We start from the raw sequence: 461,373 nt of genomic DNA on the forward strand, positions 1-461,373 counted from the left end.
ATCGGGATGAAGTGCTCAAGCGCAAAGTAGAAACTGAGATGTATCTACATGCGGTGGCTAATACTGATACAAACTCTCTTCAGCATGCTCTCAACTATATTGGTCCAAATGGTGTCCCTGTAATCGGTATGCATGATGTCATTGTGTTGGAAAATATCCGTTGGATTCTAGTTAGTGAAGTCGATTTAGATATTGCGTTAAAGCCTTCACGCTGGCTTGGGCAAATAACGTTGGCTTTGTGCCTTGTTACTGCATGTGTTGTCTTATTGATGGGATTTGGGATCGCAGGGCGAATAAGTAAACCTCTAATAACATTAGCTTATGCCAGTCGAGAAGCTTCTGTTGGTAATGCTGAGCAAGTCGAGGTGAATGCCAATAATATCGAAACGGCTCAGCTCGCTGATGCCTTTAACATTATGTTAGAGACTCGAAAACTGCATGAAGCCGAGTTGCGACGTAGCGCTGAGCGAGCTAATCAGGCGCTGTTAGAGTTGGGTGAGCAGAAGTTTGCGTTGGATCAGCATTCTATAGTGGCGGTTACCGATTTAAAGGGGACAATCACTTATGCCAATGAACGTTTTTCTCAGATAAGTGGTTACAGCCGAGAAGAGTTAATTGGCCAAAACCATCGTATTCTCAACTCAGGCTATCACTCTAGGGAATTTTTCATTGAGCTTTATCGCACTATCGCTTCAGGTGAAGTGTGGAAAGGTGAAATACGTAACCGTAATAAACAAGGCGGTATCTATTGGGTCGATACCACCATTGTTCCCTTTAAGGATGATACGGGGAACCCTCTTAGCTATGTCGCGATCCGCAGTGATATCACCAAACGCAAGCAGATGGAGCTTGAGATTACCGAAGCATTAACGATGCAGGCTTCGATTTTGGAATCTACAGATAACGGCATTCTGGTAACTAAGAACGATGGTAGTGTAATCCGTTACAACAAGCGCTTTGCTGAACTTTGGGGTTTGCCAGAAGAATTTAATGATCGCTCTCGCGTGCTGGGCCCTATTTTAAGACAACTGAACAATGCGGATGAAGCTGCACGAAATGTTAAGGGTTTGATCAATAGTGAAAGTCGTTCCCATTTTACCAGCTTAAGTCTGAAAGATGGCCGAACATACGAGCAGTCATCTATTCCTATGTATGTTGAAGACCATGCTGTTGGTCGAGTGTGGTCTTTCCGTGATGTCTCAACTCGAGTAGATGCAGAGCAGGGATTAATCAAAGCGTTAGATCTAGCTGAAGATATGCAGGGTAAGCTTGAAGATGCTTTGAGTCGTGTGGATGTTGCAGTGGAATCCTCAGGGCTAGGTATTTGGGAGTGGGATCTGATCACTAATGAACTGCAGTGGGATGATCAGATGCTCAAGATCTACCAAGTCCCGGAAGAGGTGATTAATAACCATCTCTATTTTGATTATTGGCGAGAAAGGGTCTGTCCAGAAGACCTTGAAATGGCTGAAGGTTCCTTAAAAGAGGCGGTGCGAGGGCGACATGATTGGCACTGTGAATTCAGGCTTAACTTCCCTGATGGGTCGGTTCGTTATGTCAAAGCGACAGCGGCTCATATGGTCGATGATCAAGGTCGTTCTTTGAAAATGATTGGTACCAATCTGGATGTGACAGTAGAGCGTGAAATGGAGCAGAGTCTCATCGCGCTCAAAGATGAAGCGGAACAAGCGAATATTGCTAAGAGTGAGTTCTTAGCGAATATGAGTCACGAGATTCGTACACCAATGAATGGCGTCCTTGGCATGTTGGGATTATTGTTGAATACGCCGCTAACTGATGACCAACGCCATCGTGCGGTTGTTGCTCAAACCAGTGCTCATTCTCTACTTACGCTGATTAACGATATTCTCGATTTCTCTAAAGTGGATGCAGGCAAGTTAGAGCTCGAATGTATCGACTTTAACTTGCGAGGTATGTTTGGCGAGTTCGCGGAAGCGATGGCTCTGCAAGCGCAAGATAAAGGCTTGGAACTTATTCTTGATCTCACCGCTGTTGAAACCACTATGGTCAGAGGAGATCCAGGTCGTTTGCGTCAGGTGTTGATTAATTTGGTAGGTAATGCCATTAAATTCACCAGTGATGGAGAAGTTGTAATTCGCTCACAGCTGCAACATGTGGGTGATAGATTACGTTTGGATTGTGAAATTAAAGATACAGGTATAGGGATCCCACCTGAAAAACTACCTGAATTGTTTGAATCCTTTAGTCAGGTTGATGCATCTACTACCCGTGAATATGGTGGTTCTGGATTGGGACTCGCCATTTGTAAAAAATTGTGTGAGCTGATGGGCGGACAAATATCGGTCCAAAGCACAATGGGTGAAGGTAGTGTGTTTACCTTTAGTGTTTATCTAGAAGCGAGTGAACAAGCGGAAGCGGTAGTTCCTTTCATGGGTATCGAAAACCTAAATATTCTGGTTGTAGATGACAACAGAACCAATCGCGAAGTGCTGTCTACCCAGTTGCTTCATTGGGGCGCGAAGGTTGTGGAAGCGGAAGATGGTAATGATGCGATTGCCCGCTGTGAATCACTCTACGAATCATCAGAAGCGCACTTTGATGTCGTTTTTATGGATATGCAGATGCCAGGCATGGATGGTGCAGAGTTGGGTAGGGCTCTGAAAGCTGATGATAGATTCAGTGCATCTAAACTCATCTTAATGACCTCTATGGCGCATCGTGGTGATGCTAAACGTTTTGCCGATATAGGCTTTAGCGGTTATTTCCCTAAACCGGCAACGACCTCAGATATCTTCGATGCTCTTCAGGTGGTTGCTAATGGCGGTGATGCATTGCATAACGCCTCGCCGTTGGTGACCAGTCATTATTTGAAAGATCTCTCCATTGAAGGTCACCCAACTCTGGGTGAAAAGCGCATTTTAGTTGTTGAAGATAATCAAATTAACCAACTAGTGGTGCAAGGGATCCTGCAAGAACTCGGGCTTACAGCAGATATGGCCGGTAATGGTGTCGAGGCATTGCAGAGCCTCAATACGGCTTTAGAAAATAATTGCCCTTACGATCTAGTGTTGATGGATTGCCAGATGCCTGAGATGGATGGCTATGAAGCGACTCAGCAGATTAGGGCAGGTAAAGCACAACAGAAAAATATCACTATCCCAATTATCGCGATGACAGCGAATGCGATGGCAGGTGACAGAGAGAAATGCCTTGCAGCAGGTATGGACGATTACTTGAGTAAACCTGTATCACCTATTGCGCTTAATCAAGCGTTACAGCGATTCTTAGGGATTGCTGAAACGTTGACCGCACCAGAGGAACCGATTGAAGCAGAAAAAATGACAGCTGTTGTTTGGGATAAACAGGATGCTATCGCCCGTATGATGGGTAAAGAAGAGCTTATTGCCCCCTTATTGGATATCTTTGCAATTGATGCTGATCCCATAGTAGAAAATATTAAAACTTACTTACAAAATTCTGACTGGGCTTCGGCAGGTAAATCGGCGCATGCTGTAAAAGGCATGGCCGCTAACTTATCAGCGATAGCCTTGCAGGAACAGGCAGCTAAGTTGGAAAAGTTAGCTAAAGCAGATGACGGAGATGGTGCTTTACTCGTTTTCCCGGAATTTCTCCAGGCATATGAAGAGGTGAAAGCCTGCTTTGCAGAGTATGTTTCACAAAAAGTAGAGACCCATGAAATCGGGCTTACGGATAGCGAAGTAAAAGAAAAACTTCTATCAATCCGCGAAGCTGTTAATTTAGGTAGCTATATAGATACCACAGAGTATGATGACTTATGGAAGAGCGCAAAAGGCTCTGAATTTGAGGAGCCATTACAACAGCTTCAGGCTAAATTATCAGCGTTTGATTTTGAAGCAGCTGAGGATAGTTTGACTATAATGGAACAAGCGCTCGGCATTCAACCAGAGCTTTCGGACGGAGTCGACGGTACATGAGCAAGCCTGTCGTTTTAATCGTAGACGATGTACCTTCCAATATTAAAGTCTTAGCGAACTGTCTAAAGGACCATTACCGGATTAAAGTTGCTACCGGTGGTAACGACTGTCTGAAGTTAGCAGTCGCTGATCCTGTGCCTGATCTCATCCTGTTAGATATCGAAATGCCAGATATGGGCGGCTATGAAGTTTGTCAGAAGCTTCAGGGACAGCCTCACACCCAAGATATACCTATCATTTTTGTTACCGCCCGAGACGCCGACCGTAACGAAGAGCTCGGTTTGCAACTAGGTGCGGTCGATTACATTGCTAAACCTGTGCGTCCCTCTATAGTGTTGGCGCGGGTAAATACTCATGTCACGCTTAAGCAGCAGCGAGATCTGCTTAAAGAGATCGCATTGAAAGACCAGCTCACAGGTCTCTACAACCGTTATTATCTTCTAGAGACCGCTGAACAGCGTTTAGCGCATACCGAACGCCATAGTGATCCGCTCAGCGTCATGTTGCTAGATCTTGATTACTTTAAACAGGTGAATGACACTCATGGCCATCTGGTTGGTGATAAGGTCCTGCGCGAATTGGGTGAACTCTTAGGCCGTACCTGCCGTAAAGATGATATTCCTGCCCGTTTTGGCGGTGAAGAATTTGTCATCTTACTTGGGCATTGTGATCTAGAGTCCGGTGCTGAAAAGGCTGAAGAGATTCGTGAAAAAGTGGAGCAATTAAAGCCTGAGGGGTTGGATATCACTGTCAGTATTGGTGTTGTGCAGTTTTATTCAGGCGAGAGCATCGAGCAGTTGCTAGATCGCGCAGATAAAGCGCTCTATAAAGCCAAAGATGAAGGACGCAATCGCGTTATCAGCGAATAACTTACCATCGATTTTAGCTAACCTTCTTCCTACTGGCTCAAATGCTCATCTAACCAAACATATAACTGTTCCAATTCCATTGGCTTCGCATAGTGATAGCCTTGGACTTCAAAGCACTTAAGCTCTTTGAGACGCTCTACTTGCTCGACAGTTTCTACCCCCTCCGCGATAACTGCCATATCTAGATCGCTACCTAGGTTGATGATCATCTCTGGAATATGAGTCCCTTTTTGTTTATCTAGCATCTTATCGATAAAGGACTTATCAATTTTTAGACGATCAAAGTTTAGCGTTTCTAAATAGCTTAGACAGGAGAAGCCTGTGCCAAAGTCATCAATCGCAACTTTAGCGCCGAGATCATGGATCACCTGTAAAATGTCTCGCACACTATCGGTATCTATCATGGCGACAGATTCAGTGACTTCGAACTCAACTTGCTGTGGCTTTAACGAGAAGTTATCCAATTTATTTTGAATTAACTTTAAAAAATCGGGGTGACGGAACTGGGCGGGAGAAATATTTATACCCACCTGAAGACCCAAACCATACTTCTGTTCGACAGTTTCAAGATCTCTCATGGCGGTATCCATGACCCATTCACCTATAGGTACAATGAGTCCTGAGCTTTCGGCAACCGGAATAAACTCAACTGGGGATATTAATGCGCCGCTCTTTGTTCGCCAGCGAATAAGCGCTTCAAAACCGGTGATTCTTCCGGTGCGTAGATCAATTTGTGGTTGATACGCTAGGAACAGTTCGCCTTCACTATATGCCTTACGTAAACCTTGTAGTAAAAGCATACGTTGTTGCGTTTCGCGCTCTATCTCATGGGTATATTCTACGTGTTCGCCGCGGGCAATATCTTTGGCACGTTTTAGAGCGATGTTCGCACGTTTAATTGCATTATTACCGCTGATATTGGCATCTTTGAGAATGTAGCAGCCCTGAGTTATAGATATGGTCAGGTCGTCTCCGAAAAGCTCAAAAGGCTTTGTAAGCATTGCGTTGATCTGTTCAACAGTAAAGCTGTCTTCAGGCCCCATAACACCAAAAGTGTCGCCTGATATACGGCATATAAACGAGTCCTTTGGAAGGTTAGCTGCTAGGCGGTTTGCAACCAATTTAAGCAGTTCATCCCCGGACTCTGAACCTAAGGTGTCATTCATGCCACTGAAATGATCAATATCGATTAGTGTAATAAGCTGTGGATGTAGCTGCCTGAGCATGATTTTGTCGATCTGATTTGCAAAGGAAACACGATTAGGAATATTCAGCAAGGAATCGAAATATGCGTAATTGTGTAAGCGGTCCAGAATAGTCGCATTATCTAAGCAAACAGAAATATTGCTGCAGAAAACTTCGAGCAGCTGGTGTTCGGTACCTTCCAGAGGGCGTTGAATATCCAAGTACAACAGCATGTCGTTGCGGAATTCACTGGGAAAGTAGAGTACGCAAGCATAGTCATTTTCGATGCTGCGGCGCTTGCTGCTAGCTTCCAGTAGCATGGCATTGATATTGGCATCTTCGATGACTTCGGGGAATTCCTTTTGATTGCTAGGCTGAGCGGACGCGGCCACAATCGTAAATTCGGATCCGTTTGCATTAACTTCGTCGTCACTGTTTTTCTTAAAACAGATCATGCCTTCTTCTGAAATACCTAGTAACGCTGCTAATTGGCAGATAATACCGTTGGCTAACTCTCGAATACCGTGTAGTGACATCAATTCACTTGAGGCGTGTACGATTCTTTCCAAGCCTTTACGGCTGGAATCGATAGCGGTGATTTCAGAATAGGAACGGATGGCAGCGGTAACGCTGGTGTAAAGGCGAGTTCGGGTTAGATCGGCTTTGTTTTTGTAGTCGTTAATATCGTATTTGAGGATAACTTCAATTTCAGGTGCATAACCTGGCTGACCCGTTCGTAAAATAATTCGAGTATTGGTCAGCGCTAGCTCTTCACGAATCGTCTTGACCAGATCTAGGCCGGCGCTCTCTGTCTCCATTACGACATCAAGTAGTATGACCGCGATATCATCATTGTTTGAGAGAGTTTCTTGCGCTTCTTTAGCTGAATAGGCGTGCAGGAGCTCGAGTGGCTGGCCCAGAAAAACCAACCCTTTTAAGCCGAATTTCGTTACCTCGTGAACGTCTTTGTCATCATCAACGACTAAAACCTTCCAGGGTCGTGAACTGTTGTTTGTTGCCGCTAGTGTGGAATCGTTTTTTTCCTCTTCGGCAAAAACAATGAGTTCATCAGACATAGACTTTCCTCATACGATGGAATTACTACTAAGTATATGCAGAGATCATTAAATATCTTCCTTGATTATCAATTTATTGAACCTTAATAGTTATAAACGAGGTATGGCATTATCGCCAGTTTGATTCCTTTATTTGATTGATTAATCAAATAAAGTTGTGGTCTTTTATAGATTGTTAGCAAACACGGGGAACTGCTAAACAGCACTGCTGTCTGAGCAAGCATCCTTCCCGTTTATAAATGGAGTTACCTATGGATATTTGGCTGATAGCTCTGGTGTCTGCTTTGGCGCTGGTTTCAGTATTTCTTTCACGCAAAGTTACTCATGAGAATAGTTTTTTTAAAGGCCGCACCGCAGAAGGTCTGGCGCCGGGCCTATTAACGCTGATTTTCTCGCAGGTAACGACTTGGATCTTTGCGCGCTCATTACTGAATGCAGCCATTTTGGGTTTTTATTATGGGATATGGGGCACATTAGCTTACGCGGCTTATTATCTGTCGTTCTTGACTGGTGGGAAGATTGTCGATCACCTCCGATTTGAGGAAGGTTACGAGAGCGTTCAAGCGTTTCTAATTGATCGTTTTGGTCAATGGGGCAGTCGCTGTTACAACTTTGTCATCGGTGTGCGTTTGGTCAGCGAGGTATTTGCCAACCTTCTGGTTATCGGCATCTTGTTTGGTGCGGCAGGCACGCAATCTTATACATTGGCGGTTGTCGGCTTAGCGGTTGTTACCTTGATCTACTCCATGTTGGGCGGTTTACAAGCGTCCCTGCGCACTGATTTTTTCCAGATGATGGTGTTTATTGCTGTCTTGGCCGTGTTGTTAGCACTGGTGGCTGGTGGCGGCCACTTCAATGCTGATCTGATCGCGTTTAAACCGTTCGAAATTAGTGATCCGGGTCCAATCCTATTGATCGTAGCCCTATTGCAAGTGTGGAGCTACCCAATGCACGACCCAGTGATGATGGACCGAGGTTTCTTGGCGGATCGTGAAACGACAAGACGTAGTTTCATCCATGCGGCTTGGATTAGCAGTATCTGCATTATCGCGTTTGGCTCATTAGGAGTGATAGCGGGAGCGAATGCGATCTCAGGGGAAGATATGAATCAGGCGTTGACGCGTCTGTTGGGTGAATTGCCGATGTTCCTGTTTAGTGCTTCTTTAATCATCTCCGCCATGTCTACTTTGGACAGTACACTGACCAGCTCGGCGAAGATGATGGTTGTAGATATGAAGCTTCTGCCTGTGAATTTGCGTAATGGCCGTATGGTGATGGCGTTGTTTATGTTGATGGGCCTAGTGATGGTATTTATCGGCAACAAAGATCTGTTTAGTGCGGTAGCTGTCAGCGGTACGGCTTCGATGTATCTAGTGCCAGTTATCTTCTTCAGCTTGTGGGCTAATCGCCGTGATATTCCAGTTTGGAGCTACCTAGGCAGTTTTATCCTCGCGATGGCTGGCGCATTGCTCTACTTCACGGAGTCTTCGGGTTACACGGCGATGTTGGGCGAAGCGCATAAATACACTAAGTTACTTTGGATCTGTATGGTTGTGATGATTGGTGGTTGTGTTCTGTTCTTGGTCGGTGGAGCCAGCCAAAAGCAATTGCAGCCAGCGTAATGGGTTAGATAACCCTAGATTTAAGGAATGTAGCTCTAAGAAATGTGAGTTTAGGCAATATGGATCTTGGAACACTAACGGGGCCGCTGCTGATATTTGGCGGCCCTTACAGCAATTTAGCAGCCACCAGAGCGCTTAAACAGGAAGCCGACAGTTTAGGCTTGTCTTTGCAGCAAGTTATCTGCACAGGGGATCTGGTGGCCTACTGCGCGGAACCCGTCGAGACATTAGCGTTAATCCGTGACTGGGGTATTCCCGTGGTAATGGGTAACTGCGAAGAGTCCTTAGCAGCGGATGCGCCTGATTGTGGCTGTGGCTTTTCGGAAGATTCGGCTTGTTCCCTGCTCTCAGTCGAATGGTACCGATTCGCTAGTCAACAGGTTTCTCCAGGCGATAAGCTCTGGATGGGGCAACTACCTCGGCAAATCAGCTTTGAGCTGGCGGGTAAACGATTTCAAGTTGTGCACGGCAGTGTCGACCGGATAAACGAATTTATCTTTGCCAGCAGTTCAGCGGAACATAAGCAGGCTCAGCTAGATCTAGCGGGTACTGATGTTGTGATTGGCGGCCACTGTGGTATCCCTTTTGGAACTCAATTGGAGCAGGGGTATTGGCTGAATAGCGGTGTGATCGGCATGCCGGCGAATGATGGCACGGCTTCTGTCTGGTACATGCTTTTGACGCCAAATGCGCAGGGCATTGAGGTCAGCTGGCATCGCTTGGATTATCCTGCGGATCAGGCTAGCGAGAATATGCAGCAAGCGAATTTGGCAGCGCCTTACGCTGAATGTTTACGGACAGGCTTTTGGCCTAGCGAAGATGTTTTGCCTGAATCAGAGCGCGCAATGCGTGGGCAAATGCTCGAACTTTCTTCGATCCTTATCGCCTAATTTACACTTCCTTTTATCCTCATCTCCTGTAGTAATTCTTAAGTTAATAAAATTAATAGGGGTTACTACTTATCTGTTGTTTTCCTAGGCTTATACTGAATTCTTCAGATTTTGTCTGTTTTATGCCTGTCATTTTTATCTTTACCAAATGAAATATATAAGGTATAGATTGGGGTAAACCCTAATAAGGTATTCCTTATGGATTTCACATTAACAGAAGAACAACAACTGATTCAGGATACCGCCAAGCGCTTTGCTGAAAGTGAATTAGCACCGGTAGCGGCGGAGCTGGATCAGACAAAAGACAAGAGCATTCTGCTGGCCAATTGTCAGCAACTCGCCGAATTGGGTTTTATGGGGCTAAACATCTCTGTAGACCATGGTGGTACTGAAGCGGGAGCTGTCGCCTTCAGTTTAGCGATTACCGAAATCGCCCGTGCCTGTGCATCAACTGCAGTGACTATGTCAGTGACCAACATGGTGGCGGAAGTCATTCAGGCGATGGGTACTGAAGAACAAAAATCTAAATACTTGCCATTGATCTGCAGCGGCGAATATCGAGCAGGTAGCTTCTGCTTAACCGAAGCGGGTGCGGGGTCCGATCCAGCATCGATGCGAACACAAGCTGTGAAAACCGATCAAGGTTATGAGATCAGCGGCACTAAGCAGTGGATCACCAGCGCTGAGTTTGCAGGCGTCTTTGTGGTGTGGGCGGTGACCGATCCGCAAGCGAAAAAAGGCAAGGGGATTACCTGCTTTTTAGTTGAAGCAGGTAGCGACGGAATCACAGTCGGCCCGGCAGAAAAGAAGATGGGTCAACATGGCTCAGCGACCAATGAAGTGCACTTTGATCGTGTGCTTGTACCTGAATCGGCGATTCTAGGTGAGCTAAATGATGGTTTCCGTCTTGCTGTGGCAGAACTTGCCGGTGGACGCATCGGCATAGGCTCTCTCGCGTTGGGTGTTGGTTTAGCCGCGATGGATTATGCCATCACCTACACCAAAGAGCGTAAGCAGTTTGGTAAAGCGATAGCTGATTTTCAGGGCCTGCAGTGGATGATTGCGGATCGTTCTACCGAGTTGGAAGCCGCCCGATTACTCCTTTTAAACGCCGCTGATCGTAAACAGCGTGGACTTACCTTCGCTAAAGAAGCCTCCATGGCAAAACTCTTTGCCAGTGAAAAAGCCAATCAAGCTTGCTACAGCGCGCTGCAGCTTTTAGGTGGCTACGGCTACATGCAGGAGTACCCACTGGAACGTTATGCCCGCGATGTGCGAATTACTTCAATTTACGAAGGCACGAGCGAAATTCAGAGACTCATTATTGCGCGAGAAATACTGGCTGAGCACCAGTAATTAAAGATTGCTCATGCGTATAAGAATACAAAAATAAAAAATGATGGATGGGAAACTAATGACAACCGAAACCTATCAGGATTATTACGATAAGTTTGATCCGGCCATGATTGAAGAGCTCATGATCGGTAACCTCAAAGATGGATTTAATGTCTGTGAGGAGATTGTAGATAAATGGGCGGAAGGCGATCGAATCGCTCTGAATTACGAAGGCGCTGAGCGACCTGCTTCGCAAATGACCTTCGTGGAATTGAAAGAAAAGTCTGCCCAGTTTGCGAATTTCCTTACCGCTCAAGGCATAGGTAAAGGCGATCGCGTTGCGGCTTTGCTACCGCGCACTCCAGAACTGATGGTGGTGATTATGGGTACCCTGCGCGCAGGCGCTGTATACCAGCCGCTGTTCACGGCGTTCGGTTCCGGTGCGATCGAGTACCGAGTACAGCAAGCGGGTACTAAGTTGGTGGTGACCGACCCAAGCAACCGTCCAAAACTGAATGATGTAACGGATTGCCCGGCCATCCTGACTTTCAATCGTGATCAGGCAACTGATGCCTCAAGTGATCTCGATTTTGCCGCTGAGATTGAGCAGCAATCTACAGAGTTTACACCGGTAAAAATTGGCAAAGATGATCCATTTTTACAGATGTTTACCTCAGGTACAGTCGGAAAATCTAAAGGCGTTGCGGTACCAAGCCGAGCGCTACTCTCGTTCTACGTGTATATGCGCTTTGCCATTGGTTTGCGTCCAGAAGATACCTATTGGAATGTTGCCGATCCAGGTTGGGCTTACGGCCTTTACTACGCGGTGGTTGGTCCTCTGCTGTTGGGTAATACCACGCACTTTTGTGAGGCGGCGTTTACACCAGAAAGTACCTACGACATGCTGCGCAAATATAAGATTACCAACCTTGCGGCAGCACCAACGGCTTACCGTATGTTGATGGCAAACGATGATGTCTTGGCTGCGGATGAAACCTTCTCGCTACGCGTAGCGAGCAGTGCAGGTGAGCCGTTGAACCCAGAAGTAATCAGTTGGGTCGATAAGCGCTTAGGTTGCCCTGTAATGGATCATTACGGTCAAACGGAAACCGGTATGACTGCATGTAACCATCATGATCTTAAGCAAGATGTAGTGCGTGTGGGTTCTATGGGTTTCTCAATGCCAGGTCATCGCGTCGTTGCCCTAGATGCAGACTTTAATGAGATCCCTGAAGGTGAAACCGGGCAGCTAGCAGTGGATGTGGATAACTCGCCACTGTTTTTCTTCCAAGGTTATACATGGCAAGAGAAGCACCCATTCCATGGTCAGTACTACCTCACCGGTGATGTCGTGATGAGTCATGGTGATGGCAGTTATTCATTCACAGGTCGTGATGATGACATCATTACTACGGCGGGTTACCGCGTAGGGCCAGCTGATGTAGAGAGCACATTGTTAGAGCACGATGCAGTAGCGGAGTCGGGAGTTATTGGCAAACCGGATGTTAAACGCGGGGCTATTATTAAAGCTTATGTAGTGATTAAGCGTGAGTTTGATCCGACAGAAGAGCTGGCTGAAGAGTTAAAGCAACTGGTACGTACACGTCTTTCAACTCATGCTTTCCCTCGCGAGATCGAGTTTATGCCAGAACTACCAAAAACGCCGAGCGGCAAGATTCAGCGCTTCATCCTGCGGAATAAAGCGCGGGATGAGCATGAGGCAGTTGCTTAGGCTGTAGTAAGGCAGATTGGAGTTGTGTATGAAGTTGGATATTGAGCAGTTGCAAAGCTTTCTTGCAGAGCACTTTCCCCAAGGTGAGCAGTATGGGGAATTGGTGGAGTTAGGTGATGGTACTGCCACTATGCGTTTGCCGGTGGACGATCAACATCTGAGACCGGGCGGTACAGTCTCTGGCCCTGCGATGATGGGTCTAGCTGACGTGACGGTCTATGCGGCGCTATTAAGCCGTATCGGCCCCGTGCCTTTGGCGGTGACGACTCAGTTAAATATCAACTTCTTACGCAAGCCTTCTGCCGATCGCGATATCTTCGCTACGGCGCAGATGCTCAAAGTCGGAAAGCGTTTGGCGGTGGGTGAAGTGTATATCTTATCGGAAGGAGATGAGGAACCGATGGCTCATGCGACCATGACCTACTCAATTCCTGATCCTGATAAACGTTGATCGTGAACTGATCGCACCTGAGCTTGCTCAGGTGCGGTTAGATCAAGCTTGTTCGTTTAGTTGAGACGCTTGTTTTACCAGAGAAGCAAGGCTACCCGCGCGCATCTTACTCATAACTCGTGAGCGATGTACTTCAACCGTTTTAGGGCTGATATCTAGCTCTTCAGCGATCTGGCGATTGGCATTACCAGCAACAACCAGCGCCATTACCTCTTTCTCACGACGGCTTAAGCTAGCGTAGTTTTCTTGAATCTCTAGCTGCGCACCTTGTTCGTCGCGTGCTTTTTGCGCTTTGCTTAACGCACGGCCAACTAAGCGTAGTAGCACATCGCCATCGAACGGTTTCTCTAAGAAATCCATCGCGCCCTGTTTCATCGCGCTCACTGCCATTGGGATATCACCGTGGCCGGAGATCACAATAATCGGCATCTGGATATTACGCTCCTGCATGATTTGTTGCAGGGCTAGGCCGTTAATCTCCGGCATACGTACGTCCAGTAACATACAACCGATTTCGCCATTAAAGTTATCCAGAAACTCCCGTGCAGAAGGGAAGGTAACAACGTTGTGATTGGCAGATTCTAAAAGCCATTGCATGGAATCACGAAAATCTTCGTCATCGTCAACAATATAGATAGTGCCTGTCGGGTTTGTTTGCATCATTGCTCTCTTAACGGCAGTTTCAGATAAAAGTGCGTACCGGTTTTACCGTCACTCTCTGCCCACATCTGGCCCCCGTGGGTTTCGATAATGGTACGGGAGATAGAAAGGCCCATACCTAAGCCAGTTGTTTTGGAGGTGTAAAACGGTTCAAACAGCTTGGCTAAACCTTCGCTGCTAATCCCTTTTGCTTTGTCCTCTACCGAAACATGAATATAACCTTCGGCAGCTTTAGTAGTGATAATAACGGGTCTGTAGGCCTTGTTACAATCGTTGTAGGCCTCAATTGCGTTCCGCATCAGGTTAAGGAGTACCTGTTCGATCTGTACTTTGTCGGCTACCAGAGGGGGTAAGTTATCCCCAAATTGAAAATCAAAGGTGATGTTGTGGTCTTGTGCTTCCTGACAGAGAAAGGCGCTGACTTCCTTACAACTGTCATTAATTGGAAAAGCAAAACACTGATAATCGGTCTTGCGCACAAAGGAGCGCATCCGTTTGATGATCTCCGAAGCACGCTTGGCCTGCTTCATAATTAACTTCATCGAGCCGGATACGGTTTTCACCGGATCAGCATCACCCTCTTCCAAACGCCTCTGCGTGCCATGGCAGTAATTCAAGATCGCAGCTAAAGGCTGGTTTACCTCGTGGGCAAGCCCAGTGGCCATCTCACCTACCGAGAGCAAACGAGACATGTGTGCTAACTCGAGTTGATGACGCTTAGCTTCCTCTTCCGCTTGAAGGCGTAGGGTAATATCGCGTCCGATCAGCGAGTAGTATTCAACCTGATCATTCTCACGGCGGTTGCGGTGGGCAATGATTTCGCGAATCTCCGCCACACGGTTGAGTTCAGGGGCCAATTGCATTGGGATACTGCCGTACCAAACCCCATGAATGGAGGCGTGTTCCAAGGCATCTTTGATCAGAGTGTCTAAGATTTCTTCAGAGAAAAGCTGCGATAGATAGTAGACCACCGGTTTATCTTTCTCTGCTCCAAGGGTGTGGTAAGCCGACTCATTCAGATAGGTCAGCTTATGAGTTTTGTGGTTACAAAACATGATCATATCGGATGAGGCTTCAACCACGCGCGCGAGTCGACGCATATCTCGTTGTGCTTCTTCACGCTCGGTAACATCACGCGATACACAGATTATCTCTTGTGGATTTCCGCTGTCATCACGGATCACACGGCTGGTGGTTTCTAGCCAGATATAGTGACCTTTTTTGTGACGATATCGGTACACATTGGTGTAGACGCCGCTGCGATAACGGACGCTGTCATCGCGCTTGGATAGATTGTCTGCATCTTCAGGGTGGAACTGCTCATACCCCGCCATGCCGATAATCTCTTCGGGGGTGTAACCGAGTACAGTTTCAACCGCAGGGCTGGCATCTATGTAGGTCCACTCTTTAGTGGGTGTGTGTCGGGAGATCATATCGGTCGACTGTTCTGCTAAAAGTCGATAACGATCAGCATCAGCCTTACAACGGGCGAGTTCTAAACTCTGGTCATCACTCATATTTAAACCTGCGGGAAATCCCGATCTTAAAACCTGTTATTTTTATACTTAGACTTTAAAGCAGCTTTAAGGATAAGGGAAGATACTTATATATGGTTAATTGTAGTTTTAGGTCTGCTAAGCAGATGATCTGAAAGGTGTTTTTTTGATCAGTTGATGCTAGTTTTGGCGTGGGCAATTAAAGGAATAATAACAATGATAACAAGCCAAAACCCTTACGAGATTGGGCTGGATAAGAATCAAGCCAATTACGCTGCGTTAACTCCGCTCAGCTTTCTAGAGCGAGCTGCATTTGTTTACCCCGACCATACTGCTACCGTGCATGGCGACGCACGCCGCAGCTGGTCCGAGACCTATACTCGTTGTCGTCGCTTTGCTAGTGCTCTGCAACAACGCGGTATTGGCAAGGGCGATACCGTATCCGTTATCGCGCCAAATCTTCCCGAAGTATTTGAAGCGCATTTCAGCGTGCCTATGTCTGGCGCGGTTCTGAATGCGATCAACGTGCGACTAGATGCCGAGGCGATCGCGTTTATCTTGCAGCATGCCGAATGCAAAGTGGTACTGGTGGAGCGTGAATTTGGTGCTTTGGTTAAACAAGCACTGGAGATGGCAGATATAGATCCCTTAGTGATTGCGATTGAAGATTATAGTTTCACCGAGGGTGAGCAGATCGGTAGTATCACTTACGATGAACTGCTGTTAGAAGGTGATCCTGAGTTTGCTTGGCAGCCGCCCGAGGATGAATGGGATGCGATCACGCTGAACTACACCTCCGGTACGACCGGCGACCCCAAAGGGGTGGTGTACCATCATCGAGGCGCTTACCTGAATGCAATGAGCAATGTGGTCTCTTGGGATATGGGGCGTCATCCCAAGTATCTTTGGACCCTGCCGATGTTTCATTGCAATGGCTGGTGTTTCCCTTGGTCTTTGGCTGCGTCTGTTGGTACCAGTGTGTCCCTGCGCCATGTTCGCGAAGAGAAAATTTACGATCTAATTCGTGAAGAAAAGATCGATCATTTCTGCGGTGCCCCGATTGTTCTAAATATGCTGAATAACGCGCCTGATGAGATCAAGCAGGGGATTGAGCACAAAGTTAAGGTCATGACCGCTGGTGCTGCACCGCCTGCTGCAGTTATCCAAGGGATGGAGGAGATGGGGATTGATGTCACCCATGTCTATGGTCTGACAGAGACCTACGGCCCTTCTGTGCTGTGTGCATGGCACGATAAGTGGGATGACAACAGCATCGAAGAGAAAGCCCGTCTCAAAGCTCGTCAAGGGGTGAAAGCGCCTATGCTTGAAGACTTGATGGTGGCTGATCCAGATACTCTAGAACCTGTACCGCAAGATGGCGAAACCATCGGCGAGATCTTTATGCGCGGTAATCTAGTCATGAAAGGTTATCTAAAGAACAAACCGACTACGGATGCGTCCTTTGCAGGTGGCTGGTTCCACTCAGGTGACCTTGCGGTGTGGCATGAAGATGGTTATATCGAGATCAAGGATCGCTCTAAAGATATTATTATCTCTGGCGGTGAAAATATCTCCTCGATTGAGGTCGAAGGCGTGCTTTATCGTCACCCTGACGTGTTGGAAGCAGCAGTGGTAGCTAAGCTCGACGATAAGTGGGGTGAGGTACCTTGTGCCTTTATCAAACCTAAGCCGGGTGCGAGTTTAACCGAGACCGAAGTTATCGAGTTTTGCCGCTCCAATATGGCGCGTTTTAAAGCGCCGAAAGTGGTGGTCTTTGGTGAACTACCTAAAACATCGACAGGCAAGATCCAGAAGTTTGTTTTACGCCAACGCGCCGAAGCAGAAGAATAAGTGCTGTATCTCTTTGCGCACTTTTTCTTAAAGTGCGCAATTTTATCCAAGTATTAGTTTTGCTCATCCCTCTACACTGTAGTTAAGGAACCTGCGAATAAGCCTCATACTTTCTCAGTGGGCTATAAAGGGACCAGATACGCGAAAGTCAGTGCAGTTAAATGTCGATACCTTTGCAAGCTGACTGACAAAGTAGATGGTCGTTTTAGAGCCCACCCTACGGGGCTTATAGAGCAACTGAATCGCTTTGTTAATGATTTTCGACAGGCAACCAGCATGCCTGCAATCATTGCCTCGCGCTTCAATTGCTCTGTAAGCCTGAGTCGTATAGGACTTGTTCGAAGGTTCCTTTAAGCTGCAGGCGATTTATACTAGCAAGAGCGGTGAAGAGTGATGAATCAGGATAACCAGTTTCAATACAGTAAAAGTGAGCACTTAGAGCAAGTTACCGTTCTAAATGCCGCGATCAGCGATTTCTCTTATGGACGCCATGCCCATGAGGAGTATTCGTTCGGGGTTACGCTGAGTGGTCGTCAGGACTTCTTCTCCAGTGGTCAATTTCACCGCAGTCATCCAGGCAATATTATCGTCTTTAACCCAGATGAAGTGCACGATGGCCATTCTGGTGTCGATGATAAATTGCAGTACCGCATGCTCTATGTGCACCCTGATCAGCTAGCACCTGCCTTCCAAGCCGCCGGTATCAAAAGCCAAGGTTTTCGTGTGGCAGATACCCTGTTGGATGATCCCCAACTCTGTCAGCATATTCTGCACTTAGTTCAGCTGATCGAGAATCGTTCCGAAGATAAGCTGCGCCAAGAGTGTGAGCTTTATCAGATGGCAACGCGGATCGCGCAGCTGTATGGCGAATGTCAGGCGGATCAAAAGGCGCGTCGTGTCGATAGCTTACTTCTGCGAGCACGGGATTTTATTAATCACAATCTGCAAACTGATGTCTCCCTTGAAGAGCTGAGTCAGCAAGCCAACCTCTCGAAGTATCACTTCCTGCGGATGTTTCGGCAGCAATTTGGTCTCACGCCGCACCAATATATTTTGAACTGCCGGATCAATCGCGCCCGTGAAGATCTGGAAAAGGGTAAAGCTCTGGATGATGTGGTGTTTGATTATGGCTTCAGCGACCTAAGTCACTTCAACCGGCGCTTTAAACCGATCTTTGGCATGACGCCCAAGCAGTATCAGAAGCACTTTCTGAACGCTTAAATTCAAGGTTCCTCCGAGCCCCTTAAATCTCTCTTTTAAATCCGAGTTGATCACTATGGTTGAAATACTCCTGTACGCCTTTGGCGTGATGTACACCCCTGGTCCCTGCAATCTACTCAGCTTAAATGCCGGTATACATGGGCAGATCCGTTCGGCATTGGCGTTTAGCCTTGGTGTAGGCAGTGCGATGCTGGTGCTGTTTCTACTGTTTGGCTATGTCGGCGCTTGGTTTATTACCGCGGGTTACGAGCTGTTTCTTAGTGCTGCAGGCAGTCTTTATATTCTCTACTTAGCCTACAAAGTGGCTTTGTCAGCCATGGCCGCGACGGAAGTGAAGGCTAATCAGAACCCGATGAGCTTTAAAGAGGGATTGATCCTGCAACTACTTAACCCTAAAGCGTTTATAGCGATCTTGCCGATAGTTTCGGTGCAGTTTCCGGCAGCAGAGATATCGGGATACGCTATTTTTGTCTGGTCATTACTGCTATCCACAATGGCGTTTGCCGCGCCGAGTAGTTATCTGTTGATGGGCGCGCGATTAGGTAAGCTTATTCACAATCCGCGCTACTTTCGCTGCTTAAACTGGGCGATGTCGTTACTGTTGGTGTATGTGGCGTTAGATATTGCTTATCAACATATATTCCTGAAGCTGGCTTAGGAGCGGTAGATTATTAGCTGCAGTCGGCTTGCGCGACCAGTTCGATGATCCGGATTGCATCTAGCTCAAGGTTTTTAACCACATTGCTGCCCATCTTCTTAAACTCGGGGCCAAGGATCATGGCGGGAGATACCGCTGCAGTCTGGCTTTTGGATTGTTGCTCTTTACTGAGTTGTTTTTGTCGCCAGGCGAGTGCCTCTTGGCTCCAGTCATCGTAACTTTGGATTTTAAAGCCCGCTTGTTCGAGTAGGCTTACTAATTCTGATTGTGTAATTAGGTGGGAGTTGCTCGGTTCTCGCGCCCAAGGCACAGGAAACTGCATCGCTTCTGTATTGGGCCCTTGGATGACTTCGTGTAGCAGTAATCGACCTTGTGGCTTTAAAACACGTCGACATTCAGCCAATGCTTGCTGGCTATTGGGGATATTGAGCAGGCTATGCTGGAAGATAATCAGGTCAAAGCTATCGCTGCAAAAGGGTAATTGCTGCGCATCGGAAGTGACCAGTTTAGGAGTATCAAAAGAGGGTAATAATTGTGATATTTGCTGGTGGGTTTGGTTAAATTTGTGGGTTATATCCAGCCCAATCACATTAATACGCAGTTCTGACTCGATTAAACGCATCAAACCGCCCAACCCAGAGCCAATATCTAATACTCGATTCGGCCTGCACAATTTTATTTGTTGCAGTAGCTTCATAGAGGCTTTGATGCCGCCAATATGTAACTGATCGATAGGGGCCAATTGAAACGCAGTTGGCCCCTGTGGATAAGATAAGTGCAGTTGGCGGATGATCTGGTCGCCATCGAATGCTTGTGAATAATGTTTATTAACCTCAGTCACGGCCTATTCCTGTATCTAATCTAATTCTCATCGAGCCCCAGCTCTTCGATAGAGATCTCTCGCATCTTAAATTTCTGGATCTTGCCGGTGACGGTCATCGGGAAGTTTTCGACAAATTTGAAATAGCGCGGGATCTTAAAGTGACTGATCGCTCCTTGGCAGAAGCTTTTCAGCTCTTCTTCAGACACGTTGTCTGCTTGAGGTGTCAGTTTGATCCAAGCGACCAGTTCTTCGCCAAATTGTGGATCGGGTACACCGGTGACTTGAACATCGGAGATCGCAGGGTGGGTGTAGAGAAACTCTTCGATCTCTTTCGGATAGATATTTTCGCCACCGCGGATCACCATATCTTTAATACGGCCGACAATCTGCACGTAGCCTTCAGCATCCATAATGGCGAGATCGCCGGTATGCATCCAACCTTGTGGATCGATCGCATTTTGCGTGGCCTCTGGATTGTTCCAATATTTCAGCATCACGCTGTAGCCACGGGTACATAACTCACCTACTTCGCCTCTGGGCTGCACTTCACCTGTAGCTGGATCGATAATCTGGCTTTCAATATGCGGTTGGGTACGGCCTACGGTAGAGACGCGTTTATCAAACGGATCATCGGCAGCCGTCTGGGTGGATACCGGGCTGGTTTCGGTCATGCCGTAGGCGATCTGTACCTCGCGCATATGCATTTTGGTATTGACCGCTTTCATCACCTCAGCAGGACAGATTGAACCCGCCATAATGCCGGTGCGCAGGCTACTCAAGTCATATTGCTCAAACTTAGGGTGCTCCATCTCTGCGATAAACATTGTAGGGACACCAAACAAGGCGGTCGCACGCTCTTCGGCAACGGCGGTGAGGACGGATTGCGGCTCGAAACCTTCGTCAGGGTAGATCATCGCCGCACCGTGGGTGACACAGCCTAAGTTGCCCATCACCATGCCAAAACAATGGTAGAGCGGCACAGGAATAACTAAGCGATCCTGATCGGTGAACTTCATACTCTCGGCAACAAAGAAGCCGTTATTCAAAATATTGTGGTGAGAAAGCGCTGCCCCTTTCGGGAAACCGGTTGTGCCGGATGTGTACTGGATATTGATCGGGTCATGAATATCTAAGCTCGCCTGCACAGTACTCAGTTGCTCGGCACTGATCTGATCTGATTGATCTAGAAATTCCTGCCAGCACCAACTACCTGCAAATGCCTGCGAGGAGAGGCTGATCACGCCCTTGAGGTTGGGTAGCGTAGTAGAGGTTAATTGGCCGGCTTGCGCTGTTTTGAGCTCCGGCGCAAGCGCGTAAAGCATCTCCATATAGTTAGATGACTTAAAGCAAACCGCAGAGACCAGATACTTGGTGCCAGATTGGTTAAGCGCGTACTCCAATTCATGGGTGCGGTAGGCCGGATTGATGTTTACTAGAATCGCACCGATCTTTGCCGTCGCTAACTGAGTAATTGTCCATGCCGCACAGTTAGGGGACCAGATACCAACACGATCACCTTTCGAAACGCCTATCGCCAGAAATGCTCGTGCAGCCTGATCTACCTGTTGCTGTAACTGCGTGTAGGTCAGGCGAATATTCTGATGACGAACGATCAGTGCATCGTTATCTGGAAATTTTTCTGCCGTTAAATCAAATTGATCACCAATGGTGATATCCAATAAGGGCTCGGTTTTAGAGCCTTGAGTGTAACTGTGTAGATCGGACATGTTGGATAAACCTTTTCTATTTTTGTTGTTAGGTCTATGTGTATTTCAAGCTGAGTATTAACGATGCTGGCTGTGGTATTCCAGATTGGGTTGCATATCCACAGCGCTCGCGACTCGATTGGTCATGTTGTAGAAACCTGCGATGTTGGCGATATCCCAGATATCTTGATCACTAAAACCGGCATCTCTTAGCTGTTGGCGGTCATCTTCATTCATGCGGTGGGGTGATTCGGTCAGCTTGACCGAGAAATCGAGCATAGCGATGTGTCGTTCTGAGAGTTCGGCAACACGGTAGTTCATCACCAGCAGTTCACCGAGAGTTGGTTCTTGTGAGTATTCACGCACAGCAGCGCCATGAGCAACCTGACAGTAGTAGCAGGCGTTACTGGCAGAAACGGCTACCGCGATCATCTCTTTTTCCAAATTGCTGAGGCCGCTTTTGCCTAGCATTAACTCGTTATACAAGCTGGAAAATGCTTCTAACTGAGCGATGTTGTGGCTGTAAGCTTTCAGCACGTTAGGGATTAAGCCCAACTTTTCTTCGCATAAAGCGAAGTACTTCTGGAACACTTCTGGAAGTTGATCTTGTGAGGGTACAGGTAGATCTAACGCCGTAAGATGAGACGGTTGTGGATTCATGTTGTTTCTCAAATAGATGATTTAGGAGTGAGGGCTAGGGCTACTTTAGAGCCGTTACTGCGTTGCAGCTGCTGGCTGATCCAGTGGCTCACTTTGATGAGTTCGTCTAGTTGCACGCCGGTTTCAATGCCGAGACCATTGAGCATATAGAGCACATCTTCGGTGGCGACATTGCCTGATGCGCCTTGGGCATAAGGACAGCCTCCTAAGCCAGCGACAGAGGTATCGATGACACTGATCCCCTCTTCAAGCACTGCATAGATATTGGCGAGAGCTTGGCCGTAGGTGTCGTGAAAGTGTGCGGCTAATTTTGAAACGGGTATTTCTTTGGTTACGGCTTCTATCAGCCTTTTAGCCTTCAATGGTGTACCGGTGCCGATTGTGTCGCCTAGAGAGATCTCATAGCAGCCCATTTCGATCATCTCTTTACAGACAATCGCGACCTGTTCAACGGATATTTCGCCGGCATAAGGACATCCCATCACCGTGGAAACATACCCTCTAACAGGGATATTGTTGGCGTTAGCTTTTTCGATCAGCGGCGCAAACCGCTCCAAGCTTTCGGCAATCGAACAGTTAATGTTCTTTTGAGTAAACGCTTCAGAAGCGGCGGTAAATACCGCAACTTCATCAACCTCTGTGTTGAGTGCTTTATTCAAGCCAGTTAGGTTGGGGGTGAGTGCGGCATAAGTGGTGTTTGGATGACGCTGAATACCCATCATCACTGCACTGGCGTCAGCCATTTGTGGAACCCACTTAGGAGAAACAAAACTCGTGGCCTCAATATGACTTAAACCTGCATTGGACAGCGCATTGATCAGATCGATCTTAATATCAGTCGGAATAATATCGCCGGGCTCATTTTGTAAGCCATCCCGAGGTCCTACCTCGACCAACTTGACCTGCTTCGGCAATGTCATGATGCGGCTTCCTCTTCGGAAAATTCCAGCTCCAGAAGTTCCGCACCTTCTTCGACTAGATCCCCTGCGGCAAAGAAGACTTCACTGACTGTGCCTGCATGAGGAGCTGAAATACTGTGCTCCATCTTCATCGCTTCCATGATCACTAAGGCTTCGCCGGCTTGTACCGATTGCCCTTGCTCAACTAAAACCTCGACGACGACACCGTTCATGGGTGCGGTGAGAGAATGATCGGCTTTCCCTTGCTCAGAAACGTGAGTGGTTTGATGCAAACTGCATCGGGAGCTGAGGTCGTGATGAAACAGGTGAAGCTCATTACCATCGCGGAAAAAATGCATCTGTAGCTGTTGATCATCAACTTGAACCTGAAGTTGATCATCCTGCTGCGTCAGGCTGATGGCATATTGCTGCTCATCAACAGTAACGAGCTCAGTCTCTGCCCGCTGTTCGATATTTATGTCATGGATTGCTTCACCCTGCTGTAGCTGAAGGGTTCGAACAGAAGGGATATTCAAGCGCCAGTTACGTAGAGCGTTAAACGGGGAAGGGTGAGCATGACTCTCAGATTGAGCTTGAGTTTCTAACTGCCCAAACAGACTCGCCGAGATGGCGAGATAGAGTGGCTTGTCTATGACTGGCTCGGCAAAGAGCAGATCGTAGTGGCGTTCGATAAAACCAGTATCTAAGTCGAGATTTGCAAAAGGTTGTGCAGATGCTAGATCTCTTAAGAACTTCAGATTGGTTTTTAAACCGGCAATACGGTATTCCGATAAGGCTCGATTCAGACGCAAAATTGCGGCATTGCGATCTTCACCCCAAACAATCAGCTTCGCGATCATTGGGTCATAATAAGGGCTAACCTCATCACCTTCGCGGACACCACTGTCGATACGGACACAGTCGGATTCTTCGGGTGTGGATAAGTATTTTAAAGTGCCTGTCGCCGGTAGAAAATCTTGCGCAGGGTCTTCGGCGTAGATACGGGTTTCGATCGCATGCCCCTTGGCTTTGATCTGATCTTGAGTCAGCGGAAGCTTGGCACCTGCTGCGATCGCCAATTGCCACTCTACGAGGTCGACGCCGGTGACGTACTCGGTCACCGGGTGCTCCACCTGAAGACGGGTGTTCATCTCCATAAAGTAGAATGAACCGTCGGTGTCGTATAAAAACTCGACCGTACCTGCACCGACATAGTCGATGGCTTGGGCGGCGCGGACAGCCGCTTCACCCATAGCTTTGCGGGTTTCGTCCGCTAAATTAGGGGCGGGTGCTTCCTCTATGATCTTCTGGTGACGACGCTGGATAGAGCAATCGCGATCGGCGAGATAAACACCATTACAATGTTGATCACAAAAGACCTGCACTTCGATATGACGCGGTTGCTCCAAATAGCGCTCAATCAGCATATCGGGGTTAGCAAAAGAGTTTTGCGCTTCTCGCTGCGCGGCTTGTAAGGCGCTATCGAATTCATCCACAGAGCGAACCACACGCATCCCTTTACCACCACCGCCAGCCACCGCTTTTAGCAGCTGTGGATAACCGCAGTCTATCGACGCTTGTTTTAGGCGCTGTGGATCTTGATCGTCTTCATGGTAACCCGGAACCAAAGGCACATCTGCTTTAGACATAATCGCTTTGGCCGCGGACTTCGAGCCCATAGACGTGATTGCGCTGGCTGGTGGACCGATAAAGGTAATGCCGTGGCGTTCCAACTCAGTCGCAAACTCAGCATTCTCAGATAGAAAACCATAGCCTGGGTGTACCGCTTCAATTCCGGCTGTACGGCAGATCTCTAGGATCTTATCTGTACGCAGATAACTCTCAGCACTAGGTGCGGGGCCGAGTAGATAGGCTTCATCAGCCATCTGAACATGCTTAGCCTTGGCGTCTACTTCGGAGTAAACCGCAACACAGCGAATACCTAAACGCTGTGCCGTTTTGATTACACGACAAGCAATCTCACCGCGGTTAGCGATTAAGATTTTACGCGGTAGTGCCGTCGATTGTGTTTCGCTCATGACTCTACCCACTCTGGCTTTCGTTTTTCTAAAAAGGCGCTCAGACCCTCTTGGCCTTCGGGGCTGACTCTTATCTCGGCGATCCGTCTGGCTGTGTCGGTGATCAGATGAATATCTATATGACTATCACTGACTGCAGCGACTAAATGTTTGGCAGCGGCCATCGCCAAAGGGCTGTTTTTCAGCAACTGATTGATCAATTGGTGGCAGCTCTCATCGAGTAGCTCGGTTGTGGCCACGACTTGGTGAACTAGACCGTAATGATGGGCTTTGCAGGCAGAAAAGGATTCGGCGCTGATCATATAGCGTCGAGCCTGCCTTGAGCCCATTGCACGGATCACATAAGGCGAGATCACTGCGGGAATCAGACCAATTTTGACCTCACTCAGGCAGAACTGACTCTGTTCGGTGGCGATAACAAAATCACAGCATGCGGCCAAACCTACAGCACCACCGTAAGCTGCGCCTTGTACTAAACAGATCGTAGGTTTGCTGAGGATATCCAGTTGATGCATCAAAGCGGCTAACTGCTTAGCGTCATCAAAGTTGTCGTCATAGCTGTTTTTGGCCATACGCTTCATCCAGCCAAGATCGGCACCGGATGAAAAATTCTTACCTTCAGAACGCAGCACCAAAACGCGTACATCGGGGTCTTTATCGCAGGCCTCTAAATGACCTAACAATTGCGAGATGATCTGATCGTCAAAAGCGTTATGCACTTCAGGTTTGTTAATCACGAGATGCGCTACGCCTTGGGCTTTATTTAATAACACTACTGGCTTAGTCATAGTCGCCTCCTTACATCCGGAAGATGCCAAATTTACTATCTTCAATTGGCTGATTGAGGGCCGCTGATAGACTCATTGCAACCACTTCACGGGTTTGAGCCGGATCGATCACACCGTCATCCCAGAGTCGTGCACTGGCGTAATAGGGGTGACCTTGTTGCTCATATTTCTCGATAATCGGTTGCTTAAAAGTGGCCTCTTCTTCGGCGCTCCAAGTTTGGTTGTTGCGCTCAAGTTGGTCGCGTTTAACTGTGGATAAAACCCCAGCGGCTTGCTCGCCACCCATCACTGAGATTCGGGCGTTAGGCCACATCCACAGGAAGTTAGGGCTGTAACCGCGACCACACATTCCGTAGTTGCCTGCCCCAAAAGAGCCACCAATCAACACCGTGATTTTAGGTACGTTGGCACAAGCCACAGCGGTCACCATTTTGGCACCGTGTTTGGCGATCCCTTCGGATTCGGCTTTCTCGCCCACCATAAAACCGGTGACATTCTGCAAGAACAGCAGTGGAATCTTTCGCTGGCAGCAGAGTTCGATAAAGTGCGCGCCTTTTTGAGCTGAATCGCTGAATAAGATCCCGTTATTGCCGATGATGCCGACAGGATAGCCGCATATATGCGCAAAACCTGTTACTAAGGTTGTGCCAAACTGTTGCTTGAATTCATCGAAATTAGAGCCATCCACGATCCGGGCAATCACCTCGCGGACATCAAACGGTTTTTTCAGATCGGTACCGACAACACCATAGATCTCCTCTTCGTTATAAAGCGGAGGCTGCGGTGCTTGTAATTGCATGTTGGTTTGCTTAACGCGATTGCTATTGGCGATGCAGCGTCTGGCGAGTTGCAGTGCATGGGCATCGTTGTCGGCGTAGTAATCGGCTACCCCAGAGACTTTACAGTGCACGTCTGCACCACCTAGTGCTTCTGCGGTTACGACTTCACCTGTGGCAGCTTTAACCAAGGGTGGACCTGCTAGGAATATCGTACCTTGATCACGGACGATGATGGATTCATCGGCCATGGCTGGCACATAAGCGCCCCCAGCGGTGCATAACCCCATGACGACGGCAATTTGAGGGATACCTTTGGCAGACATCCGCGCTTGGTTGTAGAAGATGCGGCCGAAATGATCGCGATCGGGAAACACTTCATCCTGTTGAGGCAGGTTAGCGCCACCAGAATCAACCAAGTAGATGCAGGGCAGATTGTTCATCTCTGCGATCTCTTGCGCACGCAGATGTTTTTTTACCGTCAGTGGGAAGTAAGTACCGCCTTTGACCGTGGCATCATTGGCTACAATCATGCAGTCTTGGCCGCACACTTGGCCGATACCGGCGACGGCACCTGCTGCAGGAATGTTATCTTCGTATACCTGATAAGCCGCGAGTTGGCCTATCTCTAAAAAGGCCGAACCTGGGTCTAACAGTTGATCGATACGCTCACGCGCCAGTAACTTACCGCGTGCTCTGTGGCGCTCCTGATACTCAGGGCCACCGCCTTGTGCGATTACTGCAATTTTATCTTTTAGATCAGCCACCGCCGCGCGCATTTCGCGTTGGTTGGTTTTAAATGACTCTGCCTGTGTATTTATTGTTGTGTGCAGAACAGCCATAGATAGTCTCCTAGTCGCCTGTTGATGGCTTACTTATTCATAAACAGCTCACGACCGATAAGCATTCGGCGTATCTCTGAGGTACCTGCTCCTATCTCGTAGAGCTTGGCATCACGGAGTAAACGACCGGTTGGAAATTCATTGATATAACCGTTACCGCCCAAGAGCTGGATCGCATCCAGTGCCATTTTGGTTGCGGTTTCGGCGGTATAGAGGATCACCCCCGCGCAATCTTTTCGGCTGGGTTCTCCGCGCATCGCTGCTTGGGCAACGCTGTAGGTGTAGGCCTTGCTGGTATTCATTAGGGTGTACATATCGGCGATCTTGCCTTGTACGAGTTCGAACTCGCCGATCGCTTGGCCAAACTGATTTCGATCACGAATGTAAGGGACTGCGATATCCATCGCCGCAGCCATAATCCCCAAAGGACCACCGGCTAACACTAAGCGCTCGTAATCCAAACCGCTCATCAATACGCGGGTACCACCGTTGAGTTCACCTAAAATGTTCTCTTTCGGTACTGGGCAATCTTCGAAGACCAGTTCACAGGTGTTTGAACCCCGCATCCCGAGCTTGTCGAGCTTCTGGTGACGGGAGAAACCTGGGTAATCTCGTTCGACAATAAATGCGGTAATCCCTTTAGCGCCTGCGTTTGGTTCGGTCTTGGCGTAGATTACATAGGTGTTGGCGTCGGGACCATTGGTGATCCACATCTTGTTGCCGTTCAGCAGGTAGTGATCGCCATTGTCGCGGGCATGCAGTTTCATGGAGACCACATCAGAACCCGCATTGGGCTCGGACATAGCCAATGCACCGACATGTTCACCGCTGATCAATTTCGGCAGATATTTTTGCTTTTGCTCTTCGGTACCGTTGCGATGAATCTGGTTAACACACAAATTGGAGTGAGCACCGTAAGACAGGGCAACGGACGCGGAGGCACGGCTGATCTCTTCCATGGCGATCACATGAGCTAAATAGCCCATATCGACACCGCCATATTCCTCTTTAGCCGTGATACCGAGTAGCCCCATATCACCGAACTTGCGCCATAGATCCTGAGGAAACTCATTATCCTTGTCGATCTGTTCTGCTCTTGGCGCTATCTCTTGTGCAGCAAAATGGTTTATTTGCTCACGCAACATATCTAATGTTTCACCAAGGCCAAAATTCAGGCTGGAATACTGTGAGATCATAGTCGTACCCTTGTTACCGGCGTGTCGATTTATCCACAGATCACTTAAGGATCAAGTAAAGGCTTAATCGATTAACCGGCTCTTTGTTGTTTTTGTTTTAGTTCGAGCAATGTTTCATGGCAGCGGAGTTCTGCGTTATCTAACTCCTGCTGCAAAATCGCGATATCTTGAAGCTGCTGTTCCAGCTCCGAGCGTTTTTCATTAATTTTTTCCAACAGCAGAGTTAGCTGCTTTTCACTTCCTGTCAGCGTTTCATCCCACAGCGCAAAAAGCTCCCGGGTTTCCGCTAGTGAGAACCCGAGACGTTTACCGCGCAGTATCAGCTTTAAACGCACGCGATCTTGTGTGCTGTAGATACGTGTTTGCCCGCGTCGTGTCGGAAAGAGCAGCTGCTGATCCTCATAGAAACGGATGCTTCGCGTGGTTAACGCGAACTCTTTCGCTAGCTCGCTGATGGAATAAGTCTGTTTGCTATTCATAAAAATCCGCTGTTTTTAACTCTTTACAGGTTAAGCAAAGTTTACGTTCACGTAAAGGTCAATAAAGGAATTCCTGTATTTTTGTAAATATTTTAACCGCTTTTGTAAGTTGCTGAAAAATATAAACTAAATCGTAAATATATCGTTTTTTGCAGTGCGACTACGACTAAAGTTGTACTGGATTTTATGTAGGGGTAATTGCTAGTTTGGGCGACAGCTTATCAGCATTTAGCCGTATTTTTAGGTTGTTGCGCTGGTTAAATAAAAATAAAAAACAGCGAGGATCAGAGTCTGCATGAGTGTCGATTATGTACTGCAAACCTCAGATTTGATTAAAGAGTTTAAAGGCTTTACTGCGGTAGATAAGGTCAACTTGAACGTCGAGCGTGGCAGCATTCACGCCTTGATCGGGCCTAATGGAGCCGGTAAGACGACCGTGTTTAATTTGTTGACCAAATTTTTAATCCCAACGTCCGGTCAAATTCTTTTTAATGGCGAAGATATCACCCAGATGCGTTCCGCCGAGATCGCACGTAAAGGGGTGATCCGTTCTTTCCAGATCTCTGCGGTGTTTCCACATCTAACGGTGTTGGAGAACGTCCGTATTGCCCTTCAACGCAAAGAGGGCAACAGCTTTCATTTTTGGAAGTCTGACAAAGTCTTAGACAAGCTTAATGGCCGTGCGATGGAGTTGCTGGAGTCGGTAGGTCTTCAAGACCATGCGAACTCCGTGACCGTCGATCAGCCTTATGGTCGTAAACGTGCTTTGGAGATCGCAACCACATTAGCCCTAGATCCAGAACTGATGTTATTGGATGAACCAACTCAGGGTATGGGCCATGAAGATGTTGAAGTGGTGTCGGACCTGATCAAACAGGTTTCCAAAGATCGCACCATTTTGATGGTTGAGCACAACCTGCATGTAGTTTCCAAACTGGCGGACCGTATCTCTGTTCTGCAGCGTGGCGCGATTCTTACCGAAGGTGATTACGCCACGGTATCAGCCGATCCACGTGTTAAGGAAGCTTACCTTGGTGTTGCTGCGGATGAAGAGACTGAAGCTGCTAAGCCTGCTGAAACATCCCCTGAAAAAGAGGAGGTTGTGGCATGAGCTTAGGTGGCAATGAAAAACTCCGTATCAGTGACCTGCACTCTTTCTACGGTGAATCTCATATTCTGCACGGCATCGATATGCATGTGATGCAGGGTGAGCTAGTCACCCTATTGGGACGCAATGGTTCAGGCCGTTCAACTACGTTGCGTTCGATCATGAATATGGTGGGCCGTCGTAGTGGCAGCATCAACGTCAATGGTCGCGAAACCATCGATATGCCGGCGCACAAAATCGCCCATTTAGGCATGGGTTTCTGTCCGGAAGAGCGCGGTATTTTTTCCAGTTTAAACGTGGAAGAAAACCTGATGCTGCCGCCGACTGTGCGCAGTGACGGCATGAGTGTAGAAGAGATCTATGAAATCTTCCCCAACCTTTACGAACGCCGAACCAGCCAAGGCACACGCCTATCCGGGGGTGAACAGCAGATGCTGGCCTTAGCGCGTATCTTGCGTTCGGGCGCAAATATCTTGTTGCTAGACGAGATCACCGAAGGTCTGGCACCGGTGATTGTGCAGAAGTTGGGTGAGGTTCTAACCAAGTTAAAAGAACGCGGATTGACCATCTTGTTGGTAGAGCAGAACTTCCGTTTTGCGGCACCGATTGCGGATCGTCATTACGTGATGGAACACGGTCATATCGTGGAAGAAGTTCACAAACACGAGCTGACTGAAAAAACAGAATTACTAAACACCTATTTGGGTGTTTAACAGCCTTGAGGAGCCTATGAATAAGCCTTTTACAGGCCTGCGCTTAGGTTCCTGAATGTCCAGAGGCTAAGTGAATGACCCGAAGATGTGCTGGGTTAAACCACAAAGCATCAAACTTTGAATAAAAATAAAAAACTCTATCGGGAGAAAATGCGATGAAATCAATGAAGAAATCTCTGCTGACAGCGGCAATTGCCTCTACATTCGCAGTAACAGGGGTGCAAGCGGCAGGTGTATCAGACGACAAAGTCAAAATCGGTGTACTAGCCGATATGGGCGGTGTTTATGCTGATATCTGTGGTGCAGGCTGTGTTACAGCAGTAGAGATGGCGGTTGAAGATTTTGGCGGTACGGTACTAGGTAAACCAATTGAAGTGGTAAGTGCCGACGACCAGAACAAACCAGATATCGGTTCTGCAAAAGCGCGTGAATGGGTAGAAAGCCAAGGCGTTGATGCGGTTACAGGTCTGGTAGCTTCTTCAGTAACGGGTGCGGTAACTAAAGTGCTAACAGACAACAAAAAAGTTGCACTGATCGCTACTTCTGCATCTCATGCGTTCACCACTAAGGCGTGCTCACCTTACAACGCTCACTGGACTTACAACGTAGTTGCGCTAGCTAACGGTACGGTAAAACCGATGGTAGCTGCAGGTAAGAAGAAGTGGTTCTTCATCACCGCGGATTACGCTTTCGGTCATGCCCTAGAGAAAGTAGCAACTGGCGTAATTAACTCTAACGGCGGTGAAGTGGTAGGCGCCGTGCGTGCTCCACTAGGTACAACCGACTTCTCCTCTTACGTTCTTCAGGCGCAATCTTCTGGCGCAGACGTAGTGGCGCTAGCCAATGCTGGTGCTGATTTCGTTAACTCCCTAAAAACAGCAGCTGAGTTCGGTCTAACTGAAACAACTGATGTTGCAGGTTTGTTGGTATTTACTCACAACGCGAAAGCGCTAGATCCAGAAATCTCTGGCGGTATGAAACTAACAACAGGTTTCTACTGGGATATGGATGATGAAACACGTGCTTGGTCTAAACGCTTTAAAGAGCGTCACGGCTCTATCCCAGCAATGGGTCAGGCAGGTGCTTACTCTATGACGATGCACTACCTAAACGCGATCAAAGAAGCGGGTACGGATGATGCTGATGCGGTAATGGCGAAGATGAAGGCGAACAAGCCGAACGATTTCTTCGCGCGTAATGCTCATCTACGTGCGGATGGTCGTATGGTGCATGACATGTATCAGGTGCGTATCAAGACATCCGAAGAGCGTAAAAACGAAGACGATATCTTCGCAATTGAGCAGGTTATCCCAGGTGAAGAAGCATTTGGTCCGATGTTGGATCAATGTAACTTCCTGGCTGCCAAATAAGGCGCTTGTATGACGAGAGAGGCGGCTTTCGCCTCTCTCACAGTAAGTCAGAGTTTTGAGCTATTCGTAGTTCTATATAGCTCTCTTAGCGGATTGTAAGTACCGGTTAGCTACAAATGTATCTGTAGCGCAGTTGCCGGTTAGGGGTGGAGAGTTATGGCAACATTCCTCGATATAAATCTCTTTGGCCTGTTTGGTCAATTGCTGGTGGGCCTGATTAACGGCTCATTCTATGCATTACTCAGTCTGGGTTTAGCAATTATTTTCGGACTGTTAAAAATCATTAACTTCGCGCAGGGCGCGCTCTACATGCTGGGTGCTTTCTTTGCGTGGATGGCCCTCAACTATATGGGCATTAACTATTGGGTCGCGCTAATTCTCGTCCCGATCGCCGTGGGCTTTATCGGCATTTTGATGGAGCGTTTTCTGCTGCGTCCAATTGCCAATGAGGATCACCTCTACAGTTTGCTGCTGACCTTTGGTTTAGCGCTAATTCTTCAGGGGGCGTTTACTCACCTGTTCGGTTCCTCGGGCATGTCCTACGCGATTCCAGAAGAGCTGAAAGGCGGTAACCGTCTGCCATTTATGTATCTGCCAAATTATCGTGCTTGGATCATTATCGCGTCGATCATTGTCTGCGCCGGTACTTGGTACATGATCGAGAAAACAAAGCTGGGTGCTTACCTGCGTGCAGGTACTGAGAACCCGCAGTTGATGCAGGCATTTGGTATCAACGTACCTTTGATTGTCACTCTGACCTTTGGTTTTGGTGTCGGCTTAGCTGGCTTTGCCGGTGTCATGGCTGCGCCTGTGTATTCGGTTTCACCCGATATGGGTTCCAACATGCTGATTGTGGTATTCGCCATCGTGGTAATTGGCGGTATGGGATCGATCGGTGGCGCAATCCTGACCGGTTTAGGTATGGGGGTTGTCGAAGGCCTGACTAAGTACTTTTACCCCGAAGCCTCGACCACCGTTATTTTTGCGGTGATGGTGATTGTATTGCTAACCAAGCCTGCGGGCTTATTTGGTAAAGAAGCCTAGGAGACGTGACGATGAAAATAAGTAAAACAATGATTGCACTGGTCGTCCTTGGATTGATTGCTCCTTACGTGCTTTACCCTGTGTTTGTTATGAAAGTGCTTTGTTTCGCACTGTTCGCTTGCGCATTTAACCTATTGTTGGGTTATGTGGGTTTGCTCTCTTTCGGCCACGCAGCGTTCTTAGGAACCGGTGGCTACATTACCGGATATTTGATGATGGAAACCGGTGTTACACCCGAGCTAGGGGTGTTGGGTGGAACCATAGCCGCTGCTTTACTGGGTGCGGTGTATGGCAAGTTGGCGGTGAAACGTGAAGGTATTTACTTTGCCATGGTTACACTGGCGTTAGCGCAATTAGCCTTCTTCGTTTACCTCCAAGCACCGTTTACCGGTGGTGAAGATGGCATGCAGGGCGTTCCGCGCGGACATCTGTTCGGGTTTATCGACCTGAGCGATAACATGAGTATGTATTACTTCGTGTTTGCCATCTTCCTGTTTGGTTTCTGGTTGGTAAATCGCACGATCCACTCTCCGTTTGGTCAAATCCTTAAAGCGATCCGTGAAAACGAAGCGCGTGCGGTATCCCTTGGTTACAACGTTAATGACTACAAATGGGCAGCATTTGTGATCTCGGCTGCACTAGCAGGTCTCGCCGGTTCGACGAAAACCTTGGTGTTCCAGCTGGCTTCGCTGACCGATGCTCATTGGCATATGTCGGGTGAGGTGGTGTTGATGACCTTGCTAGGCGGTATGGGCACGATCTTTGGTCCAATCGTAGGTGCTGGTGCGGTTGTAACTATTCAGAACTACTTGTCCGGTGGTGAGTTGGGTAACTACATCCACATCATCATGGGCTTTATCTTCGTGATCTGCGTACTAGCGTTCCGTAGCGGTATTGTTGGTGAAGTGCAGAAATTCATGAAAAAGAACTTTAGCTAAACTTAAACCAAAGGGGATTTATACGATCCCCTTTTTTGTCTCTACAAGTTGACGTTAACGTCAATATTAGAAAGTTATGAAGGTGGAAATATGAGTCAGGATGCAGTCGTTATTGTAAGTGCCGCGCGTACCCCGATGGGTGGCATGATGGGATCGTTAAGCGATGTTCGCGCTCCCGATCTATGTGCTACTGCGATTAAAGCTGCAATTGAGCGTGCGGGGGTTGCTGCGGATGAAGTCGATGAAGTGGTGATGGGCTGTGTTTTGCCTGCTGGTTTAGGTCAGGCGCCTGCTCGACAAGCATCACGTGCTGCAGGTATTCCTGATGCTGCCGGTTGTACCACGATCAACAAGATGTGTGGCTCCGGTATGAAGGCGGTGATGTTGGCTCATGATCAGATTTTAGCTGGCTCGGCTTCTATCATGGTCGCTGGTGGTATGGAGAATATGAGTCAGTCACCGTATCTATTGCCAAAAGCCCGTGAAGGCATGCGTATGGGCCACGGTAAGGTGATCGATCATATGTTCTTTGACGGCTTAGAGGATGCTTATGAAGGCGGCTTAATGGGCTCGTTTGCACAAAAGAGTGCAGACGACTTCAACGTCACTCGTGAAGAGATGGACGACTTTGCGATCGGTTCTTTAGAAAAAGCGATTGCTGCAATTGAAGCCGGTGAGTTTGTCGAAGAGATCGCGCCGGTGACGATTAAAACCCGTAAAGGCGAAGTGCTTGTCGATACAGATGAACAGCCAGGCAATGCTCGGATCGATAAAATCCGTAGCCTAAAACCGGCCTTCAAAAAAGATGGCACGGTGACTGCGGCCAACTCCAGCTCGATCTCCGATGGCGGTTCAGCGCTGTTGCTAATGAAAGAGTCTGAGGCAAAAGCCCGTGGTCTATCTCCGCTAGCTAAAATCGTGTCTCACTCCACACATGCACAGCTGCCTGCTGAATTTACCATTGCACCGATCGGTTCGATCCAGAAAGCGTTGGATAAAGCGGGCTGGTCGAAAGAGGACGTAGATCTATTTGAGATCAACGAAGCCTTTGCTGTGGTCTCTATGCTGGCGATCACCGAACTCGGTCTCGATGCTGACAAAGTGAATGTTCGTGGTGGTGCGTGTGCACTGGGTCACCCGATCGGCTCAAGTGGCTCCCGCATTATGGTGACATTGCTGCATGCGCTGAAACAGAAAGGCCTGAAGCGCGGTATCGCCTCGCTTTGTATTGGTGGTGGCGAAGCGACAGCGGTCGCGGTTGAGATGCTTTAATCACTGCTTAACATCTTAGCCATTGGTGCAATACGCTTCGCTATTGCACCTTACCTATTGTACAGTTGAGCTCTTTTGTAATGGGGCGGGTTATTGCCCTAACAGTTTTTGAATAGGGTGGTGCTGTATGAGTCAAAAAGAAAAGGCGATGGATACGTATAAAATGGCAGACGAGTTTATCGATCTTGCTAACCGTATGTTGACTGCCGAAGGTAAAGAACTTGAAGATGTAGGTGCAGCCATTCGTTACGCTGCAGCGCGTTTTAGCTCCCACGAAGTAGCTTATCGCTCAAGCGATCTAGCGGCTGAAAAGAAAGATGCAGTCGATTGGTACACCGGCCACTTCAACGAAATGCTAAACGAAAACTTCGACCAGCATATCGAGCACATTGCAGCGGAAAAAGAGAAAGCTGCGGCTGAAAACCACTAAGTTATTTTGTTTCTTTAGGGTGCAATAATTCTGCTTATTCACCCTACATCTTTCCCTCCTCCTGTTATTAAGTTTTGCCTCAACGAGTAATTTCCCCCCAAGCTAAAATCCGTTTGCCTGCTACACTAAAAATACCGAATTTGGAGGAATGTCCAATGGCCAAAATAGGTATTACTCAGGGTATTTTCATTAAAATGGCACTTCCAATTCTGAGTGTGTTTTTCGTTGCTTTGGCAGTAATGGCTTGGCTGATACCATCGAGGATGGAAGATCAGGTATTGGAAGACACGGTATTTGCAGCTGAACAAACGGCTATTCAGTTTAAAACCTTACGAAAATACTATGTGCAGAATATCGCCTCTGTTGTCAGTAAAGGCTCGGATGTGAAACCGGCAATCAATCATAAAGACAATCCTAAGGCGATTCCTTTGCCTGCCACGATGATCCATGATTTGAGCAAACTGCTCGAAAACAATGGTGTTAACGTCAAGCTATATAGCGACTTCCCTTTTCCTAACCGCGCTAATCGAAACCTTGATCAATTTGCTTCCGATGCATGGGATTACCTAGTAGCTAACCCTGAAGGCATATACAAACAGGTTAGTAGTCATGGCGATAAGAGTGTTGTCCGTGTTGCGATTGCCGATACTATGTCGGCCCCGGGGTGTGTCGCTTGCCATAATAGTCACCCAGATTCGCCTAAAACTGACTGGAAATTAGGTGATGTCCGTGGGGTACTTGAAATTGATTCCGATGTAACTGAACAGCTAGCGTCGAGTCAAGTGACCAGTGTGACAGTGATCGGCTTTCTCTTAATAATGCTTTTAGTCATTTTGACGACTATTTTTCTCTCCTTTAAGCGAGTGATCAGTAAAAGAATCGCTAATATATCTAACGCGATTGGTATTATTGCTGATGGTGAGGGAGATCTTACGCAACGTTTAAATGAAGCTGGAGCAGACGAACTAACCGAGCTTGGGAATACAGTGGATAGGATGTTATCCCAACAGCAGGATATGGTCCGTCAGTTAACCCGAGTCTCGTTCGAATTAGCAGATAAAACGGATGGTTTGCTTATTGATATAAAAAACACAGCGGAGCATACCGAGGATCAACAGCAAAGAACGACACAGGTGGCTGCGTCTGTGGAACAGATGAGTGGAGCGATTCATGAAGTCGCAACGAATGCGGCGACTGCGGATGATACAGCCAAAGAAACCAATCAGGTTGCTGATACCGGGAAAAGTGTTGTTACAGCATCGGTGAATGCGATAAATCAATTATCAGCTCAGGTTAAGGAAACAGCATCAGTTATTGATACCTTGCGTCAGGATAGTGAAGAGATCGGCAAAGTACTTGATGTTATTAGAGATATAGCAGATCAAACCAACCTATTGGCTCTAAATGCTTCGATTGAGGCTGCCCGTGCTGGTGAACAAGGGCGTGGTTTTGCTGTTGTGGCAGATGAGGTCCGTAATCTAGCTGGTCGAACCCAAAATAGTACCCATGAAATACAGGACATGATCCATCGCTTGCAAACAGGAGCTTCTAATGCAGTAGAGGCTATGCAAGCAGGACAAGATTACGCACAAAATAGTGTTGATAATGCGAGTCAGGCAGGAGAATCGCTAGAACAGATAACTCAAGCAGTGAGTAATCTATCGTTCGTTAATTCTCAAATAGCAGCGGCCGTAGAGCAACAAGGTGCAGTAGCTAACGATATCAGTGAGCATGTTTCTTTTATCCAGATTAAATCTGAAGAAACTTCGGCTGAATCCGAACGTAATCAGCAGGTATGCCAAGAGCTATCCGGCCTAGCACAACAGCTACGCCAGAGTGTAAGTCACTTTAAAGTGGATTAGACAAATCAGAATCGGTTAGGGCAGAGCAAAATGCCATATTTCCTATAGCTATGACTTTGCTCTAGCCTTAAACCCCTATCATAAGCAGGTTCTTTCTACACAAAAATGCAATCGAATAGAAATATAAGGGTAACACCTTCTCAATAGCATCAGCGGCTCAGTTAACAATAGTCTGGAAGTAGTCATGAGCCTAAAGCTGAAAATGCTTTGCCTGTTTTCCATCGCGATGATCTGTATGTTTGCCATTGGCTTGTCGATGTCGCTTAACTATCGGTCATATATCAGCAAACAAGAGCAACTGAACAACTTTTACCAAACTATGCTGGAAGATACCGAGCAACTACAGATGGTGCTCCTACAGCAAAATGAAGCTTGGAAGAACCTGCTTATTCGTGGCAAAAACAAACAGAAGTACAACCTCTATCTGGATCGCTTCACCACCTTTGAAAGAGATTTTCAAAAGAAGATAAAAGCCGTAGGCGAGCAAGGTGCTAGCTTTCCTAAAGTGACAGAGTCACTCAATAAGCTTGCTGCAAGTCATGTCCAGTTAGGCCAAAAATACCGTACTGCCCTACCGGTTTATCAGTTAGCTGATCGGGAGCCTGCTCGTACTGCGGATCAATATCTGGATGGCGCGTTTACGGTGCCAGAGCAACAGATGGCGAATGTGGCAATGTTGGTGAGAGCGAAAAAGCAGGAGGCGTTTGCTCAGGCCGAACAGGTGCTGAAACAACAAGAGCAGTGGATCATTATTCTCGGTAGCCTTGCAGGTTTCTCTATTCTTATCGCCTTTACCTATATCCTGCTGCGTACTGTTATCACCCCGATAAAACAGTGCTCTGGTATGTTGGAGCAGCTTGCTTCCGGTGAAGCGGATATCAGTAAGCGTTTGGAATATAAACAACAAAACGAACTGGGTGAGATGGCAACGTGGTTCAATCAGTTTATTGATAACCTCACTGCAATTACCCACGAAATCGATCAAGCAGCGGATCTGCTGTCAGAAAATACCTTGGCATCTACGCAAAACACCAGTGAAGTGAAAACGTTGGTGGGTAAACAGCAGGAAGAGATTTTACGAATTAGCAGCTCGATCGATCAGCTAGCGCAATCAGCGCGTGAGATCGCTCTAAAAGCCACCGAAGCCCTCAAATCGGCAGAGAATGCGCAACAAGCGACGGTTGCTACGTCTGAGATCATGGCTGAGATCGACGGCACAGTGACCGAGCTACACCACAGCAGTCAGCGCAACGATCAAGAGATGCAACAACTGCAAAAGCAGATTACCGGCATCAATAATATTTTGGAATTTGTCACCGAAGTCAGCGATCAGACTACGCTATTGGCATTGAATGCAGCTATCGAAGCAGCACGTGCGGGCGAACATGGTAAAGGCTTCTCTGTCGTAGCGAGCGAAGTCCGTCATCTGGCACAGCGCACCGCTGAAGCAACCGAATCGATTAGACTATCAACCAACCAGATCAATTCAGCTGCGACCCAGGTATCCAACGAGATCCAATACAGCCAAAAGCAGGTAATGGGGATTGTAGCGTTAACGGAAAAAGCGAATACCCATATCTTCCAGATGCAGGAACGCATCGAAGATATGAACCATATCAACCACACCATTGCCGATTCGGCGAATCATCAAAATGAGGTCACTCAGCAGATCCAAAGCAATATATGCAGTACTAAAAATGCGGTATCTCATGTGATGGATTCAGCAATGCAAAGTACATCGAGTAATGGTGATCTGGCGCAGATGTCGGTGCACCTTAAGCAACTATTGAATAGCTTTAAAGGTGGGGAAAGCAAGGGCCAAATGGCTACGACGGCTGGAGATGTTGAGCTGTTTTAATATGAACTAGCTGAGCAGCTAGAGAACAGGAAGATATGTAGAGTTTATTAGAGGCGCGTATTGTGAGTGCTAGCTCATCGTCAATACGCGCCTTCCATTGCAACTAGGTCTAACTTACTTAGCTGCTTTCTGCGCGATGCTGTTATCCCAAGAGTTATAGATAAACTCGCTTGCTAGTTTGAAGTATGTATCTAGCTCTTTCTTTGTTTCGTCCTTGCGGTTGTTTTCTGAGTTCAGGTGAACTTCTTCAACAACTACAGCAATTTTTTCCATCAACTCTTTGTCACTACCTGTAGATTGCTCAGCAAAGTAGGCAACGCTTTTCTCTAGTGAGTAAGTGATGATGTGAATTTCATGCAATTCTTCTGCATCCAGCTTCTGCTTACCTTTCATCTCCAACGTTTTCTCAATGAAAACGGTTTTTGCATCGCTCAATGAGGAAATATCAGCGATTTTAAGGTGCTGCACAGGTTTACCATCAGACACGCCACTTGCTTGAGCGGAAGCGGCAAATACAAGAGCAAAAAATAGTCCTGCTAGTTTTTTCATTGTGATTCTCCAGCACTCAGTTAATCAGAAGGTTAAACATCGCGGTGCTATTCAATGCTAACGAGAGGCGCAATATAAATGATAGTGATTAGCATTACAATAATTCGGGTCGCAGATCTATATACAAGCTGGAAGGCAGTGGAATCGGCATCTGATGCCGGGGCAGGAGTCAAAAGTGCTCACGAAGAGTGAGTGTTTGAAACGACCTCTAATTACTACCTAAATTTATGAAAAGAGATAAACAGAAAGGCCTTATTATCCTTGAGGTTAGCTTGATTTTTAATTGAATTATGCTTGCTTTTAAAACTGACTAACCAGGACTATTCTTGTATGAATGTTCGAAAATAAAGTTGTCTATTTTTATTGGGAAAACAGTTAGTGTGGAAGTGATCAAATTCATCATCACAGTCTTTCTCATATCACTTGCGATGTTCAATGGGGCAGTTGCTGCCACTCATCAGCTTGAATTTACAGAGCAAGAGAAAGCTTATCTCGAAACCAAAAAGCAGCTAAAGCTATGTATTGATCCAAACTGGATGCCTTATGAGAAAATATCGGACCGAGGGCAACATTTTGGTATCACTTCAGACTATTTCAATATATTTCAAAAAAGGATTGGGATTCCTATTTTTTTGTATCCGACCTCTACTTGGAATGAAACACTCGAAGCCGTCCGGACACGGAAATGCGATCTGATTTCGGCAGCTAAAAAGACTAAACAGCGAGAGGTGTATCTAAATTTTACGCCGCCTTATCTTAACTTTCCCTTGGCTGTAGCGGTTAAAGATACAGTGACGCCGAATCCCGATTTTACTCAGGAGATGCATAAAACCTTCGCGCTACCCAAAGGTTATGCCGCGATTGAAAACCTACCGGAAGCCTTTCCCAAAGTGAAAATATTGGTCGTTAAAAACCGTAAGGAAGGATTCGAGAAAGTGAATAAAGGCGAGGCATACGGTTACATTGATAGTTGGCCCATCATTGCATACGCCCTTAAAACTGAAGGCGTCACTGGATTAAAGATTGGCGGGGAGCTTCCATCTTATGGCGGGCTAGGTGCTGCGACCCGTAACGATGAGCCAGAACTACTCAGTATTTTTGAAAAGCTCACACGTAGCCTATCGCCCGATGATCAGGAACGGATCAATAAAAAGTGGCTTGCCGTGGATGTGAAAACGGAAATAGATTACGCGCTACTTGCACTAATCTTATTCGCAGTTTTAATTTTGATCGCTGTATTTTCTTATCTATATTGGAGGCTGAGTAAGGCCAATAAACATGCTCAGATAGCCCTAGAAGAGCTGATAAAAGCGCAAATTAAACTCGAGGAGCTTGCAACAACCGATAAGCTCACTGGCCTTTATAACCGCGCAAAGATAGATGAAATTCTACAAAACGAAATCTATCGATCGGAGCGTTATCAGCATGATTTTGGTGTAATCATGATTGATGTCGACAACTTCAAACAAGTTAACGACACATTTGGTCATCATGTGGGTGATGATGTTTTAAAAGAGTACGCTGCGACTCTGCGTGATGGCATTAGAAAAACAGATCATGTTGGGCGTTGGGGTGGGGATGAATTTATTGTGATCTGCCCAGAAACTGATGTAGATGGCGTGCATGCCATTGCCCAAAAATTGTGTCAGAAAATTGCGACACATGACTTTGAAACGGTAGGCCAAGGTACAGCTAGTCTTGGGCTTGCTATCCCTAGAGGAGGTGACACGATAACCTCCCTTTTGAAGAGAGCTGATAAAGCGCTATACCAAGCGAAAAGCGATGGCCGTAATAGGGTTCAACAGGCAGATAGCTAACTGATACTTATAGGCCAACCAGTCGGATCTTGATGGTCGATCTGTGTGTATGCTTCTGATCCTGCCCAACGCTTTTGAAACGAGCCATCGGGGTCATAGATCTCAGTTTGTTTTTCGATATTGAAGTGTCTGCCTCCACGGCTATCCACTCCCACGCCTGCGATGTATTGCCAATTACCCCAGTTACTAGCGACATCATAATCAATCAGTTGCTCTTCAAACCATGCTGCGCCATAGCGCCAGTCCACGCAGAGCTCATTGACTAAAGCGCTGGCAGCTATCTGCCTACCCCTATTAGATAAATAGCCAGTTTCTTTTAGCTGCCGCATACAGGCATTGACTAAAGGCCATGGTGTTTTGCCCTCTGTCCATGCTTTAAACAGTTCGGGATAAAAGCTGGTAAGCGGTTGAGAAGTGCTTAGCCCTTTAAACGTATAAAGATCTTTTCCTATTTGCAGAGCTAGCCATTGAAAGAACTCTCGCCATAGAAGTTCTACGAAAATCCAGTCTGTACCAGGGTTTTTGCCATGTTTAGTTTCATAATCCTTTAAAGCTATGACGATCTGTCTGGGTGATATGCAGCCCTGATTTAACCAAGCAGAAAACTTCGTGGAGCTTTGCCAGTCATCAATATGGTTTCGACTGTCCTTATAGTGTTTAGGCAAGGTAGATGAAAAATAGTTACTCAAGTGCTGATCTGCTTTGGTTTCACCGCCCTTGAAATCCAAGTGCTTGGTATTTATCAACTTTTCTAATTTAAAAGGCGATCTGTGTTGATAAGCAAGGGAGGGGGGTAAGGCGCTAAAGTCACAAGGTGTGCTTATCTTTATCTTCTCAGCCTGACGGCGAAAAGCTGAAAAGCTGGAAGGTAGGGTATTCAGCAGCGGCATAATACTCTGCTGATCAAATAGTGTGTAACTATCAATCTCATGGATATTCAGATTGCTATGTTGTTGTTTAATCTGTTCTAGTTGGCGATTCTCGTACAAGCCAAATCGTCGGGACAGGTACAGATCAGAAACGGCAGTTTCGGCTAATACCTCCGAAACTATTTGCTGAGGCGGGCCTGATAGGACGTGCAGCTTGTGACCCTGCAATGCGAGTGACTTTCCTAGTGCGGTAATGGATTCCCAAATAAAGCGCCAACGCATTTTCCCCACTGGTTTAGCCTGCTGTGCGCTTGGTCTGAACCAACTTGGGTCGACACAATAGATACAAACAAGCTGATCGGCAGAACTTGCAGCTTGCAGAGTTGGGTTGTCGGCAATACGTAGATCTTGGGTAAACCAAATAACAGCTGTTTTCATTATCCTCTCCTGATATGAGGATGCTTACGGTTTGCTTGGGGAAAAGGTTCAATATGTAAGGAGTATTACGTTAAGCTGTTAGACCCGTCCTACCGTCTGCTAGTAGAGTTGTCGAAGTACTAAGAGGTAAGTGAAATGCCAGAGACTAAACAAGAAAACCTGACCTATTCTGATTTCCCATTTCAGGCTTACGATAAATTGAGATATGGTGATACAGACAAGGGCATGTGAACAATGCTGTTTTCTCGACCTTTCTAGAAACAGGGCGAGTGGAATTTTTATATAACCCTGATAACCCACTCACCTCAGAAGGCGCGTCGTTTGTAATCGCTAACTTAAACCATCCGAGCTGTAACTAAATCAACAAACTAGGAGCAGATTGAGCCTGCCGTAAGGGATTATCCGAGTTGATCTACCATTACTGAGTTTGAGTAAACCAAGCTGCCATCTTTAGCTTGTTCACCTACAAGATGAAACATACCTCTTGGGTCCTCATTTCGGCTTAAAAATACTCTGACTTTCCATTGGTTAACATGATCAACCTCTGCAGGTGTCTCAATCTCAATATCGTTCTCAACAGGAATGTAGGCTTCAGATTTGCCCTCATGTAAAAGGGTTTCTTCCAGCCGTTCAAGCTTAAGGTGAGCATTCTCACTCACTCGAAATCTAATAAGGCCAATAGGTTCAGATTTGTTCTGGCCCTGTGATTTATGCCAACCTTCTAATTCAAATGTGTTCATAGCGTCCACCTATGTTTTTTATTGTTGTTTAAAAAATGTACGGCGCTGAGTTTGAAAGAGATCAGCTTAAATACAATTCAGGACGCTTCGCTAGAGGGCGCCGCTTCGCGGCTAGAGGAAAGATCTAAATCCACCCTAAGTGTTTTTAAAACGGAAAGTGATGAGGCATAAGGGCTGTCTTGCCAGTAAACTTGAATGCAAGATTTGTTTAATTTTCCTCGATATTAAATTGTTATGTAGGAAAGGTGCTCTATGGATAATGTCGCAATCGTAACGGGTGGTAGTCGAGGTATTGGTGCCGCTACATCCAAGCTATTAGCGTCCCAAGGCTACTTGGTTTGTGTTAATTATCGGAGCCGTTCAGAGGAAGCTGAAGCGGTGGTTACTGAAATAAACTCAAACGGTGGCCGAGCATTTGCGTTTGTCGCAGATGTTTCAATGGAAAGTGAAGTCATTCGCTTATTCGACGCAACGGAAACAGAGCTAGGAGCGGTTACTCATCTGGTTAACAATGCTGGAATTTTGTTTACTCAATCTCGCTTGGCTGATTTGAGCGTGGAACGTTTTGAAAAGATCCTTTCGACCAATGTCACGAGTTGCTTTCTGTGCTGTCGTGAAGCAGTCAGGCGCATGAAAAACGGCGGAGCTATTGTCAATGTGTCCTCCATAGCTTCAAAAACAGGTTCCCCTAATGAATACGTTGATTACGCAGCATCAAAAGGTGCAATGGATAGCTTAACAAAAGGCTTGTCGCTGGAGGTTGCATCGCAAGGTATTCGAGTGAATGCTGTTCGCCCAGGTTTTATTTATACCGATATGCACAGCGATGGTGGCGAGCCAAATCGTGTTCAAAGACTAAGCTCCCAAATTCCATTGCAACGAGGAGGCACCGCAGAAGAAGTGGCGAATTCGATAGCTTGGTTGCTATCAGACGAGGCTTCTTATGTAACAGGGTCTTTCATTGATATTGCCGGTGGTAAATAGCTGTTAAGAACGCTACCCATAAATACCTTTATATTCGCTCTTGGCACAAATCAGAAGCCAGCCCTGTAACAATGATTTGCCTCTGAGCGAACCCGTCCTCTAGCCGCGCAGCTTATTACACCATCGATATTATGAGTTTGTGTAATATGCTCCGCTATTACACCTTACTTGCTTTAACGGTTTTTGAAATTCTCTTCTATTATTACTTTATGATTTGATCTGGGTCAGCGATTTAAACCGACCAAATGGACTGTTGTGCTAAGAGCCCATAACATAGCCCGAAATGTATGTGGTAAATAGTGCGTTAATGCCTGCTCTCCCTCATCTCCATGTAAATTCTTAAAGCTAGATATATAACTTCATGAAATTAGTAAAAGATTTTGTCGAGTATGAAATCGTATTTTATTGGGCCGATAAAAATATAACGCCTGTAAGTCCTATCTTTCATAGTATCCAACATGCTGAGGAATGGTGGAAACAACACTTGTATTCATTGTATGAAGGTGAAGAACGTCGTAAGACGACGATAGATAGGCGTTCAAATCATGAAAAAAGAAATAAAATGGATAAGCACAATTTCTCTAGGCACAACCCTCAGGGGCGGAGAGCATCAGATAAGCCCGTATCTGTAGAAATTGATCTATTTGTAGAGAAGATAAAACAGTTTAAGTAATTATTTCGAAGAAATGATTTTCATACCTACGATTTATCTTGTAAATGCTGTCAAAGGCTATCCTTTCTCTGAAAGGCTTAAACTGTCCAGTATCAATAATGAAATTTTCTGATTAGCTAGGTCAATCTCAGCTTTTAGTTCTCTGTCAGTTATCCTTCTTCCTTGAGTGTATGGATTACGTTGTAATTCCAAATATGCACTTTGTTTATGAAAACTACGTCTGTCGATTTTTGAACATCGCCTTTCCGTTCCTTTATACCTACAAACGTAATGATCAATTAGCCATTCTTTGGCATGTTGAAGACAAGGAAATATTGGACTGATACGCTGTGCCTTCTTATTTTGCCAATAGAACACAATTCTATCTTCAATATAATCTTTAATTAGCATTTCCATCTGAATGCCCTAACCAGCTAATAGCGTGAAAAGGTCTCCTTTTTATAGGTATAGTGCTAAAACGCGCTTTAGCAAAGCATCCCATAGAATTAAATCAACAATGAGGTCTGTATCAGGCGTCCTGCCTTTTAACTACGATAAGGAAAAGCCCCTGTCCGCATCTTCCGATACTGACTCGGCGATAACCCCATTAGTTTCTTAAAGATCCTAGAGAAGTAGTAAGCATCGTCATAACCCACGGCAAAAGAGATCTCGTTGATGCTGTTGGTGGTGGTATCTAGAAGATGACAGGCGCGCTCTATCTTGAGCTGGATAAAGTGGTTGATAGGGGTGGTGCCGGTGATCTCTTTGTATTTTTTCACAAAGTGAAATTTCGACAGGTTAACGCTTTCGGCAAGCGTATCTAAGTCCAGTTGCTCGTGAACATGGGTCTGCATCAAGCTGTGAACGCGTTCTATATCCAAGCCTGCTCTTGATAGCTTTTGCCGTGCCAGTGGTTGTAGCAGGGCGATATGGCTGAGTATTTGCCGAAGTTGGTTTGCTGCACAGATATAGGCATTGAGGTTGTAGGTGGATTCGCGGGCTTCTAAGAGCGCTTCAAAATCGCTGGCAAGGCGCGAGTGAATACCGATGGGAATAATAAACTGCCTTTGCGGGGACTCGCGTTGCTCCAAATGTGCCACAAAATCAGCGGCTTGGTGGCCATGAAAGTGCACCCAATAGATAGTCCAGGGGCGTTTTTGTCGCGCTTTATAGGTGTGGGCTATTCCTTTAGGAATCAGCAATATATCACCGGCTTTGACTCTAACCTTCTTATCATTAAGTACTGCTTCACCTTCACCGTCCAAACAATAGATCATTAGATAATCGTCATGTTCCATCCTTTCCATGTGATGCCCGCTGGCTTCGCGATAGTAGCCCATACCTAGAGGATACAGGCCCTGGCTTAGCGGATTCTGCGCTAATTCAGCTACCACGCGCCTTGGGGTGACAAAGCGAATGCTCTCAGGGGGTAGGGGCCAGTTGGATGGGCTACTCATAGCTACGACCTATGTATTAGGGTAATTACTTATACGATAACAATATAGTCCATCAATTGGACAAGATTATCAATCTTGAATTGCTAGGCTGCATGATAAAACAGAGTTATTGAGTTTGAACGCGACGTAAAACAATACAACTACAACAAGAAATACAGGTATCAGAGAATGACACAGCAAGTACCTTTACTTATCAACGGCGAATTTATTCAGAGTGAATCACAGACCCTGCTTCCAGTAACTAACCCTGCTACGCAGGAAGTGATTGCACAGGTTCCTTGCGCAACAGCTGCAGAAGTTGATCAAGCAGTAGAAGCTGCCAAAGCTGCGTTTGAAGATTGGAAAGAAACACCTGTAGGCGAGCGTGCTCGTCTGATGCTGCGTTACCAGCATCTGCTAAAAGAGAACCACGATGAGTTAGCTACACTTCTTGCTCAGGAAACAGGTAAAACATTTGAAGATGCGAAAGGTGACGTTTGGCGTGGTATCGAAGTTGTAGAACACGCTTGTAACATCGCTTCTCTATCTATGGGTGAAACAGTTGAAAACGTAGCGCGTAAGATCGATTGCTACAGCATCACTCAGCCACTAGGTGTATGTGTTGGTATTACACCATTCAACTTCCCAGCAATGATCCCTCTATGGATGTTCCCAATGGCGATTGCTTGCGGTAACACCTTCGTACTTAAGCCATCTGAGCAAGATCCACTAACGCCAATGCGTTTAGCTGAGTTATTCAAAGAAGCGGGTGCGCCAGACGGTCTATTACAAGTTGTTCACGGTACAAAAGATGCGGTAAACCAGCTGCTTACTCACAAAGATACGCCAGCAATCTCCTTCGTAGGTTCTGTGGCTGTAGGTGAGCACATCTACCGTACAGGTACTGACAAAATGAAACGTGTACAGGCATTCGCTGGTGCGAAGAACCACATGGTGGTTATGCCGGATGCGTCTAAAAACCAAGTTGTTAACAGCATTGCCGGTGCCTCTGTTGGTGCGGCAGGTCAGCGCTGCATGGCGATCTCTGTTGCGGTATTCGTTGGTGAAGCACGCGAGTGGATCCCAGAAGTACGCGATGCCCTAGCCAAAGTACAGCCTGGTGCGTGGGATGATCCAAAAGCAGGTTACGGCCCACTAATTAATCCACAGGCGCGTGAGCGTGTTCTTAACTTCATCCAAGAAGGTAAAGACGCTGGTGCAGAATGTATTCTCGATGGTAGCGAATGTGTAGTTGATGGTTACCCAGACGGTAACTGGGTTGGCCCAACAATGTTCCGCGGTGTAACGCGTGATATGTCTATCTACCAAGAAGAGATCTTCGGTCCTGTGCTGATCGCACTTGAAGTAGATACCTTGGAAGAAGCGATCGAGCTGATCAACGAGAACCCATACGGTAACGGTACTTCCATGTTCACCTCTTCTGGTGCAGCAGCACGTAAGTACCAGCACGAGATCAAAGTAGGTCAGGTTGGTATCAACGTACCAGTACCAGTGCCTCTACCAATGTTCTCTTTCACTGGTTGGAGAAAGTCTTTCTACGGTGACCAGCACGCTTACGGTAAGCAAGCGGTTAAGTTCTACACCGAGACTAAGACTGTGACAGCACGTTGGTTTGAAGATGATATCGATACTGGCGTGAACACAACGATCCAGTTGAAGTAATCAGTTGTTACGAACAGAACAATAACGAGAAAGAGGCACGGTTGCGTGACCTCTTTCCACCTAAGGAGAGAGCAATGGATTTCGAGCTGAATGAAGATCAGATTGCATTCGCCGATATGGCCCGTGCCTTTGCGCAAAATGAGTTTGAGCCCCATGCAGCTGAGTGGGATGAAAAACAGATTTTTCCTGTTGATGTGCTGCGTCGAGCAGGTGAGATGGGCTTTTGTGGCCTGTATTCACCGGAAGATGTTGGTGGTCTAGGCCTGAGCCGCTTAGATGCCAGCATTATCTTTGAGCAGTTGGCGATGGGTTGTACCTCGACCACTGCGTTTATCACGATTCACAACATGGCCGCGTGGATGATTGCCGATTTTGGTAATCAGGAAACCCGTGAGCACTGGTGCCCAGATCTAACCGCCGGTCTGAAATTAGCGTCTTACTGCTTAACCGAGCCAAATGCCGGTTCCGATGCCGCATCGCTTAAATCTACGGCACGTCGTGAGGGTGATAACTACATCCTAAATGGCAGCAAGATCTTTATCTCCGGTGCCGGTAGTACCGATGTGCTTGTGGTGATGGCACGTACCGGTGAAGAGGGACCAAAAGGGATCTCTGCTTTTGCGGTGGATGCTAAGAGCGAAGGCATCGTTTACGGCCGTAAAGAAGAAAAGATGGGCTGGAACAGTCAGCCGACACGAATGATTACCTTTGAGGACGTGGTAGTACCGGCATCTGCTCTACTGGGCAATGAAGGTGACGGCTTCAAAATTGCGATGAAAGGCCTTGATGGTGGTCGTATCAATATCGCGACTTGCTCGATTGGTACTGCACAAGCGGCGTTGAACAAAGCGCGTGACTATCTGCATGAGCGTAAGCAGTTTGGTAAAGAGCTAGCGCACTTCCAAGCGTTGCAGTTCAAGTTGGCAGATATGGCGACTGAGCTTGTGGCAGCAAGACAGCTAGTACGTTTGGCAGCATCGAAACTGGATGCAGGCCATGCCGATAAAACGGCGTACTGCGCGATGGCAAAACGCTTTGCCACTGATGTTGGTTTTAACATTGCTGACGAAGCTCTGCAGATCTTTGGCGGCAACGGCTATATCAAAGAGTACCCATTGGAGCGCTACCTACGTGATAACCGCGTGCACCGCATCCTTGAGGGTACTAACGAAATTATGCGTGTCATTATTGCTCGTCGAGTATTAATGGAAGATGCAGCGGATCTTGTGTGATCCGGTAGGACAGAATTGGAGAAAGCTATGACAGATAAATTGATTGTAGAAAAACACGGTCATACCGCCGTTATCACCATGAATAATCCTCCGGCCAACACTTGGACCGAAGAGAGTCTGTCGGGTTTAGTCACTATTGTTGACGAGCTAAACCAAGACAAACAGATCTATGCTTTGGTACTGCGCTCTACGAGCGAGAAGTTCTTCTCAGCCGGTGCCGATCTAAACCTGTTTGCCGATGGTGATCGTGCGATGGCACGAGAAATGGCGAGCCAGTTTGGACGTGCTTTTGAAAGCTTATCTAAATTCCGCGGTGTATCTATAGCAGCGATCAACGGTTTTGCCATGGGTGGCGGTTTAGAAGTCGCGTTAGCCTGTGATATTCGCGTTGCCGAAGAGCAAGCACAGATGGCTCTGCCAGAAGCGACCGTTGGTCTACTGCCATGTGCTGGCGGTACGCAGAACCTAACCATGCTGGTGGGTGAAGGCTGGGCTAAGCGCATGATCCTTTGTGGCGAGCGTATCAAAGCGCCACAAGCTAAAGGTATCGGTTTAGTTGAAGAGCTAGTTCCACAAGGTCAGGCTTACGACAAGGCGATGGAGTTGGCAAAAGCGGTAGAAAAACAAAGTCCAACGGCGATCGCGGCGTGTAAGCAACTGATTCAGAACAACCGCACTCATCACTGGGATGCCGGTTACCGTCTAGAACGCGAACTGTTTGTTGATCTATTCCACACCGAAGATCAGAAAGAGGGTGTGAACGCATTCCTAGATAAGCGTGCACCTGAGTGGAAAAACCAATAAGGGACTGATTGATGAGCTGCGTACTGTTTAACGAATACCCAACCCAAGACGGCAAGAAGATTGTAGAGATCAGTCTGAATGCCGAGCGCTCTTTGAATGCGCTGACCTTGGAGATGATCGACCTGATCCAGCCAAAACTGGATGAGTGCAAAACAGACGATTCTGTCGTGGCGATCCTGCTGGATAGCGCCGGTGAGAAAGCGTTTTGTGCCGGTGGCGATGTCGTCAATCTTTACAAGGCGATGACCGGTGAGGGCGATGCTTCCTTTCCAGAAGATTTCTTCACCCGGGAGTACACGCTGGATTACACCATCCACACTTATCCAAAACCAATTATCTGTTGGGGTGCGGGCATTGTGATGGGCGGCGGCATGGGCCTAATGAACGGCTGTAGCCACCGTATCGTGACTGAAAGCTCTCATTTGGCGATGCCAGAAGTAACGATCGGCCTTTACCCAGATGTAGGTGGTAGCTGGTTCTTGAATCACATGCCGGGTCGTACAGGTCTGTTCCTAGGTCTGACGGGTAACCCAATGTTCGCTGCTGATGCGTTGTTCCTTGGCTTGGCAGATCGCTTTGTTGCGAATGAACTACGCCAGAACATGGTTGAAGGGCTACAAGCGGAAAACTGGGATGGCTGTGCAACAGCTGCCGTAAACCGCGTGTTACGGGTTGTAGAAGAACAGTCGCAACCGCAGTTCAAATCGGAGTCCCCGATTCAACAGCATTACGACTTTATCCAGAAGATTACCGATCACGACAGCGTTGAAGAGATTGTCTCTGCACTGTTGGCGGTTGAAAGCGACGACAAGTGGATCAATCGCTCCCAGAAAGCGATCGGCCATGGCAGTCCTCTGGCGATCAACCTGATCAAACAGCAACTAGAACGCACCGATCAGATGTCCCTGAAAGAGGTGTTCTGTGCCGAGATTATTCTGTCTGTGCAGTGCTGCAGTCATCGTGAATTCCCAGAAGGCGTGCGAGCGCTGCTTGTGGATAAAGATGGCAAGCCGCAGTGGACCTATCCAACACTGGCAGAGGTCGATCAGGCAAAAGTAGCTGAGTTTTTTGAGTCACCTTGGAAAGGCGACGGACAGGAGAACCCACTCGCCAATTTGTAAGGCGTGGGCAATGAAGATGGGATGCAGCGTTAAGCATCCAGATAAAACAACGATGTATAACAACTAGTTATAACAATAACAGGACTAGAGAAATGGCGACTATCGGTTTTATAGGTTTAGGTAACATGGGTGGTCCAATGGCGATCAACCTTGTTAAAGCGGGTCATTCAGTAAAAGCATTCGACCTGTCTCAAGATGCAATTGCCAAAGTAGTGGCTGAAGGTGGCCAAGCTGCTGCGACAGCCGTAGATGCAGCAACAGATGCTGAGTTTGTTATCACAATGCTGCCAGCGGGTAAGCATGTTGAAGGTTTGATGGTGTCTGGTGATGCGCCACTGTTTGATGTGGTTGCTGACGGTGCACTAATTATCGACTCATCTACGATCGATGCCGAAACTGCTAAGCAGGTTGCAGCAGTTGGTGCCGAGCGCGGTATCAACTTTATCGATGCGCCGGTATCTGGCGGTGTAGGTGGTGCGGTAGCAGGCACGCTAGCATTCATGGTGGGCGCATCTGACGAGCAGTTCGCTAAAGCAAAACCTGTGCTTGAGTGCATGGGTAAAAACATCTTCCACGCTGGTAGCAACGGCGCAGGCCAGGTCGCTAAAGCGTGTAACAACATGCTGCTAGCGATCCTAATGACAGGTACATCTGAAGCCCTAAACATGGGTGTGAAGAACGGCCTAGACCCAGCAGTGCTATCTGAAATTATGAAGCAGAGCTCCGGTAACAACTGGTCACTACAGGTTTACAACCCGTTCCCAGGTGTGATGGAAGGCGTACCTTCTTCTAACGATTATCAAGGCGGTTTCCAAGTCGATCTAATGTTCAAAGATTTAGGTTTGGCGATGGAGCTAAGCCAACAAAGTGCGTCCCCAACTCCAATGGGTTCGCAGGCACGTGCACTGTTCAATCTGCACAAAGCCAACGGTAACGGCGGGTTGGACTTCTCCAGCGTTCTTCGTCTTTACCAAGACCAGTAAAAAACTTATCCACAGATAAGCGAAACCTGCCAGTTGATGCGTGCTGGCAGGACTTTCCAACCTAAAACAAAAATAATTGAGGTTGATTCGATGGGATACAATCATGAGTATCAGTTGGCTTTGGCGAACACCGAAGCTTACTGGGCGGATCAGGCTGACCGTATTTCTTGGTTCAAAAAGCCGACAAAGACCCTTACAAAAACAGATTTTGGTACCTACAGCTGGTACGCCGATGGTGAGCTGAACAGCGCTTATTTAGCGCTGGATTACCATGTGGAAAATGGCCGTGGTGAGCAGGTTGCGCTGTATTACGATTCCCCTGCTGCCGGTAAAAAAGAGGCTATTACTTACAACCAGCTTCTCGATCGTGTTGCCCGTTTTGCCGGAGCCCTAAAAGCTCAAGGCATCGAGAAAGGCGATACGGTTCTAATCTACATGCCGATGATTCCTGAAGCAGCCGTGGCTATGCTGGCCTGCGCTCGCTTGGGTGCGATTCACTCGGTGGTATTCGGTGGCTTTGCTCCTGCAGAGATGGCGATTCGTATCGATGACGCTAATCCGAAGATGATCCTTACCGCGTCTTGCGGTATCGAGTTTGATAAAACCATTGCCTATAAACCGCTGGTGGATAAAGCGATCGATCTGGCCGAGCACAAGCCAGAGCACACTATTGTGTTCCAGCGAGCGATGGTTAAAGCCGATATGGATCGTGATGGCGATCTGGACTGGATTGAAGTTCAGGAAGGTGTCGAGCCTGCGCCATGCACACCGGTTAAAGGTTCTGACCCGCTTTATATCCTTTACACCTCCGGCACTACCGGCCAGCCCAAAGGGATCGTCCGTGATAATGGCGGTCATGCGGTGGCGCTAAGCTATGCCCTGAATAACGTTTACGGCATGCACCCGGGTGATGTTTGGTGGGGCGCGTCCGATATCGGTTGGGTTGTGGGTCACTCCTTCATCGTTTACGGCCCGCTTATGGGCGGTTGTAGTGCGATCTTCTTTGAAGGTAAGCCGATCAAAACACCGGATGCAGGCACGTTCTGGCGCGTAATCGAAGAGTACAAAGTTAACTCTATGTTCTGTGCGCCAACCGCTTTCCGAGCGATTCGTAAAGAAGACCCAGAAGGTGCGTTGTCTCACAAATACGATCTAAACAGCCTGAAGTGGGTGTTTGTTGCAGGTGAAAAGCTAGATTCCTCAACTTTCCACTGGTTGTCTGACCTGTTGAAAGTGCCAGTGATCGATCACTGGTGGCAGACCGAAACCGGTTGGCCGATGACGGCTCCGATGATGGGTTGGGACAATCCATCTGAAGCGCGCTTAGGTTCTACCAATAAACCAATTCCAGGCTACGACATCCGTGTATTGGATGGCGATGGTAACGAAGTCGAAGACGGCGAAGCGGGCAATATTTGCGTGAAATTGCCGATGCCACCGGGCGTTGCTTGGAGCATCTGGAATAATAACGACCGTTACGTTAGCTCATACCTAGAAGCCTTCCCGGGTTACTACCACACCGGCGATGGCGGCTTTAAAGATGACGATGGCTATATCTACATCACCGGCCGTACCGACGATGTGATCAACGTATCCGGTCACCGTTTATCCACAGGTGAAATGGAAGAGGTTGTTTCTGCTCACCCTGCAGTAGCCGAGTGCGCTGTGATCGGCGTAAACGACGAGCTCAAAGGCCAACTGCCTGTTGGTTTGATCGTGCTAAAAGCCGGTGAACAGATCGAAGAAGAGCAACTACAAACGGAGCTGGTACAGATGGTCCGTGAACAAGTAGGTGCCCTTGCTTGCTTTAGAAGCGCAATCGTAGTGCAACGTTTGCCTAAAACACGATCAGGCAAAATCCTGCGCGCGATACTGCGTAAGATTGCAGCTAAAGAGCAGTATAAAATGCCCTCAACCATCGATGACGCCTCAATTCTTCCTGAGATAGAAGCATTAATCGAAGCGCGAGGCGCCATTTAACCCCCAAGAAAAATTACCCACAGGGATAGTTTCTTCCACTAGGAGCTATCCCACCTATTTTTCAGATTCTGCTCTCTTACCGGCCATGTACTTAGCGCATGTGCCGGTTTTTTTGTTTAGGGGCAGGACGCCGCTTCGCGGCTAGAGAAAAATCAGGACGCCACTGCGTGGCTAGAGGACGGCTGCGCCTAGAGGGAAAGGCTTTGAGTAGCTAGTGACTAGAGAAAAAACTAAGTAGTTAATAGTTGCGTTCTAGCTGTTATAGCGTCTAGTTATTCACCCATGTTCTTCATGAATTGCTCAATTTTTAGTCTAGTGCTAACATTTGTGTGTACGTTATTGTAGGAGTCTATTATGGACACTCGAATTCAATTTCGCGTCGATGAAGAAATAAAACGCCTGGCGCAGCAGATGGCTGAGAGCCAAGGGCGAACGCTGAGTGATGCTTGCCGTGAGTTAACCGAACAGCTAGCTGAGCAACAACGTAAGGTGCAATCTCATGATGCATGGTTAACCGAAGAGGTAAACCAAGCATTTGATAAGCTAGATGCTGGTGAGGCTGTTTTTGTAGATCATGACTCTGCGAAAGCACGTATGGAAGCACGAAAAGCCAAAATTCGTAACAGGGACAAGCGATGATTCTATGGGAAGAAGAATCACTGAACGACCGAGAAAAGATCTTTGAATATCTTTACGACTTTAACCCAAACGCTGCTGAAAAAACCGATGAGCTAATCGAAGCCAAAGTAGAAAACCTCTTAGAACAACCGCTAATGGGCGTTAAACGTGAAGGAATACGTGGCCGGCTACTAATCATCCCCGAAATCTCCATGATCATATCCTATTGGGTAGATGGTGGTTCTGTTCGCGTTATGCGAGTCCTACACCAAAAGCAAAAGTTTCCAATTGTTTAATAATCATTCAGCTAAGGCAAGATATCCCAGCGGGGCTAGAGACCGGCTTTGCCTTTTTGGACGCTAACGCTAGAGGAAAAGCTGAATTGAACAGTTGCACCTACATACTGACCGAGGTTAATGATTTCTATCGTTGCCATGTATTAGCATGGTTACTTTAGTTTTTCTGTTTAGTAGGGATAAATGAAGTTTCGTACTAAAACCATCCTTGGGGTAGCAATTATAGAGCTTGTCCTCCTGGGGATTCTGACGCTCAATGTTATCTCTATACTTCGAGATTCCAACCAAGAAGAAGCACAACGCAAAGTTAAACTCACTGAGTCACTGATGTTGGCGGCCAGCGAGGATGCTATCATTTCTTATGATATAGCTACCTTGCAATCTTTGGCGGATAACATCATAAAGACTCAAGAGCTAGCGTATGTTCGTTTTTGGGATAATGACTACAACATTCTCGTTGAAAGCTGGCTGCTAGATGAGCAAACAGCAAGCGACTTTTTTATTTCATCTGAAACTTTGCATAGAACCCTACCTATTAGAGTTTCCGGACAAATTTCGGGTTACGTCCAGTTTGGTATTGACCAAGGCTACATGGCTAACCTCCTTAATAGTGCGATCAATCAGACTGTCTCCCTTGCTGTATTTGAGATTGTTCTCGTTGCAGCATTTTCTGCCTTACTAGGGGTCTATTTAACTAATCAGTTAACGGGGCTGACTCTAGCGTCGAACAAAATCAGAGAAGGTAATCTTGGATTCAAACTGCCCGTGCGTGGCAACGATGAGTTGTCTGAAACTGTTCAAGCCTTCAACACTATGTCCACTACTTTGAAGCGGCTTGAGATTGAGCGTTTACAGGAAAAAGAGAAACTAGAAATCGCTCATCAGAGGATGCGCTCTTTATTGGATAATTTCCCTTTTCTTATTTGGTTGAAAAATAATGATGGTCAATTTTTATCGGTTAATAAAGCCTTTGCCGATGCGTGTGGAAAGCACGATCCAGAGTCAGTTGAAGGGCTAACAGACTTTGATGTTTGGCCTACAGATCTGGCCAATCAATATCGAATAGATGATCTAAAAGTTATTAATTCAGCCAAAGGCAAAATGGTTGAAGAGAAAGTTGAATCTGAAGGCCAAAGAATCTGGATAGAAACGTTTAAATCGCCTGTAGTTCATCACGATAAAGTCATAGGAACGGTTGGTTTCGCGCGTGATGTCTCGGAAAGAAAGGAAGCAGCTGAGCGGCAACGTAAAGCAGAAGCTATTTTTAACTCCGCCTCAGAAGCGATACTTCTTGCGGACGCATACGCCAATGTAAAAATGATTAACCCTGCTTTCACGCAAATTACAGGGTATGAAGAAGATGAAATTTTAGGACAGAACGCATCGATACTCAGTTCTGGGAAGCATGATAAAGCGTTTTATCAAATCATGTACGCGGCCTTGGAAACCGAAGGTTCCTGGCAGGGTGAAATTCATAATCGTAAGAAAAACGGCGAGCTCTATGTCCAGTGGCAAACGATTGTTGCTTTAAAGGGCGATCATGGTCAGGTTGAAGAGTATTTGGCTATTTTCAGTGACATTACCCAGAAGAAAGCAGCTGAAGATGAGATTAAATATCGGGCTAACTATGATCAATTAACAGGACTGCCTAATCGAACCTTACTCAATGAACTTTTAAAGCAAGAACTACAGCGCAGTCGCAGAGAATTAAGAAAGAGTGCGGTGATGTTTCTAGATTTAGATCACTTCAAAAGGATTAACGATACGCTTGGTCATGCGATTGGCGACCTGTTGTTGCAGAAAGTATCTGAACTGTTGCAAACCACTATTCGGGATTCAGATGTAGTTGCGCGTTTGGGTGGTGATGAATTTATCGTAATCTTATCTGATGTGGATAATGTGACAGATATAAGCACTGTCGCAGAAAAAATAGTTACCTCTTTGGGCAGACCTATTCACATCCATGAGCACGAAATTCGTACCTGTACGAGTATTGGCATAGCGGTATTCCCTGATGATGGCCGTGATGAGGACGAGCTGCTTAGTCATGCTGATATGGCGATGTATAAAGCTAAAGAGTCAGGACGAGGTCAGTATCGATTCTTCAATACTGAGATGGCAAAAGAGATCTGATCTTCTAGATCTATAGAGTTAGAACTCAGCAACGTAATAGAAAATGCAGAACTGTGTGTTGCTCTCCAGCCAATCGTCAATATTTCCGATCATTCCATCCGCGGCTACGAAGCGCTGATGAGGTGGCCCGAGCAAACCAATCAGAAAGTATCTGTAGAGCAGTCGATTCGTAACGCTGAAGAGTTCGGATTGATTCAGCCTCTCTTTGAAGTTGTATTTAATAAAGCGGCTCAAGGCTTTAGCCAATTGCTTAAAGACTCGGCTTCTGCTGATCTGTATTTCACGGTTAATGTGTCGTCACATCAAATCCCAGATCGTTTATCGCTTGATTGGGTTGTTAACGATTGGCCGATTATGGATTATCGCCTCAGCATTTGATCATAGAGTTAACAGAAGGTGTTTTCCTCTCGGACTCGCCTGAGAATCTAAGATGGTTAAAGCGTGCACGAGAGATGGGAATTCGTATTTCACTGGACGATTTTGGAACAGGATATTCTTCATTAGCTTACCTGAAACGTTTCACCGTTGATTTCCTTAAAATTGATCGTGGCTTTGTAGCGAATTTGCAACAGACAGGGGCAGATTACTCTCTTATCAAATCAGTTATTTCTCTCTCTGATGCCTTTGGTCTGACTGTTATCGCGGAAGGCGTAGAAACTGAGGAGCAGGCGCAAGTGTTAGCTGAGCTTGGATGCGAAGCAGCACAAGGTTATTTTTATGGAAAACCCAAGCTGGTTCAGTTATCAGAAGCGGAGTCTATTTCCTAAAAGGCTCATTAAAATGCAATGGGATTAACCAAAAAGAGGGCCTATATAAGGCCCTCTTTCCATGTAGAGATCAGTTAAATCTACTTACATTTAAGGCATATAAAGCTCGCCATAGAAACCATGGGTATTCAGCGTAATCGTGACCGGAGCGTCACTGGTATTTTGCCAATACCAGCCATGGGTTCCTTTGAATGGCGCGGTGAAATTACCACTTGCTTGCTGTTGGTTTTTACCAATCCAATAGCTAGTAAATTCATCTTTACCTGCATTGGGTACTTCCCCATGCATATCGAAGTAAACCGATCCGCCTTCTGCAGTCCAGGTAAACACAAAGTTATCACCCGTGTTCATTGGGGATTTTATTTCGGCTCCTTGTCGAGGCATCAGCGTTATCTTCATCGTATCACTACGAGGTTCTGTGTCGCCTTTCCAGAGCGGATTTTCAATGCTTACAGCATTGTTAGCCTGTGATGCTTCCTCGGGTACTTCTGGCTCGGTAGCATGCGCTTGGCTTAGTACATTCAAACCCAAAACCTTGCCCATACTTGTTGGGTCTACGCCATATTCAGCAGGAAGGATTGTGGTGACTAAAATGACGGTGCCCGCTACGAACGCTGCAATAGTCGCTTTGATAAGGCTCTTTGTTGACGGTAAACCGTCGTTATTGATGTTTGAAATATCGTTCATGATGAAATTCCTATGCAGTAACCCAATAGCCCGTTAATTGAAAACCAATGAGCATAAAGCCCAGTGTCATTAGGACTGCATTGGTAAAGAATGCGTGTTGATTAAACGAAGGTGATTTTCGCCAGAAGTTCATGGCAATCAGAATACCTGCCAAAGCTAACATTTGGCCGATTTCCACACCGACATTGAAAGCTAATATGTTTGCCACTAAACCATCTTCCGACAGAGTGAAGTCTTGCAGTTTTGTTGCCAGACCAAAGCCGTGGAAGAAGCCGAAAATTAGAACGGCAGCCTTAGTATTTGGCTGAAAACCGAACCATCTTCGAAATGCGCCAAGGTTATCAAGTGCCTTGTACACAACGGACAAACCAATAATCGCATCAACGATATAGGGGTTTACGTGAGTTTCGCTGAGCACCCCGTAAAGCAGGGTTACGCTGTGTCCTACAGCGAATAATGTTACGTAGATGGCAACATCCTTCATTCTAAATAGAAAGAAGATGACACCAAATAGGAACAGTAAGTGATCGTAGCCCGTGACCATGTGTTTGGCACCCAAATAAATAAAGGGTAATAACTGCATGCCACTGGCGCTTTCGATAAACACAGCATCACCTTCGGCGACACCATGAGCAAAAGCTTGTGTAGATAGCCCCATACTAACAAGCACCACTAGAACCGTAGCCACAGAGATAAGGCTACCTTTCCAGAAGGAATGTAGGGCAGATGAAAAGCCTGGATTCATACCAGTACTCCATTCAAAGTTAATACAGATTTTAAAGCGCTATGCGCGATCGATATCTAACCTAAATTGCGCCGCGGAGGGCGATATAGATCTCTTTGATAGGGAGGTAAGGTATTTAAAGTAAGCGTTGGGTAAGTACTTTGAGCATCAACCTGAGGGCGCTCAGGGTATGCGATGATAAATACTTGGTGATCGAGCGCCATGACCGTATGGATAAAGGGATGATCGTCTTCGGAAATACCAGACGATTCATCGTGCATATGGTCGAGTTCGGGTGGATGGTAGTGCCCATGTTCTAAAGCGACTTGCCAAGGGTCAGCCTCAGGAGCGCTATCGTGCTGAGATATTTGAACGGCCCAACTCGCGCGGCACAACGTCGCCACGAGCAGTAAAGCGATTACTGCTACGCGTGTTACGTTAGATGTCAGGCCTTGGCGTATCATTGACGGTTCAAACACTGGTGATATTGAATTATCTCGATTCTATCGAAGTTGCTTAAGTAAATAAATTATCCACTTGGATTAGCTTAGGGTGCTTCTGTTACTGGACTCTCTTGATAGATACAACGATCGGGCTCTATTACTATATGCGCTTTAACAATATTAGAGGCCAGAGTTGAGTGACTAAGAAGGGTTGGGCTCGGTTTGACAAGATAATGCGGTGGATTCATCTGTATATCGCATTATTTTTGGCGCCTTGGTTGTTAATGTACGCGACCAGTGCGTTTTTTCTGAACCACAATGATTGGTTTCGAGACCTATTCCATGTCATTCCTCCCGGATGGGCGATCGTTCAGGAGCAGGATTTCAAACCCTCTGAGATCTCTTCCAGTACGCCGCAACTCACAGCGCAAAATCTGCTGACCAGACTCGATCTAAAAGGCGATTACCAACTACTGGCAGAGTCCAATAACCGTCAATTGGTCATCTTGCGTTATTCTGGTGCCGGTAACTACCGTATTACTTGGCAGAGTGCGCAGGGCAAAGCTGTAGTTGAGCGGTATGTGCCATCATCAATGTACGGCTTTTTACACCATCTGCATTTTAAATCTGGATTTGAAAGGAAGCAGGTTGCTTCGGATATATGGGCGATAATTGTCGATTTTGTCGCTATTTCCATATGGATATGGGTTATTTCGGGTCTGTATTTATGGATTCGAAGACGAAAGAAGCAGAATGTCGATATTTTGATTTTTGGTTCTGGTATCACTGCCTTCATAGTATTGGCTATTTTGTTGTATCAGTAGAGGGTAATGTTTTATCAAAGTTAAGAAGTGCATCACCGATAAGTAAGTATCTACAGTGCTTTAATTTCTCATTACAGCCATAAAGTCATGTTCTAGCAAGCAACGCGTCCAGCTATTGACCGCTTTTTCCAGCCTTTCCCCGTTACCAGCCGCCTCTATCCGGAATTACATTTTGTTAGGGTTTTCCCTAATAAAATTCTCGTAATATCGCCCGAAACAGGCTATAAATGAGGTTATAAAAACAACAGAAGTAGATGGTATTACCTATATTGAATCAGGTATGGCCATATTTTTGGAGATTCGGGTATGCAGGTTAAAAACAGTGTTTTTGTTATCACCGGTGGTGGTCGTGGTTTAGGACGCGCAATGGCGGAGAACCTAGCAAAGCAGGGTGGTAAGTTGGCACTGATCGATTTGGATCAAGGCAATTTGGATGAAGCGGTTGCTGCATGTTCTGAGTTCGGCGGAGAGTCCCGCGGTTATGTGTGCAATATCACCGATGAGTCTGCGGTTGAGCAAACCTTCAAACAGATCGTAGCTGACTTTGGCGAGATTAATGGCTTGGTCAATAACGCCGGTCTGATGCGCGACGGCATGCTGATCAAAGTGAAGGATGGTGAGCTGCAAGCGAAGATGAGTCTTGAGCAGTTCCAGTCGGTGGTCGAGGTTAATATGACCGGTACCTTTCTCTGTGGTCGAGAAGCAGCGGCTGCGATGGCAACTCAAGGGACAGGTGGCGTTATTGTAAATATCTCCTCGGTGTCCCGTGCTGGTAATATGGGCCAGACCAACTACTCTGCAACTAAGGCTGCTGTCGCAACTATGGTAACGAGTTGGGCGGGTGAACTAGCGCGCCATAAGATCCGTGTTGGTGGTATTGCACCGGGTGTGATTGCGACAGAGATGACGGCACAAATGAAGCCAGAAGCGATCGAGCGTATGGTCGCAGCTGTACCTGTTCGCCGCTTAGGTGAAGTGGAAGAGATGGCGCATACACTGCAGTATATTATTGAGAACGAGTTCTTTACGGGTCGTATCGTTGAGATGGACGGCGGTCTACGTATCTAATCCGTAGGAGTGATGAGACTTAAATCAGCCTCATCACTCGTCTTCGATCGGTTCACTTTCGCAGGCGTTTTTGAAACTCAAGGTAAAGCTAAAGCTACTACCTTCATCTGGTGTGCTGTCGATCTCTAGCTCTCCATCCATCATCTCGATTAATTGCTTGCTGATAGATAGATTCAGTCCGTGTCCGGTCTGTGTGCTAAAGGCAGGTGCGCTATCGTTACCGGTGATGTTAAACAGGGTTTTTATCTTGTCTTTATCCATGCCTAGGCCGGTATCACGAATAGAAAACTCAAATTGTGACAGTGCGTTGCTGCTAGCTTGTTGCGAAACGCTCAAGATCACGGAGCCTTGGGTGGTAAATTTCAGGGCGTTATCGAGGAAAATATTCAAAATCTGCAACAGGCGCTTGGAATCACCAAACAGGGATGTGTTGATCACTTTTGTTTTCAGTTTGAGCTGTAAACCTTTACCTTGGGCTGCGGGTTTGTTGTGGTCGATCGCTTCGCTGACCAGTGATTCAAGGTTAAATCGAATCGGGTTTAGGTGTGCTTTGCCGGATTCTATTTCGGAGTAATCGACAAGGTTTTCGATCACTTTGAGTAGGTTTTCAGCTGAGTGATGAATCACGCTAAGCACTGCTACAGGATCTTGGATCTGGCTGTTCTGAGCGTTCTGCTCGGTTAGGGTGATGATCGCATTTAACGGTGTATGGATTTCATGACTGATGTTCGACAGGAATTGCGACTTAGATTGACTGATCTGAGCCAGTTCTTGCGCCTTAATCGCAATTTCGTGATTTGATCTCTGCAGGTCTGATGTTCTTTCTCTAACAGCCGTCTCCAAGTTGGAGCGGATGCTGAGATCTTCTAGCGAAATAATCAGAGAGGGGATCAGCGTACTGATAAATTGTTGCTCTTCGATGCTGATACTGACGGGGGTTTTTGACAGTATTTCGATGGAGCCTACGAGCTCTTTACCGTGTCGAAGTGGGATGTTGATCAGATTACCTTGCAGTTTTTCCTCGGAATGCGAGGTCTTGCTATGTATCTGAGCATCCCGAACCAAGATCTCAATTTTTCCATCCTGGCGGTACGATTCCTCAATTATTGGCGTGTCTGACGCGTCTAAGTTAGGAATGCGGTTGGTATTTTGATGGTAGTAAGAGATATACAACGCCGATGAAGATAAACAGGGAATCGCTTCAGAGATCACATTAGATACCGCAGAGAAAGAGTCCTGTTTCTCTTTGCTCTCTTTCATTTCCGTTACGCTGCGGAGCAGCAAAAGTGCTAGCTTGTGAGATCTATCGAGGTTTTTGTTTAGCTCGTTAAGTTGGTCTGAGGATTCCGCTAAACGGGTAGTCATGGCGTTGATACTTTGCTCGAGCACCTTCAACTCATCATGACGTTTTCTTGGAATGGTGATGTCAGATTTGCTGAGCTTATCAAAAGTTAAATTCTGCAAGGCACTACTAAGATGCTCAATGGGACGTATCAGCGTAGGACGCACGATATAGAGGAAAATAGCCCACAATGCGGTTGTTTTGATGATGGCATTAATAATGATTAGCGCGAAGCCCGCTTGTACCTTGGTAAGTACAACGTCGGAGCTGGAGTAAAATACCGCTCGACCTACAGCAGCCTCTTCATTTTCCTTGGTGTAAACAATGGAGAACTCGTGTTCCAATAATTGTGTGGGTAAAATTCCGCCAGAGTGCTCAGCTAAATTGTCGTGGGTTAAACCTTCCGCAGAGATAAGCGAATCGCCTAAATCATAAATCTGTAAGCCAACGATAGAAGGGAGTTTCACTATACCTGGTGTAATCGTTTTGGTGCGTTCCAGATCTAAATCCCAAAGGGAATCGGCTAGAGGCTCTTCAAACGAGCTTTGGTAAAGCTGCAGATCCTGCAGCATCGAAGACTTTACGTTGAAGTATTCGATTGCCATGTGAGCCAAGGTTACTATGGCGGCGATAATGATGTAGATCGAAAAAACTAGCTTGATCAGATTGAAGCCGATTGAATCCTTGATTGGTATGGTGCTATCACCCTTCATCATTGATCCTTTTATATCTGACAGTGAGGAGGAATCCATTCGGACCAGACCGTCTGGTTGTCGGCCATCCATTTATCAGCTGCAGCTTCGTAACTCAGACCATCTACATCAACCATTGAGGCCAGCTGGGCAATCATGGCGTTGCTGAAGTTGATGTTTTGTAAGGTTTCATAAGCGCAAGGCCAAGTGTCGGGCATGCCTTTCCAAGCGACTTTTTTGAGCCAACCCTTTTTCGGGTTGCCGCAATCGTGCAGGAAGCGCGGGTTGGTCCCCCAACTGGGTTTAGTCTCGCAGTCGGGGTGATAGTCTGGAAATTCAATAAAGCGGCCCGGGTATTTGGCTTCCACCCAGTTGGGTGTCCAGTTAAATAAAACGATAGGTCGTTGTTCGATAGCCGCACGTTTTAGCTCGACCCAAAGATCATCGCCTTGCTCAACGGTGATCGCTTTAAAGTCCATGCCGAGTGCGCGGATGCGAGCGGCATCAGGTTTCTCCCATGGTCCGCCTAGGTACATCCCTTGCGGGGCAGTGCGGGGATCAACAAAAAGGTCGGAGCATTTTTTTAGCGCCTGCCAATCTGGTAAGCCTGGGCATAACTCTTCGACATACAGTGGATACCACCACTCTTCTCGGGTGATGGCATCGTGGGTGCCGGCATCCACTATAGCTCCGGCATCGATCATACGTTGGAACATCTTGGACATAGTGCCTTCCCAGACTTCGACTTGAACATGGCTCAAGCCTAGTTTGAGTGAACCCCACTGGGCATTACTGGTTTTGTTTACGTAACCGACGTTATAGCCCATCGATTGCAGTACCTGACCCGTAACTCGAGCCAGCACTAACTGGCTGGTCCAGTCGTTCAGTAAAACTTGAATAGGTTTGTCTGATTCCGGCACAGCAGGCTGGTTAGCTGATGTCAGGGGCGCAAAGATAAGTATCAAAAGCGCAGCAATCCATTTATGGCAACGCAGGGTCATAAAATCTTTCTCTGGCTTTGTGTACGAAATTTAAACAGCAGTAATGTTCAGGCAGGTTTAACCTAGCGGGCTAACCTCTTGTAAATGTAGCAGTATTTCCAGAAGACGCCAGCTTACAGCCAGCGTCGAACTTGCTGAGTGTAGGTCTTGTAGCTATCACCAAATAGTGCGGTGAGCGCTTGCTCTTCGGGTTGGATCTGAAACTTGTTCATATACAGGATAAAGCCAACTGAACAGAGCAATGAAGCGGGGTTGGCAAGGTAAACTGCCCAGCTTAAAAGTAGGCACATCAAACCTACATACATAGGGTTGCGTGTGTATTGGAATATGCCTGTGGTGACTAATGCAGAGCTTGCTTCTGGTGTGGTTGGATTCACGGTTGTTTGAACTTTACGAAATGAAATAACACCGGCTAAACCAAACACTAAACCGATCAGAATAATGGCTACTGCAATGGGAATGCGAAGTTCAGTTTGTATCGAAAGGAAAGGCAGTAATTTGGCGCAAAGCCACATCAAGCCTGCAAAGATTAATACCAGTGCGACAGGTGGAATTTTCAGTTCTAGCTTAAGCATGTGGCTTCTCAGGTTGTGAAATCCTAGGTTTAGTATCACCTAATATAAACAATCTGGGAATTATCTTGAGCTAAAAAAATCCGAGGCTTCGATGGATGAAGCCCCAGATTTCCACAACTTTATAAGAAAGTCGGGAGGTTACATGTTTGGATAGTTTGGCCCACCCATGCCTTCTGGTGTAACCCATCTGATATTTTGCGCCGGATCTTTAATATCGCAGGTCTTACAGTGTAAGCAGTTTTGCGAGTTGATCTGGAAGCGTTGACCACCATTTTCTTCATCATCCACCACTTCATATACCCCTGCAGGGCAGTAACGTTGTGCTGGTTCTGCAAAGGTTAACAAGTTTGTCCCTAGTGGGATGCTGCTATCCATTAATTGCAGATGGCAAGGTTGGTCTTCCTCGTGGTTGGTATTGGAAAGGAAAACCGAGGAGAGCTTGTCGAAGCTCAGTTTGCCATCAGGCTTAGGATATTCGATCGGCGTAAAGTTACTCGCTGGTTGTAACTGAGCGTGGTCTTCGTGGTCATCATGCAGGGTAATCGGCAGCTTACCGGCGAAGATATTCTGATCTACATAGTTGAATGCACCGCCCATAATGGCACCAAACTTATGCATCGCAGGACCAAAGTTACGGGAGCGGAACAGCTCATCGTATAGCCAAGATTGCTCGAATAGATCCTGATAACGCTCAAGGTCTGTACCACCAGAACAACCAGACGCTACCGCTTCAAAGATCGCTTCAGCACCGAGCATGCCGGATTTCATCGCCGTGTGAGTGCCCTTGATCTTGCTGAAGTTCAGTGTGCCGGCATTACAGCCAACCAATAAACCACCTGGGAAGTTCATTTTTGGCAGAGAGTTGAAGCCGCCTTTAGTGATCGCACGGGCACCATAAGATACACGGGTACCGCCGTCTAAATGTTTCTTTAATACAGGGTGATGTTTCAGACGCTGGAACTCATCAAATGGACTGATATGCGGGTTGGCGTAGTTAAGGTCTACGATCAAGCCGGCAACCACTTGGTTGTTATCCGTGTGATAAAGGAAGAAACCGCCACTGGTATCTTTATCTAGAGGCCAGCCCGAACCATGCACGACCAAGCCTGGTTGGTGCTGTTCGGCTGGGATATCCCATAGCTCTTTGATACCAATGCCGTAGTGTTGTGCATCTGCTTCTTGGTTCAGATCAAACTTGTTGATCAGCTCTTTGCCTAAGTGACCACGACAGCCTTCGGAAAAGACGGTGTATTTAGCGTGTAGCTCCATACCTGGCATGTAGCTGTCTTTCTGCTCGCCTGTTTCAGTTAGGCCCATATCACCTGTGGCAATACCGCGTACGCTGCCATCGGCATTGTAAAGAATCTCAGAAGCTGCGAAGCCCGGGAAAATTTCTACGCCTAGTTCTTCAGCGCGTTCGGCTAACCAACGGCAGACATTACCTAAACTAACAATGTAGTTGCCTTGGTTGTGCATCGTTTTTGGCACAAAGGCATTAGGGATTTTGTTACCGTTGTCGCCATCTTTAAGCAGGTAAACCTCATCTTCCGTAACTGCCGTCGTTAGCGGAGCATCTTGCTCTTTCCAATTAGGGAACAGCTCATCTAGGGCACGGGTTTCCATAATGGCGCCGGACAGAATATGGGCGCCTACTTCAGAGCCCTTTTCGACTACGCATACGGTTAGCTCTTGTTCTTTATCTTGTGCTAATTGCATCAATCTGCAAGCAGTTGATAAGCCTGCAGGGCCTGCACCTACGATGACTACATCAAATTCCATCGACTCTCTTGTCATGTCGATCTCCCCTCATAGTTGGTTGAGGAATCTGCGTTATTCTGCCGCTCTCTAGTGATTCCACTTAGTTATGTGAGACTGCTCTATAAAAGAGGACTCGTTTATAGAGGAGTATTATATAGGTGTTTTCCCTAATAAATAAATAGCCTGATTATTAGCCTATAGGAGGGTTTTATAAATTTTAGGGGTGTTTGCTTATTATTTTTAAATGAGTATGATTAGGGAAAACACTTATTATGCTTGAGGCGAATTGCCTACGTCGCCGAAATGAGCGCATATTTAGAGATAAGCAAAACAGAGTGTGTGAAGCGCTCTTACAACTAAAACTAAAAGGTCTTTGCTGATGAAGGTACTTGTAACCGTTAAACGTGTTATCGACTACAACGTCAAAGTACGTGTTAAGTCGGACAATACAGATGTTGATTTGGCCAACGTAAAAATGGCTTTGAATCCATTTTGTGAAATTGCTGTCGAAGAAGCCGTGCGCTTAAAAGAAGCGGGCACAGCTTCAGAAATTGTTGTGGTGTCTATTGGCCCTAAAGCCTGCCAGGAGCAGATCCGTACGGCGCTAGCCCTCGGTGCAGACCGTGGTATCCAGATCGAAACTGAAGATATGCCTGAGTCACTTAACGTGGCGAAGTTACTGGCGAAAGTGATCGATGAAGAGCAGCCTGGTCTTGTGATTATGGGTAAACAGGCGATCGATTCTGATAACAATCAGACCGGCCAGATGTTGGCTGCGCTAACTGATATGCCACAAGGTACTTTCGCCTCTGAAGTTAAGATTGAAGGTGACAAGGTTAATGTGACTCGTGAAGTTGATGGCGGTTTACAGACGGTTGCACTGAACATGCCGGCAATCGTGACCACCGATCTACGCTTGAATGAGCCTCGCTATGCTTCTCTGCCAAATATCATGAAGGCTAAACGTAAGCCTTTAGATATTAAAACTCCGGCTGATCTAGGTGTTGAGCTGAAAGCACATACCAAGTTGCTAAAAGTGACGCCGCCTGCTGAACGTCAGGCCGGGATTAAAGTCTCCAGTGTTGATGAGCTGGTGGAAAAACTTAAAAACGAAGCGAAAGTACTTTAAGGGGCGAAGACATGGCGATTTTAATTATTGCAGAACATGACAATAGCGCTCTAAAGGGAGCGACGTTAAATGCAGTGACAGCTGCATCTCAGATGGGTAGTGATCTTCACCTGCTGGTTGCTGGTGCAAACTGTAGCGCTGTAGCAGAGGCTGCTTCACAAGTAGCAGGTGTTGAGAAAGTTTTGCTGGCAGACAATGCTGCTTACGAACATCAACTTGCTGAAAATATGGGTAAGTTGGTGGCTGAAATAGGTAAGGATTACAGCCATATCGTAGCGCCCGCGACGACTACAGGTAAAAACTTTATGCCGCGTGTGGCTGCGCTTTTAGACGTAGCGCAGATCTCTGATATTACTGCGGTGGAATCGGATAATACCTTCCAGCGTCCAATCTATGCCGGCAATGCGATCGCAACGTTTGAATCTTGCGACTCGGTAAAAGTTATCACTGTCCGTGGTACTGCATTTGATGCTGCGGCATCTGAGGGGGGAAGTGCTTCTACTGAGAGTATTTCAGCAGTACACGACAGTGGTATCTCTAGCTTTGTTGGCGAAGAGATGGCGCAGTCTGATCGTCCAGAACTTACAGCTGCAGAGGTAATCATCTCTGGTGGTCGTGGTATGGGTAACGGTGAAAACTTTGCCATGCTGGAAAAAGTCGCAGATAAGCTGGGTGCAGCAGTCGGTGCATCCCGTGCAGCAGTAGATGCAGGCTTTGTACCGAACGATATGCAGGTGGGTCAAACCGGTAAGATCGTTGCGCCAGAGCTGTATATTGCTGTAGGCATCTCCGGTGCGATCCAGCACTTGGCGGGTATGAAAGATTCGAAAATTATTGTCGCAATCAACAAAGATGAAGAAGCGCCAATCTTCTCGGTCGCCGATTACGGTTTAGTGGCAGATCTATTTGATGCCGTTCCTGAGCTAGAGCAAAAGTTATCTAGTTAGGATAAATAGTCTTCTACGTGTGAATTACCTCTTTTTCACTCTACGTTTGCCGGTACCGTTGGTACCGGCTTTTTTATGCCTGTGGTTCTATACCATCGTGAATTTCAGGTGCTGTTAGCGGTAGTTCTAAAATAAAGGTAGTGCCGGTATCGAAGCTACTGTTGACTCGGATCGTGCCACCTAAAACGTGATTCACGATCGAATAAACAATGCTCAAACCTAAACCGGAGTTTCCTTGCCCAAGGGAGGTTGTGAAGAACGGATCAAACACCTGTGCTAGATATTTTGATGGGATGCCGCAGCCGTTATCTGCCACTTTAAGGATGATATTCTCATCACTTTTTGCATAGCTTATAGATACATCAACAGGTTCTGCTTGGTTAGATCCATGGATAACCGCGTTGTTGATTAGGTGGACTAATGCTTGTGCCAGCGGAGCTGGGTAAGTGTCCATCGTCAATGTGGAATCGCCATTTACAGATACATTGATCTTGTCCTCTTCAATATCGTTGGTAGCGATCACGGTTGAGTCTTCAATGACTTCCGCAATATTGATCAGTTGCCGGTGCTCTTGGCTTTGGTGAACTGATATCTGTTTGAAGTTACGCAGTAGGGTAACGGCCCGTCGCAGTGCGTCTGCTTCTAGCTCTAAGGATCCTTGGCTGTCACTTAGGAAATCGAGTAACGCTTGTTTGGTTAAGGCGTCATTACCGACCAGCTTTTCGAGTTGATCAATCTGTTCTTTTAGAGTGCTACTCAGGGTAATAGCCATACCCAAAGGTGTGTTTATCTCATGAGCGACGCCGCTCACTATGGAGTTAAGCGCGGCCATTTTTTCAGTTTGTACGAGCTGTTTTTGAGTACGGGTGAGGCGATCAACCGTTTCTTCGAGAGAGGCTTTGGCGCTGGATAGAGATTGAGTGCGTTCTCTGACTTGGCGCTTTAACGTAATAATGGACGCTAATGCTAAGCAGGCTAAAACGAACGCGGCTCCAAAACCGAACTGATAGTAGATCTGGTTAAGTTTATCTTCTGTGAGATAGACCATGTTATATCCAGACCACTGCTGATTAAGGCTTGCTAGGGTACCCTCTTTTTCCATCAGTTCTATGCCTTTTTGGAGCTGTTGGACCAGTTCAGTATCGTTTTTTCTGACTCCCATATGGGTCGCTTTGGTAGCGATTGGGGTGGGTGCAAACTTAATCCCTTTTAGTTTATTTTTTTGAACCACATAAGAACCGACCCATTTAGTGGTAGCTAAGGCATCAATCTCACCTTTCAAAAGTTTTTGGAAACCATCTAGATGATCATTGATTGTGACTAGCTCTGCTTGGCTTTGGGTCTCTATTATTTTGCGAGGAAAGCCGCCTTTAGATACGCCGGTTTTGATCCCTTTGAGATCTTCTAAACCATGGATTGTGAGGTTATCACTGCGAAGGAAGAGACTAATTTCAAACTGTAAAAAACTATCAACAAAGGCGTAATCTTTAACCCGGTCAGGGTTAGGACTGAAAACGGTCAGAACATCGGCTCTACCTTCTAACACGGCTTGCTGCGCCTGCTTCCAATTCATCAGGTTGTATTCAACTTTGCGGTTTAGCGCTTTCGAATATTCTTCAAGAAAAGACGCAAAAATTCCCCTTGGTTTGCCATCTTCTAACCACTCAATCGGTGGGTAATCTTTATCTCCAACAAAGCGAATGGTGGGTTGTTCGCTGTCAGGTCCAAAGGTGATTTGCGCAATAGATAGCTGGGAGAAAAGAAAGAGCATTCCAGCAAATAGCATCTGATAAGTGACACGCATCAATATTTTATATCTCTAAATTAAATACTCTGTTTATTGAGTATAGGAAGACTTGGATTAGATGCCATGGAAGAATTCACATCAATAGTGTTGTTCTAAGACCTGCTCAATCCACTACAACAAAATGTGGTCGTGGAACTGAAGTATGTTAAGCTCGGATAGCGCTCAAAGTTAACATTGGAAGTATTGAGGTAACGCAGTTGTCCGAAGGTGTATCAGATCTGGTCAGGGAAAATACGCAGCTGCGTCAGCGTATTCAGTATCTTGAGAAAGTCGAGCAGTCTCTTAGGGAAACTGAAACGCGCTATGCTTTGGCGATGAAAGGTGCGAATGAGGGGCTATGGGATTGGGATCCTGTCAGTAAAGAACTCTACCTTTCTGCCCGCTTATTAAGCACCATCGGCATGGGCAAAGACACTATTAAGACCACTTCAAGTGAGTGGCTACAATGGGTCCATGAGGATGATCGTGAACGTTACCAAAAAGTCCTTTGTCGGCACCTTAAAGGTGAAACCGAATTTTTCCGTTGCGAGTACCGAGTAAAAAATAATAACGGTGGCTATTTCTGGGTCCTTGCTCATGGCTTGGCACTGAGAAATGAGAACAATGTTGCTTACCGGATGGTGGGCTCTATTGGCGATATCACCGAGCGTAAGAACTACGAATCAAAACTTCTCCACCAAGCCACTTATGATCACCTCACCGGTTTGCCTAACCGTGTATTGGCGATGGATCGGCTCTCACAAGCTTTAACACGCGCCAATAAGAATCAAACCTCGGTCGGAATCCTATTCGTTGATCTAGATAACTTTAAAAAGATTAACGATACCTTAGGGCATGAAGTGGGTGATCAGCACCTTCAAGAGATCAGTCGACGCTTGGGCTACTGTGTGCATGGCGACGACACTATTGCGCGTTTGGGCGGTGATGAGTTTTTAGTCATATTGCCAGATCGTAAAGCCCACGATGAAATCTCGGATATATGTGAGCGGATTTTAAGAACGGCAGTGCAGCCGGTGTTGATCAATGGCTATGAGTTATCCACATCGGCGAGTATCGGTATTACGGTTGCGCCTAAAGATGGCCAAGATCCTGTTGCCCTACTGCGTAATGCTGATGCTGCAATGTATAAAGCCAAAGCAGTGGGCAAAGATGCCTTCCGTTTCTATACGAGGGAGATGGAGCATGAAACGGTGTTTAAATTCACCATGGAATCCTATCTCCGTCGTGCTCTTTCTCAAAATCAGCTCAGCTTGAGCTATCAAAGCATCATCGATGCGGCCAGCGGTAAAATCATAGGTGCAGAAGCCCTATTGCGTTGGTCATGTCCAGAGTATGGTCAGGTCTCTCCTGATCAATTTATCCCTTTAGCTGAAGAGTCGGGTTTGATTGTACCTATTGGTGATTGGGTGCTTGAACAAGCCTGTAAGCAAGCGGCTCGATGGGCAGAGCTTATGGGAGAACCGTTCAAAATAGCCGTGAACGTGGCATTCCCGCAGTTCCGTGATGGTCATTTGGAATACACGGTTAAGCGTGTACTCCGTGAAACAGGTTTGCAGCCTGAGGCTCTCGAGCTTGAGCTCACCGAACGCCTTCTCATGGAGGATGAACGTGGTTGTGGTGAGGCGTTGAAGCATCTTAGTGAAATGGGGGTTCAGCTCTCGATTGATGATTTCGGCACAGGCTATTCAGCCCTTAATTACCTGCAAAAATTCCCTGTGGATACCTTAAAAATTGATCGCAGTTTTACAGCTGAACTGAGTGTCACACCCGAAAGTCCTGCGCTGATCTCCGGTATTATTCAGATGGCTCATGCCTTAGGGCTGAAAGTCGTCGGCGAGGGTGTGGAACTGGCTGAGCAACGAGATTTCTTGCAGCAAAAATCTTGTGATTATTTTCAGGGTTATCTGTTCTCGAAGCCCCTACCAGCAGAGCATTTTACTGAATTACTGCAAGCACAGTTACAACAAGCTTAACGGCACTTATTGATTCTGGTATCTGCGTGTATCATTACTGTATTACCCGTTCCACTGGGTTTAATCGGTAGTTTTTGAGACGAGAGTTATTAGATATGTATAAAAAGATCATCCCTGCGTTTGTTGCTATATTCATGTTGAGCCAACCATTATCAGCGCTGGCCCATGGTGGTGCGACGGGTATTGTTAAAGAACGTATGGATGCGATGGAAGATATGAAAGGGGCGATGAAAACCGTCTCTGATATGTTTAAAGGCAAAATTCCTTATGAGCCTATTCAGGTTCGTGTAGCCGCTGAAACGATCAATATGCATGCGGGTAACAACCTCACTAAATTGTTCCCTAAAGGTAGTCTGCATCACCCAACCGAAGCCAAAGCGGAAATATGGCAGGAGTGGGATCGCTTTCAGCACCTTTCTAAAGAGTTAGAGCGAATCAGCCAAGGCTTGTACGACGCCGCTGACAATGTTGGCTCTGAAAATGAGGAAGGTTCTTCATCAAGCATGATGGGTATGGCTGCAGAACCTGAAGTGCAAGAGGGTGCGGAATCCTTTGCGACTATGCCGGTAGAGGTAGTATTTGAGCGCTTAAGCGATAACTGCTCAGCTTGTCATACTGACTATAGAGTAGAGAAAGATAAATGAGAAAACTCCTCTGGTTTTCATCTCTCCTAATCTGCTTGGTTTTAGGTGCTGCGTTAGGAGTCAGCTACTTGAGTTCGGTAGATGAGCCTAGAGCCTCGCTATCCGAGCGGAAGGGGAATGTTGCCAGAGGAGCTTATCTTGCGCGTGTTTCAAGCTGTATCGCTTGTCACACCGATAGTGAAGCTAAAGGAAAGCCGTTAGCGGGTGGAAAGGGTACGGAAACACCGTTCGGCACCTTCTATGCGCCGAATCTTACGACGGATAAGGAACACGGCATAGGGAAGTGGAGTATAGATGATTTTGAGCGTGCATTGCGCGCGGGAAAGTCACCTAGCGGTCAGAGTTACTACCCAGCCTTTCCTTATAGTTTTTATACACACTTATCTGATCAGGATATAGCTGATTTGTGGGCGGCGTTTAAAACTGTCCCCGCAGTATCTAAACCTTCGACAGCGCATCAAGTGAGCTTCCCGTATAACATCAATTGGGGCCTAGATGTGTGGCAGTTACTGTTCTTTGATGAACAAAGGTTTATCCCCGATGCAAAGAGCAGTGAACATTACAATCGTGGTGCTTACCTTGTTCAAGGGCCGACGCATTGTGGCGCGTGTCATACCCCTAGAAACCTTCTGGGTGGATTAGATACTGCGGCAGCTTTAAGTGGTCATCAGGGCTTTGTTGAAGATGATGGTGTTATTCCTGCAATTACTGCAAGCGCATTAGCTAAACAGGGTTGGAGCGAAGCGGATCTAGCTTACTCACTGAAGTCTGGAGTGAAGCAGGATGGTGATGTCTTTGGCGGTAGTATGGGTGAAGTGGTGCGTGATGGCGCTAAGTATCTGAAGAAGTCAGATCGAGAGGCTATAGCTCATTACTTGATGACTCAGCCTTGATTGTCTAAGAGCAGCTAATAAAAAACCCGGTACTGCAAAGTAGCCGGGTTTTTTAATGCTTAGTCTTAACTAAAGACGATTAGTCTTCGTAAAGGCTATCGCGAATGCGTTTTAGCTTAACTTCTAGTGTGTGACGGTCATCACTTACTAGGTTAAGGTGCCCAACCTTACGGCCTGGACGCAGCGACTTGTTGTACACATGGTGCTGTACATTGCTTTCGCTGATAATCTCTTTAGGTGCTGCGATACCTAGTAGGTTAACCATACCAGCGTGTTGGCTGTTGATGGTGTGACCTAAACCTAAACCGCAGATCGCGCGGATATGGTTTTCAAACTGGGAAGAGATGCCTGCGCCTTGAGTCCAGTGACCACTGTTATGAACACGTGGTGCTAGTTCGTTAACCAGCAAATCATCGCCCGCTTGGAACATTTCGATAGCGATTACGCCAACGTAGTCCAAAGCATTGAGTACTTTATCTGCGATATCTTTAGCTTTAGCATGCAAGGCTTCAGGAGCATCAGCCGGAGCAATCGAGCTCCACAAAATACCGTTACGGTGAAAGTTTTCTGTTAGCGGATAGAATACACAAGCGCCAGACGCGTCACGTGCCGCAATCAAAGATACTTCACGGTCAAAATCGACGCGGCCTTCAATTACAACTTCTGGTAGCGAATCTGCTTCAGCTACAAGATTTGCTAAATCTTCATCGGTTTTTAGGACCCATTGACCGTAACCGTCGTAACCCTCTTCGCAGGTCTTAACGAATACTGGGTAACCTAGCGTTTTAACGCTCGCGCTCAATTCTTCTGCATTGTTAGCAAGGTGGAAAGGAGCCGTCTGAATACCTAGAGAATTTAGGAAAGTTTTCTCACGTCCGCGGTGTTGGCAATAGCTAATCGCTTCTGGAGAAGGATAAACAGAGCAGTGCGGCTTTAGTGTGCTCAAAAGAGACACATCAACATGCTCACGCTCAACGGTTACCACATCAGGATTGCCTAGTGCAGTAAAAAGAGACTCGCCTTCCATCTCTGGAGTGCGCTCAACAATTTCACCTAAGCCTTTAACGCAATCAGTACCTTCACCTGGCTCAGCCAGAAAAGTAAAACGGTGACCTTGAGGCCAACCAGCCAAAGCCATCATGCGTGCCAACTGGCCGCATCCAACAATAGCAACGTGCATTATTCTACCTCAACAGGAACGCTGTCAGTCTGAGCTTTGCGCCACTCTTGTAGACGTTGGCTCAATTCTGCATCTTTAAGGGCTAGCATCTGTGCTGCCATTAGACCTGCATTGTATGCACCCGCACCGCCAATTGCCTGACAAGCAACTGCTACGCCGCGTGGCATCTGAACCATAGATAGTAGGCTATCTAGGCCTTTAATGTTTTTGCTGGCAACAGGTACTGCGATAACTGGCAGATGAGTCATAGATGCTGCCATACCAGCCAAGTGAGCTGCGCCGCCAGCACCTGCAATAATTACCTCAACGCCACGTGTGTGCGCTTCGGAGGCAAACTGGAAAAGACGCTCAGGCGTACGGTGTGCAGAAACTACTTTAGTTTCAAACTCTACACCTAGTTCTTCCAGTGGCTTAGTAGCCTCTTGCATGGTTGGCCAGTCTGAGCGAGAGCCCATGATGATACTGACGGAGACTTTACTCATTTTTGTTTACCTGTTTCCTCTTGGCTTAATGCCAAAAATTCAATAATCAGTGCGCTGAAAAATAGAAGCCGTATCAACACGTTATAAAACGTGATGCTATGTGATTTAGCAATCATTGATAGGCTTTGGTTAGCGCTTGGAGGTGTTACGGATATCGCTGCAGGTACCGCGATAAAGAAGAAACACCGACCCCTAATGCTGCCAGTAGAATGGTACCACCAGAGGATAAACCCAATAAAACAGTGGTGGCTGTACCGAGTACTGCGCCCAAGGGGCGACATCATACCACCAAAGCTAGTAATAGAGGAGTCGTACTCGCGAAGTAGTTCAATTCTTGATCTGACAATATTGCCCGTTTCTAACAACTACAGGGCAAAAACCTTGCGCAAAAGTCTATCAAAAAATGTGGATAACTGCTCGTATCTATGGAGTAAATACAGAGCGGGGATAGGCGATATATGCAATTGTAATTAGGAAATGCTTTATATCGTTTTAATTTGAAACTGTAGAAAAGTTATTTGAAATCTCAGGGGAGTCGTATTGCTTTTGAAGGTAGTGAGCCATCTCCGTTTTTGATAAAAGGCCTGTTAAACGTTTCCACATTTGGCGTCTGGATGGAGAAACGGCTGTGAGTGGTTCGTAACATGCCCATAGATCTTGGTCTTTTCCTATATGGCGGGATACGCAAATTTGTCCGTTTAAATTTTCTAACATGCTCGTAGGTACCGTATTTTTAAAAAATTACCTTTAGCTAAAGAGTATAGGTGCACATAGTAGAGAGTAGAGGAACCAAGAAGCTGTTAATAGAGAAGCCTTGATTGTTCGCTAGCTGGAGCAGGAGATACAGTTCAGAGTAAGGAGGGGGAAGTGCTTTAAAAGAGCATGACATATGCCATGCTCTATTCAATCAATGCGGCTGCATTAATTAGGTCTTATAGAGGGCGGATGTTCTCAGCCTGAGGACCTTTTTGACCTTGAGTTACAGAGAACTCAACTTGCTGACCTTCTTGAAGGCTTTTGAAACCATCACCAGCGATAGCGCTGAAGTGTGCAAAAACATCTGGACCTGATTGTTGTTCGATGAAACCAAAACCTTTCTCATCGTTGAACCATTTTACAGTGCCAGTAGTTGTATTAGACATAATCAATTTTCCTATTTTTCGGAAATAAGTGGGCCGCCCAAAAAGTTGGGGGCAGTTAACGCAGGAGTTTTTAATTTTTACTTACGGAAAACAGGACGAGGAATTCAGAAAAGACTTCGAAGTGAGGAACATAAATAACAAGTAAAGCATCAAGCTGGACTGCACTGTATATAATTTAATCAGTTAAGTCAAAGCTATTTAAAGCCTCGCCAACATTACGACAAAGATCAGCCTGATAATGATCCACTGACCACGGGTTCCTACCTAGACTATAAAGGTCGCATTAATTGCGACGAAAAGGGGAGCATAGTGCTCCCCCTTGTTATTTGGCTGTTTGGGCTTAGATTTTTACGATCTCAGCTTTTTTTGATTTGAAACCGTCAGTGATTTCAGAACCTTTCAGTGTAATTACGCCTTTGCCTTTGATCTTAAGGCCGGATTTCTTACCACTGTCGTTATTTGCGGTTGTGCTGTTTTCGATGAGAGCTGCAACTTTACCCGCATCTTTAGCTTCTAGCACAATGCCTTTACCGCCGTTTTTGTCGGCATGACCAGAAGAGATCAGAGCGGTTAGGTTACCGTTTTCCTCTTCCGTCATTTTGAAGCCATCATCTGTGTTACCTGATGCAGCAGAGTCAATCACTGTGATCTCGATATCGCCTTCGCCTTCTTCGTCAAAGTCTAGACCTTCATCTAGGTTATTGTGGATAGTCGAAGAGTAAAGGACAGTCTTGATGCTACCGTTACCTGCTTCGTCGATATCAAAACCATCATCAAAATCGATACCAAACTCGTAAGCTTCAACCGAGCCGGAAGCATACAGATCTACTTCGCGCTCAAAGCATTTGTCATCAGCGGAACCGGTAATCTCAGCAGGTACTTTGTCAGAAGACATCTCGCCATCTTTAAACTCAGCTTTTACTGGAGATGGTAGAAGAGGTTGTAGAAGGTCTTTTTGGCAGTAACCACCATTGTTAGAGAAATCGACGTTGCTCACGTTAACAATTACGTCGCCATTCTGACCTTCATCTAGCTCAACACCGTCAGCGCCTACTTTGTTGAAGCGAGAGTTATGAGAGGTAAATAGTATGTTGCCTTCGTTACGTTCATCGACTCGAAGGCCATCGCCATCTACGCGGCCATAGCCGACATTGTGGATGTTTAGGTTGTACGCATTTACTGCGATAGACGCTGGAGAACCACCGCCTTCGCCACCTGCGCCAGCGCCACAATCTTTGGCAATATCACAATCAGAGATGTGGATACCGTGATAAGCAACACCGCTAACCTCAACGTCATTGAGTGTCACGGTTAGGGTTCCGGTTTGGTTATCTCGTAGGTTAACGAAGATACCTTTACCAGCTTCGCCTTTTAGGTCACCGCGGTTTTGGATGCTAAAACCGCCAGGTCCTTCAAATTTAAGACCGCTGATATTTAGGTCCGCGCCTTGAGAGATAGCCAGCAAATCGGTGTTTTTTGCAGTTTTGATGATCTGGCCGTTGCCGTAGATCGCGATAGGTGCCTGACCAGTATAAGTCAGAGTGGAGTTGATCATGATATCGTCTTTGCTAGTAACAATGACGCTATCTGCTTTACCTTCAGCAACAGCGATCAGTGCTGCACGCATGGAACCTTCGCCGCTGTCATTACCATTAGTTACTTGAATAGGGGCAGCGTAAGCTGTTGTTGTAAGCAAAGTTGCGCCAACCGCTAAGGCTAGCGCTTTAAGAGGGTGAGAACCGTGCAGCATAGACATTGAAAATACCTTTATGGAAAGTCTTATAAATTTATGTCGCCAAAACTATCTATGCCGGGTGACGTTTAGATGACAGGTTGAAGAAGTTTTTATGAGAGGAATATTTCGAAGGTATTTGAGTACAGTGAAGTCACAATTGGCTGGATTAAGTTTTTATAAACCAGCCAATGTGGTAGGAGATAAAAATTTACTGTACATCCTGCATATCGAGCTCAACAACATGTCCCGGACCTGCATCTAATAAGATGTAGTAGTCCTGATCGGGTGTTGGAAAACTAAATGCAGAGTCTTTATCCGTTTGGCCTTTGACTAGTAACTCATCCTCATAGGAGATGACTTCAAAAGGGAAGTCACTCGCCGCAGAGCCGTCTGAAAAACTGCCTTCGCACTCAATCAGCTCATTTGCTGTAGAGCAGTTAAGGAAGATGCTATGGGCGAACGAAGGCGCAGATAGCAGAGCTAATGACGCAAATACGATTGCTTGTTTAGCGAACATCGATAGTCTCCTTACCATCAGGCATTAATGGCCAATTAGCTTGGTAAACATCACCACTCCAAGTGATAGCGGTAACCCAGAGTTCAGCGTTATCGCGAATCTTTTTCGGCAGTTGATAATGAACATGCTTAGCGCCAAGAGGGCCATGGATCAGCGTGCCGGGAGCTCTTAATGTTCTCGGTTTACCTACGCGGGCGTAGATAAATTTAATCTCACTCAAAGAATCTTTCGGAATTTTGACCGAGAAGTTGGTACGCCCTCCTTCTCTAATTGGCGGTAGATCTTTTTCAAGGAAACCGGCAAACGCGTTTACTTTAACTTCCCAAGGGCCTAAAGGTTTTTGAGTGTATTCAAAACCTGCATTGGATACGCCCTGCACTGCTAGTGTTAATACAACGCTGGTACCAAAACCAACACCAACCAGCATTAAGATATTCAGATATTTGAAAACACCCATAGGGCCGCCCCATGGGCGAACAATACGCCAGCCTTTGATTAGCCTTTTAATTCCTGGGCTGCGATTGGAGACTATACGCGAAGCCCGTTTGGTACGTTTGTAATAGATAATTAGGCCGGTCACACAGAGGGCGGTCATTAACGCACCAAAGACAAACCAGATGAATTTTACGATCAAGTCAGCTGCGCCAGATTTAGCCCATGTACCGTAATGAAGAGGGTGCATCGCTAGATCAAAACGTTGCATAAAGGTCAGTGAGTCAGCCATGGATTGATTAATGATGGTGCCATCATAAGGGTTGATCCAGATGCGGCTTCCTCCACCTCGTATCAGCCACTCTCCTTGAGAACCTCCAATCTCATAAGGATCTGCATTGTGTTCAGGTGGCACCATGCGTGTGATCTCAAAATTTGGATATTTTTTCTTAACGATATCGACAATTTGATAGCTACTCAGGGCCGTAGGTGCTTGGCTACCAAACTTATCTAACTCAGCGTAATCGAGCAGTGGTTTGCGATCATAAGGTTCATGCAGTTTTGGTGCATCGGCGTATAAAACTAACGGCACCTGATAGAACCACCAAGTCCCTGATACGCCGATTATCACTAAAAACCAGATGCTCCAAACACCAACGATCTTATGAAAGTCGCCTAAAAATGCGCGCATATTGTTCATGCGCGGTTTGCGGAAAAAGTAACGCCAGAAGCTAGGTGCTGCGATCAATCCGGCGACTAAGGAGATAATAGTGAAAATTCCGAATGCGTTAACGACACTGCGGCCAACAACCGGTAGAAATAGAGTGGTATGTAGGAAATTTAGGAAGTTACCTACAGTCAGTAGTGGTGTGTCACCTAAAACTTCCCCTGTGTAAGGATTAATCCAAGCGTTTCTGAAACCGCCATTGCTGTCATTAAACATGGCGCTGGCAGCGGTAAATGGGAAATTAGCATTGGGTTGAAAGTTACTCAGGCCATTTTCTGGATAAGCTGCTTGGAGTTTATCTAACAAGATACCTTCATTCAGTCGGGTATCCATCGGCGTTACTCGCATCTCTGGCATTAGCAACCAATCAATCTCTTGAGCAATCACCGCCAGTGTTCCAGACGCCAACACTAAGGTCAGAATTAGGGTGATTTTTAAACCAAAAAAACTATGGATCAAAAAGGCAATATATTGGCCAGAGAGCTTCCTTTTCTGTTTTGGTTTGGCCACTGATTTTGGGCTGGTTATATCTAATTTTTGATTCATAAATGTGTCGATTTTTTGATTGTCTGCCGCAGGACTATCGAGTCCTGAATTGTGGCCGTAAATGTAGAGTAGGAAGATACGGATCAATTGATAATACGTATCATTTATAAGTTTTAAACGAATGATACGTTTGTTACTTTTTCCGCAGGTTTGTTGGAACCAGGGGGGATTACGATTGGCGGTTGAGTTGGATTAGGAACTATTCCTCAACTTAAGTGACCAACGATCTCCGCCTTTAGACGGGTAAAATTAGATCGAGTGGCAGAGTTGAAAACAAGGATGCTAACCGCATATAAATAGGCATCTCATTCGTAACGTCATTGTGCAAAATTAATAAAAACAGGAGCTTAGAATGACAGTAGAAGCCACTGCAAATACGGCATCGAGTCAAACCTTGCAGAGTAAACTGATCGGGTTATCAGAGGCTTTAAAGCAGAAAGTCATTGGGCAGGAAGCCTTAGTTGAGCATCTGTTGATTGCATTGCTTACGGATGGCCATGTTTTACTGGAAGGCCCTCCAGGTTTGGCGAAGACGCGTACAGTACATGCCTTAAGTGATCTGTTAGAAGGCGTGTTCCATCGTGCTCAATTTACGCCGGATCTACTGCCAAGCGATATTACCGGTACTGAGATCTACAACACGCAAAAAGGCGAGTTTAGTTTCCGTCAGGGACCACTGTTTTGTAACTTATTATTAGCGGATGAGATCAACCGTGCGCCAGCCAAAGTACAGTCTGCCTTGCTAGAAGCGATGGCGGAGCGACAAGTCACGGTTGCAGGTAAAACTTATCCACTGTCTAAATTCTTTATGGTGATGGCGACGCAAAACCCGCTGGAGCAAGAGGGAACTTATCCACTACCCGAAGCTCAGCTAGACCGTTTTATGCTACATATCCGCGTTGACTACCCAGATCATAATCAAGAGAAAGAGATCCTGCGTTTAGTACGTGACGAGCATAACTCCGAGTTGGCTGGTGAAGCCGCTCATATTGATGTTGCGCTGACCGAGCAGGAGTTATTCGCAGCTCGCTCCAGCATTATGCAGGTCTATATGGCGGATAACCTTGAGGATTATATGATCGCGCTAGTGATGGCGACTCGGAATCCAGAAGTCTACGGAGAAGATCTGAAAGATAGTTTAGTCTTTGGCGCAAGCCCGCGTGCGAGTATCGCATTGGATCGCGCTGTGCGTGCTAAAGCTTGGTTGGCTGGACGTGATTTTGTGACGCCAGATGATATCCAAGAGATTGCACCTAGCGTGCTAAGGCATCGTATCGGCTTGAGCTATGTGGCTGAAGCGCGAGGTTTAGATAAAGATAAATTGATCGCCGAACTGATCAACCGCGTGGCGGTACCTTAGGGATCAATCTATGTTCTTAGGGGAAGCAAGCCCAAGACCTGTGCCATCCGCACGACACCTAATCAGTGTGGATGAACTTATTAGCTTACGGTTCTGGCCGCCTGCGCGACAGAATAGCTGTGAGCGTATGGCCATTCGTGAAGGCCATCATCTCAGCCATATTCGCGGTCGCGGTATGGAATACGATGATGTGCGTGAATATCAGCCGGGTGATGACATTCGTCATTTGGATTGGCGTTTGATGGCACGCACTGGTGAAGCGCATACCAAGCTTTATCGAGAAGAACGCGAACGCCCAGTTTTCCTGCTCTGTGATCTTCGCCATAGTATGCAGTTTGCGACTCGTGGGCACTTTAAATCGGTGTTGGCTGCTTATGCTAGTGCGAAGGCGCTCTGGACTACCTTGGCGAATGGAGACCGTGTAGGTGGCATGTTGTTAAGCGAGCAACAAGAGCAGTTATTTAAACCGAGCAATAGTCGTCAGCAATTGATGCAGATGATTACCGCACTATCTCAGGGTGTTGAGCCTACTGAGCAGACCACTGAACGATCCTTGGCACAGTCACTAGCGCGCTTAGAGTCGATCTTAAGCAGTGGCAGTATCCTTTATATTTTTAGCGATTTTCACGATGTTGATGAAGAAACCGAACTGCATCTGATGCGTCTGGCACAACGGTGCGAGTTGAAACTGGTACTGATCTCCGATCCGCTGGAACAACAACTGCCAAGCAGCGGAAAATCGTATCGTTTTAGTGGCTTAGGGCGCGAATTGCTGGTCTCTGCCAATCAGGCGCAGCAGCTTAAATATCGTGGCCAGTTTCAGCAGCGATTACAATTATTACAAAATCTGCACAACCTACGTGGCGTTGAGTTTGCCCATTGGCAAACGGATCAACATCCGTTATTTCAGTTTAATTCTCAGGAGGTGAGCTAGTGGACTTTTCCCAGCTTCCTCTGCGTCCCATGCAACAGCCAGAGATGATTGGCTGGTGGCCTTTAGCGCCGGGCTGGTGGTTGTTAATTTTGCTCAGCATCGGGTTATTTATTGCAGTGGTGTGGTTTGGCTATCTCTACCTGAAGAAAATGCGGAACAACCCAAATCGTTGGGCGCTACAAGAGCTTAACGCCATTCAAGCAAACTACCAGCAACATCAAAATAAACGGCTTTTGGCAGAAGAGTGTAATGCACTGTTAAAACGCCTGGCGCTGACCCTGTATGCTCGCCAAGATGTCGCCGCGCTAAATGGAACCGCTTGGACCGATTTTTTAGCTAAGCAAAGCAGTTCGGATACTTTAACTGTATTGGCAGTAGCGCCTTATCAAGAATCACCTGAGTATGATGCCGAAGCGCTGTTGGGTGCCTGTAAAGCATGGCTAACGAATGCTAGAGGACCTGCCGATGTTTGAGTTTGCTTGGTGGTGGCTCTGGTTACTTTTACCTCTGCCTTGGTTAGTAAGACGCTTTTCTAAGCCTTCAGCGGATCAGGGTGGGGCTTCACTGCATGTACCATTTCTTGACCAGATGGAACAAGCGGTAGGGCCGCAACAAGGCGTATCAACCCAGCAATCCTCTCCATGGCGACTAGTGCTGCTTTACCTTATCTGGGGGCTATTGATAGCGGCTGTAGCGAAGCCACAATGGTTAGGCGAGCCGATTCCACAGCAGCTGGAAGGCCGTGATCTTATGATGGCGGTGGATCTGTCGGAAAGTATGTTGGAGCAGGACTTTGAGGTGAATGGCCGTTGGGTGAGCCGATTGGCGGCAACCCGATTAGTCGCCGGTGATTTTATCAAGCGCCGCGAAGGGGATCGTGTGGGCCTGATTCTTTTTGCAGAACAGGCTTATCAACAGGCGCCTCTGACCCATGACCGCGACACGGTTAAAACTTTGTTAGACGAAGCTCAAGTGGGTTTGGCGGGTAAAGCGACAGCAATTGGTGATGCCATTGGCTTGGCGGTAAAACGCTTTAAACAGATGGAAAGTGAACAACGCATTCTGATTCTGCTTACTGATGGTCGCAATACTGCGGGGGTGCTAAAGCCGTTGCAGGCGGTGGAGTTAGCAAAATCAGAGGGGCTTAAGATTTACACTATCGGCGTTGGCGGCGGTAGCCAAGGTGGAGTTTTAGGTTCGTTCTTTGCTCAAGGTTCTGATTTGGATGAGAAGACGCTAACGGCGATTGCGGAGCAAACCGGAGGTCGTTTCTTCCGCGCTTATGATTTGGACGAATTGGCAGAGATCTATGCTGAGTTAGATGAATTAGAGCCGGTTGAACAAGACTCCGAATTTTTCCGCCCTATAGATCCGCTTTTTCACTGGCCGCTGTATGGCGCTTTTGTATTGGCGTTGATCCTAGCGATCAGCTTAAGGGGGCGTAACTGATGTTTTCTGATCTTCAGCTACAACAGCCGCTTTGGTTGCTGATTATTCCTGCGGCGTTTGTGCTTATTTTGTGGCTGCAAAAGCGCAGAGCTGATGCCCAAGATTGGTCAGAGGTTTGTGATCCAGAACTCCTGCCGCTGTTAAAACAGCAGGGAGCAAAAAAGTTAAAACGTAATTGGTTGCCGTGGAGTTTATTTGCTGCGGTGATCCTCCTAGCAGTCGCGGCTACGCAACCGGTGTGGCAGAAGCAACCTCAACCGGTATTTAAGCAAAGTGATGCGCTAGTCCTTGCCTTGGATCTGTCAGCGTCGATGAATGCAACCGATCTAAAACCGAGCCGCCTGCAACGGGCCAATTTTAAGATTAAAGATCTACTCAAAAAGCTCCCAGATACAGAAATTGCGCTAATTGTTTATGCCGGAGATGCCTTTGCGGTAACACCGTTAACCGAGGATAGCGATACTATATTGGCTGCCTTACCAGCGATGACCCCTGATATTATGCCGGTGCAAGGCAGTCGCGCAGATCGCGCCTTAGTGCTGGCTGATCAGATGTTAGCGCAGGCCAATATTCAAGGCGGTAATATCCTATTGGTGAGTGATGAAGTCTCGCCTGCGCAAGTTGCAGCCGATGCCAGTCGTATTCGCAATCAAGGTCGTAAGATCTCTATTCTGGCCGTTGGTACGGCCGAAGGTGGGCCTGTACCTACCGAATATGGATTCTTACAAGATCAACAGGGCAATGAAGTGATTGCGACCATGAATATCGGGTTGATGACAGAAGCAGCTGGTCTTGGTGGTGGTCAGGCGCAGTTAATTCGTGTGGACGATCTGGATATCGATTATCTGATCGCTGGCCTTAAGTCTGGCGAGAATGCCGCAGTAAATGTCGATAAAGATATTGAACGTTGGGTTGCCGAAGGCCCCTGGTTTATCTTGCTGGCATTACCGTTCTTACTACCTCTATTTCGTCGCGGTTTGTTTAATCTGACGTTGCCTATTGTCGTAATAGCCTCTGCTGGCGTTTCCCAGCCAGCTAATGCAGATTGGTGGCAAGGGCTGTGGAAAACTCAAAATCAGCAAGCAGCTGAAATTTATCAACAGGGTGATAAAAGCGCTGCGGCGGAGTTGTTCACAGATCCGCGTTGGAAGCAGCTCTCGCACTATGAGAGCGGAGATTATCAACAGGCTTTAGACAGCCTGCCAGAGCCTGAAACTGTGAATGATTTTTATAACCATGCTAATTCACTGGCCAAGCTCGGGCAGCTGGAGAAAGCACTAGAAGCCTACGATAAAGCGTTAGCTGAAAGGCCTGATTTTGACGATGCTCTGCATAACCGTAAGTTGGTTGAAGAGTTGTTAAAACAGCAAGAGCAACAGCAGCAACAAGGCGGAGATCAGAACAAAGAAGACAAATCTGATCAGCAGAAAAAGGACAATAAACAGTCAGGCCAAGATTCTCAAAATGACCAGAGTAACGCTTCTGAGCAATCATCTGATCAGCAGCAAGAACAGATGGATCAATCATCTTCATCCAAGCAAAAAGATCAGCAACAGATGGCTGAAGAGCTCAAGGAGCAATTGGATGAAAAGCTAAAAGATGCTGAGCAGCAAGAACAGAAGCTTGATAGTACCGAACAAACTCAACCTCTGGATGAAACTGAGCAATCTAATCAGCAGATGTTAAACCGAATTCAAGATGATCCAGCGGGTCTGTGGCGACGCAAATTTATCTATCAATATCGTCAGCGTTCCGAGCAGCCAGCAGCGGAGGATAAACTATGGTAAATGGAATTAAGTTATTTACCGCAGCAACACTTTTACTCTTTAGTCAGTTACTGATGGCTGCTATTAGCAGCGAGATTGATCGCAATCGTATCGAGCAGGGCGAGTCCTTCCGCTTAATTCTCAAGATTACAGCGAATGAAGCTAACCAAGTTGATCTAGAACCCCTACACAAGGACTTCCAGATTCTAGGGCGCAGTCATCAGTCCAGTACGACTTTCCAAAACGGTTCGCTAAAAAGCACCACTAAACTGGTTTTAACCCTATTTCCTAAGCGAGCGGGCCAGTTAACTATACCTGCCTTGGAACTTGAGGGAGAGAAGAGTAAAGAACACAGCATTGAAGTTGTTGAAGTTAAGCAGCCTTCAGCTGTTGATGGTGGCGTAGAGTTCCTTTCTACCCTATCTGATAAAACCCCTATCGTTCAGCAGCCTATTATCTATCAATCTAGCTTGGTTCTGGGTCGGAAAATTTATGATGCTGGCATCCAAGAACCCCAAGTGACCGAGGGTAAGGCTTTAATTGAAGCTTTGGGTGAACAGCGTCAGTACGAGCAAGAATTGAATGGCCGTCGTATGCTTGTGATCGAGCAGGCATGGCTGATTACGCCGCAACAAAGCGGCACCCTAAAAATCCAAGGGGCGCGATTGAGCGGCCAAGTTCCAGATGGTCGACCAGATCCTTTTAGAGGTTTTAATACGAGGGCTGTACGTAGAATTTTTGTGCCTGCAGAAGATTATGAAGTTGAGGTTCAGCCGATTCCTGCAGAGTTTACTGGCGAGCATTGGTTATCAGCGAAAGAGATCAATTTGGGTAGTGATTTTGACCGAGCTATCGACAGTTGGAAACAAGGAGAACCGGTCACACGAACGTTGACCTTAGAGGCCACAGGCGTAAAAAAAGAGCAGTTACCTGAATTGGTATTGCCGGAAGTGCCTGGCCTAAAGCAATACGCAACCAAACCGCAAATCGAGCAGTACTATGTCGATGGCGAACTTACCCTAAGCCTTAAACTTGAAGTCACTGTGATTCCTGAACGCGGTGGCAAAGTCACGTTACCTGAAATACAGCTTCCTTGGTGGAATACTGAGGCTAAGCAACAGGAAGCTGCGAGCATCCCTGCTATCAATCTTGATGTGGAAGCGGATGCAACTGCAACTGCTTTGACTCCTAACCCACCGCCTCAGGTACAACAGTCGTTATCCACAACGCTACCAACGCAAGCGCCCCAGATTACGGAAACTAGCCCTGTGGATAATATAGATAGCCAACAGGTTGTTGTGAACGAGAGCAAAATCTCTTCTTGGTTAATGTTAGTTGTGGGTATCTTAATTGGGGTTATCTTATCCACAGTGGTATTTTTACTATGGAGAAGATATCAGCCGCAGCAGAAGGTGAAAAAGGAAGAACTTAAACCGGTTAATTCGGTGCCAAATTTTAAAAAGCTAAAAGCGTCTTGTTTAGCAAACAACGCACAAGAAGCTCGGGTAGAACTGATCACTTGGGCGCGCCATCGATATGCAGGTTGTAATCATCTGAATGACCTATCCGATATTGTCAGCCCAGAGTTTAAACACGAGATCGAATTCCTCAATCGTAGCTGTTTTGCTAGTGATAACTGCTCATGGGATGGTAAAGGACTGTTGAAACAGGTTGAGGCTGAGAACAACCGTGTAAATAGGCTTACTGAACAGCAAAACGGTTTGGAGCTCTTATATAAAACCTAAAGGTAAATCTCAGAGGAATGCGAAATTTTGCGATTCAGATCAAATATTAGTCAATAGTGTGGATTGTTAGTCTAGAAATTGACCAATTCACATTTCTTCTTTTGCTAGTATTAAATCCTACTCAAAGTTATATGGATCGAGATCTAGCATGTCCAATAGGCTTAATGACACTGCCAATCTATACAATATAGCGACACGTCGTTATTTGTTGGCGGTTGTTATTATTGCGTTACTTGCTACGTCTGCGTACTACACTCTGCATTCAGCGCTTTCTGATTCTGAAGCGACAGCTTATGTGGTGAATTTATCGGGTCGCCAGCGTATGCTCAGTCAGCATATAGCGCTGGATGTGCATCGTTATCACCATCAGAGCATTACCACAGAAACAAAGCCCAAATCTCCCTCGACTCTCATGTTGCAGAACCTCATCGATATGAGGCTGGCAAATAAGCAATTATCATCAGGTGTTTTATCTGAGGATCAAGTTATTGATCTATCGCCACAACTGCGCGAAATGTATTTTGGCCAAATGGACCTTCATAATCGAGTCAATCGATACTTAGATCTTGCTGAACAGCTTTATAAAAGTAACCAGGCAGAAGAGAGGTTGGCTTATCTTGAGTCAATCGATCAAACTTCACCGCAACTCCTCATAGATCTAAACAAAGTCGTACAACAGTATCAGCTGGAAGGAGAGAATAGATTAGCAACGATCTCTAATTTAGAGCTCCTTGTGTTAGTCACAACTCTGATTGCGCTTATTTTAGAAGTTTTATTTATATTCCGGCCTATGGTTGCTCAGTTGATGGCATCACAGAAAGCACAAGCGAAAACAATGGCACGCCTCGAAGAGATGGTCGAACTCCGTACCTTAAAGCTTGAAATGGCCAATCGGAAACTAAAGGAGCTTGCCACCCGAGATCCTTTGACGGAGCTGAAAAACAGACTAACGTTGGAAAGTGATGTTGAACGTTTAATTGAGGTAAGTGAGAAAAATCATGTCCCATTTGCTTTCTGTATGGTTGATATCGACTGGTTTAAGCAAATAAATGACACCTATGGTCACCCCGCAGGTGATTATGTTTTAAAACGGCTTGCGTCTCTCATGATGGGCGTTACACGTGATTATGATCACCTCTACCGAACCGGTGGAGAGGAGTTTGTTCTAGTGCTCAATCGCGTGAATTTAAATGAGAGTATTAAAATTTTAGATCAATTAAGAACGTCGGTAGAAGAACACGTTTTTGATTTTGAAGGCCAAATGATCAAGTTAACTATCAGTGTAGGGCTTTACCATACAAGCCAAGATAGTTTGGCTCATATTCACTCAGTTGCTCGAGCTGCAGATAATGCCCTCTATCGAGCAAAAGAGAGCGGACGTAACTGTATTAGAGTGGCAGATCGGCAAGATCTCAAAGACTTACAATAGATATAGCCCTGAAATTAGAGCTTCAGTCGCACGTGCTTTGAAGCCTTAATCTCTCCAGTAATAAAAAGTAAGAGCTACCTCCGCTCTAGCCTTTTTTATGCAACCTATTGATTTTAAGTGAGTTTCTGGTTATCGGTGTGCTTTGGGATACGCCTCATACGGTATGATCGAAAAAGGATTGTTCATTCTTAGTATTCTATATTTCCTGTGCTATACCTAAATAGGATTTCTTCAGGAACTTACCCAATAAATGGATTTTGTAACCTCTTGAACGACCAAATTGATCCGTCAGGTGTGGCTCATTTGAGTAAATGGCCTTGACGGTTATAGAGTTGCGAAATCTTGCAAGGATGAATCAAGAGGTTTTAGTCGCCATGCTAAATCAAATGTCGGTTTCCAAAAAAATAGCTCTGCTCGTTGTATCTCTACTCTCCCTTTTATTAATTACCTCAGGTCTAGCGATCGTATCTATGGATCAGATAGGCAAAGAACTCGATAGTATTGCTCACAAAGATATCCCGCTTATCGAGAAGATGACCAAAATAACGGAATACCAGCTTGAGCAAACTATTCATTTTGAACGTGCAGTTCATTTCGGAACGGTTGGGTTGTTGAAGAACGAGAATGGTCAAAGCAGTGGTAGCTATCAGGACAGCTTTTCAAAGGAACAAGACAAGTTTATTGAATTTGGCCTCAAAGTAGATAAACACATTGGATCTACCAAAAAGCAGCTCTCGGCGATTATCGACTTGTCCCAGAGCAAGAGTGGTGGGCTGATTCCAAAAGTCTACGCCAGTGAACTAGATGAGTTCGCAATGCTAGCTGAACAGTTAAAAGCGATTGAAAAAGAGCACCAAGAGTTTCAACACTATGGCTTGGCAGCTATGAAGGCGATTAAGAACAGAGAGTTTGATCGCTCAGAAGCACTGGCTGTTCAACTTGAAGAGGCTGCAGATCAGTTAACTAAACACCTTGAAGAGCTTTTGGCGGAGATAGAAAAATTTACTCTTGAGGCTTCGGAGACAGCATTGGCTCATGAAAAATCAGCGCTGACCAACATTGTGGTAACGCTGATCGCAGCTTTAGCCATCGGTATCTCGCTGAGTATTCTAATTACACGAAATATCACCAGTCGACTTAAATTATCCGTGGAAGGCATGAAGCATATAGCGGATGGGGATTTAACCCATGATGTTAAGGCCACGGGTGTCGATGAGATCTCGCAAATGTTGGAGTCTCAGGAGGTGACCCGCCAAGAACTACAGAAATCGATTGGTCAAATCGTTGAAATCAGTAGCCAGCTTTCCGCGACCTCAGAGGAAGTTGCTACAGCGATGTCGGAAAGCAGTTGTCATGTGCAAAACCAGCAAATGCAGACCGATACACTATCTGCATCTATGCAGCAGATGAGCGCCACATCAAATGAGATGGCGCATAACATTAATGAGGTAAATGATTCGGTTAACAGGGCCGACGGCGAGCTGCAGGAGAGTAACCATATCTTAATTGGTACGGTTGAGAGTATTACTGAGTTATCGAATCAGCTGCAAAACTCAGCGGATACGGTGAAAGATCTAGATAGCAGCACCGTAGAGATCAGTACTGTCTTGCAGGTGATTTCGGATATTGCAGAACAAACAAATCTATTGGCGCTAAATGCAGCTATTGAAGCGGCCAGGGCAGGTGATCAAGGGCGAGGATTCGCGGTAGTGGCCGACGAAGTAAGGCAACTGGCTTCTCGTACGCAAAACTCTACAGCTGAAATTTCTGAGATTATTAAACGACTGCAAGATGGGTCAACACGCGTAGTGAACTCTATGCAGCAAACCCAAAAGAAAGCGATTTCATTGGTTGAAGGGGCTGAAAAATCAACGGATTCCCTATCGAAAGTGGTCGATCAGTTAAGCCATATTAACAATATGATGAGCCAAATAGCGACCGCTGCTGAAGAGCAAAGTCTGGTAAGTGAAGATTCCACCCGAACTGTGACCGATATTAACGATCTAGGTCATCAGAATGCTGCCAGTGTGGAAGAAACCTCTCAGGCCAGTTTAGATCTAGCCAGAATGGCGGAAGGGCTGAATCAAACGGTGAGTGCTTTCCGAGTCTAAAGGAATAGAGATAAATAGAGATAGAGAGTCACTAGTCTTTAGGTACTCTCTGCTCATTTACTTGGCTTCTCGCTACTGCAGTTGCTTGAACTGTTCCGCAATACTTGGCCAGTTTTCTTCGTTTAAAATCCCAACATGTTTGTAACGTATGCGGCCTGAACTATCGATCAGATAAGTTTCAGGTGCGCCTTTTATCCCTAAAGCTTGGCCTAGCTTTCCTTCTGAATCGATTAAACTACGAGCGAATGGGTTCCCTTTTTTGTTTAGCCACTCCAAGGCGCTGTTAGCGGAATCCATATAGGAGATTCCAATAATGCGGACGCCAGATTCTTGTAGCTTAAGTAAAAAATCATGTTCTCGGGCGCAAGCGACACACCAACTGCCCCAAATGTTGAGCATGTAGCTACCTTCGATCAGGTCAAATTGAATCGCTTCGCCGGTAATTAGATCTGTTAGTTCGATAGCTGGCACGGCTTTATCCTGTTCAACTTGGTTATTGTTTTCGGATTCAGTACTCGCAAGCACGCTGACCACCGTTACGATCAGAACAGCAGTTAGCCATTTAAAGAGATTCATAAGCTTACCTTTGACTTGGCTCTGGATTAGGTTGATCAATGGGTTTGCTAGGCGTAATCGGATTGCTCTGATACCAATAACCGAGAGCTACAAAGAGGGCGCCACCTACAGCGTTACCTAGGGTTACCCAGAAGAGATTGTTGGCTGCACCAGCGAATGAAATACCTTCCACGGCTGGAGATAGCAGAGCCAAGGCAAAGACTGTCATATTGGCGATACTGTGTTCGTAACCCGATGCGATAAAGGCGAATAAACACCAGAAGATAACAATGCATTTTGCTGCTTCACTGTTTAGACGTGCAGAGACCCAGATAGCCAGGCAGACCAACCAGTTACACAATACAGCGCGGAAAAACAGCGCAACCAGATCTGTATTCATCTTCTTGTAAGCGATGGTATGTAGAGTGGTATCGGCGCTTTTAATCAGCCCGCCGTCTGCGAGTTTGTAGATCAAACCTAGAACTAACGCGCCTAAAAGATTGCCAAACCAGATCCACATGCACATTTTGATCATCCCGCAGACAGGTAGCTGCCGCTCTAGACAGGCAATCGTGCCGTACATGGTATAGCCAGTGAAAAGCTCTGACCCGGCAAACACCACAAGGGTAAGTGCGATCCCAAATGATGCCCCCATTACTAGCTTTCTAAATTCTTCAGGTAGGTCCTGTCCAAGGGTCATAATCAGAATGATACCCAAACCAACATAAGCTCCGGCAAGCATAGCGCCTACAAGCAGGTTGCTTGGCCGTGTTGTCATCAGTTCCCATCGCTGTTTAGCTTGATTGCTGAACTTCGTTATTTCACTTACATACATGAAGGTAGCCTTTAACATCAGGGGGTGATGGCAGATCTGTATTGTCTTTGGCTTGGTTATTGCCAAATAGCACTTTGGCGACCCATAAAACGCCGATCACGATCGATAGCGTCAGTAGGATATGCCCCACTAACTGCTGCTCACCCAATAGATAGTTATTACACAAGCGATCAGGTGATACTTTGAATAGGTAGCCAAATCGTCCAAGCATTGCCCATAGTTCCAGTAGAAAAACGCCTTTTACGAGTGGATGAATACAACGACGTGTTAGTGACCATGTGCAGCCAAGGAGTAACATCGAAGCTACCTTTGCAAAGGCATAAATGTTCGACTCCAGAGCCGCATCTAAAGCGCTAGGCAACATCCAGAACAGCCCTACTACGGTAATAACGACAACACCAGTGATCCCTTGCCAGTTGTATTGATTCGCAGAGGTTTGCCTCTTTTTCGGCAGCATCTCACCCGCAAACCAACCCAAAATAACCAATACTGGCAATTGAAACAGTAGATGCAGAACCATCTGCTCTTCGAGTAGTTCGCTCAGTGGGCCGACCGTAAGCAAAAGTAGATTAATAAGCAGTAATAGCCACTTCATTGCCTGCAGCATGGGTGCCTCCTACCGAATGGGTCAGGTTCTGACGAATACTCGTAAGTAACTCAGTGCCATGGTTGTAATCGACAATTTTCATCAGTTGGCCCTCTGGAGATATAAGGTGGAGAGCAGAGTTATGGATATAACCCCCCTCGCCATCATTAATAGCAATGACGCCAAATGTCTCTTTTAGGTGCTTCAACTGCGCTTGGTCTTCAACGCGTGCTGCTTTCCAAGACGCAGTATCTGCTTTAAAGCGATTAAGATATTCAGCCAGCTGCTCAGGCCCATCATTTTCAGGGTCGAAACTGATGGTGAGCAATTGCAGCTGGCTATCACTGATAAGATCCGCAGCTTGGCGTTGCAAGCGAGCAAACTCCACACCTAGTCCTAGGCAGACAGTTTCACAACGGGTGTAAACAAAGTCAGCAATGATGTACTGGCCTTGAAACGCTTCCCAAGATACAAGCTCTCCCGCTTGGTTCTGGAAAGTCACCTGTGGTGACGGTATAGGGTTGCGCTCTACCTCTACTCGACGTTTGGTTTCAGCTGTGTAAGCTTCAAAACCAAGCGTCTGGTAGTAGAAAACGCCGCCAGCAAGCGCTAATACAATTGCGCTACTTATCAGTGATTTGAACATCTTAAATCTTCGCCTTTGGTAAACGTGCTAGGTTTTGTAGGGTAAAGATCAGGAACCCGATCAGAACCATACTGCCTGCAATCGCACCCAGCTGAGATAGGTATTGCCACTCCGGCAAGTGAACCGCCCAACGTCTAGGCACACTATCTGCACCGCTTGCTAGGAAGGTCAGGATTAAGCCCGTAGCGCCAACAAAGTAGGTAGCAAACGCGAGCTTGCCGATAGCACCTGCTTTAGATGGTTGGCTATTAGCAGCTAGGTAGCTGCAGAAACCAATGATCATCGGCAGTAAGCCAAGCACTAAGTAGAAGTGGAAGTGCCCAGGCACCCACATAGTGTTATGCATCACTTTGTTCACTGTTACAGTGGCGTCGATGATTGCCGGAATAACCCCGCCAGCCCAACCGAACATGGAAAGCAGTAGCATAGAGCTACATAGATCCCACTTGATGCCAGAACGATAAACAATCATGAGTGCGCCGTACGCTGTTACTGCGAGCACTGGAATACCACTGCAGTAAGACAAGATCTGACCGATTACTAGTAGCCAAGGTGGCATCACAAAGTCCATCAATAAGTGGTGTGGATACACCGCCATCACCATCAGTGATGCTGCAGCCCAAGCGTAGTAGAACGGTTTCGAAACCTTCCACGGACGACCTGTATATTTCGGTAGCAGTTCATAAACAGCAGTGACTGCGGAGTAGATCGTTGCGTTAATGAATACATGGCCGAAGAAGTAGATCAGGTTTTTGATCAGCAGCGGGTCAAGTTCGTAGTCTGGTTGGTACAAATTGAATAAGCACAGCACCAGAACAACGGCACCTGCAGCAATACCAATAAAGTTAACGATCAGGACCATGGTCGCAGCAACGACGGTTGTCGGGTGATCTGGATCGACAGGCTTCATGCCAAATACAACCGGTAAACCTAGTGCATTACCTAGATTTCCGTACTTCTTAATCAGCTTGATACCAATATCCAAGTAAAGAATCAGGAAGCCGGTACCAATCAACAAAAGTCCGAGCATAAATACGGCAGCAGATTCTACCGACCAAACGCCCATCGATTTTGCTGGAAGTGGATAGAGGAAGGTCCACGCGCCCGCAAACTTACCGACAAAAATTGAGCCCAAGATCAGCACAACACCAATGAGGAAAATAACGAAATTAACCCACAAAACTTTGCTGCTTAAGTTGATGTATTTACGCAGGAAGTACCACAGTACAGCCGTTCCTCCTAAGCCAGCTGTGCCTACCATGCCAGCACCGTGTACTGTCATGATCTGGTAGAAAAGGTCAGCGCCAATTTCGATGAACGTACCTTGCGCTGCTCGCATCGTTACGCCGGCTAGCATCATCAAACTGAAGACCAGCATGCTTGTTATTAAGTAGGCTTTGATGCCCAGTGAAGCAAGCTTATTCTCTTGTTCACTGTAGTTAATTTGTTCAGTCATCTACGCCTCCTTATTTGACTGTTAGTTGTGCTGTCATGGCATGGTGAGCCAGACCACAGTATTCAAGGCACAGCACCTTGTAGGTGCCAGGCTTGTCGAAGGTATACACCAGTCGGTTGGTGTATTTCGGCATCGCTTGGGTTTGGGTAAGAAGCGTGCCACTCTCGTCATAGATACCAAATCCATGGGTGGAATCTGCTGACGTCACGCGAAACTCAATGGTTTCACCAACGTCATACTCTGTATCGTCAATGGTCCAATACCACTGCTGGCCAACCACATTTACTGGGCTTGCGCCGTCAGTTGCTGAAAACTGTGGAGGCAGTGGGTATGGCAGTAGCGTCGTCGCTGTGACACCAACGCCAAACACCACAAGAAATAGAAACCACTTGGCTCTAATGGAGTACCAATTACGCTGAACTTCAGCGTAATCGCACTCTTCAGTAGATCGGGAAATGACATAACCAAACACTGGGGCGAGTACCGCCAGGCAGAGTAAGGTTAAGATCCATACACTTTGCGCTAACATAAATTACTCGCTATTAGTTGCCTTTAACCATGAAATCAACAACCCGCTTAATCTGCTCATCGCTGCAGTCAAAGCAGGCCCCTTTAGGTGGCATAGCTTTTCTTCCTTTCAGAGCGCTGGTGTACAGTCCTTCAATACCACGCTCGGCCAAACGGGCAGTCCATGCGCCGCGATCAGTCATTTTTGGTGCACCGGCTACGCCATTGTCATGACATGCCATGCACTTTTGTTGGTAGGTAGCTTGGCTATCGGCATACACGGCTTCCCCCAGAAGCAGCGGTAATACCAATAGCGGTAGTTTCATTTTTAGTTTCATTGTTCTTACTCTCACCTGTAATCGAAACCTTCCTAAGTCTTTATGCTTTCCCTAGAGCATCAATGATGCTGTGTAGCGAGCATTAAGATGTATAAAAAATACATTTTAATGCTCAAAAAAAACGCCGATTCCTTTTGAGCGCGGCGTTAAACCTATTACAATATAATGTATTATTTATACATTATTAAAAGCTCAGCATCTATGTCAAGTATTTTGGCAAAGTTTGGCTGAGCTCTTTGCTGTTGAAAAGGGGGTAGGGGTAAGCGAAATGGCTTGAACTCTGCGGGATTAGGTTCCTTGGCTCATATACAAATTGAGCCAAGGAGAATCAATCGGACTTAGTAATTTTGCGGGAATAAAGCGCGTTTCGCTTCTTCGTCCATTTCTGATTTAAATTGGATATCACCGCTGATGCTTCTGGCTTTTGCTACCGCTGGACGGGCATCTACCGTTTTAAACCAGCGTGATAGGTTAGGGAATTTATCCAACTCGTTCTCGCCTAAAACTGGTAGCACACGGTCAATCCAGCCCCAAGCAGCAATATCTGCAATGGTGTACTTATCACCCGTGATATAAGTGTTGTTCGCCAATTGATCGTCCAGCACTTGATAGTGGCGGGCTGCTTCACGGCGATAACGATTGATCGCGTAAGGTAGGTTCTCAGGTGCAGCGCGCTGGAAATGCACCGCCTGACCCGAATAAGGTCCAAGGCCTGAGGCGATAAACATCAACCAAGAGAGTAATTTAGCCTTATCTTCGGCATCTCCCAGAAATAGATTATGTTTTTCGGCGAGGTAGAGAAGGATCGCTGTGGAATCAAAGACCTTTGTGCCTTCATCATCGATGGCGGGTACTTTTTTATTCGGATTGATTGCCGCGTATTCCGGACTGTGTTGTTCCCCTTTTAAAGTATCCACAGGGACTAATTCATATTCTAGTCCCGCTTCTTCAAGAAAAAGCGCGACCTTCATTGGATTAGGGGTTGGGTGAAAATAGAATTTAAGCATAAGTGTTTTTAACCTGTTGAGTTAACGTAAATTGAGATGGCTTGTAGTAAGTGTTCAGGGTTTTAGTTTTAGAACTTGATCTATATCTGCAGCTTGATGCCTATCGCGTAGTTGTTCCCAAGCTTCGCCCCAAGTGCGATTGACGATACGGCCACGCTGTACGGCCGGGCGTTGCGAGATCTGCTCTGCCCAGCGTTGAAGGTTGGTGTAGCTATCGACATCTAGGAAACTGGCGGCATTGTATTGGTTGCCGCGGACGAGCTCGCCGTACCAAGGCCAAATAGCAATATCTGCGATGGAGTAGTTTTCACCTGCGATAAAGGTATTGTTCGCCAATTGTTTATCCAGCAGGTCTAACTGACGTTTTACCTCCATAGTAAAGCGGTCTATGGGGTACTCGAACTTTTCCGGGGCATACGCGTAAAAGTGTCCAAACCCACCTCCTAGATAGGGTGCAGAACCCTGTAGCCAAAACAGCCAATTCAGTTGTTCTGACTGTTCGCTAGGGTCTTCTGAGAGGAAGTGACCAAACTTCTTGGCGAGATAAAGCAAGATAGCACCCGACTCAAATACGCGAGTTGGCGTCGACCCTGAGTTATCAACAAGGGCTGGAATCTTAGAGTTGGGATTGATATCCACAAAGCCTGATGAAAACTGATCTCCTTCACCTATCTGAATCATGTGGGCATCGTATTCTGCCTGTTCAACGCCTGCTGCTAGCAGCTCTTCAAGCATGATGGTGACTTTCTGGCCGTTAGGCGTTCCCATCGAATACAGTTGAAGTGGGTGTTTACCTTTCGGCAGTTCAGCTTGATGAGTCGCACCTGATACTGGGCGATTGATACTTGCCCACGTGCCACCGTTTTCCTCTTCATGCTTCCACACTTTAGGTGGGGTGTATTGTGCGTTCATAAGACTTCTATCCTTATCAGCTGATCTAAAATTGAACGTACGTTCATCTATTTTTATCCTAACTGGACTTGAACGGGTGTTCAAGCTAAAATTTGAACAAATGTTCAATCTGAAGTTTTAATCATGGCTAACACTCTAAAACACGACCGTGCTGAGGTGCTGGATAAGGCAACGAATCTTTTCTGGGAAAAAGGTTTTCACGCTACGTCTATGCGTAATTTGCAGGACCATATTGATATGCGTCCAGGCAGTATCTACGCCGCATTTGGTAGTAAAGAGGGGCTGTTTAAAGAGAGTCTAAATCACTATGCAAAAACTAGCTTGGCGCGATTAACGGAGAGCACTAAGACGTCTGAATCTCCACTTGCAGCACTCAAAGCATTTATCAAAACCGTGGTTTTGAATTGCAGAGAGGATACGCCTAGTGAGATGTGCATGTTGGTAAAAGCGATTGCTGAACTGACAGAGGAAAACGGTGAATTGTTAGATGAGGCGAAGGGGCTTCTGAAGGCTGTAGAACAGGCCCTAACGCAACTGATTGAACAAGCGCAAGCAGCAGGCGAGGTCGATTCCTCAAAAGACGCTGCCCGCCTTGCTCGCTATATCCAAATGCAGCTTATCGGCCTGCGTGTATATGCGCGTGTTTCACCGGATGAAGATGACTTGGTCGCAATGATCGATGATTCAATTGCGTCGATGGTGTAAAGCCGCTTTATTGAAACGGGGCGATAGCCAGTAGCTGTTCGCCCTGTCTCTTCGAATATAACCTAGCAGCGGAAAGCCCCACAGGTTCGTTGTATCTCTTGCACTAACCCAGACAGCTCATCTTGGCTGCGGTTAAGGACCAGCATTCCATCCACTGTACGTGTCGCTGCATGGCTGACTTGTTCGATATTATTACCCAGTCGTTCTGCTGAGGATTGTTGTTCCTGCGTTGCGCAGGACATTTGCTCGCTCATGGTAGCGATGCTGGCTACGGCATTATCAATCTCTACTAGCTTGTGGTTGAGCTCTGTAATCTGCTCGACACCTTTAATGGCATTTGTTTGGCTACTGGCCATCTTTTTCACTGCTTCAGCAACACTATCCTGCAGTTTAAGAATAATGCTCTGTATCTCTTGGGTAGAATTTTGGGTTCGTTTAGCGAGATCCCTTACTTCATCCGCTACTACAGAAAAACCACGTCCTGTCTCGCCTGCGCGTGCGGCTTCAATAGCAGCATTTAGTGCCAGTAAGTTCGTTTGATCGGCAATATCGCTAATGACTACAAGTACCTTTGATATGTCACTGGTTTGCTCGCTCAAACGATTAATCGTGGTTGAGGAGTCTTCTACATCTCTGGCGAACGCTTTAAAGCTCTGTTCGCATTGGCTGGTGGTAATCAGACCTGAATTGGCTTGCTCCTGTGCTTCCGACGTAGCATGAGCCGTTGTTGAAGCGCTTTGCGCCACTTCTGAGATTGATTGGCGAGTTTGGCAAACCACTGCAGCCATATCTTCGGTACTGATGTGCTGACTACGGCTATCTGTATCTACCTGAGTGACTACAGAACTAAGCTGGGACTCAACATGTTTCAGTTGTTCAACATTGAGTAACAGCTGGGATACAACACATCGGGTTTTCTCAATAAACTGGTTACAGTTTGTTGCTACGTCACTGATCTCATCATTACCATCCACGGAGATTTTCTGCTTCAGGTTAGCATCCCCTTGCCCTAACTTCTTCATGGCAGAGGCGACTAGTGCGATGCGTTTTTGGATACTCATGGCTGTCATAGTTGTGACGGTAAAACCGACGATGATAATCAACAGGGCCATAACCAGCATGATGTTTTGCTGGCTTTGAGTATGCTGTTGTACTTCCGGTATCTGTATTGCTGCTAAGTCAGCCAGTTCTTTTTCGAGTTCATGTGCGGTGTTTCGTAGATCCTTGCGGATGCCTTTCTGGTGAGAGGTGCCTAGTTTTTCAGTCAACTGAACGTATTTATTAAAGGTTGCAGAGTACAAGGCTAAGTCTGACTTCAGTCGCGTGAATTGCGCACCAAATATATGACTGTTTTGTTCTAGTTGAATTTTCAGAGAGTTGTATGTGTCGTTAAAACTGCTGACATACTTTGCTTCTTTACGCAGCATAAAATCTTTTTCGTGGCGGCGTAAAGACAGCAGCGTATTTTGGAAGACTGGTTGCTCCTCTAGTGCAGTAGAGACTTTGTGTGCGGAGCTTCGAAGCTTGCCTAAGGCCCCTTCGTTTTTGCTTAATCCAAGTGCCTTTTGGGTGTTAACAAAATTCTTAAATTGCTCGTTGTAGGTTGTGAGTAATTGTTGAAATTTGTCATGGTTAGCGCTGAGTCCTAGCGCCTTTTTTAACTCTTCTAATGCGTGTGAGCGTTGTTCTAGTGCAGTGACTCCAGCGTCAAATCTTTGTACATATTTTAGATCTTTACGCTCGAAAAAATCCTTTTCGTTACGTCTTAAATTCAGTAAATCCTGCTGCACATAGCTGAGCTCCAGCGTTGAATTTTTCAGTTGGCTAATGTTGTTCAGAGAGTAATGGTTGCTACCCATAATTAGGAGCATACCAACGATAAAGAACAGCGAAATTAGTAACAGTTTTCTTTTGATAGTCATATCAACACCTGACATCTGTAGGGTGTATTTCTGGTCGTGATCTAACGACTAGCGGGCAGAGGGACTGTTATTGCATTTAGATATGCGTGTATAGGATTACCAATCAACAGGTAACCGTTCAGTCCAAGGTCTTATCTCGGTAGCTCTATCCGATGTTGGAAAGAGCTCAGGATTGTCTCTGAGGAGGGCGATCTATTCGGAAGAAATTAGAGTAACTGTAACTTTGTGAAAAGTGATGAGTGACAACGGCTACAGGTTGGTAAAACGATGTTGAATTGGGAATATCATCGAGTTGCAAGTTTTCAAGATGATTTTCAATGGCCACGTTTATAGGGTGGCTTTCATGAAGATTGAGCTGACAAGGGTGTGGTTCGGCGAATGAGTTTTCGTATGATGTAGAGGTTTGGCAAATACAAAAGGCAGAAAGCACTTCTGTTGATAACAACAGTACGCATATTAGTATCAATAATAGGTTATTCTGACTTTTGAGCAATAGAGAAACCTTTATCTTGCTGAGTTTCAAATATTAGAATTTTCTGTAATAAAAATGTCATATTTGAGTGGTCATACTAGATAAAATTGTATTAGGGCTCAAGGGGGACATTGGTCGCGAGTTTTGAGCTTGGTCAAAGAATGATTGGGTTTAGCGTTCTTATGAAAGTAGACGTTATTAAGGCCGCAAAATAAGTACAGTATTATTTTACGACCCTGAGTACCTTGCCGTAGTTAGTCAGGCACTTTCAACGCTACCACCATTGATAACGCGGTTTCGCCCGAGCTCTTTGGCTTGATACAGTGCAGCATCAGCTATTTGAATTAACTCCCTTGGAGAGTGATCAATGGCTGCCTCAGCTAAGCCGAAGCTGGCAGTCACTTGATCAACCTCTTCAAACATTTCTGCTGCGATGGCGGTGCGAAGCTTTTCTGCTAATCGGTAGGCCATTTGTGCGTTTGTTTCAGGTAAAAGAATCATAAACTCTTCACCACCCCAACGACCGATTTTGTCTGTTTTACGAGTGTTTTCTCGTAGTATTTGTGCAAATTTTTTCAGCACAGCATCGCCACAGAGGTGGCCGTATTGGTCATTAATCTTTTTAAATAGGTCGACATCCAATAACAAAATAGACAGCGGGTGTTTGAAGCGTTGGAGACGATATAGCTCCTCTTCCAGTAACAACTCAATGTGCAAACGGTTGTTTAGCCCAGTAAGCGCATCGGTTGTAGACAGGATGGATAGCTCAGTGTTTTTGCTATTGAGCTTTTCATTGAGCTGATTCAATTGCAGCTCCGCTGCTTCACGCAGGTTTATCTCTGATTTCAGCTGTTTATTCAGTCGAGATAGTTTCCAATTCCATAGCGTGATAATTGTGATAATAAACAACGCGGCAAAGACGAGTTTCCAGATCAATTCATAATTGGCATCGTGTTCAAATTTAACCGATACCCAGCGTTGGAATACTTTTGAGTGTTCTTCTTCGGTTATATATTCTGTGGCCTTATTGAACATGGAAAGCAGCTCAGGACTATCGTTACGTATGGCTACTGCCAGTTTCCAGTCCTCATCTAAACGTCCGCCGATTTTTAAATTCAGGAAGCGATGTTTACGAATAGCATGACCCACGGGAGCTATCGCCCCGATTAGACCGAAAATACGTCCTTCCTCAACGATACGAAGACCGTCAGCAACACTATCTACTTCAATGACATTTATCTTTGGATAGTCCTGTTGCAGCTTTTTAAGTAAGCCGTATCCCTTAGGTACGCCTATAGTTTTCTCTTTGAGAGATTTTAGGCCGTCCACGAATAGAGAGTCTTCCTGAATCGCTATTACTAAAGGTAAACGCAGGTAGGGCTTGGTAAAGTTTAATTGTCGTTTAGCTTCAGGTGTTTCGAAGGCTGCGGACATGATGTCGCAGCGTCTGTTCTGAGCGTATTCCAGTGACTGTTGGCTACTTTCAGTGGGTAGCATTGTCATGCCTATACCAATTCGATCAGCCATTAAATTGAGGTAGTCGGCAACCATCCCTTCATGTCTTCCTCCAGGGCCTATTTGCTCCAAGGGCATCCAATCGGGATTGGCACAAAAAGTTATGCCAGGCTGTTTTTCTAAATAGGCTTTTTCAGCGGAGGTTAGGCTAAGGCCGCTGCCGGGTCTCGCGACATAGTTCTCGTTACCCATCCAGCGCTGAGAAATTGCTGCGACTTCATCCCGGGTTAGGGATTTAATCGCACGATCCATAATCCGTTGCAAAATAGGCCAATCTGATCGAACACCTATGCGAAGATTGGCTAGGTCGGGTTTGCCTACATCTACCTCACCTGAAACAGTAAGGTCGTTCATCAAATTTTTAGCAATAAGGTGATTAAATACAGCAGCTTCACCGAGCGCCGCATCTGCTTTGCCAATAGAGATAGCTTTCAGGCTTTCGATGGCATCGGTAACTAGGTGTTGTTTGATTTGTGGGTATTCGTTGGTGAGGATCTCTTCATAGAAAAAGCCTTTTGGTATGGCCACTGTTTTACCGAATAGGCTCTCAATCGATTCATATTTAGCGGATTTTTTGCTGACAATGACATTTGGATTTACTGCGTAAGGGCGGGTGAAACGAATATATTTACGACGCTCTGCTGTATTGACGATATTCAGCATCATGTCTAATTCGCGTTCTTGAGTCATCGCCAAGAAGTCATTCCAGTTAGGACCACTGACATACTGGATCCTAAAACCGGTTTTCTTGGCGATTAGGTTCATTACATCAATAGAAAAACCTTTGGGCTTGCCCTGTTCGTTGTAATTGAAAGGAGGCCAGGCCATCTCATTATGTACCCGAAGTACTGGGTGGGCAGCGAGGAATTCTTGTTCCTCTTTATCCAGGTGGAGAGTCTGTGTTCTTTGTAATCCGCCTTCTAGCCAGCGACGGCTTAGCCGATCTCTCTCCTCTTTGGTAACGGACTCAATCGCTTTCTGCATAATGGAGCGGAAAATAGGCCAATCATCGCGTACCCCGATGCGTAAAAGGTTGGCAAAACGAGGATCATCAATACCTCCGACGACCTTGAGGTTACTCATTAGGTGTTTACGGATTAAGTGGTTTTGCACGGCAATTCCACCCATGGTGGCATCGGCGCGACCAAAAGCTACGGCTTTGAGGCTATCTACTTGGTCTTTAAGGAGTAATAACTGAATGCCGGGGAAGTGCTTTTCGATGATTTCTTGATAGAAAAAACCTTTGGGGATGGCAAGAACGCGGCCATTCAGATCTCTCAGATCCCGTACTGTACGATTGTCGTCTCGGACCACAATTCCTGATGGGTTATTTACATAGGGGTCGGTAAAGAGAATGTATTTGCTGCGATCGTCTGTCTTGATGATGTTAAGCATCACATCAAGCTCTTTATGATCCAGCATATTTAGGAACTCACCCCAAGTAGGGCCGGTTACGTAATCAATTTCTATGCTGAGCTTTTCTGCCAGCAGGTTCATAAATTCAATAGAATAGCCTTTAGGGCGGCCGAATTCGTGATAGTTAAAAGGGCCCCAGCTCACCTCATTATGGACGCGAATTTTCTGATGGTTGAGTAACCAGGTTTTCTCTTCTTGGGTCAGAGGTATCTCATTAGCTTGGGAAACAAAGCTTAATGCTAATAAGATTAATGACGTGATATAGGTGAGTAGTGATGTCTGCCTTAACACGAAGAAAGTCCCTGATATTTATATTTTTTTATAGTGGGACTGTATCTATATCATTAAATGAAAGGGTTGGAAATTGCGCACTTCCTTAAATAATCAGGGAGAAAGCACTTAGTTGGCTTACGGCAACAGCTAGAGTCTTCAAAGCAACTAATCTAATTTGAGTGAGGACAGCCAAATAAAATTAATCTTGGGAAGTCTACAAAACGAAGTAAAGGAAGTTTCACCTAAGAAGTGTGCCCAGAGGCGAATCAATGCCGAAGGCATTCACACATCGGAGTGCAACGACGATAGCCCGAAGGGTGAGCGAAGCGAATAATCTAACAAGGTTCGATGACTCCCAAAGATAATCAATCTTAGAAGATCTAAATAAAAAAGAGAGATTTCAAACTAGGAAGTGGTGCCCAGAGGCGGATCAATGCCGAAGGCATTCACACATCGGAGTGTAACGACGATAGCCCGAAGGGTGAGCGAAGCGAATAATCTAACCAGGTCCGATGACGCCCAAAGATAATCAATCTTGGAAGATCTAAATAAAAAGAGAGATTTCAAACTAGGAAGTGGTGCCCAGAGGCGGATCAATGCCGAAGGCATTCACACATCGGAGTGTAACGACGATAGCCCGAAGGGTGAGCGAAGCGAATAATCTAACCAGGTCCGATGACGCCCAAAGATAATCAATCTTGGAAGATCTAAATAAAAAAGAGAGATTTCAAACTAGGAAGTGGTGCCCAGAGGCGGATCAATGCCGAAGGCATTCACACATCGGAGTGCAACGACGATAGCTCGAAGGGTGAGCGAAGCGAATAATCTAACCAGGTTCGATGACGCCAAAAGATAATCAATCTTGGAAGATCTAAATAAAAAAGAGAGATTTCAAACTAGGAAGTGGTGCCCAGAGGCGGAATCGAACCACCGACACGGGGATTTTCAATCCCCTGCTCTACCGACTGAGCTATCTGGGCAATCAGGTGCAGCGATAACTTGCTGACTAAAAAGCCCCGCTAGGTTAACGAGGCTTGAAATAAGTGGTGCCCAGAGGCGGAATCGAACCACCGACACGGGGATTTTCAATCCCCTGCTCTACCGACTGAGCTATCTGGGCAACTCAAGTGGCGCGTATTAAACCGTCTTCACGGAAAACTGTCAACCACTTGTTACAAAAAAACTATTTTGAAGGTGGAACGTAGCCTTCAGCCTTCTCGTAGTCTTCTCCATCCATGAATTTTTGCATCTCTGTTTGCAGGAATTCACGGGTGGATGGGTCCATCATGCTCAGGTGTTTTTCGTTGATGATCATGGTTTGATGATCAGTCCACTCTTTCCAAGCCTTTTTGGATATTGTTTCGTAAATTTCCTGGCCTTTAGCGCCTGGATAAGGAGGACGATCCAATCCTTCAAGTTCCTCTTTATATTTACGGCATAGGACGGTGCGACTCATGTTTTGCTCCAATCAATTTACGCGTTGGTTAGTTGTTGCAAGAGTTTCTTAACCGGTGCTGCTAAACCAACATTTTCTGGTTGCTCTATGTTATACCAGAGCAGAGGCTTCCCTTCCATGACACAGTCTGTAGGGGTATTCACTCTCGCCTTCACTGGGGTGATGTCTAGATGGAAATGACTAAAGGTGTGACGCAGAGGTTCCATGAGCTGAATGCTTTCTTCATCTAGCTCCAAACCTGTTTCGTTGAAGGTGTCACGCAGGTCTGCAACTTGGGGTAGGCTCCACAATCCACCCCATAAACCACTCGGTGGACGTTGATAGAGTAAAACCTCAGATTGATTATCCTGCTGCAAAATCAGCATGTAGGTCTGTTTTACCGGAATCGTCTTTTTCGGCTTAGGTACTGGAAGTTGATCAGTTTTGCCTAATTCGAATGCTTGGCAGCCTTGTTGCAGTGGACAGAGTAAACAAGAAGGCTTACTGCGAGTGCAGAGGGTAGCACCCAGATCCATCATCGCTTGCGTGTAATCACCCGTGCGTTCTTGCGGTGTATTCTGTTCGGCATATTGCCACAGCAGCTTTTGATTAGCTGTTGTGCCTGGCCAACCCTCTAGCGCATAAAAACGTGCTAATACTCGTTTAACATTGCCATCTAGAATCGGAGCCCACTTACCGGTGCTGATCGATAAGACGGCACCTGCAGTGGAGCGACCAATGCCGGGTAGCTCTTCCAACCCTTCAACTGTTTCAGGAAACTGACCTTGATGTTCCCTGCTAACTATCTGCGCAGTTTTATGCAGGTTACGGGCTCGGGCGTAATAACCCAAACCTGTCCATAGATGGAGCACTTCATCCTGCTCTGCGGCTGCTAGCGCTTCTACTGTTGGGAAACGTCCGATAAAGCGTTGATAGTAAGGAATAACGGTGGTGACCTGAGTCTGCTGCAGCATAATCTCAGAGATCCAAGTGTTATATGCGGTCTTTTTCTCTTGCCAAGGTAGGTCGTGACGACCGTGCTGGTCAAACCATTCCAGCACGGCGTTAGCGAATAGATCAGGTGTCATTAGGGGTTAAAATAAACCTTTTAGTTTGTCGCCTAGCTTATCTTTGATTTTCTCTTCAGCTTTGGCTTTTAGTTTTTCTTTTTTCTCTTCAACTTTCTTCTTAACGTCTTGTTTTAGTGCGTCAGTGATAAAGCTGAAATCAGGCTTACATAGCTTAGTTGGTTCTGTGTTAAAACTGCCTTTACAATCGATTGGCACTTCTACACCTTCCAGTTTATTGGGGAAAGAGCAGGTTTCTTTAAACAGATTCTTCTCAACCATAAAGCCAAGACGGTAGTCCAAAAGCTGTTTTGGTAGGTTCACGGTGCCTTTACCACTTAGGGTCATTGCATCCAGTGCCGCTTTTAGATCTTGGTTGTTTACTACGCCGTTTTTAATACGGGTAGAAGCGCCCATACTGGTAAATGGTGTTGAACGGTCCACTTGCTCAGCTTCACCGCCCAGTGCGCTAACATTGTTTAGACCTTGGCAAACGGATTGTGCCATGTCTAAACCTTTTAGCTCGCCATCTTTCATGTTTACTTTCGCAGTACCTGTAACGCTGTTTACAAAATCGTGAACAGAGTTACCGCGAAGCGTTAGATTAGATGTAGAGTTAAGTTTGCCGGTTAGCTGATCGGCGTTGGCCATATCTTTTAGCAGATCACCCACTTGAATACCTGTGATGGTTTTCTTTGAGGTGATAACCGGTGTGTTCTTACGCACATCAACAGTGACGTTATTACGCACGCTGCCTTTGTATAGATCAGCATCAAGTTTAGTTGCCTTGATTAAGCCACCATGAGCGCTTACTTGTAGTGCAACATTGCTGATATCCATATTGGAAACATGCAGTGATTTCAGGCCTAGCGTAGTATCTAGCTCTAAGCCACGCAGTGTTTCAACTGGCAGAATTGGATCTTTCGAGTAAGGGCCGCTCTGGCCCTTTTTAGCAGTGCTTGCAGTTGCAGTGTTGGAAGAACTCTCTGCTTTTTTACTTTGCGTTGCAGGTGGCATGTAGCGATCTGCATTGATCTTGTCGCCTTGCAGGTTCAGCGTGATGTTGCTGTTCGCTAGGTTAAATGCTGCAGAACCGTTGAAGGTCGTATCATCCAGCATAACGGTTAGCGCTTTTGCGGTGATTGTATTGGCAGGACCTTCTAGTTCTGTAGATAAGCTGATCGCTTTTAGAACGTTCGGATCGTTAGTTTTAACTTCAGCCTGACCCACAGCACTCAGCAGTTTATTTAGATCGAAGGCAGCCACATTCAGCTTGCCACTGATCGCTGGTGCTGCGAAGTTATTAACGGCCAGCGCACCCTCTGCATTTAGATTGGCAATCGATAGTTTTAGGTTGTTAAGGCTTAGCTGTTGTTTTGGTAGGTCTGCTTCAATATCGGCAGCAGTCTTCAGCGCCAGTGATTTACCGCCTAGTGGTTTACCACTCAGGTTTAGCTCGCTAGTTAAGCCTTTAAGCTTGTACTGTTGCTGTTTCAGATCCAGATAAAACTCAGCAGCTAGTTTCGCTGCGGCTTTGATCTGCTCTTCGCCCTTAACGGTTTGTGACGCATTAAAGCTTAACTCTGCAGGGAAGAAAGCGTTAGTCACCACTTGACCTGAGGACATGTTGAACTCAGTTAGCTTAGCGATCATATCAACGGCTTTATCTTGATAGATGATGTTACCGTTGCTGATTTGGATGCTGTCGATGTTGATCGCGATAGGCGCAGATGAGCTTGTTGCCGCCTCTTCTTTTGGGGCTCCATCTGTTGTTGTCGCATCTTTTTTAGTATCGGCAGGTGCCGCTGCTACCGCCCAGTTGTTGCTGCCATCTTTTTCTTGGACAAGGTTTAGCTCTAAACCATCTATAACGACGCTTTGCATCTCAACATTGCCAGATAACAGCGCCGGTAGACGTACAGAAATCTGAGCTTGGTTTAGTTTGGCTAAGTCCTGTTTGCCAGGGAATTTGGCATCAATCTTATTTACCTCAAGTCCTAACCAAGGGAAAACTGACCAGCCGATATCACCGTTAATTTTTAGTTCGATACCAGCATTATCAAGTGCTGCTTGCTCTATTTCGGGTTTGTATTCGTTGGGATCAAAGAATGCACCCAGAATGGCACCGCCAGCGACGATCACCACAACAATCAGTGCGGCTAGACCAGCGAGTAATTTCAGCAGACCTTTCATTGTTCTCTCCTTGGCAAGGGTTCTGAAGGGATGAGGATAAACGGAAATAATGAAGTTTCAATGGTGGAGGCTGAAGGAGGGATGAATAATTTAGCCACAGACTTGGTTTTTCCCGCTGGCTTTAGCACGATAGAGGGCTAAATCTGCCTGTTTGAGCATCAGTTCTCTATCGGTAAACTCTTTATCCAACTCTCCTACACCAATACTTGCGGTGAGGTGTATTGCCTCGCTAGTGGTTATCTGTACTTCCAAGCTGCGTAGGGCCTCTAGATAACGCTCACCAATTTTTAAGGCGGAAGGTGTGTCTGTTTCGGGTAGGATGATCATGAACTCTTCACCCCCATAACGGCAAACAAAATCGTGAGCTCTGGAATATCGATCTAGACACTGTGCTGCCTGTTTAAGGGCGATATCACCGGTGTCATGACCGTATGTGTCATTAATGTCTTTGAAATCGTCGATATCTAAAAGAATGACTGAGATAGGGCGTTCTTTTCGAATTGCTTCTTTGCACAGCAGTTTGAGCTGTTTTCGACCTTCACGGCGGTTATAGATACCGGTGAGATCGTCATAAGTCGCTAAACGCTTAAATTTTTTCTCTAGGGTTTTCTGATCTGTTATATCTATGATGGCGCCGATAAGCCCTGCAACGGAACCGTCGCTGTCATGAAAGGTGGCTTTATGGAACTTCACATAGTTGAGCTCATGGCCTTCTCGATGCACAGGGGTTTCGTAGATCTGAATACCGGGATTGTTCAGCAACTCCATATCGGCTGCCGCAAAAATAGAGGCGGGAGTTTTATCAAAGACGTCAAAAACGTTCCTACCAATTAGATCTTCTCTGGAAACTTGAACGTAATCAGCATAGGCCTTGTTACAGCCGAGATACTTACCTTCGTGATCTTTGTAGTAGATCGGGAAAGGCAGGGCGTCGATCACTAACAGCAATGCACGATGATTGCCGCGCAGGAGTTGATGTAGATCGGGATCATTCATCAGCTGATTCCGTCCTTAATAAAAGGCGATACCTACAAGATAGCCCAAGGTCTCTGTATTTGCGTGTAATTAACCGCTTTGAAAAGTGCATGGATGGGGGGATGGTTGTATAATCGCGGCTCAGATCAAATATAGTGGGAGATCACCATGGCGGACCGTACAGCCAAGGTAAGTCGAGATACATTGGAGACACAGATCACTGTGTCGGTAAATATTGATGGAACTGGCCAATTTAAGGCCGATACAGGTGTGCCGTTCTTAGAGCACATGATGGAGCAGATCTCCCGCCACGGTCTTATTGATCTAGATATTCATGCTAATGGCGATACACATATCGATGACCACCACACGGTTGAAGATATCGGCATCACGCTAGGGCAAGCATTTAAAGAAGCGGTAGGTGATCGTAAAGGGATCATGCGCTACGGCCACGCTTACTGCCCGCTGGATGAAGCTTTGTCCCGTGTTGTTATCGATTTCTCTGGTCGCCCAGGACTAGATTTTAAGTGTGACTTTACCCGCGGCAATATCGGCCGTTTTGATACGCAGCTGTTTTGGGAATTTTTCCAAGGCTTCGTAAATCACGCGGGCGTTACTTTGCATATCGATAACATCAAGGGCTTCAATGCCCACCACCAAGCGGAAACCATCTTTAAAGCGTTTGGTCGTGCTCTGCGTTACTCACTAGAGATTGATGCGCGTGCTGCGGATGTTATGCCTTCTACAAAAGGGTGTTTGTAAGTTATGTCGAGTGTAGCGGTAATCGATTATGGCATGGGCAACTTGCACTCTGTTGCCAAAGCACTGGAATTTGTACAGCCGGGTGTTGAAGTACGTGTGACTTCTGATCCTGCGCTAGTTGCCAGTGCTGACCGCGTTATCTTGCCGGGCGTTGGTGCAATGCGTGATTGCATGGCAGAGATGCTACGTGCCGGTGTGGATAAAGAGGTCACAGATGCAATCAATTCGGGTAAACCATTCCTAGGTATCTGCGTTGGTATGCAAGCTCTGCTTGAGCGTTCTGAAGAGAACGAAGGCGTAGATTGCTTGTCTCATTTTAAGGGTAGTGTGAATTACTTTGGCGATGACCTAGCAGAAGAGGGCGAGCGCCTGAAAGTTCCACATATGGGTTGGAACGAAGTTGCTCAGATGGATGATCACCCTCTATGGAATGAGATCGAAGACGGTAGTCGTTTCTACTTTGTTCACAGCTACTTTGTAACAGCTGAAGAACGTGATCTGGTTTCTGGTGTTTGTCGTTACGGTCAGCAGTTTGATGTCGCGCTTGCTCGTGACAATGTTTTCGCTGTGCAGTTCCACCCTGAGAAAAGCTCTAAGGCGGGTCTGCAGTTGCTTAAGAATTTCCTTAACTGGGATGGTAAGCCAGCACCTGCACCGATGACTGAAAATACGATTAAACCTTAATCCATTAGATCAAATTTTAGAGGTAGCTACTCATGGCTTTGGCAAAACGAATTATTCCTTGCCTCGATGTAGAAAACGGTCGCGTGGTGAAAGGCGTTAAATTTGTCGATATTCGCGACGCTGGTGATCCTGTTGAAGTAGCAAAACGCTACGACGAGCAGGGCGCAGACGAAATTACATTTCTAGATATTACAGCAACCCATGAAGGCCGTGACACTATGGTGCATACGGTTGAGCGTATGGCTTCGCAGGTATTTATCCCGCTGACGGTTGGTGGTGGTATTCGTACTTGCGAGGATATCCGTACCATGTTGAATGCGGGTGCAGATAAAGTATCCATCAACTCTGCTGCGGTATTTAACCCTGAGTTTGTTAAAGAAGCGGCAGAGCGCTTTGGTTCACAATGTATCGTTGTAGCCATTGATGCGAAGAAAGTATCCCAAGAGGGTGAAGAGAATCGTTGGGAGATCTTTACTCACGGTGGCCGTAAACCGACCGGTATCGATGCGGTTGAATGGGCGCAGAAGATGGTCGAGTTAGGTGCAGGTGAAATCCTTCTGACATCTATGGACCAAGATGGCGTTAAAAACGGTTACGACCTAGAGGTCACGCGTGCCATTAGTGATGCGGTCAACGTACCTGTTATCGCTTCCGGTGGTGTAGGTAATCTAGATCACTTAGTGGAAGGCTGTATCGAAGGGAAGGCAGATGCTGTGCTTGCGGCTTCTATCTTCCACTTTAATGAGTACACAGTTCCGCAAGCGAAGGAATATATGCGAGACAAGGGTATTGAAGTCCGTCTATAACGGAAGTGATAGCCTGATAATGAAGCCTCGCAAATGCGGGGCTTTTTATTGCGCGTAATTTAGACACATTGTGAACTTTAGTATGGCTATTAGGGTCAAGGTCATGCATCATTTTGTGGCACAAAAAAAGATTGAGAATCATTTCTAAAAAATGGCTCACAGGGATTTAGTTAGGACTTAGTTATGCGACAGCTCTTCACTCTTACTCTTTTGGTGTTAAGTACTCAGCTTCAGGCTGCAGAAAGTGTGGTAGTTAAACCTCTGTCCGAGCTGTTAACCCCATCCAGTCAAAGCGCACCAGCGCAGGTGATCAACGATCATCATGTGATTATCAGTAGTCGGTTAAATGCACCGGTTGAAGACGTGCTTGTTAATGTTGGTGATCAGCTAGATAAGGGCACGCCACTGCTAAAGCTCGAATGTCGTGATTTTGATCTGCGCTTAGTCCAAGTCAAAAGTGAGTTAAACGTGCTACAAGCGCAAACTCGTTTGGCCCGTCAGCAATTGAGCCGAGCTGAGCGATTGTTAAAGCAGCGTAATGCTTCAAAAGAACTGCGTGATCAGCGTCGCGCTGAGCTGGATAGCTTATTAGCGCAAGCTGCCGGTGCTAAAGCCCGTTTAGATGAAGCAGAGCTAGCGGTATCTCGTTGTACCCCAGTAGCGCCGTTTAAAGGTGTTGTGACTGAACGTTTGGTCGGTGAAGGTAGCCTAGTTGCATCTGGCTCGCCTCTATTCAAACTTCTGGCTGAAGATCGTCAGGAAGTATCAGCGTTGCTAAGTAGTAAGCAGCTTGTTTCCCTGCCTAATTCCACAAAGATCGAATACCAGATTCAACAGCAGCGCTATCCGCTTGAGCTACGGGTAATTGTGCCTTTTGTTGAAAATCGTGCCCGTACTCAAGAAGTTCGTCTGCAATTTAGCGCAGATAAAGCGTTATCAGGTAGCAGCGGTCGATTGGTATGGCAGGAGCCCCAAGGGCGCTTGCCGGTTCAGTACATTGTGTCCCGTGATGGTCAGTTGGGAGTGATGGGGCTGAATGATTCCAAGGCGGAATTTATTGCACTGCCTAAAGCGGTTGAAGGTCAGGCTGCCGTTGTTGATCTGCCATTAGATATGCTGGTGATTGTTGAAGGTCAGCACGGGGTTGAGTCGGGTAGTGATGTGACTGTGATGGCGCAGGAGTAAAAAATCAGATGTTGATGCGCCTTTTTAACAACCATGTTTTAGCTAACCTCACCTTTCTCTTGGTATTGGTAATAGGTTTCCTCTGCTACAACCTATTGCCACGTCAGCAAGATCCCACAATCAACTTTAACTGGGTTGTCGTGACCACTGTGCTTCCCGGCGCGAGCGCGGACGATATTGAGAAGCGTGTAACTGACCCGCTAGAAGACGCAATACGCAATGTCTCGGACATTAAGTTTGCTTCTTCTAATAGCCGCGAAGCAGTGTCGAGTTTGCTGATACGTTTTTCTGATATTGATGAGCGTACCTTTGATAAACGTATCAATGATCTGCGTCGAGAGATTCAAAATGTAGAAGACGAGTTACCGGAAAATGCGATTGATCCGGTGATATTAGAGATCACCAGCGCCAACGCTTTCCCAAGTGTCACAGTGGCAGTAACCGCACTAGATGACGACGAAAACCTTAGGGTGCAAGCGCGCAATATTGAAAAAGATCTGGAGCGTATCATTGGAGTAGATCGGGTCGATCCGATTGGTCTGGATGATCCTGAATTGCAGGTGAATTTTGATCCTGAAGCGCTGCAGGCGCTATCGCTTTCACCTACTCAGTTGTCGAATACCGTATCTGTTTGGTTTCAGGATATCTCTGCCGGTAGCGTGAATGTTGGCGAGCAGGCATGGCTTGTACGTTTGGTGGGACGCAGTGCCGACCCTGATCAGGTTAAGCATATCCCGTTGATCAATCTACAGGGGGAGGAGATCACCCTTGGCCGAGTTGCCGAGGTTGTGCAAACCCGGGCAAAAGCGCAACAAGATGCAGTGATCGATGGCAAACCAGCGGTTGTATTGGCGGTGATGAAAAAAGCCAATGCCAATACCTTAGAGTTGGTCGAGCGGGTGAAAACTTATATGGATCAGCGCAATGAGCTGGCCCAAGCAACTGGTGTGAAGCTGGTACTGGTAGATGATCAGACCGTGCCAACCCGTGAAGCGATCAGCCTTATGCAGAACAATGCTTTGATCGGGTTGATCTTGGTATTGGTAGTGGCGTGGTTGTTCTTGGGTGCGCATATCGCCTTTTTAACTGCGATTGGTATCCCCTTTATTCTGGCGGGTACTTTCTGGGTGCTCTGGGGCATGGGGGAAACCTTAAATGTTACCGTGCTCCTCGGTGTGGTTATTGTGCTCGGTATGCTGGTGGATGATGCAGTGGTCGTAGTGGAGGCGATCTATCATCGTTTACAGCTAGGGCAACCGATCTATCAAGCGACCATGGCCTCGCTCGAAGAGGTGGGCCGCCCAGTGGTGAGTGCTGTTTTAACCACAATGGCGGCTTTCCTACCTTTGATGTTGTTACCCGGGATTTTAGGCGATTTTATGCGGGTGATCCCCATGGTGGTCACCATCGCATTGGCGATCTCTCTAGTCGAAGCATTCTGGATGCTACCAGTACACGTGAGTGTGGCACGGGTGTCATTTGCTAACCCTGGGCGTATGCAGCGATTCCGTACCCGCATGACCCATAAGATTCAGATCACCTATGTACGCTCGTTGATTAAAGCGATGCGTCGCCCTGTACTGACCTTTAGCTTGATCGGTGCACTGTTTATTGGTTCGATGGGCGCACTCGGAGCCGGTTTGATCAAGATGGACTTCTTTGCCTCGGATCCGTTGCGCTTGTTTTACGTCAATATGGAGATGGCTCCCGAGACCTCTCTTGATGCCACCTTGGACAAAGTAAAACAGATGGAGAAGGTGGTACGTAAACATCTTAAAGATGAGGATCTACGAGCTGTTGTTGGGTACGCCGGACAGCAATTTACTGAAACGGCTCCAATGTTTGGTGAGCATTACGGTCAGGTCTTAGTTGGTTTGAAGCCTAAGACAGAAGATAACCGCTCGGTCGATGAGCTGTTAGCTGCGGTGCGTGAGGATGCTTTGGCACTGCCGGGGCCTTTGAATATCTCCTTCTTACGTTTGGCGGGTGGTCCTCCCGTGTCTAAGCCGATCAGTATTAAAGTCCGGGGTGATGAATACACAGAGATTCGTGCAGCCGCGGATGCATTGCAGACCTATATGCGCTCGGTGGAAGCGATAACCGATATTACCGACGATGCTGGCGGTGGTCGTATGACGCTGACGCTAAAAGCCGACTATGATGCGATTACTCAGGCGGGACTCAATCCGCAAGAGGTTATCCGTACAGCGCAGTTATTGGTAGATGGTGAAATCGTCGCTGATATGCAGCACGAAGGTGAAAAACTGGAAGTGCGGGTACGTGCGAAGCCGCAGCAATACAGTGATATCGAACAGTTACTCATGTTTGAGTTGCCATTAGCAGATGGCGGTCGTGTACCACTGATTAATCTGGTGCATTTTGAAAAAGAGAAGGCGCTTGGCAATATTCGACACTATAACTTCCGCCGAGCGATCACGGTTGAAGCTGATCTCCTGCCTAATAGCATGGACACTGTAACTGCCAACGCTATGGTCTTGGAGCATTGGAATAACGAGCTACAAGTACAGTTTCCAAATCTGGATTTAGACTTCTCTGGTGAATTGGATGATATCCAAGAGAGTTTGGATGCGATCGGTATTCTCTTTCTGTTTGGTATAGGTCTGATGTACCTGATTTTGGGTACACAGTTCTCCAGTTATATGCAGCCTCTGATGATCTTGATGACCATCCCTATGGCGTTTACCGGTGTAGTACTAGGGTTGTTGCTGACACAAAACCCACTAAGTCTGTTCACTATGTACGGTGTTGTTGCTTTGGCAGGGATAGCGGTAAATGCAGCGATAGTGCTGATTTCAGCGGGTAACCAACGATTAGATAAAGGGATGTCGGTAAAACATGCCACTCTGTACGCGGCTAGACGACGAGTAATTCCAATTTTGATTACTTCGCTAACGACGATTGCAGGCTTGTTTTCTTTAGCAACGGGCTTAGGTGGTCACTCCCTAATTTGGGGGCCAGTGGCAACGGCGATTGTGAGTGGTTTGGCGTTCTCGACCGTACTGACTCTGTTCCTGATTCCTATGCTGTACCGAATCTTTATGCAGTGGTCGCATCGTCGTCAGGGTACTTAATTGGATAGGATAGATTATAGGTTTAGGGGCAGAATTTAAGCTTTAAGGATGCCAAGAAAGAAGCATAAAAAGCGGCGAATAAACATCGCCGCTTTTTTCTGTCAGTGATTCTTACTTAAGCTAGTTCGAGCACTTCATCTACTAACTTGCGGATACCTGATGCTGCTTCGGTAATTGAACCCGCTAGCATGTAAGCTGGAGTTGTCACCACTTTACGCTCTGAATCGATTACGATTTCGCTAACACCACAATCTTGATGTTTACCACCCATCGCTTCAATTGCGGATGCAGTGTCGGCATCATTACCGATCGTGCATATCGCACCTTCGCCGAATAGAATGGGTGTCATTGCTGGGGCAATACAGATTAGACCAACTGGCTTACCTGCTTTATGCATCGCCTGAGTAAAGTTGATGACATCAGGGTTTACTGAGCACTCAGGGCCTTTTACTGCAAAGTCCGACAGGTTTTTTGCTGCACCAAAACCACCTGGAATAATCAAAGCGTCGTAATCTTCGGCATTGGCTGTTGCAAGATCGATAATTTCACCACGTGCTAAACGCGCTGCTTCAACTAAAACGTTACGTGTTTCATCGGCTTCTTCGCCAGTGAGGTGATTAATAACGTGCATCTGCTCGATATTCGGTGCCATACACTGTGAACTAGCACCGCGTTCCGCGATCTGTAGCAAAGTCAGAACCGACTCGTAAATTTCTGCGCCATCGTATACGCCGCAACCAGATAGAATTACTGCAATTTTCTTCATGCTTTCAGGCTCCTTTATCTACAGTGATATGAGTTTGATCATACCCTTTTGTATGCAGAGTACGATAAGATCAGTTTTATTACTATGGTGACAAAAAGTTACTTAATTTTTAGCCTAACCTCTAGGCTGTCATGAGCTTGTCATCGTTTTCTGTCATATTCATCTTGTAACCTAAGGAAGATGCCGTGTCCTTTAATAACAGCCAGCGCTTTTACCCAGAAACACGTATGCGTCGTATGCGTGCCAGTGATTTTTCCCGTCGTCTAATGCGAGAGAGCGTTTTAACGCCAGATGATCTGATCTATCCAGTCTTTGTGATTGAAGGTCAAAATCAAACTGAACAAGTTGCGTCTATGCCAGGCGTCGAGCGTATGAGTATCGATCTGCTGGTAAAAGAAGCTAAAGAGCTTGCTTCTTTAGGTGTACCTGCGATGGCGTTGTTCCCTGTAACACCGATGGATGCGAAATCTGAGTTGGCAGAAGAAGCCTACAACCCAGATGGTCTGGCTCAGCGTGCAGTGAAAGCAATCAAAGATGCGTGCCCAGAGATGGGGATCATGACCGATGTTGCATTGGACCCGTTCACGACTCACGGGCAGGACGGCATTATCGATGAAAATGGTTATGTGCTGAATGATCGCACGGTTGATACCTTGATCCAGCAGGCGGTATCTCACGCCGAAGCGGGTGCTGATATTGTTGCACCAAGTGACATGATGGATGGCCGTATCGGTGGTATCCGTGACGAGCTGGAAAGTAATGGTTTTGTAAATACATTGATCATGGCGTACTCCGCTAAGTATGCAAGTGCTTACTATGGTCCTTTCCGTGATGCAGTGGGTTCTGCGGCGAACATTGGTAAAGGTAACAAGTTTAGTTACCAGATGGACCCTGCTAACAGTGATGAAGCGCTACACGAAGTGTCACTGGATCTAGCGGAAGGTGCAGATATGGTGATGGTAAAACCGGGTATGCCTTATCTGGATATCGTTCGCCGAGTTAAAGATGAATTAAAAGCACCAACCTATGTTTATCAGGTGAGTGGTGAATATGCGATGCATGTGGCTGCTTTCCAAAATGGTTGGTTAGACGAGCGTAGCGTAATGCTTGAATCCCTATTGGCGTTTAAACGTGCAGGGGCTGATGGCGTACTGACGTATTTTGCGAAACGCGTCGCTCAGATATTAAACGACTAAACTTTATTCTGTAGTCGTTAAAGAATTAGGGAGATAAAACAGCGTGATGGTTGAATCAGCGGAACAGAGCGAAGCAGCAGCGGCGTTATTAGAGAGCCGTGAAAATGTTGCAACAACAGAGCAAGAGGTAGAGGAAACACCGGTTGATCTGAAGGTGCCCGAGCTCTATATCAACCGTGAACTCAGCCATCTGCAGTTTAATATCCGAGTTCTCGAGCAAGCCTTAGAGGAGCAGCACCCGTTGTTAGAACGGTTGATGTTCCTGTTGATCTTCTCCAGTAACTTGGACGAATTTTTCGAGATCCGTGTTGCTGAGCAGATGACTCAGTTGAAATATGGTCGTGAGGCAGTTGGTCCCGATGCGATGCATCCGCGCACGGTACTGCAGCGTATCAGCGAAATTTGTCACCTGACTGTCGATCGTCAATATAAGATCCTGAATGAAACGATCTTCCCTGAATTAGAGAAGGAGGAGATTCACTTTATTCGTCGTCACCTATGGACGCCGGAGCAGAGAGAGTGGGTGCAGTCTTACTTCTATGATCGTGTTGTACCGGTCATCAGTCCTGTTGGTTTGGATCCGTCACACCCATTCCCTCGTTTGGTGAATAAGAGTCTTAACTTTATCGTTGAACTGGATGGTAAAGATGCCTTTGGTCGTGAAACCGGCATGGCGATTATTCCGGCGCCGCGCTCATTACCACGTTTGATCCGTCTTCCAGATAATCTCTGTGATGGCGGCGATAACCTGATCTTCTTGTCCTCGATTATCCACGAATTTGCGGATGAGCTATTCCCAGGAATGACGGTTAAAGGTTGTTACCAGTTCCGTATCACCCGTAATGCCGATATGACCTTCGATGTTGAAGAGGTTGAAGACTTAGCGAATACCCTGCGTGGTGAGCTGCACTCCCGTAAATACGGTGATGCGGTAAGGCTAGAGGTGGACCAGCGTACCCCTGAAGAGTTGATCGCCTTCTTGCAGAAAGAATACAAACTGGATGAGTCTCAGACGTATCGTGTAAATGGCCCAGTAAACCTGACTCGTCTAATGGCAGTTCGAGATCTGGTCGAACGTAGCGATCTACGTTGGAAGCCTTTTTCACCGGGTATTCCCGGTAAACTAAAAGGTGACAATATTTTTGATGCGCTCAAAGCTAATGACCAGTTGCTGTTGCATCCATTCCAGTCATTTACGCCAGTTGTGGATCTGTTGCGTCAGGCGGCGAAAGATCCGGATGTTGTAGCGATTAAACAGACCCTTTATCGAACTGGGGTTAAATCCGATATCGTAAATGCGCTGGTGGAAGCGGCGCGTAGCGGTAAAGAGGTGACTGTTGTTATCGAGCTTCGAGCTCGTTTTGATGAAGAAAGTAACCTACACCTTGCGGCACGTTTGCAGGAGGCAGGTTGTTTGGTTGTTTATGGGGTGGTTGGTTATAAGTGCCACGCTAAAGCGATGCTAATCGTACGAGAAGAGGAGAATCACTTAGTGCGTTATTCTCACTTAGGTACGGGTAACTATCACTCGGGTACAGCGCGCCTGTATTCTGATTACAGCTATCTGACTGCGGATCAAGAGGTGGGCGAAGATGTCCACAAGGTTTTCCAGCAACTAACGGGTATGGGTAAGATCCAGAAGCTGAAAAAGTTATACACAGCACCGTTTACGTTGCACTCTAAAATGATCGAACTGATCCGTCGTGAAACCCGTTTAGCTAAGTCGGGTAAGCCGGGTCATATCATGGTGAAAGTGAATGGTCTGACTGAGCCGAAGATGATCCGTGCCCTATATGAAGCAGCTGCAGCGGGTGTTCAGATCGATCTGATTATTCGTGGTATGTGTCGTTTACGTCCGGGCATTGAAGGGCTGTCTGAAAATATCAAAGTTCGCTCAATTATCGGTCGATTCCTAGAGCATACGCGCGTTTACTATTTTGGTAATGACGGTAAACCGGAAGTGTTCTGCGCCAGCGCCGACTGGATGGAGCGTAACATGCTTAATCGTGTAGAAACGGGCTTCCAAGTTTTTGGTAAGCATAGTGAGAGATTAAAGCGTGAGCTGGATTACTATATGAAAGACAACTGCCAGAGCTGGGAATTGCAAGCGGACGGCAGTTATATTCAGAATCAACCAGCAGAAGGAGAAGAGATCTTCTCTGCTCAGCAAACACTGTTAGAAGAGTTTGCTAAGTAGTCTCCTTTAGCTCAACAGCCTTATTCTTGGAGTAAGGCTGTTAAGCTGTCTTTAAATAGCTTTGATGGTTATGAACGACCAGTTCGTTACGGTTGTTCTTAGCTAGATAGAGCGCTTTATCCGCTTCTGTGTAGAGTTCATTCTTATCAGAAATCTGATTGCCAGCACTCCAATAGGCACCTATAGATATAGTGACATATTCGCTGACAGTGCTCTTCTCGTGACGAATATGCAGCGCTTCCACTTCTTCTCGAATACGATCTAAGAAAGCTTGGGCTTTAGCTGCATCTTGCTCTGTGATGATGATTGCAAACTCTTCACCGCCGATGCGGAATGCAAAATCGGAAGGTCTGCGTAGGCAGCCAATGATGCAGTTGGCAACATCACGCAGGGCTTTATCACCTTGCGGGTGACCATAGGTATCGTTGTAAAGCTTGAAGAAATCTACATCCAAAATCGCCAAAGCTATCGCAGTACCATGACGGTAGCTGAGCTTTATTTCACGCTCTAACACATCTTCAAAACTACGACGGTTTGGTAGTGTGGTGAGCTTATCGGTGATTGATAGCTTTTTGCTGGTGGAATCCTGCAGCAGATTGGTAAAGCCAGTTATCTCATAGCGTTCGTTAATGTTCGGTAGAATCCGCGAGTTGGCCCAATGCATTAGACCGTCTTCGTTGATATGACGGATCTCGCCCTGCCATGTTTTTCCGGTCTTGATGGTCTTCCAGATCTGCTCCGACAGCATGCTATGGCTATCCGAGTTATCAAAGAAATTACTCTGCTTGCCAACCAGCTCTTCTTTAGTTGTGTCTAAAAAGCGGCAAAGGGCATTACTGGCGTCAATAATGACACCTTGCTGATCGAGGTTAGCGAGCATGATGTTCTGATCAATTAGGTGTTCTCGTTGCGATAGTGCTTTATTTGAATTAAGAATGAGGCGTGTAACTTTAATTGCAATTAAAAGCGAGATCACAATAGTTAAGAAGCCGATGGTCGCAACCACGGATAGGGAGTGATCTCTGTTTTTTGATGATTGCTTATGAAACTGATTAGCTTTGTTCTGGGCAAAGAGAACGAATTCATGCACTTCTGAAAGTAGTTGATCTACGTGCTGGGCACCTTTGGCGCGAGTAATCTCAGCCGCTTTCTCGGTATCACCAGCTAAAGCTAACTGGGCTACTTCGTCACGAATAGGTTTCCACTCAATAAAGGTCTGGTAGGCCTGCTTAATAGTGACTTTGTTACCCAAAAAACGCTCAAAGATGATGTCGAACTGTTTGAGTACTTGCTGCTCCTGGCGGTGAACTTGCTCGAGGGTGGCTTTGAGTTGATCTGGATCTTTTACCAACACCACATCTTTCATATCGCGGTGCATTGCGAACACGAGGGTCTGTATCGACTGCCCAGCATTGCTCACAGCAAATGGGTGGTTGTAGATGTTGTCTACATCTTTAGAGATGTTGTTGAGATGGTATAGGCTAAATCCGCCTAAACCTGTCATTAAGGTAATGATCAGGACAAAACCAAGAATAAGATTGCGATACTGCTGCATACTATAGAATACTGCTGAATTGAGCGCGCAATTGTATCAAAAACTACAGTATGCAGGAGCTTAAGTTTTATTTATCGCCTGATTCTTGATCAAGATCTATTAATTCACTGTAACCATCTACATATGACGGATATTTGAAGCGATAACCCGCTTCAATGATGCGTTTATTTGAACAGCGCTTACTGCCTGCGCGACGCGAAACAGTTTCAGATGTTATCTGACTCTTGGTTTCTTTTGCGATCCAAGTGGTGATCTCATGCATAGTTACCGGATTGCTATCACTGGCTAGATAGCAAGGGTCTATAGCTTCTCCGTTAAGCACTTTGGCAATCAAAAAATTTAAGACGCCTGCGCAATCATCGCGGTGAATACGGTTACTAAAATGCAGAGGCTCTGCGGGGGCAATATCACCTCCTCTTACACGACTAATTAGATAGCCTCTATCAGGGCCATAAATGCCGCTAAATCTAACCACAGTACCTGGTATCTCAGAGCTTAAAACCTGCTGTTCACCTTTGAGCATGATCTTGCCGCTGAAAGACTTTGGTTCGCAGGGGCTGTTTTCATCCACCCAATCACTATTATTTTGATGGTACACCCCAGTGCTTGAAGTGAAGAAAAGATGTTGTGGTTTTGGGGATAGTGCTTTTAGGGTGTTTTGTACACCGGTAACATAGGCCGCTTCGTAGCCCGCTTCGTCGTGACTACTTGCTGCTGCCGAATAGACAAGGATGTGACACTCGTCTAAATCCGCCAGAGCCGCTTTTAAACTCTCTAAATTTGTGAGATCAGCGCTTATTCCTTGGATGCCTTGCGGTAGCTGGTTTATATTACGACGTAGGCCAAATACCTTATGCCCTTGATTTAATAACATTTGTCCAAGAGTTGAGCCAACATCGCCGCAGCCGACGATTAAAATAGTTGCTTGTTGCATACAGGTTAAGCCTCCAAAAATCACAGACCTATCATAGCAAAGGATAAGGCCGGATGACCCTTACAGAATTGCGTTACATTGTTACCTTGGCGAGAGAACAGCATTTTGGTCATGCGGCTGAAAAGTGTTTTGTCAGTCAGCCTACCTTGTCTATTGCGGTCAAAAAGCTCGAAGATGAGTTGGGTGTGCCGCTGTTTGAACGCAGTAAGAACTCGGTTCGTGTCACACCTGTAGGCGATAAAGTGGTGCAGCAAGCGCAGCGTGTGCTTGAGCAAGCCGATACCATCAAAGATCTAGCGCTGGAAGGTAAAGACCAACTTAAAAGCCCACTTCGCGTAGGTGCGATCTACACCATTGGACCTTATCTTTTTCCTCATCTGGTTTCTCAGGTACAAAAGCTTGCGCCTGATATGCCGCTGTATATCGAGGAGAACTTCACCGAGAATCTGCGAGTTAAGATTCGTAATGGTGAGCTGGATGCAATTATCTTGGCGCTGCCATTCCAAGAGCCAGATATTCTGACGCGCCCTCTCTACGACGAACATTTCGAAATGCTGATGCCTGTGGGCCACCCTTGGGCTCAGCAGAAAACGATTAATAGTGAAGATCTGCCTAATACCCCACTGTTGCTATTGGGAGAAGGGCATTGCTTTAGGGATCAGGTCTTAGAATCCTGCCCAACGTTGAATCAAGCGATTAATACTCAACATACGATTACCGAGGGTAGCTCTTTAGAGACTATCCGTATGATGGTCGGTTCTGGCCTAGGTTGTTCTGTGTTACCGCAATCCGCTGTATATGGAACGGGTCAATCAGAGCTGGTGGTAACGCGCCCGTTCCAAGAGCCTGTGCCTGAGCGTACGGTTGGGGTTGCTTGGCGTGCTAGCTTCCCGCGTCCGCAAGCGATCGATGTGTTGGTTGAAGCTATTGCCTCTTTTGATCCTGCAGGCGGTAAATAAGTTTGTTGCTTGCTGCGATTCCTGTCACAGAGTTAAAGGGTGTTGGTGCTGCGTTAGAGCAGAAGCTGCATAACCTTGGTATTCAAAATCTACAGGATCTGTTGTTTCATCTGCCTCTGCGTTACCAAGATCGTACGCGTATTGTGCCTATGGGGGCGCTACGTCCTGGTGATGAGTGCGTGGTTGAGGGCGAGGTGAAACTGGCGGATATCAGCAAAGGTCGTCGCCGTAGTTTGTTGTGCCGCATTCAAGATGGCACCGGGTCGCTGACGCTACGTTTCTTTCATTTTACTGCTGCCCAGAAAAATAACTTAAAACCTGGTACTCGTATTCGTTGTTTTGGTGAAGCGCGTACCGGTGCAAACGGTTTGGAGATTGTCCATCCAGAATATAAGCGGGTGGATAACGATGATTTGGTCCCGGTTGAAGAAAACCTGACACCAATCTATCCAACCACCGAAGGCCTTCATCAGGGGCGCTTGCGTGCTCTGACGGATCAGGCGCTTAACTATTTGAAAGAGGGAGGCTTGCAAGAACTCGTGCCTGAGCAGTTGCGTCAGGGTTGGCAGTTCCCAAGTTTGAATGATGCCGTCGCTTACCTCCATCGCCCTCCGGTTGATGTAGACCAACACCTTTTGTTGGACGGTATGCACCCTGCTCAGCGTCGTTTGGCGTTTGAAGAGCTACTTGCTCATCACCTCTCTTTGTTGAAACTACGCCAAAAAGCACGTCAAAAAGGCGCGCCCGAACTGCCGGGCACAGGGCAACTTAAACAGGCCTTTTTAGATCAGCTACCGTTCCCGTTAACAGGCGCGCAACAGCGTGTAGGCGACGAAATTGCCAACGATCTGGCGCAAGCTTATCCGATGCTGCGTTTAGTGCAGGGAGACGTAGGCTCAGGTAAAACCGTTGTGGCGGCTTTGGCTGCTCTACAAACGGTAGAAAGTGGTCTGCAAGCTGCGATTATGGCACCGACCGAGATTTTGGCCGAACAGCACTTTATCAACTTCAGTAACTGGCTGGAGTCGCTGGATATCAAAGTTGCGTGGTTGGCAGGTAAGCTCAAAGGAAAGCAACGACAGGCGCAACTAGAAGCGATTAGAACCGGCGAAGCACGGGTTGTTGTCGGTACGCACGCGCTCTTCCAAGAGGAGGTAGTCTTCTCTGATCTAGGTTTAGTGGTGATTGATGAGCAGCACCGCTTTGGTGTGCATCAACGGCTGTCACTGCGTGAAAAAGGGCGCAATGGTGAGTTGGCGCCGCATCAGTTGATTATGACCGCTACGCCGATTCCTCGAACTTTGACCATGAGTGCTTACGCTGACCTGGACTGCTCTATTATTGATGAGCTGCCACCGGGTAGAACACCTGTGAGTACTGTAGTGATCGCCGATAGCCGCCGCGACGAAGTTATTCAGCGGGTACAAAAAGCCTGCGCTGAAAAGCGTCAGGTTTACTGGGTATGTACGCTGATTGAAGAGTCAGAAGCGTTGCAGTGCCAAGCGGCAGAAGTTACTGCAGAGGATCTGAAAGTAGCGCTACCGGAACTAAGCATAGGATTAGTGCATGGCCGTATGAAGCCAGCTGAAAAAGCTGAAATTATGCAGCAGTTTAAAGCTGCTGAATTGGACCTTTTGGTCGCGACAACGGTCATTGAAGTAGGCGTGGACGTTCCTAATGCCAGTGTGATGATTATAGAGAACCCGGAGCGCTTAGGTTTAGCGCAGTTGCATCAGTTGCGTGGTCGAGTGGGCCGTGGCTCTGTCGAAAGCTTTTGTGTGTTGATGTATCACGCGCCTTTATCCAACCAGGGGCGTGAGCGTTTAACTGTCATGCGCGAAACCACCGATGGTTTTAAAATTGCAGAGAAGGATCTACAACTGCGTGGTCCGGGTGAAGTACTCGGGACAAGGCAGACCGGAACGATGCAGTTTAAGATGGCCGATCTGCAGCGTGATTCAGATTTGTTAACCCGGGTTAAGATGGTGGCGGGTCAGATGCAAGAGTGGCCTGATTTTGCAGATTCCTTAGTTGAACGTTGGCTAGGCCGTGGTGAAGACTACGGTAATGTATAATAAACAGATTAATCTATTCATTCGCTTGTCACAGATAGAGAGTAGTAGTGTTGATTTCACCCAGTGAAAAGCAGTTAGAAATTATTCGACAGCAGTTGGGCCGTGAGCCTCGTGGTTTAGCGGGTATTGCTGTGCAAAACGATCAAGAGATTCCATTGGTTTTGCAGATGGATCTTTTGGTTGATGATAAACCTTTCCCAACGCTTTATTGGATGGCCAGTAAGGATATCTATCAAGCTATCGCTGAGATAGAAACAGCAGGTGCGGTTAAAGAGCTGGAACAAGAGCTGATCGATAACGAAACGCTTCGTGCTGAGCACTTAGCGGATCAGCAGCGTTATGTCGATCTTCGTTGGGCTTCTGCTTCTGAAGAGCAGAAACAGCGTATCGAGGAATTAGGTTTCACACCGCTGTATAGTAAGTATGGGATTGGTGGTATCTCTCAATGGGACAAAATCCGCTGCTTACATATGCAGTATGCTTATCACTTAGCGCAGGGTAGTGCGATTGGGCGGATTTTGGATGAGCGGTATGAATTACATTCAAAAATTGATTCTGCATTAATTTAGGTAAATATCCTAATGACGTTCGTTTATAGAATATCCCTGCTAATAGTTGCTCTGCTACAGCCTGTTCTTCTTCATGCCGCAGTATGCCATAGCGATCCGTCAGGACGAATAAACGAACTTGTGCCCCAAGGCACTGCTGGGCCAATAAAATATGTCGAAACAATTTTGATAGGCTCTGAACCTGTTGACGTTGCTGGTTGGCGCTTATGTACTAATGAGGGAGGGAAAACACCTTCCTGTGTATCATATGGCGTTGGAAATTTTTTGATTGGTTCCTTTGATAAGTTTTCTTCTCCTGCTGATAATGGCATCACTGTTTATAATCCGGTTGAATATCTTAGTTCGGCACAGACCTTGAACTCCAATGAATGGGAAGTTGCACTCGTCGATGCAGATGGCCTTATTTTGGATTATGTTCATTTCTGTAAGGATAGCTGTAAGAAAGCTCAATATTGGGATGTGCCGGATTCCTGTTCTAATGAATTGTCAGGTGGTGGAAGTAATAAGGTTATTTTTGCACGTAAGCCTAATGGGAGTGGGGACTTCGAAGAAGTAGGAGATCCTACCCCAGGATCCAGTAATGATGGTGATGAATCGGATATAGACCATTATTCAATCTCGCACTCTGGAACAGGTATTGGTTGTGTGGCCGAGGATGTGGCGATAACAGCTCATGATTCTAGTCATGCAACTATATCCGCCGATGGTGCCTCAATAACTGTCAGTGCTACAAATGTTGCTGGTAACTGGGCTCTTAAATCGGGCTCAGGCAGTTTTAGTAATGGAAGCTCGGATGATGGTGAGGCGACTTATACCTTCGGTTCTAATGAAGCTTCTGTGGTATTAAGTTACAGCTTTACGGGTACTGGTACGTTCGGATTTGATGTTACAGATGGCAGTATTACGGAAAAGAGCGGCAGTGCAGATGCTGCGGATGATCCAAGTATTACTTTTGATACAACCGAATTTCGTTTTATTGACAGTGATGGTAATGAAATTATACCAACACAAATAGCAGGTAAGGGATCTAATACAGCTCCCAATAATGAAACTCTATATCTTCAGGCGATTACTGTAGACGATGAAAATCCTACAGCGTGCGGGACATTATTTAGCCCTTCAGAGGCGGTGGACATAAATTTTGCTGCGCAATGTGAAAATCCTTCGACGTGTGCGGGGCAAACTTTTAGTTTCACGGGCAATGAAACCAACAATATTGTGACCCATTCGGCCTCACCAACTACTCCTGCTAGCTATACCTCAGTTGAAATGCTCTTTGGTTCAGACGCGAAAGCTCCCTTCTCATTTACCTATAACGATGCAGGTCAGATGCAATTGCATGCTAGTTATACGGCGGATACCGGTGCGGTATTAACAGGCTCGTCTCCCCTTTTCGTTGTTAGGCCTTTTGCTTTTGGATTTCCGTCTATAGTAGCAGGACTCAGCAATCCGGGGGGAGATGAAACCGGTGGTGATGCATTTACCTCGGCGGGTAGCGATTTTACTGTCGATATCAATGCTTACCTATACCAAGCCGAGGATGATGCGGATACAAATGGTATCCCTGACGGTGATGCTGATGTTACTGATAACGGCATTACACCAAACTTCACTGGTACAGTAAGCCTCAGTGTCGAATCATTTACCCCAGCTGATGGAAGTCCAGGGATATTATCAGGAACAGTTACTCCTTTGTTGGATACTTTTAGTAATCGCAATGGGGCAGATGTTACCGCAACGCTTAACTATGATGAGGTGGGTAGCATGAACCTGATGGCAAATTTATCCTCTTATCTTGAGGCTGATGATATTCAGAGTGTAGCGACAAAAATAGGTCGATTTTATCCAGATCACTTTGTGATGAGTGATGATGGTGTAACGGCGGCTTGTTCTGCTGTTGGCAGTTTTACTTACATGCAGGAACCTTTCAACGCATTTGAATATAGGGTGGAAGCTCGAGCGCTCAATGAAGAAATAACTGAAAATTACGATTTGGTTCTTTACACCATAGGCACCGGTTCCTTAGTGGTTAAAGCTGAGAATAATGATGATGGTATTGATTTGAGTGATCGGATAGTAGTGTCGGAGTCGCTTTCCGGTTGGGAGTCAGGCGTTATTGATCGAACCAGTGCTTCAGATAATGAATTAAAAAATGTGATCTTTACACGCAATGGCGGAAATGCAGGTCTGCCTGATGGTCCCTTTTATGGTTTGCAGCTGGGGCTTAGTCTTGAATCAGAACCAGATAGTCGTGACTTTTTGGATAGTTTAAAAAACATGTCGGTTGATAGTTCAGGGGATTGTTCAGGCAGTTGTCAGTCCATTGAGGTGGGTGATCCATTAACGATTTTGTATGGGCGGGTTAGCATTAGCTCAGTACATGGCCCGGAAACACAAGACCTTCCCGTGCCATTTGAAGTTCAGTATTGGGACGGCACGACATTTGTACGTAACACTGATGATAGTTGTGCAACTATTCCATTAGCGAACATAAGCTATGACGGAAATCCAATTAGCAGTGTCACTGCAGATCGAACTGTGACTGTGGGTGATGGTAGCACTGTAGGCAATTTAAGCATCAATGGCACAAATAGTGATGCGGCCTCGGGGGATTTCAGCCTGATATTTACGGCTCCAGGTGCAGGCACTGGCGGGAATGACAATACCGGTTACTTCCCTATAGGTCTGACCTCGATCGATGATTGGCTACGATACGATTGGGATCAGGATGGTAATGCTAACGACATTAGTGTGCCTGATGCGATTATCACTTTTGGCCGTGCCCGTGGTAATGATCGAATGATCTTTTGGCAGGAACGTTTTCAATAATGCTGGGAAGCTGGAAATGATCCAATAAAAAAGCAGGCTAATGCCTGCTTTTTTTAATTCTGAATACCGGTCTTATGAACCAGTCAGAGCCTTATATTTTTCCATAAGTTCTGCTTCAGTTTCTTCGTGATCTGGATCTTTAGGGATACAGTCAACTGGGCAAACTTCAACACACTGAGGAGTATCGTAGTGGCCTACGCACTCAGTACATTTAGATGGTTCAATCTCATAAATTTCGTCACCCGGAGAGATGGCCTCGTTCGGACATTCCGGCTCACATACGTCACAGTTGATACATTCGTCAGTAATGATCAATGCCATGATGACTACCTCACTGTCATAAAAGTAAATTTACAGGCGCTGGTGCTCAATCAGGGCCTTGGACACCGACGGATGAACAAATTTGCTTACATCCCCGCCCAGGCTGGAGATCTCTCTGATCAGCGTGGAGGAAACGAAAGATAAATGTTCCGCTGGTGTTAAAAATATACTTTCTACGTTCGGTGCTAGATGTCGGTTCATCGCTGCGAGTTGAAACTCGTACTCAAAATCCGAAACAGCACGTAATCCACGTAGAATAATATTTGCGTTCTGTTGCTCTAGTAACTCTGCTAGTAGACAATCAAAGCCGACAATTTCTACATTGTCGAGGTGTGCAGTTACCTCGGCTACCAAAGCTACTCGAGTTTCTAATTCCAGCAGTGGTCGCTTCTTAGGGCTTTCGGCGATAGCAACAACAACTTTATCGAAAAGTTTAGATGCACGCTCAATTAGATCCGAATGACCATTGGTGATTGGATCGAATGTTCCTGGGTATACGGCTGTATTCATATCTGGTTCACAGCAGTTGATGTCTAATTAGTGCCTATATTGTTCAGGCCTAATAAAATAGCAGTTTAGCAAGTGCGGCATATTATCTGAATTGCACGGGCGGTACAAATACTATAATGGAATGGTTTGATTTGTATCGGTTATAAGAAATTTATTTTTTATTACTAATAACTATATAGGTTTTAAGGGTATTACAAAGATGTCTTGGTTGCGTATTTGTGCTGTATTCGCGTTTGTTCTTGGGCTAGCAGGCTGTCAGACCTTACAAAAGGTGGATAGAGGGCTTTATCAAGTTGCTGAATCTGTCAGTGAAAAGGATAGAGTCACAGGACAGCGCAGTTTGAGTATGGCGAATCGCTCTGCTCAAATTCAGCAGGGTAACGCCTATGTTGAAAAAATCATTGCCAATGAGAAGAAGCATAAGAGACCCGTAAATGCTGCAGTGAGTCGTAGCCAATACCTACGCTTGGTGCGAATATTTGACCGTATTCATCAGATCTCTCATCTCAAAAATGAGCGCTGGGAACCTATCCTGATCAAGCGCGATTCTTTTAACGCATTCACCACTGGGGGCACTTATATTGTCGTGCACTCTATGTTGATGACTGATCTTAAAGACGACGCAGAATTGGCTGCAGTTGTTGCCCATGAGATCGCACATACAGTGGCGAACCACGTCTATGAACGCCAGACACATGCTCAGATCAGTGCATTAGCCGGTTCGAATTCCGCGCGTCGTAGTGGTTACAAAGCTGCTTTTACCCATGAAAGTGAACGTGAGGCTGATCGCATTGGTATCTTGTACGCTGCATTGGCTGGTTATGATCCTCTAGCGGCTAGCCGTATTTGGCAAAGGAAGTATGCTGCGGAAGGTAATGCCCGAGCCCTTTTCCATCATGATCACCCTGTAAATGCTGAACGTTATAAAGAGGCTTATAAAGTCGGTAAGGCTGTAATGCCTTATTACCGCAAAGGCCATATTAACCCTCGCTCAGCTCAGTTGTTGGATAATAATGTGCTGTGGCGCAAAAATAGCAATGAGGTAGCCGCAGGTGACGGCGGTGGCGTTGCTGCTTTGCTCTCTACAGCACTCGGGGCTTATGTTCAGCATCAGGAAGCTAAAGTAGAGGAGCGTCGCCAGCAGAATCAAGCGCGTTTTGTAAAAGCAGTGCAGAATGGTTTGAAGTTAGAGTCTTCACGTAAAGCCGGTAACCATGTGCTAGAAACTCGTTGGCGTTATGCAGTGCAAGGGCCGGTTCTAAAAGATATGGTGATGGGGATGTACCTAAAACGTAATGGCAAGATTGAACGTTATGTTGATCACGTTAAAGGTTATATCAAACCGGGGCAGGTATTTGCTGCCCGCTTTGAATTCCCGAAAGATCTACATGTGAATGATCTGAAAAAATATGAAGCTAGCTTCTACCTAGACGACGTACAGCCAGCTTATTAGTTCACTGGCTAACTATTACGCATATACAAACGGTAGGTCACTTGGCCTGCCGTTTTTTGTCTATGCTCATGCCAGTGACTAGGTATCTGTGGGTGATGTAGTTCTGACTCGCTTTCAACGTAAATAAGAGCGTTTTCTGATAACAGGTTGTGCGCTTCCAGTAATTCGCAGCACGGCGCGATAAGATCCTGGCGGAAAGGCGGATCTAGGAACACCAAGTCATAACGCTGCTCGCAATCAGTTTTTCTGCTTTGTAGCCACTCAAGTACATTGGCCTGAACGACTTCGGCATTCTGACACTTTAAAAACTGGATATTGTCTTTCAACTTTCTGGACGTGGTCGGGTTTAGATCGATAAAGGTCATACTGCCAGCGCCCCGAGATAAAGCTTCCAGACCAAGTGCACCACTACCGCTGAATAAGTCTAAGCATTGCGCACCCGGCACCGAGGATTGAATCCAGTTAAATAAGGTTTCTCTTACTCTGTCCGGTGTAGGGCGTAAACCATCGACGGTAAAAAACTCTATCTTTCGGCCACGCCATTCGCCACCGATAATACGTAGTTGCGAACGGGGGGTATCTGTCTTATTCGCCTGTTTGCGAGGAGGGTTGCGACGGCCCATGGTCTTTCCTTTAAAGCGAGGGAGATTGAAGGATACTGATTTGTTTATCTGCCTGTAAGGCTTTGCGCGCGAGTTCGATTACTTGATCGGTATCTTGATCTAAAACCTGCTCCGCATAGGTCTCCAATGTGTCTTCCGGCAAACGGTAGAACGCAATCAGATTAAGTGCTTGAACTTGGTTAGCGATATCGCGCATATTGTCATGCCATTGAGACGCTAAGTTCTGTTGGCTTTTTTCTACCAGATCTTCGGTAATCATCTGACTAAGCTGGGGCAATACTGGACCTGGATTTTGCACACCATCAATAATCAGCGCACGGTAACCGGTATCACTCAGAGCGGCCCAAAGCATTCGGAAATTAAGATTGTACTGTGTTTGTTGTTGACTAAGCAGGTCTTGAAGAACTTGAGCGCTTAACCTCTCTTGGACGAAATCTTTCGAGTCGCGAGCGGGAATGAGCGTACCAACCAATAAGCGGAAGCGTTGATCCGTACTTTCACCGTGCTGGATAAACTGAGGGCTGGCTGAAATCAGCGCTGCGTTTTGATCACTTTGCTGTTGCGGAAGGCTATCTTCAATTGCTGAAACGAGATCTTCAGCCCCTTCACCACTCAATGCAAAGCGTGGGTTTTGGAACATGATGTTAAAGCTGCGACTGAGGTTGCCCAACACTGTCATGCGATTGCTTGGCTGCAAGCGCTCATAAAAGTGATTAATGATCTGCTGTTCGCTGTTTTGGCCATCTAGATATTGGCGCGCCTGAATGGTTTTAAGTTGATCCTGCCAACGAGCACTTTCGACCGGTTGACTTAGCGCGCTCCAGATCGATTTCAGGTCAGGTAATTCTTGCGTTGAAGACCAGCGAAGCGTAACTTCGATGCGATCTTGTCGAGGTAACACATGATAGCTATAAGTCGGGTTAGCCAGTGCATTTAAGCGCTGTTGTAAAATCTGACTTTGAAGCTGCTGCAGTTGTCGCTGAGTCGAGTTAAAAGCAGGGCGCGTAGGCAGCAGTAAAACCAACGTAATTGGCTGGTCATCTAACTCCATCCAGCTAAGTGTTCGTGCCTCATTTGACTCGATATCATGGTATTTGACTGCTCCTGGTCCCATAGATGAAAGGATCATAATGGCGATCAAACTGAACCATACGAGGCCGATCAAATATTTACGATTAAACAGGGGACGGTATTCATTTGTCATAAGGGTAGTCTCTGTACCAAATCACTGTGATAAGATACCAGACTTTGTGGGTGGACTGCTGGATTTTATTGGCCATTATCACCCAAATAATATGCCGTATGAGAACGGAAAATCATGCTGAGTTTACAAAAATGGTTTGTTACCGAAGGCTGGAATACTGATTACATCGCTTACGCAGGTGTTGTGATCACCGCATTAGTGCTTGCGGGAATCTATCGCTATTTGAGTAGCGACGACTCAGCTGAATAAATAAGTGCAGAATTATATCAACCAGTGGCCGAATCATTTGGCGGCTGTATGAGGAAGTTAAATGTTTAAGAAATTGAAATCCATGTTCGGTGGTAAGCCTGCGGAAGAAGAAAAGAATCTGCAGACTCAAGAACAGGATGTTGAGAAGGTTGAAGTTGAGGCCGCAGCGCCTGCGCCTGAGCAGCCTGTTGCTGAACCTGCCGCGGCCGCTCAAGAATCAGCGCCTGTAGCTGTTAAAGAAGAAGTTCAGGAAGAGGCTCCGGTTGAGCAGCCAGTTGGAGAAGCAGCCGTTGAAACTGTGGTTGAATCTTCAGAAGCCGTTGAGCCTGCACAAGAATTACAACCTGCGGAAGAAGCGCCAGCAGCAGAGCCTGTAGCTGAAGTGGCTGACGAACCTCAGGTCGAGCCAGAAGTGGAAGCACCAGTTCCAGCGCCTGTAGAAAAGCCTGTTGAAGAGAAACAAGAGAAAAAAGGTTTCTTCTCACGTATTAAATCTGGTTTGAGCAAGACCAAGGCGAACCTAACGGAGCAGTTGGGTAACCTTTTCCTTGGTGCGAAAGAGATCGATGATGATCTGTTAGAAGAGATCGAAACCCTTCTATTGATGGCTGATGTTGGTGTTGAAGCGACATCTGACATTATCCAGCGTCTAACCGATAAGGTAGAACGTAAACAGCTAGGCGATGCGCAAGCATTACAAGAGGCGCTTAAAGAGGAACTTGCGAGCCTGCTACACCGCTCTGAAGAGCCGTTAAAAGTAGAATGTAATAACAAGCCTTACGTTATCCTGATGGTAGGGGTAAACGGCGTAGGTAAAACAACTACGATTGGTAAGTTGGCGAAACGCTTCCAGAGCGAAGGTAAGTCAGTGATGTTAGCTGCAGGTGATACGTTCCGTGCGGCGGCTGTTGAGCAGTTGCAGGTATGGGGTGAGCGCAACGATGTTCCTGTTGTGGCACAGCACACCGGTGCTGATTCTGCATCTGTTATTTACGATGCGGTGCAATCAGCTCAGGCTAAAGGCGTTGATGTATTGATCGCTGATACAGCAGGTCGTCTGCAGAATAAAGACAACCTAATGCAAGAGCTGGAAAAAGTTGTCCGTGTAACGCAGAAACTCTCTCCAGAAGCGCCGCATGAAGTGATGTTGGTTCTTGATGCCGGTACTGGTCAAAATGCTTTGAGCCAAGCGAAGATCTTTAAAGACAGTGTTGGCGTGACAGGCATCTCCCTAACTAAGCTGGATGGTACTGCCAAAGGTGGCGTGATATTCGCTATCGCTAAACAGATGGACCTACCGATCCGCTTTATTGGTGTTGGCGAGCAGATTGATGATCTTCGTCCATTCAAATCTCAGGAATTTGTAGACGCGCTATTTGATTAAGTCGTGAAAGGAATTCCGCATGATTCAGTTTGAGAATGTAAGCAAACGTTACCCCGAAGGGCACGATGCGCTTAGAGACGTAAACTTTACGCTGCAACGAGGCGAGATGGCGTTTCTAACCGGTCATTCGGGCGCGGGTAAAAGTACGTTACTCAAACTGATCATGTTGATGGAGCGCCCTACGCGAGGCAGCGTTTCTATTGCTCAACAGGACTTGGCACAGTTTAGCCGCGAAGATATTCCCTACCACCGCCGCCGTATTGGTGTGGTATTCCAGAACCATCAGCTTCTCTTTGATCGCACTGTATTTGAAAATGTCGCGTTGCCACTACATATCTCCGGTTACGATGAGGAAGATACGGGGCGGCGTGTAAGAGCTGCCTTGGATAAGGTTGGCTTGCTACATAAAGAGAAGTTTAATCCGATTGCCTTATCTACCGGTGAACAGCAGCGCATAGGTATCGCCCGTGCGATCGTTCACAAACCGCAATTGCTGCTGGCCGATGAGCCGACCGGTAACCTTGACCCGACGTTATCTGCCGAGATTATGAGTCTGTTTATGGAGTTTAACCGCCATGGCACGACTGTTTTGATCGCCAGTCATGATTTGGCTTTGATCTCGCGCATGGGTCACCGCACCTTGATTTTGGATCAGGGGAGGTTGCTGCGCGATGGCTAATCGAGAACCAAAAAGACGTGGTGCAGTTCGACAAGAACGGCCTGTAGAAGCTGCAGCTCCGGCGCCTGCTCAAGCCAAAGGTGCTGCTCGTCATAAGATCGACTTTGTTGCTCAGGCAAAAAGCTGGCTACGTCATAATAAAAAGACGGCGCAAGATTCGCTGAAGCGCTTAAAAGCGACACCTCTACCGAGCTTAATGACGTTAGCGGTATTGGCGATCGCCTTAGCGTTGCCCGGCGTTATGTTCGTTGGTTTGAAGAATATTAATCATCTGAGCGGCCAGTGGCAGGGTGATCCGCGCATCTCTATCTATCTGAAAACTTCGGTTGCTGATGAGGCTGCCGAACGCTTTAGCCAAAACATGCTGCTGCGATCAGATCTAGCTGCTGTCGAGTTGGTGACTAAAGAGCAGGGTTTGCTGGAGTTTCAGCGGATGTCGGAGTTTGCTGACATCTTAAGCTTTCTAGATAGCAATCCGCTGCCTGCGGTTGTTGTGGTACAGCCCATAGACAATCAGAAACAAGCGCTAATAAAGCTGCAACAGACTTTATCGGAAATGCCTGAAGTCGATGATGTGGTGTTAGATATGGTTTGGGTTGAGCGTTTAGCCTCGTTTGTTGAACTCGCCAACCGCGTTGTTCTGGTTCTGGGTGCTTTGTTGGCCTTGTCTGTCTTGCTGGTGGTGGGTAACACGATCCGCCTGTCGATAGAAAACCGCAAAGATGAAATTCAGGTCGCAAAATTAGTCGGTGCGACCGACTCTTGGGTTAAGCGTCCCTTTATTTATACTGGTTTCTGGTTTGGTCTATTAGGGGCTGCCTTAGCATGGTTGTTTGTAATGATCAGTCTACTACTTCTGAATGAGCCTGTTGGGCAGCTAGCAGCACTTTACCAAAGTGATTTTGAGCTTCAGGGCTTAGGTTTTTCAGATAGCCTAATTCTGTTGTCGTCTGGAATCTTGCTTGGTTTAGTCGGTGCTAAACTCGCGGTAAGCCGTCACCTTCGCGACATTGAACCGCAATAATCTGTCATTTAAACGTCATATTTGCGTTTTATCTTATTCCTCGTTATATTTTTCGGTCCCGCTTTTTAGGAAGCGGAATTTTGTTGGAACTTTTGTACTATAAACAAGTCATATCTGCGGTGTGTAAAGCAGAATGATATGAGGTCATTAATGGGCACAAGCTTACAAGTTGTTGAAAACCTTTCTCCTGGTCAGAACCTGGATGCGTACGTACAGACTGTTACGGCGATTCCTGTGCTGAGCGTTGAAGAGGAACGTTCTCTGGCTGAGCGCCTACACTTTGATGGTGACGTAGAAGCTGCACGTCAGATGGTTATGTCTCACCTTCGTTTTGTTGTACATGTTGCTAAAACGTATTCTGGTTATGGTCTGCCTCTAGGCGATCTAATTCAGGAAGGTAACGTTGGCCTGATGAAGGCTGTTAAACGCTTTGACCCAACGATGGGTGTACGTCTGGTTTCTTTCGCCGTGCACTGGGTAAAAGCTGAGATGCATGAATTTATTCTGCGTAACTGGCGTATTGTGAAAGTTGCAACGACCAAAGCGCAGCGCAAGTTGTTCTTCAATCTGCGTTCGAAGAAGAAAGGCCTTGGTTGGATGACCAACGATGAGGTTGATCTAATCGCAGAAGATCTAGGTGTAGAAGCTAAGACAGTACGTCAGATGGAAGGTCGTATGGCCTCTGTTGATACTGCGTTTGATGCGCCGGAAGGTGCAGATGACGAGCAAGCTGCTTGGGCGCCTGCTCACTACCTAGAAGATAAAAGTGCAGATCCATCTTTACAGGTGGAAGATGCGAACTGGGAACAGGATGCACAGCGTCGTTTAATGTCGGCGATGTCTGAGTTGGACGAGCGTAGTAAAGATATCTTGGCGCGCCGTTGGTTAACCGATGATAAAGCTACCTTGCACGAGCTAGCAGCAGAGTACGAAGTATCCGCTGAGCGTATTCGTCAGTTAGAAAAGAATGCGATGAAGAAGATTCGAGTCTCCATGGAAGCGTAATTCGTTTTCTGGAGTAAAAAAAGCCGCTTTTAAGCGGTTTTTTTATGCCTGCAGTATTCGGCAAGGCCGTAGCAAATTCGGTATAATCCGAACTCGTTTTAACAGAGTTCATCATGAATACACATCCACTGCTTTTTATTGCGTCCATTTTCGGCTTTTTAGCCGTGGCTATAGGCGCATTTGGTGCGCATGCAGTTAAAGGTTCGATCGAGCCTTCCCTCTATGTTGTGTACCAGACCGGTGTGGAATATCACTTTTATCACGCGCTGGCGTTGCTGGTTTTGGCATTCGCTTCAGAGCGTTTAGATATGAAAGTGATTAAGCGTGCGGCGATTGGATTTGTGATTGGAATTCTGTTGTTTTCAGGCAGCTTGTACTTAATGGCGTTAACTGGGATGCGGTCATTAGGTATGGTTACACCGCTAGGTGGAGTTGCGTTCCTTTGCGGGTGGGCGTTGCTGGGGTATGCAGCGCTGACTTCAGGTAGGAGATAGATCAATGCAGGTTCAGGTAAATGGTGAGATGCTGCAGTTGCAGGATGGTATCACCCTGACAGGTTTGGTTGAGCAGTTAGAGTTAGGCGAAAAGCGTATCGCGATTGAGCTTAATCTTGAAATTATTCCGCGCAGCCAGCATGCTGAGACGGTTTTAAAAGAATCAGATCGTGTTGAAATTGTTCATGCCATTGGTGGCGGTTAATTTCAGCATTTGATGCAGTACAGCCAGAGTAAATAATAACGAGCATTTGGAATTACACCATGTCCCTAGAAAATGATCCGCTAGTAATCGCAGGCCAATCTTTTAACTCTCGTCTGCTAATCGGAACAGGTAAATATAAAGATCTGGAAGAAACCCGTTTGGCGATTGAAGCAAGTGGTGCTGAAATCGTAACCGTGGCTGTACGTCGTACTAATATTGGTCAGAATCCAGATGAGCCAAATCTGTTGGATGTGATCTCTCCAGATAAATACACAATTCTTCCGAACACGGCAGGCTGTTTTAATGCTGATGATGCGATCCGTACCTGTAAGCTAGCACGTGAGCTGATGGATGGTCATGATCTGGTTAAGCTAGAAGTACTGGGTGACCAGAAAACTTTATATCCAAATGTTGTTGAAACAATCAAAGCCGCAGATGTGCTGGTACGTGATGGTTTCAAAGTAATGGTTTACACCAGTGATGACCCAATCGTAGCGAAAGAGTTAGAAGACCTAGGCTGTGTATCTATAATGCCACTAGGTTCTATGATCGGTTCTGGTTTGGGCATTCTTAACCCACATAACATCAATGTTATTATGGAAGACTGCAAAGTACCGGTATTGGTTGATGCTGGTGTAGGTACTGCGTCAGAAGCCGCGGTAGCGATGGAAATGGGTTGTGAAGCGGTATTGATGAACTCGGCTATTGCCGGTGCTCAAAACCCTATTTTAATGGCTTCAGCTATGCGTAAAGCGGTTGAAGCTGGACGTGAAGCATTCTTGGCGGGCCGTATGCCACGTAAGAAATACGCGAGTGCTTCTTCGCCAATGGAAGGAACCATTGTTGGTAAATAATCGCCGCTAATTAACGGTGGTTTGGCTACACTTTCCGATACAGCCTGGCGTCCCAATGTCAGGCTGTTTTGTTTTACTTAGTTAGGTCAGATGATGACAGAAGAAAATAACATCGAGCAGCAAAACCCTGAGCAGGCTTCTGAAGAGAAGCATATGCGTACTGTAAAAAGCTTTGTCTTACGTGCTGGGCGTATGACCGAAGGTCAGCAGAAAGCGATGGAAGATGTATGGCCGCAAATGGGTCTGGAGCTGAAACAGGGGATGTTAGATCTAACTGAGGTGTTTAATCGCGATGCCCCGGTTGTACTTGAGATCGGCTTTGGTATGGGCGACTCACTGGTTGAGATGGCAAAAGATCAGCCAGAGAAAAACTACATTGGTATCGAAGTACATCGCCCAGGTGTAGGCCGTATCTTAAGCAATGCAGAGCGTGAAGGCTTAAGCAATATTCGCGTATTCTGTGATGATGCAATCGAAGTATTGGCGCAGTGTATTCCAGATGGCAGCCTTGATTGCATTCAGTTGTTCTTCCCTGATCCATGGCACAAAAAGCGTCACCACAAGCGCCGTATCGTTCAGCCTGAATTTGCGCAGACGTTACGCAAGAAATTGAAAGTTGGTGGTGTATTCCACATGGCGACCGATTGGGAAAATTATGCTGAGCACATGATGGAAGTTATGAGCGCCGCTGAGGGCTATCAAAACGTTGCTGGTGAAGGTGAATATTCGCCGCAGCCGAAGTGGCGTCCAGTCACTAAATTTCAAAAGCGTGGCGAACGTTTAGGTCATGGTGTTTGGGATCTTATGTTTGAAAAGCTTAGCTGATTAGACTGAATTTGTTAGCTTCCCGGGGAGGATGCTCTTTCCTCCCTGTTTAACTCCCTCTGCTTTAGCCTCTCTAAATGCTCATTTATGCTGGGGCCAACCTTAGGCTCTACTTCGAGTTTTTTCTGTTTATTTGACTCGGGTCAATATCATAGAGCCTTATCAATTGTGTGGTTTTATTGTTCGAATTTTATTCAGTAATATTGCTCATCTGAAATGAAGTAGAGTTAGTAAGTTCGTAATGACCAGCATGCCATATCCCCAGAAACACCTTTTGGTGCGTCAAGTTGCGCAGCAACAGTTAGTCGTGTGTTCTGAAGATACTAAGGTATCTACTGCCGTAGGTTTAATGGCTAAACATTGCATCGGCTGTGTTGTTATTTGCGAAGGAAACCGGCCGGTTGGCATTGTTACTCGCAGGGATATTATGCGGATCACAGTGTCAGGGCAGGATTTAGAACAGATTGCTGTCTCTACCTGCATGTCTTCCCCTGTGAGTACGGTATCTACGACCGCTACTATCGATGAAGCGGGTTTACGTTTTATTGCAGAAGGTTTTCGGCATTTAGTGGTTGTAGATGAAAGCCACGATATCTTCGGCATGCTTTCCGAGACGGATGTGGTTAATAGTCAGGGAGTGGAGCATGATCTATTTTTAAGATCAGTTTCTGAGATTATCAGTAAAGATGCGTTGATCATTCCTGAACATGAGACGGTTCGTTTAGCAGTAGAGCGTTTGGAAACTACAGGTCATAGCGCTGCTTTAATCTGTAATGGTCAGGATATAGTTGGCATTCTTACCGAAAATGATTTGATGGTGAGTATGGCCGAGGGTGACTTGGATCTGCCGCTTAAAGATTTTGCTTCCGCCAATTTGGTATCAGTTGAAGCTGACCTCAGTCTCTACAATGCCCGCAAAGTATTTCGTCAGCATAGTTTTCATCACCTCGGTGTTAAGCGTCATGATGGTGAGATTATTGGTTTAATCTCTTATAGCGACATTCTGCGCAATGTTGAGATGGATTATGTCTATCGCTTAAAAGAGTTATTGAATGAGCGCGATCAGGCATTAGCTTTATCCCAACACAATCTCAAGTTGGCAGATAAGGTCATGAACGCTTCTATGGAAGCGATTGTAGTGACCGATCTGGAAGCAAAAATCCAGCGGGTAAACCCAGCCTTCACGGAAATTACAGGGTATGAAGAGTGGGAGGTTCTGGGCAAAAATACCAATATTTTAAGCTCGGGTCGCCATGATAAAACCTTCTATCAAGATATGTGGGCTTCGTTACAGAGTGACGGACAGTGGCAGGGTGAAATCTGGAATAAACGTAAAAACGGTACAGTTTATCCAGAGTGGCTTACTATCACTGCGGTGGAAAATGATGCGGGAGAAATTTGCCAATATGCGTCTATTTTTTCCGATCTGACAGAAATTAAGAAATCAGAAGCCCGTATTAAGCGCTTGGCTTATTTTGATGAGCTTACTCGCCTTCCTAATCGTAAGTTGTTTAATGATCGTCTGAACTTATCGCTTGGCTATGCTCAAGAGCACAACCATCAAGTTGCTTTAGCCTTTTTAGATTTAGATTTCTTTCAGAGGGTAAATGATCGCTTCGGCCTTGAGGCAGGCGATCAGGTATTGCGTGAAGTAGGCCGTAGAGTCGAGTCTATTCTGGAGGAGGGCGATACGGTTGCCCGCTTTGGTGGTGACTCCTTTAATATGATCCTCACTGATGTTGATGATAATACAGCGGTCAGCGAGTTTTTAAATCGTCTTCTATCTACGATCAATCAGCCCATATTAGTATCTGGTACGGAGATCAATCTGACTGTCAGCGTCGGGGTGAGTTTCTTCCCTACGGATGCAACGGAACCAGAAGATCTGTTTCAGTGTGCCGAAGTGGCCGTTAAACAGGCGAAAGATTTTGGTCGCAATAGCTATCGATTCTTCTCCTCTGAACAGCACCAGTTGGTGAAATCACGTTATCGCATGGCAAATGATCTGCACCGAGCTATCGAAGCAGAACAGTTTGAACTGTATTACCAGCCCAAAGTAACAGCATCAGATCGCCAACTCGTTGGTGTCGAAGCGTTAATTCGCTGGAATCACCCTGAACAAGGCTTTATTCCCCCTGATGAATTTATTCCACTTGCTGAGGATTTAGGCGTTATCGATCAAATCGGCTATTTCGTTTTGAGAGAGGCGGTTCGTCAGTGCTCTAGCTGGTGGAAGCTGGGGTACGAGGTTCCTGTCGCAATCAATGTGTCTGCTAAGCAGATGCAGCGCCGAGATATAGCCGAAGAGATTTTAGAGGTTCTAGAAGAGTTCCAGTTGCCATCTAGATTGTTATCGGTAGAGCTGACGGAAACCAGTTTCTTGCATTGCTTAGAAGAGACTCGCGTAGCTATCAATATATTGAGAACTGCAGGCGTACGTATTGCTATTGATGACTTTGGTACGGGTTATTCCAGTCTCAGCTATATCCGTAATATGTCTTTGGATGTGTTGAAAATAGATCGTAGTTTCTTGGTTAATATTGAGGACTCAGAGGTCGATTTAAGCATAGTGGCATCTATTATCGATATGAGTCAGGCCATTGGACTTGAAGTGGTTGCAGAAGGGATCGAGACGGAGACCCAGTTTGGTTTGCTGCGAGAGCTCAATTGTAACCAGATCCAGGGTTACCTCATCTCAAGGCCGATGCCCGCTGATACATTTGTCGATTGGTATCGAAGCCAAGCTTAGGAATTTATTCATTTAGAATGAAAAGGCCCCGGGGCTGAATGGCGGTAGCCCCGGGGTAAAGGTCTTCGAGTTTTGCCCATGAATCAAAAATCGAAGTAAGTGGAAAGGTACTTGCTCAAGCCGGTCTTAGCCGGCTGTAGCGATTAGGCTGGCATTACCGCCAGCAGCTGTAGTATCAATGCACAGATGACGTTCCATGACGAAACGTTCTGGTTGATCCAGTTCTGTAATCAGTGGCAGCAACGCGCCTTCGCGAGCGGCGAGCGCCTGACGAATCTCTTTTAGGGCTTCAGTGCTGGCATTGCAGCAGATCGCAGCGAATCCATCAGTGTCAGTCATGGCATCCGCCGATAACTGCCCCACCATACCTTGCACCGGCAGTTCAGCCTCAGTGCACTGTTTCAGCAGATCAGCGATACCTTGAGCAATAATGACTACCGCATTGCCCTGCATGAGCGCCGTTGCAGCCTGATTCTTAGCGCTTTCTGCATCGGGACCTAGACAAAGGACAATACCGCGCCCAGTTTCGGACAGAAGGTTTAACTCCCCTGTTGGCCCTGGCATCTCTGTAGTTTCAGAACAATGACCTTGCAGTTTAAAGGCCTGTTCAGCAAAGACGTTAGCAAGTTGTTCCTCAGAAACCTTCGCTTCACTAGCGGCTGCTTGACCCAGTTGTTGAATCATCTTGTGCAGTGTTTCAGAGTTAATTGCCTGGCCTGCTGGTGCTTCTGTGCTATTGCTAATATTTGAGCGAGTGAAACGTTTAACGTAGTGTGGACCACCCGCTTTAGGGCCAGTACCTGATAGGCCTTCACCGCCGAATGGTTGAGAGCCGACAATGGCACCAATCTGGTTACGGTTTACGTAAATGTTGCCTACTTTAACTTGGTTGATAATGCGCTCTACACGGTTATCCACACGGGTGTGTAGGCCAAAGGTTAGACCGTAGCCTTTGCTGTTGATCGATTCGACTACCTGATCTAGATCTTTTGCTGCAAACGTTGCGACATGTAGAACAGGACCGAAGATCTCTTCATCAATCTCTTCAATACCATTAACTTTCAGCACTGCTGGCGCGACAAAAGTACCGTCTGTTGGAGCATGGAGTTTCTTAAGCATCTGGCCTTTTGCGGCAAATTTTGCGCAGTGCTCATCAATCTTAGCTTTAGCGTTACCATCGATAACTGGACCCACATCGGTACTTAGAAGCCAAGGGTTGCCAAGGCGTAGTTCATCCATGGCGCCAAACAGCATCTCTAGTAGGTTATCAGCAATATCTTCCTGTACATAAAGCACTCGTAAAGCAGAGCAGCGCTGACCTGCGCTCTGGAATGAGGACATCAGAACATCGCGTACAACCTGTTCTGGAAGAGCTGTGGAATCAACGATCATCGCGTTCATACCACCGGTTTCAGCCACTAGAGGTGCATCCGGAGCCATGCTTTCCGCCATCACTTTGTTGATGCGCTGGGCAGTTAAGGTCGAACCTGTAAAGCACACTGCAGCGATGCGTGGATCAGAGGTCAGCGGTGCGCCGACATTGATGCCCGAGCCCGGTAATAGTTGGATAACGTCTTCTGGGATACCGGCTTCATGCATCAAGGCAACAGCGCGGGCAGCCATTAGAGGTGTTTGGTCGGCAGGCTTAGCGATGACGCTATTGCCTGATGCAATGCCTGCTAAAACCTGACCGGCAAAAATAGCTAAAGGGAAGTTCCACGGGGAGATACAGGTGATCACGCCGCGTGCTTCACTGTTTGCGTGTTTCTCCGCTTCATTTGCATAGTAACGGGCAAAGTCGACCGCTTCTCGAATCTCACCTACCGCATCAAGTAGTGTTTTACCCGCTTCACGGCTCGCCAGAGCAAACAGCTCAGGCGCATTGGCTTCAAATAGATCAGCTACACGGCGAAGGCAAGCGGCGCGCTCGCTAGCGTCAGTTTTTGACCAACGCTGGAAGCCTAGCTCTGCAGATACGATCGCACTTTCAATATCTTCAGCGTTCGCTTCAGTAACTTGACCTACAAGATCTTCTGGGTTGGCAGGGTTACGAATTTCAGTCGTTTCAGAGCTGCTTGCATCGCCTGCAATCATTGGCTTCGCGTGCCATTGCGTGTTCTGGAAGGCCTCACGAGCCGGTTCTAGGTGCTCTAAGGTCACTTGGTCAGTGATATCCCAGCCTTTGGCGTTTAGACGCTTGTCACCAAAAATCATGGTAGGTTTAGCAATCATGTTGTTGCTGATTGCGTTATGGCTTTCCAATACTTGGGTAAATGGATCGGTTGCGATCTCTTCAGGCGTAATACGCTTATCGACAATCTGGTTTACAAAGGAGCTGTTTGCGCCGTTCTCTAGCAAACGACGAACAAGGTAAGCCAGCAGATCGCGGTGTGCACCTACAGGTGCATAGATACGGCAGCGAGTATTGTTTGCTTTCAACACTGTATCGTGCAGTGATTCACCCATGCCGTGTAGACGCTGAAATTCAAAGTTATCCACATCATGTTTTTTTGCCATGAACAGAATCGCAGCAGCGGAATGGGCGTTATGCGTAGCGAACTGTGGATAGATGCGATCTGTCATCTGCATCAACTTTTCTGCACAGCACATGTAAGACAGGTCGGAATTTACTTTACGGGTAAATACAGGGAAGCCATCTAGGCCTAGCACTTGCGCGCGTTTGATCTCTGCATCCCAGTAAGCACCTTTAACTAAGCGCACCATGATACGACGATCAAGACGCTCAGCGGTTGCATACAGCCAGTCCAGAACAAGCGCGGCACGAGGGCCAAAAGCTTGTACCACAATACCGAATCCATCCCAGCCTGCTAGGCGCTCATCTGCCAGAACTGCTTCGATCACATCAAGTGAAAGGTCGAGACGATCAGCTTCTTCGGCATCAATATTGAAGCCCATATTGGCATCTTTCGCCTGCAAAGCTAGCGTCAGGGTACGCTCTACTAATTCCTGCATAACACGGGCTTTTTGGCCAACTTCATAGCGGGCATGAAGAGCAGATAGTTTTACAGAAATACCTGGGTTAAGACGGATATCTTTGCTTTCACAAGCAGATGTCAGTTCACTGATCGCTTGTGAGTAGGCTTGGTGGTAACGGATTGCATCGGCATCAGTTCGGGCAGCCTCACCAAGCATATCGTAGGAGTAGCTATAGCCTTGTTTCTCAAGTTTTGTTGCACGTTTGGTGGCTTCGTTGATGTCGCGACCAAGTACAAACTGGCGGCCTAGCTCTTTCATCGCTTGGGCAACGGCGGTACGCACAACCGGTTCCCCAAGGCGTTTGATCATGCCTTTGACTGTGGAGCCGATGCTCTTCTTTTCATCTTCTTTAAGTAGCTTACCCGTGATGAGTAGCGCCCACGTTGAGCTGTTTACTAATGACGATGCGGATTGGCCTAAATGGCCTTTCCAGTTACCGGACACCACTTTATCTTCGATCAGAGCGTCGATAGTCAGACTGTCTGGCACACGAAGCAGTGCTTCTGCCAAACACATTAGCGCGACACCCTCTTTGGTGGTCAGGCCGTATTCGGCAAGGAATTTTTCCATCATGGAAGGGGAGCTTTCAGATCGAACTTTGCGTACCAGATCTGCAGCATTGGCTGAAATAGCGCTGCGCTCTGTTTCGCTTAAACCTGAGTTATTAATCAAACCGTTGATAACGGCTGCTTCGTCTGCCAGATAGTTATTACGAATAGCTGTACGGCATTGTTCGATTGTGATGCTCATAATCTTCCACCTCTTAAATCTATCGGGTTATTTTACAAGCGCTCAAATAGTCGATTTATCTATAAAAGTGGTTGTGGAGGTTTATTTCTCTTTATTTTGTGCTTTAAGTGGGTGTCTTGGTGGGATTTTGTTTGTTTTGTGAGCTTTTGTTCTTTTTTGTGATGGGTGTAAAAAAGCCCCAACTGCAAAGCAGTTAGGGCTTTTAAAAATCTATTTTCTATTCGTTAGCTTTTGATTTCTGCTTCTACATCGTCAAAGCGTTGCTGGATAGCTTTTGATGGCGCTGGAGTCACTTTGGATACCGCGATAATGGCGATGAAGGCAAAGATAATACCTGGGATGATCTCGTATAGATCAAACCAACCGCCAGATAGCTGCTTCCACACAACCACAGTCACACCACCAGTGATGATGCCCGCAAGCGCACCGCCTTTGGTCATCTGCTTCCAGTACAGAGACATGATTAGCGCTGGGCCAAAGGCTGCACCGAAACCAGCCCATGCATAAGATACAAGCTCTAGAACTTTAGAGTCTTTATCCATCGCTAGGAACGTTGCGATCAGCGCGATAACGATTACCGCAATACGACCAACGCGAACCAACTGTTCTTGGGTCGCATCTTTGTTAAATAGCGCTTTGTAGAAATCTTCAGCCAGAGCAGAAGAAGACACAAGTAGCTGAGAATCGGCTGTACTCATTACAGCGGCAAGGATAGCGGCCAGTAGAACACCTGCGATTACAGGGTGGAATAGTGCATCTACCATCACCATAAATACAGTTTCATTATCACCCAAACCGTCTGGTAGGTAGCCGATAGCGGCCAAACCAATTAGGCAGGCACCCGCCATAGAGATCGCACTCCAGATAACTGCGATACGACGTGCAGCTGGAACCGCTTCTTTAGATTTGATGCCTTTGAAACGCGCAAGAATATGCGGCTGACCGAAGTAACCTAGACCCCAGCCCAATAGGGACAGCGTACCGATTAGCGTGATGCTCTTACCATCCGCATCGGTAAACATATTCAAGAGCTCAGGGTTTTTCGCTTCGACTGCTGCCAGCGTGCCGCTCAAACCACCGATTTCACCCATCGCGATCAACGGTACTAAGATCAAAGCGCCAACCATTAGTAGGCCCTGAACTACGTCTGTCCAAGATACCGCTAGGAAACCGCCAAATAGGGTGTAAGAGATAACAGCTGCAGCACCAACAAGAACAGCAATGGTGTAATCAAAACCGAATACAGTTTCAAATAGCTTACCACCGGCTACTAGACCAGAACTGGTGTAGAACAGGAAGAAAACTAATACAAATACGGCAGAAATAACGCGTAAGCTGTGGCTGTGATCTTCAAAACGTTTTTCGAAAAACGCAGGTAGTGTTAGTGCATCATCAGCACGTTGTGAGTAAACACGTAGGCGCTGAGCTACTAACAGCCAGTTTAGCCAAGTGCCTACTAGTAGACCGCCTGCCAACCAGAAAGAGCCATAACCAGCCGCCATTGCGTAACCAGGAAGGCCCATCAACAGCCAGCCACTCATATCTGATGCGCCTGCACTCAACGCACTTGGGATCGGCCCTAGATTACGTCCACCAAGCACGTAATCAGACAGATCCTGAGTGCGACGATAGGCAACAATACCAATTGCCAGCATCAGCATCAGATATAGGATAAATGTCAGGGTTACCATCTAAGAAACCTCTTTGTCATAGTTTATGCTTATTATCGTTCCATCCTCTGTTACACCTTCCTGCGCTAGCTATGCTGCAGACTTTTCTACCTTCATTGGTTGCGAAAAAGACAGTAGTTAAGCTTGGGTATAACGACCGGAAAGCTTACCGGTATTCCATTGGTTAAATGCTCTAAAGTTGGCTGTTTTCTAGGCAATTGGTCTTTATTTGTTCGCTTATTCGGATGATTGTTCTAATTTGATGGTTTTTTGCCTAGATAAACGCGCTGTATAGCTCTTTTTAATCTATAAGAAAGAGTAGTCAACTTGTTATGGAGAGTCGAATTCACTATATTTTCGCCACAATTTTGGACGTTTTGACTTTAAGCTTCTGGAGCGCCGTCATGGAAAATTTAGATAAACTCGATATGGCGATTTTGCGCGAACTGCAAAAGAATGCACGTATTACGGTTACGGAATTAGCCTCGCGTGTTGGCCTTTCGAAAACACCTTGCCAAGTGCGCATGAAACGCTTGGAAGAGCTTGGTTATATCATGGGTTATACCACCCTGATCGATCAGAAGAAGCTTGGTTCTAAACATATCGCTTTTGTTCAAGTGACGATGCTAGATACCAAAACCAAAGCGCTGCAAGCCTTTAATGAAGCGGTACGCGCCATCCCTGAAATTGAACAGTGCCATATGATTGCAGCTAATTTCGATTACCTGTTAAAAGTGCGTACGTCCGATATCGAAAGCTATAGAGAAGTGCTCGGTGAAAAGATTTCCAATCTGCCATTTGTTAAGCAAACCAGCACCTTTGTTGTGATGGAAGATGTGAAGGATGTGGCTTCTAAGCTGATTTGATTACCCCCCTTTTCTATTCAAAAAACTCTGCTAGATTTAGTAGTAATGTATTGAATTGAAATGGATATTCACTATGGTCGAACAAGTTTCCGTTAACGAACAAGCGAAGATTCTTCTGGTCGATGATATTGGTAGTATGCGGGCACTACTGGTAGCTATATTGCGGGAGCTTGGTTATCGAGATATTACCCAAGCGGCCAGTGGTGAAGAGGCTTGCCAATTGACTCAAACTCACGCCTACGACGTGATTTTGTGTGACTGGGAGATGCCAGGGATGGGGGGACTTGAAGTACTCAACAAAGTGCGAGAATCGTTTGATGCCGACGAGTTACCTTTCATAATGGTAACGGCTGAGGATGAAACATCGATGGTGAAACAAGCGATCTCTCAAGGCGTTTCTGACTATATCATTAAGCCTTTCAGCGCTGGCTCTTTACGTGAAAAAATTGACAGAGTTACTGCAGTGAAGGCTGACGGGTAACACTGTCAATTACAGCTTAACTTTTGCTCCACTCTTAGTGGCACTGCTTACCTTTTCTATGTTCCGATTTATGTTTCATCCATTTTTTGGGTGCTTCACTCTTTAACTGTGCGAATTTGGCTTCCTGTTCTGGGGTCAGAATCTCATACAGTTCTTCCTGATGTTTGGCTTTGGCCATAATCATCGCTTTAGTTTGCTCCTGCGCTTTTAACACTAAGCTGTTGAGCTGCAACTGATAGTCTTTGGATGTTGGATCTAGTTGCATCAGTTGTTGGCGAATATCTCGTTTCGCTTGGTGTTGATCCTTCATGCCCGCTCTTTTCTGCTGCATATTTTCTTTCAGTGCCGCCTGTTGGCTGGTGGTTAACCCTAGTTCTTCAGAAAGATACTGCAGGCGTTTCTCCATCTTAGCGCCGTCATCTTTAGTGTAAGCATGTGCAACGCCTAAACTAGAAACAGTTAACACAGCGGCTGCGATTCCAGTCATGATTTTACGGTTCATGTTCTTTGCTCCTAGGCTGTTTAGTTGATGGAACAAAGTGTGGCTTTTGTAAGCGCAAAGATGGGTTTCTGCTGTGTAAAGTTGGGTAAATCTAACAATTGGGCGATCTATTTTGACGCTAAAAGGATTATTATTTTTAGTAGATAAGTAGCGAAATTAGGCGATCAAGGCCGAGTGCGGGATTAAAGTATGAGAGATAAACAGCGATTATTACTGGTGGATGACGATGTGGAACTGTGCGAGTTGTTATCCGATTATCTCGAGCACGAAGGCTTTGAGGTTGAGTTTGCTCACAATGCAGATGAAGCTTGCGCGCAATTAAAACGTGCGGATCGTTACGCCTTGATGGTGTTAGATATCATGATGCCGGGTAAATCGGGTTTGGAGCTGCTACAGCAAATTCGACCTGTAGTGACCTTACCCGTGATTATGCTGACGGGGCGTGGTGAAGAGATTGATCGTATTCTGGGACTAGAGATGGGGGCGGATGACTACCTAAGCAAACCCTGTAACCCACGCGAATTGCTTGCACGAATTCGTGCGGTCTTACGTCGTTCGGAACCGAAAACACAAACAACTCTTTTTCCGGATACGAATGTTGAGATGGGCGGTGTCCAGCTTGATCCTGGTTTGCGTGAGGTTAGGATCAAGGGTGAGTTATTGGAGCTTACGGGGACGGAGTTTAACGTGCTTGCTTATCTGATCGCGAATGCTGGAAATGTATTGGATAAAGAACAATTAACTGAGCTGGTTTTGCATCGAAAATTGGCGGCATTTGATCGTGCAATAGACGTTCATGTTAGCCGTGTACGTCAGAAATTAGCGAAAGCACTGCCAGAGAAAGAGTTAATTAAAACTGTACGTGGTGTTGGCTATCAGTTTATTAAGGATCTGGTATGAAGTGGTATAAACGACTTTTTTGGAAAGTTTTTGCCGCGATCTGGTGTGTAAGCTTTTCGGTACTGTTAGCGACTATCTGTGTTGTCAGTACTATTACAGAAGAAGATCGTTTCAAAGAGGTGATCACAGCAAAAGCTGAGGGTTATGCAGAGCTGATGATCGAGCGTTATGAACGCATGGGGCATACCACGATTCCACCGCTTCGGCTTAAGCACCTGAAGAGTTCGCACCGGGATAAAGAGATAGGTCTCCCGCCGCCGCAACATCACAAAGAACGTACACCACATTGGAAACGTTTTATCTGGCGTAGTGTAACTAAGCGTGTCCACATTACCGACCTGACTACGCAGAAGCAAGTGGTTGATCTTCCGAGTTTCAAGCAGGCCCCTGAAGATAGCTACCGCTTTAATCTAGAGTCAGAGCAGGGGCGACAGTATGAAGTATTAGTCGACCTGAGCTGGGAACGTTCTCCCTACGCAGATCTAGTGAATCGCATCTTATCGGTACAAATGGTACTGATTTTATTAGTGTCTTCTTTAGGTGCTTTGATTGTATCCGCGATTATTGCGCGGCCATTAATTTTGCTGCGCGAGCACACTCAGGCGATCTACCGTGGGGAGTTGGATACTCGTACGGATGAGAAACTACGCAAACGCGGTGATGAGCTGGGTGAGCTTGCCCGTGACTTTGACCGCATGGCAGATTATGTGCAACAAACCCTGACCTCTCATCAACATCTGATGTGCGATGTCTCTCATGAGTTAAGAGCGCCGCTAGCGCGATTGCAGGCCGCAGCAGGGATTGCTGAACAACGCTTGGGAGAAAGGGACAAAACAGTACAACGGATCATTCATGAGTGTCAGCGATTAGATCAATTAATCGGCGAGATCTTATCCTTATCCCGTTTGGAGCAGATGGAAGTTAAAGGCGAAAAAACTAAGCTGAGTGATGTGCTGCAAGAGTTGCTCGATGATGCCCGTTTTAGTCAGCAATCACGTGAGTTTGAACTCCGTATGGAATCCGATTGTGAAGTGGAATTGAATGCACCTTTGTTGCTACGAGCGCTGAATAATATTTTGGGGAATGCCTGTAAACATACCCCACAATCAGCGCCGATCGAGTTGAGTGTTCATAAAGGTGAGCATTGTGAAATTCGTATTCGTGACCATGGTGAAGGTGTGCCTGCAGAGCAGTTAGAAAAGCTTTGCGAGCCGTTCTTCCGGGGTGATAGTAAGTCCGAGGGTTATGGCTTAGGGTTAAGTATCGCGCAACGGGCTGTACAACGTTTAGGTGGTGAACTCAGTCTATCAAACCATCCAGAGGGCGGATTGGAAGCGCGCATTCTGTTGCCTTGCGCCTAAAATTTAGTTGTAAAAACTGGGAAGCTTTAACAGATCTCCCAAGTGGGATAGCGCACTATGTATCTCTGAAATCAGCCGGGGGTCGCGAAGATCCTCTAGACTTAGGCGATCCCGGTAGTGCGTTTCTATCCAATGTTTTAGCGATTCATATAGTGCAGGGGTTAGCAGTATTCCCTGATGCATAGCGCTTAACTCTTCAACCGTGATTGGTACCGCTAAACGCAGACAAGCTGGACCTCCGCCGTTCTGCATGCTTTGCGTTAGATCGACAAATTGCACCTCGCTGACAGGGTTGTCTGCAGCAATTAACTCTTCGCAGACTGCCGATGCGTTGGTACTGAGTTTACTCTCCATGGGTGCTAGAAGCAGAAGGCTACCGTCGCTTTTTTGAATTAGCTGACTGTTGAATAAATAAGTACTGACGGCTTCTTGCAGACTCAGCTTACTGGAACTGACCTCAAATATCTTAAGTGCATCCTGCCAATGACAACTTTTTAATCTTAAATTATTCAAAACCTCATTTTGCTCTTTAAAAGCTTGTTCATGTAGAAATAAAAAGTTCAGATGTCCTACCGCGACAACATCGTTGTGAAATGCACCGTGGTCTATAGCGATGGGGTTCTGTTGAATCAGTATGCTGCGGTTTTGCTCCAGTTGATGTTGGCGGATAATACTTTCGCTAGCGAGGCGAGTTTGGCGTGCTGGAAAGCGTGTACTTGCGCTTAGTGAGCCTTCTCTGCCATAGATAAACAGATTCAGAGCATCTTGGTCACAGGGCGAGTTTAAGCGGATCTGATTGGCCGCCCCTTCATCTGCAAAGATCGATTGTGAAGGCAGCGGTACATGAATGCTAAACCTGTCGTGATCATCAAAGCAGGTTTGGAAGAACTGATAGTTATGTTTGGTTTCTAATGATCGATGGATACTGCTATTTAAGTTTGCAGGGGTGAAGTGTAAGTGTCTATCTCTGGTATCTTGAGATGCTGAGCAGGTTGCGCTGTTAGCTGCCCACATAGCAGAAGCGGAATAACAGGCGGTCAGCAACTGAGGGGCTTTGTGCCAAGCTTGATCCAAGAGTTGTTCGTCGGAGCCGCGAAAGCCTGCTGCATAGAGCAGTGCTAGATCAGGTCGCATTGGCGGGGGAATAATCCCTTGTGGAATGCCAAGCTGATGCAGCATCCACATCTTTTCCAAACCCTGTAATGCTGCGTCTTTGGGTGAAGATATCTCGCCTTGATGCTGTTGTGATGCAAGGTTGCCCTGTGCGAGTCCCGCATAGTGGTGATTGGGTGCGACCAAACCATCTAAGTTAAGCGTTAAACTCATTCATGACTCCAAACATGATCGGCGATATGTAGGCCCGGAGGGAGTTTATCTGGGATATCCATGCTGTCGGCCTGCATAGAGGCAACTGGGTAAGCGCAATAATCGGCGGCATACCATGCACTGGCGCGATGGTTACCACTAATACCGGTACCGCCAAAGGGGCGCGCACTGGATGCGCCGGTTAGTGGCCTGTTCCAGTTGATCAAGCCCGTTCTAACACGACGCTGAAAGTATTCGAATATTTTAGGATCGTCACTGAGTACGCCAGCCGCTAAGCCATAGCGGGTGTTATTGGCTAAGGTTGTTGCCTGCTGAATATCTTGTACACGATAGATCTGAAGGAGAGGGCCAAAGAACTCCTCATCATCGGGGTTCTCTATTGCCGTACAGTCGATTAACCCTGGTGTTAGCAGGGCGCCTTTCTCGGCAAAGCGTTGCATACTAACCAATGCTTCAGCGCCTTGTTCGATCAGCTTTTCTTGAGCGGTTAGCATAGAGGTCATGGCTGACTGGCTGATTAAAGCGCCCATAAAAGGTGGTGGGTTCTGGTTATAGGTGCCTACCTCAATTTTGTTAACCGCTTTCTGCAAAGCGGCAATAAATTCATCCCCTTCTGTGCCGACCGGTACCAATAAACGTCGTGCGCAGGTACAGCGCTGGCCTGCAGTGATATAGGCCGATTGAATAGTGTTATAGACCGCCGCAGCAACATTGGTTGTTTTGGCAACCAATAGAGGGTTATTACCGCCCATCTCGAGTGCTAAGATCTTTTCGGGTTGTCCGCCAAACTGCTCATGCAAGTAACAGCCGGTGGCTGCGCTACCGGTGAAATAGAGGCCATTAATCTCTGGATGCTGGGCTAAATGCGCCCCCGTTTCTTTTTCACCTTGGACCAGGTTAAGCACGCCATCGGGTAATTCAGCTTTTTGCCAGAGATGAACCATCAGTTCTGCTGTTCGCGGGGTAAATTCACTGGGCTTAAAGACGATGGTATTGCCTGCCAACAGCGCTGGCATAATATGGCCATTTGGTAGATGCCCTGGGAAATTATAAGGGCCAAATATCGCTACGATACCGTGGGGACGGTGGCTGAGAATGGAGCGCGCCCCCAGTACTGTGCTCTCTTCGGTTGGGCAACGTGCTTGATAGGCTTTGATGGTCAAAGCCGCTTTGCCCAGAATAGCAGTTACTTCTGTCTTGGCTTCCCAAAGAGGCTTACCCGTTTCTTGACCGATGGTGTCGGCAAGTAGGTCTTCGTGTTCTTTTACCAATTCATTAAATTTTAGAAGGTAGGCTCCGCGCTGCTTTAGCGTGAGTTCAGACCAGTGTGGGAAGGCTTCAGCCGCTGCTGAAACAGCTTGATCTACTTGCTCTTCGTCAGCTGCATAACCCTGCCAGATTCGCTCGTTATTGCCTGGATTCAACGACTCAAGTTCGGAGCCGTTGCCCTGAACCCATTCGCCATTAATAAACAATGATGCTTGTGGTTTCATGGGTGTCTCCCTTTTAGTTCGACCAATCGGATAGTGTCACTGTCTTTCAGTTGCAGCATTTCAGCTGTTTCAGGTGTGAGTTCAGCAATGCCTTGATTGGTTTGGCAGTTAGCAAGGCAGCAACGAAAACCTGCTGCACGGGTGTTACTGAGTAGATAAGCTGAATCGGAATCAGTGGTTTCAGCTTGTTGTGAAATTCTAATTTTGGCGTAGCGGCTATCTCTAATCGCACGTATTTTTGCCAATGGTGCGGTGATCGTAGGACCGGCATCGAAGATATCCACATAATTTTCAAAGCGGAAACCCTCGTTTTCCAGCATGCGGCGGGCAGGTTCAGTATTGGCGTGAACCCGTCCGATCACTTCTTGCGCTTCTTCGGGGAGCAAGTGGATGTAGATGCTGTATTTCGGCATCAACTCGGCAATAAATACTTTGTTACCAGAGCCTGTGAGGTAATCCGCTTCAGAGTAGTCCATCGCAAAAAACTTACGTCCGAAACCCTCCCAAAAGGGGGAGCGGCCGTTGTCATCAGAGAAACCACGCATCTCTGCGATGACGCGTTCCGAGAAACGTTGCGGCTGTTCTGCCATAAACAGAAAACGACTTTTAGACAGCAGGCTACCGTTTTGCGAGTGACGGTGTTCAGGTTTTAGATAGAGGGTACAAACCTCTGTGCAGCCGGTGTAATCGTTACATAGGTAGAGGGTTTTAAACTGGTTATGGATATTGAGCTCGCGAGACGCGTGCACTACGGTACCTACTCTGTAGTGATACCAAGGCTCTTGAAGACCAACGGCTGCTTCAATTCCTGTGGTCCCAACGACTTCTTCAGTTTCACTGTCGATCAGGACAAACAGATAGCTTTCATTGGCGGCTTTCTGAATATCTTGTTTGAGGGCGTTTAAGCTGCGCTCGATTTTATCGGCGAGCAAAGCGCTGTTTTCGGGGAGAGAGGTAAAGCCAGGACCAGATTCGATAGCGATCTGATGTAAGGTCTCTAAATCGTTCATCTCAATCGGGCGAATGTAATACATAGTCGACCTCCTGTTCCCTGAAGTTCCTAACGGCTATCGGTACTTTCGAAGATTTTGTCAGCAGATGCCGCGACAAAGCCTTGGTAGAGAGAGCCATCTTCCAAGGGATAGCGACGGGCAAATTCGTAGTAGCAGCCCGGTATTTCTACACTGCCATCACTAAATTCAACCGCGACTTTGCTGGCTAAGGTTGAGGACTGTTCGAGTCGCTCTTCGGGACTACCTTTGACTTCACCACCTGCACTATTGAGTTCGATTGAATGGCTTTTTAAAAACTGATTAACCTCTTCGATACTGGTATGCGAAGTGAGTGCGTTGACGAAAATAGTGAAATGGTTAGGTCTGAAACCGAAGGCCGCCAGCCAAGCGGCATACTCACTTTGTGCCAGTAGTGCTTGGTACTCCTCATAACTGACCTCCCACGGACGACCGCAATAGCACAAGGTGTCTGGTGATTGCTGCATAGGATCGAGTTCAGCTACTAAGTTATGCACAAGCAGTTGGTTGTCAGTGCTGAGCGATTCGGTCATTAGCTGGCTGATAAAGATTTTCGGTAGGGCAGGATCATCATGTTGAAAGTGCTTGGCGTAGAGGTGTTTGTTTGGGAAATGATATTCACCTGCTGCGCGATAGCCGCTATAGAGAAACGGCGTAGCCATCTTATCTATATTCACTTCTTCCAGATCAAAAGTACGTAACGCAATATGATCATTGAGTACTTGATAGTTAAGATCGCTGAATAGCTGGTGGATCTGGCGGGCTTGTGGATTGAGCTCTAAATAGTCCTGCCACATCTCATCTAGCATTTGGGTTAGCTCTTCATTGGTCATAGTGGCCTCCCCTGAGGGCGCAGTCGCTTAAATGGCAATCCTTCACGAGCTATGTGAAAGAGTAACAGTGCGCTGAGCTGCGCGCGTGAACTCAGACTAGGTAAATTGATAAATTCATGGGGGCTGTGGATAAAGTTACCGGTCACACCCAAGGTATCTATATTGGGCAAGCCCGCGGTCGATAAGTTATTACCGTCACAGCAGCCTCCCGTTGCACTCCAGGTTAACGTTGTACCCAGCTGTTCTGAGCATTGCTGTACCAGTTGATAGAGTGCGAGATGGGGTTGGTCGAGTTGCTTAGGATAGCGTCCAAAATGCCCATGGAGCTCTATATGGAATCCTTCTTGTTGATTATGCTGCTGAATAAATTCATCGATGCGCTCAAGGCACCATTCGGCATCCTCGGTTTTCTGAATACGTACGTTAAATTTACACACGGCTAAATCGGGCACTTTGTTAGTGGTTTCGCCTGCTTTGATTATGCCTGTATTGAGGGTTAAACCCGGTTTTTGATTGTTTAACGATGCCAGTTGCAGGATCAGTTCAGCGGCTTTATTGATTGCATTCCTACCTGTTTCTGGAGCTCTGCCGGCATGGGCAGAACGACCATGGACAACCAAAGTGAAGTTGCCGCTGCCTTTTCGCTCCCCTGCAAGATTCCCATCAGGCAAAGCGGGCTCGTAGATCAATCCAATGTCATGTTTTTTGGCAGCTTCGGCTAAATAATCGGCTGAACCGGGTGAGCCGATCTCTTCATCTGGATTAAGGATGACACTCCAACCGATCTGATGAGCAAGCGGGTGCTGCGCTAAGGCTTCAAGTGCGGACAGAATCACCAGAATACCGCCTTTCATATCTGCGGCACCGGGTGCGTTCAATCGGGTGTGGTCTAAGCGAATCGCATGTTGGAAGGGACTATCAACAGGAAATACAGTATCGATATGGCCGCAAAACAGGATCTGGTTCGGTGCGTCTGGGTTGTGGCTGAACTTCCAAAGGGAACCGAGCGCTTGGTATTCTGCTTTGCCTGTGTAATCGATCCGCTCCCACTCGGGCAGTTCAACTCTTTCGCTTTTACTGCAGAGTGGGGCGAACAGCTCTTGATATTTAAGTCCGACCTGATTGACCCCTTCGGGATTAAGTGAGCCGCTATTGATCTCAACTAACTCAATCAGTTGTTGTTCTCTTAGGTGCTGTTGAACGCTTATCTTATCGAGAAGATCACGTTCTAACTGATCTAGTGGTTCGACAGATAACTGCATAATCTCTAGCACTCTCAGCTCAAGCTTGTTGGTTAAATAACTGCATTGTGCGGTTGAAGCGTGCTAATCCCTCTTTAATATCGTCTTCAGGAATAATCAGCGAGGGTGTCAGGCGAATGACATTTAAGCCTGCAACAAGCACCATCAGCCCTGTTTGTTGCGCCAACTCTAAAAACAACCGCGCTTTACCTTGGAATTGATCGCTTAGCTCACAGCCGATTAATAGGCCCTGGCCGCGAATATCCTTAAATAACTCTGTTTTCTGATTAAATTGCGCAATTTGTTGAGTGATCTGATGATGTTTATGGAACACACCATCGAGCACCTCAGGCGTATCCACAATCTGTAACAGCTTGAGAGCTACTGCGCAGCCAAGAGGGTTGCCCCCATAAGTACTACCATGACTACCGACGTTAAAAGATTTGGCGACCTTTTCGGTACTCAGCATCGCCGCTATGGGAAAGCCGCCGCCTAAAGCTTTGGCAGTGGTTAAAATATCCGGTTTAACTTGGCTGTGTTGATAGGCGTATAACTTACCGGTTCGGCCGACACCGGTTTGTATCTCATCAAAAATGAGCAGAGCATTGTGTTCAGAACATAGGCTTTTGGCAGCCTGTAAATACTCAGCTGCAGCAGGTTTAATCCCTCCTTCGCCCTGAATGGGCTCGATGACTACCGCACAGGTTTGATCGCTGATCTGCTGTTCTAACGCCGCAATATCATTAAAAGGAACATGAGAGATGCCAGCAGGTACCGGCTCAAACCCTTCACGATACTTTGGTTGCCCGCCTACAGATACGGTAAAGAGGGTGCGGCCATGGAAACTGTTATTGCAACTGATGATTTCGTGCTTATCCGCACCAAAATTATCATAGGCGTATTTTCGTGCGAGTTTAAACGCAGCTTCGTTTGCTTCAGCGCCTGAATTGGCGAAGTAGACCTTCTCGGCAAAGGTTTTATTACAGAGCGCTTGGGCTAATTGCAGAGCAGGTTCATTGGTCCATACATTACTTAGATGCCATAACTGATCAGCTTGCTGATGAAGTGCTGCTGTCAATTCTGGATGGCAGTGGCCTAAAGCATTTACAGCAATACCGCCAGCAAAGTCGATGAACTCATTACCCTGCTGGTCCCATACTCGGGAACCAAGCCCTTTTACAGGAATCATCTGTTGTGGTGCGTAGTTAGGCACCATGATTTGATCGAACGTTTCCCTATCAACATTGGAGGACATAGCTTGTCTCCTCTACTGCATAGATAAGTCTAAGTTTAGACCTTAACGGAAAAAAAGCGTTGTCGAGGCAATAGGTTAAGGGAGGTAGTACTAGGGGAATGCTGCCTTAATGGTCGTTTGTAGCGTCTTTAGTTATCACTCTTAATAGGAGTGTCATTAATGCCATTAAAGTACTGAGACTCGCGGTACTTTTCATTAAAGTCAGCGAAATCCAGCGGGTGACTTACTAGGAACCCTTGCATGGTATTGCAGTTGTGCTGCTGCAGGAAGTCCATCTGCGATTGGTTTTCGACCCCTTCTGCAACCACATTCAAGCCCAGTTGCTTGGTCATGGCGATAATGGTGGACGTTATCGTCATGTTGTCTTGGTCTTCGGGAACTCGATGTAAAAAGGAGCGATCTATCTTTAATAGATCGACAGGCATCTTGGTTAAATAGCTAAGAGATGAATAACCAGTGCCAAAGTCATCTATAGCGAGACTTATTCCCATGCTTTTGATGCGTTTAAGGGTATTGATAGCCGTTGGCATATCGCGCATGAGCATGCTTTCTGTTATCTCTAGCTCTAGCCATTCTGGGACGAGTGAGGCTTTGGCTAAAGCTTCAGATATTTGAGTAATCAAAGAGGGGTCATCAAATTGACGTACAGATAAGTTTACGCAAACTTTGATCGGAGGTAAGCCTTGATCCTGTATTGATTTAGCCGCTCGACAAGCCTCTTCTAGTACCCAACGGCCAATTGGAATGATTAAACCAGTTTCTTCAGCGTGTGGAATAAATTCATCAGGCGGTACATTGCCATTCACAGGATGCTGCCAACGAAGCAAGGCTTCAACTGCCGTGATACGACCATCTAAGGCGCATATCTGCGGTTGATAAGCCAAAGATAACTGATTGCCAGTTAAGGCGTTTCTTAGATCATGTTCGATTGTGAGTATGCGTTGTGCATCTTCATTCATCTGGTCAGCAAAGAAAGCATACGTGTTCCTACCCTGCCTTTTTGCATGATACATAGCTAAATCAGCGTTTCTGAGCAGGTCGCTGGCATCAACACTATCATGGCCGATTAAAGTAATTCCGATACTGACGGTTACGCTTAGCTCGTGAGGGCCAATCTGCATTGGTTGGGACAGTAACGATAGTACGTCGCTGACGCGGTTAATTATCTCTTCACGATCTTTGCAGTCTTGTAAGATCACTGTGAATTCGTCCCCGCCAAGGCGGAAAACCGATGTTTGGTGGGGAGTACAGAATTTTAAACGGCTTGCTATGGTGGTTAGAAGCGCATCCCCCGCTTCGTGCCCCATCGTGTCGTTAATCTGCTTAAAATGGTCTAAATCGAGTAGCAGTAGCGCATGCAGTTTGTCACTGACAGGGTTTTGTAGATATTTATCTAGAGTGCGGCGGAAGTTTCGACGATTACCTAATTCGGTCAGAGGATCGAAGTAGGCCATTCTCTCTAGTTGCTCATCATGCTCTTTGATTTGCGAGATATCTTCGCTAACAGAAACAAAATTAATGATATTTCCCAGTTCATCATGAATAGGCGAAATATTTTGTAAGGACCAGTATGTCGAACCATTTTTGCGTTTATTTAGTAAGGTGCCACGCCATTGCTGGTGATTAAGTACAGTGCCCCACAATTGTTTGTATATGTCGTTTGTGGTTTGCTCAGAGCGTAAAAAGTTTGGACGCTTACCGAGTATTTCACGGCCGTCCCAGCCTGTAATTTCACTAAAGCGGCTATTGGAGTATTCGATTTCACCTTGAGCGTTAGTGATCACAACTGCGCTTCCGGTATTCTCTACGGCATTCCGGAATACCTTAAGCTCTCTTGCTTGGCGTGCACTCTGACTTGAGTTGCGCAGTGTTATAAAAACTTTTCGACTTTCAGCTTTCTTAACGATAGTGAACTCGACACGTAACTGAATACTTTCCCCTTGTGAGGAGAGGACTATATGGGTGTCGTAAGAATCTCTATTCTGCGCAAGTAACCCCATGACGTGAGGGCGTATCGCGAGTTTAAAATCTTCTGGTAGTGTGTTGTTCTGAGATTCGCCTACTCTGTCCCAGATTAAGGTTGCAGCGTAAGGATTGCAGTGCAAACAGTTAAACAGATCATCCAGCACAAGCACACCAATCGAGGATTGTTTAAACCAATCCATTGGAATCGTGCTGTGATTTTTTGTTTGTAATTCTGTTTGCTGCATAGATCTTGTTTGAATTTCTCTATTTGATCTATGTATTCTGCGCCAAAAGAAGTTGGAATTGTTTAGATGTTTAATAAAGTTGTAACTGGTTTGATGTGGGTCAATTTTAAACGATGAGCAAAGTGAATTTTTTATGAATGTTTTAGCCTAAGGTATAAAAAAAATCTAATATTACATCGAGTTATCGGTGGTTTTTGGGTGTTTTGATGATTTTTATTTATTTCTGTATTTAGGGTGAAGGTTGGATTAGCCTTTACCCTTAATACAGAAATAACTACTATATTTTTGAGAAAATTTCCCGCCCTTTATGTACAGATAGGCGCTGATTGAATCTCTCGATATAAGATCTAACTTGTTTTAATTTTGCTATTTCAGTTTCTTCTCCGGCACGGTAAACACGCTCTATCGTATCCAGCCAAGGCACTATGGCAATATCAGCAATAGAAAAGTCGCCGGCAATCCAATCCTGACCTTCTAGCTGGTTTTCGATCACATTAAGTAGGCGTTTTGCTTCGTTGATATAGCGCTGTTTAGGCCGTGGATCTTCAATTTCACTACCGGCAAAGGCGTGAAAGTAACCCAGTTGCCCAAACATGGGGCCGACGCCACCCACCTGAAACATCAGCCATTGCAGAACTTTGGCTTTTTCTGTGGCGTTGTTACCCATGAGTTTGCCGGCCTTTTCGGCTAGATAGACCAGAATGGCGCCACTTTCAAAGAGGCCAATAGGTGTGCCTTCTGGGCCGTGCGGGTCAATGATTGCTGGGATTTTATTGTTCGGGTTGAGAGATAAATATTCCTCACTTTTGACATCGCTTGCTGCCAGCGTAACACGATGTGCCTCATAAGGGATTTGTAACTCTTCAAGTGCAATGGAAATCTTGACGCCATTTGGTGTTCCTAACGAATAGAGTTGCAGAATATCAGGATGTTGCGCTGGCCAGCGTTTAGATATTGGGTACTGAGCAACGCTTGGGTAATCTTTAGGATTGCTCATTTATGCGCTCACTAAGTCTGTCTGGTCTAAGAATGGATAGTCGTTATAGCCTTCAGGGCCAGGTGTATAAAAGGTGTCGGGGTTAGGCTCATTGAGTTCGGATTCCGTCTGGAAACGAGCGACCAAATCAGGATTGGCGATAAAAGGTACACCAAAGGCAACAGCGTCTAGCTGTTTATCTAATACCGCGGAATCCGCTTCTTCATAGCTGTAGCCCATGTTGCCAATAAGGTTGCCTTGGTAGTGTTCTCGGGCGATTGAATTAACATCGCCTTGTTGCTGACCCAAGAAGTCACTGCGCATGAGGTGCCAATAAGCCAGTTGGTAATGATTTAGCTTCTCGGCGAGCCAGAAGGTTGTTCCAACAGGGTCGCTATCTTTCATGCTGTTAAAGCCGTTTAAAGGTGAAGTGCGGATACCCACTTTGTCGTTACCCCATACCTCACAAATCGCATCTAAAACTTCGAAGATCAGTCGAGATCGGTTTTCTAAGCTGCCGCCGTATTGATCTTCCCGCTGGTTTGTTCCATCGCGTAAGAACGAGTCGAGTAGATAGCCGTTGGCTGCATGAAGCTCTACGCCATCGAATCCAGCTTCTTTGGCGTTGATTGCTGCCTGTTTGAAACCAGCAATAATCTTGGGAATCTCGTTTATCTGCAGTGCGCGGGGCCTTGTGTAGGGTTTTAGACCATCGGGCGTATGTACTTCATCTTCGATCGCTATAGGGCTTGGCGCGACCGGTTGAACGCCGTTATTTAGATCTGGATGACAGGCGCGTCCGCCATGCCATAGCTGTACAACAATCTTCCCGCCTTTCTGATGTACGGCATCGGTGACTTTTTTCCAGCCCGCTATTTGTGCCTCTGAGTAGATACCGGGTTCGTTGATAAAGGCGCTGCAGTTTTCCATCGCCATAGTGGCTTCAGTAATAATCAAACCTGCAGTTGCCCGATCGGCATAATGCTGGACCATTAATGGGCTAGGAATATGATGTTTGTCTGCACGGGCACGGGTGAGAGGTGCCATCAAGATTCGATTGGATAGCTCAATACTTCCCAGTGAAATAGGGCTGAACAAGATAGGTTGTGTAAGCATAAATGGCTCTTTGTTAGTTGATCAACATGTTGATGACTTAGATAAAGAGCTCTAATTTGAACGGAAGTTCAATTTCAATTAAAGAAATATTGCATGTAATAGAACAGGCATAAAAAAAGCGGCTTAATAGCCGCTTTTTGGAATATATTTTTGCTTACAGCGCGTCAGGACCGCTTTCGCCTGTACGGATACGGATTACCTGCTCTAGAGGAGAGATAAAGATCTTACCGTCACCGATTTTGCCAGTATTCGCAGTTTTGCTGATCGCTTCAATCACTTGATCAACCATGTCTGTGTCTACAGCAATTTCAATTTTCACTTTTGGAAGGAAATCAACCACATACTCTGCACCGCGGTACAATTCAGTATGGCCTTTCTGACGACCGAAGCCTTTTACTTCAGTAACGGTAACGCCTTGGATACCAATTTCAGAAAGCGCTTCACGGACATCATCCAGTTTAAACGGTTTAATCACCGCAGTGACCAGTTTCATAATGCTATTCCTCAGTTGGGCTTGCTCATTCTATGGCCTGACGACCAAGCAGCAAATGTAACTATAGTGAATTATGCGTCTTAGTATACCTAGATAATTGCAAGATGGTATATGAACAGCGTATCAGATCAATCTCTTACAGAGCACTAGTGACGCAAAAAGGGCGCTTAGCGCCCTTTTACTGTTTTAGATCAATCTTACTTGCCAGATGTAAACTCTGGGTAAGCTTCCATACCACACTCAGAGATATCCACGCCTTCGTACTCTTCTTCTTCCGATACGCGTACACCCATGATTGCTTTAAGAGCTAACCAAACACCTAGGCTTGTAGCGAATACCCAAGCGAAGATAGTTAGTGCGCCGATGATCTGACCAGAGAAAGTAGAATCGCCGTTTGTTACTGGTACTAGTAGCAGACCTAGAAGACCTACAACACCGTGAACAGAGATAGCACCTACTGGATCATCAATTTTTAGTTTATCTAGCGTTAGGATGCTGAATACAACCAGCGTACCACCTAGTGCACCGAACAGAGTCGCTTGCAGTGCAGTTGGAGTAGATGGCTCAGCCGTGATAGCAACTAGACCCGCTAGTGCACCGTTAAGCGCCATTGTTAGGTCTGCTTTACCGAATAGTAGGCGAGCTACGATCAGTGCCGCGATCACACCACCTGCAGCAGCAGCGTTAGTGTTCATGAATACAACAGCAACAGCGTTAGAGTTCTCTACATCAGATGATGCTAGTACAGAACCACCGTTGAAGCCGAACCAACCCATCCATAGAATGAACGTACCTAGTGTAGCTAAAGGTAGGTTTGCACCTGGAATAGCGTTTACAGCACCGCTTTTTGAGTATTTACCTTTACGAGCACCTAGTACTAGAACACCTGCTAGGGCTGCAGCAGCACCTGCCATGTGTACGATACCGGAACCTGCAAAGTCAGAGAAACCAAGGTCGCCTAGGTTGTAGAAACCGAATACATCGTTACCGCCCCAAGTCCAAGAACCTTCCATTGGGTAGATAACACCTGTCATTACTACAGCGAATGCTAGGAAAGCCCATAGCTTCATACGCTCAGCAACTGCACCGGATACGATAGACATTGCTGTTGCAACGAAAACTACCTGGAAGAAGAAGTCTGCAGATGGTGCGTAAGTTGCTGGCTCTTCAGCACCTGTGAAACCGTCACCAGTGATGCCAGAAAGCATGTAGTCACCGCCGTACATGATTGCGTAACCGCAAACCAAGTACATAGTACAAGAGATCGCATATAGCGCGATGTTCTTGGTTAGGATTTCAGTTGTGTTTTTCGCACGAACTAAACCCGCTTCCAGCATGGCAAAGCCTGCTGCCATCCACATTACTAAAGCACCGCACACTAGGAAGTAGAAAGTATCTAGTGCGTATTTAAGCTGGGTAACATCACCCGCTGTTGAATTCAGTAGTTCTTCCATTGGTTTATTCCTCCAGAAGCAATCAATAAGTCAAAAAATTAAAGGGCTTCCGTACCGGTTTCACCGGTACGAATACGCACAACTTGTTCTACTGGCGTTACGAAGATCTTACCGTCGCCAATTTTGCCGGTTTGAGCTGCGCCACTAATCGCTTCTACAACTTGGTCGACAATTTCGTCAGACACTGCAGCGTCTACGCGTACTTTTGGTAGGAAGTCGACTACATATTCAGCGCCGCGGTATAGTTCAGTGTGTCCTTTCTGGCGACCAAAACCTTTAACTTCAGTCACAGTGATACCTTGTACCCCAATTTCAGAAAGGGCTTCTCGTACATCATCCAATTTAAATGGTTTGATGACAGCAGAGACCATTTTCATATTGCTATCCCCCGTAGGTAAAAATTCTGTTCAGTATGCGTTTATCGTTAAACAAACATAAATTCTGTTTGCGAAGGTTATAGCGAAGGTTGTGCCATGTTTGAATTATTCTTTAATTTCAATAGGTTATTTATGTTCTAGGTTTTTTGTAAGGTTTTCGTGCCTTCTTGTGGGGCTTCTTTAGGTGCGCTGCAATATAAGGGTGCACCAATATGGTGCGATCTTGAATGGTGCAGGTTTGTTGTTATAGTGACAGGCAATATTTAATTGTTAGGGGTAAGTGGGATGATTAATCCACAACTAATAGAAGGCTTGAGTGAACAGTTTTCGAAATTGCTGTCTGGGGAAAATAAGCTTCCTGGGCAAGATGAGTTACAGCAGCAGGTGAAAGCAGTTTTGCAGGGCACGTTTGATCGTCTGGATATTGTTAGTCGTGAAGAGTTTGATGCCCAGAAAGCCGTATTGCTGCGTACTAGGGAAAAAGTAGAAACTTTAGAGAAGCAAGTTCAGGCATTAGAAGAAGCATTACAGGATAAGTAACCATCCTCTTAATTTCGCTAGCTACGTAGGTTAAATATGGATCATTTTGAACAGCAGTTATTCCTTCGTTCGCCTCAAGCAGTGCTCGTAACGGATCAGGCCAATAATATAGTGCAGGCTAATCCTGCATTTACCGAAATTACCGGTTATAGCCTAGATGAGGTGCAGGGCGAAAATCCGCGCTTTCTTGGGGCACGGGAATTAAATGATCCATTTTATGAGGATTTATGGCTTACCGTCAGCAGCGATGGTTGCTGGCAAGGTGAGCTATGGAATAGGCATAAGGATGGCACGGTTTATCCTGCGTGGTTCAATATCATGCGTTTGGAGAACGATCAGGGCCTAGTAACAGGTTATATGGCTCAGTTCTTCAATATTAGTCATCTTAAGAAAGAGATGAATGCCATCGTGCAATCAGCTCAGTTCGATGAACTGACTCATCTTCCGAACTGGGATATGTTCCAAGATATCTTGGCGAAACGCTTAGAGCAGAGTAAAGCGCAAGGCGAGCAGTTAGCTGTGATGCTGGTGGATCTGGACCGGTTTAAATGGATCAACGATAATCTAGGCCGCAGTGTTGGCGATAACTTGCTTCAAGAAGTGGCACGCCGTTTAGGAGGGGTGGTACGCGGTGATGATGCCTTGGCACGCTTAAGTAGCGATGAGTTTGTCATGATGATTCCGCTGGCTGATGGGGTTGAATCGGCTCTTAAGGTGGCGCAGCGGGTAGTTGATCAGCTCAGTCATGGTATTTTTGTTGAGCATCGGGAGATATTTATCAGTGGTAGTGTGGGTATCTCTGTCTATCCGGAGCATGCTGAGCGCCCGAAAGATTTGGTGAAAAAAGCTGATGTTGCGATGTACGCAGCGAAGCAGGGTGGACGCAATACGTTCCGAGTTTACAGTGAGTTAATGGAACGTAGTAAAGGACCACAAATTTTACGAGAAGAAGATCTAACCCAAGCGATCGTTAGTGGTGCTATTCAGATGACTTATCTGCCGGTTTATAGCATCTATAGCCACCAAGTGGTTGCTGTTCATGCACGACCAAGTTGGACTCATCCAGAATTAGGGCAGATTCCCTTAGCTGATTTCTCTGCTCTATTACAAAGCCCTGAATCCTTGCAACGTTATGAGCAGTGGCTAGATCAGGAACTGCGTGGTTTAGATGTGGTATGGGAGCGTTTTCCTAAGCTTCGTTTCATCTCGTTCCGTATCGAAAGCCAGCAATTGCAAAGTAAGGAAGCGGTGCAACGCTGGGTATCTCAGCTGAGTCACTATCAGCAGCAGGGCCGTTATATGGTTGATGTTGATATTAAAACGGCGCTTGAATACGAAGGTCAGCTGTTTGATCTATTAACCAGCGAAGCGCAACTGTCCGTGAGTGGCTTTGCTTGTGAAAGCCCTATTTTGGAGCAGCTTCAAGAGATTCAACCTGATCTGATTAAACTGGATGCCGATCTGATTATGGCGATGGGTAATGATGAAGGTCGTCAGAAGATCGTTGATACCGTTTTAGATATGGCTGGTCAGCTGGAGATCGAAGTGTTGGCCGATGGCGTTGCTACTGCGGGTACTCGCGGTCAACTGATGGGGCAGGGTTGTATGCTGATGCAAGGGCGTTACTTCGGTACGCCGTTGTCTTTGGAGCAGATCTTGGATCATTTGGCCGTAGAACATTAAATAATTAATCAGCTGCAGGGTTTTGAAAATGCTCTGTAGCTTTGCAAAACAGTACGCCAGAGCGATGCAATTGCTTCTGGCGTCTTAATTAACTCTTCCAAGGATGGAAGCTTATGTCTTTAGCGATAGCATATACGCGCGCGCAGGTAGGAATTGATGCACCTGCGGTTACTGTCGAAGTTCACCTATCTGGTGGCCTTCCAAGTTTTTCAATAGTTGGGTTGCCTGAGGCTGCGGTAAAAGAAAGTCGCGAACGGGTACGTAGTGCTCTGATTAATTCAGGTTTTGAATTTCCCCAACGTCGTATTACGGTCAATTTAGCCCCAGCTGACCTGCCAAAAGAGGGTGGGCGTTATGATTTAGCCATTGCTGTAGGTATCTTGGCGGCTACTAATCAATTGCCAGCCAAATCATTAGCTGATGTCGAACTGATTGGCGAATTAGCCCTTTCGGGTGAGTTGCGACCTGTGACTGGGGTATTACCGGTTGCGCTCGCGTGCCGCTCCGAGCAGCGTCATCTGTTGCTACCCGAGATGAACCAAAATGAAGCGTTAATGGCCTCGGACTTATCTGTATTACCCGCAAGTCACCTACTGCAAGTCTGTGCGCATCTACAAGGTTCTGAGTTAATTTCAGTTGCGCAGGCAAAAGATCAGCCTTTATCCACCGATGCTTTTGGGCCGGATCTGGGCGATGTTAAAGGTCAGGCGCAAGCAAAACGCGCTTTAGAGGTGGCAGCTGCGGGTGGTCATAATATTTTGCTGGTGGGGCCGCCAGGGAGTGGTAAAAGCATGTTGGCTAACCGTTTGCCAGGGTTGTTACCGCAGATGACTGAGCAGGAAGCGCTGGAGGTGGCTGCGGTTTACTCTATTACTCAAAGTAGTAGTGAAACTCGTTTACCCAGAAAGCGACCTTTCCGCGCACCCCATCACACAGCTTCGTCTGTCGCGCTGGTTGGTGGTGGCGGAAACCCGAAACCAGGTGAGATTTCATTAGCGCATCAAGGCATCCTCTTTTTGGATGAGTTGCCTGAATTTAGTCGCAAAGTGTTGGAAGTACTGCGAGAACCGTTGGAATCGGGTGAGATTTTAATATCACGGGCTGCACGGCAATCGACGTTTCCAGCGCAATTCCAGTTAGTAACAGCTATGAATCCATGCCCTTGTGGTTATTACGCTGATGGTACGGACCGCTGTCGCTGTAGTCCTGACCAGATAAGGCGTTATCAAGGCAAGGTGTCTGGGCCGTTGTTAGATCGTATTGATCTGCAGTTGAGCGTTCAGGCGCTGTCACAGCAGGAGATGATTGAAATTCCCCAAGCCCAAGAGTCCAGTCAGTCAGTGCGTGAAAGAGTGGTGAAATCTCGCCAAGTTCAACTCAGCCGCCAAGGCGTACCTAATCAGGCATTAACAGGGCCGCAGTTAGAAATACTCTGCCAGATAGAGCAAAAAGACAAAGAGATGCTCGCTAAAGCATTAGAGAAGTTGCAGTTGTCGGCGAGGGCTTATCATCGTGTATTAAGAGTGGCGAGAACTATTGCAGATTTAGCTGACTCCGAGAAGGTCGAGCGTTCGCATCTGATGGAAGCGTTAAGTTATAGGGTCGCGGCTAGAAGTAGTTTGAATTGATTGGTTGAATTACTGGCGTTGTAACAACATCTGTTTGAAGTCGCTAAAGCTAATCGGTGGACTGTAATAATAGCCTTGTATCTCATCGCATTCGTGCTGGATGAGGAAGTCTAGCTGTTCGCGGGTTTCTACCCCTTCAGCAATGACTTTGATATTCATGTTTTGTGCAAGGCTGATGATCGAGCGGACAATCTCAGCGGCTTCACTGGAATCCTGAACCTGACTGACAAAGGAACGGTCAATTTTAAGTGCGCTAATCGGTAATTTGTGCAGCAAAGAGAACGAAGAATAGCCGGTGCCAAAATCATCTAGGGAGAAGGTGATTCCCTTTTCAGATAGGGTATTCAGGCAGGCGCGAACATGTTCCTCGTCACTAAAAATAGCTGATTCAGTTAGTTCGAATTCCAGTACGGATGTATCGATCTGTTCCTGCTCGATAATACGCTTAATCATATCGACCAGCATGTCGTCTTTAAACTGGCGGAAGGATAGGTTTATACCGAGTTTTTCGATGGTTAGCCCAGCACTTTTGAGTTCTTGAAGGTGCTGGCCTGCTTGGTACAAAATCCAGTAACCAATCGCGACAATCATACCGTTGCTTTCGCACTGAGGAATGAAGTCTGCAGGCATGATTAAGCCCCGCTTAGGATGTTGCCAACGTATCAATGCTTCGGCACCGGATATTTTACCTGAGCGCAAATCAATTCTAGGCTGGAAAAATAGTCTGAATTGTTCAGAACGAAGTGCTGGCATCAGCTCAGCTTCGAGATCATCTGTATTCTTGGTGGCAACGTCCATACTTGGGCGATAGCAAGCATAGCTACAGCCATGGATCTGTTTGGCATTAAGGCGAGCAAGGCTGGCACGTTGGTTCAATAGGTCGACATCGTCCGCATGTTCGGGCGCCAGTGCAACACCAATACTGCAATTGAGTTGGGTCTCAATTTGATCATGTTTATAAGGTTGTTGCAGCGAGATAATCAGCTTGTTCAGGTATTCACGAACGGTTGCTTGTAGATCAATCTCGATAGATATATCGATAATAATGGCAAACTCATCACTGCCTAAGCGGGCAAAGAGTTCATCATTTTTGAGGCTGCTCTGAATCCGTTCACCCATCTCGGCAACAACCTGATCTCCGGTTGTAAATCCATAGTGGGTGTTAAACTTACGGAAGTCATCGAGATCTATGGTAATCAGTGCGAGGTGGTGCTGTTTTTCGGCTAGGTTATTCAGTTTTCGTAGTAGCGATAGGTAAAAAAACTGACGGTTGCCTGCTGTAGTTAAGGTATCTGAGTGGCGTAGTTGTTGGATCTCTGCATTCTGCTTGGCGGATTGTTCTGCGTGGCGCAGGGTTCGTAGCAATAGATCGGCATTAAGCGTATTAGTCGATAGGAAATCAGTTGCTTTCGCTTCAATCAGGGCTAGGCCTTGTTCCTCGCTGATGTATTGGTTTAAGACAATAATCGGGATATGAGGAACCGAGCTATAGATGTCGGCAATGATTGTGCTGCAAGGTAGAGGGCTGACGTTTTCGCTGAGAAGGATAAAATCTATATCGGAAATATGTGCACGTGCTAAGGCTTCGACCTGGTCTTCACAAAACATCAATTGATACAATGGAAAGCGCTCCAGTATCGATTGGATTTGCATGCGGTTTTGCTGGTATTTATCGACCAGTAAAACCTTTTTATGTTGACCGGGTAACTGTCTCAGCGCTGAGCGCATCGTTTACTTCCCCAACTTAGAACTACTACACGACACAAATCTTGCTACTGGGTATCTCCCTTAAAAGTGATTCGTGTCATAATTACTTATTAGCTTAATGGCAGATTAACATTCTGGAATAAATATTAAAACAAATGTTTTAATTCTTGTATTTCAGTATGTTAGTAGTGAATTTTAACCGGATTTCACGGTATCACAGGTTCGTTTTATCGGCTTCTTAATGCGAAGCTTTAGTGTTTTTTTGAAGGTTTTTTAAAAAATGTCACGATTAAATCCACGTCAGAAAGAAGCAGTGGAATACATAGGCGGCCCATTATTGGTGCTCGCAGGTGCTGGATCGGGTAAAACCAGTGTAATTACCCGGAAGATAGCTTACCTGATTAACCAGTGTGGTATTGCTGCGCGCAATATTGCGGCGGTGACATTTACCAACAAAGCTTCACGAGAGATGAAAGAGCGTGTGATGTCTCTGCTTCAAGGCGGGGATGCCAAAGGCCTGACGGTCGCGACCTTTCATAACCTTGGTTTGACCATTATTAAACGTGAATATAAGGCGCTAGGATTTAAGCCGGGCTTCTCGATTTTTGATGATCAGGATACTAAGGCACTGCTGAAAGACCTGATGCTGCAAAACAATGAAGAGAGCGACCAAGTGGATATGGTGCAGAACTGTATCTCCAATTGGAAGAACGAGATGCTCACCCCCGATGAAGCACTCGCTCAAGCGCAACTTCCACAAGATATTTTGGCTGCGCGTGCTTACGAAAGTTACGAACAGCACCTACGTGCCTATAACGCCGTAGATTTTGATGATCTTATCCTGATTCCTGTACGTCTGTTTGCTTCTCAACCTGAAGTGTTGGAGCGATGGCAGAATCGTCTGCGCTACCTGCTGGTGGATGAGTATCAGGACACTAACTTGTCCCAGTATCGTTTGGTACGGCAATTGGTTGGCCATAGGGGCGCATTAACAGTGGTAGGGGACGATGACCAGTCGATCTATGCGTGGCGTGGTGCGCGTCCAGAAAACCTCAACCAGTTAGAACATGATTACCCAAGCCTTAAAGTGGTTAAATTGGAGCAGAACTATCGTTCCACCAGTTTGATCCTAAAAGCAGCCAACACGTTGATCGCCAACAACCCTCACGTTTATGAGAAGACCTTATGGAGTGAGATGGGTATGGGTGATCCAATCAAAGTTATCCACACGCGCAACGAAGATGCCGAGTGTGATCGTATAGCGATGGAAATTACCGATCTACACCTGCGTAGAAATGTGCAGTTTAAAGATATGGCGATCTTGTATCGTGGTAACTTTCAGGCGCGTTTATTGGAGATGAAGCTTCAGCACTACCAAGTCCCATACAAGTTGAATGGCGGTACCTCTTTCTTCTCCCGTGCTGAGATCAAAGACTTGATGAGTTATCTCAAGGTATTGGTCAATCCAGATGATGATAACGCCTTTCTGCGAATCATTAATTTACCGCGCCGAGAGATCGGCCCGAGCACACTGCAAAAGCTAGGGCAGTACTCTTTAGACCGTCAGATCAGTATGTTCACTGCTTGTGATGAATTAGGCCTAGAACAGGTGATGCCTGCAAATGCCGTTGAGCGTTTACGCCGTTTCTGTACTTGGATGCAGCATATCTATCGCCAATGTCACAGTGGTGATCCGATAGCGGCTATCCACGAGATGATCCGTGATATCGACTACGAAGGCTGGATTGTGCAAAACAGCTCCAGCGAAGCGATGGCTGAAAAGCGGATGCAGAACGTCTGGTTCCTGATCGAATCCTTAAAGTCGACATTGGAGCGCTTGCAAGAAGAGGATCCTGATGCAGGTATCCAAGAAGCGATCAATCGCCTGATGCTTATCGACATGCTGGATCGACAAGAGGAAGAAGACGACTCAAACCGTGTGCAGCTGATGACTCTGCATGCCTCTAAAGGTTTGGAGTTCCCTCATGTCTACCTAATGGGCATGGAAGAGGAGTTACTGCCGCATCGAAACAGTATCGAAACCGATAATGTCGAAGAAGAGCGTCGCCTTGCCTATGTAGGGATCACCCGTGCTAAGCAATGTCTCACCATTACGCTCGCTAAACAGCGTAAGCAATATGGCGAAGTGATGGACTGCATGCCGAGTCGTTTCTTGGATGAGTTGCCACCTGAAGATCTTGAGATCGAAGGGGCAGGCGAGAAGTGCCAAGTGCAAAACCAGAAACGTGGTCAAGCTACGTTGAATAGCCTTAAGAATCTATTCGACTAAAAACCGCAGACACAAAAAAGGCCGCAATCGCGGCCTTCTTTATGCTCAGAACTAAGTGATTACTTAGCGCTGTCTAGCATGTGCTGAATCGCACCTTGGATCTCTTCATCAGAACAGTCAGCACATAGGCCACGTGGTGGCATTGCGTTGATACCATTGATAGCGTTCGCTAGAAGAGTTTCCATGCCTTTGCCTGCACGGTCAGCCCAGTCAGAAGAACCGTACATTGGAGCACCAGCTGCGCCAGTTGCGTGGCAACCTGCACATTTAGCTGTGTATACTTCTTCAGCAGAACGAGCTGCACCACCCGCAGGTGCTGCTGCAGGCGCGCCACCACAAGTGTCATCGCCTTCGATACAAACAGAACCAACTGCCTTGATTCGTTCAATTACTGCTTCATCGTTAGAAGTAGCTTGTACAGATGCGCTAAGAGCAACACCTAGACCTAAAGCAACTAAAGCTGAAGTGATTTTTTTCACAGTCACGACCTCTCAATCAACCATAAATTGTTATATGGGCAGCGTGGCCTGTCAGGATGCCCGGCCTCAAGAGGTGCTCAGGGGCGGATATTCAGACACGACTGCTCAAAGTTTCACCGGCTGCGGATTATAGCGATAAATAATCACAACTGAAATGGGGCTTTGGCAGTGGAAGCACTTATCGGCCCGATTTGAGTAAATATTTTGATCATTCTCTATAAAAAGGGCGAAAAACAGGCATCTACAGGAGATAGATCAACCTAAAAACATGCATTTAAGGAAATCTTGTTTATACTAAGGTCTAAACTCTTGGTTAGGAAACCTGAAATGTCCAGCAATGGAATGTCTGAAACATGCGCTTGCATCCAAGCAGACGCAAAGCCGGAAGAGATGGAAAGCTTCAACCTCCTGAGCGCTATCCCCAATCAACGTATTTACCGTTGCAGTAACTGCAATGCATTCCTTGCTTACACAGAAAAGACCCAAGAGTGGGAAGTCCTCCTACAAGGTGATTTAGAAACCGAAATCAAAACCTTGTACCGACCCGAGCCGACAGACGTTACTTTCGAATAATACTTGGCGAATCATATAGGCATGGGTAGAATACTGCCCGCAAACCTTCTTGAGTGCGCCTGTAGCTCAGCTGGATAGAGTAGCAGGTTCCGATCCTGTTGGTCGGGGGTTCGAATCCCTCCAGGCGCGCCACTTTTTCTATCGTAGTAATCTTTCTCCTCGCACTTCGCTGATTTAATGTACCGATCTGGAGGGTGAATCGAGCAGCGCGACATAACATCGGAGCTTACGACGATGGCCCGAAGGGTGAGCGCAGCGAATAATCCCGTTCTTATCTATTTCCTTTTGCTTTTTCCTATTCGATTTTTGCTACCCCATCCAGCCCAGCTACAGGTGCATGCCAAGAGTATTTGCGAGCAGTAAGTACCGATGGTCATAGTGTCGCAGGGAGTGTTTGTAGATCTGTTTCCGGTGGAAGGGTTCTACAAGCGAAAAATCATTCAGCTCTGCGTCAGCTGTAATCTATTATCAATAGACTCATCCCTACTTTGTTTCAGGAATATCAAAGATGAAAAAGTTCATAACAGGAATTGTTATTACATTTCTCTCAGTGTCATTACCGCTGACAGTTGCTCATGCTGACCCTAAAAACAAGGCTGATCGGGAAGCAGCTAAAGAGCAACGGAAAAATGAACGTGAAAGTATGAAGCGTGATGAAGAGCTTCTCAGAAAACAGCGTAAGCGGGATCTTGAGGATGAACGCGAAGCTTCGGAAAGAGATGGAAGAACGTGAGAGGGAAGCACGTAAAGAAAGTGAAAAGATGGAGCGTGAAGCGCGAAAGGATCGTGAAGAGTACGAACGCGAATTGAAAAAAGACCGTGAAGAAGCGCAAAGAGAGCGGCGAAAAGATAAGGCTGAGTATGAGAGGGAGTCACGAAAGGATTAACTTGATCTTTGTCCACAGCCTTTGGCTGTTCCTCTCATCCAAAGGAAAACTCCAAAACCGTTTGCGGGGCGTATTCACCGGTGGCTATTGTGCTGCATGAAGAACGTTCTGTAGACCAGTCTCCGAGGGAGACGGTCTACATGAGGGCTAACAGAAACAAATAAATTGCTTTGATTCTTTGCTTGGGCTACTAACAACCTCGTTTAGGATGACACTTTGTGCTACCTGAGCCTGAATCATCGTCAGTGCTGCTACTTGAATCGACGCTGATTTCTTCACTCAAGACCCATTCAGAAGAGCCTGCACTATTGGACGCTCGTAGACGGTACTTGTATGTTCCGTCGCTTGGGCTATGGGAAAAATCAGTAGTATCTGCGGAGATTTGGCTGTTATCAGAATTTAGCAAGTCAGAATATGCTCCCCACTTTTTACCACGTGCTTTTTTACTAACTTGTAACTCATACCATTCTTCTGTATCCACATCAGTCCAAGATAAAGAAACGTTTCCAGCTTCAACAAAAGGACTTAGGAATGTAGGTGCGTTTGGTGGTTGAAGTGTTGGTTCTGGGTCTGTAGGAGTTCCAGTAGGTAAGGCTTGCATTGCTAAATGTGCATCTACGATGCCCGTACCGCAACCGTTACATGTAGCAGGGAATGGACGAACATTTTCTTTTAATAGCTGCTCGATCTCTGCAGGGGTTATCGACGTATTTTCAGAATATAGCAGTGCAGCCAATCCAGAAATATGTGGTGCGGCCATACTAGTGCCAGCCATGCCTACATATCTTTCGTTACCAGGCCCTGTTATACCGTCATTGTGTGTCGAAACTACGTATGTGCTTGTGCTGGTACTTCCCTCACCGCCTGGGGCCGCTATATCAACAAGGTCGCCATAATTGGAATAATTTGCCTTGCCTCCGCTTCGGTTAACCGCTGCAACATTGATAACATTTGAACAGCTTGCTGGGGTGAAATTAGCTGTATTGGTGTTGCTGTTACCAGCAGAGACAACAACGCTTACGTTGTTAGAGACTGCATAATTAATAGCAGCTTGCATTGAAGAGTTGGGATCACAGCTACTGCTTCCCCCCAAACTCATGTTAATAACATTTGCACCGTTATCAGTTGCCCAGTGGATGGCATCTGCAATATCTGAGTAAGTTCCTCCGCCAACACCAAGCACACGAACATGCATCAGTTGAACGCGGTCATATCCCACTCCCGCTAATCCATTACTGTTGTTCGTTACGGCACCGACAGTACCTGCTACGTGAGTGCCATGCCAACTACTGTAGTCTGCTTTTGCTGCATTAGGGTCAATATTATCACCAGGGTCACTAGGATCAGAATCTCGTCCATTGCCATCATTCGCAATGTCGGCATAACTAATCATGTCATAACCAGGAATAGTATTAGCGTTTAAATCTGAGTGATCAGTACTTCCGGTGTCAAGAATGGCTACAACCGCTTTTTGGTAGCTGCCATCAAGGTTTTCCCATGCTTGTGTCACATTTAACCCACCCGGTTCGCTTGGGCTGGAGTTCGGCCCAAAGTAATGCCACTGGTAATCTTGAAGCAGAGGATCGTTAGGAAGTGCGAAAGGAACCATGTGGATGTCTGGCTCCGCATGGGAAATGCCTTCAATTTTAGATAATGCTTTTGCTAGACCTTTGGCTTGGTTGGGAGATTTTAGTTCATCAAGTTGAAAAATTAGACGCCCACTTGCTGTTTCGCGAAGAAAACTCATAGGTATGCCGGCTGCTTGGGAGAGGCGACCTGCTTCAAATCGACCATTTGCAAACTTATCGTCAAACTTAACAATCAACTGATCCGTACCCGTTGCAGTCGGCGCAGCGTATAGGTACATGGGAGAGGATGAAAGCAACAGCGATGCTAGAAGTGCTTTTGGAGTATTGATCTTATTGAGGGAAGGCATGATTGTTCCTCATTAGTTCTTATTTCAAAATCTCTATTGAATATTCAAGCAGCAATAAACGCACCAAAAAAACCAAAATCGTTAAATATTAATAGAATTTAACCATGCCTAGATTTTATCTATTTTAGAAAAAATTAATAGAAAAGATTTATTAAAATTTTATCTACATTTTTGTTCTAGCTTTCTGTTTTTATTACTTGCCTGTCGCACAGAAATGCTTGCACCAAAAGTGCTTAAAGTTTGTTTTTTTCTAGCTAGTCTTGAAGGGAATTGATCTAGGTTTTTAGTAAAATCACATAAAAAATAGTTGGACCTTTTGCTGGTCATATCCGTTATTGAATTAAATAAGAAGTATATAAATGAGATGCATTTTGTTTTGCAAAATGAGAAAAATTATTTTTCACCTATCATAACTGGATGATCGTTACATTTTTAGTGCAGGGGCGGCATAACCCTAATCAACTTCCCATTTCCCTCATCAGTCAAAAGATAAATAGCCCCTTCTTTATCAACTTCGATATCCCTGATGCGGAGGTCTAAATCTTCCAAATAACGATGTTCTTCGAATTTTTGATTCGTCTCTGAAGAACCGGAGGCCTTGGTAAGTCGATTAAGATGACTGCCCTTTAATGCGCCGATTAGAAAATCACCTTGCCACTCTGTGAATAGGTCTGCTTCATAGCGCACCAAACCTGAGGGAGCGATTGAGGGTACGTAATAATATTCCGGTTGCTGCATTCCTTGTTTATGTGTTCCTTCACCAATCGATGGCCCCCAGTACTCCTTGCCGTAAGTAATGATTGGCCAACCATAGTTTTTTCCTTTCTGGATTAGATTTAGTTCGTCTCCACCCCTAGGGCCGTGTTCATGAATCCAGATATTGCTTTGAGAATCGATAAACATCCCTTGTGGATTTCTGTGGCCATAGCTGTAAATACTTTCTGGGATAGGCTTGCCTGAGTTGTCTGTCATGCCTATAAATGGATTGTCTTTTGGGGTGCTACCATCTTTGTTGATGCGATGGATTTTCCCCGCGTGATCAGACAGATCCTGAGAGCGATGGCGTTGCCCTCTATCGCCCACGCTGATAAATAAGTTGTCATCTGCTAAGGCGAGACGTGAACCATAGTGGTGGACTTTGCCGCTGTATGGGAGGGCTGTGAATAATACTGTCCAATTGACTAATTCGAGGTCTGGGCTGAGTTCTGCAGAGGCCACGCGAGTAGTCGATCCTTTCGATCTGTCTTGGTGGCTGAAACTGACATATAGCTTTCGGTTGCTTGTAAAAAGAGGATCACTGAGCACGTCTAACAGCCCGCCTTGACCATCAGGGTTAATATCCTCAGGCCAGCCGGTCACTTTCTGTTTCTTGCCTGTGTTTGTATCGACAATCCAACCACCGACCTCTTTTTCTGTGATCAGCAATTCATGATCACTTATCCATGTCATGCCCCAAGGGTATTCGATACCTTGAGCTATGACCTTTGTATTTAGGTTGGTTGCTGCTGAGACGGGCAGTGATAAAGACAGTCCTGCTATAGCTATAAAAACTACTCCAAGAATAGGTCGTTTATATAAGTTCAACGCTCTCATCGAAATGGCCTCATTGAATACGCTATTGGTTGGTCATGAATAATTAAAATTCGTACGTCATGCTTTTAGAGATCAGATCATTAAGATTAGTTTAAATCAAAAGTGAGCGGGTTAACTGTTTTCTCATTTATAGGTTTCACTGTTCATTAATGTTTAGATTCTAAATAGCACTTTGCTTTCAAAACGTTAAACTCGCTACTCTCTTTTTAAACTGATACCTTTTGCAGGTAAAAATGGGCTTAACAATAAAAGGGACAATAAAAAAATGAGCATGAAACAGATCTCCACGCTGCTTGTGGGACTTGCGCTAATTACATCGTTTCAAGCTAAAGCCGATTGGCAGAATGCGGATAACTATAGACAGAGTGATAAGACCGATATCTACCTAGCTGCCTCCTTGAATGCTTATACGGCAGCGAATGTTAACCTTGAAGGCTTGAACCAGGCTCCTTTGTATTGTCAGCCAGAAAAAGTGGATTTAGGCCCAGAACATGCTGTCTCTATTTTCGAGAAAGAACTGCAATACCGTATGATGGATGGCTCTAGAAATAGCCCTTTCTGGAAGGAAACCGATCTCGAGTATGTTTTATTGTGGGGTCTGCAACGTGCTTTCCCTTGTGAGTAAGTGAGTCTAATTTCTCAGCTCTTACTTCGACCTCCAAGCATATGCCAAAAGATTCACAGCGCTATATTCATCGATAGGAGACATCGAGCTAGGTTTCTCCTATCAATCTGACTGCGTTCTAGTCTTCGAAGCGCTCTGGTTGAGCATTTTTAAAATGTTGATCATCCTATCTTCCAATTCATTCCTATAACCCGCATTTAATCTCTTTCCTATACTGAATCCAGAGTTCAACCTTACTGGCAATAACCTAAAGGAAAGTCACTGTGGCTAGAGATAAACCGGTTCCATCGAGTCGTGCAGGCCGTTTACTCAGGTTGGGCCGTCTTGCTGGTGGAATTGCAGGTGAGATGATCTCTGAAGGGGCGAGCCAACTGCTAGCAGGTAAGAGAGTTAAAGCCATTGATCTGCTGCTAACACCTGAAAATGCTAGGCAACTGACGGATAAGTTATCGGAGATGCGCGGCGCGGCCATGAAGGTTGGCCAGTTATTATCAATGGAGGCTGGCGACTATCTTCCACCTGAACTTACCGATGTTTTAGCGACCCTGCGCGAGAGCGCTTATACCATGCCACAAGGGCAAGTGGCTGATGTATTGGAGAACACATGGGGAAGAGGCTGGGAAGATGAGTTCGAGCGCTTCTCTTTTACACCGCTAGCGGCGGCCTCTATCGGGCAAGTTCACGAGGCTAAAACTAAACAAGGCCAGCACCTTGCGATAAAAATTCAGTATCCCGGGGTGCGCGATAGTATCGATAGCGATGTAAATAATGTCTCTACGTTGTTTAAACTGTTACGGTTGGTACCAAAAGGGTATGACCTTTCCCCACTTTTAGCTGAGGCGAAACGGCAGCTGCATCAAGAAGCTGATTATAACGCTGAAGCTGCCAGTATCACCGAATATGGTCGTTGTCTCGGAAGTGATTCTAACTTCACATTGCCTACAGTGGATAGTTCACGCAGTAGTGCAGAAGTTCTCTCAATGTCATTTGTGCCGGGTGTGCCTATAGAATCACTGGCTGGTGAATCGAGTCTGGTTCGCAATCAGATCGCCACCCGCATGTTGTCTCTGATGTTCAAAGAAGTCTTTGAATGGCAATTGGTTCAGACCGATGCCAATTTTGCGAATTATAGATACCAAGCCGATAAGGAGTGTATCGGCTTATTGGATTTTGGTGCGACAAGGCGTTACCCAACTGAGTTTATCGAACAGCTAAGGCAATTGATGACGGCTGCACGGGATGATGACCTTCCTGCTATCGAAACTTATGCCATAGCGTTGGGCTATCTCCGGACAGATGAGGATCCGGTTTATCGGCAAGGGTTATGCGAAATGATTCGTATGGTTGCGGAACCTCTACGGCAAGAGGGTTGTTTCGACTTTGGATTTTCAGATCTATCAAAGCGGGTGGCAAATCAGGCGATCTCCTTACGTGTGCGTCAGCGCTATCTGTATCTACCGTCGACAGATGTACTGTTTTTACATCGGAAGTTTGCGGGTACTTACCTACTTTGTGCACGTTTGCGCGCGCAGGTAGATATTGCCTCCTTGATCAAACCTTATCTCGTCTAATCATTAGAATTGCCCGGATCTCTCCGCTTTTTCCAGCATCCTTAAAAGTTTGCTGTGTGCTTGGGTTTGTTGCGGACACTGATCTCGACACCAAGCGCTTAACGTCACCAAAAAAATCCCTGTAAGTGCAATTTCCTGAATCTGACGGCGTCGGCCGCCAGCATTTAGCTCCGCCATATCAAGCCATAGTTGGACTAAGCGTGAGAGGTCAAAAATCATGGGGACCCAGTGATGAATATGCGGCGGATGTAGCTTTGCTTTAAGCATCTGAGAGGTAACTGCATGATAGGGAGCGAGTGCTTTAAACCAGCTCCAAATAATATGATCCAAACGTGCTGCTGCGGACAAGCTAGTCATCTCATGTCTATCTACTGAGAGCATGGTTTCTAGGGCCTGTGAAAACCAGAAATCGGCAATCGCATTGGTATCGGCAAAGTGTTTATAAATCTCGCTGATTGAAGTGTCACAATGCACCGCGATATCGACCAAATTGAGGTCGTACCAGTTTCCCTGCTGTTGCGCTAAAGCTAACGCAGTCTTGAGAATGGATTGGGCGTCCAAACTCTCTGGATTAGGTTGGGCATCATTCATAATTTACGCTTCGTTTAACAAGGACGAGTTATCTAACTTCGAACCGAGTACGTTTAAGGGTCATGTTAAACAGTATAGGGCAGCAATTTGATGCTAAAAGGAGGGAGAGATGGGGTTAGGTTGTTGGATTTTTATAAGCGCCCAGCTTTCCTTAAACGACGTGTCACCAGCCAATGGTACAACTTGCTGCTTAGAGGTCTTATTAGTGGCAGGCTTATAAACCAGCCAATGAGCCGATAGCTAGGTACTCTTTGCATCAGGATTCGATAGGCATCCAACTCTGAGTAGATGGTCCCATCAGTGTCTCGAATATGTAGTTCCGTTAAAGCTTTATGTGGGTCTATGCCTAGTTCAAGCAGTTCTTTTTCTTTGTTAGTGATATCCAACCATTCGATCATTTCTGAAGCGTTAGGATCTTTGCTCTCGTAGTTTTTGCGATCTTGGACGCAGCGAGGGCAGGAGCCGTCATAAAAAACAGTAATTTTGTTTTGGCTATCAGACATGGCTTTCCGTCTCGTTAAAGAGGAGTACCTAAAGTTTGGGCCAAATCTACCTAAAAGGACATTGGAATTTATAGTGCTTCATTGCGCCAGTTTTTTACGCTGGAAAACAACGGGCTTAATCAAATACTCTAAGATTAAAAGCGAAACTCCCGTAAGGATTGGGAGTAAAAGTTTGCGTTTGAGCGCCGCGCTCATGACCTAACCTCTCGACTAACCTGATTAGGATATGGTGATATAGAGGCTAAGAATACCGTTTTGAAGCGTTTTATGTATCGACTTTTTATGTAATATGATTAAGCAATTATTAGCTTAAATGTTGAGGAAAGCCATGTTTCGAGTGTTAAAAAGCTTATTGTTAAGCATGGTATTTATATCTAGTGTTAATGCTAATGCTGGACTGATACGTGTCGCTTTAAATGACTTTCCAGGTCCGGATATGCTGCCAACTTTAATCGCAATTGAGCGATCTAAAGAGAGAGGCTTGGCTATTAAAGTTGACTATATGCTTTCCGAAGAGAAGGCATTGCTCGCTATTTTGAATAATCGCGCAGATATCGGTATGGGAGTGCCTTACCAGAAGGTTCAGCAAACCGATGTGCCATTACGTATGTTCTTTCAGATAAATAAACTTCGTTTTCATCCCGTAGTAGATTCCCGTTATTTTAACAGCTGGGAAGAGCTGGATGGTGAGGATATGTATTCTCATGGTAAAGGTTCAGGTACGGAAGCGATGGTTAAAATGATGGCCAAAAAGCATGGTATCAAGTACCGAAAGATGGTCTATCTTTCTGGCTCTGGTGTGCGCGCAAATGCAATGGTAAATGGAAGAGTTCATGCGACTGTTGTCGATACAGAACGCAAAAACAAGTTAATTGCTCGCCCTAATTCCCCTTTTAAAGTTCTTCCAATCGAGAAAATTAATGCTACAGATGAAGCGTTGTTTGCTAATGAAACCTTTATCCGCGCTAATCCAAAAGAGCTGGGTATTTTAGTAGAAGAACTTTTATTTGTTTGGAATCGAATGAATCGAGAGCCTGCATTTATTGTGGATCAGCGTAATAACTATGGATTACTGCCGAAAGTGGCAGACATTAAAATACTTCAATATGTGCAGGAAATGGTTGCTGAGGGAGCTTTCTCTAACGATGGTGGTCGAACTTCGGCATTTTCTGCTGATATAGAATTTTATGGATTTGCGGGAACGATTAAAAAACCGGAAGAGCAAAAATTAGAGCATTTTTGGAACTTTTCAATTCTTGATAAGGCTCTCGATTCTCCCTCTATTGTTCAATGATCGACAGGGGGGGTAAGCTTATTGCAGTTTTTTTCAGCTAAGATTTCTTGGCGCCCTGTCGCCATTAGTCTTGGAAGGTTAATAATGCGAACGGTTAATTCGGGATGGTAAAGACCGTGGCTATTGATTGATTCACAGACATAAGTGGCAAACTTGTCGTGGTTTTCAGATTGTTGTGTAGTACCAATCTTAAATGTTGTTGCATTAATCCATGCGGCATCTAAAGCGATAGGCTCGAGTTTGCTTTGGAATCTGAGTTCAATTTTTTGGTGTAGGGTACTGTAATTTTTTGTTGCGTGTGCGTTGAGCGATAATGAAAGCACAAGAAAGATAAGTCCGAAATTTCTCATGGGTGTCTTACCCCTTAGTATACTTGGCGACGGAGAGGTTGCTCGGTCTGACTTCCCAGTGAGAGTAAGTCCCACCCCTCTATGATGCCATGATTCCATATACTGCCGCAGACTGCGCAGTAATATGAAGTTGTAGAATTGTGTCTCGATATTTTGATGAGTAACGGATGGCCGTTTTCATGCGCCAAAAGAGTTCTGCAGTGCGGGCAGAATGTATCGTCTTCCTTGTCCATACTATGCAATTCCTTTCAATTCTTTTGTTGCAGTGCAGCATGTATGATACTTTTTGTCTTTTTATGTCAATACGTTTTGTAAGGTTTTAGGTTTTTCATATTGATGTGATTATTCTTAAACATGATTTCTGAAACGAGGGGACCGAGGTATAGGTTCCGTATGATAATGAATACAGATGCTGTTCTTGTCAGAGTTTATGTATAAGTTCTTTATAAATTTTTAATTCGATCCCTTTGCTATACAACTGCCTAGAGAGCTCTTCATCGTCGATTAGCTTTGACTGGCGCAGACGAGTGAGTTCGGAGCAATAATTGCCTATGTAAAGAGCTTGACTGTTTAGGTCCATACTCTCCAATTTAACCTTGCTCTGATATGTAAGAATGGGTCTGATCCAATCAGGATTTAGTGCCCATTCTTTCAATGCCATTAAGGTAAATTTGTGACTGTAGCGATCCATGATGTCAATGAAGAAGGATTTGGACGGGTATGTGCCAGGTGCTTCTGTTTCAAGAACATCAATGAGGAGTTTAAAGATGACTAACTTGCCTACATCATGAAGTAACCCGTTGAGGTAAGCCTGAAATTCATTCATCCCTTTAGAGGATGCGTATAAAGCAGCCATTGTTGCCACATCATGGGAGTGCTGCCATATGTTAGCGCCAAAAAACCGGAAATAGACAGAATTGATTTTCAGGTTGTCGACCATCAATGTGCTGATTACGAGCTTTCTTATTTCATCATTGCCCATCATGATTACAGCATCATCAATGCTTTCAATTTCTGTTTTACTACAGCGATAAAAGGCAGAATTTGCTAGATGGAGTAACTTTCCAAGTAATACAGGATCTTCTTTGACGGTTGCAACAATTTTAGAGGAACACACGTTCTCATCAATTAAAGCTTCCATCAATTCTAGAGAAGCATTGGCGATCTTAGGAATAGTATCGGGATTGAAATTAGTAAGTTCGGCCATTACTTTAGCGACGAGCTTGTCATCTAACTCGTTTGTATTGCCAATACTATTATGTTCATTTTTCACATTTTGCTCTAGAAGCGTGCTTATAAAAAGCTGAGAGATCTCCTCTGCAGTTGCTTGCGGAGCTCTACGTTTTGTCTCTGAAACTTGAGGTGAGTTTGCTTCTTTTTTTTTGAATAGGGACTTAAAAATCACTCTAAACACCAACTTTTAAGGTTGTGCTACTACTAAGTCCCTTAAGAATAGCTGACTTCTATTACGTGTGATCTGATCTTGGTCACAATTATGAATGGTTGCTCATTATAAAGGCTTTACTTATATAAGGAATTAACTCTTTAGTTACAGGTAGATCGTAGGCTTTGAGTATTAATTGGTGTTGCCCGATAAAAAGTAGAAGTGCTGCTTGCCCGAAAAAGCAGCATCATTAAGCGTAATAACACCTCTATTTCTAATTTTATGCGGTCTAATAAATGAAGCTGTACGTGTCACAGCTTCATTTATTAACGTGTGGTTTTAATCGGTTAGGCTTCTATAACAACTTTGCCAAAGTGTTTAGCGCCTGCCATATATTCGTATGCATCTTGGGCATCGCTGAACGAGAACGTTTTATCTATAACAGGGGTTAGGTTTTGCTCAGTCATAAACTCAGTCAACTGAGTAAGCATTTCGGTACTACCTACATAGATACCTTGTATTCTCAAAAGGTTAAAAATCGTCATTAAGCTGATAGTCGGGTTTTCTAAGCCGCTTAGAATGCCAATTACGGACACAGTACCATTAACTTTTGTAGAAGCAACGGACTTCTCGAAGGTGCCTGCCCCCCCAACTTCTAAAACGTTATCAACGCCCTGGCCGTTGGTAAGTTTAAGCACTTCTTCTTCCCAATCTGGTGAAGTTTTGTAGTTGATTGTGTGGTCGGCTCCTAGTGCTCTTGCGCGCTCCAGTTTCTCATCATTGGATGAAGTTATGATCACTTTTGCACCTTTGGCTTTCGCTAGCTGTAAGCCAAAAATAGAAACCCCTCCCGTACCTAACAGAAGAACTGTATCGCCTGGCTTAATGCTGCCAACATTAACTAGGGCGTGCCAAGCGGTTGTTGCTGCGCAGGGGAGGGTTGATGCTTCACTGTAAGATAGATGTTCAGGGATTTTTACCGTGCAATCTTCTTGCAGAATAAAGTAGTCCGCTAGCACGCCATCTATTGCGCCACCCAGAGCTGAATTAAGACCTTGATCATTGATCTCGCCATCTACCCAGTGTTGGAAAAAGTTACCAATGACTCTGTCGCCTGCCTTAAATTGAGTAACCTCGTCACCCACACTAACCACTTCGCCAGCGCCGTCAGACAGAGGGATGATTGGGCGTACATCATTCCGTACATAGCCACCTAAAGTAATTAACGTATCTCTATAGTTAAGAGAACAGGCCTTCATCTTAACCAGAATCTCTTTGCCATTGGGTTTAGGCGTTTCTATTTCGATTTGCTTAATCGCTTGAATGCCTTCGGCGGAATCTACTTGGTACGCGCGCATAACTGTTCTCCACTAAATGTTGTAGGAAAGAGTGGCACTGAGATAAGGAAGGGGCAACTGCTAATATGAAAAATGGCTCTAAAGTAGTGAATTTTTAATAATCTATCGGGACAACGAAGGGTAGAGGGTTGGTGGTTCCGCTACCCTAATCAGCAGGAAAAATCTATTTTACGCAGCTCATGCTGTTTATATCGCGAGAACGGATGTTGAAATTATCCATTAGCTGACGGAAGGTTTCATCGCTCAATGCAGCTTTTTGGAACGTGCGATGGAAATTATGATCTACCTCTATTTCCGGTTGCGTTGTCATCTTTTTGTGCATTTGTGACAGAGTTATTAGGTTTGAATCGTACTGGGCGAGTTCAGCTTCTAGTTCCGGGGAGAGGTCAATCCAGTTGTTGATACTGCCCCAAGTTTGTACTTTGTCAGGGGTATGCTTGAGCGCTAATTTCACAGCAAGGACACGTCGTTCTATTGAAAGGAGCTGTGTGTCTCGGTAATGGTTTATACGCTCGGCATGTTCAGGTAACAGCTCCAAGGCGCGTTTGGTGCTTGCATGTTGCCATGTGGTTTGGGCTTTTGCATAGAGCTCAAATTTTTCGATGCAGCTGGTAGATTCAGCTAGAGCGCCGCCTGAAGTGCTTAAGATCATCAAGTAAGCTAAGAATCTCAATGGTAATCCTCTAGTTGAAAATAGTTTGGTATTTGTTCGATTTTAAAGTATTTGATCTAAAACGCTTTACGTCCTTAGCACTGAATATCTCTGTCTATAATTAAGAGGTTAATAACTAATTACAAATGCGTGATATGGCCTATCAGTATCAGATAGAAAATACTGGCAAATATATCCGAGTGGAAATCTTTGGTAGCCGCAAACCTGAGCATGCAGTGCGGGAAGCATTAGATGTGTGGGCAGTAATAGCTGAAACGGCACAATCTTTGGGGCAGCAAAAGGTGCTCTACCTCTCGCATATTTGTGGTTCTATACCAGTGATGGAAGCTTACGATGTGGTGGATCAGTTTGTTAATAATGATTGGACCCACTTGAAAATTGCTTATATCGATTTAGTGGATTCAGATGAGGATGATTTGATGATGCTAAAAGCGATCTGTTTTCAGCATGAGATACAATTTGAGTTCTTTGACAATGAGGAGCAAGGACAAGATTGGTTGAATAACTTAGACGATTAACGCGGACGATAACCGTTTTAACCTCTGTTTTGTATGATAATTAATCGCTTTGAAAATAAATTTAAAAATAGACTTGATTCGCGTCGGATAACTGCATATTATTCGCGTCCTCTTCTGAGATGTGCCGGTATAGCTCAGTTGGTAGAGCAACTGACTTGTAATCAGTAGGTCCCGAGTTCGACTCTTGGTGCCGGCACCACTTTCTCTCCTTTGCTAGTTATTTCTTAAGCAACATTTTAATCTGAATTTGTCTGTTTACCCTGTTTTAATGCTTCGCTAAACATTTCTGATGTTACGGGCTTTCCAAGCAAATAGCCTTGTAGAAAATCGCAGCGTAGTTCGTGAAGATAGGCTTTTTGTTCTTCCGTCTCGATCCCTTCTGCTGTAACACTTAGACCTAGCTGGTGGGCCATAGCTATAGTTGCAGAAACCAATATCTGAGAGTCTGGGTTGGTTGCGAGCTCTCGAATAAATGAGCGATCGATTTTTAGGTTATCGAACGGGAATCGTTGTAGGTAGTTTAGAGAGGAATAGCCGGTCCCGAAGTCATCCATAGAGATCTGAATCCCCATATCTGAGATCCTCTGAAGGGTATTATCCAGTTTGGAGGATGCCTCAATAATTAGTCCCTCTGTTACTTCCAGTTTCAGGTGTTCAGGTTTAAGACCGCTGTATTCAAGCGCTTGGTTTATATCTTTAATAAAGTCATTGCTCTTAAACTGCCTCGGCGACACGTTAACAGAGATAGTGAAATCAGCATGTCCTTGCTCGATCCAACGTTGAGCTTGTTTGCAGGCCTGTTTTAGTACCCAGCGACCTATAGGGATAATTAGGCCTGTCTGTTCGGTTAGTGGGACAAATTCGACCGGCGATACATCGCCGAGTTTAGATGAATGCCACCGTAATAATGCTTCTGCACCTACAATCTTAGGTGTGTCGTTTAAGCCGCATATTAATGGCTGAAAAGCCAAACTCAGTTCGTCATTGGCAATCGCTTCACGTAGGCAGTTATCGAGTTCTAATTGTCGAATCGCGACATCATTCATCTCTTGGGTGTAATAGTGGAAGCGGTTACGCCCATCTTTTTTAGCTTTATACATGCCGATATCTGCAGCACGCAATAGCGCTCTAAAATCGACTGCATCATCTGGGAAAATGGCGATGCCAATACTAGCAGTCACAATCAGTTGCTTACTTTGAATGAAGAAGGGTTGTACGAATTTCTCTAAAATTAGCTCTGCTGTGAGTTCCGCTTGTTCCGGTTTATCTAGATCTTCGAGAATAACGATGAACTCATCTCCCCCGTGGCGCGCTAACGTGTGGTTATCAGCTAAGCAGCTTTGCAGCCGTTTAACCGCTTGTTGTAGTAGTTGGTCTCCAATATCGTGACCTAAGCTGTCGTTCACCTTTTTAAAGTCGTCTAAATCGATAAACATTAAAGCCAGTTTGCGACCTTCTCGACGCATTTTCTTCATCGCTTGTTCAGCACGATCACGTGCCAACACTCGGTTCGGTATATTGGTGAGTAAGTCATACTGCGCTTGATAGAGAATATGCTCTTCTTGCTCTTTCTGGCGGCTAATGTCGCGTATCGCAACGATGTTAAACAGGCCATCATCAAACTGCATACTGGCTGATGATATTTCAGCAGGAAAGGTAGAGCCGTCACCACGTTGTAGCGAGATTTCAAATGAAGACTGATTCTTTTGCTCTAGCTCTAGAATCTCTTTGGATATCTCTTTGTTAAATAAAGCGTTTAAAGAAGAGGAAATTAGTGTTTCTTTGTCTGTTGCAAAAATGCGGCATAGGGCTTGATTTACATCGATGATCTTGTGGTTACTGTAGATTAGTAAACCTTCGGCGACCAAATCAGATAGCTGCCGAAAACGATCCTCACTTGCTGATAGCTTTTTCTGGGTGGCAACTCTTTGTCTTATATCACGGAAGGAAGAAACTCTCGCTTTCTCACCATGCCAAAGTACTGTCCGACCCGTTATGACTACCGGTATCTCCTCTTGTTGGCTTGTAATAATGGCAGCTTGATAGGGTTGCTCGGACTTAGTTCGCGTATGTTCAAGAGCAAGAGGTAAGCTATCAGCTGTGAAAAGGGTTTTTGGATCAAGTTTAATAAAGTCTTGATAGCTATAGCCAAACAGTTCTTCTGCTCTCTTATTGAGGTCGACAATGCCTTGTGAATTGTGGATAAAGATAGCTTCGGAAGTGACCTCTTCAAAACGTTGTAAACGTTGTTCACTTTGTTCAAGCTCCTGCTGATAGCGTTGAGTTGAGCCTAAGCTTTGTCTTAGTTGTCTATAAAGGAGCTTGATGGCGACTAAGGTTAAAAAGAACATCGCCCCAATCAAGGATAACGCGATTTGATGCTGAGTTATCTGTTCTGCGGTTTGAAATTGTTCAGGTTCTAACAGAAATGAGATGTGCCAACCTGGCAGCTCTTCTAATGGTGCGTTTTCATAGATAAACAGTTGTTCATCCTTTTCTATCACTGAGCTATCTAACTTGCGGCTGAAACCTAAGTGTTCAGGTATTGAATCGCCAAATTGTCGTGATGCTGCGACCTGCTTTTCTTGTATTGGAGAGAGAGGGAATAAGGTCTTGTATAGCCAGTTTTCATTGTTGGAAGCAAAGACAACACCGTTCGGATCAATCAAAGAAGCGTTACCTGGGAGTCGATGGAAGCGCTCTTCAATTTGATCCGGTAGAAATTTGATTATAGCTACACCAATAGGGGATTCAGCATCTGAATAAATAGGGTGGCTGAAATAGAGACCGCGTTTTTTTGTTGTGACGCCCAAAGCTAAGTGAACGATTGGTATACCTTGAATCGCTTGTTGAAAATACGGGCGAAAAGCATAGTTTTTTCCTACAAGGGTCGTCTCCGGTGGGCGGTTGTCTGCTTGGGTAACGCCGTTCTTATCCATGATGTAACAGATAGATGCCTGCAATGTATGGCAGTAACGTTTTAGTTTCTTCTTGATTCGAGAGTGATTTGTATCGGGGTTAAGTATGTATTGGGTGATTTGTTGCTCGCCTGCCATTAGCGCAACTGCGTGTGTTCTATTACGGATGAAAGCATCCGCTTGACTGGCTAACAACTTAGTGATGTTCTGACTGTGATTACGCGCTTCGGTTTCGCTTTTACTTGCCAGATTTAAATAGATCCCAATGCCGCCTATCGCGATCAAAAATAGTGGTAAAACAACGAGCGCAAGTAAGCCGCGGATGGGCTTATTGATGTGAACGTTTTCAGAGTGATCTGTTGCCAAAGTAAACCTTCTTAATACAACAAAGCCGAACAAAACGAATGTTCGACAAATTAGGTTTATGCAGTCGTTGCAGTGCTAGCTAATGTTCGCTCCTGTACATTAGGGCGTATAAATAGTTCTAGGAAAAACCTTTCATTTTATCCTAGAACTATTTACCTGATAGGCAAATAGTTAGATGCTTTTTTATCGACTTATTAACTAGTTAAGCTGATTTGGCTGGATAATGTATCCCAAACAATTTCAGGCGTAAGCGGTGCAAAAATAGCAGGTTCAACATCGTTTTGATTGGCAGGGCATACACTGGCTTGTAGGCAGGTTTGGTCTTTACCATAGCCACCAACTAATCCAGGATCAGTTGGGCCAAATAGAATGACGTTAGGCGTATCTAATGCTGCAGCTAAGTGGGATAAACCCGTGTCCACAGAAACACAAGCATTCGCACCCGTCAGGATGGAAGCGATTTCAGCTAAAGGGAGGCGTGGTAATACTTCAGCATTTTCGTGTGCTTTAGCAAGCCTTTGTGCACGTTGCTGCTCAGGCTCTGAGCCCCAAGGCAGTTTTATCTTCCAGCCCGCATCTCCTGCTAGTTTGATCAGCGCTTGCCAGTAGGTTTCAGGCCAATGCTTATCAAAGCGTGTCGTGCTGTGTTGAAAGACTAGATAAGGCGCTTCACGATGCGTTTGCTTTAAGAAATGCTGACGAATATTAAAATCACCGCGCTCATCTGAGAGATTGTACCCAAGCGCTTGGGCAAACAATTGGCGAACGCGCTCTACGGCATGTTGCTGTTTCGGAACTGAAATAGAGGTGTCGTAAAAACGTGCTGCTAGTGGCTCTTTAGCAGAATCTTTATCTAAGCCGAATGAAGGCCCGTTTGCTAAGCGTGTGACCAGTACAGCACTCTTGAGTAAGCCTTGGGCATCAATAACAGCGTCGTACTTTTCTGTTTGCAGTCGCTGCTTGTAATCGGACCACTCACCGCTTTTTAGTGTGCTCCAGATATTCTTGCGCCAGCGACGAATGGCAACCGGGATAACCTGATTAACCGAAGGGTGCCATGAAGGTACTTCGGTAAAATTTTCTTCAACAACCCAATCAAACTGTACACCTGGGATTGCACGAGCCGCGTCTGTGAGTGCAGGCAAGGTATGGATGATATCGCCCATGGATGAAGTTTTAACAACAAGAACCTTCTTCATCGGTTTAATCCGTTGATGGTTGCCTTATAAGCAAGCTCAGGTGTGATATCGATCATACTTTGATGATAGCCTTGGTCAGCATCACCTTTTCTGATTTTTTGGTAGCCTTCGATCAGCCTAATGATCTCCGCTTTATCGGATAGCGGTGGTGTAAATCCAGGGCTGGTAGGGCCGTATAGTGCAACCAGCGGCACATTGACGGCTGCCGCAATATGCATCAATCCAGAATCATTACTCACCGCCGCTTGGCAATGCGCGATCAGGTCGATAGCTTGAGGAAGCGTGGTAACACCGGCTAAGTTGCTGCAGCGCTGTTGTTCTTCAATCGTAAGCTGGTCTTGAATTTGTTGGCATACCGGCTTGTCTTTTTCGGAGCCAAATAGCCAGATCTGGTAGCCATCAGCAATTAATAGCTTCGCTAGTGCTGCATAGTGATAATCGGGCCAGCGTTTAGCTGGACCAAACTCGGCACCTGGGCAAAACGCGATCGCTTTATCAGGGTTTAGTTTGAACTGAGCTAAAGCAGCTTCATACTCGGCGCTATCCACTGTCAGTTGCGGATAAGGGATCTGTTCCATCGGCATGGCTGGTGTCCCTGGTGCTTCTGCTAGGCCAAGGTAGCGCTGAACCATCAATGGATAGGCTTCTTTATCCAGTGGTCTAAGGTCGGTCAGCAAGCCATAACGCATCTCACCACGCCAGCCAGTTCTTTTTGGAATTTTGGCAAACCATGGGATTAACGCAGATTTTAGTGAGTTGGGCAGCACGAGAGCTTGCTCATAACCGTATTTAGCGAGTTCCTGACCAATCTGTTTGCGTAGACCCCATTGCAGGCTGCCATGTCCTACCGGCATCTCAATCGCTTTATTGACCTCGGGCATACGCGCTAAAACAGGTCGACACCAGTTCGGCGCTAACACGTCGATCTCAATATCAGGGTTCTTCTGTTTTAGGTGCTGGTACAGAGATTGGCTCATTAACATGTCGCCTACCCAAGATGGGCCGATGATAAGCGTTTTCATTGGCTGTTATCCATTTGCTGTGTGAACGACATAGGAGAGTGAACCTTCTGCTCTGTTGCTTTTAGATTACGATCAAAAATAGCGCGTTATCGTGCTTAGACAGCCCGATAAAAACGGTATTTGATAAGGTGAGAATCATACAAGAATTGGAGAAAAACGCCCAATTTCAATTCTTATAGGGTTTATTGGCACTTTAATTCCGCAAGATGCGCTGTAGAAGGGCTCAGGGAATTCCAATTTTCTGTTATCAGGATTAGAATATCAGCCCTTAATTTGTACATATTATCTCTGTTTGCCCCTCTATCGAGTGTATCGAAGGGCAAAACAGTAACGCATCAAAATAATTAGAAGGAAGGTCTCATGGCAACTGCATTCGGCTCCGTTTTTATGCCTGAAATGTCAATCTCTTGGTTTGACGGTTCCAGCTGGAGTGCGGTCGAAATGGTCCCTAGTGACAGCATCAACTTGCACCCAGGTGCGCATGTGCTGCATTACTCTTCGACGTGTTTTGAAGGTCTTAAAGCATTCCGTCATGAAGATGGTTCGATCAAAGTTTTCCGTATTGATCGTAACGTATCTCGTATGGCACAAAGTGCGCGCCTTTTGGCACTGCCAGAATTGGATGAGGAATTTGTAACTCAGATGATTCTGGATACAGTGAAGCGCTTTGCTGATGAAGTTCCTGCACCTCCGGGTTCTATGTATATTCGTCCAACGTTGTTTGGTACTGAGCCTGCGATCGGTAAAGCAGCTGCGCCATCTGAAACAGCTTGCTTCTACGTACTGCTTTCACCTGTAGGTGATTACTTTGCGGGTGGTGATCGCGCGTTGCGCTTGTTGGTAGAAGATAACGGCCTACGTTGTGCGCCTCACAATGGCATGATTAAGAGTGGTGGTAACTACGCGAGTGCATTACTGCCAACGATGAAAGCTAAAGCTGAACACAATGTTGATCAAGTTCTATTCTGTCCAAACGGTGATATTCAGGAAACTGGCGCAGCTAACTTCTTGCTAATCGATGGTGACGAAGTCATCACACGTGATCTGGATGAAAGCTTCCTACACGGTGTAACACGTGATTCTGTTCTAACCATTGCGCGTGATTTAGGTCTTAAAGTATCAGAGCGCAGTATCTCGGTAGAAGAGATGCTTGAGCGTATTGCTAAGCCAGGTTGCGAAGCTGCTCTTTCTGGTACAGCTGCGGTATTGGCGCCAGTGGGTACTATGGTTTATAACGATAAAGAGTACAGCGTTGGTAACGGTGGTATTGGCGAGACAACTCTACGTTTACGTAAGGCGCTAAACGATATCCAATGGGGCAAGGCAGAAGATAAACACGGTTGGTTAACCGACGTTTAAAAGCCTCCCTAGACAGTTTTATAAAAAAGGGCAGTACCTTCGCAGGTGCTGCCCTTTTTCGTTATCAGGAGAAAACTTAACTTTCCCCTGACATGATCCCTTGCCAGATGCTTGCGACTGCATTTCGCATCTCGGTCATCTCAGCTCCAGAGATAGTATTGGAGCGATCCTGCAAGGTTTGACGATGGCCTGCTGCGCGATAAGCCTTGTAAGCTTCTCGTAGAGTTTCAGCTGTATCTTGGCTGATTAACTCGATCTGTTCGGCAGCATCTAAAATACGGATGTTGTCGGTGAACTCATAAAGCGATGGACATTTACCAGCATTGCATAAAACCAAGTATTGAACGATAAATTCAATATCTACAATGCCACCGCGGTCATGTTTAAGGTGGAATACAGGGTTCTCTTCATCGTTGCCTTTGCTACCCAGATGGTCGCGCATCTTCTCGCGCATCTCTGTTACTTCTTCTAGTAACTTTTCATCCTCTCTAGGCAGTTTCAGAATCTCGGCTCGAACCTCTTCAAACTTCTCTTTCAGAGCGGCATCACCGGCAACCACGCGTGCGCGAACAAGGGCTTGATGCTCCCAAGTCCACGCTTCTTTATGTTGATAGTCGGAGAAGGCTTTGAGAGAACTGACCAATAAGCCAGAGTTACCAGATGGACGCAGACGCATGTCTACTTCGTACAACTGACCTGAGGTGGTGAATGTATTTAGGATGTGGATGATCTTCTGGCCTAGACGAGTAAAGAAGACCGAGTTAGCGATCTGTTTCTCCCCATCAGTAAACAGGTTCGCATCAGAATCGTGAATAAAGACTAGGTCTAGATCCGAGCCGTAGGAAAGCTCGATCCCGCCCATTTTACCGTAACCTAAAACGATAAAGTCTGGGTTGCAGGGTACGCCTGCGGATTTCTGTGGCGCACCGTGCTTTTCGGTCATCAACTTCCAAGCGATATCGACCACTGCTTCTAAGATAACTTCCGCTGTCCAAGTTAAGTAATCACTTACTTTCATAAGCGGCAATGCACCCGTGATCTCAGACGCCGCTACTTTCAACGAGTGGGCGTTCTTGAAGTAACGCAGAGTATCCATTAATTGCTCCGTATCCTCTTCTGGAATACGTAGCAGTTGTTGGCGCAGTTCGCTGTTTAGCTGAGCTTTATCCGGTGGCGAATATAGGCTGCTAGGGTCAATCAATTCATCCAATAGAATTGGCTGCTTCGCTAGTTTTTCTGAGAACCAGCTAGATGCTGAACAGAGTTTCACCATCTGTTGAAGCGCGGTTGGGTTTTCGGCCAATAATACTAGATAAGCGGAACGCCTTAAGATCGCTTGGATCAGCGTTAGGACTCGGCCTAAAGTTTCTGTCGCATTTTCGGTCGCGGCGATTTCACGTAGCAAAATAGGCAGTACGGCTAATAAACGCTCTTGAGCAATCAATTGCAGCATCTGCACTGTGCGTGATTCACGCAAGGTTTTGATCTTGTGCCAGGCCTCTTTGGGATCGTCGAAACCTTGTTCTTCAAGCAGGTCGATCGCCTGTTGATCTTCAAGTTCATCTTTCCATAAAGAAAGCCAAGTATCATCGCAAGCTGAATCTTCTTCTGGTTCAGCTTCTTCGCACGGTGCAATCAGATCGGCAAAGTGGATCCGTACTTTCTCGCGGTGACTTTCTAGTTCGGCTGCGAAACTATCCCAATCGTTAAAGCCCATGCTGAATGCTAAGCGGCATTGTTCTACTTCGTCGATTGGCAGTTCTTGAGTTTGTTTGTCAGCTACCGCTTGGATGGCGTGTTCTGCGTTACGGAGAAATTCATAAGCCGCCATCAGCTCCTGAGAGGCTTGTTCCGGCATACCGACGACGTCTGGCAGAATCGGTAAAATATTACACAGCTCGCGTTGTTGCAGACGTGTATCACGGCCGCCACGTAGCAGTTGGAACACTTGAGCGATAAACTCAACTTCGCGGATACCGCCAGAGCCAAGTTTTACGTTGTTATTAAGTCCTTTGCGACGAACTTCGCGGCTGATCATCTCTTTCATCTCACGAAGAGAGTCAAAAGCACTGAAGTCGATATATTTACGGTACACGAATGGGCGGAGAATTTGCATTAGCTCATCTCCCGCTTCTTTATCACCGGCCATTACGCGGGCTTTGATCATGGCGTAGCGTTCCCACTCACGACCATGCTCTTGGTAATAGCCTTCCATAGCATCGAAACTGATCGCCAAGGGGCCAGCTGAGCCGAAAGGACGTAGGCGCATATCGACACGGAATACAAAGCCGTCGATGGTGCTGTTATCCAGCGCCTGAATCAGTTTTTTGCCTAGACGGATAAAGAAGTCCTGATTGTCGAGACATTTTTTGCTGCCTTCGGTTTCACCGTTTTCTGGGTAAACGTAGATTAGGTCGATATCGGAGGATAAATTCAGCTCGTTTGCACCTAGCTTACCCATACCCAGTACAACCATGCGTTGCGGCTTACGGCTGTGTCGGCCGGTTGGTGTGCCCCAACGTTCGCAAGCTTGGTCATAAAGCCAGTTCATGGTTTGTTCGACACAGGCATCAGCCAACCAAGACAGCTCGCGTGTGGTTGTACGCATATCGCTGGCACGGGTGAGGTCACGCCAGATTAATCGAACTTGTTCGCGCTGACGGAAACAACGGATCGCTTTGTGAAGCTGTTCTTCCGTTTCTAAAGAGCTAAAGGTTTCTTTCAGTGTGTTGTGATACTGCTCTTCTGAATAGGTGTTGTATAGATCACCGCTCTCAAGGAGCGAACTCAACATCTCTGGGCGACGCTCGAGTTGCTCTGCCACGAAGTTACTGCCGGTCAGAACACGGCTTAAGTCCTGACTAAAACTCTCGGGGGTATTGCTCAGTGTAGTCAGAGTTTCTTCAAGGGGTTCCCAGTTTTTGGTGAGTACCGGTTGAAGTGTTTCTGGCAGTATATCCATGTGCGGTTTGAGCATAAGGCTTATGTCTCCTGAAATGTGAAACTTAGGGCCGAATATGATGCGTACTAAATGAAGACCCCAAAATCATTCTAACAGTCTAAAACAACTGAATGAGTGATGCTTATCATGCTTTTGTTAAACAGCTTTGGGCAAGTTGCTGGTGGCTTCCCTGCCAGCGCTCGCGCCAAGACTTTTCTATCAGCTGTTCTGATATCAGTAGTGCTAAAACGCCCGGTTCTGCTGTTTGTAATAACACATTTAAGCGTGCTTCCGAGCGTTGCTGCTGTTGCTTGATCAGGTCGCTATTTTTTTGACCAGAGATAACCGCAGTACGTCGCCACGCATCGATATCTCGTAACTGACGGATCAGTTTGCTGAGAAGGAAGTCGATCTTGCCATCAGGTTCTGCAGGGACAATATCGCTGTAGGTTTCATAGAGAGCGCCAATATTACGCAGAGACTCGAGCGCTAAAGGGATGTATTTCCAATCTTGAGTAAATTGCCAAGCTTCTAAATAGCGTGGCCACAGACCGAGCTCTTTTTGCAACAAAGTGCTGAAGCTTTGTTCTAGCGTAGTAGATTCATCGAATTCGGGTAGTTTGCGATGAACGCCATAGGCCTCTGGATCGAGAAGACGATAGCCTCTTTCAGCTTTACTGATATCGCTGATATAGAGAGGGACATGTTTCGCTAGATCTAATGCGAATTTGACCATCTCGGTCGCCTCGCCCTCCAGCAGTTCCAGTTCCAGCTCGCATAATGGATCTTCTCGGCCTTGAGCACTCACAGTGCCTTGGTCTAAAGCGATCTCGGCTTTAAGCACATTGCCTTTGCTATCAAGGGTATCGAGTATCCACGTTGTGCGGTTAAAGTCGGTGCTAAATATTGGAGCGACTTGGGCATGGATATCTGGGTCTTGAAGGGCTTTAGGCCATTCTGCACTTTCAAGCAGTTCGTAATCTAATTCTGGTTGTTTGATCAGCCATTCCCACTCTTTGCGAGAGTGCATGCCTGCTTCAGAAGAACCGCTGCTTTTTAGTGTTTGAATCAGCTGTTCGCCTTTACGTCGAATGCGTAGGGCTACACGATGTTGCGTCAGTTGCTGATCGGGGGTGTCGTAATAGATGTTACCTAACTGGTGACTACCCAATTCTCGAACTTGAGAGGAGCGGAACAGTGGTTGTAGTTTTAATGATTCCACATGATGCGGGCTTAAAGTTAGCTTTAGCTCTACTTCTAATGCCATCTCTGTTTTTTCTCTTTATAGGCTGCCATCTAAGTTTGCAGTCTAACGTACTAAGATAGGGCTTTAAATCACTCTTGCCGTGTAATGTTCAGATGGATGAATATTTGGCTTTTGTGCCGATTAAGCCTACAGTAGCCGTAATAGACCTAATCATTGAAAACTGCTTGTAGACTGACTGTGAACGACGACACTAAACAATACGTCAATTGGTTCCGCCACTCCTCTCCTTATATCAATGCGCATCGGGGTAACACCTTTGTGCTGATGTTGAGTGGGGAAGCCGTTGCTGATCCTAATTTTGCCAACATCGTGCATGATATCGCCTTGCTGAATAGCTTAGGTGTGCGCTTGATTTTGGTCTATGGGTCGCGACCACAGGTCGAAGAACAGCTGGCACAAAAGCAGTTAACGACACGTTTGCATCATCACCTTCGCGTGACCGATCAAGAAACCCTTACTTGTGTGATTCAAGCTTCCGCTATTGTGCGGGCAGAAATTGAAGCGAGATTGTCTTTGGGTTTGCCTAATACGCCGATGGCAGGTGCGCGCATTAAGGTTGTTTCTGGCAACTTTGTGACAGCCAAGCCCGTTGGTGTGCTGGACGGCGTCGATATGGCTCATACCGGTGAAGTGCGTCGTCTAGATCATGATGCTATTACCCAGCAGTTGGATGATGGCAATATCGTTCTGCTTTCTCATTTAGGTTACTCGCCAACAGGTGAAGTTTTTAACTTATCTGTGGAGGATGTGGCGACAGCTGCCGCTAGTGCTTTAGATGCTGATAAGTTGATTTTGTTTGGTGCTGATCAAGGCGTTTTGGATAGCTCGGGCAAATTGCGTAGCGAATTGTTGACCCGCAAGGCTGAACGCTTGGTAGGGCAGTATCTATCGTCATTGGAAGATACAGACCAACCGCATACGGAAATGTCGCGTAATTTAGAAGCCGCAGTTGCTGCTTGCCGCAAGGGTGTGCGTCGTTGTCATCTTATCAGTTATAAAGAAGACGGTGCTCTGCTTGGCGAGTTATTTACCCGTGATGGTTCGGGTACTATGGTGCTACAGGATTCCTACGAGCAGCTTCGTTCTGCAACGATTGAAGATGTAGGTGCGGTGTTAGAGTTGATTCAACCTTTAGAGCAGGATGGCACGTTGGTAAGACGCTCGCGTGAAGTCTTAGAAAATGAGATCGAACGTTTCACGCTTATCGAACGCGATGGTGTAGTGATTGGTTGTGCTGCACTCTATCCGTTCCCAGACGATCAGATGGCAGAATTGGCTTGTGTGGTCGTTTCGCCAGAATATAAAGGGGCTGAGCGCGGCGATAAACTACTTAAAGCCATTGAACAGCAAGCGCAGCAGAGCAAACTTAAGCAGGTTTTTGTTCTGACAACTAAGACTGCCCACTGGTTTGTTGAGCGCGGGTTTATCGAAACCCCTGTGGATAAACTACCGGGTGAGAAGAAAGCGCTGTTTAATCTCCAGCGCAACTCCAAAGTGTTTATGCGTAATCTTTAACTCGGGAAGTGAATCACAAAGCAGGCTCCACCGAGTGGAGAGTCTTTAACTTCGATCTGCCCTTGGTAGCTACTGATAATATCGGTGGCTACCGATAAGCCAATCCCTTGTCCTTGAATTGACGTATCTAAGCGAGCGCCACGTTGCAAAATCACTTGGCGCATCTCTGGTGTTACTCCGGGGCCGTCATCACAGATGGTTATTTTTAACTCTCGATCAGATTGTGATGCAGAGATAGCAACCTGACTATGACCGTACTTAAACGCGTTTTCCATGATCATACCCAACACTTCCATGAGATCGCGTTCATCCCCAAAGAAGGTCAGGTTTTCTGATAAAGATGTTTCAGTAACAACATTTTTATTGCGATAGACTTTGCCAAGAGCCGAGAGCATTCGTTCTATGATGGGCTCAACAGGGACCGCTTTACCGAGAGGCTTGTTCTTGCTCTTCACTGCACGGCTCAACTGATACTGAACAATCTGATCCATGCGTTCTACTTGCTCAGATACCAGAGATTGATAGGTGTGCAGTTCGTGTTCTTCTAGCTCCGCGCCACGCATAACTGCGAGAGGTGTTTTTAGACTATGGGCAAGATCTCCCAAAGTATTGCGATAGCGTTCTCGCTGTTTGCGCTCACTCACAATCAAGCCGTTAAGGTTAGTGGTTACCGGTTCAACTTCATCAGGGTAAAGACCTTTTAGTTTCTCAGCTTTGCCGGCTTCAATCGCCTTGAGATCCTTGGCGAGTCGCCTTAACGGTGTTAAGCCCCAACTGAGGATGAAGGTTTGCGCCAATAACGCGACGAGGAAAATGATGCCAAGCCAAGCCGTTAACTGTTGGTTATAAGCTTGGATATCGCGAATCACGAGATCATCTGATTCCATTACGGTAAACAGAAATGACTTTTCTTTGCCTGCCGTTTCCCAAATGATTCGAAGTTGGAATCGGTAGAGTTGCGCTTCCTCCAAATGCTCAAACCTAGGCTCTCCGGTGGTTAAGCCGCTGAGGTTAATTACTTGAGACAGCTGTGGGTCATCAAGAAGTACTGAGGAAAGAGAGCGCCAGAGGATATTGCCCTCTTGATCATGTATAGCGGCATATAGACCAGAATTAATTTGTTCGTAGCGAGGTTCTTGCAATCGTTCAGGGAAGAGAATGTGATCCTCTTTGAGTTCCACTGCACCGAGAAGCAGATAGACCTGTAGCTGCAAGCGGTCTTTCACCGAGTTTTCTAAACTGCTGTGGTAAGCCTTGCTCAAGGCTAATCCTGCAATAAGAAGAACGATTGGAAGAATGACTGCTGATGCAATCAACAGTCGCCCCTGCAATGACTGCAGGGGAGATCGAATATTCACGAACTATCCTTAGTCGTTTGGCTGATCAGTTGTGAGGGCGAAACGGTAGCCGAGCCCGCGTACGGTAGTGATCGGCTGTAACTCTTGATCAGGGTCCAGTTTCTGACGTAAACGACGGATAAATACTTCCAGTACATTACTGTCGCGGTCGAAGTCCTGGTGATACAAGTGTTCAGTTAACTCGCTCTTTGAAATGGTCTTGCCTGTATTTAATACCAAGTATTCGAAGGTGCGATACTCATAGCTTGTTAGCTTAACCGGTTCGCCGTTGCGGTAAACAACGCGGCCAGTGGTATCGATTTTGAGCGGGCCAAACTCAAGCACAGGTTTCGCGTGACCTGCTGCTCTGCGTAATAAAGCGTTTAGGCGTGCATGTAGCTCTTCCATATGGAAAGGTTTGACTAGGTAATCATCTGCACCTGCTTCTAAACCTTCTACTTTGTCTTGCCAGTCGCCGCGGGCGGTTAGAATGATAATCGGAAACTCTTTACCTTCTGCGCGCCATTTCTTGATGACATCAATCCCAGAAAGCTTTGGTAGACCAAGATCGACTATTGCGAGGTCGTATGGATATTCTTGGCCCATGTATAGTGCCTCTTCACCATCAGCAGTTTCTTCAACTGTATAGTTGTTACCCTCTAAGGCAGTCGTCAATTGGCGGCGTAGATCTGGATCGTCTTCAACAACAAGTAACTTCATTGTATTTAACTCCTTATTTGGGGGTAATCACGGCGCCGCTTTTGGCGTCAATCAAGATATCTTTAACATGACCCTCTTTAACGAGGCGTATTTTAAAAACGGCACGTCCTTTAAATTCAGTAGTCTCTGTTTTTATTACTTCACCACCGCTTGCTTCAATCGCGGCGGTCATGGCTTGTTTGAGTGTTAATGGCGAATCGTCTGCCATTGCCACTGGTGCTAGGCCAGTCATTAGGCTTAGTAACAATACAGCATATCGAATCTGCTGCTTGAGCATGTGGGAAAACCTCATTGGTGCAGGTCACTATTCAGATTACACAAACAATAGAATATTAAGCCTTAGTATCTGACTCTCGGAAGAATGCAGAATGGGCCGTTTTTTCGTTAATTTCTAAGTATCCCGTACTATGGAATGGATAGTAAATAGTTCGTGTGACCAGATAAATTACTTATATAAAGAATTTATAGCCTAGCTTACGGGCGTGAAACTGTATCGAGTGTGAATGGTATTCTGTGAGGAGGGCCTCCCCACAGAGTTTTCCCAGAGAGAAATCGAGATACTGGGAGTAGATCAGTCTTTCTTTTGTTTTTCTTTTAATTGTCTAACCGAAAGAATGACAAAGCGAACGTTGTAAGCCATACCGATCGCAAGCGCAATCGCAGCAGTAACAATAAATATTTGGCCTAGGGAAGGGATTTTGAAAAACCACCCCACCCACAAGCAGATAATGCTGATGATGGCGATCGGAACGCCTGATTTGATGAAGAGTTGCATCCACTTGTCAGAGCGAATCTCTTTTTTATCTAAGTTGGACATGATTAACCTCTAACACAACTAAGCTGCCAAGATTAGAGTGCGGGCTTCGACTCTGCAAGGGCTGGAACATGCATAATTTTAATCTATTGGTCGGATTAGCCTCGTGCATTTGGTAACGCATTTCGTGGTATATGCTGTTGCGAACAAAGCAATATTGGAACGACGGTTTTCGCAACGGTTCTGTTATACTCGATAGCTAAGCAAAATTATTACAAACAAGGGTCATTGAAATGCCACAATATCGCTCAAAGACATCGACGGCAGGTCGTAATATGGCGGGTGCACGTGCTTTATGGCGTGCAACAGGTATGAAGGATGAGGATTTCCACAAGCCAATTATTGCTGTGGCAAACTCATTTACTCAGTTTGTTCCAGGTCACGTACATCTGAAAGACATGGGACAGCTAGTTGCTCGCGAAATTGAAAAGGCGGGTGGTGTTGCTAAAGAATTCAATACTATCGCAGTCGATGATGGTATCGCGATGGGTCATGACGGCATGCTTTACTCTCTGCCATCGCGTGACATTATCGCTGACTCTGTTGAGTACATGGTAAATGCACACTGTGCAGATGCTATTGTTTGTATCTCTAACTGTGACAAAATCACACCGGGCATGTTGATGGCGTCTATGCGTCTGAATATCCCAGTAATCTTCGTTACTGGCGGCCCAATGGAAGCGGGGAAAACTAAACTAGCTGAGCACAAGCTAGATCTAGTTGACGCGATGGTACTTGCAGCAGATCCAAATGCATCTGACGAAGAAGTGGATGCAGTAGAGCGTTCTGCGTGTCCTACTTGTGGCTCTTGTTCTGGCATGTTCACAGCGAACTCTATGAACTGCTTGGCAGAGGCTCTAGGCCTTGCACTTCCTGGTAACGGTACTGTAGTTGCAACTCACGCTGATCGTGAAAACTTGTTCCTAGAAGCAGGTCGTACGATTGTAGATTTGGCTAAACGCTACTACGAGCAGGACGATGAATCAGTTCTACCTCGCTCTGTAGGCTTTAAAGCGTTTGAAAACTGCATCACGCTTGATATCGCTATGGGCGGATCAACAAATACGATCCTTCACTTGTTGGCTATCGCTCAGGAAGCTGAGATCGATTTCACCATGGATGATATTGATCGTTTATCCCGTGTAGTGCCTCAGCTATGTAAAGTGGCGCCAAATACTCCTGATTACCACATTGAAGATGTTCACCGTGCTGGTGGCATTATGGGGATTTTGGGTGAGCTTGATCGTGCCGGTAAGCTACACACAGACGTTCCAACGGTTCATGCTCCGACAATGAAAGATGCACTGGATAAGTGGGATATCATGCGTAACCCAACTCCTGAAGTATTGGAGTTTTATCGTGCTGGTCCTGCGGGCATCCCAACTCAGACAGCATTTAGCCAATCTACTCGCTGGCCAACACTAGATGGTGACCGTGAGAATGGTTGTATCCGTTCATTAGAGAATGCGTTCTCTTTGGAAGGTGGTCTTGCTGTATTGAAAGGTAACATCGCGCTAGACGGCTGTGTGGTTAAATCTGCTGGTGTAGATGAGTCTATCCTTGTATTCGAAGGCCCTGCACACATTACAGAATCTCAAGATGAAGCGGTTCAGAATATTCTTGATGATAAAGTAGTAGCGGGCGAAGTTGTTATCGTACGTTACGAAGGCCCTAAAGGCGGTCCGGGTATGCAAGAGATGCTTTACCCAACGTCGTACATCAAGTCTAAAGGTCTAGGTAAAGCCTGTGCATTGCTGACTGATGGTCGTTTCTCTGGTGGTACTTCTGGTCTGTCGATAGGCCACGTTTCTCCAGAAGCTGCAGCGGGTGGTGCAATCGGTCTAGTTCGTAACGGCGATATTATCCGTATCGATATCCCTAACCGCACAATCGATGTGTTGCTTTCCGATGAAGAGCTAGCAGAACGCCGTGCAGAGCAGGATAAGCTAGGCTGGAAGCCAGTTGAACCTCGTCCGCGTAAGGTTTCTGCTGCACTGAAAGCATTCGGTATGTTGGCAACATCAGCTGATAAAGGTGCTGTTAGAGATCTATCTAAACTGGAAGAGCTGTTCTAAATAGGCGTAGCTTTTCTAGATTTATAAAAAGGCAGCCTTGGCTGCCTTTTTTGTGTCTAACTAGATGTAATAAATGTTCTTAGCTAAAAAAGAATTAGTTGAGAAAGCTAGTGCCTGCTTGCCACAGTAATCGTAATGCTAGAATTGTAATAACGGTTTTGAAAAGCATTTTAAACTGCTTCTCTGGGATGCGATGGAGCATTTTTAGCCCGAGCCAAGTGCCTACCATTCCCCCTAAAATCATCAGTACGATCAATGGTAACCACTGCCAGAAAGCAAATCCCACAAAAGAAAACACAAATATCTTGAGTAAATGCTGCATGCTCATGCAGGTGGCGAAATTAGCTGTGCTGCTGTGCTTGTCGTAATTTTGCCTATGTACCAAGCCTGCTACTAGAGGACCTGTTGCGCCGACAAATATGGATGCGAAGGTTGTACCTGCACCAGCGACGACGAGGCCATTTCTGCTCATCTGATGCGGACCGGGTTTTGGTCCCCAGACTAGAAAAAGAATAAATAGGGCAACGGAAATTTGGATAAACGTCAGTGGTAGCTGTACTACGATGAGTGAGGCGAGTGCCGAGCCAATTAGAGCGCCCATACTAAAGCAAATCACCATCTCCCAGTCGATATGCTGTCGAGTGACAATTGCACGATTACCATTGGAGCCTAGCTGCACAAGGCCATGAACCGGTATCAGTGCTGAAGCGGGTAGAAAAGAGGCAAGAATTACTAGAAGTAGAACACCGCCACCGATCCCCATAGCAGCAGTAATAAATGAAGTCCCTGCTGCCGCAAAAATTAGCAGCAGGGTGAGTTCGATATTCTCAATAATAGGCACGAATGAGCCAGTTATTTATCACTTAACGATTGCATTACTTGTTGTGACCAATTCAAACTGTGTCGGTAGGCAACTTCATAATATTGTTGATCCAGTAAGAGGTCAATCTGCTCAAAATTGCCATCCTCGTATTTGCTAACCTGTTCTAAAATCTGACCAAGTTGACCTTCGTAACTAATTAGTGCCGCTTTAACGTCATTCTGTAAAGGCACTTGTTCTAGTAATTCAGGCAACTCCATATCCAACAAAACATCCAGTTTTGAAAATAGTCCTGTTATAAAATTATTGATAGGTTGGTCTCGGCCAAGCATCTCTGCAAGGAGTTCACACATTCGGCCGCGGATAAGCATACTGCGAGTTAATTCGACAGGTTTCTCTTGAGTATCTGTTACGAGGAACAAGCTAACCCATTTACGGATTTGTTCAAAACCAAGTAGGCTAATTGCGTGGGAGAGGGATTCTATTTCACGATTAAGGTTAAAGGCAGCTGAATTTACAACTCTTAAGATCCTATAGGTCAGTAAAGGGTCATTAATGACTAGCTGCTCTACAGATTGAGCTGTGGCTGTTGGGCTTTGAAGCTCAACCATCATCTGTAAAAGGAGCATCTTACTGCTACCCAATTTTTTTCCTTTAACTGGTTCGGGTTTGCTTAAGAAGTATCCTTGGAAAAGAGAAAAGCCAAGTTCATAGCATTTTCTGAACTCTTCTTGTGTTTCAACTTTATCCGCTAAGAGCTCTAAATGGTAAGGGCGAAGTTTCTTAACTAGTTCGGGAATAGATTCTGTGGAAATAGATTGGATATCTATCTTAAGAATGTGGACTAAATTCAAAAGAGGATCAAACTTAGTGTCTGGCTTGTAATCTGAGAGAGCCAGTCTGTAACCCAATTGATTAAGTTCTCTTACTCTTTCTATAAATTCTGGAGAAATCTCAGAATGGCTCAGCACTTCAAGTACAAAGTGTTCCTTGGGAAGTTCTGGAAAATGCTCAGACATGATGGTTTTGTCTGTTAGCTTAATATAGCAAGGTAGAGATCTGACTTCCCCTTCCTGACATATGCTAGCGTATGTATTTAGAATGACCGAAGAGGTTGCTAAGTGATCGCTAAACTTGCGTTCAGTTGCTTCATCATCCCCTCTATATAGTAGGGCATACGCAACAACATCCTGGCTTTTATTAAAAACAGGTTGTCTTGCTAGTAATAGATCTAATGACTCTTCAGTATCGATTTCGCCGCTCATTGTCCTCTCCGAACCTCTGAGTTGTTTCTGAGGCTTATTTTATTAGGAATCCGCGTGATTGTAGAAAAGAAAGCATATGAGGGCGAGCCTCTTTTTGTAGCATCCCTGAAATCTGTTCGCTCCAAGTCATATCCTTTTGACCGCCAGTACGACTCCTGTAATACGCTTGAACATCTTGGTCGTATGCGGCAATAAGCTCTTGATCTTGGCTGTCATCGTATCGGTCATGTTTCAGCACGACATCCAATGGTAAACGAGGTTTCACTTCAGGGTCTTGATCAGGGTCACCAATGCACATGCCAAATACAGGGTAGACCAGTTCTGGTAGGTTTAATGCGTCAGATACTAGATCAATCTTAGTCCGCAAACCGCCAATATAAACCACGCCGAGATTTTCGGATTCTGCTGCAATGGCAACATTTTGCGCAAATAAGCCGCAATCGACTGTGGCAGTAATAAACTGTTCGGTAAATCCAGATAGCATATCCGCTTCGTGCATATCGCAACTTAGTTGATGACGTTTCATATCTGCACAGAAAACTAGGAAAGTTGGTGCTTCTTTTACATAGGTCTGATTGCCCGCCCATTCCGCTAGTGAAGCACGCTTGTCTGGATCATTAACTTGGATGACGGTGCAAGCCTGAATAAAGCTTGAAGTTGCAGCTGCTTGACCTGCTTGAACAAAACGGTTGATCTGTTCTTGGCTCACCGGTTTATCAGTGAACTTTCGAATAGAACGATGTGCGTTAAGAAGTTGGATAACCTGATTCATAGCAGCCCTTTAATAAAAACTTAAAGCTTGAGTTGTATCACAGCCTTGGTTTTAGCAGAAGGGCGGTAGCGGATTAACTTTAGCTATGGTTTGGAATATGTTTTCCTTGAACTATCGCGTTAAGCTTAGGTCTATCAATCAGTTAGGGAATTTAAATAAGGGTTACTCCTGTATATGAGCAAAGCCTTCACGCTATTAATCTTTTGTAAGCAGCCTCGTATTGGGCAGGGTAAACAACGCATCGCGGCCTCATTAGGTGCTGAAACAACTTTTGAGATTGCCAAGGCTTTGTTGCAGTGTGCAATCGAGGATGCTGATGCGTGGTCGGGTAGGGTTGTACTATCACCTGCGTCTGTTGATGAAGTTGAGTGGGCAGAGGGATTACTGGACCGTGAGCACGTTCAAGTGATTCCACAGCCATCGGGTAATCTTGGCGAAAGGATCAATACAGTTGATCAATGTTTGAGAGAGCAAGGTCATCAAAATATAGTGACTATCGGAACTGATGCACCGATTTTAACCTTAGATCTTCTTCAGCAGGTTTGCCATAAGATGGCTGATTATGATGTTGTTTGCAGTAAGGCCGATGACGGAGGTGTCACAGTGATGGCTTCAGGGGTTGCATGGCCGGATATCGAAGCTCTGCCTTGGAGTACTGAGCATTTAGCGCAAGGGCTTGAAGAGTGTTGTTTAGGTGCCGGGCTGTCAGTGGGCTATATCGCACCGACTTATGATATTGATCTTGAAGCAGATCTGGTGCGATTGATCGAGGATCTTAAATCGGACCAGCGGATAGCAAGGCAAGCATTACTGCAGTTGATTACGCCTATAGTGAATAACAGGATGGTTACAAGTTAGGAATAAACAGGTCATTTATGCAGCGTATCCATACGGAAAATTGGTATAAGACCCCGCAAGGTGAGGAGCGGGGCTATATCGATCCTTTTACATTACGTGAATTATGGTTTCACACTGGCACCGCATGCAATTTGCAGTGCCCCTTTTGCTTAGAAGGTTCAGCTCCAGGCGATAACCGTTTGGAATTGGTTAAGTTTGAGGATGTGAAGCCTTATATCGATGAAGCTCTGGAGCTCGGTGTTGAACAGTTTTCATTTACCGGAGGCGAGCCATTTCTCGCTAAACAACTGATCAAAATTTTGGCGTACGCCTCCCAGTTTAGACCCTGCCTTGTGTTAACCAATGGTACGGAAGCCATCCAAAAACGGATGGCAGAAGTTGCGACATTAAACGAGTCGAACTATCCCGTGAGTTTTCGGGTAAGCCTAGATAAGCCTACAGCAGCAGAACATGATGCGGGGCGCGGTGAGGGTAATTTTGTTAGCGCCCTTAACGGCCTAAAGCAGCTATATGATCTAGGGTTTCATATATCTGTCGCTCGGCATATGGATAAAGAGGAAGATAAAGCGTCGGTTGATGAAGCATTTAAAACACTCTTTGTTGAATACGGTTTACCTCGCGATCTTAACTTGGTCGCATTCCCTGACTTTGCCACACCGGGGAGCCTTCCTCAGGTGCCTCAGGTAACTACAGCATGTATGACCACCTACCAAACGGAAGAGAGCCGTAAAGATTTTATGTGCGCTTTTAGCAAAATGGTGGTGAAGAAAAATGGTCAGATGCGCGTCTATGCTTGTACGTTGGTGGATGATGACGAAGAGTACGATTTGGGCGGTAGCTTAAGAGAAAGTTTAGAGCACCGAGTAAGCATGAAGCATCATCGCTGTTATAGCTGTTTTGCTTACGGTGCGTCTTGTAGTGAAGGATAAGGAGCGAGTGTGTTAGGAATCATTGGTGGTACAGGTATATATCAGTTAGAAGGGCTAGAAGTTATGGGGGAGCATGAGATAGAGACGCCTTTCGGTTCCCCTTCGGCCCCTATTCTGCAAGGCCGGATGGGTGAAAGAGATCTGTTTTTTTTACCACGTCACGGTCGTCGTCATGAGTTACTGCCCTCGGAAGTAAATTATCGTGCAAATATCTGGGCTCTAAAGAAGCTTGGTGTGACGCAGGTAATCGGTTTATCTGCTGTCGGCAGTTTGCAAGAAGAGATAAAGCCGGGTGATCTATCGTTGCCGGATCAGTACTTTGATTTTGTAAAAGGTAATCGCGAGAAGAGCTTTTTTGGAAATGGTTTAGCAGCCCATGTTTCCACTGCCGAGCCCACCTCAAAACCTCTAGCTGATGCGCTGGAAAAAGCGGGTGAATCGGTAGGTATTTCCCTGCATCGAAATAAAACTTATGGCTGTGTAGATGGGCCGCGATTAGGTACTAGAGCCGAAAGCTTCTTCTTGCGAGGCGCTGCGGGTTGTGACTTAGTTGGGATGACCAATGTGCCAGAGGTTTTTTTAGCAAAAGAAGCGCAGATCAGTTATTGCACTATCGCTATAGCGACCGATTATGATTGCTGGATGGATGATCCTGCGCATCATGTCAGTGTGGAGCAGGTGATTGCCCGTTATGGTGCAAGTTTAGAAAAAGCAAAGGCAGTTCTCGCCGCCTTTATTAATAGCCCAGAAGAAGCGTTTGAGTGTGCTAGTCGAAGCAGTTTGGCATCTGCTGTATTAACGCCGCGCGACAGCTTGAACCAATCCCAGAAAGAGCTGTTGGAACTGCTGAGTGCCTAAGCCTTTCCTCTCCGTCATTATTCCTGTGGGGCCTATAGAAACAGAGGTCCCGCAGGGATTGTTGCACGACTTACAACACCTTCCTGACGGCGCTGAGTTGATTTTTGTTGTTTGTAAACAAGAGCAACTGGGATTAGCTCAGAGTTGCACTTCTCTATCAAATTTTTCGGTAAAGTGGTTTTGTACTGAGCCTGGTCGAGCCATACAGATGAACCGCGGAGCAAAAGAGGCTGGGGGGCAGTATCTTTGGTTTCTTCACTTAGATAGTCGATTCGAAAGCGGCTTAGTTTCCAACTTATTGGGTAATCTAAAGCGTTATCCTGAACGTCTGCATTATTGTTCACTGGCTTTTATTTCTGATGGGCCTTCTACTATGTCTATCAATGCGCTTGGTGCAAACCTAAGGTCACGGCTTTTAGGGGTGCCCTTTGGCGATCAGGGGTTTTTAATCTCAAAGCCCTTATTTGAACAGGTAGGAGGGTATCCAGAGGCTGCCGCTTATGGCGAAGATCACTTGTTCGTTTGGTATGTGCGTCAGCAAGGCATAAAACTGAAATGTTGTGCAGTTCCTTTATCTACCAGTGCGCGAAAATATGAAGATAAAGGCTGGTTTAAAATAACCTGCCTTTATCAGAGGTTATGGTTAAAACAGGCTTGGCCTGAGTTTATCAAATTAGTAAAACAGCGTTACTTTTGACCGCGTTCCCAGCGGTGGAATTTAGCTACCCAGTCCAGTAATTTTTGCGGAGCGTTGGCTCGCTTCCATTCACCTGCAGCGTACTTGTTAGCTTCGCTCATGGTTGGATAAATATGAATGGTACCTAGGATTTTGTTAAAGCCTAAGCCATGCTTCATGGCGGTGACAAATTCGGTGATAAGTTCGCCCGCATGAGGCCCCACGATGGTAGCCCCAAGAATTTTATCTTTGCCCGGTACCGTTAGTACCTTAACCTTACCGTGATTGTCACTGTCTGCTATTGCTCTATCTAATTCTTCAAGATCAAAGCTGGTGACTTCGTAAGCGATATTCTGTTCTTTAGCTTCTAACTCGTTCAAACCCACACGTGCGACTTCTGGATCGGTGAAAGTTGCAGCGGGGATTACCGAGTAGTCCACTTTAAACTTCTTGAACCGACCGAACAGAGCATTTACTGCTGCATACCAAGCTTGATGAGCTGCAGCGTGCGTGAACTGGTACGGACCTGCTACATCACCACAAGCATAGATATTCGGGTATTTTGTTTGTAAGTACTCGTTTACTTCTAGAGTTCCGTCAGCTTTGGTTTGTATGTCTAAATTTTCTAAGCCAAAGCCGTTCACATTAGCTTGTCGCCCTGTCGCTACCAATAGCTGATCGAAGGGGATCTCTTCCATCTGGCCTTTATATTCGCAAACAAGGTACTTGCTTCCCTCTCGTTCTACAAACTCCAACATTTTGCGATTGCCTAATACATTGATGCCTTCCTGATCAAAGCGCTGACTAACCCAGTCAGAGATGTCTTTGTCCTCTTTGGGCATAATGTGATCGCCACGTAAAACGATGCTCACTTCAGAACCAAAACGAGCAAAACATTGACTTAATTCGCAGCCTATTGGGCCGCCGCCGAGCACTAACAGTCGTTTCGGTAATTCGCGTATCTGCCAAAGGTTATCTGAGGTCAGTGGCTGCATGGCTTCTATGTTTTTGATCGCTGGGATACGTGGTCTAGCGCCTGTAGCAATGACAATATTCTTGGTCGTAATGATCTCTCCATTTACGACCACTTCATAGGGATTAAGAATGGTTGCATTGCCAGTTACGCAATCGACGCCTAATCCTGTATAGCGTTCAATCGAGTCATGAGGTTCCACTTGTTCAACGACTTTGGATACTCGCTCCATAACATCAGCGAAATTGAACTTCACCTCGCTGTGCTCAATGCCGTATTCCTGACTACGTTTACTATCCGCTACAAAGCGAGCGGAACGAATCAGAGCTTTTGAGGGTACACAGCCGGTATTTAGGCAGTCGCCTCCCATCTTATGCTTTTCAACCAAACTGACTTTGGCTTTTACTGCTGCTGCAATGTAAGAGGTGACTAGTCCGGCAGAACCAGCTCCTATAACAACGATATTAGTGTCGAATGTAGAAGGCTTTTGAATACCGGCATAAACCTGCTTTGCTTTAAGTAGATCGATCACTTTCTTGGCAATCAGTGGGAATAAACCTAATAAAGTAAATGACAGTAGGATCCCTGGAGACAAAATGCCTGAGAGAGATTCTAACTGACCTAGTTGTGTACCTGCGTTCACATAAACGGCAGTCCCAGCCAGCATGCCTACCTGGCTTACCCAATAGAATGTCCAGGTCTTGATTGGGGTTAGGCCCATACCTAGATTGATCATAAAGAAGGGGAAGATCGGCACTAATCTCAAGGTAAAGAGGTAGAAAGCACCTTCTTTCTCCATACCCGCATTGAAAGACTGTAACTGCTTACCAAAGCGGTTTTGAATGCTTTCCCGAAATAGAAAGCGGGAACATAGAAAAGCTAAGGTTGCACCGATGGTACTGGCAAAGGATATGATAAGTAAGCCGGTAACGAGCCCAAATAGTGCACCGCCAATCAGCGTCATAATTGCAGCACCGGGCAAAGAAAGCCCTGTAACGAGCACGTACAGTCCAAAGAAAATCGCTACTGTCTTGATTGGATTCTCAGCGTAATACTGTTCGAAGCTCGTTTGATTACTTTTGATAAAGTCCAAATTTAAGTATTGGGCCAGATCAAATATAAAGAAGGCCGCAATTGCACTTAGGATAACGAGGAGTAGAGGTAGCTTTTTCATCAATAATATCTACTTAAATTCAGAAGCTTCTAGGACAGAGATAAAATAGGAAAGTTTCATTTTCCTTAGGGAGCCTACGAATAAGCCTAATACTTTCTCAGTGGGTTATAAAACGACCAGATACGCGAAAGCCAGCGCAGTGAAATGTCTAGACCTTTTCAAGTTGGCTGACAAAGTAGATGGTCGTTTTAGATCCCACCCTGCGGGGCTTACGGAGCAACTGAATCGCTTTGTTAATGATTTTCGACAAGCAACCAGCATGCCTGTAATCATTGCCTCGTGCTTCAATTGCTCTGTAAGCCTGAGTTGTATAGGGCTTGTTCGCAGGCTCCCTATGTATCTTAGGAGTAAATCAATGATATGAATAAATCAGCTTATGTTAAACTGCGCCTAAATTCGTTGTTTAAATTGTAGAAAAGGCTCTGTGCCTTTTGAACCTAAACGGTAGCGTATTGATCCTGTTTAGGCCATTGAGATACATCTAACCTTATGAAATCAGTTGTAAATCCAAATTGTCAGCGCTTTAGTTCTATTTTGAAAGATGTGCCTGCTTTGTTTGATAGCAGTGATGCATCCATTCATAAAGCCCGGAATGAATTAAAGATAGTTGATTGCTTAGATGAATCATTGGTCTTGAAGTCTTTCAAAGTGCCTAACTTATTAAGGCGCTGTATCTATACCTACTTTAGACCGAGTAAAGCTGAAAAATCTTATCAGAACTCTCTGTTATTGGGTGACTTTACGCCAACACCAGTGGCCTATGTTGAGTACTTTGACGGTGGCTTAATCTCTAATAGTTATTTTATCAGTGAGCATTACGCGTATGATTTTACGATCCGTGAGCCCTTACTGGACTTGGATTTTCCGGATCGACCTGAAGTGTTTAAAGCATTTGCGAGGTTCTCTTTAGCGCTGCACGATGCTGGATTTTTCCACAAAGATTATTCGCCGGGTAATATCTTGATCCGAAAACTCGCTGATGGTGGTTATGAGTTTAAGATTGTTGATGTTAATCGCATGCTACAACTTGAGCTCGATGACGAAATGCGAGCACGGGGTTTTGAAAAACTCTGGGCGAGAGATGCAGATTTAGATGTTATTGCAAAAGAGTACGCTCAACATAGCACTGTTCCTGAGGATTTTGCAGAGCAGGTAAAGCTCTTCTCTAACAAGAATAAACGCTTTAAGAACTTCAAGAAGCGCTTAAAAGGTAAGCCCGTTAATGACTAATATCGACCATATCTCATGCGTTATTATCGTTAAAAATGGCGCAGAAACTATTGTTCCTGTTTTGGAGGCTTTGGCCTGTTTTACCGATGTGGTGATCTATGACAATGGATCGGATGATGGCACACAATCACTAGTTTCCAACTTCGAGAATGTGAATTTGGTTGAAGGGCCATTTTTAGGTTTTGGTGAAACGAAACAGCGTGCTGCTAGTTATGCTAAGCATGACTGGGTATTGTCATTGGATGCGGATGAAGTGCTTGCAGATGAGTTTATCTCCGCATTGGAACAACGCTCATTAGACTCTGATAAGGTCTATTCAATTACACGCAGTAACTTTTACAAAGAGCGTGAAGTTAAGCATTGTTGGGGCAAAGATGTGATCGTGCGTCTGTATGATCGTACCAAGACCAACTTTAATAGTAGTAAAGTGCATGAGCTTGTTGTCACCGATGGCTTCGAAGTCGAAAATCTAGCAGGTATCGTTCGTCACTATCCTTATCAGAATATCTCTCAGTTCATCGTTAAGCTTGATAAGTACTCCTCTCTTTTTGCAGAAGATAAGCAAGGCATAAAGAAGTCTTCACCGCTTAAAGCTAGCTTGAATGGCATCTACTCCTTCTTTAAAACCTATTTTTTAAAGCGTGGTTTTATGGATGGGTCTGCAGGATTGATTATCGCCTTTTCACATATGGCGACGAATTTTTATAAATATATGAAGCTGTATGAGCTGAATAAAGCAGCTAAAGACAATAGCGGTAGGGTAGAGAACGCCAATGACAACTAGTGTCTTAATTACTCGCCACGACAAGATTGGCGATTTTGTTGTTGCTCTGCCGATGTTCCAATGCCTAAAGGCAGCTAGACCAGAGCTGCGCTTGGTTGCTTTAGTGTCTAAGATCAATCTCAGTTTAGCGCAGCAGTTACCGTATATTGATGAGGTGATTGAGTATCAGTCTGATAATCTTGGTGCTACGTTATCTGCGGTAAAAAAAGCAAAGTGCTCTGTAAGTATCTCTGCGTTTATCGATTCACAATTAGGTTTTCTGTTATGGCGAGCGGGCATTCCTAAGCGCATAGGACCGGCGACTAAACTGGCTCAAATCTGGTTTAACTGTCGAGTTAAGCAGCGCCGTAGTCAGGTGAAAAAAACTGAGTTTGCCTATAACTTAGATCTTCTTAAAGCTTTCGATCACCAAATCGAGACAGGTATACAGGCGCCTTTGTTTGGTTTTGCTAAGGCTGATTCAATTCGGGCTTTGGAAGCATTTAATGCGCAATATCAGTTAGAAAATGACCGCCCCATCGTTGCTTTTCACCCGGGAAGTGGTGGGAGTACCGATGGAAACCTAACGCTGCAGGATTATATCCGTCTAGCTCAAGCAGTAATTAAGCAGAACAAACATAGGGTCGTGTTTACCTTCGGCCCTGATGATGAATCTTTAATTGCTGAAGCAGATGCTGCACTTGGAGATCAGGCGGTTTTGCACCGATCGCAGGGTAGCGTTTATGACTTTGCTCTGCTGTTGAGTAATTTCTCTTTGTTTGTCAGTACTTCAACTGGCCCTATGCATTTAGCCGCTGGATCTAATCTTAAAACCATATCCTTCTTCGGTGATGTAAAGGTTGCTTCTCCGGCTCGATGGGCTTCGATCAATCAACCGGAAAACCAGCATAACTTTACTGTCCCGCAAGATTATTCAGACAAGCTGTACTCTGAAATTGAAGAAGAATTACTTCAATTAACTGGGCAGGTTTCATAACTATGTGTTTAGAAGGAGAGCGTCTTGCCAGCGCCTAAACCTGGTTCTGAAGATGATCTACATCCGTGGGATCACTATTCAGATCAACCGCGAATCATCACAGACAGAGCTTATAAAAAGCGGATGAAGCGTAAGCACCTAAAAGACTACCTGCTTACGTTTTTGACATCTTGTATCGTATTTCCTATAGCTCTGATCGCTTGGCTCTTTAATCGAAAAGTGGAGCCGTCTTCGGCGCATTTCTTTTCTCTTTGTGTCAATTTAGACAAAGGGGAAGAGCAATATGCGTTGGTTGAGGAGCTGGGCTGTAAAAGCTTACAGGTACGATTTTTCCTGTCGGAGATGGATCGTATCGATGAGTATTATCAGTTTGTGGCGGGGTTTGGCGAGAAAGAAATTCTCTTAGTGGTAGTGCAAGATCGTCAGCATATTGGTGATCATCAACTACTTGCTAAGGATATGGCCAGAGTTTTTGAAGTTTTCTCACCTTTAGTAAAGCAGTTTCAAATCGGAACCACGATCAATCGTTCCAAGTGGGGCTTTTTCTCAGTAGCAGAGTACCTACATTTTTATCAGGTGGTGCAGAAGGTCCGAGATCAGCAGTTCCAGGGGTTAAAGCTATTAGGCCCCTCAGTTATCGACTTTGAATATCCTTACTTGATTAGAGCTCTGTTTAATGGCTTTAGATTGAAGTTCGATAAAGTGGCAGCGCTTCTGTATGTAGACAGACGTGGCGCACCAGAGAACCCGCAAATAAAGGTTTTTGATACCTTCAATAAAATTACGCTCTTGCACAGTATCGCCAGATTAAGCCCTAAAACGTCCAGTAAATTACTGCTGACAGAAGCAAATTGGCCTTTGTCCAATACGGCACCTTGGGCACCTACCAGTGAAACTGAGTGTGTAAGTGAAAGCGATTATGCTAATTTTTTGCTTCGCTACCATCTGCAGGCTATGGCTACTCAGAGAGTTGAATCTGTCCACTGGCATCAGCTTATCGCGCCTGGTTATGGTTTGGTTGATAGCCGAGAAGGTTTGCGTAAGCGCGAAGCCTTTTTAGTTTACAAAACCATGCTGGACGTTTTGGGGGATGTAGAAGTACATCAATACCAAAAACACGGTGAGGTATATAAGCTCGCTTGTAAAAACATTCAATCAAATAGAGATGTGATTGTGCTTTGGGGGAACGAGGTTGAGCTGCCTTTATTAGAGTATCTAAAGCAAGAAAATATCAGCGTTGAAAATAAGTATTTAATGGATAAGTCAGCTGCTACATTGAATAAAGAAACTGCCAGAATATCTGACAGTCCAATCTATATTATTGGTTAGATGGTAGCTGTGCACCGGAGGGATCCGATTCACATGCTTTTATACGTTCTGCCAGCATACTGGTTAATATCACCAATAATCCGGTATACATGATAATCCCTGTATTTAGAAAGATTACTTCTTGGGTGATATTTGCAATAAAGAATACGCACCCAAAAGCAGAAAGAGCAACAGCATAAGGGGCTACTTCCTTAGGGGCTTTTTTCCAGGTTTGTATCCCTAAATAGATTGGGAAGCCTAAAAATAGAATTACGGCAAGTAATCCAACCAATCCACGGCGAGCAAATGAGTTGACGTAAGTATTATGGGAATTGTCGAATTTAAGTAACTCTTGTCCATATCGCCCAGCAAGTACTTGTTGATCCTTATATGAATTAAAATCCGAATACCCCATTCCTAAAAGCGGCGACTGTTGGCCCGCCTCTAATGCTATTTTCAACTGTCCTAAGCGAATGCCGCTAGATGTATTTGTTCTAGAACCTTCATTAAAGGCTAATGTGTTTTCGATAGATTTTTGGAAACGTTCTTTAATGGAACTGTTATAAAGTGCTGTGGTTGAAAGTGTTATTAATAAACTAACGTAAACGGCTGCTTTTATTTTGCTTACCTTTAGTTCGGATAAATATAGGCAGCCAATTAAAAATAGGATTATTGGTATAGCGATGATGCTGCCTTTACTTTGGCTCAGAAATCCTGCCCATAGACCTCCTGCAGCTAGGCATACCAGAGGAATTAGAAAGGCCTTTTTTGTATTCCTTGTTGTAATGGCTAAAGCCAAAGCAACGGAAGCAATGCTAATTGCAATAGCGCTAAACTGTATAGGGTTAATGTCACGACCAGCTCTGTCGTAGTCAAGGATATAGATTTCGTATCCAGCCATCAGTAGAAGTGCTACAGAGCTTATAGTGAATGCTGTGACTATATATCGATATTCTAATCTTACGGCATTTAGAATAGGAATCAGCGGTATGAGTAAAAGAGCTTTTGCTGGTTTATCGAGAAGTCGAGCTTTTTCGCCAAATAAGAATACCTCTAAAATGAAGGCTGCAATATACAGGCTCAGGATGATGATAAGGCTTATCTCAAAACAACTTAGATGTATATTTTGGCGCACTTTTGGACTGATAAAAAATATGTATGAGAATAAAATTAGAGCGAAAAATATGTTGTAGCTATTCTGAAAGGTGACGGAAAAAACAATCAAGCCGCAGGTTGCAGCTGTAAGGTAATATCTAGCTAAGGCTAAAATGTCCATGTTTTTTAAGCTAGCTACCATTTGACTCTCGATTCTATATTGGTATTACAGTCTTTCTACTAACCTGCGGTTTATTTCTTAAGCCTCAAAAGTAGAGCTTATAAAGCGATGAGCAGGTATATCAATGAGGTATATTTTAAATGAAAGGGTGTCGAGATGTAGACATATTTTCGATTTCTTCTCATGCTTAGGTCTAGTCTGAGAGCTCTATCACTTTTATCTAGTGACGTTGTTTAGTAAATTCAGAACTTCTATAAATTGTTGTTGGCTGTCAAACTTGGATAATGCTTTCTGTCGACCTGATTCAGCAAATTTGTTACGAAGGTCTTCAGCCTCGATATAAGTAGCTAGTTTATTCGACAGATCATGTGAATTCTGGCTTTCAAACAATAAGCCATCTCGTTCAGGGGTGATTATTTCTAAAGGTCCGCCACTATTACTGGCTAGTACAGCTGTGCCAGTATGCATTGCTTCTACCAAGACCATGCCAAATGTTTCTTTATTAGTTGCAAGTACAACGCAGTCGCTTATGGCCATGAGGTCTTGAACATTGCTTACAAAACCAGTGAAAACAACTTGTGAAGATAGTTCTTTATCAGCAATCCGCTTTTTAAATTGTTTCAGGTAACCATCATCCATTGGATTGCCAATAAACATGACTTTTACATTGGGGTTATTAAGCGTTTGTAATGCGTCGATTAACAGTTCTTGGCCTTTAGCAGGTTCAATACGACCTGCAAGGGTTATGACAAAACTATCTGTAAGCTGGTACTTCTCTTTTAGAGCCTCTTGTGATGTTTTATTCAGAGGTTGGTATGTTGGAGCGCCGATATAAGAAACTCTTACTGCTGGTCTTATCTCCTGAGGAATGTACTGAGTAATTTGTTCTTGAACTTGCTTTGTTACAGCAATCATTAGATCAAGGTTTTTGTAGAGCCAGCGATGATAGAAGTCACTTTTGAAGCGCGTCATATTCATATGACGGCTTTGTACAAGCTTGGGCTTACGTTTACTTAGCTTTTTAGCCAACACACTTACAGGGAGATCTTTCGTCCAATGTAAATGAATCAAATCTATCTTGTTAGTATCTATGTAGGTAGCTAATTGCTTTGCATTTTTGAAAATATTTTTCCATGCATGTCTATGTAGCTGCAACATTTTCAGATCAACATTTTCAGATAGAGACGAAGCTAGCTTACCATTTTGAGCAACAGCCACATGAATGCCTATTTCGTTGTTTAGATAGCTGCTTAAGCGTTGCATATAAAGCTCAAGGCCTCCTAAATCGGGTGATAGGCATAGTTGTAGAATTTGCTTGCTCATTGAAGTTGTTCCAGAGAAAGTATTAGATTTTGGCTTTTTTTTGTTCGAAGTTAGTCTTTAAGAAGGTTTTCTTTCTTTGCATGAGTCCACTTTCCTCTCGGCTTATCGATATATTGGAAATGCTCATTGGTAAAGCTGCCTTGAATACAAGTGATCTTGTAATACCTGTGATTGACGCTTTCTTCACCGATTGCGTTATTAAATGCAGCAGGGCCAGTTAAATCATAGACGCCACGGCCAATGTTTCTGTCTTGAATGTTTTTGACAATAGTTTCAATTGTCTTGGTTAAGAAACGATTTTCAGGGGCGCTGGCAATGAAGTAGTTTGTGTAGTGCTCTTTGTTAAGAAGAAACACTTCCTCATCTTCCTCGTTGATCATTTTAGATATTGGCCAAACAGCATGAGCATCAATATCCATATATATACCACCGTGATGGTTTAGGGTGATCATACGCCAAAGGTCGGCTTGAGCAGCGCCATCAGTAAGCTTCTCATAAGCTTCTGCTATATCGGCTGAGGAATTTTCTTTGATAAACGTCAGGCGGTCTTCTGTGCTGACATAACGATATTCAAAATCAGGTGAAATCAAACGATTGAATAGGTAATTACAATAAACAGGTAAGCTTACACGGTTTGTGTAGTTAGTCTGCCAGATTATTTTTGGAATCTTTGTATCCTTCTTTGCTTTCACTAAAGGATTGCTTTGAGTTGGGATAGTGAAGCGCTTCTTAGGAAATAAAAAATGAAAAATAAAAGAAAGCCCTTTCACCAATGCCCCGAAAAGTTTGGCAAGTCGATTAACTAGAATGATCTTTAAAGGCAATTTCATCTATAGTCCTACTACTTTGAGGATTTCTGATAAGGGCTTTCCTTGCCATTTAACTGTGTTTTAAATCGTTTGTGAACCCACATATATTGTGTTGGCGCTTTTCTTACACCTGCTTCGATGGCTAAATTCACTAATGTCGCGTCTTCAGTTTTATCCCCGCTAGGGAAGTTATCAACAGGGACAATTTCTACAATGTAGCCGGAATCGTCTTCTTTGCGGCGTTGTTGCATTGATAGAAGAGGGGAATTGTTTAATTTGACCATGCGAGTTGTAGCTGTCACGGTAGCTGCTGTTTGGCCAAAGAAAGGCACAAATACCGATGTTTTATGACCCATGTCTTGATCAGGTCCATACCAAACAACCTGGTTTTTCTTGAGACAGCGAATAATTTCTCGTAACTGTTTTCGCTCAATAGGGCGGCTAAACGAAGCACGCCCTTGGTGGATTGTTTTTTCCATTAACGGATTATTGTGTTGGCGGTACATAGAGATTAGTGGAGCGCCATGTCCAGAAAAGAGCATGCCGCCTAAATCTAAGTGAGAATAATGGGCGCCAAGTAAGATGACGCCCCGCCCTTGGCTCAATGCATCATCTAGTAATTCAAAGCCGCGATATTCTGTGCGCTCTTGTAGAGCTTTTTTGTTGCCCCAATATGACCAAGCGGTCTCTACTAAACCGATGCTGTTATTTTTGAACACATCCCTAACAAATTGGTTACGCTCCGTCTCGTTGAGTTCTGGGAAACATAGCTGGCAGTTAACATTCGTGATGTGTCGGCGCTTTGGCAGTAAATAGTAAAGAGCAATACCCAGAAGACGGCCGAAAGCTAAACCCATTTTAAAAGGCAGTAAAGCAAGCATTCTAAGTAGAAAAACACCTAGCCAAGTTGGCCAGTATTTGGGGGTTAAAAAGGATTCAGTTTTATTCACAGTCAATCAGATCTTGATCAATAAGCGGCTGATTATACGTGTGTCTTTGTTCGTCAGCCAGCGAGAAGGTTGGGGAAGTTAGATCGTCAGGTTATAATGCCGGCCTAATTTCTGAGGATTTATACTCATCTATGTCTAATAATGACCAAGAAAAAGGTTTGGGGATGAAAATTTATTTTCGTCTTTTGACCTATGTTCGCCCTTATTGGCTACCTTTTTTATTGGGAATCTTGGGATTTATTCTCTATGCCGGTGCTCAAACTGGTTTTGCTGCATTGATGGAGTATTTGATTGATGCCATCAGCGAGGCTAAAGAGGGGACATATATTTATGGTCCATTAGCTGTGATTGGCATTGCCGTTGCCCGTGGAATTGGTACCTTTATGGGTAATTTTTTTACCGCATATGTGGCGCGTAATGTAGTACATCAGCTTAGGCTTGTGATGTTTGATAAGTTGCTACAAATACCGCTGGATTATTTCCACAATAACTCATCAGGCCATATTCTTTCCAAAATTTCATACAATGTTGAGCAAGTAACAACGGCCGCTACCGATTCTCTGAAAGTGACTGTCCGAGAAGGTATGACAGTTATAGGCCTGTTTTGTTATCTGCTTTATCTGAATTGGCAGCTGACTCTTGTTTTTGTAGCGGTATCTCCTTTAATTGCTTTGGTTGTAATGATCGCATCTAAGCGATTTCGCCGTTTAGGCCATCGAATTCAAGATTCAATGGGGGATGTAACGCACGTCGCTTCTGAAAATGTTCAAGGCGTTCAGATTGTCCGTACATTTGGAGGCTGCGACAACGAACGAGAGCGTTTTGCGCAAGCTAGTGGTCAGAATTTGCGTCAAAGCCTGAAACTGGCGTTCACTGAAGGTTTAAGTGTTCCTATTGTTCAGATTATTGTTTCCAGTGCCTTAGCCCTCCTGATTTTCTTAGCTCTGCACCCAATGATGAATAACGATATGACTGCTGGACAGTTTATTGCGTTTATTATTGCAGCGGGCCTGATTGCCAAGCCTCTTCGTGCATTAACCGAAGTTAATAGTGCTATTCAGCGGGGTATTGCTGCTGCAAAAAGTATCTTTGAATTAGTAGATGAATCCGAAGAAGAAAACACTGGAAGTCTGGTTGCTAAGACTGATACAGGAAGTAGTCGTCTTGAGTTTAAAGATCTTTGTTTCTCTTATCTGCCAAATAAACCCGTCCTTAATCGTCTAAATCTTGAAGTGAAACCAGGGCAAACAGTGGCTCTCGTAGGTCGATCAGGTAGTGGTAAATCAACGTTGGCAAGTTTGATTCCTCGTTTTTATGAACCGACGAGCGGAGCTATTCTGCTAAACGGACATAAACTAGATGACTACGAGTTGGTCTCTTTACGATCACAAATCGCATTAGTGACCCAAAACGTTTTCCTATTTGATGGCACCATTCGAGATAATATCGCCTATGGTGCCGATTCGGATATCGGCGAGTCAGAGATTGTAGACGCTGCTCGTGCAGCCCATGTGATGGAGTTTGTTGAGCGAATGCCTGACGGATTAGATACACATGTGGGTGAAAAAGGTACCAAACTATCGGGTGGTCAACGTCAACGTATAGCGATTGCACGTGCCATATTGAAAAATGCCCCAGTCCTTATTCTTGATGAGGCAACGTCAGCCTTGGATACTGAGTCAGAACGTCATATCCAAGCGGCCTTAGAAAACGTCATGAAAGGGCGAACAACCTTGGTAATCGCACATCGGCTTTCAACTATAGAGTCAGCAGACCAGATTGTTGTGATGGATCAAGGCCAAATTATGGAGAAAGGGTCGCATGCGGAGCTTTTAGAGCAAGGTGGAATGTATGCGGATCTTTACCAGAAGCAGTTTACTGAAAATGACTGAGCATCTTAGTCACGGAGAAATTGAATGAAAATCAATATGCCACGTTTTGATAAAGCACAGGTTCTAGTAGTAGGGGACCTAATGCTAGATCGTTATTGGCATGGGCCGACCTCAAGAATTTCGCCAGAAGCACCGGTGCCAGTGGTAAAAGTTGAGCAGAATGAAGATCGCCCAGGTGGCGCTGCTAACGTGGCATTGAATGTAACTGCTCTAGGGGCAGGTGTTTCTTTAGTCGGTTTAGTGGGTAAAGATGAAGCAGGTGAAGCACTTCAGAAGCAGCTAACCTCAGCTCGAGTGAACTGTGCTTTTTCGATTACCGAAGAAGAGCCAACGATCACTAAGTTGCGCATTATCAGTCGTCACCAACAGTTGATTCGCTTAGATTTTGAAGAAGCTTTCTCTGCTGAACACAGCAAAAGTATCCAATCAGAATTAGAACCTTTATTAGGTAATGTTGGCGTGTTGGTGCTGTCTGATTACGGTAAAGGCACTCTGTCTGATTGCCAAGGTTTAATTAATGCGGCAAAAGCAGGAAATGTACCTGTGCTGGTTGACCCTAAAGGCAGTGACTTTAGTAAGTATCGCGGTGCAACCTTATTGACGCCTAACCTGTCCGAGTTTGAAGCAATTGTTGGACATTGTGCATCTGATGAAGAACTTGTTTCTAAAGGACAGGCGTTAGCGAAAGAGCTTGAACTAGACGCTTTGCTAGTGACCCGCAGTGAGCATGGTATGACTTTGATTCCTGCTGAAGGTGATGAAGTTCATTTCCCTGCGCGTGCGCGTGAAGTGTTCGATGTAACAGGTGCTGGCGATACAGTTATCTCAACACTTGCTTCAGCTTTAGCAGCGGGTGAAGAACTCACTAATGCAGTGGCTTTATCGAATATTGCGGCGAGTATTGTTGTTGGTAAATTGGGTACTGCGGCTATCAGCGCTCCAGAACTGCGACGTGCGGTGAGTAAAGAACAAGGTGCTGAGCGCGGTGTGGTGACCGAAGAGCAGTTACTAATTGCGTTAGCTGATGCTCGTGCTGCAGGCGAGAGTATTGTATTTACTAATGGTTGCTTCGATATTCTACATGCGGGTCATGTTGGTTATCTTGAGCAAGCAAGAGCCCAAGGCGATCGTCTTGTCTTAGCGATCAATAGTGATGAATCCGTTAGTCGCTTAAAAGGACCGGGCCGCCCTATTAATCCGGTTGAGCGTCGAATGGCTGTATTATCTGGTTTGGAAGCGGTCGATTGGGTGCTGTACTTTACTGAAGATACCCCTGAACGTTTGCTGGAACAAGTGAAACCGGATGTCTTAGTTAAAGGCGGCGACTACGGCATTGAAGGTGTTGTTGGCGGTGAGTTTGTGCGTAGCTATGGTGGTGAGGTTAGAGTGCTTTCTTTCCTTGATAACTGCTCTACTACAGCCATTGTTGAAAAAATTCAGGGCGATAGCGACGAATAGTCGGCTATCGCAATCTGGTTAAGCTAGCTTAGATCGAAAGTTTATTGAGCGCGGTATTAGCCGCGTTCACATTACTCGCTAGATGCTTGGGATTGATTGTGCCAATAATGGCTGATGTCACGCCAGGATGGGCATAGATAAAATCAAAACTTGCTTGAATAGGGTCTTGGCTTTGATCTAGGCAGATATGACCCGAAGCGAGTGCCTTCTTAAGCAGTATGCCTTTATTATTTTGGGCTGCATAGTCCAGTACCGCTTCCTCATCTCGATGGTTCAAATTGTAGGTCACCATCGCGCAATCAGATTTCTCTAAAGCTAATAATCCGCCTTCAACCGTTTTAGTCGACATGCCAGTCGCGCGGATCTTGCCTGACTGTTTTAACTCCTCTAGAACATCTAAAATGCCGTATTTGCTGATGATCTCTACATCATTTCCATCAGAGTGCACCAGTAACATATCAATATAATCAGTGTGTAAGCGTTTTAGACTACGCTCGACGCTGTATTGCACATGCTCCGGTGTGAAATTGAAGCCGGATTCACCAGTCGTATTGTCAAACTCTTCACCAACTTTTGAACAGATAACCCAGTCGTTACGCTGCCCTTTAAGCAAAGGCCCCAAGCGCTCTTCGCTATTGCCATAAGCAGGGGCTGTATCGATCAGGTTGATGCCTAAATCTTGAGCTTGTGCGATTAAATCAAGCACTGCTTTGTCATCAGGAATGGTGAACCCTGTTGGATACTTCACGCCTTTATCTCGACCGATCTTTACTGTGCCTAGGCCGATGGGTGAGATTTTTAAACCTGTTTGAGCTAGCTCACGTTTAATCAAAACTCACTCTCCCATAGAGGTTGTGCTGTTTCTGGCTTAGGAAGTACTTTTAGAGGTGAAAGGTCAGTATCAGACGATACTTTCTCGCATAGTGGTAGTACCTGATCAGCGAGATCGGGTGATAGCGCTAGTTTAGTTGGCCAAGCCACGATGCAATTACCGACTTTCTGAGCAAAAGCAGAGTCGGGCCTTGATAGAGATGATTGCTTTGGTTCAGCACGATTGACATGGAATGTACTCCATTGAGCATTAGAAAGATCGACCCAAGGTAGCAGGTCTGTTAATGCCTTTTTAGCAAATTCAATCTGTTCAGTTGGAGTGCGATCTAAACCAGTTTCTGCCACATCGCCGCCAAGGTACCAAACTTGTTTGCCATCACTGCAAGGGTGTGTGGTAATCGTTGCCACCGGTTTACTACCAGTACCAATACAGTGGGCAAACGTAGGCAAATTATGATCGTGCTTGACCATTACCATATGCAGAGGCCGTTTTTGCATCTCAGGCTGCTCGAGCGATAATTGACTAGCAATAGATTCGTAGCCTTCACCTGAGGTCAGCACTAACTGAGCAGTTTTCAGTGTTAGGTCATGCTCCTTAAAGGTGATACTCTGAACCTGTTGATCCTGAACCTGGATTTCAGCTTGGTTTAGATCCGCTTTGAATATGCGATCTTCAACAGGTGCTCTCAGTGCATCAATCACGGTTGGTACGTTTAATACCAGTTCATTCAAACGGTAGAGAGACCCTTTAAATTTGGAATTGGAAAACACTTTAGGGCGATCTGATTTCGACACCTCTTCAACACGTCCGCGAAAGGCTTTGGTCGCAAAGAAGGTAGTCATGCGAGAGCCTAAAGAGCCTTTAGACCACATATAGTGAGCTTCAGATAAGACTTCTACCGAGGTGAGGTCTACTTCGCCGTTGCCATTTAGGCAATCACGCCAGCGTTGTGGCATCTCTTTGATTGTATTGGATGCTTGGGTCAGTACGCCGTTTAGTGCATACTTAGTACCGCCATGAATGATCCCTTGTGCGCGGATGGTCTGTCCGCCTCCTAAGGTGTCTTTTTCCAGCAAAATGGCATTTAAGCCATCTTTTACTGCTCTATTGAGAAGCCAAAGGCCAGCAACGCCGCCGCCCACGATTACGAGATCAAGTTTAAGTGTATTCATAGACGGCATTATAAGCATGGGGGCGCTTAGGAGCTAGCCGATGCGTGTTATACTAGTCGACTTTATTGTCGACTGATGTGCTTACTTTTTATGAATCGCACTCTCTATACTTGCCTGTTTTATATCGCTCTACCGTTTATTTTACTGAAGTTATGGTTGCGAGGACGTAAAGCGCCCGCTTATCGCCAGCGTTGGCAAGAGCGACTTGGGTTTTTCCAATCGCCAGCTTTTGACGATCGCCCTTTGTGGATTCATGCTGTTTCTGTCGGTGAGGCACTGGCGATTATTCCTCTCGTTAAACTGATACAAGCCCGCTATCCGCAGCTGCCCATTGTGATGACTACTATGACACCAACGGGCGCGGAGCGAATCATAGACACCTTCGGTGATAGTGTGACTCACTATTACTGTCCTTATGATACGCCTTGTGCGATCAATCGTTTTCTTTCCAATGTGAAACCGCGCAGTTGTGTGGTTGTTGAAACGGAATTATGGCCAAACATGATTGCAGGTTGTGCCAAACACGATGTGCCTGTGTTAGTCGCAAATGCACGTTTATCAGCGAGATCTGCAAAGGGCTATGCTCGTTTCAGCAAGATGGCTGATCAGATGCTAAAGCAGATCAGTAAGATAGCTGCGCAAAATAGCGTTGATGGTCAGCGCTTCGTGGATTTAGGTCTTCCAAAGAGCGCTTTGGAGGTAACAGGTTCCATTAAGTTTGATGTCTCAGCTCCAGAAGGGAGTGAGCGTTTGGCTGCAGCCCTGCGAGAAATGTGGGGTTTAGATCGACCAGTCTTTATTGCTGCCAGTACGCATGAAGGGGAAGAAAGTGCGATCTTAAATGTATATCACAAGCTATTGGAGAGGACTCCGGAGCTATTGCTGGTCATTGTTCCTCGCCACCCGGAACGATTTGACGGGGTTGCAGAGCTTATAAAACAGCAAAGCTTTAAGTTGGCGCGTCGTAGCTTAGGTCAACAGCCGAGCCCTAAAACTCAAGTGTATCTTGGCGACACTATGGGTGAACTTATGAAACTGTTAGCAGCGGCTGATATTGCGTTTGTTGGCGGTAGTTTAATTGAGCGTGGTGGGCATAATCCATTGGAGCCAGCAGTTTTAAAGAAAGCCGTTGTTATGGGGCCACACTTCTTTAACTTCCAAATTATTTGCGACTCGTTACGAGAAGCTGGCGGGTTGGTTGTAGTCGAAGATGAAACTGCATTGCAGCAACAGATCGAGAAATTGATACAAGCGCCTGCTGAAAGAGAGAGAATTGGCGAGTTAGGTCAGGCATTTGTGAGGGAAAATCAAGGCGCATTGGATCGTTTATACGCCTTGACTGAGCGGGTCTGCATTAATAGAAATTAATGCGTACGAACCATTAGGCGTTGCTAGTGGTTCGTCTGTCCATCTCTTCGCACAACCAGTGCCCTACAAAAATGTGGGCTTCTTGGATGCGCGCTGTTTCATCGGATGGTACGCGGATTAGGTGGTCGGCAATATCGTTTAGCTTACCGCCATGAGAGCCTGTCCAGGCCCATGTGGTGCAACCGATCTCTTTCGCCGCTTCAATCGCATCAATGACGTTAGCACTGTTGCCAGAAGTCGAAATGCCGATGATAAGGTCTTCAGGCTTGGCTAATGCTTGTAGCTGACGAGTGAACACAGAATCATAACTGTAGTCGTTGCTGTGAGCGGTAAGAATCGATGTGTCAACCGTAAGTGCTATCGCTGCTAGTGGGCGACGTTCTGCCTTGTAACGTACAACAAACTCAGCTGCTAGGTGTTGGCTGTCGGCTGCGCTGCCACCGTTACCCATAAAGATCAATTTGCCGTCTTGGTCGAAACATTGCTCAATTTGATCGGCCAGAAGCTGGCTATCAGCAGCAATTTTGTCTAACTGGTTGAAGGTGTCAAAGTGGCGTTGTAGCGCATTTGAAAATGACATATTAAGCTCCAGTTAGATCAAACGTCAGAGTTTCGCCTGCTTGTTCAGCAAAGGCTTTGCCGAAGAAGTCTTCAAGCTTCTGACCATCGCTATCCAAAACCCAGCTGTTAAGGCTTTCATCATAGTCAAAGTGGAAACCACCGCTCTTGGTTGCCAACCATAGTTGTTTAACAGGAGCCTGACGGGTAAAAATAAGCTGAGTGCGGTTTTCACAGATGATCGTTAAGATTCCACCGCCGAACTGAACATCAATATCGGTTTCTGCATCATCTAGCACTTCTTCAATCTGTTCTAATGTTTCATCAACCAGATCGTTAAATTCGCTTTCAGTCATGTTTACTCCGGCGCTATTGCCTTGAAATCGTGTTTATAGAGGCGAAGTATATCAAGCAATAGATAAAAGCCGAAGAATGGTTCTCATTAACTCTCAAAATTATCGATAAAAAGGGAGTTTTTTTCTGTATATCTACCTGGATATGCAAAACGTTTTTATTAAATCGCTGTGAACTAGGTATAATCGAAGAATTAGACCGTTTAATGGGATTCCCACTGTGAAAACGCAGACCAAACGAATTGGATTAGTTGTCCTGCTTAGTATGTTAGTACTGGGTGGATGTGGCCAGAAAGGCCCTTTGTATCTGCCTGATGCAGAAAATCAGAAAAAGTCACAGCAGAAGTAAGAGAATTTTCATGGATTCATTCGAATATAAAAATGGGCAGCTCTGCTGTGAAGAAATTGCTTTAACACGCGTTGCCGAAGAGTTTGGTACACCAACCTATGTGTATTCTCGAGATGCACTTGAGCGTGCTTACCTAGCATACGCAGATGCATTAGAAGGGCATGATTCATTAGTTTGTTATGCCGTAAAAGCTAACTCCAACATTGCAGTGCTAAATGTACTTGCGCGTTTAGGTGCAGGTTTCGATATCGTATCTGCCGGTGAGCTAGAACGTGTTCTACGTGCAGGTGGCGATGCTTCCAAAGTTGTTTTCTCTGGTGTTGGTAAACAGCCAGCAGAGATCGCTCGAGCACTGGAAGTAGGTATTCGTTGCTTTAACATTGAGTCAGAAGCTGAGCTTGAGCGTGTAAACGAAGTCGCTGGCGCTGAAGGCAAAGTAGCTGCGATCTCATTCCGTGTGAACCCAGACGTAGATGCAGGTACGCACCCTTATATCTCTACAGGTTTAAAAGAGAATAAGTTTGGTATCGATATTGATGAAGCTGTACGCATTTATGGCCGCGCGGCTCAGATGGAAAATGTTGATGTTGTCGGTATGGATTGCCACATCGGCAGTCAGCTAACGGAAGTTACTCCATTTCTAGATGCACTCGATCGTGTATTGGTACTAGTTGATCAGTTAGCTGAGCAAGGCATCACAATTAAGCATTTGGATTTGGGCGGTGGTCTAGGTGTTTGTTACACCGATGAAGTGCCTCCAACGCCTCAAGAGTATATTTCTGAAGTTCTTAAGAAAGTTGAAGGTCGTGATCTTGAACTGATTTTTGAGCCTGGTCGTTCTATCGCGGCCAATGCGGGTGTAATGCTGACTCGTGTTGAGTTTTTGAAGTGCACTGGTGAGAAGAATTTCGCAATCATTGATGGTGCAATGAATGACTTGATCCGTCCATCTTTATACAGCGCTTATCAGGAGATTGTTCCGGTAATGTTGCGCGAAGGTGGTGAAGAGAAACAATGGGATCTTGTAGGTCCTGTTTGTGAAACGGGTGACTTCTTAGGTAAAGATCGTGCGCTAACACTAGAAGCTGGTGATTTACTCGCTGTTTGTTCTGCAGGCGCTTATGGCTTTGTGATGGCATCTAACTACAACAGCCGTGGTCGTCCTGCGGAAGTAATGGTAGATGACAATCAATTCCACCTGATTCGCCAGCGTGAAACGCTAGCTGATCTAGTTAAGGGTGAACAGCTGTTACCTAAGGATCGTTAGGGGTTATTGATGTTAGTCCGTTTTACCAAAATGCACGGTTTGGGTAATGACTTTATGGTGCTGGATCTAGTGACCCAGCGCGTAAAAGTTACGCCTAAACTGGTAAAAAAGCTTGGTGATCGTAACTTTGGTGTTGGATTCGATCAGCTATTAATCGTTGAGCCACCTTCAGATCCAGATGTGGATTTCCGTTACCGTATCTTCAACCAAGACGGTTCAGAAGTTGAAAACTGCGGTAATGGTGCTCGTTGCTTCGCCAAGTTTGTTCGCGATAAGCGTTTAACTGGTAAGTCTGAAGTTGTCGTGCAGACGGCTAATGGCCGTATGTGCCTGAAGATTCGCGAAGATAAGCGAGTTGAGGTCAATATGGGTCAGCCTATATTACAGCCTTCAGAGATCCCTTTTGCGGCCGACCAGCAAGCAATTACTTACCCTGTTGAGGTTGACCATCAAGGCGCAGCTGAAACAGTTGAATTAAGTGCGGTATCTATGGGTAACCCCCATGGTGTTTTGGTTGTGGATAACACCGAAACAGCGCCAGTAGAAACACTAGGCCCAGTGCTAGAGCCTCATACCTGCTTCCCTGCAAAAGCGAATATCGGTTTTATGCAGGTATTGGCGCGCAATGAAGTTAATTTGCGTGTATTTGAGCGTGGCGTTGGTGAAACGATTGCTTGTGGTACCGGTGCTTGCGCCGCGGTTGTTGCAGGAAAATTGCGAGGCCTGCTCGATATGCCTGTGACAGTTCATCTTCCTGGTGGCGATCTTGAGATCGAGTGGCAGGGTGAAGGCCATCCCGTTATTATGACAGGGCCAGCAACAACGGTTTATGAAGGACAGATCTTCGTATGAGTGAAGAAACAGGACAGATTAGCGAAGCTCAGGTAGCGGAATACCTCCAGCAACACCCTGACTTTTTCACAGGTAATGCAAAATTACTGGAAAAATTACACGTACCTCATGAAACAGGTCGAGCTGTCTCTTTGGTTGAGCGTCAGACCACGGTTCTGCGTGAAAAAAACCAGAACCTAACAGCGCACCTTTCTGATCTGATCGACATTGCACGACATAATGATCTGCAGTTCGAAAAGACTAAACGTATGGTATTGGCATTACTGGAAGCTGAAACGCTGGATGATATCGCTGTCGCGATTGATGAAAGCTTATGCCAAGACTTTGCTAGCGATAGCACAGCGTTGATCTTGTTCACGAGCAAACCTCTAGATGTGAATAACCTGCGCCTGACATTGCGTGAAGATGCGGCAGTGATTGATAGTTTGGTCGGGACTAATCTGCCGAGCTGTGGACGTCTGTCTGATGCTGAAAATGAATTCATTTTTGGTGATGAAGCTATCAAAGTTCAATCCGCTGCAGTTGTACCCTTAGTACAGGGCGAAACTTTAGGTTTATTGGCAATTGGTAGCTTCGATGCAAACTATTTTACCAGTAGCCAAGGCACAGTATTGCTAAGCTATGTTGGTGAAGTATTAAGCCGCGTAGCTTCTCGTATTCTGCGTCAGCAGGATCACTAAAGAAAGATAGGGGAGAGAGTTGAAAGAAGCGCTGTTAGAGCAGTTTCTTCATTACCTAGCGACTGAACGCCAGCTCTCTCCTCACACCCTCGATAATTACAGTCGCGATCTCAACAAACTACTCGATTTTACTGAGCAACAATCACTGGCTGAATGGTCTTCGGTTGAGGTTAAACATATTCGTCAGTACGTCGTGCAACTACACCGTAAAGATCTGGCCGGTAGCAGCATTCAGCGCTCTCTGTCAGCTATCCGTAGTTTCTATAATTTTCTCTCTCGAGAATCGGTCGTAGAACAAAATCCTGCTGCAGCCGTTCAAGCGCCTAAATCACCGCGTAAGTTACCCTCTACACTCGATGTTGATCAGATGGGAACGCTGCTCGATGTACCCGTAACCGATAATATATCTGCTCGTGATGCCGCAATGATGGAACTTATGTATTCATCTGGACTGCGTGTCTCAGAGCTGGTGGCAATAGATCTATATAGTTTAGACCTCTCAGAGGGAAGTCTGCGAGTTGTAGGTAAAGGCCGTAAAGAACGTGAGTTGCCCATAGGGCGGAAGGCACTTGAAGCCTTAGATCGCTGGCTAGATGTGCGTCACGAATTGGCTAGCTATGATGAGAATGCGCTCTTTGTGAGTAAGCGTGGTAGCCGTATTACGGTTCGCTCGGTGCAGCAGCGGATGGACTATTGGGGTAAATATCTAGGTGTGAATGGTAAAGTTCACCCGCATAGACTCCGTCATAGTTTTGCTAGTCATATACTTGAATCCAGTAGTGACCTACGTGCCGTACAAGAGCTCTTAGGACATGAGGATATATCCACAACACAAATCTACACTCACTTAGATTTCCAACATTTAATGAAAGTGTACGAAGGTGCTCACCCTCGCGCACGGAAAAAGAGCCAGAAATGATACGCTGCATTACCTTTGATTTAGACGATACTCTCTGGGCTGTAGACCCTGTTATCCAGCATGCAAACCAAACGATGTTTGCTTGGATATCTGAGCATGCATCGGCATTTTTACAGCATTACAAGTTACATGATCTTGCTGCTTTGCGTCAGATCGTTTTAGAAGATGCTCCAGAGATTGCGCATAGTGTAACGCTGATTCGTATGGAACAGTTGAAGTATGGTTTACGAAAAGCGGGTTACAGTGCGGATGAAGTAGAAGCCTTGGCTGCTCAAGCTTTTGAAGTGTTTATTCAAGCGCGTCAGGAAGTGGTCTTTTTTGAACATGCACGTGAAGTTTTATTGGAATTAAAGCAGCAAGGCTATCAGTTGGGCGCGTTGAGTAATGGTAATGCTGATATCCATCGAGTGGGCCTAGCCGATCTGATCGATTTCCAATTCAAAGCAGACGATGTCGGGCAGATGAAGCCGCATCCATTAATGTTTGAACAGATGTTAGCGAACACAGGTTTACGACCGGAGCAGGTTATTCATGTGGGTGACAATCATGAACATGATGTTGAAGGCGCTGCAGCTGTCGGGTTGTGGACAATCTGGGTTAATCTACAATCGGGTGATAAATCACACATTGCGTCTGCTCAGGTATCTTGTTTAAGCGAGTTACCGGCGCGAGTTGCTGAAATTAATCAGCAAGCCCGCAACCGTATAACTCTCTAAGGTAATTATTTAACCTTAAACTGACCGACGATCTGCTGTAAGTAAGCTGCCTGTTTGGCTACTTCTTCACTCGCTTCAGCATTTTGACCAACTTGCTCGCTGGCTACAGCGACAATGGTTTGGATCTGTTCAGCATTGTTGTTGATATCACCGGCTACGGCAGTTTGCTGTTCTACAGCCGCTGCCACCTGAGAGGTCATATCTACAATATTTGTAGCGTCATTCATGATTTTATCCAGAGCGCTGATGCTAGTCCCTGCTTCTTCAGCACTTTGCGCACTGACTTCAACGCTACGCATCATTAGGTTGGATACTTGGCCTGTTTGCTGCTGTAGGTCATTAATCATGACATCGATCTCAGTCGCTGATTCCTGACTTCGGCCAGCCAAGCCTCGGACCTCATCGGCAACGACTGAGAAACCACGGCCATGATCGCCTGCGCGAGCAGCCTCTATTGAAGCGTTAAGTGCAAGTAGGTTGGTTTGTTCGGCAATGCCTTTAATAACATCTAGTACTGTACCTATCTTCGTCCCGTTCTCTTCTAACAGAGCGACAGCTTCGGTGCTCTGACTGGCACCTTCTGCCAGATTATTAATGTTTTCAATTGCATGGCTGATGATGCGTTGCCCTTCAGCAGCGCTTTGTTGTGAGTGATTTGCCGTTTGGGCGGTAAGCTCTGTGTTGTGAGCGATCTCTCTCATAGCACTTTCCATCTCTTGGACAGCGGCGGAAACCTGAATCACTTGAGCTTTCTGACTTTCTAAGCCTTGAGAGGTCTCAACGGCTATAGCTGATACTTCCTCAGCTGCTGCGCTTAACTGTAATGAGGAGTTGTTTACTCGCTCGAGCAGGGCCTGAAATTCGGACATCATGCTATTAAAGCTACGCCCCATATCGCTCAATTCATCATTGGCAACAACTTGATAGCGTACTGTTAGGTCTTTGTTTTCTTTAGCATTACCCATTACTTGTTGCAGGATGCGTAAACGCGAAATGATGTTGTTAGCAATCCAAAGGGCAATTGCAGAAACAATACCTGCTATGACGAGCGCTTTAATACTTGAGAGTAGTTTGATGGAAGCAATTTCAGCATTTAAGCGTTCTGTAATTTCGGCAGCTTGTTCTTCTAACAGCGTTTCGGATTTGTGGATTGATTTACGCATATTGCCCAGTAAACCTTGTTTACTGTTAAGGCCTAGCTTTTCGTAATTATCGATTAGAGTGAGGAATTTTGTGCGATAAACAGATAACAGTTGCTTAGTTTCAGTAATATCATTTTCGTTGAATAACTCAGTTTCTAGATCATTACTTAGCTTCTCAAAATTGGTCTCAAACTTTTTGCGGTATTTAAGGTCTTTGCGAATAAGAAAGTCTTTTTCATTGCGGCGTAATTGCAGAATATCGGCTAACAAGTGGTAATTATCCAGCTCTTTTACTTTGCTTTCAGCACCGTGTACTGCCTTGCGAAGCTCTCCGCGCAGGCCTTCATTATGAGACAAGCCGATTTCCTGCTTCAATTTCACTAACTGATGGAAATTATCGGCATAAGTATCAATGATTATATGCAGGTCTTTAGTTTTTTCGTGCGGGATGCCGGCGTGGTCTAAGTGCTCTTCAAGAGTGGTTATTTCGGCTTGGAATGCAGCAACGGTATCGTCAAAGCGTTTTAGGTATTTAATATCGTCACGTGCTAAAAAATCTTTTTCATGACGTCGGAGGGTCAGCATACTGCTTTCTAGATGACTTACTTCAGTTTCAGCATCTTTTAAACTGGAAACGTTAGTGATTGCGAAATGAAGCATGCCATACATCGATGCGATCGAAATAATAATGAACGCGATCAATGCCGTTAGTTTAAATTTTATTGTCATTTTAACTGCGCCTAGGAATAAAATTTGAGAGCTGACCTATCCCTGTCGGCAAAAAATCCAATTTCATTCTTAAAGTTAGTACAAATGATCTTGTTTGCGAACCGTAAAACTACTTAGTGCATAAAAAAAGCGAGTAAATTGTTTAAAAAACAACGGCCTTGCTCGGTTGGGCAAAGCGAATTGAGCTCTTTTGTTAGTAGCTTTTGTTGCCTTGCGGTAGTTAAGGGGGGCTCAATAGTCGATAAGGGCAGGCCTGTGCGTTGTGTAAATAGGTCCGAGGGAACCCCATGGTAGAGTCTTAAAGCGTTGAGCATAAATTCGAAAGGAAGCTCTTCTGGGCTTATTTCAGTGTCGCCTGTTAGCCTTGTTGCTGGGTTCATATAGGCTTTAGGTTGTTTCTGTTTCCAGCGGCGAATGATTTTGTTTTGTTCTGGAAGTGTGATCTTGCCGTGAGCACCTGCGCCTATGCCTAGATAGTCACCAAATTGCCAGTAATTTAAATTGTGTTTGGCTCGGTTGCCTTTCGATTTAGCATAGGCAGAAATTTCATACTGGCTGTATCCTGCGGAGCGGATAAGCGCTTGCCCTTGTTCTTGGATCTCCCACAGAGTGTCATCGATAGGAAGTAGTGGAGGGCGAGAGTGAAATTCTGTATTCGGCTCAATGGTTAGCTGGTACCAAGATAGATGATCAGGCTGTAATGCTATCGCTTGTTCTAAATCACTCAATGCGCCTTCAAGTGTTTGGTCAGGAAGGCCATGCATCAAGTCTAGATTTAACTTAGGAAAAAGCTCACGCGCTAATGTGGCTGCTTTAACTGCATTCTCAGAACTATGTATTCGCCCGAGCTTGGCGAGATGCTGATCGTTAAAGCTTTGCACACCGATAGAGAGTCGATTAATCCCCGCGTCTCGATAGCCAACAAATTTATCTTGCTCGAAAGTACCAGGGTTCGCTTCTAGGGTGATCTCGGCATCTTTTTCTAGTGGGATAATATTATGAATCCCTTGTAGTAATGCTTTAAAGCTATCTGCGGAGAACAGGCTTGGAGTGCCGCCACCAATAAAGATTGTTTGTATGCTACGACCTTGTGCGAGGTGTTTCTCGGACTCTAAGTCATCCAATAAGCACTGGATGTACTCTGTTTCAGGCAGTTCATCGCGCTGAGCATGAGAATTAAAATCGCAGTAAGGACATTTACGTACACACCACGGGATGTGTACATAAAGAGATAATGGTGGCAGCTGTAGGCTCATAAACGGTTACTTCAAGTAAGGTTCGATGCTTTGTTTCAGCAATTGAACTGCTTGGCCACGGTGGCTGAGTTTATTCTTTTGTTCAGGTGCTAATTCAGCTGATGCTTTTTCCAGTTCAGGAATCCAGAACAGCGGGTCGTACCCAAAGCCGTTACTTCCACTTGCTCGTTCTAGAATAGTTCCTTCCCAGCTACCCTGACAAATTAATGGGGTTGGGTCGTTTGCATGACGCATAAAGACTAAAACACAGCGGAAGCGGGCGCTGCGTTGTTCGCTAGGAATACCTTCAAGCTTTTCTAGAAGTAACTCATTGTTTTTAGCATCAGTGGCGCCTTCGCCAGAAAAGCGTGCTGAGTAAATACCAGGAGCGCCTTGAAGTGCATCCACCTCTAGCCCGGAATCATCGGCTAGTGCGGGTAGCCCAGTAACTTCAGCAGCGTGGCGTGCTTTTAGAATGGCATTTTCAACAAAGCTTAAACCGGTCTCATCGGCATCGCTTACGTTGAATTCAGATTGAGGTACAACTTCGACACCTAAATCTGCCAGAACTTGATTAAACTCTTTTAACTTACCTTTGTTACCACTGGCGAGCACAATTTTATTAATCATTCTTTCACCGCACTGAAAAATAAAAAAGACGCATGATAATGCGCCTTTTTGTGAGTTGTTAGGGCTTACTCTTCGTAAAAGCGTTGTTCAAATTTTACAGTGTAAGCGGGTTTGTTTGGGTCTGGCTGTACTTCTAGAGATAGGCGCATCACTTGATCATCAGTAAAACCAAATTGACCTATGTAATAGATCGCATTGCCTTCATCGACTTTTTTAAAGTCAAGATTTTGCGATTGTTGAATCAAGCTTGTTGCTTGGCCTTTTACAAACGCTGATACAGGTTTTTTCTCGCCATCCTCAATTTTCAAAACTGATACATTGACCAGAGCACGACGTTTACTACGTTGGATGCCAATAGCTTGAGCTACATCAGGTTGAATAAAGGTGCTGTAGAAAGCGTTATAGTGGATCTCGTAGTTGTCATATTTCACAAACTGCTCAGCCAGAACGGGTTGGCTAATGAGTGCGATTAATGACAACAATAAAGCTGATGCCCATTTGCTTAAGCGATTCATTGTCTTCCTCACTTATTTTGTAATCCGGTAGATGGCAATTTCACCCAGCATGTTAGGCCAGAGATGGATCCACCACCGGTGTTGGTGTTCGTTATCCACAACTGTACGATCCATAATGTAGATATTGCGTTCAACACAGAGTTGTTCAAAATCATTAAACGTACAGAAGTGTGTGTTGGGTGTGTTATACCAAGTATAGGGTAGGAACTTGGATACTGGCATTTTACCTCTGAATGCCAAATATCCACGTGCGCGCCAGTGCCCGAAATTAGGGAAGGTGACGATACACTCTTTGCCTATACGCAGCATTTCATCAACGATTTGATCCGGACGCATCATGATTTGGATAGCCTGCGTCATGATCACGGTATCAAAGGTGTTGTCTTTGATCGAAGCTAGGCCTTCCTCAATATCTTTCTCTATTACGTTGACCCCTTTGCGAACGCAATCAGTAATATTGTCTTGGCCAATTTCTAAACCGTAGCCGGTCGCGTTCTTCTCTGTTTGCAGATAGTGCAGTAACTCGCCATCACCACAACAAAGGTCAAGCACGCGCTTGCCAGGTTCAACCCAGTCTTTGATTAGTTCTAAATCAGCGCGCATTAGCTTTTCTCCTCTGCTTTTAATGCCACAGTATCCTGTTCAACTCGCTCCATATAAGCAGAGAAGATGTCTAGGTAACGAGGAATAGGGATTAGGAACGCGTCATGGCCCTGAGCTGCTTCAATTTCTGCATAGCTTACTTGTTTATTAGCTTCTACTAGCGCATCCACAATCTCGCGAGAGCGCTCTGGTGAGAAGCGCCAATCTGTAGTGAATGAGATCACCATAAACTTTGCTTTTGCTTGTGCTAGTACTTCTGGAAGACTTTTTCCGCTATCCACTGTTGGATCGAAGTAATCCAGCGCTTTAGTCATTAACAAGTATGTATTAGCGTCAAATGCTGTCGAGAAACGCTCGCCCTGATAGCGAAGGTAAGACTCGATTTCAAACTGAGGTGTGAAATCGTAGCTAATCTGCCCAGAACGAAGCTCGCGGCCAAACTTGCTGCGCATGCCGTCGTCAGATAGGTAAGTAATATGACCTAACATCCGCGCCAGCATTAGACCAACTTTAGGTACTTCATCTTTTTCGTAGTAGTGACCGTTATGGAACTGAGAATCCTTACTGATCGCTTGGCGAGCTACTTCGTTAAATGCGATATTCTGCGCTGATAACTTAGGTGCGGCTGCGATAACCATGCAGTGACGCAGGCGATCAGGATAATTGATCGACCATTGCAATGCCTGCATTCCACCTAAGCTTCCACCAATAACAGCTGCAAACTGTTCGATACGGAAGCGGTCAGCCAAACGCGCTTGGCTTTCGACCCAATCATTGACCGTTACAATCGGGAAATCAGGGCCATAAGGTTTGCCGGTTTCAGGATTGATCTGGTTAGGACCGCTGGAACCATGGCAACCACCTAGGTTATTTAACGCGATAACAAAGAATTTATTGGTGTCGATCGCTTTACCTGGGCCTATAGCGCTGTCCCACCACCCCGGCTTTTTATCGTCCATGCTGTTATAACCAGCAACGTGGTGGTTACCCGACAAGGCATGACAAATCAGGATTGCATTTGAGCGATCTTTATTCAGTTCACCGTAGGTTTCGATGATAAGGTGGTATCTATCTAATGTGCGGCCGCATTGAAGCTGTAAGGGCTCATTAAATTCAATAATTTCAGGTGTAACAATTCCAACGGAATCTTCAGGAATAACAGCAGGCATTTCTAATCTCGACTCTAAAACAGCAATTTTAAAATTACACAATGAAACGGAGCGCTAGATGCGCTAGAGGAGTCGAGCTTCACATCTCATAGAAGATGAGTACGCGACCAAGAGAAATGAAAGTTGAATCTGTCACCTTAGGTATCTCAGTAAAATGATCTTACAAGTTAATCAAGTTAACCTATTTTAACGAGTTTTTACGTCACAAGCTCGTATTTGTCCAAGTGATCAATGCAAAAACTCGCTATCAAACAATTAAATAGAGCAGAGCGAACGAAAACGCTCTGCTTTATCAGTTAGTAAACAAATCGGCCTAACTGGGATTGTATGATTGTGATCGCAAGGAAAATAAATATAGGTGACAAATCTAAACCACCTATAGGTGGGACCACCTTCTGCACAAGTTTAAATAGAGGCTGTGTGACTTGTTGAATCAATTGTGGGCCAGGATGATAACTACCAGGCGCCACCCAGCTGATAATAACTGAGCCTAATACTGCCCAGAAATAGATCTCTAGAATACCATTAACAACACCCACAAGCGCCAGTACCAGAAGGTGAACAATGTTGGGCATGTCCATTCCCGATACCATCACGATCAAAAATAGTGTCGCGATTTTAACTACTGTTGCATAGAGCAATGCCGACGCATCAAATTTGCCAATGCGAGGTACAGCGCGGCTAATTGCGACTACAGGTACATTTGTCAATTTGGCAATCGCTTGAGATATCGGGTTGTAATAGTCGGCATGGGACAACTGTAAAAGGAAACGCAAGATAATAATGAACGCATACATTTCACCTAGCATGCGGATTATCAAAACGATTGGATCCTGTGCCATATCAATTCCTATGTCGTTGATCTGTTAGTAAAACAAGTATAGTTAGGTTCAACTTTCACGCAGTATAGAGTGTAGCTGTGCGATGTTGAACCTTGCTGTTAATCTTTGCCTAGTTCTTCGGCAAGTTCTACGGAACGATCATTACATGCTTTCATTGCATCATCAAAAAGCTCAGGAAGTTGGCCATCGATAAAACGCTTGATCGCTTGCTCAGTTGTACCCTTAGGAGAGGTCACTCGTCGGCGAAGTTCCGCTGGGTCAAACTCACTCTCTTTCGCCATTTTAGCCGCTCCAAGAGCAGTCTGTAGCGTTAGTTGAGTGGCAGTTTCTTTTGAAAGGCCTAGTTTTTCTCCAGCAGCAATCATGGATTCCATGACAAGGAAATAATATGCCGGGCCTGAGCCTGATACAGCGGTTACGGCATCAAGTTGCGATTCTTCATCTACCCACAATGTAATGCCTGTAGCATCTAGAATAGTTTCGGATTGTTGGCGTTGCTCGGCGGAAACTTTAGCGTTGGCGTACAGTCCACTGGCACCAGTCTGTACCAGTGCTGGGGTGTTAGGCATACAGCGAACGATTGCAGTATTGCCGCCTAACCATTTGTCGATGCTTGGCGTCATAATGCCAGCTGCAACTGAAACAATCAGTGGTTGTGAGCTTTGTACGCTATCAGCAATTGATGCCGTTACTGTTTTTAAAATCTGAGGTTTAACTGCTAGGACCACAACATCAGCAGCTTGAACAGCTTCATTGTTATCTGTCGTTGTTTTTAGGCCTTGTTCTTTTAAATCGGCAAGGCGTTCAGCTTCAGGTTCGCTGGCCCAGATTTTTTCTGCTGGGTAGCCATTGCTGATTAGGCCGCCAATGATAGCGCGTGCCATGTTGCCAGCACCGATAAACGCGAGAATAGGTTGATTATTCACAATAGATCCTTACAAAAATTAGGCGGACTTAGGTGCCCGAGGGCCAAAAATGGCTGTGCCAATGCGGACAATAGTAGAGCCCTCTGCGATAGCAGCATCCATATCTCCAGACATGCCCATTGATAGTGTATCTAATTGAGGGTGTTTGGCCTGTAATTCAAGCTGTAGTGCTTTCATTTTTGCAAAAGCGGCTTGTTGTTCCTTTGGATCTTCAGTCGCTTTAGGGATTGCCATAAGGCCACGAACACAGATGTTAGGTAGTTTACTAATCTCCTCAACCAGAGTGTGTAGTTCTTCAGGTCGACAGCCCGATTTGCTCTCTTCGTTACTGATATTGACCTGAATGCAAACATTCAGTGGTTTAAGCCCAGTCGGACGTTGTTCGGAGAGCCTTTTAGCGATCTTTAGGCGGTCTAAGGTATGTAGCCAATCAAAGTTTTCGGCGACAGAGCGAGTCTTATTGGATTGCAGGGGACCAATAAAGTGCCAGATTAGCTCTAGTTCTTTTAACTCGTTAATCTTCTCTAGACTTTCCTGTAGGTAGTTTTCACCAAAATGCACCTGACCTTCGTTTGACGCAATACGAATATCGTCTGCAGGGCGTGTTTTACTGACGGCTAACAGGGTGATGTCTGAGGTATTTCGTCCATTTTTGGTAGCAGAGGATGCTACCTCAGATCGAACCATCTTCAGATTCTTTGCTATGATTGACATATATTTGTGGCCTTAGCAATTGGATTGCAACGGGGATTCTGCTAGAACTACCTTATAACTTTACAACGCAGTGCCGGGTTACAGGAACGTTATGGATATTACCGAACTTTTATCATTTACCGTACAACAAGGTGCATCAGATTTGCATATATCAGCAGGGATGCCACCTATTATTCGTGTTGACGGTGATGTGCGTCGCATAAAACTGCCTTCTTTAGACCATAAACAGGTTCATACTCTCATTTACGACATTATGAATGATAAACAACGTAAAGAGTATGAAGATGTACTTGAGACAGACTTTTCTTTCGAGGTGCCTGGTTTAGCGCGTTTTCGTGTGAACGCATTTAACCAGAATCGCGGTGCGGGTGCTGTTTTCCGAACTATCCCTAGTAAGGTTTTAACGTTAGATGATCTCGATATGGGTAAGGTGTTTAAGGACCTTTCTGAGAAGCCACGTGGCTTAGTTCTGGTTACGGGTCCTACAGGTTCTGGTAAAAGTACAACATTGGCTGCAATGATCGATTACATTAATGACACGCGTGCCGATCATATTTTGACTATTGAAGACCCAATTGAATTCGTGCATGAAAGTAAGAAGTGCTTGGTAAACCAGCGTGAAGTGCATAGGGATACACATAGCTTTTCGAATGCACTTCGTTCGGCACTACGTGAAGACCCGGATATCATCCTTGTCGGTGAGATGCGAGACTTGGAAACTATCCGTCTCGCGCTGACTGCCGCTGAAACCGGCCATTTAGTATTTGGTACTTTACACACCACCTCAGCAGCTAAAACAATTGACCGTGTTATTGACGTATTTCCGGCCGCTGAGAAGGATATGGTGAGATCCATGCTTTCAGAGTCGCTGATGGGTGTGATCTCGCAGACACTTTTGAAAAAGCCGAAAGGCGGCCGGGTTGCAGCTCATGAGATTATGATTGGTACCCCAGCTATTCGTAACCTTATCCGAGAGGACAAAGTTGCTCAGATGTATTCGGCGATCCAGACTGGTGCATCATTTGGTATGAAAACTTTGGATCAATCTCTGCAAGAATTGATGCAAAAAGGATTTATAACACGCGAAACAGCGCGTGAGCGTGCAGCAAACCCACAACAGTTTTAATTGGGCTTAGGAGATATACAGCGTGGATTTTACGCAATTACTAAAGGTGATGGTGGATAGGGATGCCTCTGACCTTTTCGTAACGGCAGGTGCAAGGCCGACGATTAAGGTTGACGGTACTTTGAAACCGTTAACAAAAGACACCCTTAAGCCATCACAGGCTCGAGCTCTTGTTTACAGTACTATGAATGACAAGCAGCTTGCGGAGTTTGAGGGATGTCATGAGTGTAACTTTGCTATTAGTGCGCCAGGTTTGGGACGTTTTCGTGTATCTGCATTCTTTCAGCGTAACTCTGCAGGCATGGTCTTAAGGAAGATTAATAACTATATACCAAGCTTAGAAGAGTTGAACCTGCCACCAATCCTACGTGATTTGTCTATGACAAAACGAGGATTAATCTTATTTGTTGGTGGTACCTCTACAGGTAAATCAACCTCTTTAGCATCGATGATTGATTACCGTAATACCAATCATCGGGGTCATATTATTACTATCGAAGATCCGATTGAGTATGTTCACGAACATAAGCAAAGTATCATCACTCAACGTGAAGTAGGTATCGATACCGACTCGTTTGATGTAGCACTAAAAAATACGCTCCGTCAGGCACCAGATGTAATTTTGATGGGTGAGATCCGTACTAGGGAAACGATGCAACATGGTATCGTATTTGCCGAAACAGGTCATTTAACTCTAGCAACTTTACACGCTAATAATGCCAACCAAGCATTAGACCGCGTAATTAGCTTCTTCCCGCCTGAGCATCATGATCAGTTGTGGATGGATCTTTCATTAAACCTTAAAGCGATTATTGCGCAACAACTGTTACCTACGAAAGATGGTAAGGGACGTCGTGCAGCGATCGAAGTATTGATTAACACGCCATTAATTCAGGATTTGATCCGTAAAGGTGAAGTTCATGAGATTAAAGATGTGGTTAAAAAATCAACTAACTTAGGGATGCAGACGTTCGACCAATCTTTGTTTAATCTCTACAAAGACGGGGTGATTACTTACGATGTGGCACTAGCCCATGCTGATTCGCCAAACGATCTTCGTCTAATGATTAAGCTGAGTGCTGATACGAATCCTGAATTGGCTCCAGATGAAGATAATCAATCTTTCCATCTACAGGATGAAGAGGATTACTTGCATAACGAAGGTGATGCTAACGTTAAAGGGATGTAATCTAAGGATTGCTTTGCTTTAAAGAATTATGCTGGAAAGAAAAAGCCGCGATATGATATCGCGGCTTTTTTACGTTTAGGCAGTATAAACCACTTGGCCTTGGAACAGTGTATGGGACACTTTGCCTTTTAGTGGATAGTTCATGAACGGTGTATTTTTTCCTCTTGAATGGCATGTATCAGGCGTGAGCTGCCATTCAGTTTCAGGGTTAAAAATACAGATGTTCGCAACACTGCCAACATTAAGGTTACCTGTAGGTAAGCCTAAAATCTCAGCAGGAGCCGCGGTTAGTTTTTCAATCAGTTGAGGTAGATCCAGCATGTTCTGTTCAACCAGCAATAGGCCTAAAGGCAACAATGTTTCCAAGCCGATCATGCCCGGCTCGGTATCTGCAAATGGAGCCTCTTTTGCTGCACGTTCGTGAGGCTGGTGGTCAGAACAGATCGCCTGGATGCTTCCACCTAACAATCCTTGTATTAAACCTGCGCGGTCTAGTTGACTACGCAAAGGCGGGATCAGGTGGAAGTCATTGTTGAAACCGTTCACGTTCTCATCGGTCAGTAGTAGGTTCTGGATCGATACATCTGCAGTAACGGGAAGGCCTCTATCGCGCGCTTCAGTAATCATGCGTACAGAGCGTTCACAGGATAGCTGACCGAAGTGCGCGCGCACGCCCGTCTGCTCTACTAACAGTAAGTTTCGAGATACATCGATGGTTTCAGCTGACTCTGGAATGCCGTTAAGGCCAAGTCGAGTGCAGGTGCTACCTTCATGCATGCAGCCGCCTTTAGCTAAGGCGTTATCTTCAGCTTGGAAAATGACGAGCAGATCATGGGTAGCAGCATATTCTAGGCAGCGAGTTAGGGTTAAAGAATCGGCTACCGGATTACGAGTGTTGGTAAATGCGATGCAGCCTGCTGCTGACAACGCTGCCATTGGCGCAAGCTGCTCGCCTTGAAGGCCTTTAGTAAGCGCGCCCATAGGTAAAATTTGCATTTTACCTTCTTCTTCACAGCGATCCTGAATGAGTTGGGCAACTGCACGCGTATCGATGACAGGGTTAGTTGAAGGTGGTGTCACTATTGTGGTTACACCACCTGCAACGGCTGCGGCTGCTTCTGTTTTTATCGAGCCTTTCTGTGCTGGGCCCGGTTCACGAGCATGGGCGCATAGGTCGATAAAGCCGGGGCAAACAATCTGATTTTCAGCATTAATAGTTTGCTCTGCTTCGAAGCCTTCTGGAGCAGAATCGTAAGCAACAATTTTACCATCGACTAAGTACAGATCAGCAACTCTGTCAGTTTGGTTTGCAGGGTCAATGATACGACCGCCTTGAATAAGAATGTTCATGGTCGTTACTCTCCTGCTTCCAACTGATTCGGGCGGCTTTTGGCTTGGCCACTCATGGCCATAGACATAACAGCCATTCGTACAGCAATACCGTTTGTTACCTGATCTAAAATAAGGGAGCGGTCTCCGTCCGCTACCGATGAGGCTATCTCTACGCCGCGGTTAATCGGGCCAGGGTGCATCACGACTGCATCAGGTTTGGCTAGCTGCAGTTTGTCCATAGTAAGACCGTATAGCTTGTAAAATTCGCTTTCACTCGGCAGAAGTGCACTGTTCATACGCTCTTTCTGAAGGCGCAGCATCATCACCACATCAACGTCTTTGATGCCTTCTTGCATATTGGTGAATACCTTCACGCCTAAAGCTTCAATATTGCGAGGCAGCAGTGTATTGGGTGCAATAACACGAATCTCATTTACACCTAGCGTACGTAAAGCGTGGATCTGAGAGCGAGCAACACGCGAATGTAAAATATCACCAACAATCGCCACCGTTAATGGCGCAAAATCACCTTTAGCCTGACGGATTGTAAGCATGTCCAGCATTGCTTGAGTTGGGTGAGCGTGACGACCGTCCCCAGCGTTGATAACGGCTACATCTGGGGTAACGTGCTCTGCAATAAAGTGAGCTGCACCACTGCTCGAATGACGAACAACAAACATATCCGAATGCATGGCATGAAGTGTCATGAGCGTGTCTTTTAGCGTCTCGCCTTTAGAGGTGGATGACGTACTGATATTTAGGTTCAAGACATCCGCTGAAAGACGTTTGGCTGCTAGCTCAAATGTTGACAGGGTACGGGTACTTGCTTCAAAAAATAGGTTTACGACGGTTTTTCCTCTTAACAGAGGAACCTTCTTTACCTGTTTAGCGCTCATGTCTACAAAAGAGTCTGCAGTATCTAAAATTTCAGTTAGCAACTCACGAGATAGCCCTTCGGTGGTAATAAAGTGCTTCAGTTCGCCTTCATCTGTGAGTTGAATCTGATTCGGATCATTTTGTTCAAACATGATAAATACTCAGTCGTCAGAACGATTACGGATTTCCAAAGCCAGTGGCTCAGGACCTGTAAGTTTTACAGTTTCGTCGGCACTTATAGCTAGTGTGCCGCCAATTATATCTGCTTGTATAGGTAACTCACGTTGCTGCAGGTCAAGCAGTGTCGCAAGTGTTATGGATGCTGGGCGGCCATAGTCAAACAGTTCATTCATGGCAGCACGAATCGTTCGTCCACTCATGATGACGTCGTCTACAAGAATGACATGGCGTCCTTCTGTTGTGCAGGGTAGCTTGGAAGGTTGAACTTTAGGGTTTAAACCGCTGGTTTCAAAGTCATCTCGATGAAAAGAAATATCTAGAACACCTAAAGGGCTTTCTAATTCTAATCCTTGGTGTAGGCGCTCTGCTAACCATACCCCACCCGTATGAATACCGATCATCAGTGGATCAGGTTTATCATTTTTGGACAGTAATGCTTGTAACTCCTGCTGCATTTTTTCCAGCAGGGCTTCAGCATTAAGTACGTTTGTTGTCATAAACTTCCTCCAATCGGGTATGGCTAGGAATTCTGATGTCGCAATTTAACCAGCTTTCTAAGATCAACTGAGCCGCAAGGCCATCGACTGACTCTTTCTTAAAATTATCACTGCCGCCCGCAGCAAAATGAATCTCTTTGGCTTCGGCCGTTGATAAACGTTCGTCCATTAAGAAACAGGGCGTTTTATACCGTTCATGCAATCGGTTGGCAAACTTCCTTGCTCTATGGGCCATATCGCTGATAGTACCGTCAAAGTTAAGCGGTATGCCCACAACCAAAGCATCAGGTTTCCATTCTTCCATTAACTTGGATATATCATCCCAATTAGGTTGTCCATCGCGTGCAGAAAAAGGGGGGAGTGGTGTGGCTGTTCCGGTAATGCTTTGACCCGTTGCAACCCCAATACGGGAGGTTCCAAAATCAAATGCCACAACTTGATTGATCTGATTACTCATGCCTGTGTCAGAGCCTTATATCCCAATTGGACATAATGCCTGACGTCTATATCAGGCGTGTCCGGGTAGGGCGGTTAGTAGATCAAGGTTAATGCCCAATATTGATGCGGCTGCCTGCAAACGATCACCAGCCGGAGTGCTGAAGAGTATATCTGAATTTGCCGGACAGCTTAACCACACATTGTCGCTCATCTCCTGTTCTAGCTGCCCTGGGCTCCAGCCAGCGCAGCCTAGTGCGACAAGGTAATTGTGCTCAAAACGCCCTTCTGCCGCGGCTTCTATAGCATCAATAGAGGTGGTGAGGTAAATATCATCTGCCACACAGTGGCTGTTACTCCATTCGAAAGGGTCGGATGCTTTGTGAAGAACATAGCCTCGATCACTTCTGACGGGGCCGCCACTAAAAATAGCTTGTTGCTGATTTGCGACAGAAGAACAAGGGAGATTAAGGTGATCACATAGTTCAACCAGTGTAATGCCTACAGGGCGATTTATAACAATGCCCATAGCGCCATAATCGCTATGGTCACAAATATAGGTGACTGTTTGGGTAAAGCTCTGGTCGTTTAGATGAGGCATGGATATAAGAAAATGGTTGCGTAACGAACAGCTCGATGAGGTCATAATTACTGGCCCATTTTTTATCTACGTTATTTAAGAATTAGTCCAAATAGGCGCGTTTCTCAAATTTCCAAGTACGAATTATTTCAAGGATATCTGTACTTTTTCTCATCTCTACAGGGAAGGGTTGGAAGGGCGCTGCAAGCCTAACAATTTGAATGGCTGCGTCATCTAGTATTGGTTTCCCAGATGATTCTAAGATCTCAATAGTTTTTACAGAACCATCGGGCTTGATTGAAACCAGTAGGCGTAAACTGCCGTACATTTTGTTTCTTCTAGCTTCTTCTGGATAGTTAAGATTGCCGATGTTTTCAATTTTCTTACGCCAGTTGTGAAGATAGAGAGCGTCTTCGCGCTTTTTGGTTGAGGCTGACGTCAAGCGTTTGATGCGAGGTTGCTTGGCTCTCAGTTCACGATGGGCATCAATCTCCGCTTGTAAGCTGGCCATCTCAAGGCTTCTCGCAAGTAAAGAGGTGCCGGGTGAGCCGCCGGATGGTGCTTCCTGTTGTTGCTTAGCAGTTATTGTGGACACCTTTTTTGTGCTTTGTGTAACCGTGATCACCTTTTGTTTCGCTTTTTGTGTAGAGCTGTTGTCTGCTTTTGTCTTCGCATTAACCGCTACGGCACTTGGTTCAGGTTTTGGAGGGGTTAGTTCAACCGCCTGCGCTATAGCAGTAGCTTGCTTCGGTTTGTTATCCCTGAATTCTGCTTTTTGAGGAGTGGATGGCAACAGTTTATCTTTGCTTGTACCGCTGCCTTCTTGGTTAGCTTGAGCAATAAAATCGGCCTGCTTTGGGGCTGCTTCTTGCTGGTATTGGGCTAAGGTTATCTCAATTGTTTTTTGGGGCGGGCGTTCGTTATTGAATGTGAACGTGATCCCCAAAATCGCCACTGCATGTAGTGCAGTGGCGAAAAATAACGTAAAACCGAAACGTTCAACCGCGGTTACTGTTTGAGCTACAGCGGTGCTCACTTGGTTGGGTCCTTTGTTAGCAGCATCTCTTTATTGCTTTGCCAATTTTTGTTCGATTGCGTCCATCAGCTGCATTCCAATATCCAGACCGTACTGATTATTCAATTCGCGAATGCAGGTTGGACTGGTTACATTAATTTCGGTGAGATAGTCACCAATGACATCCAGACCAACAAATAATAACCCTTTTTCTTTTAGGGTAGGAGCAATCTGTTTGCAGATCCAATAATCTCGTTCGGTGAGTTCGCGTCCTTCTCCTCGGCCGCCTGCGGCCAAGTTACCTCGAGTTTCCCCTTTTGCCGGGATTCGAGCTAGGCCATAAGGCACTGGTTCACCATCCACTAATAAAATGCGTTTATCGCCATCTACGATTTCAGGAATAAACTTTTGAGCCATGATGGTTTGTTGGCCGTGATTTGTAAGTGTTTCAATAATCACGCCTAGATTTAGGCCATCTTCTTTGATACGGAATATTTGTGAACCGCCCATGCCATCGAGTGGTTTAAAGATGACGTCACCATGCTCTTTGTGGAATTCGCGCAGCATTGATTCATGCTTGCTCACCAATACCGGAGGACAGCATTGTGGAAAATGAGTCGCGAACAGCTTCTCATTAAAATCGCGAAGGCTTTGGGGCTTGTTAACAATCAAAGAGCCTTCTTTTTCAGCCTGCTCCAATAGATAGGTTGTGTAGATAAATTCGTTATCGAATGGTGGATCTTTACGCATCAAAATCACGTTAAGATCGGACAGGTCACGGGTCTCGTATTCGCCGCGTTCAAACCATTTTTGCTCGTCCATCATTACTTCAATAGGAGCCATCTTAGCTTGAGCTTTACCGTCTAGTGAGAATAGATGCTGCTGCTCCATATACCATAGCTCCCAGCCTTTCTGCTGGGCTGCCCATAGCATGGCGAGTGAACTGTCTTTTTTGAATGTGATGTTATCAATAGGGTCCATCACAATGCCGAGCTTAATTGTCATTTTTTGATCCTTAATCTTTACCATTTAAGCGCACAGAGCATAATTTATGCCTAAGCAAGGTCGCCCCATAGATAATTGAGTAATGTTAATGCGGCTACGGGAGCTGTTTCTGTGCGCATAACGCGTGGTCCAAGTGTCAGAGGTTTGAACCCATATCGAGTTGCAAGTTCAACTTCATCGCTGGTAAGGCCGCCTTCCGGTCCAATTAGCAATGCAACAGAACGTGGAGCTGACATCTCTTGCAAAGGCTTTTCGCTGTGATGATGTAGAACAAGTTTAAGTTCTGCATCTTGGGCAGCTAGCCATTTTTCCAGATCGGTTGGGTATGCTATTTCCGGAGGTACAGTACGGCCCGATTGTTCACACGCACTAATGGCAATTTGATGCCAATGCTTCACGCGTTTTTCTTGGCGATCTTTGGGTAGTTTGACTTCACAGCGTTCAGAAAAAAGAGGCGTAATCGATTTTACGCCCATTTCAGTACTTTTCTGTATGGCATAATCCATTCTCTCCCCTCGAGAAAGCGTTTGACCAATAGTAATAGGTAAAGGGCTTTCAGTGGATGAGAGTGTGCTTTCAATGATGTGAGCCGTCACGCTGCGTTTTTCAATGTTGATTAACTCTGCCTTATATTCAGAGCCATCACCATTGAACAGAATGATCTGATCCTGAGGTCGCATTCTCAAAGAGCGACTGACGTGTTGAACGACAGAATCACTTAAAGATATATCTGCGCCAGTTTGCAAGGGCTGCGATTCAAAAAAACGGGGTATTCTCATAATTAAGGTTCAGTCGCCTTCAATGATTAGGTCTTCATCTATCAGTGCTTCATAGTCTGCCACGGCGAGAGGGCGGCTTAACAAGTAGCCTTGGACAACATCACATTGTTCTTCGCGGAGAATAGATAGCTGGCGTTCAGTTTCTACACCCTCTGCTACAACGTGTAGTTGTAAACCTTGGGCCATTAGAATAATCGCCTGAACTATTTTTAGATCCTGTGGGTTGGTATCGATATCGTCGATAAACGACTTGTCAATTTTAATATGATCGACAGGAAGGTTTTTGATACGGCTAAGCGAAGAGTAACCGGTACCGAAATCATCTATAGAAATGCTGACACCGAGATCACGTACGCGTTTTAGTTTCTCCTGAATGCGGCCTAGATCTTCGATCAATACACCCTCGGTAAGTTCAAGCTCTATATGTTCAAGCGATACATTGTATTGAGAAAAAATGCTTTGTAGTTTTAGCTCGAAATCGTTTCGCAGAAAACTGATGCCAGATAGGTTGATGGCAACGCGAGGAAAGGCAATGTCTTTGTCTAACCAATTACGGCATTGCTTGGCTACGGCATTGAGTACCCAGTGATCAAGGCGTGAAATCAAGCCGCTTTGCTCCGCCAGAGGAACAAAAACTGCTGGTGATATAGGGCCTAGTGTGGGATGTGTCCAGCGTAATAAGGTTTCAGCTGACAGCGGAGCATTACTTTCTAGATCAAACAACGGCTGGAATACCAAATAAAATTGGTCTTGGTCCATTGCAGTTGATAGATCTTGCCACAGAGCGATTTTTTGTTCTGTTGTTTGTCCTTTAATCTGGCTGAAGTAGAGCCAGCCTTGCTCTCGTTTGCGGGCCGTTTTAGCGGCGATTTCTGAGCGGCCTATCAATTCAAACTGTTGATCGCCATCCTCTGGATAGGAGGCTATGCCAATGCGTGCCCCAATTTGAATCTGTAGATTATCCAATTGGATTGGCTTTTCTATGGTATTAAGAATCGAATCGGCTACATCTTCAAGGTTGATGTGCGCTGGTTTGTTAATAAGCATCAGACCAAAGCAGCCCTCGCCAATTCGTGCTAAACGATGGTTGATTGAGAGCATTTGCCTTAAACGATTAGCTGTCTCAATCAGAATTTGGTCGCGCTGCTCGTCGCCTAATTCTATGGTTAAGTTTCTTAGTAGATCTAAGCGGATAAATAAAAATGAAACCTGTTCTTGGCTTTCAAAATTACGAATGATCTCTCGTTCAAGGGCTTCACCAATCGCTCGCCGATTATAGAGGCGTGTTACAGGGTCAAAGTTCTCGAGAAACTGAACATGTTCCTGCATATAGCGTAAGCGCTTGTTTTCAATTAAATGGTCACGAAACTCTTCTAATGACTGAGCTATTTGTCCGATTTCATCTTTATGATGGGTAAAGCGTATCTCCTGATCAATATCGCCCGAGGAGAGGCGTTTCATTTGACCAGAAAGAATGATGATCGGTTGAACGATATTTCTTGATATCAGAACTGCTGTAGCGAATGATGCAAATAGTACAGCCAGGGTGATCGTGATATAGCTAAGGGCGCGATTGATATATACCGGAATGAGATCATCAAGGTACACGCCTGTACCGATAATCAGATCGCTATCAGGGATTAGCTGCGCGTAAGTAAGCTTTTCGAGGGAGGGGCCACCGTCTGGTTTCGGTAGGTAGAGTTTCCAGAATTGAGATTTTTCAGGGTTTTCCAAAATTTGCTTGAAGCTGGCAGCAATGGCTTTGCCATTTTTTATGTTGGGTACTTCATTGATTAAAAGCCCTTCAAGCTCAGGTCGTTTGGGATGAAGGTAAACACGTGCTTCGTCGGTCATTAAAAAGATATAGCTTCCATCTGAATAGTTTGTGCCATAGATTAGCGAACGAAGTCGCTGTAAATATTCTGTTTCAGATATCTGTTGGGACTTTTTTAGCGCGCGAAGCTGGAGAACCTGACTGGCAGAGGCTTGAACAACACTGCGAATCTGATCTTTCTTTCCGGCCAAGGTGTCTTGGTATGAAAAGTAAAAGGCAAGACTGGAAGTCATCAGTATACCCAGCGCGAGTATGATGACGAGTCCAATCAGCTTTTGCCGGATGCTAAAATTACTAAGTTGCATTAATTTCAAAAGGCCGCGAAAAGTAAGTTTCTCATTATTGTCATATAACTTACTGTAGGCAATAAAAAAGCGCCATAAGGCGCTTTTTTTGGAGAAAAATCACTAAATTAAGATAGGCCTGCAGCTTCGCGTAGTGCGTCTGCTTTATCAGTGCGTTCCCATGTGAATGCAGTAAAGGTTTCACCTTTGTACTCCATTTCGAACGGGTTACGGCCAAAGTGGCCGTATGCAGCAGTTGGCTGATACATTGGGTGAAGTAGATCAAGCATTGTAGTGATCGCGTAAGGGCGAAGGTCAAAGTGCTCACGAACTAATTGAATGATCTTATCATCAGAGATCTTGCCAGTACCGAATGTATTGATCGATACAGACGTTGGCTCTGCTACACCAATTGCGTAAGACACCTGAATTTCACAACGGTCTGCTAGGCCCGCAGCCACAATGTTCTTCGCGACATAACGACCTGCGTAAGCAGCAGAACGGTCTACCTTTGATGGGTCTTTACCAGAGAATGCGCCACCACCATGACGAGCCATGCCGCCATAAGTATCAACAATGATTTTACGGCCTGTCAGACCACAGTCACCTACTGGACCACCGATTACGAAGTTGCCGGTTGGGTTGATGTGGAACTGAGTCTCTTTTGTGATCCATTCAGCAGGAATAACGTGCTTAACAATTAGCTCCATTACTGCTTCACGAAGATCTGCCTGCGATACTTCAGGGTTGTGCTGAGTAGATAGAACGAGTGCGTCAACACCTACAGGTTTACCGTTCTCATAGCGGAATGTTAGCTGGGATTTCGCATCTGGGCGTAACCATGGCAGGAGGCCGGATTTACGAACTTCAGCTTGGCGCTCAACTAGACGGTGAGAATAAGTGATTGGTGCCGGCATCAATACATCAGTTTCGTTTGATGCATAACCGAACATTAGGCCTTGGTCGCCTGCACCTTGATCTTCAGGCTTCGCACGGTCAACACCTTGGTTGATATCAGGGGATTGTTTACCGATGATGTTGATTACGCCACAGGTATCGCCATCGTAACCTACTTCAGAAGATGTGTAGCCGATATCATTGATAACTTTACGAACTAAATCTTCCAAATCTACCCAAGCAGACGTTGTGATTTCGCCAGATACAACTGCTACACCTGTCTTAACCAGTGTTTCGCAGGCTACACGTGCATGTTTGTCTTCAGCAATGATGGCATCCAGTACGGCATCGGAGATCTGATCCGCAATCTTATCTGGGTGACCTTCGGAAACGGATTCAGAAGTAAATAAGCTGTATTCGCTCATCGTCATTAATACCTTTCAACAGATGTTCATGGGTGGCTGATTGCTCTGCAAAGAAACAGAAATGCTTAAACAGTTGGCAAGCCATCCGGAAAATTTAGCGCATATTCTACCCGCGACTAAGGTTAAATGCATATCTTTCCCGTTTGCTAAGATGAGAATTATCGATTTTTGAATGAAAAACGCTCATTTTTACCCTGAAAGTGCAATTCTTATTTGAAGCTTTCCTCTATCTGCGAGAAAATTGCGCCCAATTTTTTCCTGAACCTTCTATTTTGGGCAAAACGCCCAGGAGCTGAGTTAATGTCTTCTCGTAGAGAACTTGCCAACGCGATTCGTGCGTTGAGCATGGATGCCGTACAGAAAGCTAAATCTGGTCACCCGGGTGCCCCAATGGGTATGGCGGATATCGCTGAAGTGCTTTGGAACGATTTTATGAAGCACAACCCAACAAACCCGCAGTGGTTCGATCGAGACCGTTTCGTACTGTCCAATGGTCATGGCTCTATGCTGATCTACAGCTTGCTTCACCTGACTGGCTACGATGTCTCTATCGAAGATTTGAAAAACTTCCGCCAGCTTCATTCTAAAACAGCGGGTCACCCTGAATATGGTTACTGCCCAGGTGTAGAAACGACAACAGGTCCTTTGGGTCAAGGCATTACTAACGCGGTTGGTTTTGCAGTTGCAGAGAAAACGCTAGCTGCTCAGTTCAACCGTGCAGGTCACGATATTGTTGATCACAACACGTATGTGTTCATGGGTGATGGCTGCTTGATGGAAGGTATTTCTCATGAGGCTTGTTCTCTAGCGGGTACGCTGGGTCTTGGGAAACTGATTGCATTCTGGGATGACAACGGCATCTCAATTGATGGTGAAGTTGAAGGCTGGTATACGGACGATAACGTTAAACGTTTTGAGTCTTACGGTTGGCAGGTTATCCCTAATGTTGATGGTCACGATGCTGACCAGATTCGTGCGGCGATCGAGCAAGCGAAAGAAAATACAGAACAACCAACACTGATCTGCTGTAAAACAGTTATCGGTTTTGGTTCTCCGAACAAAGAAGGTAAAGAAGACTGTCACGGTGCACCACTGGGTGATGATGAAATCGCTCTGACACGTGAGCGTCTGGGCTGGACTCATCCTGCTTTTGAAGTTCCTTCTGAAATTGCTGAAGACTGGAATGCGCAGGAAGCGGGTGTTCACGCTGAAAATGAGTGGAACGAACGTTTTGCTGCGTACCGTGCTGAGTTCCCAGAACTAGCAGATGAGCTACTACGTCGTATCTCTGGAGAACTGCCAGCTGATTTTTCAGAAAAAGCTGATGCTTACATCGCAGAAATTGCTGAGAAAGGTGAAACAATCGCTTCTCGTAAGGCATCTCAGAATGCGTTGAATGCATACGGTCCTCTTCTACCTGAGCTACTAGGTGGCTCTGCCGATCTAGCAGGTTCTAACTTGACTCTATGGTCTGGCTGCAAAGGTGTAGAGAAAAACGATGCCTCTGGTAACTACCTGTTCTACGGTGTACGTGAATTTGGTATGTCTGCGATCATGAACGGTATCGCTTTGCACGGTGGTTTCATCCCTTATGGTGCGACCTTCCTTGTATTTATGGAATACGCACGTAATGCAGTTCGTATGGCTGCACTGATGAAGCAACGTGCTATCCATGTTTATACGCACGATTCTATTGGTTTGGGTGAAGATGGTCCGACTCACCAGCCAGTTGAGCAAGTGGCTAACCTACGTCACACGCCAAACATGAGTACATGGCGTCCCTGTGATGCAGTTGAGTCTGCAGTAGCTTGGAAGGCTGCGCTTGAGCGTGCAGATGGCCCAACGGCAATGATCTTTTCGCGTCAGGGATTACCGCATCAGGTCCGTTCAGAAGAGCAGATTGCAAACATCGCGAAAGGTGGTTACATCCTACGTGACACTGATGGACAGCCAGATGCTATCCTGATTGCTACAGGTTCTGAAGTAGGCCTTGCAATGGATGCTGCTGAAGCGCTTGCTGCTGAAGGTACGAACGTTCGTGTAGTTTCTATGCCAGAAACGGGTGTGTTCGATCAGCAGTCTTCTGAATACCGTGAGTCCGTTCTTCCTGCTGCCGTGACAGCACGTGTTGCTGTTGAAGCGCTGCAGGCAGACTTCTGGTACAAATACGTTGGTTTGAACGGTGCCATCGTCGGTATGCGTACCTTCGGTGAATCTGCGCCTGCAGGTGAATTGTTCAAACACTTCGGTTTCACTACTGAAAACGTAGTTGAAACGGTTAAATCTGTTCTGTAATAGAACACGTAAAAAGACCCGGGGTTCCGGGTCTTTTTATTTTTAGGGTAGGGTTCTAGATTGAGTTATCGCGTTGCAATCAATGGCTATGGTCGAATCGGCCAGTGTGTCCTGCGTGCGATTTATGAAAATGGATTGCAAAATCTATTTAGGGTTGTTGCTATCAATGAGCTGTCCGATCTTGAAACGGTAACCTACCTGACACGCTACGACACGACTCATGGTCGTTTTCCGGTGTCTGTTGAACACAATGGCAAGCAGCTTCTGGTCAATGGAGACACTATTCAGATTCTGAGTGAATCTGATGCTGAGGATCTGCCTTGGGCTGATTTGGGTATTGATCTTCTCTTTGAGTGTTCAGGATCGTTTAAAGCTCGCTCTCTAGCTGAGTTACATTTGCATAGCGGTGCTCAGCGCTTGTTGTTTTCTCAGCCTGCTACAGATGAGGTAGATGCAACTATCGTCTTTGGTTTGAACGAGAAATTGCTACGTCCCGAGCATAAAGTTGTCTCAGCGGCTTCCTGTACCACCAACTGTATTATCCCAGTACTAGATCTACTAGATAAACAGCTTGGGATTGAAAATGGTGTCACGACCACGATTCATTCCGCGATGAATGATCAGCCGGTTATCGATAGTTACCATCAAACTGATTTACGTCTAACTCGAAGTGCTATGCATTCAATTGTGCCTGTAGACACAGGTCTAGATAAGGGTATTGATCGTCTGTTACCGCATCTCGCGGGTATGTTTCAGTGCCTGCATGTTCGAGTTCCCACGATAAATGTATCGATGATGGATCTCTCAATTAATGTGTCGCAGCCGACCAATGTCGAAGAGGTGAATCACATCCTGCAGCGTGCCTCTATCGAAGGGCCGTTAAAGGGACTATTAGGTTATACCGAAGAGCCCCATGCTTCGGTAGACTTCAACCGCGATTCCCGTTCCGCGGTAGTAGACGGTACCCAGACAAAAGTGTCTGAAGGGCGTCTGATCAAGCTTGTTTGTTGGTTTGATAATGAATGGGGCTTTGCTAACCGTATGTTAGATGTTGCACAGCACTGGTTAGCGTTAGGCGGTGAAGAAACATAAGCTGCTAAAGAAACGAATTCCTGATTTAAATATTTAAAAACTTAAGTAGGGCACGTCAATGAGCGTACTGAAAATGAGCGAACTGGATCTGAGCGGCAAGCGCGTTCTGATCCGTGAAGACCTAAACGTACCAGTGAAAAATGGTGAAGTAACTTCTGATGCGCGTATCCGCGCATCATTGCCGACTATTGAGCTGGCACTTAAAGCAGGTGCTAAGGTGATGGTCATGTCTCACCTAGGTCGACCAACGGAAGGTGAATACAACGAAGAGTTCTCTCTACAGCCTGTAGCTAACCATATTGGCAGTTTGTTGGGTCGCGAAGTTCCACTAATTAAAGATTGGTTGGACGGAGGCTTTGAGGTTGCAGAAGGCGATCTGGTATTGCTGGAAAACGTTCGCTTTAATGTAGGCGAAAAGAAAGACAATGAAGAGTTATCTCAGAAGATGGCTGCATTGTGTGATGTTTATGTGATGGATGCATTCGGTACGGCACACCGTGCTCAAGCGTCGACCCACGGCGTGGCGAAATTTGCTGAAGTCGCATGTGCTGGCCCTCTATTAGCAGGTGAACTAGATGCCTTGGGTAAGGCGCTAGATAAGCCTGCACGTTCGCTCGCAGCGATCGTTGGCGGATCTAAAGTATCGACGAAACTTGAAGTGCTAACAGCGCTATCCGACCAAGTTGATCAGTTGATCGTCGGTGGAGGCATTGCGAACACTTTCCTGGCTGCGGCAGGTAAGCCAGTGGGTAAATCACTGTGCGAACATGACCTGATTCCGGTAGCTCAGGATCTGATGAAGAAAGTAAACATCCCGATGCCGGTTGATGTTGTGGTTGCCAAAGAGTTTGCTGAAACAGCTGAAGCGACGGTTAAATCTGTTGATGATGTAGCTGAAGATGACATGATTTTGGATATTGGTCCTCAATCTGCACAAAACCTAGCTGAACTGCTGAAAGATGCAGGAACAATCATCTGGAACGGTCCAGTTGGTGTATTTGAATTTGACCAGTTTGGTGAAGGTACTAAGACGTTGTCTCTAGCTATCGCTGAAAACCACGGTTTCTCTATAGCGGGCGGTGGTGACACCTTAGCAGCTGTGGATAAATACGATATTGCAGATAAGGTATCTTATATCTCTACTGGTGGTGGTGCGTTCCTTGAGTTTGTTGAAGGTAAGAAGCTACCTGCAGTGGCTGCTCTGGAAGCTAAAAACGCTTAAGCACTAATTTTAATAATGGATGGGTGGTAAACTCTGCCCATCCCCGTCTTTCGACGAAGTTAACAGATATTTAAAGGTGACAAAATGGCTCTGATCTCCATGCGTCAGCTGCTGGATCATGCTGCTGAAAACGACTATGGCATTCCAGCATTCAACGTGAACAATCTGGAACAGATGCGCGCTATTATGGAAGCGGCAGATAAAACTAACTCTCCAGTAATTGTTCAGGCGTCTGCCGGTGCGCGTAAATATGCAGGCTCTAACTTCCTGCGTCACATGATCGAAGCGGCGATTGCTGAATTCCCGCATATCCCGGTATGTATGCACCAGGACCACGGTACGTCTCCTGCGGTTTGTCAGCGTACTATCGCGATGGGCTTCTCCTCTGTCATGATGGACGGTTCCCTGATGTCTGATGGTAAAACGCCATCAAGCTACGAATACAACGTTGATGTTACTCGCCGTACGGTTGAAATGGCACATGCGTGTGGTGTTTCTGTAGAGGGTGAGCTGGGTTGTCTGGGTTCTTTGGAAACAGGTCAAGCGGGCGAAGAAGACGGTATCGGTGCTGAAGGTACATTGTCTCACGATCAGATGCTGACAGATCCAGATGAAGCAGCAGACTTCGTGAAGAAGACTGGTGTAGACGCTTTGGCAATAGCTTGTGGTACATCTCACGGTGCATACAAGTTTACTCGTCCACCTACCGGTGACATTCTAGCGATTGATCGCATCAAAGCGATCAATGAGCGCATTCCGGGGACTCACCTAGTAATGCATGGTTCCTCTTCTGTTCCTCAGGAATGGTTGGCTGTAATTAATGAGTTTGGTGGCGAGATTCCAGAAACTTACGGTGTGCCTGTTGAGCAGATCGTTGAAGGTATCAAGTACGGTGTGCGTAAAGTAAACATCGACACAGACCTTCGTCTAGCATCTACTGGTGCGATCCGCCGTTTCTTGGCTGAAAACCCAGCTGAGTTTGACCCACGTAAATACCTGAAGAAGTCTATGGAAGCGATGACAGATATCTGTGTAAATCGCTACGAAGCTTTCGGTACAGCAGGTAATGCGTCGAAGATCACTGCGATCTCTCTGGAAAACATGGCCGAGAAATACGAAAGTGGTGAACTAGATCCAAAAATTGCTTAAATTGATTTCTGTTTAAGCCATAAAAAAAACCGCCTTAGGGCGGTTTTTTATGGCCTTAGAAAAGCTTTAAAATAGCTCTTCCGCAGTATTGGTGGATGCAGAATTGCTAGGTGTAGCATAACCGGTTGGAATATTTTTCTTACGGAAATATTCGTAGATGGCGTCAGCCTGCCCAGGGTAAGCCAATTGTCCACTGCGAGGATCAATTTTTACGCTAACAATGCCTTGAGGAGCTTTGGGTGCATTTTCAGGTTTGTCCTCAAGTGCATCTCGCATGAAATCGATCCAGATCGGTAGGGCAGCTGTGCCGCCAAACTCACGTCGGCCTAAGGTTTTAGGTTGATCGAAACCAACCCAGGCGGTCGCAACGAAGTCTTGGTTGAAACCAGAGAACCACGCATCTTTCTGATCATTGGTAGTTCCGGTTTTACCCGCTATATCTTTACGTTTGAGTATTAGAGCTTTGCGAGCAGTGCCTCGGCGAATTGTATCCTGCATGATGTTATAGGTCAGGAATGACACTTGCTCGTTATATATTCGTGGAGCAAGCTTTTGTTCTTGGCTTTGCTCGCAATCGTTATTACATACAGTAGCGGGTTGGGCGGTGAACAGGTTCTCTCCAAACTGAGTTTCAATGCGCTGAATAAAATAAGGTTCTACTTTGAAGCCACCATTGGCAAAAGCCGCATAACCTGTGGCTAGTTGAAGCGGTGTTACGTCTGCTGTACCCAAAGATAAAGATAAATTGTTGGGTAGTTTCGTGCGGTCGAAACCTGCTAGATCTAGGTAAGTTTGGGCTGCGTCTATACCTATTGCTCGCAGAAGTCTAATTGAAACAAGGTTTCTTGATTTATAGAGAGCTTCACGTAGGCGTGTAGGGCCGTAGAATTTTTTGCTGGAATTTTCCGGGCGCCAATTGCCTTCCAATTGTTGGTCATGGATGACAATTGGGGCATCGTTAATTAAAGAGGCGGGAGAATAGCCTTTATCCAATGCAGCAGCATAAATAAAAGGTTTGAAGTTTGAACCCGGCTGACGAACGGCTTGAGTGCTGCGATTAAATTTATTGTGAGTGAAATTAAATCCGCCTACGAGAGATACAATAGCACCATCTTTAGGGTTCAAGGCAACAAGGGAACCTTGAACTTTAGGAGTTTGCGTTAGATGGAATTTCCCTTCCTTCTCTCGAATTCGAATTAAATCCCCGATTTTTAATACGTCGCTAGCCTTCTTCGGGGCTTTGCCTGTGTAGTTGACCGATTTGTATGGTTTTGCCCATGCTATACCTTCCCATTCTAGCGTCGCTTTTTTTCCTTCTTTCAAGAGTAATTCTGCAGATTTATCATCGACTGATAGAACAACTGCTGGTTGAAGGGTGAAGTAAGAAATTACTTTGTTCAATTTCTTCTGTAGATCATCAGAAGAGGTGTTGGCGATATCCCACTGGTCCTCAGCTCCTAGGTAGCCATGGCGCTCAGAGTAAGCCACCAAGCCGTTTGATACAGCGATGTTTGCTGACGATTGAAGTTTGCTATCCAGAGTCGTGTAGACTTTATATCCATCGGTATACAGATTCTCACCGAATTGTTCGTATAGTTCTTTTCGAACCATCTCTGCAACATAATATGCGCGCAGTTCAATATCGCTTGTGTGATATTTAGCTGTAACGGGAGCGGCAATAGCTTCTTCTAACTGTTGATCATTAATGAAACTGAGCGAGTGCATACGTTTAAGAATCCAATTTCGTCGCTCTATCGCCCTGCTAGGGTTGGTGATCGGGTTAAAAGCAGAAGGGGCTTTAGGCAGACCGGCAATCATTGCATGCTGAGCAAGACTTAAGTTTTCGATATTCTTGCCGTAATAGACATTAGCTGCTGCTTGTATACCGTATGAACGGTGGCCTAAATAGATTTTATTGATATAGAGCTCAAAGATTTCTTCTTTACTTAGTTCTTGCTCGATTCTAAGTGCGAGCAAAATTTCCATGAACTTTCGTGTAAACGTTTTCTCACGAGTAAGGAAGAAGTTTTTAGCAACCTGCATGGTGATGGTCGAACCACCACTTTGGATATGACCAGTTGATGCTAATTGGAATGCAGCTCGAGATAGGCCTTTAATATCAATGCCGAAGTGGTCAAAAAAACGACTGTCTTCAGCAGCGGTAAGAGCATGAATGAACTGAGGTGGGATCTCTTCAAAGTTGATCGGTGTGCGACGTTTTTCACCAAATTCAGCAATGAGCTTTTCGTCCTGAGAGAAAATTCGCAAAGGAGTTTGAAACTGAACATCTTTAAGTGAATCGGTATTGGGTAGTTTTGGAGAGAAGTGGTAATAGACGCCTGCAAACGTAAGTGTGCCTAAGAACAAGCAAAAAATACCGATTTTAAACAAAAGTTTGAAAAGCGAAACCATAGCTGACATGCTACTCTGATACGTTGAAAAGTTGATTTGGGTCTATTATATAGATAGGTGGTATTGATCCTCTAGCAGATATTAAATATTAATTAGTTTTTAATATCTCTTAGGGTAAGCCAAGGGTACTTAATACACATTAACGCAGGACTAGTTAGGGAATATATTTGTGTTGGGCTTTTTGGGAAACAAGTCAAGTTGTTTGGTTGGGCTGGATGTCGGATCTTCATCCGTAAAGTTAGTGGCTCTTTCTAAAAATGGCGGTGGTTATACTCTAGAATCTTATGCCGTGGTTTCGTTACCTACGACAGCTGTTATTGATGGCAATATTCAAGATATTGGTCAGGTGGCTGAAACAATAGAAAAAGCAGTAAAAGTGGCAGGAGGGAAATTGTCGTCTGCTATTGCTGCTGTGCCAGCGTCTGCCGTTATTACAAAACGTATTGAAATGAGTAATGCCTTCACAGAATTTGAGCTTGAAGAGCAAATCAAGGTCGAGGCCGATCAGTTTATTCCATACCCATTAGATGAAGTTGCGCTGGATTTTGAGGTGTTAGGTCCAGTCAAAAATAATGATAGCTTACAACAAGTATTACTTGTGGCTTGTAGAAAGACAGATGTCGAACAGCGTGAAGATGTAATTAGTAATTCAGGGCTGCAATGTTCAATTGTTGATGTAGATACCTTTGCCGTCGAGAGGGCTTTTCCATTAATTTCTCCTGAGCAGAGAGATGAATCTAATTTGATTGGTGTTGTTGATATTGGAGCTGCTACGCTTACTCTAAATGTATTCAAAGGTACTGAGATTGTTTATAGCCGTGAGCAGGCTTTTGGGGGTAATGATTTAACAAATACTATTCATCAACAGTATGGAATGAGTGTCGAAGAAGTAGAACAGTCGTTAAGGCTTAATGAATTATCTTCTGAAATTCATGACATGGTGGTCTTACCATTCAGGGGGACTGTGGCGCAACAAGTGTCTCGATCCCTTCAATTCTTTTATTCATCTGGTGCCCATAGTGAACTTTCCGCATTGTTTTTGTCTGGAGGGACTGCAACTATCAAGGGGCTTGTTGATCAGCTAACTGAAGAACTGGGTATAAACGCCGATATGGCTAACCCATTCTTAAATATGTCAATTAGTTCACGTGTAAATCGTTCAAGGTTAGAGCGTGATGCGCCTTCTTTGATAAAAGCATGTGGGTTGGCAATGCGTGGATTTGAGGACAAGGTGTAGATTATGGCTACAATCAATTTAAGGCCTTGGCGTGAAGAAAAGTCCAAAGAACGCCAGAAGCATTTCTTAATAAATTTGGGCGGTGCCGCCTTGTTTGCCGGAGCTGTTGTTCTAGGGATAGGGTATTATTTTGATTTAATGCATGATCGGCAGGTTGACAGAAATGATTATCTTAAAGCCGAATCTGCAAAGCTAGATAAGAAGCTCAAAGAAATTAAAGAATTAAAGGAAAAGAAGCAGCGGTTACTAGCGCGATTGGATGCAATACAGCAGCTGCAGGCATCTAGGCCAATAATCGTGAGGAATTTTGATGAATTGGTGAAAGTTTTGCCCGATGGTATTTATTATTCTCGAGTGAGTCGTAAAGCAAATAGTATCGGCATTAATGGAGTCGCTGAAGATAAATTGGATGTTTCAAATCTTATGCGAAATATTAATTCATCTATATGGTTTGGTGAGCCAACTCTCAGTACAGTTAAGTTGTCTAAAGAGGGATTGAATTCATTTTCTTTATCTTTACCAGTAGTAACGCCAAAAGAGAAGAAAGGGAGTTAAATAATGGAGGTGCTAAAGAACGCATTCAAAGGTTTTGATCCAGGGAATATGGATTTTTCTAGTGCTGGTAATTGGCCGATTGGTGTTAAATATATTTCATACCTCTTGGTTATAGTAATTATTTTAGTGGCAGGTACTCATTTTTATATTGCAGAGAAGCAAAAAGGCCTAGAGAGAGTTATTGCAAAAGAAGAAGGCCTAAAAACACAATATAAAAGCAAGGCCCTACAAGTTGCTAACTTAGAAGCACTTCGACTACAGATGAAAGATGTTGAGGGGCGCTTTAAGGAGTTGTTAAAGCAGTTGCCTACAAAAAAAGAGGTGCCTGGTTTGTTGGATGATATAACTAATTTAGGTACTGCGGCGGGGCTAAATATAGGATCAATTGTATTAGCTTCTGAGAAAAGAGCTGATTTCTATAGAGAGTTGCCAATAAAAATTAATGTGTCTGGGTCTTATCACCAGTTAGGTCAATTTGTAAGTGGTGTTGCTGGTTTATCTAGAATTGTTACTATGCATAATTATTCTATTAAGCCACTGAATGCGGGTGTTTCAATGAATATTGAAGCTAAAACCTATAGGTATGATGACAACGAACCAGCATCCAAGAAAAAGAAAACTAAAAAGGGGAGGAAAAAATGATTAAGAATATAAAGTTTATTTTCTGCTCTTTGGTCACCTCTCTTTTGGCGGGATGTGTAGATTGGGTTGATGATACAACTGATTTGCAAAAATATGTGGCTAAAACAAATCAAATTAAAGGCGGGAAAATTGAACCTTTGCCAGAGTTTCAGCCATATAATAGTTTTGTTTATGAAGGTGCTTCATTAAGGGAGCCTTTCAGAGCAATCGAACTCGCTCCTGAAAAGGAAAGTTTGCCTGAGGATGGCTTATTTGGAGAGCTTAAGCCTGATTCAGAGAGAGAAAAGAGTTATCTGGAATCGTTTGCAATTGATAATCTCAATATGGTTGGAACAATCAATCAAAGAGACGATGATCGCCTTTGGGCTTTAGTTAAGGATAATAATTCCGAAATACATAGAGTCACAGTAGGTGATTATATGGGGTTAGATCATGGTGAAATAATCTCTTTAGATGAGTTGCAAATAAATATAATTGAAATAATCAAAAATGGTCGCGGTGGTTGGATGAAACGCACCCGTAGCCTTGCCTTGAATGAGCCGGAATAAGGGATAATATTGTGAAAATTCGGGTCCCCATGAACACTGTACCTACAATCAATTTGTATAAAAAAATGTACCTATTGTCTGTGGCTTTGATCAGTGTGTTCTTGTCGCAGTGGGCGGCAGCTGAAATTCAACTGAAACAGGCGAATTTTGTGGCTTTGCCTGGCGGGAAAGTTGAACTGAAATTTGACTTTGATTCTACGCCTCCATCGCCCCAGGCTTACATGATAAATCAGCCGGCTAGACTCGTAATGGATCTATGGGGCGTTAAAAATGGGTTAGATACACGCTCCTTAGATATTAAAACGGGGCAAGTTGATGGAGTCAGTTTTGCACAAACTGATGGTAGGCTGCGAGTGGTTACCAGTCTTTTTGAGCCTTCTTCATATAAAACTTTTACAGAAGGTAACAGCCTATTTGTAATAGTCCAATCTGGGGGATATGTGTCTAATATGGCGCCCGCTGCCTCTAAAAGTATGATTTCCCAATCTCAAGTTGGTGCAGAAAGTTCTTCTGGTTTAGTTTCCGATCGCACAAGTGTTGTTGGGATGGACTTTGAAAGGGAAGAGGGTGGTATTGGGCGAGTAAGTATTACCCTTTCAGATGATAAAGCGGGTGTCGATATACAAGAAGAAGGTAACAATGTTGTTGTAAACCTGGTTGGGGCCGATCTCTCGCGTGCTCTAGAACAGCGGGTAGATGTACAGGATTTTGCTACGCCTGTAATGTTTATTGATGCTATGGCTAATGGAGGCAATACAAGCATTCTTGTTAAGCCTAGCGCTGAGCCATATGAATATTTAGCTTATCAGACTGACAATAAGTTGGTACTGGATTTCAAACCTCTAAGTGCAGCTGAAAAGCAAGAGAGGGATAAGGATCTATTCCCGTTTAGTGGCGAAGCAATAGATTTAAATTTTCAAAATGTAGAACTTCGTTCTGTATTGCAAATTATTGCTGAAGTAGCTGAATTGAACTTAGTTGTTAGCGATACTGTTAGCGGCAACATTACTCTGCGATTGAAAAACGTACCTTGGGATCAAGCTCTAGATATAATTTTGAAAACTAAAGGCTTAGATCAACGAACCGTAGGTAATGTATTGCTGATAGCTCCAGCAACAGAAATCGCAAAGCGGGAGCAGGAAGAATTAGAAAGTTCTCAGAAAGTAGAGCAACTGGCGCCTTTGAGAACTGAATATATTCAGGTTGAGTACCGTAAAGCTTCAGATATGCTTGATGCTATTGAAAAAGCAAAGTTAATCTCAGAACGCGGTTTTGTTATGTCAGATGATGAAACTAATATCTTAATGGTTAAAGGAACTGAGAAGGATATCGAGGCTATACGGAGCACGTTAAGGCGTTTTGACGTTGAAGTGGAGCAAGTTTTAGTTGAAGCCCGTTTAGTGAATGCTCGATCTAGTGTGACTAAAGATTTAGGCGTTCGTTGGGGCTTCGGTTATAACGATGTGAATAGCAATGGAGAAGGATGGATTGTTAATGACACATATGAATCTATTGATTTTGGTTCGCCTCCTACTGCAGCAGGGTTGCAGGTTGACTTAGGTGCAACAGCGGCAAATGCTGGTTCTATTGCTATTGGGTTTAAACCAGGTTCAAGTTCTTTGTTGGCACTAGAGTTAAGTGCGTTAGAAACTGATGGCAAGGCGGAAGTGATTTCTCAACCTAAAGTTATGACAACAAATGGTACGCAAGCATCAATTGAGTCTGGTTCTGAAATCCCTTACCAAACGGTAGAAGATGGTGAAGTTAGTGTTGAATTCAAAGATGTAGTTTTGAAATTAGATGTTACGCCACGTATAAATCCGGGGGATAGAATTGCCATGGATTTGGAAATTAAACAAGATTCAATTGGGTCGGTATTACCAAATGGTGAGCTGAGTATTGATAATAACGAACTCAGAACTTCGGTAGTGGTTCCTGATGGACAAACCATTGTTCTTGGTGGGGTCTTTAGGAATGAAAACAGCGAGACCACAGGTAAAATCCCTTTATTAGGAGATCTTCCAATCATGGGGGCTTTGTTCAGAAATAAAGAAAATACTTCAGAAAAAACTGAGTTGTTGATTTTCATTACACCTAAATTGGTAAGAAATTCATTAACATCACAGTAATTGTAAGAATGGTTGTGTGAATTGAACATCTTTCTCGTTGGGCCTATGGGAGCTGGAAAAAGCACCATAGGCCGTTTGTTATCTCAAGAATTGAAATTAGAATTTGTTGATTCTGATCGTGAAATAGAAAATCGTGCTGGTGCTGATATACCTTGGATCTTCGATGTAGAAGGAGAAATAGGTTTCAGAGATAGGGAGGAGAGTGTCATAAAGGAATTGGCAGAAGACCGCTCTATTGTCCTTTCGACAGGAGGTGGGGCTGTTTTAAGGGCCGCTAATCGGGCAGCATTACAGTCGAATGGAACAGTGGTTTATTTAGAAACATCAGTGGATCAACAATTAGATAGAACCTCTCGCGACAAAAATAGACCTCTACTTCAAACCGAAGACCCTAGGGCTGTGTTAGAGTCGCTTATGGCTGAACGTCATCCCTTATATCTTGATTGTGCGGATATAACTGTTAGGACTGATAAGCGCCATCCCAAAACGGTCGCTAGTGACATTATTAAACAATTAAAGGCAAAGTCACCGCTTGATGCGGAGTAAGCAATTTTCTATGCAAACATTAAAAGTTGATCTGGGTGATCGAAGTTACCCTATTTTTATTGGGCAAGGTTTACTAGATCAGGGGCTTATGGCTCCGTATATAAAGGGCAAGCAAGTCCTGATAGTAACGAATGAAACGATTGCGCCTTTATATCTTGAGCGTCTAAAAAAAACATTAGTAGGACAGTTTCAAGTAGATGCTGTGGTATTGCCAGATGGTGAACAGTATAAAAACCTGGGTCAGATCAACACGATCTTTGATGCTTTATTAGAAAATCGCCATAACAGAACGACAACACTTATCGCGCTCGGCGGTGGTGTTGTAGGGGATATGACCGGATTTGCGGCCGCGTGTTACCAACGCGGTGTGAACTTTGTTCAGGTTCCGACAACTCTGCTTTCTCAAGTAGATTCTTCAGTGGGTGGGAAGACCGGCGTTAACCATCCTCAAGGTAAGAACATGATTGGAGCGTTTCATCAGCCTCAATGTGTTGTGATTGATACTGATGTTTTAAATACCCTGCCTGAAAAAGAGTTGTCAGCAGGTATGGCAGAAGTGATCAAGTATGGCTTGATCTACGATGAAGCTTTTCTATGTTATTTAGAAGATCATATTGATGGCTTGATGGGGTTGCAGTCAGATCTTCTTGAACAGGCAATTTATCGTTCTTGTGCTGTTAAAGCAGAGGTGGTTGCGCAAGATGAGAAAGAGGCAGGTATTCGAGCGTGGTTGAACCTAGGGCACACATTTGGTCATGCGATTGAGGCTAACCAAGGCTATGGTGAATGGCTTCATGGTGAAGCTGTTGGTGCTGGAACAATGATGGCGGCAGATCTTTCTTGTCGCTTGGGTTGGATCTCATCTTCTGATGTTGATCGAATCAGGAATATACTTGAGGCTGCTAATCTTCCTGTGCATCCGCCCGAGTCTATGGGAATTGATACTTTTAAAGATTTGATGCTTGTGGATAAAAAGGTTATTGATGGAAGTATTCGTCTTGTGCTGCTTCAAGAGATTGGTAAAGCAATTGTAACTTCAGATTTTCCAGCGGAGTTATTAGACCGAACCTTATCTGCGGGTAAAAAGTTAGGTAGCTGCTGTTAGTTAATGCTTTAAGAGTTGATCCTTTCTGATGAAGTCAAATATTTACTTTGAACCGCCAAGTCGTCTTCAACTACTAGATAAACTAAAGCATTTGGTTAGGTTTTCTGATTTCTTGCTATTAGTTTCAGGGGAACGAGGAGCAGGAAAAAGTACTTTATTGGATCAGCTCCATCCCGAAAAGGGCGATACAACACTTTGTAGCTGCTTTATAACGCCTGAAGCGGAATTATCGCAGCAAAAATTGCTTGCATCCCTTATCAGTCAATTACCAAGTCATGATGCGGCCGGGACCGGGTTTGCTGATCAACTAAAAGTTTTCCACCTTCAGCTAAAAGCACTGAGTTCAGCGGGTCAGAAATGTCTGATACTGATTGATGATGCGGAATATCTGTCTAATGAGGCGTTTGAATTGCTGATGAATCTGCATGCGGCAGGTGCGCAGTTACTTTTGATGTCTGAACCATCATACGCAGAAGCTGTTTTAGATACAGACCTTGTTAAAGCGATGGAAGGGCGTGTTCACCATGTTGCTATTGAGGGTATGTCGGATGAAGAAGCTGCTGAATATCTACAGATTTGTCATCCAGCGCTGACATCGCTTCCTGAAAAGAAAAAAGCAGATTTGATCTCTCTGTCTGGTGGTATGCCGGGGCGAATAGAAACTCTGCTTGCTGGTGGCAAAATTACAGTTCCCCCGCGGAAAAAAACTGCATTCCCTCTGCCACCCATTCATATGATGGGTATAGCTGTTGTGTTATTAGGTATTGTGGGGGTTTCACTGTGGAAATTTATGCCAGAAGAGCCTGATATTGATCAGCAAGTGGCAGTCGAAGAACGGGTAACCGTGCCATTAGTTGTTCCAGCAGCTGTAGAGCAACCTGAAGCGATTAAAATTGAGAGTGGCCGGACAGAAAAGGCTGTGCAGCCTGACATGCTTCTAGAAAAAAATCCTTCAGTAAGAGAAGAGCTCTCGGCTCGCTTAAAAGAGCAGGAAGATAAACTAAACAGTGTAGCTAAACCCGCGCCGGTAGTAACCGATCCGCCAAGTATTGCTGACGCCAAGCCTAGGCAAGCTGTTAAGGTTGAACCTCCTCAAACAGAGGTTGTTTCAGTGCCTGCTGTTAGTGCTCCGGCAGTATCCAAGGTGGATACGGCTCAGTTGGAAAAAGACCTTAGAGAGGTTGTTAAAGCAAGTGGCGAAACGCAGCCTTCTGTTTCGCCTGCGATTTCAAAGGTTAAATCTCAAGAGAAGAAACCCAAGGAGGAAGCAGTAGCATCGAAGGGGCTGAGTCAAAGTGAGCAAGCGTTGATGGGTTGGCCTGATAAAGGTTATACCTTGCAGATGTTAGGTGCTAGGTCAGAAGAAAGTGCCCTTGGTTTTATCAAATCTCAGCAGAAACCAAGTGACTTTTACCACTTCTCGACAATATATAAAGGGTTGCCGTGGCACGTAGTTGTACATGGGAAGTTTGCTAATAGAGATATTGCGAATGCAGCCATCAGGAAATTGCCAAAAGAGCTACAAAACGTGAAACCTTGGGCAAGAAGTATTCAAGGCGTAAAAATAGATATTAAAAGCAAAAAATAGTTTAAAAACAAATAGATGGCTTGCTTGTTGAGTGGGTCATTACCTTCCCAATATCCTCGGGCAACTGTTTGAAATTTGTCCCAAACCCACTTCGCGTGTAGAATAGCTGTCCCTTTTTGCTGAGTGGCGTATATATTGCAGCAGAAAGAATTATTAAGATATTGATTTTTAAGTATTTTTAAGTGGGAATGGCTTATGAGCAAAGGTCTTTATCGCCCCGGTGAATTCAAAGATAACTGCGGCTTTGGCCTTATGGCACACATGCAAGGCCAAGCGAGTCACGATCTGCTAGAAAAAGCGATCGAAGCACTAGCGTGCATGACACACCGTGGTGGCATTGCGGCAGATGGTAAAACAGGTGACGGTTGTGGCCTGTTGATGCAAAAACCTGATGGTTTTTTGCGTACCGTTGCGCAGGAAGAATTTAACACCGATCTAGGCGAATTTTATGCGGTTGGTATGGTATTTTTGCCACGTGATGCTGCGAAAGCAGAAGCAGCACGTAGTGCAGTAAATACAGCGATTACTGATCAAGGTCTTGAAGTTGCTGGATGGCGTGTAGTTCCAACCGATGAATCTTGTTTAGGGCCTATCGCAAAAGATACCCTGCCACTCATCGAACAGGTCTTTATTACTGCGGCAAGCAAAACTGAACGTGAACTAGCAATTAGCTTGTTTACAGCGCGCCGTAAAGCTGAGATTGCAATGTCAGCTGATGAAGATTTCTACATTTGTAGTTTCTCAGACAAAGTTATCTCCTATAAGGGTTTAACTATGCCTGTTGATCTACCTGTGTTCTTTAAAGATTTGGCAGATCCGCGTCTAGAAACAGCTGTATGTACTTATCATCAGCGTTTCTCTACTAACACTGCACCGCGCTGGCCTTTAGCTCAGCCTTTCCGCTTCTTGGCACATAACGGTGAGATCAATACTGTTGACGGTAACCGTAACTGGGCTAAAGCACGTGCAAGCAAATTTGCTACAGATCTACTACCTAACCTAGATGAACTGCAACCGATTGTTAATACAACAGGTTCAGACTCTTCAAGTATGGATAACATGCTTGAGTTCCTATTGGTTGGTGGCATGGATATCTACCGTGCAGTACGTATGATCGTACCGCCAGCATGGCAGAATGTTGAAACTATGGATGCAGATCTACGTGCATTCTATGACTTCAACTCTATGCACATGGAACCATGGGATGGTCCTGCAGGTATGGTAATGACCGATGGTCGTTTTGCTGTATGTATGCTTGACCGTAACGGTCTGCGTCCATCTCGTTGGGTAATGACTAAACAAGGTTATATCTGTACAGCATCTGAAATCGGCGTATTTAGCTATCAGCCTGAAGATATTGTCGCTCAGGGTCGTGTAGGACCAGGTCAGATCTTGGCTATCGATACGCAGACAGGTGATGTTCTACATACTCAAGATGTAGATAACCGTCTTAAAGCCGCTCAGCCATACAAAAAGTGGCTGAAAGAGAATGCTCTTCGTCTAGAGCAGACTATGGACTTGGAAGAAGAGTCTAAATCTTTCCCTGCTATGTCAGCGGACGAGATCAAAACTCATATGAAAATGTTCCAGGTTACTTTTGAAGAACGTGACCAGATCCTTCGTCCACTTGGTGAGAGTGGTATGGAGGCGATCGGTTCTATGGGTGATGACAAGCCAATGGCTGTCCTATCAGACCGTGTACGTTCTTTATATGACTATTTCCGTCAGCAATTCGCTCAGGTTACTAACCCGCCAATCGATCCTCTGCGTGAAGCGATCGTTATGTCGTTGGAAACGTGCATCGGTGCTGAACAGAACGTGTTCGAAGAGACACCAGAACATGCTCGCCGTGTAATTCTGACTACGCCTGTATTATCCGCAAGCAAGTTTAATCGTCTGCGTGATAACCAAGAGCCAGGCTTTGAAGTTGCACAAATTGATCTGAACTATAACCCTGAAGAGATCTCTCTTGAGGATGCGATCAAGTCTATTGCTGATCAAGCTGAACAATCTGCGCGTGATGGCAAAGTCATTCTAGTGCTAAGTGATGCCAATATCGCTCGTGGTTGCCTACCTGTTCACGCTGCTTTAGCGACAGGTGCAGTACACCACCGTCTAGTTGATAAAGGCTTACGTTGTGATGCCAATATCGTTGTAGAAAGTGGAACGGTTCGTGACCCTCATCACTTCGCGGTACTATTTGGTTTTGGTGCGACAGCTGTTTACCCATACCTTGCTTACCGTGTTCTTAACGATCTTTGTGCTGCAGGCGAAATTCAAATTGAGCCGCTTCAGTCTCATGAGAACTACCGTAAGGGTATCAACAAAGGCTTGATGAAGATCCTATCTAAGATGGGTATCTCTACAATTGCTTCTTACCGTGGTGCACAGTTGTTTGAAGCGATTGGCCTAAGCTCTGAAATCGTTGATCTTTGCTTCAAAGGTGTTACTAGCCGTATTGAAGGTGCTCGTTTTGAGGACTTCCAATTTGAACAGGGCCTACTAGCGAAAGAAGCTTGGACAGCGCGTAAGCCAATTCAAGCGGGTGGTTTGCTGAAGTATAAGCACGGTGGTGAATACCACGCTTATAACCCAGACGTAGTTAAGACAATCCACGAAGCGGTAGAAACAGGCAATCCTGAAGCTTACCAACGCTATGCTGAGCTGGTTAATAACCGCGGTTACGCAACTCTGCGTGATATGCTGGGCTTGCGTAAAGATGTTAAATCTATCTCAATTGATGAGGTAGAGTCTGCTGACAATATCTTCCCGCGTTTTGATTCTGCTGCAATGTCCTTAGGTGCATTGTCTCCAGAAGCTCACGAAGCACTTGCTGTTGCGATGAACGAACTTGGTGGTCGTTCTAACTCCGGTGAGGGTGGTGAAGATGCTGCTCGTCACGGCACGATGAAGCGTTCTAAGATCAAGCAGGTTGCTTCGGGTCGTTTCGGTGTAACACCGGAATACCTATCTAACGCTGAAGTTATGCAGATCAAAGTAGCTCAAGGTGCTAAGCCGGGTGAAGGTGGTCAGCTACCTGGTGGTAAGGTTAATAGCCTGATCGCACGTCTACGTTACTCTGTACCAGGCGTGACGCTAATTTCGCCTCCGCCACACCACGATATCTATTCTATCGAAGACTTGGCGCAGCTAATCTTTGACCTTAAGCAGGTTAACCCAGAAGCACTAGTTTCTGTGAAGCTGGTATCTCGTCCAGGTGTAGGTACGATCGCATGTGGTGTTGCAAAAGCATACGCAGATTTGATCACTATCTCTGGTTACGATGGTGGTACAGCTGCATCACCAATGACATCGATCCATTATGCAGGTTCTCCGTGGGAACTTGGTCTTGCCGATGCGCACCAGTCTCTACGTGGTAACCAACTACGTGGTTCTGTACGTCTACAAACGGACGGTGGTTTGAAGACTGGTTTGGACGTTGTTAAAGGCGCGATCCTAGGTGCTGAAAGCTTTGGTTTCGGTACAATGCCAATGGTTGCATTGGGTTGTAAGTACCTACGAATCTGTCACTTGAATAACTGTGCGACCGGTGTTGCTACTCAGAACGATAAACTGCGTGAAGATCACTTCCGCGGTACGGTAGAGATGGTTAAGAACTTCTTCCGTTTCGTTGCTGAAGAAACTCGCCAGTTAATGGCACAGCTAGGTGTTCGTTCTATGGAAGAACTAGTAGGTCGCGTAGATCTTCTAGAGATCCTAGACGGTGAAACACCTCGTCAGAAGAACTTGGATCTATCTCCAATTCTGACATCTGCTGGTGAAGAGTTCCCTAACACTTGTCAGGTAGAGCGTAACGAGCCTTACGACCTAGCTGAACTGAACACTCAGATGCTAGAGCTTGCTGAGAAAGCAATTGCTGATAAGACTGGCGGTGAATACGAACTGGTTATCACTAACTGTGACCGTTCTGTAGGTGCTCGTACTTCTGGTGCTATTGCTAAGCAACACGGCAACCTAGGCATGAGCGATCAGCCTGTAACCTTCAAGTTTAAAGGTCATGCAGGCCAGTCATTCGGTGTTTGGAACGCTGGTGGTCAGAACCTATACCTAGAAGGTGATGCTAACGACTACGTTGGTAAAGGTATGGCTGGCGGTAAGATCGTTATCCGCCCATTTGATGAAGTAACATTCAAGTCAAATGAAACTGCCATCATGGGTAATACCTGCTTGTACGGTGCAACTGGCGGTAAGCTATTTGCGGCGGGTCAAGCAGGCGAGCGTTTCGGTGTACGTAACTCTGGTGTACATGCTGTTGTTGAAGGCGCTGGCGATCACTGTTGTGAATACATGACAGGTGGTCTAGTTACTGTGTTGGGCTCTACGGGCTACAACTTCGGTGCTGGTATGACAGGTGGCTTTGCTTACGTTCTGGATATGGATAATAGCTTCGTGGATAAATATAACCACGAGCTAGTAGAGATTCAGCGTATCCACACTGAAAATATGGAAGCTTACAAAAATCATCTGCGCTCTGTGATCATTGAGTTCACTAAAGAGACAGGCAGTGCATGGGGCCAAGAGATCATCGATAACCTTGATGATTACATCGGTCGCTTCTGGTTGGTTAAACCAAAAGCTGCAAGCCTGAATGATTTGCTATCTAATATCCGTACACGTCCGGAATAAGAAGCAAATTTAAAAAGTAGATGAAGAATAATCCGCAGCCCTGCTGTTAAGGGCTGCTTTTAAGAGGTGAGGATTATGGCTGACCGTTTGAACAACGATTTTCAGTTCCTCGATGTGGGTCGTAAAGGTCCACAGAAAATTGATGCAGATGTACGTAAAGAAGGCTTTGGTGAGATCTACGAGCCGTTTGCGAAAGAAGAAGCATCTGAACAATCACACCGTTGTTTAGAGTGTGGTAACCCATATTGTTCATGGAAGTGTCCTGTACACAACCATATCCCTAATTGGCTTAAGCTGATTTCTGAAGGGAACATTATTGAAGCGGTTGAGCTAAGTCACCAGACTAACTCTCTGCCGGAAGTTTGTGGTCGTGTTTGCCCACAAGACCGTCTATGTGAAGGTGCGTGTACACTGAATGATGGCTTTGGTGCGGTAACAATCGGTTCTGTAGAAAAGTACATTACAGATACGGCATTCGCGATGGGTTGGAAGCCTGATATGTCTCAGGCGCCAAAGACTGATAAGAAAGTTGCAGTGATTGGTGCGGGCCCAGCAGGTATTGCAGCTGCAGACGTTCTTGTGCGTAATGGCGTTAAACCTGTTGTATTTGATCGTAACCCAGAGATAGGCGGCCTTCTAACGTTCGGTATTCCAGAATTTAAGCTGGAAAAAGACGTAATGTCCCGCCGTCGTGAAATCTTTACCGAGATGGGCGTAGAGTTCCGTCTGAATACTGAAGTAGGTAAAGATGTTCAGATGCAGGATCTGATCGATCAATACGACGCAGTATTCCTAGGTATGGGTACATACACATACATGAAAGGTGGCTTCCCAGGTGAAGATCTAGATGGTGTATATGATGCACTTCCGTTCTTGATCTCTAATGTGAATAACTGCCTTGGCTTCGAGCAAGATGAAAACGGCTTCATTGACCTGAAGGGTAAGAAAGTTGTTGTGCTTGGCGGTGGTGATACTGCGATGGACTGTAACCGTACATCTATCCGTCAGGGCGCTGAGTCTGTTATCTGTGCTTACCGTCGTGATGAAGCGAACATGCCTGGTTCTAAGAAAGAAGTGGAAAATGCGCGTGAAGAAGGCGTACAGTTCCAGTTCAACCGTCAGCCTGTTGAAGTTGTAGGCGAAAATGGCAAAGTAACTGGTATCAAGGTTGTTAGCACGCAGATGGGCGAGCCAGACGAAAATGGTCGTCGTCGTGCTGAAGTCGTTCCTGGTTCTGAAGAGGTTCTAGAAGCGGATGCTATTCTTGTGGCATTTGGTTTCCGTCCTAGCCCAGCGCCATGGTTCGCTGACTTTGGTATTGATCTGCATGAAGATGGTCGTGTTAAAGCGCCAGAGCAGAATGCATTCCCGTTCCAGACTACTAACGAAAAAGTATTCGCTGGCGGTGATATGGTACGTGGTTCTGATCTAGTGGTGACTGCGATTGCTGAAGGTCGTAAAGCTGCTGAAGGTATGCTGGATTACCTAGAAGTTTAATTTCTAACTAATCCTTGTGAAAAATCCGGAACTTCTAAGAAGGCCGGATTTTTTTTGCCTAAAAATACTGATCAGCATTGATGATTTTATGGTGAATGCTGCTTAAGAAATCATTGATAGCTAACTGATCACTGTTAGTTGATGAGATGGGATAATCTGCAGAAATAAGTTCTCGTTGATTCCTACTGATCCTCATCTGATATCGTTGTCGTCCATTAAATGGAATTACTCGGCTTTGAATAACCTGCCCTGTCTTAGGTGATTGTGATGAGCCTAATGTTCGGATGTCTTCAGCGCCATATAAGGCCAATCTTGTTTTTAGTTTGTTATTAAACGTTTGCTCATTGTGTGTGCTGGTAGCGTTAGTATCTAACCAAACTTGCTCTTTTTGAAATACTGCTAACTTGGCCGGAGCGAGATTTATTGGCTTAGTCGGTTGGGATTGGCAACCACTCAAAATAACTAAAAACAGTAACAGACAGTATTTTTTCAAACTTAGATCACAAAGTTAGTTAAAGAGGGATGGAATCACAGGTAATTCCTCTTAAAAATCGTTAAAATAGCGACCAATTCGAATTTACAAGATATAAGTGGCTGACACAAATGGCTGAATTGAAAAACGATCGTTTCCTACGTGCATTACTTCGTGAACCTGTAGATGCAACTCCAGTTTGGATGATGCGTCAGGCGGGTCGTTACCTTCCAGAGTACCGTGAGACTCGTGCGAAAGCAGGTGATTTTCTAAGCCTTTGCAAAAATAAAGAGTTGGCTTGTGAAGTTACCATTCAGCCTTTAGAGCGTTATGACCTCGATGCTGCAATCCTATTTTCCGATATCCTGACAATTCCGGATGCAATGGGTCTTGGGCTTTACTTTGAAGTTGGTGAAGGTCCACGTTTTAAAAAGATAATCCGTACAGAAAAAGACGTAGCTGACCTTCCTGTACCAGATGCTGCAACAGATCTTGATTATGTAATGAATGCGGTTAAAGAGATCCGTCGTGAGTTAAACGGTCGCGTACCTTTAATTGGCTTCTCTGGTAGTCCATGGACGCTTGCAACTTACATGGTTGAAGGTGGTTCAAGTAAAGACTTTCGTCATGTTAAGCAGATGATGTATGCGACGCCTGAGATTATGCATGCGTTGCTAGATAAACTTGCACAGTCTGTAACGACGTACTTGAACGAGCAGATTCGTTCTGGTGCTCAAGCTGTACAAATCTTCGATACTTGGGGTGGTGCACTAAGTGGTCCTTGCTACCAAGAGTTCTCGCTTAAATATATGAAACAGATTGTGGATGGCCTAATTCGTGAACACGATGGTCGTAAAGTGCCAGTGATCATGTTTACTAAGAATGGCGGTCAGTGGCTAGAAGCAATGGCTGAAGCAGGCTCTGATGCGCTAGGTTTGGATTGGACAACAGATATTGGTAATGCGCGTGCGCGTGTAGGTGACAAAGTTGCCCTTCAGGGCAACATGGATCCAAGTGTTCTTTATGCTCCAGCAAACCGTATTGAACAAGAAGTTGAGTTCATCTTAGGCCAGTATGGCAACGGTTCTGGTCACGTATTTAACCTGGGCCATGGTATTCACCAGTTTGTAGATCCAGCACAACCTAAAGCGTTTGTTGATGCGGTGCATGAACTCAGTGCGAAGTATCACCAGTCTTAATTTGATTTAGATTTCAGAGGGGCTTAAGCCCCTCTTTGTTTATAAGAGTGATTAATGAACAAGCTTACTCATCTTTTAGAAAGCAACCGCGAATGGGCGGAAAAGATAAATCAGGAAGACCCGCAGTTTTTTGAAACACTAGCGCAACAGCAATCACCTGAGTATCTGTGGATTGGCTGTTCTGACAGTCGTGTGCCTGCGAACGAAATTGTTGGCATGATGCCGGGTGAGCTATTTGTTCACCGTAACGTTGCAAACGTTGTTGTGCATACAGATATGAATTGTCTGTCAGTCGTTCAATACGCGGTAGAGGTGCTTAAAGTTAAGCACATCATGGTTGTTGGCCACTATGGTTGTGGTGGTGTAGCGGCTTCTATCGAAGATGAACCGCATGGGCTGATTGATAATTGGCTACGTAATATTCGTCGTGTTTATGACAAACATAAAGACTTCCTCTCTACATGGGAGGACTCGCATCAGCAGTTGGATCGTCTGTGTGAACTTAATGTGATTGAGCAATCGATGAATCTCTGCGAAACCACAATTTTACAGCAAGCTTGGGCTAATGATCAGGAGATAACCGTACATGGTTGGATCTATGGCTTAAGAGATGGCTTGGTAAATGATCTTGAGTTCAATGCATCTAGTGCTGACGATGTCAGAGAACAGTATCAGCTGGCAATGAACAAAATGCATAAACTGCGTGAGCTGGCTCAGTCACCTGAGGCACCAGAAGAAAATGCACGCACCATGTGGAATAAAGTTAAATCGATTTTTAATTGAGTCCTGCATTGCATAAGAAAAAGGCCGCATCTTTAGCGGCCTTTTTTATATCTAATTTTCTAGTTCGATAAAGGTGTTATTTATTCACAGAAGCGAGTGCTTGCTCTAAATCTGCAATCAGATCATCAGCGTGTTCAATGCCTACTGATAAACGAACCATCTCAGGTGATACACCAGCTGATGCCAGTTCTTCGTCATTTAGTTGGCGGTGTGTAGTTTCAGCTGGGATGGCTGCCAGAGATTTACAGTCACCGATGTTTACCAGTCGAGTGAAAATCTGCAGAGCATCATAGAACGGTGCAGTTGCAGCTCGGCCCGCTTTAAGACCAAAACTGATAATGCCGGATGCTTGCCCATTCAGATATTTCTGAGCAAGATCGTAGTCTTTGTGGCTTTCAAGGCCTGCGTACTTAACCCAGCTAACCTGATCGTGTCGCTCTAGGAAGTTAGCGATTTTGGCGCTGTTTTCATTGATGCGTTCCATACGTAGGGCTAGGGTTTCTAGACCTTGAAGGATCATGAAAGCATTCATAGGAGAAATTGCGGCACCGGTATTACGAAGTGGCACTACACGACAACGACCAATATAAGCGGCTGGACCAAGAGCTTCGGTATAAACAACGCCATGATAAGACGCGTCAGGTGTATTCAGTAGAGGGAAGCGTTCAGCATTATCCGCCCACGGGAATTTACCTGAATCGATAACCACGCCACCAATAGAGTTACCGTGACCGCCAATATACTTAGTCACTGAGTGAACAACGATGTCGGCACCGTGCTCGATTGGGCGCCACATAGCTGGGCTTGGTACAGTGTTATCCACAATCAGTGGAATGCCATTTCGGTGTGCTACATCCGCTAGCTTTTCAATATCAGCGATGCCGCCCGATGGGTTACCCACAGATTCACAGAAAAGCGCTTTAGTGTTTGCATCGATTTTGCTCTCTATTTCGCTAACGTCATCTTTGTTAGCAAAACGAACTTCGATGCCTTGGTGAGGTAGAGTGTGAGCAAACAGGTTGTAGGTACCACCGTACAATTCACTGGTGGAGATAATGTTATCTCCAGTCGCCGCAATTGTTTGAATCGCGTAAGTGATTGCTGCCATACCTGATGCTACAGCTAAAGCAGCGATACCGCCTTCCATTTCTGCAAGGCGCTTTTCAAGTACGTCAGTCGTTGGGTTCATTATGCGGGTATAAATATTACCTTCGACTTTGAGGTCGAAAAGGTCAGCACCATGTTGAGCATCATCAAAAGCATAAGATGTAGTTTGATAGATCGGAACCGCAACCGCTTTAGTTGTTGGGTCTGGGGAGTAGCCACCGTGAACGGCAATTGTTTCCAGCTTCATATACATCTCCTGTGATGTAGGGGTTTACCCTTGTTCTTATATAGGAGTCTGATTGTAGAGCAATCATAAAATAAGAAAAGATCTATAGGTTATAAGCAGAGTGTTGGGTAGAATTCTTACTTATAGATAACGCTTTGGAGAGAGTGATGGCACGCCAAAAAACAGCCTACGTATGTAATGACTGTGGAGCCGATTACACTAAGTGGCAAGGGCAGTGTACCGCCTGTAATGCTTGGAATACCTTAACTGAGGTACGTTTAGCGACTGCGAAGACCGCTACGAATGAAGCGCGTAATGTGCGTTTTGATGGTTATGCTGGCGGTGCGGGTAAAGATAAGGTGGTTAATCTCTCTGAAGTAGCGCTAGAGGAGATGCCGCGCTTTACTTCTGGCGCAGGCGAGTTGGATCGAGTGCTTGGTGGTGGTTTGGTTCCTGGGTCAGCAGTTCTGATGGGTGGTCATCCAGGTGCCGGTAAAAGTACTTTGTTATTACAGACAATGTGTTTTTTGGCTGAACAGATGCCCGCACTTTATGTCACGGGTGAGGAATCTTTACAGCAAGTGGCGATGCGCGCTAGCCGTTTAGGTTTGCCAACCGCGCAATTAAAGATGCTCTCTGAAACTAGCGTTGAAGAAATCTGTAACACCGCTCAACAGTTAAAACCGAAAGTGATGGTTATTGATTCTATCCAAGTGATGCACATGGCTGATGTTCAATCAGCTCCGGGCTCCGTATCTCAGGTAAGGGAATCAGCTGCGTACCTAACTCGCTATGCAAAACAAACAGGCACAGTTTTGTTCCTTGTAGGTCATGTCACTAAAGATGGTTCTTTGGCAGGACCGAAAGTTTTGGAGCATATGATTGACTGTTCCCTTCAGCTTGAGGGATCGTCGGATTCTCGTTTTAGAACCTTGCGCTCGCATAAAAACCGTTTTGGTGCGGTGAATGAATTGGGTGTTTTCGCCATGCTCGAAAACGGCCTAAAGGAAGTTAAAAATCCAAGTTCAATCTTCCTAAGTCGTGAAGAAGGGCCGAGCCCCGGCAGTGTTGTGATGGTGGTTTGGGAAGGTACTCGCCCTTTGTTAGTAGAGATTCAGGCGTTAGTTGATCAATCCCATATGAATAACCCACGTCGTGTTGCTGTAGGTTTAGAGCAAAACAGAATGGCTATGTTACTCGCTGTGCTGCATCGTCATGGCGGCATTATGACGGGTGACCAAGATGTCTTTGTTAACGTTGTAGGTGGTGTAAAGGTACTAGAAACCAGTGCTGACTTGGCGTTGCTGCTAGCGGTTGTATCCAGTTTCCGTGATCAATCTTTACCGCATGATTTGATGGTGTTTGGTGAAGTCGGCTTGTCGGGGGAGATAAGACCTGTACCGAATGGGCAGGAAAGAATCCGAGAAGCTGCTAAACATGGGTTTAAACGTGCAATCGTTCCTAAAGGAAACGTCCCTAAAGAGCAGCTTCAAGGCATGGATATTGTAGCTGTTACTAAACTGACAGAGGCCTTGGAGGCTCTCTAGTTAGTCTTCAAAAAAATGATCTAATTCGCGCTCCAACAATGTTTCGTCGCCTAAGTTAAGTTCGACTAAGCGGCGTAGCAGTGTTAGTGAATCAAGGTCCAAATTCTCGATGAGAAAACCGTACTCATTGTCACGCTGATGAGCCATTGTCGCAGGGGTGCGAATGGCAATGTCATCGCCGAGAAGATGGATGATTGCTTGAACCTCATCTCCTTTTTGCAGCGCTAGTGGTTGCTTACTTTTTACAAGAATTCCATTGAAAGAAATATCCACTAAGGCGACATCCCAAGTTTCATTATCTCGCTTCAATTCAGTCTGAGCATCAAAGTGGATACGGGTAAAACGACGGCGTTCAGTATCTGATGTGGTCACAGCATTTCTTCCTAAGAAAAAGAGTATTTAGCTCATATAATTATAGACATTACTGCAAAAAAAACTGTGGTCAAGATGTAATCACGAATATAACCCTTGAAAATAAAAGGGCTTTATCATAGTTTGATCTCTAAAGCTCAGCTTGTGCATTTGGACTAAACTAAGTCTTACATGCTGAGTGATATAACAAGAATAAAAATAAAGTAGTAATAAACAATATGTTGTTAGAAGCGCTTTTGGATGTCTCCAGCGGTCGGAGGCATTCTCGATATTTCAACCAGACTCGCAGTCATTTTCTTTTTCGTCGTATTCGGATTATCTCCCTCTTACTTGCCTTGATTCAGCCTGCTTGGTTGCTGGTGGATTATTTGCTATTGCCCGAGGATATGTTGCTCTCAATCGCATATGCTCGTGGTCTAACGGCGCTTGCCTGTGTGGGTTTGGCTCTGTGGGGGTATAAGCGCTATAGCATGCGTTTAGCGAAGTTAAGACTCGCTTTGCTAGTCGTCATCTTGTCTGCTTTTCAGTGTGCCTCAAGCTCCATGTTAATCGCCCATGGTTATGAGTTCACTGTGGCGGGTTATCATTTCTTTCCCTTTATGATCATGACCATGATGGCTGTTTTCCCATTGTCTATTTTGGAGGCGCTGGGTTATGCCGTTGCTCTTTTGCTGGTTGAGTATCTAACTCAATTGTTCCGAGGCTTGGCCGGTACCATTGATGGTATTAACAGTCTTTGGTTGTTGGCTGTATTGGGCTTAATTGCGTGTTGGGCTGCTGTGAATCAACTGAACATGTTGCTGGGCCTTTATCGTCAAGCAACACGAGATCCCCTTACTGGTTTGGCAAATAGACGGCAGGCGATGGAGCAGTTAAGTGGCGATATCAAACTGATGAGAGATCAGGGTAAGCCGCTGAGTGTTCTGTTGTTTGATCTAGATAAATTCAAGAGCTTTAACGACACCTACGGTCATGCCGCAGGTGATATCGTGCTACAGCGTTTTGCTAAAGTGATGCGAAAATCTGCTCGCAAGCGATTGGATTTAGTTTGTCGATACGGTGGTGAAGAGTTCTTAATGGTGCTTCCCGGCCTGGATACGAATCAGGCGGTTGAAGTGGCTGAGCAGATCCGCGTTGGTTGCCACGATGAGCAGGTGAAGACTCCTTCAGGAGAAAGAATTGGCTTTACCACGAGTATAGGTGTTGCCAGTTTGAAAGCTGAAGATGATGTGGATTCGCTATTGCAACGCTCTGATGATGCTCTGTACAGCGCTAAAGATACAGGCCGAGATAAGGTTAATATTGCCGACTGATTGTCTTATAAACAAAAAGCCGGGCACTGCCCGGCTTTTTTATTGGTATAGGGATTATAGATCCGCAATACGCTTGTACTTGATACGCTCTGGCTGATGCTCTTTACCGTAACGGCGTTTGTAATCAGCTTGGTACTCAGTGTAGTTACCTTCGAAGAACTCTACGTGGGAGTCGCCTTCGTAAGCCAGCATGTGAGTACAGATACGGTCAAGGAACCAACGGTCGTGGGAAATAACTACCGCACAACCTGGGAAGGCTAGAAGAGCTTCCTCAAGGGCACGTAGTGTTTCGATATCAAGGTCGTTGGTTGGTTCGTCCAATAGCAGAACGTTGCCGCCTTCTTTAAGGAGTTTCGCCATATGCAGACGGTTACGCTCACCACCAGAAAGATCTTTAACGAACTTCTGCTGATCGCCGCCTTTGAAGTTAAAGCGGCCACAGTAAGAGCGTGAAGGCGTCGTGTAGTTGCCTACTGTGATCATGTCCTGACCATCAGATAGTTCTTCAAACACTGTTTTGTCGCCGTTTAGATCGCGAGACTGGTTAACGTAAGCTAACTGCACAGTAGAACCGATTTCGATCTCACCAGAATCTGGTTGCTCTTCGCCAGCGATCATGCGGAACAGCGTGGATTTACCTGCGCCGTTACCACCGATAATGCCAACGATAGCGCCTTGTGGGATCGAGAAGCTTAGGTCTTCAAACAGAACCTTGTCGCCGTAAGCTTTAGAAATTCCATTCGCATCGATAACTTTATCGCCAAGACGTGGCCCTGGTGGAATATAGATTTCCTGTGTTTCATTACGAGATTGGAACTCTTTAGAGTTCATCTCTTCGAACTGCTTAAGACGCGCTTTAGATTTAGACTGACGCCCTTTGGAGCCCTGACGAACCCATTCAAGTTCAGCTGCAACAGATTTACGGTGAGCTGCTTCCTGCTTCGCTTCTTGTTCTAGACGAGCTTCTTTCTGTTCTAACCAAGAAGAGTAGTTACCTTCGTATGGAATGCCGCGACCACGGTCAAGTTCCAAAATCCAGCCAGCAGCGTTATCTAGGAAATAACGGTCGTGGGTAATTGCCACAACGGTACCTGGGTATTCCTGAAGGAAGCGCTCGATCCAAGCAACAGATTCTGCATCCAAGTGGTTGGTTGGTTCGTCTAGAAGCAGCATGTCTGGCTTGTCTAACAGTAAGCGACATAGCGCTACACGACGACGTTCACCGCCGGATAGGTGCTTAACTTCTGCATCCCAGGCAGGAAGGCGCATCGCATCAGCAGCACGTTCAAGTGCTGTTTCAAGGTTGTGACCATCTTTAGCTTGGATCAGGTTTTCAAATTCAGCTTGTTTCTTAGCCAATTCATCAAAGTCAGCATCTGGTTCTGCGTAAGCTGCATAAACAGCTTCTAGACCATCTAGCGCTTCTTTAACATCAGCAACTGACTCTTCAACGATCTCACGAACTGTTTTTGTTTCGTCCAGTTCTGGTTCTTGAGGTAGGTAACCTACGTTGATGCCAGGCATTGGGCGAGCTTCACCGATGATGTCGGTATCTAAGCCAGCCATGATTTTTAGCAGGGTAGATTTACCCGCACCGTTCAGACCCAATACACCAATTTTGGCGCCAGGGAAAAAAGAAAGAGAGATGTCTTTCAGGATTTCACGCTTTGGCGGAACAATTTTGCCAACGCGGTTCATTGAATAAACGTATTGAGCCATGAAGGGTTCAACTCTTGTTTGTTAAATAATTAATGCTCCCGATTTTACCGGAAATTGGTAATTAATATCTATCTTGATCCTGATCAATTTTTGTACTGGCGAGAGTCGAAGGGCTTTCTAAACTGAGATTACGAATCTGCTGTATAGAAAGTAACCACATAATAGAGGAGAGTGATCATGGGTGAACTATCAAGATTTAACAGCCTTTTTGATGATGCTTTCTTGAATCGTTTCTTTGTTCCAGTGACTACAAGCGGCGATGATAAAGTGCCTGCTATAGATATTCATGAATCTGATACCGGGTATTGTATAAAGGCTGATTTACCTGGAGTGAAAAAAGAGGATGTACAGGTAAGTTTAGAGCATGGTTTGTTAACGATTAAGGCTGAAACTAAAACAGAGGATAAGGAAGAAAAAGAAGGGAAAATAATTCGTCAGGAGCGTCATTTCGGACAATTTGTAAGACGGTTATCGGTTGGTGATAGTGTTGATCCAGATAAAATTACAGCGAAATTTGATAATGGAGTATTGGAAGTCAATTTGCCCAAGCCAGACCCGGGCGCTGCTAAAACGGCGAATGTAAAAGTCGAATGATCCTATTCCGATTGTAAAAAAGAGCTTGGGGGAGCCCCTGAGCTCTTTTTATTGAATAAAATTGAAGCAGTTTTGCGGATGATTCAAGTGTATCCGCGGAAATGTTTCGCTATAATACGCGCTTTCCCAATTCCCAAATGGTTCTACGCTGGAATATTCTGGCGGCTTTGCCGTTGTTGTTGCAGCTGAACAGGGTCCACATTGTATTCAGGGGACAGAAACTCCTATGTTTAGCAAAGATATGACTATCGCTGATTTCGACGCGGATCTATGGTCTGCAATGCAGGCTGAAACTGTACGTCAGGAAGAGCACATCGAACTGATTGCGTCTGAAAACTACACTAGCCCTCGCGTTATGGAAGCTCAGGGTTCTGCGCTGACTAACAAATACGCTGAAGGTTATCCTAACAAGCGTTACTACGGTGGATGTGAACACGTAGATGTTGTAGAGCAGCTAGCGATTGATCGTGCTAAAGAGTTGTTCGGTGCAACTTACGCAAACGTTCAGCCTCATTCTGGTTCTCAAGCTAACGCTGCTGTTTACATGGCGCTTTGTCAGCCAGGCGATACTGTTCTGGGTATGAGCCTTGCTCACGGTGGTCACTTGACTCACGGTGCTGCAGTTTCTTTCTCTGGTCGTATCTACAATGCGGTTCAGTACGGTCTAAACCCAGAAACGGGCGAAATTGATTACGCTGAAGTTGAGCGTCTAGCTGAAGAGCACAAACCAAAAATGATCGTTGCAGGTTTCTCTGCATACTCACGTGTTGTTGATTGGCAGCGTTTCCGCGATATCGCAGACAAAGTAGGCGCGTTCCTATTTGTTGATATGGCTCACATCGCAGGTCTTGTTGCTGCAGGCGTTTACCCATCTCCAATCGGTGTTGCTGACGTTGTTACAACAACAACTCACAAAACACTAGGTGGCCCACGTGGTGGTTTGATCCTATCTGCAAATGCTGATGAAGATCTGCAGAAGAAACTTAACTTCGCTGTATTCCCAGAATCTCAGGGCGGCCCATTGATGCACGTAATCGCTGGTAAAGCGGTTTGCTTCAAAGAAGCAATGGACCCAGAGTGGAAAGAGTACCAAGCTCAGGTTGTTAAAAACGCTCAGGCGATGGCTGAAACTTTCATGAAGCGCGGTATTAAGATCGTTTCTGAAGGTACTGATGATCACCTATTCCTTGTTGATATGATCGACAAAGAATTTACAGGTAAAGATGCTGATGCAGCGCTAGGTCGTGCCAACATCACTGTAAACAAAAACTCTGTTCCAAACGATCCACGTTCTCCGTTTGTAACATCTGGTCTACGTATCGGTACGCCAGCTGTAACGCGCCGTGGTTTCAAAGAAGCAGAAGTTACAGAGCTAACAAACTGGATCTGCGACATTCTAGATGACATCAACAACGATGATGTGATCGCACGTGTTAAATCTCAAGTTAAAGAGATCTGCGCACGTTTCCCTGTATACAAGTAAAACAGGGTTCCGGCTGTAAGTTATAGTCGGAAAAATGTACAATCCTCGGGCGACCCAAAAGGTCGCCCTTTTTTGTTCTCAGACTAAGCTCAGAGAAGATAAACGCTCTTTACACAGGAAAAGTTGATGCATTGTCCTTTTTGTCATGCCAATGAAACCAAAGTGGTTGATTCTCGACTGGTGGCCGAAGGTCAGCAGGTGCGTCGACGTCGCGAGTGTATTAACTGTAATGAGCGCTTTACCACCTACGAAGCAGCAGAGCTGCTGATGCCACGCCTAATTAAGGCTGATGGCTCTCGCCAACCATTTGATGATGAAAAACTCCGTGCAGGTATTCATCGAGCGCTAGAAAAACGTCCCGTCTCTATCGAAGAGTTTGAAGCTTGTATTAACCGTATTAAGCATCGTCTACGTGCGACTGGTGAGCGCGAGTTGCCTTCACGTCAGATTGGTGAAGAAGTGATGGCTGAACTACGTAAACTCGATGAAGTTGCTTATGTACGTTTTGCTTCTGTGTATCGTAGTTTTCAAGACATTAATGAGTTTAAAGCTGAGATCGAACGCTTATCGGAAGAGCATGACACTGAGGGTGCTGCTAAGTGAGTGCTACTTGGTCTGTTTCGGATCGCGAATATATGGCCCGCGCCATTCAGTTGGCGAAAGAGGGGCTATATACCACGCAACCTAATCCACGAGTTGGCTGTGTGTTAGTCAAACAGGGCAGTATCGTGGGTGAAGGTTTTCATTATCGCGCAGGTGAAGGCCATGCCGAGGTGAATGCACTGCGTGTTGCGGGTGAAGAAGCGAAAGGGGCGACAGCGTATGTAACCCTAGAGCCTTGTAGCCATTATGGTCGTACTCCGCCTTGTTCTGAGGCATTAATCAACGCAGGCGTGACGCGAGTAGTTGCCGCGATGGTTGATCCAAACCCTCAGGTTGCTGGTCGTGGTATGACTATGCTCCGTGAAGCGGGTATTGAAGCTACATCGGGTTTACTCGAAGAATCAGCTCGAGCGTTGAACCCCGGTTTTATCAAGCGTATGGAGACGGGTTTACCTTTTGTTAGGGTTAAATCTGCGATCAGCCTTGATGGTCGAACAGCGATGGCTTCAGGTGAATCCAAATGGATTACTGGCCCTGCTGCACGTGGTGATGTACAGAAATTGCGCGCTCAATCGTCAGTGATTCTGACGGGTATAGGTTCCATTCTACAAGATGACTCAGCTCTGACGGTTCGCGAAGCGCAGTTAAATCTGCCTAATGTTGCGGATGTCGTGCAGAAACAGCCATTACGCGTTGTTTTGGATAGCAGTCTACAAATGCCGCTGACTGCTTCCATTCTTAAGCAGCCGGGGCGAACGCTTATTGTTACTTGTTCTGATGATACAATAGCGCAGAACAAACTTAAGGACGCAGGTGCAGAAGTTCTAGTGATGCCTGCTGAAAATGGCCGTGTGGCTTTATTGCCTTTGTTACGTTGGCTCGCGTCTGAAGAGCAGTGTAACGATCTGCTTGTTGAAACCGGCTCAGTGTTGGCCGGTGCGTTTGTAGAGCAGAAACTTGCTGATGAACTTCATGTTTATATGGCGATGAAGTTGTTAGGAAGTCAGGCTAAACCACTATTTGAGCTACCCTTAACTAAAATGTCAGAGCAGGTAGAACTGCAGATGTTAGATAGCCGCATGTTGGGTGATGATCTAAAACTGATCTTACAGCCTCAATATGGAGAAAATGCATAGATGTTCACCGGTATTATTGAAGCTGTAGGTACGATTGCAGCGATTGAAGAGCAAGCGGGTGATATGCGCTTATATGTTCGCACAGGTCAGTTGGATCTGGCGGACGTTAAACTGGGTGATAGCATCGCCACTAATGGTGTTTGCTTAACCGCAGTAGAATTTCCCGGTGATGGCTTTATTGCTGATGTTTCTCGAGAGACATTGGCTCATACGCGTTTCCATACTTTAGCGATTGGAGAGCGAGTGAATCTGGAAAAGGCATTGATGCCGACCAGTCGCTTAGGTGGTCATATTGTCACTGGCCATGTCGATGGTATTGGTGAAATAGTATCGCGTAGTGAAGATGCCCGTTCCATTCGCTTTAGTGTCAAAGCACCTGCTGCGATTCAACGCTATTTAGCAGCGAAAGGCTCGGTGACGGTTGATGGTATTAGTTTGACGGTAAATGCCCTTGACGGTGACTGCTTTGAATTGAATATTGTGCCTCACACGGCACAAGAAACGATCATGACTGAATATGTCACAGGACGACAGGTTCATTTGGAAGTGGATATCATCGCTCGCTATCTAGAGCGCCTAATTGGTCATGGTCAAACAACTGATAATAATGAACAGAGCGAACAGGGCCTAACAATGGACACCTTAATCGCTCACGGTTTTAACCGCTAACGACGGTACGAAGTTAATGAAATTAAATACCCCGCAAGAATTGATTGAAGATATTCGTCAGGGAAAAATGGTCATCCTGATGGATGATGAAGATCGCGAGAATGAAGGCGATCTTGTAATTGCTGCAGAGATGGTTCGCCCGGATGATATCAACTTTATGGCGACTCACGCTCGTGGCCTTATTTGCCTAACGTTGACGCGTGAGCGTTGTGAGCAGTTGAACCTACCTCTAATGGTACAGAGCAATGGTGCTCAGTTCTCAACCAACTTTACGATGTCTATTGAAGCGGCGGAAGGTGTAACGACAGGTATCTCTGCTGCTGACCGTGCATTGACTGTACGTACAGCCGTAAAAGCAGATGCCAAGGCAGAAGATATTGTTCAGCCGGGCCACATTTTCCCATTGATGGCTCAGCCGGGTGGTGTTTTAAGCCGTGCTGGTCATACTGAAGCGGGTTGTGATCTTGCTCGTTTGGCAGGCTTTACACCAGCGGCTGCGATCGTTGAGATTATGAATGATGACGGCACTATGGCACGTCGTCCTGATCTGGAAGAGTTTGCGGAAAAGCACAATCTTAAGATCGGTACAATTGCGGACCTAATTCACTACCGTACGGCTAATGAGCATACAGTTGCACGTGAATCCGAAGGTGTGATGTCTACTGAGTACGGTGATTTTAACTACATCACTTACCGTGACGAAATCCAAAACTGCACGCATCTAGCGATGACGCTAGGTGAGCTGAAAGCTGATGAACCTGCATATGTACGTGTTCATAGCCGTACAGAGGTACTACGTGATGTAGTTGGTGCGGTAGCACCTGGCGATGAGCCGAAATGGACTATGCGTAAAGCATTGGAGCGTGTTGCTAAAGAGGGGCAAGGTGTTGTGCTTCTACTTGATACGGGCGACCGTATCGATCTAAGCGATGCGACGGATCTGATGATCAACGGTCGTCAGAAATCCAAAATTAATGTCAGTGCATCAGGTGCTTACCTAACAGTAGGTACTGGATCACAAATCTTGCGAGACCTAGGTGTAGGTAAAATGAACCTACTTAGCTCTCCAATGAAGTTTAATGCGATCTCTGGTTTTGATCTGGAGATTGAAGAATATATTCCTTGTGAAGAATAACTGTAACGGTATTTAAATCATGACTGTTAAAACCTTTGAAGGTGATTTTGTAAACGCAGACGGCAACTATGCAATTGTTGTTGGCCGTTTTAATGCATTCGTTGTTGAGAGCTTGCTAGAGGGTGCAATCGACACTCTAAAGCGTCATGGCGTAAGCGAAGATAATATTCGTGTAATCCGTGTGCCTGGTGCTTTCGAAATTCCGTTGGCAGTTAAACGCGTTGCAGCGCAGAAGAAAGATGACGCGATTATCGCACTAGGTGCGGTTATCCGTGGCGGTACTCCACACTTTGAGTATGTATCTGGCGAGAGCTCTAAAGGCGTTGCACAGGTATCTTTGGATTATGATCTTCCTATTGCGAACGGTATCCTTACAGTAAACAGCATCGAACAAGCTGTTGAGCGTTCAGGTACTAAAATGGGTAACAAAGGTGCAGAAGCAGCGCTTTCCGCTCTGGAAATGGTTAGCTTGCTTAAGCAGCTTGAGGTTTAAAGCCAGATGAGTGACAACGAAAAAAAATCTGCAGCTAAAAAGAAACCTTCGCTAACATCTCAGCGTCGTAATGCTCGTAGCTATGCGCTGCAGGCTTTGTATTCTTGGTCATTAGCTGGTCAGCCTCTGCATGAACTAGAAGCGCAATTCCGTGTAGATAACGACATGCGTGATACGGATGTACGTTTATTCTCTGAATTGTTGCAGAACGTTGCGGCAACTAAAACAGAGCTTGATGGTCTGTTTACTGACTTCCTTGATCGTCAGATCGAAGAGTTGGATCCTGTTGAATTGAACGTTCTACGTATCGGTGCTTATGAGCTTTCTAAGCGCATGGAAGTGCCATATCGCGTCGCGATCAATGAAAGTGTTGAATTGGCGAAGACGTTCGGTGCAACCGACAGTCATCGTTATGTGAACGGCGTGCTAGATAAACTAGCGCAACGTGTGCGTATGGCCGAAATTCGCGCTAAACGAGAAGGTAAAGCGTAAGCTATGCCGCTGGGTGAATTTGAGCTGATACAGCGCTACTTCGCACAGGTTTCAGAAGCATCTTCGGATGCTTCTGTTGCTTTAGGGGTAGGGGACGACTGCGCACTGCTTAATTTGCCCGAGGGTCAGCAACTCGCCGTTTCTATTGATACGCTGGTTGAAGGCACTCATTTTCTACCTGATATACAGCCGGAGCAACTGGCAGATCGCCTTATGGGTTCGGCTGTGAGTGATCTAGCGGCTATGGGTGCGAAGCCTGCTTGGCTGACGCTTGCGCTTACTTTGCCGCAAACCGATGCAGATTGGCTGAAACGCTTTAGTTCACAATTAGGCATACGCTGCCAAGACTACAGTATTGCGCTCATTGGTGGTGATACCACGCGCGGGCCTCTGACGCTTTCTGCTCAAGTGCATGGCTTTGTACCTCAAGGGAAGGGACTTTGTCGTCATGGAGCTAAACCGGGCGATATTATCTGCGTTAGCGGTAACTTAGGTGATAGCCGTGGAGGTCTTGAAGGGCTGCTTAATGGGTTTGCTAATGAAACTCATGCAGAGTATTTACTCGAGCGTTTCTATTCGCCTGTACCGCGCATCGGTCTTGGTCAATCGTTAGTGGGTTATGCCAGTAGCTGTGTGGATATCTCTGATGGCTTGTTATCCGATTTAGCACATATATTAAAAGCGAGTGGCAATCTTGGTGCGCGTTTGCAGATAGAAGCCTTGCCGATCTCTTCTCAGCTGGTGGATACTTATGGGGAACAGCAGGCACAGCAGTGGGCGTTGACCGGTGGTGAAGATTTTGAGCTATGTTTCACCCTACCGCCGGAACATTTAGCGTTAATTCCTAGTTTACCAACCTCAGTAGCCGTTATTGGTAAGGTCACAGAGGAGTCAGAGCTCAGTCTGTTTCTTCGAGGGGAACCTTGTGAAATTGCAGGCTCAGGTTATGATCACTTCCACCAATCCTGATGTTCAAGTAGGCTGTTAGCCGCGATTGTTAGACTAAGCCGTAAAGGAATAACCGTGAATAAAGTACCTAGTACTGTTTGGAAAAATCCGATCCATTTTCTAGCGTTTGGCCTAGGTAGCGGTGCTGCTCCTTGGATGCCTGGTACTATCGGCACTTTGGCGGCGATCATTCCTTATCTTTGGTTCCAACACTTGAGTTTGCCGTTTTATCTATTGATGTTGGTGGTTACGGCTATCATCGGCATTTGGTTATGCGATCGCACTTCAAAAGATATTGGTGTGCATGATCATGGCGGCATTGTCTGGGATGAGTTTGTTGGCTTTTGGCTGACCATGACGCTTGCACCAACCGGCTGGGAATGGATCGCTCTTGGTTTTGTGCTATTCCGTATTTTTGATATTTGGAAGCCTTGGCCGATCAAATGGGCTGACCAGAAAGTTTCTGGTGGTGTGGGTATTATGCTGGATGACTTGCTGGCAGGTGTTTATGCCGCGGCAATTCTGCAGTTGGTTGCTTACTTTTGGCTTTAAACGATCGTTTTTAGCCGCTCTTCGATTACCTTAATCATACCTGCAGCATCAAGACCGCACTGTTGAAGTTGCTGTGCGCGAGATGCGTGGCCAATCCAACGATCAGGTATACCTAACATCAGTAAAGGTATGTTGATCTGTTCTTTATGTAGGTACTCACTCACACTTGAGCCTGCGCCATTAATGATGCTGTGATCTTCTATGCTTACTAATAAGTCATGACTTTTTGCTGCATCTTTAAGGGCATTGTGATCGAGAGGCTTAACAAAGCGCATATCGATTAGGGTATAACCTTGGTCGTTTGCAACCTCTAGAGCTGTTTCTAGCAAAGGTCCGAAATTTAGAAGCGCAACTTTACTGCCTTGATTGAGCGTTCGGCTTTGCCCTAGCTCAATTGCCTGCATAGGTGTATCTATTTGTGTTGGAACGCTGCCACGTGGATAGCGAACCGCAGCTAAACCTTGATATTGGTAACCGGTGAAAAGCATATTGCGAAGCTCTTCAGCACTTGAAGGCGTCATCAATACAGCTTTTGGTAAGCCGCGCAGCATACCAATATCAAAACAACCTGCATGGGTTGAACCATCTTCTCCAACTAAGCCTGCTCTATCGACGGCGAGCAATAGATCTAGGTCTTGAATGGCCACATCATGGATCAGTTGGTCATAAGCGCGCTGGAGAAAAGTCGAGTAGATGGCTACTACCGGCTTAATATTTTGGCAGGCCATACCAGCTGCTAGGGTCAATGCGTGTTGTTCGGCGATAGCCACATCAAAATAACGATCAGGAAAGCGCTGAGAAAACTCCACTAAATCTGAGCCTTCACGCATAGCCGGGGTAATGGCTGTCAGGTGTGGGTCTTGTTCGGCTAAATCGCAAATCCAACGACCAAAAATATTGGAGTAACTGATTTTCTTCGTAGGCTTTTGGTGAATTGGATCGATCTTAGTAATTGCATGATAACCAACCGGATCGTCTTCAGCAGGTTTGAACCCCTTGCCTTTCTTTGTTACTAAATGAAGGAATTGTGGTCCTGGTCGGTTAAGAACGTCTTGTAATACTGGTAAGAGTTTAGAAAAGTCATGACCATCAACAGGGCCGGTATATTCAAACTCGAGTGCTTCAAACAGAGCTGTGGTGGTCTCACCGTCATTTCTGTCTTTAAAGTTTTTTGCTAGATAAGTCGCCAGCCCGCCTTCATTGTGGGAGATCGACATATCATTGTCGTTCAAGATTACCAGCAGGTTGGTGTTGGTATGTGCTGCATGGTTCAGCGCCTCAAAAGCCATACCAGCAGTCATAGCACCGTCACCAATTACGGCGACAGATTTACTATCTATCCCACGGATCTTATCGGCAATCGCCATGCCTAGAGCAGCACTAATCGAGGTGCTGGAATGACCTACACCAAAGTCATCATATGGGCTTTCGTCCCGCTTAGGGAAGGGGGAGGGGCCCTCTTGCTGACGGATTTTGGGTAACTGTTCGCGACGGCCGGTTAAGATTTTATGAGGGTAGCATTGGTGACCTACATCCCACACTAAATGATCTTGCGGTGTGTTAAGCACATAATGCAGAGCCACTGTCAGTTCGACTACGCCCAGCCCAGCACCGAAATGGCCACCACTTTGCCCGACGCTATAGAGTAGATAAGCTCTTAATTGCTCAGCTAGCGCTGGCAGTTGTTCGGGCGTGAGTAAACGCAGAGCGATTGGACTATCAATGCTATCCAACAGAGGTGTGCTAGGGCGTTTACTTGGGATTGTATGGAACATAAAGCTCGATCAGTTATTAGTGGTCACGATGCACAATAAAATCAGCGAGGGCTTTAAGCTCTGATGCGTCTTCGCCGAATACATCTAATGCCGATAGGGCCTGTTGATGAAGCTGCTGTAATTTCAGCTTAGCACCTTCCAAACCCAATAGAGCAGGATACGTAGGTTTATTCTGTTCCAGATCAGAACCTTGAGGTTTTCCGATCACTTCAGAATCGCCTTCTATATCGAGAATGTCATCTTGTACTTGGAAGGCTAGGCCGATGGCGTTGGAGTATTCTGCAAGAGCTGCTAACTGTTTTTGATCGGTTAAGCCTGCACAGATCGCTCCCATTTGTACTGAGCAAGTCAGCAGAGCACCGGTTTTATGTTGGTGCATAGCTTCAAGCTGCTCAAGTGAAAGAGAGTTGCCCACATTACGCAGATCAAACGATTGTCCGACAACCATACCTTGATGCCCAGACGCATGGCTCAACTTCTGGATAAGGTTTAAACGAGTCTCTGACGAAAGATTGTCGTCGGATGAGATCAATTCAAATGCTAAACATTGCAGAGCGTCACCTGCTAAGATTGCGGTCGCTTCATCAAAAGCAATATGGCAGGTTGGTTTGCCTCGCCTCAGGTCGTCATCATCCATTGCCGGAAGATCATCATGAACCAAAGAGTAGCTATGTATGCACTCAATAGCGGCTGCAGCGCTGTCTGCTTTTTCATGACTGCTGCCTAGCATTGCATTGACCATATAGATCAAAGCCGGTCGAATGCGTTTTCCACCATTGAATAGTGAATATTGCATAGATTCTTGTAGGACCGGATCTATACTGTCTTTATTGATACATTTCTGAAGGTGGTGATCTACCCGCTCTTGGTAGCTCTTGAGTAGATTGCGGATCTCCAAGATCAGCTGTCCTCGTCTGCAGTAAACGGTTTGGTTGAGAGTTCACCGTCGGATTCTATCAAAAGCTGAACTTTTTGCTCTGCTTGAGTAAGAATACCTTGGCACTCTCGAGTTAGGCTGACACCCTCTTCAAAGGCTTGAAGTGACTCTTCCAAGGACAGATCCCCTTGTTCCATTTTGGTAACTAGGGCTTCAAGTGCTTGCAGGGATTGTTCAAAGTCAGTTGTTTTTTTCTTACGTGGCATAAGAGCGAATCTTAGATTGAAAGCGCTAAACTTACCGAAGCCAGCAGCTATAAGCAAATATACATACAATTTCTATAGTTAAACGATTGTATGATGGGTGAAACCCCGTGCTTTTTTGCTATGATAGGCAGCTTAGATTTGAACAGTTTGCGCGCTTAATTAAGGAGTAATGAGTGGATATAGCAACGCTCGTCGGATTATTAGGCAGTTTTGGTATTGTAATAGCTGCGATCGTCACTGGTGGTGATGCTGGGGTGTTTATTAACCCTCCGTCTTTGTTGATCGTTGTCGGTGGTTCCATCTTTGTTGTATTGATGAAATTCACACTGCCCCAGTTCCTTGGTGCCGGCAAAGTTGCGGCGAAAGCTTTTATGTTCAAGTCGTTAAATCCAGAAGAGATTATTGCTGAAACGGTAGATCTGGCTGATGCGGCGCGTAAAGGTGGCTTACTGTCTTTAGAAGATAAGACAGTAAGTAGCGACTTTATGCAGCGTGGTATCCAATTGCTCGTGGATGGTCACGATCCTGAAGTAGTTAAAGGTCTGCTGAATAAAGAAGCTAAGTTGACTCATGACCGCCATGAATTTGGTGCGACTGTATTCTCCGCGATGGGGGATGTAGGCCCTGCGATGGGGATGATCGGTACACTGGTAGGTCTGGTACAGATGCTATCAAATATGAGTGACCCGAAATCCATCGGTCCTGCGATGGCGGTCGCACTTCTAACGACGCTTTATGGTGCAATGCTTGCAACCATGATCACAATTCCACTAGCAGATAAACTGAACGTACGTAAAGATGAAGAGGCGTTGAACTCGGCTTTGATTATTGACGGCCTACTGGCTATTCAAGCGGGTCAAAACCCTCGTGTAATCGAGCAAATGTTGCGTAACTATCTGCCAGAAGGCAAGCGTGCGGCAGCTGAAGGTTAATTCGGTAAAGGACTAGAGCGATGAGTGACGATACCGAAGAACAAGAATGCCCCCCCTGCCCCCCCGGGCTTCCGGCTTGGCTGGCAACGTTTGGCGACTTGATGTCGCTGCTGATGTGTTTCTTCGTACTTCTGCTTTCCTTCTCGGAGATGGACGTACTGAAGTTTAAGCAGTTGGCAGGTTCAATGCGTGAAGCGTTTGGTGTTCAAAACCAGATTAAAGTAGAGGATATTCCAAAGGGTACCTCTATTATCGCGCAGGAATTTAGCCCTGGTCGTCCAGAACCTACTCCTCTTAACGAAGTCCGTCAGATGACGGTTAACAACGATATGAATACTTTGGATATTCGATCGAAAGAGGGTGATAGTGATTCGCCTGATAAAGAGGCGGGTGAAGCACAAGAACTACAGAAGCAACAAGAGCAGGAAGCTAAAGAGGAGGCTGTTGAGTTTGCTGCAGCCTTGGCTCAAGAGATCGGTGAAGGTAGCGTTGAGGTAGAGACGGATGGTAAGAAAATTATTATTCGTATCAAAGAAAAAGGCTCTTTTGATTCCGGTTCAGCTGAACTCAAATTCGAGTCGATTCCTGTGTTAGCTAAAATTCGAGATGTGCTTTTAAATGTTCAAGGTAATGTTGCGATTGAAGGGCACAGTGACAATATTCCTTATGCAGGTCGACGCTTTGAATCTAACTGGGATCTGTCTGTAGCACGTGCCTTAGCAGTAGCGCACGAACTATTTGGTGATCCGAGAATCGATCAATCTCGCTTTAAAGTACTCGGGTTGGCAGATACGAAACCGTTAGTGCCTAATGACACTCGCGCTAATCGTGTGAAAAACCGTCGTGTAGAGATTATTGTTCAGAAAGGTAAGGACAAAGAGTCCTTAGAAAAAATTCAGGCTCGTCAGGATGGCGATCCAGATGGTGAATTAATCAACCTGACTCCGGATAATATTTTCTAAGCGGTGAATATCACTTACATAAAAAAACCGCCATAGGGCGGTTTTTTTATTGCCGAAACTCTAACTTACTTAGAGTTATCAACCATGTACTGGATCGCAGCTTTTAGCTCGCCATCTGTGCAGTCCATGCAAAGACCACGTGGTGGCATTTGGCCTTTACCTTTGTCAGCTGTAGCGTAAAGTGCATCAATACCTAGTGCTGCACGTGGGCCCCATGCTGCAGCATCACCTACTTTAGGTGCGTTAGCAACACCAGATGCATGGCACATTGCACATTTAGTGTTATAAACAGTAGCTCCATCACGCTCAGCCATAGCTGCTGCTGGAATCATCATTGCTGCAGCTGCAGTCGCCATCAGTAGTTTTTTCATTGTAATTTTCCTGTAGGTGCTCATAAATTTGTCATTGGGACTAATTAGACTTCGCCCTCACAACCAAGCCCGCTACCCCCTAGTAGCATCTATTAGTAACCCAAGTAGGGTGAATTGTATCTGAACAAAGTCAATAGAAGAACGAAATAATGCTAAAGGATAGCTTGATACAGGAAAGATTGGTTCGGTTGGTGGGATTAGTTACCTAAACGCATGGCAAAATTAGCCTGATTATGTTGAATCTGAATGGTTTTTTCATGAATACGTTCTTCCGCATGAAATTCTGCGATTGCTTGATCCACGATGTTTTTAGGTGCCATTGCTAAGTTGCGAACGTCCATTTCGGAATAGCCACGTTTCAGCAACTGCTTCAGCTGAGTTGTTAAAGTTGTTTCTGTCATTTTCTTAGCCTCTTTAAATTTAATACTCATCATGCATTAGATTTATTACAGAAATATGTCATTCAATTGATGATTTTGTTGAATGGAGTGGGAGGGGCGTTACTCTTCGGAATTGTTTAGTGCCATGCTTATGAGTGCGCTGTAGAGCTGGACTAAGTTACCAATAAATAGATGGTGCTCAGGTGAATCCGTTGAAAGGATATGTAAATTTTGGATCGCGTTGTGGAGGGTATCTAAAAATTCTAAGTCATATGTTTCTGCTGCTTGGCCTGCTTGTAAGCGGTCTCGAAGCTCATAGGCGCGAGGGAGCAGACGTTTCTGAATATCCAGAATACTAATTTGAATGACGTTTTCTTTGCGAGAAGTATCCATGAGTGCTGCGATTCGCTTGGTTCGATATTAACAGCATAGTAGGCATTCAGGGTTTGTGTTTTTGAAATCTAGTCGCTCAGCCTTTGACTTTGATACCTAACGAAGAATAGGCTGCTGCTGTAACGTCTGGATCTAACGGCGGCGGAGTTATATCGACTTCAGCGGAGAGTTGTTTTACAACACACTTGAGCGCTTCTATCCGTGTGTACCATTTATGGTTGGCTGCAATGACATTCCATGCTGCAGTTTCTGTATGTGTGTAGTGCAACATGTCATTGATCGCGTGAGTATAATCTTCCCAGCGCTCACGATTACGAATATCTTCGGTGGTTAGCTTCCAGCGTTTTACCGGATTGTTGAGGCGTTCGGTAAAACGTCTCAGCTGTTCATCAGGGGTAATATGCATAAAGATTTTTATTATGCGAGCGCCATCATCAATCAAGCTGCGTTCAAATTCATTTATCTCTTGGTAGGCTCTCTGCCATTGCTGTGGTGAAGCAAACTCCTCAACCCGTTCGACTAATACGCGGCCATACCAAGAGCGATCAAAAATTGCGATAGAGCCTGCGGGTGGCAATTTTTCTTGGAAACGTTGCAGGTAATGTTTGCTTTGTTCGATTGACGTTGGTGCACTAATCGGGTGAACTGTGAAACCTCGTGGGTCTAACTTTTCGGTCAGGCGTCTAATAGCGCCACCTTTGCCGCTGGCATCCCAGCCCTCAAAGACAATAATAGCCCGGCGATTTTGATGGTAATAAGCTTGTTGTACTTCGAGAATGCGCTTTTGCCACTTTTTTAGTTTTTTGAGGTAATCATCCTTGTCTTGCAGTACTGCATTGTCGAATGTAACGGAATCAAGATTCGGAGAGGGCGATCTTAAAATTATTGGGCTGGGCGTGTGCATAACAAGTTCTCCCTCATTTATTGGGCAACGGCTCAGGGTAGTTCCTAATTGCTGCTCTTTAGCCAGTCTCTGGCAGCTGTTGTTATTTTTTCCACAGCGGTATGTGAAATCTTACGCTCGATCGAGATTGCGTAGAAGTTATTCACAATTTCATTGGTTTCTCCCAAGGTTACTAAACCTAGCTGCGAAGATACTTCATCTCTAATCGGTGTCGGTACCACCATGATCCCTTTTCCGGCATTTGCGAACGCTTTGATTAATGCGCTGTCATCAAATTCCCCTACCACGCGAGGATGGATTCGGTTCTTACTAAACCACTGTAGCAGTTGTGAGCGGACAATGGTTGTTTCGCTCGGAAGTAGCATAGGGGAGCCATTAAGGTTATGTGGAAATTCTCCGCTTAGTTGCTCAACCACTGATGGGCTTGCCATAAAACTACTGCCACAGGTGCCTAAGCTATGGCTAAAACCATTAATACTGACATCAGATGGGATCGGTGATTCTGAAATCACCAGGTCTAATCTATGCAGGGCAAGCTCTGCGAGTAGCTCGTTAATATCACCTTCATGGCAGATCATTCTGACATTGTTGATGTCATCCATCGCCGGGGAGAGTAAGTGATAAGCGATCGATTTCGGTACTACATCTACCACGCCTACTTTGAAAACTAAGGGGCGGATCTTATCTAAATTACGGACCCGTTCTTCAAGCTCTCCACCTAGTGAAAAGATATCACTGGCGTAGCTTAAAACCATATGACCCGTTTCTGTTAGCTCTAATTGTCGGCCCACTTTTGTGAAGAGTGAGCAGCCAAGATAGTCATCAAGCAAGCTTAACTGAGCACTTATTGTATGTGGAGTAACACTTAGACGCTCTGCAGCAGCGGCGATGCTTCCCTCTTTAGCGACCATCCAGAAATAGTGAAGGTGTTTGTAATTAATCATTAAAAACTCGGTAAAATCGATGCTTTTGTTAATAATAATCGAGTTTTATTGTTTTTGGTAGGCGGTTAAATTTTGAACTGTTGATGCCGGAAAGCCAAAAGGCTTTTGGTTAGAAAAAATCAGGAGGGGTGTATGAATACATCTATAAGATCTTCAGCAACTCAAACGCAAACATCGGCGTTAGAGTCTAATAAGGTACTACGCAACACCTATGCATTGTTGTCTATGACTTTGCTATTCAGTGCTATTACTGCTGGTGTCTCTATTGCTCTACAGCTACCTCACCCCGGCGTCATCATCTCTTTAGTCGGCTTTTTCGGTCTGTATTTCTTGACCTACAAGCTGCGCAATAGTGTCTGGGCGCTGCCTTCAGTCTTTGCTCTGACTGGTTTTATGGGTTACACCCTTGGCCCTATTGTTGGTCATTATTTGGCGATGCCGGGTGGCGGTTCCATCGTAATGAACGCAATGGGTATGACAGGGATTATTTTCTTAGGCCTGTCAGCTTATGTCCTAACCACACGTAAGAACTTTACCTTTATGGGTGGCTTCTTAATGGTTGGTGTGTTGCTAGCGTTTGTTGCAGGTTTAGGTGCAATCTTTTTCCAGATTCCTGCACTGTCTCTCGCTGTATCGGCAATGTTCGTTTTGTTGATGTCTGGTTTTATTCTTTATGAAACAAGCAACATCCTGCACGGCGGTGAGACAAACTACATCATGGCAACAGTGTCCTTGTATGTATCCATCTATAACTTGTTTACCAGTTTATTGCATATCCTAGGTTTCCTAGGTGGTGAAGATTAAGACATTAAACCCTTTATTAGCTATGCACTTGTGATAACCCCACTGGGGTATTCAGGCGACCTTTTAGGTCGCCTTTTTTTATTTCAGCCAATCGGCAGCTACTTGAATGGGTTGTTGATCTCGTTCTGAAACCCAAATGGCCAATGCATGCTTTTGAGACGTTTGAAGATGGGGTAGTTCAAAGCTCCAGTTATAGTCTGATTGGGCTTTTTGTTGCTTATGTAACACCACAAATTGATGTTGAAGTAAGCGGCCTGCATTTTCGCCCGAAGTGACTTGGCTACTGAGATCAAAGCCGAGTACAGCAACATGAGCTATAAGCGCCTTTCGGTCTTTTGTAGGTGTATAACTCACTTTAAGTGTTTGGGTGTTGAGGCTTGCTTTAAGAAGTCCTCCAGAGAAAGATTGATTAGGTAGGGTTTTACCTTGGAAAAAACCTCGCCATTCTTTACCAGAGCTAATCCAGCCAGGTGTATATACACTTCTGAAATTTCCTAAGCGGCGATGATTATATTGGCGCTGTTTAAACTCAGGTTGGGCAAAGCGATCTTTCCAGCCAATGTAATCCCAATAATCTACATGAAAGGCTAAAGGCACGACCTTTTTCCAAAGGTCAGGGGAGTTTACAAAACTGTTGATATAGCGTTCTGCGGGTGGGCAGCTGGAGCAGCCTTCAGATGTATAGAGCTCAACTAACTGAGGTACAGGTCCCTGATTTTCAAAGATCTGCTCAGCCATTAAGTTTTGAGGTAACAAATAAAGACTGGCAGCGATTAAAGCGTTGGTGAATAGTTTCATGGCTCTGTCCTCCCATTTTCTGTGAGACTTCAGAGCGCTGGGTGAGTTCAGTTATTCTGTCTCAATCTTGCAAGCGGGGCTTTTGCCTGGGAGTGTTTCAAAAGCATCGAGTTGGTTAACCGTTTGATACCAGTTCGCTCGACTTCCCCAAAAAAGATTACGTTCGGGTGATACCCCAAGGTCGGTATCAAGTGTGCCGGCAGGGATGATCATTGCTTTGCCTGTTTGAGCTAACCACGGCAGGTTAGATCCACACTTTTTACAAAAACAGACCGCAAAATGTTTGGCATCGCTCGGTTCATAGCGTCCTACCGATGATTCGCCCGCTGTCCATCGGAATTGCTCAGGCGGCATAATGATATTACTGGCATGCGCGCTGCCTGTGGTTTTGCGGCAACGCGAACAGTGACAATATTGGAAAGTAGAAAAGGGAGGTGATATTTCATATTGAACATCACCACACAAACAGCTGCCGCTGTAAATCTCCTTAGCACTCATTACAATATCCTAGCGATCAAACGCAGTAACCATTGAATCTAGTTGTTTTACCAGTTCATGCAGTTCACTGCTAGCGGAAGCGGTTTCATCAGAGGCTTCACTGTTGCGGCGGGCTAGATCTCTTATCGCGACAATATTTTGTTGAATCTCTTCTACAACTGAAGACTGTTGTTCAGAGCTGCTGGCGATTTGCAGGCAACGATCTGAAATATCATCAATAGAACTTTGTACTGTTTGGAATGCTTCATCAGCAATATTAGCGACATCCACACTTTGTTTAGCGTGGTCGCGGCTTTGCTCCATGATGCTGACGGTTTTATCCACTGCAGACTGAACACTTTCGATTGAAGTTTCAATTTCTTGCGTCGAGTTTTGAGTACGAGTTGCTAAGGTACGGACTTCATCAGCTACCACGGCAAAGCCACGTCCCGTTTCCCCTGCTCTTGCTGCTTCGATTGCAGCGTTAAGTGCAAGTAGATTGGTTTGTTCAGCAATATCGTTAATCACAGTCACTACATTGCCTATGGCATCGGTATGCTGTTTAAGCTCCATCGTTGCTTCAGTCGCTTCCACGACTTCATTGGAAAGGTCTTTAATGTGATTTACCGTATTATAAAGAGCCGTTCGACCTTGCTCAGTGGTAGAGCGCGCATTTTGCGATGCATTCGACATGTCGCTAGTGTTAGACGCAATTTCTTGAGATGCGCAGGCCATTTGGTGAACTGCCGCTGCGACCATATCGCTTTCTTTATCTTGTTGGCTGATTCCTTCATTAGTTTGTCGGATCGCGTTATCAGTAACATCAATTGCTTTATCAATAGTGTGACTCACATCGCCCAATCGTGTAAGCACGGTGGTGTTTCTGGCTTCATTCATCTGCAAAGCGAGATCGACTTCACCAAACTCATCTTGTCGTGGACAATACATTAATTGGATAAGTGGATTACTAAAACGCTTACGTGCACGATCCGCTAGCTCCTTAATTGGAGAGGTGAGACGCAATAAGCAGCCACCTAGGAGTAATTCGGTCAGTGCCATAATTCCCAAAACAGCAAGGGATGCGTCAGCAAACCAAGCAGCAATTAAGCTAATTAAAGATATTAAAGCGAAGATACCGAACGTTTGGTTGCTAATGGAGTTTAACTTAAGCGCTTTTCCTGCTTTACCAGCATTGGCAACGGCATAAATAACTTCGGCTTTCGATACTTGCTCCGCAGAAGGTTTAAAACGCACCGATTGGTAGCCAACCTTTTGGCCTTTTTCGTATAGAGGGGTTACATAGGCATCCACCCAATAATGATCACCATTTTTACAACGATTTTTAACGATGCCTCGCCATGCCTGATTTTCCTTTAATGAGGTCCAAAGATTATCAAAAGCAGCAGGTGGTACATCTGGGTGACGAACAATATTGTGGGCTTTACCTAAAAGTTCTTCTTCGCTGAACCCTGAAATATCGCAAAAAACCTGATTAACGTAGGTAATCCGTCCTTTGAGGTCTGTTGTGGAAATAATGCGCTGACCTTCGGGCAGTACTACCTCACGGTTGGTAACTGGCATTTTTTTCATGGTTCACCCTTCTTCGCATACAAAAGAAAAACTAACGGTTCTTAATTATTAGATGTGTACAATGTGTCTTATCTGCATAGTTTAGTAATAGTTATAGCTGTATTTAAATGATATAGCTCAGCAGGCTGGCTAATTTATTGATAATTTTGAACGTTTAATCTCCTGTTAGCTCAGATAATAGAAAGGAATAAAGCATGTCGTTTCGATTGGAATTTAAAGTGCGTGATTACGAGTGTGATCTGCAAGGCATCGTTAATAATGGTGTTTACTTCAATTACTTGGAGCATGCGCGTCACGAGTACCTGTTAGATAAGGGAATCGACTTTGCTAAGTTGACCGAAGATAAAATTCATCTGGTCGTTGTTCGCTCTGAAATGGATTATAAAAATTCCTTAACCAGTGGTGACCGCTTTGTTGTTGAAGTAAGCGTCGAACGGGTGAGTAAAGTTAAGTTTGGTTTCCGTCAGCGTGTGGTTCGATTGTCAGATGAAAAGGTAGCACTTGAAGCGTTAGTCATTGGAACGGCATTAAATGAAAGGGGCCGTCCATTTGTGTTACCAGAAATTGCCGCATTGATGCCGGAAGAGTAGGAAGAGACAGTACCCAGTGAATTTTTCAGCTTGGTTGTTAGCAAATGAACCGATCGTGCGCTTAAGCTGTTTCTTCGGTGTATTTACCTTGATGGCCTGCTGGGAGTTTAACCATCCTTTTCGACCCTTGCTGCAAGAAAAGTGGCTTCGCTGGCGATCGAATCTCAGTTTAGTTGTACTTAATAGTTTGTTACTGAGAGTTATGTTTCCGGTAGCTGCTGTTGGTGTTGCTGGATATGCGCAGGCCAAAGGGTTTGGGCTTTTTGTATGGTTGGATTTGCCTATTTGGTTGGAGGTCTTATTAGCTGTAGTGCTTTTGGATTTTCTGATTTATGCACAGCATGTTCTCTTTCATAAAGTTCCTTTGCTATGGCGTTTTCACCGCATGCATCATGCGGATCCAGATATTGATGTGACCACGGGGGCTAGATTTCATCCAGTTGAAATTGTCCTGTCGATGCTGATTAAAATGTTGATGGTGTTTCTTCTGGGGCCAGCGGTGGTTGCGGTGATCTTATTTGAAGTGTTACTCAACGCTTCAGCTATGTTTAATCACTCGAATATACAATTGCCTAAACTATTAGATGGGGGGATTCGTTGGCTGTTTGTTACCCCTGATATGCATCGAGTGCATCATTCAAAAATTCCCAGTGAGACGGATAGTAATTATGGCTTTGCGTTATCCTGTTGGGATCGAATATGTAAGACTTATATTGAGAAGCCCGCTAAAGGCCGAGTAGGTGTAGAGATTGGATTAAACGAGTTTAATGATCCAAACACCTCCTGCCGTTTGGGTGGTATGTTGATGTTACCGTTTAAAAAGTGATTATTTAGTTTGAGTTAGCTGTGACCAGAAGGCATTGATCAACGGGTTCTTAAGTTTTTTCTCTAAAGTCACTATCCCAACTTCATAGGGTTTGAGTTTAGGTGTAATGTCGAGTACTTCGACACTGTTTGCTAGTGGGCTGTTTTGCAGAACGATCTCAGGTACAACCCCTATGCCAAACCCTAGACTTACCATGCTAACAATCGCTTCGTTACCCGATACCTGCGCGTAGATAATCGGTTTTATATCTTGATCTTTAAACCAGCGATCGACCCTTTTACGAGCCAAACCCGCTTCGGATAGGATCATCGGTGTGGAGCTATCTGGCCGAACCGGTGGTTTGTCTTGACCTTGTAGTCCCTGTTTTGGCGCTATGAAGAGTAATGGCGAGATCGCAATCGTCTTAAACGCAATCCCCGCCGGTAAAGTGTCAGGTTTGGCGCTAATAGCAAAGTCTTCATCTCCTGATAGTATCCGGGATATAGCGTGTTCATGATCCCCGGTGTGTAACTTGATCTCTATTTTGGGATAGTCGGTACGGAACTCACTCAAGATATCGAATAGGAAGCTGTAACTGGCGGTAACCGAGCAATACATGCTTATTTCGCCCTGAAGTTCACCCGACCTTTCCATCAGTTGAGTGCGCACCATATCCCATTGACCTAGAGAATCACGGGCATAGTCTAAGAAGATTTTGCCTTCTGCCGTTAGGGCTACACTGCGGTTATCTCGTTCAAACAGATCTGTGCCGACTTCTTCTTCTAACTGCTTGATGCTTCTGCTTAGTGCCGAAGGGCTTATGTAAGAAGCTTCGCTTGCTCGACCAAAATGTAAGGTTTCGGCTAAGTGAACGAATTGTTTGAGCTGTTTGATATCCATAATGTTGCGCTTTTTCGAATGTTTCTCTTATTTTATGCCAATTTTTAATCTGATAGGAGTGTCTCTGCTTATTTTTTGTTCAGTTTTGTCATATTTCTATGCTATTTTCTATGTTGTTATTGTGCGGCGCACAAAAGCAGCAGGAGGCACGTATGACAAAGTCATTGAATTTGGCATTACAGGGTGGTGGTGCTCATGGAGCATTTGCTTGGGGCGTTTTAGATCGTTTACTTGAAGAAGATATCAAGCCTCAAGCGATCAGCGGAACTAGTGCAGGTGCTATGAATGCGATTCTGCTTGCACATGGTTGGCAGTTGAATGGTGCTTTAGGAGCAAAGGATTTATTAGACCAATTTTGGCACAAGGTTTCTCTTAACTCTCCTTCGGAGTTGGTAGGTTCTCAGTTGCCCGATTCCCAGATGACGGCGGTGACAGGGTTTATGCTTGATCTCTTGCGTTATCTATCGCCTTACGACCTTAACCCGCTCGATATTAATCCATTGCGTGGTTTGCTGGATGATATTGTCGACTTTGAAATGCTGAGAAATGATGGATCAATACAGTTATTCATAGCTGCTACCGATGTTACAACAGGAAAAATTCGTCTATTTAGAGAGAATGAACTGACCACGGAGCATGCTTTGGCTTCGGCGTGTTTACCAACGTTGCATCAAGCAATTGAAATTGATGATTGTTACTACTGGGATGGAGGCTTCTCCGGCAACCCTGCGGTGTATCCGCTGATCTTTGATTGTCAGGAAGAGGATATCTTAATGGTTTTGCTTCAGCCTATGCAGGGACGTGATCTCCCGACGACCTCTCATGCGATTAACCAACGTGTGACTGAGTTGGGTTTTCAAAGTACTTTTTTACGAGAGATGAGAGCGATCAGCTATACCCGACTGCAGGCAAAAGGTAAGTTTTTCAGTTCCAGTAGTCTGGAGCGGCGGTTCAAAGCGCTACGTTTTCATCTGATTGAATCGGGCGAAGTGTTATCTAGTCTGGAACAAGCCAGCAAATATGATACTCGGCAGGAGTTTCTTTTAGGTCTCAAGGAAAAGGGGCGAAATGCTGCAGAACAGTGGGTTGGATCAAACTTCAGTGCGATAGGGCAGCAGCCAAGTTGTGACATTGAGGCGATGTTTTTATAGTACAAGAGTAATGAATTGGTATGGATGTGTAAGATGGTTAAAAGCCGGAATCAACTGAAGTTGTTACTGCTTCAGATCCGAGATGAAGATCAGGTTCGCAGGGAAGAACTAGAGAGTTTTGCTGAATATTGCGGGCTTAATATCGAGCAGTTTGATGTACTTAATGTCTTTGATACACCGACATTTCCAGATACTGCTGCTGATAACTATGACGCTTTGTTAGTCGGTGGTGCCAGTGAAGCGAATGTACTTTTTCCAGACATTTACCCATTTGTAGATCAGTGTCAGCAGCTCATTTTACGTTGTGCAGAAACCGACAAACCAGTGTTTGCCTCCTGCTTTGGTTTTCAGTTAGCGGTATTAGCGCTTGGTGGTGAGATCTTGCATCGAGAGAAAGATTTCGAGATGGGTACAATACCTATCTCGCTTGATCATAGCGTTTGGCAGGATCCAATATTTCGCGATACCCCCGACAATTTTTATGCAGTTTCAGTACACAAGCAGTACGCAAATGAACTGCCGAAAAACTGTGTTTCCCTTGCTTACACAGAGCAATGCATCCATGCATTTAGAGTAAAAGATAAGCCTTTCTGGGCTTTTCAATTTCATCCTGAGGTTGGTAAACGAATCTTGGTTGAGCGACTGACCTTTTACAAAGATAAATACACTGATGGAGATGATCATCTTGATCAGGTACTTGCGACCGCTAAAGAAACGCCTCAATCTAATGCATTGTTAACCAAGTTTGTGGATAGAATTCTTTTAGATCAGGATCATCTAGATCTCTAGAAATGGCATCCTAGCGCTGGTCACAGTAGAATGGGGTTTCTCTATTTTATGGAATATAAAAAATCGCGATGAATGAGCCGCAAAATCAAGATAATCAAGAACCAATAAAGCCTCGTAGCCGTGGGATCTACCTGCTGCCTAATTTATTTACGACAGGGGCATTGTTTTCAGGGTTCTATGCAATTGTTGCGAGCATGAATGGGCACTTTGAAAATGCCGCAATAGCGATCTTTGTTTCGATGGTGTTGGATGGGCTTGATGGTCGAGTAGCACGTATGACCAATACCTCCAGTGCATTTGGTGCCGAATATGATTCACTAGCGGATATGGTTTCCTTTGGTGTAGCGCCTTCGCTCGTGGTGTTCTCGTGGGTATTGGATGATATTGGCAAATTGGGTTGGTTTGCGGCGTTTATCTATGTCGCAGGAGCTGCTTTAAGATTGGCTCGTTTCAATACCCAAATAGGTTCTACAGATAAGCGTTACTTTATAGGTTTGCCTAGCCCTGCAGCGGCGGCTGCAGTAGCCGGTTTAGTATGGGCTGCGACTGAATACGAAATAGATGGATCAGCTTATGTCTATTTGATTGCTGCGTTTGTTGCTTTGGTCGGTGTTTTGATGGTGAGCAATGTGCTTTATTACAGCTTTAAAGACGTAAGCCTAAAAGAGAAAGTACCTTTCTTGATCTTGGCGGGTATTGTCTTGGCTGTTGGTATTATCTCTATCAGCCCGCCAGCATTTTTATGGATTCTATTTCTGGCTTACGCAGTATCTGGGCCTTTATTGTGGGTCATGCGAAAAACTAAGCAGAAGCCTGTGGCCTAAGAGTCAGATAGAAGCATTTCAGAATTTATTTAACGGCTCCTTTAAGGGGCCGTTTTTCTGCTATACCTCATAATAGCCCCTATAGAAGGAGATTATTATGAAACCCTTCCCCTGTAACTGCCGTCCCCTTAAAACTCTTGTGTATACGGTGATTTTTCTGCTCTTTATTATCGTGATGATGAGTGGTGCATTCATGCTGGTGGATAAGGTCTAAAGAGCATATTTGCTTATGACTTACTTGCAAAATTTTCATCGCTGCTATACTTGCAGTTAACAACCAAGTGGATTGGTCGGAAATGATAGGACGGAGTCCAGGCGAAAAGAGAGCCTGCCCGAACCCTGTCGCTACCGACGTTGAAATAGAAGTACAACGCCCTTAGTGAGAGGTTTCTGACAGGCTCTTTTGCGTGTATAGCAAAGGGGGCTGCAATGATAAAAACAATATCGGGATATGTTGCACTGTTATTGTTTGCTAATAACCTCCAGGCTGATTGGGAGGTAAATCTCACCCGAGGTGTTACCGAAATCAGTCGAGAGGTCTATGACCTGCACATGATCATTTTCTGGATCTGTGTGGCTATTGGTGTCGTTGTTTTTGGCGTGATGCTCTGGTCGGTGATCTATCATCGCAAGTCTAAAGGAGCCAAAGCTCATAACTTCCATGAAAGCCTTGTTGTCGAAATTGCTTGGACCTTAATTCCCTTCGTTATCCTGATTGCCATGGCTGTTCCAGCAACGGCAACCTTAATTAAAATGTACGATAACTCGGAATCAGAAGTTGATATTCAGATTACAGGTTATCAGTGGAAATGGCGATATCAGTACCTAGCGGAAGATATCGATTTCTTCTCAAGTCTCTCTACCTCGCGAGAGCAGATCAACAACAAAGAAGCTAAAGGTGAGCATTATCTGCTTGAAGTAGATAACCCTTTGGTGATTCCTGCAGGTAAAAAGGTACGCTTTTTACTGACCGCCAATGACGTTATTCATTCCTGGTGGGTGCCTGATCTTGCAGTGAAAAAGGATGCGATCCCCGGTTTTATAAATGAAGCATGGACTATTGTGGATAAGCCCGGTGTTTATCGCGGGCAGTGTGCAGAATTGTGCGGTAAAGACCATGGGTTTATGCCAATTGTGGTCGAAGTAAAGACACCAGAAGAATATGAAGCTTGGCTTGCTGAAGTTAGGCAAGCAGATCAAGAAAAAGCAGCTGAAGGGCAAAAAGATTGGTCGCTTGCAGAGCTTATGGAAACAGGGGAGGCGGTTTATAGCAAAGCTTGTTTGGCCTGCCATCAAGCTAATGGTGAGGGAATTCCGGGTGTTTTCCCCGCTTTGAAAAACAGTCCAATCGCTTTGGGTGAGCCGGGGCCTCATATCGATATTGTGCTTAATGGTAAAAAAGGCACGGCAATGCAGGCGTATAGAGATCAACTGTCGGCTGTGGAACTGGCTGCTGTAATTACTTATGAGCGAAATGCTTGGGGTAATAAGGTGGGTGATCTAGTTACACCGGCGCAGATTGCTGAGTTGAAAGAGTAGGAGGGGTCATGGATACGGTTGCAGCTTCTCATCATCATGGTCCAGCTACCGGTATAGGGCGTTGGTTATTCACAACCAATCATAAAGATATTGGAACTCTCTATCTCTGGTTTAGCTTCTTAATGTTCCTTACTGGCGGATGTATGGCATTGCTAATTCGAGCTGAGCTATTTCAGCCGGGTTTACAGCTCATTCAGCCTGACTTCTTTAATCAGATGACCACCATGCATGGTCTGATCATGGTTTTTGGTGCGGTTATGCCAGCGTTTGTCGGCTTAGCCAACTGGATGATCCCCATTATGGTTGGTGCTCCAGATATGGCGCTGCCAAGAATGAATAACTGGAGCTTTTGGACTTTACCTTTCGCGTTCGCGATGATGCTATCTACTCTATTTATGGATGGGGGGGCGCCAAATTTTGGTTGGACATTCTATGCGCCGTTATCAACTACCTATGCACCGCCGAGCGTGACCTTCTTTATCTTTGCGGTACATATGATGGGGATTAGCTCGATTATGGGGGCTATTAATATTATTGCCACCATACTCAATATGCGTGCGCCGGGTATGACCATGATGAAGTTGCCACTCTTCGTTTGGACTTGGTTAATTACGGCATTTTTATTGATTGCTGTTATGCCGGTATTGGCAGGTGTGGTCACAATGATGTTGATGGATATTCACTTCGGAACCAGCTTTTTTGATGCTGCTGGGGGTGGAGATCCAGTGTTATTCCAGCATGTATTCTGGTTCTTTGGTCACCCTGAGGTATACATCATGATCTTGCCTGCTTTCGGTATTGTCAGTGAGATCATTCCGACTTTCGCAAGGAAGAAGCTGTTTGGTTATACCTCGATGGTTTATGCCACAGCTTCTATAGCCATTCTATCCTTCATCGTTTGGGCGCATCACATGTTTACAGTCGGCCTACCTTTGGCTGGTGAATTGTTCTTTATGTTCACAACGATGCTGATTGCCGTGCCTACAGGGGTTAAAGTCTTTAACTGGGTTGCGACGATGTTTCGTGGCTCTATGACGTTCGAAACGCCGATGCTATTTGCACTCGCATTTGTGGTGCTTTTCACCATTGGTGGTTTTTCAGGCTTGATGTTGGCGATCGCTCCGGTCGATTTTCAATACCACGACACGTACTTTGTTGTTGCCCATTTCCACTATGTCCTAGTACCTGGTGCTGTCTTTGCCATTATGGCTGGGGCTTATTATTGGTTACCTAAGTGGTGCGGTAATTATTACAACGAAACCATGGGTAAAGTGCATTTCTGGTGTAGTTTTATCGGGGTAAATATCACCTTCTTTCCTATGCACTTTATCGGCTTAGCGGGTATGCCACGTCGTATACCTGACTATGCGCTTCAGTTTGCCGATTTTAATGCGGTCGCCTCAGTGGGTGCGTTTATCTTCGGGCTATCGCAACTTATTTTCCTTTATAACATTGTGAGCTGTATTCGTAAGGGTAAGCAGGCCAGTGCGGAAGTATGGGAAGGGTCTCACGGTCTAGAGTGGACCCTACCATCCCCTGCGCCTTATCACAGCTTTAGTACACCGCCAGAGGTGAAATAACAGCACTTTTGAGAGGTTGTTATGGCAGAGCAACGACATAAGAAAACAGTGCTATCACTGTTAAGTGGAACCCTGATTATGTTTGGGTTCGGCTTCGCGTTGGTACCTCTATATGACGTGTTTTGTGATATCACGGGGCTAAACGGCAAAGTGGATCTGGTTGCAGCGGAGCCGAGTTTGGTTGTGGATAACAGTCGGCAGGTAAAATTGCAGCTGGTGGCTATTAACAACGAATCTATGCCTTGGCGATTTAAACCAGAAAAGACTTCTATCATCTTGTCGCCTGGGGAGATGTATCAAACAGCCTATAAGGCGCGCAATTTGACCGATAACTTCATGATTGCGCAAGCAGTCCCTTCGGTTTCACCTTCAGAAGCTGCGCCTTATGTGCAAAAAATTAATTGTTTCTGTTTCGAACGGCAGCCGCTAAAGGGGAAAGAATTAAAGGCGATGCCGCTGGTTGTTTCTATCGCGCCAGAGCTTCCTAAGCACATAAAAACAGTAACACTCTCATACACCCTATTTGATATCACACCAGAAGCGGAAGTTAATTTGTCTGCGAGGAGGAACTCTCTATGAGTACTCAAACTTACTATGTGCCAGAACAAAGTCGTTGGCCTATTTTAGCGTCGATCGCTTTGTTCTTTATGGCTTACGGTGCAGGCAGCTTAATCAATAGCTTTACCGCAGAAGAGGCTGGTGGAGCCGGTTTAATTCTTCTATTAGCCGGTGCATTGGGAATGGGGCTTATTTTGTTGGGCTGGTTTAGCAACGTTATCCATGAAAGTGGTGAAGGCTTATACAGCCCGCAAATGGATCGCTCATTCCGCTGGGGGATGAGCTGGTTTATCTTCTCTGAGGTTATGTTCTTTGCTGCATTCTTTGGCACTTTATTTTATGTCAGGACGTTAGCAGTGCCTTGGCTGGGTGGTGAAGGTGATAAAGGTGTTTCTAACATGCTGTGGGAAGGCTTTGAGGCACAGTGGCCTTTGATGGTTACACCAGATCAAAATGCTTTTCCGGGTCCTAAAGAGGTAATAGATCCTTGGCATATACCACTTTTCAATACCATTTTACTGATCGCATCGAGTTTTACAGTCACCCTTGCACATAAAGCACTTAAGTTGGATCAACGCTCTAGGGTGGTGTTTTGGTTAGCTGTGACTGTCTTGCTGGGCAGTGTGTTTCTATATTTTCAAGCTTATGAGTATGTACTTGCTTACAACGAATTAGGCTTAACGCTTAATGCCGGTATATACGGGGCGACCTTTTTTATTCTTACAGGTTTTCATGGATTACATGTCACTTTAGGCACGCTGATGTTGATCATTATTTGGTTGCGGGTAATCAAAGGACATTTCAGTTCAGAAAAGCATTTTGGTTTTGAGGCGGTGGCTTGGTATTGGCACTTTGTTGATGTGGTATGGGTCGGTTTATTTCTATTTGTTTATATCTTGTAGTCGATTAAAGCCCGTGAGGAACAATCTCACCGGTATAGAAGCCGTAAATAAGTACCGCGATGATCATGAGGCTAAAGGTGACTCGAAAGAAAAGTGAGTTAACGGTTCGATGAGATTGGCCTTGATCTCTTACTAAGAAGTAAAGACCGGAAAATAAACTGATTAGAACGGCAATAAAGAGAAGTAGTAAAAGCAACTTTAACGACATGTGCAGTACCTGATAGCTGTTCTTTGTGTAGGTAACTATGAGTAAAGTTCAGAGTAGTTCAGCCTTCAAGTGGATGTTGTGGATATCTGGAATTGTATTGTTGCCATTATTGATCGGACTGGGACTTTGGCAGTTGGAAAGAGCGGAACAGAAGCAAGAACTATTGGATAGCTGGCAACAAGCAATACCAAGTCAGGTATTGCCGTTGGAGCAAGAGATGACAAGAGGGAGTTATAAAGCGGTTATCTTGAAGGGAGTATTCGATCGAGAACGGTACTTTCTTTTAGACAATCGTGTCCGCAAAGGGCGCGCTGGTTATGAAGTCGTTGCTCTATTTATTGCTGATAGCGGTCGAAGTGTATTGGTGAATCTTGGTTGGGCTTTAGCTTCGCTGGATCGAGGAATAATACCTGAACTCGTCTTGCCCGAAGGTCAGCAAACGATTAGTGGCAGTGTCAGGGTTATTGAGAAAGGTTTTGCTTTATCAGGTGATGATTTGGCGGAAGAACGGTGGCCTAAGGTCATTCAACAATTGGATGCGGAAAAAATTTCATCTCAGTTGGTTACCGATATTGAGTCGTTGGAAATAAGGCTAACGGAACCGCTGATTTCTGGCTTAGATCTAAATTGGCCAGTAGTGAATATGAAGCCCGAGAAACATTTGGGTTATGCATTTCAATGGTTCGCTATGGCATTTGCGTTGTTATGTTTATTGATTTGGAGTGCTCTAAAAATAAGAGAGGAGGCCGTATATGAATAGGTTTAGTTTTTGGCTTGTTTGGGCGGTTGGCTTGGTGCCCATGCTGGTGGCTTCTTTCATGTTTTTTACGGGGGTGATGATTCCAGAGCAACGCGTTCATTCAGGTACTTTACTTTCCGATCAGCATATAAATGATCTGAATTTGGTTGGGAGTGAACTGAAACAGCGTAAGTGGCAATTGTTGTTAACTAAGCAAGATGATTGTGTTGAGCGTTGCGAGCAATGGTCGAAGGTGCTGACCAATCTGCATACAGCATTAGGTAAGGAGCAAGATCGCGTAAAGTTGTTACAAGTTGATCTGGGCGCAACCTCGCTAGATAAAAATGAGTTTGGAAAGTTAGGAACGGCAATATGGGTAGTCGACCCGTTAGGCAATATGGTGCTGCGATATACATTATCAGATGAGCCGAGTCTGATTCTTAAAGATCTGCGCAAGCTGTTGAAAATGTCCCGGATTGGATAAGCCACGGGGGGATTAATGTTAAAGCTGATATGGCGGTTAAGTAATGTGGCACTAATGCTTGCGCTCTGTGTTGTGTTGTTAGGAGCGTGGACTCGAATTAACCATGCGGGACTAAGCTGCCCTGACTGGCCTGGGTGTTATGGTTATATGGTGATGCCTACTGACCAGACAGCTTTGACTGAAGCACAGAATGTTTACCCTGATACACCGATAGAACTTGGTAAAACAGTACTAGAAATGGGCCATCGTTATTTAGCGGGATCTTTAGGCTTGGTAATAGCTGCTTTGGCTTTTTGTGCCTATAGGTTGAGCCGAGTGCAAACATATCCGGTCTATTTAAGTTATGGCTTGCTCTTGTTAGTCACAGTACAGGCTGTATTTGGAATGTGGACGGTCACATTAAAGCTTTATCCGCCAGTAGTGACTTTGCATCTGTTAGGGGGAGTGCTGACGTTAACAGGTATCTATGTGCTCAGAAGCAAAGTGAAAACATTGATGGCTGGAGTGAAAAAGCAAAAGACTAAATGCAGTAAGTGGATCAAGTATGCTTTGGCTGCTTTGTTGCTGCAGATAGTGTTGGGTGGTTGGACCAGCTCAAACTATGCAGGGCCAGCTTGTGGTCATTGGCTAAGTTGTAGCATGGGCGAGAATGCCGACAGCGATTTTACGAGAGGTTTTAATCTTACGGAAACTATTGGCCCAAATTATCAAGGTGGTTTGCTGCCATTAGATGCACGTGTAGCGATTCAGCAGGGGCATAGAATCGGTGCGCTGGTGGTTTTGATCGTGTGTGTTTGGCTAGTGGTTAAGCTGCATCGACAGATATATATGCGAAGTTGGCTATATGGGTTGTTAGCCTTGTTATCGATCCAGATATTGCTGGGTGGATTAAACGCTATTTATGCAGTGCCTGAATTGTTAGCTATTGGGCACCATGCAGTGGCGGTTGGATTATTGTTGGTTCTGTTAAAAATTTATGAGCTGCGGCTACGGACTGTAGAGGTGAATCATGGATAACCAAGAATTAGTAAGCATTCGTACAGAAGAGGTTTCTTGGCGCGATTATCTGGTTTTATGTAAGCCTAAGGTTGTCGTCGTTATGCTGGTTACTGCCGCTGTGGGTATGTTTCTGGCAGTGCAGGAATTTCCACCGATCAGTAATGTGTTATTAGGCCTCGTTGGTATTGGTATGGCTGCAGGTTCAGCAGCAGCGGTCAATCACATCATGGATCGTAAGATCGATGAAAAAATGGCTCGGACGAGAAGGCGGCCTTTACCTCAAGGTAAATTAAGTCCGCTACAAGCACTGTTATTCGCAGCTGTTCTTGGTGTATCAGGAATTGCAATCTTGGTCTTCTGGGTTAATGCACTGACTGCATGGTTAACAGTGGCGGCGTTAATGGGTTATGCGGTGGTCTATACTGTATGGCTGAAAAGAGCGACACCCCAGAATATTGTAATAGGCGGTATAGCCGGTGCAGCACCACCGCTATTAGGCTGGACCGCTATAACAGGCTCGATAGAACCGAACGCGTTGCTACTTGTGCTTATTATCTTTGCTTGGACACCTCCGCACTTTTGGGCTCTGTGTATAGCTCGTAAAGAAGATTATGCAAAAGCAGGTATACCAATGCTGCCTGTTACCCATGGTGTTTCGTATACCCGTTTGCAGATCATGCTATATAGCTTGTTGATGGTGGCAACAACGTTATTCCCAGTTATGACGGGAATGAGTGGAGCGATCTATCTAATTTTGGTTTTAGTACTAAATATTAAATTTTTATACAGGGTTGCTTGCTTGTGGACAGAGCCAAGTCAGTCACCCATGTTACTTTTTAAATACAGTATCAATTACATCATGCTGTTATTTGTAGCATTACTTGTAGATCACTACATGATATGAAAAACAGCATTGTTTAAGACTTAAAGTTCCTGAAACCTGTGGAAACGGAGAGAAAATCAGTAATGAAGCAAGAAGTTAATTGATGTAGCGCTAATGGATTGGTGCTGCACCTAAATTAAACGAGGGGATGCATCATGTTTATTCAGCATATGATGGGAATAATGTACCACCCAAAAGAGGAGTGGGGTCAAATAAGAAAAGAGCACTACAGCGCGTCGCATATATATATGCAACAAATAAGTATTCTGGCTGCCATACCAGCAATCTCAATGTTCATCGGGACAACCCAAATAGGTTGGAGTATTGCAGGTTCTGAATATGTGAAGCTAGATGCAATGAGCGCCTTGCCTGCTGCAATCGCATTTTACTTTGCAATGTGGGTTGGAGTTGGGTTTATAACATGGGCCATTCATTGGATGGAGAAGAACTATGGTGGCAATGTTTCATTTGATGATTGCCTATCGCTAGCAACTTACACGGCGACTCCAATGTTCTTAGCAGGTTTATCTGCGTTGTATCCATTGCTCTGGTTTAATGTGACAGTTGGCTTATTCGCAATTTGTTACACGGTCTACCTACTCTATATAGGTGTGCCAGTAATAATGAAAATACCTGAAGAGAGAGCCTTTCTGTTTTCGACCTCTATCCTGACAGTGGGACTCTGTACACTAGTGGGTATTATCGTTGCTTCTGTAATTCTATGGGGTACGGTGATTCCACTAAATTATATTCCGGTGTAATGGCTTTATAGGCCATAAATAAGTCCGGAATGGAAGGCGCTTAAGCAAAATAGTAAGCGCCTTTCTTGTTTGTTGTATAAGTAATAACCATGCCTGATTAGTCCTTGATCGATTTTGGGTGTTTTGTAAGTTTTTTTCATCTTTTTTCACTTTTTTTGAGATTGGGTGTTGACCCTTTTTCAGATGTCTGTAGAATTCGCCGTCCTTGCTTAGGGAGGCCGCTTTTAAAGGGGCTGCAGAGCTGAGTGAGGTGCTTAGTAAGTGATTGAAAACATTGGTTTTTAAGATTTCTTACGGAGCAGGATTCAAAGTCCGGTTGCTGAGTAAAAGCTTTTTACAAAATTGCAAAATAAACGGTTGACTTTGAATGAGCGCACAGTAGAATATGCGCCTCGCTTGAGACGAAACGCTGAGTCAGCGGAGAGTCAAAAAAGCAACGCTCTTTAACAATTTGATCAGATAATTCGTGTGGGCGCTTGTTGAGAAGAAGCAAACTTTTTCTAGACAAGCAACCAAGTGAATTCATTTAAAGCGATTTACAAAGGTTTAACGTTCTTAAGAATGTTATCCGGTTGTTTAGTACTAGAGCCCGTTACCACATTCCTGGTAACACAAATGATTTAAACTGAAGAGTTTGATCATGGCTCAGATTGAACGCTGGCGGCAGGCCTAACACATGCAAGTCGAACGGTAACATGACTAGCTTGCTAGTTGATGACGAGTGGCGGACGGGTGAGTAACGCGTAGGAATCTACCCAGTAGCGGGGGATAAGCCAGAGAAATTTGGTCTAATACCGCATACGCCCTACGGGGGAAAGCAGGGGATCTTCGGACCTTGCACTATTGGATGAGCCTGCGTGAGATTAGCTAGTTGGTGAGGTAATGGCTCACCAAGGCGACGATCTCTAGCTGGTCTGAGAGGATGATCAGCCACACTGGAACTGAGACACGGTCCAGACTCCTACGGGAGGCAGCAGTGGGGAATATTGCACAATGGGCGCAAGCCTGATGCAGCCATGCCGCGTGTGTGAAGAAGGCCCTAGGGTTGTAAAGCACTTTCAGCAGTGAGGAAAGGTTAGTAGTTAATACCTGCTAGCTGTGACGTTAACTGCAGAAGAAGCACCGGCTAACTCCGTGCCAGCAGCCGCGGTAATACGGAGGGTGCGAGCGTTAATCGGAATTACTGGGCGTAAAGCGCGCGTAGGTGGATTGGTCAGTCAGATGTGAAAGCCCAGGGCTCAACCTTGGAACTGCACCTGATACTGCTAATCTAGAGTACGGTAGAGGGTAGTGGAATTTCCTGTGTAGCGGTGAAATGCGTAGATATAGGAAGGAACACCAGTGGCGAAGGCGACTACCTGGACCGATACTGACACTGAGGTGCGAAAGCGTGGGGAGCAAACAGGATTAGATACCCTGGTAGTCCACGCCGTAAACGATGTCTACTAGCCGTTGGGAGACTTGATCTTTTAGTGGCGCAGCTAACGCGATAAGTAGACCGCCTGGGGAGTACGGCCGCAAGGTTAAAACTCAAATGAATTGACGGGGGCCCGCACAAGCGGTGGAGCATGTGGTTTAATTCGACGCAACGCGAAGAACCTTACCAACTCTTGACATCCAGAGAAGTTACTAGAGATAGTTTCGTGCCTTCGGGAACTCTGAGACAGGTGCTGCATGGCTGTCGTCAGCTCGTGTTGTGAAATGTTGGGTTAAGTCCCGTAACGAGCGCAACCCTTGTCCTTATTTGCCAGCACTTCGGGTGGGAACTCTAAGGAGACTGCCGGTGACAAACCGGAGGAAGGTGGGGACGACGTCAAGTCATCATGGCCCTTACGAGTTGGGCTACACACGTGCTACAATGGCCGGTACAGAGGGCCGCGAACCTGCGAGGGTAAGCTAATCTCAGAAAACCGGTCGTAGTCCGGATTGGAGTCTGCAACTCGACTCCATGAAGTCGGAATCGCTAGTAATCGCGAATCAGAATGTCGCGGTGAATACGTTCCCGGGCCTTGTACACACCGCCCGTCACACCATGGGAGTGGATTGCACCAGAAGTAGCTAGCTTAACCTTCGGGAGGGCGGTTACCACGGTGTGGTTCATGACTGGGGTGAAGTCGTAACAAGGTAGCCCTAGGGGAACCTGGGGCTGGATCACCTCCTTAAACGAAAGCCGATTCTCGGCAAGCGTTCACACGAATTATCTGATCAGAGAAGTTAAGAGCAACGGTGTAGGCTTGTAGCTCAGCTGGTTAGAGCGCACCCCTGATAAGGGTGAGGTCGGTGGTTCAAGTCCACTCAGGCCTACCAATAATAGCCTTACTGTTTTCTTTGGGGCTATAGCTCAGCTGGGAGAGCGCCTGCTTTGCACGCAGGAGGTCTGCGGTTCGATCCCGCATAGCTCCACCATCATCCTAAGGATGAGAAGGAAGAGTTTTAAAACATATTGTCGGTTAAGACATTATCTTTTAAAGCTTTTTTGCTTTAAACGCTCTTTAACAATTTGGATTTGATTCATTTGATTTAGATTTAAGACATGTAGTTTTACTGCATGCGCCAATTCGGCGAAATCTATCGTTACTAGCAATACAAGTTACTGTGATTCCAGACGCCTTCGGGTTATATGGTCAAGTGACTAAGCGTGCACGGTGGATGCCTTGGCAGTCAGAGGCGATGAAGGACGTTGTAACCTGCGATAAGGTTCGGGGAGGTGGTAAACAACCTTTGATCCGGACATTTCCGAATGGGGAAACCCACCTATTTATAGGTATCTTTTAACTGAATACATAGGTTATTAGAGGCGAACCTGGGGAACTGAAACATCTAAGTACCCAGAGGAAAAGAAATCAACCGAGATTCCCTAAGTAGCGGCGAGCGAACGGGGACCAGCCCTTAAGCTTTATTAGATTTAACAGAACACTCTGGAAAGTGTGGCCATAGTGGGTGATAGCCCCGTATGTGAAAGGTCTTTTAAAGTGAAATCGAGTAGGACGGCACACGTGAAACGCTGTCTGAATATGGGGGGACCATCCTCCAAGGCTAAATACTCCTGACTGACCGATAGTGAACCAGTACCGTGAGGGAAAGGCGAAAAGAACCCCTGTGAGGGGAGTGAAATAGACCCTGAAACCGTGTACGTACAAGCAGTGGGAGCCGTTTTCGGACGGTGACTGCGTACCTTTTGTATAATGGGTCAGCGACTTACTTTTAGTGGCAAGGTTAAGCATTTGCGGAGCCGTAGGGAAACCGAGTCTTAATAGGGCGTCCAGTCGCTAGGAGTAGACCCGAAACCGAGTGATCTATCCATGGGCAGGTTGAAGATGCAGTAACATGCATTGGAGGACCGAACCGACTGTCGTTGAAAAGCCAGCGGATGACTTGTGGATAGGAGTGAAAGGCTAATCAAACTCGGAGATAGCTGGTTCTCCTCGAAAACTATTTAGGTAGTGCCTCGTGTCTAACCATGGGGGGTAGAGCACTGTTTCGGCTAGGGGGTCATCCCGACTTACCAACCCGATGCAAACTCCGAATACCCATGAGTTCAATCACGGGAGACACACGGCGGGTGCTAACGTCCGTCGTGGAAAGGGAAACAACCCAGACCGTCAGCTAAGGTCCCAAAGTTTATGCTAAGTGGGAAACGATGTGGGAAGGCTTAGACAGCTAGGAGGTTGGCTTAGAAGCAGCCACCCTTTAAAGAAAGCGTAATAGCTCACTAGTCGAGTCGGCCCGCGCGGAAGATATAACGGGGCTAAGCATAACACCGAAGCTACGGATGCACTTTGTGCATGGTAGAGGAGCGTTCTGTAAGCTGTTGAAGCGGAAGCTGTAAGGCACCGTGGAGGTATCAGAAGTGCGAATGCTGACATGAGTAACGATAAGGGAGGTGAAAACCCTCCCCGCCGGAAGACCAAGGGTTCCTATCCAACGCTATTCGAGGTAGGGTGAGTCGGCCCCTAAGGAGAGGCTGAAGAGCGTATCCGATGGGAAACAGGTTAATATTCCTGTACTGCTCATAACTGCGATGGGGGGACGGAGAAGGCTAGGCTAGCGCGGCGTTGGTTGTCCGCGTTTAAGGTAGTAGGTTGAGGACTTAGGCAAATCCGGGTCCTTAAGACCGAGAACCGATGACGAGGTCCTTTATGGACTGAAGTAGTTGATGCCATGCTTCCAGGAAAATCCTCTAAGCTTCAGGTTATGACTAACCGTACCCTAAACCGACACAGGTGGTCAGGTAGAGAATACTAAGGCGTATGAGAAAACTCGGGTGAAGGAACTAGGCAAAATGGCACCGTAACTTCGGGAGAAGGTGCGCCGGTTTTGGTGATGGGACTTGCTCCCTAAGCTGAGGCCGGTCGAAGATACCAGGTGGCTGCGACTGTTTATTAAAAACATAGCACTCTGCAAACTCGAAAGAGGACGTATAGGGTGTGACGCCTGCCCGGTGCCGGAAGGTTAATTGATGGGGTTAGCACTTGTGCGAAGCTCTTGATCGAAGCCCCGGTAAACGGCGGCCGTAACTATAACGGTCCTAAGGTAGCGAAATTCCTTGTCGGGTAAGTTCCGACCTGCACGAATGGCGTAACGATGGCCACACTGTCTCCACCCGAGACTCAGTGAAATTGAAATAGCTGTTAAGATGCAGTTTACCCGCGGCTAGACGGAAAGACCCCGTGAACCTTTACTACAGCTTCACAGTGGACTTTGACATTACTTGTGTAGAATAGCTGGGAGGCTTTGAAACTTGGACGCCAGTTCAGGTGGAGCCACCTTTGAAATACCAGCCTGGTAATGTTGAGGTTCTAACCCAGTTCCCTAAGCGGGATCGGGGACATTGTGTGGTGGGTAGTTTGACTGGGGCGGTCTCCTCCCAAAGAGTAACGGAGGAGCACGAAGGTACCCTCAGCATGGTCGGAAATCATGCAATGAGCGCAAGAGTAGAAGGGTGCTTGACTGCGAGACAGACACGTCGAGCAGGTACGAAAGTAGGTTCTAGTGATCCGGTGGTTCTGTATGGAAGGGCCATCGCTCAACGGATAAAAGGTACTCCGGGGATAACAGGCTGATACCGCCCAAGAGTTCACATCGACGGCGGTGTTTGGCACCTCGATGTCGGCTCATCACATCCTGGGGCTGAAGCCGGTCCCAAGGGTATGGCTGTTCGCCATTTAAAGTGGTACGCGAGCTGGGTTTAGAACGTCGTGAGACAGTTCGGTCCCTATCTGCCGTGGGCGTTTGAGATTTGAGAAGAGTTGCTCCTAGTACGAGAGGACCGGAGTGAACGAACCTCTGGTGTACCGGTTGTGATGCCAATTGCATTGCCGGGTAGCTACGTTCGGACGGGATAACCGCTGAAAGCATCTAAGCGGGAAGCCTCCTTCAAGATGAGATCTCACTGGGAACTTGATTCCCCTAAAGGGCCGTTGAAGACTACGACGTTGATAGGTTGGGTGTGGAAGCGCTGTGAGGCGTTGAGCTAACCAATACTAATTGCCCGTGAGGCTTGACCATATAACGCCCAAGGCGTTTGGCAAGTGACTTGTAAGATATGTAAGACGATAGAGAGTAACGAATTAGCGCGTAGTTAAGCTACAGTCGATAAACTATCTTGATCAAATAAAAGAAGAATCAGATCTAAGTTGTAACAGTTTTGCTTGGCGACCATAGAGTTGTGGAACCACCTGAATCCATCCCGAACTCAGACGTGAAACGCAACATCGCCGATGGTAGTGTGGGGCTTCCCCATGTGAGAGTAGGTCATCGCCAAGCATTTAATTAAGAGAAAACCCCGGTCACGCTGTGATCGGGGTTTTTTCGTTGTGGGCAATAAAATACGGTTAAGAGCGGATAGGCGCTGCTTGGAGCGGATAAAAACAAGTAAAAGCAGATAAGTCCGTAAGGGTGAGTTGTCTTAATTAATCCTAATACTAAACTGAACAGCTGTCCTTCGCTGTCCTTCGCTGTCCTTCGCTGTCCTTTGCATCCATCGAAGCTAAGAAACTTGCTGCTTAATCATCCTTGTATCTATACTGCTTCTGAGGATTCGGTCTTATAGAGGCGAAAGGTGTTGGTAATGAAGAGCGTTAAGTTCTATTTTAATTGTTGTGTTATGTCATTAATGGCTGTTATCTCTGCTTCTTTGCAAGCAGAAGAGTGTAAGGTTTTAACGGCGACAGGGAATTCAGAATACCCACCGTATCTTTGGCGTGCTGATGATGGCAGTACCGATCTGTTAGGTGCGAATCGTTTGATTATGGATGAGCTAGGTAAGCGCTTGGGTGTTGAGATTCAACTTCAGGATGTCGGTTCATGGGCCAGAGCGCAGGATATGCTTCGTTCCGGCAGGATTGATTTGATGGCTGGGGCTTTTTATACGATCCCTCGAAACCAGTATATGGATTATGTTTATCCAGCTTTCCTCAATACAAAGAGTGTTGTTTGGCGGCGTAAAGGGTCTGGTCTTGTATACGATAAGCGAGAAGACCTTATTGGAAGGTCGGGTGTAACTGTAATAAACAATAGTTTTGGTCAAGAGTTTGATGAGTACGCCAAGGCTAATTTGAATTTGCAGTATGTTGCGTCTCTTAAACAGGCGTTCCTGATGATTAAACGGTCAAGAGCTGACTACGCGTTGTATGAGCAGAACCCAGGATTGGCTTATGCTGACTTGCTTGGCTATAAATCAGATCTTGAAGTGCTAGACCCAGCTATTAGTAGTGAGGGTTTGTATCTTACTGTTTCACATAAATCTAAATGCAACACAGGTGCTTTAAGAGGGATGTTAGCTAAAGCAATAAGGGATATGGAGATAGATGGTTTTATGGCTAATGCTTTAACAGTAAGTCTTAAAAACTGGAATGAGTTTTCTGCAAAGTAGTGTGGTTAATTGTAAAAAGCCCGGCATTAGCCGGGCTTTTTATTTGTTAATGTAGTTTTGAAATTACTGCGGTTAATTGTTCGCTCGCAAATGATAGCTGCTCTGCTTGTTGTTTATTTGTTTCAGCTGCAGATTTTGTGTGTTGGCTTAATGTATTGGTTGTCTCAATTGTATCTGCTATTTCTGAGGTTACAGAGGTTTGCTCTTCTGTTGACGATGCTATTAAAACACTCATATCGTTAATTTCACTGATTGAGTTTCTAATGATTTTAATTGCTTCTTGAGCGTCTTTTGCAAGATTTACAGTGTCGGTTGCAGCTCTTTGTTGGATACCCATCTTCTCAACAGTTTGCTCGGTCGTTTGATTTAAACGGGTTGTGATTCTTTGAATTTCATCTGCTGATTTTGCGGTGTTTGCTGCAAGGTTTCTCACTTCGTCTGCTACTACAGCAAACCCGCGACCTGTTTCCCCTGCTCGAGCCGCTTCTATTGCTGCGTTTAAGGCCAATAAGTTGGTTTGTTCTGCGAAGCCTTGGATTACACCGAGTACATTTTGTATGGCAATAGAATCTTCTTGTAACGCGTTCAGTGATTCTGATGTTGCTGCAATTTCATTGTTTAACTTATCTATATGATCACCCGTAGCTTTAATTTGTTCATAACCTTTATTTGCCAGTTGCGAGGCTTCTAGTGTTGCTGAGCTACTCTGTGTTGCTCTTGTTGCTACTTCAGTAAATGAGCTGTTTAGCTGTGTAATTTGTACTACAGCATTTTCAGTGGCTGCTTGTTGCTGTTGTACTGTGTTTTCTAGCTGTGTTGCTTCTGTTATGGCGCTGTTTTGGAGTTGTCTTAAATTGTTTGTTTCCTGCTGGATATCCATAAGGAATTCTTTGAAGAAGCATTGCAGTCTGTCTATAGCGCTATTGAGCGTTTCGGCTTCGGTTAGTCTTGAGTCTATTTGAATGTTGCTGCTAAATTTTCCATGTGACAGTTGATCTATATACTCCGTTGTTGCGATCAGGATGCTGCCTAATTTACGAAGTAATATGTTCATGGATATGCCAGTTGCAATAATCAGAACGGTGCAAATTGTCATGATTAGATATACCGAAAACTGAATGTCCTCATGTCTATCTGCGATATTGCTTGAAATGCTTGCCACTGAGTGTTCTAAATTAGCCACATTTTTCTGTGCAGCAGAGCTTGATTCAGTTTTTTGTTGACTGAACTTTTTCGCATTTTGAAGTTCTTTGGGGTAGCGATTAACAAGATCTTTAATGTTTGCTATAGGTTCATCGCCAATCTCTTCTTTGTCGTTATCGCTCGCAATTTCAATTGCAAGGCCTAGTAAAGAGGAGAGGTCATCTTCATCTTCTGCTTCTTTGAATATGCCGAGTCGATCAAGCTTACTAATTGCTTCTGCGTCTTTCTTAAGTTCAGATAGGATAAATTGAATCTGTTGTAGACTCTCGTTTTTGTTTTTTTCAAAGTAGCTTTGGCGGCTGTGGCTGAGTAGAGCAGTGTTTTTTTGCAGGCTAAATAGTAAATCTACATAACTATTCTTGATATGGTTTTGATCGTAACTTGCTTTGTCTGCATATTCTTTGACGGATTGTATGGCGTCGTTTAATTCTCTTTCATTATGTATGAGTAATACTTCTGGTCGTGCAAGTTTGCCGGCGGCGCGCATTTCGGTGAGAGTTTTATCCTTTATGTTCTTTAATTGACCTAGAACGCCAGCTTGTATCTCTTCTGGTAAGTTTCTTTGTGTGCTTTTTGAAAGGGCTTCAAGATTCTTTTCTAGTGTCGTTAGTAATGTCGCGTCCCCTGTAATCAAATACTTTGAGACAGGCTGTTCTAGCTTTATGTAGATTTCATTAATGTAGCCATGATAGTTGTCTTTCATTTTGAAGGCGGAATCTAGGCGTTCTAAGGACCAAAAAATAGCGGTAGCCAATAAAATTACGATTAGGGCTAATGTTATGCTCGCAATGCGTGTAATTGTCGAAATCTTCATAAGAGGCCTTATGTTTATGAGAGCGGTGTTTGATACAGTTTCTTGCAGTGCTTTTTACTTCAATAATGTGACAGATGTGTTAATTGACCGTTTGTTACATAACTCTTTTTATTGAGTGTGATGGACAGATTGGCGAATTTGGCATAGAATGCAGTCGTTTTGCCTAAGGCAAAATTTACACACAGGTTTCTAAAACAAAAAAGCGAGGTTAACTTCAGGTTTTACCTCGCTTTTTTGCACGTATCGTTTCTGATTTTTGTTGTTGCGCATTTACGCGGGGAGGTTCAATTGGCGAGACCAGCCATTCTTGCTCTTGAAGACGGAAGCATTTTCAAGGGCGTAGCCATTGGCGCAGACGGTCTGTCTAGCGGCGAGGTTGTATTTAATACCTCTATGACGGGTTACCAGGAGATCCTAACGGATCCATCATACTGCCGTCAGATTGTTACCCTGACATATCCACATATTGGTAATACTGGCACCAATACGGAAGATGAAGAATCTTCTCGCACGTGGGCTGCTGGTTTAGTCATTCGTGACCTTCCATTGGTTGCGAGTAACTTCCGTAATGAAAAGAACCTTGATGATTATCTTAAGGATAACAATATCGTTGGTATCGCTGATATTGATACACGACGTTTAACACGCATTTTGCGTGAAAAGGGTTCTCTTAACGGTTGCATCATGGCCGGTGATATTGATGAAGCTAAAGCGCTAGCAGAAGCTAAATCGTTCCCAGGTCTAAAAGGTATGGATCTTGCTCAAGTTGTTACAACTGAAGAGACATACGAGTGGACTTCTTCTACTTGGAAGCTAGGCCAAGGCCATGAAGATAAAACTGCAGCAGATCAAGAGTTTCATGTTGTTGCATATGACTACGGTGTGAAACGCAATATTTTGCGCATGTTGGTTGAACGCGGTTGCCGCCTAACGGTTGTTCCTGCAAAAACACCAGCTGCAGAAGTGCTTGCGATGAATCCAGATGGCGTATTCCTATCTAATGGCCCTGGTGATCCAGAACCATGTGATTACGCAATTGCTGCAATTGAAGAGATCTGCAAAACAGATCTACCTGTATTTGGTATCTGCTTGGGCCATCAGCTACTAGCGTTGGCTTCTGGTGCTAAGACAGTAAAAATGAAGTTTGGTCACCACGGTGCTAACCACCCAGTTCAAGATTTGGATGGCAAGCAAGTGATGATTACCTCTCAAAACCACGGTTTTGCTGTTGACGAAGATGCGCTTCCAGAAAATGTGCGTGCTACGCATAAGTCTCTGTTTGATGGCTCTTTGCAGGGTATTGAGAGAACAGATCGTGCGGCATTTAGTTTCCAGGGCCACCCTGAAGCTAGCCCAGGCCCACACGATGTAGCGCCTCTATTTGATCGCTTCATCGAAGATATGAAGGCTGCGAAAGCTTAATCGCAGTTCGGCCTGAGTTTACAGGCTTTTGAAACGATACAAGGCAGGTGTGAATTAGCCGCCTGCCGCAGTTATTAACTGATACGACTGGTTTATTACCGATGCCAAAACGTACGGACTTAAAAAGTATTTTGATTCTTGGTGCTGGCCCGATTGTTATCGGTCAGGCATGTGAATTCGACTATTCTGGCGCACAAGCTTGTAAAGCTTTGCGTGAAGAAGGTTACCGCGTCATTCTGGTTAACTCTAACCCTGCAACCATTATGACTGATCCAGCGATGGCTGACTCAACTTACATTGAGCCAATCAACTGGAAGACAGTAGAAAAGATTATCGCCAAAGAAAAGCCTGATGCACTTCTACCTACAATGGGTGGTCAGACTGCATTAAACTGTGCTTTGGATCTTGAGCGTGAAGGCGTTCTTGAAAAACATGGCGTTGAGATGATCGGTGCCAACGCTGACACTATCGATAAAGCGGAAGACCGTGATCGTTTCGATAAGGCGATGAAAGCAATTGGCCTTGAATGCCCACGTGCTGCAATTGCTCACAGTATGGAAGAAGCGTTGCAGGTTCAAGCGCAGCTAGGCTTCCCATGTATCATTCGCCCTTCTTTCACTATGGGTGGTACCGGTGGTGGTATTGCGTATAACAAAGAAGAGTTTATCGAGATCTGTGAGCGTGGTCTGGATCTTTCTCCAACGACTGAGTTGTTGATCGACGAATCTTTGATCGGTTGGAAAGAGTACGAGATGGAAGTTGTTCGTGACAAAAACGACAACTGCATCATCGTTTGTGCGATCGAGAACTTCGATGCAATGGGTGTTCATACAGGTGATTCTATCACTGTTGCACCAGCGCAAACGCTTACTGATAAAGAATATCAAATCATGCGTAATGCCTCTTTGGCAGTGCTGCGTGAAATCGGCGTAGAAACTGGCGGTTCTAACGTACAGTTTGGTGTAAACCCGAAAGATGGTCGTATGGTAGTAATCGAGATGAACCCTCGTGTATCTCGTTCTTCTGCCTTGGCATCTAAAGCGACTGGCTTCCCAATTGCAAAAGTAGCTGCGAAGCTAGCAATTGGTTACACATTAGATGAGCTGCAAAACGATATCACTGGCGGTGCTACGCCAGCGTCTTTCGAGCCATCTATTGACTACGTTGTTACTAAGATCCCTCGTTTCACTTTCGAGAAATTCCCGCAGGCAAATGATCGTCTGACAACTCAGATGAAGTCTGTTGGTGAGGTTATGGCGATTGGCCGTACTCAGCAGGAATCTCTTCAGAAAGCGCTTCGCGGTCTAGAAGTTGGTGCGACTGGTTTCGACCCGATCATCGACATTACTAGTGAAGATGCACGTTCTACGATTGTACGTGAGATGAAAGAGCCGGGTGCAGAGCGTATCTGGTACCTAGGCGATGCATTCCGTATGGGTATGAGCGTTGAAGAACTATACGAGATCAGCGGTATTGATCCTTGGTTCTTGGTTCAAGTAGAAGACATTATCAAAGATGAGCAGCGCGTATCTGAGATGGCTATGTCCGATCTTGATAAAGATGCTGTGTTCCGTCTTAAGCGTAAAGGTTTCTCTGATGAGCGCTTGGCAACTCTCCTTGGTGTTTCTGAGAAGCAGTTCCGTAAGCATCGTCATAACCTAGATGTGCGTCCAGTTTATAAGCGTGTTGATACATGTGCGGCTGAATTCGCGTCTGATACTGCTTACATGTACTCCTCTTATGAAGAAGAGTGTGAAGCGAATCCTTCTGACCGTGACAAAATCATGGTTATCGGTGGTGGTCCAAACCGTATCGGTCAAGGTATCGAGTTTGACTACTGCTGTGTACACGCAGCACTTGCAGCGCGTGACGACGGTTTCGAAACAATCATGGTTAACTGTAACCCTGAGACTGTTTCTACTGACTACGATACTTCTGATCGTCTGTTCTTCGAGCCAATCACACTGGAAGATGTGCTTGAGATCGTAAATGTTGAGAAGCCAAAAGGTGTTATCGTTCAGTACGGTGGTCAGACGCCATTGAAACTGGCTGTTGCGCTTGAACAGGCTGGCGTACCAATTATTGGTACTTCTCCAGAAGCGATTGACCGTGCAGAAGACCGTGAGCAGTTCCAGCAAATGCTGAAGCGCCTTGGTCTTAAGCAGCCAGAAAACGCGACTGTACGTTCTCTAGAAGAAGCGATCATCGAAGCTGATAAGCTGGGTTACCCACTAGTTGTTCGTCCATCTTATGTGCTAGGTGGTCGTGCAATGGAGATCGTGTACAAAGAGGAAGAGCTGCGCCGCTACATGAATACTGCGGTACAGGTATCTAACGACGCGCCAGTATTATTGGATCACTTCCTAAATGCAGCGGTTGAAGTTGATATTGATGCAGTTTGCGACGGTAAGGATGTAGTTATCGGTGCAATCATGCAGCACATCGAGCAAGCGGGTGTTCACTCTGGTGACTCTGCATGTTCATTCCCTCCGTATAGTCTTGCTGATGATGTTCAAGATGAAATGCGTGAGATGGTACGTAAGATGGCGTTGGAGTTAGGTGTAGTTGGCCTAATGAATACTCAGCTTGCATATCAGGATGGTGAAATTTACGTGATCGAGGTTAACCCTCGTGCATCCCGTACTGTACCGTTTGTTTCTAAGTGTATCGGTGTTTCTCTAGCGAAAATCGGTGCGCAGGTAATGACTGGTAAGACTCTAGCTGAACTTGGTTTCACTAAAGAGATCGTACCAACATTGTTCAACGTGAAAGAAGCTGTATTCCCGTTCAACAAGTTCCAAGGTGTTGACCCAATTCTATCCCCTGAGATGAAATCTACTGGTGAAGTAATGGGTGTTGGCGCTACCTTCGGTGAAGCGTTCATGAAGGCGCAGATCGGTGCGGGTGAAACTATGCCGCAAGCGGGTAAAGCGTTCATCTCTGTACGTGAAGTTGATAAAGATGCTTCCATGCAGATTGCTAAAGATCTAGCTGAACTAGGCTTCTCTCTAGTGGCTACTCGCGGTACTGCTAAGCTTATGGCTGAACAGGGTCTTGAGGTTGAAGTTGTAAACAAAGTGATGGAAGGTCGTCCAAACATTGTTGATATGATCAAGAATGATGAGATTGCTTACATTGTGAATACAACTGAAGGCCGTAAAGCGATCGAAGATTCAGCTGATATTCGTCGTAGTGCTCTACAGCATAAAGTGCCATATACCACTACATTGGCAGGTGCTGAAGCGATTACTATGGCTCTGCAGTACGGCGAAGAGAAAGACGTTCGTCGCGTTCAGGATATAGGAGCATAATTGTGAATCGTGTACCTATGACTGCAGCAGGTGAGAAAGCGCTTCGTGAAGAGCTTGATCAACTGAAAACTGTAGATCGTCCACGCGTAATTGCTGATATTGCAGAAGCGCGTGAACACGGTGACCTGAAGGAAAACGCTGAATACCATGCTGCTCGTGAGCAGCAGGGTTTCATCGAAGGCCGTATTCAGGAGCTGGAAGCTAAGCTGTCTAACTGTCAAGTAATTGATGTAACAGCTATTCCACACTCTGGTAAGGTTATCTTCGGTACTACAGTAACTATCATTAACTTAGATACAGATGAGTCTAAGACTTATCAGATCGTAGGTGATGATGAAGCTGATATTAAAGCGAATAAAATCTCAGTGAATTCACCGATCGCTCGTGGCCTAGTCGGCAAAGAGGAAGGTGATATCGTAAATATTCAGACGCCGGGTGGCGCTACTGAATATGAGATTGATGAGGTTGCTCACATCTGAGCAGACTAAAAAAGGGTGCCTAGGCACCCTTTTTTGTATTTATGCTGTTTTAATAGCTTGCTCAGTAGATATTAACGTAACAAGTTAGATAGTTTTGGGTTTGGTTCAAGCGCTCTACGGTAAATTAGCGCAATGTGACCAATCTCTTGCACGATCTCAGCTTCAACGATTTCGCATAGCTCGCGAATCAGTTGTTTTTTAACGTCGCGATCACCAACAGCAAACTTTACCTTGATCAACTCGTGATCTTCTAAAGCGCGATCGACTTCAAGTTGAATAGCTTCAGTCAGGCCTTTTCCTGCTACAGTTACTAGAGGATTAAGTTTGTGGCCTATAGTGCGGTAATGCTTCTTTTGCTCAGTGCTCAAGCTCATATTAAAATACGTTGCCTCAAAGTTTAGCTGGACGTTTAATGCGGATATTATTTAATACCCTAGTCCAGCATATTTAATTAATTATATTTTACCTGAGTTATGCGGTTCTGAGTAGCACATGGCTCATTCAATCAAGAGAGTGAAACGAAGTGGCGAAAGCATCAAGTAGTGAACGTTGGTTAAAAGAACACTTTGATGATCATTGGGTGAAAAAATCCAAAGAGCTCGGTTATAGATCGCGTGCTAGTTTTAAGCTGATTGAATTAGATGAAAAAGATAAGCTGCTTAAGCAGGGAATGACGGTTGTGGATTTAGGTGCGGCCCCTGGCGGTTGGTCTCAAGTGGCTGCGGAGCGCGTTGGTGATCATGGTCGAGTGGTGGCATCAGATATTCTGCCGATGGACAGTATGGCGGGTGTGGAGTTCGTTCAAGGTGACTTTACTGAGGAAGAAGTGCTGCATAAAATCCTAAATGCATTAGGAGATGGGCCAGCAGACCTTGTAATTTCAGATATGGCCCCCAATATGAGTGGTATGTCTGCTGTTGATCAGCCGGCAGCAATGTATTTGGTTGAGCTTGCTTTGGATATGGCGCGCGAGGTGTTGAAGCCTGGTGGTACGTTTGTCGCTAAAGTATTCCAAGGTGAGGGTTTTGATCAATATTTAAAAGATATGCGTACAAGTTTTGACAAAGTGGTTACGCGTAAGCCTGATTCTTCTCGAGCTCGTTCCCGTGAAGTCTACCTTTTAGGTAAAGGTTTTAAAGGTTAATTAGTGTTTTAGTGGTCAATTGTGGCCGCATAGTATAGTGTTTAGCGTTTTCTAATAACGCAAACAAAATCAGCAAATTGAGGGTATTCCATTGAATGATATGGCGAAAAATCTAGTTCTATGGCTGGTGATCGCAGCGGTATTGCTGACTGTTTTTAATAATTTTAATGAGAAGGCTGAGTCTAATCGACTAAGTTACTCCGATTTCGTCAAAGAAGTTCAGGATGATCGTGTAACTAAAGTCATTATTGATGGCTATATTATTCAGGGCCAACGTTCTAACGGTGATATGTTTGAAACCGTACGCCCAGCACTTCAAGATCCTAAGCTGGTTGATGATCTAATCAATCACAATGTTGTGATTGAAGGTAAGCAGCCAGAACAGCAGAGCATTTGGACTCAATTGCTAGTCGCTTCTTTCCCTATCCTTGTAATTATCGCTGTGTTCATGTTCTTTATGCGTCAAATGCAAGGTGGCGGTGGGAAAGGCGGTCCAATGTCTTTCGGTAAGTCTAAAGCGCGCATGATGAGCGAAGATCAGATTAAAACGACTTTCGATGATGTTGCTGGCGTTGAAGAGGCGAAGGAAGATGTTCGTGAACTTGTAGATTTTCTTCGTGACCCGGGCAAATTCCAGCGCCTAGGCGGTCACATCCCGCGAGGCGTTCTGATGGCGGGTAATCCGGGTACCGGTAAAACATTGCTGGCGAAAGCGATTGCTGGTGAAGCAAAAGTACCTTTCTTTAGTATTTCTGGTTCTGACTTCGTAGAAATGTTCGTGGGTGTGGGTGCGTCCCGTGTTCGTGATATGTTCGATCAAGCGAAGAAAAATGCGCCATGTATCATCTTTATCGATGAGATCGATGCTGTAGGCCGTCACCGTGGTGTTGGTATGGGTGGTGGTAATGATGAGCGTGAACAGACATTGAACCAACTGTTGGTAGAGATGGATGGCTTTGAAGGTAGTGAAGGCATTATCGTAATTGCTGCGACTAACCGTCCAGACGTACTTGATCCTGCGCTTCTGCGTCCAGGTCGTTTTGACCGTCAGGTACATGTAGGTCTGCCAGATATTCTTGGTCGTGAGAAGATTCTTAAGGTTCACATGCGTAAAGTGCCATTGGGTGAAGATGTTAAGCCTGATCTAATCGCACGTGGTACGCCGGGTTTCTCTGGTGCAGATCTAGCGAACCTTGTAAACGAAGCAGCACTCTTTGCGGCACGTGCTAACAAACGCACCGTGAGTATGATTCAGTTTGAGCAAGCGAAAGACAAAATTATGATGGGCGCTGAGCGTAAATCTATGGTGATGTCTGAAAAAGAGCGCTTGAATACAGCATACCATGAAGCTGGTCACGCGATTGTTGGTCGTTTAATGCCAGAGCATGATCCTGTGTATAAAGTTTCTATTATTCCGCGCGGTCGTGCCTTAGGTGTGACTATGTTCTTGCCTGAAGAAGATCGTTATAGCCATAGCCGTCAATCTATCTTGTCTAACATTTGTTCACTTTACGGTGGCCGAATTGCGGAAGAGATGACACTGGGTAAAGAAGGTGTAACCACAGGTGCATCTAACGATATTCAGCGTGCGACTTCATTTGCTCGTAGCATGGTAGCGAAATGGGGTTTGAGTGAAGAGCTTGGGCCATTACTATACGACGAGGAAGAGTCAGATCCATTTAACCGTGGCTATGGTCAAGGTGCTAAACCGCTAGCAGAAGAGACGCAGCGTCGTATTGACACTGAAACGCGCAAGATTATCGATGAGTGTTACCAGAAGGCAGAGCAAATTCTGGAAGATAATCGCGATATTCTAGAGACTATGTGTCAGGCTCTGATGAAGTATGAAACGATTGATAGTAAGCAGATCGATCAGCTAATGAATCGTGAAGAAGTATCTGCTCCAGAAGGTTGGGTGGAAGAAGACAAAAGCGGTTCAGATCATGGTGCCAGAGAAAACGTAAATGCTGATACTGATGCTGAATCGAAGGCTGATGATCGATCAGATGATGATTCAGATCAGGACATTCCGCGCTCACCGGATAATAATATTCACTAAATACAAGGTGAATATGAAAAGGCTGGCTTTGTAGAAAGTCAGCCTTTTTTCATTGTATAACGTAATGAAGAACAGGATCTATGCGCCAGTTAGTCTGTGGTAATCGAACTCTAAACTTAGCTGATACCCATGTTATGGGGATTTTGAATGTTACGCCCGACTCGTTCTCAGATGGCGGAACGTTGTATTCCAATCAGCAAGTAAGATTGGATAGTGTTATTCGACAAGCTGAAGGGATGGTGGCCGACGGTGCGACTATCTTGGATGTGGGTGGCGAATCCACCCGACCAGGCGCTGCTGCAGTGACTCTAGACGAAGAGCTAGGTCGAGTGCTTCCAGTCGTAGAGAAAATTGCATCAGAACTAGATGTAGTTATCTCCGTTGATACCAGTACTCCTGAAGTTATAACTGAGTCAGTTAAACTAGGTGCGGGTTTGATTAATGATGTAAGGGCTTTAGGCCGTGAAGGTGCCTTAGAAGCTGCAGCTAACACAGATCTGCCTATTTGTTTGATGCATATGCAGGGGAGTCCGGCGACAATGCAGAATGCTCCCTCGTATGATGATGTTCTAGATGATGTTGAGTACTTCTTACTGCAGCGAGTGAAAGCGTGCGAAGCGGCGGGGATTACAAAAGATAGATTACTACTAGATCCAGGGTTCGGGTTTGGTAAGAGCGTAGAGCATAATCTACGTCTAATGAATAATTTAGATAGATTGAAGCAACATGACCTGCCCTTATTAATAGGGACGTCTAGAAAATCGATGATAGGCGCTGTTCTCAATAGAGAAGTTGAGCAACGACTACCAGGTAGCTTAGCCACTGTTGCGCTTGCTGTAATGCAAGGTGCAGAAATAATTCGTGTACATGACGTTGCGGAAACGGTTGATGTAGTGAAGATGACCCGTGCGGTTATGGCTGAGACGGTATAAAAGGAATATAAGTTAATGAGTAAGCGTTATTTTGGTACTGATGGTATTCGTGGCAAAGTTGGCCAATTTCCAGTAACTCCTGATTTTGTTCTTAAGCTGGGTTGGGCTGCAGGTAAGGTATTCTCGAGAGAAGGCCACAGTAAAATACTGATTGGTAAAGATACTCGAATTTCAGGTTACATGTTTGAATCTGCTTTAGAAGCGGGCTTGTCTGCTGCTGGTGTGGATGTCTTACTCACCGGTCCTATGCCAACCCCTGCAGTGGCTTATCTAGCACGTACTTTCCGTGCTGACGCTGGTATCGTCATTAGTGCATCTCACAATGCTTACTACGATAACGGCATTAAATTCTTCTCTTCAGAAGGTACTAAGCTGCCTGACGAAATTGAGCAGGCGATTGAAGCGCAGATGGATATCGCAATGACGACGGTCGATTCTGCAGAGCTAGGTAAAGCGCGTCGTATCGATGATGCTGCAGGTCGTTACATTGAATTTTGTAAGGCTACTGCTGGTGGTATCAGTCTGAAAGGCTTAAAGATAATCTTAGACTGTGCCAATGGTGCGACCTATCACGTTGCGCCTGCTGTATTTTCAGAATTGGGTGCAGAAGTTGTTGAGATAGCATCGGCGCCAGATGGTCTAAATATCAATGAAAAATGCGGTGCTACTGCTACGCAGCGTTTGCAAACGGTCGTTATGGCAGAAAAAGCAGATTTAGGTATCGCTTTAGATGGTGATGGCGATCGCGTGATTATGGTTGATCACCTTGGTGAAGAAGTCGATGGCGATGAGCTTCTATACATGATTGCTGCGCAAATGCGTCGTGAAGAATCATTCCATGGTGGGGTCGTTGGGACGTTAATGACTAACTTCGGCCTAGAGCAAGCTTATGCGCGTGAAGGTATTCCATTTGTTCGTGCAAATGTTGGCGATCGTTATGTAATGGAACAGCTATACAAACATGATTGGTTACTCGGTGGCGAGAGCTCGGGTCATATCGTTTGCCGTCATCTAACAACTACAGGTGATGGTACGGTTGCAGCATTGCAAGTACTTAAGGCGATCGTTGAAACCGGTGAAACGTTGAATACTCTTCGTCACGGTATGACCAAATTACCGCAGAAAATGATCAATGTGCGTATGGCGCAAAAGTACAATATTGCTGAGGTTGAAGAGATCAGTGTTGCCGTTGCTAAAACTGAAGCGCAATTAGGTGATCGAGGCCGTGTTTTACTTCGTCCGTCAGGCACTGAACCTGTGGTTCGCGTTATGATCGAGGGTGAAAACGAAGAAGAAGTTAACAGCTTGTGTCAGCAGTTGGCGGATGAGGTTGAAAAAGCACTGCTTGCGCTTGAAAGTTCAGAGTAAGCCAGTTAATATTTGCGCCTCTTTAAATGGGGGTATAAATGCGTACAGCCTTAGTAGCCGGTAACTGGAAAATGAATGGTAATTCAGCATCTATCAATACGTTGATGGAAGGCCTGAATGCTGAGCTTAAATCCAATGCTGTTGATGTGCTGGTTTGTCCGCCGTCTATATACCTATCTCAAGTTCAAGCATTGACTGCTGATTCTGTTATTGCACTGGGTGCACAGAATGTAAGCGAGCAAAATAACGGTGCTTTTACGGGTGAGATCTCTTTAGAGATGTTGCAAGATTTAAGCTGCGAATACGTTATTCTTGGTCATTCCGAGCGTCGTAGTTTGTATGCTGAGTCAGACGAGCTGGTTGCTGATAAATTTAAAGCAACAGTTGCAGCTGGCTTGAAACCAATCCTATGTGTTGGTGAAACGCTTGAAGAGCGTGAAGAAGGTAATACACTTGCGGTTGTTGAGCGACAGATAAAAGCTGTTGTAGATGCTGCAGGGATCGAACAATTTGTAGATGCTGTAATCGCTTATGAGCCTGTATGGGCTATAGGCACAGGTAAAACTGCAACGCCAGAACAGGCGCAAGAAGTGCATGCGGCAATTCGTAATATGATTGCTGAATGTGATGCTGAGCTAGCTAGCAAAATGCGTATCTTGTATGGTGGCAGTGTTAATGCTGCCAATGCAGCTGAATTGTTCGCGAATGAAGATGTTGATGGGGGGCTTGTTGGTGGAGCATCCCTTAAAGCAAACGACTTTATTGCCATCTGCCAAGCGGCAGGTGCATAACTAACGGTTCTGAGATGGAAACAGTAGTTTTAATTATTCATGTATTGTTGGCAGCCGCTGTAATTGGCTTAATTTTGCTGCAGCAAGGCAAGGGTGCTGAAGCTGGCGCTTCTTTTGGTGCAGGTGCTTCGCAGACTGTTTTTGGTAGTACTGGTAGCGGTAACTTCCTTTCTCGCGTAACAGGTATTGTTGCTGCGGGCATTTTTGTTACAAGCTTTGTTTTAGCTGTATACGCTAAAGAGAAAGCTGATTCTGTTGGTGATGCAGGTATTCCTTCTGCTGAGCTTATCGAAAGCAAAGCAGCAGAGTCTGCTGTTGCTGAAGAGCCAGCGCTACCTGTTTTTGATGAATCTAAGCCAAAAGCGCCTGTAGATTCTGACATTCCTCAAAATAACTAATAGTTTCTAAAAGTTTGTTGCCCAAGTGGTGGAATTGGTAGACACGCTATCTTGAGGGGGTAGTGGCCGTCAGGCCGTGCCGGTTCAAGTCCGGCCTTGGGCACCATATTTCTTGATTAAGAGCCTCAGTACATATACAATTTGCACCAGTTTTTGGATAAGTGAATTGTTTATTCAGTAAGTCTCTTATTCTTTGAAGTCAAAAAGCTAAATTTTGTTAGCTATCCAGACTTCAGATCCTCAGAAATGTTGGATCATTTAGGTTTTTGATGCGGGGTGGAGCAGCTTGGTAGCTCGTCGGGCTCATAACCCGAAGGTCGTTGGTTCAAATCCAGCCCCCGCTACCAACCTTATTTTTACGTAAGGCCCCTTTTAAGGGGCTTTTTCGTAGGTAAAATGCAGAGCCTTTAATCTAAGGGGTTGCATATCGGGAATGGGTCATTAGACCCATTTTTTGTTTTTGAAATTTACGATATTAAATCTAACTTATTGTTTTATAAGTGTTTGATATCTTAGTGTTAGAACAGGTGGGTTATTCGTGTCAGCGAAAATGAAACTATTACAAGAGTTGATTGAGCCTTCAGTTACAGCGCTGGGGTTTGAACTCTGGGGTATTGAGTTTCTCTCACAGGGAAAACACAGCACCCTACGGGTGTATATCGATTCTGATAACGGCATTAACGTAGATGATTGCGCTAAAGTCAGCCATCAGGTCAGCGGAATTATGGATGTAGAAGATCCGATTGCAGGTAACTACACCCTTGAGGTGTCCTCTCCTGGTATGGATCGTCCTCTATTTACACTTGAGCAGTTTGAAGCCTATGCAGGATCTGTTATTCAGGTTCGCTTACGAATTGCGTTTGAAGGCCGCCGTAAATTTAAGGGTGTGCTGAATGGTGTTGAAGGCGACGACATTCTGGTAGTGGTCGACAATGAAGAATATATGCTGCCGATTGAGTACATCGATCGTGCAAACATTATCCCTCAGTTCTAAACGTGGATTAGAGGTCTTAGGCGAGGCAGAAGCATGAATAAAGAGATTCTGTTGGTTGCGGAAGCAGTTTCTAACGAGAAAGATGTTCCGAAAGAAGTGATTTTCGAAGCGATTGAAGTTGCACTAGCAACGGCAACTAAGAAGCGTTACGACGAAGAAGCGGATATTCGCGTAGTTATTGATCGAGCTACAGGCGATTACGAAACTTTCCGTCGCTGGTTGGTTGTGAGCAACGAAGAAGTACCTGCACTAGGTACTGAACTGACGATGGAAGAAGCTGAAGAGATTGATGCTTCTCTAGAGCCAGGTAGCGTACATGAAGAACAGGTTGAATCTGTTAAGTTTGGTCGTATTGCGGCACAAACAGCTAAACAGGTTATCGTTCAGAAAGTTCGCGAAGCAGAGCGTGCGAAAGTTGTTGAATTGTACCGTGATCGTCAAGGTGAATTGATCTCGGGCAGTGTTAAAAAAGTAACGCGCGATAACATTATTGTAGATCTAGGTAACAATGCTGAAGCATTGCTGCCTCGCGATCAGCTAATCCAGCGTGAAGCATTCCGCATGGGTGATCGTGTACGTGCGGTTCTTCTTGAAGTTCGCTCTGAAGGCCGTGGTCCTCAGTTGATCTTGAGCCGTTCTTGCAACGAAATGTTGATTGAGCTGTTCCGTATCGAAGTGCCAGAGATTTCTGAAGAAGTGATTGAAATTCGTGCGGCGTCTCGTGATCCAGGTTCACGTGCGAAGATCGCCGTTAAGACGAATGATGGCCGTATCGATCCAGTTGGTGCATGTGTAGGTATGCGTGGTTCTCGTGTACAGGCTGTATCTAACGAATTAGGTGGTGAGCGTGTTGATATCGTGCTTTGGGACGACAACCCAGCGCAGTTGGTTATCAACGCAATGGCACCTGCAGATGTTGCATCTATCGTAATGGACGAAGAGACACATTCGATGGATGTGGCAGTTGCTGAAGAAAACTTAGCGATGGCGATTGGTCGTAGTGGCCAGAACGTACGTTTGGCTTCTGAGCTTACAGGCTGGGAACTAAACGTGATGACTGAAGAAGATGCACAAGAGAAGCATCAATCTGAAGTTGGTTCTGTGATCGATACATTCATCAACCACCTAGACGTTGATGAAGATGTTGCTGAAGTGTTGGTAGAAGAAGGTTTCACAACACTTGAAGAAGTTGCTTACGTTCCTGTTGATGAGATGTTAGAAATCGATGGTTTCGACGAAGCTATCGTAGAGGAACTACGTAAGCGTGCGAAAGATGCACTTCTAAACCTTGCTATCGCAAGTGAGGAAAAACTTGATAGTGCAGAACCAGCAGCAGACCTGTTGGAGATGGACGGTATGGACAAGCACCTAGCTTACCTACTGGCCGCGCAAGGTGTAATTACTATGGAAGATCTAGCAGAACAGTCTATCGATGACCTGCTAGGTATTGAAGGCCTGGATGAAGAACGAGCTGCAGCGTTAATCATGACTGCTCGTGCTCCATGGTTTGCTGAAGAGTAAAGATTAACGGAAGAGGAGCCTCCTAACATGGCAGAAGTAACAGTTAAGCAGCTTGCCGAAATGGTTGGTGTTTCCGTTGAGCGTTTGCTAGAGCAAATGCAGGAAGCAGGCATTTCAGGCAAGAATGAAAAAGCAGAAGTATCTGAAACTGAGCGTCAATCATTGCTAAATCATCTTAAGCGCAGCCACGGTGAAGATGCAGATGATGCAGAACCTAAGAAAATTACGCTTAAGCGTAAAACTACATCGACACTAAAAGTTTCTGGTGCTTCTGGGAAGAAGAAGACTGTGAACGTTGAAGTACGCAAGAAACGTACTTATGTGAAACGTTCAGAAGTGGAAGGTGTTGAAGGCGAAGCTGATCAGCAAGCGGAAGCACAGAATGCTGAAGAGTTGCGCTTAGAAGAAGAGCGCAAACAGCAGGAAGCGGAAGCTCAAGCCGCACGTGAAGCTGAAGAGAAAGCCGCTAAAGAGCGCGAAGCTGAAGCACAGCAGAAGCGTGAGCAAGAAGCTAAAGCTGCTGAACAGAAGAAGCAAGAAGCTGAAGCTGCTGAGAAAGCTAAGCAGAAGAAAGAAGAAGAGGCTAAGCGCCGTAAGGCTGAAACCGAACAGCGTTTCAAAGCTCAAGAGCAAGCTAAGAAGAACGAAGATAACCGTCGTGGTAAAGGCAAGAAAAAAGGCAACGACAACCGTGGTCAGCAGGATCGTCGTGGCGGCAAAATCAGCCGTAACCGTGGTAAGAACGGCAAGCCGCTTTCGAACAAGCCAAATGAACATGGCTTTAAAGAGCCAACAACTCAACAGGTAATGGAAGTCTCTATTCCTGAGAGTATTACGGTTGCAGATCTTGCGAAGAAGATGAACGTTAAGGCTGCTGAAGTGATCAAGGTAATGTTTGGTATGGGCGCTATGGCGACTATCAACCAAGTTATCGATCAGGATACAGCAACGCTTGTTGTAGAAGAGATGGGCCACACACCTAAGCCAATGCAAGAAAACGCGGTTGAAGAAGCGTTGATGGAGAGCATTCAGGCGCAACAGGGTGATTCAGAAGGACGTGCACCGGTTGTAACTGTAATGGGTCACGTAGACCACGGTAAAACGTCTCTACTTGATTACATTCGTTCTTCACGTGTAGCGTCTGGTGAGTCTGGTGGTATTACCCAGCATATCGGTGCCTACCACGTAGATACTGATAACGGCATGGTAACATTCCTAGATACTCCGGGCCACGCAGCGTTTACCGCAATGCGTGCACGTGGTGCTTCTGTAACCGATATTGTAATCCTAGTAGTTGCAGCAGACGATGGCGTAATGCCTCAGACTGAAGAAGCGGTTCAGCACGCGAAAGCGGCTGGCGTGCCTCTTGTTGTTGCTGTGAACAAGATCGATAAAGAACAAGCTGATCCAGATCGTGTTAAAAACGAATTGGCAGCACTGGATGTTATCCCAGAAGAATGGGGTGGTGAGAACCAGTTCGTAAACGTATCTGCTAAATCAGGTCAAGGTATCGAAGAGCTTCTGGATGCAGTACTACTGCAGTCAGAAATATTAGAACTTGAAGCCGTGCCTAATGCGCCTGCTCAGGGTGTAGTAGTTGAATCTCGTCTAGATAAAGGTCGTGGTCCAGTTGCTACTGTACTTGTACAGAACGGTACGTTACGTAAAGGCGATATCGTACTTGCGGGTCTTCACTACGGCCGTGTACGTGCGATGCTGGATGAGAACGGTAAGCCGATCGATTCCGCTGGTCCTGCGATCCCTGTAGAAATCCAAGGTCTGGATGGTACGCCTAACGCAGGTGACGAATTCACTATGGTATCTAACGAGAAGAAAGCACGTGAAGTTGCTCTATTCCGTCAGGGTAAATACCGTGATGTTAAGTTGGCTCGTCAGCAGAAATCTAAACTTGAGAACTTGTTTGCAAACATGCAAGCGGGTGATGTTAAGACTTTCAACATCGTACTGAAGACAGACGTACGTGGTTCTTTGGAAGCGCTAACGCATGCTCTAGAAGATCTATCTACTGATGAAGTTAAAGTGAACATCGTATCTGGTGGTGTAGGTGGTATCGCAGAAACTGATGCTAACCTTGCGGTAACAGCAGATGCATTGATGGTTGGCTTTAACGTTCGTGCTGACGCTCAGGCGCGTCAGGTGCTAGAGCGTGAAGGTATTGAACTACGCTACTACAGCGTAATCTACGACATCATCGATGACGTTAAACAGGCGATGGGCGGTCTGCTATCTCCTGAATACCGTGAAGAGATCGTGGGCATTGCTGAAGTACGTGATGTATTTAAAGCGCCTAAGATCGGTGCGGTTGCCGGCTGTATGGTTACAGAAGGTACTGTCTTCCGTAACAAACGTATCCGTGTCCTACGTGAAAACGTTGTAATCTATGAAGGTGAACTAGAATCTCTACGTCGCTTCAAAGATAACGTTAACGAAGTACGTCAGGGTATGGAGTGTGGTATCGGCGTTAAGAACTACAACGACGTTAAAGTCGGAGACCAAATTGAGGTTTACGACACAGTTGAAATTCAGCGCACACTTTAACGTTGCAAATACAAGGTAATAAATAACCTTTATGGCACGCGATTATAGTCGTACATCTAGGATTGCTGACCAGCTCCAACGTGAGCTGGCGCAGCTGATCCAGTTTGAAATAAAAGATCCACGCTTAGGTATGGTTACAGTTAGCCATGTCAAAGTCAGTAAGGATCTAGGTTTTGCTGATGTCTACATCACTGTTTTACCACTTAATGGTAAAGATGAAGCAGAAGCAATTATTGATTCACTAAAAGTACTGAACAATGCTGCAGGTTTCCTTCGTGGAGAACTGTGTCGTAACGTTCAGCTACGTGTTATGCCGCAACTGCGTTTCCATTTCGATGAAACGATCGAGCGTGGTAGACATCTACATCATCTGATTGAGGCGGCTATCCGTCAGGAAAATCAGAGCGCTTCTAAAGACGCTGACGAGGAATAATCGTGGGCCGTCGTAGAAAATCCCGAGGCCGGGCGGTCGACGGTGTATTCTTGTTGAATAAACCGTCCGGTATCTCTTCTAATTCCGCTCTACAGCAAGTTCGACGCATTTATGATGCGGCCAAAGCCGGTCATACAGGTGCCTTGGATCCACTTGCCACTGGTATGCTACCGATTTGTTTAGGTGAAGCGACTAAGTTCTCTCAGCACCTGCTCGATTCTGATAAACGCTATATCACAACAGCTAAGCTTGGTATTCGTACAGATTCTAGTGATGCTGATGGCGCTGTCGTCGAAGAAAAACCTGTTCCAACAGATCTGACTGAAGACAAGATAGATACTATTTTGCAGTCAGAGTTTAGCGGTGAAATAGAACAAGTTCCTTCGATGTTTTCAGCGTTGAAACACCAAGGGCAGCCGCTTTATAAGTTGGCTCGAAAGGGTATTCAGGTCGAAGTAAAGCCGCGTAAAGTAACGATCCATGAGATCAAATTAACCGCTTTGCGAGATGATGAAATTGATCTAGAAGTCTTTTGTTCGAAAGGGACTTATATCCGTTCAATTGTCGAAGATCTCGGCCATATCCTGGGTTGTGGTGCGCATGTCAAAATGCTCCATAGACTGGATGTGGGTGCATTCACGGCTGACCGAATGATGAGTTTGGATGAGCTACGTGAGTTAGTGCCCGAAAACAGTGCTGAAGAAGAGCAAAAAGGCATACAAATCGAGCTGGATAAGCTATTATTGCCAGCCTGGGCTGCTGTAGATGATCTACCGGCAGTTCGATTAGATGATCAGCAAACCAGTTTGATTATGCATGGCCAATCAGTCCCTAATGCTGATTATGCAGAAGGTAGCTTGGTTCGTTTGTTTGGTACATCACTGGATAGCGATGCAGAGCGTTTCTTGGGCGTTGCCGAAGTAGTCGAGCAACAGCTAAAACCTAAACGCCTTATTTGCACTGAGGCTGATCAATAAAGATTTTATTTGGTTCTCGTAAGAGGGCCGATGTGGCGTTGTACTGAAAATATGCTCGGTGCATCGTTTCTTTTTAATCCGGCGATCTTAAGATCGTGTGCATATTTTTTAGGAGTATGAAAATGGCATTAACTGCTGAGAAAAAAGCGGCAATCGTTGCAGATTTCGCTCGCGCTGAAGGCGACACTGGTTCCCCAGAAGTTCAGGTAGCTCTACTATCTGCTAACATCGAAGGTCTACAAGGTCACTTCAAAGCGAACAAACACGACCACCACTCTCGCCGTGGTCTGATCCGCATGGTAAACCAGCGTCGTAAGCTGCTGGACTACCTAAAAGGTAAAGATGCTGATCGTTACCTTGAGCTGATCAAGCGTCTAGGTCTGCGTCGCTAAGTTAGTGTGAATTCTCTGGGGCCATACAATGTATGGCCCCGGTTTTATCTGGGGTAAGAAAAGGTAACTATTTCATCCCGCCCGTACTCAAATGCGCTTTCAGAACTATCGAGAGCTTATTTGAGTACTGGCAAGACAGAAGGCATGAAAGTTATCAGCATGCTGCCCCGCCAAATTATTTAAAGGAAAATTATTGTGTTCCAAGTAGCTACTAAAACATTCCAGTTTGGTGGTCAGGAAGTAACTATCGAAACTGGCCGCGTTGCGCGTCAGGCGACAGGTTCTGTCCTGGTTAAAATGGGTGGTAACGAAGTACTTTGTACAGTTGTTGGCGCTAAAGAAGCAAAAGAAGGTCAGGGTTTCTTCCCTCTTTCTGTTCACTACCAAGAGAAATACTACGCTGTAGGCCGTATCCCTGGTGGTTTCTTCAAGCGTGAAGCACGTCCATCTGAGAAAGAGACGCTTACTTCTCGTCTAATCGACCGTCCAATTCGTCCACTGTTCCCTAAGGGTTACATGAACGAAGTTCAGGTTGTTTGTACAGTAATGTCTGCTGACAAAGTAAATGATCCAGATATCGCAGCGATGATCGGTACGTCTGCTGCACTAGCAATCTCTGGTATCCCATTCCAAGGCCCAATCGGTGCAGCACGTGTTGGCTTCACTGAAGAAGATGGTTACATCTTAAACCCATCTTATGAGCAGCTTGAAACATCTGAGCTGGACATGGTTGTTGCTGGTACGTCTGACGCTGTGCTAATGGTTGAATCTGAAGCGCAAGAGCTTTCAGAAGACGAAATGCTTGGTGCGGTTCTATTCGCTCACCAAGAGATGCAAGCAGTTGTTAACGCTGTTAACGAACTTAAAGCTGAAGCGGGTAAAGAAGCTTGGGTTTGGACTGCACCTGAAAAAGATCAAGATCTAATCGCTAAAGTACGCGCTGAAGTAGGCGAAGGCATCACAGCTGCTTACCAAGTTGCTGATAAAATGCAGCGTCAAAACGCACTGGCTGAGCTTCGCGCTCAAGCGGTTGAAAACCTTGCAGGTGATGAAGAAGGTCAGCCTTCTGCTGGTGATGTATCTGGCATCGTTAGCTCCCTAGAGAAAGAGATCGTTCGTGGCCGTATCGTTGCAGGTGAGCCTCGTATCGATGGCCGTGATAACAAGACTGTTCGTGGTATCGATGTTCAGATCGATGTACTACAAGGTACTCACGGTTCTGCGCTATTCACTCGTGGTGAAACGCAGTCTATCGCGACTTGTACACTAGGTACTGCACGTGATCAGCAGATCATCGATGCGATCGAAGGTGAGCGTAAAGATCCATTCATGTTGCACTACAACTTCCCTCCATACTCTGTAGGTGAATGTGGTCGTATGATGGGTGCTGGTCGTCGTGAAATTGGTCACGGTCGTCTAGCACGTCGTGGTGTTGCGGCAGTTCTTCCAACTCAAGAAGAGTTCCCATACACAATCCGTATCGTATCTGAGATTACTGAATCTAACGGTTCTAGCTCCATGGCTTCTGTATGTGGTGCGTCTCTATCTATGATGGATGCAGGTGTTCCTCTTAAAGCACCAGTTGCGGGTATCGCAATGGGTCTTGTTAAAGAAGAGAACGGCTTTGCTGTCCTAACTGACATCTTGGGTGACGAAGATCACCTAGGTGACATGGACTTTAAAGTAGCGGGTACTGAAACAGGTATCACTGCACTTCAGATGGATATCAAAATCACTGGTATCACTGAAGAGATCATGGATATTGCGCTTGAGCAAGCATACGAAGCACGTGTTCACATCTTGAAAGAGATGGCTAAGGTTATCGGTTACGCTCGTCCAGAGCTTCCAGATAATGCTCCTGCGTTGACTCAATTGAAGATCAACCCAGAGAAAATCCGTGACGTTATCGGTAAAGGTGGTGCAACTATCCGTGCACTTACTGAAGAGACTGGCGCATCTATCGACATCGAAGACGATGGTACAGTTCGCGTATACGCTGCAGACAAAGCAGCAGCTAAAGCGGCTACTGATAAGATCATCGAAATCACTGCTGAAGCAGAGATTGGTCAGGTTTACGAAGGTAAGGTTGTACGTATCGAAGACTTCGGTGCATTCGTTAACATCCTGCCGGGTAAAGATGGTCTAGTTCACATTTCTCAGATCGACAACAAGCGTGTTGAGAAAGTAACTGACTACATCCAGATGGATCAGATGGTTAAGGTTAAAGTACTGGACGTAGACCAGCGTGGCCGTATCAAACTGTCTATGAAAGACCTACTTGCTGATGATGCAGTAAGCTAAGTTTCTTTTAGCAGTTAGTGGTGAAAGTGTTTCGCTACTAGTCGCTAAAGACTGAAAAAAACCGCCGATTTATCGGCGGTTTTTTTTATGCGTGGCATAAACCTTAATCGGTTGATGGCTGTACAAGATAAGGTTCTTTATTGACCGAAAGGCATTAGCTGTGGGAACTTTCTGGTAAGCGCTATAACAAAGATATACTGGTCTATTGCTAGCTTTTAAATTGGAGGATGCCTGAATGAGTGAACAACGAGCAATACTTGCTGGTGGATGCTTCTGGGGTATGCAGGATCTAATTCGTAAATTACCGGGCGTTATAGCGACTCGTGTAGGCTATACCGGTGGTGATGTGCTTAATGCTACTTATCGTAATCATGGTACGCATGCTGAGGGGATTGAGATCTTATTTAATTCAGAATTGATTTCTTACCGAACCTTATTGGAGTTTTTCTTCCAGATTCATGACCCTACAACACCTAATAGGCAGGGTAATGACCGTGGTACATCCTACCGCTCTGCGATCTACTTTCTAGATGATGCTCAAAAACAAACTGCGCTAGATACAATCGCCGATGTTGAAGCCAGCGGCTTGTGGCCAGGTAAGGTGGTAACGGAAGTCGAAGCTGCTAGCGATTTTTGGGTGGCAGAGCCTGAGCATCAGGATTATCTTGAGCGCTATCCTGGTGGATATACCTGCCATTTTCCGCGTCCTGACTGGGTGTTGCCTAAACGTTCGTAAGCAGCTAGTTGCTAGAAGCTAGGAGTTAGTCCATAGCCACTCTAGGGTTAGTGCGGCTTAATTTGACCGTAGGTTGTATTAAGACCTCGCTAATAAGGTGAATGCTAGTGCAACTTTTAACTCTAACGAAGACTTCTTTTTTTATTTTTGATTTAATGAACTCAATTTTGAAATTTTAGATACCTTTGGAAAGCATTCATGAGTTACGAGCTAACTGGCAAAATTAAACTGATCCAAGATCCGCAAACGTTCAATAGTGGCTTCACTAAACGTGAAATGGTCGTGACAGTTGATGACGGTAAATACCCTCAAGAGATCAACTTAGAGTTTGTGCAAGATAAGGTTAGTTTGCTTGAATCGTTGCAGGTCGGACAGGAAGTTACAGTGAGCTTTGATATTCGTGGTCGAGAGTATAATGGGCGTTATTACAACAACCTTGTTGGCTGGAAGATTCAGTCAGCGTCATCTCCAGAAGCTTCTGAGCAAGAGTACTTTAACTCCAATGCAGCGCCGGCACCTCAGCCAGCTGACTTTGACGACGATATTCCGTTCTAAATGACGTAGCTATTTTAGCTCTTGGTATAAACAAAAAAGCCCCGAATTATCGGGGCTTTTTATTGCTGACGTTATCTAGTGATTAGATACGTGCAGCTGGGATAGCTTGTGGTGCAACGCTTAGGTCTTCGCTTGGTGGAGCGAAAGACGTTAGGTTGATACCTTCAACAGCTGCTTTGTACTCTTCCAATGTTGGGAAACGGCCCAAGATAGTAGAAAGAACAACCATTGGAGTAGAACCTAGTAGAGATTCACCTTTCTTCTCAGCAGAGTCTTCTACAACACGGCCTTGGAATAGACGAGTAGAAGTTGCTAGTACAGTGTCACCTGCTTCAGCTTTCTCTTGGTTACCCATACATAGGTTACAGCCTGGGCGTTCTAGGTACAGAATGTTCTCGTACTTAGTACGCGCTTCTTCTTTCGGATTCTCATCATCGAAAGTGAAGCCAGCGTATTTCGCTAGGATGTCCCAATCGCCTTCAGCTTTTAGCTCGTCAACGATGTTGTAAGTTGGCGGAGCAACAACTAGAGGTGCGTTGAACGTGATAGGACCGTTCTTCTCTAAGTTGCGTAGCATTGCAGCAATGATCTGCATGTCGCCTTTGTGAACCATACAAGAACCAACGAAGCCTAGGTTAACTTCACGGCCATTGTAGTAAGAAGTTGGACGGATAACATCGTGAGTGTAACGCTTAGAAACGTCTTCGTTGTTAACGTCTGGGTCAGCAATCATTGGCTCATCGATTGCGTCTAGGTCAACTACTAGCTCAGCGTAGTACTTAGCGTTGTCGTCTGGAGCAAGCGCTGGAGCTTCGCCAGATTTAACTTCAGCGATACGCTTGTCAGCTAGAGCGATAAGGCCTTGAAGCATGCCTGCTTCGTTTTCCATACCTTTATCGATCATGATCTGGATACGAGACTTAGCTAGTTCTAGAGACTGAATTAGTGTTTCGTCAGTAGAGATGCAGATAGAAGCTTTCGCTTTCATTTCTGCAGTCCAGTCAGTGAACGTGAACGCTTGGTCAGCTAGTAGAGTACCGATCTGTACTTCGATTACGCGACCTTGGAAAACGTTTTCGCCAGCGAACTTCTTAAGCATCTGCGCTTGAGTAGCGTGTACGATGTCACGGAAGTCCATGTGAGGCTTCATAGCACCTTTGAAGGTTACTTTGACAGACTCTGGAATTGGCATTGCTGCTTCACCAGTAGCCAATGCGATCGCAACAGTACCGGAGTCAGCACCGAATGCTACACCCTTAGACATACGCGTGTGAGAGTCACCACCAATGATGATTGCACGGTCATCAACAGTGATGTCGTTCAATACTTTGTGGATTACGTCAGTCATTGAGTGGTAAACACCTTTCGGATCACGTGCAGTGATTACGCCGAATGCGTTCATGAATGCCATTAGCTTAGGCGTGTTAGCCTTAGCTTTGTTATCCCATACAGACGCTGTGTGACAACCAGACTGGAATGCACCATCAACGCTTGGTGAGATTTTAGAAGCAGCCATTGCTTCTAGTTCCTGACAAGTCATAGGACCAGTAGTGTCCTGAGAGCCTACGATGTTCACTTTAACGCGAACGTCAGAACCAGTGTGTAGAGGAGTCTTAGAAGTCACGCCTACTGCATTGCGGTTGAAGATTTTTTCAACAGCAGTTAGACCTTGGCCTTCGTGAGAGATCTCTTTAGATGGAGCGTAAACAGCTGGAGCTTCAACGCCTAGAGTTTCAGCAGCGAACGTTTGAAGTTTCTTACCGAATGTTACCGCGTAAGAACCACCCGCTTTCATGAACTCAACTTTTTGTGGTGTGAACGCGTCTGAGATATCAGCTAGTTCTTCGTCGCCGTTGTACAGCTTCTTAGCTTTAGTATCGATAGTTAGAACAGTACCAGTAGCTACAGAGTATGCTTCTTCTAGTACTGGATCGCCGTTTTCGTCACGAACAACTTCGCCGTTTGCGTCAGTTTTCTTAACCCAGTTCTTAAGGTCAAGACCAATACCGCCAGTTACACCAACCGTAGTTAGGAAGATAGGCGCGATACCGTTAGTACCCGCAACAACCGGTTTGTTGTTTACGAACGGGATGTATGGAGAAGTTGGCTCACCTGCCCAAAGTGCAACGTTGTTTACACCAGACATACGGGAAGAACCTACACCCATGGTACCTTTCTCAGCGATCAGCATCACTTTAGCGTCTGGGTTGTCTTCACCCATCTTCTTAATTTCTTGCTGAGCTTCTGGAGAGATCATGCACTTACCGTGCAACTCACGGTCTGCACGTGAGTGAGACTGGTTGCCAGGAGAAAGAAGGTCAGTAGAGATATCGCCTTCAGCAGCAATGTAAGTGATAACTTTGATTTTCTCAGGGATATCGTCAAGCTTAGTGAAGAACTCTGCTTTAGAGTAGCTTTCTAGGATATCTTTAGCGATTGCGTTGCCCGCTTTGAAAGCGTCCGCTAGACGAGCTGTATCAGCGTCGTATAGGAATACTTGAGACTTAAGAACTTCGCCCGCTGCAGCAGCTTGTGCGTCGTCAGATAGAGCGATGTCTAGTAGTGCTTCAACAGAAGGACCACCTTTCATGTGAGACAGTTGCTCAAGAGCGAACTCTGGAGAGATCTCAGCAACAGTTTCTTTACCTAGAGCGATGTCTTTTAGGAAAGCCGCTTTAACGCCAGCCGCTGGAGTTGTACCAGGTAGCGTGTTATAGATGAAGAAGTTTAGAGAAGCTTCGCGCTCTGCATTACCAGTGTCTTTGATCTGGGCAATGATTTCAGATAGCAATTCAGCGCTATCGATTGGTTTTGGGTTTAGACCCAGGTCCTTTTTACGAACCTCAATTTCTTCTAGGTAGTCAGAATAGTAGCTCATGGCGTCCAACGTCTCACTTAAATCTAGTTATGATTTGTGCGCAGATTATAAAAAAAAACAGGCAAACAGCTCAATCAAAACTATTTAAATGAGGCTAATAGTCGCTATAAATTTAAAAAATAGTACTTAAATCAAGGCTTTTAAAGAGGGTATACATTGGTTGTAGGTATCTATTTTTATTATAAAAAATGGCAGTTTTTGCCTTTATTGAAAATAGTAATCATTTAAAATTGGTTTTAATTGTTTTCTTAATTGAAAATAATAATCATTTTTCAAGGGATTGCTTAATTAGCCTTTGTTTCTGTGCTCGTTGCTGACGCATAGTCCGCCAGTCCGTGGTTTCGTTGGTACAGTCTTCTATTGGAGAGGTAAGTGGAATTAATTTGCTCTCCTTCTATTAATGCCATTTGATGACAGCCTTTATTATCTAAATTAGCTAAACAGAAGCTAGCTTAATTATTAGATGTTTCTTCGGGGAGCTTTTACCCACTGTCGAACCCCAATTAACCAAGGATGGATGTTTTTCCAAGCTAAATCCTAGTTTCTAAATCGAGGTTACTGATAGTGATAAACGCCTCTAGCTTTCTTAGCGCACCCTCTATCTATAGCTTAAACATCGCTTTCTTATCGATCCCATAATCCAGTTCCGAGCTCTATCTGAAATGCAGCGAGCTTGATTCAAATTTCTTCGCTTCTGTTCAAAAAAAAACCGTTTTTACTAGCAAATAGTCTTAGATTGTATGTAATTTATGCTATTTTATGCCCGTATTACTTGCTTTGAGTCGGTTATTGTCTAATATTGTCGACAATCTTGATGAAGTAATAATTTGTGTTGCAGAAAATATCGGTACGACGGCCGATAAATCTAGGATGTTCTGCAATAGCGGTTCGTGTGACGCCTGAAAATATAACCAACAAGGAAATCGAGCAGTTCCAGTGAACGAGAACTCGTAAAAATACAGGTTATGGCTTCAGCTGTGTCCTATCTGCGTGAGGTATAAAAAATGACAAGCCCGACCCATTTCGATCCATCTAGCTCTGTTAGAACACTCTCAGGAACAGAGCACAGCTACCATAGTCTTCCAGATACTGCAGAACAGTTTGGTATCGACCTTGATGCATTACCTTTTTCTCTGCGTCCTATCTTGGAAGGTATTGCTCGAAACGTTGGTCAAAACGGCGTAACTGCTGAGCAGGTTGAGGCGCTTGGAAGTTGGACAGAACACCAAGGTACAAAGCCGATCGAAATTCCTTTCACCGCGGGTCGTGTCATCATGCACGATTTAAGTGGTACGCCAGCGATTGTTGATTTTGCTGCGATGCGTTCAGCGGTTCAGCGTATGGGCTTAGATCCGGCAATCATTGAGCCTCTTGTACGAGCAGATCTTGTTATCGATCATACGGTAACAATGGACAATACGGGCAGCCCGGCTTCACTAAGAATTAATGGTGAACTAGAAGCGGAGCGCAACAAAGAGCGTTATGCCTTCTTGAAATGGGGAGCGCAAGCATTCGACACGATCCGAATTATTCCACCACAAACCGGCATTGTTCATCAGGTTAATCTAGAGTATCTGGCTCAGGGGTACCTAGACATTAACGGATTGATGGCACCAGATACGCTGATTGGTATGGATAGTCACACGCCAATGGCGAACGCGCTAGGTATTGTTGGTTGGGGTGTTGGTGGTATTGAAGCCGGTGCTTCTATGCTGGGTCAACCTATGCAGATGCTGGCACCCGAAGTAGTCGGCGTTGAGTTAACAGGCGCACTACGTGAAGGTGTTACTGCAACCGATCTAGTACTAACCATCACCGAGATGCTGCGTAAATACCCTGCGGGTGTGGTGGGTAAGTTTGTTGAATACGTAGGTGAAGGTTGTGCCAACCTTTCTCTTCCGGATCGTGCAACCATTGCAAACATGTCACCAGAATATGGCGCAACCATGGGCTTCTTCCCGTTTGATGAAGTATCTGCTGAGTATATGAGAGCAACAGGCAGGGATGGTGATCTGCCACTTGCATACTACACAGCTCAGAATATGGCTTGGAAACCAGGTCAGGCATTGCCGCGTTATACCGATCTTCTGAAACTTGATCTGTCTACCGTTGAGCCGTCTGTAGCGGGCCCGAAACGACCGCAAGATAGATTACCGTTAGCTGAGATTGGTAAGGTGTTCCAAAAAGCAGCTGCTGAAGGGGGGCGTAATCCTGAAGTCGTTAAAGTGACGCCGATGAAAGCAGACGAAGCGGGTATTTTCGCACCATTGCCTGAACGTGAGTTAAAAGACGGTGATATTGTGATTGCTGCGATTACAGCCTGTACCAACACCTCTAACCCAGGTCTATTGATTGCAGCGGGTCTGCTCGCTAAGAAAGCCAATGAACTCGGTATGAAAGTACCTGATGGTGTTAAAACGTCTTTGGCTCCAGGGTCACCGGTTGCTACCGACTTCCTAACCAAGGCTGGCCTACAGCAGCACTTGGACGCTTTGGGCTTTAATACTGCGGGTTACGGCTGTACTACCTGTGTGGGTAACTCTGGCCCTCTAGCACCAAGCATCGAAGAAGCGCTGCAGAACCACGATATCATCGCTGCGTCTGTTTTATCGGGTAACCGTAACTTTGAAGGTCGTGTGCATCCAGATGTTGATACCAACTTCCTGATGTCTCCACCGCTGGTGGTTGCTATGGCGATGGCTGGCAATGTCAATATTGATGTTACGACACAGCCAATTAGTCAGGATGCCAATGGTAACGACGTCTACCTAAAGGATATCTGGCCGAGCAATGCTGAAATCAGCCAGACCATGCTTGAATGCATGGACCCGAAAGCGTTCCGCGAAACCTACGAAAATTCTTTGGATGGCCCTGCTACATGGCAGAACCTCGAATCTCCAACGGGTCCTGTGTATGACTGGGCTGCAGACTCTACGTATATCCAAGAGATCTCTTTCTTCGATGGTTTCTCACTGGAAACACCTGAAGATGCGTTAAACAATATTGCTGGTGCACGCATGTTGGTGATGTGTGATGACAACACAACCACCGATCATATTTCCCCAGTAAGCCGAATTCGTCCAGATTCACCTCCAGGTGAATACTTAAGCTCACAAGGCGTTGCAGACGAAGATATGACATCTCTTGGCGCACGTCGTGGTAATCACCATGTTATGTTGCGCAGTATTTTCGGCAACGTAAAAGCACGAAATTTGCTGCTACCGGGAACTACTGGCGCTGTAACGAACTATTACTCGGTTAATGCAGCTCCAGCACAGATGTCTATCTATGATGCGGCTGAGCGCTACCGTTCTGAAGGTACATCTACAGTTGTATTTGGCGGCAAGCTTTATGGCACAGGCTCATCACGAGACTGGGCTGCAAAAGGTCCTGCGCTGTTGGGTGTTAAAGCGATTATCGCTGAAAGCTTTGAGCGTATTCATAAATCCAATCTGGTGGGTATGGGTGTATTACCGCTGCAACTTCCAGAAGGTGTGACGCGTGCATCACTCAATCTGGATGGAACAGAAACCTTCGATCTGAATGGAATCGATACTCTGGAACCACGCGGTACAGTCGACCTGACTATTAACCGAGCAGACGGCTCATCACAGCAGTTAGAGCTGACCTCTCGTGTTGATACGTCTTCTGAGCTGGATCAGATTCGCCACAAAGGCATTTTGCCGATGGTATTACGCGATATCATCGCTGCAAACGCATAACATCAACGTTCCTTTCTAGGAATTAAAAACCGCCGTTTATCGGCGGTTTTTTTATGTCTGTGAATATATCTACATTAGTTTTATCCAAGTTTTATGTGGATAAGTACGTTAATAGGTTGAGAGTGGATGGCTGTATGCCAATGAATACAAGGTGTATGGGGATTTGCTCACAATCTAACAGTTTGATTTAAACGTTGCGTTTAAAGCTTATTCACAGGTGAGTTTTTTTACTTAAACCATAATTTATCTGGTGGTATTAATGCCAAGGCGTAATAGTTTTCTGGTGTGAATTTATTATCATTACTTATATAGCGGCCTGCGCATGCGCATTTAAGGTAAATAGGTAAGGCAGAGGATGTCTTGGGGCTGTGGCTGACTTATCTTATCTATAGAGCGATGTGCAGTATGGCTGGTTTCGAGTGGAATCAGGGCTTAAGTGTAGGGGTGGAAGAAATTGATAATGACCATAAGCGGTTGTTGGCAATTATTTCTGACCTCGCTAACGCCATTGAAGAAAATCATGAAAAAGAGATCATAGGCCAAGTTTTTACGAAGTTGGAAGAGTATGTCTCTTTGCACTTTCAACGAGAAGAAGCGCTGATTGCTCGCTGCGGTTATCCTGATCTAGAAGAGCACATTCAAGGTCATCAATCCTTCATCAATAAAATCCCAGAACTCAAAGAGCAGTTGTTACATGCTGATTCTGTTGAAGTGGCACGGGATGTCTATCTATTTCTAGTTGATTGGTTACTGAACCATATTGCTGTAGATGATATGTCTTATCATCAATGTTTGAGTGATAAAGGAGCGACCGACTCTACCAATAAGCCGCAGCGATTTTTTTCTAAAGTCGGACGATTTATCAGTGCGAGATTACCCTTAGGTAAAAGAATCTTATTAACGGCGTTTATACCGGCATTAGGGATGTTGCTCTTAAGTTTGGTTCTGTTAAGTAGCAGTGTCAGCCGTTACCAAACGATGGAGCAACTATCCGAACTTACTGCGATTGCCCATGAAGTAAATACTTTAAGTCATAGCTTACAAGCAGAGCGGGGGTTGACTACAGGGTTGATAGCGTCGCAATACCAAGTTTTTTCCCCTGATATAGCCAAAACGCGTTTGCAAACAGATCAAGCAATTAAGGGCTTCTTAGTTCGAGCAAAACAGCTTTCCGAGAATGAACTGTCTCCTCAGATACAGACTTTGTTGCAAGAGTCTTCAAATTGGTTGGATGTAATCGATCAACAACGGGAAAAAGTTGATCAACAAGAGCTGTCCATTATTGAAATGCAGCACTATTACACCGCTTTAATTGATTATCTATTGAAGATACCAGCAGCATTTACCTTTATGGGGTTAGATGCTGAGTTGGAATCACATCTGTCTAGTTTTACCTCAGTTGTAAACTTGAAAGAGGTTGCTGGTCAGGAGCGAGCATTAGGTACGTTGATCCTGGCAGATGACCGCATGAATCAATCTGAGTTGCATAAGCTGATCTCGTTAATGGGGCAACAGCAAGGTTTGATTCAATACTTTAATCAGGTGGCGAGTATCAGCCAACAGAAGGCTTATCAAAGGATGCAATCTAGCGAAAGCTTTCAACAAGTAGAGAGCCTAGAGTTGCAGCTTTATCGGGTTTTACAGACCAAAAATCCAGAAGAGATACAGTTAACGGAAGCGCTTTGGTTCTCAGCATTGTCAGAAAAAATCGACCTACTGAAAGCGTTAGCGGATAAGTTGGTGATGGATATCACGGAGTTGGCTGATCAAAATGCTGCTGACGCACGGCTCAAGTTATATCTAACCTCGTTGATCTTGTTGTTAATAACTGGCCTGACGTTGCTCGCCTGTTGGATGTTAAATATTAGTATTATCTCGCCGGTGGCTATGTTGAATCGGGCGATGGTGCGTTTATCCAAAGGCGATCAAAGTTTTGTCTTTACCGATCGATTTGTTGACGATGAGTTAGGGCGTACGATTAAAGCCTATGAGAGTTGCCGTCGTAGCCTTTTACAGGCAGATATTAGGAACAAGGTTCATCAACAACGGCAGTTAATGGACCTTAAGCATAAGACGATTGAGCATGAGCGCTATCGTCGCTTAGCTTCAACCGATTCTCTGACCGGTGCGGTTAATCGCCGTAAATTTAATAAGTTGGCTGAACATGAACTAGGGCGTGTTCAACGTTACCGCAGACCGCTCTCGTTGCTTATGCTCGATATCGATTTCTTCAAAAGAGTGAACGATACTTACGGTCACGCCGCTGGGGATGAGGTTTTAAAAGTGTTCTATCAGACCTGTGTAGATACAGCACGTAAGACCGATATTGTCGCTCGTCTGGGGGGCGAAGAGTTTGCTATTCTGATGCCGGAGACGGATTTAAATGCAGCGCGAAAGGTTGCTGAACGTATCCGTCACAATGTTGAACTGCTCTCAATTGAAGTAGAAGAACATAATATTGCGGTGACTGTCAGTATTGGTATCTCTAGTTGGGAACAAGGAAGGTTTAAGCAAGTCAATCAAATGCTTAGTGCGGCAGATGAAGCGCTATATATGGCAAAAGCCCAAGGGCGAAATCAGGTTGTACTTTATTCTGATATTTAAAGTCAGAGGTTTGCCCCGCTATTGAATAATAACGGGGCGGGTTATGTGTCTATCGTTTTCCTAGCGTTTGATAACTCTTACCTTTTGATGAATTTCAGAGTCATACGGTCACTTTCACCGATTGCTCGGTAATGCGCTTTATTAACTTCTTTTAAACGATAACTCGGTGGTAGGGACCAGACGCCAGCTTTGTGGTCCTTAGTATCTTTAGGATTGGCGTTGATCTCAGATGTTTCAACGAGTTCAAATCCTAAACCTTCAATAAATGAAATTAGATAAGCTTCTGGAACGTAGCCATTTTCAGCGCTTTCTTTGTAATCACTGCCTTCTTTTGCACGGTGTTGAACTACACCAAGTGTACCGCCCTTTTTCAGCACGCGATGAAAGGCTGGATAGACCTCTTCTATGCCCCCAAAGCGTATCCAGTTATGGGTATTTCTGAACGTAACCACCATATCTTGGGAGTTGTCAGGAACTTCAGATAAATAGGTATCACCCTTCCTAAACACCACTACATCGGCTTTTCCATAAACTGATGGATTGGCTTGTAGCTTTGTCACAAGTTTGTTGTGTAAGCCCTGTAAAAAGTTGTTTGGGTGATCGGCGCCGAAGCTCGCTAAGGTGAGATGTCCGTTGTCTTTCAACATCGGCGCAAGGATCTCTGTGTACCATCCGCCACCAGGTAATATTTCAAGGACAGTCATATCGGGTTTTATGCCGAAAAAAGAGAGTGTCTCTACAGGATGTCGATAAACATCACGCGCTATATTCTTTTCGCTGCGGTGTTCTGCAGCAACGGCTTGTTTTATAAATTCACTAGAGGCATGCACAGTATTAATGCTGGCGATGCAGAATATAAACAGTGACATTTTAATGAATTTCATCTTATTCAACCTTATATGTTGTTTATGGCTGGCTTGAGTCTGTTATATCCCAATGTGCCGAATAATGGCTTTTTCCTCAAGTCGTCTAGGTAATAACTTATCCCAATAATCTGTGGATAAGTTCGTTGATAGTCTGAGTGCTGCTTGCTGAAAGCCTTAATTTACGTACGTTGGAGAGAATTGCTCATCTTTGTAACACTTAGGGAATAGATTAGTACGAAGCGATTAATTTGCCTAACTGTGCAATAGCGTCGACTTGTTCTATTTGCCGAGTGTAATGGGCAAAACATAAGCGGATATGGTGATTAAAACGCTGGTCTGCACAAAAGAGGTTACCGGGTGAAATACCAATACCTGCCTCAAGCGCTTGTTGAAATAGTTGGTCGCTATTGACCTGTTTAGGCAGTGTAAACCACTGCAAAATACCGCCGCTTGGTTTGATAAAGCAGGTGTTACTGGGCCAATGTTGACGGATGTCTTCATCGAGCATCTCGACTCTCTCTTGGTAGCCACGACTAACTTGTGAGAGATGACGGCGATAACGGCGGCCTATCAGTAATTCACTGATGCCTTGTTGCGATATGGCAGAGCAGGCGATGCTGGTAACAAATTTTTGGAAGTTAACTTGTTCGTAGTAGCGCCCGGGTAGCACCCAACCCAGCCTTATATCGGCATCTACGGTCTTAGAAAAAGAGCCACAATGCAGTACTCGTTGATCGGTATCCATCGCTTTAAGCGCTGTCGGTCTTTGTTGGTTGAAGCTCAGTTCTGCAAAGACATCATCTTCAATAACCGCAATATCCCACTTGTTAGCAATGGCCATTAAACGCTGCCGACTTGCTAAATCTAGATTGAAACCTAGCGGGTTATTAAAGCTTGGGTTGGTCAGTACCGCTTTAATTGGCCATTGAGTTAGGGCGGTTTCTAGAGCATCTAAATTAGTCCCTAAAATTGGATCTGAAGGCAGCTCCAATACCTTAAGCCCCAAAGCTTCAATGCACTGTAAAGTGCCGTAGTAGCAGGGTGATTCAACGGCAATAGTATCCCCTATCTGGGCAATAGAGCGTAAGCAGAGTGATAAAGCTTCCTGAGCGCCATGTGTGATCACAATCTCTTCACTATTACAGCTAAATGCGGTGGCATTTAGGTGATCAGCTAATACGGAAAGAAGTTTAGGATCGCCCGGCGGAGTGCTGTAATGGCTGCGGCGTTTTTCACTGGTGTGTGCCCAATGACGAGTATGTTTGGCTTGCTGCTGATAATACCAAGCGACCGTTGGCCATCTGGAATCGGGGTAAGCCGAACCGAGAGCTAAGTGCCCATGTTGATTCGCAGCGCCCAAAACGCTGAATGCAGTCGAGCCCAGTTTTACTTTACGCGGCTTGATGGCAGGAACTGAGTTTTTCGGGGAGGAGACAAAGAATCCTAGTCTTGGTTTAGCGTAAATCAGTTGTGACTGCTCTAACTCAGTCAGGCCTTTGATGATGGTATTTTTACTTAATTGGTATTGCAGGCTTAAGGCTCGGATAGAGGGCAAGCGGGTGCCGGGCGATAAATCACCATTTTCGATTCTAGAGCTAAGCTGCTGTACCAACAGTAAATACTTTTTCATGGGTACAGTTTGTATAAATTTGCAGGCAAGTGCAATTTAACGCTTTTCTGTACCCTTGAAACTGACCTGCCTGTGTCCCTTTTTTGTTTAGCCTGTTCTCTCTAGAGTGATGCAATTAATTTAGATAGTTTGTAGAGAGTCAGTCATGCTGAATAAACAGCAGTGGATAACTTTAGTTCCTTGGGCGTTTGTGGGTATATGGAGTACCGGTTTTATCGGTGCCAAGTATGCGGTGCCTTATATGGAACCTTTCAGCGTCCTGCTAGTACGTAGTTTGCTGACGATTGTTGTCTTTGCGGGCTTATTAGCATGGCGCAAACCGCAATGGTGTAGCTTGCCGCAAGCAGGTCATCAGATGGTGGTGGGGTTTCTCGTTCATGCCTGTTACTTAGGCGGCGTCTTCGCAGCAATCGACTGGTCACTTCCAGCTGGGATTACCTCATTGGTGATGGGGTTACAGCCCATATTAACGGCCTTGTTGGCTGTCATCTGGTTACAAGAGCGGCTGTTGAAAACCCAATGGTTAGGTTTAGTTCTGGGTTTAATCGGTGTTGTTATGGTGGTCAGTCAAGGTTATTCACAGGGGAGCTATTTGGCTGGTGGAGATGCATGGGCAGCTGCGGTGATTGCGTTAGTCGCTATATCATTAGGCACTTTGTACCAAAAACGTTTTGGTGTCGGTGTAGATCTGATGGTGGGGGCTTTTTATCAATACGTGGCGATGGCAATTGTGATGGCTATATTGGCCTATGCATTTGATAGCGGTGTGGTGGAATGGAACTGGACCTTAATTGGTGCATTAGCTTGGATGGTATTGGGCTTATCCGTCACTGCAATACTGTTGCTGCTAATTATGATTCGCGAAGGGGAGGCGAGTAAGGTCGCTAGCTATTTTTATCTGGTGCCCCCTTTAACCGCGATAGAGGCGTGGTTCTTGTTTGATGAATCGTTATCGATGCTGGCAATGATAGGGATTGTAGTTGCCGCTCTTGGTGTGTTTTGCGCAGCAAGAAAGATATAAATATAAATTTTTAGCTTCTTTTAGTTATAAGAAGTGTATTTTTTAGTCTTAATTATTAGGTGAACCGACTTGTCTACTTTTCTGTCATAAGGGCATATCAATTAATCGATATAACTCCCAGTGGTATAGGGAGCTCTTAAATTAGAAAGGTAAATAATATGTCTCTTAAAGTTAAATCTACACTACTTGCGTTAATGTTTGTTCCTACCCTAGGTATGGCTGCGGATACGGATCACGAACAAGCCATTAATTTTATTTATAGCAGTAATGGGATGGAACTCAGTGAATCGGCATCTATGAATAAAGTCGAAAAAGTGATGAAAAAGGAAGTTTCTACATCGGATAAAAAGCAGATGCAGAAAACTAATGGAATGGACTACAGCCGTATTTGGTCGGGGTATCCTAAAATTGAAGGGCATGAAGTGTATTAGTTGATCAAAAGAGAATGGGGCTTTTAGCCCCATTTTTATGTCTTATGAGTAAGCCTGATCAGCTTAAAGTTGCCGTTAGAGGCAATACATTCAGCCTGATGGAAGAACTGCTTAGCTTTTCGCTCTAGTGGGATATGCATATTGGTAACAAAGCAGGCGACCCCGCGCCCATTCAAACGGTCATGAGCTGCTTTTAGAAAACGATCTGTCAGGTCACCGTCGACTGAAAAGCCAGCATGGAAAGGCGGGTTACAGAGGATAAGATCAAATTTCTCGGTGATACCCTCTGCACAACTCGCAGGTACGACTTTGCCGTTGATTGGATAGCGATTAAAGTTTCGCTCACAAGCTTTCAGAGCGGCAGCGTTGTTATCGGTCGCTGTTACCGGGATATCTAAGTGGCTTAGGTTTAAGGACAAGTAGCCATAACCGCAGCCTAGATCTAGGGCGTTTCTCGGCGGTTCTGGAAGCGTCATTAAGAAGCTATCGAGATGCTCAATCAGGTAGGCGCTACCGCGATCAATTTTATCCCAACCAAACACGCCGGGTTTACTGTAATACTCAAATGTCTCATCACTGGCGGTGACACGTAGCTGGTGGAAATCTTTAGCATCCAACAGGTCTTCACTCGAAGCGTTTAGTTTAGTGAGTGTCGCGGACCAAGTGTTTTTATCGGCCTTGCTGGTTTCACCCTCTCCAAAAAGCTTTTTAGCTTTGCTGAAGTAGGTTTTGATCCCTTCACCTTTCTCACCGGCAATATAAAGTTTGCCCTCAGGTTTTAAGCAGCGGAAAGCCTCATTGATTAGATGGTGCACCACCGGCTTTTCTTTGGATACTCGGTAGATGACAGAGTCCAAACTGTTATCTTCGATGATGCTTAGATCATAATCGGAGAAGAAAACCTTCCAACCTTGACGATACAGATGCTGCTCCAGATCGATTCGGTTGGTAATGGCTATAACGGCTTCATTGGCTGAGATATTGGCACTGAGCAAGTTTTCATCAGCGAGCCAAAGCGAACGACCTGAAGCGCGTTGGATATAAGGGGCGATTAGATTAAAGGCTGTATCACTCATTAGATGCTATTAATCTCTTCTTCTGTCAGAAAACGGTATTCGCCGGGTTCTAGATATTCATCGAGCTCGATATTGCCGATACGTGCGCGGTGAAGCTCTTCTACTTTGTTACCTATAGCCGCGAACATACGTTTAACTTGGTGATAGCGGCCTTCGGTCAGAATGACTTCGGCTTCATTGCTGGCAATTAAGGTTAGCTCAGCGGGTTTAGTGCGCTCTTTATCATTGTGCAGCATTAAACCTTGCTTGAATTTTTCTACGGCATCTTCTGGAATTGGATCAGCCGTGGTTACTTGGTAGAGCTTGCCTGTTTTGTGCTTTGGCGAGGTGATTTTGTGAGCCCACTTACCATTGCTGGTGATAAGCACTAAACCGGTGGTGTCCACATCCAGTCGGCCACAGATTGTTAGCTCTTCTGCTCGCGGTAGATCTATCAAACTCAAAACCGTTGGGTGAGTGCCGTCATCATTGGAGCATACGCAGCCCAAAGGTTTATGCAACATGATGTACTTATCACCAGGTGCATCTACTGGATAGCCGCTTAGATAAACCTCATCGTCTTCACCCACATGCATAGATGGGTCGGTCACTTCAATATCGTTTACAACAACTTCACCCGCTTTCATAAAGCGGCGAACTTCTTTACGGGAAAAGCCGGAAGATTGTGCTAAGTATTTATCTAGGCGCATAAGGTAAGTCTATAACAAGCTTTAAAGTGCGTAGTATATCGGAACTGGCATTGTCCCTATAGCCTGCACCGTTTTTTAGTTGAAGGTTTTAAGCTACTATAGCGCCTTCAAATCAGGAGCCCTACCGTGAAACTTTTTGTTGATAATCTGACCAATGTCGATTTTTCCTATTTACACCCTCAACGTGGGTTGATGGGGGAGTCGTGGCTTGTGCAGTTAGAGCTGGATGGCAGCCTAAATGACCAAGGCATGATCTGTGATTTTGGGATTGTGAAGAAGAAGGTTAAGCAGTGGTTTGATCTATGGGTAGATCATGCGCTGGTGGTTCCTACGGGCATGCCACGCCTTAGTCATTCTACTCAAGACGGCTACACTGAGGTCGAGTGGCTTTATGCGGATGGTGAAAGTTTTTATTGCCGTTCCCCTGAGCCTGCAATCTGCCTAGTAGGTATGCCTGAGATCACAGAGAAAACTTTGGCTGAGTGGTGTCGGGATAAGCTTTTAGAACTTTTCCCAAATGAAGTAAAAGGGCTAAAGATCTCCTTTGTTCCTGAGAAAATCGACGGTGCTTTCTATCACTACAGCCATGGTTTGCAGAAGCATGATGGTAACTGTCAGCGTATTGCGCATGGTCATCGTTCTAAGATCGAAATCTATATCAATGATCAGCGTGAACTCAATCTTGAAAAAGAGTGGGCTGAACGTTTCACCGATATCTATATAGGTTCGGAATCTCACCTAATTGAACAGTGTGAGAGTCGTCATCACTACGCTTACACAGCACCGCAGGGTGACTTTGCAATAAGCCTGCCTACATCGGTTTGTTACTTAATCGATACAGATAGCACGGTTGAATTGATCGCTGATCATCTCGCCAAGCAGATCAAGCAATCGTATCCAAATGATAAGGTGTTGGTGCGTGCCTATGAAGGTGTAGGTAAAGGTGCTATCGCTGAATACTAAGCCGAGAACCAAGGTTTAGTTTCGTTAACTTCTCACCCTTTTTTAACTTCTTTTAGGCAGAAAAAAACCGCAGCCGGAGCTGCGGTTTAAAGAGTAGGACGGTGTAACTAGACTTAAGTCTAGCTTAGTCTCGCTCAACTGCCAGTGCAGTACCCATACCACCACCAATACATAGTGTCGCTAGGCCTTTCTTCGCGTCACGCTTGTTCATTTCGTGAACTAGGCTTACGAATACGCGGCAACCAGAAGCACCGATTGGGTGACCTAGAGCGATCGCACCACCGTTAACGTTAACGATGTCAGTGTTCCAGCCAAGATCTTTGTTTACAGACATTGCTTGAGCAGCGAATGCTTCGTTCGCTTCAACTAGTTCTAGATCATCTACAGACCAGCCAGCTTTTTCTAGTGCTTTCTGAGTCGCAGTGATTGGGCCTGTACCCATGATAGATGGATCAATACCAGAGTTAGCGTACGCTTTGATGCGGGCTAGTATTGGAAGGCCTAGTTCTTTCGCTTTCTCTTCAGAACAAACGATTACTGCAGCAGCACCATCGTTGATAGTAGAAGCGTTACCTGCAGTTACAGTACCGTCTTTTTTGAATGCTGGACGTAGTTTACCTAGCGCTTCTGCCGTGCAACCGAAACGTGGCTGCTCGTCAGTGTCAAATACGATTGGATCGCCTTTGCGCTGAGGAATTGTTACTGGGATGATCTCATCTTTAAAGCGACCGCTTGTTACAGCAGCTTCTGCTTTGTTCTGAGATGCAGCAGCAAATGCATCTTGCTCTTCACGTGTGAAGCCGTATTTTTCAACGATGTTCTCAGTAGTGATACCCATGTGGTAATCGTTGAATGCATCCCATAGACCGTCTTTGATCATTGTGTCGACCATTTTCCAGTCGCCCATGCGAGCACCGTTACGAGAGTTTGGAACAACGTGAGGAGAAGAGCTCATGTTTTCCTGGCCACCAGCGATGATGATGTCTGCATCGCCACAACGGATTGCTTGTGTAGCCATTTGAATAGCTTTAAGACCTGAACCACAAACTTTGTTGATAGTTAGTGCAGGAACTTGAATTGGTAGGCCGCCATTAAGCGTCGCCTGACGGGCAGGGTTCTGGCCACAGCCAGCCGTCAAAACCTGACCCATGATTACTTCGTCAACTTTTGCAGGGTCCAGATCGATCTTATCGATCAGACCTTTGATAACTGTTGCACCTAGGTCAGATGCAGCAATTTTAGATAGGGAACCACCGAAAGTACCAACTGCGGTACGGCCCGCAGCTACAATTACAACGTCACGCATTCGAAATGCCTCTTAGCTTAGCTATGTACAAAGTTCGTTCTTCACGATGATGGTATGGCCAAATTTTTGGCCGATAGTATTCAGTGAAAAGCGGCGTTTATTCAGTGACCGTTGTGCCCTCTCTACTCATTTAGGGGCGGCCAAAATCCGTTTTTCTGAGCACTTATACAACCTTTATTGTTTTTATTGCAGTGCAAGAACTCATCGTCCTAGCAGTCTGCGCGACCGAGCCCCCGGTTGTCAAGCCACGAAAGTAGCGGGTTGTATAAGACTTACGATTGAAATAGCAAGTATTGCGCTGCAGCAATACTTGAACGTTTAATTTGAAAATATGAGGGATATCAGGGGGTTCCGAGTAGGTGTAACCCTACTCGGAGGAGGGGTTACAAATTAATCTGTAAATTATCGATTAATCGGGCAGGGCCAAGGTAGGCTGCTGCCAGTACGACTAATTGGGAGTCATCAGCCGTTGCAGGTTGTAGATCCTGGCTGCGACAGATAACCAAGTAATCGCGTTTGAAGCCAGCGGTTTCTAAGCGCTGTTGAGCGCTTTCAATCAGCGAATCGAAGTCTTTATTACCTTCAATCAAAGCGGCTTCAATTTCGCGTAACGAAGCGTTAAGCACGGTGGCTGTTTCCAGTTCCTGCTCTGATAGGTAACCATTGCGAGAGCTCAGGGCTAGGCCCTGTTCATTGCGGGCAATAGGCGCACCTTGGATCTCTACTGGTAGGCTAAGATCTTCGGTCATTCGGCGAATAACCATCAACTGCTGGAAGTCTTTTTCGCCAAAGATCGCTACGTCTGGTTGAACCATACCAAACAGTTTAGCTACGACCGTCGCAACACCACGGAAGTGGCCTGGGCGAGTCGCGCCGCAATAAAGGTCTGAAATCTCTGGTACTTCAACCTGTGTCTGAGATTCGCGTCCGTTCGGGTAAACTTCGGCATCGGTCGGTGCAAACAGGTAGTTACAGCCGCGAGAATTCAGTTTCTCTTGATCAGCAACGAGAGTGCGTGGGTAATTATCTAGATCTTCCCCTGCACCAAATTGCAGAGGATTGACAAAAATCGATGAGACGACAACATCGCTATTCGCTTTTGCCTGATCGATCAGTTGTAGGTGGCCTTCATGTAGGTTACCCATCGTTGGTACAAAGCCGATACGCTTGCCTGCTGCTCGCTCTTTATTGAGGGCTGCACGCAGATCAGCAATGGTATGTAGTGTGATCATGTTTATTCAAACTCATGCTCGGAAGCAGGGAAAGTACCGCTTTTTACATCAGCTACGTATTGGCTGATCGCTTCTTCGATGCTGTTAGCATCAGCCATAAAGTTTTTCACAAACTTAGGGCTGCGGCCTGGTGTTACGCCAAGCATGTCATGTAGAACCAGTACCTGAGCGTCTGTGTCAGAGCCTGCACCAATACCGATAACAGGTACATCCAGTGCCAGTGTGATCTCTTTGGCTAGGATAGATGGAACACACTCAAGCAAGATTACGCTAGCGCCAGCATCTTGCAGCATAACGGCATCGTTAATCATCTGTTGTGCCGTTTCTTTATCGCGACCTTGAACTCGGTAACCGCCGAGCTTATTGACAGTTTGAGGTGTTAGGCCAAGGTGAACACAAACAGGGATACCACGCTCTGCTAGCATAGATACAGTTTCTGCAAGCCATGCACCACCTTCCAATTTCACCATGTTTGCACCCGCCTGCATAAGCGCAGCGGAGTTATCCATAGCAAGTTCTGGAGTGGAATAGCTCATGAAAGGTAGGTCGGCCATGATAAGGCTTCCCTGATTACCTTTGGCGACAGCTTGAGTGTGGTAAGCCATCTCTTCAACAGTTACGGGTAGAGTACTGTCATTGCCTTGAAGCACCATGCCCAATGAATCGCCTACCAGAATTACTTCTGTGCCAGCAGAGCTAACAACATGCGAGAAACAAGCGTCGTAAGCGGTAAGTACCGCGAATTTTTCGCCCGCTTTCTTCATTGATGACAACGTGTGCAGAGTAATATTGCTCATGGAATGATCTTCCTGTTATTACGCGTTGGCGCGATTATACCTATATCTTTGTCAGGCTGCCCATAGGGCATGCAACTAATAGGGAAGACAAAGTTACATCATTAGGCATGATTAAATCGGGTGCGATATCGGCCAGAGGGTATAGAACAAAGCTGCGCTCGTGCATAAATGCGTGTGGTACGCAGAGACGTTCGGTGTTGATTTGGCTATTACCGTATAGAAGCAGGTCGAGGTCGAGGGTTCTCGGCCCCCAGTGTCGCTCGCGGACTCTTTGGTGCTTCTGCTCAAGCCCCTGAAGCTGATCCAACAGTGCATGGGCTTCTAGGGTCGTTTCTATCTCTGCAACGGCATTGATAAAGTCTGGCTGATCTTGAGGGCCAACCGGTGCAGAACGGTATATGGGTGATGCTTTGACTAAGCGGCAGTTTTCCAGTTCTGCCAGCTCAGAAAATGCTTGTTCAACATGCTGAAGAGGGTTGTCGAGATTACTGCCCAACCCTATGTAACAACGAACCGCAGTGGTCATTGCGATGACTCTTGACGGGACTTATTTGAATTAGAACGGCGACGACGTGGTTTACGCGGTTTATCACCTTTACCTAAGCTTTTTACCATGCTGTTTTTGCTTGGCTCATTGGCGTTCTGGAAGTCAGTCCACCACTGGCTTAGTCCACCTAGATCTTCACCGCTGTTTTCACGCAGTAGAAGTAGATCATACGCCGCTCTAAAGCGTGGCTGTTCCATCAAGCGTGCTGCACGGTTGCCTTGGCGGCGTGGCAGACGCAGTTGCATCTCCCAAATCTCACGGATTGGGGTAGAGAAACGGCGCGGTATAGCGGTTGAACGAACCTGCTCTGCAAGTACCTGATTCGCTGCTTCATGTAGCGCCGGTACTGGTGGCATCTTGTTCTCTTTCATCAACTGTTGCATACGCAGCTGAGTTGGGTACCACAAGATAGCTGCAAATAAGAACGCCGGTGTAACGCTCTTGCGCTGTGCCAGACGGCGGTCAGTATTTTTAAGTGCGTTCTCGATCAAGCGTTCCAGCGGTACATTCAGGTTGTCACTTTGTAACAGTTTCTGAACCTGCGGGAATAACGGCTCAAACAGATCTAAACGTTGTAGCTGTTTGTAAGATTCAATAGCGTGACCTGATTGCAGCAGTTTTAGCACTTCATCAAATAGACGTGCTGGCGCAATGCGTTTCAGCATTGGCGCTAAGGTACGAATCGGTGTTTCTGATTGCTGCTCAATCGAGAAATCAAGTTTAGCGGCAAAGCGAGCTGCACGAAGCATGCGTACAGGGTCTTCTTTATAACGTGCTTCAGGGTCACCGATCATGCGCAGAATGCCCTTCTGCAGATCTTCATAACCATTGGCAAAATCGTAGACGCAGTGATCTTTCGGGCAGTAGTAAAGCGCGTTTACAGTGAAATCACGACGTAGCGCATCATCTTCAATTGTGCCGTAAACATTGTCGCGTAGGATCATGCCGCTATCGCATTGTTTTCCTTGTTCGCCTTCAGCATTCTCAGCTTGGTTATCGTGGCTTGCGCGGAAGGTTGCGACTTCGATCAGGTCACGGCCAAATCGTACATGGACCAATTTAAAGCGGCGGCCAATCAGGCGGGCACGGCGAAACAGATCTGCAGCTTCTTCTGGATGTGCATCTGTCGCTACGTCAAAATCTTTTGGTCTTTTCTTAAGCAGTAGATCACGGATACATCCGCCAACTAAGTAACCTTCGAAGCCTGCATCTTGGAGGCGGTAGGCAACTTTCAGGGCATTATCATCTAAATGACGGCGTGGAATCTTATGCTCATCTTCAGAGATTAACTTCTTTTCAACAGCAGTGATTAATTGCGTGTTTTCAGCAGAGTCGTTAACGGACTCTGTACTGCTGCCAAATACTTTGCTCAATGCGTTACTGATGGTTTTAAGCAAGGTTGTGCCTACCTATGCGATTTATCTAGCCGGAAAGGGTAGTAATTGTACGGGTGTTCAGGCTTATATCAAATCTAAACAGTGCTTACTGCCCGAATTAAATGGGTGCGCAATCATACCACTGTTACACAGCAGATTGGGAAATTTAAAAGATAGAAGAAAAGGGAAGGAGATGGGTAGCTGATCGCATCTCAGGCAACAACGGCTATTTCTCAGCTTGTTGTTTTTGTTCTAAGAGCAATATTAAGATCGTTACAGCTTCGCTACGATCAGCTTTCTTAAGCCTCATTATTATTTTTATTCGAGACAGGTACTTCTTTAATCTATTCCAGTTTTTATTTTTATTGGCGGTCTAGTTTAAGAAGTGTGCTTCTTTTTGTTGTCGCGCAATATATTGCACGGCATGTGCCAGTTTTTATTAATCCTTATAAAACAATGGCTTATTTTTGGTTGTTTGTTTTTTGATCTACTTTTGTAGCGGTTTTGTTACTGGGTGTTACGCTTTGGTACTAGTTGCTGGGTAGTACGGTAACACCTGAATTGTTACCGTAATGTTACTTAAATGTTACCCTTTAGACCTTGGTATAATCTATTTTTTCGACTTGCGAGGAATGCCAAGTTTTTGTCTGCGTTCCCATAAACACTTGCGGCTCACGCCGAGTTTCTTAGCCAGTTCTGTTTCGCTCAATTGGTCCTGATTTTCTAGAACGAATCTTTGGAAGTAGTCGTCTAAAGATAGTTTGGATTGGTCTTCAGTCTGTACTGCTTGAGGAGTAGCCTGATTCATAGCAACAAACTGACTTTCAATATCATCTAACGAGCTTACTGGGATATCTAAGCCTAAAAGGTCTGTGGTAATGAATGGGCCTTCTGCAAGAATGGTTGCTCGCTCGATAGCATTTTCTAATTCACGAACATTGCCCGGCCAGCTGTATCTGCGCATAGTTTCAAGCGCGTCATTGGCGAAACGTAAAGGCGCTGTTTCCATTCGCTGACAAACACGAGCCAGCATTTTTTCAGCTAACTCAATAATATCGTCGCCGCGTTCTCTTAATGGTGGAATGCGAAGCTCCATCACATAGAGTCTGTAGTAGAGGTCTTCACGAAACTCGTTCTGTTTCGCTAACTCTTTTAGATTTCTATGGGTTGCAGCAATCAGGCGAACATCAACTTTCTTTGATTGCACAGAGCCTACACGTCGGATCTCACCTTCTTGTAGGAAGCGTAATAAACGTGCTTGAGCTTCGAGAGGAAGTTCTCCGATCTCATCAAGAAATAGTGTGCCGCCATCTGCAGCTTCAAGTAAACCGCTGCGGCTGCTGCTAGCGCCGGTAAAAGCGCCTTTTTCGTGACCAAAGAGTTCTGACTCAATCAGGCTCTCTGGGATCGCGGCGCAGTTCACTGAAATCATTGGGATATTGGCGCGATTGCTTTGTTCGTGAATCGCGCGAGCTGCAAGTTCTTTACCTGTGCCAGACTCGCCTTGAATCAAAACAGTCGCTTGGGTGCGAGCAACTTTCTTAATGCGCTTATCGAGTTCCTGCATCGGTTGGCAGGAGCCAATGATATTAGTGCGGTTCTCGGCAGCAGCGGCATCATGTTCGGTAATGGGACTGTCAGCTTCTGAACGAGAGGAAAGAATATGCTGTACCGAGCTGATCATCTCATCGTGATCAAAAGGCTTGGCAATGTAGTCGACAGCACCGAGTTTCATCGCATCAACAGCGGAGCGTAAACTCGCATAACTGGTCATGATCAGTACAGGAACTGATTTTGCCAACGAGATCATGTCTGTGCCAGGTGCACCCGGCAGACGAAGGTCGCTGATAATCAGGTTGAAGTCACCAAGGTTGAAACGACTGGTGGCTTCATCTACAGAAGCGGCGTCGTCGACTTGGAAATGGTTTTTCTCGAGTAGTCTGCGCAGTGCAGACCGGATTATTGTTTCATCTTCTACAATCAGAATTCGGCTCATCGGCTCTCTACCTCTCATCCCACTATCCTGCGCTGTCGGGATCTTCTGTCCACTTTAAGCGCGGGAGCGTTATTACCACTTGAGTGCCTTTGTTCTGCTTGTTGTTGGCTGGGCTTATAATTTCAATATTACCACAATGTTCTTCAATAATATTGTAAACCAAAGATAGGCCTAAACCTGTACCCTGACCAGGGTCTTTTGTGGTAAAGAACGGTTCAAACAGACGTTCTTGGGATTCGGCTGATATACCGCTGCCTTCATCGGTTACTCGAAGCTCTACGGTTTCAATATTTTCATTGGCATGGAGCCAGATGCGCCCGCCTTCAGGTGAAGCATCGCTGGCATTTTGAATCAGGTTTACAAAGATTTGATGAAGTTGTTGTGGATCACCACTCACGCGAAGCTCATCGGGTATCTGATTGATGTACTGTTGTTGTTTGCCATGGCTATCCAAAGACATGAGGTGAATAGCTTCTTCAGCACATTGGGCAAGAGATACCGGCACTTGCTCTCGTTCCGCTTCGGGGCGACCTGCATGGGCGAATCTGACCAGGGACTGCACTATACGGCTGATACGTTTGGTTTGATCGACGATATGATCGCCGGTTTCAAGAATATAGTCGTTATCTGTTTCTAACTTCAGGTTCTGTGCTAGACAAGCGATCCCCGTTACAGGGTTGCCGATCTCGTGGGCAACACCCGCAGCAAAGCGACCGATCGATGCAAGTCGTTCGTTATGGCCGAGCTTGTCCTGCATGATTTTAGTGTCGGTCTCGTCTTCTAGTAGCAATACCATGCCGATATCGCGACGCTCTTTAAGGATCGATTTGTGCAAACTGAACCAATGAGTTTGTTCATTTAAGATCAGTTTTTGGCTCAACTTGTGATCGCTATCCGCGTGGGCAAATTCTTCTAAAATAGTGCTCCAAGTATCGGTATGGCTTTGTAGCGGCGTACCAATAATCTCTTCCGCTTTAATTTGGGTCAGACGCTCCATCTCAATATTCCAGAACAGCACTTGTCCAGAGGTATCGAGGGTACATACACCGACGGGGAGTTTTTGCAGTGTAAGACGGTGGTAACGGCGCATTTCATCAAGTTCGGCAGCAAGACCGGTCAAACGTTCTTGATAGTTTTCCAGCTGGTTTTCAATCAGGTGCGTATTACTGGCTTTGAAGGTAATTGGATCGGAAGGTTGATCCAAAGGCTCAAGTAAAGCAGCGGCTTCTATAGGCCCAAGTAAGCCTGAAAGGTTGGTTTCAAGCGTTGTTCGAAGGCGTAACAGATCGATCGGACGCACGGTCTGCGATTGTATATTCAGACTCTCTAGTGCTTTTTGAACTTCGCGCTCTGCGGTTTTGCGGCCCAATCGGCTAGACAGTAGATCGGTAAAGTCATCGATTCTGGAAACGCGTAGGTGGTTGGAACTTGGCTTTTGCAACGCGTTCATCAAGCAGGATTGTGCGGCCCTACGCTCATCTTCTGATTGAGGGAAGATTAGAGAGACTACGGTCAGAAGAGCAGTGTTCAACATCAGTGACAGAATCGCAATATGGTCCCAATTATCTGTATCTAAATCGAAAGGTACCAATTCGCTGGCCGAGCTATCTAGAAGCGGGACTAACATGGTTAGCAGCCAGATCCCCATGCCAGCGGATAAGCCTATGAGTAGACCCCAGCGGTTAGCTCTGGACCAGAACAGGGTGGATAGTAATCCCGGTAAGAACTGTAGGAAGGCCACTACAGCAACCACGCCCATCTGATGCAGGGCAAAGTCCGTACCTATCTGGCGATAGAAAAGATAGCTGGCAAGTAGCATCGCCATGATCAAACTACGTCTAAGCCATAATAGCCAGGCATAGAAGCGAGGGGTTTTCGGTTTTGGGACTAACGGCAGAATAACGTGGTTCTGAATCATCGAAGCCATAGCTACAGTTGCCACAATCATAATACCGCTGGCTGCTGACAAACCGCCGATAAATGCCAATACCGTTAGCCAAGTAGAGTCTAAGAAAACACCCATGTTCAAAAGGATGAATTGCGCTTCACCGCCTACGCCAAGTGCTTCGCCAGCCCAAAGTATGGGTGGAACTGCAGCTGCAAGCAAAAACAGAAACAGCGGCATCGCCCATGTGGCTTTATAGAGTGTTTCGTCAGAGGAGTTTTCGGTAAACAGCATATGGAACATATGCGGCATCACAATTGCTGCGGTGAAAAATGCCAGTAGTAAGGTTCGCCAAGCATCGCTGTCTACCGGCGCTTCTAAGCGCTTGATCGATTCAGGATGGCTGGTGATAAAGTCATTAACGCCTTCTACTCCACCTAAGACGCCAAAGATGGCAAAGCCAGCGATCACCAGAAGTGCGATCAATTTAATCAGTGATTCAACTGCCATGGCCACCATCAGGCCTTGATGAGTCGTTCGTAAAGAGGCGTGACGTGCACCGAATAAAATCGAAAAGAGTGCGATAACAAAGCAAAAGCCTAAGCCTATCTGGTCAACGCTAAATTGGTCATTTAGCAGATACAGGGCATCGGTCACCGCTTGTATCTGAATTGAAAGCATCGGGAGAGTGGCGATGACGGTGAGTAGGGCTGTAATAGTACCAACCGCCCCGCTGCGAAAACGAAAGGCGAGTAGGTCGGGTAGTGAGCTAAGTTGGTATGTCCTCGAAATCCTGAGGATTGGGATCAGCAGTACCGGGCCTAAGATAAAGGTGACGACAGCACCTAAATAGGAAGCTAAAAAGCTATATCCCGATTCTTGCGCCAGTCCAAAGGCACCATAGAACGTCCATACGCTGGCATATACCCCGATAGAAAGTACATGGGTAAATGGATGGTGCACCAACTGTTTGGGTAATAGTCCTCTCTCGGTAAGGTAGGCTGTACCAAAGAGAAAGAGCAGATAAGCAACTCCGATCAGGATGAGTAATGGAAGACTAAACATCTCTCGGTCTCCGCTCGATCAGAAATGCTAATAAGATAATAAGAAACCAAGCAACGTAAGGAAGATACCAGGGTGTTGTCAGGCTCTGCCAGCTATCAATAATGAGGGGTAATACCATGTATAAACCGGGTATCAATAAAAGTAGGACTCGGTGGAAATACATCTTACGACTCGTTTAGTAGCGGCTTACTGAGTGTTGGTTTTATTTTGCGTATATCCCAGTTTGCAATCGCCCACTCCAGTAGTTCATCTCTACTTGCGTATAGCAGTTCTCGTGGTGGTTCTTGATCTAAGAATTGCAAAGCTTTAAATAAAACTGGAATTGGATCGGTGGTTTCTAGTGCCGGTGCAAAGGTTTGCTTACTCAGCTTTTGACCTTCGGCGTTGGCCGCGACAGGAATATGTGCATAAGCAGGTGTTGGATAGCCTAACAGCTGTTGTAGATGAATCTGTTTAGCCGTTTCATCTAGTAGGTCTGAGCCGCGTACAATATGGGTAATGCCTTGCAGATAATCGTCGATAGTCACGGCGAGTTGGTAGGAATAAAAACCATCACGGCGGAATACAACAAAGTCGCCAGTACTACTTAAATTATAGGCATGGGGGCCTTGGATAATATCGCGAAAACTAATGAGCGTGCCGTTGCTGTTGATCCTAATGGCAACGTTGGCGTCTTGCTCCGGTGGGTGCATTAAACAATGTTGGTCATACACCAGATTATCGCAACGGCTTAGGATCTCTTTGCGTGAACAGGAGCAGGGGTAAGCGTGATGCGCTTCTAGCAGTTCCTGTAGTACTGGGGCATAGAGTTCAAGGCGTTCGCTTTGAAGGCTGAGTTCACCATCCCAATAAAGACCGTAACTTTCCAGTAACAGTGGAAATTGTTCTTTGACGTCTGGCTGTTCGCGAGGAGGATCTAAATCTTCGATGCGTAAAAGCCATTCACCCTCATGGGCACGTGCATCCAAAAAACTGGCGAGTGCAGCAAGGAGTGAACCAAAATGTAATGGCCCAGTAGGGGATGGGGCAAATCGGCCGATATAGGTCACGATAAATGCTTAAAGCTAAGCCAGTTATATTAACTGGCTTAGTTTAGATTTAGCCGCCGACTTGCTTTTCTTTGATCTCCGCCAGCGTTTTGCAATCGATACACAAAGACGCTGTAGGTCGAGCTTCGAGACGTCGAACGCCAATTTCGATACCGCAGGCATCGCAATAACCGTATTCATCTTCGTCGATCAGCTCAAGCGATTCATTGATCTTTTTGATCAATTTACGTTCGCGGTCACGAGTACGTAGCTCAAGGCTGAATTCTTCTTCCTGGCTAGCTCGATCGCTTGGATCTGCAAAATTTGAAGGCTCTTCGCGCAAGTGGTGGATAGTGCTATCCACTTCTTCCATCAGTTCTTGTTTCCAAGCGCCTAGGATTGCACGGAAATGATCCTTCTGCTTCTCATTCATGTATTCCTCACCCTCAACTAGTGGGTAAGGATCAATATGTGTGAAAGATTCGCTCTTGTTTGGCATAAGCGCTGCCTCACTCTCTTTCTTTCGTAAGCCACCTTAAGGGTGACTTCACTTGCCTGTGTTTAGTTATGCAATAAATACATTGATTTAGCATAGAAGGCAGGCAAATTACCAGATGCCTCGCCGTTTCGCTAGCCCTAAATGTATTCTATTGATACTAAAAGACATCTCATTAGGTTTAGTTCACCTTGAAGCGCTTGTAAATAGGCGCTCTAGGCGGGATATTCGTAAATGGTCTGAGGTATACTGCCATTTTTAGTGTTTGATCAGGTATTCGCATGGTATTCCGTCCTTCCCAACGTGTTGCAGAAATTGAGTCTTTTAAAGTGATGGACTTGCTGAAACGGGCTAAGCAACTTGATGATGCTGGATGTGACGTTATCCATATGGAGGTGGGTGAGCCTGATTTTGCAACAGCACCATTGATTGCAGAAGCAGCCAAAGCGGCGATTGATAGCGGCCTGACTCAGTATACGCCTGCCGCGGGTATTCCTGAGTTACGCGAGGCGATCAGTCAGTGGTATGCCACGAAATATGGCTTAGATGTCTCCCCTGATCGGATCGTTGTAACCACCGGCGCTTCCAGCGCTTTGCTGATGGCGTTCTCTTTGCTCGCTGATGCTGGGCAGTCGTTTATGATGGCTGACCCGGGTTACCCATGTAATCGCCAATTCTTGCGCTTTTTAGAAGCTAAATCTCAGTTAGTGCCGACCAATGCAGAAGATAATTTCCAGTTAAACGCTGAGTTGATCGAACAGCATTGGCAAGCTATTACTGCGGGAGTGCTGTTAGCTTCTCCTGCTAATCCGACCGGTATGGTCGTCCATCGAGATGAGTTAACTGATATTGCTGCGACAGTTAAAAAACTAGGTGGTCATCTGGTTGTTGATGAGCTCTATCATGGGCTTACCTACGGAATAGATGCGCCAAGTGTATTGGAAATTGATCAAAATGCTTTTGTAATCAATAGTTTTTCTAAATATTTTGGGATGACAGGTTGGCGTTTAGGTTGGCTGGTGGCGCCTGAGGAGGCTGCCCCAGAATTAGAAAAATTAGCGCAGAATTTGATGATTTCGCCAAACACGGTTTCGCAATATGCAGCACTGGCTGCATTTAAGCCTGAAACGATTTATGAATTGGAGCGTAGACGTTTTGAGTTCCAAAAACGTCGTGATCTTTTGGTGTCTGGTTTAAGAGATTTAGGCTTTGATTTGCCAGTTACCCCTGAGGGGGCATTCTATGTGTATGCAGGTGCTCAACACCTTACCGATAATACCTTCGATTATTGTTGGTCATTGTTGGAAGAGGACCATATAGCGACTACGCCGGGGTTGGATTTTGGTCAGCACCGTAGTCAGGAATTTATTCGATTCTCTTACACCACAGGATTGGATCGCATTCAGTTGATGCTGGAGCGTTTAGGTAAAAGGATTCAAAAATAATGCAATTCGAAGATCTAATCGAAGGGCGTTTGGTCAAGCGTTATAAGCGTTTCCTTGCAGATGTTGTTTTGTCGGATGGTCGAGAAGTTACGATCCACTGCCCGAATACCGGCTCCATGAAAAACTGCGCTGATCCAGATAGCCGTGTTTGGGTGCACGACAGTGGCAATCCTAAACGTAAATACCCATTGGGTTGGGAGCTGGTGGAAGTTGAAGGGCAGTATCTCGCCTGTATTAATACCGGTCGTGCCAATAAACTGATTCGCGAAGGGATTGAGCAAGGGGTGATTGCTCAGCTGCAAGGGTACTCTGATATTCGTCAAGAGGTTAAGTATGGAGAAAACAGCCGTATTGATCTCTTGTTGGAAGATGAAGAGAAAGGTCGAGCATGGGTTGAAGTTAAGAATGTGACTTTGCTTGAATCTGATAACTGGGGAAGCTTTCCAGATGCAGTGACTAAGCGTGGCGCTAAACACTTGCAGGAATTAATGGCGATGGTGGAGCAGGGTAACCGCGCTGTGATGCTGTTTTGTGTGCCTCACACAGGGATTCAACAGGTACGCCCTGCCGATCAGATCGATCCAGAATATGGCCGCTTACTGCGTGAGGCAATAGAGGCTGGGGTAGAAGTAATTGCTTATGCTGCAGATATCTCGCCTGAACAGATCAGTATTCAGCGCGAGATTCCGGTAATTACTTAGCCGAGGATCACTTGGCCGTCATCTAAGGTGAATGGGATGGCGGTCAGGCTATCTTCTACGCAGGGGCCTGAGATGCATTCGCCACTGTCAATTTTGAAGAGCGCGCCATGGGTAGCACACTGGATGAAGGTCTTGTCGTAATCTAGAAACTGATCAGGCTGCCATTCTAGGGGGATGCTGCGATGTGGGCAGCTATTCTCATAGACGTATAACTCACCACGGTATTTTACCGCGAAAAGCTTTTTGCCTTCACACTCAAACCCTTTAGCCTGACCTTCGGTAATCTCATCAATGTGGCATAAGGCTGTCATTAGAAAATTACCTCTTGGATTCGCAGCTGCTCTAATAAACGTACGATTGCTTCATCATCGTCGGTATCGATTGAAAGAGTAAGTGCTCGCTCCTCTTCTGTTAGAGGCTGTGCAAGCTGTTGTTGTTCCAGCATAACCGCAATGTCAGCATCGGATGCATCAGAGCCCTCATTGGAACGGCGCTTCAAACGGGCTTCAATCAGTTTTTGCTCGCATTCGCAGCTGATAATACGAACAGGGATGCCGAGTTTCTCTGCTAGTTCGATATAGTTCTGACGTGTTCTTTGGCGCAAGCAGGTTGCATCAACTACCACTGAATAACCGTTGCGCAGTAGCTCTGCACTGTTATCAAAAAGGTGATTGAAGGTATGGGCGTTCATTTGCGGCCCATATAGATCTATCTTTTCCCCTTTTAAACTCAACTCGCGGAAAAGGCGTTTACGCTCAACATCAGAACGGATACGAATAGTATCGGTTTGATCAACGAGTTGTTGGCTTAAATGGCTCTTGCCACTGCCGGAAATGCCATGCATCAAAAACAGTGCTGGTTTTGGTGCGCGAGCATAGTAATCGGTTAGACGCAGATAGCGGCGCAGGGTTTGTAGATCGTGATGCTCGCCTAGTACTGCAACCTTTGCGCGAACCATGGAGCGGTAAGCTTTATAGAAATTAAGCAGTGGTAGGGCATTGTAATCACCACTGATTTCTAAATAGCGGTTTAAGCAGCGATTGGCCCATCGGAACTCACCGTTGGCTTCCAGATCCATAAGGAGAAAAGCAAGATCACAAATACTATCTATCCAGCGGAACTGTAAGTTAAATTCGATACAGTCAAACAGTCTTAGCTCATCATGGAAAAGAGTGATGTTGGCTAAGTGAAGATCGCCATGGCATTCGCGAATATGACCGGATTGCTTACGTTGTTCAATCAGAGGGGTCAGTTTGCGGAACTGTTGCGCAGTATAATGGGATAGCTTTTGTACTTTGTGCCAGTCATCTAGTTCGTCGATAGCGTCGGTGATATGGCTGAAGTTATCGGAGACAACTTCCCAAATCGTTTCCGCTTCACCCCAAGGGCTGTCTTGCGCCACCATCGGAATACGCTGGTGAAAATCCGCGATTTGTTCGGCTAATGTATCGATCCAGCTAGCTTCAAAACGATGATTAGCTAAAAGGAGATCGAGGCGTTGAGAATGATCAAATTGCTGCATTTGAACAGCATATTCAATGATCTCTTCATCGTCTTCTGGATTGAAAATCGGCTTCTCAGCACTACCGCCAATACTGATGACTTGCTGGTAGATATCAGGCGCTAATCGTTGATTTAGACGTAGCTCTTCCTCACAGAAGTGCTGACGCTTCTCTAGCGTGGTAAAATCCAGAAAACCGAAATCCACTGGCTTTTTAATCTTATAGGCATATTCGCCTGTTAAGATCAGCCAGGAAATGTGGGTTTCTATCACCTCAATCTGGTCGACTGGATGCGGATAGAACGAAGCTTGTTTTAGAGAGTCGATTAGGGTCATAAACGTACTGATATACCTGCTAAGGGAAGGCATTATACTGAGCCAATGGCAAAAAAGAGAGCACCAAAATCGTCAAGTCGTGGCAAAAGCACTAAAAAACCACGCAGTTTCCTGAAAAAGTTTCTTATCTTTCTGTTCAAGCTGTCCCTTTTGGGCATGGTGATTGGCGGAATCGGTTTGATCTATCTGGATGTCCAAGTCAAAAGTAAGTTTGAGGGTAAGCGCTGGGCATTGCCTGCCAAAGTGTATGCGCGGCCTCTCGAGTTGTATCCGGGACAGGTATTAGATCGCCAAGCGTTAAAGGATGAATTGAAAGGCTTGGGCTACCGATTTGTAAATCGTGCGGATAAACCGGGGATGGTGGAATGGGCTTCCAGTCGTGCTCGCGTGTATACCCGTGGGTTTAGTTTTCCTGATGGTGATGAGAGCGCACAACGTTTATTGCTGAGCTTCAGTGGCAATCAGTTAGTTTCGATTAAAGATAGTCGTGGTTCGATCGTTCCGTTAAGTCGTCTAGAGCCGATCCTTATCGGTGGTATTTACCCTCGAGATAATGAAGACCGTGACCTGATTCGTTTGGATCAAGCACCACAACTACTTTTGGACTCATTGATTCAGATAGAGGATCGCGATTATTACAGCCACTTCGGTGTCTCGCCAAAAGGTATCGCGCGTGCAATGTGGGTTAACCTGAAGGCGCGACGCTTTATTCAGGGCGGTAGTACCCTGACACAGCAGTTGATCAAAAACTTCTATCTAACCTCTGATCGAACCTTGGCGCGTAAGCTCATGGAGATCCCTATGGCGGTGCTATTGGATCTTCGCTACAGCAAGGATGAGATTTTAGAGGCCTATCTGAACGAAGTTTACTTGGGACAATCGGGCTCCCGTGCAGTGCATGGTTTTGGTCTGGCGAGTCAGTATTACTTTGCCCAACCTATTAATGAATTGAAACTTCATCAGGTCGCACTATTGGCTGGTATGGTGAAGGGCCCATCTTACTATGACCCAAGACGTCATCCGGAACGTGCTAAAGCGCGTCGTGATCTTGTGTTGAAAGTGCTGCAAGAACAGGGCGTGATCAGTATGAAAGATCGTCTAGATGCTGAGAAACGTGGCTTAGGTGTGGTTAAACAGCGTAGCCTTCATAAAGGTGCTTATCCTGCCTATCTCGATCTTGTAAAACGTCAGTTGCGTGAAGAGTACCCTGAAGATGTGCTTAGCTCAGAAGGTTTGCGAGTATTCACTAGCTTAGATCCAATGGTTCAAGCGAATACTGCAGCGGCTCTGACCAAAACCATAGGCAATTTAAAGAAACGCTTCGGCAAACCGGTCACTGCATTGCAGGGCGGAATTGTAGTCACTGATCCGCAAACCGGTGAAGTATTGGCGCTGGTGGGTGGTAAAAACGCCCGCTATCAAGGCTTTAACCGCGCTTTAGATGCGCGCCGTCCAATCGGTTCTTTGGTGAAACCAGCAGTCTTTTTGGCGGGGTTAGAAGAGGGTTATACCTTGGCTTCCCTTTTGGATGATCAGCCGATTAGTGTGCCGCTTCCTGGTGGTAAGAGTTGGGTGCCGCAGAACTTTGATCGTCAAAGCCACGGTAAAGTGCCGCTTTATCTATCTTTAGCGAAATCCTATAACCAGAGTACTGCCCAATTAGGTATGGATATAGGTTTGCCGAAAGTGATCGATACCTTAGAACGTTTAGGTATCTCTCGTGATCCCAAACCTTACCCCTCGCTTTTGTTGGGCGCGGAGTCGATGAGCCCATTTGAGATTGCGACGGTTTATCAGACGATTGCTGCAAATGGTTTTAGAACGCCGATGCGTGCTATTCGTTTGGTTACGGACTCAGAAGGGCAGGAGCTTTCTCGCTATCCATTTGAAGTGAAACAGGTGGTGACTGCGGAGAATATGCATCTGATTCAATACGCGTTACAAGCGGTTACCCGAGAAGGTACAGGGCGCTATATCTATAGCCGTCTGCCAGGTTCAATTAATGTGGCTGGTAAGACCGGCACTAGTAATGGTCAGCGCGATAGTTGGTTTGCTGGTTTTGCAGGAGATCGCATGGCGGTGGTCTGGTTAGGGCTGGACGACAATGGCAAGCTACCTTTTACCGGTTCGGGAGGTGCATTACGCGTTTGGACCGAGTTAATGGTAAAAGAACGACCTCAGTCACTTATGGCGGTTCAGCCTGAAGAGATTGAGTATCACTGGATTGAAGAAAAAACAGGTTTGATCTCTGCCGAACAATGTCAGGGTGTGCGACAATTGCCGTTCATAAAAGGTACAGCTCCGCAAGATTACGCTGAATGTGCCGGAAATCAGCAACAAGAATCTATGGATTGGTTTGAACGATGGTTCAGATAATTAAGAGATATAAAACAGCTGGAGCACTTTTAACAGCATTGGCTTTGACTGGGTGCGTGAGTGGAACAGGAGTATACCGTCCCCCTGTAGAGGATCGATCAGGACAAGATGGTGTTATTCAGTCAGCCGAATCTGCAACAGGTGTTCAAATCAAACCTACGGTTGTTCGAGAATCGCGAACTGAGAACCCTGTCGCCGTTCCAGTTCCGACGCCTGTGACTGCTCGCGCTCAAAACCCTGCTGTCATTGCTTTGTTAAACAGTGCCAATCAGCAGAAAAATAGAGGGGCGATGCAGGCAGCAGAAAGTAATCTTGAACGTGCACAACGGATCGCTCCTAGGGATCCGGAGATCTATTATCAATGGGCTGATGTACGTCGCCTAGAAGGTCAGTGGGCTCAAGCCGAGCAAATGGCCCTCAAAGGCACAAATATGGCTATTGGTGATGTCGTTATGTTGCGAAGATTGTGGTTGCTAATTGCGGATATTCGTCAAAGTTCAGGTGATCGTTCAGGTGCAAATGCAGCCCGAACTAAAGCGCTGAATTACTAATCGGATAAGCACTAAAAAGCAGCCTAAATGGCTGCTTTTTTATGCGTGAAATAGGCAGGTCGAGATCGTTTAAGGAAGCTTTTCTTTTCCAAGGGCTATGCTCAAAAGTATCAGAGCAACAGCAAGAACTGAATGATACAGAGCTGGGTCGGCCAAATGAGGCATTAGACTTGCTTGACTATAAACAAGGGTCGAAACTGCAATCGCAATTGCGGATGCAGTACCTGCTGCTTTAGTGATTAGCGGTTGCATTCTTAAACAGCTGATTAGCAAAGCAAGTGCAGATAGTACTGCACATGCTTGGCTGTAGGTGACCCCTACCTCGCTTCGGCGGCAGAGTTCAAATAGGGCGAATAATACTAACAACCAGCGCCCCCATGCTGCACGTGACCACTCCTTCTTCCAAGCATAATCAAACATGGCGCTTGCTATTAAAGGGATTGCCGCAAAGTAAGCTAGGTTATCAAGCAGGCGCCTGAACGTGACTGAATCTTGATCTGTTCCTTGTAGCAGGAGTGCGCCAGCACCTGAGCAAGCGATAAATGCAGCAGCAAGGCTAATGACCATACTGGCAGTATGATCATGTTTCTCGCCTACTCTATAACTGCGCCCTGCTAAAAATAGAGCGCTGGCAATCAGAAGCGCATTGCCAGCTATGATAGCTACGGTCATTTTAGATTCGCAAAAACGTGGTCAGCCGCTGCGAGTGTTTTCTCAATATCTTCCTGTGTATGTGCAGCAGATACAAAGCCTGCTTCAAATGCTGAAGGTGCTAGATATACACCTTGTTCAAGCATGCCATGGAAGAATTTAGAGAAACGATCAGCGTCGCACGCCATAGTTTCAGCGAAGCTAGTCACTTGCTCTTGCTCAGTGAAGAATAGACCGAACATGCCACCGACACGGCTAGTGGTAAATGGAATACCATTTGCCATCGCTACAGCTTCTAAACCTTCGGTTAGTAGCTCTACTTTTGCGCTTAGTTGCTCGTAGAAACCTGGTTTTGAAACGGCGTTCAGCATCGCTAGGCCTGCAGCCATTGCGAGTGGGTTACCGGAAAGCGTACCCGCTTGGTAAACAGCGCCTAGCGGAGCGATATGCTCCATAATCTCTTTCTTACCACCAAACGCGCCTACTGGTAGTCCACCGCCAATAACTTTACCTAGCGTCGTTAGGTCAGGTGTTACGTTATAAACAGACTGTGCGCCACCCAGTGCTACACGAAAGCCCGTCATTACTTCGTCAAAGATCAGAACCGTGCCGTATTCATCACATACTTCACGAAGACCTTCTAGGAAGCCAGGAATCGGAGGGATGCAGTTCATGTTGCCGGCTACAGGTTCAACAATGATGCACGCGATCTGATCACCGATCTCGGCGAATGCTTTACGAACGCTGTCGATATCGTTGTGAGTCAAAGTGATGGTGTGTTCAGCAAGAGAGGCAGGAACGCCAGGAGAGCTAGGCTCGCCTAAAGTCAGCATGCCAGAGCCTGCTTTAACCAATAGAGAGTCGGAATGACCGTGGTAGCAGCCTTCAAACTTAACGATTTTATCGCGCTTAGTGTAACCACGTGCCAGACGGATCGCACTCATAGTTGCTTCTGTACCAGAGCTAACCATACGGACCATGTCTAAAGATGGCATGATCTCGCAAACCTTGTTTGCCATCTCGATTTCGATCTCAGTTGGCGCGCCAAAACCTAGACCGTTATCTAAAGAAACGCGTACAGCATCGATTACTTCACTGTTGCAATGACCTAAGATCATTGGTCCCCAAGAGCCAACGTAGTCGATGTATTTGTTACCGTCTTCATCAAACAAGTAAGCGCCTTCGCCTTGTTTGAAGAAGATTGGGGTGCCGCCTACACCTTTAAATGCACGCACAGGAGAGTTAACTCCACCGGGAATGTGAACTTGAGCTGCTTGGAAAAGTTCTTCTGAACGGGACATCTTTATTCTCTCTGAAATCAATTAGTGAAGAGCTGGTGGAACTGTTTTGCTGCTGCAGTCACTTTTTTGTTCGCGTATAGCGCATGTATGACGGCAACCATATCGGCACCTGCTGTTACAATCTGGTCGGCATTATCCACGCTAATGCCTCCAATCGCCACTATTGGCAAGTTAACTTTGTCTTTTACATCTTTAACCAACGAAAGAGGAGCTGGCTTGGCATTGGGTTTAGTTTTCGATGGGAAGAATGCGCCGAATGCTAAATATGAAGCACCGGCTTGTTGTGCTTTTAAGGCTAGCTCCAATGAATCATGGCAGGTTACACCGATGATCGCGTCTTCGCCTAGCATTTCGCGAGCTTCCTCTATTGCGCCATCGCTTTGTCCCAAGTGCACACCTGCGGCACCAATACCTGCAGCTAAGCCCGCATCATCATTGATGATGAGCGGGATTTTGTTCTTTTTACAAATAAGGTTTAAAGCCGATGCTTGCTCAACGCGTTTTCTAAGATCGGATGATTTATCTCGATACTGAATGATCTTCGTGCCGCCCTGTATGCTTTGTTCAACTTTGCGCAGCATTGTTTCAGTATCGGGCATTAGGTCGGAATCAGTAATGCCGTATAGGCCTTTTAAACTGTATGTCATAGATCAGTCTTTGCGGTAGAAGTCTTCAATTTGGCTTCGGGTTAGTAGGCCCGTAATTTTCTTCTGATTATCTAGAACGTATAAAGCTTCGGTACTTTTATTATTCATTCTATCCAGAGCTTCTTGTAGTGTTGCTTTGCTATCGATACTACTAGCATCGAGACGAAGTGCCGGTATCTCTAATAGATCAATATCCTTATGTGGTTCAAAGTTATTTCTAAGGTGAAGATGCAGATCTCCAGGGGAGAGGAAACTGAAGTCATTATCTTTTTCTACCAGAACCCAATCGGGGCTAGTCTCTAAGGCATGTTGAGCGCCTTTTTCGGAGACGATTGCAGTACTTTTTACAAAATTCGTTGTCATGATGCTTTGTACAGCTGAGCCATTAAGTATCTGGGCAATAGGTTTATATCGATAATCCAACCCTTGTAACTGCATACTGATAACAAAGATCGACGGCATTTTGAAAACGTAGCGGGCGATCAAATTTGAAACTACAATGGAAATCATTGCGGGAAAAATAATATTCGGATTGGATGAAAGCTCCAATATCGCTACCAGCGCGGCCATAGGCGCGTTGGCAACAGCGCCCATCATACTGCCCATACCCAATAGGGCATAGAATCCAGAATTTGCTACATCTTGGTCAACGGCACTAGCACCAAAGATACCGAGAATTCCTCCCGCCATAGCGCCTATGAAAAAGGTAGGCCCGATAAGTCCTGCTGGAACACCAAGGCCAAGAACAATCGGTGTCAGAACGCACTTGGCTAGCACTATGCCTATTAGTAAACCAATACCCACTTCGCCATGTAAAACAGAGGTCACTGTGTCGTAGCCCAATCCCATTATTTGTGGATAAAACAGAGCCATTGAGCCAGTGAGAATACCTGCCAATATTAACTTGGATCTATACGTGAAGACGGAATGATCGGACCACTTCATCGTTGCACGCATTAGCGCAATAAATAGAACGGCTAAAAGCCCAATAATAAGGCCTAAAAAGGCCACGTAAGGAATTTCATGCAGAGACACTATATGTAGTTGAGGGACAGTAAGTACTAACTGATTTCCTAGCATTATCTGGACAACTAGCGTGCCTGTTGCTGCAGCAACCATGACTGGCATAAAACCGATGACGGTGTATTCCAGTAATATGACCTCCATGGCAAAGACGACGCCTGCTAATGGGGTGTTAAAGGTAGCGGCAATACCTGCGGCAGCGCCGCAGCCTGCCAGTATTCTTAAAGTATTGTTGGGTAGTTTTAATCTTTGCCCAAGTTGGCTACCACATGCTGCACCTAAGTGAATAGCTGGGCCCTCTTTACCGACAGAGTGACCGCACAGCAGAGCAATTGAAGCAGCGATAAGTTGAACGACAGCGTTCACCAAAGGCAGATTGCTTTGATGGTAAGCCATTCGTTCCAATAAGTGAGCAACACCTACTTTGCGATTAAGTGGGGTGACGCGTGATAAAACCGCTATCAATAATAAGCTGCCGACAATAGGGAGGAAGAAATGATACCAAGAGGAAAGTCCTTCAAAGTTATCACTGTCACCTCCAGGTAAAAAGCTAGAAAGCGGGAGTTCAAGCAATAACCGAAAGCTGCCTAAAACAAGACCGCACAGCAATCCGCAGATTAACCCTAGGATAACCATTTGGGGCAATGCTTCACTGTGAGCAAGGCGATGGCGGAAATGGTCAAGAGAAAAAGTATTTCGCAGCATAAGCTAGATTATTTATTAATAGTCATAAGGGTCTTAGTTTCTGTATTATACGTTACCAGTTTTTCATCCCTTATGAGAGGTTCCTGTGATTAAGGTAGGTATTGTAGGTGGTACCGGTTATACCGGTGTAGAGTTACTTCGTTTGTTGGCAAATCATCCTCAGGCAAAAGTAGAGGTTATTACTTCTCGCTCAGAGGAAGGCGTCAGTGTGGCTGACATGTATCCCAACCTTCGAGGACACCACGATCTGCGCTTTACCGTACCGGACGTGGAAACTCTAAGTGGTTGTGATGTGGTTTTCTTTGCGACGCCTCACGGAGTTGCGATGAATATGGCAGCAGAGCTTGTTGGTAAGGGGGTTAAAGTCATTGATCTAGGTGCCGACTTCAGAATCAAGGATCTGGAGCTTTGGTCTAAGTGGTATGGCATGGAGCATACACAACCAGAGATGGCAGAATTGGCTGTGTATGGTTTGCCAGAGGTTAATCGTGAACAGATCAAAGATGCGCAGTTGATTGCTTGCCCAGGTTGTTATCCAACGGCGACGCAGCTTGCTTATCTGCCTCTATTGGAAAACAAACTGATCGATCACCGTCGTCTAATTGCTGACTGTAAATCGGGTGTAAGTGGTGCTGGTCGTGGTGCGAAGGTTGGTATGTTGTTGTGCGAAGCGAGTGAAAGCATGATGGCTTACGGCGTGCCGGGTCATCGTCACCTGCCTGAGATTAAGCAAGGTCTTGCGTTAGCAGCAGAACGTCCAGTGCATCTGACGTTTGTTCCGCACCTAACGCCGATGATTCGTGGCATTCATTCTACTTGCTACGGCGTGTTAAAAGATCCTGTTGATCACGATCTACAAGCGATCTTTGAAGAACGTTACGCAAATGAGCCATTTGTTGATGTTATGCCTGCAGGTAGTCATCCACAAACAAGAAGTGTTAAAGGTGCGAACGTTTGCCGTATCAGCGTTCATCGTCCTCAAGGTGAAGACACGGTGGTTGTATTATCTGTGATTGATAACCTTGTTAAAGGTGCTGCGGGTCAGGCGGTTCAAAATATGAACATTATGTTTGGTTTTGAAGAGACTGCCGGTCTGAATGTTGTTGGCTTAATGCCTTAATACTTGACTGAATTAGTCGGTTAAGGCGATAATTGTGCTCAGCTTAATTGAGTATGGTCGTTATGATAGAAACAGTTGATCCGATTGCAGAGCCGGAGATGGTATTTACTACTTCTGCCGCTGCTAAAGTAAAATCTCTTATGGAAGAGGAAGAGAATGATAGCCTGAAGTTACGTGTATTTATTACAGGTGGCGGCTGTGCCGGTTTCTCTTACGGCTTCACTTTTGATGAAAATGCTGCAGATGATGACACTGTGATCGAGCGTGATGGTGTGTTCATGGTGGTAGATCCGATGAGCTTCCAATATTTAGTTGGTTCTGAAGTGGACTTTAAAGAAGGTCTTCAAGGTTCTCAGTTTGTGATTAACAACCCGAACGCAACGACAACTTGTGGTTGTGGTTCATCCTTCTCTATCTAGCTGTTTCTGTTCAGCTTAGTCTAAGCTTACATATGATAGTAATAGGTTATCTCTTGTTATGAGGGGGCCTATTACTATATCTTCTACTCTGTCGTAGGTTATTAATTTAAGTCCTCTAGGGGAATAATATGCGTCAGTTGGTTTTTTCTGTTTTCTGTATGCTTTTTTCTGGCTTGCTCATGGCCCAGCCACTGCAGTCGCCTATTTCTCCAGATGTCGCTAATGATCGTTATCTTGCGTTGATTAAGAAACACACGCCTAGTGAAGTTGAAATGCTTTTTCAACGAGCGAGTATGCTCGTCGATGAGGTGGAGAATCTTTCATCCTACGAGCCGATCGTGTTTGTTTTGCATGGTGATGAAGCGCATGCTTTTCGGCATCAGAATATGAATCAGTACAAAAGTTTGTTAGAGCTTGCTGAACGATTAGATTCAAATAATGTGATCGATATTCGTGTATGTGAAACATGGATGCGAGCGAATGGTGTAGAGCGCTCAGAGTTACCTGCGTTTATCGATACGATCCCTCTAGGTCCTGCAGAACAGGTTAGGCTTCGCCAACAAGGCTATCTATACTTTTAGGCTTGATAGATAGCGCCTAGAATCCGATCCCCTTTTGCGCCGGTAACATTTGGATTGTTGCCGGCTTTTCCATCTAAGCAGCGCATAGCTAACCAAGCAAAGGCTGCTGCTTCCATCCAATCTGCATCAATACCGATATCGTCACTGTTACTGACGTTAATGGCTGGCAATAGATCAGATATACGTCGCGTAAGTGCCTGATTGAAACTACCACCACCACAGATATATAGCTCAAATACCTGGCTAGGAATGTGTGCTTTTATAGCATCGGTTATGCTGGTGGCGGTCAATTCAAGCAGAGTGCGTTGTACATCTTCCGCTTTAATCTCTGGAAACGTGGCTAGTGTTTGTTTTAGCCAGGCTAAATTGAACTGTTCCCTGCCAGTGCTTTTAGGTGGAGGTTCGGAAAAATACTCGATAGAGCTTAATTGATCTAAAAGGTCCTCATTAATGGAGCCAGTTAGTGCCCATTCGCCATTTTGATCGAAGGGGAGGTCTCGACAGTGTTTGATCCATGCATCTAATAAAACGTTACCCGGACCTGTATCAAAGCCAAGAATACTGTGTTCTTCGGATTTTGGAAGGAAAGTAAGGTTAGCCATCCCACCAATATTCAGCAGAATGCGATTACTTTCATTAGAGTGCAGCATTGCATGATGAAACGCGGGAACCAAAGGGGCGCCTTGACCATTAGCCGCCATATCACGACGTCGAAAATCTGCCACAGTGGTGATACCGGTTAGTTCAGCAATTTGGTTTGCATCACCTATTTGCAAAGTGAAGCCGAATTCTGGACGGTGACGGATGGTTTGACCGTGGCTGCCGATTGCTGAAACTTGCTCGGCAGATAAGCCGTTTTTGCTTAAAAGATCATTTACGGTTTTGGCGAAGAGCTTGCCTAAAGATCTATCTACCTTGCCCATTAAGTCAATTTCATGATCGCCGGGCTGGGTCAGTATCAAAATATCATTCTTTAAAGTTGCTGGAATCTCTTCAGCGTGCGTGGCTACCATTTCAAAATTTGGCTTAAATCTAACGGCAACTGCGTCGATACCATCCAGACTGGTACCTGACATTAAACCAATAAATAGATCCTTCTGACTCATGCTTAACGATTGCTCTGTGCAAGTGTGGTGGCTTGGTGAGTTTCAAGCTGGGCTAATAAGCTACTCGCCGTTTCCGTGAAGGTGCTTCGCTCAGCTTTGGCGATAGGAGACGCTTGTGGCAATTTAACTGTCAGAGGGTTCTTGTGAACGCCATTGACGCGAAACTCGTAATGAAGGTGAGGGCCACTCGCAAGGCCTGTTTGACCAACAAAACCAATCACTTGGCCTTGCTTAACGCGAGTGCCGACACGTTGTCCACGTTTAAAATTGCTCATATGGGCATAAAGGGTGGTGATATTGCTACCGTGTTGGACGATTACAACATTGCCAAATCCGCCTTTTCTACCACGGAATGTGATTTTTCCTTCGCCAGCAGCTTTAATTGGAGTGCCTGTTCGAGCAGCATAATCCACACCCTTGTGAGCGCGAATGCGATTGAGTACAGGGTGTTTGCGGTTTAGGCTAAAGCGAGAGCTGATACGGGCGAAATCTACCGGTGAGCGAAGAAAGGCTTTGCGCATACTATAGCCTTCAGGTGTGTAGTAGCTGCTATCGCCTTGGGTATTTGTATAACGAAGAGCGGTGAATTTATTGCCTCTGTTAGTAAATTGAGCGGCAATAATAGGGCCTTCGCCAATTTTCTCGCCATCTAGATAATGTTCTTCATAAATAAGACTGAAATCGTCGTTTTTACGAATATCTAGGACGAAGTCTACGTCCCAGCCAAAAATGCTGGCGAGCTCCATTATCTTCTTGCTGGAAAGTCCAGCTTCTTCGCCTGCTAAAAAAAGCGAGTCTTTGATTGTACCGGCTGTGAATTGCTGTCTGACTTCGGGCGTTCTGATAACAGAATTAATCTGGAAGGCGCCGTTAGGGGCGGTATGCAGCAGGGTGTATTTAAGTTTGGATTCAATATGTTTGAGCTTGCTTAACTTACCGTTCTCAATGACGAAGCTTAATGTTTGACCTGGGAATAGGCGGGTGAATGCTTTGGTTTCTTTACCAGCAGCAGCTACATGGTAAACATCGCGTGGTGTTAGTCCTGCCTTTTTAAACATGGACGTTAAATTGTCACCATTGCCTACAGTGTATTCGACCCAGTTATTTTCAGGTATAGAAGGGGTTGCAGCAGCTGTTTGGACTGGATTGGTTTCGATAACTGTTTCGGCTGATGTCGTTTCTGCGCTAGAAGTGGTTGATTCAGGAGATATAAGCGGCGCAGTAGGTGGAGTGGTTGATAGGTCGCCTCGAGTCGCTTCAACTTCTTGTGATGGAAGCAGTAAAAGAGTCAGGCCTAAAATAAGAACGCAGGCACTGACAGCCACTAAGTGAACCGTGGGAAAATTTCCACGGAACTGTTTAACGCGATTTAGCACCCTATACCCCTTCATTATTATATTGGGTTGCTGAAAATTGAGCGTTGCATTATGCCACTGTCATTAAAGAAAGTCGGCTTAGTTGAATAAAACTTAAGGATTGCTTAACGATAACTCAGAAAAATTGCTGAGAACTTATTTGTTTGCAGGCTTAGCAAGGGCTAAAATAGCCGCTTCGAATTTTTAGCCGTAATTTAAAGGGCAAGCAAAAGCAATGAGTGAAGCACTATTAAACGACCTACAAGCGCGCGGGCTAGTGGCGCAGATGACAAGCGAAGAAGATTTGGCAAAGCATCTTGCTGAAGGCAGTGTGACTCTTTATTGCGGCTTCGACCCTACAGCAGATAGCTTGCATATTGGTAGTCTAGTACCACTACTAACATTAAAGCGTTTCCAAGAGTTTGGTCACAAACCGCTTGCACTTGTGGGTGGGGCGACTGGCCTAATCGGTGACCCGAGCTTTAAAGCGCAAGAGCGTAAGTTAAATGATGATTCAACAGTAGCTGGTTGGGTTGAGAAGCTTAAAGCGCAGGTTAGTGCGTTTGTAGATTTCGACTGTGGTGCTAATAGTGCTGAAGTTGTGAATAACCTAGATTGGACGCAAAACGTAAATGTACTAACTTTCTTGCGTGATATTGGTAAACACTTCTCTGTTAACCAGATGATAGCTAAAGAGTCAGTGAAGCAACGTATTGATCGTGAAGGTGAAGGCATCTCTTTCACTGAATTCACGTACATGATTTTGCAATCGTATGACTTCCAGCAGTTAAATGCTACTCATGGTTGTACTCTACAGATCGGTGGTTCTGATCAGTGGGGTAATATTACAGGCGGTACTGAACTGACTCGTCGTATGAATGGCAATCAAGCATTTGGTTTGACGCTACCGCTTATTACTAAGTCAGACGGTACCAAATTTGGTAAAACTGAGTCGGGCACTATATGGCTAGATGCAAACAAAACATCTCCATATGCTTTCTACCAGTTCTGGCTACAAACAGCAGATGCAGATGTATACCGATTCCTAAAATATTTCACGTTCTTGCCTGTAGTAGAGATTGAAGCGCTAGAAAAAGAAGATGCAGAGCGTCAAGGTCGTCCAGAAGGTCAACGTGTTCTTGCTGAAGAAGTAACGCGCCTTGTCCATGGTGACGAAGGATTGGCTGCGGCTAAGCGTATTACAGAAGCGTTGTTCTCCGGTGAAACATCTGAATTAAGCGAACAAGATTATGCGCAACTAGCTCAAGACGGTTTGCCATCATCTGTAATTAACCCAGCAGAAGTGGCTGAAACACCTTTAACTACTATCTTGTCAGAAGCGGGTATGGCGCCAGGCGGCAAGCAAGTTAAAGATGCTCTACAGCGAAATGCGGTTATTGTTAACGGCAACGCACACGGCTTTGAAGATAATATGAAAGCGACAGAAGTGTTCGCCGAGTCAAATGCGCGTTTTGGCAAGTACTTCTTAGTTAAGCTAGGCAAAAAGAAACATCATCTATTCTCTCTATAAGTCATAAGAGGGAAAATAAAGAAGGCGTTGAGGTAAAACTCAGCGCCTTTTTTGTATCTGTTGACTACTATTTATACTCCGTTGATTAATGCTTGATCGATTTGCGGTGATTTGTAAGTTTTTTCAACTTTTTGCACTTTTTTTAAGATTGGGTGTTGACCCTTTTTCAGATGTCTGTAGAATTCGCCGTCCTTGCTTAGGGAGGCCGCTTTTAAAGGGGCTGCAGAGCTGAGTGAGGTGCTTAGTAAGTGATTGAAAACATTGGTTTTTAAGATTTCTTACGGAGCAGGATTCAAAGTCCGGTTGCTGAGTAAAAGCTTTTTACAAAATTGCAAAATAAACGGTTGACTTTGAATGAGCGCACAGTAGAATATGCGCCTCGCTTGAGACGAAACGCTGAGTCAGCGGAGAGTCAAAAAAGCAACGCTCTTTAACAATTTGATCAGATAATTCGTGTGGGCGCTTGTTGAGAAGAAGCAAACTTTTTCTAGACAAGCAACCAAGTGAATTCATTTAAAGCGATTTACAAAGGTTTAACGTTCTTAAGAATGTTATCCGGTTGTTTAGTACTAGAGCCCGTTACCACATTCCTGGTAACACAAATGATTTAAACTGAAGAGTTTGATCATGGCTCAGATTGAACGCTGGCGGCAGGCCTAACACATGCAAGTCGAACGGTAACATGACTAGCTTGCTAGTTGATGACGAGTGGCGGACGGGTGAGTAACGCGTAGGAATCTACCCAGTAGCGGGGGATAAGCCAGAGAAATTTGGTCTAATACCGCATACGCCCTACGGGGGAAAGCAGGGGATCTTCGGACCTTGCACTATTGGATGAGCCTGCGTGAGATTAGCTAGTTGGTGAGGTAATGGCTCACCAAGGCGACGATCTCTAGCTGGTCTGAGAGGATGATCAGCCACACTGGAACTGAGACACGGTCCAGACTCCTACGGGAGGCAGCAGTGGGGAATATTGCACAATGGGCGCAAGCCTGATGCAGCCATGCCGCGTGTGTGAAGAAGGCCCTAGGGTTGTAAAGCACTTTCAGCAGTGAGGAAAGGTTAGTAGTTAATACCTGCTAGCTGTGACGTTAACTGCAGAAGAAGCACCGGCTAACTCCGTGCCAGCAGCCGCGGTAATACGGAGGGTGCGAGCGTTAATCGGAATTACTGGGCGTAAAGCGCGCGTAGGTGGATTGGTCAGTCAGATGTGAAAGCCCAGGGCTCAACCTTGGAACTGCACCTGATACTGCTAATCTAGAGTACGGTAGAGGGTAGTGGAATTTCCTGTGTAGCGGTGAAATGCGTAGATATAGGAAGGAACACCAGTGGCGAAGGCGACTACCTGGACCGATACTGACACTGAGGTGCGAAAGCGTGGGGAGCAAACAGGATTAGATACCCTGGTAGTCCACGCCGTAAACGATGTCTACTAGCCGTTGGGAGACTTGATCTTTTAGTGGCGCAGCTAACGCGATAAGTAGACCGCCTGGGGAGTACGGCCGCAAGGTTAAAACTCAAATGAATTGACGGGGGCCCGCACAAGCGGTGGAGCATGTGGTTTAATTCGACGCAACGCGAAGAACCTTACCAACTCTTGACATCCAGAGAAGTTACTAGAGATAGTTTCGTGCCTTCGGGAACTCTGAGACAGGTGCTGCATGGCTGTCGTCAGCTCGTGTTGTGAAATGTTGGGTTAAGTCCCGTAACGAGCGCAACCCTTGTCCTTATTTGCCAGCACTTCGGGTGGGAACTCTAAGGAGACTGCCGGTGACAAACCGGAGGAAGGTGGGGACGACGTCAAGTCATCATGGCCCTTACGAGTTGGGCTACACACGTGCTACAATGGCCGGTACAGAGGGCCGCGAACCTGCGAGGGTAAGCTAATCTCAGAAAACCGGTCGTAGTCCGGATTGGAGTCTGCAACTCGACTCCATGAAGTCGGAATCGCTAGTAATCGCGAATCAGAATGTCGCGGTGAATACGTTCCCGGGCCTTGTACACACCGCCCGTCACACCATGGGAGTGGATTGCACCAGAAGTAGCTAGCTTAACCTTCGGGAGGGCGGTTACCACGGTGTGGTTCATGACTGGGGTGAAGTCGTAACAAGGTAGCCCTAGGGGAACCTGGGGCTGGATCACCTCCTTAAACGAAAGCCGATTCTCGGCAAGCGTTCACACGAATTATCTGATCAGAGAAGTTAAGAGCAACGGTGTAGGCTTGTAGCTCAGCTGGTTAGAGCGCACCCCTGATAAGGGTGAGGTCGGTGGTTCAAGTCCACTCAGGCCTACCAATAATAGCCTTACTGTTTTCTTTGGGGCTATAGCTCAGCTGGGAGAGCGCCTGCTTTGCACGCAGGAGGTCTGCGGTTCGATCCCGCATAGCTCCACCATCATCCTAAGGATGAGAAGGAAGAGTTTTAAAACATATTGTCGGTTAAGACATTATCTTTTAAAGCTTTTTTGCTTTAAACGCTCTTTAACAATTTGGATTTGATTCATTTGATTTAGATTTAAGACATGTAGTTTTACTGCATGCGCCAATTCGGCGAAATCTATCGTTACTAGCAATACAAGTTACTGTGATTCCAGACGCCTTCGGGTTATATGGTCAAGTGACTAAGCGTGCACGGTGGATGCCTTGGCAGTCAGAGGCGATGAAGGACGTTGTAACCTGCGATAAGGTTCGGGGAGGTGGTAAACAACCTTTGATCCGGACATTTCCGAATGGGGAAACCCACCTATTTATAGGTATCTTTTAACTGAATACATAGGTTATTAGAGGCGAACCTGGGGAACTGAAACATCTAAGTACCCAGAGGAAAAGAAATCAACCGAGATTCCCTAAGTAGCGGCGAGCGAACGGGGACCAGCCCTTAAGCTTTATTAGATTTAACAGAACACTCTGGAAAGTGTGGCCATAGTGGGTGATAGCCCCGTATGTGAAAGGTCTTTTAAAGTGAAATCGAGTAGGACGGCACACGTGAAACGCTGTCTGAATATGGGGGGACCATCCTCCAAGGCTAAATACTCCTGACTGACCGATAGTGAACCAGTACCGTGAGGGAAAGGCGAAAAGAACCCCTGTGAGGGGAGTGAAATAGACCCTGAAACCGTGTACGTACAAGCAGTGGGAGCCGTTTTCGGACGGTGACTGCGTACCTTTTGTATAATGGGTCAGCGACTTACTTTTAGTGGCAAGGTTAAGCATTTGCGGAGCCGTAGGGAAACCGAGTCTTAATAGGGCGTCCAGTCGCTAGGAGTAGACCCGAAACCGAGTGATCTATCCATGGGCAGGTTGAAGATGCAGTAACATGCATTGGAGGACCGAACCGACTGTCGTTGAAAAGCCAGCGGATGACTTGTGGATAGGAGTGAAAGGCTAATCAAACTCGGAGATAGCTGGTTCTCCTCGAAAACTATTTAGGTAGTGCCTCGTGTCTAACCATGGGGGTAGAGCACTGTTTCGGCTAGGGGTCATCCCGACTTACCAACCCGATGCAAACTCCGAATACCCATGAGTTCAATCACGGGAGACACACGGCGGGTGCTAACGTCCGTCGTGGAAAGGGAAACAACCCAGACCGTCAGCTAAGGTCCCAAAGTTTATGCTAAGTGGGAAACGATGTGGGAAGGCTTAGACAGCTAGGAGGTTGGCTTAGAAGCAGCCACCCTTTAAAGAAAGCGTAATAGCTCACTAGTCGAGTCGGCCCGCGCGGAAGATATAACGGGGCTAAGCATAACACCGAAGCTACGGATGCACTTTGTGCATGGTAGAGGAGCGTTCTGTAAGCTGTTGAAGCGGAAGCTGTAAGGCACCGTGGAGGTATCAGAAGTGCGAATGCTGACATGAGTAACGATAAGGGAGGTGAAAACCCTCCCCGCCGGAAGACCAAGGGTTCCTATCCAACGCTATTCGAGGTAGGGTGAGTCGGCCCCTAAGGAGAGGCTGAAGAGCGTATCCGATGGGAAACAGGTTAATATTCCTGTACTGCTCATAACTGCGATGGGGGGACGGAGAAGGCTAGGCTAGCGCGGCGTTGGTTGTCCGCGTTTAAGGTAGTAGGTTGAGGACTTAGGCAAATCCGGGTCCTTAAGACCGAGAACCGATGACGAGGTCCTTTATGGACTGAAGTAGTTGATGCCATGCTTCCAGGAAAATCCTCTAAGCTTCAGGTTATGACTAACCGTACCCTAAACCGACACAGGTGGTCAGGTAGAGAATACTAAGGCGTATGAGAAAACTCGGGTGAAGGAACTAGGCAAAATGGCACCGTAACTTCGGGAGAAGGTGCGCCGGTTTTGGTGATGGGACTTGCTCCCTAAGCTGAGGCCGGTCGAAGATACCAGGTGGCTGCGACTGTTTATTAAAAACATAGCACTCTGCAAACTCGAAAGAGGACGTATAGGGTGTGACGCCTGCCCGGTGCCGGAAGGTTAATTGATGGGGTTAGCACTTGTGCGAAGCTCTTGATCGAAGCCCCGGTAAACGGCGGCCGTAACTATAACGGTCCTAAGGTAGCGAAATTCCTTGTCGGGTAAGTTCCGACCTGCACGAATGGCGTAACGATGGCCACACTGTCTCCACCCGAGACTCAGTGAAATTGAAATAGCTGTTAAGATGCAGTTTACCCGCGGCTAGACGGAAAGACCCCGTGAACCTTTACTACAGCTTCACAGTGGACTTTGACATTACTTGTGTAGAATAGCTGGGAGGCTTTGAAACTTGGACGCCAGTTCAGGTGGAGCCACCTTTGAAATACCAGCCTGGTAATGTTGAGGTTCTAACCCAGTTCCCTAAGCGGGATCGGGGACATTGTGTGGTGGGTAGTTTGACTGGGGCGGTCTCCTCCCAAAGAGTAACGGAGGAGCACGAAGGTACCCTCAGCATGGTCGGAAATCATGCAATGAGCGCAAGAGTAGAAGGGTGCTTGACTGCGAGACAGACACGTCGAGCAGGTACGAAAGTAGGTTCTAGTGATCCGGTGGTTCTGTATGGAAGGGCCATCGCTCAACGGATAAAAGGTACTCCGGGGATAACAGGCTGATACCGCCCAAGAGTTCACATCGACGGCGGTGTTTGGCACCTCGATGTCGGCTCATCACATCCTGGGGCTGAAGCCGGTCCCAAGGGTATGGCTGTTCGCCATTTAAAGTGGTACGCGAGCTGGGTTTAGAACGTCGTGAGACAGTTCGGTCCCTATCTGCCGTGGGCGTTTGAGATTTGAGAAGAGTTGCTCCTAGTACGAGAGGACCGGAGTGAACGAACCTCTGGTGTACCGGTTGTGATGCCAATTGCATTGCCGGGTAGCTACGTTCGGACGGGATAACCGCTGAAAGCATCTAAGCGGGAAGCCTCCTTCAAGATGAGATCTCACTGGGAACTTGATTCCCCTAAAGGGCCGTTGAAGACTACGACGTTGATAGGTTGGGTGTGGAAGCGCTGTGAGGCGTTGAGCTAACCAATACTAATTGCCCGTGAGGCTTGACCATATAACGCCCAAGGCGTTTGGCAAGTGACTTGTAAGATATGTAAGACGATAGAGAGTAACGAATTAGCGCGTAGTTAAGCTACAGTCGATAAACTATCTAGATCAAATAAAAGAAGAATCAGATCTAAGTTGTAACAGTTTTGCTTGGCGACCATAGAGTTGTGGAACCACCTGAATCCATCCCGAACTCAGACGTGAAACGCAACATCGCCGATGGTAGTGTGGGGCTTCCCCATGTGAGAGTAGGTCATCGCCAAGCATTTAATTAAGAGAAAACCCCGGTCACGCTGTGATCGGGGTTTTTTCGTTGGTGGGCAATAAAATACGGTTAAGAGCGGATAGGCGCTGCTTGGAGCGGATAAAAACAAGTAAAAGCAGATAAGTCCGTAAGGGTGAGTTGTCTTAATTAATCCTAATACTAAACTGAACAGCTGTCCTTCGCTGTTCTCTAAGTTATTAATCCTTTTAATGGGATTTTGCGTATATTTCCCCTAAACTTCGCATTCGTATTTTTTGGTTTAATAGCGTCCAATAGTTATTGGTTCTAAGGTTGTTTGTATGTCTGACTCTCTAATTTATACATTAATTGCTATCTGTTTAGTTGTCTGTGCTGTAGCCATTTACTTCATTAAGCGTCATTACACACAGATTAAACAAGTTAAGGCTGATCATGCATTACAGGCTGAAAAAATCAGTAAACGTTATAATGAGAGAAGGGCTTATTTAATTGAGAGTGTTCAAGTTATCTCTAGAGCGGTAGGTAATGATGAGAAGTTAACTACGACAGAAGCGTGTATTCGCTTGTCTACACTGCTTGAATCTCTCGCTCCTCAGTTATTACAGCATGCTGATTATTCTGTAATCTATGAGGTATTTAAACGCACGGAACATATTCCAATTAAGGATCAGTGGAAAGCGTTATCTAAGCAAGCTAAGTGGTCTTTTCAGAAGGAGATGTCACAAATTGATTCTGAGCTGGGTGACAAAGTAAAGCAAGCTGCTGCTAAATTGGCTAATTATGATTTTGATGAGAGTCTCCATTAATGTATGGAATTTTTACTCGTATTTGTAATTAGTTTCATAGTTCTTGTTGGTGTTGCCTTGGCATTTGCTTTAGGGAAACCGCCTACTTACCGCCCTTCAAGAGCTGAGGTAATGGCTCTACTCGTTGATCTGATGGAAAAGCGTTTAGAGGTTGCACGATGGGAAATGTTTTTATCTCTCCCCATCCTACACGACCCTGAATTAGAAAATATTAGAAAGGGGTGTTTGGTAGTTGCTTTCGGTGATAATGAGCATCCGCCTGCAGGTGAAGGGCTAAGTGGAGCTATTTATGATCGTGACGGGATTCAGCGTATCAGAGTGTTAGCGGTTAAATTAGATCATTTGATTAAATCTGAGCCTAGTTCAAAGCTCTTCTGATAGATCGTACTGTTCGTTTTCAATTATTCTCTTGAGCTGCCAAAGCTCCTTCCAGATGGTTTTGTACTTTTGCTCTATCAGGGCGTCATGTAATTTGTTGCCACTTACTTCTAATTCAGGAATCTGGAACAACCCCGCTAAACCTAATAATTGATGGCTATGATTTCTCATCATCGAAATATCTTTGCTTTCGAAACCGTTCATTATTCCTTGTAGTTGTTTTTTAACTTCCGCGGATAGCTCGTGTTTACCTAAGTCATATTTCTCTATATCGGTTACTTCATTTTGCGGAGTCGGTGTTAGCGGTTCATCATTTTTTGAGAACGAAAGAAATTGGTTTATAGAGTGGCAAAGGTCGCCATCATTGATAGGTTTCAATAAAACATGGCTGATGCCAGATTCAATCAACTTCTGGTGTTCACTGGCGATGACGTTTGCGGTCAAAGCAAGGATTGGCAAGCTAGGTTGTGTAAGTCGGATCTGTTTTGTTGCTTCTATACCATCCATTTCTGGCATGTGTACATCCATCAATACCAAATCTGGCTGATGTTTAAGTGTTTGCTGCAGTGCTTCGCTGCCGGTTCTTGCCTCTAATACTTTAGCGCCTGCTTGGACAAGAATCTTTCTAACTAACAAACGGTTAAAGTCATTGTCTTCTGCAATCAATATGGTTGGTGTGTTAAGGATTTGTAATACGTTCGCTGTCTCATATTCAGGCAGTTTGTAAGAATCAGGGGATAATGCGTTTAGCAGTAATTGTGTCCGTGCAGGTTTACGTAGCTGGATAACTCGATAGTTATTGATAATAGATACAGGTGTACTACTTAATATAATCAACCTGCCGCTTGAATTTTCTAAGATTCGGTTAATTTGATCTATGGTGTTTTTCTGTGTGTATTTAGGGGGTAGGCCCCAGACGATAGTGCTTTCTTGTAATTCTGCACTTAACGACAACAGTTCTGCATACGAAGAAGCCTCAATGATTTTGGTCTGCATGTTGCTCAGTTGATGTTTTAAGCCTTGGCTACATAGTGGATTAACGTCAAATAAAAGAATATTTTTACTCTTATAAGTGTGCTGAGCTCTTTGGCTCTGTCGTGCAGAAAATGGAATTTTAAGTGTTACTTCAGTACCTTGGTTTTCTCTACTTGCTAAAGATATAGAGCCGGCCATAAGTTCAGTTAGACGTTTGGCAATAACGAGCCCTAAGCCGGATCCCCCGAACTTTCTTGTGATAGATGTATCTGCTTGGCTGAATGCCTGAAATAGATTAGTGATTCTATCTTCTGGTATACCAATACCGGTGTCTTTGATAACGATTTCAAGTTCGGTCTGTACAGGATCACTCTTGTGGGTTGTAACATGCAAACAGACATAACCAGCTGATGTGAACTTTACGGCATTACTAATTAGGTTTGATAGGATCTGTCGTAACCTGATAGGGTCTCCAATGATGAATTTCGGCGTATCAGATTCGATTATTGGAATTAGTTCTATGCCTTTCTCATTGGCAGAAGCTGCTTGCATCTCCATTACATCTATAACGCAGCTTTCAAATTCAAAAGAGATCTCTTCTAATTCTATGGCGTTTGATTCAAGTTTCGAATAATCCAAAATATCATCAATGATTGATAACAGCAGGTCAGAGGTTAGATTAATAATCCTAGTGTATTCTTGCTGTTCCATCTGCAGTTCGGTTTGATCTAAGAGGCGGGCAAAACCTGAAACTGATGTTAAAGGCGTACGTAGCTCATGGCTCATACGTGCAAGAAATTCATCTTTTGCTACGTTAGCTTTGTCTGCTCTTTTACGCGATTTATCGAGTGCTTGGTTCTGTTTCTCTAGATGTACAAGCGTTGACCTTAAACGTTTAGTTGCTTTGTCTACACGGCTTTCAAGCGTCTGGTTTGATTCTTGTACCCGTTGAGCTAGACGGTTAATCCCTTGTGCCAGAGATCGGAGTTCACCTGTACTAGAAAGGCTAGCTCGAGTTTCAAGATGGCCATGTTGAAGCATCTCAATTACATGAGTAAGGCCTAGAATTGGGTTGGTAATTCTTTGTCCAAAGCGTGATGCGATTAGTAAGGTGGTCAATAAACCTATGATCGCAAGAATGACCCCTTTCGTTAAAATCTCAAATTGCCGTAGCTGAGTAGGTTTTTCAGATAGAGCGATTACTACCCAGCCAATAAATTCTGGTTCTGTTTCCTTGCTTGCAGTTTCATCAGTATCTAAGAAATCTACACCCGTCGCTACGACAGGATGTAGGAAGTAAACCTGATTGTTTTTATATAGAGGGTAACCCGCATCTTTATCTAGTGGAGGTGCATTAGGATTACCTTGAGCAATTACATCAAATGCCGGTGATAAGAATATTACGTCGTCTACTTCTTCTGCTTTTGTTGCGGATCTAATGAGGCCCTGAAGAATCTCTTTATTCCCAATCAATAGACCGAATTCGGCTGAGGTCGACATCATGCGTGTCATTGTCTGGCCTTTTTCGATCAGTGCATCTCGAGCATCATCCAACCGGGTATTAATAAAATAGCCGCCTAAGAGCAAAGTGATCATGCACAGTGGAAGCAAAGTGATGATTAAGACCCGTTGTCGAATACCTAATGTGAATTGACGTTTCATCGCTCTAACTCCATTAATTGTTGGGTAAGAGCATCATCTGAAGGTATTTTGATATTCAGGGAGTTAGCTGCTTTTTTATTAGTAACTACAGAAAAGTATTTAGGGTGCTGCGCATCTGGTAATCGACTACCCGAGATCGCTTTTTGGATCATTTCCGCTGTTTGTTTACCTATTTGCTCTGGTGTTGAATAAACTGCGGTTAATGCACCAGCTTCTACATACTTTTGTGAAAAACCTATTAAAGGGATTCGCTGACGAAAGGAAATGTATAAAATCCACTTGGCGGTTGTGCGGTTGAAAACTGATTTATCTGGAAGAGATAAAAAGAGATCAGCATTTCGAATAAGTGGCTGTAGTTTATGGATTGGGTTATCGCTCTCCTGTAAAACGGTTGAGCTAAGTTGCAGCTGTTGCTTTTGTGCCGCAGCCTCTAATAACGGTAGATCATTCTTCGAATTTGGACCAAGTGCTGTTGCTACAGTCTTTGCATCCGGAGCGATTAGTCTTGCCAATCGAAGTTGCCGTGCATAGGGTTGATCTAGATAGATCGCAGTTATAGTTCCATTCTCAATCCGAGTTTGGTCTTTCTTTCTTGCCAATAAAGCTTGATACGTTAGGCGAGGCAAGAAGCTTGCGTAAAGCTTTTGTGATGGTGTTATCCGATTATAAAGTCGATCCGCTGCTCGTGAACCTACAGCAACAATATGTTCAAAACCTTCGGTATTAAAGTTGTTATCTTGCAAATCTTGTAAGGTAACCACTTTGGTATGTGAAGAAATATTGACTTGAATGCTATCCGCAACTTTTTGGTATGAGTCTGATTGGCGGCTTAAAACAACTAAATTTTCGGCCGCTACAGGGGATGCTAATAAAATTAGAGCAAACAAAGGACTTAGCAGCGGAAAAATCCGCCACTTTGTTTTGTGAAGTGTGGTCGAGCTCTTAATCAACACATCTACAATCCATTGCAGTTTATTGGTTTAGAACGTTAGCCCCATTTGCAGGTAGGTCCGACGCTCAAATATATTGTTTGAATAGAATTCTGCATACTCTTTATCGAATAGATTCTGAACGATCAGGGATAGTTCCAGTTCAGAATTCATATCTAATTGAAAAGTATTCGAGACTTTCATATCAGTTCGAGTGTAATTCGTACGTCCACTGTTTTTGTCGCTGAAACCCTCAATCCATTCTACGTGATCCATATAATAGTGGGATAATGATATTAAGCTGCTATCAGTAGGTTTTGTTGATAACAACAGTGATGCAGTGTGCAAAGGTGAAGCAGCATTAAGCGGGACTAGCCTTGGATCGGCTTCTGGGTATGCACCGCGGTTCCAAATGCCTCTAGTTTGGTTGTAACTATAGTTAAATATCACCGTATTTTTATGTGGTGATAACGATGTGTATTTGAACTGGGCCTCAGCGCCTTGATTGATCCACTCTGAGTTATTCTGGCCAATATCATAATGATCATTATTTGCATCATCGACATCAGAATCTATTCTTGTACTCCTGACGGCCGCATTACTTATATCTTCATAGAAAAGTCTGAGATCAAAATGACTACCGTGTTCAGGCCAGGTATGAAAGAACCCTAATTCAAAGGTGTTGATCTCTTCAGAATCGAGAGGTCCGGGTAGGTTAAGTAAATCGATTGTTCCAGGGCCAAATAAAACACTGTAATCGATCACGGCACGGCGATTTGTTTCTAGTAATGATGGCATTCGGTGAGCATGAGAAAATGCCGTCCTTATTGTGGAGAAGTCACTTAATGCATAGTTTAGTGCGGTTCTGTATGAAGTTGCGCCGCCGACATAAGTGCTTTCTTCAAACATAGCGCCGGCATTCAGAGTTACTTTTTCTGTTGCTTTATACTGAAGGTTACCGAAAATTTGCCAGCGATTCCCATGAATCCAATCTTTATCTGGGTATTGAAGTAATACGTTGCTTTTAACTCGTTCGTGAATAAGGTCGCTACCTAGAACCGCTTTTATCCGCTCATTAGGATTGGTTGTGTATAAAAAGCCAATTTCATGGGTTTGTACCGTTCCACGTTCTGTATCTTTAGCAGCAGCGCCTCCAAAATTATCAGCAAGTAATGCTTCTGCTAACTCTACAGTCGGAATTCCTTCGTTAATTACGAGCTCTTCTGCTGTCCAATTTTCTGTATCTAGCTTTAAAAAATTGTGTGTGTAACGCAGTTGGAGTTCTGACTGGTCTTCTAAAACTCGGTTCCAACGAATATCTTGGAAACTGGATAGGTGATCTCTAGGGGTAAAGCCTGCTTTATCAAGATCAGTTTTATCAGAATCCCCGCGATAGGCGTAACCCTTGGTTGCGCCGATATCAAAATGGATAGTGTCGGATAGATTAGGTGTTATAGATCCAGATAGGGTAATAAACTTATTTTGCGCACCATCCTTATAATAATCGCTACCATCATTTTCTTCTCTACCAGCAGATAGGGTGTAACTGATATTTGAAAGGGTGTCTGAGTGGCGTGCAGTAATATTTTTTGTGCCAAGGGCGCCAGTCGTGGTTCTAACAGCCGTACCAGATTCGGTAATTGGAGATTTAGTAATAATATTGATGGCACCCAGAAACGCATTCGAACCATGGGTAGGTACGTTGGAGCCTCGTACGACTTCAATATGGTCAATATCATCCACAGTAATGCCTACGGTTTCCCAAACTACAGTGGAAAGTAGAGGTATATAGATCGATCGACCATTAATCATCACTTCCATGCGTGATGGAAAATCATCTGACATGCCGTGATAAGTAACACCCATTTTATTTGTGTTTACGTGGAATACTTGCATTCCAGGCACTAAGCGAAATAGGTCTGGAATATTGATGGCACCTGAAGCTTCGATCATATCTTGATCAATGATGGTGATGGCAGCAGGTGCTTCAGTTAGTTTCTGAGGAAAGTGTGTCGCAGAAATTACCTGGGGAATATCTATAAAAATATCTTCTTCGGTGAATTCGGGTAACTCAGATTGATCTTGAGCGAAAACATTTAAAGTGGTGGCAAGCACAACCGGACTTATTAAATATTTTGATTGTTTCGTTATTTTGCCATCAATCATGCGAGTACATCCTATAAAAGCGTATGTGCTTAAGTTTCGAAACTAACGGAGGAAATAAGGTCTGGGATTAGATTTTAAGCCCAACATACACAATAATTATTCCCATAATAATAGCCTCTATGATGAAGCCATTGTTTTCCAGTATCCAACTCATTGTTAACTAATGCAGCCAAACTTAATGGGTTATCTATGATAACTTTATGTGTGTAGCAATTAAACCAGAGGGATGAGAGTTGAAATCCGTTTTTAGGTCCTTTTTATGTATCTTTTCCCTTACATTGGTGTCGGTTGTTTCAATTGCAGGAGAGCAAGCGGACAAAGCGATTGAAAGTGTAAAAACGTTGGTAGCACAAGGAAGTATAGCACCTGACTCAGTCATTCGTTTGGTCGCAAAGCAGGGGAATATTGCCAATTTTTTAGGTCAAAATCACGATTTGAAAAATCGATGGGAGGACGCTACAGGTATACTAATTGATGCTAAAACAATGCCTCAGCAAGCATCAATTGATTATATCCAGAATCAGACAGATATAGATCTAACCGTTGCGCGAAATAGAGAATATGCTGATCTATTTCACAATAACTTGATTGTTGATCTCTCTCCTTTTATTGAGTGGTTTGGTTTTGACTTGGTTGATGTGCAAAAAAGTCCTTTTTTAATGCCGAAAAAGCAAGCTTTCTATGCTGGGATTCCTGTTGCTATACCTGCTGATGGGGATATCGCTTTGCTATATCTTCGCAAAGATCTGTTGGAAAACTCTGATAATCAAAGGTCTTATCAAGCGCAGTTTAATGAACCCTTACAAGCGCCTAAAACATGGCTAGAGTATCAGCAGCAGGTGGCTTTCTTTCATCGATCAGAGTCCGGTTTTTATGGCTCTGTAGAGCAGCGTGATGAAGCTTCTGGGTGGATGTTCTGGATGCCTAGATACGTTTCGCAAGCGTATCCAAATCAATACTTATTTGATGACACTATGAAACCATTGATCGATAGTGAAGCTGGCATTGCTGCTACAGATAGTTATTTAGCGACCTTACCTTATTCCCCACCTGATATTCTTAATCACTCCAGCAACTACACTTATACCCTGCCAATTTTTATGAGTGGCAAAGGCTATTCGACCATTATTACCTTAGCAGGGGCGAAAATTTTTAATTCTCCTCATTCTAAAGTAAGAGGGAAATATATAGCTGTATCAATGCCAGGAACCCAAGTTGGAAATATAGTTAACCGTCGAACTACGCTTATCTATGGCAATAACTTAGTGATACCTAGTACTGCTGAGAATAAAGAATTAGCATTTTTATTTGCAATGTGGCTGACTGACCCCGATATATCTGAACTTGCTCTATCGGAGAAAGGAGGATTTGCTGATCCTTACCGAGTTAGTCACTTTCAGTCTGAAACTATTCAGGCTACGTATGGTAAAGATGTATTAGACGTGGCTCTTAAAGAAGTCTCTGTGACTGTGCCTGCTGGTACGGGACTACCTGGAGATCGAGAATATATTGCTGCGCTTAATAAGAATCTTTTTCTTGCCGCAAAAGGGGAGCAGTCGGCGCAAGAGGCTATGCGTGCCACAGCTAAAGAGTGGGATCAGATTACAGAACAATATGGTCGAGAACAGCAGATTAAATATTGGCTTAAAATGAAAGCGTTATTTCCAACTGTTCATTAAGGATTATTTTGGCTCTTTTTGATAGTAAAAAGCATCAACTAACTATTCAGCGTAAATTACTGTTTGGTGCCATTCTTATGGCGCTATTTGTCGGAGTTTTGTTGTCTGTAGCTCAGCAGATTGCTCAGCAATCTACTCAGCAGCAGGCGGAAATACAGAACCAAGCCGTCAGGCCTTTAGTTCAGGTCAATGCACTTCAATCCTTAATTTATCGTATCCGAGTCACTGAAGTTAATTTACATGTTGAGAGTGATTTCTTCGCTCTTACAGCTGCAACTGAAAAATTGTCTGCAGATATCCAGTTATTTGAACATAGTTGGCGCGCGTTCATTGACGAATTTGGTGATGGGCATGATAGGCAGGTTCGATCAATTGATGATAATTGGCAGCGACTGAAATCTAGTCTCAATAAAGTTATTCAGTCTGCCGTTGATGGGCAGATAGCGGAAGCTTTTCGATTGTCTCAATTTGAATCTCAACCCCGATTTAATGTCATCGCAAAGGACTTAGAGATTCTTGTAACCCAGATCGAGATCTCAACAGATGGATTTATAATCGAAGCGGTTGCAGAATTAGAGTCGCAACAACAACGTTTCTTGCTGATTTCCCTCGTTGGAATGCTGATTGCGATCATCTTAATGATTTGGTTTTCTCGCTATTTCGTTTTGCGTTTAAACCGAATGCGTCAGGCATTTTTTAGAATTGCCAATGGCGATCTTGAGCATAAAGTTGATGTTGTTGGGCATGATGAGTTAACGGCTTTGGCGCGATCTTTTAACGCTATGCAGGAGAAACTAGCTGATCGACAAACTGCGCTAACTCAAGCTCGCTTATTATTGGAAGAGCGGGTTAAAGAGCGAACAAAAGAGCTAAAAGAGTCTAATCTCAAGCTTCGTGAAGAGGTTGTTGAGCGAGCAAAAATACAGCAAGAACTAAAAGTACTTTCTCTTGCGGTATCGCAAACCCCTGTCAGTATCATCATTTCCGATGCTAGAGGAATGATCGAGTATGTGAATGATGCTGCTATTCAGGCCTCAGGCTTTGTTGAAGAGGATCTGCTGGGCAAAAGTGCCATCTCTTTAATTGATCAACAACAGACAAAGAAAGCCTCATTTATTGATTTTACTCAGGCTTTAAATAATGACCAAGAGTGGGCAGGCGAACTATGTGCTACTCGACGGTCGGGTCAGAGTTGTTGGGAAGCAGTGCACTTATCTCCGGTGACAACCACCGAATCAGAAATTACCCATTATCTGATTATTAAGGAAGATATTACCGAACGACGTGAACAGGAGCAGAAGCTACTTTATCAGGCTAGTTATGACGCACTGACTGAATTGCCCAATAGAACGCTTGGGATGGAGCGTTTAGCACAGGGGGTAATTAATGCTCGGCGATTGCAGCATAAATTGGCGGTTATGTTTATCGATCTTGATGGCTTTAAGAATGTTAATGACTCATTGGGTCATGATATTGGTGATCAGCTTTTAATTAAGGCGGCTTCTCGGCTGCTGAATACCGTCCGAGAATCAGATGTAGTTGCGCGCTTAGGTGGGGATGAGTTCTTGATTATTATGCCCGCAATTTCAGAGCAATCCGATTGCTTCCCTGTGTTAGATAAGATTAAGCATGCCTTTTCGGAGACGTTTCAATTGGCAGGCCATAGTTTAGCAGTTACCCCTAGCATTGGATTATCTATCTTTCCTGAAGACGGTGAGGATGGGGCTATTCTGTTACGCAATGCTGATTTGGCTATGTATCAAGCTAAAGAGGCCGGTCGCAATACATATAGGTTTTTCAATCACCAGATACATGAAAACCTGACGATGAGAATGCAGGTGGAAACCCAGTTGAAGTCTGCATTGGAGAAGCAAGAGTTATCGTTATCCTATCAACCGATAGTTGAAGCTCAGACCAGAAAATTGGTTGGGGTCGAGGCTTTGTTGCGCTGGAATAATGAATTGTTAGGTCCTGTGTCGCCAGATCAGTTTATCGGTATAGCTGAGCAAACGGGTTTGATTGTGCCAATAGGAAATTGGGTAATACAAACTGCGTGTATGCAGATTGCTGATTGGAGAACTCAAGGCCTGCGTGACCTGAGTTTAGCAATCAATGTTTCTCCTCGACAGTTACATGGGGATGGATTGGGGGCAGTGATTGATCAAGCGTTAGGGGCAGCGAATCTTAATCCGGAGAGTTTAATCTTGGAGGTAACGGAAGGATTGTTGATCAGGAATCCTACGGAAGCTAAACGAACGCTAGAGGCGCTAAAGGAACTTGGTATTGGAATCGCGATGGATGATTTTGGCACGGGTTACTCATCCCTCAGTAATTTGAAGAATTATCCATTTGATATCTTGAAAATAGATAGGACTTTTGTGCGCGATATAGCTTCAGATCCCGAAGATTGCGCACTTATTTCAGCCGCAATTAGCATGAGTGCTGGTTTGGGTTTGCCCGTTGTTGCTGAGGGTGTTGAAACAGAGCAACAATTGAATATATTAGCGGATATGAACTGTGATCGCGTTCAGGGCTATTACTTTAGCAAGCCGTTAGCGCCAGAGGAGTTCTTGCTCTGGGTCAAAGATTATCAAAGTTCCGATATTTCCTCGACTAATGAATGACGTCTTTTACTACTTAGTTCCGTTGGTTCGCTAGCTGTGTTGACGTATATTGTGTAGCGAACGTTAATTAATTTTAGGAATGCTAGTATGTGGTCTGTAGACGGGCGCCAGGTTGTGCATCAGTCGGGTCTTTCTATTGAAGTTTTGGACGGTAGCTTCAGCAATCCGCTTGATCTGTCCATCAGGGGTGACAAAGGTTTTTCTGCGCCAGAACTGGCTTTAATGATTCGAGAAGGGATGGAGTACGCAGCTAAAAACGGCGCTAAAGCAACAGTTCGGGCAGTAAGGCCTAACGCAACTGATAAGCCTAAACGTCCTATTTTGAAACTTAAAAAGTAGTTTATTGATGGCGGCTGATTAATTTAGTTAATTCTTCTTGCGGTAAAGGCTTGCTGTAAAAATATCCCTGAATATAGTTACATGCTTTTGCCGCTAAATAGTCCCTCTGAGACTGTGTTTCTACCCCCTCTGCAATGACTTTTACTCCGAGTGCATGTGCCATAGCAATGGTTGCATCTATTAGCGCTGGGGCTGTTTTATCATCTTCAAAATTTTGCATAAAACTACGATCGATTTTTAGGGTGTTGAACTGGTATTGGCGAAGGTAGTTTAAAGAAGAGTAGCCTGTGCCAAAGTCATCCATTGAGATAAGAATGCCTAATTGGGCGAATTCCTCAAACGCTTTTATGATGTAAGTTTGATTGCCTAATAGCACACCTTCCGTTATCTCCAAATGTAAGCTGTCGCCCGATAGCTGATTTGTATTGAGGTATTTTTTGATCTTGGTGAGCAGTGTTGGTGCTTTAAATTGCAGCGGTGATAAGTTGACTGCAATTTTGAAATTGGAGTTATGTTGTTCAGTCCAAGTTTTAGTGGCTTTCAATGCTTCTTTTAATACAAAGTAACCAATCGGAATGATTAAGCCTGTTTGTTCGGCAATCGGTATAAATTCGTCGGGAGGTACGTGGCCTAGAACTGGGTTGCTCCAGCGAAGTAGGGCTTCAGCACCTACAATACGTTCCGATTGAGTGTCAAATACGGGTTGGTAGTTTAGATAGAATTCGTTACGTGCTAATGCGCCATGCATCTGCTCTTCTATCAGTAAGCGGCGTTCTATACCGGCATTCATATCCTCGGTGAAAAAGTGGTAGGCATTTCGACCTTCGCTTTTGGAGTGGTACATAGCGGAATCAGCATTTCGCAGCAGCTGATCCGGTTGGCTGCCATCATCTGGATAAAGGGATATACCAATACTCGTCGTAAGAAGCAGTTCTCTATTTTTGACTTTAAAAACATCGCGGAAGCTTTTGAGTAGGTTTTCTGCAATGGGGCGTACCTCAAGGGAATCTTCGAGGTTGTTAATGAGAACGATAAATTCATCACCGCCCAAACGGCCTATGGTATCGCTGGCGCGAATCATCGAGCGTAATTTATCTGCTGCTTGAATGAGTAATTCATCGCCTAGTGCATGACCAAGCGTATCGTTTACTTTCTTAAAATCGTCTAGATCGATAAAGAGGACTGCAAGCTTTTTGTTGTTTCGTTCAGCTTCTTGAATCAGCAAATTGAGCCGGTCGAGAGCTAAGAAACGATTTGGTAATCCTGTGAGGTTATCGAAATGTGCTTGATGAATGATTTTCTCTTCTTGGATTTTCTGGCTGGTTATATCTTGCAGGGTTTCTATCGCTCCAATGGTTTGACCATCTTCATCCTGAAGAGGAGCTGCTGTGAAATATAACCAGCGACCATCATGCATTTTAGGAAAGTAGTCTTGGGCTTCTACTGCACCTGGGATGAGCTCTGATGGCTGGAATTTATGACCGTAGTGTTTTTCTATATCTTTGGCTATGGCGCCATTAAGAACTAAATCGGCCATCACTGGGCGCGGATGACCATAAAAGCCACGCCAAGAGTCTTTTGTGCCAATCACTGCTGCAGCAGGTATGCCTGTGAGTATTTCGCAGGCTTTATTCCAGTGTGTGATAACGTGATCTTCATTGATAACGAAGCTGGCAATGGGGTTGCCAATAATCATCTGGGACAGCTGTTGCTGGGTTTTTTTAAATGCTTTCCGTGCTAAGTAAAGATCGGTGATATTGGAAGCTATGCCTCGATAACCTGAAAAATTCCCCTCAATATCAAAGGTTGGAGCACCACTGACGGTATAGCGCTGTAATTGCCCTTCATCATTAAAAATATCGTACTGGAAATCATAGAAGGGCTCGTGTTGCTTACATAGAGCTTTGTGTTCCTGCATTGCAGAATAAGAGTCGGGGCTAATTGGCATTTCCCAGCGGCAACGACCAATAAAATCGATCTGGTTGCGACTCATTCGGCTGATCCCGGTCCCTGAGAAGCTGATGAATCGAAACTCTTTATCCTGCTCCCAAAACCAATCGGACGATAGCGCAGCAAAATCGTTAAGGCGTTCTATCTCCTGCTGCAATTGTGCAACCTGAGCTTCGAAATCAGTCTGTTTAATGGCTTTGTTACTCATATGGATAGCTACTGCAGTTCTGCTGTTCCAGAGTTAAATGATCATCTTATAAGTATAGATGTTGAATTGTATTTCAATAAACAGGTTTAAGTAATTCTAAATGTACTTTTAATTCGCTAGCTTGCTATTGTGCGGATGACTTTGATTGAGTTTGGGGTAATTTAATAATAGGAAATGTATAAAAACTTAATTTCTTTTCAAATATACTCTAAAAAATATAACGCTTTAATTCTATGTATGTTAATAACTACTAAATTAATTGTCTTGAATTAAGTGCTTTGGGTTTGTGTAGTGTAATATTGCTCATCACGTTGAAATGTAAAAATCTGCATCCTGATAGAAACCGATCCTGTTGCAGAGCGGGCTTAAAAAGAGAGGAGCTAAATAAGGTGTCTATTGTGCACAAAAGTGTAAGAAAGATTGTAACAGCTGCATGCCTTTCTGGGTGTATGATTAGCCTATCAGCTAATGCCGAAGATTTAATTGATGTTTACAAATTAGCGTTGGAAAATGACCCTACCTATCAGGCGGGTTTTCATGAGCACGAAGCGTCTAAAGAAATATATTCTCAAGCCAAAGCCGCGTTACTTCCTACTATCAAATTTGATTATTCTCAGACAGAAACAACGCAAGATATTGTTAGTTCTGATAATCAGGTTTTTTCCAGCGGGAGCACCTCTTACCCAACCACTGAGATGACTCTATCTCTTACCCAATCTATCTATAGCTACAGTAATTGGGCTTACTTTAAACAAGCGAAAGAAGATGTGAAGAGGGTAGCGTCTGAGTTGGAGGATGTTCGCCAAGATCTGATGATGCGTACCGCCGAAAACTATTTTTCTGCGCTACGAGAATACGATAATTACACTTCTGTTAAGTCTGAAGTTGCTTCCCTAGAAAAACACTATGAGCTGGTACGTCAGCAGCGCGAAGATGGTCTGGCACGTGTTACCGATGAACTGGATGCTCAGGCGCGTTATATGCAAGCTAAAGCGCGTGAAGTGGAAATTCGCAATACACTAAAGGATGCGCTTCAAAGTTTGAAAGAGATGACAGGGCAATTACCCCAGTCATTGGTTTCTCTTGGTCTTGATATGGACTTGGTTGAGCCAACGCCAGCAATGCCTCAAGAGTGGGTTGAGAAAAGCCGAAACAACAATCCTAATGTTCTCGCTAAGCGTTATGCGACTTCAGTAGCTTGGCAGGAAGTTCGCCGACAAAAGGGTGGACATTATCCAACATTAGATTTTGTTTTTTCGCAGAACAATAGAGAGACAGAAGGGTCACTATTTGGTGGTGGCTCTGAAGTTGAGACTCAAGACATGATGGTTAAATTAACTGTGCCCATTTACGCAGGTGGTGCAGTGTCTTCTAAAGTCAGAGAGTCTATTGAACTGCATAATAAAGCTCAGGATGAATTAGAAGTTGAGTGGCGTGCAACAGAACGTGAGACGTATGCTGCATTTGACGGTGTTGTTGGCTCTATTGCTAAAGTTGAAGCGTTGCAGCGTTCAGTGGATGCTTATGAGCTTGGTGTAGAAGCAAAACGTACCGCTTATGAGTCTGGTTTGACATCGAGCTTAAGTGTATTGGATGCAGAGCGTGATTTGTTCTTTGCTAGAACTGAGTTTTCTAGTGCTCGATATGACTATCTTATAAATACGTTGCGCCTAAAGCGTGCTGTTGGCCTCTTAGGAGATACTGATTTGGAGCAGGTTAACGCCATGCTTTCTGGTGAAGAGCAAGCGTTTGAGATTACGGCATCGGTAATGGATAGCCGTACTTATCGAAGTTCTGAGCAGGCTCGTCGTTAGGTCTCAAATGCAGCCGCAAGCTGTATTGCTATCTGCCTTTTCCTCTTTGGCAGTGCCATTTGGTTATGAGCGTTCTTGTAAATTAACGGCGGGAACTCTCAATCAAACCCGATTTCTACTTACTCAACACAAAAACTGTTTTGGGACCGATCCGCTGGCTTCGCTTTTGGAGTTAGCGGTTGATCTTAAAATGCCTGACGAAGGCTTGGGATGGATTCAGAATCGACTTGATAAAGCTGAGCTTGTTCATCTAGGGTATGAGGATGAGCGTGGTGAGCCGCTGTTTAAACTTTATCTTGAGTATCCTTATTCTGTTGCCGAAGGTGGCGAGCTAAATGACTCGAAGGGGTTTTTGCTGCATCAGGCAATTAAATGGAATCCAAATAGCAATCGTCATTTAATCACAAACTATCGATGTTTACCCTCCTTATCCAAGGAGCATTATTTTTCATTTATTGAACAATGCTTAGGCTCTTCTGGGCGGGGACAGTCTTTGTGGGTTACAGCATTATTGGAGCAGGTTTGTAAATCAAAGTTGCCAATGATGCTTGATGTATCTGAGCCTGAGAGTGTGCGTAGGTCTTTTGATATCAATTTATATGATTTCTCTCTCCAAATAGGTGAGTTGCCTTCTTTACTGAAAAGGCTTTTTAAAAGCTTTTCAATTTCGTCTACTTCTGTGGAACAATTTTTAGAACAAAATGCGGGTCGTGTTTTAGGTCATGTATCTGGCGGAATAAATCGAGCTGGAGAGCCTTTTGTTACGCTGTATTTTGGAGTGGAAGAACGCTGTGGAAAATAGGAATGAGCTAGAGCTGTTTTTTAAAAAATGTGGCCCCAAAGCGCAGTTGTCGGATTATTGTCTTTGGCCGTACCCCCCTCTGGCAGCTACTGATGGTAAACAGCATTCTGTTAACCTTCTATTAAATAGCTTTTCTGTAGCGGGCGTCGGAGTTAACGGCGTTAAGTTGATAAACGAAATTCAGAAATTGATGGGAGAGGGACAGACAGTTTGGGGGGTAAAGCTTGTTGACGGAAAAATTAGTTGGGAACTGTATTTTTACGACTATAAACGCCTTGAGAGAATAAACTCCTTTTCTCGTTTAAAGCGACTGATGCCTGATTATTTATCGACTGCTTTGGATGTATCGGATGATGTACCTTACTTTATGTTTTCGATAGATCTGGGTGTCGAAGAGTTGAATGAATGTCGTTTAAATTTAAGCGAAGCGAATATCTATATTGGGAATGACGGTAGTAATGTGTCTTCAGGAATTAGTTATCTCTTGTCTGAAGACGGTCTTTCCTTAAGCAATCTTTATTACTTCTATAACTCGGTTAAAGAGAAAGAAGGTATTTTGGCAAAGATAGCAAGTTCTGCGCATTTGAACCTGCGGAAGTTAGATTTCAATAAAATTCTTTTTCCTGAACTTCGTGATTGTGAAACGACCGTAGTTGCTAATAAAAAACAAAATGAAGGGATCTACTTCTCTCGTATTAAAATAGAACAGCTTATTTGGTTCTTAGAAGTCATGAGGTATCCAGAGCCGATTCTGGGTTATGTAAAGGCTTCTATGAATGAATTAGATCATATGCTCTATGATGTCGGCGTAGATTACAAAATGTTGCCTGATGGCCAGATAGAAGTTTTGAAGACGAGTTATTACGGAATTTTTTGATGCTTTCTATAGAACAGCGCTTCGATCACAGTGTCTACGTCTCTATGACAATGGAATTTCGCTGTAACTTAAAATGCGTTCACTGCATGATCGAAGGAACTATGGATTATCTTGAACCGCAGAGTCGACAAAAGTTTGATGAGCTGCTTGCTTATAATCGAGAACACCAAAAGTGGTCTGGGCTAATTCTTACCGGCTCAGAAATTACCTTGCACAGAAATTTGCCTGAACTGGCTAAAGCCGCAAAGCAGTCTGGCTTTCAGCATGTTCGAATTCAGAGTCATGGTATGCATCTTGGCAAGTTAGATTATTGTGCCCAGCTCATTGACTCTGGGGTTGACGAATTTTTCATTAGCGTTGCTGCTGCAGATGCTCAGTCGCATGATGCAATAACCCAAGTTCAAGGTTCATTTAATAAAACCCTTCAGGGAATGGAAAATATAGATCGTTGGGAGCATACGATCAGTATTACTAATACAGTCGTAACAAAAAAAAGTTATAAGCAGTTACCGCAAGTTGTAGATGCATTAGCGCATTTAAAAAACTTAGCGCAAATGGAATTTTGGTTTTATTGGCCGATGTCAGGCAAGGATGAAAAGACTTTGCTTGCACCTCATTTGGAAATGTTGCCCTATTTGAAAGAGGCTGTGATAAAAGCACAGGCGCTAGGTCGGCGTGTGGAAATTAAAAATTTCCCACAATGTTTGTTGGGAGAATTTAAGCATTTATTGGTAAATGGACAGCCGCAACTTTTTATTGATCCTGTATTTTGGCGGGAATTTGAAAAAAACGGTTTTTATCAATGTAAGCATCGAGAAAGCTGTCAGTCCACGGAATGCCTAGGGTTAAATAGTGCATATATTAAGAATTTTGGTTGGGAAGAAGAAATACTTACTCCACAGGCCAATAGTTAAGTTGCAGAAGGGGTGTCTTCTTATCTAAGATGGATCCTTTAGACTGCAATAAATATTAGAAATAGCTAAGGAAAACAACGTGACAACACAGTTACTGATTTACGGAGATGTTCAGCCAATCAATAAGCAGCGTCATGCAGATTGGTCAGTAAAAGCGGGTAGTCAATATGGCTTTGCTCAAGCGGTTAACTCAGTACCGTTAATGGCTGTTGAGTTTCCTAATGCGGCTGAAGAATATTGTGTAGTGTTTGCGGGCGAAGGTGAAAATCTTCTACCGGTAGTTCTAATGGGTGTTAGAGAGCAGGAAAATCTTTACGTAAATGAAGATGGTAGTTGGAAAGCTAAATATATCCCAGCTTTCATCCGTCGTTACCCATTTGTTTTTTCTAGTGCTGATGATGGTTCGACCCTAACGCTTTGTGTAGATGAGGGGTTCGAAGGTTGCAATCAGGAAGGGCGTGGCGAAAAGCTATTTGATGCTGATGGTGAGCAAACTCAGTATCTAAGTTCTGTATTGGATTTCCTAAAAGAGTATCAAGTGCATTATCAGCGCACTAAGGCTTTTGCTAAAAAGCTCCAGGAACTAGATTTGCTTGAGCCTATGGGAGCGCAGTTTACTACGCCAGCTGGCGAGAAACGTACTGTGACTGGTTTCCAAGCAGTTAATCGTGAAAAACTAAAAGGTTTAGCTCCTGAAACGTTTGCTGAGCTAGCTCAAACTGATGAGCTAGAACTGATTTATGTGCATCTGCAGTCTATGCGTAATTTTACTAAGATGCTTGAAAAAGTTTCTGGTAGCGCGGCTGTATCTGCAGATGAAGAGACGACAGAAGAAGTAACGCATTAAATTAAATGGGGTGGTGGGAACTACCCCGTTGTTTTATAAGAAGTATTTAGAACCGGATTGGTGTGGCAGCGTCGATCCGGTTTTTCAGCATTTATAGAATGGTCTTCGGCAGGACCGATTAGAGGGTGATTTGTATGGCGATTAAAAGGAATGAAACGGCAAAAAGTAGGCTTTGGAATGCAGTTAATAGAGCCAATCTCGGAGTGCCAAACGAAGGGTCGCAAAGACCTTCTACCGCCAAACATGCATTGAGAAATGATCGCTTCAGGCTCGAATCGTTAGAGCCTAGATTACTCTTATCCGCCGATCCTGTTTTTGCAGCAGCTGCTAATGCTGATCTAACAGTTCGTTTACTTCAAGAAGATGACATTACCCTTGTTCAGATTCTTGATAATACTGCCGACTCTGAAGATTCTGCCGTGCTTCAGGAATACACACTGATTGACGATACAGGTGCAACAGTTCTTGATAGCCTGACAATTGAGGGTGTTGATGACTCAGATGAATCTCTTACCCTCGAGAATAGTCTGCTAGATGACACTACCGGACTTGTGGTTAATTTTAATGGTGGTACAGGTAATGACACCGTTGTAGGCACAAGTGCTGATACGCAATGGAGCTTAACGGGTTCTGGCAGCGGTAGCGCAGATAAAGGAAATCTTAATTTTACCGGTGTCGCGAACATCGAAGGCGGTGACGGTGATGATTCTGTTGCCAACGGTTCTGCTACAGCATCTTGGTCATTGACTGATACATACTCAGGTTCTGTGAATAGTGTCAGTTTTACGGGGGTTGAAAATCTAACCGGTGCCGCTGGTGATACCTTAGATTATTCTTCTTATGGTATTGGTGTAACAGTCGATTTAGCTGGTGGCTATGCGACCGGTTTTGCCTCTGTTGCTGGTTTCGATAACGTTACAGGTTCAAGCCACGCAGATACTATTGCTGGTAATGACAACGCCAACACTTTGATCGGTGGAGGCGGAGACGATACGTTGGTTGTTAATCGTGATGCAAATATCACATTAACTGATACGGAAGTTCGCTTTGATGGCGAGCTGGCAGGTTCTGGCGAAGACTCTATCTCTGGCTTCGAAGCCGCTTCGCTAACTGGTGGTGATGGCGACAACACGATCGATGCTTCGGCATTTACGGGCGTTAATGGCGTCAGTATTGATGGTGGTGCAGGCGCTGATACATTGACAGGTACCGGTGTTGCGGACCGCATTATTGGCGGTGAAGGTGATGATACCATCTATGGTGGTGCGGGCGCAGATGTTTATGTTGCATCAACTGACCAAGATATGCTTATTGCTGCAGGTGGTCCTGGTGATGCTGAGTTTAAAGCCGGTGCCATGAATGCAGGGGGGCAAATTAGCTCTCCGAATGATAAAGATACCTTGTACAGCATTGAATCTGCGGAGCTTACCGGCGGTGATTCGGCAAATACTATTGATGCAAGTGGGTTTGCTGGAAGTGTAACCATTGATGGTGGTGCCGGTGACGATAATATCACTGGCTCAGCGCAAGCAGATATTCTAACAGGTGGTTTAGGTGCCGATAGTATCGAAGGTCTTGGCGGTGTTGATACCTTGGTGGAAAGCAGCAACGGCCATTTTGCATTGGTTGGTACTGCTGCTAGCTCGACTTTAACGTCTAGCAAAAACGAAACTGCGCTGATTACTCTAACTGGTGTAACTTCAGGTACTTTTACCCTGACCTTTGCTGGTCAGACAACCGCCGCTATTGCATATAACGCCTCAGCTGCTGAAATTAAAGCGGCCCTTCGTAGCTTATCTAATGTTGGTGAACAAGATGTCACTGTAGCACTGGGTGACATGGATGCTTCTACTGATCCTGTAGATGGAACAACTGAGTGGACGATCTCATTTACGGGCGATCTTGCTGATAGCAATGTGGCAGATCTAACCCTAGATGATACTAATTTGACTGGAGGATCTGCATCAGTAGCAGTGACTCAGCATTTTACTGAAGACGACACGATCACCAACGTTGAGGAAGCTGAACTTACTACAGGACAGGGCGCTAATATTCTGGATGCTTCTGGATTCTCTGGTTCTGTAACACTGGACGCGGGTTCAGGCGACGATATTCTGCGTGGCGGTTCTGCTGCGGATATTCTTAAAGGCGGCTCCGGTAGCGATATTCTTTCCGGTGGTGCAGGTGAAGATACGATTGATGGTGGAACAGGCAATGATATTTTGTCGGAATCCGGTGATCGTAACTTTTATCTTACCTCTACAGCGCTTCTAAATGCGGCAGATGCAGCGACCAGTACAGAAGACGATACATTGTCTGGTATCGAAGGCGCAGAGCTGACAGGTGGCGCGAGTGCTAATACGATTGATGCGTCAGGGTTTAGCAATGTTGATGCGACGACTCAGCTTTATTACCTAAATAATGGCTTTGGCGTAGGTACTGGCCAGGGCAATGACCTCCTAGTTAAGCTTGGTTCCACCGATATTGAGATAGATCTTAGTACGGCAAATACTATTCAGGACGTGCTTGATCTAATCACGGCTGCTGATGCCGCGCTTACCGCTGTACTAGATGGTATCGCGATTCAAATCACCAGTTCTGGTGCTGCTATTACGGAAATTAGTTCTCTAAATAGCTCTACAACGGCTGAAGATTTAGGACTTTCCTTCACGGGTAGTTTGGCTACAGTACTAGGGGATACCTTAGGTACAGGCAGTGTCACACTTTCTGGCGGCGCTGGTGCTGATACGCTAGTAGGCTCTGGTGGTGCTGATGTTTTAATTGGCGGCAGCGGTGCTGATGCAATTGATGGGCAGGGTGGTATAGACCATCTTACCGAGACATTTGATCTGAACATGACTCTCTCCGATGCAACGGCTGCAACTCATGACGCAGAGCTCGTCATTGGTGCAGATGCTGCGGATAAGTTAACAAATATTGAGAAAATCACGCTGACGGGTGGGGCCAGTGCAAATACCTTAGATGCATCAGCCTATAGCTTGACATCGGTTACCTTAGCTACTGGTGGCGGCGCCGACACCTTGAAAGGCGGTTCGCAAAGCGACATTTTTATTCTTGATGTCGAAGGTCTTACGGCTGGAGTTGATACAGTCACCATCAATGTAGGTGGCGGTAGTGCTAACGAAGTTGTTGTTCTGGATACCGATGGTTTAGTTACTCAGGATGACTTCGGCTGGGTGACTTGGGATGGTACAGCTGCGGGTACACAAACCCTTAAAGGCAATGATGACAGCGACGGTAACAAAAATAAGCTTGTTGTTAGCGAGAATATCACGCTGTCAGGAACAAACCTAAAACTCTTAGCTGACACAATAGAAATCAAAGGCTTCACCATCGATACTAGTGTAAATGGTGGAGTGTCAGGTGATATTTATCTTGAAGGTATCAACATCACAATTGATGAAGGTGCCCAATTAATCGCTAAGGACGATAATGCTGGTACTGCCGGTGATATCACGATCTATGGTCTGGATGACCGTCTAGACTGGACTTCCGGTTTCGCCAATATCGACTTTATTGAGTCGATTGTAACTATCGGGCAGACCGAAGGTGCTGGTGGCGAACATACCATTATCAAAGGTGGCGATGTTGTTGTTTATGCTCGTGCGAATGCCCAGCACTACATCAAAGATACTGATCACTGGGATTTTGCCCTAGATGACTACTTAGCTTTCGGTTTAGAAGGTATTGCTGAAGCTGCAGAAGGTTTTGCTCTGTTTGCTGCTGTGTCTTATGCGAAAGGTAATGCTCAAGTTAAAATTGGTAAAGAAACTGAGATCGAAGCTGAAGACTTTATTGCTGATGCGACTTCGATTGTTAACGTTTCAGCCTCTCCAACAGGTTGGGCGTTTGCTGGCGCAGCGGGTGTAATCGAAAACACTGCAAAAGTAGAGATCGACGGTAAGATCACAACGACCGATGATCTGATAGTTCGTACGAATGTGGATAACACCACCAACGTACTTGCCGACCCAACTGCGGCAGGCACCATTGCGACCAGTGTCGCTATAAGTGTAACTAACTCTGAATCTACTGCGCATGTGCAGGATAACGCTATCCTAAATGTTGGTGGTGATTTAACGGTTGATGCTAATACGGTTGATAAAAACCGCACGATGGCGCGTTCAATCTCCGGTGATACAGGAGCCTTAGGTGTAGCACTGGCATTTAGCTATGAAGATGGCAATACCAATGCTTACCTAGACGGAACCGTAAATAGTTCTAATAGCATTTCTGTGACGGCTGAAATGGAAAAAGCTGCCATTGAAGCGTCAGAAATGATCTTTGTGCCTACCATCGTCAATGGTGTACAAGCCGTTTCTGCAACAGGCTCTGATTCTAAAGGCAACTTGCTTGAAGATACCGAAGCTACAGCTAAAGAGAAAATGACCGCAGGGGTGGATAGTCTGACCGGTGGTTTCATTACTAAGGTTTCTAAAGCTATTGCGGGTAAACTAAGTTCTGATCCTCCAGGCGATCCTTGGAAGTTTGATGCTAGTTTCAGTACTGCTGTTGTTATCGATAAAAACAAAGCAGATGCTCGCATTGGTGATGGCGCTTCAGATGGTGATACCGACAGTGGCGATATTACCTCTTCTGGTGATATTACGGTTAAAGCTGTTGTTTCTTCGCGTCCTGATGTAACTGCATCATCTAGTGCTGATGATGAGAATAAAGATGACTCATCCAAAGGCCCTCAAGCAAATACTGGCGGTTCCGTTGCGATGGTCGTTGGTATTTTCGAGAACGATGCTGATGCACTGATTAATAGCGGCGCTAAGGTTGATACCGAAGGTACGCTAACTGTCGATGCGCAGGCACTGAATCAGATCGATCCATTAGGTTTATGGGGCGCAAACCTAATAGCGCCACTTGTGTCTGGTGATAGCATTGAAGCAGATTATGATACGACGCAAGACTATGATCAGCCGATCAAACTTGAAGGTGTTGTTGAGGTTAAACAGGGCCACACAGCTGGTGGTAATGTTGGTTCTTTCTATGAATATACTGGCACTCATGAGCAGACCTTCGACCTTTCTGAGGTCAATTTCACTTCCGGTGATTGGAAGGAAGTAAATCCATTTGCAGAAAAATCATCAGGCTTTATTGGTCAGCTTACAACTTACCTTGATGATAATTTAGGTTTAGATAACAACCTGATCGATAGCTGGTCAGTCGCGACTGCTGAAGGGCAGAAACTGTCGTTGGCTGGTGCCGGTACTGCGATGTTTATCGAGCAGGATTCGGATGCGCGAATTAAATCTGGTGCTGAGATCAATCAACGTTTAGCTTCATCGGGTACACCGGGTGATGTCGTTGTTACCGCAAATAGCATCAACCACTTAGCTGCCTTGGGTGGTAACTTTAAAACCCCAGGCATCTCTTCGGGTAATACAACAGGTTCAGGTGAGAATAAACAGCGTACGTGGAAGCCTTCCTGGGAGAGTGGTGGTGCTGGATCATCTTCTGCAGATGGTGGAAGTGCTGCAGGTTTGACCGTTCTTTATCATGGCTTTACGGGTAATTCGACTGCCAAGATTGAAGATGGTGTTCTGCTTGATGCAGATGCTCTGAAGGTCGTCGCTGATAACGAAACTGTAGGTGTCACCTTTGGTGCGTCCGGTGGCCAGTCTGACAATATCGCCTTCAATGGCGCGGTTATTATCAATGAAATTGATAACAGCACGATTGCGCAGATCGCTGAAGGTGCGACAATTAATGTAGGCAGTGGTGATATCGGCGGTAGCGGCCCATCTTTGCAAGTTAAAGCTAAAGATGATGCCTATCTAATTACTGTTGCAGGTGGTATCGCTGCATCTGAACATGTAGGTGTAGGTGCCGCTGTATCTGGCAACATTGTCGATCGTGAAACTGAAGCACTCATTGGTGCTCGCGATGGCGAAGATGTTGCGACAACGAAAGGTTCTGTAACTGTAGCTGGCGATCTAACCGTTGAAGCCGATCACGAAGGCTTTATCGGTTCTCTTGCGATCTCTGGTGCGAAAACATCCAGTAGCTCTACGCCCGAATCTGGTGGTACAGGTGTCAGTCAGAATAATTCGGATGGCTCAAAGAGCGAAACAGATGACCCGGGTAAACTGCCGAATAACCAGAAAAATTACGACAACGTTATTGCAGAGCTGAAAGCACGCTTTGGCGAAACGGATAGTTCGTCCGGTTCTTCAGGTAGTTCTACAGCGAGTGAAAATGCGGGCAAATCGGGCATTGGTATTTCTGGCTCAGTAACCATCAATTATGTTGAAGATGATGTTTGGGCTTATATCGACTCAAGTGGTGACGTCACTACAACCGATATTGATAGCACGATTACGATTAAGTCAGATGATTCGACTGCGATAGGCTCTCTTGCAGGTTCTGCTGCTATCTCCTCAGCTAGCGCAGGAAAGTCCGCTACCGGCATTGCTGGTGCTATTGGTATCAACCTGATTGGCGGTAAGAGTGCGGCATTTATTGATAATGCTGGCACTATTACTACGCCGCGTTTAGATATGGATGCGACCCGTACAGGCTGGGTTGTTTCCATCAATGTCGGTGTTGCTGGTGCAACAGGTCAACAAGGCACTGCCGTCGGCGGTTCCGTAGCTGTCACACGTATTACATATTCCACTGAAACAAGTATTACTAACACGCCTACCGTTGTCGTGAACGGTCATCTGTCTATGCATGCAGATGATTCTAGTAATCTTATTCTTGTCGCGGGTGCTGCTGGCTTTGGCGGTAAGTCCGGCGCAGGTGTTTCTGTTGCTTTCTCTGAGATTGAAAACTCTGTTACTTCGAAGATTGATAATGTTGATAGTCTGAAATACACATCAGGTTTAGATGTAAATGCTAAGGCAGATGGCCTTCTCGTAGCAGTAACGGGTACTGTAGGTGTATCGACTAGCAGTTCAGGTGGTCTTAGTTTAGCGGGCACCCTATCTATCAACATGGTTGATACCGATGTTGATGCGGCTATTTTAAATACCACCACGACAGCAGATTCTGCTGGCGACGTTACTGTTTCAGCTTTAGATGACTCTTCAATTTTCTCGTTTGCAGGTGGTTTTGCAGCGGGTGGTAAAGCTGGTTTGGGTGCTGCGTTAGCACTTAACTTTATGACCAATACGGTGAAAGCTCGTGTTGAAGGTTCGACGATCAGAACTGATGGCAATGTTACGGTTAAGGCGCTTGAAAGCAGTTCATTAATTGGTATCGCACTTGGTGGTGCTGGCACTAACAAGTTGGCTATTGCTGCATCTGTTTCCGCAAATCAAACCGCTAACACCGTATCTGCAAAAGTACTTGATAGTGCGATTGAAGGTCGAGGTGATAACACTTCGTCCTCTGTTATAGCGCAAGATTCTTCAACTAGTGTAGGTATTGCAGGTGCAGGTGCAGGAGCGGGGAAAGTCGCTCTGGGTGCAAGTATTGGTGTTAACTTGATTGGTAATACGATCACGTCACAGGTGGATGATTCACTTATCCACATGACTGGTTTGAACTCCAATATCAATGTTACAGCGATAGCAGAAGAAGTTTTGGTCAGCGTTGCTATTGGTGGCGCAGGAGCAAATACTTTTGCACTAGGTGGATCTGTTTCGGTTAATGAAGTTACTAATACTGTAGAAGCTAAAGTAACTAATAGTTTGGATACATCTTCATCTGGAACGCCAAATAAAGGCCTTCATGCGACAGGTGATATCTCTGTATCTGCTGCTGATAGCACAACAATGGTTGTTGTTGCTGGTGCGGGAGCCGGTGCAGGTACTGCAGCAATTGGTGCTGCAGTTTCCACAACGGATGTTGGCAATACCATCAAGGCCTCTATCGATGGTTCTACGGTTAATTCATCTGCTGGCAATGTTTCTGTTACTGCAGGTTTTGCTGCGCCTACGACGGCAGCTGATCTTGGTAGTCTGGGTGTTGATACGGCTGACCTTCCAGATGAAACCGATACCAGTTCGCAAATCATCAATGTCACTGTAGCTGGTGCCGGTGCAAATACCTTTGCTGCAGGCGCCGCTATATCTTTAAATTGGTTACATAACAGTGTTCAGGCCTATATCAGCGGTGGTGCTGATGTAGATGCAATGGGCGATATTAAAGTTAATGCCCGTGATGACGCAGATATGATCAGTGTTGCTGTAGGAGCTGCAGGCGCAGGTACGACAGCAATCGGTGCTGCATTGGCTTATAACTATATTGGTGGTACGCCTGAGGACCCTAGCCGCACAGTTGATAGTAGCCGACTGACTGATGATGCCGGACAGGTACTTGCGTACATCGATAATTCACAAGTTGATTCATCCGCTGCGGGCGTCGAAGTGGCAGCCCATGCTGATTCGAGCATTATTAATGTAACTATTGGTGCAGCGGGTGCAGGCACTGTTGCTGTCGCAGGTTCAGTTTCCATCAACTTTATGCGCAATATTGTGAGTGCCCAGATTAAAGGTGGGGCTGATGTATCCGCGCATACTGATGTTGATGTTAGTGCGACTGTTACACCTATTATGATTATTGTTGCGGGTGGTGGCTCCGGTGCGGGCACTGCAGCTGCTTCTATTGCTTCTGCTACGAATGATATGCGTAGCAGCATTAGCGCAAGTATCGAAGGCTCTGGTACAACAGCAACGGCGACTACGGGTGATGTGAATGTTGCAGCAGAAGTACTAAATACTAATCAGTTACCTACAGTAGGTGATGCTTCTAATCAGGCTGATACTTATGCAGCGAATGCTGCTGACCCAGACGAAAATCCAGATCCTATTTTAGATGCTCAGATTTGGAGTTTTGCTGTTAGTGGCTCTGGTGCAGGTACTGCAGCTGGCGCAGGAGCATTGAGCCTTAACTGGATTCGTAATGAGGTCGAAGCATACATTGCGGATAGCGAGACAGTTACAGCCAATGCCGGAGGTGTCAGTTTACGTGCATCTGATCAAGCAACTTTAAATTCTCTATCAGCGGGTCTAACAGGTGCTGGTACAGGCGCTGTTGGTGCTGCGGTCGCTTATAACTATATTGGCGGTGACCCTGACGATCCAACGTCTGATCGTAAGAATTTTGCGAAAGTTTATATTGATAATGCCACAGTGAATGCTGGCAGTTTGGCGATGAATGCTATTGCTAATGCCAACATTAATTCGCTTGCAGTCGGCGCATCAGGCGCAGGTACTTTTGCTGGCTCTGGCGCTTTATCGCTTAACTGGATTAAGAAAAATGTTGAAGCGTTGATCACCAACGGCGCTAAAGTAACGACAACCAGTGATATCACTGTTCGTGCTTCAGATAGTTCAACTATTCGTTCCGGCGCTGTTGTGATTGCAGGCTCAGGCACTGCTGCTGTAGGTGGTGCGGTTGCTTATAACGAAATAGCTAACACTATTTCTGCAGGTATCTCAGGTTCAGGAACAACGGTTACTATCACCGCGGGTAATAGCAGAGATATCGTGATCGAATCCCTGTCTGATTCTACTGTGAAAACTTTAGTAGCCAGCGTAGCTGGTTCAGGTACTGCGAGTGTTGCAGGTTCAGCAGGTGCGAACCTACTGGAAAGCCAAGTGAACGCTTTCATTGATACAGCAACTGTAACAACAGATGGCAGTATCTCTGTTTATGCGGAATCTAAAGATACATCCGAAGGTATTGTTGGCGCTATTGGTGCGTCTGGAACGGCAGGTATTGGTGGTGCCGTAACTGTAAATCAGTTGGATAATGGTACTTATGCTTTCATCGATAATGCGACTGTTGTAGCTAAAGGTCTGGGTGATGGCGTTGAGGTTAAACCTTCAGCAAATGCGGGTTCTACCGATACGGTCAATGGCGTATCCGTTCGTTCAAATGTTGCCACTAACTTAGAATCTTATGCTGGTGCAGGTGGTATATCAGGAACAGTTGGTCTCGCTGCTAACGTACTGGTTAACCGTGTTGCAAATACATCTGAAGCACGTGTTAAAAACTCCACAATCAATAACTCCACGGATCGTGGTAAGCATCTAAAAGTTAATGCTCATCAGGAAACTGATTTTGTCAGTGGTGGTGGCGCTGCGGGTGTAGGTCTTGCAGGAGGTGGAGCCGCAGCGACGGTAGATACTAACTTTATCAACAATACTACTCGCGCCTACATTGATGGAAATAGTAACAGTAAAGATATTTATGCAGCTGATGGCATAAGTGTTTCTGCAGTTTCAGATGAAGACCTGAGTACAGTCGCGGTCAGTGTTGGTGGCGGCCTCTATGTCGGCGCGTCCGGCACCGCTTCAGCCTTTAAGTCCAGTTCACTTACAGAAACTTATGTGAATGCAGCTGATCTTAATTCTTACGGTGATATCACAATCAGTGCTGATTCTGATGTTGATATGAGCTTCGATGATGTGTCGCTGGCATTAGGTTCTGTTGGTGCTGGTGCTTCTGTAAGCGTTGCTCTATTTGAGGGTACTACTAAGGCGTATACATCAGGCAGTAGTTCTCTAGTCTCGGAATCAGATGGTGTTGGCGGAATAGGCGGTACTGTTTCTGTCACTGCTAATGCTAAGGAAAGCTCTGATGCTCTTGTCGCTGCAGGTGGAGCGGGTATTGGTGCAGCAGCTGCTTCAGTAGGAGTATTGAGTAGCACTTCACAAACTTCCGCATATCTCGGTAGCTCTACGACAGTGACAGCGCTGCAAGGTGTCACGGTTACAGCAGATCATGTTATTGATGTAAACAAAGAGAGTGCGAGCGCAATAGGCTCTGTATCTGTTGGCGGTGGTGGTATTGGTGCTTCAGTTGACGTAATCACCATTAATAACACAGTCGATGCACATATTGGTGCGGGATCAGTTCTTACAACTGTAGGTGCTGTCCGTGTAGAAGCGACAGCGACTAAGAATGTTGAATCTAATGTATTGGCTTTTGCTGGTGGCGCAACAGCTGGGATCAGCGGGGCGGTGTCATATATCTCAATAGGCACTGGCCCAGATGGTGATAATGATAATGAACTCTCAGCTTCACAATCTAGCGTAGCTTCCGGCTTTGGCAGTAGCACTGTTAGTGGTTTAGGCAGTGACGGCTCTGCACAGAGTGCACAAGCGAAAGGTGATAGCACGCTAAGTAGCGGCTCATTCTCAACCTTAGATATTCAAGCTGATAATAGTAATCCATATAGCACACGTGCCTATATTGGTGACGCCGTTACCATTCAGGGTGTTGATGGTGTTAATCCAGTAGATGGTAGCAGTGTACGGGTGTCTACCGCATCAGTGACGGTTAAAGCGGATGAGAACATTAATGTTGATGTTCTAACTGGCGGCGCTGCTGTGGGTGGTAGCGTTAGTGTAGGAGGAACGGTATCTGTTACATCTCTAGGCGGGAACACAACCGCATGGATTGGCAATGCTGGATCTATTGAGACAACTGGTGCGGTCACGGTTGATGCCGATTACACGACTGACGTTGATATTGAAGTTTACGGTGGTTCTGCAGGCACTGTTGGTCTTGGTGCTCAGGTTGCAGTGCTAAACGATAGCAGCAATCAGTCTGCTTACATTGAAAATGGCACGAGTGATGCGAATGGCGCGCAAATTGTTAAGGCGAGTTCGCTAGATATTAACGCGGCAGCGAATCGTGATATCAACATTGATATTGTTGGTGTATCTGCAGGTATTGCTGCGGCAGGGGCCGCGATTGGTGATGTGTCTGTTTCTGGTTCCACTACCTCATATTTAGGTGATTATGCTCAGGTTGGGCAAAGCGGCACTTCTGGCTTCACGGTTACAGATGTCAATGTAACGGCTGTTAATAATCTGAATGTGGATCTAGACGTTACTGCAGTTGCAGCAGGCTTAGGCGCAGGCGCTGGTAATGATGCGAATATTTCATACTCTCCAACGGTATCTGCTCGTATAGGTAAAGGCTCTGATATTGATGTAACAGGAACTGTTACTGTCTCTGCGGTTGCTACTCCAGAGATTGAAACCGATATGCTTGGTGTCTCTGCTGGTGGTTTAACCGTTGGTGTCTCTCTGACCGATGTTGATGTTAATGCTAATGTTTCTGCAACGTTAGGATCTGCTGACGGTACTGAGGGTAGTATCAATCTTGATGCAGCAGCCCTTAATGTGATGGCTGCTACAGATGTAAAAGATGGCGGCAATGGCATTAGTGCTGAATCTACCGGCTCTTCAGGTTCGCTAGTTGGTGTGAACGCAACCCTAAGTGAAGTCTCAACGACGAGTGTTGTTGAGAGCATTATCGGTGCGAACTCTAATTTGGTTGTAGCGGGTGCCGTAACGATTGCGGCGGTTACAGAGACTCGTCAGAAAGCGAACTCCGATAGCAATACCGGCGGTATTGTGGCTGCGGGCGCGAGTACCGCGACTGTTTCTTCTAACACGACAACAACAGCGCGTATTGCGTCTGATGTTGATATCGATGGCGGTAGCTTAAATCTAGTTGCCACAGGTAATGATGATAACTTAGCTGTAGCGGATGCCGGTAGTGGTGGTGTGCTAGCTGGGGCTGGTGCAGCAGTTACAACGAATAACACCAGCAATACTCAAGCGATCATTGATGGCGGCCATACGTCTGGTCGTAGCATTGATCTGGACGATGCCTCTAATGGCGCGGTAATGATTACAGCGGATCATACAGCTAAGTTTAATGGTGAAATTAGCACTGTAGGCGGTGGTGCCCTAGCGGGTAGCGGCGCTGAAGCAGATCACGATGTTAATGCCACAGTCAGTGTCTCTATTGGAGCGAATACCGATATGGATGCTCGCTCCATGGATATCTCAGCTACCAACGCTTTGAGTAAAAATCAGACCGGTATTGATGGTACTGTGGGCGGTGCTCTTGCGGGAGCTGGCGCAGATAGCGATATAGATCTGAGCATTAATACTACGGTGGATGTTGGCGCTGGCGCTAAGTTGGATGTAGTTGGGTCTGCGTTTGATCCGGGGAATCTATCTATTGCGGCGCTAAATAAACTGGATGTTAAAGACAAGATTACCCTAACGTCTGCAGGACTAGCATCGGGTGTTGGTGCTAATGCAAATATCTCTACCAGTCAGGATTTAAGCCAAGTATCCATTGGTAGTGGCGCTCAGTTAAGCAGTGTTGGTGATGTGACTTTCTCTGCACGTGGTCAAGGTACTGTTTCTGCACAAGTAAATATGGATACATATGGTGCAGCGACTGTAGGTATCGCGGACGCTACTGTAAATATTCAGCCGGTTAACCAAGTGAATGTTGGTACCAATGTTCAAATCGAAGCGGCTGGCGATCTGAACTTGTTAGCGGGAATAGGCACCGATAAAACACGTGACCAATACACTATCGAAGCACGCACAGATAGCTTTGCAGGTAGTGCAATCCCAATTGATGATGTTAATGCGTCCTCTACATTAGTACAGACAAACTCAATTACGGTAGATACAGGCGCTCATCTTAAGACCGCTCGTGATGCCAACCTATATGCAGAGGACTTCGGTCTAGCGCATATGACTGGTAAAGCAAAAGCGGTTAACTGGGCAAGTGCTGTAGGTGATGCAATCAATAGCGTTACTGGCGGCGGCGGTGCTGAGCAGTATGATGGTTATATCCACTCAGATGCGACTGGTACGGTAACTGTTAACGGTAAGATTGAAACAGGTATTAACCGTCACCAAGAGTTGATTGTTTCTGGGATGGATGCCTTCGGTAATCCAATCATTTCATCTATTTCTGACGGTATTGAGTACACTGTTACTTCTCAGGCGCTTGAATCAACTTTGAGTGCAGAATTGGCTGAAGCACGCAAAGCCTATGCGCAGTATCAATACAGTAATGCTGAGCTGAAAGCTTATTACGAAACTGAAATTACCCGCATCGAGAATGAGATGTTGGCGAAGGGGCTGTTGGAAGTTGTTACTAACTCTGACGGTAGTATCAGTAAAAACCGTATTGACCAATCAGTTATTACAATTGAAGTGGCGCCAGTTTGGGCAGAAGCGGGAATTATCAATGTTCGAAGCGACTTCCTGTTGGGCAGCGGTACTTTTGATGCTCCAGGCGATGCTAGCATCACTATTACCAATAATTCGCCAGCCTTCCTCAAAATTCATGGTGCAACAATTCCTGAATCAACAGGTGGCTTGTTCCACAATGGTATTGAGGTAACAGAAGCGACGAAAACAGATGGCTACACGCTAATCAATGTTGCAGCTTCTGGCGATCCTGAAATTAATATCATCAACTATTATGAGCCAGGCCCAGGCATTTCTGCGCCAACGCCAGAAATTCAGATCGTTGGCGATATTGAGAACCTAAACGGCCTCGTTAATATCCAAAATGATGTTAGCGGCGGTGATATTAAGATTACTGCAGAGATCCGTTCTAAGGATCTAAACATTGTTGCAGGTGGCAGTGTCTTCATTACTGGTTTGACAGATATCAGCACTGGAGGTGAGCCATATTCGCTCTGGAGTGAGTACTCTCCAGGTGAAAATATCACCATGCAGGTTGAGGAAACTTACACCTACGAAATCTTCGGTATAACTTTAGAAGGCACACGTACCGTTACTAAGAATGTTGATTTCGGTAAGGGCCAAGGTGTTGGTGAAGTAAGCAGCAGTGATGTTACGGCGATTCTGAACCAGTCACCTGATGAAAACTCGATGATTTATGGTGATCGAGTTTATATCGATGCCGAATATATCAACCTCAACGGTATTGTTCAGAGTGGTCAGCAAGATATAACCCTTAATCTGACTCAAGCGAACATTGAAGCGGCTAAAATCAGTAGCAATGTTACTGCTAGTTCTGTAGGTCTGGTTAAACTAACTGATCTTTCTAACCGCTTCTTCGGTGTGTACTGGGATACTCAAAACCAACGTATCTTGATTGATGAGGTGCGTGCTAGTGGTGGTGATATTGAACTTCGCGGTCATCTGTTGAATACAGGTAAAGGCGAAGTACGCCTCTTGAGTGGTTACAGTGCGATCAATGTAGCTAACTCTTCCAATTATGATATTGAGATCTTAGGCCTAGATGTATCGCAACGCGGTGCAGGTACTTTGATCATGGCTGACAAAGCTAAAGGCAGCAGTAGTGACCCTCAGGTGACTATGTATGAGAAAACAGCCTTTGGGGATGCGACAACAACAGGTAATGAATCTGCAATTGATTACCTGAAGTCTGCAGGTCATGAGATTGGTGTTACAACCTTATTGTTCCTTGCCGATAAGCCATCAAGCTATACACACCAAACGGTCATCCAAGAAAATGGTGTAGACGTCATTGTCGAAGCTGTTTATACGAAGACTGCAAATGGAGCGACAATAACTACACAGTCTGGTGATGTCATTACAGTTAATAGCTCAGCTATCGCAAACCAGTTAGCTTATGAGGTTGGTAACTCTGCAAACGGTGTATGGCGTGCTGGTTGGTCGATTGATGTTGATAAGTCGATCTATCGTGAAACTATTCTGTCGTCATCCTCTCTGTGGGGTATTGACTTCCTATGGCCTGATCCAGCAGATATTAGTTGGGATCACGAGCGGATTGATAGTCAGCCTGTATTGGCTGATGAAGGTATCTATTACTTCTTGGATACATCGGCTAATAAGTTAAATAACTATAACTACGATAAGAAAGAGACGACCTTATCTTCCAATGAATATGAGAAAGATCATTGGACGACAAGTACTTGGTACGGCAAGAAAACTTACTACTCTCACTACGTACAGGAAGAGAAAGTTGCCGAAACCCACACTCATGATATCCGCGCTGATAATGATATTACTATCAAGTTCCAGGGTTACACTGAGGGGCAAATTAACTTAAGTACTTCCGGTAGCGGTTCTGATCTATTACTAAAAGGTCCGTTGGCTAACACGAGTGGTACAACCAATGTTACGGCGTCGCAGGGTGGCATTTACATGCTTTCAAGCGAAGCTTATGTCGGTGGCAAAAACATCAACATGTACGCCCGAGATGATATTGGAAGTGCAGTGTTGATGATGGCCTTGAACCAGACTGATGATGCTTCTGCATCATTCAGTGCTACTACTGTTTCTGGTGATATCTATCTGGATCAATTTACTGGTAGTTTGGCAATCGACACGATTACAGCGGGTAACCGTTCTGACGTCATTATCCAAGCTCAGCAAAGTATCACTGTGGCTGCAAGCGGTTCTGGTTTGATTACAGCAGGGGCTGTAACCTTAACGGCTGAAGGTGGCTCTGTAGGTAATAGCTCTTCAAACAAACTAAAACTTGATTCAGGCACCGAACTGCGTGATGCGGTTGAAGTATGGGCCAAGCAAAATATCTACTTAGCTGAAACTAGCGGTGATATGCACCTGTTTAAAGTAACGGCTGAAACAGGTGATGTTTATATCAGTGTGTTGGCTGGTTCTCTGCTTGATGCTAACAGTTCCGTGGAACGTGATGATCGTACACGAGAAGAGTTGATTAACTCTGTTTGGGCTGAATTGCAGCTGACAGATGGCACAGGTGCATACGATAAGATCCAACAAGCTAAAGATGTCTATGCGGCTGGTAAAGAGAGTGAGTACCAATCTTACTGGCAGATTAGAAATGAGCAGTTTGGTGGTGTGTATGATTCGAATGATGCCGTTAGCCTGACCTCAGAAGAGGAATCCTATTACCGCACATTCTATGCTGAGCAAGGTAATACAGCTGCGGAAATTGATGCGGCTATAGCCACCCTTGAAGCGAAGAAATTATCTCAGTACCACACTTTGCACTCCGAGTATGGTGCAGGCGCTTATGATGCGAATTACAGCTATACCCTGACCGCTGATGAAATTGATGCGATTGAAGGTAGCATTAAAGTTTGGACTGAAGACGAACTGATGAATCTAATTAGTGCCGGCTTACTGAAACCAGTAACCAGCACAACTGATAATGAAGATTCAAATGTTGTTGCTGGTGGCACAATTAACCTAAGTGCATCTGCAGGTGTAGGTGCAGCAGTTGGCGGCGTTACGATCGAAACCGATGGTGATTACACAGACGATGAAAAGTTTGCCCTAGCTGCAGCTGAACGTTCGGATATCGCTTTCCTAACCAGCATTGAAAGCAAGAACGTTGAGGTAGATATTGATGCATCTGGCACAATTACCCGCGGTTCTGGTTCTTGGATCGATGACGGATTTACTGCTGGTATGCAGATCCGCATGATTGGTGATAGTGCAAATGCGACAGAAGGAAGTGAATTCTTCGAAATCACCTCTGTTACAACAGATACCATCACACTAAGTTCTGGGTTTGATAGCAGCGAAGTAGCTCAAACTGTGACGGTTACGCAGGTGCTGGCTTCGCCAACGAATCAGACAATTATCGCTGCATCTGAAGATTGGAACAGCAGCTTTGTCGTCGGCGATGTCATTACTCTTGAAGGCGTAAACTACCTGATTGACCGTTTAACGTCCGATCTGATCGAAGCCTCTCTGGCTGATGATAGTGTTGATCAAACTGGTGCGGTTGTTGTTGATAGCAGACGTTATACAACGTCTACAATTACTCATGTTGCAATCGATCAGCGTGAAGATATTAACGTTGACGATGCCCAATTAGGCGGCACGCAAACTCTAACCGTAAGCGCCGGCACTAACTTGTATATTGGCTCTCAAGGCAAGTTGGATCTAACAAGTATTACTTCAGGCGGTAATGCAGATGATGCAGTACGCATCAAAGTTAAAGATGGCATTACCTCGAGCCAAGGCTCGGATACAACAGTTATCCGCGGTGGCCATCTGATCCTAGAAGGCGGCCAAGGTGGCATCTATACTGGCAGTGATAATTCTCCAGAAACACTGCGTATCGATCTCAATGATGGCGCTACACTTACCGCTCGTGCTTCCCAAGGCGTCTACCTGAAAGAAGCCAGTGGCGATATGAATGTCGCGGGTATTTATGCAGCTAGCGATAAGATTTACCTAGAAACCGAAAGCGGTTCAATGCTGGATGCGCTGGATAACGAGTATGAAAATATTCGCGCAAACCGTGTAGAGCTAGTTGTTGCAGGTGGTTCCGTCGGTGAAGCTGATAACGCCCTAGATGTTAATATCGTTGCAGCGCCTACCGCTACAACCGGTACGGTCAATGTATTGGCTTCCGGTGATATCAATCTTGCAGAAAGCGATGGCAACCTAAACATTGATCACGTTAAATCAACAGGCGGCGATGTTCGCTTACAAGCTCATCAATCTATTATCGATGCGCTTGATAATGGCCTAGTTGATGGTGCACTACCGCAAGTGGATGTTGAAGGTGCAAGCATTACCTTAGTGACGATTCTGGGCACGATCGGTGAGGCCGATAATGATCTGGATATCGATACAGGCTCTGTTGAGGGTGCGACCTTAACAACGTCGAGTTATGGCCATAGCTACATCACCGAAACCTTAGGTGATCTATACCTGAATACCCTTGAAGCTAAAAACGGTAATACTGCGTTTATCGCGGCTCCAGATGGCAGTATCTTAAATGGTCGAGCATCGGGTAGTAACGTTGCATCCGGTAAAGTTTATCTTGCAGCAGCTAACAATATTGGTGCTGTGGATAAATCTATTAAGACTGAAGTTGGCGGCGTAGAAGCTGAAGCGATCCTTGGTAGTGTTTGGTTAGATAATACCGGCGCGTTGACCGTTGGTGGTGTTCTAGATGTTAACAAGCCGGGTATTAGTGCTGGCGGCGCTATCCGAGTTGTAACTCACAGCCCGATTACACAGGATGAAGATATTACTGCTGTAGGTAATATCGAACTGATTGCTACAGACAGCACCGATCTGACAGCTGACTTCTTAACCATTAAGTCGGGCGTGACATTGACGACTGAAGCAGACGTTATCCTCTATGCAGGTGATGATCTGTTGATTGAAGATGGTGCGACCGTTCACGGTACTAATGTTTATATCTTGGCAGATAGCATTGATGTGAGTGGCGATGCGTTCACCTTATCTGAAGCGTTAACGAGCGTTGCTGATACAGGTGGGAGCACCATTACCATCTCTGGTTTGGTTACAGCTGATAATGCTATTCATACCCGCGGTGACGCCGAGAACGACACGATTATTGTTAGTGCTACCGGTGTGATGATCGCTGATGTTGAAATGAGCTTCAACGGTGGTACTGGCGATGACAATATTCAGTTCTACGGAACGGTTTCTGCTGATGCTGCTGAAACTCACGCTGGTGTTGATGTTCTTATCGATGGTAACGAAGGCGAAGACACCGTCTTGATTGATGCCCTTCAGTTGGTTGGTGATACCCGTATTGAGGGCGGTGCTGATAACGATGCGATTACAATCAACGAACTACATAGCCGTACGGAACAGCTAGTTCTGGATGGTGAGTCCGGTACGGACAGCTACACTATCAACCGCACAGGTAACGATGCCGATTATGTGATTGATGTTGAAGATACCGGTGCTCGTGATAGTGGTGCTGATACCCTAAGCATCAATGGTACCGCTGATAACGATACCTTCTTACTTCGTGCCAACTTTGTTGCGGCCCTTCATGGTGATCTGGACGCGGGCTTTACGAACAATGTAGAGCGCATCACTTACAACGAAAACATTAACGCTCGTCTGACTATTAATGGTCATGCCGGTGATGATGGTTTCTACAGTGATGACAACAGCAGTATCACCACGCTGGATGGTGGCGCAGGTAATGATACCTTCCAGATCGGTCAGCTTTACGGTGCTGATCGTCAAGCTCCGTATGTCGCTGTAGGTGACGAGATTGAAACCACCGAAACTACACTAGGTTTCTTGAGTAACGGTAACAGCTTGCCAATGGTTGTTTATGGCGGTGATGGTGAAGATCAGATCACGGTATACAGCAACAAGGCATTGACCAAACTGTACGGTGAAAATGACGATGATACCTTTGTTGTTCGTGCCTTCTTGAAGAAAGGTACCACTGAAACAGCAGGTGGCGGTGAAACTGAACTCTTTGGTGGTGATGGCGCTGATAACATCCAATACAGTATCAATGCCCCACTTAAGATCGACGGTGGTGCAGGCAATGACACCTTAGTTGTGCTTGGTACTGAAGCTGATGATAACTTCATGATCACTGAAGATGGTATTTTCGGTGCAGGCCTTAATATCGGCTTTGAAGGTATCGAGTTTGCAGAAGTTGATGGTCTAGAAGGCGATGATAACTTCTTTATTCTGAGTACTAGCGAAGATGTTGAAACAACGATTATCGGCGGTTTAGGTAGCGATACCTTTAATGTTGCCGGCGATGTAACTGAAGATATTGTTTCGTACTCCGTAGAAGGTCGCAGTGGCTTTATTAACCACAGTGTTTGGAGTGATGATCCTCGCTTTAACGGTATCTTCGTTGATGGCGTATCCCTGAATGTTGCAGATGATGAAACAGGCAAAATTCAGGTTGATATGGTTGATGGCAGTCTGGTCGTTGATGAAAACGGCCTGTTAGATGACTTCTACGAAGTTTCTCTAACAGCGGCTAAACCAACAGCAGCTACGATTGCATATGTGACGGTATCTGCAGCACGCGCTTCTAGCAGTGATAAAGAACTACCAACGATTGGCGGAGGCGATCCTGCTGATAGCATCTTAGTATCCGTTGATGGTGTTAACTACTATGAATCATTAGTGCTGAACTTTGATTCTACTGCAGCAGATGGCTCCGTGGATGACTGGCTACGTAAGCAAAAAATCTACGTTAAAGGTGTGGACGACGGAGCGATTGAAGGTGAACGTACAGTTGTTATCAATCACAGTGTATTGAGTGATAACCCTGACTTTAATCACCTAGATATAAACAACGTTGAAGTGACTGTTTACGATAATGATCAAGCCGATCTGATCATTACTCAGTCCGATGTTGATTCCCGTGTGGTTGAAGGGGCTGCTTCTGGAGATACCTTCACTGTAGCGTTGACTCAAGCACCGGCTGATGGCGAAACCGTCACCGTTGTTCTTGCAGAGAAGAATGCCGCAGGCGAAATCGACTTTGATAAGACTGTCCTAACCTTCGATAAGGATAACTGGGATGACGCTCAAACAGTAACGGTAACTGCAGTTGACGATACTGATGTTGAGAATGTCTTCCGTTCGGCAGTTACTTTCACAACCACAACGGACCTTGCGGTAGGTTCTGAATTTGATGCAGTAGTGACTGATGAATTGCGTGTTAGCGTTGTCGATAATGACACGGGCACCGTAATAGTGACGCCGACTAATGGTTCTACCATTGTGAGTAGCAGTGAGACGGATAACTACAGTTTGGTACTTAGTACCGAACCTACAGATCCGGTAACTGTTAATGTGCTGACTGATGGTCAAACTATCGTAAGTAGTGCAGATCCTCGCTTTAACGCGACTGATGGCTCAGTGACCTTTACTGCAGCTGATTGGGATTCTCCAATTGAGATTGTTGTTGCGGTGAATCCTGATTATGTACCTGATGCTTCAAATCAGCCTGTACAAAATCCTCCGTTGCAGCCTCATACCTTGGATCAGATTCGCGGTAAATTGATCATTGAAGGTTCTGTTCCTGAGGGCAAAGAGCGTGCGCTATCTAAAGCGGTGATGCTACCAACAGAAACAGATGAAGCGTTGCCAACTGTTGATATCAATACTGATGAAGCGGCTCAAACAGATACGTTGTATATGTTCAACGATGGCAGCCGATCTGATGATACTGGTTTCCTAACGGATTCTACGATTACCGGTTTAGGCATGGGTGCAGGCGGCGTTCAGTACAATGACGTTGAAGTTGTTGAAGTGTTGAATGGTCAAGGTGACGATACCTTTACAGTCCAAAGCACAGCAGAAGGTGTAATTACCGTAATCCATGGTGGTGGCGGTGATGATGAGATCTATGTGACTGGCGGTGGCGGCGCAGCAGCTCCGTTAATCTTGTTGGGTGACTCTGTACAGGATGGTTCTACCTACACATCGACCTCTGATGCTAAGACGACTAAAGGTCGTGAATTTGCTAATGCAGGTAACGACACGATTGATGCTTCCGGTGCGACAGGTTCCGTGGTTATTTACGGTGGTCAGGGTAACGATATCCTGACAGGTAGTAACCATGGTGATCATATTGCTGGTGGTTCTGGTAATGATGAAATCTATGGCCTAGGTGGTGACGATCATATCTATGGTGATGCCGGCTTTAACTTAGATCTAACTCAGCGCTTGAGCCTATCGACTCAGATTCTAACGGTTGTTAATACGGCTGATGGTGTTAATGATAACCCTGAAACCGCAGATACGTTGACGGTTGGTTCTGACACGATTGATGGCGGTGATGGCAACGATATTATCTTTGGTGACAAAGGTGTTGTTAATCAAGTTGCGGGTACAAATCGTATCCTAACAACGGCAGAAGTGGTTAGCATTACTACCACGAACCGTGATGAAGCAGCTAATGACATTCTGAAAGGTGGAGCTGATAACGATGTCATCATGGGTGGTCATGGTCAGGATGATATTGAAGGTGGCAGTGGTCACGATATCCTCATCGGTGACCATGCCGTTGTAGATTACAACGACGGTGATACTGATATTACAACGTTGGATTCAGTTACAACTGTTGAGTTGGTGAACGGCGATAGCGATACCATCAAAGGTAATGAGGGCGATGACCTAATTATGGGTGGTATCGGCGCTGATAATCTATTTGGTGGTAATGGCGATGGTGGCGACGCTATCACCGTAAGTGATGACGACATTATCTTCGGTGATCATGCGACTGCATTATTGGCTGGAAATAGCTTTGTTCGTCTACTAACGAAAGAACAAACTGAAGGTGTAGCTGACCTTATCAAAGGTAATGAAGGTTCCGATCGTATCTTCGGTGGCGCTGGTGCGGATACCATCGAGGGTAATGCCGGTGGTGACTGGATCATGGGCGACTTCGGTGAGATGAAGCTCTACAGTAACGGTAACGTTGAGAGCTTCTTCTCTGTAGATGAAGCTGGGGATGCGACTGCAGGTGATATCATCGATGGTGGCGAAGGTAATAACCGTGTGATCGCTGGCCTAGGTGAAGACAATATTACTACCGGCGCAGGTGATGACCATATCATTGGTGATAACGGTGTCCTTAATTACGGTGAGGATGAAGTAATTACTGAGGCGTATACGGTTGAGCATGAACTAGGCGACGATGACACCATCGAGTCCGGTGCAGGTGATGATATTGTCCTAGGTGGTAACGGTAATGACACTATTAGTGTAAGCGCCGGTAACGACAGTGTTATCGGTGATAACGGCTCGATTACCTTCAATCTTGGGATCCGCGATGTCCTACAAAGCACTGATACAACCAATGCTACAGGTGGTGATGACACTATCTCCTTAGGCTCTGGTGATGACCAAGCAATCGCAGGTGTAGGTAACGATACGGTTACTAATGAATCTGGTGAGACAATCATCATTGGTGATGATGGCTACATCAAAAACGATGGTAATGGCCGTTATCTAAATGCTTACACGGATAACTTCCGACTTGGTGGCGATGATAAGCTAACGGGTGGTGAAGACCGCGATATCATCTTCGGTGGTTTTGGTAAGGATGAGCTAGATGGTGGAGCTGGTGATGATCTAATGACCGGTGATGCCGGTATGGTCACGCGTAACACCGATACGATCGTACTTGAGTCTAAAGACTTGGAAGTGATCGATACACTCGATGGCGATGATGACATTTTACGCGGCGGTGCTGGTCTTGATCGCATGATTGGTGGTGCAGGTGGTGATCTGTTCTACGGTAGCTTCACAGAAGATGTGATGGTGGGTGAATACGCTCGTTATACATTTGCTGCTGATGCCGAAACATCAGGTGAGCAGGCAACCTTCGTTATCACACTAGCTCAAGGCGCACTTGACTTAATCCGTTCCTCACAAATTGGTTTGTATAAGAGTATTGCTCAGCAGATCTTCGATGCTTCTGACTTAGGTGAGGTAGCACGAAGCCGTACGGCCGTTGCTACAGAGCTAAGTGATGATGCTATCGCTGCTTTGGGACGTTTAGGTGATCTGCAAAACTTCAGTGGTTCTGCTGCACCGGGTGTTGATGTCGTTATTCAGTTTGACCCAACTGCAGCTGGTGAAAACTCGGAAGAGCAACTACCAGAAGGGGCTATTGCTGAAGAGGGTGAGCTACCTGAAGATGCTCAACAACAAGAGTGTGAGCCTGGAGATGTTGAAACTGTTGAGGGTGAAGTGGTTGAAGGCGAAGAGGGCGCTGCCCCAGCTGAATGTGCTGCACCTGAAGCAGAGCAAGTTGAATCTGAAGAGGTTAAAGATGAGCAAGGCGAAGACTCCGAAGTCAAAGCTACTGAAGAAACTTCAGAACAAGCTGAAGACAATGAAGAGTCAGCGGGCATTGCTGCCAACCTAGAAGCTGCATTAGCAGGTTTCAGTGGCTGGGCCGTAATGAAAGCGAATAAAGCCAATACGAAGAAGGAAAGCTCTAAACTTGATAGCGAATCATTAACGCAGCTAAAAGCCAGAAATAAGAAATCTGGTTACGTTAGCTGGGAAGATATTCGTAAGTAATTAAGATAGACTTTTCATAAGGGGCTGCTGCAGCTTATCTGCATGCAGCCCTTTTCGTTTTTAGTAACAGGCCTGCTCAGCCATGGACAATCAGTCAGACACAAAACATCCACAAGATTCTTCTAGTTCGCTAGAAACGTCGCAAGGTACATCCGTTACCTTAGATGCCTATTCGCAACAATCCGACAGTTTTTATCAGGATTGGTTGGATTCTCAGTGTTCCTTAATTGATGGGGCACAATCTGCTTTAGTTCTAGCGCCATTAGATGAAGATGATAATACCTACCACCCTATGGCTCTTTGGCCTCAGGATTCAGGAGTTCTATCGGATCTGCATGGATTAGCAGAAGAGATTATTACTAATCGTTCAGCACTCGTAACCGCTTTACCTGCTAGCGTTCCTGGGTATGAAGTTTTTGCGATTGGCTATCCAATTATTTTGGATGATGAACTGATTGCAGTGGCGACCGTTGCTGTCGCCGTATCATCAGAGCAGCAACTAAAACGTGCGATGCAGCTTTTGGAGCTTGGCGGCTCGGCTTTAGAAGTTTTAAAACTACGGTTGGAAAAGCAACAGCGCTCTGCCAAAGATGCTAGTTTAGAAAGAAGTATTGATTTTTTAGCCAGTGTTCAGTCCGAACCTGATTACGCTAGTTCAGCAATGCGTTTGGTAACTGAGCTAGCAGTAATGCTCAACTGTGATCGTGTGTCTCTAGGTAACTATCAAAAAGGCCACTCCAAGGTTTTACACCTTTCCCATAGTACTCAATTTGGTAAGCGGATGAACCTAATTCGCTGTATTGAAGAGGTGATGGATGAGGCGATAGACCAGCAGCAGTCCGTGGTCTATCCAAATCCTGATTTGGAAAGTAGTTCGGTTGTGATCGCGCATTCAAAACTATCGCAGCAGCAGGGAGATGCGGTTGTACTCAGTGTGCCTCTATATGTGGCTAACGATATTGTTGGTGCTCTGACCTTTGAAAGAAATCCCGACATTCCATTTACCGAGCAGGACGTAGCTCTGTGCGAGAGTATTGCTGCGCTGGTGATTCCTGCTCTAGAGGACAAGCGTTTGAATGATAGAGCGCTATTACTGAAAGTTTGGGATTCTGGGAAAACTCAATTTGCTCGGCTTTTTGGTCCAGGTTACTTAGGACGTAAATTACTCTTTATTCTTAGTGCGGTTTTGATCATCTTTTTCTCTGTTGCTCAAGGTAGTTACCGCTTGTCAGCAGATGCAAAGTTGGATAGCTATATTCAGCGGGTTATCGCAGCGCCTTATGATGGTTATATCCACTCAGCCGTTCATCGAGCAGGCGATGTGGTTAAGAAAGACCAGATGTTAGTACAGCTGGATGATCGAGACTTACATCTTGAACGCCTTAAATGGCTGAGTGAAGAAGCTAAGCTTAATCGACAGTATCAAGAAGCTTTAGCGTTCCATGATCGCGCTAAACTCAATATTATTAACGCGCAGCAAACTCAGATTAAAGCCCAGTTAGATCTGGTAAATAGCCAATTGGAGCGCGCTAAGCTTCTATCACCATTTGATGGTTTGATTGTTAGTGGCGATCTCAGTCAGAGGCTAGGCGGGGCAGTTCAGAAAGGTGAAGTGCTTTTTGAAGTGTCACCACTGCATTTTTACCGTATTAATCTTTTAGTGAAAGAGAGCCGTATTGCTGATGTCCTGATCGGCCAAGATGGTACATTGCACCTTTCTGCATTGCCTGAAACGCCATTTGAATTTGTAGTGACGAAGATTACGCCCCTAACTGAAGCCAAAGATGGAGCGACGTTCTTTGTGGTAGAGGCGTCATTACAAGGTGAATCTCTGCAGTTGCAACCAGGTATGGAAGGTGTGGGAAAAATCTACATCGATGAGCGTAACTTGTTGTCAATTTGGACTCGAGAGATGCAGGAATGGATGCGTCTTAAAGTCTGGTCTTGGTGGGGCTAGCGGGAGGCATAGTGTCTGTTTCTCTGTTTAGCGCCTCATGGTACCGCGTAGCTGAGCTTAAGATCCGTATGCGTAAGCATGCGGATATTCATCGGCATCAATATCGAGGTAAAACATGGTATGTGCTTCAAGACCATGTGACGGGTCAATTCCAAAGGTTCTCTCCTGAGGCTTACCAGATCATCGGTCTAATGGATGGTCGTCGAACGCTGCAACAGATCTGGGATGTGGCCTGTAAGCGCTTAGGCGATGGCATGCCAACTCAGGATGAAGTTATTCAATTGGTGGCACAGCTCAACCGTGCGAATGTCATTCAATCCGATATTCTGCCAGATATTGAAGAGCTACAAGTTCGAAGACGAGAACAAGCGCAGAAGAAAATTATTCAACAGCTAAAATCCCCATTGAGTGTCCGTATTCCCATGATGGACCCAGAGGGGTTCTTGTCCTCAACCATGTGGTTGGTTCGGCCGTTTTATTCTTGGTTTGGTTTATTTCTTTGGGCAGCGATCGTGTTGTTTGGTTTAACGCTCTCGATAGTCCATTGGGGGGCGCTAACCGAGAATATTAGTGACCGAGTTTTAGCCGTCGAAAACCTTTTGTTGATTGCCTTGGTCTATCCCTTTGTAAAAGTGATTCATGAGCTTGGCCACGCCTACGCTGTGAAGCGTTGGGGAGGCGAAGTACATGAGGTGGGGGTGATGCTACTGGTGCTGTTCCCCGTACCTTATGTGGATGCCAGTGCCGCTACTGCATTTAGGAATAAATATCAGCGTATGCTGGTGGGCGCGATCGGTATTATGGTCGAGTTGATGGTTGCTGCAATAGCTATGATGGTATGGGTTTTGGCCGAACCGGGTATCGTTCGAGCGGTCGCGTTTAATACCATGCTGATCGGCGGATTTTCTACTTTGCTCTTTAACGGTAATCCACTACTTCGATTTGATGCTTACTACGTGCTCGCTGATTTTTTGGAAATACCTAATTTAGCGTCTAGAGGTAACAGTCAGGTAGCATATCTAACCAAAAAGTACCTTTATGGCGTCAAGAAACTCACTGCGCCTGCTAACTCAACCAGTGAAGGGGCTTGGCTAGCTTGCTATGCTTCTGCTGCATACATTTACCGATTGTTTGTTATGGTTGCGATTGCCTTGTTTGTCGCAACGCAATACTTTGTGATTGGTAGTCTTCTCGCGTTTTGGTCAATTTGGGCAACCCTCTTTATGCCAGTACTTAAGACAATTACGAAACCTGCAACGGATCCTGAACTAAGAAGTAAGAAGGGACGCGTGCTTACCATTTCTGCGCTGATTATTGCTACGGTGGTCGCTTTGATAGGCTTTTTACCTGCGCCATATAAAACGCAGACCGAAGGTGTATTGTGGGTGCCGCAGGATGCTTATGTGCGCTCGCAAGTTTCGGGCTTTGTAGAATCTTTAGAAGTCTCTTCAGGTAAGCCTGTGGTCGAAGGGCAGTTGTTACTAAAACTCTCAGCGCCTGATCTCGAAGCCAAAGTAGACGTGCTTAAAGCCCAGATAGCTGAAGCTGAAATTAGACTGGAAGCGAGCCTAAGAGACCGTGCGGCCAGTGAAATTTTACGAGAAGAATTGCGGTTTATTCAGCGTGAATATCAAAGGGCGCTAGAACGTCTTAAAGGTGTGAACCTCTATAGCTCTGCTTCCGGCGAATTTGTTGTCCCCGATGCTCATCGAATTCTGGGACGCTATGTCCACCGTGGTGAGTTGATTGGATACGTCGTGGATTATAATAAGTTGTCTTTAGTCGCGATGGTTTCTGAGGATGAGATAGATCAGGTGCGTACCCAGAACCGTTCAGTTGAGTTGCGATTCGCCTCTAATCCAAATGAAACCTATAAAGGTGAAATTGTTCGAGCACTGCCTGCTACAACTCAGCAACTGCCGAGTAAGGTGTTAAGTACTGATGGAGGTGGACGAATTGCACCCGACCCGAAAAGTGAAGATGGTTTGAAGAGTTTCCGTAGCCATTTTCGGATCGACTTATCTGTCATTGATGCGCCAAAGAATCGTTATGATGAACGCGTCTATGTGCTGATAGAACATGATCCTGAGCCTCTGATCTATCGTTGGTACCGTGCGGTAAGGCGTGTGTTCTTGAGGCAGTTTGATGTATAAACGGCCTCAGCGACTGCCGCAAACTGTATTAGAGCGCCCTCAGCTTTTTATCCACAAACAGGATCGGATGGAACGCTGGTCACATAGCCTATCTGCTTATCTAAATCGTCCGTTCCGAGCGTCCCTTAAGGCTTATAAGCGTTTTTTGCCGTCCATCCATAAAGAAGCTCGAAAGCTTGAAGGTCTATCCGATGAGCAATTAGATAATCATATCACTGAGATTAGACAGGCTTTGTTTAAACAGGGCATAACGTCTGCACTAATGGTTAAAAGCTTTGCTTTGGTGCGTGAGGTTGCGGGTAGAACCCTGGGTATGAAACATTTTGACAGCCAGTTACTGGGTGGCTTAGCGATGTTTCACGGCAATATTGCAGAGATGCAAACGGGGGAGGGTAAGACCCTAACCGCCACACTTTCTGCAGCGACAGCGGCTTTTGCTGGAGTACCTGTCCATGTAGTGACTGTAAACGATTATCTTACTGCTCGTGATGCTGAGGAGATGACGCCAATCTATACCCGACTGGGTCTTGATGTTGGTGTTATTGTCCATGGTCTTTCTCCCATGGAGAGGCGTGATATCTATGCTAAAGATGTCGTTTACTGTACCAATAAAGAGTTGGTGTTTGATTATCTAAAAGACAGTATTGTGCTAGAGGGCAAGCAGCATAAGCTGAATTTGCATGCCGAGCGTTTAAAGGGCAATCAACAGATGCTCGATGGTTTGATGCTTCGTGGGCTTCATTTCGCCATTGTCGATGAGGCAGACAGTGTTTTATTAGATGAAGCTAGAACGCCGCTGATTATTTCAGGCCCTGAGATTGAGCAAGAGGAGCAGCAAGAGGTCTATCAGCAAGCGATGGCAATCGCTTCTGAACTGGAGCTAGATAAGCATTACGAGGTCAACCTCAGAGAGCGAGGTGTTGCTTTTACAGATGAAGGCGAAATGCATGTACTGCAGTTAACCGATGGACTAGGGCCCTTTTGGGTAGGGCGAGTACGTTGTCTTGAATTAGTTTTTCAGGCATTAACGGCATTGCATCTGTTTATTCGTGATAAACATTATCTCGTTAAAGACGGCAAAATTCTTATTGTTGATGAGCATACTGGCCGAGTAATGGAAGACCGAAGTTGGGAGCGAGGGTTGCACCAACTGATCGAAATTAAAGAGGACTGTGAACTTAGTAATCCTCGGGAGACGCTAGCGCGCATCAGTTTTCAGAACTTCTTCCGTTTTTATCATCATCTCGGTGGTATGACTGGTACTGCAAAAGAGGTGGCCTCAGAGTTATGGCAAGTTTATGGCTTGCCTGTGGTGTTTATCCCAACCAATAAACCAAGCCGTAGAAAGAAACTCGGGGCAAATGTCTACATAGACGAGAGTGATAAGTGGCACAAGGTTGCCGAACAGATCAAAGTTCTACACAAAGCACAGCGTCCCTCACTGGTTGGGACACACTCCGTCGCTGCTTCGGAATTACTAAGCCAAAATCTGCAAGCGATGGATGTGCAGCATCAGTTATTAAATGCTAAACAAGATCAGTTAGAAGCCGAAATAGTTGCGAATGCGGGTGATCCAGGTTGTGTTACTATTGCGACCAATATGGCTGGGCGCGGTACCGATATAAAGCTAAATGATGAAGTCGAGTCAGCGGGTGGGCTACATGTGATTTTAACCGAGTTACATGAAGCGTCACGAATCGACCGGCAGTTAGAAGGTCGCTGTGCGCGTCAGGGCGATCAGGGGAGCTTTGAAGTTATCTTGTCTTTGGATGACTCGATATTGTCTGAGCAGTTCTCTAATTATTTAAAGCGCGTCTTTAAATGGCCGCTTCCAAAAGGGTTTAAAAACTGGCTGCTGTTGAAATTAATGCGCAGGGCCCAAAAGCAACTCGAGGCAGATCATGCGCGTATGCGTGCCGATTTGTTAAAGCAAGACGAACGTCAGCGCGAAATATTGTCTTTTACTAGCAGCAAAGTTTAGGTTGTTTGATATGAAATACATTTCTCCACTATTGGTTCTACTTCTCGGTGTTTCGCCGTTGGTCAGTGCGGTTGAACATAATCAATTAAGCGATGGCCAATTGAGCTGTCTGTTAGAGCCGAGTAAAGAGATTGAGCTGAGTAGTGAAGTATCAGGTGTTATTAGCGAATTGAGTTTAGGTCGTGGCGATAAAGTTAAAAAAGACCAAGTCGTCATGAAACTTAACTCTCGCTTAGAGCGAGCTGCTTTAGCGACAGCCCGAGCACGCGTAGATTTTGCTAAGCGTAAAGTTAAACGTAATGAGGTCTTGTATAAAAAAGGCCTGCTGTCTGATCATGAACGAGATGAGATGCTTACAGAACAGCGTTTGGCCGAGCTTACAGCTAGCGAATCTTATGTACGTTTATCTCTACGCCAAACGAAAAGCCCAATCAATGGCGTTGTGGTTGAACGGTTACTCGAACCAGGTGAACTTGTTGATGATCAGCCATTTTTAAAAATTGTCTCGCTTGATCCTCTTCACGCAGAAGTGATTATGCGTTCGCAATATTATGGTCAGATCAAGAAAGACATGCCTATCACTTTGTATGCTGAAGGGCGCCCAGAACAGGTTTATGAAGGTAAAGTGAATCGAGTGGATCCTCTTATTGATGCTGCAAGTAGTACGTTTGCTATCAGTGTGGAAATCCCGAATAAAGATCAATTACTGCCTGCCGGTTTGAAATGTAGAGTTGAGTTTAGCCCAGCCCAGTCTGCTTCTGAGTGATAATGAATAGGCCCTGTAATCTGGCTTTGTTATAATCGCCAGCAATTAAAGATTCCTTTGGAACCCTTTCGATGAAAGAGATTATTTTGCTCAATATTTCCGGTGAAGATAAGCCGGGAGTGACTTCAGCGATCACAAATATTTTGGCGGAATTCGAGATCAATATTTTGGATATTGGTCAGGCGGTGATCCACGATACCTTGTCTTTAGGTATCTTGATTGAAGTGCCTAAATCGGCCGAGTCTTCACCACTGCTAAGAGATATTCTTTTTAAAGCGCACGAGCTGAACATGAATATCCGCTTCCAGCCGGTGGAAGAAGAGAACTATGAACAGTGGGTTGAAGGGCAAGGTAAATCTCGTCATATCATTACGCTACTGTCTCGTAAATTGAGCTCTAAGCATATCGCGCGCGTGACCGAAATTGCAGCGAGCCATGGGCTTAACATCGATAATATCAACCGCCTCTCAGGCCGTATAAGTTTGGATGAAACCTCTGACCAGACCAAAGCATGTGTGGAGTTTTCTGTACGTGGTGCGCCTGCTGATGCTGAGAAACTAAAGGCTGAATTCCTTAATGCTGCTAGTGATCTAGATGTAGATATCGCTTTCCAAGAAGATAACATCTATCGCCGTAATCGCCGTTTAGTAGTATTTGATATGGACTCTACGCTGATTGAAGCGGAAGTGATTGATGAGCTTGCTAAAGAAGCAGGTGTGGGTGATCAGGTAGCAGAGATCACTGAAGCGGCTATGCGTGGTGAGATCGACTTTAACGAAAGCTTTAAGCGTAGAATGGCTCTACTAAAAGGCTTAGATGTTTCAGTGCTGGATCAAATTGCTGAACGCCTACCGATGACTGAAGGTGCGGAAGAGTTAGTGTCTAACTTGAAAGCGCTTGGTTTTAAAACGGCTATCTTATCGGGCGGTTTTAACTATTTTGCTTCTCATCTGCAAAAGAAACTTGGCTTTGATTATGTCTATGCCAACGAACTTGATATCGATGCTGATGGCAAAGTGACAGGTGAAGTTAAAGGCACAGTGGTTAATGGTGAGCGTAAAGCAGAACTGTTACGCGAGATTGCTGAAAAAGAAGGTGTGAGCTTAGAACAGACGATTGCCGTTGGTGATGGCGCTAATGACCTACCTATGCTTTCGATTGCTGGATTAGGCATCGCATTCCGCGCTAAACCATTGGTTCGTGAAAGTGCGAAACAGGCTATTTCTACCTTGGGTCTTGACGGAATTTTGTATCTGATAGGTTTTAGAGATCGAGATACAGTTAAATAGCAAAAATAAAAAAGCCGCTGTTTAGCGGCTTTTTTATTATTCGGCAAAGAAGTCGTAATCCATCTTTTCTCTAGGAGGTTGCAGATAGTAGCCTTGTACATAGTCGATACCTGCTTTCCAGAGATTGGCCATCGTCTTTGTGTTTTCTACTAGGGGGGCAATGGATATTTTATCCAAGCTTCTGAGTTGTTGTACTACACTGCAAAACTCTTCATCTTGCACAGAGTCGGATCCTAAATCTTGGATGTATGAACCATCCATTTTGATAAAATCTGAGTGGATCATCGATAAAACGTGTTGGGAATTTGGAACGCTGCCAAAGTGTTTTATACAGATACGGCTGTGCATACTTGTAAGCTTATCTATGAAGTTTTGCGCTTGTTTAGGGGCTATTATGGATATGTCAGATTCACTTATTTGGAATACAAGCCTTTCTGCAGGAATGTTATTTTTCCGGAGTTTAGCTGCTAGCCAAGTTAAGAGCTCTTGATCACCTAAAGTGTGAGCGGATAAATTGATGAAAATAACATTCTTATGCTCTTGGTCTAATGTAGTCTTTAGCTGCTGAATGCTTTGCTCAATCACCCAGCGATCGACTTTGATAGCAGTTTCGGAATTGCTTACAGCGCTCATAAAATCATTAGGAGATAGTTCATCTTTATTGTCATTTACTAGACGAAGCAAGGCTTCATAATGATGATGGATTTTATCTTCTGCCGTTAGATTAACGATTGGTTGGAAAAGAAGCTTAAATTGATTGTTGTCCACAGCTTTTCGTAATTGATCAAATTCCTCTTCTGCCTGTTCTGATAGTGCGGCTTCAGGGATATAAACTGTTACTCCGTTACCTTGTGGAGTGACTTCACGTAATGTGAAAATAGCCGCCTTAGCACGATTGATCAGTTCTATCGGAGGAGGAGTGCTATCGGTAATTGCTACTAAGCCAATAGAACAGGTCGATTGAACATCAATCCCAGTTATATGGGAATGAACATTAGCTACCTTTTTGCGAAGTTGATTAGCAAATTTCTCAGCTGTTTTTATATTTGAGTCATTAAAGATGATACTGAAAGCGTTTTCTGCAGGGTGCGTTAGAATATGAGCTTTATTGACAGTTTTACTTAGTAAGGTAGATATATCTCGAATAAGTTGGTCACTACCTTCATGACCAAACTTATTCTTGATCTGATCTAGCTGGTCTAGTTCTATATAGATGAGACAGCGATCATTGCCTCCGCGAAGAGCTTTTTGGGTAATTTGTTCTAGCTGTCTATATAGGTATTCTTTGTTGAATAAACCGGAAACAAAATCTAAGTCTTCACTGAGAAGGTGTTGGTTGCTGCTTTCGTCTACATGAAATAGAGCACGTGTAATTATGGAGCCGTTATAGTCTGAGCGAGAAAATTCCATATTGGCGATGAATTCTGAATGATCAGTACGTTGAGCTGTGAACTGAAGAATAAGATCGCCGCTGGTCGTTTCTTCAAGCGAATTAAGTTGTTCGGTTATTTCGGTCCGATCATCAAGTGTAAAGAAATCAGTTAAAGGTTTGTTAATGACTTTATTCTTAGAATCCAATCCAAAATGCTCAAGGAAGCTATCATTGCAATAGATGATTTTGTGATGGTCACAGCATGCAATTGGATTACGTGAGCTGTCCATTAACTGTTGTGAGCGTTTTTCTGCTTCGGCTAAAGCAGCTTCAACTCTTCGTAATCGTCTACGATAATCGAGCTGGTCAAGCTCTCGACGAATGTTAATTAAGACAAGTTCTTTCTCATCTAGAGGAACAACGGCTTGAATATGGTTTTTAAGGCCTTGTAGTAATAGTTGACTGTCTGAACTTGGAATTATCTGGATAACAGGGATATCTTTGTCTAAGCGCTTTAAATGGCTGACAGCAAGCTTTGAAGTGAATTCACCTCTGTCTATAGTGCAAAGAATAAGATCCCATGAGCGCTCACCAAGAGCTTCTAAGAACTCTTGCTCAGTGCTGACCTGCCTACCGCGAGGTGAAATACGTGATGTTCTTAGAAGCGTGATTAGAGGAGCAGTTTCTTCGGTGCTTAGGCCAAGGAATAAAAGCTGAATATTTTTTCTCAGGCGTTGTTTACGAGTCTGCTGCCCAGTACCGTATTTTTCTAAAAGGGCGTTTCCGTCAATATCAATAACTTCAGACATGCCTGACCTGTCTCCTGCTAGCTAAATCCTTATAGACAGAGAATATATGAATTCAATTGAATATATAACTTAAAAAATTGCATTAATGAGGTGTTGCTTGATATCCAAGCAACGTTCGTTACTGTTGAATGTTAATTATAGAAGATAAAAGTGATCAGAATGAAGGCGAGACTAATTTTGAGCTTAGCTAAAATGAATGCTCAGCTTTAATCAAGGAAATCCAAAAGGTATGGATAATGCTCTGAAAAGGATGTCGTAAGGATAGCTCGATCAATACCCAAAAGGGGATTGTTTGTACTATGGAGAAATAAGAAAGTGGCTGGGGTAGGAGGATTCGAACCTCCGCATGACGAGATCAAAACCCGTTGCCTTACCGCTTGGCGATACCCCAACTAAGATTTGAGCACACTTTCTTTTTAGAGCATGGTGGCAATAGCGGGACTCGAACCTGCGACCCTCGCATTATGAATGCGATGCTCTAACCAACTGAGCTATATTGCCACTCAGATTAACTCGGAGAGTTAAGCTCAATAGTGGCTGGGGTAGGAGGATTCGAACCTCCGCATGACGAGATCAAAACCCGTTGCCTTACCGCTTGGCGATACCCCAGCATAGACTGAAACATGGTGGCAATAGCGGGACTCGAACCTGCGACCCTCGCATTATGAATGCGATGCTCTAACCAACTGAGCTATATTGCCACGTCTCAGAGGCGCGCATTATTCTACTTTCGGGCGGGGGTGTCAATAGATTACTGCATGAAATTTCAGGAATTTTTGAATAAAAAAAACCGGCTATAAAAGCCGGTTTTTTTTTGTACAGTTGTCTGCTTAAACGTTGAAGCGGAAATGTACTACATCGCCGTCTTGAACGATGTAATCTTTACCTTCAAGTCTCCAACGGCCAGCGTCTTTAGCGCCGTTTTCACCATTATGCTCAACAAAATCATCGTAGCTTACAACTTCAGCACGGATGAAGCCTTTCTCAAAGTCAGTGTGGATAACACCGGCTGCTTGAGGGGCTGTTGCGCCGACTTTAACTGTCCAAGCACGCACTTCCTGCACGCCAGCAGTAAAGTATGTTTGTAGGCCAAGTAATTCGTAACCTGCGCGGATAACGCGGTCTAAGCCAGGCTCTTCCATACCTAAATCAGCTAGGAATTCATCACGCTCTTCATCATCTAGTTCAGAGATCTCAGCTTCTAGCTTGTTGCATACCACTACTACACCGGCATTTTCCGATGCGGCTAGCTCTTTCACTGTATCTAGGTGAGCGTTGTCTTCAAAACCATCTTCATCAACGTTGGCAATGTACATGGTTGGTTTCACGGTAAGAAGGTGGAAGCCTTTAACGATTTTCATCTCATCTTCATCAAGACCTAAACCACGAACTGGTTTGCCTTCTTCTAGATGAGGGATAACTCTCTCTAGCATTGCTTTTTGAGCTACGGCTTCTTTATCGCCACCTTTTGCAAGCTTTTGGATACGCTGAAGCTGTTTTTCACAGGATTCTAAATCAGCAAGTGCTAGCTCAAGGTTGATTGTTTCGATATCAGATAGCGGATCAATCTTGTTGGCAACGTGGATTACGTTTTCATCTTCGAAGCAACGAACTACATGCGCAATTGCGTCTGTTTCGCGGATGTTTGCCAAGAATTTATTACCAAGGCCTTCACCTTTAGAAGCGCCTGCAACAAGACCAGCAATATCTACGAACTCCATCGCTGTTGGAATTGTGCGTTCTGGATTAACAATCGCTGTAAGTTTGTCTAAACGCGGGTCAGGCATAGATACTGTGCCTGCATTCGGCTCAATGGTGCAGAATGGAAAGTTCTCTGCCGCAATGCCGTTTTTTGTTAGCGCATTGAAAAGAGTCGATTTACCTACGTTAGGTAGGCCTACAATACCGCATTTAAAACCCATGATTGAATCCTGTGAGTAATCTAGCTAGCTGAAAAACTGTGTAACTGGTTCATCGCTTTGTTCCAGTCACCGGCAATAGCAAGCTCCAAATAACGTTCAGCTTCATCGATAGCTGCCATTGTGGCATCACGTTCTTTAGCTGGAGCTTTTTTCAGAACAAAACCGCTTACTTGGCTGCTGTGGCCTGGGTGGCCAATGCCAAGACGTAAACGGTAGAAATTTTTGTTGTTACCTAGTTTGCTGATGATGTCGCGCAAACCATTATGACCACCATGACCGCCACCTTGCTTGAATTTCGCAATACCTGGTGGAATATCGAGCTCATCATGAGCGACTAAGATCGCTTCGGGTGGTATCTTGTAGAAGCTTGCCAGTGCTGCAACAGCCTGGCCGCTCAGATTCATAAATGTGGTAGGAACCAAAAGATGAATAACTTGGTTTCCAATCTGAGCTTTAGAGTAGAGCCCGTGGTACTTCTTTTCGGGCTTTAGGGGAGCGAGATGTCGAGCAGCAAGCTGCTCGACAAACTCAGCACCAGCATTGTGACGAGTTTGTGCGTATTTATCACCCGGGTTGCCGAGTCCGACAATAAGCTGGATC

368 protein-coding genes, 14 tRNA genes and 6 rRNA genes (2 of these 388 running past the window's edge) are annotated in these 461,373 nt (G+C 45.5%); 215 read left to right on the forward strand and 173 right to left on the reverse strand.

Annotated elements, in window-relative coordinates; genetic code table 11:
* Together ACMXYT_RS00265 and ACMXYT_RS00270 are read left to right on the forward strand one after the other, a co-directional pair.
* On the forward strand, positions 1-3,938 hold the 3' portion of the coding sequence (locus tag ACMXYT_RS00265) for a response regulator (protein ID WP_415899655.1). The gene continues 790 nt to the left of window position 1, outside the view; only the last 3,938 of its 4,728 coding nucleotides appear in the window; its start codon lies beyond the left edge, outside the window; it ends in the stop codon at positions 3,936-3,938.
* A complete protein-coding gene (locus tag ACMXYT_RS00270; RefSeq protein WP_415899656.1) occupies positions 3,935-4,807 on the forward strand; it encodes a diguanylate cyclase in 873 nt (290 codons plus the stop codon). Before ACMXYT_RS00265 ends, ACMXYT_RS00270 begins: the two co-directional genes overlap by 4 nt.
* A gap of 29 nt (positions 4,808-4,836) precedes the next feature.
* Here the strand turns inward: ACMXYT_RS00270 and ACMXYT_RS00275 are convergent, their stop codons facing one another.
* Positions 4,837-7,068 (reverse strand): EAL domain-containing protein, encoded by a 2,232-nt coding sequence (locus tag ACMXYT_RS00275; RefSeq protein WP_415899657.1) that lies wholly within the window; start codon positions 7,066-7,068, stop codon positions 4,837-4,839.
* Between the two features lie 251 nt (positions 7,069-7,319).
* Here ACMXYT_RS00275 and ACMXYT_RS00280 point away from each other — a divergent pair, with 251 nt between their 5' ends.
* The 5 genes from ACMXYT_RS00280 (at position 7,320) to ACMXYT_RS00300 (ending at position 13,098) form a co-directional block, all read left to right on the forward strand.
* Complete coding sequence (locus ACMXYT_RS00280) at positions 7,320-8,690, forward strand: sodium:proline symporter (RefSeq protein WP_415899658.1); 1,371 nt, start codon at positions 7,320-7,322, stop codon at positions 8,688-8,690.
* Positions 8,691-8,749: 59 nt separating this feature from the next.
* Positions 8,750-9,580: a metallophosphoesterase family protein gene (locus ACMXYT_RS00285; protein WP_415899659.1), complete on the forward strand. Its 831-nt coding sequence runs from the start codon at positions 8,750-8,752 to the stop codon at positions 9,578-9,580.
* 198 nt (positions 9,581-9,778) lie between these two features.
* Positions 9,779-10,936 (forward strand): acyl-CoA dehydrogenase family protein, encoded by a 1,158-nt coding sequence (locus ACMXYT_RS00290; protein WP_415899660.1) that lies wholly within the window; start codon positions 9,779-9,781, stop codon positions 10,934-10,936.
* 58 nt (positions 10,937-10,994) lie between these two features.
* Positions 10,995-12,647, forward strand: a complete 1,653-nt coding sequence (locus ACMXYT_RS00295) for an AMP-binding protein (protein WP_415899661.1) — start codon at positions 10,995-10,997, stop codon at positions 12,645-12,647.
* A 28-nt stretch (positions 12,648-12,675) separates the two neighbouring features.
* Complete coding sequence (locus tag ACMXYT_RS00300; protein ID WP_415899662.1) at positions 12,676-13,098, forward strand: PaaI family thioesterase; 423 nt, start codon at positions 12,676-12,678, stop codon at positions 13,096-13,098.
* Between the two features lie 42 nt (positions 13,099-13,140).
* Here the strand turns inward: ACMXYT_RS00300 and ACMXYT_RS00305 are convergent, their stop codons facing one another.
* Complete coding sequence (locus tag ACMXYT_RS00305) at positions 13,141-13,761, reverse strand: response regulator transcription factor (protein WP_415899664.1); 621 nt, start codon at positions 13,759-13,761, stop codon at positions 13,141-13,143.
* Positions 13,758-15,275 carry a PAS domain S-box protein gene (locus ACMXYT_RS00310; protein WP_415899665.1) on the reverse strand — a complete coding sequence of 506 codons (1,518 nt, stop codon included), beginning with the start codon at positions 15,273-15,275 and terminating at the stop codon, positions 13,758-13,760. The genes ACMXYT_RS00305 and ACMXYT_RS00310 overlap by 4 nt, the downstream gene beginning before the upstream one ends.
* A gap of 195 nt (positions 15,276-15,470) precedes the next feature.
* On the opposite strand from ACMXYT_RS00310, the gene ACMXYT_RS00315 reads away from it, so the two are divergent.
* The 3 genes from ACMXYT_RS00315 to ACMXYT_RS00325 all read left to right on the forward strand — a co-directional run bounded on the left by ACMXYT_RS00315 (position 15,471) and on the right by ACMXYT_RS00325 (position 18,984).
* Positions 15,471-17,105, forward strand: coding sequence for an acyl-CoA synthetase (locus ACMXYT_RS00315; protein ID WP_415899666.1), 1,635 nt, complete (start codon positions 15,471-15,473; stop codon positions 17,103-17,105).
* Between the two features lie 393 nt (positions 17,106-17,498).
* The gene (locus tag ACMXYT_RS00320; protein ID WP_415899667.1) at positions 17,499-18,326 is read left to right on the forward strand and encodes an AraC family ligand binding domain-containing protein; all 828 of its coding nucleotides are present in this window, start codon (positions 17,499-17,501) and stop codon (positions 18,324-18,326) included.
* Positions 18,327-18,381: 55 nt separating this feature from the next.
* On the forward strand, positions 18,382-18,984 hold the full coding sequence (locus tag ACMXYT_RS00325; protein ID WP_415911725.1) for a LysE family translocator: 603 nt from the start codon (positions 18,382-18,384) through the stop codon (positions 18,982-18,984).
* A gap of 13 nt (positions 18,985-18,997) precedes the next feature.
* Here the strand turns inward: ACMXYT_RS00325 and ACMXYT_RS00330 are convergent, their stop codons facing one another.
* From ACMXYT_RS00330 to ACMXYT_RS00370, 9 genes are all read right to left on the reverse strand, one after another.
* On the reverse strand, positions 18,998-19,825 hold the full coding sequence (locus ACMXYT_RS00330) for a class I SAM-dependent methyltransferase (RefSeq protein ID WP_415899669.1): 828 nt from the start codon (positions 19,823-19,825) through the stop codon (positions 18,998-19,000).
* A 20-nt stretch (positions 19,826-19,845) separates the two neighbouring features.
* Positions 19,846-21,534 carry an AMP-binding protein gene (locus ACMXYT_RS00335; protein WP_415899670.1) on the reverse strand — a complete coding sequence of 563 codons (1,689 nt, stop codon included), beginning with the start codon at positions 21,532-21,534 and terminating at the stop codon, positions 19,846-19,848.
* Between the two features lie 57 nt (positions 21,535-21,591).
* A complete protein-coding gene (locus ACMXYT_RS00340; protein ID WP_415899671.1) occupies positions 21,592-22,173 on the reverse strand; it encodes a peroxidase-related enzyme in 582 nt (193 codons plus the stop codon).
* 8 nt (positions 22,174-22,181) lie between these two features.
* Positions 22,182-23,093, reverse strand: a complete 912-nt coding sequence (locus ACMXYT_RS00345; RefSeq protein WP_415899672.1) for a hydroxymethylglutaryl-CoA lyase — start codon at positions 23,091-23,093, stop codon at positions 22,182-22,184.
* A complete protein-coding gene (locus ACMXYT_RS00350; RefSeq protein WP_415899674.1) occupies positions 23,090-25,111 on the reverse strand; it encodes an acetyl/propionyl/methylcrotonyl-CoA carboxylase subunit alpha in 2,022 nt (673 codons plus the stop codon). Before ACMXYT_RS00350 ends, ACMXYT_RS00345 begins: the two co-directional genes overlap by 4 nt.
* Complete coding sequence (locus tag ACMXYT_RS00355; RefSeq protein WP_415899675.1) at positions 25,108-25,899, reverse strand: enoyl-CoA hydratase/isomerase family protein; 792 nt, start codon at positions 25,897-25,899, stop codon at positions 25,108-25,110. Before ACMXYT_RS00355 ends, ACMXYT_RS00350 begins: the two co-directional genes overlap by 4 nt.
* Positions 25,900-25,909: 10 nt before the next feature.
* The gene (locus ACMXYT_RS00360; protein ID WP_415899676.1) at positions 25,910-27,517 is read right to left on the reverse strand and encodes a carboxyl transferase domain-containing protein; all 1,608 of its coding nucleotides are present in this window, start codon (positions 27,515-27,517) and stop codon (positions 25,910-25,912) included.
* 29 nt (positions 27,518-27,546) lie between these two features.
* A complete protein-coding gene (locus ACMXYT_RS00365) occupies positions 27,547-28,713 on the reverse strand; it encodes an isovaleryl-CoA dehydrogenase (protein WP_415883029.1) in 1,167 nt (388 codons plus the stop codon).
* A gap of 71 nt (positions 28,714-28,784) precedes the next feature.
* A complete protein-coding gene (locus ACMXYT_RS00370; protein WP_415886455.1) occupies positions 28,785-29,192 on the reverse strand; it encodes a MerR family transcriptional regulator in 408 nt (135 codons plus the stop codon).
* Positions 29,193-29,487: 295 nt separating this feature from the next.
* On the opposite strand from ACMXYT_RS00370, the gene ACMXYT_RS00375 reads away from it, so the two are divergent.
* From ACMXYT_RS00375 to ACMXYT_RS00415, 9 genes are all read left to right on the forward strand, one after another.
* Positions 29,488-30,303 carry an ABC transporter ATP-binding protein gene (locus tag ACMXYT_RS00375; protein ID WP_415899677.1) on the forward strand — a complete coding sequence of 272 codons (816 nt, stop codon included), beginning with the start codon at positions 29,488-29,490 and terminating at the stop codon, positions 30,301-30,303.
* Positions 30,300-31,013, forward strand: coding sequence for an ABC transporter ATP-binding protein (locus ACMXYT_RS00380; RefSeq protein ID WP_415883032.1), 714 nt, complete (start codon positions 30,300-30,302; stop codon positions 31,011-31,013). Before ACMXYT_RS00375 ends, ACMXYT_RS00380 begins: the two co-directional genes overlap by 4 nt.
* A 155-nt stretch (positions 31,014-31,168) precedes the next feature.
* A complete protein-coding gene (locus ACMXYT_RS00385; RefSeq protein WP_415899678.1) occupies positions 31,169-32,383 on the forward strand; it encodes an ABC transporter substrate-binding protein in 1,215 nt (404 codons plus the stop codon).
* Positions 32,384-32,539: 156 nt separating this feature from the next.
* Positions 32,540-33,427, forward strand: coding sequence for a branched-chain amino acid ABC transporter permease (locus tag ACMXYT_RS00390; protein ID WP_415883034.1), 888 nt, complete (start codon positions 32,540-32,542; stop codon positions 33,425-33,427).
* A gap of 11 nt (positions 33,428-33,438) precedes the next feature.
* Positions 33,439-34,365: a branched-chain amino acid ABC transporter permease gene (locus ACMXYT_RS00395; RefSeq protein ID WP_415895454.1), complete on the forward strand. Its 927-nt coding sequence runs from the start codon at positions 33,439-33,441 to the stop codon at positions 34,363-34,365.
* A gap of 90 nt (positions 34,366-34,455) precedes the next feature.
* Complete coding sequence (locus ACMXYT_RS00400; RefSeq protein ID WP_415899680.1) at positions 34,456-35,637, forward strand: thiolase family protein; 1,182 nt, start codon at positions 34,456-34,458, stop codon at positions 35,635-35,637.
* A gap of 127 nt (positions 35,638-35,764) precedes the next feature.
* Entirely contained in the window at positions 35,765-36,067 is a 303-nt protein-coding gene (locus ACMXYT_RS00405; RefSeq protein ID WP_415883037.1) for a DUF3144 domain-containing protein, read from the forward strand.
* A gap of 155 nt (positions 36,068-36,222) precedes the next feature.
* Positions 36,223-37,929, forward strand: a complete 1,707-nt coding sequence (locus tag ACMXYT_RS00410) for a methyl-accepting chemotaxis protein (RefSeq protein WP_415899681.1) — start codon at positions 36,223-36,225, stop codon at positions 37,927-37,929.
* Between the two features lie 184 nt (positions 37,930-38,113).
* Positions 38,114-39,787, forward strand: coding sequence for a methyl-accepting chemotaxis protein (locus ACMXYT_RS00415; RefSeq protein ID WP_415911726.1), 1,674 nt, complete (start codon positions 38,114-38,116; stop codon positions 39,785-39,787).
* Positions 39,788-39,901: 114 nt separating this feature from the next.
* Here the strand turns inward: ACMXYT_RS00415 and ACMXYT_RS00420 are convergent, their stop codons facing one another.
* On the reverse strand, positions 39,902-40,336 hold the full coding sequence (locus tag ACMXYT_RS00420) for a DUF6746 family protein (protein WP_415899685.1): 435 nt from the start codon (positions 40,334-40,336) through the stop codon (positions 39,902-39,904).
* Positions 40,337-40,716: 380 nt separating this feature from the next.
* On the opposite strand from ACMXYT_RS00420, the gene ACMXYT_RS00425 reads away from it, so the two are divergent.
* Complete coding sequence (locus ACMXYT_RS00425; protein WP_415899686.1) at positions 40,717-42,153, forward strand: diguanylate cyclase; 1,437 nt, start codon at positions 40,717-40,719, stop codon at positions 42,151-42,153.
* Here ACMXYT_RS00425 and ACMXYT_RS00430 read toward each other — a convergent pair.
* On the reverse strand, positions 42,150-43,460 hold the full coding sequence (locus tag ACMXYT_RS00430) for a DASH family cryptochrome (RefSeq protein ID WP_415911727.1): 1,311 nt from the start codon (positions 43,458-43,460) through the stop codon (positions 42,150-42,152). The genes ACMXYT_RS00425 and ACMXYT_RS00430 overlap by 4 nt on opposite strands.
* A gap of 398 nt (positions 43,461-43,858) precedes the next feature.
* On the reverse strand, positions 43,859-44,200 hold the full coding sequence (locus ACMXYT_RS00435; protein ID WP_415899688.1) for a hypothetical protein: 342 nt from the start codon (positions 44,198-44,200) through the stop codon (positions 43,859-43,861).
* Positions 44,201-44,452: 252 nt separating this feature from the next.
* On the opposite strand from ACMXYT_RS00435, the gene ACMXYT_RS00440 reads away from it, so the two are divergent.
* Both ACMXYT_RS00440 and ACMXYT_RS00445 read left to right on the forward strand, forming a co-directional pair.
* Complete coding sequence (locus ACMXYT_RS00440) at positions 44,453-45,184, forward strand: SDR family oxidoreductase (protein ID WP_415911728.1); 732 nt, start codon at positions 44,453-44,455, stop codon at positions 45,182-45,184.
* Between the two features lie 361 nt (positions 45,185-45,545).
* The gene (locus ACMXYT_RS00445) at positions 45,546-45,857 is read left to right on the forward strand and encodes a hypothetical protein (protein ID WP_415899689.1); all 312 of its coding nucleotides are present in this window, start codon (positions 45,546-45,548) and stop codon (positions 45,855-45,857) included.
* 57 nt (positions 45,858-45,914) lie between these two features.
* Here the strand turns inward: ACMXYT_RS00445 and ACMXYT_RS00450 are convergent, their stop codons facing one another.
* Together ACMXYT_RS00450 and ACMXYT_RS00455 are read right to left on the reverse strand one after the other, a co-directional pair.
* Entirely contained in the window at positions 45,915-46,253 is a 339-nt protein-coding gene (locus ACMXYT_RS00450) for a hypothetical protein (RefSeq protein WP_415899690.1), read from the reverse strand.
* Positions 46,254-46,381: 128 nt separating this feature from the next.
* Complete coding sequence (locus tag ACMXYT_RS00455) at positions 46,382-47,293, reverse strand: AraC family transcriptional regulator (RefSeq protein WP_415895463.1); 912 nt, start codon at positions 47,291-47,293, stop codon at positions 46,382-46,384.
* Between the two features lie 168 nt (positions 47,294-47,461).
* Here ACMXYT_RS00455 and ACMXYT_RS00460 point away from each other — a divergent pair, with 168 nt between their 5' ends.
* The 11 genes from ACMXYT_RS00460 to ACMXYT_RS00510 all read left to right on the forward strand — a co-directional run bounded on the left by ACMXYT_RS00460 (position 47,462) and on the right by ACMXYT_RS00510 (position 58,889).
* Entirely contained in the window at positions 47,462-48,955 is a 1,494-nt protein-coding gene (locus ACMXYT_RS00460; RefSeq protein WP_415902481.1) for a CoA-acylating methylmalonate-semialdehyde dehydrogenase, read from the forward strand.
* A 74-nt stretch (positions 48,956-49,029) separates the two neighbouring features.
* Positions 49,030-50,187: an acyl-CoA dehydrogenase family protein gene (locus ACMXYT_RS00465; RefSeq protein ID WP_415902482.1), complete on the forward strand. Its 1,158-nt coding sequence runs from the start codon at positions 49,030-49,032 to the stop codon at positions 50,185-50,187.
* A 27-nt stretch (positions 50,188-50,214) separates the two neighbouring features.
* Positions 50,215-50,991, forward strand: a complete 777-nt coding sequence (locus tag ACMXYT_RS00470) for an enoyl-CoA hydratase (protein WP_415886476.1) — start codon at positions 50,215-50,217, stop codon at positions 50,989-50,991.
* An 11-nt stretch (positions 50,992-51,002) separates the two neighbouring features.
* Entirely contained in the window at positions 51,003-52,112 is a 1,110-nt protein-coding gene (locus ACMXYT_RS00475; RefSeq protein ID WP_415911729.1) for an enoyl-CoA hydratase/isomerase family protein, read from the forward strand.
* A gap of 92 nt (positions 52,113-52,204) precedes the next feature.
* On the forward strand, positions 52,205-53,095 hold the full coding sequence (gene mmsB, locus ACMXYT_RS00480; protein WP_415883055.1) for a 3-hydroxyisobutyrate dehydrogenase: 891 nt from the start codon (positions 52,205-52,207) through the stop codon (positions 53,093-53,095).
* Between the two features lie 90 nt (positions 53,096-53,185).
* The gene (locus ACMXYT_RS00485; protein WP_415904839.1) at positions 53,186-55,075 is read left to right on the forward strand and encodes an AMP-binding protein; all 1,890 of its coding nucleotides are present in this window, start codon (positions 53,186-53,188) and stop codon (positions 55,073-55,075) included.
* A gap of 354 nt (positions 55,076-55,429) precedes the next feature.
* Positions 55,430-55,714, forward strand: a complete 285-nt coding sequence (locus tag ACMXYT_RS00490) for a damage-inducible protein J (RefSeq protein ID WP_415904840.1) — start codon at positions 55,430-55,432, stop codon at positions 55,712-55,714.
* Positions 55,711-55,989 carry a type II toxin-antitoxin system RelE/ParE family toxin gene (locus tag ACMXYT_RS00495; protein WP_415911730.1) on the forward strand — a complete coding sequence of 93 codons (279 nt, stop codon included), beginning with the start codon at positions 55,711-55,713 and terminating at the stop codon, positions 55,987-55,989. The genes ACMXYT_RS00490 and ACMXYT_RS00495 overlap by 4 nt, the downstream gene beginning before the upstream one ends.
* A gap of 183 nt (positions 55,990-56,172) precedes the next feature.
* On the forward strand, positions 56,173-58,122 hold the full coding sequence (locus tag ACMXYT_RS00500) for a diguanylate cyclase domain-containing protein (protein WP_415911731.1): 1,950 nt from the start codon (positions 56,173-56,175) through the stop codon (positions 58,120-58,122).
* Positions 58,123-58,203: 81 nt separating this feature from the next.
* The gene (locus ACMXYT_RS00505) at positions 58,204-58,500 is read left to right on the forward strand and encodes an EAL domain-containing protein (RefSeq protein ID WP_415912210.1); all 297 of its coding nucleotides are present in this window, start codon (positions 58,204-58,206) and stop codon (positions 58,498-58,500) included.
* Positions 58,497-58,889 carry an EAL domain-containing protein gene (locus tag ACMXYT_RS00510; protein WP_415912211.1) on the forward strand — a complete coding sequence of 131 codons (393 nt, stop codon included), beginning with the start codon at positions 58,497-58,499 and terminating at the stop codon, positions 58,887-58,889. Before ACMXYT_RS00505 ends, ACMXYT_RS00510 begins: the two co-directional genes overlap by 4 nt.
* Positions 58,890-58,979: 90 nt before the next feature.
* Here ACMXYT_RS00510 and ACMXYT_RS00515 read toward each other — a convergent pair whose 3' ends face one another.
* The 3 genes from ACMXYT_RS00515 to ACMXYT_RS00525 all read right to left on the reverse strand — a co-directional run bounded on the left by ACMXYT_RS00515 (position 58,980) and on the right by ACMXYT_RS00525 (position 60,764).
* Positions 58,980-59,576 (reverse strand): hypothetical protein, encoded by a 597-nt coding sequence (locus ACMXYT_RS00515; RefSeq protein WP_415911732.1) that lies wholly within the window; start codon positions 59,574-59,576, stop codon positions 58,980-58,982.
* A gap of 10 nt (positions 59,577-59,586) precedes the next feature.
* Positions 59,587-60,234, reverse strand: coding sequence for a HupE/UreJ family protein (locus tag ACMXYT_RS00520; RefSeq protein WP_415912212.1), 648 nt, complete (start codon positions 60,232-60,234; stop codon positions 59,587-59,589).
* A gap of 143 nt (positions 60,235-60,377) precedes the next feature.
* Positions 60,378-60,764: a hypothetical protein gene (locus ACMXYT_RS00525; RefSeq protein WP_415911733.1), complete on the reverse strand. Its 387-nt coding sequence runs from the start codon at positions 60,762-60,764 to the stop codon at positions 60,378-60,380.
* A gap of 212 nt (positions 60,765-60,976) precedes the next feature.
* On the opposite strand from ACMXYT_RS00525, the gene ACMXYT_RS00530 reads away from it, so the two are divergent.
* Positions 60,977-61,567 (forward strand): PepSY-associated TM helix domain-containing protein, encoded by a 591-nt coding sequence (locus ACMXYT_RS00530; RefSeq protein WP_415899697.1) that lies wholly within the window; start codon positions 60,977-60,979, stop codon positions 61,565-61,567.
* 306 nt (positions 61,568-61,873) lie between these two features.
* Entirely contained in the window at positions 61,874-62,635 is a 762-nt protein-coding gene (locus ACMXYT_RS00535; RefSeq protein WP_415883064.1) for an SDR family oxidoreductase, read from the forward strand.
* Positions 62,636-62,668: 33 nt separating this feature from the next.
* On the opposite strand, the gene ACMXYT_RS00540 is transcribed toward ACMXYT_RS00535, so the two are convergent.
* The 4 genes from ACMXYT_RS00540 to ACMXYT_RS00555 all read right to left on the reverse strand — a co-directional run bounded on the left by ACMXYT_RS00540 (position 62,669) and on the right by ACMXYT_RS00555 (position 68,039).
* Positions 62,669-64,762 (reverse strand): ATP-binding protein, encoded by a 2,094-nt coding sequence (locus tag ACMXYT_RS00540; RefSeq protein WP_415911734.1) that lies wholly within the window; start codon positions 64,760-64,762, stop codon positions 62,669-62,671.
* The gene (locus tag ACMXYT_RS00545; protein ID WP_415899699.1) at positions 64,702-65,670 is read right to left on the reverse strand and encodes an ABC transporter substrate-binding protein; all 969 of its coding nucleotides are present in this window, start codon (positions 65,668-65,670) and stop codon (positions 64,702-64,704) included. The genes ACMXYT_RS00540 and ACMXYT_RS00545 overlap by 61 nt, the downstream gene beginning before the upstream one ends.
* A 113-nt stretch (positions 65,671-65,783) precedes the next feature.
* Entirely contained in the window at positions 65,784-66,245 is a 462-nt protein-coding gene (locus ACMXYT_RS00550; RefSeq protein WP_415893019.1) for a methyltransferase family protein, read from the reverse strand.
* Positions 66,246-66,383: 138 nt separating this feature from the next.
* A complete protein-coding gene (locus tag ACMXYT_RS00555) occupies positions 66,384-68,039 on the reverse strand; it encodes an electron transfer flavoprotein-ubiquinone oxidoreductase (protein ID WP_415899700.1) in 1,656 nt (551 codons plus the stop codon).
* A 343-nt stretch (positions 68,040-68,382) separates the two neighbouring features.
* Here ACMXYT_RS00555 and ACMXYT_RS00560 point away from each other — a divergent pair, with 343 nt between their 5' ends.
* Entirely contained in the window at positions 68,383-69,132 is a 750-nt protein-coding gene (locus tag ACMXYT_RS00560) for an electron transfer flavoprotein subunit beta/FixA family protein (RefSeq protein ID WP_415899701.1), read from the forward strand.
* A gap of 11 nt (positions 69,133-69,143) precedes the next feature.
* Positions 69,144-70,079 carry an electron transfer flavoprotein subunit alpha/FixB family protein gene (locus tag ACMXYT_RS00565; RefSeq protein ID WP_415899702.1) on the forward strand — a complete coding sequence of 312 codons (936 nt, stop codon included), beginning with the start codon at positions 69,144-69,146 and terminating at the stop codon, positions 70,077-70,079.
* A 73-nt stretch (positions 70,080-70,152) separates the two neighbouring features.
* Here the strand turns inward: ACMXYT_RS00565 and ACMXYT_RS00570 are convergent, their stop codons facing one another.
* Positions 70,153-71,883, reverse strand: a complete 1,731-nt coding sequence (locus ACMXYT_RS00570) for an ATP-binding protein (protein ID WP_415899703.1) — start codon at positions 71,881-71,883, stop codon at positions 70,153-70,155.
* A 200-nt stretch (positions 71,884-72,083) separates the two neighbouring features.
* On the opposite strand from ACMXYT_RS00570, the gene ACMXYT_RS00575 reads away from it, so the two are divergent.
* From ACMXYT_RS00575 to ACMXYT_RS00585, 3 genes are all read left to right on the forward strand, one after another.
* Positions 72,084-73,859 (forward strand): putative bifunctional diguanylate cyclase/phosphodiesterase, encoded by a 1,776-nt coding sequence (locus ACMXYT_RS00575; RefSeq protein WP_415899704.1) that lies wholly within the window; start codon positions 72,084-72,086, stop codon positions 73,857-73,859.
* 95 nt (positions 73,860-73,954) lie between these two features.
* On the forward strand, positions 73,955-74,503 hold the full coding sequence (locus tag ACMXYT_RS00580) for a c-type cytochrome (protein ID WP_415899705.1): 549 nt from the start codon (positions 73,955-73,957) through the stop codon (positions 74,501-74,503).
* Positions 74,500-75,396, forward strand: coding sequence for a c-type cytochrome (locus ACMXYT_RS00585; RefSeq protein ID WP_415911735.1), 897 nt, complete (start codon positions 74,500-74,502; stop codon positions 75,394-75,396). The genes ACMXYT_RS00580 and ACMXYT_RS00585 overlap by 4 nt, the downstream gene beginning before the upstream one ends.
* Before the next feature lie 79 nt (positions 75,397-75,475).
* Here the strand turns inward: ACMXYT_RS00585 and ACMXYT_RS00590 are convergent, their stop codons facing one another.
* From ACMXYT_RS00590 to ACMXYT_RS00615, 6 genes are all read right to left on the reverse strand, one after another.
* Complete coding sequence (locus ACMXYT_RS00590) at positions 75,476-76,576, reverse strand: 5-(carboxyamino)imidazole ribonucleotide synthase (protein ID WP_415911736.1); 1,101 nt, start codon at positions 76,574-76,576, stop codon at positions 75,476-75,478.
* A complete protein-coding gene (gene purE / locus ACMXYT_RS00595; protein ID WP_415883076.1) occupies positions 76,576-77,058 on the reverse strand; it encodes a 5-(carboxyamino)imidazole ribonucleotide mutase in 483 nt (160 codons plus the stop codon). The genes ACMXYT_RS00590 and purE overlap by 1 nt, the downstream gene beginning before the upstream one ends.
* Before the next feature lie 932 nt (positions 77,059-77,990).
* Positions 77,991-78,200, reverse strand: coding sequence for a cold-shock protein (locus ACMXYT_RS00600; RefSeq protein ID WP_286240059.1), 210 nt, complete (start codon positions 78,198-78,200; stop codon positions 77,991-77,993).
* 340 nt (positions 78,201-78,540) lie between these two features.
* Positions 78,541-79,956 carry a hypothetical protein gene (locus tag ACMXYT_RS00605; protein WP_415911737.1) on the reverse strand — a complete coding sequence of 472 codons (1,416 nt, stop codon included), beginning with the start codon at positions 79,954-79,956 and terminating at the stop codon, positions 78,541-78,543.
* A 187-nt stretch (positions 79,957-80,143) separates the two neighbouring features.
* The gene (locus tag ACMXYT_RS00610) at positions 80,144-80,452 is read right to left on the reverse strand and encodes a hypothetical protein (RefSeq protein WP_415911738.1); all 309 of its coding nucleotides are present in this window, start codon (positions 80,450-80,452) and stop codon (positions 80,144-80,146) included.
* Positions 80,442-82,157, reverse strand: a complete 1,716-nt coding sequence (locus tag ACMXYT_RS00615) for a PepSY-associated TM helix domain-containing protein (RefSeq protein WP_415911739.1) — start codon at positions 82,155-82,157, stop codon at positions 80,442-80,444. The genes ACMXYT_RS00610 and ACMXYT_RS00615 overlap by 11 nt, the downstream gene beginning before the upstream one ends.
* Positions 82,158-82,509: 352 nt before the next feature.
* Here ACMXYT_RS00615 and ACMXYT_RS00620 point away from each other — a divergent pair, with 352 nt between their 5' ends.
* From ACMXYT_RS00620 to ACMXYT_RS00655, 8 genes are all read left to right on the forward strand, one after another.
* Positions 82,510-83,517: an AAA family ATPase gene (locus ACMXYT_RS00620; protein ID WP_415899710.1), complete on the forward strand. Its 1,008-nt coding sequence runs from the start codon at positions 82,510-82,512 to the stop codon at positions 83,515-83,517.
* Between the two features lie 10 nt (positions 83,518-83,527).
* Positions 83,528-84,451 carry a DUF58 domain-containing protein gene (locus tag ACMXYT_RS00625; protein WP_415899711.1) on the forward strand — a complete coding sequence of 308 codons (924 nt, stop codon included), beginning with the start codon at positions 83,528-83,530 and terminating at the stop codon, positions 84,449-84,451.
* Positions 84,451-84,924 carry a DUF4381 domain-containing protein gene (locus ACMXYT_RS00630; RefSeq protein WP_415899712.1) on the forward strand — a complete coding sequence of 158 codons (474 nt, stop codon included), beginning with the start codon at positions 84,451-84,453 and terminating at the stop codon, positions 84,922-84,924. The genes ACMXYT_RS00625 and ACMXYT_RS00630 overlap by 1 nt, the downstream gene beginning before the upstream one ends.
* Positions 84,917-85,900 carry a vWA domain-containing protein gene (locus tag ACMXYT_RS00635; RefSeq protein WP_415899713.1) on the forward strand — a complete coding sequence of 328 codons (984 nt, stop codon included), beginning with the start codon at positions 84,917-84,919 and terminating at the stop codon, positions 85,898-85,900. The genes ACMXYT_RS00630 and ACMXYT_RS00635 overlap by 8 nt, the downstream gene beginning before the upstream one ends.
* The gene (locus ACMXYT_RS00640) at positions 85,900-87,687 is read left to right on the forward strand and encodes a VWA domain-containing protein (protein WP_415899714.1); all 1,788 of its coding nucleotides are present in this window, start codon (positions 85,900-85,902) and stop codon (positions 87,685-87,687) included. Before ACMXYT_RS00635 ends, ACMXYT_RS00640 begins: the two co-directional genes overlap by 1 nt.
* Complete coding sequence (locus ACMXYT_RS00645; protein ID WP_415899716.1) at positions 87,681-89,411, forward strand: BatD family protein; 1,731 nt, start codon at positions 87,681-87,683, stop codon at positions 89,409-89,411. Before ACMXYT_RS00640 ends, ACMXYT_RS00645 begins: the two co-directional genes overlap by 7 nt.
* Before the next feature lie 148 nt (positions 89,412-89,559).
* Positions 89,560-90,840 (forward strand): diguanylate cyclase, encoded by a 1,281-nt coding sequence (locus tag ACMXYT_RS00650; RefSeq protein WP_415911740.1) that lies wholly within the window; start codon positions 89,560-89,562, stop codon positions 90,838-90,840.
* 374 nt (positions 90,841-91,214) lie between these two features.
* Entirely contained in the window at positions 91,215-92,951 is a 1,737-nt protein-coding gene (locus tag ACMXYT_RS00655) for a methyl-accepting chemotaxis protein (RefSeq protein ID WP_415911741.1), read from the forward strand.
* Between the two features lie 72 nt (positions 92,952-93,023).
* Here ACMXYT_RS00655 and ACMXYT_RS00660 read toward each other — a convergent pair whose 3' ends face one another.
* The 9 genes from ACMXYT_RS00660 to yghU all read right to left on the reverse strand — a co-directional run bounded on the left by ACMXYT_RS00660 (position 93,024) and on the right by yghU (position 99,793).
* Positions 93,024-93,527 carry a DsbE family thiol:disulfide interchange protein gene (locus ACMXYT_RS00660; RefSeq protein WP_415911742.1) on the reverse strand — a complete coding sequence of 168 codons (504 nt, stop codon included), beginning with the start codon at positions 93,525-93,527 and terminating at the stop codon, positions 93,024-93,026.
* A gap of 4 nt (positions 93,528-93,531) precedes the next feature.
* Positions 93,532-94,284, reverse strand: a complete 753-nt coding sequence (locus ACMXYT_RS00665; RefSeq protein WP_415895485.1) for a formate/nitrite transporter family protein — start codon at positions 94,282-94,284, stop codon at positions 93,532-93,534.
* Between the two features lie 43 nt (positions 94,285-94,327).
* Complete coding sequence (locus tag ACMXYT_RS00670) at positions 94,328-94,948, reverse strand: hypothetical protein (RefSeq protein ID WP_415911743.1); 621 nt, start codon at positions 94,946-94,948, stop codon at positions 94,328-94,330.
* The gene (locus ACMXYT_RS00675) at positions 94,911-95,573 is read right to left on the reverse strand and encodes an SCO family protein (RefSeq protein ID WP_415893060.1); all 663 of its coding nucleotides are present in this window, start codon (positions 95,571-95,573) and stop codon (positions 94,911-94,913) included. The genes ACMXYT_RS00670 and ACMXYT_RS00675 overlap by 38 nt, the downstream gene beginning before the upstream one ends.
* Before the next feature lies 1 nt (position 95,574).
* Positions 95,575-97,029 (reverse strand): cbb3-type cytochrome c oxidase subunit I, encoded by a 1,455-nt coding sequence (locus tag ACMXYT_RS00680; RefSeq protein WP_415904865.1) that lies wholly within the window; start codon positions 97,027-97,029, stop codon positions 95,575-95,577.
* Between the two features lie 10 nt (positions 97,030-97,039).
* A complete protein-coding gene (locus tag ACMXYT_RS00685; RefSeq protein ID WP_415889877.1) occupies positions 97,040-97,558 on the reverse strand; it encodes a hypothetical protein in 519 nt (172 codons plus the stop codon).
* 13 nt (positions 97,559-97,571) lie between these two features.
* A complete protein-coding gene (locus ACMXYT_RS00690) occupies positions 97,572-97,874 on the reverse strand; it encodes a c-type cytochrome (RefSeq protein WP_415904866.1) in 303 nt (100 codons plus the stop codon).
* Between the two features lie 338 nt (positions 97,875-98,212).
* Positions 98,213-98,881 (reverse strand): glutathione S-transferase family protein, encoded by a 669-nt coding sequence (locus ACMXYT_RS00695; protein ID WP_415904867.1) that lies wholly within the window; start codon positions 98,879-98,881, stop codon positions 98,213-98,215.
* Positions 98,882-98,935: 54 nt separating this feature from the next.
* Positions 98,936-99,793, reverse strand: coding sequence for a glutathione-dependent disulfide-bond oxidoreductase (gene yghU, locus ACMXYT_RS00700; protein ID WP_415911744.1), 858 nt, complete (start codon positions 99,791-99,793; stop codon positions 98,936-98,938).
* A gap of 123 nt (positions 99,794-99,916) precedes the next feature.
* Between yghU and ACMXYT_RS00705 the strand changes: the two genes are divergently transcribed.
* A complete protein-coding gene (locus ACMXYT_RS00705) occupies positions 99,917-100,498 on the forward strand; it encodes a TetR/AcrR family transcriptional regulator (protein ID WP_415899725.1) in 582 nt (193 codons plus the stop codon).
* Positions 100,499-100,560: 62 nt separating this feature from the next.
* Here ACMXYT_RS00705 and ACMXYT_RS00710 read toward each other — a convergent pair whose 3' ends face one another.
* The 8 genes from ACMXYT_RS00710 to ACMXYT_RS00745 form a co-directional block, all read right to left on the reverse strand.
* On the reverse strand, positions 100,561-102,420 hold the full coding sequence (locus tag ACMXYT_RS00710; protein WP_415911745.1) for a methyl-accepting chemotaxis protein: 1,860 nt from the start codon (positions 102,418-102,420) through the stop codon (positions 100,561-100,563).
* Between the two features lie 730 nt (positions 102,421-103,150).
* Entirely contained in the window at positions 103,151-106,114 is a 2,964-nt protein-coding gene (locus ACMXYT_RS00715) for a transporter substrate-binding domain-containing protein (RefSeq protein WP_415911746.1), read from the reverse strand.
* Positions 106,115-107,000: 886 nt separating this feature from the next.
* Positions 107,001-107,076: transfer RNA gene (locus ACMXYT_RS00720), tRNA-Phe, on the reverse strand.
* Positions 107,077-107,140: 64 nt separating this feature from the next.
* Positions 107,141-107,216, reverse strand: a tRNA-Phe gene (locus ACMXYT_RS00725).
* A 63-nt stretch (positions 107,217-107,279) separates the two neighbouring features.
* The gene (locus ACMXYT_RS00730) at positions 107,280-107,552 is read right to left on the reverse strand and encodes an oxidative damage protection protein (RefSeq protein ID WP_415893071.1); all 273 of its coding nucleotides are present in this window, start codon (positions 107,550-107,552) and stop codon (positions 107,280-107,282) included.
* 17 nt (positions 107,553-107,569) lie between these two features.
* Positions 107,570-108,619, reverse strand: coding sequence for an A/G-specific adenine glycosylase (gene mutY, locus ACMXYT_RS00735; protein WP_415899777.1), 1,050 nt, complete (start codon positions 108,617-108,619; stop codon positions 107,570-107,572).
* A gap of 6 nt (positions 108,620-108,625) precedes the next feature.
* The gene (locus ACMXYT_RS00740; RefSeq protein ID WP_415899778.1) at positions 108,626-110,791 is read right to left on the reverse strand and encodes an AsmA family protein; all 2,166 of its coding nucleotides are present in this window, start codon (positions 110,789-110,791) and stop codon (positions 108,626-108,628) included.
* A 90-nt stretch (positions 110,792-110,881) separates the two neighbouring features.
* Complete coding sequence (locus ACMXYT_RS00745; protein ID WP_415899779.1) at positions 110,882-111,787, reverse strand: diguanylate cyclase; 906 nt, start codon at positions 111,785-111,787, stop codon at positions 110,882-110,884.
* A 147-nt stretch (positions 111,788-111,934) separates the two neighbouring features.
* Here ACMXYT_RS00745 and hisB point away from each other — a divergent pair, with 147 nt between their 5' ends.
* From hisB to ACMXYT_RS00770, 5 genes are all read left to right on the forward strand, one after another.
* A complete protein-coding gene (gene hisB, locus ACMXYT_RS00750) occupies positions 111,935-112,528 on the forward strand; it encodes an imidazoleglycerol-phosphate dehydratase HisB (protein ID WP_415886536.1) in 594 nt (197 codons plus the stop codon).
* Between the two features lie 3 nt (positions 112,529-112,531).
* A complete protein-coding gene (gene hisH / locus ACMXYT_RS00755; protein ID WP_415883104.1) occupies positions 112,532-113,212 on the forward strand; it encodes an imidazole glycerol phosphate synthase subunit HisH in 681 nt (226 codons plus the stop codon).
* Positions 113,213-113,244: 32 nt separating this feature from the next.
* Positions 113,245-114,018, forward strand: a complete 774-nt coding sequence (gene hisF, locus ACMXYT_RS00760; protein WP_415883105.1) for an imidazole glycerol phosphate synthase subunit HisF — start codon at positions 113,245-113,247, stop codon at positions 114,016-114,018.
* Between the two features lie 183 nt (positions 114,019-114,201).
* Positions 114,202-115,203, forward strand: coding sequence for an efflux RND transporter periplasmic adaptor subunit (locus ACMXYT_RS00765; RefSeq protein WP_415899780.1), 1,002 nt, complete (start codon positions 114,202-114,204; stop codon positions 115,201-115,203).
* Between the two features lie 8 nt (positions 115,204-115,211).
* Positions 115,212-118,295, forward strand: a complete 3,084-nt coding sequence (locus tag ACMXYT_RS00770; RefSeq protein ID WP_415899781.1) for an efflux RND transporter permease subunit — start codon at positions 115,212-115,214, stop codon at positions 118,293-118,295.
* 115 nt (positions 118,296-118,410) lie between these two features.
* Here the strand turns inward: ACMXYT_RS00770 and elbB are convergent, their stop codons facing one another.
* Positions 118,411-119,061: an isoprenoid biosynthesis glyoxalase ElbB gene (gene elbB, locus ACMXYT_RS00775; RefSeq protein ID WP_415899782.1), complete on the reverse strand. Its 651-nt coding sequence runs from the start codon at positions 119,059-119,061 to the stop codon at positions 118,411-118,413.
* 185 nt (positions 119,062-119,246) lie between these two features.
* Between elbB and hemB the strand changes: the two genes are divergently transcribed.
* Complete coding sequence (gene hemB, locus ACMXYT_RS00780) at positions 119,247-120,257, forward strand: porphobilinogen synthase (RefSeq protein ID WP_415883109.1); 1,011 nt, start codon at positions 119,247-119,249, stop codon at positions 120,255-120,257.
* A gap of 46 nt (positions 120,258-120,303) precedes the next feature.
* Complete coding sequence (ppk1, locus tag ACMXYT_RS00785) at positions 120,304-122,454, forward strand: polyphosphate kinase 1 (RefSeq protein ID WP_415901141.1); 2,151 nt, start codon at positions 120,304-120,306, stop codon at positions 122,452-122,454.
* A gap of 40 nt (positions 122,455-122,494) precedes the next feature.
* Here ppk1 and ACMXYT_RS00790 read toward each other — a convergent pair whose 3' ends face one another.
* A complete protein-coding gene (locus ACMXYT_RS00790) occupies positions 122,495-124,009 on the reverse strand; it encodes a diguanylate cyclase domain-containing protein (protein ID WP_415911747.1) in 1,515 nt (504 codons plus the stop codon).
* A gap of 67 nt (positions 124,010-124,076) precedes the next feature.
* Complete coding sequence (locus tag ACMXYT_RS00795; RefSeq protein WP_415899784.1) at positions 124,077-124,943, reverse strand: SDR family oxidoreductase; 867 nt, start codon at positions 124,941-124,943, stop codon at positions 124,077-124,079.
* A gap of 53 nt (positions 124,944-124,996) precedes the next feature.
* Here ACMXYT_RS00795 and ACMXYT_RS00800 point away from each other — a divergent pair, with 53 nt between their 5' ends.
* From ACMXYT_RS00800 to ACMXYT_RS00815, 4 genes are read left to right on the forward strand one after another with little or no spacing between them, the layout of a single operon-like run.
* On the forward strand, positions 124,997-125,902 hold the full coding sequence (locus tag ACMXYT_RS00800) for a hydrogen peroxide-inducible genes activator (protein WP_415899785.1): 906 nt from the start codon (positions 124,997-124,999) through the stop codon (positions 125,900-125,902).
* Complete coding sequence (gene recG, locus ACMXYT_RS00805) at positions 125,899-127,977, forward strand: ATP-dependent DNA helicase RecG (protein WP_415901142.1); 2,079 nt, start codon at positions 125,899-125,901, stop codon at positions 127,975-127,977. Before ACMXYT_RS00800 ends, recG begins: the two co-directional genes overlap by 4 nt.
* A 47-nt stretch (positions 127,978-128,024) precedes the next feature.
* Positions 128,025-128,546 carry a DUF501 domain-containing protein gene (locus ACMXYT_RS00810; RefSeq protein ID WP_415899786.1) on the forward strand — a complete coding sequence of 174 codons (522 nt, stop codon included), beginning with the start codon at positions 128,025-128,027 and terminating at the stop codon, positions 128,544-128,546.
* Between the two features lie 12 nt (positions 128,547-128,558).
* Positions 128,559-131,375, forward strand: a complete 2,817-nt coding sequence (locus ACMXYT_RS00815) for a DUF6701 domain-containing protein (RefSeq protein ID WP_415899787.1) — start codon at positions 128,559-128,561, stop codon at positions 131,373-131,375.
* Between the two features lie 72 nt (positions 131,376-131,447).
* On the opposite strand, the gene ACMXYT_RS00820 is transcribed toward ACMXYT_RS00815, so the two are convergent.
* Both ACMXYT_RS00820 and coaD read right to left on the reverse strand, forming a co-directional pair.
* A complete protein-coding gene (locus ACMXYT_RS00820; protein WP_415899788.1) occupies positions 131,448-131,696 on the reverse strand; it encodes a YfhL family 4Fe-4S dicluster ferredoxin in 249 nt (82 codons plus the stop codon).
* 30 nt (positions 131,697-131,726) lie between these two features.
* Positions 131,727-132,206, reverse strand: coding sequence for a pantetheine-phosphate adenylyltransferase (gene coaD / locus ACMXYT_RS00825; RefSeq protein ID WP_415886550.1), 480 nt, complete (start codon positions 132,204-132,206; stop codon positions 131,727-131,729).
* A 199-nt stretch (positions 132,207-132,405) separates the two neighbouring features.
* Here coaD and ACMXYT_RS00830 point away from each other — a divergent pair, with 199 nt between their 5' ends.
* Entirely contained in the window at positions 132,406-133,659 is a 1,254-nt protein-coding gene (locus ACMXYT_RS00830) for a M48 family metallopeptidase (RefSeq protein ID WP_415899789.1), read from the forward strand.
* A gap of 8 nt (positions 133,660-133,667) precedes the next feature.
* Here ACMXYT_RS00830 and rsmD read toward each other — a convergent pair whose 3' ends face one another.
* Together rsmD and ACMXYT_RS00840 are read right to left on the reverse strand one after the other, a co-directional pair.
* A complete protein-coding gene (rsmD, locus tag ACMXYT_RS00835; protein ID WP_415904882.1) occupies positions 133,668-134,282 on the reverse strand; it encodes a 16S rRNA (guanine(966)-N(2))-methyltransferase RsmD in 615 nt (204 codons plus the stop codon).
* A 10-nt stretch (positions 134,283-134,292) separates the two neighbouring features.
* Positions 134,293-135,486 carry a hypothetical protein gene (locus ACMXYT_RS00840; RefSeq protein ID WP_415899791.1) on the reverse strand — a complete coding sequence of 398 codons (1,194 nt, stop codon included), beginning with the start codon at positions 135,484-135,486 and terminating at the stop codon, positions 134,293-134,295.
* A 114-nt stretch (positions 135,487-135,600) separates the two neighbouring features.
* On the opposite strand from ACMXYT_RS00840, the gene ACMXYT_RS00845 reads away from it, so the two are divergent.
* From ACMXYT_RS00845 to ACMXYT_RS00890, 10 genes are all read left to right on the forward strand, one after another.
* Complete coding sequence (locus ACMXYT_RS00845) at positions 135,601-135,735, forward strand: hypothetical protein (protein ID WP_415883120.1); 135 nt, start codon at positions 135,601-135,603, stop codon at positions 135,733-135,735.
* Positions 135,736-135,796: 61 nt separating this feature from the next.
* Entirely contained in the window at positions 135,797-137,119 is a 1,323-nt protein-coding gene (gene ftsY, locus ACMXYT_RS00850) for a signal recognition particle-docking protein FtsY (protein WP_415899792.1), read from the forward strand.
* A gap of 19 nt (positions 137,120-137,138) precedes the next feature.
* Entirely contained in the window at positions 137,139-137,798 is a 660-nt protein-coding gene (gene ftsE / locus ACMXYT_RS00855; protein ID WP_415899793.1) for a cell division ATP-binding protein FtsE, read from the forward strand.
* Positions 137,791-138,822, forward strand: a complete 1,032-nt coding sequence (ftsX, locus tag ACMXYT_RS00860) for a permease-like cell division protein FtsX (RefSeq protein WP_415899794.1) — start codon at positions 137,791-137,793, stop codon at positions 138,820-138,822. The genes ftsE and ftsX overlap by 8 nt, the downstream gene beginning before the upstream one ends.
* A 150-nt stretch (positions 138,823-138,972) precedes the next feature.
* Complete coding sequence (rpoH, locus tag ACMXYT_RS00865) at positions 138,973-139,827, forward strand: RNA polymerase sigma factor RpoH (protein ID WP_415883124.1); 855 nt, start codon at positions 138,973-138,975, stop codon at positions 139,825-139,827.
* A 113-nt stretch (positions 139,828-139,940) separates the two neighbouring features.
* Positions 139,941-140,321 carry a DUF423 domain-containing protein gene (locus tag ACMXYT_RS00870; protein ID WP_415899795.1) on the forward strand — a complete coding sequence of 127 codons (381 nt, stop codon included), beginning with the start codon at positions 139,941-139,943 and terminating at the stop codon, positions 140,319-140,321.
* A 4-nt stretch (positions 140,322-140,325) separates the two neighbouring features.
* The gene (gene thiS, locus ACMXYT_RS00875; protein ID WP_415899796.1) at positions 140,326-140,526 is read left to right on the forward strand and encodes a sulfur carrier protein ThiS; all 201 of its coding nucleotides are present in this window, start codon (positions 140,326-140,328) and stop codon (positions 140,524-140,526) included.
* Between the two features lie 59 nt (positions 140,527-140,585).
* On the forward strand, positions 140,586-141,380 hold the full coding sequence (locus ACMXYT_RS00880) for a thiazole synthase (protein WP_415899797.1): 795 nt from the start codon (positions 140,586-140,588) through the stop codon (positions 141,378-141,380).
* A 93-nt stretch (positions 141,381-141,473) separates the two neighbouring features.
* Positions 141,474-142,205 (forward strand): tRNA (guanosine(46)-N7)-methyltransferase TrmB, encoded by a 732-nt coding sequence (gene trmB / locus ACMXYT_RS00885; protein ID WP_415889909.1) that lies wholly within the window; start codon positions 141,474-141,476, stop codon positions 142,203-142,205.
* Positions 142,206-142,446: 241 nt separating this feature from the next.
* Positions 142,447-144,954: an EAL domain-containing protein gene (locus ACMXYT_RS00890; RefSeq protein WP_415899798.1), complete on the forward strand. Its 2,508-nt coding sequence runs from the start codon at positions 142,447-142,449 to the stop codon at positions 144,952-144,954.
* Positions 144,955-145,080: 126 nt separating this feature from the next.
* Here ACMXYT_RS00890 and putA read toward each other — a convergent pair whose 3' ends face one another.
* Positions 145,081-148,701: a bifunctional proline dehydrogenase/L-glutamate gamma-semialdehyde dehydrogenase PutA gene (gene putA, locus ACMXYT_RS00895; protein WP_415911748.1), complete on the reverse strand. Its 3,621-nt coding sequence runs from the start codon at positions 148,699-148,701 to the stop codon at positions 145,081-145,083.
* A 224-nt stretch (positions 148,702-148,925) separates the two neighbouring features.
* Positions 148,926-150,392 carry a sodium/proline symporter PutP gene (putP, locus tag ACMXYT_RS00900; RefSeq protein WP_415899800.1) on the reverse strand — a complete coding sequence of 489 codons (1,467 nt, stop codon included), beginning with the start codon at positions 150,390-150,392 and terminating at the stop codon, positions 148,926-148,928.
* A 383-nt stretch (positions 150,393-150,775) separates the two neighbouring features.
* Between putP and ACMXYT_RS00905 the strand changes: the two genes are divergently transcribed.
* Both ACMXYT_RS00905 and ACMXYT_RS00910 read left to right on the forward strand, forming a co-directional pair.
* Entirely contained in the window at positions 150,776-151,237 is a 462-nt protein-coding gene (locus ACMXYT_RS00905; protein ID WP_415883132.1) for an Lrp/AsnC family transcriptional regulator, read from the forward strand.
* Positions 151,238-151,310: 73 nt separating this feature from the next.
* Positions 151,311-151,718 carry a response regulator gene (locus ACMXYT_RS00910; RefSeq protein ID WP_415899801.1) on the forward strand — a complete coding sequence of 136 codons (408 nt, stop codon included), beginning with the start codon at positions 151,311-151,313 and terminating at the stop codon, positions 151,716-151,718.
* A 34-nt stretch (positions 151,719-151,752) separates the two neighbouring features.
* Here the strand turns inward: ACMXYT_RS00910 and ACMXYT_RS00915 are convergent, their stop codons facing one another.
* Positions 151,753-152,220, reverse strand: coding sequence for a Spy/CpxP family protein refolding chaperone (locus ACMXYT_RS00915; protein ID WP_415899802.1), 468 nt, complete (start codon positions 152,218-152,220; stop codon positions 151,753-151,755).
* A gap of 189 nt (positions 152,221-152,409) precedes the next feature.
* On the opposite strand from ACMXYT_RS00915, the gene ACMXYT_RS00920 reads away from it, so the two are divergent.
* Positions 152,410-153,120: a response regulator gene (locus ACMXYT_RS00920; RefSeq protein ID WP_415889914.1), complete on the forward strand. Its 711-nt coding sequence runs from the start codon at positions 152,410-152,412 to the stop codon at positions 153,118-153,120.
* Positions 153,117-154,481: a sensor histidine kinase gene (locus ACMXYT_RS00925; protein WP_415899803.1), complete on the forward strand. Its 1,365-nt coding sequence runs from the start codon at positions 153,117-153,119 to the stop codon at positions 154,479-154,481. Before ACMXYT_RS00920 ends, ACMXYT_RS00925 begins: the two co-directional genes overlap by 4 nt.
* A gap of 3 nt (positions 154,482-154,484) precedes the next feature.
* On the opposite strand, the gene ACMXYT_RS00930 is transcribed toward ACMXYT_RS00925, so the two are convergent.
* The 12 genes from ACMXYT_RS00930 to ACMXYT_RS00985 all read right to left on the reverse strand — a co-directional run bounded on the left by ACMXYT_RS00930 (position 154,485) and on the right by ACMXYT_RS00985 (position 168,286).
* A complete protein-coding gene (locus ACMXYT_RS00930) occupies positions 154,485-155,807 on the reverse strand; it encodes an N-succinylarginine dihydrolase (protein ID WP_415899804.1) in 1,323 nt (440 codons plus the stop codon).
* On the reverse strand, positions 155,804-157,300 hold the full coding sequence (gene astD, locus ACMXYT_RS00935; protein ID WP_415899805.1) for a succinylglutamate-semialdehyde dehydrogenase: 1,497 nt from the start codon (positions 157,298-157,300) through the stop codon (positions 155,804-155,806). Before astD ends, ACMXYT_RS00930 begins: the two co-directional genes overlap by 4 nt.
* Positions 157,297-158,334 (reverse strand): arginine N-succinyltransferase, encoded by a 1,038-nt coding sequence (gene astA, locus ACMXYT_RS00940; RefSeq protein ID WP_415899806.1) that lies wholly within the window; start codon positions 158,332-158,334, stop codon positions 157,297-157,299. Before astA ends, astD begins: the two co-directional genes overlap by 4 nt.
* Before the next feature lie 26 nt (positions 158,335-158,360).
* Positions 158,361-159,164, reverse strand: coding sequence for a DUF1338 domain-containing protein (locus tag ACMXYT_RS00945; RefSeq protein WP_415899807.1), 804 nt, complete (start codon positions 159,162-159,164; stop codon positions 158,361-158,363).
* Entirely contained in the window at positions 159,161-160,426 is a 1,266-nt protein-coding gene (locus tag ACMXYT_RS00950) for a hydrolase (protein WP_415899808.1), read from the reverse strand. Before ACMXYT_RS00950 ends, ACMXYT_RS00945 begins: the two co-directional genes overlap by 4 nt.
* 19 nt (positions 160,427-160,445) lie before the next feature.
* Positions 160,446-161,660, reverse strand: coding sequence for an aspartate aminotransferase family protein (locus tag ACMXYT_RS00955; protein ID WP_415911749.1), 1,215 nt, complete (start codon positions 161,658-161,660; stop codon positions 160,446-160,448).
* Positions 161,661-161,788: 128 nt separating this feature from the next.
* The gene (locus tag ACMXYT_RS00960; RefSeq protein ID WP_415911750.1) at positions 161,789-163,870 is read right to left on the reverse strand and encodes a putative bifunctional diguanylate cyclase/phosphodiesterase; all 2,082 of its coding nucleotides are present in this window, start codon (positions 163,868-163,870) and stop codon (positions 161,789-161,791) included.
* Positions 163,871-164,147: 277 nt separating this feature from the next.
* Positions 164,148-164,867: a glutathione S-transferase N-terminal domain-containing protein gene (locus ACMXYT_RS00965; protein ID WP_415911751.1), complete on the reverse strand. Its 720-nt coding sequence runs from the start codon at positions 164,865-164,867 to the stop codon at positions 164,148-164,150.
* Entirely contained in the window at positions 164,868-165,962 is a 1,095-nt protein-coding gene (locus ACMXYT_RS00970; protein WP_415911752.1) for an alkene reductase, read from the reverse strand.
* A gap of 154 nt (positions 165,963-166,116) precedes the next feature.
* A complete protein-coding gene (glnK, locus tag ACMXYT_RS00975) occupies positions 166,117-166,455 on the reverse strand; it encodes a P-II family nitrogen regulator (protein WP_415889925.1) in 339 nt (112 codons plus the stop codon).
* Positions 166,456-166,652: 197 nt separating this feature from the next.
* On the reverse strand, positions 166,653-167,909 hold the full coding sequence (locus ACMXYT_RS00980; protein WP_415899813.1) for an ammonium transporter: 1,257 nt from the start codon (positions 167,907-167,909) through the stop codon (positions 166,653-166,655).
* Positions 167,910-167,947: 38 nt separating this feature from the next.
* Positions 167,948-168,286: a P-II family nitrogen regulator gene (locus ACMXYT_RS00985; protein WP_415899815.1), complete on the reverse strand. Its 339-nt coding sequence runs from the start codon at positions 168,284-168,286 to the stop codon at positions 167,948-167,950.
* Between the two features lie 285 nt (positions 168,287-168,571).
* Here ACMXYT_RS00985 and ACMXYT_RS00990 point away from each other — a divergent pair, with 285 nt between their 5' ends.
* The 3 genes from ACMXYT_RS00990 (at position 168,572) to ACMXYT_RS01000 (ending at position 172,137) form a co-directional block, all read left to right on the forward strand.
* The gene (locus ACMXYT_RS00990) at positions 168,572-168,826 is read left to right on the forward strand and encodes an accessory factor UbiK family protein (protein WP_415899816.1); all 255 of its coding nucleotides are present in this window, start codon (positions 168,572-168,574) and stop codon (positions 168,824-168,826) included.
* A gap of 36 nt (positions 168,827-168,862) precedes the next feature.
* Positions 168,863-170,509 carry a diguanylate cyclase domain-containing protein gene (locus ACMXYT_RS00995; RefSeq protein ID WP_415899817.1) on the forward strand — a complete coding sequence of 549 codons (1,647 nt, stop codon included), beginning with the start codon at positions 168,863-168,865 and terminating at the stop codon, positions 170,507-170,509.
* Positions 170,510-170,622: 113 nt separating this feature from the next.
* Positions 170,623-172,137: a YifB family Mg chelatase-like AAA ATPase gene (locus ACMXYT_RS01000; protein WP_415911753.1), complete on the forward strand. Its 1,515-nt coding sequence runs from the start codon at positions 170,623-170,625 to the stop codon at positions 172,135-172,137.
* 9 nt (positions 172,138-172,146) lie between these two features.
* Here ACMXYT_RS01000 and ACMXYT_RS01005 read toward each other — a convergent pair whose 3' ends face one another.
* Positions 172,147-173,865 carry an EAL domain-containing protein gene (locus ACMXYT_RS01005; RefSeq protein WP_415899819.1) on the reverse strand — a complete coding sequence of 573 codons (1,719 nt, stop codon included), beginning with the start codon at positions 173,863-173,865 and terminating at the stop codon, positions 172,147-172,149.
* Between the two features lie 259 nt (positions 173,866-174,124).
* On the opposite strand from ACMXYT_RS01005, the gene rep reads away from it, so the two are divergent.
* Complete coding sequence (gene rep / locus ACMXYT_RS01010) at positions 174,125-176,134, forward strand: DNA helicase Rep (protein ID WP_415899820.1); 2,010 nt, start codon at positions 174,125-174,127, stop codon at positions 176,132-176,134.
* Positions 176,135-176,193: 59 nt separating this feature from the next.
* On the opposite strand, the gene ACMXYT_RS01015 is transcribed toward rep, so the two are convergent.
* A complete protein-coding gene (locus tag ACMXYT_RS01015; RefSeq protein ID WP_415889933.1) occupies positions 176,194-176,613 on the reverse strand; it encodes a c-type cytochrome in 420 nt (139 codons plus the stop codon).
* Between the two features lie 327 nt (positions 176,614-176,940).
* Here ACMXYT_RS01015 and ACMXYT_RS01020 point away from each other — a divergent pair, with 327 nt between their 5' ends.
* The 4 genes from ACMXYT_RS01020 (at position 176,941) to ACMXYT_RS01035 (ending at position 178,073) form a co-directional block, all read left to right on the forward strand.
* Positions 176,941-177,186, forward strand: coding sequence for a hypothetical protein (locus tag ACMXYT_RS01020; protein ID WP_415897346.1), 246 nt, complete (start codon positions 176,941-176,943; stop codon positions 177,184-177,186).
* Positions 177,187-177,241: 55 nt separating this feature from the next.
* A tRNA-Arg gene (locus ACMXYT_RS01025) sits at positions 177,242-177,318 on the forward strand.
* A 376-nt stretch (positions 177,319-177,694) separates the two neighbouring features.
* The gene (locus ACMXYT_RS01030) at positions 177,695-177,919 is read left to right on the forward strand and encodes a hypothetical protein (protein ID WP_415899821.1); all 225 of its coding nucleotides are present in this window, start codon (positions 177,695-177,697) and stop codon (positions 177,917-177,919) included.
* On the forward strand, positions 177,906-178,073 hold the full coding sequence (locus ACMXYT_RS01035; RefSeq protein ID WP_415899822.1) for a hypothetical protein: 168 nt from the start codon (positions 177,906-177,908) through the stop codon (positions 178,071-178,073). The genes ACMXYT_RS01030 and ACMXYT_RS01035 overlap by 14 nt, the downstream gene beginning before the upstream one ends.
* 190 nt (positions 178,074-178,263) lie before the next feature.
* Here the strand turns inward: ACMXYT_RS01035 and ACMXYT_RS01040 are convergent, their stop codons facing one another.
* The gene (locus tag ACMXYT_RS01040) at positions 178,264-180,009 is read right to left on the reverse strand and encodes a S8 family serine peptidase (RefSeq protein WP_415899823.1); all 1,746 of its coding nucleotides are present in this window, start codon (positions 180,007-180,009) and stop codon (positions 178,264-178,266) included.
* Between the two features lie 432 nt (positions 180,010-180,441).
* Entirely contained in the window at positions 180,442-181,602 is a 1,161-nt protein-coding gene (locus tag ACMXYT_RS01045; protein WP_415899824.1) for a PQQ-dependent sugar dehydrogenase, read from the reverse strand.
* Between the two features lie 265 nt (positions 181,603-181,867).
* Here ACMXYT_RS01045 and ACMXYT_RS01050 point away from each other — a divergent pair, with 265 nt between their 5' ends.
* Entirely contained in the window at positions 181,868-182,227 is a 360-nt protein-coding gene (locus ACMXYT_RS01050; protein ID WP_415899825.1) for a hypothetical protein, read from the forward strand.
* A 263-nt stretch (positions 182,228-182,490) separates the two neighbouring features.
* Complete coding sequence (locus ACMXYT_RS01055; protein WP_415899826.1) at positions 182,491-183,798, forward strand: ABC1 kinase family protein; 1,308 nt, start codon at positions 182,491-182,493, stop codon at positions 183,796-183,798.
* Between the two features lie 3 nt (positions 183,799-183,801).
* Here the strand turns inward: ACMXYT_RS01055 and ACMXYT_RS01060 are convergent, their stop codons facing one another.
* Both ACMXYT_RS01060 and ACMXYT_RS01065 read right to left on the reverse strand, forming a co-directional pair.
* A complete protein-coding gene (locus ACMXYT_RS01060) occupies positions 183,802-184,389 on the reverse strand; it encodes a TetR/AcrR family transcriptional regulator (protein WP_415899827.1) in 588 nt (195 codons plus the stop codon).
* A gap of 131 nt (positions 184,390-184,520) precedes the next feature.
* The gene (locus ACMXYT_RS01065) at positions 184,521-184,892 is read right to left on the reverse strand and encodes a thiol-disulfide oxidoreductase DCC family protein (protein ID WP_415893119.1); all 372 of its coding nucleotides are present in this window, start codon (positions 184,890-184,892) and stop codon (positions 184,521-184,523) included.
* A 328-nt stretch (positions 184,893-185,220) separates the two neighbouring features.
* On the opposite strand from ACMXYT_RS01065, the gene ACMXYT_RS01070 reads away from it, so the two are divergent.
* Entirely contained in the window at positions 185,221-186,186 is a 966-nt protein-coding gene (locus ACMXYT_RS01070; protein ID WP_415899828.1) for an ABC transporter substrate-binding protein, read from the forward strand.
* Here ACMXYT_RS01070 and ACMXYT_RS01075 read toward each other — a convergent pair.
* The 4 genes from ACMXYT_RS01075 to ACMXYT_RS01090 form a co-directional block, all read right to left on the reverse strand.
* Positions 186,180-186,536, reverse strand: a complete 357-nt coding sequence (locus ACMXYT_RS01075) for a hypothetical protein (protein ID WP_415911754.1) — start codon at positions 186,534-186,536, stop codon at positions 186,180-186,182. The genes ACMXYT_RS01070 and ACMXYT_RS01075 overlap by 7 nt on opposite strands.
* Positions 186,537-186,957: 421 nt before the next feature.
* Positions 186,958-187,941, reverse strand: a complete 984-nt coding sequence (locus tag ACMXYT_RS01080; RefSeq protein ID WP_415899830.1) for an HDOD domain-containing protein — start codon at positions 187,939-187,941, stop codon at positions 186,958-186,960.
* A gap of 326 nt (positions 187,942-188,267) precedes the next feature.
* Complete coding sequence (locus tag ACMXYT_RS01085) at positions 188,268-189,278, reverse strand: zinc-dependent alcohol dehydrogenase family protein (RefSeq protein ID WP_415899831.1); 1,011 nt, start codon at positions 189,276-189,278, stop codon at positions 188,268-188,270.
* A 163-nt stretch (positions 189,279-189,441) separates the two neighbouring features.
* Positions 189,442-189,951 (reverse strand): hypothetical protein, encoded by a 510-nt coding sequence (locus ACMXYT_RS01090; RefSeq protein ID WP_415899832.1) that lies wholly within the window; start codon positions 189,949-189,951, stop codon positions 189,442-189,444.
* Between the two features lie 125 nt (positions 189,952-190,076).
* Here ACMXYT_RS01090 and ACMXYT_RS01095 point away from each other — a divergent pair, with 125 nt between their 5' ends.
* Positions 190,077-190,469 (forward strand): hypothetical protein, encoded by a 393-nt coding sequence (locus ACMXYT_RS01095; protein ID WP_415899833.1) that lies wholly within the window; start codon positions 190,077-190,079, stop codon positions 190,467-190,469.
* A 123-nt stretch (positions 190,470-190,592) separates the two neighbouring features.
* A tRNA-Thr gene (locus ACMXYT_RS01100) sits at positions 190,593-190,668 on the forward strand.
* 37 nt (positions 190,669-190,705) lie between these two features.
* Here ACMXYT_RS01100 and ACMXYT_RS01105 read toward each other — a convergent pair.
* The 3 genes from ACMXYT_RS01105 to waaF all read right to left on the reverse strand — a co-directional run bounded on the left by ACMXYT_RS01105 (position 190,706) and on the right by waaF (position 195,974).
* Positions 190,706-193,753 (reverse strand): EAL domain-containing protein, encoded by a 3,048-nt coding sequence (locus ACMXYT_RS01105; protein WP_415899834.1) that lies wholly within the window; start codon positions 193,751-193,753, stop codon positions 190,706-190,708.
* Positions 193,754-193,947: 194 nt separating this feature from the next.
* Positions 193,948-194,952: a lipopolysaccharide heptosyltransferase RfaC gene (gene rfaC, locus ACMXYT_RS01110; RefSeq protein WP_415899835.1), complete on the reverse strand. Its 1,005-nt coding sequence runs from the start codon at positions 194,950-194,952 to the stop codon at positions 193,948-193,950.
* On the reverse strand, positions 194,949-195,974 hold the full coding sequence (gene waaF / locus ACMXYT_RS01115; RefSeq protein ID WP_415911755.1) for a lipopolysaccharide heptosyltransferase II: 1,026 nt from the start codon (positions 195,972-195,974) through the stop codon (positions 194,949-194,951). Before waaF ends, rfaC begins: the two co-directional genes overlap by 4 nt.
* Positions 195,975-196,334: 360 nt before the next feature.
* Here waaF and ACMXYT_RS01120 point away from each other — a divergent pair, with 360 nt between their 5' ends.
* Complete coding sequence (locus tag ACMXYT_RS01120; protein WP_415883173.1) at positions 196,335-197,333, forward strand: branched-chain amino acid aminotransferase; 999 nt, start codon at positions 196,335-196,337, stop codon at positions 197,331-197,333.
* 76 nt (positions 197,334-197,409) lie between these two features.
* Here the strand turns inward: ACMXYT_RS01120 and glnE are convergent, their stop codons facing one another.
* Both glnE and ACMXYT_RS01130 read right to left on the reverse strand, forming a co-directional pair.
* Positions 197,410-200,310, reverse strand: coding sequence for a bifunctional [glutamate--ammonia ligase]-adenylyl-L-tyrosine phosphorylase/[glutamate--ammonia-ligase] adenylyltransferase (gene glnE / locus ACMXYT_RS01125; RefSeq protein ID WP_415911756.1), 2,901 nt, complete (start codon positions 200,308-200,310; stop codon positions 197,410-197,412).
* A gap of 109 nt (positions 200,311-200,419) precedes the next feature.
* Positions 200,420-201,541 carry an inorganic triphosphatase gene (locus tag ACMXYT_RS01130; RefSeq protein ID WP_415899839.1) on the reverse strand — a complete coding sequence of 374 codons (1,122 nt, stop codon included), beginning with the start codon at positions 201,539-201,541 and terminating at the stop codon, positions 200,420-200,422.
* A 177-nt stretch (positions 201,542-201,718) separates the two neighbouring features.
* On the opposite strand from ACMXYT_RS01130, the gene argA reads away from it, so the two are divergent.
* The gene (gene argA, locus ACMXYT_RS01135) at positions 201,719-203,056 is read left to right on the forward strand and encodes an amino-acid N-acetyltransferase (RefSeq protein ID WP_415899840.1); all 1,338 of its coding nucleotides are present in this window, start codon (positions 201,719-201,721) and stop codon (positions 203,054-203,056) included.
* On the opposite strand, the gene ACMXYT_RS01140 is transcribed toward argA, so the two are convergent.
* The 4 genes from ACMXYT_RS01140 to ACMXYT_RS01155 all read right to left on the reverse strand — a co-directional run bounded on the left by ACMXYT_RS01140 (position 203,053) and on the right by ACMXYT_RS01155 (position 205,930).
* A complete protein-coding gene (locus ACMXYT_RS01140; RefSeq protein WP_415899841.1) occupies positions 203,053-204,414 on the reverse strand; it encodes an ATP-binding protein in 1,362 nt (453 codons plus the stop codon). The genes argA and ACMXYT_RS01140 overlap by 4 nt on opposite strands.
* 9 nt (positions 204,415-204,423) lie before the next feature.
* A complete protein-coding gene (locus ACMXYT_RS01145; RefSeq protein ID WP_415899842.1) occupies positions 204,424-205,113 on the reverse strand; it encodes a response regulator transcription factor in 690 nt (229 codons plus the stop codon).
* A gap of 13 nt (positions 205,114-205,126) precedes the next feature.
* Positions 205,127-205,390, reverse strand: coding sequence for a PepSY domain-containing protein (locus tag ACMXYT_RS01150; protein ID WP_415883179.1), 264 nt, complete (start codon positions 205,388-205,390; stop codon positions 205,127-205,129).
* Positions 205,391-205,684: 294 nt separating this feature from the next.
* On the reverse strand, positions 205,685-205,930 hold the full coding sequence (locus ACMXYT_RS01155; RefSeq protein ID WP_415883180.1) for a hypothetical protein: 246 nt from the start codon (positions 205,928-205,930) through the stop codon (positions 205,685-205,687).
* A 230-nt stretch (positions 205,931-206,160) separates the two neighbouring features.
* On the opposite strand from ACMXYT_RS01155, the gene ilvD reads away from it, so the two are divergent.
* Positions 206,161-208,002, forward strand: coding sequence for a dihydroxy-acid dehydratase (gene ilvD / locus ACMXYT_RS01160; protein ID WP_415899843.1), 1,842 nt, complete (start codon positions 206,161-206,163; stop codon positions 208,000-208,002).
* A gap of 94 nt (positions 208,003-208,096) precedes the next feature.
* Here ilvD and ACMXYT_RS01165 read toward each other — a convergent pair whose 3' ends face one another.
* Genes ACMXYT_RS01165 through nfsA form a run of 3 tightly spaced genes read right to left on the reverse strand, consistent with a single transcriptional unit; the run spans position 208,097 to position 210,859 of the window.
* Positions 208,097-208,843 (reverse strand): sulfite exporter TauE/SafE family protein, encoded by a 747-nt coding sequence (locus tag ACMXYT_RS01165; RefSeq protein WP_415899844.1) that lies wholly within the window; start codon positions 208,841-208,843, stop codon positions 208,097-208,099.
* A gap of 11 nt (positions 208,844-208,854) precedes the next feature.
* On the reverse strand, positions 208,855-210,087 hold the full coding sequence (locus ACMXYT_RS01170; RefSeq protein ID WP_415899845.1) for an EAL and HDOD domain-containing protein: 1,233 nt from the start codon (positions 210,085-210,087) through the stop codon (positions 208,855-208,857).
* Positions 210,088-210,121: 34 nt separating this feature from the next.
* Positions 210,122-210,859, reverse strand: a complete 738-nt coding sequence (gene nfsA, locus ACMXYT_RS01175) for an oxygen-insensitive NADPH nitroreductase (protein ID WP_415899846.1) — start codon at positions 210,857-210,859, stop codon at positions 210,122-210,124.
* Positions 210,860-211,033: 174 nt separating this feature from the next.
* On the opposite strand from nfsA, the gene ACMXYT_RS01180 reads away from it, so the two are divergent.
* The 4 genes from ACMXYT_RS01180 to ACMXYT_RS01195 are packed head-to-tail and all read left to right on the forward strand — an operon-like array spanning position 211,034 to position 214,201.
* On the forward strand, positions 211,034-211,717 hold the full coding sequence (locus ACMXYT_RS01180; RefSeq protein WP_415899847.1) for a TIGR04282 family arsenosugar biosynthesis glycosyltransferase: 684 nt from the start codon (positions 211,034-211,036) through the stop codon (positions 211,715-211,717).
* 17 nt (positions 211,718-211,734) lie between these two features.
* The gene (locus tag ACMXYT_RS01185; RefSeq protein ID WP_415899848.1) at positions 211,735-212,646 is read left to right on the forward strand and encodes a radical SAM protein; all 912 of its coding nucleotides are present in this window, start codon (positions 211,735-211,737) and stop codon (positions 212,644-212,646) included.
* Positions 212,647-212,655: 9 nt separating this feature from the next.
* A complete protein-coding gene (locus tag ACMXYT_RS01190) occupies positions 212,656-213,504 on the forward strand; it encodes an MTAP family purine nucleoside phosphorylase (protein WP_415899849.1) in 849 nt (282 codons plus the stop codon).
* Complete coding sequence (locus ACMXYT_RS01195) at positions 213,497-214,201, forward strand: hypothetical protein (protein WP_415899850.1); 705 nt, start codon at positions 213,497-213,499, stop codon at positions 214,199-214,201. Before ACMXYT_RS01190 ends, ACMXYT_RS01195 begins: the two co-directional genes overlap by 8 nt.
* Here ACMXYT_RS01195 and lpdA read toward each other — a convergent pair.
* A complete protein-coding gene (gene lpdA, locus ACMXYT_RS01200; protein ID WP_415899851.1) occupies positions 214,192-216,327 on the reverse strand; it encodes a dihydrolipoyl dehydrogenase in 2,136 nt (711 codons plus the stop codon). The two genes, ACMXYT_RS01195 and lpdA, sit on opposite strands and share 10 nt — an antisense overlap.
* Before the next feature lie 489 nt (positions 216,328-216,816).
* On the opposite strand from lpdA, the gene ACMXYT_RS01205 reads away from it, so the two are divergent.
* Genes ACMXYT_RS01205 through ACMXYT_RS01220 form a run of 4 tightly spaced genes read left to right on the forward strand, consistent with a single transcriptional unit; the run spans position 216,817 to position 220,646 of the window.
* Positions 216,817-217,557: a hypothetical protein gene (locus ACMXYT_RS01205; RefSeq protein ID WP_415899852.1), complete on the forward strand. Its 741-nt coding sequence runs from the start codon at positions 216,817-216,819 to the stop codon at positions 217,555-217,557.
* Positions 217,550-218,341 (forward strand): glycosyltransferase family 2 protein, encoded by a 792-nt coding sequence (locus ACMXYT_RS01210; RefSeq protein ID WP_415911757.1) that lies wholly within the window; start codon positions 217,550-217,552, stop codon positions 218,339-218,341. The genes ACMXYT_RS01205 and ACMXYT_RS01210 overlap by 8 nt, the downstream gene beginning before the upstream one ends.
* Positions 218,331-219,317 (forward strand): glycosyltransferase family 9 protein, encoded by a 987-nt coding sequence (locus ACMXYT_RS01215; RefSeq protein WP_415899854.1) that lies wholly within the window; start codon positions 218,331-218,333, stop codon positions 219,315-219,317. Before ACMXYT_RS01210 ends, ACMXYT_RS01215 begins: the two co-directional genes overlap by 11 nt.
* A 24-nt stretch (positions 219,318-219,341) precedes the next feature.
* On the forward strand, positions 219,342-220,646 hold the full coding sequence (locus ACMXYT_RS01220) for a hypothetical protein (RefSeq protein ID WP_415899855.1): 1,305 nt from the start codon (positions 219,342-219,344) through the stop codon (positions 220,644-220,646).
* Here the strand turns inward: ACMXYT_RS01220 and ACMXYT_RS01225 are convergent.
* The 4 genes from ACMXYT_RS01225 to lpxL all read right to left on the reverse strand — a co-directional run bounded on the left by ACMXYT_RS01225 (position 220,636) and on the right by lpxL (position 224,983).
* Complete coding sequence (locus tag ACMXYT_RS01225) at positions 220,636-221,901, reverse strand: O-antigen ligase family protein (RefSeq protein ID WP_415911758.1); 1,266 nt, start codon at positions 221,899-221,901, stop codon at positions 220,636-220,638. The genes ACMXYT_RS01220 and ACMXYT_RS01225 overlap by 11 nt on opposite strands.
* Positions 221,902-222,117: 216 nt before the next feature.
* Complete coding sequence (locus ACMXYT_RS01230; protein WP_415899857.1) at positions 222,118-223,224, reverse strand: glycosyltransferase family 4 protein; 1,107 nt, start codon at positions 223,222-223,224, stop codon at positions 222,118-222,120.
* A gap of 50 nt (positions 223,225-223,274) precedes the next feature.
* On the reverse strand, positions 223,275-224,054 hold the full coding sequence (locus ACMXYT_RS01235; RefSeq protein WP_415911759.1) for a glycosyltransferase family 32 protein: 780 nt from the start codon (positions 224,052-224,054) through the stop codon (positions 223,275-223,277).
* An 11-nt stretch (positions 224,055-224,065) separates the two neighbouring features.
* Positions 224,066-224,983, reverse strand: coding sequence for an LpxL/LpxP family Kdo(2)-lipid IV(A) lauroyl/palmitoleoyl acyltransferase (gene lpxL, locus ACMXYT_RS01240; protein WP_415899860.1), 918 nt, complete (start codon positions 224,981-224,983; stop codon positions 224,066-224,068).
* Between the two features lie 131 nt (positions 224,984-225,114).
* Here lpxL and msbA point away from each other — a divergent pair, with 131 nt between their 5' ends.
* Together msbA and hldE are read left to right on the forward strand one after the other, a co-directional pair.
* Complete coding sequence (gene msbA / locus ACMXYT_RS01245) at positions 225,115-226,875, forward strand: lipid A export permease/ATP-binding protein MsbA (RefSeq protein ID WP_415899861.1); 1,761 nt, start codon at positions 225,115-225,117, stop codon at positions 226,873-226,875.
* Positions 226,876-226,899: 24 nt separating this feature from the next.
* Positions 226,900-228,333: a bifunctional D-glycero-beta-D-manno-heptose-7-phosphate kinase/D-glycero-beta-D-manno-heptose 1-phosphate adenylyltransferase HldE gene (hldE, locus tag ACMXYT_RS01250; RefSeq protein WP_415899862.1), complete on the forward strand. Its 1,434-nt coding sequence runs from the start codon at positions 226,900-226,902 to the stop codon at positions 228,331-228,333.
* Positions 228,334-228,361: 28 nt separating this feature from the next.
* Here hldE and ACMXYT_RS01255 read toward each other — a convergent pair whose 3' ends face one another.
* Together ACMXYT_RS01255 and ACMXYT_RS01260 are read right to left on the reverse strand one after the other, a co-directional pair.
* Positions 228,362-229,165 carry an aldo/keto reductase gene (locus tag ACMXYT_RS01255; RefSeq protein ID WP_415899864.1) on the reverse strand — a complete coding sequence of 268 codons (804 nt, stop codon included), beginning with the start codon at positions 229,163-229,165 and terminating at the stop codon, positions 228,362-228,364.
* Positions 229,162-230,337 (reverse strand): FAD-dependent oxidoreductase, encoded by a 1,176-nt coding sequence (locus ACMXYT_RS01260; protein WP_415899865.1) that lies wholly within the window; start codon positions 230,335-230,337, stop codon positions 229,162-229,164. The genes ACMXYT_RS01255 and ACMXYT_RS01260 overlap by 4 nt, the downstream gene beginning before the upstream one ends.
* Before the next feature lie 90 nt (positions 230,338-230,427).
* Between ACMXYT_RS01260 and waaA the strand changes: the two genes are divergently transcribed.
* Positions 230,428-231,705: a lipid IV(A) 3-deoxy-D-manno-octulosonic acid transferase gene (gene waaA, locus ACMXYT_RS01265; RefSeq protein WP_415899866.1), complete on the forward strand. Its 1,278-nt coding sequence runs from the start codon at positions 230,428-230,430 to the stop codon at positions 231,703-231,705.
* Positions 231,706-231,718: 13 nt separating this feature from the next.
* On the opposite strand, the gene ACMXYT_RS01270 is transcribed toward waaA, so the two are convergent.
* The gene (locus tag ACMXYT_RS01270; protein WP_415899867.1) at positions 231,719-232,285 is read right to left on the reverse strand and encodes an SIS domain-containing protein; all 567 of its coding nucleotides are present in this window, start codon (positions 232,283-232,285) and stop codon (positions 231,719-231,721) included.
* Between the two features lies 1 nt (position 232,286).
* Positions 232,287-232,619 carry an iron donor protein CyaY gene (gene cyaY, locus ACMXYT_RS01275; RefSeq protein ID WP_415899868.1) on the reverse strand — a complete coding sequence of 111 codons (333 nt, stop codon included), beginning with the start codon at positions 232,617-232,619 and terminating at the stop codon, positions 232,287-232,289.
* A gap of 217 nt (positions 232,620-232,836) precedes the next feature.
* On the opposite strand from cyaY, the gene lptM reads away from it, so the two are divergent.
* From lptM to ACMXYT_RS01305, 6 genes are read left to right on the forward strand one after another with little or no spacing between them, the layout of a single operon-like run.
* On the forward strand, positions 232,837-232,965 hold the full coding sequence (gene lptM, locus ACMXYT_RS01280) for an LPS translocon maturation chaperone LptM (protein WP_415883207.1): 129 nt from the start codon (positions 232,837-232,839) through the stop codon (positions 232,963-232,965).
* Positions 232,966-232,975: 10 nt separating this feature from the next.
* A complete protein-coding gene (gene lysA / locus ACMXYT_RS01285) occupies positions 232,976-234,232 on the forward strand; it encodes a diaminopimelate decarboxylase (protein ID WP_415895541.1) in 1,257 nt (418 codons plus the stop codon).
* A 9-nt stretch (positions 234,233-234,241) separates the two neighbouring features.
* Complete coding sequence (gene dapF, locus ACMXYT_RS01290) at positions 234,242-235,084, forward strand: diaminopimelate epimerase (protein WP_415897388.1); 843 nt, start codon at positions 234,242-234,244, stop codon at positions 235,082-235,084.
* The gene (locus ACMXYT_RS01295) at positions 235,081-235,764 is read left to right on the forward strand and encodes a DUF484 family protein (RefSeq protein ID WP_415893164.1); all 684 of its coding nucleotides are present in this window, start codon (positions 235,081-235,083) and stop codon (positions 235,762-235,764) included. The genes dapF and ACMXYT_RS01295 overlap by 4 nt, the downstream gene beginning before the upstream one ends.
* A 19-nt stretch (positions 235,765-235,783) precedes the next feature.
* Entirely contained in the window at positions 235,784-236,683 is a 900-nt protein-coding gene (gene xerC, locus ACMXYT_RS01300) for a tyrosine recombinase XerC (RefSeq protein ID WP_415899869.1), read from the forward strand.
* Entirely contained in the window at positions 236,680-237,399 is a 720-nt protein-coding gene (locus ACMXYT_RS01305; protein WP_415899870.1) for an HAD family hydrolase, read from the forward strand. The genes xerC and ACMXYT_RS01305 overlap by 4 nt, the downstream gene beginning before the upstream one ends.
* Before the next feature lie 5 nt (positions 237,400-237,404).
* Here ACMXYT_RS01305 and ACMXYT_RS01310 read toward each other — a convergent pair whose 3' ends face one another.
* The 9 genes from ACMXYT_RS01310 to ACMXYT_RS01350 form a co-directional block, all read right to left on the reverse strand.
* On the reverse strand, positions 237,405-239,270 hold the full coding sequence (locus tag ACMXYT_RS01310; protein ID WP_415899871.1) for a methyl-accepting chemotaxis protein: 1,866 nt from the start codon (positions 239,268-239,270) through the stop codon (positions 237,405-237,407).
* A gap of 113 nt (positions 239,271-239,383) precedes the next feature.
* Positions 239,384-240,526 carry a radical SAM family heme chaperone HemW gene (gene hemW / locus ACMXYT_RS01315; protein WP_415911760.1) on the reverse strand — a complete coding sequence of 381 codons (1,143 nt, stop codon included), beginning with the start codon at positions 240,524-240,526 and terminating at the stop codon, positions 239,384-239,386.
* A 6-nt stretch (positions 240,527-240,532) separates the two neighbouring features.
* On the reverse strand, positions 240,533-241,135 hold the full coding sequence (locus ACMXYT_RS01320; protein ID WP_415899873.1) for an XTP/dITP diphosphatase: 603 nt from the start codon (positions 241,133-241,135) through the stop codon (positions 240,533-240,535).
* A gap of 65 nt (positions 241,136-241,200) precedes the next feature.
* Positions 241,201-241,650, reverse strand: coding sequence for a DUF4426 domain-containing protein (locus ACMXYT_RS01325; RefSeq protein WP_415899874.1), 450 nt, complete (start codon positions 241,648-241,650; stop codon positions 241,201-241,203).
* A 12-nt stretch (positions 241,651-241,662) separates the two neighbouring features.
* Entirely contained in the window at positions 241,663-242,253 is a 591-nt protein-coding gene (gene metW, locus ACMXYT_RS01330; protein WP_415893171.1) for a methionine biosynthesis protein MetW, read from the reverse strand.
* Entirely contained in the window at positions 242,253-243,422 is a 1,170-nt protein-coding gene (gene metX / locus ACMXYT_RS01335; protein ID WP_415899875.1) for a homoserine O-succinyltransferase MetX, read from the reverse strand. Before metX ends, metW begins: the two co-directional genes overlap by 1 nt.
* A 296-nt stretch (positions 243,423-243,718) precedes the next feature.
* Positions 243,719-244,264, reverse strand: coding sequence for a YggT family protein (locus tag ACMXYT_RS01340; protein WP_415899876.1), 546 nt, complete (start codon positions 244,262-244,264; stop codon positions 243,719-243,721).
* Between the two features lie 98 nt (positions 244,265-244,362).
* Positions 244,363-245,190 carry a pyrroline-5-carboxylate reductase gene (gene proC / locus ACMXYT_RS01345; RefSeq protein WP_415899877.1) on the reverse strand — a complete coding sequence of 276 codons (828 nt, stop codon included), beginning with the start codon at positions 245,188-245,190 and terminating at the stop codon, positions 244,363-244,365.
* An 18-nt stretch (positions 245,191-245,208) separates the two neighbouring features.
* Positions 245,209-245,904 carry a YggS family pyridoxal phosphate-dependent enzyme gene (locus ACMXYT_RS01350; protein ID WP_415899878.1) on the reverse strand — a complete coding sequence of 232 codons (696 nt, stop codon included), beginning with the start codon at positions 245,902-245,904 and terminating at the stop codon, positions 245,209-245,211.
* A 91-nt stretch (positions 245,905-245,995) separates the two neighbouring features.
* Here ACMXYT_RS01350 and ACMXYT_RS01355 point away from each other — a divergent pair, with 91 nt between their 5' ends.
* Both ACMXYT_RS01355 and ACMXYT_RS01360 read left to right on the forward strand, forming a co-directional pair.
* Positions 245,996-247,030 (forward strand): type IV pilus twitching motility protein PilT, encoded by a 1,035-nt coding sequence (locus ACMXYT_RS01355; protein ID WP_415899879.1) that lies wholly within the window; start codon positions 245,996-245,998, stop codon positions 247,028-247,030.
* Between the two features lie 22 nt (positions 247,031-247,052).
* Complete coding sequence (locus tag ACMXYT_RS01360) at positions 247,053-248,219, forward strand: PilT/PilU family type 4a pilus ATPase (protein WP_415886689.1); 1,167 nt, start codon at positions 247,053-247,055, stop codon at positions 248,217-248,219.
* Between the two features lie 75 nt (positions 248,220-248,294).
* Here ACMXYT_RS01360 and ACMXYT_RS01365 read toward each other — a convergent pair whose 3' ends face one another.
* From ACMXYT_RS01365 to metK, 10 genes are all read right to left on the reverse strand, one after another.
* A complete protein-coding gene (locus ACMXYT_RS01365; RefSeq protein WP_415899880.1) occupies positions 248,295-249,569 on the reverse strand; it encodes a dihydroorotase in 1,275 nt (424 codons plus the stop codon).
* A 5-nt stretch (positions 249,570-249,574) separates the two neighbouring features.
* Positions 249,575-250,579, reverse strand: coding sequence for an aspartate carbamoyltransferase catalytic subunit (locus ACMXYT_RS01370; protein ID WP_415899881.1), 1,005 nt, complete (start codon positions 250,577-250,579; stop codon positions 249,575-249,577).
* A gap of 9 nt (positions 250,580-250,588) precedes the next feature.
* The gene (gene pyrR, locus ACMXYT_RS01375; RefSeq protein ID WP_415904961.1) at positions 250,589-251,104 is read right to left on the reverse strand and encodes a bifunctional pyr operon transcriptional regulator/uracil phosphoribosyltransferase PyrR; all 516 of its coding nucleotides are present in this window, start codon (positions 251,102-251,104) and stop codon (positions 250,589-250,591) included.
* Positions 251,085-251,561 (reverse strand): Holliday junction resolvase RuvX, encoded by a 477-nt coding sequence (ruvX, locus tag ACMXYT_RS01380; RefSeq protein WP_415899883.1) that lies wholly within the window; start codon positions 251,559-251,561, stop codon positions 251,085-251,087. The genes pyrR and ruvX overlap by 20 nt, the downstream gene beginning before the upstream one ends.
* Positions 251,562-251,612: 51 nt before the next feature.
* Positions 251,613-252,185, reverse strand: a complete 573-nt coding sequence (locus ACMXYT_RS01385) for a YqgE/AlgH family protein (protein WP_415899884.1) — start codon at positions 252,183-252,185, stop codon at positions 251,613-251,615.
* A 37-nt stretch (positions 252,186-252,222) separates the two neighbouring features.
* Complete coding sequence (locus ACMXYT_RS01390; protein ID WP_415899885.1) at positions 252,223-253,155, reverse strand: TonB family protein; 933 nt, start codon at positions 253,153-253,155, stop codon at positions 252,223-252,225.
* A gap of 30 nt (positions 253,156-253,185) precedes the next feature.
* Positions 253,186-254,139 (reverse strand): glutathione synthase, encoded by a 954-nt coding sequence (gene gshB / locus ACMXYT_RS01395; RefSeq protein WP_415899886.1) that lies wholly within the window; start codon positions 254,137-254,139, stop codon positions 253,186-253,188.
* Positions 254,140-254,189: 50 nt separating this feature from the next.
* Positions 254,190-254,918, reverse strand: coding sequence for a 16S rRNA (uracil(1498)-N(3))-methyltransferase (locus ACMXYT_RS01400; RefSeq protein ID WP_415899887.1), 729 nt, complete (start codon positions 254,916-254,918; stop codon positions 254,190-254,192).
* Positions 254,919-254,927: 9 nt separating this feature from the next.
* Positions 254,928-256,985: an EAL domain-containing protein gene (locus ACMXYT_RS01405; protein ID WP_415899889.1), complete on the reverse strand. Its 2,058-nt coding sequence runs from the start codon at positions 256,983-256,985 to the stop codon at positions 254,928-254,930.
* Positions 256,986-257,164: 179 nt separating this feature from the next.
* Entirely contained in the window at positions 257,165-258,358 is a 1,194-nt protein-coding gene (metK, locus tag ACMXYT_RS01410) for a methionine adenosyltransferase (RefSeq protein WP_415899890.1), read from the reverse strand.
* 300 nt (positions 258,359-258,658) lie between these two features.
* On the opposite strand from metK, the gene tkt reads away from it, so the two are divergent.
* From tkt to fba, 4 genes are all read left to right on the forward strand, one after another.
* Positions 258,659-260,653, forward strand: a complete 1,995-nt coding sequence (tkt, locus tag ACMXYT_RS01415) for a transketolase (RefSeq protein WP_415899891.1) — start codon at positions 258,659-258,661, stop codon at positions 260,651-260,653.
* Positions 260,654-260,713: 60 nt separating this feature from the next.
* Positions 260,714-261,745 carry a type I glyceraldehyde-3-phosphate dehydrogenase gene (locus ACMXYT_RS01420; protein WP_415899892.1) on the forward strand — a complete coding sequence of 344 codons (1,032 nt, stop codon included), beginning with the start codon at positions 260,714-260,716 and terminating at the stop codon, positions 261,743-261,745.
* A gap of 58 nt (positions 261,746-261,803) precedes the next feature.
* The gene (locus ACMXYT_RS01425; protein WP_415899893.1) at positions 261,804-262,967 is read left to right on the forward strand and encodes a phosphoglycerate kinase; all 1,164 of its coding nucleotides are present in this window, start codon (positions 261,804-261,806) and stop codon (positions 262,965-262,967) included.
* Positions 262,968-263,051: 84 nt separating this feature from the next.
* The gene (gene fba, locus ACMXYT_RS01430; RefSeq protein WP_415899895.1) at positions 263,052-264,116 is read left to right on the forward strand and encodes a class II fructose-bisphosphate aldolase; all 1,065 of its coding nucleotides are present in this window, start codon (positions 263,052-263,054) and stop codon (positions 264,114-264,116) included.
* A 66-nt stretch (positions 264,117-264,182) separates the two neighbouring features.
* Here fba and ACMXYT_RS01435 read toward each other — a convergent pair whose 3' ends face one another.
* The gene (locus tag ACMXYT_RS01435; protein WP_415899896.1) at positions 264,183-266,537 is read right to left on the reverse strand and encodes a penicillin-binding protein 1A; all 2,355 of its coding nucleotides are present in this window, start codon (positions 266,535-266,537) and stop codon (positions 264,183-264,185) included.
* A gap of 160 nt (positions 266,538-266,697) precedes the next feature.
* Here ACMXYT_RS01435 and pilM point away from each other — a divergent pair, with 160 nt between their 5' ends.
* The 10 genes from pilM (at position 266,698) to ACMXYT_RS01485 (ending at position 281,022) form a co-directional block, all read left to right on the forward strand.
* Positions 266,698-267,765, forward strand: coding sequence for a type IV pilus assembly protein PilM (pilM, locus tag ACMXYT_RS01440; RefSeq protein WP_415899897.1), 1,068 nt, complete (start codon positions 266,698-266,700; stop codon positions 267,763-267,765).
* A 3-nt stretch (positions 267,766-267,768) separates the two neighbouring features.
* A complete protein-coding gene (locus ACMXYT_RS01445) occupies positions 267,769-268,320 on the forward strand; it encodes a PilN domain-containing protein (RefSeq protein WP_415899898.1) in 552 nt (183 codons plus the stop codon).
* A gap of 3 nt (positions 268,321-268,323) precedes the next feature.
* Entirely contained in the window at positions 268,324-268,962 is a 639-nt protein-coding gene (locus ACMXYT_RS01450) for a type 4a pilus biogenesis protein PilO (RefSeq protein WP_415899900.1), read from the forward strand.
* On the forward strand, positions 268,959-269,510 hold the full coding sequence (locus ACMXYT_RS01455; RefSeq protein ID WP_415899901.1) for a pilus assembly protein PilP: 552 nt from the start codon (positions 268,959-268,961) through the stop codon (positions 269,508-269,510). The genes ACMXYT_RS01450 and ACMXYT_RS01455 overlap by 4 nt, the downstream gene beginning before the upstream one ends.
* A gap of 29 nt (positions 269,511-269,539) precedes the next feature.
* Positions 269,540-271,639 carry a type IV pilus secretin PilQ gene (gene pilQ / locus ACMXYT_RS01460; RefSeq protein WP_415911761.1) on the forward strand — a complete coding sequence of 700 codons (2,100 nt, stop codon included), beginning with the start codon at positions 269,540-269,542 and terminating at the stop codon, positions 271,637-271,639.
* 12 nt (positions 271,640-271,651) lie between these two features.
* Positions 271,652-272,185 carry a shikimate kinase AroK gene (gene aroK, locus ACMXYT_RS01465; RefSeq protein WP_415911762.1) on the forward strand — a complete coding sequence of 178 codons (534 nt, stop codon included), beginning with the start codon at positions 271,652-271,654 and terminating at the stop codon, positions 272,183-272,185.
* 10 nt (positions 272,186-272,195) lie between these two features.
* Entirely contained in the window at positions 272,196-273,290 is a 1,095-nt protein-coding gene (aroB, locus tag ACMXYT_RS01470; protein ID WP_415899903.1) for a 3-dehydroquinate synthase, read from the forward strand.
* 28 nt (positions 273,291-273,318) lie between these two features.
* A complete protein-coding gene (locus ACMXYT_RS01475; RefSeq protein ID WP_415899905.1) occupies positions 273,319-274,878 on the forward strand; it encodes an SPOR domain-containing protein in 1,560 nt (519 codons plus the stop codon).
* A gap of 195 nt (positions 274,879-275,073) precedes the next feature.
* Positions 275,074-279,525: a glutamate synthase large subunit gene (gene gltB, locus ACMXYT_RS01480; protein ID WP_415904977.1), complete on the forward strand. Its 4,452-nt coding sequence runs from the start codon at positions 275,074-275,076 to the stop codon at positions 279,523-279,525.
* A gap of 75 nt (positions 279,526-279,600) precedes the next feature.
* The gene (locus ACMXYT_RS01485) at positions 279,601-281,022 is read left to right on the forward strand and encodes an FAD-dependent oxidoreductase (RefSeq protein ID WP_415890038.1); all 1,422 of its coding nucleotides are present in this window, start codon (positions 279,601-279,603) and stop codon (positions 281,020-281,022) included.
* 58 nt (positions 281,023-281,080) lie between these two features.
* On the opposite strand, the gene ACMXYT_RS01490 is transcribed toward ACMXYT_RS01485, so the two are convergent.
* The gene (locus ACMXYT_RS01490; protein WP_415911763.1) at positions 281,081-281,515 is read right to left on the reverse strand and encodes a hypothetical protein; all 435 of its coding nucleotides are present in this window, start codon (positions 281,513-281,515) and stop codon (positions 281,081-281,083) included.
* 110 nt (positions 281,516-281,625) lie between these two features.
* Here ACMXYT_RS01490 and hemE point away from each other — a divergent pair, with 110 nt between their 5' ends.
* Together hemE and can are read left to right on the forward strand one after the other, a co-directional pair.
* Positions 281,626-282,693, forward strand: coding sequence for a uroporphyrinogen decarboxylase (gene hemE / locus ACMXYT_RS01495; RefSeq protein WP_415904980.1), 1,068 nt, complete (start codon positions 281,626-281,628; stop codon positions 282,691-282,693).
* A 54-nt stretch (positions 282,694-282,747) separates the two neighbouring features.
* Complete coding sequence (gene can / locus ACMXYT_RS01500; RefSeq protein ID WP_415911764.1) at positions 282,748-283,476, forward strand: carbonate dehydratase; 729 nt, start codon at positions 282,748-282,750, stop codon at positions 283,474-283,476.
* Between the two features lie 76 nt (positions 283,477-283,552).
* On the opposite strand, the gene ACMXYT_RS01505 is transcribed toward can, so the two are convergent.
* Complete coding sequence (locus ACMXYT_RS01505; protein WP_415911765.1) at positions 283,553-284,830, reverse strand: O-acetylhomoserine aminocarboxypropyltransferase/cysteine synthase family protein; 1,278 nt, start codon at positions 284,828-284,830, stop codon at positions 283,553-283,555.
* Positions 284,831-284,976: 146 nt separating this feature from the next.
* Here ACMXYT_RS01505 and radA point away from each other — a divergent pair, with 146 nt between their 5' ends.
* Positions 284,977-286,356 (forward strand): DNA repair protein RadA, encoded by a 1,380-nt coding sequence (radA, locus tag ACMXYT_RS01510; protein ID WP_415883252.1) that lies wholly within the window; start codon positions 284,977-284,979, stop codon positions 286,354-286,356.
* Here the strand turns inward: radA and ACMXYT_RS01515 are convergent, their stop codons facing one another.
* Positions 286,357-286,728, reverse strand: coding sequence for a PilZ domain-containing protein (locus ACMXYT_RS01515; RefSeq protein ID WP_415911766.1), 372 nt, complete (start codon positions 286,726-286,728; stop codon positions 286,357-286,359).
* A 218-nt stretch (positions 286,729-286,946) separates the two neighbouring features.
* On the opposite strand from ACMXYT_RS01515, the gene ACMXYT_RS01520 reads away from it, so the two are divergent.
* Entirely contained in the window at positions 286,947-288,041 is a 1,095-nt protein-coding gene (locus tag ACMXYT_RS01520) for a GGDEF domain-containing protein (protein WP_415911767.1), read from the forward strand.
* A 54-nt stretch (positions 288,042-288,095) separates the two neighbouring features.
* Here the strand turns inward: ACMXYT_RS01520 and ettA are convergent, their stop codons facing one another.
* A complete protein-coding gene (ettA, locus tag ACMXYT_RS01525; protein ID WP_415911768.1) occupies positions 288,096-289,760 on the reverse strand; it encodes an energy-dependent translational throttle protein EttA in 1,665 nt (554 codons plus the stop codon).
* A gap of 177 nt (positions 289,761-289,937) precedes the next feature.
* Here ettA and ACMXYT_RS01530 point away from each other — a divergent pair, with 177 nt between their 5' ends.
* The 10 genes from ACMXYT_RS01530 (at position 289,938) to ACMXYT_RS01575 (ending at position 297,865) form a co-directional block, all read left to right on the forward strand.
* Positions 289,938-290,354 (forward strand): Hsp20/alpha crystallin family protein, encoded by a 417-nt coding sequence (locus ACMXYT_RS01530; RefSeq protein ID WP_415899914.1) that lies wholly within the window; start codon positions 289,938-289,940, stop codon positions 290,352-290,354.
* Positions 290,355-290,580: 226 nt separating this feature from the next.
* Positions 290,581-291,837, forward strand: a complete 1,257-nt coding sequence (glyA, locus tag ACMXYT_RS01535) for a serine hydroxymethyltransferase (protein WP_415883257.1) — start codon at positions 290,581-290,583, stop codon at positions 291,835-291,837.
* Between the two features lie 126 nt (positions 291,838-291,963).
* Complete coding sequence (gene nrdR / locus ACMXYT_RS01540) at positions 291,964-292,440, forward strand: transcriptional regulator NrdR (RefSeq protein WP_415886730.1); 477 nt, start codon at positions 291,964-291,966, stop codon at positions 292,438-292,440.
* The gene (gene ribD, locus ACMXYT_RS01545; RefSeq protein WP_415911769.1) at positions 292,437-293,576 is read left to right on the forward strand and encodes a bifunctional diaminohydroxyphosphoribosylaminopyrimidine deaminase/5-amino-6-(5-phosphoribosylamino)uracil reductase RibD; all 1,140 of its coding nucleotides are present in this window, start codon (positions 292,437-292,439) and stop codon (positions 293,574-293,576) included. Before nrdR ends, ribD begins: the two co-directional genes overlap by 4 nt.
* Positions 293,577-294,245, forward strand: a complete 669-nt coding sequence (locus tag ACMXYT_RS01550; RefSeq protein WP_415899918.1) for a riboflavin synthase — start codon at positions 293,577-293,579, stop codon at positions 294,243-294,245.
* Between the two features lie 16 nt (positions 294,246-294,261).
* The gene (ribBA, locus tag ACMXYT_RS01555; RefSeq protein ID WP_415883261.1) at positions 294,262-295,380 is read left to right on the forward strand and encodes a bifunctional 3,4-dihydroxy-2-butanone-4-phosphate synthase/GTP cyclohydrolase II; all 1,119 of its coding nucleotides are present in this window, start codon (positions 294,262-294,264) and stop codon (positions 295,378-295,380) included.
* A 19-nt stretch (positions 295,381-295,399) separates the two neighbouring features.
* Positions 295,400-295,873, forward strand: coding sequence for a 6,7-dimethyl-8-ribityllumazine synthase (ribE, locus tag ACMXYT_RS01560; protein WP_415883262.1), 474 nt, complete (start codon positions 295,400-295,402; stop codon positions 295,871-295,873).
* 6 nt (positions 295,874-295,879) lie between these two features.
* Complete coding sequence (gene nusB / locus ACMXYT_RS01565) at positions 295,880-296,365, forward strand: transcription antitermination factor NusB (protein WP_415883263.1); 486 nt, start codon at positions 295,880-295,882, stop codon at positions 296,363-296,365.
* Between the two features lie 3 nt (positions 296,366-296,368).
* The gene (gene thiL, locus ACMXYT_RS01570; protein ID WP_415899919.1) at positions 296,369-297,334 is read left to right on the forward strand and encodes a thiamine-phosphate kinase; all 966 of its coding nucleotides are present in this window, start codon (positions 296,369-296,371) and stop codon (positions 297,332-297,334) included.
* A 54-nt stretch (positions 297,335-297,388) separates the two neighbouring features.
* The gene (locus ACMXYT_RS01575; RefSeq protein ID WP_415899920.1) at positions 297,389-297,865 is read left to right on the forward strand and encodes a phosphatidylglycerophosphatase A; all 477 of its coding nucleotides are present in this window, start codon (positions 297,389-297,391) and stop codon (positions 297,863-297,865) included.
* On the opposite strand, the gene ACMXYT_RS01580 is transcribed toward ACMXYT_RS01575, so the two are convergent.
* The 3 genes from ACMXYT_RS01580 to ACMXYT_RS01590 are packed head-to-tail and all read right to left on the reverse strand — an operon-like array spanning position 297,862 to position 300,783.
* Positions 297,862-299,640 (reverse strand): 1-deoxy-D-xylulose-5-phosphate synthase, encoded by a 1,779-nt coding sequence (locus ACMXYT_RS01580; protein ID WP_415899921.1) that lies wholly within the window; start codon positions 299,638-299,640, stop codon positions 297,862-297,864. The genes ACMXYT_RS01575 and ACMXYT_RS01580 overlap by 4 nt on opposite strands.
* A gap of 16 nt (positions 299,641-299,656) precedes the next feature.
* Positions 299,657-300,538 carry a (2E,6E)-farnesyl diphosphate synthase gene (ispA, locus tag ACMXYT_RS01585; RefSeq protein WP_415899922.1) on the reverse strand — a complete coding sequence of 294 codons (882 nt, stop codon included), beginning with the start codon at positions 300,536-300,538 and terminating at the stop codon, positions 299,657-299,659.
* A gap of 2 nt (positions 300,539-300,540) precedes the next feature.
* Positions 300,541-300,783 carry an exodeoxyribonuclease VII small subunit gene (locus tag ACMXYT_RS01590; protein WP_415899923.1) on the reverse strand — a complete coding sequence of 81 codons (243 nt, stop codon included), beginning with the start codon at positions 300,781-300,783 and terminating at the stop codon, positions 300,541-300,543.
* A gap of 173 nt (positions 300,784-300,956) precedes the next feature.
* Between ACMXYT_RS01590 and pomA the strand changes: the two genes are divergently transcribed.
* Both pomA and ACMXYT_RS01600 read left to right on the forward strand, forming a co-directional pair.
* Positions 300,957-301,715 carry a flagellar motor protein PomA gene (pomA, locus tag ACMXYT_RS01595; protein WP_415893214.1) on the forward strand — a complete coding sequence of 253 codons (759 nt, stop codon included), beginning with the start codon at positions 300,957-300,959 and terminating at the stop codon, positions 301,713-301,715.
* Between the two features lie 20 nt (positions 301,716-301,735).
* On the forward strand, positions 301,736-302,677 hold the full coding sequence (locus ACMXYT_RS01600; protein ID WP_415899924.1) for a flagellar motor protein MotB: 942 nt from the start codon (positions 301,736-301,738) through the stop codon (positions 302,675-302,677).
* Between the two features lie 65 nt (positions 302,678-302,742).
* Here ACMXYT_RS01600 and ACMXYT_RS01605 read toward each other — a convergent pair whose 3' ends face one another.
* The 5 genes from ACMXYT_RS01605 to nhaR form a co-directional block, all read right to left on the reverse strand.
* The gene (locus ACMXYT_RS01605; RefSeq protein ID WP_415911770.1) at positions 302,743-303,048 is read right to left on the reverse strand and encodes a c-type cytochrome; all 306 of its coding nucleotides are present in this window, start codon (positions 303,046-303,048) and stop codon (positions 302,743-302,745) included.
* 197 nt (positions 303,049-303,245) lie between these two features.
* Positions 303,246-303,449, reverse strand: a complete 204-nt coding sequence (locus tag ACMXYT_RS01610; RefSeq protein WP_415883272.1) for a hypothetical protein — start codon at positions 303,447-303,449, stop codon at positions 303,246-303,248.
* A gap of 99 nt (positions 303,450-303,548) precedes the next feature.
* Positions 303,549-303,821 carry a hypothetical protein gene (locus ACMXYT_RS01615; protein ID WP_415899926.1) on the reverse strand — a complete coding sequence of 91 codons (273 nt, stop codon included), beginning with the start codon at positions 303,819-303,821 and terminating at the stop codon, positions 303,549-303,551.
* Between the two features lie 76 nt (positions 303,822-303,897).
* Positions 303,898-304,725, reverse strand: a complete 828-nt coding sequence (locus tag ACMXYT_RS01620; protein WP_415899928.1) for a polyphosphate kinase 2 family protein — start codon at positions 304,723-304,725, stop codon at positions 303,898-303,900.
* 44 nt (positions 304,726-304,769) lie between these two features.
* Positions 304,770-305,669, reverse strand: a complete 900-nt coding sequence (nhaR, locus tag ACMXYT_RS01625) for a transcriptional activator NhaR (RefSeq protein WP_415899929.1) — start codon at positions 305,667-305,669, stop codon at positions 304,770-304,772.
* Between the two features lie 132 nt (positions 305,670-305,801).
* Here nhaR and ACMXYT_RS01630 point away from each other — a divergent pair, with 132 nt between their 5' ends.
* Positions 305,802-306,473: a Bax inhibitor-1/YccA family protein gene (locus ACMXYT_RS01630; protein ID WP_415890075.1), complete on the forward strand. Its 672-nt coding sequence runs from the start codon at positions 305,802-305,804 to the stop codon at positions 306,471-306,473.
* A 78-nt stretch (positions 306,474-306,551) separates the two neighbouring features.
* Here the strand turns inward: ACMXYT_RS01630 and ACMXYT_RS01635 are convergent, their stop codons facing one another.
* From ACMXYT_RS01635 to ACMXYT_RS01645, 3 genes are read right to left on the reverse strand one after another with little or no spacing between them, the layout of a single operon-like run.
* Positions 306,552-307,271, reverse strand: a complete 720-nt coding sequence (locus ACMXYT_RS01635; RefSeq protein ID WP_415899930.1) for a DUF1223 domain-containing protein — start codon at positions 307,269-307,271, stop codon at positions 306,552-306,554.
* A gap of 51 nt (positions 307,272-307,322) precedes the next feature.
* Entirely contained in the window at positions 307,323-307,769 is a 447-nt protein-coding gene (locus ACMXYT_RS01640; protein ID WP_415899931.1) for a GFA family protein, read from the reverse strand.
* 9 nt (positions 307,770-307,778) lie between these two features.
* Positions 307,779-309,338, reverse strand: a complete 1,560-nt coding sequence (locus tag ACMXYT_RS01645; RefSeq protein WP_415899932.1) for a methyl-accepting chemotaxis protein — start codon at positions 309,336-309,338, stop codon at positions 307,779-307,781.
* Positions 309,339-309,532: 194 nt separating this feature from the next.
* Here ACMXYT_RS01645 and ACMXYT_RS01650 point away from each other — a divergent pair, with 194 nt between their 5' ends.
* The gene (locus ACMXYT_RS01650; RefSeq protein ID WP_415890079.1) at positions 309,533-309,928 is read left to right on the forward strand and encodes an acyl-CoA thioesterase; all 396 of its coding nucleotides are present in this window, start codon (positions 309,533-309,535) and stop codon (positions 309,926-309,928) included.
* Between the two features lie 16 nt (positions 309,929-309,944).
* Positions 309,945-310,754: a sterol desaturase family protein gene (locus tag ACMXYT_RS01655; protein ID WP_415899933.1), complete on the forward strand. Its 810-nt coding sequence runs from the start codon at positions 309,945-309,947 to the stop codon at positions 310,752-310,754.
* On the opposite strand, the gene ilvY is transcribed toward ACMXYT_RS01655, so the two are convergent.
* Complete coding sequence (ilvY, locus tag ACMXYT_RS01660; RefSeq protein ID WP_415893225.1) at positions 310,755-311,633, reverse strand: HTH-type transcriptional activator IlvY; 879 nt, start codon at positions 311,631-311,633, stop codon at positions 310,755-310,757.
* A 152-nt stretch (positions 311,634-311,785) separates the two neighbouring features.
* Here ilvY and ACMXYT_RS01665 point away from each other — a divergent pair, with 152 nt between their 5' ends.
* The 7 genes from ACMXYT_RS01665 (at position 311,786) to ACMXYT_RS01695 (ending at position 318,976) form a co-directional block, all read left to right on the forward strand.
* On the forward strand, positions 311,786-312,784 hold the full coding sequence (locus ACMXYT_RS01665) for a patatin-like phospholipase family protein (protein ID WP_415899934.1): 999 nt from the start codon (positions 311,786-311,788) through the stop codon (positions 312,782-312,784).
* A 33-nt stretch (positions 312,785-312,817) separates the two neighbouring features.
* Positions 312,818-313,573: a type 1 glutamine amidotransferase gene (locus ACMXYT_RS01670; RefSeq protein ID WP_415899935.1), complete on the forward strand. Its 756-nt coding sequence runs from the start codon at positions 312,818-312,820 to the stop codon at positions 313,571-313,573.
* A gap of 68 nt (positions 313,574-313,641) precedes the next feature.
* Complete coding sequence (gene pssA / locus ACMXYT_RS01675; RefSeq protein WP_415899936.1) at positions 313,642-314,397, forward strand: CDP-diacylglycerol--serine O-phosphatidyltransferase; 756 nt, start codon at positions 313,642-313,644, stop codon at positions 314,395-314,397.
* A gap of 429 nt (positions 314,398-314,826) precedes the next feature.
* On the forward strand, positions 314,827-315,936 hold the full coding sequence (gene coxB / locus ACMXYT_RS01680) for a cytochrome c oxidase subunit II (RefSeq protein ID WP_415899937.1): 1,110 nt from the start codon (positions 314,827-314,829) through the stop codon (positions 315,934-315,936).
* Between the two features lie 8 nt (positions 315,937-315,944).
* Positions 315,945-317,516 carry a cytochrome c oxidase subunit I gene (gene ctaD, locus ACMXYT_RS01685; protein ID WP_415899938.1) on the forward strand — a complete coding sequence of 524 codons (1,572 nt, stop codon included), beginning with the start codon at positions 315,945-315,947 and terminating at the stop codon, positions 317,514-317,516.
* A gap of 21 nt (positions 317,517-317,537) precedes the next feature.
* Positions 317,538-318,095 (forward strand): cytochrome c oxidase assembly protein, encoded by a 558-nt coding sequence (locus ACMXYT_RS01690; protein ID WP_415911771.1) that lies wholly within the window; start codon positions 317,538-317,540, stop codon positions 318,093-318,095.
* A complete protein-coding gene (locus ACMXYT_RS01695; RefSeq protein WP_415893232.1) occupies positions 318,092-318,976 on the forward strand; it encodes a cytochrome c oxidase subunit 3 in 885 nt (294 codons plus the stop codon). The genes ACMXYT_RS01690 and ACMXYT_RS01695 overlap by 4 nt, the downstream gene beginning before the upstream one ends.
* A 4-nt stretch (positions 318,977-318,980) precedes the next feature.
* On the opposite strand, the gene ACMXYT_RS01700 is transcribed toward ACMXYT_RS01695, so the two are convergent.
* Positions 318,981-319,184 (reverse strand): twin transmembrane helix small protein, encoded by a 204-nt coding sequence (locus ACMXYT_RS01700; RefSeq protein WP_415911772.1) that lies wholly within the window; start codon positions 319,182-319,184, stop codon positions 318,981-318,983.
* Positions 319,185-319,221: 37 nt separating this feature from the next.
* Between ACMXYT_RS01700 and ACMXYT_RS01705 the strand changes: the two genes are divergently transcribed.
* The 11 genes from ACMXYT_RS01705 (at position 319,222) to ACMXYT_RS01755 (ending at position 329,924) form a co-directional block, all read left to right on the forward strand.
* Positions 319,222-319,944: an SURF1 family protein gene (locus ACMXYT_RS01705; protein WP_415911773.1), complete on the forward strand. Its 723-nt coding sequence runs from the start codon at positions 319,222-319,224 to the stop codon at positions 319,942-319,944.
* A complete protein-coding gene (locus ACMXYT_RS01710; RefSeq protein ID WP_415911774.1) occupies positions 319,937-320,407 on the forward strand; it encodes a hypothetical protein in 471 nt (156 codons plus the stop codon). The genes ACMXYT_RS01705 and ACMXYT_RS01710 overlap by 8 nt, the downstream gene beginning before the upstream one ends.
* A gap of 15 nt (positions 320,408-320,422) precedes the next feature.
* On the forward strand, positions 320,423-321,424 hold the full coding sequence (locus tag ACMXYT_RS01715) for a COX15/CtaA family protein (RefSeq protein ID WP_415911775.1): 1,002 nt from the start codon (positions 320,423-320,425) through the stop codon (positions 321,422-321,424).
* Complete coding sequence (gene cyoE, locus ACMXYT_RS01720) at positions 321,417-322,310, forward strand: heme o synthase (protein ID WP_415911776.1); 894 nt, start codon at positions 321,417-321,419, stop codon at positions 322,308-322,310. Before ACMXYT_RS01715 ends, cyoE begins: the two co-directional genes overlap by 8 nt.
* A gap of 134 nt (positions 322,311-322,444) precedes the next feature.
* Positions 322,445-323,050, forward strand: a complete 606-nt coding sequence (locus tag ACMXYT_RS01725; protein WP_415883295.1) for a Yip1 family protein — start codon at positions 322,445-322,447, stop codon at positions 323,048-323,050.
* A gap of 622 nt (positions 323,051-323,672) precedes the next feature.
* Positions 323,673-325,212 (forward strand): 16S ribosomal RNA (locus ACMXYT_RS01730).
* 68 nt (positions 325,213-325,280) lie between these two features.
* A tRNA-Ile gene (locus tag ACMXYT_RS01735) sits at positions 325,281-325,357 on the forward strand.
* A 23-nt stretch (positions 325,358-325,380) separates the two neighbouring features.
* Positions 325,381-325,456: transfer RNA gene (locus ACMXYT_RS01740), tRNA-Ala, on the forward strand.
* 216 nt (positions 325,457-325,672) lie between these two features.
* A 23S ribosomal RNA gene (locus tag ACMXYT_RS01745) occupies positions 325,673-328,558 on the forward strand.
* Positions 328,559-328,700: 142 nt separating this feature from the next.
* A 5S ribosomal RNA gene (gene rrf / locus ACMXYT_RS01750) occupies positions 328,701-328,816 on the forward strand.
* Together the 16S, 23S and 5S rRNA genes with 2 tRNA genes alongside form the textbook arrangement of a ribosomal RNA operon.
* A gap of 304 nt (positions 328,817-329,120) precedes the next feature.
* A complete protein-coding gene (locus ACMXYT_RS01755) occupies positions 329,121-329,924 on the forward strand; it encodes a substrate-binding periplasmic protein (RefSeq protein WP_415911777.1) in 804 nt (267 codons plus the stop codon).
* Positions 329,925-329,970: 46 nt separating this feature from the next.
* Here ACMXYT_RS01755 and ACMXYT_RS01760 read toward each other — a convergent pair whose 3' ends face one another.
* Complete coding sequence (locus ACMXYT_RS01760) at positions 329,971-331,941, reverse strand: methyl-accepting chemotaxis protein (RefSeq protein ID WP_415911778.1); 1,971 nt, start codon at positions 331,939-331,941, stop codon at positions 329,971-329,973.
* 288 nt (positions 331,942-332,229) lie between these two features.
* Here ACMXYT_RS01760 and carA point away from each other — a divergent pair, with 288 nt between their 5' ends.
* From carA to greA, 3 genes are all read left to right on the forward strand, one after another.
* Positions 332,230-333,363 carry a glutamine-hydrolyzing carbamoyl-phosphate synthase small subunit gene (gene carA, locus ACMXYT_RS01765; RefSeq protein WP_415883298.1) on the forward strand — a complete coding sequence of 378 codons (1,134 nt, stop codon included), beginning with the start codon at positions 332,230-332,232 and terminating at the stop codon, positions 333,361-333,363.
* Positions 333,364-333,464: 101 nt separating this feature from the next.
* Positions 333,465-336,674, forward strand: a complete 3,210-nt coding sequence (carB, locus tag ACMXYT_RS01770) for a carbamoyl-phosphate synthase large subunit (protein WP_415911779.1) — start codon at positions 333,465-333,467, stop codon at positions 336,672-336,674.
* Between the two features lie 2 nt (positions 336,675-336,676).
* Positions 336,677-337,153, forward strand: a complete 477-nt coding sequence (gene greA, locus ACMXYT_RS01775; RefSeq protein WP_415883300.1) for a transcription elongation factor GreA — start codon at positions 336,677-336,679, stop codon at positions 337,151-337,153.
* A gap of 71 nt (positions 337,154-337,224) precedes the next feature.
* On the opposite strand, the gene ACMXYT_RS01780 is transcribed toward greA, so the two are convergent.
* Positions 337,225-337,527, reverse strand: a complete 303-nt coding sequence (locus ACMXYT_RS01780; protein WP_415883301.1) for a YhbY family RNA-binding protein — start codon at positions 337,525-337,527, stop codon at positions 337,225-337,227.
* A 149-nt stretch (positions 337,528-337,676) separates the two neighbouring features.
* On the opposite strand from ACMXYT_RS01780, the gene rlmE reads away from it, so the two are divergent.
* From rlmE to ACMXYT_RS01865, 17 genes are all read left to right on the forward strand, one after another.
* Entirely contained in the window at positions 337,677-338,297 is a 621-nt protein-coding gene (rlmE, locus tag ACMXYT_RS01785; protein WP_415911780.1) for a 23S rRNA (uridine(2552)-2'-O)-methyltransferase RlmE, read from the forward strand.
* A 100-nt stretch (positions 338,298-338,397) separates the two neighbouring features.
* Entirely contained in the window at positions 338,398-340,356 is a 1,959-nt protein-coding gene (gene ftsH, locus ACMXYT_RS01790; RefSeq protein WP_415899952.1) for an ATP-dependent zinc metalloprotease FtsH, read from the forward strand.
* Positions 340,357-340,436: 80 nt separating this feature from the next.
* Positions 340,437-341,288, forward strand: coding sequence for a dihydropteroate synthase (gene folP, locus ACMXYT_RS01795; protein WP_415911781.1), 852 nt, complete (start codon positions 340,437-340,439; stop codon positions 341,286-341,288).
* Positions 341,289-341,303: 15 nt separating this feature from the next.
* On the forward strand, positions 341,304-342,656 hold the full coding sequence (gene glmM / locus ACMXYT_RS01800; RefSeq protein ID WP_415911782.1) for a phosphoglucosamine mutase: 1,353 nt from the start codon (positions 341,304-341,306) through the stop codon (positions 342,654-342,656).
* A 38-nt stretch (positions 342,657-342,694) separates the two neighbouring features.
* A complete protein-coding gene (gene tpiA, locus ACMXYT_RS01805; RefSeq protein ID WP_415911783.1) occupies positions 342,695-343,447 on the forward strand; it encodes a triose-phosphate isomerase in 753 nt (250 codons plus the stop codon).
* A gap of 14 nt (positions 343,448-343,461) precedes the next feature.
* Entirely contained in the window at positions 343,462-343,845 is a 384-nt protein-coding gene (gene secG / locus ACMXYT_RS01810) for a preprotein translocase subunit SecG (protein WP_415883307.1), read from the forward strand.
* A gap of 19 nt (positions 343,846-343,864) precedes the next feature.
* Positions 343,865-343,951: transfer RNA gene (locus ACMXYT_RS01815), tRNA-Leu, on the forward strand.
* Between the two features lie 164 nt (positions 343,952-344,115).
* Positions 344,116-344,192: transfer RNA gene (locus tag ACMXYT_RS01820), tRNA-Met, on the forward strand.
* A 191-nt stretch (positions 344,193-344,383) separates the two neighbouring features.
* On the forward strand, positions 344,384-344,839 hold the full coding sequence (gene rimP, locus ACMXYT_RS01825) for a ribosome maturation factor RimP (RefSeq protein ID WP_415883308.1): 456 nt from the start codon (positions 344,384-344,386) through the stop codon (positions 344,837-344,839).
* Between the two features lie 33 nt (positions 344,840-344,872).
* Positions 344,873-346,360 carry a transcription termination factor NusA gene (nusA, locus tag ACMXYT_RS01830; protein WP_415883309.1) on the forward strand — a complete coding sequence of 496 codons (1,488 nt, stop codon included), beginning with the start codon at positions 344,873-344,875 and terminating at the stop codon, positions 346,358-346,360.
* Positions 346,361-346,387: 27 nt separating this feature from the next.
* Complete coding sequence (gene infB / locus ACMXYT_RS01835; protein ID WP_415911784.1) at positions 346,388-348,919, forward strand: translation initiation factor IF-2; 2,532 nt, start codon at positions 346,388-346,390, stop codon at positions 348,917-348,919.
* Between the two features lie 31 nt (positions 348,920-348,950).
* Positions 348,951-349,352, forward strand: a complete 402-nt coding sequence (gene rbfA / locus ACMXYT_RS01840; RefSeq protein WP_415883311.1) for a 30S ribosome-binding factor RbfA — start codon at positions 348,951-348,953, stop codon at positions 349,350-349,352.
* 2 nt (positions 349,353-349,354) lie between these two features.
* A complete protein-coding gene (truB, locus tag ACMXYT_RS01845; RefSeq protein ID WP_415911785.1) occupies positions 349,355-350,329 on the forward strand; it encodes a tRNA pseudouridine(55) synthase TruB in 975 nt (324 codons plus the stop codon).
* A 122-nt stretch (positions 350,330-350,451) separates the two neighbouring features.
* Entirely contained in the window at positions 350,452-350,721 is a 270-nt protein-coding gene (gene rpsO, locus ACMXYT_RS01850; RefSeq protein WP_415883313.1) for a 30S ribosomal protein S15, read from the forward strand.
* Positions 350,722-350,916: 195 nt separating this feature from the next.
* Complete coding sequence (pnp, locus tag ACMXYT_RS01855; protein WP_415899958.1) at positions 350,917-353,022, forward strand: polyribonucleotide nucleotidyltransferase; 2,106 nt, start codon at positions 350,917-350,919, stop codon at positions 353,020-353,022.
* Between the two features lie 235 nt (positions 353,023-353,257).
* Positions 353,258-353,758 (forward strand): peptide-methionine (S)-S-oxide reductase MsrA, encoded by a 501-nt coding sequence (msrA, locus tag ACMXYT_RS01860; protein ID WP_415911786.1) that lies wholly within the window; start codon positions 353,258-353,260, stop codon positions 353,756-353,758.
* 198 nt (positions 353,759-353,956) lie between these two features.
* Positions 353,957-354,313, forward strand: coding sequence for a DUF3127 domain-containing protein (locus ACMXYT_RS01865; protein ID WP_415899961.1), 357 nt, complete (start codon positions 353,957-353,959; stop codon positions 354,311-354,313).
* Between the two features lie 82 nt (positions 354,314-354,395).
* On the opposite strand, the gene ACMXYT_RS01870 is transcribed toward ACMXYT_RS01865, so the two are convergent.
* Complete coding sequence (locus ACMXYT_RS01870; protein ID WP_415899962.1) at positions 354,396-357,191, reverse strand: bifunctional aconitate hydratase 2/2-methylisocitrate dehydratase; 2,796 nt, start codon at positions 357,189-357,191, stop codon at positions 354,396-354,398.
* A gap of 1,004 nt (positions 357,192-358,195) precedes the next feature.
* On the opposite strand from ACMXYT_RS01870, the gene acnA reads away from it, so the two are divergent.
* Together acnA and ACMXYT_RS01880 are read left to right on the forward strand one after the other, a co-directional pair.
* Positions 358,196-360,913 carry an aconitate hydratase AcnA gene (acnA, locus tag ACMXYT_RS01875; protein WP_415911787.1) on the forward strand — a complete coding sequence of 906 codons (2,718 nt, stop codon included), beginning with the start codon at positions 358,196-358,198 and terminating at the stop codon, positions 360,911-360,913.
* Between the two features lie 405 nt (positions 360,914-361,318).
* Positions 361,319-363,517, forward strand: coding sequence for a bacteriohemerythrin (locus tag ACMXYT_RS01880; protein WP_415911788.1), 2,199 nt, complete (start codon positions 361,319-361,321; stop codon positions 363,515-363,517).
* Positions 363,518-363,594: 77 nt separating this feature from the next.
* Here ACMXYT_RS01880 and ACMXYT_RS01885 read toward each other — a convergent pair whose 3' ends face one another.
* Together ACMXYT_RS01885 and ACMXYT_RS01890 are read right to left on the reverse strand one after the other, a co-directional pair.
* Entirely contained in the window at positions 363,595-364,401 is an 807-nt protein-coding gene (locus ACMXYT_RS01885) for a class I SAM-dependent methyltransferase (RefSeq protein ID WP_415911789.1), read from the reverse strand.
* Between the two features lie 211 nt (positions 364,402-364,612).
* Positions 364,613-366,013: a PLP-dependent aminotransferase family protein gene (locus ACMXYT_RS01890; RefSeq protein WP_415911790.1), complete on the reverse strand. Its 1,401-nt coding sequence runs from the start codon at positions 366,011-366,013 to the stop codon at positions 364,613-364,615.
* Positions 366,014-366,254: 241 nt separating this feature from the next.
* Here ACMXYT_RS01890 and ACMXYT_RS01895 point away from each other — a divergent pair, with 241 nt between their 5' ends.
* Positions 366,255-367,034: a DMT family transporter gene (locus ACMXYT_RS01895; protein ID WP_415911791.1), complete on the forward strand. Its 780-nt coding sequence runs from the start codon at positions 366,255-366,257 to the stop codon at positions 367,032-367,034.
* Between the two features lie 158 nt (positions 367,035-367,192).
* Complete coding sequence (locus ACMXYT_RS01900; protein ID WP_415883322.1) at positions 367,193-367,465, forward strand: hypothetical protein; 273 nt, start codon at positions 367,193-367,195, stop codon at positions 367,463-367,465.
* A gap of 35 nt (positions 367,466-367,500) precedes the next feature.
* Here ACMXYT_RS01900 and ACMXYT_RS01905 read toward each other — a convergent pair whose 3' ends face one another.
* Together ACMXYT_RS01905 and ACMXYT_RS01910 are read right to left on the reverse strand one after the other, a co-directional pair.
* Positions 367,501-368,541, reverse strand: coding sequence for a methyltransferase (locus tag ACMXYT_RS01905; protein WP_415911792.1), 1,041 nt, complete (start codon positions 368,539-368,541; stop codon positions 367,501-367,503).
* The gene (locus ACMXYT_RS01910) at positions 368,541-369,230 is read right to left on the reverse strand and encodes a pseudouridine synthase (protein ID WP_415883324.1); all 690 of its coding nucleotides are present in this window, start codon (positions 369,228-369,230) and stop codon (positions 368,541-368,543) included. Before ACMXYT_RS01910 ends, ACMXYT_RS01905 begins: the two co-directional genes overlap by 1 nt.
* A 126-nt stretch (positions 369,231-369,356) precedes the next feature.
* Here ACMXYT_RS01910 and ACMXYT_RS01915 point away from each other — a divergent pair, with 126 nt between their 5' ends.
* Positions 369,357-370,193 carry a 6-carboxytetrahydropterin synthase gene (locus tag ACMXYT_RS01915; RefSeq protein WP_415899969.1) on the forward strand — a complete coding sequence of 279 codons (837 nt, stop codon included), beginning with the start codon at positions 369,357-369,359 and terminating at the stop codon, positions 370,191-370,193.
* A 124-nt stretch (positions 370,194-370,317) separates the two neighbouring features.
* Here ACMXYT_RS01915 and ACMXYT_RS01920 read toward each other — a convergent pair whose 3' ends face one another.
* From ACMXYT_RS01920 to dksA, 9 genes are all read right to left on the reverse strand, one after another.
* A complete protein-coding gene (locus tag ACMXYT_RS01920) occupies positions 370,318-371,499 on the reverse strand; it encodes an acetyl-CoA C-acetyltransferase (protein ID WP_415911793.1) in 1,182 nt (393 codons plus the stop codon).
* Between the two features lie 383 nt (positions 371,500-371,882).
* Positions 371,883-372,731, reverse strand: a complete 849-nt coding sequence (gene panC, locus ACMXYT_RS01925) for a pantoate--beta-alanine ligase (protein ID WP_415911794.1) — start codon at positions 372,729-372,731, stop codon at positions 371,883-371,885.
* A gap of 2 nt (positions 372,732-372,733) precedes the next feature.
* Positions 372,734-373,528, reverse strand: coding sequence for a 3-methyl-2-oxobutanoate hydroxymethyltransferase (gene panB / locus ACMXYT_RS01930; protein WP_415911795.1), 795 nt, complete (start codon positions 373,526-373,528; stop codon positions 372,734-372,736).
* A gap of 40 nt (positions 373,529-373,568) precedes the next feature.
* Entirely contained in the window at positions 373,569-374,054 is a 486-nt protein-coding gene (folK, locus tag ACMXYT_RS01935) for a 2-amino-4-hydroxy-6-hydroxymethyldihydropteridine diphosphokinase (protein WP_415897434.1), read from the reverse strand.
* The gene (gene pcnB / locus ACMXYT_RS01940) at positions 374,051-375,472 is read right to left on the reverse strand and encodes a polynucleotide adenylyltransferase PcnB (RefSeq protein WP_415911796.1); all 1,422 of its coding nucleotides are present in this window, start codon (positions 375,470-375,472) and stop codon (positions 374,051-374,053) included. The genes folK and pcnB overlap by 4 nt, the downstream gene beginning before the upstream one ends.
* Before the next feature lie 589 nt (positions 375,473-376,061).
* Entirely contained in the window at positions 376,062-377,447 is a 1,386-nt protein-coding gene (locus ACMXYT_RS01945) for a sigma-54-dependent transcriptional regulator (protein ID WP_415905866.1), read from the reverse strand.
* A gap of 22 nt (positions 377,448-377,469) precedes the next feature.
* A complete protein-coding gene (locus ACMXYT_RS01950; RefSeq protein ID WP_415899975.1) occupies positions 377,470-380,397 on the reverse strand; it encodes a sensor histidine kinase in 2,928 nt (975 codons plus the stop codon).
* 164 nt (positions 380,398-380,561) lie between these two features.
* Positions 380,562-381,446 carry a tRNA glutamyl-Q(34) synthetase GluQRS gene (gene gluQRS, locus ACMXYT_RS01955; RefSeq protein WP_415899976.1) on the reverse strand — a complete coding sequence of 295 codons (885 nt, stop codon included), beginning with the start codon at positions 381,444-381,446 and terminating at the stop codon, positions 380,562-380,564.
* A 49-nt stretch (positions 381,447-381,495) separates the two neighbouring features.
* On the reverse strand, positions 381,496-381,924 hold the full coding sequence (gene dksA, locus ACMXYT_RS01960; RefSeq protein WP_415883334.1) for an RNA polymerase-binding protein DksA: 429 nt from the start codon (positions 381,922-381,924) through the stop codon (positions 381,496-381,498).
* 278 nt (positions 381,925-382,202) lie between these two features.
* On the opposite strand from dksA, the gene ACMXYT_RS01965 reads away from it, so the two are divergent.
* A complete protein-coding gene (locus ACMXYT_RS01965; RefSeq protein ID WP_415899978.1) occupies positions 382,203-383,366 on the forward strand; it encodes a pyridoxal phosphate-dependent aminotransferase in 1,164 nt (387 codons plus the stop codon).
* Complete coding sequence (gene sfsA, locus ACMXYT_RS01970; protein WP_415899979.1) at positions 383,366-384,067, forward strand: DNA/RNA nuclease SfsA; 702 nt, start codon at positions 383,366-383,368, stop codon at positions 384,065-384,067. The genes ACMXYT_RS01965 and sfsA overlap by 1 nt, the downstream gene beginning before the upstream one ends.
* Here sfsA and ACMXYT_RS01975 read toward each other — a convergent pair.
* Both ACMXYT_RS01975 and ACMXYT_RS01980 read right to left on the reverse strand, forming a co-directional pair.
* Positions 384,064-384,378 carry a Rieske (2Fe-2S) protein gene (locus ACMXYT_RS01975; RefSeq protein WP_415899980.1) on the reverse strand — a complete coding sequence of 105 codons (315 nt, stop codon included), beginning with the start codon at positions 384,376-384,378 and terminating at the stop codon, positions 384,064-384,066. The genes sfsA and ACMXYT_RS01975 overlap by 4 nt on opposite strands.
* Positions 384,378-385,937, reverse strand: coding sequence for an AAA family ATPase (locus tag ACMXYT_RS01980; RefSeq protein WP_415911797.1), 1,560 nt, complete (start codon positions 385,935-385,937; stop codon positions 384,378-384,380). Before ACMXYT_RS01980 ends, ACMXYT_RS01975 begins: the two co-directional genes overlap by 1 nt.
* 123 nt (positions 385,938-386,060) lie before the next feature.
* Between ACMXYT_RS01980 and mrcB the strand changes: the two genes are divergently transcribed.
* Both mrcB and ACMXYT_RS01990 read left to right on the forward strand, forming a co-directional pair.
* Positions 386,061-388,280, forward strand: a complete 2,220-nt coding sequence (gene mrcB, locus ACMXYT_RS01985) for a penicillin-binding protein 1B (protein WP_415901090.1) — start codon at positions 386,061-386,063, stop codon at positions 388,278-388,280.
* Entirely contained in the window at positions 388,268-388,831 is a 564-nt protein-coding gene (locus tag ACMXYT_RS01990) for a tetratricopeptide repeat protein (RefSeq protein WP_415899982.1), read from the forward strand. The genes mrcB and ACMXYT_RS01990 overlap by 13 nt, the downstream gene beginning before the upstream one ends.
* A gap of 69 nt (positions 388,832-388,900) precedes the next feature.
* Here the strand turns inward: ACMXYT_RS01990 and ACMXYT_RS01995 are convergent, their stop codons facing one another.
* From ACMXYT_RS01995 to ACMXYT_RS02010, 4 genes are read right to left on the reverse strand one after another with little or no spacing between them, the layout of a single operon-like run.
* Entirely contained in the window at positions 388,901-389,503 is a 603-nt protein-coding gene (locus ACMXYT_RS01995; RefSeq protein ID WP_415899983.1) for a hypothetical protein, read from the reverse strand.
* Positions 389,500-390,783 carry a glutamate-1-semialdehyde 2,1-aminomutase gene (gene hemL, locus ACMXYT_RS02000; RefSeq protein WP_415899984.1) on the reverse strand — a complete coding sequence of 428 codons (1,284 nt, stop codon included), beginning with the start codon at positions 390,781-390,783 and terminating at the stop codon, positions 389,500-389,502. The genes ACMXYT_RS01995 and hemL overlap by 4 nt, the downstream gene beginning before the upstream one ends.
* 17 nt (positions 390,784-390,800) lie before the next feature.
* Entirely contained in the window at positions 390,801-391,430 is a 630-nt protein-coding gene (gene thiE, locus ACMXYT_RS02005) for a thiamine phosphate synthase (RefSeq protein WP_415899985.1), read from the reverse strand.
* A gap of 3 nt (positions 391,431-391,433) precedes the next feature.
* Positions 391,434-393,158, reverse strand: a complete 1,725-nt coding sequence (locus ACMXYT_RS02010; protein ID WP_415899986.1) for a chloride channel protein — start codon at positions 393,156-393,158, stop codon at positions 391,434-391,436.
* Between the two features lie 85 nt (positions 393,159-393,243).
* On the opposite strand from ACMXYT_RS02010, the gene argC reads away from it, so the two are divergent.
* From argC to ACMXYT_RS02025, 3 genes are all read left to right on the forward strand, one after another.
* The gene (gene argC, locus ACMXYT_RS02015) at positions 393,244-394,278 is read left to right on the forward strand and encodes an N-acetyl-gamma-glutamyl-phosphate reductase (protein WP_415899987.1); all 1,035 of its coding nucleotides are present in this window, start codon (positions 393,244-393,246) and stop codon (positions 394,276-394,278) included.
* A 62-nt stretch (positions 394,279-394,340) separates the two neighbouring features.
* Positions 394,341-394,697 carry an iron-sulfur cluster insertion protein ErpA gene (gene erpA, locus ACMXYT_RS02020; protein WP_415897441.1) on the forward strand — a complete coding sequence of 119 codons (357 nt, stop codon included), beginning with the start codon at positions 394,341-394,343 and terminating at the stop codon, positions 394,695-394,697.
* Positions 394,698-394,825: 128 nt separating this feature from the next.
* On the forward strand, positions 394,826-395,278 hold the full coding sequence (locus ACMXYT_RS02025; protein ID WP_415899988.1) for a hypothetical protein: 453 nt from the start codon (positions 394,826-394,828) through the stop codon (positions 395,276-395,278).
* On the opposite strand, the gene ACMXYT_RS02030 is transcribed toward ACMXYT_RS02025, so the two are convergent.
* Complete coding sequence (locus ACMXYT_RS02030) at positions 395,275-396,384, reverse strand: anhydro-N-acetylmuramic acid kinase (RefSeq protein ID WP_415911798.1); 1,110 nt, start codon at positions 396,382-396,384, stop codon at positions 395,275-395,277. The two genes, ACMXYT_RS02025 and ACMXYT_RS02030, sit on opposite strands and share 4 nt — an antisense overlap.
* A gap of 2 nt (positions 396,385-396,386) precedes the next feature.
* Entirely contained in the window at positions 396,387-397,760 is a 1,374-nt protein-coding gene (locus ACMXYT_RS02035; protein WP_415899990.1) for an OapA family protein, read from the reverse strand.
* 214 nt (positions 397,761-397,974) lie between these two features.
* Between ACMXYT_RS02035 and tyrS the strand changes: the two genes are divergently transcribed.
* From tyrS to ACMXYT_RS02075, 8 genes are all read left to right on the forward strand, one after another.
* On the forward strand, positions 397,975-399,270 hold the full coding sequence (gene tyrS / locus ACMXYT_RS02040) for a tyrosine--tRNA ligase (protein ID WP_415899991.1): 1,296 nt from the start codon (positions 397,975-397,977) through the stop codon (positions 399,268-399,270).
* Between the two features lie 609 nt (positions 399,271-399,879).
* Positions 399,880-401,419, forward strand: a 16S ribosomal RNA gene (locus tag ACMXYT_RS02045).
* 68 nt (positions 401,420-401,487) lie between these two features.
* Positions 401,488-401,564, forward strand: a tRNA-Ile gene (locus ACMXYT_RS02050).
* Between the two features lie 23 nt (positions 401,565-401,587).
* Positions 401,588-401,663: transfer RNA gene (locus ACMXYT_RS02055), tRNA-Ala, on the forward strand.
* A gap of 216 nt (positions 401,664-401,879) precedes the next feature.
* Positions 401,880-404,763, forward strand: a 23S ribosomal RNA gene (locus ACMXYT_RS02060).
* Positions 404,764-404,905: 142 nt separating this feature from the next.
* Positions 404,906-405,021, forward strand: a 5S ribosomal RNA gene (gene rrf, locus ACMXYT_RS02065).
* Between the two features lie 299 nt (positions 405,022-405,320).
* On the forward strand, positions 405,321-405,806 hold the full coding sequence (locus ACMXYT_RS02070; protein ID WP_415899992.1) for a DUF2489 domain-containing protein: 486 nt from the start codon (positions 405,321-405,323) through the stop codon (positions 405,804-405,806).
* A gap of 3 nt (positions 405,807-405,809) precedes the next feature.
* Complete coding sequence (locus tag ACMXYT_RS02075; protein ID WP_415899993.1) at positions 405,810-406,184, forward strand: hypothetical protein; 375 nt, start codon at positions 405,810-405,812, stop codon at positions 406,182-406,184.
* Here the strand turns inward: ACMXYT_RS02075 and ACMXYT_RS02080 are convergent.
* From ACMXYT_RS02080 to ACMXYT_RS02090, 3 genes are read right to left on the reverse strand one after another with little or no spacing between them, the layout of a single operon-like run.
* Entirely contained in the window at positions 406,170-408,821 is a 2,652-nt protein-coding gene (locus ACMXYT_RS02080) for an ATP-binding protein (protein WP_415899994.1), read from the reverse strand. The two genes, ACMXYT_RS02075 and ACMXYT_RS02080, sit on opposite strands and share 15 nt — an antisense overlap.
* On the reverse strand, positions 408,818-409,774 hold the full coding sequence (locus ACMXYT_RS02085) for an ABC transporter substrate-binding protein (protein ID WP_415899995.1): 957 nt from the start codon (positions 409,772-409,774) through the stop codon (positions 408,818-408,820). The genes ACMXYT_RS02080 and ACMXYT_RS02085 overlap by 4 nt, the downstream gene beginning before the upstream one ends.
* A gap of 27 nt (positions 409,775-409,801) precedes the next feature.
* Positions 409,802-411,865 (reverse strand): TonB-dependent receptor plug domain-containing protein, encoded by a 2,064-nt coding sequence (locus ACMXYT_RS02090; protein WP_415911799.1) that lies wholly within the window; start codon positions 411,863-411,865, stop codon positions 409,802-409,804.
* Between the two features lie 284 nt (positions 411,866-412,149).
* Between ACMXYT_RS02090 and ACMXYT_RS02095 the strand changes: the two genes are divergently transcribed.
* From ACMXYT_RS02095 to ACMXYT_RS02105, 3 genes are all read left to right on the forward strand, one after another.
* Positions 412,150-413,595, forward strand: coding sequence for an ABC transporter substrate-binding protein (locus tag ACMXYT_RS02095; RefSeq protein ID WP_415899997.1), 1,446 nt, complete (start codon positions 412,150-412,152; stop codon positions 413,593-413,595).
* A gap of 8 nt (positions 413,596-413,603) precedes the next feature.
* Positions 413,604-416,219, forward strand: coding sequence for an EAL domain-containing protein (locus tag ACMXYT_RS02100; protein WP_415911800.1), 2,616 nt, complete (start codon positions 413,604-413,606; stop codon positions 416,217-416,219).
* An 87-nt stretch (positions 416,220-416,306) separates the two neighbouring features.
* Complete coding sequence (locus ACMXYT_RS02105; protein WP_415899999.1) at positions 416,307-416,558, forward strand: hypothetical protein; 252 nt, start codon at positions 416,307-416,309, stop codon at positions 416,556-416,558.
* Between the two features lies 1 nt (position 416,559).
* On the opposite strand, the gene ACMXYT_RS02110 is transcribed toward ACMXYT_RS02105, so the two are convergent.
* Complete coding sequence (locus tag ACMXYT_RS02110) at positions 416,560-418,716, reverse strand: EAL and GGDEF domain-containing protein (RefSeq protein ID WP_415911801.1); 2,157 nt, start codon at positions 418,714-418,716, stop codon at positions 416,560-416,562.
* 398 nt (positions 418,717-419,114) lie between these two features.
* On the opposite strand from ACMXYT_RS02110, the gene ACMXYT_RS02115 reads away from it, so the two are divergent.
* The 11 genes from ACMXYT_RS02115 to serB all read left to right on the forward strand — a co-directional run bounded on the left by ACMXYT_RS02115 (position 419,115) and on the right by serB (position 456,670).
* Entirely contained in the window at positions 419,115-420,530 is a 1,416-nt protein-coding gene (locus tag ACMXYT_RS02115) for a TolC family outer membrane protein (protein ID WP_415900001.1), read from the forward strand.
* 46 nt (positions 420,531-420,576) lie between these two features.
* Positions 420,577-421,332 (forward strand): hypothetical protein, encoded by a 756-nt coding sequence (locus tag ACMXYT_RS02120; protein WP_415900002.1) that lies wholly within the window; start codon positions 420,577-420,579, stop codon positions 421,330-421,332.
* Positions 421,322-422,209 carry a hypothetical protein gene (locus ACMXYT_RS02125; RefSeq protein WP_415911802.1) on the forward strand — a complete coding sequence of 296 codons (888 nt, stop codon included), beginning with the start codon at positions 421,322-421,324 and terminating at the stop codon, positions 422,207-422,209. The genes ACMXYT_RS02120 and ACMXYT_RS02125 overlap by 11 nt, the downstream gene beginning before the upstream one ends.
* A gap of 86 nt (positions 422,210-422,295) precedes the next feature.
* Complete coding sequence (locus tag ACMXYT_RS02130) at positions 422,296-423,123, forward strand: radical SAM protein (protein ID WP_415900004.1); 828 nt, start codon at positions 422,296-422,298, stop codon at positions 423,121-423,123.
* 79 nt (positions 423,124-423,202) lie between these two features.
* Positions 423,203-423,970: a SapC family protein gene (locus ACMXYT_RS02135; protein ID WP_415900005.1), complete on the forward strand. Its 768-nt coding sequence runs from the start codon at positions 423,203-423,205 to the stop codon at positions 423,968-423,970.
* 134 nt (positions 423,971-424,104) lie between these two features.
* Positions 424,105-448,524, forward strand: a complete 24,420-nt coding sequence (locus tag ACMXYT_RS02140; RefSeq protein ID WP_415911803.1) for an LEPR-XLL domain-containing protein — start codon at positions 424,105-424,107, stop codon at positions 448,522-448,524.
* 82 nt (positions 448,525-448,606) lie between these two features.
* Positions 448,607-450,481: an efflux RND transporter periplasmic adaptor subunit gene (locus ACMXYT_RS02145; protein WP_415911804.1), complete on the forward strand. Its 1,875-nt coding sequence runs from the start codon at positions 448,607-448,609 to the stop codon at positions 450,479-450,481.
* A gap of 11 nt (positions 450,482-450,492) precedes the next feature.
* The gene (locus ACMXYT_RS02150; RefSeq protein ID WP_415911805.1) at positions 450,493-452,634 is read left to right on the forward strand and encodes an efflux RND transporter periplasmic adaptor subunit; all 2,142 of its coding nucleotides are present in this window, start codon (positions 450,493-450,495) and stop codon (positions 452,632-452,634) included.
* Positions 452,627-454,615, forward strand: a complete 1,989-nt coding sequence (locus ACMXYT_RS02155) for a preprotein translocase subunit SecA (protein ID WP_415911806.1) — start codon at positions 452,627-452,629, stop codon at positions 454,613-454,615. The genes ACMXYT_RS02150 and ACMXYT_RS02155 overlap by 8 nt, the downstream gene beginning before the upstream one ends.
* A 10-nt stretch (positions 454,616-454,625) precedes the next feature.
* The gene (locus ACMXYT_RS02160; protein WP_415911807.1) at positions 454,626-455,381 is read left to right on the forward strand and encodes an efflux RND transporter periplasmic adaptor subunit; all 756 of its coding nucleotides are present in this window, start codon (positions 454,626-454,628) and stop codon (positions 455,379-455,381) included.
* A 71-nt stretch (positions 455,382-455,452) separates the two neighbouring features.
* Positions 455,453-456,670, forward strand: coding sequence for a phosphoserine phosphatase SerB (gene serB, locus ACMXYT_RS02165; RefSeq protein ID WP_415911808.1), 1,218 nt, complete (start codon positions 455,453-455,455; stop codon positions 456,668-456,670).
* Positions 456,671-456,706: 36 nt separating this feature from the next.
* On the opposite strand, the gene ACMXYT_RS02170 is transcribed toward serB, so the two are convergent.
* The 7 genes from ACMXYT_RS02170 to pth form a co-directional block, all read right to left on the reverse strand.
* Complete coding sequence (locus ACMXYT_RS02170) at positions 456,707-458,851, reverse strand: EAL domain-containing protein (protein ID WP_415900013.1); 2,145 nt, start codon at positions 458,849-458,851, stop codon at positions 456,707-456,709.
* Positions 458,852-459,167: 316 nt separating this feature from the next.
* Positions 459,168-459,242 (reverse strand) — tRNA-Gln (locus ACMXYT_RS02175).
* A gap of 33 nt (positions 459,243-459,275) precedes the next feature.
* A tRNA-Met gene (locus tag ACMXYT_RS02180) sits at positions 459,276-459,352 on the reverse strand.
* 33 nt (positions 459,353-459,385) lie between these two features.
* Positions 459,386-459,460, reverse strand: a tRNA-Gln gene (locus tag ACMXYT_RS02185).
* A 15-nt stretch (positions 459,461-459,475) separates the two neighbouring features.
* Positions 459,476-459,552, reverse strand: a tRNA-Met gene (locus tag ACMXYT_RS02190).
* Positions 459,553-459,681: 129 nt separating this feature from the next.
* Positions 459,682-460,773, reverse strand: coding sequence for a redox-regulated ATPase YchF (ychF, locus tag ACMXYT_RS02195; protein WP_415900014.1), 1,092 nt, complete (start codon positions 460,771-460,773; stop codon positions 459,682-459,684).
* Positions 460,774-460,793: 20 nt separating this feature from the next.
* A protein-coding gene (gene pth / locus ACMXYT_RS02200; protein ID WP_415883373.1) for an aminoacyl-tRNA hydrolase crosses the window boundary here: on the reverse strand, positions 460,794-461,373 show its 3' portion. The gene runs 11 nt beyond the window's last position; 580 of the gene's 591 nt are visible here — the last part of the coding sequence; its start codon lies beyond the right edge, outside the window — the gene reads right to left on this strand; it ends in the stop codon at positions 460,794-460,796.

Origin of the sequence: Neptuniibacter sp. QD37_11 (assembly GCF_047778105.1) — a bacterium.
In the GTDB taxonomy this organism is placed as follows: domain Bacteria; phylum Pseudomonadota; class Gammaproteobacteria; order Pseudomonadales; family Balneatricaceae; genus Neptuniibacter.

Excerpts from the sequence above, each read along its gene's own strand:
- ACMXYT_RS00270 (WP_415899656.1), top strand. The coding sequence starts at position 3,935 with ATGAGCAAGCCTGTCGTTTTAATCGTAGACGATGTACCTTCCAATATT.
- ACMXYT_RS00275 (WP_415899657.1), bottom strand. The coding sequence starts at position 7,068 with ATGTCTGATGAACTCATTGTTTTTGCCGAAGAGGAAAAAAACGATTCC.
- ACMXYT_RS00280 (WP_415899658.1), top strand. The coding sequence starts at position 7,320 with ATGGATATTTGGCTGATAGCTCTGGTGTCTGCTTTGGCGCTGGTTTCA.
- ACMXYT_RS00285 (WP_415899659.1), top strand. The coding sequence starts at position 8,750 with ATGGATCTTGGAACACTAACGGGGCCGCTGCTGATATTTGGCGGCCCT.
- ACMXYT_RS00290 (WP_415899660.1), top strand. The coding sequence starts at position 9,779 with ATGGATTTCACATTAACAGAAGAACAACAACTGATTCAGGATACCGCC.
- ACMXYT_RS00295 (WP_415899661.1), top strand. The coding sequence starts at position 10,995 with ATGACAACCGAAACCTATCAGGATTATTACGATAAGTTTGATCCGGCC.
- ACMXYT_RS00300 (WP_415899662.1), top strand. The coding sequence starts at position 12,676 with ATGAAGTTGGATATTGAGCAGTTGCAAAGCTTTCTTGCAGAGCACTTT.
- ACMXYT_RS00305 (WP_415899664.1), bottom strand. The coding sequence starts at position 13,761 with ATGATGCAAACAAACCCGACAGGCACTATCTATATTGTTGACGATGAC.
- ACMXYT_RS00310 (WP_415899665.1), bottom strand. The coding sequence starts at position 15,275 with ATGAGTGATGACCAGAGTTTAGAACTCGCCCGTTGTAAGGCTGATGCT.
- ACMXYT_RS00315 (WP_415899666.1), top strand. The coding sequence starts at position 15,471 with ATGATAACAAGCCAAAACCCTTACGAGATTGGGCTGGATAAGAATCAA.
- ACMXYT_RS00320 (WP_415899667.1), top strand. The coding sequence starts at position 17,499 with ATGAATCAGGATAACCAGTTTCAATACAGTAAAAGTGAGCACTTAGAG.
- ACMXYT_RS00325 (WP_415911725.1), top strand. The coding sequence starts at position 18,382 with ATGGTTGAAATACTCCTGTACGCCTTTGGCGTGATGTACACCCCTGGT.
- ACMXYT_RS00335 (WP_415899670.1), bottom strand. The coding sequence starts at position 21,534 with ATGTCCGATCTACACAGTTACACTCAAGGCTCTAAAACCGAGCCCTTA.
- ACMXYT_RS00340 (WP_415899671.1), bottom strand. The coding sequence starts at position 22,173 with ATGAATCCACAACCGTCTCATCTTACGGCGTTAGATCTACCTGTACCC.
- ACMXYT_RS00345 (WP_415899672.1), bottom strand. The coding sequence starts at position 23,093 with ATGACATTGCCGAAGCAGGTCAAGTTGGTCGAGGTAGGACCTCGGGAT.
- ACMXYT_RS00350 (WP_415899674.1), bottom strand. The coding sequence starts at position 25,111 with ATGAGCGAAACACAATCGACGGCACTACCGCGTAAAATCTTAATCGCT.
- ACMXYT_RS00355 (WP_415899675.1), bottom strand. The coding sequence starts at position 25,899 with ATGACTAAGCCAGTAGTGTTATTAAATAAAGCCCAAGGCGTAGCGCAT.
- ACMXYT_RS00360 (WP_415899676.1), bottom strand. The coding sequence starts at position 27,517 with ATGGCTGTTCTGCACACAACAATAAATACACAGGCAGAGTCATTTAAA.
- ACMXYT_RS00365 (WP_415883029.1), bottom strand. The coding sequence starts at position 28,713 with ATGATCTCACAGTATTCCAGCCTGAATTTTGGCCTTGGTGAAACATTA.
- ACMXYT_RS00370 (WP_415886455.1), bottom strand. The coding sequence starts at position 29,192 with ATGAATAGCAAACAGACTTATTCCATCAGCGAGCTAGCGAAAGAGTTC.
- ACMXYT_RS00375 (WP_415899677.1), top strand. The coding sequence starts at position 29,488 with ATGAGTGTCGATTATGTACTGCAAACCTCAGATTTGATTAAAGAGTTT.
- ACMXYT_RS00380 (WP_415883032.1), top strand. The coding sequence starts at position 30,300 with ATGAGCTTAGGTGGCAATGAAAAACTCCGTATCAGTGACCTGCACTCT.
- ACMXYT_RS00385 (WP_415899678.1), top strand. The coding sequence starts at position 31,169 with ATGAAATCAATGAAGAAATCTCTGCTGACAGCGGCAATTGCCTCTACA.
- ACMXYT_RS00390 (WP_415883034.1), top strand. The coding sequence starts at position 32,540 with ATGGCAACATTCCTCGATATAAATCTCTTTGGCCTGTTTGGTCAATTG.
- ACMXYT_RS00395 (WP_415895454.1), top strand. The coding sequence starts at position 33,439 with ATGAAAATAAGTAAAACAATGATTGCACTGGTCGTCCTTGGATTGATT.
- ACMXYT_RS00400 (WP_415899680.1), top strand. The coding sequence starts at position 34,456 with ATGAGTCAGGATGCAGTCGTTATTGTAAGTGCCGCGCGTACCCCGATG.
- ACMXYT_RS00405 (WP_415883037.1), top strand. The coding sequence starts at position 35,765 with ATGAGTCAAAAAGAAAAGGCGATGGATACGTATAAAATGGCAGACGAG.
- ACMXYT_RS00410 (WP_415899681.1), top strand. The coding sequence starts at position 36,223 with ATGGCCAAAATAGGTATTACTCAGGGTATTTTCATTAAAATGGCACTT.
- ACMXYT_RS00415 (WP_415911726.1), top strand. The coding sequence starts at position 38,114 with ATGAGCCTAAAGCTGAAAATGCTTTGCCTGTTTTCCATCGCGATGATC.
- ACMXYT_RS00420 (WP_415899685.1), bottom strand. The coding sequence starts at position 40,336 with ATGAAAAAACTAGCAGGACTATTTTTTGCTCTTGTATTTGCCGCTTCC.
- ACMXYT_RS00430 (WP_415911727.1), bottom strand. The coding sequence starts at position 43,460 with ATGAAAACAGCTGTTATTTGGTTTACCCAAGATCTACGTATTGCCGAC.
- ACMXYT_RS00435 (WP_415899688.1), bottom strand. The coding sequence starts at position 44,200 with ATGAACACATTTGAATTAGAAGGTTGGCATAAATCACAGGGCCAGAAC.
- ACMXYT_RS00440 (WP_415911728.1), top strand. The coding sequence starts at position 44,453 with ATGGATAATGTCGCAATCGTAACGGGTGGTAGTCGAGGTATTGGTGCC.
- ACMXYT_RS00445 (WP_415899689.1), top strand. The coding sequence starts at position 45,546 with ATGAAATTAGTAAAAGATTTTGTCGAGTATGAAATCGTATTTTATTGG.
- ACMXYT_RS00450 (WP_415899690.1), bottom strand. The coding sequence starts at position 46,253 with ATGGAAATGCTAATTAAAGATTATATTGAAGATAGAATTGTGTTCTAT.
- ACMXYT_RS00455 (WP_415895463.1), bottom strand. The coding sequence starts at position 47,293 with ATGAGTAGCCCATCCAACTGGCCCCTACCCCCTGAGAGCATTCGCTTT.
- ACMXYT_RS00460 (WP_415902481.1), top strand. The coding sequence starts at position 47,462 with ATGACACAGCAAGTACCTTTACTTATCAACGGCGAATTTATTCAGAGT.
- ACMXYT_RS00465 (WP_415902482.1), top strand. The coding sequence starts at position 49,030 with ATGGATTTCGAGCTGAATGAAGATCAGATTGCATTCGCCGATATGGCC.
- ACMXYT_RS00470 (WP_415886476.1), top strand. The coding sequence starts at position 50,215 with ATGACAGATAAATTGATTGTAGAAAAACACGGTCATACCGCCGTTATC.
- ACMXYT_RS00475 (WP_415911729.1), top strand. The coding sequence starts at position 51,003 with ATGAGCTGCGTACTGTTTAACGAATACCCAACCCAAGACGGCAAGAAG.
- mmsB (WP_415883055.1), top strand. The coding sequence starts at position 52,205 with ATGGCGACTATCGGTTTTATAGGTTTAGGTAACATGGGTGGTCCAATG.
- ACMXYT_RS00485 (WP_415904839.1), top strand. The coding sequence starts at position 53,186 with ATGGGATACAATCATGAGTATCAGTTGGCTTTGGCGAACACCGAAGCT.
- ACMXYT_RS00490 (WP_415904840.1), top strand. The coding sequence starts at position 55,430 with ATGGACACTCGAATTCAATTTCGCGTCGATGAAGAAATAAAACGCCTG.
- ACMXYT_RS00495 (WP_415911730.1), top strand. The coding sequence starts at position 55,711 with ATGATTCTATGGGAAGAAGAATCACTGAACGACCGAGAAAAGATCTTT.
- ACMXYT_RS00500 (WP_415911731.1), top strand. The coding sequence starts at position 56,173 with ATGAAGTTTCGTACTAAAACCATCCTTGGGGTAGCAATTATAGAGCTT.
- ACMXYT_RS00515 (WP_415911732.1), bottom strand. The coding sequence starts at position 59,576 with ATGAACGATATTTCAAACATCAATAACGACGGTTTACCGTCAACAAAG.
- ACMXYT_RS00520 (WP_415912212.1), bottom strand. The coding sequence starts at position 60,234 with ATGGGGCTATCTACACAAGCTTTTGCTCATGGTGTCGCCGAAGGTGAT.
- ACMXYT_RS00525 (WP_415911733.1), bottom strand. The coding sequence starts at position 60,764 with ATGATACGCCAAGGCCTGACATCTAACGTAACACGCGTAGCAGTAATC.
- ACMXYT_RS00530 (WP_415899697.1), top strand. The coding sequence starts at position 60,977 with ATGCGGTGGATTCATCTGTATATCGCATTATTTTTGGCGCCTTGGTTG.
- ACMXYT_RS00535 (WP_415883064.1), top strand. The coding sequence starts at position 61,874 with ATGCAGGTTAAAAACAGTGTTTTTGTTATCACCGGTGGTGGTCGTGGT.
- ACMXYT_RS00540 (WP_415911734.1), bottom strand. The coding sequence starts at position 64,762 with ATGGATGGCCGACAACCAGACGGTCTGGTCCGAATGGATTCCTCCTCA.
- ACMXYT_RS00545 (WP_415899699.1), bottom strand. The coding sequence starts at position 65,670 with ATGACCCTGCGTTGCCATAAATGGATTGCTGCGCTTTTGATACTTATC.
- ACMXYT_RS00550 (WP_415893019.1), bottom strand. The coding sequence starts at position 66,245 with ATGCTTAAGCTAGAACTGAAAATTCCACCTGTCGCACTGGTATTAATC.
- ACMXYT_RS00555 (WP_415899700.1), bottom strand. The coding sequence starts at position 68,039 with ATGACAAGAGAGTCGATGGAATTTGATGTAGTCATCGTAGGTGCAGGC.
- ACMXYT_RS00560 (WP_415899701.1), top strand. The coding sequence starts at position 68,383 with ATGAAGGTACTTGTAACCGTTAAACGTGTTATCGACTACAACGTCAAA.
- ACMXYT_RS00565 (WP_415899702.1), top strand. The coding sequence starts at position 69,144 with ATGGCGATTTTAATTATTGCAGAACATGACAATAGCGCTCTAAAGGGA.
- ACMXYT_RS00570 (WP_415899703.1), bottom strand. The coding sequence starts at position 71,883 with ATGCGTGTCACTTATCAGATGCTATTTGCTGGAATGCTCTTTCTTTTC.
- ACMXYT_RS00580 (WP_415899705.1), top strand. The coding sequence starts at position 73,955 with ATGTATAAAAAGATCATCCCTGCGTTTGTTGCTATATTCATGTTGAGC.
- ACMXYT_RS00585 (WP_415911735.1), top strand. The coding sequence starts at position 74,500 with ATGAGAAAACTCCTCTGGTTTTCATCTCTCCTAATCTGCTTGGTTTTA.
- ACMXYT_RS00590 (WP_415911736.1), bottom strand. The coding sequence starts at position 76,576 with ATGCACGTTGCTATTGTTGGATGCGGCCAGTTGGCACGCATGATGGCT.
- purE (WP_415883076.1), bottom strand. The coding sequence starts at position 77,058 with ATGAGTAAAGTCTCCGTCAGTATCATCATGGGCTCTCGCTCAGACTGG.
- ACMXYT_RS00600 (WP_286240059.1), bottom strand. The coding sequence starts at position 78,200 with ATGTCTAATACAACTACTGGCACTGTAAAATGGTTCAACGATGAGAAA.
- ACMXYT_RS00605 (WP_415911737.1), bottom strand. The coding sequence starts at position 79,956 with ATGTCTATGCTGCACGGTTCTCACCCTCTTAAAGCGCTAGCCTTAGCG.
- ACMXYT_RS00610 (WP_415911738.1), bottom strand. The coding sequence starts at position 80,452 with ATGTTCGCTAAACAAGCAATCGTATTTGCGTCATTAGCTCTGCTATCT.
- ACMXYT_RS00615 (WP_415911739.1), bottom strand. The coding sequence starts at position 82,157 with ATGAATCAAAAATTAGATATAACCAGCCCAAAATCAGTGGCCAAACCA.
- ACMXYT_RS00620 (WP_415899710.1), top strand. The coding sequence starts at position 82,510 with ATGACAGTAGAAGCCACTGCAAATACGGCATCGAGTCAAACCTTGCAG.
- ACMXYT_RS00625 (WP_415899711.1), top strand. The coding sequence starts at position 83,528 with ATGTTCTTAGGGGAAGCAAGCCCAAGACCTGTGCCATCCGCACGACAC.
- ACMXYT_RS00635 (WP_415899713.1), top strand. The coding sequence starts at position 84,917 with ATGTTTGAGTTTGCTTGGTGGTGGCTCTGGTTACTTTTACCTCTGCCT.
- ACMXYT_RS00640 (WP_415899714.1), top strand. The coding sequence starts at position 85,900 with ATGTTTTCTGATCTTCAGCTACAACAGCCGCTTTGGTTGCTGATTATT.
- ACMXYT_RS00645 (WP_415899716.1), top strand. The coding sequence starts at position 87,681 with ATGGTAAATGGAATTAAGTTATTTACCGCAGCAACACTTTTACTCTTT.
- ACMXYT_RS00650 (WP_415911740.1), top strand. The coding sequence starts at position 89,560 with ATGTCCAATAGGCTTAATGACACTGCCAATCTATACAATATAGCGACA.
- ACMXYT_RS00655 (WP_415911741.1), top strand. The coding sequence starts at position 91,215 with ATGCTAAATCAAATGTCGGTTTCCAAAAAAATAGCTCTGCTCGTTGTA.
- ACMXYT_RS00660 (WP_415911742.1), bottom strand. The coding sequence starts at position 93,527 with ATGAATCTCTTTAAATGGCTAACTGCTGTTCTGATCGTAACGGTGGTC.
- ACMXYT_RS00665 (WP_415895485.1), bottom strand. The coding sequence starts at position 94,284 with ATGACAACACGGCCAAGCAACCTGCTTGTAGGCGCTATGCTTGCCGGA.
- ACMXYT_RS00670 (WP_415911743.1), bottom strand. The coding sequence starts at position 94,948 with ATGCTGCAGGCAATGAAGTGGCTATTACTGCTTATTAATCTACTTTTG.
- ACMXYT_RS00675 (WP_415893060.1), bottom strand. The coding sequence starts at position 95,573 with ATGTTCAAATCACTGATAAGTAGCGCAATTGTATTAGCGCTTGCTGGC.
- ACMXYT_RS00680 (WP_415904865.1), bottom strand. The coding sequence starts at position 97,029 with ATGACTGAACAAATTAACTACAGTGAACAAGAGAATAAGCTTGCTTCA.
- ACMXYT_RS00685 (WP_415889877.1), bottom strand. The coding sequence starts at position 97,558 with ATGTTAGCGCAAAGTGTATGGATCTTAACCTTACTCTGCCTGGCGGTA.
- ACMXYT_RS00690 (WP_415904866.1), bottom strand. The coding sequence starts at position 97,874 with ATGAAACTAAAAATGAAACTACCGCTATTGGTATTACCGCTGCTTCTG.
- ACMXYT_RS00695 (WP_415904867.1), bottom strand. The coding sequence starts at position 98,881 with ATGCTTAAATTCTATTTTCACCCAACCCCTAATCCAATGAAGGTCGCG.
- yghU (WP_415911744.1), bottom strand. The coding sequence starts at position 99,793 with ATGAACGCACAATACACCCCACCTAAAGTGTGGAAGCATGAAGAGGAA.
- ACMXYT_RS00705 (WP_415899725.1), top strand. The coding sequence starts at position 99,917 with ATGGCTAACACTCTAAAACACGACCGTGCTGAGGTGCTGGATAAGGCA.
- ACMXYT_RS00710 (WP_415911745.1), bottom strand. The coding sequence starts at position 102,420 with ATGACTATCAAAAGAAAACTGTTACTAATTTCGCTGTTCTTTATCGTT.
- ACMXYT_RS00730 (WP_415893071.1), bottom strand. The coding sequence starts at position 107,552 with ATGAGTCGCACCGTCCTATGCCGTAAATATAAAGAGGAACTTGAAGGA.
- mutY (WP_415899777.1), bottom strand. The coding sequence starts at position 108,619 with ATGACACCTGATCTATTCGCTAACGCCGTGCTGGAATGGTTTGACCAG.
- ACMXYT_RS00740 (WP_415899778.1), bottom strand. The coding sequence starts at position 110,791 with ATGAAAGGTCTGCTGAAATTACTCGCTGGTCTAGCCGCACTGATTGTT.
- ACMXYT_RS00745 (WP_415899779.1), bottom strand. The coding sequence starts at position 111,787 with ATGAATGATCCCGATCTACATCAACTCCTGCGCGGCAATCATCGTGCA.
- hisB (WP_415886536.1), top strand. The coding sequence starts at position 111,935 with ATGGCGGACCGTACAGCCAAGGTAAGTCGAGATACATTGGAGACACAG.
- hisH (WP_415883104.1), top strand. The coding sequence starts at position 112,532 with ATGTCGAGTGTAGCGGTAATCGATTATGGCATGGGCAACTTGCACTCT.
- hisF (WP_415883105.1), top strand. The coding sequence starts at position 113,245 with ATGGCTTTGGCAAAACGAATTATTCCTTGCCTCGATGTAGAAAACGGT.
- ACMXYT_RS00765 (WP_415899780.1), top strand. The coding sequence starts at position 114,202 with ATGCGACAGCTCTTCACTCTTACTCTTTTGGTGTTAAGTACTCAGCTT.
- ACMXYT_RS00770 (WP_415899781.1), top strand. The coding sequence starts at position 115,212 with ATGTTGATGCGCCTTTTTAACAACCATGTTTTAGCTAACCTCACCTTT.
- elbB (WP_415899782.1), bottom strand. The coding sequence starts at position 119,061 with ATGAAGAAAATTGCAGTAATTCTATCTGGTTGCGGCGTATACGATGGC.
- ppk1 (WP_415901141.1), top strand. The coding sequence starts at position 120,304 with ATGGTTGAATCAGCGGAACAGAGCGAAGCAGCAGCGGCGTTATTAGAG.
- ACMXYT_RS00790 (WP_415911747.1), bottom strand. The coding sequence starts at position 124,009 with ATGCAGCAGTATCGCAATCTTATTCTTGGTTTTGTCCTGATCATTACC.
- ACMXYT_RS00795 (WP_415899784.1), bottom strand. The coding sequence starts at position 124,943 with ATGCAACAAGCAACTATTTTAATCGTCGGCTGCGGCGATGTTGGCTCA.
- ACMXYT_RS00800 (WP_415899785.1), top strand. The coding sequence starts at position 124,997 with ATGACCCTTACAGAATTGCGTTACATTGTTACCTTGGCGAGAGAACAG.
- ACMXYT_RS00815 (WP_415899787.1), top strand. The coding sequence starts at position 128,559 with ATGACGTTCGTTTATAGAATATCCCTGCTAATAGTTGCTCTGCTACAG.
- ACMXYT_RS00820 (WP_415899788.1), bottom strand. The coding sequence starts at position 131,696 with ATGGCATTGATCATTACTGACGAATGTATCAACTGTGACGTATGTGAG.
- coaD (WP_415886550.1), bottom strand. The coding sequence starts at position 132,206 with ATGAATACAGCCGTATACCCAGGAACATTCGATCCAATCACCAATGGT.
- ACMXYT_RS00830 (WP_415899789.1), top strand. The coding sequence starts at position 132,406 with ATGTCTTGGTTGCGTATTTGTGCTGTATTCGCGTTTGTTCTTGGGCTA.
- rsmD (WP_415904882.1), bottom strand. The coding sequence starts at position 134,282 with ATGGGCCGTCGCAACCCTCCTCGCAAACAGGCGAATAAGACAGATACC.
- ACMXYT_RS00840 (WP_415899791.1), bottom strand. The coding sequence starts at position 135,486 with ATGACAAATGAATACCGTCCCCTGTTTAATCGTAAATATTTGATCGGC.
- ACMXYT_RS00845 (WP_415883120.1), top strand. The coding sequence starts at position 135,601 with ATGCTGAGTTTACAAAAATGGTTTGTTACCGAAGGCTGGAATACTGAT.
- ftsY (WP_415899792.1), top strand. The coding sequence starts at position 135,797 with ATGTTTAAGAAATTGAAATCCATGTTCGGTGGTAAGCCTGCGGAAGAA.
- ftsE (WP_415899793.1), top strand. The coding sequence starts at position 137,139 with ATGATTCAGTTTGAGAATGTAAGCAAACGTTACCCCGAAGGGCACGAT.
- ftsX (WP_415899794.1), top strand. The coding sequence starts at position 137,791 with ATGGCTAATCGAGAACCAAAAAGACGTGGTGCAGTTCGACAAGAACGG.
- rpoH (WP_415883124.1), top strand. The coding sequence starts at position 138,973 with ATGGGCACAAGCTTACAAGTTGTTGAAAACCTTTCTCCTGGTCAGAAC.
- ACMXYT_RS00870 (WP_415899795.1), top strand. The coding sequence starts at position 139,941 with ATGAATACACATCCACTGCTTTTTATTGCGTCCATTTTCGGCTTTTTA.
- thiS (WP_415899796.1), top strand. The coding sequence starts at position 140,326 with ATGCAGGTTCAGGTAAATGGTGAGATGCTGCAGTTGCAGGATGGTATC.
- ACMXYT_RS00880 (WP_415899797.1), top strand. The coding sequence starts at position 140,586 with ATGTCCCTAGAAAATGATCCGCTAGTAATCGCAGGCCAATCTTTTAAC.
- trmB (WP_415889909.1), top strand. The coding sequence starts at position 141,474 with ATGACAGAAGAAAATAACATCGAGCAGCAAAACCCTGAGCAGGCTTCT.
- ACMXYT_RS00890 (WP_415899798.1), top strand. The coding sequence starts at position 142,447 with ATGACCAGCATGCCATATCCCCAGAAACACCTTTTGGTGCGTCAAGTT.
- putA (WP_415911748.1), bottom strand. The coding sequence starts at position 148,701 with ATGAGCATCACAATCGAACAATGCCGTACAGCTATTCGTAATAACTAT.
- putP (WP_415899800.1), bottom strand. The coding sequence starts at position 150,392 with ATGGTAACCCTGACATTTATCCTATATCTGATGCTGATGCTGGCAATT.
- ACMXYT_RS00905 (WP_415883132.1), top strand. The coding sequence starts at position 150,776 with ATGGAAAATTTAGATAAACTCGATATGGCGATTTTGCGCGAACTGCAA.
- ACMXYT_RS00910 (WP_415899801.1), top strand. The coding sequence starts at position 151,311 with ATGGTCGAACAAGTTTCCGTTAACGAACAAGCGAAGATTCTTCTGGTC.
- ACMXYT_RS00915 (WP_415899802.1), bottom strand. The coding sequence starts at position 152,220 with ATGAACCGTAAAATCATGACTGGAATCGCAGCCGCTGTGTTAACTGTT.
- ACMXYT_RS00920 (WP_415889914.1), top strand. The coding sequence starts at position 152,410 with ATGAGAGATAAACAGCGATTATTACTGGTGGATGACGATGTGGAACTG.
- ACMXYT_RS00925 (WP_415899803.1), top strand. The coding sequence starts at position 153,117 with ATGAAGTGGTATAAACGACTTTTTTGGAAAGTTTTTGCCGCGATCTGG.
- ACMXYT_RS00930 (WP_415899804.1), bottom strand. The coding sequence starts at position 155,807 with ATGAGTTTAACGCTTAACTTAGATGGTTTGGTCGCACCCAATCACCAC.
- astD (WP_415899805.1), bottom strand. The coding sequence starts at position 157,300 with ATGAAACCACAAGCATCATTGTTTATTAATGGCGAATGGGTTCAGGGC.
- astA (WP_415899806.1), bottom strand. The coding sequence starts at position 158,334 with ATGTATTACATTCGCCCGATTGAGATGAACGATTTAGAGACCTTACAT.
- ACMXYT_RS00945 (WP_415899807.1), bottom strand. The coding sequence starts at position 159,164 with ATGACCAATGAAGAGCTAACCCAAATGCTAGATGAGATGTGGCAGGAC.
- ACMXYT_RS00950 (WP_415899808.1), bottom strand. The coding sequence starts at position 160,426 with ATGCAGTTATCTGTCGAACCACTAGATCAGTTAGAACGTGATCTTCTC.
- ACMXYT_RS00955 (WP_415911749.1), bottom strand. The coding sequence starts at position 161,660 with ATGTCCTCCAATGTTGATAGGGAAACGTTCGATCAAATCATGGTGCCT.
- ACMXYT_RS00960 (WP_415911750.1), bottom strand. The coding sequence starts at position 163,870 with ATGCAGCAAACAGAATTACAAACAAAAAATCACAGCACGATTCCAATG.
- ACMXYT_RS00965 (WP_415911751.1), bottom strand. The coding sequence starts at position 164,867 with ATGAGCAATCCTAAAGATTACCCAAGCGTTGCTCAGTACCCAATATCT.
- ACMXYT_RS00970 (WP_415911752.1), bottom strand. The coding sequence starts at position 165,962 with ATGCTTACACAACCTATCTTGTTCAGCCCTATTTCACTGGGAAGTATT.
- glnK (WP_415889925.1), bottom strand. The coding sequence starts at position 166,455 with ATGAAACTGGTCACTGCGGTGATTAAACCGTTTAAACTGGATGATGTC.
- ACMXYT_RS00980 (WP_415899813.1), bottom strand. The coding sequence starts at position 167,909 with ATGGAAGAACTACTGAATTCAACAGCGGGTGATGTTACCCAGCTTAAA.
- ACMXYT_RS00985 (WP_415899815.1), bottom strand. The coding sequence starts at position 168,286 with ATGAAAATGGTCTCTGCTGTCATCAAACCATTTAAATTGGATGATGTA.
- ACMXYT_RS00990 (WP_415899816.1), top strand. The coding sequence starts at position 168,572 with ATGATTAATCCACAACTAATAGAAGGCTTGAGTGAACAGTTTTCGAAA.
- ACMXYT_RS00995 (WP_415899817.1), top strand. The coding sequence starts at position 168,863 with ATGGATCATTTTGAACAGCAGTTATTCCTTCGTTCGCCTCAAGCAGTG.
- ACMXYT_RS01000 (WP_415911753.1), top strand. The coding sequence starts at position 170,623 with ATGTCTTTAGCGATAGCATATACGCGCGCGCAGGTAGGAATTGATGCA.
- ACMXYT_RS01005 (WP_415899819.1), bottom strand. The coding sequence starts at position 173,865 with ATGCGCTCAGCGCTGAGACAGTTACCCGGTCAACATAAAAAGGTTTTA.
- rep (WP_415899820.1), top strand. The coding sequence starts at position 174,125 with ATGTCACGATTAAATCCACGTCAGAAAGAAGCAGTGGAATACATAGGC.
- ACMXYT_RS01020 (WP_415897346.1), top strand. The coding sequence starts at position 176,941 with ATGTCCAGCAATGGAATGTCTGAAACATGCGCTTGCATCCAAGCAGAC.
- ACMXYT_RS01030 (WP_415899821.1), top strand. The coding sequence starts at position 177,695 with ATGAAAAAGTTCATAACAGGAATTGTTATTACATTTCTCTCAGTGTCA.
- ACMXYT_RS01035 (WP_415899822.1), top strand. The coding sequence starts at position 177,906 with ATGGAAGAACGTGAGAGGGAAGCACGTAAAGAAAGTGAAAAGATGGAG.
- ACMXYT_RS01040 (WP_415899823.1), bottom strand. The coding sequence starts at position 180,009 with ATGCCTTCCCTCAATAAGATCAATACTCCAAAAGCACTTCTAGCATCG.
- ACMXYT_RS01045 (WP_415899824.1), bottom strand. The coding sequence starts at position 181,602 with ATGAGAGCGTTGAACTTATATAAACGACCTATTCTTGGAGTAGTTTTT.
- ACMXYT_RS01050 (WP_415899825.1), top strand. The coding sequence starts at position 181,868 with ATGAGCATGAAACAGATCTCCACGCTGCTTGTGGGACTTGCGCTAATT.
- ACMXYT_RS01060 (WP_415899827.1), bottom strand. The coding sequence starts at position 184,389 with ATGAATGATGCCCAACCTAATCCAGAGAGTTTGGACGCCCAATCCATT.
- ACMXYT_RS01065 (WP_415893119.1), bottom strand. The coding sequence starts at position 184,892 with ATGTCTGATAGCCAAAACAAAATTACTGTTTTTTATGACGGCTCCTGC.
- ACMXYT_RS01070 (WP_415899828.1), top strand. The coding sequence starts at position 185,221 with ATGTTTCGAGTGTTAAAAAGCTTATTGTTAAGCATGGTATTTATATCT.
- ACMXYT_RS01075 (WP_415911754.1), bottom strand. The coding sequence starts at position 186,536 with ATGAGAAATTTCGGACTTATCTTTCTTGTGCTTTCATTATCGCTCAAC.
- ACMXYT_RS01085 (WP_415899831.1), bottom strand. The coding sequence starts at position 189,278 with ATGCGCGCGTACCAAGTAGATTCCGCCGAAGGCATTCAAGCGATTAAG.
- ACMXYT_RS01095 (WP_415899833.1), top strand. The coding sequence starts at position 190,077 with ATGCGTGATATGGCCTATCAGTATCAGATAGAAAATACTGGCAAATAT.
- rfaC (WP_415899835.1), bottom strand. The coding sequence starts at position 194,952 with ATGAAGAAGGTTCTTGTTGTTAAAACTTCATCCATGGGCGATATCATC.
- waaF (WP_415911755.1), bottom strand. The coding sequence starts at position 195,974 with ATGAAAACGCTTATCATCGGCCCATCTTGGGTAGGCGACATGTTAATG.
- ACMXYT_RS01120 (WP_415883173.1), top strand. The coding sequence starts at position 196,335 with ATGGCAACTGCATTCGGCTCCGTTTTTATGCCTGAAATGTCAATCTCT.
- glnE (WP_415911756.1), bottom strand. The coding sequence starts at position 200,310 with ATGCTCAAACCGCACATGGATATACTGCCAGAAACACTTCAACCGGTA.
- ACMXYT_RS01130 (WP_415899839.1), bottom strand. The coding sequence starts at position 201,541 with ATGGCATTAGAAGTAGAGCTAAAGCTAACTTTAAGCCCGCATCATGTG.
- ACMXYT_RS01145 (WP_415899842.1), bottom strand. The coding sequence starts at position 205,113 with ATGAAGTTACTTGTTGTTGAAGACGATCCAGATCTACGCCGCCAATTG.
- ACMXYT_RS01150 (WP_415883179.1), bottom strand. The coding sequence starts at position 205,390 with ATGCTCAAGCAGCAGATTCGATATGCTGTATTGTTACTAAGCCTAATG.
- ACMXYT_RS01155 (WP_415883180.1), bottom strand. The coding sequence starts at position 205,930 with ATGTCCAACTTAGATAAAAAAGAGATTCGCTCTGACAAGTGGATGCAA.
- ilvD (WP_415899843.1), top strand. The coding sequence starts at position 206,161 with ATGCCACAATATCGCTCAAAGACATCGACGGCAGGTCGTAATATGGCG.
- ACMXYT_RS01170 (WP_415899845.1), bottom strand. The coding sequence starts at position 210,087 with ATGAGCGGCGAAATCGATACTGAAGAGTCATTAGATCTATTACTAGCA.
- nfsA (WP_415899846.1), bottom strand. The coding sequence starts at position 210,859 with ATGAATCAGGTTATCCAACTTCTTAACGCACATCGTTCTATTCGAAAG.
- ACMXYT_RS01180 (WP_415899847.1), top strand. The coding sequence starts at position 211,034 with ATGAGCAAAGCCTTCACGCTATTAATCTTTTGTAAGCAGCCTCGTATT.
- ACMXYT_RS01185 (WP_415899848.1), top strand. The coding sequence starts at position 211,735 with ATGCAGCGTATCCATACGGAAAATTGGTATAAGACCCCGCAAGGTGAG.
- lpdA (WP_415899851.1), bottom strand. The coding sequence starts at position 216,327 with ATGAAAAAGCTACCTCTACTCCTCGTTATCCTAAGTGCAATTGCGGCC.
- ACMXYT_RS01205 (WP_415899852.1), top strand. The coding sequence starts at position 216,817 with ATGAAATCAGTTGTAAATCCAAATTGTCAGCGCTTTAGTTCTATTTTG.
- ACMXYT_RS01210 (WP_415911757.1), top strand. The coding sequence starts at position 217,550 with ATGACTAATATCGACCATATCTCATGCGTTATTATCGTTAAAAATGGC.
- ACMXYT_RS01215 (WP_415899854.1), top strand. The coding sequence starts at position 218,331 with ATGACAACTAGTGTCTTAATTACTCGCCACGACAAGATTGGCGATTTT.
- ACMXYT_RS01225 (WP_415911758.1), bottom strand. The coding sequence starts at position 221,901 with ATGGACATTTTAGCCTTAGCTAGATATTACCTTACAGCTGCAACCTGC.
- ACMXYT_RS01230 (WP_415899857.1), bottom strand. The coding sequence starts at position 223,224 with ATGAGCAAGCAAATTCTACAACTATGCCTATCACCCGATTTAGGAGGC.
- ACMXYT_RS01235 (WP_415911759.1), bottom strand. The coding sequence starts at position 224,054 with ATGAAATTGCCTTTAAAGATCATTCTAGTTAATCGACTTGCCAAACTT.
- msbA (WP_415899861.1), top strand. The coding sequence starts at position 225,115 with ATGTCTAATAATGACCAAGAAAAAGGTTTGGGGATGAAAATTTATTTT.
- hldE (WP_415899862.1), top strand. The coding sequence starts at position 226,900 with ATGAAAATCAATATGCCACGTTTTGATAAAGCACAGGTTCTAGTAGTA.
- ACMXYT_RS01260 (WP_415899865.1), bottom strand. The coding sequence starts at position 230,337 with ATGAATACACTTAAACTTGATCTCGTAATCGTGGGCGGCGGCGTTGCT.
- waaA (WP_415899866.1), top strand. The coding sequence starts at position 230,428 with ATGAATCGCACTCTCTATACTTGCCTGTTTTATATCGCTCTACCGTTT.
- ACMXYT_RS01270 (WP_415899867.1), bottom strand. The coding sequence starts at position 232,285 with ATGTCATTTTCAAATGCGCTACAACGCCACTTTGACACCTTCAACCAG.
- cyaY (WP_415899868.1), bottom strand. The coding sequence starts at position 232,619 with ATGACTGAAAGCGAATTTAACGATCTGGTTGATGAAACATTAGAACAG.
- lysA (WP_415895541.1), top strand. The coding sequence starts at position 232,976 with ATGGATTCATTCGAATATAAAAATGGGCAGCTCTGCTGTGAAGAAATT.
- dapF (WP_415897388.1), top strand. The coding sequence starts at position 234,242 with ATGTTAGTCCGTTTTACCAAAATGCACGGTTTGGGTAATGACTTTATG.
- ACMXYT_RS01295 (WP_415893164.1), top strand. The coding sequence starts at position 235,081 with ATGAGTGAAGAAACAGGACAGATTAGCGAAGCTCAGGTAGCGGAATAC.
- ACMXYT_RS01305 (WP_415899870.1), top strand. The coding sequence starts at position 236,680 with ATGATACGCTGCATTACCTTTGATTTAGACGATACTCTCTGGGCTGTA.
- ACMXYT_RS01310 (WP_415899871.1), bottom strand. The coding sequence starts at position 239,270 with ATGACAATAAAATTTAAACTAACGGCATTGATCGCGTTCATTATTATT.
- hemW (WP_415911760.1), bottom strand. The coding sequence starts at position 240,526 with ATGAGCCTACAGCTGCCACCATTATCTCTTTATGTACACATCCCGTGG.
- ACMXYT_RS01320 (WP_415899873.1), bottom strand. The coding sequence starts at position 241,135 with ATGATTAATAAAATTGTGCTCGCCAGTGGTAACAAAGGTAAGTTAAAA.
- ACMXYT_RS01325 (WP_415899874.1), bottom strand. The coding sequence starts at position 241,650 with ATGAATCGCTTAAGCAAATGGGCATCAGCTTTATTGTTGTCATTAATC.
- metW (WP_415893171.1), bottom strand. The coding sequence starts at position 242,253 with ATGCGCGCTGATTTAGAACTAATCAAAGACTGGGTTGAACCTGGCAAG.
- metX (WP_415899875.1), bottom strand. The coding sequence starts at position 243,422 with ATGCCTGCTGTTATTCCTGAAGATTCCGTTGGAATTGTTACACCTGAA.
- ACMXYT_RS01340 (WP_415899876.1), bottom strand. The coding sequence starts at position 244,264 with ATGGCACAGGATCCAATCGTTTTGATAATCCGCATGCTAGGTGAAATG.
- ACMXYT_RS01350 (WP_415899878.1), bottom strand. The coding sequence starts at position 245,904 with ATGTCAATCATAGCAAAGAATCTGAAGATGGTTCGATCTGAGGTAGCA.
- ACMXYT_RS01355 (WP_415899879.1), top strand. The coding sequence starts at position 245,996 with ATGGATATTACCGAACTTTTATCATTTACCGTACAACAAGGTGCATCA.
- ACMXYT_RS01365 (WP_415899880.1), bottom strand. The coding sequence starts at position 249,569 with ATGAACATTCTTATTCAAGGCGGTCGTATCATTGACCCTGCAAACCAA.
- ACMXYT_RS01370 (WP_415899881.1), bottom strand. The coding sequence starts at position 250,579 with ATGTTTGAACAAAATGATCCGAATCAGATTCAACTCACAGATGAAGGC.
- pyrR (WP_415904961.1), bottom strand. The coding sequence starts at position 251,104 with ATGACAACAAACGTACTTAATGCTGAAGCCCTGCTGGAAAAAATGCAG.
- ruvX (WP_415899883.1), bottom strand. The coding sequence starts at position 251,561 with ATGAGTAATCAGATCAATCAAGTTGTGGCATTTGATTTTGGAACCTCC.
- ACMXYT_RS01385 (WP_415899884.1), bottom strand. The coding sequence starts at position 252,185 with ATGACCTCATCGAGCTGTTCGTTACGCAACCATTTTCTTATATCCATG.
- gshB (WP_415899886.1), bottom strand. The coding sequence starts at position 254,139 with ATGACAATTAAGCTCGGCATTGTGATGGACCCTATTGATAACATCACA.
- ACMXYT_RS01400 (WP_415899887.1), bottom strand. The coding sequence starts at position 254,918 with ATGAGAATACCCCGTTTTTTTGAATCGCAGCCCTTGCAAACTGGCGCA.
- ACMXYT_RS01405 (WP_415899889.1), bottom strand. The coding sequence starts at position 256,985 with ATGACTTCCAGTCTTGCCTTTTACTTTTCATACCAAGACACCTTGGCC.
- metK (WP_415899890.1), bottom strand. The coding sequence starts at position 258,358 with ATGAGCGAATACAGCTTATTTACTTCTGAATCCGTTTCCGAAGGTCAC.
- tkt (WP_415899891.1), top strand. The coding sequence starts at position 258,659 with ATGTCTTCTCGTAGAGAACTTGCCAACGCGATTCGTGCGTTGAGCATG.
- ACMXYT_RS01425 (WP_415899893.1), top strand. The coding sequence starts at position 261,804 with ATGAGCGTACTGAAAATGAGCGAACTGGATCTGAGCGGCAAGCGCGTT.
- fba (WP_415899895.1), top strand. The coding sequence starts at position 263,052 with ATGGCTCTGATCTCCATGCGTCAGCTGCTGGATCATGCTGCTGAAAAC.
- ACMXYT_RS01435 (WP_415899896.1), bottom strand. The coding sequence starts at position 266,537 with ATGTCAGCTATGGTTTCGCTTTTCAAACTTTTGTTTAAAATCGGTATT.
- ACMXYT_RS01445 (WP_415899898.1), top strand. The coding sequence starts at position 267,769 with ATGGCTACAATCAATTTAAGGCCTTGGCGTGAAGAAAAGTCCAAAGAA.
- ACMXYT_RS01450 (WP_415899900.1), top strand. The coding sequence starts at position 268,324 with ATGGAGGTGCTAAAGAACGCATTCAAAGGTTTTGATCCAGGGAATATG.
- ACMXYT_RS01455 (WP_415899901.1), top strand. The coding sequence starts at position 268,959 with ATGATTAAGAATATAAAGTTTATTTTCTGCTCTTTGGTCACCTCTCTT.
- pilQ (WP_415911761.1), top strand. The coding sequence starts at position 269,540 with ATGAACACTGTACCTACAATCAATTTGTATAAAAAAATGTACCTATTG.
- aroB (WP_415899903.1), top strand. The coding sequence starts at position 272,196 with ATGCAAACATTAAAAGTTGATCTGGGTGATCGAAGTTACCCTATTTTT.
- ACMXYT_RS01475 (WP_415899905.1), top strand. The coding sequence starts at position 273,319 with ATGAAGTCAAATATTTACTTTGAACCGCCAAGTCGTCTTCAACTACTA.
- gltB (WP_415904977.1), top strand. The coding sequence starts at position 275,074 with ATGAGCAAAGGTCTTTATCGCCCCGGTGAATTCAAAGATAACTGCGGC.
- ACMXYT_RS01485 (WP_415890038.1), top strand. The coding sequence starts at position 279,601 with ATGGCTGACCGTTTGAACAACGATTTTCAGTTCCTCGATGTGGGTCGT.
- hemE (WP_415904980.1), top strand. The coding sequence starts at position 281,626 with ATGGCTGAATTGAAAAACGATCGTTTCCTACGTGCATTACTTCGTGAA.
- can (WP_415911764.1), top strand. The coding sequence starts at position 282,748 with ATGAACAAGCTTACTCATCTTTTAGAAAGCAACCGCGAATGGGCGGAA.
- ACMXYT_RS01505 (WP_415911765.1), bottom strand. The coding sequence starts at position 284,830 with ATGAAGCTGGAAACAATTGCCGTTCACGGTGGCTACTCCCCAGACCCA.
- radA (WP_415883252.1), top strand. The coding sequence starts at position 284,977 with ATGGCACGCCAAAAAACAGCCTACGTATGTAATGACTGTGGAGCCGAT.
- ACMXYT_RS01520 (WP_415911767.1), top strand. The coding sequence starts at position 286,947 with ATGTTGTTAGAAGCGCTTTTGGATGTCTCCAGCGGTCGGAGGCATTCT.
- ettA (WP_415911768.1), bottom strand. The coding sequence starts at position 289,760 with ATGGCTCAATACGTTTATTCAATGAACCGCGTTGGCAAAATTGTTCCG.
- ACMXYT_RS01530 (WP_415899914.1), top strand. The coding sequence starts at position 289,938 with ATGGGTGAACTATCAAGATTTAACAGCCTTTTTGATGATGCTTTCTTG.
- glyA (WP_415883257.1), top strand. The coding sequence starts at position 290,581 with ATGTTTAGCAAAGATATGACTATCGCTGATTTCGACGCGGATCTATGG.
- nrdR (WP_415886730.1), top strand. The coding sequence starts at position 291,964 with ATGCATTGTCCTTTTTGTCATGCCAATGAAACCAAAGTGGTTGATTCT.
- ACMXYT_RS01550 (WP_415899918.1), top strand. The coding sequence starts at position 293,577 with ATGTTCACCGGTATTATTGAAGCTGTAGGTACGATTGCAGCGATTGAA.
- ribBA (WP_415883261.1), top strand. The coding sequence starts at position 294,262 with ATGAAATTAAATACCCCGCAAGAATTGATTGAAGATATTCGTCAGGGA.
- ribE (WP_415883262.1), top strand. The coding sequence starts at position 295,400 with ATGACTGTTAAAACCTTTGAAGGTGATTTTGTAAACGCAGACGGCAAC.
- nusB (WP_415883263.1), top strand. The coding sequence starts at position 295,880 with ATGAGTGACAACGAAAAAAAATCTGCAGCTAAAAAGAAACCTTCGCTA.
- thiL (WP_415899919.1), top strand. The coding sequence starts at position 296,369 with ATGCCGCTGGGTGAATTTGAGCTGATACAGCGCTACTTCGCACAGGTT.
- ACMXYT_RS01580 (WP_415899921.1), bottom strand. The coding sequence starts at position 299,640 with ATGTTCCATACAATCCCAAGTAAACGCCCTAGCACACCTCTGTTGGAT.
- ACMXYT_RS01590 (WP_415899923.1), bottom strand. The coding sequence starts at position 300,783 with ATGCCACGTAAGAAAAAAACAACTGACTTTGAACAATCCCTGCAAGCA.
- ACMXYT_RS01600 (WP_415899924.1), top strand. The coding sequence starts at position 301,736 with ATGAGTGACGATACCGAAGAACAAGAATGCCCCCCCTGCCCCCCCGGG.
- ACMXYT_RS01605 (WP_415911770.1), bottom strand. The coding sequence starts at position 303,048 with ATGAAAAAACTACTGATGGCGACTGCAGCTGCAGCAATGATGATTCCA.
- ACMXYT_RS01610 (WP_415883272.1), bottom strand. The coding sequence starts at position 303,449 with ATGACAGAAACAACTTTAACAACTCAGCTGAAGCAGTTGCTGAAACGT.
- ACMXYT_RS01615 (WP_415899926.1), bottom strand. The coding sequence starts at position 303,821 with ATGGATACTTCTCGCAAAGAAAACGTCATTCAAATTAGTATTCTGGAT.
- ACMXYT_RS01620 (WP_415899928.1), bottom strand. The coding sequence starts at position 304,725 with ATGCACACGCCCAGCCCAATAATTTTAAGATCGCCCTCTCCGAATCTT.
- nhaR (WP_415899929.1), bottom strand. The coding sequence starts at position 305,669 with ATGATTAATTACAAACACCTTCACTATTTCTGGATGGTCGCTAAAGAG.
- ACMXYT_RS01630 (WP_415890075.1), top strand. The coding sequence starts at position 305,802 with ATGAATACATCTATAAGATCTTCAGCAACTCAAACGCAAACATCGGCG.
- ACMXYT_RS01635 (WP_415899930.1), bottom strand. The coding sequence starts at position 307,271 with ATGAAACTATTCACCAACGCTTTAATCGCTGCCAGTCTTTATTTGTTA.
- ACMXYT_RS01640 (WP_415899931.1), bottom strand. The coding sequence starts at position 307,769 with ATGAGTGCTAAGGAGATTTACAGCGGCAGCTGTTTGTGTGGTGATGTT.
- ACMXYT_RS01645 (WP_415899932.1), bottom strand. The coding sequence starts at position 309,338 with ATGAAAAAAATGCCAGTTACCAACCGTGAGGTAGTACTGCCCGAAGGT.
- ACMXYT_RS01650 (WP_415890079.1), top strand. The coding sequence starts at position 309,533 with ATGTCGTTTCGATTGGAATTTAAAGTGCGTGATTACGAGTGTGATCTG.
- ilvY (WP_415893225.1), bottom strand. The coding sequence starts at position 311,633 with ATGGATATCAAACAGCTCAAACAATTCGTTCACTTAGCCGAAACCTTA.
- ACMXYT_RS01665 (WP_415899934.1), top strand. The coding sequence starts at position 311,786 with ATGACAAAGTCATTGAATTTGGCATTACAGGGTGGTGGTGCTCATGGA.
- ACMXYT_RS01670 (WP_415899935.1), top strand. The coding sequence starts at position 312,818 with ATGGTTAAAAGCCGGAATCAACTGAAGTTGTTACTGCTTCAGATCCGA.
- pssA (WP_415899936.1), top strand. The coding sequence starts at position 313,642 with ATGAATGAGCCGCAAAATCAAGATAATCAAGAACCAATAAAGCCTCGT.
- coxB (WP_415899937.1), top strand. The coding sequence starts at position 314,827 with ATGATAAAAACAATATCGGGATATGTTGCACTGTTATTGTTTGCTAAT.
- ctaD (WP_415899938.1), top strand. The coding sequence starts at position 315,945 with ATGGATACGGTTGCAGCTTCTCATCATCATGGTCCAGCTACCGGTATA.
- ACMXYT_RS01690 (WP_415911771.1), top strand. The coding sequence starts at position 317,538 with ATGGCAGAGCAACGACATAAGAAAACAGTGCTATCACTGTTAAGTGGA.
- ACMXYT_RS01695 (WP_415893232.1), top strand. The coding sequence starts at position 318,092 with ATGAGTACTCAAACTTACTATGTGCCAGAACAAAGTCGTTGGCCTATT.
- ACMXYT_RS01700 (WP_415911772.1), bottom strand. The coding sequence starts at position 319,184 with ATGTCGTTAAAGTTGCTTTTACTACTTCTCTTTATTGCCGTTCTAATC.
- ACMXYT_RS01705 (WP_415911773.1), top strand. The coding sequence starts at position 319,222 with ATGAGTAAAGTTCAGAGTAGTTCAGCCTTCAAGTGGATGTTGTGGATA.
- ACMXYT_RS01710 (WP_415911774.1), top strand. The coding sequence starts at position 319,937 with ATGAATAGGTTTAGTTTTTGGCTTGTTTGGGCGGTTGGCTTGGTGCCC.
- ACMXYT_RS01715 (WP_415911775.1), top strand. The coding sequence starts at position 320,423 with ATGTTAAAGCTGATATGGCGGTTAAGTAATGTGGCACTAATGCTTGCG.
- cyoE (WP_415911776.1), top strand. The coding sequence starts at position 321,417 with ATGGATAACCAAGAATTAGTAAGCATTCGTACAGAAGAGGTTTCTTGG.
- ACMXYT_RS01725 (WP_415883295.1), top strand. The coding sequence starts at position 322,445 with ATGTTTATTCAGCATATGATGGGAATAATGTACCACCCAAAAGAGGAG.
- ACMXYT_RS01755 (WP_415911777.1), top strand. The coding sequence starts at position 329,121 with ATGAAGAGCGTTAAGTTCTATTTTAATTGTTGTGTTATGTCATTAATG.
- ACMXYT_RS01760 (WP_415911778.1), bottom strand. The coding sequence starts at position 331,941 with ATGAAGATTTCGACAATTACACGCATTGCGAGCATAACATTAGCCCTA.
- carB (WP_415911779.1), top strand. The coding sequence starts at position 333,465 with ATGCCAAAACGTACGGACTTAAAAAGTATTTTGATTCTTGGTGCTGGC.
- ACMXYT_RS01780 (WP_415883301.1), bottom strand. The coding sequence starts at position 337,527 with ATGAGCTTGAGCACTGAGCAAAAGAAGCATTACCGCACTATAGGCCAC.
- ftsH (WP_415899952.1), top strand. The coding sequence starts at position 338,398 with ATGGCGAAAAATCTAGTTCTATGGCTGGTGATCGCAGCGGTATTGCTG.
- folP (WP_415911781.1), top strand. The coding sequence starts at position 340,437 with ATGCGCCAGTTAGTCTGTGGTAATCGAACTCTAAACTTAGCTGATACC.
- glmM (WP_415911782.1), top strand. The coding sequence starts at position 341,304 with ATGAGTAAGCGTTATTTTGGTACTGATGGTATTCGTGGCAAAGTTGGC.
- tpiA (WP_415911783.1), top strand. The coding sequence starts at position 342,695 with ATGCGTACAGCCTTAGTAGCCGGTAACTGGAAAATGAATGGTAATTCA.
- secG (WP_415883307.1), top strand. The coding sequence starts at position 343,462 with ATGGAAACAGTAGTTTTAATTATTCATGTATTGTTGGCAGCCGCTGTA.
- nusA (WP_415883309.1), top strand. The coding sequence starts at position 344,873 with ATGAATAAAGAGATTCTGTTGGTTGCGGAAGCAGTTTCTAACGAGAAA.
- infB (WP_415911784.1), top strand. The coding sequence starts at position 346,388 with ATGGCAGAAGTAACAGTTAAGCAGCTTGCCGAAATGGTTGGTGTTTCC.
- rbfA (WP_415883311.1), top strand. The coding sequence starts at position 348,951 with ATGGCACGCGATTATAGTCGTACATCTAGGATTGCTGACCAGCTCCAA.
- rpsO (WP_415883313.1), top strand. The coding sequence starts at position 350,452 with ATGGCATTAACTGCTGAGAAAAAAGCGGCAATCGTTGCAGATTTCGCT.
- msrA (WP_415911786.1), top strand. The coding sequence starts at position 353,258 with ATGAGTGAACAACGAGCAATACTTGCTGGTGGATGCTTCTGGGGTATG.
- ACMXYT_RS01865 (WP_415899961.1), top strand. The coding sequence starts at position 353,957 with ATGAGTTACGAGCTAACTGGCAAAATTAAACTGATCCAAGATCCGCAA.
- ACMXYT_RS01870 (WP_415899962.1), bottom strand. The coding sequence starts at position 357,191 with ATGAGCTACTATTCTGACTACCTAGAAGAAATTGAGGTTCGTAAAAAG.
- acnA (WP_415911787.1), top strand. The coding sequence starts at position 358,196 with ATGACAAGCCCGACCCATTTCGATCCATCTAGCTCTGTTAGAACACTC.
- ACMXYT_RS01880 (WP_415911788.1), top strand. The coding sequence starts at position 361,319 with ATGGCTGGTTTCGAGTGGAATCAGGGCTTAAGTGTAGGGGTGGAAGAA.
- ACMXYT_RS01885 (WP_415911789.1), bottom strand. The coding sequence starts at position 364,401 with ATGAAATTCATTAAAATGTCACTGTTTATATTCTGCATCGCCAGCATT.
- ACMXYT_RS01890 (WP_415911790.1), bottom strand. The coding sequence starts at position 366,013 with ATGAAAAAGTATTTACTGTTGGTACAGCAGCTTAGCTCTAGAATCGAA.
- ACMXYT_RS01895 (WP_415911791.1), top strand. The coding sequence starts at position 366,255 with ATGGAACCTTTCAGCGTCCTGCTAGTACGTAGTTTGCTGACGATTGTT.
- ACMXYT_RS01900 (WP_415883322.1), top strand. The coding sequence starts at position 367,193 with ATGTCTCTTAAAGTTAAATCTACACTACTTGCGTTAATGTTTGTTCCT.
- ACMXYT_RS01905 (WP_415911792.1), bottom strand. The coding sequence starts at position 368,541 with ATGAGTGATACAGCCTTTAATCTAATCGCCCCTTATATCCAACGCGCT.
- ACMXYT_RS01910 (WP_415883324.1), bottom strand. The coding sequence starts at position 369,230 with ATGCGCCTAGATAAATACTTAGCACAATCTTCCGGCTTTTCCCGTAAA.
- ACMXYT_RS01920 (WP_415911793.1), bottom strand. The coding sequence starts at position 371,499 with ATGCGTGACGTTGTAATTGTAGCTGCGGGCCGTACCGCAGTTGGTACT.
- panC (WP_415911794.1), bottom strand. The coding sequence starts at position 372,731 with ATGATCACACTACATACCATTGCTGATCTGCGTGCAGCCCTCAATAAA.
- panB (WP_415911795.1), bottom strand. The coding sequence starts at position 373,528 with ATGAGCAATATTACTCTGCACACGTTGTCATCAATGAAGAAAGCGGGC.
- folK (WP_415897434.1), bottom strand. The coding sequence starts at position 374,054 with ATGACCACTGCGGTTCGTTGTTACATAGGGTTGGGCAGTAATCTCGAC.
- ACMXYT_RS01945 (WP_415905866.1), bottom strand. The coding sequence starts at position 377,447 with ATGAGCCGAATTCTGATTGTAGAAGATGAAACAATAATCCGGTCTGCA.
- ACMXYT_RS01950 (WP_415899975.1), bottom strand. The coding sequence starts at position 380,397 with ATGTTTAGTCTTCCATTACTCATCCTGATCGGAGTTGCTTATCTGCTC.
- dksA (WP_415883334.1), bottom strand. The coding sequence starts at position 381,924 with ATGCCAAACAAGAGCGAATCTTTCACACATATTGATCCTTACCCACTA.
- ACMXYT_RS01965 (WP_415899978.1), top strand. The coding sequence starts at position 382,203 with ATGGTATTCCGTCCTTCCCAACGTGTTGCAGAAATTGAGTCTTTTAAA.
- sfsA (WP_415899979.1), top strand. The coding sequence starts at position 383,366 with ATGCAATTCGAAGATCTAATCGAAGGGCGTTTGGTCAAGCGTTATAAG.
- ACMXYT_RS01975 (WP_415899980.1), bottom strand. The coding sequence starts at position 384,378 with ATGACAGCCTTATGCCACATTGATGAGATTACCGAAGGTCAGGCTAAA.
- ACMXYT_RS01980 (WP_415911797.1), bottom strand. The coding sequence starts at position 385,937 with ATGCCTTCCCTTAGCAGGTATATCAGTACGTTTATGACCCTAATCGAC.
- mrcB (WP_415901090.1), top strand. The coding sequence starts at position 386,061 with ATGGTGATTGGCGGAATCGGTTTGATCTATCTGGATGTCCAAGTCAAA.
- ACMXYT_RS01990 (WP_415899982.1), top strand. The coding sequence starts at position 388,268 with ATGGTTCAGATAATTAAGAGATATAAAACAGCTGGAGCACTTTTAACA.
- ACMXYT_RS01995 (WP_415899983.1), bottom strand. The coding sequence starts at position 389,503 with ATGACCGTAGCTATCATAGCTGGCAATGCGCTTCTGATTGCCAGCGCT.
- hemL (WP_415899984.1), bottom strand. The coding sequence starts at position 390,783 with ATGTCCCGTTCAGAAGAACTTTTCCAAGCAGCTCAAGTTCACATTCCC.
- thiE (WP_415899985.1), bottom strand. The coding sequence starts at position 391,430 with ATGACATACAGTTTAAAAGGCCTATACGGCATTACTGATTCCGACCTA.
- ACMXYT_RS02010 (WP_415899986.1), bottom strand. The coding sequence starts at position 393,158 with ATGCTGCGAAATACTTTTTCTCTTGACCATTTCCGCCATCGCCTTGCT.
- erpA (WP_415897441.1), top strand. The coding sequence starts at position 394,341 with ATGATAGAAACAGTTGATCCGATTGCAGAGCCGGAGATGGTATTTACT.
- ACMXYT_RS02025 (WP_415899988.1), top strand. The coding sequence starts at position 394,826 with ATGCGTCAGTTGGTTTTTTCTGTTTTCTGTATGCTTTTTTCTGGCTTG.
- ACMXYT_RS02030 (WP_415911798.1), bottom strand. The coding sequence starts at position 396,384 with ATGAGTCAGAAGGATCTATTTATTGGTTTAATGTCAGGTACCAGTCTG.
- tyrS (WP_415899991.1), top strand. The coding sequence starts at position 397,975 with ATGAGTGAAGCACTATTAAACGACCTACAAGCGCGCGGGCTAGTGGCG.
- ACMXYT_RS02070 (WP_415899992.1), top strand. The coding sequence starts at position 405,321 with ATGTCTGACTCTCTAATTTATACATTAATTGCTATCTGTTTAGTTGTC.
- ACMXYT_RS02075 (WP_415899993.1), top strand. The coding sequence starts at position 405,810 with ATGGAATTTTTACTCGTATTTGTAATTAGTTTCATAGTTCTTGTTGGT.
- ACMXYT_RS02080 (WP_415899994.1), bottom strand. The coding sequence starts at position 408,821 with ATGAAACGTCAATTCACATTAGGTATTCGACAACGGGTCTTAATCATC.
- ACMXYT_RS02105 (WP_415899999.1), top strand. The coding sequence starts at position 416,307 with ATGTGGTCTGTAGACGGGCGCCAGGTTGTGCATCAGTCGGGTCTTTCT.
- ACMXYT_RS02110 (WP_415911801.1), bottom strand. The coding sequence starts at position 418,716 with ATGAGTAACAAAGCCATTAAACAGACTGATTTCGAAGCTCAGGTTGCA.
- ACMXYT_RS02130 (WP_415900004.1), top strand. The coding sequence starts at position 422,296 with ATGATCGAAGGAACTATGGATTATCTTGAACCGCAGAGTCGACAAAAG.
- ACMXYT_RS02140 (WP_415911803.1), top strand. The coding sequence starts at position 424,105 with ATGGCGATTAAAAGGAATGAAACGGCAAAAAGTAGGCTTTGGAATGCA.
- ACMXYT_RS02145 (WP_415911804.1), top strand. The coding sequence starts at position 448,607 with ATGGACAATCAGTCAGACACAAAACATCCACAAGATTCTTCTAGTTCG.
- ACMXYT_RS02155 (WP_415911806.1), top strand. The coding sequence starts at position 452,627 with ATGTATAAACGGCCTCAGCGACTGCCGCAAACTGTATTAGAGCGCCCT.
- ACMXYT_RS02160 (WP_415911807.1), top strand. The coding sequence starts at position 454,626 with ATGAAATACATTTCTCCACTATTGGTTCTACTTCTCGGTGTTTCGCCG.
- serB (WP_415911808.1), top strand. The coding sequence starts at position 455,453 with ATGAAAGAGATTATTTTGCTCAATATTTCCGGTGAAGATAAGCCGGGA.
- ACMXYT_RS02170 (WP_415900013.1), bottom strand. The coding sequence starts at position 458,851 with ATGTCTGAAGTTATTGATATTGACGGAAACGCCCTTTTAGAAAAATAC.
- ychF (WP_415900014.1), bottom strand. The coding sequence starts at position 460,773 with ATGGGTTTTAAATGCGGTATTGTAGGCCTACCTAACGTAGGTAAATCG.